Source organism: Flavobacterium sp. CAN_S2 (assembly GCF_015752255.1).
Lineage (GTDB): Bacteria > Bacteroidota > Bacteroidia > Flavobacteriales > Flavobacteriaceae > Flavobacterium.
This window is the reverse complement of record NZ_JADOVA010000005.1, coordinates 1-383,636: the sequence shown is the minus strand read 5'-3', so window position 1 is coordinate 383,636 and position 383,636 is coordinate 1. Positions and strand designations below refer to the sequence as shown.

At 32.9% G+C, this 383,636-nt stretch carries 353 protein-coding genes, 2 tRNA genes, 1 pseudogene and 1 riboswitch; of the genes and pseudogenes, 205 read left to right on the top strand and 151 right to left on the bottom strand.

Annotated features, from left to right (window positions below):
* Positions 1–459: DUF7619 domain-containing protein (locus IWX80_RS15510; RefSeq protein ID WP_196854229.1), on the top strand; the 459-nt coding region annotated here is incomplete at its 5' end.
* A gap of 195 nt (positions 460–654) precedes the next feature.
* Here IWX80_RS15510 and IWX80_RS15505 read toward each other — a convergent pair.
* Positions 655–3,972: a T9SS type B sorting domain-containing protein gene (locus tag IWX80_RS15505; protein WP_196854228.1), complete on the bottom strand. Its 3,318-nt coding sequence runs from the start codon at positions 3,970–3,972 to the stop codon at positions 655–657.
* 262 nt (positions 3,973–4,234) lie between these two features.
* On the opposite strand from IWX80_RS15505, the gene IWX80_RS15500 reads away from it, so the two are divergent.
* The 6 genes from IWX80_RS15500 to IWX80_RS15475 all read left to right on the top strand — a co-directional run bounded on the left by IWX80_RS15500 (position 4,235) and on the right by IWX80_RS15475 (position 13,324).
* On the top strand, positions 4,235–6,640 hold the full coding sequence (locus tag IWX80_RS15500) for a DUF7619 domain-containing protein (RefSeq protein ID WP_196854227.1): 2,406 nt from the start codon (positions 4,235–4,237) through the stop codon (positions 6,638–6,640).
* Between the two features lie 180 nt (positions 6,641–6,820).
* Positions 6,821–6,917, top strand: a riboswitch (SAM-I-IV-variant riboswitch).
* A gap of 54 nt (positions 6,918–6,971) precedes the next feature.
* Positions 6,972–8,294 carry a Na+/H+ antiporter NhaC family protein gene (locus tag IWX80_RS15495; protein ID WP_121365328.1) on the top strand — a complete coding sequence of 441 codons (1,323 nt, stop codon included), beginning with the start codon at positions 6,972–6,974 and terminating at the stop codon, positions 8,292–8,294.
* Positions 8,295–8,476: 182 nt separating this feature from the next.
* Positions 8,477–9,223, top strand: coding sequence for a 3-oxoacyl-[acyl-carrier-protein] reductase (gene fabG, locus IWX80_RS15490; protein ID WP_113633871.1), 747 nt, complete (start codon positions 8,477–8,479; stop codon positions 9,221–9,223).
* A gap of 109 nt (positions 9,224–9,332) precedes the next feature.
* Entirely contained in the window at positions 9,333–11,360 is a 2,028-nt protein-coding gene (locus IWX80_RS15485) for a hypothetical protein (protein WP_196854226.1), read from the top strand.
* A 14-nt stretch (positions 11,361–11,374) separates the two neighbouring features.
* Entirely contained in the window at positions 11,375–12,271 is an 897-nt protein-coding gene (locus IWX80_RS15480; RefSeq protein ID WP_196854225.1) for a LysR family transcriptional regulator, read from the top strand.
* 96 nt (positions 12,272–12,367) lie between these two features.
* The gene (locus tag IWX80_RS15475; protein WP_442899851.1) at positions 12,368–13,324 is read left to right on the top strand and encodes a YeiH family protein; all 957 of its coding nucleotides are present in this window, start codon (positions 12,368–12,370) and stop codon (positions 13,322–13,324) included.
* Here IWX80_RS15475 and IWX80_RS15470 read toward each other — a convergent pair.
* The gene (locus IWX80_RS15470; protein WP_196854223.1) at positions 13,308–14,057 is read right to left on the bottom strand and encodes a YoaK family protein; all 750 of its coding nucleotides are present in this window, start codon (positions 14,055–14,057) and stop codon (positions 13,308–13,310) included. The genes IWX80_RS15475 and IWX80_RS15470 overlap by 17 nt on opposite strands.
* 98 nt (positions 14,058–14,155) lie before the next feature.
* On the opposite strand from IWX80_RS15470, the gene IWX80_RS15465 reads away from it, so the two are divergent.
* On the top strand, positions 14,156–15,154 hold the full coding sequence (locus tag IWX80_RS15465; protein WP_196854222.1) for a zinc dependent phospholipase C family protein: 999 nt from the start codon (positions 14,156–14,158) through the stop codon (positions 15,152–15,154).
* 56 nt (positions 15,155–15,210) lie between these two features.
* Here the strand turns inward: IWX80_RS15465 and IWX80_RS15460 are convergent, their stop codons facing one another.
* Entirely contained in the window at positions 15,211–17,310 is a 2,100-nt protein-coding gene (locus tag IWX80_RS15460; protein ID WP_196854221.1) for an LTA synthase family protein, read from the bottom strand.
* 163 nt (positions 17,311–17,473) lie between these two features.
* On the opposite strand from IWX80_RS15460, the gene IWX80_RS15455 reads away from it, so the two are divergent.
* The 24 genes from IWX80_RS15455 (at position 17,474) to IWX80_RS15340 (ending at position 44,826) form a co-directional block, all read left to right on the top strand.
* Positions 17,474–17,908 (top strand): thioredoxin family protein, encoded by a 435-nt coding sequence (locus IWX80_RS15455; protein ID WP_196854220.1) that lies wholly within the window; start codon positions 17,474–17,476, stop codon positions 17,906–17,908.
* Positions 17,908–18,891 (top strand): FAD:protein FMN transferase, encoded by a 984-nt coding sequence (locus IWX80_RS15450; RefSeq protein ID WP_196854219.1) that lies wholly within the window; start codon positions 17,908–17,910, stop codon positions 18,889–18,891. The genes IWX80_RS15455 and IWX80_RS15450 overlap by 1 nt, the downstream gene beginning before the upstream one ends.
* A gap of 15 nt (positions 18,892–18,906) precedes the next feature.
* Positions 18,907–19,119: a DUF4266 domain-containing protein gene (locus IWX80_RS15445; protein WP_196854218.1), complete on the top strand. Its 213-nt coding sequence runs from the start codon at positions 18,907–18,909 to the stop codon at positions 19,117–19,119.
* 43 nt (positions 19,120–19,162) lie between these two features.
* Positions 19,163–20,611 carry a DUF3570 domain-containing protein gene (locus IWX80_RS15440; RefSeq protein ID WP_196854217.1) on the top strand — a complete coding sequence of 483 codons (1,449 nt, stop codon included), beginning with the start codon at positions 19,163–19,165 and terminating at the stop codon, positions 20,609–20,611.
* Positions 20,612–20,636: 25 nt separating this feature from the next.
* Positions 20,637–21,299, top strand: coding sequence for a response regulator transcription factor (locus IWX80_RS15435; protein ID WP_196854216.1), 663 nt, complete (start codon positions 20,637–20,639; stop codon positions 21,297–21,299).
* 6 nt (positions 21,300–21,305) lie between these two features.
* Positions 21,306–22,700: a sensor histidine kinase gene (locus tag IWX80_RS15430; protein WP_196854215.1), complete on the top strand. Its 1,395-nt coding sequence runs from the start codon at positions 21,306–21,308 to the stop codon at positions 22,698–22,700.
* A gap of 56 nt (positions 22,701–22,756) precedes the next feature.
* Entirely contained in the window at positions 22,757–27,091 is a 4,335-nt protein-coding gene (locus IWX80_RS15425; RefSeq protein WP_196854214.1) for a CusA/CzcA family heavy metal efflux RND transporter, read from the top strand.
* Between the two features lie 10 nt (positions 27,092–27,101).
* On the top strand, positions 27,102–28,217 hold the full coding sequence (locus tag IWX80_RS15420; RefSeq protein WP_196854213.1) for an efflux RND transporter periplasmic adaptor subunit: 1,116 nt from the start codon (positions 27,102–27,104) through the stop codon (positions 28,215–28,217).
* Between the two features lie 16 nt (positions 28,218–28,233).
* Positions 28,234–29,352, top strand: coding sequence for a VIT1/CCC1 transporter family protein (locus tag IWX80_RS15415; RefSeq protein WP_196854212.1), 1,119 nt, complete (start codon positions 28,234–28,236; stop codon positions 29,350–29,352).
* A 50-nt stretch (positions 29,353–29,402) separates the two neighbouring features.
* Complete coding sequence (locus IWX80_RS15410) at positions 29,403–29,912, top strand: hypothetical protein (protein WP_196854211.1); 510 nt, start codon at positions 29,403–29,405, stop codon at positions 29,910–29,912.
* A 277-nt stretch (positions 29,913–30,189) separates the two neighbouring features.
* Positions 30,190–31,047, top strand: a complete 858-nt coding sequence (gene hisG, locus IWX80_RS15405; RefSeq protein WP_196854210.1) for an ATP phosphoribosyltransferase — start codon at positions 30,190–30,192, stop codon at positions 31,045–31,047.
* A gap of 79 nt (positions 31,048–31,126) precedes the next feature.
* Positions 31,127–32,419 carry a histidinol dehydrogenase gene (hisD, locus tag IWX80_RS15400; protein WP_196854209.1) on the top strand — a complete coding sequence of 431 codons (1,293 nt, stop codon included), beginning with the start codon at positions 31,127–31,129 and terminating at the stop codon, positions 32,417–32,419.
* Positions 32,409–33,458, top strand: a complete 1,050-nt coding sequence (gene hisC / locus IWX80_RS15395) for a histidinol-phosphate transaminase (RefSeq protein WP_196854208.1) — start codon at positions 32,409–32,411, stop codon at positions 33,456–33,458. The genes hisD and hisC overlap by 11 nt, the downstream gene beginning before the upstream one ends.
* A gap of 24 nt (positions 33,459–33,482) precedes the next feature.
* A complete protein-coding gene (hisB, locus tag IWX80_RS15390; RefSeq protein WP_196854207.1) occupies positions 33,483–34,619 on the top strand; it encodes a bifunctional histidinol-phosphatase/imidazoleglycerol-phosphate dehydratase HisB in 1,137 nt (378 codons plus the stop codon).
* A gap of 70 nt (positions 34,620–34,689) precedes the next feature.
* A complete protein-coding gene (gene hisH, locus IWX80_RS15385) occupies positions 34,690–35,271 on the top strand; it encodes an imidazole glycerol phosphate synthase subunit HisH (RefSeq protein WP_196854206.1) in 582 nt (193 codons plus the stop codon).
* 47 nt (positions 35,272–35,318) lie between these two features.
* Positions 35,319–36,050, top strand: coding sequence for a 1-(5-phosphoribosyl)-5-[(5-phosphoribosylamino)methylideneamino]imidazole-4-carboxamide isomerase (gene hisA / locus IWX80_RS15380; RefSeq protein WP_196854205.1), 732 nt, complete (start codon positions 35,319–35,321; stop codon positions 36,048–36,050).
* Positions 36,051–36,059: 9 nt separating this feature from the next.
* Positions 36,060–36,377, top strand: a complete 318-nt coding sequence (locus IWX80_RS15375) for a four helix bundle protein (RefSeq protein WP_196854204.1) — start codon at positions 36,060–36,062, stop codon at positions 36,375–36,377.
* A gap of 75 nt (positions 36,378–36,452) precedes the next feature.
* The gene (hisF, locus tag IWX80_RS15370; protein WP_196854203.1) at positions 36,453–37,208 is read left to right on the top strand and encodes an imidazole glycerol phosphate synthase subunit HisF; all 756 of its coding nucleotides are present in this window, start codon (positions 36,453–36,455) and stop codon (positions 37,206–37,208) included.
* A gap of 99 nt (positions 37,209–37,307) precedes the next feature.
* The gene (gene hisIE / locus IWX80_RS15365; RefSeq protein WP_196854202.1) at positions 37,308–37,913 is read left to right on the top strand and encodes a bifunctional phosphoribosyl-AMP cyclohydrolase/phosphoribosyl-ATP diphosphatase HisIE; all 606 of its coding nucleotides are present in this window, start codon (positions 37,308–37,310) and stop codon (positions 37,911–37,913) included.
* A 124-nt stretch (positions 37,914–38,037) separates the two neighbouring features.
* On the top strand, positions 38,038–39,183 hold the full coding sequence (locus IWX80_RS15360; RefSeq protein ID WP_334682375.1) for an alpha/beta hydrolase: 1,146 nt from the start codon (positions 38,038–38,040) through the stop codon (positions 39,181–39,183).
* Between the two features lie 85 nt (positions 39,184–39,268).
* Positions 39,269–40,702, top strand: a complete 1,434-nt coding sequence (locus tag IWX80_RS15355; RefSeq protein ID WP_196854201.1) for a leucyl aminopeptidase family protein — start codon at positions 39,269–39,271, stop codon at positions 40,700–40,702.
* 3 nt (positions 40,703–40,705) lie between these two features.
* On the top strand, positions 40,706–41,920 hold the full coding sequence (locus IWX80_RS15350; RefSeq protein ID WP_196854200.1) for an ATP-grasp domain-containing protein: 1,215 nt from the start codon (positions 40,706–40,708) through the stop codon (positions 41,918–41,920).
* A 145-nt stretch (positions 41,921–42,065) separates the two neighbouring features.
* A complete protein-coding gene (locus IWX80_RS15345; protein ID WP_196854199.1) occupies positions 42,066–43,112 on the top strand; it encodes an alkaline phosphatase D family protein in 1,047 nt (348 codons plus the stop codon).
* 58 nt (positions 43,113–43,170) lie between these two features.
* A complete protein-coding gene (locus tag IWX80_RS15340; protein ID WP_196854198.1) occupies positions 43,171–44,826 on the top strand; it encodes a M1 family metallopeptidase in 1,656 nt (551 codons plus the stop codon).
* Positions 44,827–44,897: 71 nt separating this feature from the next.
* On the opposite strand, the gene IWX80_RS15335 is transcribed toward IWX80_RS15340, so the two are convergent.
* The 18 genes from IWX80_RS15335 to IWX80_RS15250 form a co-directional block, all read right to left on the bottom strand.
* A complete protein-coding gene (locus tag IWX80_RS15335; RefSeq protein WP_196854197.1) occupies positions 44,898–45,773 on the bottom strand; it encodes a sugar phosphate isomerase/epimerase family protein in 876 nt (291 codons plus the stop codon).
* A 19-nt stretch (positions 45,774–45,792) separates the two neighbouring features.
* The gene (locus tag IWX80_RS15330) at positions 45,793–46,686 is read right to left on the bottom strand and encodes a hydroxypyruvate isomerase family protein (RefSeq protein WP_196854196.1); all 894 of its coding nucleotides are present in this window, start codon (positions 46,684–46,686) and stop codon (positions 45,793–45,795) included.
* Between the two features lie 9 nt (positions 46,687–46,695).
* A complete protein-coding gene (locus IWX80_RS15325) occupies positions 46,696–47,934 on the bottom strand; it encodes a nucleoside permease (protein WP_196854195.1) in 1,239 nt (412 codons plus the stop codon).
* A gap of 56 nt (positions 47,935–47,990) precedes the next feature.
* Positions 47,991–48,728 carry a 3-keto-disaccharide hydrolase gene (locus tag IWX80_RS15320; protein ID WP_196854194.1) on the bottom strand — a complete coding sequence of 246 codons (738 nt, stop codon included), beginning with the start codon at positions 48,726–48,728 and terminating at the stop codon, positions 47,991–47,993.
* A 32-nt stretch (positions 48,729–48,760) separates the two neighbouring features.
* Positions 48,761–50,218 carry a Gfo/Idh/MocA family protein gene (locus IWX80_RS15315; protein WP_165151216.1) on the bottom strand — a complete coding sequence of 486 codons (1,458 nt, stop codon included), beginning with the start codon at positions 50,216–50,218 and terminating at the stop codon, positions 48,761–48,763.
* 100 nt (positions 50,219–50,318) lie between these two features.
* The gene (locus IWX80_RS15310; RefSeq protein ID WP_196854193.1) at positions 50,319–50,693 is read right to left on the bottom strand and encodes a c-type cytochrome; all 375 of its coding nucleotides are present in this window, start codon (positions 50,691–50,693) and stop codon (positions 50,319–50,321) included.
* A gap of 19 nt (positions 50,694–50,712) precedes the next feature.
* Positions 50,713–51,765 (bottom strand): sugar phosphate isomerase/epimerase family protein, encoded by a 1,053-nt coding sequence (locus IWX80_RS15305; RefSeq protein ID WP_196854192.1) that lies wholly within the window; start codon positions 51,763–51,765, stop codon positions 50,713–50,715.
* A gap of 39 nt (positions 51,766–51,804) precedes the next feature.
* Complete coding sequence (locus IWX80_RS15300) at positions 51,805–52,965, bottom strand: Gfo/Idh/MocA family protein (protein ID WP_334682374.1); 1,161 nt, start codon at positions 52,963–52,965, stop codon at positions 51,805–51,807.
* Positions 52,966–52,975: 10 nt separating this feature from the next.
* Positions 52,976–54,679, bottom strand: a complete 1,704-nt coding sequence (locus IWX80_RS15295; RefSeq protein WP_196854191.1) for a GMC oxidoreductase — start codon at positions 54,677–54,679, stop codon at positions 52,976–52,978.
* A gap of 48 nt (positions 54,680–54,727) precedes the next feature.
* Positions 54,728–55,291 (bottom strand): gluconate 2-dehydrogenase subunit 3 family protein, encoded by a 564-nt coding sequence (locus IWX80_RS15290; protein WP_196854190.1) that lies wholly within the window; start codon positions 55,289–55,291, stop codon positions 54,728–54,730.
* Positions 55,292–55,885: 594 nt separating this feature from the next.
* Positions 55,886–57,076 carry a hypothetical protein gene (locus tag IWX80_RS15285; protein WP_196854189.1) on the bottom strand — a complete coding sequence of 397 codons (1,191 nt, stop codon included), beginning with the start codon at positions 57,074–57,076 and terminating at the stop codon, positions 55,886–55,888.
* Positions 57,077–57,091: 15 nt separating this feature from the next.
* Positions 57,092–57,922 carry a type 1 glutamine amidotransferase gene (locus IWX80_RS15280; RefSeq protein ID WP_196854188.1) on the bottom strand — a complete coding sequence of 277 codons (831 nt, stop codon included), beginning with the start codon at positions 57,920–57,922 and terminating at the stop codon, positions 57,092–57,094.
* Between the two features lie 77 nt (positions 57,923–57,999).
* The gene (locus IWX80_RS15275) at positions 58,000–59,109 is read right to left on the bottom strand and encodes a carboxylate-amine ligase (protein WP_196854187.1); all 1,110 of its coding nucleotides are present in this window, start codon (positions 59,107–59,109) and stop codon (positions 58,000–58,002) included.
* A gap of 68 nt (positions 59,110–59,177) precedes the next feature.
* Positions 59,178–60,119 (bottom strand): ATP-grasp domain-containing protein, encoded by a 942-nt coding sequence (locus tag IWX80_RS15270; RefSeq protein WP_196854186.1) that lies wholly within the window; start codon positions 60,117–60,119, stop codon positions 59,178–59,180.
* A gap of 56 nt (positions 60,120–60,175) precedes the next feature.
* Complete coding sequence (locus IWX80_RS15265) at positions 60,176–60,889, bottom strand: esterase family protein (RefSeq protein WP_196854185.1); 714 nt, start codon at positions 60,887–60,889, stop codon at positions 60,176–60,178.
* A gap of 301 nt (positions 60,890–61,190) precedes the next feature.
* Positions 61,191–61,583, bottom strand: a complete 393-nt coding sequence (locus IWX80_RS15260; RefSeq protein WP_196854184.1) for a glyoxalase — start codon at positions 61,581–61,583, stop codon at positions 61,191–61,193.
* A 139-nt stretch (positions 61,584–61,722) separates the two neighbouring features.
* Positions 61,723–62,979 (bottom strand): mechanosensitive ion channel family protein, encoded by a 1,257-nt coding sequence (locus IWX80_RS15255; protein ID WP_196854183.1) that lies wholly within the window; start codon positions 62,977–62,979, stop codon positions 61,723–61,725.
* Positions 62,972–63,250: a DUF3817 domain-containing protein gene (locus IWX80_RS15250; RefSeq protein ID WP_091169746.1), complete on the bottom strand. Its 279-nt coding sequence runs from the start codon at positions 63,248–63,250 to the stop codon at positions 62,972–62,974. Before IWX80_RS15250 ends, IWX80_RS15255 begins: the two co-directional genes overlap by 8 nt.
* A 102-nt stretch (positions 63,251–63,352) precedes the next feature.
* Between IWX80_RS15250 and IWX80_RS15245 the strand changes: the two genes are divergently transcribed.
* The 4 genes from IWX80_RS15245 (at position 63,353) to IWX80_RS15230 (ending at position 68,384) form a co-directional block, all read left to right on the top strand.
* Positions 63,353–63,880 (top strand): DUF6155 family protein, encoded by a 528-nt coding sequence (locus tag IWX80_RS15245; protein WP_196854182.1) that lies wholly within the window; start codon positions 63,353–63,355, stop codon positions 63,878–63,880.
* Between the two features lie 106 nt (positions 63,881–63,986).
* A complete protein-coding gene (locus tag IWX80_RS15240) occupies positions 63,987–65,531 on the top strand; it encodes a DEAD/DEAH box helicase (protein ID WP_196854181.1) in 1,545 nt (514 codons plus the stop codon).
* 143 nt (positions 65,532–65,674) lie between these two features.
* Entirely contained in the window at positions 65,675–67,012 is a 1,338-nt protein-coding gene (locus tag IWX80_RS15235; RefSeq protein WP_196854180.1) for a DEAD/DEAH box helicase, read from the top strand.
* Between the two features lie 97 nt (positions 67,013–67,109).
* Positions 67,110–68,384, top strand: a complete 1,275-nt coding sequence (locus tag IWX80_RS15230; RefSeq protein WP_196854179.1) for an NAD(P)/FAD-dependent oxidoreductase — start codon at positions 67,110–67,112, stop codon at positions 68,382–68,384.
* 19 nt (positions 68,385–68,403) lie between these two features.
* Here the strand turns inward: IWX80_RS15230 and IWX80_RS15225 are convergent, their stop codons facing one another.
* Positions 68,404–69,633 (bottom strand): multidrug effflux MFS transporter, encoded by a 1,230-nt coding sequence (locus IWX80_RS15225; protein WP_196854238.1) that lies wholly within the window; start codon positions 69,631–69,633, stop codon positions 68,404–68,406.
* 131 nt (positions 69,634–69,764) lie between these two features.
* Positions 69,765–70,499: an NUDIX hydrolase gene (locus IWX80_RS15220; protein ID WP_334682372.1), complete on the bottom strand. Its 735-nt coding sequence runs from the start codon at positions 70,497–70,499 to the stop codon at positions 69,765–69,767.
* 466 nt (positions 70,500–70,965) lie between these two features.
* On the opposite strand from IWX80_RS15220, the gene IWX80_RS15215 reads away from it, so the two are divergent.
* The 4 genes from IWX80_RS15215 to fucP are packed head-to-tail and all read left to right on the top strand — an operon-like array spanning position 70,966 to position 75,580.
* Positions 70,966–72,348, top strand: coding sequence for a carbohydrate porin (locus IWX80_RS15215; RefSeq protein WP_196854178.1), 1,383 nt, complete (start codon positions 70,966–70,968; stop codon positions 72,346–72,348).
* A 25-nt stretch (positions 72,349–72,373) separates the two neighbouring features.
* Entirely contained in the window at positions 72,374–73,228 is an 855-nt protein-coding gene (locus IWX80_RS15210; RefSeq protein WP_196854177.1) for a sugar phosphate isomerase/epimerase family protein, read from the top strand.
* Between the two features lie 55 nt (positions 73,229–73,283).
* Positions 73,284–74,222, top strand: a complete 939-nt coding sequence (locus tag IWX80_RS15205; RefSeq protein WP_196854176.1) for a carbohydrate kinase family protein — start codon at positions 73,284–73,286, stop codon at positions 74,220–74,222.
* Between the two features lie 20 nt (positions 74,223–74,242).
* A complete protein-coding gene (gene fucP / locus IWX80_RS15200) occupies positions 74,243–75,580 on the top strand; it encodes an L-fucose:H+ symporter permease (RefSeq protein WP_196854175.1) in 1,338 nt (445 codons plus the stop codon).
* Positions 75,581–75,829: 249 nt separating this feature from the next.
* Here the strand turns inward: fucP and IWX80_RS15195 are convergent, their stop codons facing one another.
* Positions 75,830–76,336 (bottom strand): DUF2911 domain-containing protein, encoded by a 507-nt coding sequence (locus IWX80_RS15195; protein ID WP_196854174.1) that lies wholly within the window; start codon positions 76,334–76,336, stop codon positions 75,830–75,832.
* Positions 76,337–76,519: 183 nt separating this feature from the next.
* Between IWX80_RS15195 and IWX80_RS15190 the strand changes: the two genes are divergently transcribed.
* The gene (locus tag IWX80_RS15190; protein ID WP_196854173.1) at positions 76,520–78,436 is read left to right on the top strand and encodes a DUF294 nucleotidyltransferase-like domain-containing protein; all 1,917 of its coding nucleotides are present in this window, start codon (positions 76,520–76,522) and stop codon (positions 78,434–78,436) included.
* Positions 78,437–78,438: 2 nt separating this feature from the next.
* On the top strand, positions 78,439–79,035 hold the full coding sequence (locus tag IWX80_RS15185; RefSeq protein ID WP_196854172.1) for a 3'-5' exonuclease: 597 nt from the start codon (positions 78,439–78,441) through the stop codon (positions 79,033–79,035).
* 8 nt (positions 79,036–79,043) lie between these two features.
* On the opposite strand, the gene IWX80_RS15180 is transcribed toward IWX80_RS15185, so the two are convergent.
* The 7 genes from IWX80_RS15180 to IWX80_RS15150 are packed head-to-tail and all read right to left on the bottom strand — an operon-like array spanning position 79,044 to position 84,538.
* Positions 79,044–79,535 carry a 4'-phosphopantetheinyl transferase family protein gene (locus tag IWX80_RS15180; protein WP_196854171.1) on the bottom strand — a complete coding sequence of 164 codons (492 nt, stop codon included), beginning with the start codon at positions 79,533–79,535 and terminating at the stop codon, positions 79,044–79,046.
* Positions 79,536–79,561: 26 nt separating this feature from the next.
* Entirely contained in the window at positions 79,562–79,822 is a 261-nt protein-coding gene (locus IWX80_RS15175) for an acyl carrier protein (RefSeq protein WP_196854170.1), read from the bottom strand.
* 54 nt (positions 79,823–79,876) lie between these two features.
* Positions 79,877–81,148 carry a beta-ketoacyl-[acyl-carrier-protein] synthase family protein gene (locus IWX80_RS15170; RefSeq protein ID WP_196854169.1) on the bottom strand — a complete coding sequence of 424 codons (1,272 nt, stop codon included), beginning with the start codon at positions 81,146–81,148 and terminating at the stop codon, positions 79,877–79,879.
* Positions 81,149–81,196: 48 nt separating this feature from the next.
* A complete protein-coding gene (locus IWX80_RS15165) occupies positions 81,197–81,634 on the bottom strand; it encodes a 3-hydroxyacyl-ACP dehydratase FabZ family protein (protein ID WP_196854168.1) in 438 nt (145 codons plus the stop codon).
* Between the two features lie 16 nt (positions 81,635–81,650).
* On the bottom strand, positions 81,651–82,703 hold the full coding sequence (locus IWX80_RS15160) for a type III polyketide synthase (protein WP_196854236.1): 1,053 nt from the start codon (positions 82,701–82,703) through the stop codon (positions 81,651–81,653).
* Positions 82,700–83,410, bottom strand: coding sequence for a methyltransferase domain-containing protein (locus IWX80_RS15155; protein WP_196854167.1), 711 nt, complete (start codon positions 83,408–83,410; stop codon positions 82,700–82,702). The genes IWX80_RS15160 and IWX80_RS15155 overlap by 4 nt, the downstream gene beginning before the upstream one ends.
* A complete protein-coding gene (locus tag IWX80_RS15150; protein WP_196854166.1) occupies positions 83,411–84,538 on the bottom strand; it encodes an NAD(P)/FAD-dependent oxidoreductase in 1,128 nt (375 codons plus the stop codon).
* A 102-nt stretch (positions 84,539–84,640) separates the two neighbouring features.
* On the opposite strand from IWX80_RS15150, the gene IWX80_RS15145 reads away from it, so the two are divergent.
* The gene (locus IWX80_RS15145; RefSeq protein WP_196854165.1) at positions 84,641–85,366 is read left to right on the top strand and encodes a hypothetical protein; all 726 of its coding nucleotides are present in this window, start codon (positions 84,641–84,643) and stop codon (positions 85,364–85,366) included.
* Between the two features lie 5 nt (positions 85,367–85,371).
* Here the strand turns inward: IWX80_RS15145 and acs are convergent, their stop codons facing one another.
* The 7 genes from acs to IWX80_RS15110 form a co-directional block, all read right to left on the bottom strand.
* On the bottom strand, positions 85,372–87,279 hold the full coding sequence (gene acs, locus IWX80_RS15140; RefSeq protein ID WP_196854164.1) for an acetate--CoA ligase: 1,908 nt from the start codon (positions 87,277–87,279) through the stop codon (positions 85,372–85,374).
* A gap of 528 nt (positions 87,280–87,807) precedes the next feature.
* Positions 87,808–89,277, bottom strand: a complete 1,470-nt coding sequence (gene ilvC, locus IWX80_RS15135; RefSeq protein ID WP_196854163.1) for a ketol-acid reductoisomerase — start codon at positions 89,275–89,277, stop codon at positions 87,808–87,810.
* Between the two features lie 55 nt (positions 89,278–89,332).
* Positions 89,333–89,866: an acetolactate synthase small subunit gene (gene ilvN / locus IWX80_RS15130; protein ID WP_121365410.1), complete on the bottom strand. Its 534-nt coding sequence runs from the start codon at positions 89,864–89,866 to the stop codon at positions 89,333–89,335.
* A 94-nt stretch (positions 89,867–89,960) separates the two neighbouring features.
* Positions 89,961–91,655 carry a biosynthetic-type acetolactate synthase large subunit gene (gene ilvB, locus IWX80_RS15125; protein WP_196854162.1) on the bottom strand — a complete coding sequence of 565 codons (1,695 nt, stop codon included), beginning with the start codon at positions 91,653–91,655 and terminating at the stop codon, positions 89,961–89,963.
* A gap of 80 nt (positions 91,656–91,735) precedes the next feature.
* Positions 91,736–93,409, bottom strand: coding sequence for a dihydroxy-acid dehydratase (gene ilvD / locus IWX80_RS15120; RefSeq protein ID WP_196854161.1), 1,674 nt, complete (start codon positions 93,407–93,409; stop codon positions 91,736–91,738).
* A 57-nt stretch (positions 93,410–93,466) separates the two neighbouring features.
* A complete protein-coding gene (gene leuB / locus IWX80_RS15115; protein ID WP_196854160.1) occupies positions 93,467–94,582 on the bottom strand; it encodes a 3-isopropylmalate dehydrogenase in 1,116 nt (371 codons plus the stop codon).
* Positions 94,583–94,620: 38 nt separating this feature from the next.
* The gene (locus tag IWX80_RS15110) at positions 94,621–95,796 is read right to left on the bottom strand and encodes a 2-isopropylmalate synthase (protein WP_196854159.1); all 1,176 of its coding nucleotides are present in this window, start codon (positions 95,794–95,796) and stop codon (positions 94,621–94,623) included.
* 154 nt (positions 95,797–95,950) lie between these two features.
* Here IWX80_RS15110 and IWX80_RS15105 point away from each other — a divergent pair, with 154 nt between their 5' ends.
* The gene (locus tag IWX80_RS15105; protein WP_196854158.1) at positions 95,951–97,495 is read left to right on the top strand and encodes a hypothetical protein; all 1,545 of its coding nucleotides are present in this window, start codon (positions 95,951–95,953) and stop codon (positions 97,493–97,495) included.
* A gap of 92 nt (positions 97,496–97,587) precedes the next feature.
* Here IWX80_RS15105 and IWX80_RS15100 read toward each other — a convergent pair whose 3' ends face one another.
* Positions 97,588–97,878 (bottom strand): putative quinol monooxygenase, encoded by a 291-nt coding sequence (locus tag IWX80_RS15100; protein ID WP_196854157.1) that lies wholly within the window; start codon positions 97,876–97,878, stop codon positions 97,588–97,590.
* Positions 97,879–97,880: 2 nt separating this feature from the next.
* Entirely contained in the window at positions 97,881–98,474 is a 594-nt protein-coding gene (locus IWX80_RS15095) for an NAD(P)H-dependent oxidoreductase (protein WP_196854156.1), read from the bottom strand.
* Positions 98,475–98,570: 96 nt separating this feature from the next.
* On the opposite strand from IWX80_RS15095, the gene IWX80_RS15090 reads away from it, so the two are divergent.
* A complete protein-coding gene (locus tag IWX80_RS15090) occupies positions 98,571–99,464 on the top strand; it encodes a LysR family transcriptional regulator (protein ID WP_196854155.1) in 894 nt (297 codons plus the stop codon).
* Positions 99,465–99,670: 206 nt separating this feature from the next.
* On the opposite strand, the gene IWX80_RS15085 is transcribed toward IWX80_RS15090, so the two are convergent.
* Entirely contained in the window at positions 99,671–101,647 is a 1,977-nt protein-coding gene (locus IWX80_RS15085) for an alpha-ketoacid dehydrogenase subunit alpha/beta (RefSeq protein WP_196854154.1), read from the bottom strand.
* 171 nt (positions 101,648–101,818) lie between these two features.
* On the opposite strand from IWX80_RS15085, the gene IWX80_RS15080 reads away from it, so the two are divergent.
* From IWX80_RS15080 to IWX80_RS15040, 9 genes are all read left to right on the top strand, one after another.
* Entirely contained in the window at positions 101,819–102,769 is a 951-nt protein-coding gene (locus tag IWX80_RS15080) for an isopenicillin N synthase family dioxygenase (protein ID WP_196854153.1), read from the top strand.
* 106 nt (positions 102,770–102,875) lie between these two features.
* Positions 102,876–103,205: a translation initiation factor gene (locus IWX80_RS15075; RefSeq protein ID WP_196854152.1), complete on the top strand. Its 330-nt coding sequence runs from the start codon at positions 102,876–102,878 to the stop codon at positions 103,203–103,205.
* 75 nt (positions 103,206–103,280) lie between these two features.
* Entirely contained in the window at positions 103,281–104,150 is an 870-nt protein-coding gene (locus tag IWX80_RS15070) for a nucleoside phosphorylase (protein ID WP_196854151.1), read from the top strand.
* Between the two features lie 94 nt (positions 104,151–104,244).
* The gene (locus tag IWX80_RS15065; RefSeq protein WP_196854150.1) at positions 104,245–105,369 is read left to right on the top strand and encodes an SDR family oxidoreductase; all 1,125 of its coding nucleotides are present in this window, start codon (positions 104,245–104,247) and stop codon (positions 105,367–105,369) included.
* 162 nt (positions 105,370–105,531) lie between these two features.
* Positions 105,532–106,059: a GNAT family N-acetyltransferase gene (locus IWX80_RS15060; protein WP_196854149.1), complete on the top strand. Its 528-nt coding sequence runs from the start codon at positions 105,532–105,534 to the stop codon at positions 106,057–106,059.
* Positions 106,059–106,910 carry a substrate-binding domain-containing protein gene (locus IWX80_RS15055; protein WP_196854148.1) on the top strand — a complete coding sequence of 284 codons (852 nt, stop codon included), beginning with the start codon at positions 106,059–106,061 and terminating at the stop codon, positions 106,908–106,910. Before IWX80_RS15060 ends, IWX80_RS15055 begins: the two co-directional genes overlap by 1 nt.
* A 21-nt stretch (positions 106,911–106,931) precedes the next feature.
* Positions 106,932–107,864, top strand: coding sequence for a transglutaminase (locus tag IWX80_RS15050; protein ID WP_091169861.1), 933 nt, complete (start codon positions 106,932–106,934; stop codon positions 107,862–107,864).
* Between the two features lie 137 nt (positions 107,865–108,001).
* Positions 108,002–110,263, top strand: coding sequence for an acyl-CoA dehydrogenase family protein (locus tag IWX80_RS15045; RefSeq protein WP_196854147.1), 2,262 nt, complete (start codon positions 108,002–108,004; stop codon positions 110,261–110,263).
* Between the two features lie 336 nt (positions 110,264–110,599).
* The gene (locus tag IWX80_RS15040; protein ID WP_196854235.1) at positions 110,600–112,021 is read left to right on the top strand and encodes an FAD-dependent oxidoreductase; all 1,422 of its coding nucleotides are present in this window, start codon (positions 110,600–110,602) and stop codon (positions 112,019–112,021) included.
* A 723-nt stretch (positions 112,022–112,744) separates the two neighbouring features.
* On the opposite strand, the gene IWX80_RS15035 is transcribed toward IWX80_RS15040, so the two are convergent.
* Together IWX80_RS15035 and IWX80_RS15030 are read right to left on the bottom strand one after the other, a co-directional pair.
* A complete protein-coding gene (locus tag IWX80_RS15035) occupies positions 112,745–113,398 on the bottom strand; it encodes a Yip1 family protein (RefSeq protein ID WP_196854146.1) in 654 nt (217 codons plus the stop codon).
* A 100-nt stretch (positions 113,399–113,498) separates the two neighbouring features.
* Entirely contained in the window at positions 113,499–114,011 is a 513-nt protein-coding gene (locus tag IWX80_RS15030; RefSeq protein ID WP_196854145.1) for a DUF2971 domain-containing protein, read from the bottom strand.
* A 501-nt stretch (positions 114,012–114,512) separates the two neighbouring features.
* On the opposite strand from IWX80_RS15030, the gene recG reads away from it, so the two are divergent.
* From recG to IWX80_RS15000, 6 genes are all read left to right on the top strand, one after another.
* The gene (gene recG, locus IWX80_RS15025; protein ID WP_196854144.1) at positions 114,513–116,618 is read left to right on the top strand and encodes an ATP-dependent DNA helicase RecG; all 2,106 of its coding nucleotides are present in this window, start codon (positions 114,513–114,515) and stop codon (positions 116,616–116,618) included.
* A gap of 289 nt (positions 116,619–116,907) precedes the next feature.
* Complete coding sequence (locus IWX80_RS15020; protein ID WP_196854143.1) at positions 116,908–117,966, top strand: efflux RND transporter periplasmic adaptor subunit; 1,059 nt, start codon at positions 116,908–116,910, stop codon at positions 117,964–117,966.
* Positions 117,967–118,034: 68 nt separating this feature from the next.
* Positions 118,035–121,130: an efflux RND transporter permease subunit gene (locus IWX80_RS15015; RefSeq protein WP_196854142.1), complete on the top strand. Its 3,096-nt coding sequence runs from the start codon at positions 118,035–118,037 to the stop codon at positions 121,128–121,130.
* 73 nt (positions 121,131–121,203) lie between these two features.
* Positions 121,204–122,517 carry a TolC family protein gene (locus tag IWX80_RS15010; protein ID WP_196854141.1) on the top strand — a complete coding sequence of 438 codons (1,314 nt, stop codon included), beginning with the start codon at positions 121,204–121,206 and terminating at the stop codon, positions 122,515–122,517.
* A gap of 28 nt (positions 122,518–122,545) precedes the next feature.
* Complete coding sequence (locus IWX80_RS15005) at positions 122,546–123,409, top strand: bestrophin family protein (protein WP_196854140.1); 864 nt, start codon at positions 122,546–122,548, stop codon at positions 123,407–123,409.
* Between the two features lie 74 nt (positions 123,410–123,483).
* The gene (locus tag IWX80_RS15000) at positions 123,484–124,410 is read left to right on the top strand and encodes an AraC family transcriptional regulator (RefSeq protein WP_196854139.1); all 927 of its coding nucleotides are present in this window, start codon (positions 123,484–123,486) and stop codon (positions 124,408–124,410) included.
* Positions 124,411–124,412: 2 nt separating this feature from the next.
* Here IWX80_RS15000 and IWX80_RS14995 read toward each other — a convergent pair whose 3' ends face one another.
* From IWX80_RS14995 to IWX80_RS14985, 3 genes are all read right to left on the bottom strand, one after another.
* Positions 124,413–124,787, bottom strand: a complete 375-nt coding sequence (locus tag IWX80_RS14995; protein WP_196854138.1) for a DUF779 domain-containing protein — start codon at positions 124,785–124,787, stop codon at positions 124,413–124,415.
* Positions 124,788–124,866: 79 nt separating this feature from the next.
* Positions 124,867–125,934, bottom strand: coding sequence for a 2,3-butanediol dehydrogenase (locus IWX80_RS14990; protein WP_196854137.1), 1,068 nt, complete (start codon positions 125,932–125,934; stop codon positions 124,867–124,869).
* Between the two features lie 66 nt (positions 125,935–126,000).
* Positions 126,001–127,506 (bottom strand): aldehyde dehydrogenase family protein, encoded by a 1,506-nt coding sequence (locus IWX80_RS14985; protein ID WP_196854136.1) that lies wholly within the window; start codon positions 127,504–127,506, stop codon positions 126,001–126,003.
* A 266-nt stretch (positions 127,507–127,772) separates the two neighbouring features.
* Between IWX80_RS14985 and pheT the strand changes: the two genes are divergently transcribed.
* On the top strand, positions 127,773–130,193 hold the full coding sequence (gene pheT / locus IWX80_RS14980; RefSeq protein WP_196854135.1) for a phenylalanine--tRNA ligase subunit beta: 2,421 nt from the start codon (positions 127,773–127,775) through the stop codon (positions 130,191–130,193).
* A gap of 128 nt (positions 130,194–130,321) precedes the next feature.
* Here the strand turns inward: pheT and IWX80_RS14975 are convergent, their stop codons facing one another.
* The 6 genes from IWX80_RS14975 to lon form a co-directional block, all read right to left on the bottom strand.
* Positions 130,322–130,876 carry a fasciclin domain-containing protein gene (locus IWX80_RS14975; RefSeq protein ID WP_196854134.1) on the bottom strand — a complete coding sequence of 185 codons (555 nt, stop codon included), beginning with the start codon at positions 130,874–130,876 and terminating at the stop codon, positions 130,322–130,324.
* 223 nt (positions 130,877–131,099) lie between these two features.
* Entirely contained in the window at positions 131,100–132,878 is a 1,779-nt protein-coding gene (rpsA, locus tag IWX80_RS14970) for a 30S ribosomal protein S1 (RefSeq protein ID WP_113633917.1), read from the bottom strand.
* A gap of 359 nt (positions 132,879–133,237) precedes the next feature.
* Complete coding sequence (locus tag IWX80_RS14965; RefSeq protein WP_196854133.1) at positions 133,238–134,614, bottom strand: nucleoside permease; 1,377 nt, start codon at positions 134,612–134,614, stop codon at positions 133,238–133,240.
* A gap of 74 nt (positions 134,615–134,688) precedes the next feature.
* The gene (gene cmk / locus IWX80_RS14960) at positions 134,689–135,384 is read right to left on the bottom strand and encodes a (d)CMP kinase (protein ID WP_196854132.1); all 696 of its coding nucleotides are present in this window, start codon (positions 135,382–135,384) and stop codon (positions 134,689–134,691) included.
* Between the two features lie 37 nt (positions 135,385–135,421).
* Positions 135,422–136,441 (bottom strand): type IX secretion system protein PorQ, encoded by a 1,020-nt coding sequence (gene porQ, locus IWX80_RS14955; RefSeq protein WP_196854131.1) that lies wholly within the window; start codon positions 136,439–136,441, stop codon positions 135,422–135,424.
* Positions 136,442–136,610: 169 nt separating this feature from the next.
* Complete coding sequence (lon, locus tag IWX80_RS14950) at positions 136,611–139,061, bottom strand: endopeptidase La (protein WP_196854130.1); 2,451 nt, start codon at positions 139,059–139,061, stop codon at positions 136,611–136,613.
* A gap of 307 nt (positions 139,062–139,368) precedes the next feature.
* On the opposite strand from lon, the gene IWX80_RS14945 reads away from it, so the two are divergent.
* Genes IWX80_RS14945 through IWX80_RS14930 form a run of 4 tightly spaced genes read left to right on the top strand, consistent with a single transcriptional unit; the run spans position 139,369 to position 142,252 of the window.
* Complete coding sequence (locus IWX80_RS14945; RefSeq protein ID WP_196854129.1) at positions 139,369–139,923, top strand: RNA polymerase sigma factor; 555 nt, start codon at positions 139,369–139,371, stop codon at positions 139,921–139,923.
* Entirely contained in the window at positions 139,920–140,456 is a 537-nt protein-coding gene (locus IWX80_RS14940) for an anti-sigma factor (protein ID WP_196854128.1), read from the top strand. The genes IWX80_RS14945 and IWX80_RS14940 overlap by 4 nt, the downstream gene beginning before the upstream one ends.
* A complete protein-coding gene (locus IWX80_RS14935) occupies positions 140,440–141,501 on the top strand; it encodes a hypothetical protein (protein WP_196854127.1) in 1,062 nt (353 codons plus the stop codon). Before IWX80_RS14940 ends, IWX80_RS14935 begins: the two co-directional genes overlap by 17 nt.
* Before the next feature lie 16 nt (positions 141,502–141,517).
* Positions 141,518–142,252 carry a head GIN domain-containing protein gene (locus IWX80_RS14930; protein WP_196854126.1) on the top strand — a complete coding sequence of 245 codons (735 nt, stop codon included), beginning with the start codon at positions 141,518–141,520 and terminating at the stop codon, positions 142,250–142,252.
* Positions 142,253–142,286: 34 nt separating this feature from the next.
* Here IWX80_RS14930 and IWX80_RS14925 read toward each other — a convergent pair whose 3' ends face one another.
* The 6 genes from IWX80_RS14925 to IWX80_RS14900 all read right to left on the bottom strand — a co-directional run bounded on the left by IWX80_RS14925 (position 142,287) and on the right by IWX80_RS14900 (position 151,986).
* Positions 142,287–143,612: an MFS transporter gene (locus IWX80_RS14925; protein ID WP_196854125.1), complete on the bottom strand. Its 1,326-nt coding sequence runs from the start codon at positions 143,610–143,612 to the stop codon at positions 142,287–142,289.
* A 196-nt stretch (positions 143,613–143,808) separates the two neighbouring features.
* The gene (locus IWX80_RS14920) at positions 143,809–144,624 is read right to left on the bottom strand and encodes a M48 family metallopeptidase (protein WP_196854124.1); all 816 of its coding nucleotides are present in this window, start codon (positions 144,622–144,624) and stop codon (positions 143,809–143,811) included.
* A gap of 88 nt (positions 144,625–144,712) precedes the next feature.
* The gene (locus IWX80_RS14915) at positions 144,713–147,112 is read right to left on the bottom strand and encodes a glycoside hydrolase family 31 protein (RefSeq protein WP_196854123.1); all 2,400 of its coding nucleotides are present in this window, start codon (positions 147,110–147,112) and stop codon (positions 144,713–144,715) included.
* Between the two features lie 195 nt (positions 147,113–147,307).
* The gene (glgB, locus tag IWX80_RS14910; protein WP_196854122.1) at positions 147,308–149,215 is read right to left on the bottom strand and encodes a 1,4-alpha-glucan branching protein GlgB; all 1,908 of its coding nucleotides are present in this window, start codon (positions 149,213–149,215) and stop codon (positions 147,308–147,310) included.
* Between the two features lie 72 nt (positions 149,216–149,287).
* Positions 149,288–150,568: a glucose-1-phosphate adenylyltransferase gene (locus IWX80_RS14905; protein WP_113633931.1), complete on the bottom strand. Its 1,281-nt coding sequence runs from the start codon at positions 150,566–150,568 to the stop codon at positions 149,288–149,290.
* The gene (locus IWX80_RS14900; protein WP_196854121.1) at positions 150,565–151,986 is read right to left on the bottom strand and encodes a glycogen synthase; all 1,422 of its coding nucleotides are present in this window, start codon (positions 151,984–151,986) and stop codon (positions 150,565–150,567) included. The genes IWX80_RS14905 and IWX80_RS14900 overlap by 4 nt, the downstream gene beginning before the upstream one ends.
* Before the next feature lie 169 nt (positions 151,987–152,155).
* On the opposite strand from IWX80_RS14900, the gene IWX80_RS14895 reads away from it, so the two are divergent.
* Genes IWX80_RS14895 through IWX80_RS14885 form a run of 3 tightly spaced genes read left to right on the top strand, consistent with a single transcriptional unit; the run spans position 152,156 to position 154,096 of the window.
* Positions 152,156–153,043 carry an alpha/beta fold hydrolase gene (locus IWX80_RS14895; RefSeq protein ID WP_196854120.1) on the top strand — a complete coding sequence of 296 codons (888 nt, stop codon included), beginning with the start codon at positions 152,156–152,158 and terminating at the stop codon, positions 153,041–153,043.
* A gap of 14 nt (positions 153,044–153,057) precedes the next feature.
* Entirely contained in the window at positions 153,058–153,447 is a 390-nt protein-coding gene (gene msrB, locus IWX80_RS14890) for a peptide-methionine (R)-S-oxide reductase MsrB (protein WP_196854119.1), read from the top strand.
* Position 153,448: 1 nt separating this feature from the next.
* Positions 153,449–154,096, top strand: a complete 648-nt coding sequence (locus IWX80_RS14885; protein ID WP_334682371.1) for an endonuclease III domain-containing protein — start codon at positions 153,449–153,451, stop codon at positions 154,094–154,096.
* A gap of 36 nt (positions 154,097–154,132) precedes the next feature.
* Here IWX80_RS14885 and IWX80_RS14880 read toward each other — a convergent pair whose 3' ends face one another.
* The 5 genes from IWX80_RS14880 to IWX80_RS14860 all read right to left on the bottom strand — a co-directional run bounded on the left by IWX80_RS14880 (position 154,133) and on the right by IWX80_RS14860 (position 162,093).
* Positions 154,133–155,758, bottom strand: coding sequence for an amidase (locus IWX80_RS14880; protein WP_196854118.1), 1,626 nt, complete (start codon positions 155,756–155,758; stop codon positions 154,133–154,135).
* A gap of 140 nt (positions 155,759–155,898) precedes the next feature.
* Complete coding sequence (locus tag IWX80_RS14875; RefSeq protein ID WP_196854117.1) at positions 155,899–156,450, bottom strand: hypothetical protein; 552 nt, start codon at positions 156,448–156,450, stop codon at positions 155,899–155,901.
* 471 nt (positions 156,451–156,921) lie between these two features.
* Positions 156,922–159,918: a sensor histidine kinase gene (locus tag IWX80_RS14870; protein ID WP_196854233.1), complete on the bottom strand. Its 2,997-nt coding sequence runs from the start codon at positions 159,916–159,918 to the stop codon at positions 156,922–156,924.
* Positions 159,902–160,654 carry a LytR/AlgR family response regulator transcription factor gene (locus tag IWX80_RS14865; RefSeq protein WP_196854116.1) on the bottom strand — a complete coding sequence of 251 codons (753 nt, stop codon included), beginning with the start codon at positions 160,652–160,654 and terminating at the stop codon, positions 159,902–159,904. Before IWX80_RS14865 ends, IWX80_RS14870 begins: the two co-directional genes overlap by 17 nt.
* Positions 160,655–161,181: 527 nt before the next feature.
* Positions 161,182–162,093 (bottom strand): helix-turn-helix domain-containing protein, encoded by a 912-nt coding sequence (locus tag IWX80_RS14860; protein WP_196854115.1) that lies wholly within the window; start codon positions 162,091–162,093, stop codon positions 161,182–161,184.
* 173 nt (positions 162,094–162,266) lie between these two features.
* Between IWX80_RS14860 and IWX80_RS14855 the strand changes: the two genes are divergently transcribed.
* The 13 genes from IWX80_RS14855 to IWX80_RS14800 all read left to right on the top strand — a co-directional run bounded on the left by IWX80_RS14855 (position 162,267) and on the right by IWX80_RS14800 (position 174,518).
* Entirely contained in the window at positions 162,267–163,421 is a 1,155-nt protein-coding gene (locus IWX80_RS14855; protein WP_196854114.1) for an aldo/keto reductase, read from the top strand.
* A gap of 27 nt (positions 163,422–163,448) precedes the next feature.
* Positions 163,449–163,928, top strand: coding sequence for a nuclear transport factor 2 family protein (locus tag IWX80_RS14850; RefSeq protein ID WP_196854113.1), 480 nt, complete (start codon positions 163,449–163,451; stop codon positions 163,926–163,928).
* A gap of 34 nt (positions 163,929–163,962) precedes the next feature.
* Complete coding sequence (locus tag IWX80_RS14845) at positions 163,963–164,403, top strand: nuclear transport factor 2 family protein (RefSeq protein ID WP_196854112.1); 441 nt, start codon at positions 163,963–163,965, stop codon at positions 164,401–164,403.
* Between the two features lie 11 nt (positions 164,404–164,414).
* On the top strand, positions 164,415–166,031 hold the full coding sequence (locus IWX80_RS14840) for a carboxylesterase/lipase family protein (RefSeq protein ID WP_196854111.1): 1,617 nt from the start codon (positions 164,415–164,417) through the stop codon (positions 166,029–166,031).
* 12 nt (positions 166,032–166,043) lie between these two features.
* Positions 166,044–167,123 carry an alpha/beta hydrolase gene (locus IWX80_RS14835; protein ID WP_196854110.1) on the top strand — a complete coding sequence of 360 codons (1,080 nt, stop codon included), beginning with the start codon at positions 166,044–166,046 and terminating at the stop codon, positions 167,121–167,123.
* 69 nt (positions 167,124–167,192) lie between these two features.
* Entirely contained in the window at positions 167,193–167,795 is a 603-nt protein-coding gene (locus IWX80_RS14830; RefSeq protein ID WP_196854109.1) for a flavodoxin family protein, read from the top strand.
* Positions 167,796–167,826: 31 nt separating this feature from the next.
* The gene (locus tag IWX80_RS14825; protein WP_196854108.1) at positions 167,827–168,561 is read left to right on the top strand and encodes a carboxymuconolactone decarboxylase family protein; all 735 of its coding nucleotides are present in this window, start codon (positions 167,827–167,829) and stop codon (positions 168,559–168,561) included.
* Between the two features lie 24 nt (positions 168,562–168,585).
* Entirely contained in the window at positions 168,586–169,647 is a 1,062-nt protein-coding gene (locus IWX80_RS14820; RefSeq protein ID WP_196854107.1) for an alpha/beta hydrolase, read from the top strand.
* An 11-nt stretch (positions 169,648–169,658) separates the two neighbouring features.
* A complete protein-coding gene (locus IWX80_RS14815; RefSeq protein WP_196854106.1) occupies positions 169,659–170,159 on the top strand; it encodes a cupin domain-containing protein in 501 nt (166 codons plus the stop codon).
* 1,241 nt (positions 170,160–171,400) lie between these two features.
* Positions 171,401–171,688: a DUF6922 domain-containing protein gene (locus IWX80_RS17110; RefSeq protein WP_442899845.1), complete on the top strand. Its 288-nt coding sequence runs from the start codon at positions 171,401–171,403 to the stop codon at positions 171,686–171,688.
* 3 nt (positions 171,689–171,691) lie between these two features.
* On the top strand, positions 171,692–172,459 hold the full coding sequence (locus IWX80_RS14810; protein ID WP_196854105.1) for a nucleotidyl transferase AbiEii/AbiGii toxin family protein: 768 nt from the start codon (positions 171,692–171,694) through the stop codon (positions 172,457–172,459).
* 344 nt (positions 172,460–172,803) lie between these two features.
* Positions 172,804–172,974, top strand: coding sequence for a hypothetical protein (locus IWX80_RS14805; RefSeq protein ID WP_196854104.1), 171 nt, complete (start codon positions 172,804–172,806; stop codon positions 172,972–172,974).
* Entirely contained in the window at positions 172,971–174,518 is a 1,548-nt protein-coding gene (locus IWX80_RS14800; protein ID WP_196854103.1) for a recombinase family protein, read from the top strand. Before IWX80_RS14805 ends, IWX80_RS14800 begins: the two co-directional genes overlap by 4 nt.
* A gap of 387 nt (positions 174,519–174,905) precedes the next feature.
* Here IWX80_RS14800 and IWX80_RS14795 read toward each other — a convergent pair whose 3' ends face one another.
* The 4 genes from IWX80_RS14795 to IWX80_RS14780 form a co-directional block, all read right to left on the bottom strand.
* Positions 174,906–175,352, bottom strand: a complete 447-nt coding sequence (locus IWX80_RS14795) for a hypothetical protein (protein ID WP_196854102.1) — start codon at positions 175,350–175,352, stop codon at positions 174,906–174,908.
* 36 nt (positions 175,353–175,388) lie between these two features.
* Complete coding sequence (locus IWX80_RS14790) at positions 175,389–175,673, bottom strand: nucleotidyl transferase AbiEii/AbiGii toxin family protein (protein ID WP_196854101.1); 285 nt, start codon at positions 175,671–175,673, stop codon at positions 175,389–175,391.
* A gap of 3 nt (positions 175,674–175,676) precedes the next feature.
* Positions 175,677–175,964: a DUF6922 domain-containing protein gene (locus tag IWX80_RS14785; protein WP_394335931.1), complete on the bottom strand. Its 288-nt coding sequence runs from the start codon at positions 175,962–175,964 to the stop codon at positions 175,677–175,679.
* A 386-nt stretch (positions 175,965–176,350) separates the two neighbouring features.
* Complete coding sequence (locus IWX80_RS14780) at positions 176,351–177,262, bottom strand: helix-turn-helix domain-containing protein (protein WP_113633801.1); 912 nt, start codon at positions 177,260–177,262, stop codon at positions 176,351–176,353.
* 173 nt (positions 177,263–177,435) lie between these two features.
* On the opposite strand from IWX80_RS14780, the gene IWX80_RS14775 reads away from it, so the two are divergent.
* From IWX80_RS14775 to IWX80_RS14665, 23 genes and pseudogenes are all read left to right on the top strand, one after another.
* On the top strand, positions 177,436–178,590 hold the full coding sequence (locus IWX80_RS14775; protein WP_113633800.1) for an aldo/keto reductase: 1,155 nt from the start codon (positions 177,436–177,438) through the stop codon (positions 178,588–178,590).
* Between the two features lie 27 nt (positions 178,591–178,617).
* The gene (locus IWX80_RS14770; RefSeq protein ID WP_113633799.1) at positions 178,618–179,097 is read left to right on the top strand and encodes a nuclear transport factor 2 family protein; all 480 of its coding nucleotides are present in this window, start codon (positions 178,618–178,620) and stop codon (positions 179,095–179,097) included.
* A gap of 34 nt (positions 179,098–179,131) precedes the next feature.
* The gene (locus IWX80_RS14765) at positions 179,132–179,572 is read left to right on the top strand and encodes a nuclear transport factor 2 family protein (protein WP_113633798.1); all 441 of its coding nucleotides are present in this window, start codon (positions 179,132–179,134) and stop codon (positions 179,570–179,572) included.
* A gap of 11 nt (positions 179,573–179,583) precedes the next feature.
* Complete coding sequence (locus tag IWX80_RS14760; RefSeq protein ID WP_113633797.1) at positions 179,584–181,197, top strand: carboxylesterase/lipase family protein; 1,614 nt, start codon at positions 179,584–179,586, stop codon at positions 181,195–181,197.
* A gap of 11 nt (positions 181,198–181,208) precedes the next feature.
* Positions 181,209–182,288, top strand: coding sequence for an alpha/beta hydrolase (locus IWX80_RS14755; RefSeq protein WP_196854100.1), 1,080 nt, complete (start codon positions 181,209–181,211; stop codon positions 182,286–182,288).
* Between the two features lie 69 nt (positions 182,289–182,357).
* On the top strand, positions 182,358–182,960 hold the full coding sequence (locus tag IWX80_RS14750; protein ID WP_196854099.1) for a flavodoxin family protein: 603 nt from the start codon (positions 182,358–182,360) through the stop codon (positions 182,958–182,960).
* Positions 182,961–182,991: 31 nt separating this feature from the next.
* A complete protein-coding gene (locus tag IWX80_RS14745) occupies positions 182,992–183,726 on the top strand; it encodes a carboxymuconolactone decarboxylase family protein (protein WP_113633794.1) in 735 nt (244 codons plus the stop codon).
* A 24-nt stretch (positions 183,727–183,750) separates the two neighbouring features.
* Complete coding sequence (locus tag IWX80_RS14740; RefSeq protein ID WP_113633793.1) at positions 183,751–184,812, top strand: alpha/beta hydrolase; 1,062 nt, start codon at positions 183,751–183,753, stop codon at positions 184,810–184,812.
* Between the two features lie 11 nt (positions 184,813–184,823).
* Positions 184,824–185,321: a cupin domain-containing protein gene (locus tag IWX80_RS14735; RefSeq protein WP_113633792.1), complete on the top strand. Its 498-nt coding sequence runs from the start codon at positions 184,824–184,826 to the stop codon at positions 185,319–185,321.
* 1,094 nt (positions 185,322–186,415) lie between these two features.
* On the top strand, positions 186,416–186,586 hold the full coding sequence (locus IWX80_RS14730) for a hypothetical protein (protein WP_196854098.1): 171 nt from the start codon (positions 186,416–186,418) through the stop codon (positions 186,584–186,586).
* Between the two features lie 97 nt (positions 186,587–186,683).
* Positions 186,684–187,361 (top strand): response regulator transcription factor, encoded by a 678-nt coding sequence (locus tag IWX80_RS14725; RefSeq protein ID WP_099715575.1) that lies wholly within the window; start codon positions 186,684–186,686, stop codon positions 187,359–187,361.
* Positions 187,330–188,619, top strand: a complete 1,290-nt coding sequence (locus IWX80_RS14720) for a sensor histidine kinase (protein ID WP_099715576.1) — start codon at positions 187,330–187,332, stop codon at positions 188,617–188,619. The genes IWX80_RS14725 and IWX80_RS14720 overlap by 32 nt, the downstream gene beginning before the upstream one ends.
* A gap of 61 nt (positions 188,620–188,680) precedes the next feature.
* A complete protein-coding gene (locus IWX80_RS14715; RefSeq protein WP_233206904.1) occupies positions 188,681–191,095 on the top strand; it encodes an outer membrane beta-barrel protein in 2,415 nt (804 codons plus the stop codon).
* A 10-nt stretch (positions 191,096–191,105) separates the two neighbouring features.
* Positions 191,106–191,729 (top strand): COG4705 family protein, encoded by a 624-nt coding sequence (locus IWX80_RS14710; RefSeq protein ID WP_099715577.1) that lies wholly within the window; start codon positions 191,106–191,108, stop codon positions 191,727–191,729.
* Between the two features lie 64 nt (positions 191,730–191,793).
* Positions 191,794–192,822 carry a helix-turn-helix domain-containing protein gene (locus IWX80_RS14705; RefSeq protein ID WP_233206905.1) on the top strand — a complete coding sequence of 343 codons (1,029 nt, stop codon included), beginning with the start codon at positions 191,794–191,796 and terminating at the stop codon, positions 192,820–192,822.
* 101 nt (positions 192,823–192,923) lie between these two features.
* On the top strand, positions 192,924–194,330 hold the full coding sequence (gene omp85, locus IWX80_RS14700; RefSeq protein ID WP_099715578.1) for an Omp85 family outer membrane protein: 1,407 nt from the start codon (positions 192,924–192,926) through the stop codon (positions 194,328–194,330).
* A 491-nt stretch (positions 194,331–194,821) separates the two neighbouring features.
* Positions 194,822–194,911, top strand: a pseudogene (locus IWX80_RS17105) (hypothetical protein); the annotation flags it as partial.
* A gap of 175 nt (positions 194,912–195,086) precedes the next feature.
* The gene (locus tag IWX80_RS14690) at positions 195,087–195,518 is read left to right on the top strand and encodes a PepSY-like domain-containing protein (RefSeq protein WP_099715579.1); all 432 of its coding nucleotides are present in this window, start codon (positions 195,087–195,089) and stop codon (positions 195,516–195,518) included.
* A gap of 96 nt (positions 195,519–195,614) precedes the next feature.
* Positions 195,615–197,576, top strand: coding sequence for an LTA synthase family protein (locus IWX80_RS14685; protein ID WP_099715580.1), 1,962 nt, complete (start codon positions 195,615–195,617; stop codon positions 197,574–197,576).
* A complete protein-coding gene (locus IWX80_RS14680; RefSeq protein ID WP_099715581.1) occupies positions 197,576–198,457 on the top strand; it encodes a diacylglycerol/lipid kinase family protein in 882 nt (293 codons plus the stop codon). Before IWX80_RS14685 ends, IWX80_RS14680 begins: the two co-directional genes overlap by 1 nt.
* A gap of 19 nt (positions 198,458–198,476) precedes the next feature.
* The gene (locus IWX80_RS14675) at positions 198,477–198,902 is read left to right on the top strand and encodes an EamA family transporter (RefSeq protein ID WP_099715582.1); all 426 of its coding nucleotides are present in this window, start codon (positions 198,477–198,479) and stop codon (positions 198,900–198,902) included.
* A 38-nt stretch (positions 198,903–198,940) separates the two neighbouring features.
* A complete protein-coding gene (locus IWX80_RS14670) occupies positions 198,941–199,717 on the top strand; it encodes a phosphatase PAP2 family protein (RefSeq protein ID WP_099715583.1) in 777 nt (258 codons plus the stop codon).
* A gap of 802 nt (positions 199,718–200,519) precedes the next feature.
* A complete protein-coding gene (locus IWX80_RS14665; RefSeq protein ID WP_113667180.1) occupies positions 200,520–200,825 on the top strand; it encodes a helix-turn-helix domain-containing protein in 306 nt (101 codons plus the stop codon).
* 130 nt (positions 200,826–200,955) lie between these two features.
* Here IWX80_RS14665 and IWX80_RS14660 read toward each other — a convergent pair whose 3' ends face one another.
* Positions 200,956–202,011 carry a serine hydrolase domain-containing protein gene (locus IWX80_RS14660; protein ID WP_113667181.1) on the bottom strand — a complete coding sequence of 352 codons (1,056 nt, stop codon included), beginning with the start codon at positions 202,009–202,011 and terminating at the stop codon, positions 200,956–200,958.
* Between the two features lie 460 nt (positions 202,012–202,471).
* Between IWX80_RS14660 and IWX80_RS14655 the strand changes: the two genes are divergently transcribed.
* Entirely contained in the window at positions 202,472–203,473 is a 1,002-nt protein-coding gene (locus IWX80_RS14655; protein ID WP_196854097.1) for a transposase, read from the top strand.
* A gap of 141 nt (positions 203,474–203,614) precedes the next feature.
* On the opposite strand, the gene IWX80_RS14650 is transcribed toward IWX80_RS14655, so the two are convergent.
* From IWX80_RS14650 to IWX80_RS14640, 3 genes are all read right to left on the bottom strand, one after another.
* Positions 203,615–205,102, bottom strand: coding sequence for a serine hydrolase (locus tag IWX80_RS14650; protein WP_196854096.1), 1,488 nt, complete (start codon positions 205,100–205,102; stop codon positions 203,615–203,617).
* 245 nt (positions 205,103–205,347) lie between these two features.
* Positions 205,348–206,148 (bottom strand): hypothetical protein, encoded by an 801-nt coding sequence (locus IWX80_RS14645; protein WP_196854095.1) that lies wholly within the window; start codon positions 206,146–206,148, stop codon positions 205,348–205,350.
* 112 nt (positions 206,149–206,260) lie between these two features.
* A complete protein-coding gene (locus tag IWX80_RS14640) occupies positions 206,261–207,064 on the bottom strand; it encodes a TIGR02391 family protein (protein ID WP_196854094.1) in 804 nt (267 codons plus the stop codon).
* A 118-nt stretch (positions 207,065–207,182) separates the two neighbouring features.
* Here IWX80_RS14640 and IWX80_RS14635 point away from each other — a divergent pair, with 118 nt between their 5' ends.
* A complete protein-coding gene (locus tag IWX80_RS14635; protein WP_334682370.1) occupies positions 207,183–208,721 on the top strand; it encodes an IS1182 family transposase in 1,539 nt (512 codons plus the stop codon).
* 291 nt (positions 208,722–209,012) lie between these two features.
* Positions 209,013–209,240, top strand: a complete 228-nt coding sequence (locus tag IWX80_RS14630) for a hypothetical protein (RefSeq protein WP_196854093.1) — start codon at positions 209,013–209,015, stop codon at positions 209,238–209,240.
* Here IWX80_RS14630 and IWX80_RS14625 read toward each other — a convergent pair.
* Positions 209,226–209,426, bottom strand: coding sequence for a hypothetical protein (locus tag IWX80_RS14625; RefSeq protein ID WP_196854092.1), 201 nt, complete (start codon positions 209,424–209,426; stop codon positions 209,226–209,228). The two genes, IWX80_RS14630 and IWX80_RS14625, sit on opposite strands and share 15 nt — an antisense overlap.
* Positions 209,427–209,514: 88 nt before the next feature.
* Here IWX80_RS14625 and IWX80_RS14620 point away from each other — a divergent pair, with 88 nt between their 5' ends.
* The 6 genes from IWX80_RS14620 to IWX80_RS14595 all read left to right on the top strand — a co-directional run bounded on the left by IWX80_RS14620 (position 209,515) and on the right by IWX80_RS14595 (position 215,211).
* The gene (locus tag IWX80_RS14620; protein WP_196854091.1) at positions 209,515–209,808 is read left to right on the top strand and encodes a hypothetical protein; all 294 of its coding nucleotides are present in this window, start codon (positions 209,515–209,517) and stop codon (positions 209,806–209,808) included.
* 7 nt (positions 209,809–209,815) lie between these two features.
* Complete coding sequence (locus IWX80_RS14615) at positions 209,816–210,325, top strand: hypothetical protein (protein ID WP_196854090.1); 510 nt, start codon at positions 209,816–209,818, stop codon at positions 210,323–210,325.
* A 620-nt stretch (positions 210,326–210,945) separates the two neighbouring features.
* Positions 210,946–211,398 (top strand): hypothetical protein, encoded by a 453-nt coding sequence (locus IWX80_RS14610; protein WP_196854089.1) that lies wholly within the window; start codon positions 210,946–210,948, stop codon positions 211,396–211,398.
* 75 nt (positions 211,399–211,473) lie between these two features.
* Positions 211,474–212,901, top strand: coding sequence for a phospholipase D-like domain-containing protein (locus tag IWX80_RS14605; RefSeq protein ID WP_196854088.1), 1,428 nt, complete (start codon positions 211,474–211,476; stop codon positions 212,899–212,901).
* Positions 212,891–214,534 (top strand): hypothetical protein, encoded by a 1,644-nt coding sequence (locus tag IWX80_RS14600; protein WP_196854087.1) that lies wholly within the window; start codon positions 212,891–212,893, stop codon positions 214,532–214,534. Before IWX80_RS14605 ends, IWX80_RS14600 begins: the two co-directional genes overlap by 11 nt.
* Positions 214,534–215,211, top strand: a complete 678-nt coding sequence (locus IWX80_RS14595; protein ID WP_196854086.1) for a hypothetical protein — start codon at positions 214,534–214,536, stop codon at positions 215,209–215,211. The genes IWX80_RS14600 and IWX80_RS14595 overlap by 1 nt, the downstream gene beginning before the upstream one ends.
* Here IWX80_RS14595 and IWX80_RS14590 read toward each other — a convergent pair.
* The 10 genes from IWX80_RS14590 to IWX80_RS14545 all read right to left on the bottom strand — a co-directional run bounded on the left by IWX80_RS14590 (position 215,208) and on the right by IWX80_RS14545 (position 225,395).
* Complete coding sequence (locus IWX80_RS14590) at positions 215,208–215,381, bottom strand: hypothetical protein (RefSeq protein ID WP_196854085.1); 174 nt, start codon at positions 215,379–215,381, stop codon at positions 215,208–215,210. The two genes, IWX80_RS14595 and IWX80_RS14590, sit on opposite strands and share 4 nt — an antisense overlap.
* 16 nt (positions 215,382–215,397) lie before the next feature.
* Entirely contained in the window at positions 215,398–218,310 is a 2,913-nt protein-coding gene (locus tag IWX80_RS14585; protein WP_196854084.1) for a CHAT domain-containing protein, read from the bottom strand.
* A gap of 89 nt (positions 218,311–218,399) precedes the next feature.
* Positions 218,400–219,548, bottom strand: a complete 1,149-nt coding sequence (locus tag IWX80_RS14580; protein ID WP_196854083.1) for a hypothetical protein — start codon at positions 219,546–219,548, stop codon at positions 218,400–218,402.
* Between the two features lie 2 nt (positions 219,549–219,550).
* Positions 219,551–220,180, bottom strand: coding sequence for a sigma-70 family RNA polymerase sigma factor (locus tag IWX80_RS14575; RefSeq protein WP_196854082.1), 630 nt, complete (start codon positions 220,178–220,180; stop codon positions 219,551–219,553).
* Between the two features lie 122 nt (positions 220,181–220,302).
* Positions 220,303–220,710: a hypothetical protein gene (locus IWX80_RS14570; protein WP_196854081.1), complete on the bottom strand. Its 408-nt coding sequence runs from the start codon at positions 220,708–220,710 to the stop codon at positions 220,303–220,305.
* Between the two features lie 92 nt (positions 220,711–220,802).
* Positions 220,803–221,243, bottom strand: coding sequence for a hypothetical protein (locus IWX80_RS14565; protein ID WP_196854080.1), 441 nt, complete (start codon positions 221,241–221,243; stop codon positions 220,803–220,805).
* 224 nt (positions 221,244–221,467) lie between these two features.
* Positions 221,468–222,319 (bottom strand): hypothetical protein, encoded by an 852-nt coding sequence (locus IWX80_RS14560; protein WP_196854079.1) that lies wholly within the window; start codon positions 222,317–222,319, stop codon positions 221,468–221,470.
* A 24-nt stretch (positions 222,320–222,343) separates the two neighbouring features.
* Positions 222,344–223,600 (bottom strand): coiled-coil domain-containing protein, encoded by a 1,257-nt coding sequence (locus IWX80_RS14555; protein WP_196854078.1) that lies wholly within the window; start codon positions 223,598–223,600, stop codon positions 222,344–222,346.
* 1,012 nt (positions 223,601–224,612) lie between these two features.
* On the bottom strand, positions 224,613–224,870 hold the full coding sequence (locus IWX80_RS14550) for a hypothetical protein (protein ID WP_196854077.1): 258 nt from the start codon (positions 224,868–224,870) through the stop codon (positions 224,613–224,615).
* Between the two features lie 129 nt (positions 224,871–224,999).
* On the bottom strand, positions 225,000–225,395 hold the full coding sequence (locus IWX80_RS14545) for a helix-turn-helix domain-containing protein (protein WP_196854076.1): 396 nt from the start codon (positions 225,393–225,395) through the stop codon (positions 225,000–225,002).
* Between the two features lie 172 nt (positions 225,396–225,567).
* Here IWX80_RS14545 and IWX80_RS14540 point away from each other — a divergent pair, with 172 nt between their 5' ends.
* The 5 genes from IWX80_RS14540 to IWX80_RS14520 all read left to right on the top strand — a co-directional run bounded on the left by IWX80_RS14540 (position 225,568) and on the right by IWX80_RS14520 (position 228,621).
* Positions 225,568–226,413, top strand: coding sequence for a hypothetical protein (locus IWX80_RS14540; protein ID WP_196854075.1), 846 nt, complete (start codon positions 225,568–225,570; stop codon positions 226,411–226,413).
* 23 nt (positions 226,414–226,436) lie between these two features.
* On the top strand, positions 226,437–226,805 hold the full coding sequence (locus tag IWX80_RS14535) for a hypothetical protein (RefSeq protein WP_196854074.1): 369 nt from the start codon (positions 226,437–226,439) through the stop codon (positions 226,803–226,805).
* 22 nt (positions 226,806–226,827) lie between these two features.
* Complete coding sequence (locus IWX80_RS14530) at positions 226,828–227,169, top strand: hypothetical protein (RefSeq protein WP_196854073.1); 342 nt, start codon at positions 226,828–226,830, stop codon at positions 227,167–227,169.
* 628 nt (positions 227,170–227,797) lie between these two features.
* Complete coding sequence (locus tag IWX80_RS14525) at positions 227,798–227,962, top strand: hypothetical protein (RefSeq protein ID WP_165930014.1); 165 nt, start codon at positions 227,798–227,800, stop codon at positions 227,960–227,962.
* 179 nt (positions 227,963–228,141) lie between these two features.
* Entirely contained in the window at positions 228,142–228,621 is a 480-nt protein-coding gene (locus IWX80_RS14520; RefSeq protein ID WP_196854072.1) for a hypothetical protein, read from the top strand.
* Between the two features lie 7 nt (positions 228,622–228,628).
* Here the strand turns inward: IWX80_RS14520 and IWX80_RS14515 are convergent, their stop codons facing one another.
* Both IWX80_RS14515 and IWX80_RS14510 read right to left on the bottom strand, forming a co-directional pair.
* Positions 228,629–228,940 carry a DUF6922 domain-containing protein gene (locus IWX80_RS14515; protein WP_184166310.1) on the bottom strand — a complete coding sequence of 104 codons (312 nt, stop codon included), beginning with the start codon at positions 228,938–228,940 and terminating at the stop codon, positions 228,629–228,631.
* Positions 228,941–228,987: 47 nt separating this feature from the next.
* A complete protein-coding gene (locus IWX80_RS14510) occupies positions 228,988–229,677 on the bottom strand; it encodes a nucleotidyl transferase AbiEii/AbiGii toxin family protein (protein ID WP_113633766.1) in 690 nt (229 codons plus the stop codon).
* A gap of 215 nt (positions 229,678–229,892) precedes the next feature.
* Between IWX80_RS14510 and mobA the strand changes: the two genes are divergently transcribed.
* The 4 genes from mobA (at position 229,893) to IWX80_RS14490 (ending at position 233,555) form a co-directional block, all read left to right on the top strand.
* Complete coding sequence (gene mobA, locus IWX80_RS14505; RefSeq protein ID WP_196854071.1) at positions 229,893–230,324, top strand: conjugal transfer protein MobA; 432 nt, start codon at positions 229,893–229,895, stop codon at positions 230,322–230,324.
* Positions 230,321–231,610: a conjugal transfer protein MobB gene (gene mobB, locus IWX80_RS14500; RefSeq protein WP_196854070.1), complete on the top strand. Its 1,290-nt coding sequence runs from the start codon at positions 230,321–230,323 to the stop codon at positions 231,608–231,610. Before mobA ends, mobB begins: the two co-directional genes overlap by 4 nt.
* Positions 231,611–231,892: 282 nt before the next feature.
* The gene (locus tag IWX80_RS14495) at positions 231,893–232,048 is read left to right on the top strand and encodes a hypothetical protein (RefSeq protein WP_196854069.1); all 156 of its coding nucleotides are present in this window, start codon (positions 231,893–231,895) and stop codon (positions 232,046–232,048) included.
* Complete coding sequence (locus IWX80_RS14490) at positions 232,032–233,555, top strand: recombinase family protein (RefSeq protein WP_131910835.1); 1,524 nt, start codon at positions 232,032–232,034, stop codon at positions 233,553–233,555. The genes IWX80_RS14495 and IWX80_RS14490 overlap by 17 nt, the downstream gene beginning before the upstream one ends.
* Here IWX80_RS14490 and IWX80_RS14485 read toward each other — a convergent pair.
* Positions 233,546–233,620 (bottom strand) — tRNA-Val (locus IWX80_RS14485). The two genes, IWX80_RS14490 and IWX80_RS14485, sit on opposite strands and share 10 nt — an antisense overlap.
* 212 nt (positions 233,621–233,832) lie before the next feature.
* Here IWX80_RS14485 and IWX80_RS14480 point away from each other — a divergent pair.
* Positions 233,833–235,620: an ABC transporter ATP-binding protein gene (locus tag IWX80_RS14480; RefSeq protein WP_196854068.1), complete on the top strand. Its 1,788-nt coding sequence runs from the start codon at positions 233,833–233,835 to the stop codon at positions 235,618–235,620.
* Positions 235,621–235,725: 105 nt separating this feature from the next.
* Here the strand turns inward: IWX80_RS14480 and IWX80_RS14475 are convergent, their stop codons facing one another.
* Positions 235,726–236,895, bottom strand: coding sequence for a proline dehydrogenase family protein (locus IWX80_RS14475; RefSeq protein ID WP_196854067.1), 1,170 nt, complete (start codon positions 236,893–236,895; stop codon positions 235,726–235,728).
* A 92-nt stretch (positions 236,896–236,987) separates the two neighbouring features.
* Here IWX80_RS14475 and aroB point away from each other — a divergent pair, with 92 nt between their 5' ends.
* The 6 genes from aroB to IWX80_RS14445 all read left to right on the top strand — a co-directional run bounded on the left by aroB (position 236,988) and on the right by IWX80_RS14445 (position 243,907).
* Positions 236,988–238,055: a 3-dehydroquinate synthase gene (aroB, locus tag IWX80_RS14470; protein WP_196854066.1), complete on the top strand. Its 1,068-nt coding sequence runs from the start codon at positions 236,988–236,990 to the stop codon at positions 238,053–238,055.
* Between the two features lie 288 nt (positions 238,056–238,343).
* Positions 238,344–239,744 (top strand): arginine decarboxylase, encoded by a 1,401-nt coding sequence (locus tag IWX80_RS14465; protein ID WP_196854065.1) that lies wholly within the window; start codon positions 238,344–238,346, stop codon positions 239,742–239,744.
* Positions 239,745–239,837: 93 nt separating this feature from the next.
* Positions 239,838–240,809 (top strand): deoxyhypusine synthase family protein, encoded by a 972-nt coding sequence (locus IWX80_RS14460; RefSeq protein WP_073353127.1) that lies wholly within the window; start codon positions 239,838–239,840, stop codon positions 240,807–240,809.
* A 9-nt stretch (positions 240,810–240,818) separates the two neighbouring features.
* Positions 240,819–241,223: a DNA primase gene (locus IWX80_RS14455; RefSeq protein ID WP_121365460.1), complete on the top strand. Its 405-nt coding sequence runs from the start codon at positions 240,819–240,821 to the stop codon at positions 241,221–241,223.
* Between the two features lie 86 nt (positions 241,224–241,309).
* Positions 241,310–243,421, top strand: coding sequence for a DNA helicase RecQ (gene recQ, locus IWX80_RS14450; RefSeq protein WP_196854064.1), 2,112 nt, complete (start codon positions 241,310–241,312; stop codon positions 243,419–243,421).
* A gap of 9 nt (positions 243,422–243,430) precedes the next feature.
* A complete protein-coding gene (locus IWX80_RS14445; protein WP_196854063.1) occupies positions 243,431–243,907 on the top strand; it encodes a DNA-deoxyinosine glycosylase in 477 nt (158 codons plus the stop codon).
* 1 nt (position 243,908) lies between these two features.
* On the opposite strand, the gene IWX80_RS14440 is transcribed toward IWX80_RS14445, so the two are convergent.
* The 4 genes from IWX80_RS14440 to IWX80_RS14425 form a co-directional block, all read right to left on the bottom strand.
* The gene (locus tag IWX80_RS14440) at positions 243,909–244,424 is read right to left on the bottom strand and encodes a DinB family protein (RefSeq protein WP_196854062.1); all 516 of its coding nucleotides are present in this window, start codon (positions 244,422–244,424) and stop codon (positions 243,909–243,911) included.
* Positions 244,425–244,435: 11 nt separating this feature from the next.
* Complete coding sequence (locus IWX80_RS14435) at positions 244,436–247,021, bottom strand: phosphoenolpyruvate carboxylase (protein WP_196854061.1); 2,586 nt, start codon at positions 247,019–247,021, stop codon at positions 244,436–244,438.
* Between the two features lie 92 nt (positions 247,022–247,113).
* Positions 247,114–247,593, bottom strand: coding sequence for an Lrp/AsnC family transcriptional regulator (locus IWX80_RS14430; RefSeq protein WP_072943262.1), 480 nt, complete (start codon positions 247,591–247,593; stop codon positions 247,114–247,116).
* 76 nt (positions 247,594–247,669) lie between these two features.
* Positions 247,670–248,824, bottom strand: a complete 1,155-nt coding sequence (locus tag IWX80_RS14425) for a M14 family metallopeptidase (RefSeq protein WP_196854060.1) — start codon at positions 248,822–248,824, stop codon at positions 247,670–247,672.
* 311 nt (positions 248,825–249,135) lie between these two features.
* Here IWX80_RS14425 and IWX80_RS14420 point away from each other — a divergent pair, with 311 nt between their 5' ends.
* On the top strand, positions 249,136–249,612 hold the full coding sequence (locus IWX80_RS14420) for a helix-turn-helix domain-containing protein (protein ID WP_196854059.1): 477 nt from the start codon (positions 249,136–249,138) through the stop codon (positions 249,610–249,612).
* Positions 249,613–249,714: 102 nt separating this feature from the next.
* Here the strand turns inward: IWX80_RS14420 and IWX80_RS14415 are convergent, their stop codons facing one another.
* Positions 249,715–250,269 (bottom strand): 1-acyl-sn-glycerol-3-phosphate acyltransferase, encoded by a 555-nt coding sequence (locus IWX80_RS14415; protein WP_196854058.1) that lies wholly within the window; start codon positions 250,267–250,269, stop codon positions 249,715–249,717.
* 61 nt (positions 250,270–250,330) lie between these two features.
* On the opposite strand from IWX80_RS14415, the gene IWX80_RS14410 reads away from it, so the two are divergent.
* Together IWX80_RS14410 and IWX80_RS14405 are read left to right on the top strand one after the other, a co-directional pair.
* Entirely contained in the window at positions 250,331–250,996 is a 666-nt protein-coding gene (locus IWX80_RS14410) for a spermidine synthase (protein ID WP_196854057.1), read from the top strand.
* A 97-nt stretch (positions 250,997–251,093) separates the two neighbouring features.
* Positions 251,094–251,804, top strand: a complete 711-nt coding sequence (locus IWX80_RS14405; RefSeq protein ID WP_196854056.1) for a potassium channel family protein — start codon at positions 251,094–251,096, stop codon at positions 251,802–251,804.
* Here the strand turns inward: IWX80_RS14405 and kdsB are convergent, their stop codons facing one another.
* The 4 genes from kdsB to IWX80_RS14385 form a co-directional block, all read right to left on the bottom strand.
* Positions 251,805–252,530, bottom strand: coding sequence for a 3-deoxy-manno-octulosonate cytidylyltransferase (gene kdsB / locus IWX80_RS14400; RefSeq protein ID WP_196854055.1), 726 nt, complete (start codon positions 252,528–252,530; stop codon positions 251,805–251,807).
* Positions 252,530–253,534: a virulence RhuM family protein gene (locus tag IWX80_RS14395; protein WP_196854054.1), complete on the bottom strand. Its 1,005-nt coding sequence runs from the start codon at positions 253,532–253,534 to the stop codon at positions 252,530–252,532. Before IWX80_RS14395 ends, kdsB begins: the two co-directional genes overlap by 1 nt.
* Positions 253,535–253,699: 165 nt before the next feature.
* On the bottom strand, positions 253,700–254,530 hold the full coding sequence (gene ygiD, locus IWX80_RS14390) for a 4,5-DOPA dioxygenase extradiol (protein ID WP_196854053.1): 831 nt from the start codon (positions 254,528–254,530) through the stop codon (positions 253,700–253,702).
* Positions 254,531–254,613: 83 nt separating this feature from the next.
* On the bottom strand, positions 254,614–256,035 hold the full coding sequence (locus tag IWX80_RS14385; protein ID WP_196854052.1) for an ATP-dependent DNA helicase: 1,422 nt from the start codon (positions 256,033–256,035) through the stop codon (positions 254,614–254,616).
* A gap of 164 nt (positions 256,036–256,199) precedes the next feature.
* Between IWX80_RS14385 and IWX80_RS14380 the strand changes: the two genes are divergently transcribed.
* Entirely contained in the window at positions 256,200–257,009 is an 810-nt protein-coding gene (locus tag IWX80_RS14380) for a DUF3822 family protein (RefSeq protein WP_196854051.1), read from the top strand.
* A complete protein-coding gene (locus tag IWX80_RS14375; RefSeq protein ID WP_196854050.1) occupies positions 257,006–257,602 on the top strand; it encodes an RsmD family RNA methyltransferase in 597 nt (198 codons plus the stop codon). Before IWX80_RS14380 ends, IWX80_RS14375 begins: the two co-directional genes overlap by 4 nt.
* 14 nt (positions 257,603–257,616) lie before the next feature.
* On the opposite strand, the gene IWX80_RS14370 is transcribed toward IWX80_RS14375, so the two are convergent.
* A complete protein-coding gene (locus IWX80_RS14370) occupies positions 257,617–258,534 on the bottom strand; it encodes a ketopantoate reductase family protein (protein WP_196854049.1) in 918 nt (305 codons plus the stop codon).
* Between the two features lie 144 nt (positions 258,535–258,678).
* Between IWX80_RS14370 and uvrA the strand changes: the two genes are divergently transcribed.
* The 45 genes from uvrA to IWX80_RS14150 all read left to right on the top strand — a co-directional run bounded on the left by uvrA (position 258,679) and on the right by IWX80_RS14150 (position 307,405).
* A complete protein-coding gene (gene uvrA, locus IWX80_RS14365; RefSeq protein WP_196854048.1) occupies positions 258,679–261,510 on the top strand; it encodes an excinuclease ABC subunit UvrA in 2,832 nt (943 codons plus the stop codon).
* 119 nt (positions 261,511–261,629) lie between these two features.
* Positions 261,630–262,358, top strand: a complete 729-nt coding sequence (locus tag IWX80_RS14360) for a TIGR00730 family Rossman fold protein (RefSeq protein WP_196854047.1) — start codon at positions 261,630–261,632, stop codon at positions 262,356–262,358.
* Positions 262,359–262,554: 196 nt separating this feature from the next.
* Positions 262,555–265,302 carry an aminopeptidase gene (locus IWX80_RS14355; RefSeq protein ID WP_196854232.1) on the top strand — a complete coding sequence of 916 codons (2,748 nt, stop codon included), beginning with the start codon at positions 262,555–262,557 and terminating at the stop codon, positions 265,300–265,302.
* Positions 265,303–265,488: 186 nt separating this feature from the next.
* Entirely contained in the window at positions 265,489–267,897 is a 2,409-nt protein-coding gene (locus IWX80_RS14350; protein WP_196854046.1) for an alpha-ketoacid dehydrogenase subunit alpha/beta, read from the top strand.
* Positions 267,898–268,026: 129 nt separating this feature from the next.
* Positions 268,027–268,299: a hypothetical protein gene (locus IWX80_RS14345; RefSeq protein ID WP_196854045.1), complete on the top strand. Its 273-nt coding sequence runs from the start codon at positions 268,027–268,029 to the stop codon at positions 268,297–268,299.
* 186 nt (positions 268,300–268,485) lie between these two features.
* Positions 268,486–269,163, top strand: coding sequence for a peptidoglycan DD-metalloendopeptidase family protein (locus IWX80_RS14340; protein WP_196854044.1), 678 nt, complete (start codon positions 268,486–268,488; stop codon positions 269,161–269,163).
* A gap of 3 nt (positions 269,164–269,166) precedes the next feature.
* A complete protein-coding gene (locus tag IWX80_RS14335; RefSeq protein WP_196854043.1) occupies positions 269,167–269,643 on the top strand; it encodes a hypothetical protein in 477 nt (158 codons plus the stop codon).
* 241 nt (positions 269,644–269,884) lie between these two features.
* On the top strand, positions 269,885–270,247 hold the full coding sequence (locus IWX80_RS14330; RefSeq protein ID WP_113633734.1) for a cupin domain-containing protein: 363 nt from the start codon (positions 269,885–269,887) through the stop codon (positions 270,245–270,247).
* Between the two features lie 341 nt (positions 270,248–270,588).
* Positions 270,589–271,134 carry a helix-turn-helix domain-containing protein gene (locus tag IWX80_RS14325; RefSeq protein ID WP_113633733.1) on the top strand — a complete coding sequence of 182 codons (546 nt, stop codon included), beginning with the start codon at positions 270,589–270,591 and terminating at the stop codon, positions 271,132–271,134.
* A 73-nt stretch (positions 271,135–271,207) separates the two neighbouring features.
* On the top strand, positions 271,208–273,823 hold the full coding sequence (locus tag IWX80_RS14320) for an ATP-binding protein (protein ID WP_334682369.1): 2,616 nt from the start codon (positions 271,208–271,210) through the stop codon (positions 273,821–273,823).
* Positions 273,823–274,257, top strand: coding sequence for a response regulator (locus tag IWX80_RS14315; protein ID WP_113633731.1), 435 nt, complete (start codon positions 273,823–273,825; stop codon positions 274,255–274,257). The genes IWX80_RS14320 and IWX80_RS14315 overlap by 1 nt, the downstream gene beginning before the upstream one ends.
* A gap of 89 nt (positions 274,258–274,346) precedes the next feature.
* Complete coding sequence (locus tag IWX80_RS14310; protein ID WP_196854042.1) at positions 274,347–275,171, top strand: CheR family methyltransferase; 825 nt, start codon at positions 274,347–274,349, stop codon at positions 275,169–275,171.
* A 2-nt stretch (positions 275,172–275,173) separates the two neighbouring features.
* Complete coding sequence (locus IWX80_RS14305) at positions 275,174–275,746, top strand: chemotaxis protein CheB (protein WP_196854041.1); 573 nt, start codon at positions 275,174–275,176, stop codon at positions 275,744–275,746.
* Positions 275,747–275,778: 32 nt separating this feature from the next.
* Entirely contained in the window at positions 275,779–279,297 is a 3,519-nt protein-coding gene (locus tag IWX80_RS14300) for a response regulator (RefSeq protein WP_196854040.1), read from the top strand.
* Positions 279,298–279,412: 115 nt separating this feature from the next.
* Positions 279,413–281,872, top strand: a complete 2,460-nt coding sequence (locus IWX80_RS14295; protein ID WP_196854039.1) for a response regulator — start codon at positions 279,413–279,415, stop codon at positions 281,870–281,872.
* A 440-nt stretch (positions 281,873–282,312) separates the two neighbouring features.
* Positions 282,313–282,507: a hypothetical protein gene (locus IWX80_RS14290; RefSeq protein WP_196854038.1), complete on the top strand. Its 195-nt coding sequence runs from the start codon at positions 282,313–282,315 to the stop codon at positions 282,505–282,507.
* A 278-nt stretch (positions 282,508–282,785) separates the two neighbouring features.
* On the top strand, positions 282,786–283,775 hold the full coding sequence (locus IWX80_RS14285; RefSeq protein ID WP_196854037.1) for a 2-hydroxyacid dehydrogenase: 990 nt from the start codon (positions 282,786–282,788) through the stop codon (positions 283,773–283,775).
* Between the two features lie 129 nt (positions 283,776–283,904).
* The gene (locus IWX80_RS14280; RefSeq protein ID WP_196854036.1) at positions 283,905–284,273 is read left to right on the top strand and encodes a DUF892 family protein; all 369 of its coding nucleotides are present in this window, start codon (positions 283,905–283,907) and stop codon (positions 284,271–284,273) included.
* 3 nt (positions 284,274–284,276) lie between these two features.
* Entirely contained in the window at positions 284,277–285,659 is a 1,383-nt protein-coding gene (locus IWX80_RS14275; RefSeq protein WP_196854035.1) for an NAD-dependent succinate-semialdehyde dehydrogenase, read from the top strand.
* 399 nt (positions 285,660–286,058) lie between these two features.
* Positions 286,059–287,147 (top strand): alkene reductase, encoded by a 1,089-nt coding sequence (locus IWX80_RS14270; protein ID WP_196854034.1) that lies wholly within the window; start codon positions 286,059–286,061, stop codon positions 287,145–287,147.
* Positions 287,148–287,197: 50 nt separating this feature from the next.
* Positions 287,198–288,259: a class I fructose-bisphosphate aldolase gene (locus IWX80_RS14265; protein WP_196854033.1), complete on the top strand. Its 1,062-nt coding sequence runs from the start codon at positions 287,198–287,200 to the stop codon at positions 288,257–288,259.
* A gap of 331 nt (positions 288,260–288,590) precedes the next feature.
* Positions 288,591–289,064 carry a Dps family protein gene (locus IWX80_RS14260; RefSeq protein ID WP_196854032.1) on the top strand — a complete coding sequence of 158 codons (474 nt, stop codon included), beginning with the start codon at positions 288,591–288,593 and terminating at the stop codon, positions 289,062–289,064.
* Between the two features lie 24 nt (positions 289,065–289,088).
* Positions 289,089–289,211: a hypothetical protein gene (locus IWX80_RS17065; RefSeq protein ID WP_334682368.1), complete on the top strand. Its 123-nt coding sequence runs from the start codon at positions 289,089–289,091 to the stop codon at positions 289,209–289,211.
* Positions 289,212–289,527: 316 nt separating this feature from the next.
* Positions 289,528–290,910, top strand: coding sequence for an OmpA family protein (locus IWX80_RS14255; RefSeq protein ID WP_196854031.1), 1,383 nt, complete (start codon positions 289,528–289,530; stop codon positions 290,908–290,910).
* A 371-nt stretch (positions 290,911–291,281) separates the two neighbouring features.
* Entirely contained in the window at positions 291,282–291,665 is a 384-nt protein-coding gene (locus IWX80_RS14250) for a hypothetical protein (RefSeq protein ID WP_196854030.1), read from the top strand.
* 56 nt (positions 291,666–291,721) lie between these two features.
* Complete coding sequence (locus tag IWX80_RS14245) at positions 291,722–291,943, top strand: hypothetical protein (protein ID WP_196854029.1); 222 nt, start codon at positions 291,722–291,724, stop codon at positions 291,941–291,943.
* A 120-nt stretch (positions 291,944–292,063) separates the two neighbouring features.
* On the top strand, positions 292,064–292,504 hold the full coding sequence (locus tag IWX80_RS14240) for a hypothetical protein (protein WP_196854028.1): 441 nt from the start codon (positions 292,064–292,066) through the stop codon (positions 292,502–292,504).
* A gap of 203 nt (positions 292,505–292,707) precedes the next feature.
* Positions 292,708–293,166 carry a PA2169 family four-helix-bundle protein gene (locus tag IWX80_RS14235; protein ID WP_196854027.1) on the top strand — a complete coding sequence of 153 codons (459 nt, stop codon included), beginning with the start codon at positions 292,708–292,710 and terminating at the stop codon, positions 293,164–293,166.
* 231 nt (positions 293,167–293,397) lie between these two features.
* Complete coding sequence (locus IWX80_RS14230; protein WP_394335930.1) at positions 293,398–294,189, top strand: MlaE family ABC transporter permease; 792 nt, start codon at positions 293,398–293,400, stop codon at positions 294,187–294,189.
* Position 294,190: 1 nt separating this feature from the next.
* Positions 294,191–294,967, top strand: a complete 777-nt coding sequence (locus tag IWX80_RS14225) for an ABC transporter ATP-binding protein (protein ID WP_196854026.1) — start codon at positions 294,191–294,193, stop codon at positions 294,965–294,967.
* An 18-nt stretch (positions 294,968–294,985) separates the two neighbouring features.
* Positions 294,986–295,870 carry an MlaD family protein gene (locus IWX80_RS14220; RefSeq protein ID WP_113633715.1) on the top strand — a complete coding sequence of 295 codons (885 nt, stop codon included), beginning with the start codon at positions 294,986–294,988 and terminating at the stop codon, positions 295,868–295,870.
* Positions 295,871–295,982: 112 nt separating this feature from the next.
* A complete protein-coding gene (locus IWX80_RS14215) occupies positions 295,983–296,189 on the top strand; it encodes a hypothetical protein (protein WP_196854025.1) in 207 nt (68 codons plus the stop codon).
* Positions 296,190–296,724: 535 nt separating this feature from the next.
* Positions 296,725–297,186, top strand: coding sequence for a hypothetical protein (locus tag IWX80_RS14210; RefSeq protein WP_196854024.1), 462 nt, complete (start codon positions 296,725–296,727; stop codon positions 297,184–297,186).
* Positions 297,187–297,382: 196 nt separating this feature from the next.
* Entirely contained in the window at positions 297,383–298,006 is a 624-nt protein-coding gene (locus IWX80_RS14205; RefSeq protein WP_196854023.1) for a porin family protein, read from the top strand.
* A gap of 33 nt (positions 298,007–298,039) precedes the next feature.
* Entirely contained in the window at positions 298,040–298,192 is a 153-nt protein-coding gene (locus IWX80_RS14200; protein ID WP_113633710.1) for a lmo0937 family membrane protein, read from the top strand.
* Between the two features lie 49 nt (positions 298,193–298,241).
* Complete coding sequence (locus IWX80_RS14195) at positions 298,242–298,394, top strand: lmo0937 family membrane protein (protein WP_113633709.1); 153 nt, start codon at positions 298,242–298,244, stop codon at positions 298,392–298,394.
* A gap of 38 nt (positions 298,395–298,432) precedes the next feature.
* Positions 298,433–298,765 carry a YtxH domain-containing protein gene (locus IWX80_RS14190; RefSeq protein ID WP_113633708.1) on the top strand — a complete coding sequence of 111 codons (333 nt, stop codon included), beginning with the start codon at positions 298,433–298,435 and terminating at the stop codon, positions 298,763–298,765.
* Positions 298,766–298,818: 53 nt separating this feature from the next.
* Positions 298,819–299,166: a hypothetical protein gene (locus IWX80_RS14185; RefSeq protein ID WP_196854022.1), complete on the top strand. Its 348-nt coding sequence runs from the start codon at positions 298,819–298,821 to the stop codon at positions 299,164–299,166.
* 1 nt (position 299,167) lies between these two features.
* Entirely contained in the window at positions 299,168–299,524 is a 357-nt protein-coding gene (locus IWX80_RS14180; RefSeq protein WP_196854021.1) for a hypothetical protein, read from the top strand.
* Positions 299,525–299,666: 142 nt separating this feature from the next.
* Entirely contained in the window at positions 299,667–300,437 is a 771-nt protein-coding gene (locus IWX80_RS17060; protein ID WP_334682366.1) for a diguanylate cyclase, read from the top strand.
* A gap of 401 nt (positions 300,438–300,838) precedes the next feature.
* Entirely contained in the window at positions 300,839–302,923 is a 2,085-nt protein-coding gene (locus IWX80_RS14170) for an Ig-like domain-containing protein (RefSeq protein ID WP_196854020.1), read from the top strand.
* An 88-nt stretch (positions 302,924–303,011) separates the two neighbouring features.
* Positions 303,012–305,045, top strand: coding sequence for an OmpA family protein (locus tag IWX80_RS14165; RefSeq protein WP_196854019.1), 2,034 nt, complete (start codon positions 303,012–303,014; stop codon positions 305,043–305,045).
* Positions 305,046–305,288: 243 nt separating this feature from the next.
* Complete coding sequence (locus tag IWX80_RS14160) at positions 305,289–305,768, top strand: nuclear transport factor 2 family protein (protein ID WP_196854018.1); 480 nt, start codon at positions 305,289–305,291, stop codon at positions 305,766–305,768.
* A complete protein-coding gene (locus tag IWX80_RS14155) occupies positions 305,758–306,210 on the top strand; it encodes a DUF1572 family protein (RefSeq protein ID WP_196854017.1) in 453 nt (150 codons plus the stop codon). The genes IWX80_RS14160 and IWX80_RS14155 overlap by 11 nt, the downstream gene beginning before the upstream one ends.
* Positions 306,211–306,316: 106 nt before the next feature.
* Positions 306,317–307,405, top strand: a complete 1,089-nt coding sequence (locus IWX80_RS14150; RefSeq protein ID WP_196854016.1) for an AI-2E family transporter — start codon at positions 306,317–306,319, stop codon at positions 307,403–307,405.
* 1 nt (position 307,406) lies between these two features.
* Here the strand turns inward: IWX80_RS14150 and IWX80_RS14145 are convergent, their stop codons facing one another.
* The 9 genes from IWX80_RS14145 to IWX80_RS14105 form a co-directional block, all read right to left on the bottom strand.
* Positions 307,407–308,453, bottom strand: coding sequence for an o-succinylbenzoate synthase (locus tag IWX80_RS14145; RefSeq protein WP_196854015.1), 1,047 nt, complete (start codon positions 308,451–308,453; stop codon positions 307,407–307,409).
* 143 nt (positions 308,454–308,596) lie between these two features.
* The gene (locus tag IWX80_RS14140; RefSeq protein WP_196854014.1) at positions 308,597–309,805 is read right to left on the bottom strand and encodes a tetratricopeptide repeat protein; all 1,209 of its coding nucleotides are present in this window, start codon (positions 309,803–309,805) and stop codon (positions 308,597–308,599) included.
* Positions 309,806–309,977: 172 nt separating this feature from the next.
* The gene (locus IWX80_RS14135) at positions 309,978–310,655 is read right to left on the bottom strand and encodes a metal-dependent hydrolase (RefSeq protein WP_196854013.1); all 678 of its coding nucleotides are present in this window, start codon (positions 310,653–310,655) and stop codon (positions 309,978–309,980) included.
* 44 nt (positions 310,656–310,699) lie between these two features.
* Positions 310,700–311,662 (bottom strand): 1,4-dihydroxy-2-naphthoate octaprenyltransferase, encoded by a 963-nt coding sequence (menA, locus tag IWX80_RS14130; protein WP_196854012.1) that lies wholly within the window; start codon positions 311,660–311,662, stop codon positions 310,700–310,702.
* 83 nt (positions 311,663–311,745) lie between these two features.
* Complete coding sequence (locus IWX80_RS14125; RefSeq protein WP_196854011.1) at positions 311,746–313,260, bottom strand: PH domain-containing protein; 1,515 nt, start codon at positions 313,258–313,260, stop codon at positions 311,746–311,748.
* Positions 313,260–313,784: a PH domain-containing protein gene (locus IWX80_RS14120; RefSeq protein WP_196854010.1), complete on the bottom strand. Its 525-nt coding sequence runs from the start codon at positions 313,782–313,784 to the stop codon at positions 313,260–313,262. Before IWX80_RS14120 ends, IWX80_RS14125 begins: the two co-directional genes overlap by 1 nt.
* A gap of 119 nt (positions 313,785–313,903) precedes the next feature.
* On the bottom strand, positions 313,904–314,710 hold the full coding sequence (locus IWX80_RS14115) for a hypothetical protein (RefSeq protein WP_196854009.1): 807 nt from the start codon (positions 314,708–314,710) through the stop codon (positions 313,904–313,906).
* A gap of 52 nt (positions 314,711–314,762) precedes the next feature.
* On the bottom strand, positions 314,763–315,593 hold the full coding sequence (locus IWX80_RS14110) for a 1,4-dihydroxy-2-naphthoyl-CoA synthase (protein WP_091170323.1): 831 nt from the start codon (positions 315,591–315,593) through the stop codon (positions 314,763–314,765).
* 730 nt (positions 315,594–316,323) lie between these two features.
* Entirely contained in the window at positions 316,324–317,178 is an 855-nt protein-coding gene (locus tag IWX80_RS14105) for a CvfB family protein (RefSeq protein WP_091170327.1), read from the bottom strand.
* Positions 317,179–317,501: 323 nt separating this feature from the next.
* On the opposite strand from IWX80_RS14105, the gene IWX80_RS14100 reads away from it, so the two are divergent.
* Positions 317,502–318,854, top strand: coding sequence for a M28 family metallopeptidase (locus IWX80_RS14100; protein ID WP_196854008.1), 1,353 nt, complete (start codon positions 317,502–317,504; stop codon positions 318,852–318,854).
* A gap of 77 nt (positions 318,855–318,931) precedes the next feature.
* On the opposite strand, the gene IWX80_RS14095 is transcribed toward IWX80_RS14100, so the two are convergent.
* Complete coding sequence (locus tag IWX80_RS14095; RefSeq protein ID WP_196854007.1) at positions 318,932–319,273, bottom strand: DUF2853 family protein; 342 nt, start codon at positions 319,271–319,273, stop codon at positions 318,932–318,934.
* Between the two features lie 89 nt (positions 319,274–319,362).
* Entirely contained in the window at positions 319,363–321,036 is a 1,674-nt protein-coding gene (menD, locus tag IWX80_RS14090) for a 2-succinyl-5-enolpyruvyl-6-hydroxy-3-cyclohexene-1-carboxylic-acid synthase (protein WP_196854006.1), read from the bottom strand.
* 94 nt (positions 321,037–321,130) lie between these two features.
* On the opposite strand from menD, the gene IWX80_RS14085 reads away from it, so the two are divergent.
* Complete coding sequence (locus tag IWX80_RS14085; RefSeq protein WP_091170345.1) at positions 321,131–321,628, top strand: GNAT family N-acetyltransferase; 498 nt, start codon at positions 321,131–321,133, stop codon at positions 321,626–321,628.
* A gap of 99 nt (positions 321,629–321,727) precedes the next feature.
* Entirely contained in the window at positions 321,728–322,678 is a 951-nt protein-coding gene (locus IWX80_RS14080) for a tRNA dihydrouridine synthase (RefSeq protein ID WP_196854005.1), read from the top strand.
* A gap of 74 nt (positions 322,679–322,752) precedes the next feature.
* On the opposite strand, the gene IWX80_RS14075 is transcribed toward IWX80_RS14080, so the two are convergent.
* From IWX80_RS14075 to IWX80_RS14055, 5 genes are all read right to left on the bottom strand, one after another.
* Positions 322,753–323,253, bottom strand: a complete 501-nt coding sequence (locus IWX80_RS14075; RefSeq protein WP_442899849.1) for a glutathione peroxidase — start codon at positions 323,251–323,253, stop codon at positions 322,753–322,755.
* Between the two features lie 231 nt (positions 323,254–323,484).
* A complete protein-coding gene (locus IWX80_RS14070; protein WP_196854003.1) occupies positions 323,485–325,698 on the bottom strand; it encodes a TonB-dependent receptor in 2,214 nt (737 codons plus the stop codon).
* 3 nt (positions 325,699–325,701) lie between these two features.
* Positions 325,702–326,997: a tetratricopeptide repeat protein gene (locus tag IWX80_RS14065; protein ID WP_196854002.1), complete on the bottom strand. Its 1,296-nt coding sequence runs from the start codon at positions 326,995–326,997 to the stop codon at positions 325,702–325,704.
* Positions 326,998–327,091: 94 nt separating this feature from the next.
* The gene (locus IWX80_RS14060; protein WP_113633683.1) at positions 327,092–327,646 is read right to left on the bottom strand and encodes a DUF4331 family protein; all 555 of its coding nucleotides are present in this window, start codon (positions 327,644–327,646) and stop codon (positions 327,092–327,094) included.
* Between the two features lie 75 nt (positions 327,647–327,721).
* Entirely contained in the window at positions 327,722–328,375 is a 654-nt protein-coding gene (locus IWX80_RS14055) for a DUF4331 family protein (RefSeq protein WP_113633682.1), read from the bottom strand.
* A 221-nt stretch (positions 328,376–328,596) separates the two neighbouring features.
* Between IWX80_RS14055 and IWX80_RS14050 the strand changes: the two genes are divergently transcribed.
* Positions 328,597–329,127 carry an RNA polymerase sigma factor gene (locus IWX80_RS14050; protein ID WP_091170368.1) on the top strand — a complete coding sequence of 177 codons (531 nt, stop codon included), beginning with the start codon at positions 328,597–328,599 and terminating at the stop codon, positions 329,125–329,127.
* The gene (locus tag IWX80_RS14045) at positions 329,127–329,912 is read left to right on the top strand and encodes an anti-sigma factor (RefSeq protein ID WP_196854001.1); all 786 of its coding nucleotides are present in this window, start codon (positions 329,127–329,129) and stop codon (positions 329,910–329,912) included. The genes IWX80_RS14050 and IWX80_RS14045 overlap by 1 nt, the downstream gene beginning before the upstream one ends.
* A 75-nt stretch (positions 329,913–329,987) precedes the next feature.
* On the opposite strand, the gene ccsA is transcribed toward IWX80_RS14045, so the two are convergent.
* Positions 329,988–333,194 carry a cytochrome c biogenesis protein CcsA gene (gene ccsA, locus IWX80_RS14040; protein ID WP_196854000.1) on the bottom strand — a complete coding sequence of 1,069 codons (3,207 nt, stop codon included), beginning with the start codon at positions 333,192–333,194 and terminating at the stop codon, positions 329,988–329,990.
* 199 nt (positions 333,195–333,393) lie between these two features.
* On the opposite strand from ccsA, the gene IWX80_RS14035 reads away from it, so the two are divergent.
* The 12 genes from IWX80_RS14035 (at position 333,394) to IWX80_RS13980 (ending at position 346,485) form a co-directional block, all read left to right on the top strand.
* The gene (locus IWX80_RS14035) at positions 333,394–334,167 is read left to right on the top strand and encodes a Rossmann-like and DUF2520 domain-containing protein (RefSeq protein WP_196853999.1); all 774 of its coding nucleotides are present in this window, start codon (positions 333,394–333,396) and stop codon (positions 334,165–334,167) included.
* Positions 334,151–334,678 carry a KdsC family phosphatase gene (locus IWX80_RS14030; RefSeq protein WP_196853998.1) on the top strand — a complete coding sequence of 176 codons (528 nt, stop codon included), beginning with the start codon at positions 334,151–334,153 and terminating at the stop codon, positions 334,676–334,678. The genes IWX80_RS14035 and IWX80_RS14030 overlap by 17 nt, the downstream gene beginning before the upstream one ends.
* A gap of 69 nt (positions 334,679–334,747) precedes the next feature.
* Positions 334,748–335,629 (top strand): geranylgeranylglycerol-phosphate geranylgeranyltransferase, encoded by an 882-nt coding sequence (locus tag IWX80_RS14025; RefSeq protein WP_196854230.1) that lies wholly within the window; start codon positions 334,748–334,750, stop codon positions 335,627–335,629.
* Positions 335,622–336,206 carry a Maf-like protein gene (locus IWX80_RS14020; RefSeq protein ID WP_196853997.1) on the top strand — a complete coding sequence of 195 codons (585 nt, stop codon included), beginning with the start codon at positions 335,622–335,624 and terminating at the stop codon, positions 336,204–336,206. Before IWX80_RS14025 ends, IWX80_RS14020 begins: the two co-directional genes overlap by 8 nt.
* 13 nt (positions 336,207–336,219) lie before the next feature.
* Positions 336,220–336,750 (top strand): mechanosensitive ion channel domain-containing protein, encoded by a 531-nt coding sequence (locus tag IWX80_RS14015; RefSeq protein WP_196853996.1) that lies wholly within the window; start codon positions 336,220–336,222, stop codon positions 336,748–336,750.
* 175 nt (positions 336,751–336,925) lie between these two features.
* Complete coding sequence (locus IWX80_RS14010; RefSeq protein WP_196853995.1) at positions 336,926–338,125, top strand: AI-2E family transporter; 1,200 nt, start codon at positions 336,926–336,928, stop codon at positions 338,123–338,125.
* Between the two features lie 262 nt (positions 338,126–338,387).
* Positions 338,388–340,058 carry a hypothetical protein gene (locus tag IWX80_RS14005; RefSeq protein ID WP_334682364.1) on the top strand — a complete coding sequence of 557 codons (1,671 nt, stop codon included), beginning with the start codon at positions 338,388–338,390 and terminating at the stop codon, positions 340,056–340,058.
* A gap of 185 nt (positions 340,059–340,243) precedes the next feature.
* A complete protein-coding gene (locus tag IWX80_RS14000) occupies positions 340,244–340,561 on the top strand; it encodes a hypothetical protein (protein ID WP_113633668.1) in 318 nt (105 codons plus the stop codon).
* A gap of 157 nt (positions 340,562–340,718) precedes the next feature.
* A complete protein-coding gene (locus IWX80_RS13995; RefSeq protein WP_196853993.1) occupies positions 340,719–341,210 on the top strand; it encodes a hypothetical protein in 492 nt (163 codons plus the stop codon).
* A gap of 179 nt (positions 341,211–341,389) precedes the next feature.
* Positions 341,390–341,953 carry a hypothetical protein gene (locus IWX80_RS13990; protein WP_196853992.1) on the top strand — a complete coding sequence of 188 codons (564 nt, stop codon included), beginning with the start codon at positions 341,390–341,392 and terminating at the stop codon, positions 341,951–341,953.
* A 153-nt stretch (positions 341,954–342,106) separates the two neighbouring features.
* Positions 342,107–344,638, top strand: a complete 2,532-nt coding sequence (locus IWX80_RS13985; RefSeq protein WP_196853991.1) for a PIG-L family deacetylase — start codon at positions 342,107–342,109, stop codon at positions 344,636–344,638.
* Between the two features lie 122 nt (positions 344,639–344,760).
* Complete coding sequence (locus IWX80_RS13980; RefSeq protein WP_196853990.1) at positions 344,761–346,485, top strand: sodium:solute symporter; 1,725 nt, start codon at positions 344,761–344,763, stop codon at positions 346,483–346,485.
* A 224-nt stretch (positions 346,486–346,709) separates the two neighbouring features.
* On the opposite strand, the gene IWX80_RS13975 is transcribed toward IWX80_RS13980, so the two are convergent.
* The 5 genes from IWX80_RS13975 to IWX80_RS13955 form a co-directional block, all read right to left on the bottom strand.
* Entirely contained in the window at positions 346,710–347,555 is an 846-nt protein-coding gene (locus IWX80_RS13975; protein WP_196853989.1) for a DUF2911 domain-containing protein, read from the bottom strand.
* Positions 347,556–347,605: 50 nt separating this feature from the next.
* Entirely contained in the window at positions 347,606–348,280 is a 675-nt protein-coding gene (locus IWX80_RS13970) for an HAD family hydrolase (protein ID WP_196853988.1), read from the bottom strand.
* Between the two features lie 80 nt (positions 348,281–348,360).
* On the bottom strand, positions 348,361–349,074 hold the full coding sequence (locus tag IWX80_RS13965) for a tRNA threonylcarbamoyladenosine dehydratase (RefSeq protein ID WP_196853987.1): 714 nt from the start codon (positions 349,072–349,074) through the stop codon (positions 348,361–348,363).
* A gap of 17 nt (positions 349,075–349,091) precedes the next feature.
* The gene (locus tag IWX80_RS13960) at positions 349,092–349,757 is read right to left on the bottom strand and encodes a TatD family hydrolase (RefSeq protein WP_196853986.1); all 666 of its coding nucleotides are present in this window, start codon (positions 349,755–349,757) and stop codon (positions 349,092–349,094) included.
* Positions 349,757–350,359, bottom strand: coding sequence for a DUF1684 domain-containing protein (locus IWX80_RS13955; RefSeq protein WP_196853985.1), 603 nt, complete (start codon positions 350,357–350,359; stop codon positions 349,757–349,759). The genes IWX80_RS13960 and IWX80_RS13955 overlap by 1 nt, the downstream gene beginning before the upstream one ends.
* 96 nt (positions 350,360–350,455) lie before the next feature.
* On the opposite strand from IWX80_RS13955, the gene IWX80_RS13950 reads away from it, so the two are divergent.
* The 4 genes from IWX80_RS13950 to IWX80_RS13935 all read left to right on the top strand — a co-directional run bounded on the left by IWX80_RS13950 (position 350,456) and on the right by IWX80_RS13935 (position 354,346).
* Positions 350,456–351,673, top strand: coding sequence for an MDR family MFS transporter (locus IWX80_RS13950; RefSeq protein WP_196853984.1), 1,218 nt, complete (start codon positions 350,456–350,458; stop codon positions 351,671–351,673).
* Between the two features lie 286 nt (positions 351,674–351,959).
* Positions 351,960–352,328 carry a BlaI/MecI/CopY family transcriptional regulator gene (locus tag IWX80_RS13945; RefSeq protein WP_113633657.1) on the top strand — a complete coding sequence of 123 codons (369 nt, stop codon included), beginning with the start codon at positions 351,960–351,962 and terminating at the stop codon, positions 352,326–352,328.
* 23 nt (positions 352,329–352,351) lie between these two features.
* Entirely contained in the window at positions 352,352–354,133 is a 1,782-nt protein-coding gene (locus IWX80_RS13940; protein WP_196853983.1) for a M56 family metallopeptidase, read from the top strand.
* Positions 354,134–354,205: 72 nt separating this feature from the next.
* Positions 354,206–354,346: an SsrA-binding protein gene (locus IWX80_RS13935; protein WP_113665986.1), complete on the top strand. Its 141-nt coding sequence runs from the start codon at positions 354,206–354,208 to the stop codon at positions 354,344–354,346.
* On the opposite strand, the gene IWX80_RS13930 is transcribed toward IWX80_RS13935, so the two are convergent.
* Positions 354,343–354,855, bottom strand: coding sequence for an adenine phosphoribosyltransferase (locus tag IWX80_RS13930; RefSeq protein ID WP_196853982.1), 513 nt, complete (start codon positions 354,853–354,855; stop codon positions 354,343–354,345). The genes IWX80_RS13935 and IWX80_RS13930 overlap by 4 nt on opposite strands.
* Before the next feature lie 94 nt (positions 354,856–354,949).
* Here IWX80_RS13930 and IWX80_RS13925 point away from each other — a divergent pair.
* Positions 354,950–355,023, top strand: a tRNA-Arg gene (locus IWX80_RS13925).
* On the opposite strand, the gene IWX80_RS13920 is transcribed toward IWX80_RS13925, so the two are convergent.
* Positions 354,989–356,539 carry a recombinase family protein gene (locus IWX80_RS13920; protein WP_196853981.1) on the bottom strand — a complete coding sequence of 517 codons (1,551 nt, stop codon included), beginning with the start codon at positions 356,537–356,539 and terminating at the stop codon, positions 354,989–354,991. The two genes, IWX80_RS13925 and IWX80_RS13920, sit on opposite strands and share 35 nt — an antisense overlap.
* A 401-nt stretch (positions 356,540–356,940) precedes the next feature.
* Here IWX80_RS13920 and IWX80_RS13915 point away from each other — a divergent pair, with 401 nt between their 5' ends.
* Both IWX80_RS13915 and IWX80_RS13910 read left to right on the top strand, forming a co-directional pair.
* Positions 356,941–357,645, top strand: a complete 705-nt coding sequence (locus tag IWX80_RS13915; protein WP_196853980.1) for a hypothetical protein — start codon at positions 356,941–356,943, stop codon at positions 357,643–357,645.
* 750 nt (positions 357,646–358,395) lie between these two features.
* Complete coding sequence (locus IWX80_RS13910; protein ID WP_196853979.1) at positions 358,396–358,944, top strand: hypothetical protein; 549 nt, start codon at positions 358,396–358,398, stop codon at positions 358,942–358,944.
* A gap of 872 nt (positions 358,945–359,816) precedes the next feature.
* Here IWX80_RS13910 and IWX80_RS13905 read toward each other — a convergent pair.
* A complete protein-coding gene (locus tag IWX80_RS13905) occupies positions 359,817–360,314 on the bottom strand; it encodes a transposase (RefSeq protein ID WP_334682363.1) in 498 nt (165 codons plus the stop codon).
* Positions 360,315–360,444: 130 nt separating this feature from the next.
* Here IWX80_RS13905 and IWX80_RS13900 point away from each other — a divergent pair, with 130 nt between their 5' ends.
* Positions 360,445–360,702: a hypothetical protein gene (locus IWX80_RS13900; RefSeq protein ID WP_196853978.1), complete on the top strand. Its 258-nt coding sequence runs from the start codon at positions 360,445–360,447 to the stop codon at positions 360,700–360,702.
* A 12-nt stretch (positions 360,703–360,714) separates the two neighbouring features.
* Positions 360,715–360,915, top strand: coding sequence for an Imm27 family immunity protein (locus IWX80_RS13895; protein WP_196853977.1), 201 nt, complete (start codon positions 360,715–360,717; stop codon positions 360,913–360,915).
* Positions 360,916–361,202: 287 nt separating this feature from the next.
* On the opposite strand, the gene IWX80_RS13890 is transcribed toward IWX80_RS13895, so the two are convergent.
* The 30 genes from IWX80_RS13890 to IWX80_RS13745 all read right to left on the bottom strand — a co-directional run bounded on the left by IWX80_RS13890 (position 361,203) and on the right by IWX80_RS13745 (position 383,502).
* Complete coding sequence (locus IWX80_RS13890) at positions 361,203–361,706, bottom strand: Imm63 family immunity protein (protein WP_196853976.1); 504 nt, start codon at positions 361,704–361,706, stop codon at positions 361,203–361,205.
* Positions 361,703–361,963 carry a hypothetical protein gene (locus IWX80_RS13885; protein WP_196853975.1) on the bottom strand — a complete coding sequence of 87 codons (261 nt, stop codon included), beginning with the start codon at positions 361,961–361,963 and terminating at the stop codon, positions 361,703–361,705. The genes IWX80_RS13890 and IWX80_RS13885 overlap by 4 nt, the downstream gene beginning before the upstream one ends.
* Before the next feature lie 156 nt (positions 361,964–362,119).
* Positions 362,120–362,365 carry a hypothetical protein gene (locus IWX80_RS13880; RefSeq protein WP_196853974.1) on the bottom strand — a complete coding sequence of 82 codons (246 nt, stop codon included), beginning with the start codon at positions 362,363–362,365 and terminating at the stop codon, positions 362,120–362,122.
* Positions 362,366–362,368: 3 nt separating this feature from the next.
* Positions 362,369–362,716 (bottom strand): hypothetical protein, encoded by a 348-nt coding sequence (locus IWX80_RS13875; RefSeq protein ID WP_196853973.1) that lies wholly within the window; start codon positions 362,714–362,716, stop codon positions 362,369–362,371.
* Between the two features lie 165 nt (positions 362,717–362,881).
* Positions 362,882–363,406 carry a hypothetical protein gene (locus IWX80_RS13870; RefSeq protein ID WP_196853972.1) on the bottom strand — a complete coding sequence of 175 codons (525 nt, stop codon included), beginning with the start codon at positions 363,404–363,406 and terminating at the stop codon, positions 362,882–362,884.
* A 175-nt stretch (positions 363,407–363,581) separates the two neighbouring features.
* The gene (locus tag IWX80_RS13865; protein ID WP_196853971.1) at positions 363,582–363,983 is read right to left on the bottom strand and encodes a hypothetical protein; all 402 of its coding nucleotides are present in this window, start codon (positions 363,981–363,983) and stop codon (positions 363,582–363,584) included.
* A gap of 231 nt (positions 363,984–364,214) precedes the next feature.
* Positions 364,215–364,814 (bottom strand): hypothetical protein, encoded by a 600-nt coding sequence (locus tag IWX80_RS13860; RefSeq protein WP_196853970.1) that lies wholly within the window; start codon positions 364,812–364,814, stop codon positions 364,215–364,217.
* Positions 364,815–365,001: 187 nt separating this feature from the next.
* Complete coding sequence (locus IWX80_RS13855; protein ID WP_196853969.1) at positions 365,002–365,481, bottom strand: DUF5713 family protein; 480 nt, start codon at positions 365,479–365,481, stop codon at positions 365,002–365,004.
* Between the two features lie 133 nt (positions 365,482–365,614).
* A complete protein-coding gene (locus tag IWX80_RS13850; protein WP_196853968.1) occupies positions 365,615–366,226 on the bottom strand; it encodes a hypothetical protein in 612 nt (203 codons plus the stop codon).
* 206 nt (positions 366,227–366,432) lie between these two features.
* On the bottom strand, positions 366,433–366,828 hold the full coding sequence (locus IWX80_RS13845; protein ID WP_196853967.1) for a hypothetical protein: 396 nt from the start codon (positions 366,826–366,828) through the stop codon (positions 366,433–366,435).
* A gap of 241 nt (positions 366,829–367,069) precedes the next feature.
* Entirely contained in the window at positions 367,070–367,555 is a 486-nt protein-coding gene (locus tag IWX80_RS13840; protein ID WP_196853966.1) for a hypothetical protein, read from the bottom strand.
* A 182-nt stretch (positions 367,556–367,737) separates the two neighbouring features.
* Positions 367,738–368,550 carry a restriction endonuclease gene (locus tag IWX80_RS13835; protein WP_196853965.1) on the bottom strand — a complete coding sequence of 271 codons (813 nt, stop codon included), beginning with the start codon at positions 368,548–368,550 and terminating at the stop codon, positions 367,738–367,740.
* Between the two features lie 146 nt (positions 368,551–368,696).
* A complete protein-coding gene (locus tag IWX80_RS13830; protein ID WP_196853964.1) occupies positions 368,697–370,610 on the bottom strand; it encodes a DUF4365 domain-containing protein in 1,914 nt (637 codons plus the stop codon).
* A 182-nt stretch (positions 370,611–370,792) separates the two neighbouring features.
* The gene (locus tag IWX80_RS13825; protein ID WP_196853963.1) at positions 370,793–371,299 is read right to left on the bottom strand and encodes a hypothetical protein; all 507 of its coding nucleotides are present in this window, start codon (positions 371,297–371,299) and stop codon (positions 370,793–370,795) included.
* A gap of 861 nt (positions 371,300–372,160) precedes the next feature.
* The gene (locus tag IWX80_RS13820; protein ID WP_196853962.1) at positions 372,161–372,346 is read right to left on the bottom strand and encodes a hypothetical protein; all 186 of its coding nucleotides are present in this window, start codon (positions 372,344–372,346) and stop codon (positions 372,161–372,163) included.
* Positions 372,347–372,395: 49 nt separating this feature from the next.
* The gene (locus tag IWX80_RS13815) at positions 372,396–372,755 is read right to left on the bottom strand and encodes a hypothetical protein (protein ID WP_196853961.1); all 360 of its coding nucleotides are present in this window, start codon (positions 372,753–372,755) and stop codon (positions 372,396–372,398) included.
* Between the two features lie 189 nt (positions 372,756–372,944).
* On the bottom strand, positions 372,945–373,346 hold the full coding sequence (locus IWX80_RS13810; RefSeq protein ID WP_196853960.1) for a DUF5958 family protein: 402 nt from the start codon (positions 373,344–373,346) through the stop codon (positions 372,945–372,947).
* Positions 373,347–373,351: 5 nt separating this feature from the next.
* A complete protein-coding gene (locus IWX80_RS13805) occupies positions 373,352–373,663 on the bottom strand; it encodes a hypothetical protein (protein WP_196853959.1) in 312 nt (103 codons plus the stop codon).
* A 171-nt stretch (positions 373,664–373,834) separates the two neighbouring features.
* Positions 373,835–374,743 carry a DUF2971 domain-containing protein gene (locus IWX80_RS13800; RefSeq protein ID WP_196853958.1) on the bottom strand — a complete coding sequence of 303 codons (909 nt, stop codon included), beginning with the start codon at positions 374,741–374,743 and terminating at the stop codon, positions 373,835–373,837.
* A gap of 173 nt (positions 374,744–374,916) precedes the next feature.
* Positions 374,917–375,495, bottom strand: a complete 579-nt coding sequence (locus IWX80_RS13795; RefSeq protein ID WP_196853957.1) for a hypothetical protein — start codon at positions 375,493–375,495, stop codon at positions 374,917–374,919.
* 178 nt (positions 375,496–375,673) lie between these two features.
* The gene (locus tag IWX80_RS13790) at positions 375,674–375,913 is read right to left on the bottom strand and encodes a hypothetical protein (protein ID WP_196853956.1); all 240 of its coding nucleotides are present in this window, start codon (positions 375,911–375,913) and stop codon (positions 375,674–375,676) included.
* 112 nt (positions 375,914–376,025) lie between these two features.
* Positions 376,026–376,529, bottom strand: a complete 504-nt coding sequence (locus tag IWX80_RS13785) for an endonuclease V (protein ID WP_196853955.1) — start codon at positions 376,527–376,529, stop codon at positions 376,026–376,028.
* A gap of 4 nt (positions 376,530–376,533) precedes the next feature.
* Positions 376,534–377,223, bottom strand: a complete 690-nt coding sequence (locus tag IWX80_RS13780) for a hypothetical protein (RefSeq protein ID WP_196853954.1) — start codon at positions 377,221–377,223, stop codon at positions 376,534–376,536.
* 162 nt (positions 377,224–377,385) lie between these two features.
* Entirely contained in the window at positions 377,386–378,504 is a 1,119-nt protein-coding gene (locus IWX80_RS13775) for an HNH endonuclease (protein ID WP_196853953.1), read from the bottom strand.
* A gap of 161 nt (positions 378,505–378,665) precedes the next feature.
* Complete coding sequence (locus IWX80_RS13770) at positions 378,666–379,139, bottom strand: hypothetical protein (RefSeq protein WP_196853952.1); 474 nt, start codon at positions 379,137–379,139, stop codon at positions 378,666–378,668.
* A 187-nt stretch (positions 379,140–379,326) separates the two neighbouring features.
* A complete protein-coding gene (locus tag IWX80_RS13765; RefSeq protein ID WP_196853951.1) occupies positions 379,327–379,719 on the bottom strand; it encodes a hypothetical protein in 393 nt (130 codons plus the stop codon).
* Between the two features lie 303 nt (positions 379,720–380,022).
* Entirely contained in the window at positions 380,023–380,589 is a 567-nt protein-coding gene (locus IWX80_RS13760) for a hypothetical protein (protein WP_196853950.1), read from the bottom strand.
* A 20-nt stretch (positions 380,590–380,609) separates the two neighbouring features.
* Positions 380,610–381,143 carry a hypothetical protein gene (locus tag IWX80_RS13755; protein ID WP_196853949.1) on the bottom strand — a complete coding sequence of 178 codons (534 nt, stop codon included), beginning with the start codon at positions 381,141–381,143 and terminating at the stop codon, positions 380,610–380,612.
* Between the two features lie 289 nt (positions 381,144–381,432).
* Complete coding sequence (locus IWX80_RS13750) at positions 381,433–381,954, bottom strand: STM3941 family protein (protein ID WP_196853948.1); 522 nt, start codon at positions 381,952–381,954, stop codon at positions 381,433–381,435.
* Between the two features lie 939 nt (positions 381,955–382,893).
* The gene (locus IWX80_RS13745) at positions 382,894–383,502 is read right to left on the bottom strand and encodes a hypothetical protein (RefSeq protein ID WP_196853947.1); all 609 of its coding nucleotides are present in this window, start codon (positions 383,500–383,502) and stop codon (positions 382,894–382,896) included.
* Positions 383,503–383,636: the final 134 nt, after the last annotated feature.

Genomic DNA, 383,636 nt, shown 5'->3' with positions numbered 1-383,636 from the left:
GATGGAAATAAAGTAGAATTCATTTTCGAAAACATCAATTTGCCTTTTGACGACGCTACAAATGATGGGTATATAGCTTTCAAGATTAAAACATTACCAACGCTGGTAACTGGCGATTCATTTACTAATGAAGCTAATATTTATTTTGATTACAATTTCCCAATCCTGACTAATAAGGCAACATCTACTTTTAAAACGCTAGGAACTCAAGATTTTGAATTTTCAGATTATTTTAGTGTGTATCCAAATCCGGTAATTGATGTTTTAAATATTGGAACTAAAAATATTATTCAGCTAAAGACCATGGCGATTTATGATGTTTTAGGACAATTAGTTATTGCCGTTCCAAATGCTCAGAATATTTCAAAAGTAGATATTTCAAAATTGTCAACTGGTAATTATTTCTTGAAAATGAATACTGATAAAGGAACATCAAATATGAACTTTATAAAAAACTAAAAAAGAAATATTTTTCAAATACCTAAACTGCTTGGTCAATTCGAGCAGTTTTTTTTGTGTTTTGAAATCAAAAAGTCATCTCTAGCCCTGATTGAAGCAAGTATACTTTTGTGGCGTTTTCGTCACAAAAGATACTGTGGAAAGCAGGAGGAATTGGATTTAAAGTAAAATGTTGTGCTCCTAAAAAATCAGTTGCTATCTCTTTAACGAGAAATGAGATTTGAATTCTTTATTGATTCCGTCCTCAAGATAGATTACCCTAAACCAATAATCAGTGGCAGGCATGGCTTGACCATTGTAGGTTCCGTCCCAACCGAAATCAATGGAGTTTATTTGCTTTAATAATTTCCCATAACGGTCAAAAATGGTAATCGAAGGATTGTATTGACTGTTGAAACCAATAATTTTCCAAGTGTCGTTATGGCCATCTCCGTTTGGTGTAAAGAATTTTGGATAGCCTATTACGATAACTTGGTAACTTAAATCAGTACAGCCTTTAGTATCTACAATTCGTATAGTATGTGTCCCTAGAGTAACTTCAGAGAAAACGTTTGATTCTTGAAAAGGACTTTGGTCCAGCTGATACTCATAGTTTGCAGTTCCTTCAACAACTGAAATAGTTAGGGTTGCATCATCACTAAAGGCATTCGTTTGTGTTATATTGAATGTTGTTGTGTTAGACAAGGTTTCAGTAACTATTGCTTCAACGAGTGTTGAACTGCAATTAGTAGATTTATTTGTAGCCAAAACAGAATAGTTTCCTTTTTGGTTAGCTTCAAAAGTGCTTTGTGTAGCATTTAATATTGTAATCCCATCTAAAAACCATTCAAAATTATGAGTTGCATTATTTAGTTTGCTGTCTAGAAGGTAAGACTGGATTACGCGATTTGAGTTTTTATCGACACATATTTTACCATCTGTCAAAAGCGGAATTGGTTTTGATTTTACTGAAATCGTCAGTTTTGTTTGATTCGCACATTGTCCTGAGTTTGGAGTAAATGTGTATTCAGTAGTTGTAGTATTGTTTAGCGCAGGCGACCAAGTTCCATTAATATTGTTGTTTGATTGTGATGGAAGTGCGACAAGTGTTTCGCCAGAACAGATAGGAGCGATGGCTGTAAATGTTGGAGTCGTTTTTTGATTTACAACAATCGTTAGTTTGGCCGTATTAGCACATTGTCCCGCAATTGCAGTAAATGTATACTCATTAGTTGTAGTATTGTTTAGCGTAGGCGACCAAGTTCCATTGATATTGTTGTTTGATTGTGATGGAAGTGCGACAAGTGTTTCGCCAGAACAGATAGGAGCGATGGCTGTAAATGTAGGAGTTGTTTTTTGATTTACAACAATCGTTAATTTGGCCGTATTAGCACATTGTCCCGCATTTGGAGTAAATGTATACTCAGTAGTTATAGTATTGTTTAGCGCAGGGGACCAAGTTCCATTGATGTTGTTAATTGATTGTGATGGAAGTGCAGCAAGTGCTTCGCCAGAACAGATAGGTGCAACAGCAGTAAATGTAGGAGTTGTTTTTTGGTTTACAACAATCGTTAATTTTGCCGTATTAGCACATTGTCCCGAATTTGCAGTAAATGTATATTCAGTAGTTGCAGTATTGTTTAAAGCAGGCGACCAAGTTCCATTGATGTTGTTAATTGATTGTGATGGAAGTGCAGCAATTGCTTCGCCAGAACAGATAGGAGCAACAGCAGTAAATGTTGGCGGTGTTTTTTGATTTACAATTATGGTTAATTTGGCGGAGTTAGCACATTGTCCCGCATTTGGTGTAAAGGTGTATTCAGTTGTGGCAGTATTGTTAAACGGAGGCGACCAAGTTCCAATGATGCTGTTATTGGACTGTATTGGTAAAGATGCGAGAGTTTCTCCTTCACAAACAGGAGCAACAGCGGTAAATGTTGGAATCGTTCCTGGATTTACAGTAATGGATCCATTTAAAGATGCATTTGGAGAACATCCTCCTGATGTAGTTATCGTATAATTATAGGTTCCCGAAACGCTTGGGGTACCTTCAATTTTAAATTGATTTCCAACTAAACTTGTCGTTACACCATTAGGCAAACTTCCAGAAGTAATAGATACATTAGTTGCACCACCGCCAATTGTATAAATAACATTCGAAATAACTTCGTTCTCACATATTTGCTGCGAACTAGGACCTTGAGTGAGACTTAATGTTGGACTAACTAAGCAACTATCCAGTGCACAGGTTATTGAAGTGGGGCCAAAACATTCTGATGGTGTTCCAATTGGAGTTACTGTTATTACAACAGTTTCACCCAGAGGAACATTTTGAACAGTATAGGAATAAACTTTGCCAACGAATCCAACGTCAACAGCTGTACTGCTTCCTATTTTATAGGCGACAGAAAACTCCGCTTCTCCTAAAGCCAGCCAATCAAAAGTAATAGAATTAGAAGTTTTTGCTCCACAATAAAGATAGGGAGTTGCAAGGGTGCTGAATTGAATATTTATTTCATCATTTACAGGACAAGTCGTCCCAAAAGGAAAGGCTTGAACAGAGTATAAACCTGATTGATTTACCGTAATTTTTGATCCGTTTTGTCCTAGAATTATGTCCCCATTATAACGCCATTCATGAATTTCAGTAGCACTTAATCCCGAATTTAACTCATAGTCTGAAGTACTACATATTTTCAAGTCTGGGCCTAAGTTAATTGATGGGGAACTAAAACTAGCTCCTTCTATAAATACAGCCGAATCGTAATTATTATCTCCAACATTAGCGATGGCTAATTTTATATGATATGTTTGGCCGCATTGTACATCTGAATTTGCTGATAAAACTTTTGTAAATCCATCGTATTGAATAGTAGTTCCTCCTTCATTGTTTACATAATACGAGCAGTATTCACAAGGACCTAAATTTGCATTTCCATTATTCAAATTATTAATAGACACGGGTAATGTAGTGCTGGGTATCAAAGCTATATTTTTTGCGCCTCCAGAAAAAGTTCCAGTGATTCCCGGACCACTCAAAAAGAAACCAAAATTATCATTATAAGAATCATTAACAAATTCGGGATATTCCTCAGAAGCAAAGACAAAATTAAAGCTTAATTTATTTCCGGTGGGAACGAAATCGAATTCCAGAATTGCAACGTTTTTAATCAATTGATTATTAGATAAAGTGTACAAATCCGTATCACCTTCTAATGGATCTGAAGTCGGTAAAGTCGCTAGACTTCTATCATTTGGACCCACAGCAATTGCAGCATTTCCAGTGCTTAAAATGATTCCTTTGTCAATTCCAATCGCAGTAGAAGCTCCATTAGTAAACAAGCCTAATTGATCGGTAATAGTATTGCCTTTGACTATTGAACCATTAAATTTAATATTCGAAACATTAATTCCTTGTCCTACCACCACGCTTTGTACTAATTGTTGCGGAGTTTGTGAGGTAGTATTGATTACTAATTGCGCATGGACGATACAATTAACAAGTACTAAAAATAAAAGAAGAATTCTTTTCATTCCTTAAATATTGGGCTATTGATACTATTACTGCTAAAATGGAATGCCCTGAAACCTCATTTTACGAAGACAAATATAGGTAACAGAATAATGCTATTTTTCTGATTTTTATAAATTATAATAAAAACCGTCAAATAAAAGGCAATGGAAAGTGTTTGTGAAAAAAAATGCACTTACACTTGCCAATATACTAACGCAGTTCATTTTTATTTAGCTTTTTTTAATGACAATTTTTTTATATTTACGATCACGATACATTCCTATGAAAAACAGCTACTTTATAATTATTTCTCTTTGCATTTGTGCAATTGTCAATGCTCAAACAATTAATTTTCCTGATGCAAATTTTAAGGCAAGATTGCTGGAATCTAATTCGGCTAACAACATTGCCGGGAATTCGCTAAACAACTATTTCAAAATAGATGAAAATAATGATGGAGAAATCCAAAAATCTGAAGCTTTAAAGGTTTTCTCGCTGGATGTCTCTAACTATAGAACTATTACTACTCTTTCTGGAATTGAAAATTTTACAAATTTGAAATTTTTAGACTGTTCCTCTAATGTAATTGAAGATTTAGATGCTAGGCCGCTTACTAATCTACAAACTTTAATATGTTCTTCGAATAAATTTATATCCTTGAATATTGCAGGATTGAGTAATCTAAACAGATTGGTTGCAGAATCTATATTATTAACGAATATCGATTTATCAGGGCTTCAAAACCTGAAAGAAATTGAATTTAATAATGGCACTTTGACGAGTTTAGATTTAAAAGGGTTAATTAGTTTAGAATCTATTAGTTGTAGATACAATCAATTGAAGTCAATAAGTAATATTTCAGATTGTATAAATTTGAAAAAAATGTACACTGAAAATAATTTAATTGAAAATCTAAATGTGCAAGGTTGCGAAAATTTAGAAAGTTTGATTTGCCGGTATAATAAAATTACAAGTTTGAATATTTCCAGATTACCAAAATTAAGGTATTTGGAGGCTGGAGGTGAATCTTTAACAGCTATTGAATTGAACGGGATAAGTAATATTGAACAATTACATGTAGACTACAGTAATTTAACCACTTTGGACCTCTCTCAATACATAAAATTGAAGTATGTAAGTAGTCGTTTCAATGCTAAACTTACTACAATTTTTGCCAAAAATGGAATGTCTGAAAGTATCGATTTTTACAGATGTCCAGTTTTGAAATATATTTGTGCTGATGAAAGTCAATTTGAAAATATAAAAAATACAATTGATTTATATCAAGATAAGAATGTCAATTATAACTCCTATTGCTCTTATACACCTGGTGGTATATTTTACACCATTAAAGGTAAAACCACTTTAGATAGCAACAACAATGGTCAGGATAATTCTTATGTAAATTATCCGAATTTAAATTTTTCAATCACAGATGGAACTAATAAGGGAAGTATAATTTCAAATAGTTCTGGAGAATATGCTATTTATGTGGGGGAAGGAACGCAAACTATTACTCCTATATTAGAAAATATAAACTATTTTAAAGTTTCTCCTTCAACGGTAAACATCAGTTTCCCAGCATCAACAAGTCCATTTAATCAAGATTTTTTGATTACTCCTAATGGAAATCATAATGACTTAGAAGTAAAATTATTACCACTCCTACCTGCTAGGCCAGGATTTGATGCTACTTATACTATTGTATATAAAAACAAGGGCACTACAACACTTTCGGGCACCGTTGTTTTAAACTTTAATGATGCTGTTTTGGATTACGTCTCCGCCGTTCCAGTTATCAATAGACAAGTTATGGATCAACTTACTTGGGATTACAGCAATTTAAAACCCTTTGAAATCAGGGAAATTACCGTAACACTTAATGTTAACTCTCCCATGGAAACGCCTGCAGTAAATATTGGAGACCGTTTGAGTTTTAATGCGCTAATTAATCCAGTTACTACTGATGAGAAAATAGTTGATAATTCTTCGGCTTTACGCCAAAGTGTGGTTGGCTCTTTTGATCCAAATGATAAAACATGCTTAGAGGGAGATATTGTCACTCCAGATTTGATAGGAGAATATGTAAATTATGTAATTCGTTTTGAAAACACAGGTACCTACCCAGCCGAAAATATTGTAGTAAAAGATATAATTGATTTGTCAAAATTTGACATTTCAACTCTGATTCCCATCAAAGCGAGTCACTCCTACAGTACTAAAATTTCTGATAATAACAAAGTTGAATTTATCTTCGAAAAAATTAACCTTCCTTTTGACAATGCCAACAATGATGGATATATCGCTTTTAAAATAAAAACGTTACCAACATTAATGGTTGGTGATTCTTTTGCAAATGAAGCTTCTATTTATTTTGATTATAATTTCCCAATAGTGACCAATAAAGCTACATCAACCTTCAAATCATTAGCCGTAGAAGATTTTGATTTTTCTAGTTTTTTTAAAATTTATCCTAATCCAGTAGATACCGAATTACATATTACAGCAAAAAATGAAATTGAGGTTCAATCTATAGCAATCTATGATATTTTGGGACAAATAATACTCGCATTGCCTGATGCTCAGAAGAGTTCCACCATTGATGTTGCGAAATTGACAACCGGTACTTATTTTTTGAAAATCAAAACGGATAGAGGACTCTCCATTTCAAAATTCCTTAAAAAGTAAAAAGCGACAAAATATTAAAGAGCATCTAGGCGTATTGTGTTCCAATAGAAGACGAGCAAAACTGCTTATTTTCAAAAGAATACATTCAATTGCTAAACCTCCTTAAGTATTACCATTTACTGATTTACTAATTTTTTGGATAAAAATTTTATTTTTTCATGAATTAATAATTACTTTTGCACCCGTTATCACGAATCCTTCAATAGGATAGCAACCTGCAACAACAAGCAAGGTGCTAAAACGATAAGCCAAATCCTTTGGAAAAAATGTTGTTTACATTCCCATATTTAGCTTTGTTTTTCGTCATAATTTTTAATTTAAAATTATTTTTATGACTTTATTTTCTAAAGAAAAAGGAAATGCCTTTGCTTTGATTCCTTTATTTGTTTTTATTTTTACTTTTTTGGGAGCGGGAATTATTTTGAATGATTTTTATGCTTTTCCATCTCCAGTAGCTGTTTTAGTTGGTATAATCGCTGCTTTTTTATTATTTAAATCCTCAACAGAGGATAAAGTAGAAACGTTAATCGCAGGTTGTGGCGAAAGTAAAATCATGACCATGTGTTTAATTTACTTGCTAGCGGGAGCGTTCGCAGTGGTAAGTAAAGCAATGGGCGGAGTTGACGCTGTAGTGAATCTTGGAATAAATACTATCGACGTTGCTTATTTTCCGTTAGGGATTTTCTTGATTGCTTCATTTTTATCAACTGCTACAGGAACTTCAGTGGGTGCAATTGTAGCGATTGGTCCAATAGCTGTCGCATTAGCTGATAAAAGTGGTGCCTCATTACCGCTTATATCTGGAGCTTTATTAGGTGGGTCCATGTTAGGTGACAATCTTTCCATGATTTCTGATACTACTATTGCAGCAACGCAATCATTAGGATGTGATCTAAAAGATAAGTTTAAAATCAACTTGTTCATTGCCTTTCCTGCTGCAGTTTTTACAATTCTGGTTTTCTTTTATCTTGGTTTAAATTCGGATATTGTGACCGTTGCCATTGCAAAAAGTGATTTTTCCTGGATTGCAATTGTACCTTATATTTTAGTAATCGTATTAGCGGTTGTGGGTGTTAATGTATTTTCAACATTGCTTATTGGTACTTTATTAGCAGGTATTATTGGATATTTTAGTGGTTCATTTACGTTTATGGAATTCACTCAAAAGATATACGAGGGTTTTACCAGTATGACTGATATTTTCTTATTGTCAATGCTAACTGGAGGTTTAGCTGCCATGGTAGATAAAGCGGGTGGAATAACCTATTTGTTAGTTCAAATTAAAAAAAGAATTAAAAGTAAAAAATCAGCTCAAGCTGGAATTGGCGCTATAGTAGGTTTTGCTAATTTAGCTATTGCCAATAATACGGTTTCTATTGTAATTACAGGGCCAATTGCTAAAGAAATTAATGATGAATACAATTTAAATCCTAAAAAAACGGCTGCAATTCTGGATATTTTTTCGTGTATAATTCAAGGGATTTTACCTTATGGCGCTCAAGTATTGCTTATATTGAGCTACGCTAACGGGAAATTAGATTTCTTTGACTTAATTAGTAATGCATGGTATCATTTATTTTTACTAGTTTTTACATTAGTGGCTATTTACAGTTCGTTTTGGGATAAATGGACAAAGCGATTCTTTAAAATTTAAGAGTTGAATTTTGACTGTTATTGCTTTTGAATTTTTTTTAAAAAGGGAATTATTATATATTTGACGAGTGTAAGATAGCCCTGATAGTAGTGAAAATCCTTTTATGTAAGCGATAGCGGACATAAAAGATTGAAGCGAATAGCAGGATTAGCTCCAAATAAAATTTAAACTAATTTTTGAATATGAAATTACTAGAAGGAAAAGTTGCCATAATTACTGGTGCGAGTCGAGGAATTGGAAAAGGAATTGCTGAAGTTTTTGCAAAACATGGTGCAAATGTTGCCTTTACATATAGTTCATCAGTAGAATCTGCTTTGGCTCTTGAAAATGAATTGAATGCTCTTGGAATTAAAGCCAAAGGTTATCAATCGAATGCTGCGGATTTTAATGAAGCGCAAACTCTTGTAGACGCCGTTATAGCTGAATTTGGAACAGTTGATATTCTAATAAACAATGCAGGTATTACTAAAGACAACCTATTGATGCGTATGTCTGAAGGCGATTTTGATCAAGTTATTGATGTTAACTTGAAATCGGTTTTTAATATGACTAAAGCCATTCAACGTACGTTCTTGAAGCAACGTTCTGGTTCAATTATCAATATGAGCTCTGTTGTGGGAGTAAAAGGAAATGCTGGACAAACTAATTATGCTGCTTCTAAAGCGGGTGTTATTGGTTTTTCTAAATCAGTAGCATTAGAACTAGGATCTCGTAACATTCGTTGTAATGTAATTGCTCCGGGTTTTATAGAAACGGAAATGACGGCTAAATTAAACGAAGATGTTGTAAAAGGATGGAGAGACGGAATTCCATTGAAACGTGGTGGAACCACTGAAGACGTTGCTAATGCGTGTCTTTTCTTTGCTTCGGATATGAGCGCTTATGTAACGGGACAGGTTATGAATGTTTGTGGAGGAATGCTTACTTAAAATTTAATTGAAAGATTGTAAAATTCAAAGATTTAAAGATTTAAAGATTTTTGAACTACATAATTAATTTTTTAATCATTAAATCCTTCAATCTTTTAATAAAGAATAAATGACAACAAACACGCTACTATTATTACTGCTTTCTTTACTAATAGCTGCTGGTTTGTCGTTTTTTCAATATATCTACAAAGCCAAAAACAAATCGAGAGTCGGTTGGTTTTTGGCTTTTTTGCGTTTTTCATCTATTTTTGGAATTTTATTGTTGTTGATTAATCCAATAATAACCAAAAATACGCTTGAAACGGTAAAAACGCCTTTGCCGATTGTTGTTGATAATTCGAGTTCTATTTCTTTTTTGAATGCCAATGAAAAAGCATCAGAATTGTATAAAAGAATACAATCAAACTCTGATTTACAAGAGAAATTTGATGTGCAATCGTATCAGTTTTCTGATGACTTTGAACCTACGGAAACATTTGATTTCAAAGGAAGCCAAACGAATGTTGATGTTGTTGCCAAAAATCTTAAAAGCATTTATAAAAATGCAATATATCCAACGGTTTTGATTACAGATGGAAATCAAACTTCGGGTAATGATTATGTCTACAGTTTTGATGCTGTAAATAAAGTATATCCTGTGATTGTAGGTGATACGACAACTTTTTTAGATTTCAAAATCAATCAACTGAACGTTAATAAATATGCTTTTCACAAAAATAAATTTCCTGTAGAAGCTTTTTTGCAGTATTCAGGAACTAAAAATATCACAGCTGATTTTGTTATTTCACAAGGTAATTCGGTATTAAGTAAACAATCAATTGCCTTTTCACCTTCCAAAAAAACAGCAACTATAAACATACTTTTACCAGCTGATAAAATAGGATTACAGGTTTTTAAAGCTACAATATCATCAAAAGAAAAAGAAAAAAACACGTATAATAACGCTAAGAATTTTGCGGTTGAAGTCATTGACCAAAAAACAAATATTGCTATTATTTCAGCTATAAATCATCCTGATTTAGGCGCGATGAAAAGAGCAATTGAATCGAATGTACAGCGTAAAGTAACGATTATTAAACCAAATGAAATCAAAACATTGCAAGATTATAATGTTTTGATTTTATACCAACCAACAACCGAGTTTAAAACTATTTTTGAGAATAATAAAGGGGCTGGAATCAATACGTTTATCATTACCGGAAACAACACCGATTTTAATTTTCTGAATCAGCAACAGGATAATTTGAACTTTAAAATGAGCGGACAAAAAGAAGATTATTTGTCGGTTTTTAATGAACAGTTTAATTTATTTGCAGCTGACAATATCGGCTTTGAAAATTTACCGCCTTTGCAAAATGCTTTTGGGACCTTTACTGCAAAAGGAGCGGTATCTGTTTTGCTTTCGTCCAAAATCAGAGCTATAGATACGAATGCGCCTTTGTTGGCTTTTGCCGAAAATCAAGGGCAACGAGCCGCTTATCTTTTAGGAGAAAACAGTTGGAAATGGCGTTTGCAAACCCATGTCAACAATCAATCTTTTGAAAAATATGATGTTTTCATCGATAAGATTATTCAATTTTTGGCTTCTAGTAATTCTAAAAAATCACTGGTGGTTGAACATGAAAGTTTTTATAATTCAGGTGAAGCCATTGAAATAACCGCTCAATTTTTCAATAAAAATTATGAGTTTGATGAGAAAGCCCGTTTGACAATTGCGGTGACCAATACTAAAACGAAGCAAACTAAAAATTACGATTTACTAAAAGGAAATAATTCCTATAAAGTCAATCTTGACGGATTGAAAGCGGGTTCTTATGCGTTTACTGTCAAAGAATTGAATTCAAAAACGACCTATTCCAGTAGTTTTGAAATTCTTGATTTTGATATCGAAAAGCAATTTGTCAATCCCGATGTTGAGAAATTGACACAATTAGCCACGCAAACGCAAGGAAAAGCTTTTTTCACAGACCAAGTTGATGTGTTGATTAAAACGCTTTTGGAAAATGATGAATATAAAGCGATAGAGAAGAACATTGTTACTAAAACTCCTTTGATAGATTGGATTTGGTTATTGGTTTTAATTTCATTTTTGTTGGCAACGGAATGGTTTGTTCGAAAATACAACGGATTACTGTAATACAATTAAACAACATGGATTTTAGACTAAAAGTATTTTATACTGTTGCCAATCGTTTGAGTTTTACAAAAGCCGCAACCGAATTATTCATTTCGCAACCTGCGATTTCCAAACATATTCAAGAGTTAGAAGAGCAATATAAAATCAAATTGTTTGACAGGTATGGTTCCAAAATCGCATTGACACCTGCAGGTGAAGTGTTATTAAAACATACCAAAAACATTTTCGAACTATATAGAGAAATTGATTTTGATATGAGCACGCTTATTAATCAACGTTCCGGATTGTTGCGATTAGGCGCTAGTACAACGATCTCTCAGTATATAATTCCGCCACTTTTAGCTCGTTTCCACCAAAAATTACAAGATATAAAAGTGAGTTTACTTAATGGAAACACCGAACAAATAGAAAATGCTTTACTAAACCAGGAAATTGAAATAGGAATTGTTGAAGGGCAATCAAAAAATAAATCCATTAAATATTCTGAGTTTTTAAAAGATGAATTGGTTTTAGTTTGTAAGAGTTCCAATCCGTTAGTAAGTCTTGATGAAGTGACTCAGGAAGATCTTAAAAACATGCATTTTTTAATGAGGGAACAGGGTTCTGGAACACTTGAAGTTATTGAACATGCGTTAAAACCATTTGAAATTAAACTATCAGAACTACAAATTGAAATGCAATTAGGGAGTACTGAAAGTATAAAATCCTATTTGATGAACTCTGATTGCGTGGCTTTTATATCCATTCATGCGATAAAAAAAGAACTTCAAAACAATGAATTGGCTATATTAGATATTAAAGATTTAGTTATAGAACGTTTCTTTTATGTTATTACTTTACAAGGAAAAACCGATTCGCTATCGGATTTGTTTATCCAGAATATTTCTAATCATTATAATTTAAAGTTATAGCAGATTATAATTTGCGATTGGCTTAAATAGATTTATCTGCTGACCTTTGTATTGTACTAATTCAACAACTTTACATTGGAAACGCATCAAAAAGTCATACAAAAAGAATCTTTTATTTTTTTTAAAGTAAATGCCCCTTTGCAGCAACTTATTTTTGTTGTCTTGCTATTGTTTTGTACCACAATTTTTGTTTCTCCGCCAATTGCTTTAGTATTAGGATTGATTGTCGCCAACCTTTTTGGGCATCCTTTTTTAGAATTAAATCACAAAGTGACTAATTATCTGTTGCAGTTTTCAGTAGTTGGTTTAGGATTTGGAATGAATGTTCACAGTGCGGTTTCTGCAGGAAAAGAAGGTTTTTTGTTCACCATTATTTCTATTGTGAGTACTTTAGTTTTAGGAACTTTTTTAGGAAAATGGTTTAAAACGGAAAAGAAAACATCTCATTTAATTTCTTGTGGCACTGCAATTTGTGGAGGAAGTGCCATTGCTGCGATTGCTCCAGTAATTAAATCGAATGAAAAACAAACGTCAGTTGCTTTAGGAGTGATATTCATTCTGAATTCGGTGGCGCTGTTTTTATTTCCTGCCGTTGGTCATTGGTTGGATTTAACTCAAAAAGAGTTCGGATTATGGTGTGCCATTGCCATTCATGATACGAGTTCTGTAGTAGGAGCAGCGAGTAAATTTGGCCCCGAAGCTTTGCAAATAGCTACAACAGTAAAATTAGCCCGTGCGTTATGGATTATTCCTGTAGCATTGATTACGGCATTTATTTTTAAAAATAAATCTGGAAAAATAAAAATTCCTTATTTTATCGGATTGTTTATTTTGGCAATGATTGCCAATACTTATTTGCCACAAATGAAGAGTGTATCGCCACACTTGGTTTCCGTTTCTAAAATAGGTTTGACAATAACTTTGTTTCTTATTGGAGCCGGACTAAATAGAAATGTATTGAAGTCAGTGGGATTAAAACCACTGGCGCAGGGTGTTTTGCTTTGGACATGCATTGCAATTGCGACTTTGATTTCGATTATTTATCTAAAATAGTTTTGTGATGGAAGGTTTTTCGTTTGATCACATGAAATTGCAATCGGATATAATCATACAAAAGCGCAAACAACAAAAAGGTTGCAGCAACAAAAAGTGTTTTCATTTCCAGTAAATTATAAAGAAAACCACCCAAAATACAGCCTAAAAAAAAGAAAATAATAATCGATAATCGGAGGTAAATACTGGTTTTTAATTTCTTATTCTCTTCGGGTTTTTTATAAAAGAACAACTGCGACAGCTCTATTCCTAAATCAGTAAAAAGCCCCGTTAAATGCGTTGTACGAACAGTAGATTGAGAAATTTTGGTTACCAAAGAATTTTGTATTCCCATCGCAAAAAGCATTGCAAAAGCAATCCATTTTCCTTCAATACTGGATAATTCAGAGGCGATTCCAAAAACTCCAACAGCAATTAGAATAATCATCTCCAACGAAATAGGAATGACATGAGATAAATTGGGATGTTTTTTTGAAATCAATTCGGCTAAAAAATTAGAGGTAAAAGCGCCCAATAAAAAAAAAATAGTGAATACAAAAAAGGTGATTGCGGCTGAGTAATCTCTCTTCATCATTTCTTCTGCAAAATAGGCGAAATGTCCTGTAACATTTGTTGTCAATGTTTGTACTGATAAAACTCCCGTAACATTTACAATTCCGGCAACAAAAGATAATAAAGTGGCTAAACGAAGATTGTGAATAAAAGTTCTGTTTTTTCCTTGATGACGAAACATATTTGTTGTTTTCTTTTTTTAATTAACAGAATCTTAAACCCAATTTTTTCTAATAACGATTTAAAGAAATACATTTGTACTTCAAAAAAATAAATTTAATGAAAAATTTTAAAATTAGACCTACACTAATCACTTTATCTGCTCTAGGAGTTGCACTTTTTCTTTTGTCATGGGGAGTTATTGGTCATGAACGAATCAACAGAGCGGCAGTAATGGCACTTCCAAAACCATTGCAGACTTTCTTTTACAATCATATTGATTTTATAACTCAGGAATCTACCGTTCCGGATTTGAGAAGAAATGTTTTGAATGATAAAATGGAACCACCACGTCATTATTTTGATATGGAAAACTTTGGTGATGTCGCTACATTTCCTAAGACTATGGACGAAGCGAAGCTAAAATACGACGAAAAATTCTTGACCAAAAACGGAATTTTACCTTGGCATATTCAAGATTTAATGGTGAAACTTACCAAAGCATTTAAGGAAAAAAGGAAAAATGAAATACTATTTATTGCAGGTGATTTAGGACATTATATTGCTGATGGTCACATGCCATTGCACACATCTGATAATCACGACGGGCAAAATACCAACCAAAAAGGAATTCACTCTTTATGGGAAAGCCGTTTGCCGGAATTGTTTGCAAAGGATTATAAGTTCAACGTACCTCAAGGCGTTTACCTTGAAAATGTAGAAAAAGCAACATGGGACATGATTTTTGATACTCATAGTTTAGTAGAACCTCTATTGGCGATAGATAAAAAATTGAGAACTGCGACACCTGAAAATAAAATATTTGTGACTGATTCTAGTGGGGAAATTGTAAAAAATAAATACGGAGGAACCTTGTATTCTGATGAGTATGCCAAACAATTGCATGCTGATATGAACGGAATGGTTCAACAACAAATGAGAAAAGCCATTACAGTTACGGCAAGTTTTTGGTACACTGCATGGGTTAATGCCGGTAAACCCGATTTAAGTGGTCTTGATACTCCAGCGTTAACTAAGAGAAACGGCAAACTTCTAAAAAAAGATATGAAGACGTATGCTAAAGGAAATCTTTTTGGTTTGACAAACGAAAAAGAGTAACGATATATTTCCAATTAAAAAACGGGTGAAACCTCAATTTCACCCGTTTTTTTATGCTAATTAATTTTTTGATATTTCTTTTTCTTCAATATATCCGAGGCTGTTTGATAGTATGAAATTGTTTCGTTTACTAAATCCGTTCTTTCTTTTTTCAACGGTATTTGATCGTAAAATATTTGAAAATCAGAAGCTACTTTTTGATTGGGTTTTAAAGTCAATTGAAATTGTTTGACGGTTTGTTTTGGCGAAATAATCGTTAAAACATTGTCTTTAATCAATCCCAAGTCCTGATAAGTAGCAATCAAAGCTCTTGGTTTATAATCTGGTTTTAAAACATCCTGACCAAAGAATTTACTTTGGTAATCAAAACTCAATAATCCAAAAACGGTTGGCATTACATCAATTTGTGACATCAAATAATTGTATTTTCTGGGTTCAATAAAACCAGGACTGTAAATCATTGCCGGAATCCTGTATTTATCTGCCGGAAGTTCTGTTTTTCCTGCACTCGAAGCACAATGATCGGCTAGAATTACAAAAACGGTATTGGTAAACCAAGGCTGTTTTTTGGCCATTTCAAAGAATTTTTTCAAGGCATAATCCGTGTACTTTACACCGCCATCACGAGATTTTGCATCACCTGGAATATCAATTTTCCCATTGGGATATGTAAATGGTCTGTGATTGCTCACGGTCATAATGTGATTGAAGAAAGGCTTATTTGCCGCTGCTTCTTTGTTCATTTCTTTGATGGCTTTATTGTACATATCCTCATCGCAAACGCCCCAAATATTAGCAAAAGTGATTTCGTTGGGTTCAAATGTTTTTTTGTCTACAATTTCATAACCATTTCCAGAAAAGAAATCTCCCATGTTATCAAAAAAGGAATCACCACCATACATGAATTTTACAGCATAGCCTTTTTGCTTAAAGATGCTTCCGGTAGAAAATTTATTTTTATTGTCGTCTCGTTTTACCACACTTTCGCCGGCTGTAGGAGGAAAGCATAAAGTAACGGCTTCAAGACCGCGAACCGTCCTGTTTCCTACGGCATAAAGATTGGTAAAAACTAAACTTTTGGTCGATAGACTGTCTAAAAACGGAGTGATATTTCTCTCATTTCCATACATTTTCATAAACTCCGCACTGTAACTTTCGATAGTTATCAGAACGACATTTTTATGATTTTCGGCTGCTTCATTTTTTATTTGTCTTAAAGTCGTTTCTCCTGAAATGGTAGGAATTTGTTGTTTTAATTGAGCAAAAGCTTCATTATTGGGAACTGTTTTATAGAACTTAAAATAATCCAATTCACTTTTCATAAATGCCATGTAAAATTTATACAAACCGTTAGCTTGTAATTCATTGGCAAATATATTTTGGGAATTTTCTCTGGCAGATAAAGCGGGAACTGCTAATAATGATAATCCGAAAAGAAGCAGGTAAACTCCTGAAATTTGGATTTTTTGCACAAAAGCAGGAATGCTTTCAATATAGTTTTTTGATTTTTTTACAATGAAATAGGTAATAAGTCCTGCAATAATAAACAGCGCTGAAAACAACGGAATAACTGGATAGGATTCCATGATATTTCCGATAACTTCATTGGTGTAAACCAAGTAATTTACTGCAATAAAATTATATCTCACCCCAAATTCGTTCCAAAAGAAATATTCGCTGATTGCGTTTTGCAGAATTAATACGACGTAAAGGAAAATGACGAAGGAAAATAACCAAAACCTGATTTGATTACGGTATTTTGGTAAAAAAAGTAATAATCCAAATAATATCGTTTTTATGGACAGGAAAGCGGTTACAATTTTAGGTAAAGCACTTCCATATTCGTTGAGTATCGTGTTTCCAAATGCAACGTAAAGCAATAAGGCAATCAACAATCCAAAAATTAGATATCCGTAGGGCTTATAATATTTTGAATTAGATATAAAAAGTAGATACAACCACAAAAATCCACTTACTAAAACAAAAATAAAAATATCAGAAATTAGTCCTAAAACAAATACGGACAGCGTATCAACCCAAGTAAATGATGTTTGAGTAATGGGATGAAAGAAAAGAATAACTCTTACAATAAAACTTATACTAATGTAAAACCGTAATAAGTAATAAAATGGCGAAGTTTTATTTAATGTATTCATAATGAGATATTTATAAACAAATGTAGTGTAATTTTCTGTATCTAATTTTTAAGATTTGCTTAATGTTTTCTAAAAATTAATATTAGCTTAAAATGAAATTCCGGAATGATTAAGTTTGGAATAAAATGAATAAGTTTACTTTATAATTTAAAATGCGTTGATGATGAAAAAAAATATTATGATTTTGTTTCTTTTCATAGGAACTTTAGGCTATTCTCAAAACTGGAAAACGAATTTTGAAGAAGCAAAAACGCAAGCCAATAAAGAAAATAAAAATATTCTTCTTGTGTTTTCAGGATCAGATTGGTGTGCGCCTTGTATTAAATTAGAGAATACTATTTGGAAGTCTGAAGATTTTAAAAAAGAGGCAGAGCAGAAATGGTTAATTTATAAAGCTGATTTTCCTAAAAAGAAAGCAAATTTATTATCAGCAGAGCTAACGGCCAGCAATAAAAAATTAGCTGAGCAATACAACAAATCAGGAAATTTTCCTTTGGTGCTACTTTTGGATCAATCGGGAAGTATACTAGGAATCACTGGTTACAAAAACGTAACTCCGCAAGAATACATACAAATCATTCATTCCTTTGAGAAATAATGAAAAAAATACTCTTCATAATTTTGCTTTTCGCAAGTGTAATCGCTACTTCTCAAATTACGCACAAGAGAAAGTTGTTTATGTTAGGAAGTCCTTTTGAGGTTACTGCTGTTGCAAATGATACTGTGAAAGCCAACGAATATATTGATTTGGCTGTAGCCGAAGTAAAACGAATTGAAAATTTAATTTCTGATTGGATTCCAACCACACAGATCTCAGAAATCAATCGCAATGCAGGAATAAAACCAGTAAAAGTAGATACCGAAGTTTTTGAATTGGTCGAAAGAGCAATAAAAATCTCCCAAATTACCAATGGTGCCTTTGATATTTCTTATGCTTCGATGGACAAAATATGGAAGTTTGATGGTTCCATGAAAGTGATGCCAACTGAAGAAGCTATAAAAAAATCAGTGGCAAAAATTGGATACAAGAATATTATTCTAAATCCAAAAGAACACACTATTTTTCTCAAATTTGAAGGAATGAAGTTAGGATTGGGTGGTATTGGACAAGGATATATTGCAGATAAAGTGAAAGATTTATTGTTTTCAAAAGGCTGTTTTTCTGGAATTATAAATGTTTCTGGCGACATTAATGCTTGGGGAAAACAACCAGATGGAAAACCTTGGACTGTTGGAATTGTAAATCCTTTAAACAAGAATAAAATTTTCGCCACTTTTCCAATAGAGGACAGCGCCGTGGAAACTTCAGGCAGTTATGAAAAGTATGTAAATTTCAACGGAATCCGTTATTCTCATATCATTGATCCCAGAACAGGTTATCCGGCGCGCGGCATTGTGAGTGTGTCTGTTTTTGCAAAACAAACAGAAATTGCTGACGCAATGGCAACTGGAATTTTTGTCCTTGGAGTAGAAGTAGGGTTAGATCTTGTGAATCAAATTAAAGGACTTGAATGCATTATTGTTGATGATAAAGGCAAAATTCATTCTTCGAAAGGAATTGATATCAAAAAATATAATTAATAAAAAAATACACTCATGAAACAGAAAATAGCCTTTGTGTTTTTTACACTTTTGATTTTGCAGTCGTGTAGTTCCGTAAAAGAATACGAAAAAGAGAAAATAAATGATCCTGATATGAAGCTTTCTGCACGAACGGCGGAGCGTTATGAAACGTCTTTTCAAGTATATCGGGAAGCTGCTGCTGGCGCCAATGGTGGAAAATCAGGTGGCGGTTGCGGTTGCAATTAATTTAAAGCATCAAATCAGATTGTAAATTTCAATCCATTAGAAAATGAAAATAAAAATTTTATATCTTTTTATCCTAATTACGGTAACTGCTTTTTCGCAAGAAAAAAGTAAAGAGCCAGTTTTCAAAAAAAGAGTGTTAGAAAGCACAGAAGTTGACTTTCTAGCCAGTTATTACAATCAAGACGGATCAAGATCAGCCGTTTCAGGTGGAATTGGTTCGGAGAAACTGACTGATGTTGCCTCAAATATTGTCGTTGCAATGCCTTTGAATGATGATGATGTTTTGACTATTGATTTAGGAATATCAGCTTATTCATCAGCATCTTCCAGTAATATAAATCCATTTAATTCCACGGGAGCTTCTGGTGGTGGCGAAGACGGTGACGATGATAGAATAGCAGGAAATAAAGCGGCGGCTACCGGACCTTACGGAACTCCTTGGCAAGCTTCTTCGGGTGCTTCAAAAAGTGATCAGCTGGTTTCCGTTGTTGCAAATTACAGTCATAGCAGTGATTCCAGGAATTTTATTTGGAATACAGATGTTTCTTTTTCAAATGAATATGATTATACTTCTGTTGGTTTTGGTGGAGGAATCGCGAGCCTTTTTAATGAAAAAAATACGGAATTGAGTTTGAAAGTAAATGCATATTTGGACCAATGGAGACCTATTTATCCTACCGAATTGCACGAATATTCAAAATATGGTTCTAATTTTTTAAATCAAGGCTACTTTAGCGGAGTATCGGTTTTGGATCAAAACGGAGTTTCAACAACCAATTATTTGCCGTCAGCGTTTCAAACTGTAAATGCGGTTAACCGAAATTCATTCTCAGCTTCGGTAGGATTTTCTCAGGTTTTAACCAAGAAATTACAAGTTTCTGTTTTCTTTGATGTGTTGCAACAACAAGGATTATTGTCGTCTCCTTATCACCGAATTTATTTTGCTGATAAAGCGAATTTTTACATTGGACAACCGGAATATATTAGTAATTATGAAAGTACTAACAATGCCGGAGTCTACAAATTAGCGGATGATATCGAAAGATTACCTGATTCACGTTTTAAACTTCCTGTTGGAGCACGTTTAAATTATTACATCAATGAGCGATTTATATTGCGAACTTATTATCGTTTTTATTCTGATAACTGGGATATTCAATCTCATACTGCCAGTATAGAACTTCCTGTGAAATTATCCGATAAGTTTACTGTTTTTCCAATGTATCGTTATTATACACAAACGGCTTCTAAATATTATGCACCTTACGAAACCCATTTGTCAACAGAAAAATTTTATACTTCGGATGCTGATTTAGCAACATTTGATGCGAATCAATATGGTTTTGGCGTAAATTATACTGATATTTTTACCGCGGGTAAAATCTGGAAATTTGGTCTGAAAAACATTGATTTTAGATTCAACCATTACAAACGTAGCGATAATCTGAATGCTAATATTGCTACCATTGCTTTCAAATTTGTAATGCAATAAAACCTAAATTTACAAAAAGATAAATATGCACATATTAATTGTAGAAGATGAAGCTGGAATTGTTCAATTTCTGCAACAAGGATTAGAGGAAGAAGGCTATACAATTACCAGTGCTTCTGATGGTTTGAAAGGATTTGAGCTGTCACAAAAGGAAAATTTTGATCTGATTTTATTGGATTGGATGTTGCCAAAAATGACTGGATTAGAACTTTGTAAATCCATTCGATTAAAAAATACTACGACTCCAATCATTTTTCTGACTGCAAAAGATACCGTTCAAGAAACAATTGAAGGATTGAAAGCTGGTGCCAATGATTATATCAAGAAACCTTTTAGTTTTGATGAATTGGTAGAACGCATCAAAATTCATTTCAGAAACCAAAATGAAGATGAAATTCTGACTCTTGGTACCATCAAAATTGATATTCCACAACACCGTGTTTTAGTAAATGAAATTGAAGTGGCATTGACGCAGCGTGAATTTGAACTATTGACGTATTTTGTGAAAAATAAAGGAAAAGTGTGTACCAGAACCCAGATTATAGAGGATGTTTGGGACATTCATTTTGAATATGACACTGGCGTAATTGATGTTTTTATGAATGCGATTCGCAAAAAATTAAATTTAAAAATTGAACAAGACTACATAAAAACGGTTCGTGGTGTAGGGTATATTGCTAACGATTAAATAAAAATGCAACAACTTTCCTTTAAAAATAGAATTGCTTCTAACTATATTGTTACCACAGCTTTATTGATTTTTGTGGTTTTCTTTATCATTTATTCTATTGTTAAATTCAGTGTTTACAGCCATGTCAATAGCGATATTACGAGTGAAGTTGATAAACATCTCAATGAAATTGTAATTGTTGGTGATAGTTTTCATTTGATTCACGAGGAAGAATGGAAGGAACGGGAACACAATACGCTAGACGTAAATCCGGTATTTATTCAGTTTGTAGATCAAAATAGAAATGTGATTGAAAAATCGCCCAATCTTAAAAAATCTACTTTAACTTTTGACAAAGAAAATGCAGAAAATAAACTTTTTGATACCAAATTAGCGGATAACGCAATCCGACAAATTCAGGTTCCTATTTATCAAAAAACAAAAATAATTGGATACATCATAATTGCCATGTCACTGGAAGATGCAACAATGGTACTCAACAATTTATCTGAAGTATTGATAATTGCCTATCCTGTAATTCTGATATTGTTGTTTTTTATTGCTCGATTTTTCGCCGGAAGAAGTATAAAACCAATTAGTTCCATCATTACAACTTCTAATATTATTACCAAAGACAATCTTACTTCCCGAATTCCGTTACCGCAAAACCGTGACGAATTGTTTGTTTTATCTCAAACTATAAACAATTTATTAGACCGAATAGAAACTGCCGTTGAAAGAGAAAAGCAATTTACTTCAGATGCTTCACACGAATTAAGAACGCCATTAACGGTAATCAAAGGAACTTTGGAAGTCTTGATTCGCAAACCTAGAGATCACGCTGAATATGAAGAAAAAATTAATTTTTGTGTCACAGAGGTTAATCGGTTGAATCATTTGGTAGATCAGTTGCTCTTATTGGCTCGATTTGAAAACCAAAAGCAAACCTTAAAAACGGAGAAAGTATATCTAAATGCTTTATTTTTAGATACAATTGCTCGATATTCTACTGTAATTCAATCTAAAAAGATCACTGTTTTGACTGAATTTGATCAGGATTATTACTTAGAAACTGATAATTATTTATTTTCGATAGTGATTAATAATTTGATATCGAATGCATTAAAATATTCGAATCAAAACGGGAATCTGGAAGTTACTATAAAAGCTATTGGTTATAAAATTGAATGTCAGATCAGTGATTCCGGAATTGGAATCCCTGCTGAGGATTTAGAAAAAATTTTCAATCAGTTTTACCGCTCAAAATCCAGTAATCATCCAGAAATCAAAGGAACTGGTTTAGGATTGTCTATTGTAAAAAGATTGTGTTCTTTGCTCAACATTGATATTGCAATTACCAGTCAGGAAAATAGCGGAACAACCGTAATTTTAAGTTTATTTGAAGCAGACTTTAAGTAGTTCTTAAGGAAATCCTTATCTTTAAACTTTACTTTTGAAGTATAAATAAGATAAAAATGCTCGAAAAAATTATTGCTTTTAGCTTAAAAAACAAACTGATTGTCATACTCTTTACTTTGGGAGTTTTCGGATTTGGTTTGTTTTCTGTTTTCCAAATATCCATTGGAGCAGTTCCAGACGTTACGAACAACCAAGTTCAGGTAATTACTACTTCTCGTAACCTTTCTACACAAGATATTGAACAGTTTATCACGTATCCTGTTGAGATTGAAATGGCTAATTTGCCTGGTGTAAAAGAAATTCGTTCTATTTCAAAATTTGGTTTATCCGTAGTCACGATTGTTTTTGATGAAAATTTAGGAACCTATCTTCCAAGACAACTTATTGCGGAGAAAATCAAAACTGCCTCGGAGAAGATTCCGCAAGGTTTTGGGACACCAGAAATGGGCCCAATCACTACAGGACTTGGAGAAATCTATCAATATACTTTAGAAGTAAAACCAGAATTTAAGAATAATTATTCCGTTACTGATTTACGAACCATACAGGATTGGGTGGTAAAACGTCAATTATCGGGAATAAAAGGTGTTGTAGAAATTAATACTTGGGGTGGATTTTTAAAACAATACGAAATCGCGATTAGTCCGTCGCGTTTGAAAGCCATGAATATCACAACAGCTGATGTTTTTACAGCGCTGAAAAAAAACAATAGTATCGCCGGTGGAGCTTACATCGAAAAAGTGAACCAAAGTTATTTTATCAGAGGCGAAGGAAAAGTAAATTCGCTGGAGGATATTGGGAATATTGTTGTTACAAATGCAAATGGATTACCAGTTTATATCAAGAATGTAGCGCAAGTTCGTTTTGGTCATGCTAACCGTTTTGGTGCAATCACGGGTAATGGCGAAGGCGAAAAAGTCTTGGGACAAGTGATGATGCTTAAAGGTGGAAATTCTAAACAGGTAATTGATGATGTTAAGAATAGAGTTGCCGAAATCCAAAAAACATTACCTGATGGTGTTTACATTAATGGATTTTTGGAACGGAGTGAATTAGTGGGAAAAACGACTTTTACAGTTGCCGAAAACTTGATTTTAGGATGTTTAATCGTAATTTTTGTTGTCATTCTGTTATTGGGAAACTGGCGTTCCGGCTTGGTCGTGGCGTCTGTGATTCCGTTGTGTTTATTGTTCGCCATTTCGTTTATGAATATTTTTGGTATCGATGCCAATTTAATGAGTCTGGGAGCGATAGATTTTGGAATTATCATCGATGGTGCTGTAATTATTGTTGAGTTTATTGCATTTCAAATCGCCAGTAAATCAGCTCATTTAGTAAATCTCAGCAAGGAAGAACGCCAGTTGGAAATTGACCAAATCACTTATAAAAGTGCTTCCAAAATGATGAATTCGGCTATTTTTGGCCAATTGATTATTCTGATTGTTTTTATTCCAATTCTGTCCTTATCCGGAATTGAAGGTAAAATGTTCAAACCGATGGCGATGACATTTAGTTTTGCATTATTAGGTGCTATGATCTTTTGTTTCACCTATGTTCCGGTCGTTTCTTCTTTGTTTTTAAAACCAAAAGAAGAAAATCCAAATTCATTATCCAGTAAATTAATCCATAAACTGAATTCCTGGTATTTGCCTATTATTACTTGGGCGGTAAGCAATACTAAAAAAGTAATGTATGGCGCATTAGGATTATTATTGCTGGCCGTGGGATTATTTGCAACCATGGGAGGAGAATTTATTCCTACGCTTGATGAAGGAGATTTTGTGATTCAGCCGGTTCTAAAAACAGGAACATCTTTGACAAAAACAATAGCGATAACGACCAAAATAGAAAAAATAATCCTCAATAACTTCCCGGAAGTCACACAAGTTGTCAGCAGAATTGGAGCTGCCGAAGTGCCTACAGACCCAATGTCTATGGAAGAAAGTGATATTATTGTAAAATTGAAACCCAAATCAGAATGGACTTCGGCTTCCTCCAAAGATGAATTGGCAGATAAAATAAAAGCAGCATTGGAAAAACAAATTCCGAATATGGAAATCGAATTTACGCAACCGATAGAAATGCGCTTTAACGAATTAATTTCTGGAACCCGATCAGATGTGGCAGTTAAAGTTTTTGGTGAAGACTTAAATATTTTGGCACAGAAAGCGCATGAAATCAAAAATGCTATTGCAAAAGTAGAAGGCGCATCGGATATTATTATCGAAAAAACAGAAGGTTTGCCACAAATGTCTGTAGTTTATGATCGTTCGAAAATTGCCCGTTACGGTTTGAATATTGCTGATTTAAACGAAATGATTGCGCTTGGCTTTGCCGGAAAAACCGTTGGAAATGTTTTTGAAGGAGAAAAGCGTTTTGATATGGTAATCCGTTTGGATCAAGCAAACCGCCATGATATTGAAGATTTGCGTAACTTATATGTACCAACACCAAACGGAGAACAAATTCCGTTGAGCGAATTGGCATCTATTGAATATACTGAAGGTCCCGCTAAAATTTCAAGAGACAATACCAATAGAAGAATTGTAGTGGGAATCAACGTTCGGAATCGTGATTTGCAAAGTGTAGTGACTGATATTCAGAAAATTGTGGACAATCAAGTTAAATTGCCAGCTGGTTATTACGTGAAATATGGCGGGCAATTTGAAAATTTACAAAGCGCCAAAGCCCGATTGATGATTGCAGTTCCTATCGCATTATTTTTGATTTTTATCCTTTTGTATTTTGCTTTTGGCTCCGTAAAAGAGGCATTAATGGTCTATTCAGCGATTCCTTTGTCAGCAGTTGGTGGAGTTCTATTTTTATGGATGCGTGATTTGCCTTTCAGTATTTCGGCAGGCGTTGGTTTTATTGCACTTTTCGGAATTGCAGTATTAAACGGAATTGTCCTAATCGAACATTTTAAAGAACTCAAACACCAAGGCATGAAAGATATCGATGCATTAATTTTAAAAGGAACTACCGATAGATTACGTCCGGTTTTATTAACCGCTTCGGCTGCCGCATTAGGATTTTTACCCATGGCAATTTCATCTTCGGCTGGAGCAGAAGTGCAACGACCATTAGCAACGGTAGTCATTGGCGGATTGTTTACGGCAACTATTTTGACGATGATTGTGCTGCCTATTTTATATAAGGTTTTTGATAGTCAATCCTTCAAAAAAGCGAAGTTTAAGAAACATCAAAGCTCCACTTATATCATTTTGTTATTGTTGAGTTCTTCGTTGGCTTTTTCACAAAATTCTAATCCGGAATTGGATAGTTTATTGTCGAAAGCAATTCAAAATAATAAAGGAATTAAAGCGGCTCAATTGCAAGTGGATAAAACAAAAGCCAATATCAAAACTGCAAATACTTTTGATAAAACCAATATTTATTACAGTTACGATCAAAATAATTTGGCACTCAATAACGAACCTTTAAGAGTATTTGGCGTACAGCAACGTTTTGCTTTTCCCACGGTTTACGGAGCGCAAAAAAAAGTATTTTCCTCAGAATATGAAAGGGAAAAAGCCAATTTTGATATTCAAAAAAACAAACTTTCTTTAGCTGTTTCTAAGTCGTATCAGCATATCGTTTATTTGCAACATCAAGAAAAATTGTATCACTATTTAGATAGTTTGTACCAAAATTTCTCTAAAGCAAGCGACAGACGTTTTGAATTAGGAGAAACTAATTATCTGGAAAAAATTACGGCTCAAGCTAAATTCAGACAAATTAGAACTAAGCTTTCGCAAATTGAGAATGACAAAAAAGCACAATACGAACTGTTGCAATCCTTGCTTCAAGACGATGAAATAATAACAATAAATAGTAATTCAATTACACCTTTAAATACTTTTACTGATACAAAAAGTAAATCATTTTATACTGCTTATTTAGAAAGTGTTACTAAAAATTATAAAAGCCAGATAGAGTTACAAAAACAACATTGGTTGCCGGATATTAACTTGGATTATTTTCAAGGAAGAAATAACGGTTTATCACAGTCGTTGTATGGTTTTCAAGTTGGTTTAGCAGTACCGATTTTATTCTCGGGACAAGTTGCTAAAAGTAAAGTTGCACAACTTGAATTACAAAGTTGGGAACAACAAAAGCAAAACGAGGAAGTAAAAATAGAAAAGTTCATTAATCAAAAAAAGAATGAATTAGCTAAGCATCAGGAAGCGATAAATTACTACAATTTGTACGGGAAAAAATTATCGGATGAGATTATAAAAGTAGGAAACAATAGCTACAAACATGGTGAAATTGATTTTTTCCAATACATACAAAGTTTAGAAAATGCGACAACCATTCAGGTGGACTATTTAGATACTATTTTACAATTCAACCAAACCCAATTAGATTTACAATACCTAAATTTTTAAAATACAACTAATGAAAAAATCTCTCTATATAATCGCTTTATGTCTTGTTTTATTTTCTTGTAAAGAATCGCAAACGGAGGAAGTAGAACAAAAAGACAACGGTTTGACAATTGTAACTTCCGCCCAATTCAAATCTTCGGGAATGGAGATTGCAAGTCCAACAGAACAGGATTTTGATGTAACGGTAAAAGCATCAGGGAAAATTGATGTTCCACCACAAAACAGAGCTAAAGTGAACACTTTTATGGGCGGTTATGTGAAATCAACAACGCTTTTGGTTGGAGATAAAGTAACAAAAGGACAAGCTTTATTAACGCTACAAAACACGGAATTTCTGGATATTCAAAAAGACTATATGGAAGTAGCGGAGCAACTAAATTACTTGAAATCGGAATATGACAGGCAAAAAACCTTGTATGATGAAAAAATCACTTCGCAAAAAAACTACCTAAAAGCAGAAAGTGAATACCGAAGAGCTAAGGCAATGCATCAAAGTTTACGTGCCAAATTAGTGCTTTTGAACATTAATCCTAGAAATGTAGAGAAAGGAATTTTGACTTCAACAATCACTATTTTTTCTCCAATAGCAGGTGATATTGTCATTATGAATGCGAATGTAGGAATGTATGTAGCACCTTCGGATGTGATTCTTGAAATTGTCGATACGGATCACTTGCATTTAGAATTAGCCGTTTTTGAAAAAGATATTTTGAATGTGAAAATTGGGCAAAAAATATATTTTAAAGTTCCTGAAGCTACTAAAGATGTTTTTAATGCTGAAGTACATTTGGTTGGAAAATCAATAGAAGGGAATGATAGAACAATTAATATTCACGGACATTTAGACGATGCCATAAAACAAAAACTGTTGACGGGAATGTTTGTAGAAGCTGAAATAATCATTAATTCTAAAAAAGGTTTAGCAATTCCTTCTGAAGCATTAGTTACTGAAAACAACAAAAATTTCGTACTTTTATTGGACAATGAAAAAAACGGGTATTCATTCAAGAAAGTAAGCGTTACAATAGGCGAGAAGTCTGAAAATTTCGTCGAAATACTTCCAAATACTGCAATTAATGCCTCTTCAAGAATTTTGACAAAAGGGGTATTCGATTTAGCTAATTAATTAAAAAGTAAATAAAATGGACTTGAAAAAACTTAAAGATCAGTTGCAAACAGAGGTTGATACTGCCTTTTTGTATGATAGCATTGCTGCCATTCAATCGGATGATAATCTTTCAAGAGTATTATTGAGTTTAGGTGAAATTGAAAAAGGACACGCGAAACACATGTTTGATAAAGTGTTGACTTTGGAACCAAATTATAAAATGCCTTCGCCTTCAGGAAGAGCAAAATTCCAATTGAAGTTGGGTAAAATCTTTGGTTACAGTTCTATTATTAGCAATCTTTCCAGTATAGAAAAGCAGTTTGCCGTAAATTCAATTAAAAATAAACTTAAAAGCGGAGAGAAACCAACAGGTTTTGAGCACAATCATCTTAATATTATTGAAGCAGTAAACAATAATGCAGCCTTAAATGTTTCCGGTGGCTTATTGTCTAAATTTGAAAGCAGGCATAAATCAGTAGGCGGAAATGCATTGCGTGCCGCCGTTTTAGGTTCCAATGATGGATTGGTTTCAAATATGAGTTTAGTAATGGGAGTTGCCGGTGCGGCTGTTTCTAATAATACGATATTGTTAACCGGTATTGCAGGACTTTTAGCAGGAGCAATTTCAATGGCTTTGGGCGAATGGCTTTCGGTACAAAGTTCGAGAGAATTAAACCAGCGCCAAATTGATTTGGAAACCGAAGAATTGGAAGCTTCTCCAGAAGAAGAGAAAAAAGAATTGGTTTTATTGTATCAGGCCAAAGGAATGAATGCTGTTGAAGCACAAAAACTGGCTGACAAGGCATTTGAAAATCCTCAAACGGCGATTGATGCAATTATTACGGAGGAATTGGGAATTGACAAAGAAGAATTAGGAGGATCAGCTTGGGAAGCAGCAACAGCTTCGTTTGTACTTTTTGCCATTGGAGCTATTATTCCATTATATCCATTTATGTTTTTAGACGGAAAAAATGCCATTTTATTAAGTGTCGGAAGCAGTGTTGTTGGCCTTTTTGGAATAGGTGCCGCAATTACTTTATTGACAGGAAGAAGCATTTTATTTTCTGGATTTAGACAAGTTTCTTTTGGATTGCTGGCTGCAGCAGTAACTTATGGAATTGGCTCCTTGATTGGAGTTTCATTAGCAGGATAAAAAATTAGCTTCCTATAAATCAATAGAATATAAACTTTAAATAAAAAATTATGAATGATGCCCATTTACATATGGTTGTAAACCATTTTCCAATTATTGGAACTTTTTTTGGAATAGGAATTTTAATTGCTGGAATGTTTTTAAAGAATGATTCTGTAAAAAATACAGCGTATATTTTATTTGTGATTGCGTCAATTTTTGGTGCCTTGAGTATGGCAACAGGCGAAGGAGCTGAGGAAATGGTGGAAGATTTTCCAAATATTGGTAAAGCAATTATCCATGAACACGAAGAATTAGCGGAGAAATTTGCTCTAGTACTTTATGTAACGGGAGTTTTTGCATTGATTTCATTGGGCGCAGCTGTAAAAAAGTTTCGTATGGCTAAAATATTTTCTTTTATTACACTTCTTTTAGCTTTAATAAGCGGAGTTTTGTCAATAAAAGTAGGAACTTCCGGAGGTGAAATTCGTCATACGGAAATCAGGGAAAACAGCGCATTTTCAGCACCTTTGAATGAGAATCCAGCTGCTACAAAAGAATATAAAGGAGATGAGAAATAATTTTAATTTAACAAAAATTACTACTTAAGTTAAAATTAAAATTGCTTTTTAAAAAATTAATCTCTTATATTTGCAAAAGAATTAAAACAAAGCACACAAAATGTTTACAAATCAATTGCATCATCATCATTTTCATTATTGCTCTCAAGCGATGTGTTAATGGTATGTGTGTAAATCATCATATTCTAAAAACCCGTTTGAGTACATCAAACGGGTTTTTTATTACCTAATATTTGTACTCAATCAAATTATTTTAAAGAAAAAAAAAAAAGACAAAATGAGTACATTAAAAATTGCAATTCAAAAATCAGGACGTTTAAACGAAGACAGCATTCAAATTTTAAAAGATGCAGGTATTTCAATAGATAACGGAATCGACCAATTAAAAGCCGAAGCATCCAACTTCCCGTTAGAGGTTTTATATTTAAGAAATTCGGATATTCCTCAATATTTGATTGATGGAGTTGTAGATATTGCTATCGTTGGTGATAATCTTTTAGTCGAAAAAGGCGGGGATATTGAAGTAATTCAAAAATTAGGTTTTTCAAAATGTAAAGTATCTGTTGCTGTACCAAAGGCATTCGAATACAAATCCGTTAAGGATTTAGAAGGTATGCGCATTGCAACTTCTTACCCTAAAACAGTACTTGATTTTTTTAGTTCTAAAGGCGTGACAGTTGATATTCACCAAATTTCAGGTTCAGTAGAAATAGCTCCAAACATTGGTCTTGCTGATGCTATTGTTGATATTGTTTCCAGCGGAAGTACTTTATTTAAAAATAATCTGAAAGAGGTTGAAGTTATTTTTAAAAGTGAAGCAGTTTTAGCTGTTTCGCCAAAAGTAAGTCCTGAATCTCAAAAAATAATTGACACGTTAAAATTCAGAATCGAATCTGTTTTAAGAGCTAGAAAATCAAAATATATTTTGATGAACGTTCCAAATGATAAAATTGAAGCAGTTGGTAAAATTCTTCCTGTATTAAGAAGTTTAACCGTATTGCCATTGGCACAAGAAGGATGGAGCAGCGTACACTCCGTAATCGACAAAGATACTTTTTGGGATGTAATTGATCAATTGAAAGAAGCTGGTGCCGAAGGTATTTTGGTTTGTCCAATTGAGAAGATGGTACTTTAAGAATTTTAAATTATAAGTTGTGAATTATGAGTTTAAAAACGGAATAATTCTATTATTTAATCTTTGAATAAAACTATAAATGAATAAAATATACAATCCTAAAGCAGAATCTTGGTCCTCAATTTTAGAGCGTCCTACCAAAACTATTGATGACATTGAAGCCACTGTAAAAGAAATTTTCAGTGAAGTTCAAAAGAAAGGTGATGTTGCTGTTGCAAAATATACGTCGCTTTTTGATGGTGCCAAAATTGATACTATTGAAGTTTCTAAAGCTGAAATTGATTTGGCAATTGCTTCCGTTTCTCCAGAGTTGAAAGAAGCTATTGAGTTAGCCAAATCTAATATTTCAAAATTTCATATTGCTCAAAAAACGGATAGAGTTGCTGTAGAAACAATTGAAGGAGTAAATTGTTGGCAGGAAAAACGACCTATTCAAAAGATAGGGTTGTACATTCCTGGAGGAACTGCTCCATTATTTTCTACAGTATTAATGCTTGCTGTTCCTGCAGAAATTGCTGGTTGTAACGAAATTGTTTTATGTTCACCTCCGGATAAAAATGGAGTTGTAAATCCTGCGATTTTGTATGCTGCAAATTTATGTGGAGTGACAAAAATATTAAAAGTAGGAGGAATTCAGGCTATTGCAGGAATGACTTTTGGAACAGAAACGATTCCAAAAGTGTATAAAATTTTTGGTCCTGGAAATCAATTTGTGACAGTTGCAAAACAATTGGCTACACAATTTGGCGTAGCAATTGATATGCCGGCTGGACCATCAGAATTACTGATTGTTGCTGATGAGACTGCAGTTCCGGCTTTTGTGGCTTCGGATTTATTGTCACAAGCAGAACATGGTGCGGACAGTCAGGTAATTTTAGTTTCTACTTCCAAAAAATTAATTGATGCTGTAGAAACAGAAATCCAGATACAAATGGAAGCGTTGCCAAGAAAAGCAATTGCCGAAAAAGCGATTGCGAATTCAAAATTGATTTTTGTTGAAAATGATAAAATTGCTTTGGACTTAATCAATGAATACGGACCGGAACACTTTATTATTTGCTCAGAATTTGATGATTTTTACAGCAATGGTGTTCAAAACGCGGGTTCTGTATTCATAGGGAATTATACTCCTGAAAGTGCCGGAGATTATGCTTCCGGGACTAATCATACATTGCCAACTAATGGTTATGCCAAAAATTATAGTGGCGTAAATTTGGATAGTTTTACTAAATCTATGACTTTCCAAAAAATAACCGAAAAAGGGATACAAAATATCGGAAAAGCTATAGAAATAATGGCAGAAGCGGAAGGTTTACAAGCACACAAAAATGCAGTTACATTACGATTAAAAGCGATTGAAGATGGAAAATAATTTCGATATAAATAATTTAGTCAGAGAGAATGTTAAGCAAATGAAACCTTATTCTTCGGCTCGCGATGAATTTGAGGATTTTGACACCGCAGATATGATTTTTTTGGACGCTAATGAAAATCCGTTTGAAAATGGTGTAAACCGTTATCCAGATCCACAACAAATGAGTGTAAAAGAGGTTTTGGCAAAACAAAGAAAGGTCAAAACCAATCAAATTTTGCTTGGAAACGGAAGTGATGAAGTGTTGGATTTGTTATTCAGAGCTTTTTGTGAACCAAAAAGGGACAATGTGATTACTTTGCCACCAACCTACGGAATGTATGGTGTTTTGGCGAATATTAATGCTGTAGAAAACAAAGAAATTTTACTTTCAGAAGACTTTCAACCGCAAATTGAAAAAATCATGGAGGCTGTTGATGAAAACACTAAAATCATCTTTTTGTGTTCTCCAAATAATCCTACTGGAAACTCCTTTTCAGATGAAAGTGTGGCGTATCTTTTGCAAAATTTCAAAGGATTAGTGGTGATTGATGAAGCCTATATTGACTTTTCAAAGAAAGATAGTTGGATCAATGAATTGGATGAATATCCAAATCTAGTTATTACCCAAACATTATCAAAGGCTTATGGTTTGGCAGGAATTAGATTGGGGATTTGTTATGCATCTACGGAAGTAATTTCTGTTTTAAATAAAATAAAACCACCGTATAATGTAAATGAATTGACTCAGAAAAGAGCTTTGGAACGGTTGGACAATCCTGAAAAAATAAAATTTGAAATTGACTCTATTATAACACAAAGAGAGGAATTACTTAAAGTATTACTTGATATTGAATTTGTAGAAAAAATTTACCCTACAGAAGCTAATTTCATTTTAGTAAAAGTAGATGATGCTAATAATAGATATGATGAATTGATTGCAAAAGGAATCGTAATTCGGAATCGAACCACCCAACCATTATGCGATAATTGTTTGCGTTTTACTGTTGGAACTGAACAAGAAAATATGAAATTAATTGAGGTTTTAAAACAACTTTAAACCTTAAACTTTAAACTTTTTTTAATGAAAAAAATACTTTTTATAGACCGTGACGGAACAATGGTTTTAGAACCACATGATTATCAGTTAGACAGCTTTGAAAAATTAGAATTCTATCCAAACGCTTTTCAATATCTTGGAAAAATAGCTAAAGAATTGGATTTTGAATTGGTAATGGTTACAAATCAAGATGGTTTAGGAACTGATTCTCACCCGGAAATCAACTTTTGGCCAGTACATAATTTAATTATGAAAGCTTTTGAAAATGAAGGCGTTGTTTTCAGTGAAGTTTTTATCGACAAAACATTTCCACACGAAAATGTGCCAACTCGCAAACCTGGCACTGCTATGTTGACCAAATATCTTAATAATCCCGAGTATGATTTAGAGAATTCATTCGTAATTGGAGATAGAATAACTGATGTAGAATTAGCCAAAAACTTAGGTTCAAAAGCGATTTTCATTAACAGAGATGAAGCTTTGGGAGGTGATGAAATATCTTCAAAAAGACACGAATTGGATTCGGTTATTGCCTTGCAAACTACTGATTGGAAAACCATTTACGAGTTTTTAAAATTAGAGGAACGTTCTGCTTCCATAGAAAGAAAAACGAATGAAACGGATATTTTCATTAATTTAAACCTTGACGGAACCGGAAAAAGCAAAATCGAAACCGGAATTGCCTTTTTTGACCACATGTTGGACCAAATTGCGCGTCACGGACAAATGGACTTGGAAATCCTTGTAAAAGGTGATTTAGAAGTCGATGAACACCACACAATTGAAGATACAGCGATTGCACTTGGTGAGGTTTTTGCAAAAGCATTAGGAAACAAATTAGGAATAGAACGTTATGGTTTTTGTTTACCAATGGACGACTGTTTAGCACAAGTGGCTATTGATTTTGGAGGCAGAAACTGGCTGGTTTGGGAAACCGAATTCAAACGTGAAATGGTAGGTAAAATGCCTGCGGAGATGTTTTATCATTTCTTCAAATCATTCTCGGATGGTGCTAAGGCAAACATCAACATAAAAGCAGAAGGAACTAACGAACATCACAAGATTGAAGCCATTTTTAAAGCTTTTGCAAAAGCTATAAAAGTAGCTGTAAAAAGGGATACGGAGAAGATGATTTTGCCAAGTACGAAAGGAATGTTGTAAAATTGTTTAAAGTTTAAAGTTTCAGGTTAACCCGAGTAACTTTAAACATTAAACTTGAAACAAAACTAAAATGAAAATAGTAATCATAAATTACGGCGCAGGAAATATTCAAAGCATAAAATTCGCTATTGAAAGGTTAGGTTTTGAGGCTGTTTTGAGTAACGATTGGACAGAAATTAAAGCGGCTGATAGAGTTATATTTCCAGGGGTTGGCGAAGCTAGTTTCGCAATGAAAATGCTTATTGACAGCGGTCTTGATGTATTAATTCCAACCTTGAAACAACCCGTTTTAGGAATTTGTTTGGGCATGCAATTGATGTGCAATAAATCAGAGGAAGGGAACACTACAGGTTTAGGAATTTTTGATGTTGATGTAATTAAATTCACGCCAAAAGTGAAAGTTCCGCAAATGGGATGGAACCAGATTTACAACTTGAAATCACCTTTATTTGAAGGAATTAATGAAAACGAATACATGTATTTGGTTCATAGTTTTTATGCGCCAAATTGCCCAGAAGTCATTGCTACAACTGATTATGAAGTTGAATATGCTTCAGCTTTACAGAAAGATAATTTCTATGGAACACAATTTCACCCAGAAAAAAGTGGTGATATTGGAGAACAAATTTTGGCGAATTTTTTAAAACTTTAAGTTAAGTCTTTAGGACTTTCGACTTTCAAACTTTAAGACTAATTATAATGAGAATAATACCCGCAATAGACATCATAGAAGGAAAATGTGTTCGCTTATCAAAAGGCGATTACAATACCAAAATTATATATAATGAAAATCCGCTTGAAGTGGCAAAATCATTTGAAGCACATGGAATTGAATACTTGCATTTGGTTGATTTAGACGGAGCCAAATCAAGCCAAATTGTGAATTACAAAATTTTGGAGCAGATTGCTACGCAAACCAAATTGAAAATTGATTTTGGTGGTGGATTAAAATCGGATTCCGACTTAAAAATTGCGTTTGAAAGTGGTGCTAATCAAATTACCGGTGGGAGTATTGCTGTGAAGAATAGAGAACTATTCGAAAAATGGATTGCAGAATATGGTTCTGATAAAATCATTTTGGGAGCAGATGCTAATAATGAAAAAGTAGCTGTTTCAGGTTGGTTGGAAGATTCAAACGAAGATTTGATTCCGTTTATACAAGACTACCAACATAAAGGAATTCAGTACGTTATTTGTACGGATATTGCCAAAGACGGTATGCTTGAAGGACCATCTTTTGATTTATACGCTAAAATTTTGACGGAAGCCAAGGGCATAAAATTGATTGCTTCAGGAGGAATTTCTACTTTTGACGAATTGCCAAAACTAGCTGAATTAGGTTGTGAAGGAACGATAATCGGAAAAGCAATTTACGAAGGACGAATTTCGTTGAAACAATTGGAAAACTACATTTTAAGTATGAATTATTAAGCATTAAATATGAGTGAAGACGTAATAAAAATAAAAAGTTTTTCTTTTGCTATTAGAATTGTTAATTTATATAAAACTTTAAATAGTAGAAGTGAATATGTAATGAGCAAACAAATTTTACGTTCAGGAACTTCTGTAGGTGCAAATATTAGAGAGGCTAAAAATGCAGAAAGCAAAGCTGATTTCATTCATAAAATGGGTATTTCTCAAAAAGAAGCTGACGAAACATTATATTGGCTTGAGCTTTTACAAGCAACAAATTATATTTCAAATGAAGAATTTTTAAGTTTAAATAACGATGGTGTAGAGGTTTTAAAATTAATATAAAGCATAATTATTACATCTAAAAACAATATCAAAAAAACTTAATAATTCATCTTTACAATTTAATACTTAATTTAGATGTTAACAAAAAGAATTATTCCCTGTCTCGATATAAAAAACGGAAGAACCGTAAAAGGTGTTAATTTTGTGGACTTGCGTGATGCAGGAGATCCAGTGGAATTAGCCAAAATATATTCGGATGAAGGTGCTGATGAATTGGTTTTTTTAGATATTTCGGCAACGGAAGAAAGAAGAAAAACCTTGATTGATTTGGTTCGTAAAGTCGCTTCAACGATCAATATTCCGTTTACTGTTGGTGGTGGAATTTCATCTGTAAAAGATGTGGAAGTTTTGTTGCAAAATGGAGCTGATAAAGTTTCTATTAATTCCTCGGCAGTCAAAAACCCGCAGTTGATTAATGATTTGGCACAGAAATTTGGAAGCCAATGTGTAGTTGTTGCGATTGATGCAAAGCAGATTGATGGTGATTGGATTGTTCATTTAGTGGGAGGAAAAGTACCTACAGAATTGAATTTATTTGATTGGGCAAAGGAAGTCGAAGAACGCGGTGCAGGTGAAATTTTGTTTACCTCAATGGATAATGACGGAACTAAAAATGGATTTGCAAATGAAGCTTTGGCTAAATTGTCGGAATTAGTTAATATTCCTATTATTGCTTCTGGCGGTGCAGGAAACATACAACATTTTGTAGATGCTTTTCAAAAAGGAAAAGCTGATGCAGCATTGGCCGCAAGTGTGTTTCATTTTAAAGAAATTGAAATCAAGACATTAAAAACAGCCCTTAAAAATAATAATATCGAAGTACGGATTTAAATTAAGGCATAACTATTAAGTATAAGTTATTAAGTATTGAGTTGCTTATTTATACATATATCTTAATACTTAAGACTTACAACTTAATACTTAAAAAACATGAACATAGATTTCTCAAAAAATACAGATGGATTAATTCCAGCCATAATTCAAGACAGCGAAACCAAAACGGTTTTGATGTTGGGCTTCATGAATGCCGAAGCGTATCAAAAAACGGTGGACACTAAAAAAGTAACTTTTTATAGTCGCACCAAACAAAGACTTTGGACAAAAGGCGAAGAAAGTGGAAACTTTTTGAATCTGATTGACATCAAAAACGACTGTGATAATGATACTTTATTGATACAAGTAAAACCGGAAGGACCTACTTGTCATAAAGGAACTGACACTTGTTGGGCTGATGAAAATAAGTCTGATTATGGATTTCTAACAACGTTAGAAGATACGATTCAACTTCGGAAAGAAAATGCCGATTCTGAAAAAAGTTATGTGGCTTCCTTATTTAAATTAGGGATGAACAAAATAGCTCAGAAAGTAGGCGAGGAAGCGATAGAAGTTGTAATTGAGGCAAAAGATGAAAATGACGATTTATTTTTAGGAGAAAGTGCCGATTTACTTTTTCATTATCTTATCTTACTGCAAGCCAAAGGATTTAAACTAAATGATGTTGTTGAAGTTTTGAAAAGCCGTCAAAAGAAAAATTAGTATATTTAAATTTCATTTATAAAAACCCAATAGCAAAATTGATTCGCTATTGGGTTTCCTTTTTTCTTTTATTTCCAAATGCAATCCACTATATTTACTATTATTTAAAAATTTAAAGTAGCGCATGCAAGTAATGAATTCAGATAATACCACATTTAACCCTGATTTAAACAATTCCATAATAAATACTGGCCTACATATAATCCTGACTACTGATGAAGATGATGCGCGACCAGTTTATATTTCTGGAAATTTTAATAATTGGCGTACACAGGACAAAGATTTTCTGATGGAGAAAATAGGAAACAGTTCGTATCATTATAAATTTTCGCACGATTTTGATTACCCAGCTGAGCTTTTATATAAATTTACAAAAGGGGATTGGAGTGAAGTAGAGATTGACAGCCATGGAAATCGAACCGAAAATCGCTCTACAATAGCGCATACTGGAATTCAAAACGAGCACGTTGCGAGATGGAGAAAAAATTGGTTGCCTTTTAAGCAATCCTTTTTGCCTCAAGTGCAGTTGATATCTGATGAATTTGAGATTCCGCAACTCAACAAAACCAGAAAAATTTGGGCACTTTTACCACATGATTATGACAATTCAAGTGAAAGTTATCCGGTGATGTATTTACAGGATGCCCAAAATTTATTCAATGAAACTGCTGAATTTGGCAATTGGGAAATTGATAAGAAATTGGCAGTTATGTCCGAGTACAAAATTGGAAAAATTATAATTATCGCAATAGAACACGCTGAAGAAGATCGCATAAAAGAATACAATGTTGGGAAAACAGTTCTGGGAAAAGGACAAGGTAAGAAATACATTCGCTTTGTAACGGACACATTAAAACCCTATGTAGACAGTCATTTTAGAACCAAAAAGGAACGGGAATTTACAGGAATAGGAGGAAGTTCTATGGGTGCTTTAGTGAGCATTTTTAGTGGATTAAGAAATCCTGAAGTGTATGGAAAATTAATGATTTTTTCTCCGTCACTGTGGGTTGTTCCGGAGTTAAAAATTGACATAAAGAAAGCTGATACCGCTGACACCAAAGTATATTTATATGCTGGCGGTGATGAAAGTAAAACTATGATTGAGCATGTAAATAAGTTTCAGAGTGATTTGATTTCAAGTGAATTTGTGAAAGAAAAATCGAACATTAATTTAAGTATAAACAGGCAAGGAAAACATAGTGAAACCTATTGGAGTGATGAATTTCCTAAAGCCATAGAATGGTTATTTTTTAATACAAAAAATTCGTAGTGAAGCTATTTATCGAATATAAAACACAAAATTATCAGGCAATACTATTAAATTTAATTAGTTAGCCATAAAAAAAACAAAGAAAATGATAACCACAACAATTACAAATTCAGATAATTTTTCAGGCACAATTTTGATTCCAGTTTTTGAAACCTATTCAAAAAGTATCGTTCCCATTACATTCAATGGTTTGGAAATTTCTTCAAAAGTTTTTTATGGAAAAAAAGATTCTCACTATTTAGCTGAAGAAAATGATAATACGTATCTCTTCATTGGATTGGGAAAAACTATAGATTATAAATCTTTGAAAACTATTTTTCGCCGCATTTCATCGAAACAAAAAGATAATTTCAGTTCGAATGTAGGTTTAGTTATACCGGAGGAATTCATTGAAAACCAGATTGAAGCTATGGTTTCAGGTTTGCTTTTGGGTACGTATGATTTAGGTCATTTTAAATTAGACAAAAAAACACATCCATTTATAGAACCCGATTTTAATTTGAGTTTGATTTCAGAAAAAGATCATTTGGCTGCAGCCAAAAAAGGAATTAAAATTGCCAAAGCACAATTAGCAACGTACAGCTTAGTCGATTTGCCGCCTAATACTGTTAATCCAAAATATTTAGCAAAATGGGCCAAAGAAACAGGAGATCAATATGGATTTGAGGTTGAAGTTTTGGGATACGATGCTTCAAAAATAGTTGGATTGGGTGCTTTTTTAGCGGTAGGAAAAGGAAGTGAAAATGAGCCTCAGTTCATTATCATGAATTACACTCCTAAACAAGAAGTCCCACATCTAAAACATGTTGGATTGGTAGGAAAAGGAATCACTTTTGACACTGGAGGATTGAATATAAAAACAGCAGGAATGCTTCATATGAAATGTGATATGGCAGGTGGTGGTGCAGTTTTTGGGGCAATGCAACTAATTGCTGATTTGCAATTACCTGTAAAAGTAACTGCAATTGTACCTTGTGCCGAAAATGCTGTGGACGCAAAATCATTTTTGCCAAGTGATGTAATTCACAGTTACAGCGGACATTCTATAGAAATAATCGATACAGATGCTGAAGGCCGACTAGTTTTAGCTGATGGATTGTCCTATTTGATTAAAAATTTCGACCCGGAATATATTGTTGATATTGCTACATTGACGGGAAGCAGCGTGGCTACACTTGGTTTTGAATGTGGTGCTTTGTTTACCAATAACGAAGAAATGGCTAAGAAATTACAAGAAAACGGAGATGCAATTGGGGAGCGTTTGTGGCCATTACCGCTTTGGGATGTATATAAATCAGATATTGAAAGTGATATTGCTGATGTCAAGAATTTTAGTGGAAAAGCGGTTGCTGGAGCCATAAGTGCGGCTAAATTTTTAGAATATTTTACGCAAGAACATAAAGCTTGGGCACATTTGGATGTGGCTGGAGTAGCATTTGGCGATGATGAATTTGCTAAAAGTAAGCATGCAACAGCATTTGGTGTCCATTTATTAACTAAATTCATTGAAAATTTATAACCTATGGAAAATTCTAAAACGTTTCTTTGTATTTCAAATTATTTCAAAGGGTCCGATTTTTTAATTAATTTAAAAAAGTCAGGCAACAAAGTCTATTTAGTGACTAGCGAAAAACTGAGGGATAAACCATGGCCACATCAATATCTTGATGAGATTTTTTATATGGAAGGGCAGGATGTCGATTGGAATTTAGAACATCTGTTATTAGGTGTTGGTAATTTTATGAAGTCAACTAAAATTGATGCAATTGTAGCTTTGGACGATTATGATGTTGAAAAAGCTACGTATCTCAGGGAAAATCTTCGTATTGATGGAATGGGACAAACTACGGGACGTTATTTTAGGGATAAACTAGCCATGCGAATGAGAGCTAAAAGTTGTGGAATTCCTATTCCGGCTTTTTGCTCTTTATTTAATGACCATGACATCAACACTTTTGCGGATACAATTCCGGCTCCATGGGTTCTGAAACCACGCTCTGAAGCATCTGCATCAGGGATTATAAAAGTGTTTGATAAAGAGAGTTTGTGGATTCACATCAATGAAATGGGGAATAACAGGTTCAAATATTTAATCGAACAATTCAAACCAGGCGATGTATATCACTGTGATAGTTTGATTTCGGAAAGTAAAGTAATCTTTAGTTTGACTTCAAAATATTTGGCAACACCAATGGAAATTTCACAAGGAGGCGGTGTTTTCCGCTCTGCTAATATCAAATACAATTCTGATGATGACAAAGCGATAAAAAAACTAAATGAGCAAGTGATGAAAGGCTTTGGCTTGAAACATGGTGCTGCGCATACAGAGTTTATAAAAAGTAATGATGATGGTCAGATTTACTTTTTGGAAACATCCTCAAGAGTAGGAGGAGCGCATTTGGCCGAAATGGTTGCTGAAGCTTCCAATATCAATTTATGGAAAGAATGGGCAGCAATTGAAAATGGATTGGTCAAAGAATCTAAATACATTTTACCAAAAGTAAAAAAAGGATATGCAGGTATCGTTTTGACATTGTCAAAATTCCAACATCCTAATTTAACATCGTTTTCAGATCCGGAAGTTTGCTTTAAAGTTCCACTTGAATATCATGCGGGTCTTATTGTTAAATCAGATAAGCAAGAAAGAGTTTTAGAATTGTTAGAGGATTATGGCAATCGCTTAGCAAATGATTTTACTGCTGTAGTTGAACAAAGTAAAGTGACAAACCTTCATTAATTTTTGGTTTAAAATCTATAAGAAAAGCGACTATTTCCATAAGAATAGTCGCTTTTTTATTAAACTTTACTTAAAGTTGAACTGAACTGATTTTTATATCTTCGTAGCAAATTTAGAATCTAAACATATTTTATAAAAATACCACATGAAAAAAATACTTTTTATTTTTGGTTTTTTGACCTTTATTGGTTGCAAAACGCAGGATACAAAATCCACTATTATAACTGAAAAACCAGTTCAAAATACTTTTTTCACGGTTGCTTTCGGTTCTTGCGACGACCAGAAAATTAAGAATGAACTTTGGTCAGCGATAGCTGAAAATCATCCGTCTGTTTGGATTTGGGGAGGTGATAATGTCTATTCGGATACTGAGGATATGCAGGTTCTTAAAAAAAATTATGAAATTCAGAAACAGGATGTTGAATATCTAAAATTTATAAAAAACAAAATCGTTCTTGGAACTTGGGACGATCATGATTTTGGCGCAAATGACGGCGGAGAAGAATATCCTTTTAAAAGAGAAAGTCAACAGCTTTTGTTGGATTTTTTAGGCAATGTAAAAAATGATCCTGAGCGAAAAAGAGATGGCGTTTACACTGCCAAAACTATTGACGTAAATGGAAATAAAGTCAAAATAATTGTATTGGATACCCGTTTTTTTAGAACTAAACTAACGAAAGCTACCGATTCTAAAAAACGTTTTCAACTCAATAAATACGGTGAAGGAACGGTGTTAGGAAATGCACAGTGGGAATGGTTGGAAAAAGAACTTCAAACTTCTGATGCACAATTTAATGTAATTGTCAGCAGTATTCAATTCCTTTCCGATAAACACGGTTTTGAAGCTTGGGGAAATTTCCCTCATGAGATTGAAAAATTGGAGCAATTAATCGTTTCTACCAAAGCGAAAGGTACTTTTATAATCTCCGGTGATCGCCATATCGCTACATTTTCTTCCAAAAAGGTAATTGGTTTGTCGTATCCTTTAATTGATTTTACTTCAAGCGGATTAACGCATACCTACGCTTCTTTTTCAGGTGAAGAAAATCCTTATGTGAAAGGTGAAGTTATCAAAGATATTAATTTTGGGTTGTTGAAGTTTGATTTTGAAAACAACAAGGTAATCATGGAAATAAGGGGAAAACGAAATAAGCTGTTGCAAGAACATGTCCAAATCTATCCTGAAAAATAAATTTTATGAATTTTATTTCTAAATTTTAAAGTTTATTTTTGTCCAAAGTACATTTACTATGAAAAAACAATTCTGTCTTATTTTTATCTCTTTCGTTATTTTTAATGGATCAAAAGCGCAAGGACTTTTGGAAAAAAAAGAGGAAATATTCACTAAACAAGATACTTTGCGAGGGAGTATCACCAAAGAAAGAGCGTGGTGGGACGTGAAAAACTACCATCTTGATATAAAAGTAAATCCTGTAGATAGCACTATTTCAGGTTCCAACACTATAAAATATCAAGTTGTTCAGGAATACAATACTATGCAAATTGATTTGCAAAATCCAATGCAAATTTATAAAGTAATTCAAAATGGTAAGGTTTTAAAATACACCAGAGAAGGAAATGCTTTTTTTGTCGAATTAATTGCTCCTCAAACCAAAGGTGCTGTAAAAGAACTGACAGTTTTTTACGGAGGTAAACCAAAAGTTGCTGTAAATCCGCCTTGGGACGGAGGAATAACTTGGAAAAAAGACGTTAATGGAACTCCTTTTATTGCATCTTCCTGTCAAGGATTGGGAGCCAGTGTTTGGTGGCCGAACAAAGATCACATGTATGACGAAGTGGAAAATATGTTGATTAGTGTCAATGTTCCAAAAAAATTGACTAATGTTTCTAATGGACGTTTGCTAAGTGTCAAGCAATTAAAGGATGGAACCAAAACCTACAATTGGTATGTTTCTAATCCAATTAATAATTATGGCGTAAATATAAACATAGGCGATTATGTTTCATTTTCAGAAAAGTATAAAGGAGAAAAAGGCGACTTAGATTGTACCTATTACGTTTTACGAGACAATTTGGCGAAAGCCAAAAAACAATTTCAGGATGTCCCAAAGATGTTGAAAGCTTTTGAACACTGGTTTGGACCATATCCATTTTATGAAGACAGTTATAAATTAGTTGAAGCTCCGTATTTAGGAATGGAACATCAAAGTTCAGTGACCTATGGAAATAAATTTCAAAACGGATATTTAGGACGTGATTTAAGTGGAACGGGTTGGGGATTAAAATTTGATTTTATCATTATCCATGAATCTGGACATGAATGGTTTGCTAATAATATTACGTATAAAGATATTGCTGATATGTGGATTCACGAGAGTTTCACCAATTATTCTGAAAGTCTTTTTCTTGAATATTATTATGGTAAAGAAGCAGGATTTGAGTACGTAAGAGGAACAAGAAAAAACATTGATAATGACAAACCAATAATCGGAAACTATGATGTTAACAATGAAGGTTCAGGCGATATGTATCCAAAAGGTGCAAATATGCTGCATACTATACGTCAATTGGTAAATGATGATGAAAAATGGAGAGGAATATTGAGAGGCTTGAACAGTACTTTTTATCATCAAACGGTAACCACAAAACAAATTGAAGATTATTTGAGTCAGCAAGTTGGAATCGATTTATCAAGTGTTTTTAATCAGTATTTAAGAGATACCAGAATTCCAACGTTAGAATATTTTTTCAAGGATAACAAACTTGGATATCGATGGACGAATTGTGTTGATGGATTTAATATGCCTGTTAAAGTAACGCTGAATGGAAAAGAAGAATTACTTCAACCAGAAATTGAGTGGAAGCTTGATCCAGCAAATACTCAAAATTCAATACTGGAAATAGATAAAAACTTTTATGTAGCCAGTTTTAATATTACCGAGTAAGTTTCAGAATAAATTTTAAAAAAAGGGATACAATAAGTATCCCTTTTTTTATTCTATTTTTGTAAAAATATTTAGATCAAGTTTTTCTTAATGTAATTAAAACTTGCTGCAGCAGATTCTATTGGATTTGGTTTATAGTTGGATTCGTGCTCCAAAAAGAAACGTTTCATTCCAGATAGTTTAGCTTCTGCAAAAATCGATTTGAAATCAATAGTTCCCGTTCCTATTTCAGCATTCCAATCTGGATTTACTTTATCCATATCTTTTACGTGCCACATTGTGAAACGTCCTGGATATTTTTTGAATAATTGTAATGGATCATTTCCAGAACGAACTACCCAATATAAATCCAATTCAAAATCAACTAAATTTTTATCAGTTTCATTTAATAAAATCTCATATCCATTAGTTGAACCAAATTTTGTAAATTCAAAATCATGATTGTGATATGCTAATTTTAAGCCGCCAGCTTTGCAAAGTTCACCCACTTTATTGATTTGTAATGCTAATTTTTTATAGGCATCACCTGTAGTTCCTCTCAATTCGGAAACTATGTAAGGTACTGTTACGTATTCGCTACCTAATAAATTGGCCGTTTCTATGTAATTTTGAACTAAATCTGTAGAACCATCTTTGATCATCGAATTAAAATCGAAGTGATTACTTGTAGCTTTTAAATCGTTATCATCCAATATCATTTTAAAATCACGAACTGAAGTTCCAAAAAAACCTTTATCAGCTGAGTAACCAAAAGTTTCTACTTCACAAAATCCAGCTTTAGCAACTTGGGACAAAACTCCTTTGACATCTTTTGGTAATGTATCTCGTAATGTCCATAACTGAATTCCGATAGCTCTCTTTTTTGATTCAAATGCAAATGAAGGAGCAATGGCTAATGCGCCTAAAGCTAAACCAGTATTTATTAAAAATTCTCTTCTTTTTATCATGGGTTATTTTTTAGATTAGTTAAATATCACAAATTGCAATGGCCTGTTTCAATGAAGCTAGTTTGTCTGGGTTTTTAGGAATAAATTCTTGTCCTACAAAACCTTTAAAACCAGTTTTTGCAATTGCTTTCATAATTGCAGCATAATTTAATTCTTGTGTGTCATCAATTTCATTACGTCCAGGAACTCCGGCCGTATGATAATGAGCAATATATTGATGATTGTCTCTTATATTTCTAATCACATCGCCTTCATCAATTTGCATGTGATAAATATCATAAAGTAATTTAAAGTTTTCGGAGTTTAAACGTTTTGCTAATTCTACTCCCCATGATGTTCGGTCACATTGATAATCTTTATGGTCAATTTTGCTGTTTAACAATTCCATTACTAAAACCACATTATGCTTTTCAGCAAGTGGAAGCAGTTTCTTTAAACCAACAACGCAATTATTCCAACCTTCCTCATCTGTTATTGCTCTTCTGCTTCCGCTAAAGCAAATTAGATTTTTATAACCGGCTTTTGCCACGAGCGGAATCATTTCTGTATAATTTTTTAGGAGTTTTTCGTGGAATTTCAAATCATTAAAACCATCCACTAAATTAATCTCAGCACCATTGCACATTGTAGAAACTAAATCATATTTTTTCAATGTGGGCCAAGAAGCTGGACCTACTAAATCAATACCGGCAATTCCAATTTTCTTAGCTTCAATGCACAATGTATCCAAATCAAGACTATCAAAACACCAGCGAGAAACGGAATGATTAATATTTCCTTTCAGTAAACCTACAGGAATTTCTGAATCATTTTTTGGCAAAGCCAAAGCAGAAAGTCCAGATGGAATTCCTAAAACAGCTGTTCCAGCTAATATTCCTTTTATGGCAGATCTTCTATTTACGTTAGTACTCATTTTTTATTTTTATACAGCAGAAGAAATTTCTTTTGCTTTGTTTTTATCATTGAATAAAAGAGCAAAAAGTAGGAACACAACGATAGCTATTCCAGCAGGAATAATCCATACCATTTGCCAGTTTACAGCACCGTCAGCCATTTTGTAATTGTCTGTTATCCAGCCTGCAACAGCAAAACCAATTAACATTCCAACGCCGTAAGTGGCTAAAGTGATCAAACCCTGAGCAGCACTTTTGTATTTTTCTCCAGCTTTTGAATTAGTGTAAATTTGACCTGAAACAAAAAAGAAATCATAACAAATACCGTGCAACGCAATACCTATAATCAACATGAAACTTAAATCATCTCCATTTCCATAGGCGAATAAAACATAACGTATAGCCCATGCTAACATCCCGATTAAAATCGTTTTTTTGAAACCAAAACGAGTAAAAAATACGGGAATTAATAATAAGAATAAGGCTTCGGATATTTGACCAATGGCCATTTTCCCTGTAGGATTTTCAACTCCAACTTCCGTTAAAAAGAGGTTTGCATTTTGATAATAAAAAGCAAGAGGAATACAAATTAGAATTGACGAAACAAAAAAGATGGCGAAGTTCTTGTCTTTTAATAATTTTAAAGCATCTAGACCTATGATATCTCCGATTTTTATTTTTTCATCACTTACTTTTGGTGGTGTTTTTGGTAATGAAAAACTAAACAAACCTAATATAAATGCAGCAATTCCAGCTAATAAAAAGGTGTTTTTAAGTAAACCTGAACTTATTCCTTCAGCAGAATCCCAATGAAAGAAATAACTGATTGATAAACCTGCAATAATCCAACCAATAGTTCCCCAAACTCTAATATTAGCAAACTCTTTCTCCGGATCTTTCATTTGATTAAAAGAAACTGAATTTACTAATGCTAATGTTGGCATATATAAAATCATATAACTTAAAACGTAAGTGTAGAACATTCCAACGTCTACTGATTGATACATTTGGTACATCAAAAATGCACCGATAAGATGAAGTATTCCTAAAATTTTCTCCGCATTAAAATATCGGTCGGCTATTAATCCTATAATGAAAGGAGCAATAATAGCACCCCATGATTGTGTCGAAAAAACGGCAGCAGTTTCTGAACCTGATGCTTTTAAATTATTTCCCAGAAATGTTCCAAGAGTTACAAACCATGCGCCCCAGATAAAAAATTCAAGGAACATCATTATGGATAATTTAATTCGGGTAGTACTATTCATTGGTTGGTTGGTTTTTTATTTTTTGGTTTTGGTTATTTTTAATTTTCAAATATTAATTACATTCCGGCTTCACATCCAGTTGTAATTTTCATGGTATTCCATTCTTTAATCATGATGTTTCTGAACCAAACATTATCTCCATGATCTTGCAGTGCAATTTTACCTTTTTTGAATGCTGCAAAACCTGGCCAAGTAGCGAATTTACTTCCAGCTACTATAGTTTTAAAATTATCATCCCAAAGTGTTGTTTCAACTACTTTTACACCATTCAATAACATAGTCAGTTTTCCGAATTTACAAACAATATCAACAGAATTCCATTCTCCAACCGGTTTTACGGGTTCTGATGTACTTTTGATTAAATCATATAAATCTCCAGCTCTGTGTTTTTCAATTTTAGCATCTGGATGGCCATTATTGTCCAATACTTGCATTTCTAAACCAGTTTCATAAGTGTTTTTGAATTTTGTTAAATCCTCATTCACATAAAAAATGATACCACTATTGGCATTTGCTGCAACTTTCCATTCTAATTTCAAATGAAAATTCTCGTATTCTACATCAGTTACCAAATCGCCTCCTTGTCCATTTTGTGCAGCAGTTGGATCAAAATGCAAGGTGCCTTCTTCAACTTTCCAACCAGAACCAGCCGTTTTTTTTCCGTAGGTGTGCCATCCCGTTGTTGATTGTCCGTCAAATATTGATTTAAATCCTTTTGGTACGGGCGCTTGTTGCGCATTTGCAGTTTGAATCAATATCATTACAATTAATGAAGTACAAATATTTTTAATCATTTTTAAATTTTTGAATTAATAATTAATCTTGCTTATAAAGTTAAAGCTTTCCAACCTTGACGATAATCACGTTTCACAAATTGATTTACTTCATCAAAATTTGTAATTCTCATGGCGTCATTATCCCATAATAATTTTGCAGAACGTCCTGGATACACCTCTTCTCCAAGCTCTTCTCGCATGACATCGTATCCTCTGATTGCAAGATTTGCCATCAACAAAGCTTCAGTTAAAGGTCCGGCAATTTCAAAAGGAGAACTTAATTCTTTTTTCCCGTAACCTGCAATTGCGGCTTCAACCCATTGTCTGTAATGACCTTCGGCGCCATCTTTTACTCTGTTATATTTTTGAGCAACTTTGAGATTTTCATTTTTGCTAAGAGGAAGCAAACGAGGATTTAAACCATACGTATCACACATCATTTTACCTTTAGTTCCTGTGAATAATGTTCCATTTCCACCATCTCCAAAAATTTCATTAGGTCCTAATTCAGAAGGTCTTTCAGGTTGAATTCCTCCATCCATCCAGTGTACTGCTATGTCACCGTTTGTTTTTTCCGTTTTTGGAAAAGTTAAGGTTACGTGACTTGAAGGAGGACAACTCTCAGGGAAATACCCTCTTTGAAACTCATCTACATAAACAGAACCTACGCTACATTGAACATCTTTTGCATATTTTAAGTTCAATACACTAAAAGGAGCTTCTAATAAATGGCAACCCATATCTCCTAAAGCACCAGTACCGTAATCCCACCAACCGCGCCAGTTGAAAGGCACTAATTTGTTTACATAGTCTTTATAAGGAGCAGTTCCTAACCATAAATCCCAATCTAATTCTTTTGGAATATCGGCTTTATTGGCTGACCAAGGAATACCTTGAGGCCACACCGGACGGTCTGTCCAAGCATGAATTGTGTGAACATCTCCAATTAAACCGGCTTCATACCATTCTTTCATTATTCTGGTACCATCATTTGAGGCACCTTGATTTCCCATTTGGGTCACTACTTTATATTTTTTTGCAGCTTGAGTCAAAATACGAGCTTCGTAAATATCATGTGCCATAGGTTTTTGAACATAAACATGTTTTCCTAATTGCATAGCGGCAAGGGCTTGAATAGCATGATTATGATCTGGAGTGGAAACAGAAACAGCATCGAAATTTTTATGTTCTTTGTCTAACATTTCACGCCAATCTTTGTAAAATTTAGCTTTAGGGAAAGCATTTACACTTGCAGCAGCTCTTCTGGTATCAACATCACATAAAAATGAAATATCAGCTTTTCCACTGCTGGCAAACATAGCTATATCCGATTTTCCTTTTCCTCCAACGCCAATACTTGCTATTGATAAACGATCACTGGGTGCAACAAATCCTCTACCCAAAACATGGCGAGGAACAATCATAAAAGCTGCAGCTGCTATTGCAGTTGTTTTTATAAAATCACGACGGTTATTTATGATTTTATTTTCGTCTTCTTTTTGTTTCATTTATTTTTAATACGGTTAGTTAATAGAAATAAAAATATTTTGAGAAATGGTTTATTTTAAATAATCTACAGGGATGAAGAATTTACAAACACCTATACTATTATTTTTTCAGCGATAAAATATACTTTGCCATAGAAGTTGCATCATTTTTTTTCAAAGATGCATGCGCTGACATAGGAATTGTTCCCCAAACTCCAGAACCTCCTTTTATGATTTTACCGGATAAATAAGCTACATTTTTATCATTAGAGGGATATTTTTTTGCAATGTCTAAATAGGAGGGACCTATCAGTTTTTTGTCTAATTTATGACATCCAATACAATCCGATTTAGCAATAAGTTTTTCACCTTCTGATGCTTGAAAAACAGTATTTGTTCTTTTCCTGGCTGTAGTATATTTTGTGTCTAAATTATCATTAGAAAATGAGGTTAAGCCAATTAAAGCAACCCCAAAAAGCAAATATTTTAATTTCATTTTCATTTCAATTTAAGTTTTATAATCCTAAGTTTTTTCTATTAAAAGCTTTATTCGTTTCCACAGCAGCAAAATCATCAAATGCTTTGTCGGTAACTTTTATAATATGATTTTTTATAAATTCGGCACCTTCTCGTGCTCCATCTTCTTGGTTTTTAATGCAACATTCCCATTCCATAACTGCCCAACCCTTGAAATCGTATTGTGCCAGTTTGCTGAAAATAGTTTTAAAATCAATTTGGCCATCTCCGGGAGAGCGATAACGCCCGGCACGGTTTACCCAACTTTGATATCCTCCAAAAGTTCCTTGCTTTCCTGTTGGATTAAACTCGGCATCCTTTACGTGAAATGCTTTGATTCTTTCATGATAAAAATCAATGTATTGAATGTAGTCTAACTGTTGTAATACAAAATGTGATGGATCATACAACAAGCAAGCTCTGGAATGGTTATTTACAGCCTTCAAAAACATTTCATAAGTTTCCCCATCAAACAAATCTTCTCCTGGGTGAATTTCATAACAAAGATCGATCCCATTTTGATCAAACTCATTTAAAATTGGCAACCAACGCTTTGCCAATTCAGCAAAACCGTCTTCTACTAAGCCCGGAGGTCGTTGTGGCCAAGGGTGAAAATATTGCCAAAGCAATGAACCACTAAAAGTTGCGTGTGCATTTAATCCTAAATTTTGGGATGCTTTTGCAGCATAATTCAATTGTTGAACGGCCCATTCTTGTCTTGCTTTTGGTTTCCCATGAACATTTTTCGGTGCAAAAGCATCAAAAAAATCATCGTAAGCAGGATGAACAGCTACTAACTGACCTTGCAAATGAGTTGATAATTCAGTAATTTCTAATCCGTAAGAAGCAATTGTACCTTTAAGTTCCTCTGCGTAGGTTTTGCTTTCTGCAGCCTTTTGCAAATCAATAAATCGAGTATCTAATGTTGGCATTTGGATACCTTTAAAACCTAAATCAGCTGCCCACTTACAAATTCCGTCTAAGGAATTAAAAGGAGCTTCATCACTGATAAATTGTGCTAAAAATACTGCAGGACCTTGTATTGTTGTCATATTATATTTTGTCTAAAACTTTTATGAATTCCTAATTTATTATAAAACATAAGGAGTCCATTTTTTATCCGATTGAGATGATGCTACTACATTATCTATAAATGCCATTCCTCTAACTCCATCTTCTACAGAAGGGAAGTCTAGCATTTCAGGAGTAGGTTCGATACCATCTAATTTACAGCCAACTGTTAAAGCAAAGTTGCGATAAATATTAGCAAATGCTTCTAAATAACCTTCTGGATGTCCGCCAGGAGTTCGGCAATTATGGGTTGTAAAAGATGATAAATGGCTATAATTAGATCCAGCTCTTAAAATTTGCGCTGGTTCATTTAGCCATCTAACCGTTAAAGTGTTTGGATCATGTTGAAACCATTCGATTCCACCTTTTTCACCATAAACTCTGATTTTTAAGGCATTTTCTTCTCCAGCTGCAACTTGTGATGCTATTAAAACTCCTTTAGCTCCATTGTCAAATTTTAATAATACAGCGCCATCATCATCCATCAAACGACCTTCAACTAAGGTGTTTAATTCTGCACAAACATCGGTAATTTTAGCACCAGTAATATATTCAGCTAAATGCGAGGCATGAGTTCCAATATCGCCCATTACAGAACTTTTTCCAGATTTTTTAGGATCCGTTCTCCAAGCTGCTTGCGCGTTTCCTTCTCTCTCTGAGAGTGTGCTCAGCCAACCTTGAGGATATTCAACCAAAACTTTTCTAATCTTACCCAGTTTACCTTCACGAATCATTGCTTTCGCTTGTTTGACCATTGGATAACCAGAGTAGGTATGCGTTAGACAAAGAATTAGTCCTGTTTCTTCTACTTTTTCTTTCAATAGTTTTGCTTCTTCCAATGAAAAAGTCATAGGTTTTTCAATTACAACATTAAAACCATGTTCTAAAGCCATCATTGCAGGTGCAAAATGTGCAAAATTTGGAGTAACTATAGTAACAAAATCTATTTTTTCATCAGCTGGCAATGCCGCTTCTGCTTTAATCATTTCTTCATAAGTCAAATATATTCTTGATTCAGGAAGAAATAAAGCCTTTCCGGATGCAAGAGCAGTTTCTGGTTTTATGCTTAATGCTCCACAACTTAATTCTATAAGTCCATCCATATTGGCGGCTAAGCGGTGAATTGCACCTATAAAGGCATCTTGACCACCACCAACCATTCCCATTCTTAATTTTCTCATAATGATAAACCTAAATATTTCCTTTTTTTAATTCTTTTACTGCATAATCACATGCACGAGCCGTTAAAGCCATAAATGTTAATGATGGATTTTGACAAGCGATAGAAGGCATGCAAGAACCATCAGTAACAAAAACATTACTTACTTCATGCATTTGATTCCATTTATTTAAAACCGAATCCTTAGGATCGTTCCCCATTCTGGCAGTACCCATTTCGTGTATAGCCATTCCTGGATAACAATCGTTATCGTATGTTTTTACATTTTTGATTCCAGACGCTTCAAGCATTTCAGCAGCATCATTCATCATATCTTCTCGCATTTTAGCTTCATTCTCTTTGTATTCGCAATCAATAGCCAAAACAGGTTGTCCCCATTTATCTTTTTTGTTGTGATCGATATACACTTTGTTTTCATAATAAGGTAACATTTCTCCAAATCCACCCAATCCCATGCTCCAAGAATCAGCAGGTAATGACATGGTAGCTTTAAAGTTTTCACCAAAAGCTAATTCGGCAACTTCTTTATGCCATAATCCTCTGCTGGCACCACCTTGATATCCAAAACCTCTTAAATAATCTCTTTTATCATTTCCAACATTTTGATACCTTGGAATATAAATTCCGTTGGCTCTTCTTCCGTAGGTATATTTATCTTCAAAACCTTCAGCACTTCCTTCAGCACCGCAACGGAAATGATGATCCATTAGATTATGTCCTAATTGACCACTAGCGTTACCCATCCCATTTGGATGTGCCTCTGAAGTAGAATTCAATAATATAAATGTTGATCCTAAGGTTGAACCATTTACAAAAACAATTTTGGCATAAAACTCCATAGTTTCATTTGTTTCTGCATCAATAACCATTACTCCCTTTGCCTTTTTTGTATCTTTATCATAAATGATATGATTCACGATAGAGTAGGGTCTCACAGTCAGTCTATTTGTTGCCATAGCAGCAGGCAATGTTGATGATTGTGTGCTGAAATATGCTCCAAACGGACAACCACGGCTACATAAATTTCTATATTGACAACTACCACGTCCTTTATGAGGTACAGTCAAGTTTGCTGTACGGCCAATAGTAAGAATTCGTGTTCTGTTATAATGTTTTTCTAATCTTTCTTTAACTGATTTTTCTACACAATTTAAATCCATTGGAGGCAAAAATTTACCATCCGGCAATAATGGCCAGTTTTCTGCTTGTCCACTGATTCCTGCAAATTTCTCTACGTAATCATACCATTTAGTAAGGTCTTTATAACGAATAGGCCAGTCATTACCATGACCATCTTTCGCATTATCCTCAAAATTATGGTCACTAAAACGGTAACTTTGACGACCCCACATTAACGATTTTCCACCCACATGAAAACCTCTGTACCAGTCAAAACGTTTGTCTTCAGTGTATGGACATTCTAAATCATTCACCCACCATTTTTCGGTAGCTTCATTGTATGGATAATCTCTTGTTTGAACTGGATGTGTTCGTTTTTGTTCTTCTGTAAGTTTACCTGCATGCTCAAATTCCCATGGAGCTTTCATTGCAGATTCGTAATCTGTAATGTGTTCAATATTCATTCCTCGTTCTAACATCAAAACTTTTAAACCTTTTTCGGTAAGTTCTTTTGCAGCCCAACCACCACTAATTCCTGATCCTATTACAATAGCATCATATGTATTTTCCGCTTTTAAATTGGTATTTATATTCACGTGTAGTATTTTTTATTTAATAAAATAGTTTAAGATAATGGCAATCAATTAATTGGTAGCCCAAGCTTTTTGTCCTGGTGTATAAGTAGCACTTCCATCATAACGTCCTGGAACAGGTAGATATTCGCGCGCTTGTGTACAACCTATTTCAGAAGAGTAATAGCCTAGAAGCGTTAAATCTCTAGCCAATAAAAAGAATGAAGGAGCTCTATTGCTGGCAATTGCCTCATCACGCAATGAAGTCATTAGTTTTTGACGTTCTTCAACTGACATTGACAAGAAATCTTTACCAAAATCTTTAGAACATTGGTATTGCATTGCCTTCAATCCTGAAGCAAAAGTTTCTTGCAGTTTTGCAGGATAACAATCTTTAATCATCATTGGAATAAAAGCACCTAGTCCTGCAGCCTTAGCTCCTGGCGAAGAGGCTGTGGTTGGTATAATGATGTCGGCGAATTCAGCCAAAATTTCTTCATCCGTAGCAGAAAAAGATACATGATTTTTTTCTTGTTCGGGCAAAGTAAAACTTTCAAATAAAACGCCCATAGTAGTTGCTGAGATTGCGCTTCCCATCAAAAACGCAACGCTTTTAAGTGCTTCTCTTCTATTCATTTGCTAATTATTAAAATTGTTGATTATTCTTGAATTATTATAACTATACAATAATAAAGAAAAAAAAAACAGCTTAATTTTTTTTATGTTAAAATATTGAATTATTCCATATTTTTCAAATTATTAAGGGAATCACTTTAATAAATTCATAAAACACTGTCTGGAATCTATTATTACGATAAAAAATATATTTTTGGCAAGCTGGAAATGAAGTATAATCCTTTTTTTTTACCGTTTTTATTTCAAATTAGTAGGTTTTAACTTATAAAATTTTACTCTATTTTCATTTTAAGGATTTTCAATGCGTTAAAATGACATTATCGCCAAAAATTGTACATAAAAAAGAACTATAATTAATGTAGTGAAATTCTGTAATGGTAGAAGCATTAATATTATTGGTCTAAAACCAATTAAAAGTTCAATTTAATAAGTACTAGAAGCAATTATTTAAATGAAAATAAAATGTAAAAAGTTACAAAAATCAGGATTTAAGGAGGTTATTAAGTTGACGAAATCCATTAGAAATAATTCAAAAAATTTCAATTTATCTTAGGCAACATAATTGAATTTCAATTACTTAATACATAGAATATATTACCTTTCAAATAATCCAAGTGTTCCGCCAACCCAATCTTTATCCTGATTGAATTTCACACCTATCATTTCTCCTCGGCTCAAGCGCACTAAGTTGCAGACTAGAGTAGGAGCAGCATCTTCTTTTTTCCAAATACAAAGTACACGAACTTCTGCTTTCACTTTTCCTTCAGGTGACTGTACGATAGGAAGGTAGTTCACCTTTTTTTGAAGAATATAAAGCTCTTTTTCAACTACAGCTTCGATATCTTCTTTTGTAACATGAAAAATAACGCCTGTTCCTGAAAATGAAAATAGTGGTTTTAGAACATAGTTTTCTAAGTCCTTGGGAATTTCCTTTAGTTCGCTTAAAAGAGTAGTTTCAATAAAGTATTTCCCTTTTAAAAGAGGTAAAATAAATTTACTGATTCTGAAAAACCAATTAGGGTGTCCTGCCCATTCCACATCAAGTTCATCAGAAAAATGGAAATTTAACTTCAAATCAGTTCGCAAATCCAATTCATCAAAAATAACCCGATTATAAATTCTTTTAACGAGAATTTCATTTCCAGTGGCATTTCTATAAAATAATTGTTTGCCCTTTTTTATTAAGTCAGTAACGCATACAATTGGAATCCCGATATCTCTTTTGCAATAATAAAAATCAATCTTGGTATTTTGTTTTTCAGGTTCTATTTCAAGCAGAATAACATTTTCTTTTGGATGATGATTACAAATTACTTCCTCTAAAATATTCAAATATTCTTGCGGTTCAATGTTGTCTATAAATGGCGTAAATTCACTAAGAAAAGGAAAGTGGTTTTGAAACTTTTGATATAGATTAAACTGATAATTGTACAAAGAAGGAAATCCTTGTACCTCGATTAATTTAGGGATAATTTGACCGTCTTGTTCACAAATTCCAAAATCAATAGCTAAAAAAGTAGTGTGATCATCCTCATTAGGAACTTTATAATTAAGTTCTAATGATTTGTTTGTAAGTGATTTAAAATCATCTTTCTTAATGAAAGCTATAACATCATTACAACCTTCAATCAATTGTTCTTTTAATTCTTTAGAAATAAAAAAAGGAGTTTCAGCTAAGCGAAAAGTAGGCAAATAATTAAAATCGGAAGCAATATCATCTTTGAATTCCTGATATTTCTTTTCTGTAAACTGAGCATTAAATAACTCCCGATATTTTGTAATCATTTGGAATGTTTTAAGTTAGTTAGAGAATGTTTTTTTAGTTTTCATCAAATCATTGATTGCTATTCGAAGAAAATTAGGAATCAAAGTTTCATTTGTTCTGTAAATTTTATCATCATCCAATAAATCTTCCAGCATATTTCTGAATTTCTTTTTACCTTTCATTTCCTTAATTTTTTCCTTCGCTTCTTTATTTCTCAAATGGGAAACAAAGCTTATTGGATCTGCTTCAGGATGAAATTGTGTACCAACAAAATAATCGGTAAAACGAACCGCCATAATCGCACGTTCGTATTGCACATGATCTCTGATTTTTTCTAATGAAATAATCTTGGCACCTTTTTTCGCAAAAACACTTAACTTCGGTTGTACAACTTGATAATCTCTGGAATCAATCGCATAAAAAGGATCTGCTAAACCCTCAAATAAAGGATCTGTTTTCCCTTCATTCGTTTTATGCATCGTCATCACTCCAAAAGAAGTATCATTTCTTTTGGTTACCGTTGCCAGTCCAAAATGCAGACAGGCCATTTGAAAAGAATGACAAATAAACAAAACATGTTTTTTAACCGGGTTTTCAGCATTCCATTTGTTCAGCGAATCAATAAATTCATAGTATTTTACATCCCAATTACCATCACCAATTAAAGGGTTTCCGGGACCACCAGTAGAAATATAAATATCAAACGATTTTATATCAGGTAACTCGCTTTTTAGCCGAACATCAAATATTTTAAAACTCAGCACCGGACTAAATCTATTGATAATTTCAATAATACAGCGCATTCCCTGATTAGGTTCGCCGTTGTACATATCTAAAAGGGCTATTTTTATGATTTTATTGGACATAATCTATTTTTAAAAACAATGTGCAAAGGTAACTTATATTTTATGACGGCCGGCAAAACATATTAAGCGTTTTATTTTTATAATCCTTTTGTAAATTCACCAGTTATAAAGTCAACCACTCTGGACAAATCTTCCGTTTCTTGAAAAATTGCGAGTTGCTTATCAGCTCCAGTTCCGTTTTTCAGAATTTCATGAACGTAATTTATATCGGAACGACTTCCCAATTCGTCAACAACATCATCAATAAAATCAAGCAATTCTAGAATTAGCATTTTAGTTTCGACTTCTTTTTGCAAACCAAAATCAATCATGTTGTTTTCAATTCCGTAACGTGCCGCACGAAATTTATTTTCTTTTATCAAAGCCAGTCTGTACACATTAAAACTGGTATTATTCATATTCAATTTATAGAGTTTGGCAACAATTGCTTGAATAATTGCGACAATACAAATGGTTTCATCTACTGTCAATGACATATCGCAAATCCGGAACTCAATCGTGTTGTAAAAAGGATGTAATCGTAAATCCCACCAAATTTTCTTCGGGTTATCAATGCAATTCGTCTTTACCAAAGTTTCCAGATAATTATCATACGAACTAACCGAATCAAAATATTCCGGCAAGCCCGTCCTTGGAAATTTATCAAAAACCTTTGTTCTAAAGGATTTATAACCCGTTTGTCTTCCTTCCCAAAAAGGGGAATTAGTCGAAAGCGCAAAGATATGCGGCAGGAAATAAGTGGCCTGATTCATCAATTGTAAACCAATTTCACGATTTTCAATACCTACATGACAATGCATTCCAAAAATCAAATTAGAACGCGCCGCATCCTGCAATTCATTTACAATATCGTGGTATCGCGGATCGTCCGTAATGGGCTGGTCCTGCCATTTTGAAAACGGATGCGTTCCGGCGCCGCCCACAATAAGATCTTGTTTGTCTGCTAATTCAACGATTTTAGAACGTAAAAAACGAATCTCATTTCTGGCATCATTTACATTATTGCAAATATTAGTGCCTACTTCAACCACAGATTGATGCATTTCAGCCTTAACCTGCTCATTCAAAATTATCTTTGCACCATCCACAATTTTGGATAAATGCGACCGCAAATCTCTAGTTACAGGATCTATAATTTGATATTCTTCTTCGACACCAAGTGTAAAAACAGGTAATTTCTTTAACATAATTATTTTTTTAGTGTTCAGTCGCAGTCGCAGTTTTCAGTCTGTTTACTGAATACTGCGACTGAAAACTATTTTACTGCATCTTTGATAAAAGTACCCCAAGTCAAGTTCATTTTTCCTGGTTTTTGCTTTTTTGCGGCAGCGATTGCCATTTTCGCAGCTTCTTCCACAACCCATTCAAAATTTTCAGCACCTACTGAAGTCAACTCGGCATCAGGAGCTGGATTTCCAAAGTCTATCGCATAAGGGATTCCATCTCTAACGGCAAATTCTACTGTATTAAAATCGTATCCCAAACCTTTACACAGCTTTAAAGTATAATCTTTTATGGTGGCCAATAATTTTTTATCTACCGGCGGACCATCAATTACATAACGCAAATGATGCGGATTTCTTGGTTCGTATTTCATAATCCTAACGGCTTTGCAACCCAAACAATATACTCTGAAGTACTCCGTAAAAACAATTTCCTCTTGTAACATCATTACCAACTGTCCAGTTTCCTGATGTTTTTCCCAAAACTCTTCAATGTTTTCCAAACGGTAAACGTTTTTCCATCCACCGCCAGCATACGGTTTCATGTAGGCAGGAAAGCCAATATATTCAAATATTCCTTCCCAATCCATTGGATATTTTAAGTTTCGGAATGATTTTCCGGTCGTATCCGTAGGATGTTCTGCCGAAGGGAGAATCACAGTGTTAGGGAGTGGAACTCCAAGTGTATCAGCCAATGCATTATTGAAAAATTTATCATCAGCGCTCCACCAGAAAGGGTTATTAATCACATTGGTTCCTGTCAAGGCAGCGTTTTTTAGATAGGCGCGATAAAAAGGGACATCTTGTGAAATACGGTCAATAATTACAGCATATTCTCCATCTTTATTCTGAACTACCTTATCTATAGCGACTGCTTCCGCAATGATTCCTTTTTCGTTTTTTGAATTGACACGATCAATAAATGCTTGTGGAAAAGTGTCTTCCATTCCAAATAAAATTCCAATTTTTTTCATCTTGATACGTTTATAAATTATTTAATTTTATTTTGTTTTTCTTCTGGGACTGGAATCTAAAAAAATCTGATTCTTGATAAATAGTGCGGAAACATTTCTTTCCAAACCGGCCAGTCATGTTTGCGTTCCTGACGAATATCAAGCCAATGATGGATGTTTCTGTCGCTTAAAACCTTACTTAATTTTAGATTGGCATCAAAACAAATATCCCAATTTGAAGTTCCAAGGACGATATCCATATTCCATAATTCTTGATCATTAAGGCCATATAGATAATCTTCGGGACTGTTATAAAATACGTCGTCATTATGAAAACCATCCAAAAAACTCTTGATATTGAAAGCGCCACTCATAGAAAATAGGTGACTCACGTAGCCGGGATGTCTAAATGCAAAATTTGCAGCATGATAACCACCAAAACTGCAACCTGCCATAGCTACTTTGCCTGAGGGCGTATTGTTTTTTACCCTCTCAACAATTTCGTGGCAAATCATTTTATCATATCTGACGTGATTTTCTATACGGTGAACTGGATGTATATTTTTATTGTAAAAACTGTCTTTGTCAATACTGTCTGGACAAAATATTTGGATTAAACCTTGTTCAAGGTACCATTTTGCGGATTCTATCAATCCCATATCTTTATTTTCATGGTAACTTCCCATAGAAGTTGGAAATAAGATTACAGGATATCCAGCATGTCCAAAAACCAACATTTCAATATCTCTATTTAAATTTGGGGAATGCCATTTGAAATATTCTTCCTTCATAAAATTACTTTTAACAATTATAATGAAAAAAATCATACAAATCGCAGATAAATACTAACTTAACTAATATTTATTATAAAAAAGATTAGAATTATTAAATTAGAAAGAAATAGTAATATTTAGATTAAGAAGCAGCAAATTTTTAAATTATAAACAATAAATGACGTTGTTTTAACATTGTGGAGTTTTGAATTCTAAACGCATTTAATTTCTAAATTACGGATAAGTATTCCCCAGAATAAATATTTGTAATAGATTCATCAATTTTTGATAAAACGAAATTTTGTGTTTTACAGCTTTTTTAAATCTCAAAAAGCTGTACTTGGCTTTTTAATCGTTCTACTAACATACTCATCATTCTTTTGTTGATATTTGAAGAGTTTTTTACATAAACATCATATTCATCAGCGGTGAATAATCCGATAATCATTCCCTTCAAAGCGTTTCTGAACTTGATGTCTTTTTGGATTGCTTTTTCTATAATTAATGACTTTTTATCAGTAGAATGACTGTAAAAATCGACTTTATTTTTACTGATATAATTAGTAAACGAAGCAACAAATAAATCATTTTGTAGCTTTAAAATAGGACGAAGCACTTCATTTTGAAATGATTCTTCCGAAGTAGATTGTGTGGTTACGGAACCAATTGTTTGTCCTCTAAATTCTTTTAAAAAAGTATCACGTGTGTTCATTTTTTTTTCTTTAAAATTAAAACAAAATGAAATAGGAATAGTAAATTTTACTTTAGTAATTAAAAACAATAAAATTTCACCGCGCAAAACATGTTGTTTGACAAATCTAATTTATCTTAATATCTTGATTTAAAAATACTTATGCAGGAAATTCATTCTCGGTGGCTGTTTCGAAAATTTCTAAGTCAAAATATCCCACTGAAGCAATGATATGATCAAATATATCCGACATGATGTACTCGTAATTTTCAAATCGTTTGTCATGGGAAAATGCGTAAACTTCAAGCGGAACACCATGCGACGTAGATTGTAATTGGCGGCAAAGCATAAGCATATCTTGATTTAATCCGGGATATTGGAAAAGATATTCAGTAATATATTTTCGAAACAATCCTAAATTAGTCAGATTTCGTCCATTTATAGCAATGGATTTATCAATTTTATTACTGGAATTATATTCGTCTATTTCTAATTTTCGGGTGTCAATATAATCCGAAATAAGATGAATTTTTTTTAAGTCATTCAATTCGGCTTCTTCTAAAAACCGAATACTGCTTGTTTTTATGAGAATGTGTCTTTTAATACGACGACCATCAGAATTGAGCATTCCACGCCAGTTTTGAAATGAATCAGAACTTAAACTATACGTAGGAATTGTGGTTGTGGTATTGTCAAAATTTCGAACTTTTACAGTCGCCAAATTGATTTCAATCACATCTCCATCAGCTCCAAATTTATCCATTGTAATCCAGTCGCCAATTCGAACCATGTCATTAATAGAAACCTGAACACTGGAAACAAAACCTAAAATAGTGTCCCTGAATATCAAGATTATCACCGCCGAAACCGCTCCTAAAATAGTTAAAAGCTCCTTTTTATCAATATCAAATAATTTTGAAATAATTAAGGTTATCCCAATAACCCAAAGCATTATCATTATTACCTGAATAAAACTGTCGATTGGTTTATCGCTATATCTCGGTTTTAGTTTTAAATAATCGCGTAAAGCATTGAATATCGTACGTATAATCCATAAAACCAGAATGATGATATAGATTCCAACCAATTTTCCAAAAAAGCCTTCCCAATATTCAAATCTATCTAAAATAATTGGAACTGATTTGTAAATAAACAAAAGCGGAATTAAGTGTGCAATATATTTAGCCGTTTTGTTGGTTACCAGCAAATCATCAAATTTGGTTTTGGTTTTTTGGGCAATAACGGCCATGATTGTAACTAGAACAAGTCTAAAAATCACGTATATGACATACGCCATTACGCACAAAACAATAATATTCAGCACTAAACTAAAATAGGAAGCTAAACTGCTTCCCAATCCCCATTTTCGAAATATAGGATATAGAAAAGTGAATATTTTTTCTATGTATTTATACATTTTTCAGGTATTTTCTTTCTATGTAAAAAGTACCAAATGGAGGAATTGACGCAATACAAATTATAAAATATTTTTTAAAATCCCACTTTTCTTTAAATTTTAAAATTGTTGCAAGGACAATGTATAAAGTAAATAATATTCCGTGCGCCATACCAATATGTTTAACATAAAAAGGGTCATTGTAAATATATTTCATTGGCATAGCAAAGAAAAACAATAGTAAAGCAGATATCCCCTCTATTATTGCAGTAATTTTAAAAATCTTAAGCATTTGAATTTATTTAGTTTTAATGTGCCAAAATTAAGTATTAAGTTTGATTTTTAACGCATTGATTCCTAAAGTAAATTACTTTTGTATCCTTAATCTTTGATAATGAGTAAACGCGATTTAAAAAAATACTTAGCCGAACTAAATAAGGAGCAACTCGAAGAACAAATTATCGAATTGTACGAGAAATTCAGTCCTGTAAAAGTCTATTATAATTTTGTTTTTAATCCAAAGGAAGAAACGCTTTTGCAGGAATGCAAACTCAAAATTTCCAATGAATATTATCCTTTCAAAAAGGCAGGAAGACGCAGCAAACCGAAAATGCGTCGTTCTGTTGCTCAAAAATATATCAAGCATTTCCTTGTTTTGGGAGTAGATCCCTTTGTAATTGCTGATGTCATGCTTTACAATATTGAAATTGCGCAAACATTCTCATCCGAACATGATATAAAACAAGATTTGTTTTTCAAAAGTATGTTCAATTCTTTTGAACAAGCAGTAATTTTCTTGATTGCAAACGGAATTCTGAATGATTTTAAACCAAGAATAACTGCGATTCATGACGAAACTATCAAACAAAAATGGTACAACGAACCTGAATTTAATGCTATTATAGAGCGATTTGAATATTAATCTCCTGCATAATTCAATTTTATTTAATCAATCCCTTTTTTTTTATTTAAAATTGACAATTAAACTGTTTTTTAGGCGTATTTTTGCAAAAATCCAACAATAAGCAATGTCCCAAAACACTTTAGAAATAGAAATCGAAGACAAAAAAGAACTTTATGCGTACCAAAAAGGCGATATTGATGCCATTTTTGAACGCATTGATAATGCACCACCACAGCATCATTTGTTATACCAACTGCCTACAGGCGGAGGAAAAACAGTAGTTTTTTCTGAAATCGTACGACGTTATTTGTCTCAACACGATAAAAAAGTAGTTGTTTTAACACACAGAATTGAGTTGTGTAAACAAACTTCAAAAATGTTGAAAGGTTTTGATGTGAAAAACAAAATCATCAACAGTAAAGTAAAAGAACTTCCGGACCAAAACGATTATTCTTGTTTTGTGGCCATGGTCGAGACCTTGAAAAACCGTATCAATGATGAAAAATTACATTTGGATAATGTAGGACTGGTAATCATCGATGAGGCACATTACAATTCATTTCGAAAATTATTGAGCTCTTTCAAAAATGCCTTTATATTAGGAGTAACAGCTACACCTTTAAGTTCAAATATAAAATTGCCAATGCATGAAAGCTACGATGAGTTAATCGTAGGAGACACCATTAGTTCGTTGATTGCAAATGGATTTTTAGCAAAAGCGGTTACCTATAGTTATGATGTGGGTTTAACTTCCCTTAAAGTAGGTATCAACGGAGATTACACTGTAAAATCATCGGATGATTTATATACAAATATGGCCATGCAGGAAAAATTATTGCATGCTTATACGGAAAAATCTTTGGGCAAGAAAACCTTAATTTTCAATAATGGTATCAATACGTCTTTATATGTATATGAAACATTTAGAGAAGCCGGTTATGCTATTCGCCACTTAGATAATACCAGCAATAACGAGGAAAGAAAAGATATTTTGCATTGGTTCAAGCACACGCCGGATGCTATTTTGACTTCAGTTGGAATTCTTACCACCGGATTTGATGAGCCAACCGTAGAAACAATTATTTTAAATAGAGCAACAAAATCACTGACATTATACTATCAAATGATTGGTCGTGGTTCTCGAAAATTACCTAATAAAGATACATTTAACGTTATCGATTTAGGAAATAATGCAGCACGATTTGGATTGTGGAGCGAGCCTGTAAACTGGCAACACATCTTTAAATCACCCGAATTTTATCTTGAAAATTTACGTGATGATACAGAAATCGAATTGTATTTTAAATATAGTATGCCGCCGGATATTCGTGCAAAATTCAGTAAAACCGAAGTTGTAACTTTTGATGTCGATGAAGAGCATAAACTCATTATCAAACAAAATTTGCGTTCTAAAGAAGTCTTAGAAAAATCATTGGAGCAACACGCTGCCATGTGTGTAGACAATTCGGATACATTACAAGAAGCAAAAGCATTAGGGAAATTGCTGGATGATGATATCGATTGTCGCATCAAGCGTTATTCAAAATGTTTGAGTCAGTGCAGTAAAAATTACCGCGAATGGCTTGTTGACGATTACAAACTGAAACTGGTATTGTTAACAGGTAAAAAATATCGTGAGAAAATCATGAACGAACCGGACGAAGATTAATATTTCTTTTTCAAGGAGCTAATCCTGCTATTCGTTGTAATCTTTTCCTTTTTAAAGAAAAAAGGAAAAGGATTTCCACTGCTATCAGGGCTAAAAATTACGTTTACAAAACAACAATTTTATAAAATATAAAATCCAAAAATATGCCAAAACAATTCTCTGATTTAGGAATTTCAGCACCAATAATAAAAGCGATTACCGAATTGAAAATTGTTGTACCAACAGAAATTCAACAAAAAGCAATTCCGTTACTTTTATCAAACACTACGGATTTGGTTGGTCTTGCTAAAACTGGTACAGGAAAAACAGCAGCTTTTGGATTGCCTATTTTACAATTAATTGATACTAATTTACCAGTGATACAAGCTGTTATTTTAGTTCCAACTCGGGAATTAGGACATCAGATTTTTTCTAATTTAGAAAGTTTCGCAAAATATTTACCTGAAGTTTCTATTGCGGCAACTTGTGGAGGAATTCCTATAAAACCACAAATAGAACGACTTTCATTGCCAACACATATTGTTGTGGCAACTCCGGGAAGATTGATTGATTTGATTCAGCGTAAAGCCATCAACTTAAAAGAAACCAAATTCCTTGTGCTCGATGAAGCCGATGAAATGGTTACAATTTTGAAAGAAAGTTTAGATGAAATCATCGCTGAGTTACCTGTGGCGCATAAGACTTTTTTATTCTCGGCAACCATGCCAGGAACTATAAAACAATTGATTCAGAACTATTTGAACAAAAATGTGGTGCAAGTTAGTGCCAACATGGAAACAATAGGAAATCAAGGAATTGACCATGAATATATTGTAGTTGATCCTATTGAAAAACTGGATGTTTTAATGCATTTCTTGAATTCTAAAGAAGAAGAACGCGGAATTATCTTTTGTAAAACGAAAGCAGCTGTCAATAAATTAGCCAAAAACTTAGCCATAAACCGCTTTTCATCAGGCGCATTACACGGTAGTTTATCGCAAGGAATAAGAGACAGAATCATGGAGCAATTCCGTGAAGGACATATCAATATATTAGTGGCGACAGATTTAGCCGCAAGAGGAATTGACGTAAAGGAAATTTCTTATGTGGTGAATTATCATTTGCCAGATGTTTATGAAGCATACGTACATCGTAGTGGTAGAACGGCAAGAGCAGGAGCAAAGGGACTTTCGTTAACGGTTTTACAACCGGAAGAAGTAGCTGAGATTGCTGATTTCGAAAAAGAATTAGGGATTAAATTTACTCAGTTCAAAAAACCAACAGTTGCCAGCATTGAAGAAAACAACACATTATTATGGGCGAAGCAAATTTTCAAGACAAAACCCAATCATGATGTTGCTCCAGAATTAAAAGAAAAAATAAAAACGGTTTTTCATCATTTAACTAAAGATGAGTTAATTGAAAAATTATTGGCTAATTATATATTGCAAAATAAAAATGAACCAACAGAAAAACCGGTTAAAATACAAAAAATGAAGTAAAATTTATAAGTTTTTTAATACTTGTATATTTAATCACATCCATAAATAGCTTATATTTATGGATGTTTTTTTTTGATTGAATATTAAATAATACTTTATGGAAATTGTAATAATAGGTGGAGGATTTGCAGGAATTAATCTTGCTAAAGAACTGGTAAATGAAAAAGGTATCAACGTAACGCTCGTTGATAAAAACAATTATAATTTCTTTGCCCCACTTATATATCAGGTTGCAACGGCTTTTTTAGAACCGTCCAGTATCAGTTATCCATTTCGAAAATTTTTCTCCGGGAAAAAAAATCTGCAATTCCGTTTGGGAAATTTATTAAAAGTAAATCCTTCCGAAAATAAAATCACGCTCAACAATGGAGAATTAACATACGATTACCTAGTTTTTGCCACTGGTGCCGAAACAAGTTATTTTGGCATGGAAAACGTAAAGAAAAATGCTATTCCAATGAAAACGCTGAATGATGCCATCGTGATGCGTAATACCTTGTTGAAAAATTTGGAAAAAGCAGCCATTTGCAAAGACATTCGCGAACGCCGAAAATTATTAACTATTGTTGTGGCTGGCGGCGGTCCAACAGGAGTGGAAGTTTCCGGAATGTTTGCTGAAATGCGTAAAAGCATTTTGCTGAAAGAATATCCGGAATTAAGTACTACGGCAAGCAATATTTATCTGGTTGATGGCGCAAATGCCTTACTATCACCTATGAGTAAAGCGTCGCAGGAAGACACACTGGAAGCATTGACAAAATTAGGCGTAGTCGTAAAATTAAACACTACTGTAGTAGATTATATTGATGACACCGTGTATTTTGGAAATGGTGAAACCATTCAAACCAAGAATTTAATTTGGGCCGCGGGAGTTTCTGCAAAAATATTCGAAGGAATTCCGGCTGAGAGTTATGGACGTGGAAAAAGAATGGCTACTGATGCCTTCAACAAAGTGAATGGTACTGAAAATATCTATGCGATAGGCGATACTTGCATTCAACTTACTGATGCCGATTTTCCTAATGGTCATCCGCAAGTGGCTCAGGTTGCGATTCAGCAAGGGATAAATTTGGCAAATAACTTTAAACGAATGCTACAAAAAAAGGCTTTGAAACCCTTTATATATAATGATAAAGGATCTATGGCTATTATTGGAAAAAATAAGGCTGTGGTTGATTTACCAAAACCAAAAATGCATTTTAAAGGATTTTTTGCCTGGATAATATGGCTATTTATTCACCTTATTTCTCTGATTACTTATCGCAACAGAGTAAAAACATTCTTTAACTGGATGATTGCTTATTTTGCAAAAGATCAATCACTGCGAATGATTATCAGACCCGATAAAAAAATAAAGACAGAAGTAAAATAGCACTGAATCGATTCTATATTTAATGAACTATTACAATTTCTTCATCACTTGAAGTTGTAATAGTTTTTTTTATGTTTCGTTTTCCGAAAATTAAAATAATCAGTGCCAATATTGTAGAAACCGTCATAATCCAAACCATTGGTAACATAGAATTTTTAACAAAAACACCGACTGCAAAAGACGCTAAAGCACCTAAACCTAACTGAATCGCACCCATCAATGCGGAAGCACTTCCGGCATTTCTTGAGAAAGGAGCAAGGGTAAGTCCTGCAGTATTGGGATTTGATATACCCAAACACGCCAGAAATAAAAACAACATTGCAATAGTTTCATATAAACCTAAAAGCTCATTCATTGCCAAAATCAGAAATAAAACGCTAATTACTGCCTGTGAAATCAATGCGCCAAGAATCATCTGTTCACTGTTGAATTTTCTTAATAACAATGAATTTAATTGGCTGGCACTAATAAAACTTAATGACATAAAGGCAAATATCCAGCCATATGTTTTTGCATCCACTTCAAAAATATCCATAAATAAAATAGGAGAAGCCGCAACATAAGTAAACAATCCTGAGAAAGCAATCGCACCAGCAAAAGCATACGTATAAAATTGAGGTTCTTTCAGAATACTGATGAAGTTGCTGATAATAGGTTTTGGTTTTAAAGAAATAGAAGTATCAGGCAAATAACTGTTTGGTAAAACGATTTGGGCTGCTATAAGAATTACAATTCCCATGCACATCAATATAAAAAATACGATATGCCAGCCATAATCTTCGGTAACGTAACCACCAATAGTCGGCGCCAGCATTGGCGAAAGCCCGACAACTAACATTAATAAAGAAAATACTTTTGGAATATCTTTCACTGGAAACAAATCCCGAACCATAGAAACAGAAGCTACTGTAGCAGCACAACTACCAACAGCTTGAATAAATCGTAATCCAATAAAAGTATCAATATCAGTTACAAAAACGCAACCTAATGATGCTAATATGTAAACTAACAATCCTATAAATAAAGGTTTTTTTCGACCAAAACGGTCTAATAAAGGTCCGTAAAGCAATTGTCCTGCGGAAATTCCAATGAAATAACTTGATAAAGTCATGGAAACATTAGCAACGGAGGTATTTAAATCTTTTGCAATCCCAGCAAAACCCGGTAAATACATGTCTATTGAAAAAGGACCTAAAGCTGTTAATGAGCCTAAAATCAGGATCAATTTGATATATCTTGTTTTTGTCATTTCGGAATCGCTCATGAAAATTGGGATTTTTTAATTTTTTGCAAAGGTAAATAATTAACATCCGAATCGAGACACTTTCCTGCTTTATATAACAAATTGAAATCAATCAATCTTTTAAAAAAAACAGCAATTTAAATATTGATTAAATAAGATTCCTTATAAATTTTTTGATATACATCCTTGCTGAACATAAAGAGTTGGGATGGTCTTTTTGAAACACCTACTTGCTTTTCATCCAAGGCAATAATATACTTTTTCGTCAGCAGTTTTCTTCTGAAATTTCGATTATCCATTTCATTTCCCAGTATAGATTCATACGTATCCTGCAATTCATTGAAAGTGAATTTATCAGGCAAAAGTTCAAAAATAATAGGTTTATATAGTGCTTTTTCTTTTAAATCAGCATAGGCTTCATTGATAATATCTTTGTGATCAAATCCTAATTCCGGTAAATTATTGACAGGAAACCACTGTGCTTCATGTTTGTTATTTTCTAAATTCACTTCTTGAGTTTTCAATAAAAAATAATACGCAATTGTTATGGTACGTTGGTTGAAATTTTCAATTTTGGCCCAAATAATATCTTTTTCATTCATCAAACGATTTGGATCTCCAAAAACTTTAAATTGTTTTTTATAAACATTATCAAGTCCTGTTAACTCCTTCAAAACTCTGGATGCAGTTTCATCTATGGTTTCCTGCTCAAATGTATGGTAGCCCGTAAGAACATAATCGTTAACCAACGGCTCGTGATTTTCCTTAGATTCTAAATAGCGTTTTATCAATAATACATTAAGTGATTTGGTAGTGCCGTCAAAACCAAAAACGACACAGTCTACAGATATATTTGGAATTATTTTAGACATAATTAAGAATGAGAATATAAATATTTTTTGAAAGAGGCAATGTTACGCAGCATCTTTTCCTACTACAAAACTAATGATTTATTTATAATTAAATATTTTCTAAAACACGAATTAATTATGTAATTAAACGTCACTATTACGTTATATGTATTTTGTAACAAATTAATTCAAATTTATTAAAAAAGTACATTATTACGCTAATACTTGCCATATATAGATAATTTTTAAGTTTTTTTTATTGCTAATTAAAAAAAAATAATACATTTGAAAAATAATAATCAAAATGACGCTTAATATTAAAAAGCTTTTATAATATTGTAAAACCAAATTTTTGACCTGATATAGATTCAAGTATTTGATATATTAAGAGCATAAAAAAATAAAATTTAAGTATATAATAGTTACCGTTCATAAAATTTAAAACCACCAAAAACTTATTTGAGCCATTTTTTAAAATAAAACTTCTATGCAAAAAGCACTTTTTATATTCTTATTTTCAATACTGTTCATGCCAATTTATTCACAGGTGGTTATAACTAATTCGAATTTTTCATTAGGAACAACGGGTCGAATCGGGGTTGGGCTTTCGCCAAATGGTGAAGGAAACATGTGGAAACCTTTGAATCTTTCCGGTCAAGGATCATTAGGCGGACGTTTAGAACAAACGGACTATATCGATATATTACCTGCAATACACTTTTCTCCAAAAATTGACGGTAAAGACAGCACAAATGTAACGTTCCAAATGCGTTTAGGAATGTATTCTGCCAATGGTCAGTTTGTGGGAAATGTAAGCTCTCGTTCCAATAATGGGTTGACTTTTATTCTTCCCGAAGCTTATATTGAAGCCAGAAATATCATGGGAAGTAAATGGTCTGCGTGGGCAGGATCCCGTTTTCGTCGCTATGATGACATTCACATCAGCGATTATTTTTATTTTGATGATCACTCTGCGCAAGGTTTTGGCGTAAGCCATAAAAATACGGAACTGACGATGTTGATGCCCGCTTCTGCTGATTCAACAAATGTGTATCCTTATAATTATGAAGTAACCGTTGCCGGCGCAACAAATCCTGCTATTCGCCAACGCATGGTTTGGATTGGCGAACACAGTATTCACTTAAAAAATGATAATGTAATTAAACTTTTGGGGGAGTTTCATTATGTTGCTGCCAACTCAAAAAATGCTTCTAAAAACTATCCGTCGGATAATGGCTGGGTCGCTGGAATTAAATACAATAATCCATTCAAAACTGCTTTACCGGGTTCGTTCAATCAGCTTTCGGTGCGATATGGTTCCGGTATTGCAAATGGGGGCGATAACGGAAACACTTTTACTTGGGCAACTTACGGAGCGCCAGATTCTGACGGGAAATATAGCAATGCGTATTCCTTTACCATGGTGGAACATTTTCTGTTAAACCTCTCGCAAAAACTCAGTATCAACGGGTATGGCGTTTTCACAAAAAGCAAAGGTGGTTCTGCCAGTACAAATACGGACGAGTATTTCAACGGAAATCAATTGTATAATCAAAAAACGGATTTCGTAGTTGGTTTCAGAAGCTTCTTTTATGTAGCGAAGTGGTTGCACTTGATTGAAGAAGTGCATTATGCCATACGAAAAGATGGTGATAATCCAGAAGCCAATATGTGGAAATTTTCTTTTGTTCCTACCATTGTGCCCTTAGGAAAAAAAGACCCTTGGAGCCGTCCACACATCAGACTTATAGCCACGTTAGCACACTACAACGATTACGCCAGCAATAATAACTATTCGCCTTTTTTACAAGTGAACCAAAAACGTTGGGGCTCTTTTATTGGAGTAAAAACGGAATGGTGGTTATTTTAAGAAATAAATTTAAAATTATATAGATATGCCAATTTTTGGAACAACAATTTTATCATTTATCCCCGGATGGACTGCTGAAGGAGGCCGTTTTGCAATAGAAAAGACCGCTGAATATGGTTTTGATATGCTTGAAATTATCCTACCAAGTTCATTAGATTTCGATGCTAAAACAACAAAAAAACTACTTGACGAAAATCATATTTCCGGTCTTTGTACATTGAATTTACCCGCAAACTGTCACATTCCTTTATATCCGGAGCAAGCTACATTGCTTATTAAATCAGCTCTCGATAAAGTAGCTGAAATGGACGGTGATTTTTTAGGAGGAGTTTTGCATTCCGCCATTGGAACATTCACTGGAAATCCTTGTACAAAAGAGGAAAGGATAATCATTCAGCAAGTATTTACGGAAGTTGCTGATTATGCCAACAAAAGGAATATCATAATTGCTCCCGAACCTATCAATCGGTATGAAAGCTATGTTTTTACAGCTGCTGATGAAGTTTTGAATATGATTGAGTCCATTGGTACCAATAATATTGGATTGCACCTAGATACTTTTCACATGAATATTGAAGAACGAAATTTCTACGATCCCATTATTCGTGTAGGAAACAGATTAAAACATATACATATAACGGAAAGTGATCGCGGCATGACTGGAGAAGGAAACGTTCATTGGGATGATTTTTTCAAAGCTTTGGCAGCCATTAACTATCAGGGTCCGCTGGTTTTGGAGAATTTTTCTTCACAAATCACAGAATTAGTTGGTCCAACTTCCTTGTGGAGACCTTCTAAATACAACTCGGAAGATCTCGCCAAAGGTAGTCTTGCTTTTATGAAGAAAATGGTCGACAAATGGTATGCCAATCAACTATAAATAAACCTAAAAAAAAGTAATTGTTCAATGCTTTTTTACAATAAAAATCAAAAAAATGAAAAAGAAATTAAACGGTGTTTGTTTTGGAGAAATCCTTTTTGATGTATTTCTCGAGCACAAAAAAATTGGTGGAGCTCCGCTAAATGTGGCTTCAAGGTTAAGTTCGCTAGGAGGGGAGGTTTCCGTTATAAGTGGAGTAGGGAACGATTTAAACGGAAAAGAATTAATAGAGTATTTGAATGTTTCAGGAATTAACACTGATGCTGTTCAAGTAAAGGATAATTATGCAACGGGTTTAGTGAACGTAATTTTGAATGAAAAAGGAAATGCATCGTATGATATCAATTATCCTTCGGCGTGGGATAAAATTGAAACTTCAAATGAGAATATTTCAATCGTAAAAAATGCAGATTTTTTTGTTTATGGAAGTTTGTCTTCAAGAGATTCAGTTTCCAGAAATACATTGGAACAACTTTTAGCTGTAGCCAAATATAAAATATTTGATGTGAATTTAAGAGTGCCGCATTACACCAAGAAAAATATTTTGGATTTATTACAAGAAGCTGATTTTATAAAGTTTAACGATGATGAGTTAAATGAAATTTGCGAAGATTTAAATTCAAATAAAAGGTCATTGGAGCAAAATATCAAATTCATTGCAAAGGAAACCAACACTGATACTGTTTGTGTTACTCTTGGATCTCATGGCGCAGTTTTATATTGTAATGATACTTTTTATCATAATTGTGGTTTCAAAGTAAATGTAGTTGATACTGTGGGTTCAGGAGATTCATTTTTAGCTTCATTAATTATAATGTTGTTGAATGGAGAAGACCCACAATACGCTATTAATTTTGCCAGTGCAGTTGGTGCAATTGTCGCCCAAAATGAAGGAGCAAACCCAGTTATTTCCCAATCTGAAATAGAAGACTTTTTATCTGGATTTGATAAAATAGAAACTAAAACTAAAGAAATTTCGACTATTCATAACTAACCAATTAAACCAACCCAACAATGAATCAATTCAAAAAAATCCCTGTAGTCAGTAAGGAATTCGCTTTTCAATTTATCATTATAACAATATTATTTGCGCTCTGGGGAATTGCCAATGATTTGACCACTCCGATGGTATCTACTTTCAAAAAAGTGATGCCGGAACTTTCGAATACACAAGCGTCATTAGTACAATTTGCTTTTTATTTTGGCTATTTCTTCATGGCATTACCGGCTGCATTATTCATTAGAAAATACAGTTATAAATCGGGAATAATTTTGGGTCTTATTTTATATGCAACAGGTGCTTTTTTATTTTATCCGGCGGCACATTACCAAAGTTATACATTTTTCCTTGTTTCATTGTGGGTGATTACTTGTGGATTAGCGTTTCTGGAAACTACTTCAAACCCTTTGATTTTATTCCTTGGAAATAAAGAAACTGCAACACAACGTTTGAATTTAGCGCAGGCATTTAACCCAATTGGAGCGATAACTGGATTAGTGATGGCGCAGTTTTTAGTGATTAAAGAAATAAAATCAGATGACTATACACAAGAAGCGTATAAAGCTTTAACTTCAAGTGAGTTGGCCAGTATTCGTGAAAATGATTTAGATATTATAAGTATCCCGTACATTGGATTAGGAATTTTTGTCTTAGTAATTTTAATCATTATTATTTTAACAAAAATGCCTAAAACTGCACAAGAAGATAAAATGTCAGTATCTGAATCATTTAAAAAGTTATTTGCCAATAAAAATTACAAACACGGCGTAATTGCGCAAGCTTTTTATGTTGGTGCGCAAATTATGTGTTGGACCTTTATTTTTCAATATGTAGACAACATCAACAAAACATTCGGATTAGAATTAACAGCCACATATTATAACATAGCGGCCATGATTTTATTTTTATTAGGCCGATGGATTGGAACTGGTTTAATGAAAACCATAAATCCTTCAAAAATATTAATGGTTTTTGGTATTGGAGGAGTAATTTGTTCAGCCGGAGCGATTGTATTACAAGGAATGCCAGGACTAATTTCGCTAGTTTGTATTTCTATTTTCATGTCGATTATGTTTCCTACAATTTATGGAATAGCATTAAAAGATATGGGAGACGAAGCAAAAATTGGCTCTGCAGGTTTAGTTATGGCGATTGTTGGTGGCGCTTTGATGCCGGTTTTACAAGGAAGTATTTTGGATTTAGGTGGTTCTGGTTTTGCTGATATCAAATTATTTGGTTTTATCCCAGAAGTTAATTTTTCTTTTATTTTAACTTTAATCTGTTTGGCTGTAGTAGCGTATTATGGATATAGTACGTTGAAAGCCTCTAAGAAAATTATAGTTACAGTTTAAATTTAAAAAGACACGAATAATGTATTCTCATTGTTCGTGTCTTTTTTGTTTTAAATAGATGCTTAATAGATACTTCACAGATAAGAGTTTATTGAAAGTACATTATAAAGTTATAATATTGCAATGTATTTAAATGAACTATAATTTATATTATGTAAAATAGACTTTGTAAAAACCAATATATTAACCATAAAAAAACAGCATCTACTATTGTCGATGCTGTATATAAAATTATAAAAATCTATCTACTTACTTTACTGAAAATGGTATCGTCCAATTATCCCAATTTAACGAAACCGTATTTTTTTCGATAACGTAAACTAATTTTTCAGCTTTTGCTTTAGCAACTTTTTGCTTAACCGTAACTCTTAATTGATCTTCTTTTTCTTTGTATTTATAAGCGCCCCATTGTTTCGCTTCTTTATTGAAAATGATTACACATTCTTTTTCATTTGGAATAACAAAAAAAGAATATTTACCAGCTGGTAATTTTGAACCTTCAATAGTTACTTCTTTATCAGTTTCAAAAGTTGTTGCGTCATTCGCTCCAGCACGCCAAACTTGATTAAATGGCACTAATTTTCCCCAAATCTCTCTGCCTTTTACAGAAGGACTTCCATAATTAATGGTGATTGTGGCTCCATTAATTTTTCCGGTTACAACTTCCTTTGTTGATGTGGGTTTGTCCTGCGCATTAACAAAATTTACAATCAATAATGCGATAAGAGAAAAATGTATTTTTCTAAGTAATTTCATAATTTAAATGTATTAGTTAAGCTATAAAAGTAAAAAAAGTTGCTATTATTCGTCATATTACCCATTTAATTTATGAAAAAATTAAGTAATGTATAATTTAACTGTTTTGCCTCAATATTGGTAGTGTTATAATTTTTAAATTTGTTATTTTTACAGAAATATAGATTATTTATTTGCCAAACTATGAATACAATTGCTGAGCACATTGCTGATTTTTTAAAGGAATATCCACCATTTAATCACTTGACATTTGAAGAGTTATCTGAAATTGCAATCAGCATTCGCGTTGTAAATTTGGAAAAACATAAAATATTATTTCAAATAAATGATCTTTTGCACGATAGTTTTTATGTAGTAGCTTCTGGAGTGATCAATTTATCTGTTATAGCTGATGCTGAGGAAACTTTATTAAACAAATGTAACGAAGGAGATATTTTTGGTTTACGCCCGTTTTTTGCCAAAAATAATTACATGATGACCGCTAAAGCTAGAGAAGAAAGCATTGTTTACGCTATTCCCATAGCTACTTTTCGACCTTTTGTAGCCAATAATTCTGAAGTTCTAAATTTCTTATTAGAAAGCTTTGCCGTAAACACTCGCAATCCTAAAGATAAAGAAAATTTAATAGGAAAATTGATTTCTGATAATGTGTTCTATTCGGATCAGCAATCGGAAATGCAATATTTTCAATCTCTATCCTATAATACTTCCCCTTTAAAAACAACAGTTACAGCAATTGCAAAGGATGTTGCGCAATTAATGACCGAATCATTAAAAAATAATATCGTAGTATGTGATAATAATATTCCTCTGGGTATTATTACCGATACGGATATGCGTTCTAAAATTGCCACTGGCAGATATCCAGTAACTATTTCAGTGGATAAAATTATGTCATCACCAGTTATCACAGTAGTTGAAAATGTTTCTCTTGCGGAAGCTCAATTATTGATGTTAAAGCACAATGTGACGCATTTGTGTGTGACTCAGGATGGAACTGATAAATCTGATGTGAAAGGAATTATATCAGAACACGATTTAATAGTGGCTCAAGCCAATAATCCGGGGGTTTTAATCAAAGAAATAAAACGTTGCCAATCACCAAAAGAACTTAAACAAATTCGGGAACGCCTCACCGATTTGATTCAGACTTCAATTTCTAAAAATATTCCGCTTTCACACATTTTTAATATTGCCAGCGAAATTAATTTGGCTATCATTAAACGCTCCGTTGAATTATCTATTTTGGATTTAGGCTCTCCTCCTGCCCGTTTTGCGTGGTTAAGTATAGGGAGTCAAGGAAGAAAAGAACAGTTATTGTTGACGGATCAGGACAGCATCTTAATTTTTGAAGATGTTGCAGCTGAAAAATATCGTGAAGTGAAAGATTATTTCCTTAGACTTGGAAAAAGAACAACCGCTACACTAGAAAAAATCGGTTATGAATTATGTCCAAACGGACATATGGGAAGCAATATGCTTTGGTGTAAATCACTGACTGATTGGACAAAACAATATGACAGTTGGATGAACACTCCAGGTGAAAATAGTAATGATTTAAGCAGTATTTTCTTTGATTACGAAATTACTTTTGGCGAACAAAAGATTGAAGATGCAATTGGAAATGTTGTTTTTAAAAATGCCAAAAACAATACACTCTTCTTTGATTTCTTGGGTAACGATGCCTTGAGAAAAAATTCACCATTGACTTTTTTCAAAAATTTCATTGTGGAAGAAGAAGGTCCTAACAAAGATAAATTTGATATTAAAACTCGCGCTTTGATGCCTTTGATTGATGGCGCGCGTTTATTTATTTTAAATTTTGATATCCGAGGAATCAACAACACTTTTCAAAGGTTCAAGCAGTTAGCCATCACAGACCCGAAACATGCAGAAATTTATCTTAATTGTGGTGAAGCATTTTTGATTTTATCCAAATTTAGAACGCTCGAAGGTTTAAAGAATGATAACTCTGGGCAATTTATAAATTTGAATGAACTTTCAAAAATTGATAAAGAAAAATTAAAAAATGCTCTAGCTCCTATGAGAGAGTTAGAGGAATTAATTAAAAGTAAATTTCAACTTACTCAATTTTCATAATTATGTTAGACTGGCTTAAAAATATTAACAAAGAATATCCTGAATTTTGGAAAACCTATGTTTCTAAATTTGATAAGAAATCCACTCGATTTGTTGTTTTATCCACTGAAACTTCTGGATTAAATCCGAATAAGGATGTTATTTTGTCTATTGGGTCATTTGCGGTTACGAATGATAGTATTGCTATTGGTGATAGTTTTGAAGCAGTTTTATTGCAATATAAATTCTTTCATGATAACGGACTTTCTAATGAATTTTTAGTAGAAAGTAAAATGAAAAAATTGGGTGAGACTGATGCTATAAAATCCTTTATTGAATTTATTGGAAATTCTATTTTAGTGGGACACCATATTGATTTTGATGTGGAAATGATAAATGCAGCGTTAGAAAGATTAGATTGCGGCCGCTTGAAAAATGAAGCTCTAGATGTTGATGTTATGCACCGAAAACTGAATGATATTAATGACAAGCAATTTTCCTTGGATGAACTATGCACCGCTTACAATATTCCAAAAAGTGACCGAAATTCATCTGCTGAAGATGCCTATAAAACGGCTTTATTATTTTTGAAATTGAAATCCAGACTAGGTATAAAGTGATATTTTCTTTAATCCGTCAGAGTTATTCCTTTCCAAAATCTTCCGTGATGAGTTATGGAAACTGGTTTTTTTATTTTTGAAGCGGAATCAATTATAAAAGGTATTCCGTTTATTTTAAAGATTTCTATAGCCAAAGTAATACTTTCAATTTTATCGAAATGTTTTTTTTCTGCCACGGCAATCGTGTAAATTGAATCGTTTTCGATTTTACTGTGGGTAAAATATGATTTTCCTTTAATGGAAACAGTTCCCAAAGTTGTATTTTCGTAAAAACATTCCAGTTGTAAAGGAAAATAACCTCGAATGCCAGTTTCTCGATTGTAGATTTTATAAGCCGCCTCTTTTCTGGACCATAAATTCCAAACCATGATTTCTGGGTTAACATCATTCAAAATAATTTGTTGCTCGTTTTCAGTAAATATTTTATCTAAAAATCGGTTTCGTTGCCAGTTACTTTCTTTTTTGGCTAAAGCCAAATCTACTATGTCGTTTCCAATCATTTTTTTACTAACTTTTTACTGCTAATTCATGAATTTTTTTCTGATAATTTATTCTCAATAATTTCCATTGCTGCTTTTACATTAACCATGCGTTCCATAGCCTCATTATCAATTACAATGTCATATTTCTCCTCAATATCTAAAATCACATCAACTAAATTAGCAGAATTTATCTTTAAATCATTGATGAAGTCAGTATCTTCTGTAAGCACATCAAAAGCTTCTTGATTTTGAATATACGGCTTTACTATGTTCTTTAATTCTTCAATTGTTTGTTCTTTATTCATAATTTTTTACTTTTTGTTAATGTTTTCAATTCTAAATTACCGACGGATTTGTGACTAAATATATTTCTTAAAAATTACGCATCCATTTACATCTCCAAAACCAAAACTGGCCTTTGCAATTATATTTAATTCCTTTTCAATCAGTTGTTGTGGTATTCTCGATTCATCAATTATTGCTGTAATTTCAGTATGTAAATCGGTACAATTGATATTCGGAAAAACAAATCCATGATGCAATTGCAATACCGAAGCCACACTTTCTATACTTCCCGCACCTGACAAACAATGGCCTACCATTGATTTCAAAGAGTTTATGTATGGGAAACCTTTTCCATTTCGTCCTAAAGCTTCGCTCCAATTCTGAATTTCCAAACTGTCTTTGGAAGTGGCTGTCAAATGTCCGTTGATTGCATCGATATCATTGGCAGTAATTCCTGCATTTGCCAAAGCATTTTGAATGCATTTCTGCACAGCAATAGGATTTGGCGCAGTCATCGTTCCTAAACCACGTTGCCCACCAGAATTTACATTTCCACCTAAAACTTCAGCATAGATTTTAGCACCTCGATTCAATGCACTTTCTAAATCTTCTAAAACCAAAGCTCCTGCTCCACTTCCAGGAACAAATCCTGAAGCATTTGCAGACATTGGCCTTGAGCCCTGTTCAGGATTTTCATTATGTTTAAAAGTACAGACTTTCATAGCATCAAAGCCACCCCAAATATAAGGACCGGAATCGCTTGTGCTTCCTGCTAAAATGCGTTTGGCCTGACCAGATTTTATACGTTCATACGCCATCAAAATACTCTCCGTTCCTGTTGTACAGGCCGACGAATTAGTGGAGACTTGATTTCCCAATCCTAATTTTCCGCCCAGATAAGCACTCACGCCACTATTCATCGTTTGAGCTACGGCGGTACTTCCCAGTCTTCGCGTTTGAAAATCATCAATTTTGTAAATACTTTCGCGAAATTTATCAATTCCAGAAGTTCCTGTACCAAAAATAGTTCCGCTATCCCAATCCGGTTCTTCATTATTTTCCAAGGAAAAACCAGCATCTTTCCATGCATCAATTCCGGCAATTACTCCATATAAAATCCCCGTAGAGTTGAAGTTTCGCAACTCTAGTTCGGAGAAATATTTTAAAGCTAATTCAGTAGAAATTTCTGGCTTTCCTGCTATTTGACAAGAAAATTGCAATCGTTCCAATTCTGGATCATGCTTTATTCCTGAAAGTCCATTTTTGATGGCATGAGTAAACGCATCAAGCCCCACTGCATTTGGAGCAACAACACCAAGACCCGTTACAACTACTCTTTTTTCCATACAAAAAATTAATTTTAAACCATTAAGGCATTAAGAATATTAAGTTATTTAACTCCTTGAAACTATCATTCCGGCAATTAATCCTGTACAAACCTCTTCTCCTTTTTCGTTTTTCATAATGACTTTACATTTTAATTTTCCGAATCTAAAGTATACTTTTTTTGAAATTACGGTCACTTTTTCTTTAGGAAAAACAGGTTTTAAAAACTCTATTTCTGTTGATGTTAAGGCGATTGATGTATTTTTATTAAATGTATCATTTAATAAAAAAATCCCTAAACAAACCAATCCAATTTGCGCCATAGTTTCTGTTAAAATCACTCCTGGAGTTACTGGATAATCTTTAAAATGTCCTTTGTAAAAATCAAGATTTTCATCAAAAGTACAGGTTCCTTCTACCCCATTTTCATCGATTTGGACGATTTCATCCACAAACAAAAATGGCTTAGAGTATGGTAATCTTGATATAATTTCTTGGTTAGTCATATTTTTGAATGCTGATTTAAAACTGCAATAAAACGCGTTGGGCTGAAAAACCCGGGCCAAAACTCAGCATTAATCCTTTTTCTCCTTTTTTAGGGTGATTGTCCATTATTCGCTCTAAAACATACAAAACCGTTGCGCTTGACATATTTCCATACAAACGCAAAACTTCTTTAGTATCGTCTATATTTTTACCTAAACTAGAAAACAAACTTTCAACAGTTTGGACAATTTTCTTTCCTCCTGGATGAAAAATCAAATGATCAATATCTTCTATTTTTAAATTGTTTTTTTCTAAAAATGGATGAATAATATCAGGGAAATGAGAAGCAATCGTTTCTGGAACTTCAATGTCCAATACCATTTGCAAACCAGAATTGGTAAGTTTAAACCCCATCATGTGGATATTATCATAGAAATGATACATCTCCTCAGCTACAATTTCCGGTCCCTCATCATCTTCATGGGAAGAAAGTAAAACGCAAGCAGCTCCATCGCCAAAAATCGCTGCACTCACAATATTTGCCATCGAGAAATCATCTAATTGAAAGGTTGCAGTTGGGCTTTCTACTGCAATTACAGCAGCACGTTTTCCGGGATTGGCCTGCAAAAAGTTTTTAGCATAAATAATCCCCGAAATTCCGGCGGCACAACCCATTTCAGTAACGGGGAGCCGAACGATATCCTGACGCAATTTTAATTTGTTAATAAGATAAGCATCTAATGACGGAATCATAATTCCAGTGCAACTTACTGTGATGATATAATCTAAATCTTCAGGGTTCCAACTGGCTTTTTCTAACGCTTTTTCTAATACTTTTTCGCCTAAATCGATGACTTCGCGAACATAAATATCGTTTCTTTCTTCAAATGAAGTTTTGGTAAACACTTCAATTGGATCCATAATGGAATACCGTTTATCAACTGCGGCACCTTCAAAAATTTTTTTTACTTTTCGAATGAAACGCTCGTCTTGTCCAACGAGCCAAGTATCCAAAAAAGGAATAATTTCATCTGTATTTCTGGAATATTTAGGTAACTGTTTGGTTACGGTTTTGATTTTCACACTCATATTTTTGAAATTATCCATTGGTAACGAAAAGCCCATTTCCATTTAATTTTATAGTTTTTAAAATTTAATTTTTTAGAAAATTCGATTAACTCTCCTTTTTTAAAACCTCTTAAAATAGAAGTTAATCCGTCTTCTCGAGACATATCATTCAATCGAAACACAAAACATAAAGCTTGAAATAAACGATAAGCAATCGCACTTCGATGTAAATCATTGATTACAATTCCGATGGATGCATTATTATAAAAAACTTTCAATAATTGTACAATCTCATCGTTTTTGAAATGATGTAATGTCAAAGTACATAAAACAATATCATACTTTAAATCATTGAATGATTCATTAAAAATATCTTCACAACGATAACTAATATTAGCGTATTTATCTGATAATTTTCGTGCATGCGAAATTGTAAAATTGTTGGCATCGATACCTATCAACCTAAAATTTAGGTTGTTTTTAATTCCAAAATCAACTAAAGTCCGCAACATATCTCCATTGCCACAGCCTACGTCCACAATTACAATTTCCCTTTTTTTAGAATCCTGAATCAGTTCTTGCACTCCTTTTAAAGTTAACTGATTTCCTCCTAAAAGCTGATTGATTTTTGCAATTTTGTCCAAAGCATCACGCAAAATTTCGCCTTCCATGGCAAAATCATCCATAATTTCCGGTTTATCAGTTCTATATTTAGTATTTATCGCCATTTATGAGTCGAGAATGATTGGTTTTCCGTGCGTTTTTTTAATGATTTTAGGCAGTAAAAACGGAAATATAATTAATAAACGCATCAATACTGATGAAAGTTTTTGCTTTTGCAAAAGATTCGATAATAATCGTCCCATTTTAAGTCTTTTTCTAAAGTTAAAATTCCATTCATTAATGTATTTTTCTTCTAATTCACTTCTGGATTTGATTTCATCCGAATAATATTTATGAACTAATTCTGAAGCAATTTTGGCACTATGAATTGCCATTGCCATTCCGTTTCCGCACAAAGGATGAATTAGTCCTGCGGTATCGCCAATCATTAGAATATGATTTTCAACGGCTTGTTTTTTTTCGAAAGATATTTGGCTTATGGTTAAAGGTTTTTCAAAAAGCAAATTACTTTTTTCGAAAATCACTTTTAAATGAGGGTTTTGACAAACTACATTATTTTGATATTCCTCTATATTTTTAAACTGTTTAAAAGTATCGTAATCCGCTAAATAACAAATATTAATCATATCGTTTTCTACTTTAGAAACACCACAATATCCACCTTTAAAATTATGAAGACCAACTAAATCATTTGGAAAATTTCCCGAATAATGTGCTTTGACCGCTAACCAATATGATTTCTTATTAATAAAATCCCGATTCATTTTTTGGTCTACATTAGAACGTTTTCCAAAAGCTCCAAGTACAATAGGTGCAGTATAAGTATTCAAATTGGTGATGATTGTAAATCTTCCATCTAAAAATTCAATATTAGTTACTGTCTCTTGAACAATTACACAACCACGATTTTTTGCTTCGTTGTATAAATAGTTGTCTAATCGATACCTACTTATTCCAAATCCGCCCATAGGCAAAACTGTGTTTACTGATTTTCCAGAAACTAACGAAAAGGAAAGTTTGTCAATGTGTTTAGGATGCAACGATTTAATGTCTAAACCAAGTGATTTTAGATAAGGTAAAACTTCGTTTGAAATGTATTCGCCGCAGACCTTGTGTTTTGGAAAGTCATTTTTTTCAATAACTACAACATTATAATTATTATTTTTAAGATGGATTGCTGCAATAAGTCCTGCTAAACCGCCACCAACAATAACTATTGAATTTTGTATCATAGTGGTAAACTTAAGAATTAAGAATTATAAAGTGCTATAAATACTCTAAATTTTTAGATTAATTTTGTAATAAAAAAATTAAAGCATTAGATTTGTTTCACTATGAAAAGAAACATAATCAGTAAAGTATTGCTTTCAATTACTGTAATTTTATTGACTGTTTATTATTGTGCAGGCATTCTTTTTGATCCCAGTCTAGTTATTTTTATTAAGCCTTTTATAATACCAAGTTTTATTGCCTATGTAGTAATAAATAATGGCAATAAACTCACTTTAAATTATATTTTATTTGTCTCTTTTTTTTATATTTACCAGCTATTGATCTTGTTTTGGGAAGATTCACCACACTTATTTAGAGCAGCGATGGTAGCGTCTTTTTTTAGCTACTTATCTTTGATTAATTTAGGCTATCATTCCATTAAAAGCAGAAAATTATACTCAATACCTAGTGGTTTTACGCTCTTTATCTTACTACTAAATTGCTTGTTTTTACTACTAATTCTATATATCTTAATCTCTACCATTGGAGATCAATATTTAAATATAATTTTAGTTTTTAATGGTATTATTACTCTCTTTTTGGGCGCTACGGCCGTATTGTACTTAAGCAAATTTGGAGATAAAAAAGCATACTATTACTTTTTTGGAAGCTTTGCCCTCATTTTTAATGATGTTTTTGCCGCGATTGGAACTTATTTTTTAAATAATATAGTTTTAAATAGTTTGGACCGAATGCTTCATTTTGGTTCGTTTTATTTAATTTATCTTTTTGTTGCGCAGAAAAAAAAGGTTGACAATCATTTAATTGATTCTCAACCTTCGCTTTAATTTAATTATACTCTATTATTTTTAATTTCCTCAACAATATCAGGGTTTAACAGGGTCGACGTATCTCCAAAATTAGAATAATCACCTTCCGCAATCTTTCGAAGGATTCTTCTCATGATTTTTCCAGAACGGGTTTTTGGCAAACCAGAAACAAATTGAATTTTATCTAACTTAGCAATTGGTCCAATATGATCTGAAATATGTTGATTGATTTCTTTGACCAGATTTTCTTTATTTCTGGTTTCTCCAGTTTCTTTAAGAATTACAAAACCATATAAAGCATTTCCTTTGATGTCATGCGGGAAACCTACAATTGCTGATTCAGCCACAGCTGGATGCTCATTAATCGCATCTTCTATAGGTGCAGTTCCTAAATTATGCCCTGAAACAATTACTACATCATCCACACGACCGGTAATTCTATAATATCCTACTTCATCTCGCAAAGCTCCGTCTCCAGTAAAATATTTACCTGGAAAAGCAGAGAAATACGTGTCTTTATAGCGCTGATGATCGCCCCAAATAGTTCTGGCAATTCCTGGCCAAGGAAACTTAATACATAAACTACCCACGACTTGATTTCCTTCAATTTCATTGCGTTTTTCATCCATTAATACCGGTTGGATTCCTGGTAATGGTAAAGTTGCATACGTAGGTTTTGTTGGTGTAACAAATGCCAAAGGCGAAATCATGATACCGCCCGTTTCTGTTTGCCACCAAGTATCTACAACAGGACATCTTTTATCCCCGACGTGGTCATTGTACCAGTGCCAAGCTTCTTCATTGATTGGTTCACCAACAGATCCGATAACTTTAAGAGACTTCAATGGATATTTTTGTACAAATTCTATATTTTCTTTTGCCAATGCACGAATTGCAGTTGGAGCAGTATAAAACTGTGTCACTTTGTGTTTTTCGATAACTTCCCAAAAACGACTAAAATCAGGATATGAAGGGACTCCTTCGAAAATTACGGTTGTTGCTCCATTCAATAATGGTCCGTAAAGGATATAGGAATGTCCGGTAATCCAACCAATATCGGCGGTACACCAGAAAACATCATTTTCTTCATAATTGAAAACATTCTTAAAAGTATAAGCTGTGTATACCATGTAACCAGCCGTAGTATGCACCATTCCTTTTGGTTTTCCAGTAGAACCGGAAGTATAAAGTATAAATAAAGGATCTTCGGCATCCATAATTTCAGCAACATTATTATCTGAAGCTTGATCTAATAGCGGTTGTAACCATTGGTCACGTCCTTCTTTCATCGTAATATCAGAATGAATTCTTTTAGCAACTAAAACTTTTTCGACAGAAGTACATTTTTCTAATGCTTCATCAACGATTTCTTTTAAATCAATGGTTTTGTTTCCACGAAAACCTCCATCTGAGGTGATAACCATTTTACATTCACTGTCATTGATACGAGTCGCTACTGCTGTAGATGAAAATCCTGCAAAAATAACGGAATGTATGGCGCCAATTCTGGCACAAGCCAATACTGAAACCGCTAATTCAGGAATCATTGGTAAATAAATACAAACTCTATCTCCTTTTTTTATTCCTTGTTCACGCAATACATTTGCCATTTTGCAAACGCGTTGGTGCAATTCATTATAAGTTATGTGTAATGCTGCTTCTGAAGGATCATTTGGTTCGAAAATAATTGCTGTTTTTTCTCCTCTTTTGGCAAGATGCCTATCAATACAATTTTTTACAATATTTACTTTTGCTTCCGTAAACCATTTGATATCGGCATCAGCCATATTAAACTCAACAACTTTGTCCCATTGTTGGTACCAAGTGAAATTTTCTTCTGCAATTTTACCCCAAAATTTTCTAGGTTCACGAACTGATTTATTGTAATGTTTAAAATATTGTTCTAGATTTTCAATTTTGTAGTAGCTCATGTTATAATTTTTTATAAAAGTATTAAATCTCTCTCTATTCTTAAAACTATTTAAATTATTAATACTTGCAAAAAAAAATAGATTCTCAAATAAAAAAGCACTTTTAATAGTAATTTGTTTAATTCTTGCTGTTTTTGACAAAATTTACAAAACACAAAAAGGCGAGATAGATTTAAATCCACCTCACCTTCTGTATCAACAAAATTTAACAACAATTAATTTAGTACTATAAACGATGATTTTTTGAACAATAATCAACCAAAACTATTTGGTTCCAATAAAGGAATACTATTACTAATTTTTTAGCATATTTATTTAGAAAATAAACATGGATATCTCTACTACTTCCCAATCTTTTTTATAGGGACTACTTCACTTAACTTTATTGGTATTTAAAGTTAAGTGAATGTACAAGCATCCATATCCATTTATCTTTTTTAATATTTTTTAACTAATCCAAGATATTATGAAATCAAATGATATAGTGCTAATCCCTGCACACCCTCATGTGTGGTAATTCCTGTTTTATTATCCTATTTTTTTCATGGCTGTCATTGATTCTCTCAACCATTCCCCTACTTCTTCTATTGGATGTTGACGAATACTTTTATTTACTGCAATAAGAACCGCGTTATCTACTCCATTTGAAGTTGAAAAAGGTTTTCCAATCACATTAGTATCTACCGTTTTCATGAAATCAGTTAATAACGGTTTACAAGCATGGTCAAATAAATAACAACCATATTCTGCAGTATCCGAAATGATTCTGTTCATTTCATATAATTTTTTTCTGGCTACAGTATTGGCAATCAAAGGCAATTCATGTAAAGACTCATAATAAGCAGATTCTTCAATAATTCCGGTTTGAGTCATGGTTTCAAAAGCTAATTCTACACCAGCTTTTACCATTGCAATCATCAAAACTCCATTATCAAAATACTCTTGCTCCGAAATATCGGCTGTTGTAGGAGCTGTTTTTTCGAAGTTAGTTTCAGCAGTTGCAGCTCTCCAAGTCAATAAGTTGATATCATCATTCGCCCAATCAATCATCATATTTCTTGAAAATTCACCAGAAATAATATCATCCATGTGTTTTTGAAACAACGGACGCATTATGTCTTTTAATTCATCTGCTAATTCATACGCTTCAATTTTTGCAGGATTTGATAAACGATCCATCATATTAGTAATTCCACCATGTTTCAAGGCTTCAGTTACTGTTTCCCAACCGTATTGAATTAGTTTTGAAGCATAATCAGGCTCGATTCCTTTTTCAACCATTTTATCAAAACATAAAATAGAACCTGTTTGTAACATTCCACAAAGAATGGTTTGTTCTCCCATTAAATCCGATTTTACTTCAGCTACAAATGAAGAGTTTAAAACTCCCGCTTTGTGACCACCAGTAGCAACTGCATACGCTTTTGCTTGTTCAAAACCTTCGCCGTTTGGATTGTTTTCTGGGTGAACCGCGATTAAAGTTGGTACACCAAAGCCTCTTTTATATTCTTCACGTACTTCAGATCCTGGACATTTTGGCGCACACATAATTACAGTGATGTCTTTACGAATTTGCATTCCTTCCTCGACAATATTAAAACCGTGAGAATAAGCCAAAGTTGATCCGTTTTTCATCAAAGGCATGATTGCTGTAACTACAGCAGTATGTTGCTTGTCTGGCGTAAGGTTACAAACCAAATCAGCTATTGGGATTAATTCTTCATACGTTCCCACTTTAAATCCATTATCAGAAGCATTTTTGAAAGAAGCTCTTTGTTCTGAAATTGCATCTGCGCGCAATGCATAAGAAATATCCAATCCAGAATCTCTCATGTTCAATCCTTGGTTCAAACCTTGTGCGCCACAACCTACAATGACTACTTTTTTTCCTTCTAAAGCTTTTATTCCATTTACAAATTCAGATTGATCCATGAATTCGCAAACGCCTAATTGTTCTAATTGTAATCTAAGTGGTAATGAATTGAAATAATTTGCCATTTTTTATTATTTAATGATTGTAAATTTTATAATTGATAGGTTTACTAATTAAAAACTAAACCGGTTCTTGTTTAAGTTCTTCCAATAATGTTGAAATTTCCATTTTTGCTTTGGAAACTGATATTCTTCCGGAGCGCACAAATTGCATGATTCCAAAAGGTTTCAATTTTTCATACAACGATTCTATTTCAGCACGTTGTCCTGATTTTGAAATCACAAAAAAGTCTCTTGCAACGGTAACTATTTCGGAGTGGCTTTCTTTAATTATGTTCTGAATTTGTTTTTCATCAAAAAGTAAACTCGACTCAATTTTGAATAATGCATTTTCCAAGAAAATAGTTTCTTCATCAATATGATAAAATGCTTTGATAACTTCGATTTGTTTTTCGATTTGTCCTACTATATTTTGCACCCATTTTTCAGTTGTATTGACTACAATGATAAATCTGGAAACATTTTCAATTTCAGATTCGGATACATTTAAACTCAAAATATTGATATGGCGTTTCAAGAATATGCCAGATATTCTGTTTAATAAGCCAACGTTGTTTTCTGAATAAACAGAAATGGTGAATGTTTTATTTTCCATTTTTTTATGTTTAAAGCTTTATCGTTTAAAGTTTAAAGTTGCGCAACATTATTTGCAGGTTCCAACAACTTTAAACCTTAAACTTTAAACTATTTTAGGACAAACGAATGTCCGAAACCGATGCTCCAGTTGGAATCATTGGGAATACGTTATTTTCTTTTTCTACCATAACTTCTAGGAAATACGATTCTTTTGAGGCCATCATTTCGGCAACTGCAGCATCTAAATCTTCTCTTTTGGTTACCTTTTTAGCTTTGATATAATAGCCTTCAGCAATGGCTATAAAATTAGGATTGATCATTTCCGTAGAAGCGTATCTTTTGTCAAAAAACAATTGTTGCCACTGACGAACCATTCCTAAAAATTCATTGTTCAAGACCACAATTTTCACAGGAACTTTGGTTTGAAAAATAGTTCCTAATTCCTGAATAGTCATTTGAAAACCTCCATCACCAATTATGGCTACGACTTCACGATTTGGCATTCCCATTTTTGCGCCAATCGCAGCCGGTAAAGCAAATCCCATAGTTCCTAAACCACCAGATGTCACATTACTTTTTGTCGAATTGAATTTGGCATAACGACACGCAAACATTTGGTGTTGTCCCACATCCGAAACCATAATGGCATCTCCTTTAGAATGTTTGTTAATCATTTCAATCGTTTCTCCCATAGAAATTCCTTCTCTCTTTGGTTTTAACTCGTCATTGATTACTGCTTCTAATTCTATTTCATATTTCTCTTTAAATTCATTGTGCCAAGATTCATGAGAGTTACTTTCAATTAAAGGAAGTAAAGCTGTTAAAGACTCTTTTAAGTCAGCCAAAACCGCTACAGTAGTTTTTACATTTTTATCTACTTCTGCAGGATCAATTTCAAAATGAATTACTTTGGCTTGTTTGGCATAAGTTGCTAAATTTCCAGTAACACGATCGTCAAAACGCATTCCTAGTGCTATTAGAACATCACATTCATTCGTCAAAACATTAGGACCGTAATTTCCGTGCATTCCCACCATTCCTACATTCAACGGATGATCTGTTGGCATTGCCGAAAGTCCTAAAATAGTCCAAGCAGCCGGAATTCCTGATTTTTCGACTAAAGCTTTCAATTCGGCTTCCGCTTCACTAAGAATTACTCCTTGACCAAATATGATAAATGGTTTTTTAGCAGTATTAATTAATTCAGCAGCTGCCGCTACTTTTTCAAGATTTAAAACTGGTTTCGGATTGTAACTTCTAATACTGGTGCATTTTTTATAACTGAATTCAATTTCGTCAAACTGAGCATTTTTTGTAATATCAATTAATACTGGACCCGGACGACCTGATTTTGCAATATAAAATGCTTTTGCAATAATCTCCGGAATTTCTGAAGCTTCAGTAATTTGATAATTCCATTTGGTTACCGGAGTCGAAATTCCAATGATATCTGTTTCTTGAAAAGCATCAGACCCTAGTAAATGCTTTCCTACTTGTCCTGTAATACAAACCATAGGAGTCGAATCGATTTGCGCATCAGCAATTCCTGTGACTAAATTTGTTGCTCCCGGCCCCGAAGTTGCAATCGCCACTCCCACTTTTCCTGTTGCTCTTGCAAAACCTTGTGCAGCATGCGTTGCTCCTTGTTCATGACGTACTAAAACGTGGTGTAACTGGTCTTTAAATTTATATAATTCGTCGTAAACTGGCATTATAGCTCCACCTGGATAGCCATAAACCAAATCTACTCCTTCTTCTAATAAGCATCTAATAACGGCTTCGGCGCCGGATATTTTATTTGTTCCCATGGGTACGTTTATTATTTTTTAGAAATAGAAACATATATTTAAAATATCTTTTTTTGTTTCTATCCCTTCTTTTTTGAAAATTATTTATCGGTTACACATCCTTCAGAGGCACTTGTGACCGAACGAATATATTTAAGTAACACTCCTTGTTTAATTGGTAATTCTGGTTTTTTCCAATTGGCTTTACGTTTTATGAATTCTTCGTCAGATATTTTCATATTGATAGTATTTTTCACAGCATCAATTGAAATCACATCTCCGTTTTCTATTAAAGCAATTCCTCCGCCTTCATAGGCTTCTGGTGTAACGTGTCCTACTACGAAACCGTGAGAACCTCCAGAAAAACGTCCGTCAGTAATTAAAGCAACAGTACTTCCTAAGCCAGCTCCCATAATTGCGGATGTTGGTTTAAGCATTTCAGGCATTCCCGGACCTCCTTTTGGGCCACAATATCTAATAACAACCACATTTCCTGGTTTTACTTCGCCTCCTCTAATTCCTTTAATCACATCATGCTCGTTTTCAAAAACTACTGCTGTACCTTCAAAAAACTCACCTTCTTTGCCGCTAATTTTAGCCACACAACCTTCCGAAGCAATGTTTCCGTATAAAATTTGAATATTCCCTGTAGCTTTTAATGCTTTTTGGATTTCATGAATCACTTGTTGTCCATCATTCAAATCAGGAACAGAAGCTAAGTTTTCAGCAATTGTTTTTCCGGTTACCGTTAAACAATCTCCATGTAAGAAACCTTCTTTCAATAAATATTTCATTACTCCTGGAACACCACCAACATTATGCAGATCTTCCATTAAGTATTTACCGCTTGGTTTCAAGTCAGCAAGTAATGGAGTTTTATCACTAATATCTTGGAAATCTTTTAAGGTAAGATCAACGCCTACTGAGTGTGCCATTGCAATTAAGTGCATCACTGCATTTGTAGAACCTCCTAAGACAGCCACAATTGTAATTGCATTTTCGAATGCTTTACGAGTCATAATGTCTCGAGGCTTAATATCTTTTTCTAATAATATTCTGATTGCTTTACCAGCATCAGCACATTCTTGTTTCTTTTCTGGACTCAAAGCAGGATTAGAAGAACTGTAAGGCAAACTCATTCCTAAAGCTTCAATCGCTGATGACATGGTATTAGCAGTATACATTCCACCACAAGCACCTGCACCTGGACAAGCATTTTGAATCACACCTTTAAAATCTTCAGGTGTAATAGTGTTATTGAATTTTTTTCCTAATGCTTCAAAAGCAGAAACAATATTCAAATCCTCGCCTTTCCATTTACCTGGGTGAATAGAACCTCCATAAACCATAATAGAAGGACGATTGACTCTACCCATAGCCATTAAGGCTCCTGGCATATTTTTATCACAACCCGGAACAGCTATCATTCCGTCATACCATTGTGCTCCCATAACTGTTTCAATAGAATCTGCAATTACATCGCGAGAAACCAAAGAAAAACGCATTCCATCATTACCATTTGAAATACCATCACTGACACCAATCGTATTGAAAATCAAACCAACTAAATCTACTGCCCAGACACCAGTCTTAATATCTTTAGCCAAATCATTTAAGTGCATATTGCAAGGGTTTCCATCATAACCCATACTGACAATTCCTATCTGTGCTTTTTTAAGATCTTCTTCAGTTAATCCAATTCCGTACAACATGGCCTGAGAAGCCGGTTGTGTTTCATCTTGCGTGATTATTTTGCTGTATTTATTTAATTCCATTATTTTGTATGTAATATGTTTTTCTGAAAAATTACAGGTAACATCAATTATTTATTTTTAAACTATGGTCGATTGGCCTATATAGACATTGTCACTTTTAAAATATAAGTCGTCTTTACTTAAAATGTAATTTGAAATAAAGTCTCCCACTTCATTTGTTCCAAATTTAGAATACGGATTTAAATCGGCTGTTACGACATTTAATTCGATTGCTTTATGAACCGCTTCGTATACTTTTTGCGATTCTATAAGAAGACCAAAATGTTCCAGAAGCATCGCTGCACAAACTATTGATGCAATAGGATTCGCAATATTCTTTCTTTTGGCTTCAGGATAAGAGCCGTGAATAGGCTCAAAAAGTGCGCTTGAGTTTCCTAATGATGCGGATGGCAATAATCCTATTGAACCGGTAATTACACTCGCTTCATCCGATAAGATATCGCCAAATAAATTTTCGGTCAAGATGACATCAAATTGTTTTGGATTAATGATTATTTGCATCGCAGCATTATCGACCAAAAGGAATTCTAAAGTTACATCAGGATATCCTTCTGCAATTTCAGTTACTACTTTTCTCCATAATCTTGACGTTTCAAGGATACTGGCTTTATCGACCAAAGTCAATTTCTTTTTTCTTTTCTGAGCTGTTCTACAGGCCAAATGACTGATTCTGATTATTTCTTCTTCTGAATATTCACATAAATCAGAGGCTAAAGTTCCTTGTTCATTCGTCTTTTTTTCGCTGAAATAAGAACCTCCAGAAATTTCTCTAAAAATTATAAAATCAGCGCCTTCGATTATTTTTCTTTTCAAAGGCGACAAATCTAATAAGTCGTTGTATGGTTTAATAGGTCTTATATTAGCATACAATCCTAACGCTTGTCTCAATTTTAATAATCCTTGGATCGGACGCAATTTCGAATCTGAAACAGCATCATATTTTGAGTCATCAACTGCCCCAAATAATATGGCATCTGTATTCAAACAAAGATTTAATGTTTGCTCTGGCAATGGTGTTCCGGTCTTTTCAATAGCAATGGCGCCAATTAAAGCATCTTCAAAAACAAACTCATGATCAAACACCACACCTACTGCATATAGTGCTTTTTTTGCTTGTAAGATTACTTCAGGACCTATTCCGTCTCCTGAAAGTACTGCTATTTTTAAGTTCATAATCGTAGGATTTAGATTTTATTAGAAATCAAAATATTTTAGTTAAGGAGCATTTCCTTATTCATTTTACAGGCTTCAATTATTTGATGGATGTCATCATCAATAACTTCCTTTTTAATATCGGCAAACTTTAAAAACTCCACATAAACAACATCCAATTGTACTTTTGTAAGTTCATATCCAACTTTTTTGGCTCTGTAAGCCAATGCTGCTCTACCACTTCTGGCAGTTAACACTATTGAAGATTCATTGACACCTACTTCTAAAGGATCCATGATTTCATAAGTAGCTCTATTTTTTATCACACCATCCTGATGAATTCCGGAGCTGTGTGCAAAAGCGTTCGCACCAACAATTGCTTTATTGGGCTGCACCATCATTCCCATACTTTCAGAAACCAATCGGCTCATTTCATTCAACTGACGTGTATTGATATTCGTATCTAAATTCAAATACGGATGTTGTTTGAAAATCATCACCACTTCTTCAAGGGCAGTGTTTCCAGCTCTTTCGCCTATTCCATTTATCGTACATTCTATTTGTCTGGCTCCATTTACAGCTCCTGCAATTGAATTTGCTGTGGCCATTCCTAAATCATTATGACAGTGACATGATAGGATTACGTTTTCAATCCCTTTGACGTTTTCTTTTAAATACTTAATTTTTGCACCATATTCTTCCGGCAAGCAATAACCTGTTGTATCCGGAATATTAAGTACGGTGGCACCTGATTTAATCACTTCTTCACAGACTCGAGCCAAAAATTCATTGTCCGTTCTACCAGCATCTTCGGCATAAAATTCTACATCTTCAACATACGATTTGGCATGTGAAACAGCAAATTTTGCTCGGGCAATAATATCTTCTCTTGTTGTATTTAATTTGTGGACAATATGTGATTCCGAAGTTCCTATTCCAGTATGTATGCGAGGTCTTTTTGCATATTTTAATGCCTGAGCCGCAACATCAATATCATTTTTTACCGCTCTTGTCAATCCGCAAACAATAGCATTTTTGACAACTTTACTTATTTCTGAAACAGATAAAAAATCACCCGGACTTGACACAGGAAAACCAGCTTCAATAATGTCAACACCCATTTCATCCAGTCGATTTGCTATAACGAGTTTTTGATTGGTATCTAACTTACATCCTGGAACCTGTTCGCCATCTCTCAAAGTGGTATCAAAAATTTGAACTTTCTCTCTATTCATTTTCATTTATTTAATGTAATTTCACAACTTGATAACAAAAATATCTTTCATTACTTTATTATAAAACTCAATTTAATGAAATATACTGTTTATAAAGCAAACAATAACTTTATAAATACTTGATTAACAGTAAATTAAGTTACTATATTCTACAATGGCTAACCATCAAAAAGATTTCTTATTTGTATTAATAAAATCACTTTCAAAATCTGAAAAAAGACAATTCAAGATTTTTGCAAGCCGATTAGAAACTAGTTCCAATACAAAATTCATCGAATTATTCAATATTTTAGACAAATCAGAAGTCTATGATGAAAAGCTTATTCTCAAAAGTGGTATCATTAAAAAAGTACAATTATCGAATCTAAAATCATATTTGTATAAGCAAATTTTGGTCAGCATCCGATTGAATATTCCCAGCCAGAACATTCGCTATCAGCTAAGAGAACAAATTGATTTTGCTGCCATATTGTACAATAAAGGGTTATACAAGCAGAGTTTAAAAATTTTGGATAAAACAAAGATTTTAGCTTTAGAGAATGACGAAAAACTGATGGCTTATGAAATTGTAGAATTCGAAAAACTTATTGAATCACAATACATAACCCGAAGTATTCAAGGACGAGCAGATGAATTGGTTATTCAGGCCAAAGAACTCAATTATCGCAATACCATTTCCAGTAAATTATCTAATTTATCGCTGCAATTGTATGGGATAATGCTTAAAACCGGTTATGTAAAAAGTGATGAGGAATACAAATATATAGACGATTATTTCCATAAGCATATTTCTAAATTTGATGAGAAAAAATTCGGATTTAGGGAAAAATACTGGTTTTATAACGCCAATCTTTGGAGAAGTTTTCTGGTGCAGGATTTTCTTTCCTGTTACAAATATTCTTTAAAATGGGTGACGCTGTTTTATGATAATCCAAGTATGATTCATTTAAATCCTGTGTTTTTCCTAAAAGGAAACCATTATTTATTAGAATCTTTATACATGTTGAAGTACAAATCTAAATTCAAAAAGTATTTAGAGCTGCTGGAAGATACCATCAAAGATTCTCATTTCCCAGTGAATGACAACATTGCGTCTTTATCATTTTTATATGTCTATAATAATAAATTGAATTACCATATTCTTGAAGGTACTTTTGCCGAAAGCGAATACTTAATTCCTGAAGTATTAAATAAATTAAAAATTCACTCGGACCACCTTGATGAACATCACGAAATGTTGTTCTATTATAAATTTGCGTCAATTTATTTTGGGAACGAAAAATATGCGGAGTGTATCTTTTATTTAGAGAAAATAATAAACAATAAAAATCTTTCGATGCGAGAAGATTTGATGTGTTTTGCCAGAATACTTTGTTTGATAGCGCATTACGAATTAGGCAAAGATTATTATCTGGAAAATCAGTTGAAGAACACCTATAAATTCCTAATCAAAATGAATGATTTACATGAAGTGCAAAAAGAAATCATTAAATTTTTGAAGAATTTAAACTCCATTTATCCAACAGATATCAAAAAGGAATTTGTAAAAATGAGAGCGCGCTTTATAGAATTGGAAAAAAACACGTATGAAAAAAGAGCTTTCCTTTATCTCGATATTATTTCTTGGCTTGAAAGCAAAATTGAAAACCGAAAAATCAGCACTATTATTAAAGAAAAAGCGAAATTGATTAATCGATAAGACTTTATATGACTAAAGGAGGTTAAAAACCTCCTTTTTGTTAACTTATATTTTTTAAAAATTGAAATATCAAAGAATAATACCCTCAATTATTACGCTAATTTGTCCGTTCTAAAAACAATTGGAGTTTCTTGCAACAATGTTTTTGCTTTTTCAAAAAAAGATTGAATATAAGATTGCTGATTGTGGCTGTCTAAACCGTTTTGATTTTCCCAAATTTCATGAAAAATAAAAGTATTGGCATCATCACAATTTTGATGCAAATCGTATTGTTCGCAAGCCGCTTCTTGAGTTGATTTTTCAACTAATTCCAGTAATAGCGATTTTACTATAGCTGTATTTTCCGGTTTACTTTTTAGAATAACTGTTAGATTGATTGCCATATTTAATTTAAAAATAGTTGTGTTAAATGGTTTTGATATACTTTAAGATCATTTTCAACATTTGCATTTTTTTCAATATCATGAAAGTGAATACTTTTTAACGGTTGCATGCCTGTAAAAGCGTTCATTCGGTGAAAACCAAATAATGGTCCTTCATCCACACTGTGCTGATTGAAAAATTCTCCCGGTAAAGTAAAAGCTTCTTTTGGAGCATTCCAAGAAGTGGTTAACATATATTTTTTGCCATGAAGCATTCCTCCTGTTCCGTAATTGATTGTCGGATTTTCCGCTGAACGACCGTCACTTTTATAAATTCCTTTGGCATGACCTTCAGTGAAAACAACATCAATGTATTTTTTAAATCCATGTGGCAACTGGAACCACCATATTGGTGTGTGATAAATAATTACATCTGCCCAAACAAATTTATCCACTTCCGCAGCAGGAACATAGTCATCATTTATGTTCGTTGTTTTTACTTCAAAATCACTATTGCTTTTGAAAAAATTCAAAGTTTCATTCGAAATGGTTTCATTAAATCGTCCTCCGGAATGGCCAAACTTTTGTCCGCCATTGATTATAAATATTTTTGTCATGATTTGCATTTTTAATTTGATGGTGCAAAGTTATAACTAGAATTTCTATTATTAAAATAACATAATTCATACCTTTGTATCATAATTATAATAGTTATGGTGAATTTAGAATGGTATCGAACGTTTAAAGCGGTTTACAAAACAGGAACTTTAACAAATGCTGCGGAAGAATTATTTATTTCACAACCTGGCGTGAGTCTGCATTTGAGTTCCTTGGAAAATTATGTAGGTTATAAATTATTTGACCGAACAGGTCGGAAAATGGTTCCCACCGAAAAAGGAAAAGTGCTCTACAATTTTATAATTGAAGCATTAACCAAACTGGAAGAGGCCGAGAAAAATTTTCAAAGAAGCACCGAGAAAAATACGCCAACGATAAGTGTGGGAATGTGTTTTGAGACATTCCAAATCACACTAGAACAGTATATTTCGACGTTACCATTTAATGTTATTATTCAGTTTGGGGAATATCCGGAAATGGTAGAAAATCTTGAAAAAGGAATTCTCGATTTAATTATCACTCCCCAAATGGTCGTTAAAAACGCAATTGAATATCAGGCATTTTCATCTGAAACTATTGTACTTGTTGGTGGAAGCGAAATTGACGATTTTGAATTCAATTCGATAGCAAAAAAGGGAGATATTCAAGCAATTGAACTTTGGCTAAAGCAACAAAAATGGTACGGAACTACGGGAGATATGGAACATTTACGTCGTTTCTGGCAATTAAATTTCAATAAACATCCTGATTTCAGACCTAATTATATAGTTCCAAATCTAAATTCGATTATACGTTGTTTGAGCAGTGGTAAAGGATTGGCTGTTGTTCCTGATTTTCTTTGCCGTAAAGAAATTGACAATGGAACGATCAAACTGATTTGGGAAGGGAAAACACCGTTAAAAAATACGCTTTATTTTGCAACCAGAAAAAAAACAATGTATGAGGAAGAAATCGCTTTGATTAAGAAAATTTTCATCGATTTGAACTAAAATTTGTTATTCTGGAAATATAGTTTAATTTTATAAATCATTAAATTTTAAACTTATGAATGGATTTTTCAAAACAATATTAGCAGGTTACGGAGCCAAAAAACTCGGCGGTGGCTGTTTTGGCACAATTCTAATTTTTATTATTATCTATTGGATATTAGGTTATTTTTAGAATTAAAACTCTAAAAATAACCTAATTGTAATTCTTAGTATGCCAAAAGTTCTTTCAGATCATTTTCGAATCTGCCTTTCGGCAAATATTGATCTTCCAGAGCTTTTGTAAAAGGAATTGGAGAGTCTAAACTTGCCACTCGTTTTACAGGAGCATCTAAGTATTTGAAACAATTTTCCATTATCATTGCCGAAATATCACTGGCAATTCCTCCGAACATGCTGTCTTCCTGATAAATAATCACTCTTCCCGTTTTCTTTACCGATGCAAAAATAGCTTCGGTATCTAAAGGTTGTAAAGTTCTCAAATCCAATAAATCAGCAGAAATTTCAGGATTTTTTGATAAAGTATCCAAAGCCCAATGCACCGCTGCTCCAAACGAAATGACAGTAACATCAGCACCTTCTTTCAACAAAGCCGCTTTTCCTAATGGAATCGTATAATAATCGGTAGGGACATCTTGGTAAACGCTTCTGTATAATTGCTTGTGTTCAAAGAATAATACCGGATTCGGGTCGTTTATGGAAGTATTCAATAATCCTTTCGCATCATAAGGAAATGCTGGATAAACCACTTTTAAACCTGGTGTTTTGGTAAACCAAGCTTCATTAGTTTGCGAGTGAAAAGGCCCTGCTTGTGTTCCGCCACCGCAAGGCATTCGGACTACAACATCTGCTTTTTCTAACCAACGGTAATGAGATTTGGCTAATAAATTCACAATTGGATTAAATCCTGTGGAAACAAAATCAGCAAACTGCATTTCCACAATCGCTTTGTATCCATTGATTGATAATCCCATTCCTGCCGAAACCACGGCACTTTCGCAAATTGGCGTATTGATAACACGTTCTTTACCAAACTGCGCTACAAAACCATCAGTAATTTTGAAAGCTCCGCCATATTCAGCAATATCCTGACCCATGATTACGGAGTTTTCATGACGTTCCATTGATTCACGCAAACTGTTCGAAATAGAATCTATAAAACGAATATTTTCTTTTTCTTCAGATGGCTTAACGTGTTCAAATGCATGCGGTTTATAAACATCATTTAACTCTTCACTTAATGATGATTCTATCTCCGGTTCAGCATTGGCAATAGCCAGACTTTCATCAATATCCTCCTTTATTTCAGCTTGTAAAGTCGCATCAAAATCGGCGGTAAGAACTCCGTTTTCGGTTAAATATTTTCTGTAATTTTCTACTGGATCTTTTATCGCCCACATGTCCATTAACTCTTGCGGAACATATTTGGTCCCACTCGCCTCTTCATGTCCGCGCATTCTGAAGGTTTTGAATTCTAATAAAACCGGACGTGGATTTTTTTTCATCGAAGCCTTCAATTCGGATAACAAATTAAACACTTCAAGTATATTATTTCCATCAACAATATGGCTTTCCATTCCGTAGCCTTTCCCTTTATCAGCAAGGTTTTCGCAGCGATATTGTTCATTTGTAGGAGTTGATAATCCATAACCGTTATTTTCTATAACAAACATTACCGGCAATTCCCAAACCGAAGCAATATTCAACGCTTCATGAAAATCCCCTTCGCTTGTTGCTCCTTCACCAGTAAAAACTGCGGTTACTTTTCCATTTTTTTTGAGTTTATTGGCCAAAGCGATTCCGTCAGCAACGCCTAATTGCGGACCTAAATGCGAAATCATTCCAATAATCTTGTATTGTTGTGTTCCAAAGTGAAAACTGCGATCACGACCTTTAGTAAAACCATTGGCTTTGCCCTGCCATTGTGAAAAAAGACGGTACAAAGGAATATCTCTTCCGGTGAAAACGCCAAGATTTCTATGCATTGGCAAAATGTATTCATCTGAATCTAAAACTGCTGTAACTCCAACAGAAATAGCCTCTTGACCAATTCCAGAGAACCATTTAGATACCTTTCCCTGACGAATAAGAATCAACATTTTCTCTTCTATCAGCCTTGGTTTGAGTATTCTTTTATATAAATCTAATAATTGATTGTCAGTAAGATTTTTTCTATCGAAGATCATTTTTTCGGTTTTATAGTATGGTTCAAAGATAAAAAAATATAACAGTTTAGTATTATTTTGTTATATTTTTTTATATTGTTTATAAGTTTTAAAATTCAGATATAAAATTATTCTTTACATTTGTATCTGCAAGGTTTTTGACCTTCAAGTTATTAAAAAATATTTAAAAGTATGCAAAACATTCCTAGTGTTGACTTGCGTGATTTCCTTTCGGACGACCCGAAACGTAAACAAAAATTTGTAAATGAAATCGGAAGTGCATTTGAAGATATTGGCTTCGTAGCACTCAAAGGGCATTTTTTAAACGACCAGTTGGTTGATGAATTGTATGGTGAAATCAGAAATTTTTTCGCTTTACCTTTAGAAACAAAACACAGTTATGAAATCCCTGGCATTGGCGGACAAAGAGGGTATGTTTCTTTTGGAACAGAGCATGCCAAAGGCAGAAAAGAAGGTGATTTGAAGGAGTTTTGGCACTTTGGACAATATGTGTCTGAAGATTCAAAATACGCTTCGGAATACCCAGAAAATGTTGAAGTTAAAGAACTTCCCCGTTTTAATATTGTAGGTAAAGAAGCCTACCAAATGCTGGAAAAAACAGGAGTTTATGTTTTGAGAGCTTTGGCTTTACACCTTGGTTTAGATGAATTTTATTTTGACCAATATGCTAAAGACGGAAATTCAATCTTAAGACCTATTCATTATCCACCGATTACTTCTGAACCAGCAAATGCTATTCGTGCTGCTGCTCACGGAGATATCAACTTGATTACTTTGTTGATGGGTGCGCAAGGAAAAGGATTACAAGTGCAAAATCACAACGGAGAATGGATTGATGCCATTGCTGAACAGGATGAATTAGTAATTAATGTGGGTGATATGTTGTCACGTCATACCAATAACAAATTGAAATCTACGATTCACCAAGTGGTAAACCCACCAAGAGAATTATGGGGAACTTCACGTTATTCTATTCCGTTTTTTATGCATCCGGTGAGTGACATGAAATTGGATTGTTTGGAAAACTGTATTGATGCTGAAAATCCAAAAAAATTCGAAGATATTACCGCGGGAGCTTATTTATACGAACGTTTAGTAGATTTAGGCCTTATTAAAAAATAAAACTTAAATTTACGTCAAATACTAAAAGACATTAAGTTTATGCTTAATGTCTTTTGTTTTTTACCAATTTAAATCAGCATTATCTGCGTTCAAAATATAGACTGTTATGGATTTACAAGATCAATTAAAAAACCTTTTTCCAGATCACGAGCCATCGCCGGAGGAAGCTATTGAAGAAGTGGCGCACGAATTATATGTTCAAAAAGAAGCTATGATTTGCAAATTTGAAAAACGAAAAGGAAAAGCGACCACTATAATTGAAGGTTATGAAGGAACCGACGAAGATTTTAAAATTTTGGCCAAAGAAATAAAAACAAAATTGAGCGTTGGCGGAACTTTCAAAGACGATTCTATTATTATTCAAGGTGATTATCGTGATAAAATAATGACTATTTTAAAAGAAAAAGGATTTAAAGTAAAACGAGTTGGAGGTTAGAAAAAGTGTTCAGAGTTTAGCTATTAGCATTCAGTTGAGCAACTTGAAACCTTAAACATTTAAACAAAAAAATTAATGATACAATCATCAGAATTAATATTGAATCCAGACGGTAGCGTATACCATTTGAATTTAAAACCAGAACATATTGCACACGATATCATCTTTGTAGGAGATCAAAATCGCGTGGAGAAAATCACACAATTTTTTGACAGCATTGAATTTTCGACACAAAAAAGAGAATTCAAAACCCAAACCGGGATTTTCAAAGGCAAGCGAATTACAGTAATGTCCACAGGAATTGGTCCTGATAATATCGATATCGTCATCAATGAGCTAGATGCTTTGGTCAATATTGATTTGGAAACCCGCCAACCAAAAGAAAAACTAACTTCTTTAAACATCATCCGCATTGGGACTTCGGGTTCTTTACAAGCCGATATTCCTGTGGACAGTTTTGTGTTGTCTAAATTCGGATTAGGATTGGATAACATGCTCCGCTCCTATTTGATTGACGAAGTTTCGAATCTGGAAATGGAAGATGCTTTTGTGAAACACACCAATTGGGATTTACGAAAAGGTAAACCATACGTAATCGCTTGTTCCGAAAAACTGGAAAAAATCGTTGAAAGCGACAAGATGCACAAAGGAATTACCGCAACTGCTGGTGGTTTTTACGGTCCACAAGGTCGCGTGTTGCGTTTAAATATTCAAGATGAAGAATTGAATTCTAAAATGGATAATTTTGAATTTGGTGACAACCAAATCACAAACTTAGAAATGGAAACCGCAGCAATTTATGGACTTTCGGCACTTTTAGGACACAATGCATTATCACTTAACGCTATTATTGCCAATCGTGCTTCGGGAACTTTTAGTGAAAATCCGTACAAAGCCGTTGATGAATTGATCGCGTATACATTAGAAAAAATTGCTTTAGGATAGAGAAATTAATTTTCAAAACCGGACCCATTTGTAGTTTTAAAAAAGTGCTGTTTAATTTTTTTAAAACTACATTTGTTTTTAGAACAAAACGCTAATGAAAATAATACTTACAGGTGCAACAGGAGTTCTGGGATCTCACATCATGTACGAAATTCTGGAACTTTTCATCAATACTAAAATGGATGGAAAACTTTTTATAATTGCACGAAATAAAGGCAAAAAATCCGCTTTAGATCGCATAAACGAGCTCTTATCCAGCAGTTATACGCCAAAAATTATAAAAGACAAAGGCATCGCAAAACTGCACGAATACATTGAAATCATTGATACTGATTTGGCTGTTATTCAGGACACTTTTTCAAGCCAAATAAAAGGTGCTTATTTCATTCATTCAGCTGGATTCGTAAATTTATCTACTGATGAAGAGCAACGCGAAAAGATTTTTGACGAAAATACCAAAATCACAAAATCCATTTTCAATCTATTTCATCCTTTCATAAAAAAGTTTATTTACATCGGAACTGCTTTTTCATCTGGAAACCGAAAAGGATTAATAGACAATGATTTTCATAGTTTAGGATTCGAACCGGAGCATCGCAATGCTTATGAGAATTCTAAATTCCACTCGGAAAATTTTATAGCCCAAGAATGTAAAAAAATAAATTTGCCTTTTCAAATTTTACGTCCAAGTGTGATTGGAGGTAAAATGTTAGGAACCGAAAATCCGTATTTTATATCGAAATATATGGTTTTTTATCTTTTGGCTAAATTCTTTCACTTCACTTCCCAACGAAAAGGAAATCAAGAAAATGTGCGTTTTATTGTCAATGAAGACACCGTTTTGAATATTATTCCTGTCGATTATGTCGCAAAAGTGATTGTAATTATATTTCAAAGAGACGATATAGAACAGCTTAATATTGTACATAATAAGAGTTTTAATATGGTAAATGGACTGCGATTGATTATGAAGGAAGTTGGCTATACCAATTTTACTTTAATACAAAATTCGTTAGACTTTAAATATAAAAACACAATCGAAAAATTGTATTATGAAAGTATTGGAAAACACTTAAGCCCTTATTTTACAACAGCTGCGAATGAATATGATACGACTTTGCTGAATTCTATTCTGGAAATACCCAAATTGGATCAGGAAGCTTTCACTAATATGATTAGGTATGCGAGATTAAATAATTTTAAAGATATTAATGTGTAATTTTAGGAGCTATTTCCTGCTATACGTTACAAATGAAATTCACTGAGCTCAAATAAAAATAAAAGTATGGTGAAGTAATCTTTTCCTTTTTAAAGAAAAAAGAAAAAGGATTTTCACTGCTATCGGGGCTAAATCGTTCAACATCAAATTTTCAACATAAACATGAATCTTATTTTAGAAACCGACCGATTAATTTTAAGAGAAATGCTCGCTTCAGATGCGGAATCTTTATTTGAAATGGACAGCAATCCTAAGGTACATCAATATCTTTGGAACAAACCATTAACGGATATCAGCGAAGTACATTCGTATATCAAATCTGTAAGAACGCAATATATTCAAAATAATATTGGACGATTTGTTGTTATTTTGAAAGAAACTAATGAATTAATTGGTTGGGCCGGATTAAAATACAACACCGAAATGGTCAATAATAAAATTCATTTCTACGATATTGGCTATCGCTTAAACGAAAAATTCTGGGGCAAAGGATATGCAAGTGAAGCCAGTTTTGCTTGGCTGGATTATGGTTTTAATGTAATGAATATCAAAATTATGGAAGCCGCAGCGCATACTGCCAATATCGCATCAAACAGAATATTGCAAAAAATTGGACTGAAAATGACTGAAAAATATCTGGAAGACGGTGTTTCTTGGAATTGGTACGAATTAAAAAATCCTAACTTATAATGAAAACAATAAAAATAGCTGGAGTTCCAGAACATTTCAATCTTCCTTGGCATTTAGCCATAGAAAACGGAGATTTCGAAAAACAAAATATCGATTTACAATGGACCGATGTTCCCGAAGGAACTGGAAAAATGTGCCAAATGCTTCGTGATGGTGAAACTGATATTGCGGTAATCCTAACCGAAGGAATTGTAAAAGATATCATTGCAGGAAATCCAAGCAAAATAGTTCAGGTGTATGTGGAAAGCCCATTAATTTGGGGAATTCACGTAGCGGCAAACTCTAATTATAAGACGTTAGCTGATTTAAAAAACAAAAAAGTTGCCATTTCCAGATTGGGTTCTGGTTCTCAATTAATGGCGTATGTCAATGCGGATAATCAAGGATGGAAAACTGATAATCTGGAATTTGAAATCGTAAATACTATCGACGGCGCTGTTGAAGCGTTGACAAATGGAACGGCAGATTATTTTATGTGGGAACGTTTTATGACTAAACCATTAGTCGATAAAGGTATTTTCAGAAGAATTGCTGATTGCCCTACTCCTTGGCCTTGTTTTGTAATAGCAGTTCGAGAAGAAGTTTTGGAAAACAATCCAGTTCTTATTACAAAAATTCTGGAGATCATTAATCAAACTACGCAGGAATTCAAAGATATTCCAAGTATTGACAAAACGTTGGCTTCAAATTACCACCAAAAAATAGAAGATATTCAAGAATGGCTATCGTTAACACAATGGTCACAAAAGCCATTATCAGCAGAAATGTTAAACAAAGTTCAAAATCAACTTTTTCAACTTAAAATTATCGATAAAAAAGGTACTTTTGAGGATATTGTAAAAACAGTCTAGATTTCTGTTTTTATTTTTACTATGATAAAAATAAAAGAAATTAATTTTCAGGGTATTAAACAGCGATTCCAGGTCAAAAAACCTTGGGATGACGTTATTATTTTTATCCTGAACATATTAATTGCTATTCCATTATTTATCATTGTTCATCAAAATTTAATTAACCCAAATTGGTTTCTGAATATTGACAGAGTAGTACTGTTTTTGGTGATGATTGTAATAATTCAAATCATCCTTCGATTCTTGAGAACGATTATTCTCTTTTGTATTATTCTCTATTTATTGGTTTTAGTGTACGGTTCTACAATTGGAAACTATGGATTTAACAGCGTTTTTGAAGATTATAATTCGATAATGTACACGATGTCTGACAATCCATATCCACAAGATATTATTATTGCAAAGTTGCTTCCGTTTCCCAATAAATCAAAAATTATCAATGCCATAGAATATCAAAATCCTAAAATCAGGAATTTTGCAGTTATGGCTACTACAAAACATTTTAAAGACATAAAAGGATATTCTGATTACAGAACCATCATACAATGCTTCGCCGTTTTTAAGGAAATAAACAGCCGATGGAACTACGTAAGTGATCCAAAAGCACGAGATTATATCGCAACTGCTACGGAATCACTGCTTTATTTTTCTGGAGATTGTGATGATCATTCGATACTAATGGCTGCCGCAATTAAGTCTATTGGTGGAACTCCCCGATTAATTCATACTACAGGCCACATTTACCCGGAAATACTGATAGGATCTCTCACTGATTTAGAAAAAGTCAATTTTCTAATCAAAAATGTACTATTTGTCAATGAAAGTAATGAAAATAAACTTCATTATCACGTTGATGAACGTGGCCAAATCTGGATGAATCTGGATTATACGGCCAAATATCCTGGTGGACCTTTCATGTCTGAAGAAATTCTTGGAGCTTTGACATTGGATTAATTTTCATGCCCTTTTTGGTTAAAAAACCGGATCCTATTCCCATCCAAATTTTCAAGTATAGCAATATTCCTCACTTTTAGTCAATTAATTTCCCTATCTTAACCAAACTGAAATTATTATTTTAATTAAAGTTTGCTATGGAAAATTCAAAATTAAAGGCCTTTATCCCATTTTTTTATCTCGTTTGGTCGGATGACCTTTTATCTCAAAAAGAATTCGTTACGTTACAAGAATTTATAAGTTCACAACGCTGGATTTCCGAAAAAGAACAAGAATTTCTTCTTTCAAAAGTAGCGATATGTGTTCCGCCTTCACGAGCACAACTTGCTGAATGGAAAGGTGAAATTGATACTGTTATTCATCAAAATCCTTTGCTGAAATCTATATTTGAAGTTTCTATGGTGCTTGCTGAAAACGATTCTTATATCGAAGATCACGCAGCTGATTTTCTTCAATTGGAGAATGATTTGGGAATTTTAGGAGAAGAAGCAATTGGAAATTTTAAAACAAGGTCAAAAACCTTTACTTCAAATTACCAATCTGCCCATACATTCGAAATTGAAAAACTAACCCGAATTCTGGATGGAGAACAGTCCACAATTATTGAGAAGGTAAAATCAATCATTAGCGGGCCTAAATTTGCTTATGAAAATTCGACTGACACTGCCGTATATCGTGAAAAAGTATACGAATGGTGTAAAATCCTTGCAGACGAAAATTTAGGAAACATGGCGTATCCAAAACAATACGGAGGTGGCGAAAACATAGCCGATTATTTTGCGATTATGGAAACGTTAAGCTATCATGATTTAAGTTTGGTAATCAAATTTGGAGTACAATTCGGGCTTTGGGGAATGAGTATACAATCCCTTGGAACCGAAAAACATTATAGTAAATATTTAAAGGATATTGGTTCACTCCAGTTACCCGGCTGTTTTGCCATGACTGAAACCAATCATGGTTCGAATGTAAAAGGTTTAGAAACAACGGCAACGTACAACCATAATGACCAAACTTTTACCATTCATACACCGCATGAAAAGGCGCAGAAAGAATACATTGGTAACGCAGCAGTTCATGGTCAGATGGCGACAGTTTTTGCCAAATTAATTATTGATGAAATAGATTACGGTGTGAATGCTTTTATTGTTCCAATACGAGATATAAACAGCAAAATCCTGGAAGGAATCACAATTGGTGATTGCGGACTTAAAATGGGACTTAATGGCGTTGATAACGGGAGCATTCGTTTTGAAAATGTGGTTATTCCAAAAGAAAACATGTTGGATCGATTTGCCTCGGTAAACGAAGAAGGAAAATTTGAAAGTCCGATTCCAAGTGACAATCGACGGTTTTTTACGATGCTGGGTACTTTGGTCGGTGGTCGAATTGGGATTCCGAGATCAGCTTTGGCTGCAGCCAAATCAGGATTGACAATAGCGATAAATTATAGCGACAAACGCAGGCAATTTGGACCCGAAGGAGGCTCAGAAGTTCCAATCTTGAATTATCGAATGCATCAACGAAGATTGATTCCATTGTTGGCAAAAACGTATGCGATACATTTTGCTTTGCAATACGTGACGAATCGTTATATTGCTAGAACAGAATCGGAAATGCCAGAAATTGAAGCCTTGGCAGCCGGAATGAAAGCCTACTCAACGTGGAGTACCACGGATGTTTTACAAGAATGTCGCGAAGCCTGCGGTGGTAAAGGATATTTATCCGAAAATAGAATCGATGCGTTGAAAAATGATACCGAAATCTACACTACTTTTGAAGGAGACAATACCGTCTTAATGCAATTAGTTGCTAAGAATCGATTGTCAGAATTTCGCAAGGCATTTGGTGAAATGGATGCTATGGGAATAATTAACTACGTTTTTGAAAATGCCAAAACTGCGATTTCTGAAAAAAATCCAATTGTAACTCGCAAAACTGAGGAAACTCATTTATTAGATGATGAATTTCACTTTAGCGCTTTCCAATATCGAGAAAAAACAATATTGGCATCGGCAGCAAAGCGATTAAAAAAACTAATTGATAGCGGACTTGAACCTTATGATGCTTTTAATGTGGTGCAACATCAAATGATTGATGTAGCTGAGGCGTATATCGAACGAATTGTTCTAGAGCAGTTTCAAAAAGCCATTGAAGCTATAGAGGACAAGAAAAGTAAGGAAATAATGACTCAATTGTGTCAATTGTATGCCCTTTCACAAATGGAAAAAAATAAAGGATGGTATCTCGAAGATGGTTATATGGAAGCTGCAAAAACGAAAGCCATTCGTAAGATGGTGAATCAGCTTTGTTGGGAAATCAGGCCGGATGCTGTTTCATTAGTAAAAGCATTTGACATTCCGGATAGTTGTCTTGCAGCTCCAATTGCTTTAGATTAATATAAGCTTTATTCTAATAAAGGATTGCATAGTTTGAAAGAAACTATTTTCGAATAATTAGCGCTGATAAATCCTTTCTGTTTTAAATTGAATAAAGTAATTTTGCAACGCTATTCTTTTGTCTTAAAATTACGAAACTGCCACAAGATGTAATTTTAAAAAAAAATAAAATTTTCACGTTAAACTAGATAGAAGTAATTAGATATTAATAACTAAATTATTTTTAAATCCAGCATCAATTGTAACGGCCACGTTTTTTCTTTAAGAGAAAAACAATAAAAAAGTTTAAATAAAATAGGAAGTAAAAAATTGGAAAATAAAGAATCAAGCTGGACTATGTGCCTAGAATGTCAAGGACGAGGCAAGAAAAGTCGAGGACTAACTAAGAAAGCGCGACTCCACTATCAGATGGCATTAGACCAGTTTGAAAAGACTAATGGCGAAGGGACCACTCCAGTTCCCCCTAAAGGTCACCTTCACTCCTGCCCCAAATGTTCCGGATCTGGACTGCTTCGTTCGTCCAGACCCCCTTTAGCAGATAAAGAAAACTATCCACATCTTGCCATTATTGGTGGCGGTATTGGCGGAGTAGCTCTTGCTGTGGCCTGTTTGCATCGCGGAATTCCTTTTACCCTTTATGAGCGCGATGATAATTTCGAGGCCAGATCTCAGGGCTACGGACTAACTTTGCAACAAGCCAGTAAAGCAATTGAAGGTTTGGGTATTTTTTCATTAGAAGAAGGGGTAATTTCAACAAGACATTTGGTTCATACTACAGAAGGAAAAGTTATTGGTGAATGGGGAATAAGAAAGTGGATACAATCAGATGCGAAAACTTTTCAAAAACGTACCAATATCCATATCGCACGACAATCTCTACGCTTAGCGTTACTTCAACAACTCGGCAGACAGGATTCGGTGCAGTGGGGACATCAGTTAGTAGATTTTAAAGAATGTGACGGCAAAGGTGTTGATCTAAGCTTTCAAGTGGATGGGAAAATCAAGAATGCTAAAGCAGATCTAGTAGTTGGAGCAGATGGTATTCGCAGTTCAGTTCGGAGATTATTAATAGGTGATGATAGAAGTCCTTTGCGCTATCTCGATTGTATCGTGATATTAGGCATCTGTCCTTTAAAAGCACTTGAAGGTCTTAATAGTCCATTACTGGATTCGGCTACTGTATTTCAAACTGCCAATGGCAATGAGCGAATCTATATTATGCCATATGCTTCAGACTCCGTAATGTGGCAATTGAGTTTTCCAATGCTAGAGGAAGATGCTAAGGCATTAAGTGCTAAAGGACCTCATGCACTCAAGGAAGAGGCAAGTCGTAGAACTCTGTGGCACAATCCTGTTCCTCAGATTTTAGAGGCGACTCTGGAAACTCAGATTTCTGGATATCCTGTGTATGACCGGGAATTACTAGAACCAGAACTATTGGCAAAAGCACAGAAAGTAACTCTGATTGGAGATGCAGCTCACCCAATGAGTCCATTTAAAGGACAGGGTGCAAATCAAGCACTACTAGATGCTCTATCATTGGCTCGCATGATCTCAAGAGGTTGCAGACCTTTATCACAATGGAGAAATGATGGAATTCGGAAAAGTGTATTAACAGAGTTTGAATCAGAAATGTTAGAACGCAGTGCTACAAAAGTGAATGATTCAGCGGCAGCAGCACAGTTTCTGCATTCCGAAATTGTGCTTTATGAGGGTGATGAGCCAAGAGGACGAATTCTAAAGAAAAAAGACGCATAACATAATCGGATTTATCTAAGGTTATCTGTAGTCATTCTATCGCTCAAACTACAACCTATAATTTTTCGGTCATATAAATCAATAATATTTGTCAGGTTTAAAAATCCCTATTTCAATAAAAAAATAGGTGATATCCTAAATAATAATATTCTTCTAGAGATTACAGAGCGGTTTTGGGGTTAAAAATAAATCAATGATACCGTTCTTCTATTGCGATTTTTCGTCGTTGTTTTGCAGTTTCTATCTCTAATAACTTCCATTACTCACTTGTAGAACTTTGCACATTTTTTTAATCGGAAATATTAGTTAATTATTTTTAATGAAACTATAAATCATCGACCGTTCTTAGAAAATACACTATTTATTTTAATATGACTCACTCTAAATCAGTGTTTTTTTAATCTTTTCTACAGTTCATGAATTTTTTCTTACTCGGGACTTAGTTTTAAATTTCCTTTTCAAGGAAAATTTCCCTTCACAAACTCCTCGAACTTTTGCGCCATTTGTACAAACGGGATACTGTTTCTCAAAGCTCTATGGCTAGTACTAATATATTTTTATCTCATAAGTCAATTGGACGAATTTTTCTTTGAAACTTTTGTCTTAAATTTAGAGGCTTTTTTGATAGGTTAAAATTAAGATTATTTATTAACCGTTTGTAATTAATCAGGTAGCATGTTCATCTTCTATAAAATAGTAGTCATTTAAATAAAACTGAAATTATTATTCTATAACTTGAAATAATAAAACTAAAACCAAAATAATAAAAACAAATAATATTGCAGGCAATAATAAGTTTAAGATTGATTTACCAATAGATAATTGCTGTACTTCTGATATTCCAATAACACACAATACAAACGACCAAATTCCAAGTGCAAACTCAATAAAAAGAATAAAATATAATATATAACTTTGTGTGGAAGCTAAACTATACAAATCATTATTTGATTTGAATAGTTCATTTCCATAAATTGCGATTTGAGGAATTAATAAGATTAAAATAAATATAGAAGGAAAAAAAGCATAAGCAAAAACTCTTAATATAGATTGCGTATCTCCCTTTCCATTCATCCAATCACCAGTCCAACTTACAAGTGCAGAATAAATATAATAAGTAATCCAGCCGAAGAGTCCTCCGAAAATCACACAAATTGCAATTATTGTCCAAATGGAATAGTTGTCACCCATATTTTTCGTGGAAGCTCTATCAAAGGTTCTAACCATACCGGCAAGAAATAATAAAACGTACAAATATTTCTCAAATTTGTAATCATTTATAAATTTAAAAGCTTCTCTTGGAGATGTCAATAATTTTATAAAAATATCTTTCTCAGAGATTTGAGTCCTTTTAAGTGGATGTTCTAATTCATTCATTTTTATTAAGATATATGTGTATGTTTTGTATATTATTATAGATTTTTTTAAGATTTAGTAATTAAAAAATAATTTACATGAGAAACGCTGCTAAACCAATTTATTTAATAATTGATTTTCTTATTTGTTTATTTAAACCATATTTTAACATTAAGTCTTGAACTAATTCCGTGAACCATTCAGGAGAATATGGGCTCAAAACTATATCATCAATCAATATATTCAAATCTAATTTTATGTTTATTCCTGAATTATTATCTTCTTTTTTCCAATCAAAATCTATACGCTTCACTTCAGGAACTTTGTATATTAATCTTAATTCATCTTCATAAGAGTATGCCTTATGTTTATGTATTATTTGATAATTTAAATTTCCATCAGGAATCATTTCAGTTTCAAAATCAATATATTTAATTTCACTAATTTGAATATCATCCGTCAAATTATTTTTTAATGAATTGATTAATTTGTCAATTTGTGATGTCACCATGATACCTTTATTCATTTCAGAATATATTTTCCAAAGAGCATAAGATTCAGATTTACTTTTATTCCAACAACATACACAATTTAGTTTTTTAAATTCTTCTTCGAAACCTTGACGAACTTTCAAATCTTTTTCTAAAGAAACTTCTATTTTTGAATTTATTGAAAGTAATTCGTTGTGAATTTGCTCATAATATTTTTTTCTGTACTCAATATTAAGTTTTGGTGAAGAACCTTCAAATTTATCCTCGAGCTTATCTAAACGACAAAAGAAAAGCGATTTACGCTGTAATAACGAAATGAATTTATGATATCAAAATACTTATAAACTTTATAATTCTCTTTTGGATATATCACTGGAGCTGAATATTGATTAAACTCTAATATTGGCATTTTTTTCTTTTTAAGTGATAGATAATTGTTTTTAATATAATCTCCGAATAGAAATAGTTGTTTTTCAAATATACAAATTTTCTTACTCCATTTCCAAGCATTCTCATTTCCAAATTTCCAAACAAAAAACTATCTTCGCTCCATCAAACAAAAAATCCGTTTTAATCTGCGTTTTGTCATTTCGAGCGAAGTCGAGAGAAGCAAATCCGTTTTATCTGTGTCCAAAAAAATCTAAATGCAAAACCTCCTACTCACTCCCATCGAATACCTTAAAGGCGTAGGTCCCAATCGGGGCGAGTTGCTGCGAAAGGAATTGGGGATTTATAAGTATCAGGATTTGGTTAATTTTTTCCCCAACAGATATATTGACAGAACACGATATTACAAGATTAACGAACTGCAAAACAACATTGCCGAAGTTCAGATCATCGGTAAAATCATCAACATCAAAACTGTTGAATTTGGCAGAAACCAAAAACGATTGGTCGCTACTTTTGTGGATGATACAGGCCAAATGGAACTTGTTTGGTTTCAGGGTCACAAATGGATTCGGGAGAGTTTGAAGCTGAATGAAATGTGTGTGATTTTCGGGAAATGCACGTCTTTTGGAAGTACGTTCAATATGGCGCATCCGGAAATTGAATTGTTGAGTGAGCATGAAAAAAGCCTTCGTTCGGCGATGCAACCCGTTTATCCTTCAACAGAAACCTTGACAAATCGTGGGATTTCAAACCGAGTGATTAATAAAATGATGCAACAATTGTTTCTGGAAACGCAAGCATTATTCACAGAAACTTTACCGGATTATTTAATCAACGAATTGAAGCTGATTCCTAAAAAAGCGGCTTTATTCAACATTCATTTTCCGAAAAGTACCGAAGTTTTGGAGAAAGCCAAATTCCGATTAATATTCGAAGAATTGTTCTTTATTCAACTGCAACTAATCACGAAGAACCTGATTAGGAAACATAAAATAAAAGGGCATCCGTTTGCAACCGTAGGCGAATATTTCAATAATTTTTATCAGCATCATTTGCCTTTTCAATTGACCAATGCACAAAAAAGAGTTATCAAAGAAATCCGAACGGATATGGGCAGCAACGCCCAAATGAACCGATTGCTGCAAGGTGATGTAGGTTCCGGAAAAACCATTGTGGCTTTTATGAGCATGCTTTTGGCACTTGATAATGGATTCCAAGCGTGCTTGATGGCGCCCACAGAAATCTTGGCAAACCAGCACTTTGTTGGTTTATCCGAATTAGCAGAAACCTTAAATATAAATATCAGAATCTTAACCGGTTCAACCAAAATAGCACAACGCCGAATTATCCATGAAGAACTGGAAAACGGTACGTTACATATTCTCATCGGAACTCATGCTTTACTGGAAGACAAAGTAAAATTCAAGAATTTAGGATTGGCAGTAATTGATGAACAACACCGTTTTGGAGTAGAACAACGCTCTAAATTGTGGAAGAAAAATGTGATTCCGCCACACGTTTTAGTGATGACCGCCACGCCTATTCCGCGAACTTTAGCGATGAGTTTGTATGGCGATTTAGACATTTCGGTGATTGATGAATTACCTCCGGGACGAAAGCCGATTCAAACCGTACATCGTTTTGACAGCAATAGATTGAAGGTTTGGAAATTCCTTCGGGATGAAATCGCTTTAGGTCGCCAAATCTATATTGTGTATCCGTTGATTCAGGAATCGGAAAAAATGGATTTCAAGGATTTAATGGATGGTTATGAAAGTGTTTCCAGAGATTTTCCATTGCCGCAATATTCGATTTCAATTCTGCACGGAAAGATGAAACCAGCGGAAAAAGATGCCGAAATGAAACGCTTTTCGGAAGGGAAAACCAATATTATGGTAGCTACAACCGTAATCGAAGTTGGCGTGAATGTTCCTAACGCCAGTGTGATGATTATTGAAAGTGCTGAACGTTTTGGATTATCGCAACTGCATCAGCTTCGCGGTCGTGTGGGTCGTGGTGCGGAGCAAAGTTATTGCATTCTGATGACGAGCCATAAATTGAGTTCCGACAGTAAAACCAGAATGGAAACGATGGTGCAAACGAATGATGGTTTCGAGATCGCGGAAGTCGACTTGAAGCTTCGTGGTCCTGGTGATTTAATGGGAACCCAACAAAGCGGCGTACTTAATCTTCAAATTGCCGATTTGGTTCGAGACAGAGATATTTTGGCTTTAGCCAGAAATTTTGCTTTAAAACTTCTTAAAGAAGATGCGGGAATGCAAAAACCGGAACATGCTGCTTTGAGAGCTGTTTTTATTGAAATGACTAAAAAGAAAAATATCTGGAACTATATAAGTTAAATTAATATTCTTCTACATTTTTATCTGTTTAAAATTACGCTACCAAATTTATTTTCTTAAAAAAAGCTCTTTTTTTCAATTCTTGATTAAACCATTTGCATTTTTAGGAGTCCTAATTTTTATTATTTGTAATGGAATGCATCTATTTATAACATATACATTTTTTTATGTTAATATTTGTATGTACAAACGTTAAATAAAAATTAACAACATCACAATTTCCGTTTCTAAAACCTAAATTTGTTTTAACTAAAATTATTGAAAACTAATCCTACTTTATATTAAACCCATGAAAATTAAATACCTAGTTTATGCCGTGCTAACAATTGGAATCATTGGATTTATCGGTTACAGAATCTCAGAAAACAAAAGTAAAAATGAAGATTCAAAAGACCCAAAAGGAAAAGGCAAATCGATGAGCGTAAACGGAATCGTAGTGGAATATCAAACTTTTGATAATAACTTGTCTCTTTCTGGTTCTATTGAAGCGAATGAACAAGTGGAAATTCGTAGTGAAGTTTCTGGAATTGTAGAAGGTATTTATTTTCAGGAAGGAAGTAATGTTAGCAAAGGGCAAGTGCTTTTTAAAGTCAATGATTTAGAGTTAAGAGCTCAATTGAGACAAACTTCAACCAGAGAAGGATTAGCTTCGGAAAACGAAAGAAGAGCCAAATTATTACTACAAAAAGAAGCTATAAGTCAGGAAGAATATGATTTGGCACGCGCTGATTTAAAATCGGCACAAGCCCAAAGTCAATTGATAAAAGCACAAATCGCAAAAACATCCGTTAGAGCGCCATTCTCAGGAAGAATTGGATTGCGTTCTATTTCACCGGGAACCTACATCACACCAGCTATTTTAGTGGCAAAATTAGTGAACACCGGAAAATTAAAAATTACTTTTTCGATTCCTGAAAAATACGCAAGTCAGGTAAAAACAAATACAACCTTAACGTTTAAAGTCGCTGGTTCTGATGAAAAATACACTGCTAAAGTATATGCAATCGAACCTGAAGTGGCTGTTGCTACCAGAACCTTACAAGTTCGTGCTATTGCCGAAAATAAAAGCGGAAAATTATTACCGGGAACATTTGCAGATGTCGAATTGCCATTGGATATCATAAAAGATGCGATTGTTGTTCCTACAGAAGCCATTATTCCAGTTCAAAACGGTAAAAAAGTTTTCGTTTCAAGTAATGGTCAAGCCAAAGAAGTGATGATAGAAACTGCTACAAGAACTGATGCTTCTATACTTGTACTTTCTGGTTTGAAAGCAGGTGATACCGTGATTACAAGTGGCGTTATGTCATTAAAAAACGAAACTCCCGTAAAAGTTCTAATAAAATAGATTGAGATATTAGATTCGTTCCTAACAATCAAAAATCTAAAATTAGCAATCAAAAATCTAAAATCTAAATGAGTTTATCCACAACAAGTATTAGAAGACCCGTATTCACCATAGTTATCAATTTGGCCATAGTTTTGTTTGGATTAATTGGTTACACTTTTCTAGGTGTAAGAGAATTTCCATCGATTGATCCTGCACAAGTTTCCATTCGTACGAATTATGCTGGCGCAAATGCTGACATCATCGAATCCCAAATTACGGAACCGCTTGAAAAAGCAATCAATTCCATTGACGGAATTAGAAATGTAACTTCTTCCAGTGCGCAAGGAAGCAGTAATATAACTATCGAATTTAATCTGGATAAAAATCTGGAAGATGCAGCAAATGATGTCCGTGATAAAGTATCGCAAGCCGTTAGAAACCTGCCTCAGGATATCGATTCTCCACCAGTAGTTTCTAAAGCGGATGCGAATGGCGATGCTATCATTTCGATGACCGTACAAAGTGATACGAGAAATGCACTAGAACTGAGTGATTATGCTGAAAATGTGATTTCACAACGTCTTGAAACTATTCCTGGCGTGAGTGGTGTTCAAATTTGGGGACAAAAAAGATACGCGATGCGTTTGTGGATTGATCCGGTTAAACTGGCTTCTTATGGATGTACCGTATCGGAAGTCAGAGATGCGTTGAACAAGCAAAATGTAGAGTTACCTTCGGGAAAACTAACTGGTGACAACACCGAATTGACGGTAAAAACAGTTGGAAACCTTTCTACTCCTGAAGAATTTAACAATATTATTATCAGAACTGAAGGTGAAAAAGTAGTACGTTTCAGCGATGTAGGATTAGCAAGTCTTGGACCAGAAAACACAGAAACTAAAATGACGCAATCTGGAACGCCATTAGTTGGTGTCGCAATTGTGCCACTTCCAGGAGCTAATTATTTAGATATTTCTACCGCTTTTTATAAGGAATTCGAAAAATTAAAAAAGGATTTACCTAAAGATATTAAACTGAATATCGCCATTGACAATACTATTTTTGTAAAAAAATCAGTTATTGAAGTAGCGGAAACATTAGGAATTTCAATTGTTCTGGTAATCTTGATTATCTATTTATTCTTCCGGGATTGGGCGATTGCTTTTAGACCGTTGATTGATATTCCTGTTTCGTTAATCGCTACTTTCTTTATCATGTGGCTTTTTGGTTTCTCTATAAACGTATTGACATTATTAGCAATCGTTCTGGCAACTGGACTTGTTGTTGATGATGGAATTGTGGTCACCGAGAATATTTTCAAAAAAGTGGAAGAAGGCATGACGCCTATCGAGGCCGCCATCAAAGGATCTAACGAAATATTCTTTGCGGTAATTTCGATTTCGATCACTTTAGCAGCAGTTTTTCTTCCGGTAATTTTCCTCGAAGGATTTGTCGGGCGACTGTTTAGGGAATTTGGCGTCGTCATTGGTGCTGCGGTACTGATTTCGGCATTTGTATCGTTGACATTGACGCCAATGTTGAACGCCTATTTAATGAAAGGTGGTGAACAAAAAAAATCAAAATTCTACATTAGAACAGAACCTTACTTTCAACAACTTAATAGCGGATATGCAAGTGCATTAAGCCGTTTTATGAAGAAAAAATGGTTGAGTTTCCCTATTCTAATTGCTTGTTTTGGACTAATTTACTTGTTCTTCAACCTTTTGCAAAAGGAAACAGCACCGTATGATGACCGAAGTGGTTTTGTACTTAGAATGTCAACTCCCGAAGGGTCTTCTTATGAGTACACGGATCGCTTCATGCAAGAAGTATCAAAATTAGTTGATGACTCAATTCCGGGCAAAAAAGTTGCCTTGGTAATAACCTCTCCAGGTTTTGGATCTTCGTCAGTAAATAGTGGTTTCATTCGGGTATCATTGGTTCAACCAAATGAAAGAACCGACTCACAAAAAGAAATTGCAGAGAAACTGACCAAATGGACAAAGCAATATCCCGACGCAAAAACATCCGTAATTGAGCAGCCAACAATCGCTGTAAACAGACGCGGTGGATTGCCGATTCAGTATATTATTCAAGCACCTAACTTTAAAAAACTGGAAGAAAAAATTCCTGTTTTCATGGATGAAGTTGCTAAAAACCCAACTTTTGCGGTTAGTGATGTGAATTTAAAATTCAATAAACCAGAAGTTAATGTAACCATTGACAGAGAAAAAGCGGAGAGTCTAGGAATTTCGGTGATTGATATTGCGCAAACATTACAACTTTCATTGAGTGGACAACGTTTTGGTTATTTCATGAGAAATGGAAAACAGTATCAGGTTATTGGGCAATTTGACCAAAAAGACCGTTCAAAACCATTGGATTTAACTTCTATGTTTGTTAAAAATAATATGGGACAATTGATTCAAATGGACAATGTGGTAACGATTGAAGAAAAAAGTAATCCTCCTCAATTATACCACAACAATAGGTATATGGCAGCCACTGTTTCTGCTGGACTTGCTCCGGGCAAAAGTATCAGCGATGGAATTGATGCAATGAACGAAATAAAAGCGAAAGTTCTTGACGATACCTTTACTACTGATTTAGGTGGAGAATCCAGGGATTTTGTTGAAAGTAGTTCGAATACTGCTTTTGCATTTGGATTGGCTTTACTGTTAATATTTTTAATTTTAGCGGCACAATTTGAAAGTTTCATCGATCCTTTCATTATTATTCTAACCGTACCAATGGCCGTTGCAGGAGCTTTATTCTCCTTGTGGTTGTTTGATCAAACTTGGAATATTTTCAGCCAAATTGGAACTGTAATGCTTATTGGTTTGGTAACCAAAAACGGAATTTTGATTGTCGAGTTTGCGAATCAGCTTCGGGAACAAGGCAAACCAAAATTAGAAGCCATATTAGAAGCTTCTGAAGCACGATTAAGACCAATTTTAATGACGAGTTTGGCTATTTCACTTGGAGCATTGCCAATTGCAATGTCTCTTGGAGCGGCTTCAACGAGCAGAATTGGGATGGGAGTTGTAATTGTAGGTGGAACTATTTTCTCTTTGGTTTTAACATTATTCGTTATTCCTGCAATGTATTTGATGTGGTCCAAAGCCAGAAAACACTATCCTGAATTTGATCATATTGAAGAATATGAAAAAGATTTCAACTAATTTTAAAGGAATGCTGATGATTCTGATTAAAGAGATTTAAAGATTTTTTAATCCGAATCAAAAAAATATAATTATGACACATACTAAAATACTTTTTCAAAGCTTTATACTAGTCTTGTTCTGCGCTGCAACAGCTAGTGCGCAGGAAGTGCTGACGTTAGAAAGCGCTGTTAAAATAGCTTTGGAAAACAATTACGAAATAAAGATTGCTACCAATAATTTGACCATTCAAAAAACAAATGTTGCTATCGGAAACGCTGGAATGTTGCCAACTGTTACCGCTAATGTAGTTGATAATAACAGTATTCAGAATAGTTCACAAACACGTCAGGACGGGACAGAAACTGAATTAGACAATGCCAAAAACAATAGTTTGACTTATGGCGTTGGACTGGATTGGACCATTTTTGACGGAATGCGCATGTTTGCTAGAATGGATCAATTGAAAGAGTTGCAAAAACTGGGTGAAGCACAATTAAAGTTGACATTGATTACCAGAATCAGTGATGTGAATGCTGCTTATTACGATTTGGTTCAACAGCAGCAACAATTAGCGGCATTGGATACAACTATCGTTATTTCAAACCAGCGATTGACTTTGGCACAAAATAGATTTACCATTGGAAAAGCTTCAAAATTAGAAGTTTTGAATGCCCAAGTGGATTTGAATACTGACCAAGTGGAGCTGTTGAGACAAAAGGAATTGTATGCCAACAGTAAAATTTTATTAAATCAATTGATGGCCAGAGATGTTTCTACAGATTTCAAAGTAATTGATCAGCTTGAAGTAGATTCCTTACTATTATTGCCGGAGCTTAAAGCTTTAGCCGAAAAACAAAATCCGCAATTAGAAACTCAAATTATCAATAAAAGAGTGGCTGAATTAGAATTAAAGCAAATAAAAGCGGCACGTTATCCTACTCTACGCGTAAATACTGCCTACAATTTTTCAGAAAGTCAATCTAGTCTTGGTTTTGTCGCACAATCACAATCGAGAGGTTTTAATTATGGTTTTAGCGCTTCATTAAATTTATTTGATGGTTTTGCACAGAACCGAAATGAGAAAATTGCCAAGATTCAAATTGAAAATTCCAAATTAAATATTGATCAGCAAAATTTAGCTTTAAACTCACAGTTGGCAACTTCTTATCAAACCTATTTAACGAATTTAGAATTGATTGCTTTGGAAGAAAATAATGAATTAATTGCCAAACAAAATTTGAACATAACTTTAGACAAATTCCGCATTGGAACGATAACTACTTTAGAATTCAGAACTGCACAATTGAATTATGTGAACGCCAAAGTACGATATAGTAATGCTCAATTTCAAGGAAAATTATCTGAAATCGCATTACGTGAATTGGCGGGAAATCTTATTTTTTAATTTACTTTTGTTAAAAAAAGTATCTTAAATGGTTTCATACAATACAAAAGACTGGTTCACTTTTATATTTCGCTTTCACAAAGCGGACACTTTTAGAACATTACTGCCAATAATGTTGGCTATTGGTCTATATTCGGGAATTATAGGCTATCTAGAAGTTGAATATTGGAAATTAGCGGAGAACAGTTATGTAAAGAATATTACAATCATGCACGGAATGCTTGGTTTTGTGATTTCATTATTGCTGGTTTTCAGAACTAATACTGCATACGATCGTTGGTGGGAAGGACGAAAAATGTGGGGTGCATTAGTAAATAACAGCCGTAATTTTGCCATTAAACTTTCTGTGATTTTAACAGATGAAAAAGATTTAGCTTATTTCAGAAAATTAATTCCCAGCTACGCTTCCATCTTAAATAAACATTTAAAAGATGATGAAACCAGTAAACAATTGTTTGATGATGTTGATTTAGAAATTGATCATCATAAACACAAGCCGAATCAGGTTGCAAAAATGTTGTTTCAAAAGATTAATGATTTGTACGATTCCAAAAAAATAACTGGTGATCAACTGATTATTTTAAACGAAGAAGTAAAATCCTTTACCGATATTTGCGGAGCTTGTGAAAGAATAAAAAATACTCCTATTCCCTACTCTTACAGCGCTTTTTTGAAGAAATTTATTTTCTTTTATGTGATGACTTTACCTTTTGGATATGCTTTTAGCCTTGGGTATTATGTAGTTCCTGTTGTAGTATTCATTTTTTATGTTTTAGCTAGTTTAGAGTTAATTGCTGAGGAAATTGAAGATCCTTTTGGAACTGACGAAAATGATTTACCTACACATAAAATTGCGGAGAACATCAAAAAACATGTGGAAGAGTTACTTTAAATTTTGTTAAACCGTGCTCTGATTCTAATTATTTTTATTAAATTTAAGCTTTGCCTTTTTAAAGTTTAAAATATATGAATAGTAACCGCGCGTTTATAAATCCACCTCTTTTATCTAACGAGAAATCATTAAAAACATTAGTTGAAAACAGAACCGTTTACTCGTTGAATCATTGCGAGCTGAATCTTTTTGAAACTTATGAATCTACGGCATTAGTTCCTTTGAAATTTAATGATTTTGTGGTAACCAGCATGTTACGAGGCAAAAAAGTAATGCATCTTTTTGACGATCCTGGTTTTGTTTATTTACCGGGAGAAACCGTTGTGATTCCTTCAAATGTGGAAATGAAAATAGATTTTCCGGAAGCTTCAAAAAATAATCCTACGCAGTGTTTGGCTTTGGCGATAGACCAAACTAAAATTACCGATACTTTACAGTTTTTGAACGAACGCTACCCAAAAGAAGGAAAAAACCAATTCTGGCAATTGGATTACCAAAATTATTTCTTTTATAATAATGTGGAATTAGCCACGACGATAAATAAGTTAATCAAAGAGTGCATGAGTACGTCGATTACAAAAGATGCCTTGGCCGATTTGACTTTGCAGGAATTACTGATTCGGATAATTCAAACTCAAACTGCAAAAGCAATTGACGATGGTTTATTTGCCGATCCAAGAAACCCCATTACACAAGTGGTAGAATTTATCCGCTTGAATTTAAAGGAAAATATCAGCATGAAAAATCTGAGCGAAAAAGCCTGTATGAGCTCTACTTCGTTCTACAGACTTTTCAAAAGAGAATTAGGGATGAGTCCTATCGAATTTGTGATTGGCGAGAAAATAAGATGCGCCAAACAGTTGCTTAAAAATCCTACGATACAAATTAATGAAGTTTGCTACTTATCCGGATTTGAAGATTCCAATTACTTTATTCGTTTGTTTAAAAAACACGAAGGAATTACTCCAAAACAATACCAATTATTGTACGTAATCAATTAGCTTTATTCAATATACGTTACGGGTTCAAGCGATAATTCTTCTTCAGGAGTGAAAATTCTATATTCGATTCGGAATGTTTTTTTCAAAGGTGTTTCCAATGAAAATCCTCCAACTCCAAATGCATCAATAACATCCAAAGTAAAATGAGCATGTTTCCAGTATTCGAATAAATCCTTGTCTACCCAGAACTCCGTATTTTCTATTGTACCAATACAAACATCACCCAATCTTTGGTAAAAACCTCCTTTTTCAAAACATTGCGGTTGCGTTCCTTCACAACAACCTCCAGCTTGGTAAAACATCAAATCTCCATGCTTTTCCTGTAAAATTTTGATTAATTCTATTGCTTTATCTGTGGCATCAATTCTTTTTATCATAATTTGTGATTTAAAAATACAACCATAATTATTGAAAATTATGGCTGTATGATTTTATAAAATTAATAATGGATTTATCCTATCCGTTAATATCAATCAAAATTTTAACTTGAGATGGATTCGAAACCAAAACTTCAAATCCTTCCGTAACAATCTCGTCTAAAGTAATTCTTTTAGTTACTAATTTTTCAACTGGCATACGTCCAAGGTCAATTAATTTTATCACTTGAGGGAATATATTTCTGTAGGCAATAATCCCTTTGATTGTGATTTCGCGAACAACCTGATCAAAAGCATCGAGTGTTACCGGTTTTCCAAATAAAGCAACCAAAACAGCCGTTCCTCCATTTTTTAAACTGGCAATTCCTCCATCAAATGAGGCTTGAACACCAGCGGCATCAAGAAAAACATCAACACCATCAGTTAGCAATTCTTTAATTTGTTGCGGAATATTTTCACTTTTACCGTTTATAATGGTTGTTGCACCAATTTCTTTTGCTTTTTCCAAACGCTTTTCGGCGATATCAACAACGATAACCTCTGCTGCTCCGGCAGCAATAGCAGCTTGAACACACAAAAGTCCGATAGGTCCGGCACCATAAATCAGACAGGATTGTCCCATTTTTAAACCACTTTGTAAAACAGCATAAACAGCAACTGCCGCAGGTTCTACCAATGCGCCTTGCTCAAAACTCATCGAATCCGGTATTTTGTGGACCATATAATCTTCGACAACAGTATATTTTGCAAAACCACCATTAGATGTTAACCCAACAAAACCAAGTGGTTCAGACAGATTATATTCTCCATTAGTAATGAATGGACTATCGGGGTTTTTGAAAAGCGGTTCTACCACCACTCGATCTCCTATTTTTAAATGTTTAACCTTTTCCCCAAGTTCACAAATTATTCCTGCAAATTCGTGTCCTAAAGTAGTTGTGCCTTGATGACCGTTCAAAGGATAGGGTTTTTCAACTGGAATCAGCATTGGACCATGTGTGTATTCGTGAAGATCTGAACCGCAAATTCCTGCAAATTGAACTTCAATTTTAACTTGGTTTGAACCGGTTGTAGGGATTTCAGTTTCTTCTACTCTAATATCTTTTGCAGCATGCCAGCGCGCAGCTTTCATTGTTTTTGGTGACATAGTATTTTGATTTATAAAAAAAAGGTAAGCTTTATAACTTACCTTTTTTAAATTTTTAATTCATTTCTAAAAGAAACCTAATCTCTTTTTATCATAAGAAATCAGCATATTTTTTGTTTGGCGGTAATGACCTAACATCATTTTATGATTTTCACGACCAATTCCAGATTGTTTGTATCCTCCAAAAGGTGCTCCTGCAGGATAAGAATGGTATTGATTAATCCAAACACGACCGGACTGAATCGCTCTTGGCACCTGATAAATTTCGTGTGCGTCACGTGTCCAAAGACCAGCTCCTAAACCATACATAGTATCGTTTGCAATAGCAATCGCCTCTTCCGTTGTTTTGAAAGTAGTAACCGCTAAAACGGGTCCAAAAATTTCTTCCTGAAAAATACGCATTTTGTTATGTCCTTTGAAAAGTGTCGGTTTGATATAATATCCTTCCGCTAAATTCCCTTCCAGATGATTTTCCTCACCACCTGTCAGAACTTCTGCACCTTCTTCTTTTCCTAATTTTATATACGATAGAATTTTCTCTTTTTGAACCAAAGAAGTTTGCGCTCCCATCATTGTTGTTCTGTCCAAAGGATTTCCCATTTTTATCGCTTCCGTTCTTTCAATTACTCGAGCAATAAATTTATCATAAATATCCTCATGAACCAATAATCGAGAAGGACAGGTACAAATTTCACCTTGGTTTAAAGCAAACATTACCGCTCCTTCAATCGCTTTATCGAAGAAATCATCATCCACATCACCTACTGATTTCATGAAAATATTTGGAGATTTTCCACCTAATTCTAAGGTTACTGGAATAATATTTTCGGTAGCATATTGCATTACTAAACGACCTGTTGGCGTAGAACCGGTAAAAGCTGCTTTCGACACTTTTTTATTCGTTACCAAAGCTCTTCCAAGCTCAGCCCCAAAACCGTTAACAATATTTATAACTCCAGGAGGAAGGATATCGCCAATTAATTCCATTAAAACTAAAATAGAAATTGGGGTACTTTCTGCTGGTTTTAAAACTACAGTGTTTCCCGCCGCTAAAGCCGGAGCAAGTTTCCAAACAGCCATTAAAATTGGGAAATTCCAAGGAATAATTTGAGCAATTACTCCTAAAGGCTCGCTTAAAGCGATAGAAACCGTTTGCGAATCTAATTCGGTAATCGAGCTTTCCTCAGCACGAATAACTCCGGCAAAGTAGCGGAAGTGATCAATTGCTAAAGGCATATCTGCCGCTAATGTCTCCCGAATTGCTTTTCCGTTATCAATCGTCTCAACAGTTGCAAGGTATTCCAAGTTATCTTCAATAACTTGAGCAATTTTATTCAATAAGTTACTACGTTCCGTTACAGATGTTTTTCCCCATGTTTGAAAAGCTTCGTGTGCTTTATCAACAGCAAGCTCTAAATCTTCTTTACTTGAATGAGCAGCTTGTGTAAAAACTTTTCCATCAATAGGAGAAACTACATCAAAATAGTTACCATTTACCGGTGCAACAAATTTTCCACCTATATAATTATCATATTTAGCCTTAAATTCAGGTCTTTGTACTACGTTATCCATATTGTTAAATTTTTATATTTTCTCAAAGTTAGTTTCCTAATTCTTCTTTTTATAGCACAATTCATTCAACTAATAGCATTAAATTTTCATATATATTTTTTTAACCTAATTTTATTGTTTAATTCACATTTAATTTTGTTTTATACTATAATATTAACATTTTATTCCGATGTAGATTAGACCAAATCTGACGCAAAAAAACCAAAAAAATTGTTTCTTACTCCAACCTGCAATCCTTATATTTGCAGTCTCATTAAAATTAACAGATGAAAATATCTTACAACTGGTTAAAACAATTCATTAAAATAGACTGGAAATCCGAGGAAACTGCAGCATTACTTACTGATTTAGGTCTGGAAGTAGAGATTGTTGACAAATACCAATCGGTAAAAGGCGGATTAGAAGGCATTGTTGTGGGACATGTACTTACTTGTATTCAACATCCGGATGCTGACCGACTAAAAATAACTACCGTTGATTTAGGAAATGGTGTTCCTGTTCAAATTGTATGTGGTGCCAGTAATGTTGCTGCAGGACAAAAAGTTCCGGTAGCTACTATTGGAACAACATTATATGACAAAGAAGGAGTCGCTTTTTCAATAAAAAAAGGAAAAATTCGCGGACAGGAAAGTCACGGAATGATTTGTGCCGAAGACGAATTAGGTCTTGGTGAAAGTCATGACGGAATTATGATATTGGATGATTCTTTAGCACCGGGAACTCCCGCTGCAACGGTTTTCAAAATAGAGAATGACGAGGTTTTCGAAATTGGACTAACACCCAATCGTGCCGACGCAATGAGTCATTTAGGAACAGCACGTGATTTAAGAGCCGGAATGCTGCAAAGTGGTGTCAATGTAGAATTGATTACACCATCCGTAAGTAATTTTAGAGTCGACAAAAGAACTCTAAAAATTGACATCGATGTAAAAGAATCAAAACTTGCTCCTAGATATTGCGGTGTGACTATTTCTGGAATTGAAGTAAAACCATCTCCAGCTTGGTTGCAAAATAGATTAAAAGCGATTGGATTAAATCCAAAAAACAATATTGTAGATGTTACAAATTATGTTTTACATGAATTAGGTCAACCACTTCACGCCTTTGATGCTTCAAAAATTAACGGTAAAATAATAGTTCAAACTCTTCCAGCAGGAACCAAATTTACTACTTTGGATGATGTGGAAAGAACATTACATGAAGAAGATTTAATGATTTGTGACGAAAAAGGACCTTTGTGTATTGCAGGAGTTTTTGGCGGGAAAAAATCAGGCGTTTCAGAAAGCACCAATTCTATATTTTTAGAAAGCGCTTATTTCAATCCGATAAGTATTCGCAAAACAGCCAAAAGACATCAACTAAATACGGATGCTTCTTTCCGTTTTGAAAGAGGAATTGACCCAACTATTACAGAATATGCATTGAAACGTGCTGCTTTATTAATTCAAGAAGTTGCTGGAGGCGAAATAACATCTGATGTTATGAATATGTATCCTAAGAAAATTGAAGATTTTTCTGTTTTCTTAAACTTTAGTAAAGTCGCAAAAATTATTGGTCAGGAAATTCCAAAAGATACCATTAAGAAAATATTAGTTTCTTTAGATATTAAAGTGAATAGTGTTTCAGATGCAGGATTGGGATTGACTATTCCTTCTTACCGTGTGGATGTACAAAGAGAGATTGATGTAATCGAGGAAATATTGAGAGTATACGGATACAACAACATTAATTTTTCAAAAAAATTAAATGCTACGGTTTCGAATTCACCCAGAAACGAAGATTATAAAATTCAAAATACGATTGCTACACAATTGAATTCTCAGGGTTTTAATGAAATGATGGCAAATTCATTGACTACAGCTTCTTATGCTGCGCTTTCAGATGAATTGAATGTTGCACACAATGTGACGATGCTAAATCCTTTGAGTGCTGATTTATCCACAATGCGTCAATCTTTGTTATTTTCAGGATTAGAAGCTGTATCGTATAACATCAATCGTAAGAATGCCGATTTAAAATTATTTGAATTTGGTAAAACCTATCATAATTACCTTGCCGGCTACGAAGAGAAAAAACATTTGAGTTTATTCCTTACCGGTAATAGAAATCAAGAAAACTGGACTTCTACACAGAAGCCATCTGATTTCTTTCTGTTCAAAGGATATATTTTAGGAATACTTTCAAGATTAGGTTTAGAAAAAACACAAAACACTCCGGTAACTTCAGATGTTTTTTCTGAAGGACTAGCTATTTCTATTGGCAATGAAACTATTTTAGAATTTGGAGTTGTAAAAAAATCTATTCTAAAACATTTTGGAATCAAACAAGAAGTTTTTTATGCTGATTTTGATTGGGATACGATTCTAAAGAAAATCTCTACAAAAATCAAATATGTTGAAATTCCTAAATATCCTGAAGTTCGCAGGGATTTGGCGTTGTTAATTGATAAAAGTATAACGTATGACAGTATTTACAACATTGCTCGTCAAACTGAGAAAGCACTTTTGAAAGATATCAATTTATTTGATGTTTATGAAGGAGAAAATCTTCCGGAAGGTAAAAAATCGTACGCTTTAAGTTTTACCATTCAAGACAGTTCTAAAACACTGACGGATGCGCAAATTGACAAAATTATGGGCAAGCTGCAAAATAATTTTGTAACTGAACTCGGAGCTACTTTGAGATAAGTGCAATTTTATCTAAAATATAATCCCGATACTAAAAAACTTAGTATCGGGATTTTTTTATTTAACAAAAGAGCCCTGCAAATACCAGGGCTCTTAAGACTAACAAAATATCAACCTCTAATCAAAAATTATTGTTTAGGTAAAACAACTGTATCAACAACATGAATCACACCATTAGATTGGTTCACATCAGCAATTGTTACTTTAGATTTTCCACCATTTTCATCAGTGATATATAAATCTTTACCTTTCATCCAAGCAGTCAAAGTACCGCCGCTTACTGTTTTCATTGTAGCTTTTCCATTGCCCATTTTAATTGCTTTGGCAATATCCAAAGCATTCATTTTTCCTGCAACAACATGATACGTAAGTATAGTTTGTAACATTTTTAAGTTTTCTGGTTTTAGCAATGTAGTTACAGTTCCTGCAGGTAATTTTTCGAACGCGGCATTTGTTGGGGCAAAAACGGTGAATGGTCCTTTACTTTGTAATGTTTCAACTAATCCAGCTGCAGTTACTGCTGCAACTAAAGTAGTATGATCTTTAGAATTTACTGCGTTCTCAACAATATTTTTAGACGGATACATAGCAGCTCCACCAACCATTACTGTTTTTTGGGCGAAAGAAGTTGCTCCTAATACTACTGTAAATAATGCAATCGATAAAAATTTTCTAGTTTTCATAAAATCTGTTTTTTTAAGTTATATAAAAGCATTTACGCACAATAAGAACTTTTGGTTTTAAAAAAATTAAAATATTTTTTAAAATACTGATTTTAAACTATTTGAAATCTATTTTTTTTAGTGTTATAAAAATGAAATAAAATATTCTACTGCTAAAACTTCTAAACAAAAAAAAAAGCCTCGCAAATTGCGAGGCTTTCTATATTCAAAAAATTTCAAGAAATTATTTTTTCTCTGATTTTTCCATTTTAGCTTTTAATGCAGCTAACATATCATTGTTGTCACCTAAAGTTGCAGCTGGTGCATTTGTAGATGAGTTAGATGAAGTGTTTTCAGTAGCAGTTTTCACATTTTTCTCTTCTTCTTCACGGAAGATAGCAGTGTGAGATGCAACTACTCTTTTGAATTCTTTATTGAATTCGATTACTTTGAAATCAGCTGAATCACCTTTTTTCAATTTCTTTCCGTCTTCTTTTTCAAGGTGACGAGTAGGAATGAAAGCAACGATATCATCTCCAAATTCTACAGTAGCTCCTTTGTCAACGATTTCAGAAATTTCACCTGTGTGGATAGTTCCAACTGCGAAAGAATCTTCATACTGATCCCAAGGATTAGCAGTAGTTTGTTTGTGACCTAAAGATAATTTACGTCCATCAACATCTAATTCTAATACTACTACGTCTAATTTTTCACCAACATTTACAAATTCAGATGGGTGCTTGATTTTCTTAGTCCAAGATAAGTCAGAGATGTAAATTAATCCATCAATTCCTTCTTCTAATTCTACGAAAATACCAAAGTTTGTAAAGTTTCTAACGATACCTGAATGTTTAGAACCTACAGGATATTTAGAAGTGATATCAGTCCAAGGATCTTGAGACAATTGTTTGATACCTAATGACATTTTACGGTCATCTCTGTCTAAAGTTAAGATAACTGCTTCAACAACATCACCTACTTTTACGAAATCTTGAGCAGAACGTAAATGAGTAGACCAAGACATTTCAGAAACGTGGATCAAACCTTCAACACCTTCAGCAACTTCGATGAAAGCACCGTAATCAGCGATTACAACTACTTTACCTTTTACTTTGTCTCCAATAGCTAATTTCGCATCAAGAGCATCCCAAGGGTGAGCGTTTAATTGTTTCAATCCTAATTGTATTCTTGTTTTTTCGTCATCGAAATCAAGGATTACAACGTTTAATTTTTGATCTAATTCAAGAACTTCAGATGGGTGGTTGATTCTTGACCAAGAAAGGTCAGTAATGTGAATCAAACCATCAACTCCACCTAAGTCAATAAAGACACCATAAGAAGTAATGTTTTTAACAACACCTTCTAATACTTGTCCTTTTTGTAATTGACCGATGATTTCTTTTTTCTGGATTTCGATATCCGCTTCAATAAGCGCTTTATGAGAAACAACAACATTTTTGAATTCGTGGTTAATTTTTACCACTTTGAATTCCATCATTTTGTTTACATATACATCGTAGTCTCTAATTGGTTTAACATCAATTTGAGATCCTGGTAAGAAAGCTTCAATTCCGAAAACGTCAACGATCATACCACCTTTAGTTCTGCATTTTACAAAACCATTAACGATTTCTCCTGTTTCGTTAGCCGAAATAACTCTATCCCATGATTTGATAGTACGTGCTTTTCTGTGAGATAAAACTAATTGACCAGTTTTGTCCTCACGGATGTCAATTAATACTTCAACAGTATCACCTACTTTTAAGTTTGGGTTGTAACGGAATTCGTTCAATGAAATAACACCTTCCGATTTTGCGTTGATATCAACGATAACGTCTCTATCTGTAATTCTAACAACTGTACCATCAACCACTTCTTCTTGATCCGTAGCGATGAATGTTTTTGAAACTAGTTCTTCGAATTCTAATAAGTTTTTCTCATCAACAGCATCAATACCTTCTTCGAAATTGTGCCAGTTAAAATTTGCTAAAAACTCTTCTTGTGATTTTACTTGTTCAGACATGCTGATTAAAAATTTGTATTCTGTATTTTCTCGAGTTTCTTAATGTGCCAGAAAACAGCAGAAGTTGTTTGTATAATTAATTGAACCCCAAAGGAAACTCTTATTCACCAAAAGGACTGCAAAAGTAACACTTTTATATTAAATAGCAAAATATTTGTATTGCGATAATCGATTGATTATTAGGAGCACAACATTTTGGGGTTATTATAAACTCTGCTCCCGCTTTCCGCTGTATCCACGCACAAAAGCGTGGGATGCCGCTTCAATCGGGGCTAATTAACTTCAACTGGTTTTTCAACACAAAAAAACCCGATAACTATTTTTTAGTTATCGGGTTCTATTTATTTGTCTGTCACTTTTTAATGGCTTATATTTTCAACATCCAAAGGATTGTGCTTGTGCTTGAAAAGTACAGCAAATGCTACCGCAATTATCAATGCGTATATTGCAAAAGCCAGCCAAATCGTATGCCAGTCTTTCATTAATATCACTTTGCTGAACAATCCATCAGCTCCTATTGAATTCCCTTGACCAGTTACAAACTCTAACATTTTTGAATTTGTAGTTTCTGTTTCCAGAAAACCAGCTAACTCAGTAGTATTGTTAAATGATTTTGTAAAATATTTATCGATAGCCCATCCAGAAGTAAAACTTCCCAAAACTGCTCCAAAACCATTGGTCATCATCATAAACAAACCTTGTGCAGAAGAACGATTTTTTGGATCTGTATTCGTTTCTACAAATAAGGAACCTGAGATATTGAAAAAATCAAATGCCATTCCGTAAACTACGCAAGACATAATAATCATCCATAATCCGCTTGTTGGATTTCCATACGCAAATAATCCAAAACGCAATACCCACGCCAACATACTAATCAACATAACCTGTTTGATTCCAAAACGTCTTAAAAAGAAAGGAATTGCAAGAATAAATAAAGTCTCCGATATTTGAGAAATGGACATGATAATCGTTGAATATTCCACTACGAAAGAATCCGCATATTTTGGAAAATGTTTGAATTCATCCAAGAAAACATCTCCGTAAGCATTTGTCAATTGCAGCGCACCTCCTAAAAACATAGAAAAAACAAAAAACAAAGCCATTTTATAATCGGCAAACAACTTGAAAGACTCTAATCCTAATGTTTCCATTACAGATGCATTCTCTTTCGATAAGCGTTGCGGTTTACATTTTGGTAAAGTAAAAGAATAAATTCCCAGAACAATTGCCGCTAAACCGGCAATATAAAACTGATATTCAGTTGCTTTATTTCCAGTTAAATTGGTAATCCACATTGCAACAATAAAACCGATTGTTCCCCAAACCCTAATAGGCGGGAAATTCTTGATCACATCTTTATTGTTTAGTTTAAGTGCCGTGTAGGAAATAGAATTACTCAAAGCAATCGTTGGCATATAAAAACACATTGCCAAAAGCATAATGTAAATAAAGGTTTCAGGAGTAGAAACTTGTGGAATGTAGAATAGAACCCCAGCATATAAAATATGAAGAATTCCGTATAGTTTTTCGGCATTTACCCATCTGTCGGCGATAATTCCGGTCAATGTTGGCATAAATAAGGAAGCAATTCCCATCGTTCCAAAAACTAATCCAAACTGAGTTCCTTCCCAATTCTTGGTGCCAAACCAATAATTTGCAATGGTAATCAGCCAAGCTCCCCAAACAAAAAACTGAAGAAAACTCATTATTACCAATCTATTTTTAATTCCCATGAGATGAATTGTTTTTTTATTTTAAAAAATTTACAAGGCGTAAATCTACTATTAAAAATGAAATCTGCAAATAATTATATCGTTTTAGTAATTTCATTTACCAATTCTAAAACGAGCTCGAATTGTTCCTCACGATTCAAATGTGAATTATCAATTTCTACCGCATCTTCAGCCATGACTAAAGGAGAATCTTCGCGGTGTGTATCTATGTAATCGCGCTCTTCCACATTTTTGAGAACTTCTTCAAATGTGACCTTATCGCCTTTTGCAACCAATTCATCGTAACGTCTTTGCGCTCTTGTGGTTGCGCTGGCGGTCATGAATATTTTTAACTCCGCATCTGGAAAAACAACGGTACCAATATCTCTGCCATCCATTACAATTCCTTTGTCTTTTCCCATTTCTTTTTGCTGTTCCACTAATTTGGCACGAACTTCTGAAACTTCAGCTACTTTACTCACAAAACTGGAAACTTCAATCGTTCTGATTTCTGTTTCAACATTCACATCATTTAAATACATTTCGCCAAAACCCAAATCCGCGTTGAATTTGAATTGCAATTTTATATTTGGCAAACTATTAATCAAGGTTTGTTTATCAAAAGATTCCTCATTTATGTAACCGTTTTGCATCGCAAATAAAGTTACGGCACGATACATCGCTCCCGTATCTACATAAATATATCCCAACTGATTGGCGAGTTGTTTTGCTAAAGTACTTTTTCCTGTAGAGGAGAAACCGTCAATGGCGATAGTAATTTTTTTATTCAAAATGTAAAATTTAAAGTTCTTTGTTATGTCAAAATTATTACTGGAAATTAACTGTCAGTCCAAATAAACTGGTATTTCCGGCTAATGTGTATCTGGAATACGAATAATTGAATTTCAGTTTATTTAATTTGAGTCCGAAACCCAATGAAACTCCGGAAAAATTCCTTTGTTCTTCAAGGCGTAATTCCTCTGCTCTTCTAAAATTATATCCCACTCTTAGATTAAAGGCTTTTTTAGGAAAAAGTTCTACACCCACAATTATGTGACGCAAAGCATTATTCACAAACGATACTTTTTCTTCAGTGGATTCGCCATCAAAAGAAGATTCTGCTCTGGCTGGATTTGAAAAGGCAATATTCCATTGTTGTAAATTTTCCAATGTAAGATGCCACCGAATAGGAACGTTTTCCAATTCCTGTGAAACTCCGGCAATGATTTCAAGCGGCAGTTTCTCATTTGTACCATTATAAGTTGAAAACTGAGTTCCAATATTTCGAATAGCCAACGCCCAATTAACATCGTTTCTTTCATCAATAAACAAAGCACCAATGTCTAGCGCTCCACCAAAAGAATGATAGGTTTCTAAACTGGAGGAGATCAGTTTTGCACTGGCTCCAATATGAATGTCGGTATACGGGATATTATAAGCATACCCAAAAGAAAGGGCAATTTCGCTTCCTGTAAACTCTGATGTGGGCTGACCATTTTCGTCAAAACCTTCAAAATTACCATAGTTGACATAATTTACTCCGGCCTGAAAAGTTTGCAAATGCCGGTCGTAAGTATAGGCGTAGGAAGCCGTTCCATAAGTAACTTCTTTATAATAACTCCCATAATTTAAGGCCAAGTGGTTGTCCATTTCAGCATTTATTGTTGCTGGATTAAAATGGGCTTGATTTACATCATCATCGTAAATCGTGATTACTTTTCCTCCCAAAGCTGCTTGTCTTGGCGAAGTCACCAAATTCAAAAACTGATAGGTATACTTCCCTCCTATTTGACTGTAAGAAACAGTACAAATAATAAGGAAACAGTATAGTAGAAGTTTTTTTAACATGCTTTAAATTGCAGTTGGTGTAAAATAAAAACGCAACTGCGAAGATAAAATTATAAATACAATAAATGGCAACTTTGAAACTCGTAATTGCAAATAAAAAATCCAAATTCCATCTCTTGAAAATCAAGTTTTGAAATTTGGATTTTTGATATTTATAATTTGTTATTTACTACAAATCTTTGGCGTTTTTTACTTTCTGATCAGTCAAAGCGTATTTTAATACTTCGCTCATTTCTTTTACATAATGAAAAGAAAGTCCTTCAAGATATTCAGGTTTTATTTCATCAATATCACTCTTATTTTCATGACACAGAATAATTTCTTTGATATTTGCTCTTTTTGCTGCCAAGATTTTTTCTTTGATTCCGCCTACCGGTAAAACTTTTCCACGCAACGTGATTTCTCCTGTCATGGCTAAGTTTTTCTTCACTCGTTTTTGTGTAAACAAAGAAACCAAAGAAGTCAACATTGCAATTCCGGCACTTGGACCGTCTTTTGGCGTGGCTCCTTCCGGAACGTGCAAGTGAATATTATATTTAGAAAGTATTTCTGAATCCAATCCTAAAAGTTTTGCATTGGCCTTGATATATTCTAAAGCAATTGTCGCAGATTCTTTCATGACAGTACCTAAGTTTCCGGTGATAGTCATAGTTCCTTTTCCTGGGGAAAGCAAGGATTCTATAAACAAAATATCACCACCAACAGAGGTCCAAGCCAAACCAGTTACCACTCCGGCAACATCATTATTCTCGTATTTATCTCTTTCTAATCTTGGAACACCAAGTGTTTTTATGATATCTTCGTCCGTTACTTTTTTGTTATACTCTTCCTCCATTGCAACTGATTTGGCTGCATTACGGATTACTTGAGCAATTTTAGCTTCTAAACCACGAACTCCAGATTCACGCGTATATCCTTCAACGATTTTTTCTAATTGTTTCTTTCCAATAGTCAAATCTTTAGTTGTCAAACCGTGTTCTCTCAATTGTCTTGGAAACAAATGCTGACGCGCAATTTCTACCTTTTCTTCAATTGTGTAACCTGACATTTTGATGATTTCCATTCTGTCTTTCAACGCAGGTTGGATCGCAGCCATGTTATTAGAAGTCGCAATAAACATAACTTTCGACAAATCATATCCCATTTCAAGGAAATTATCATAAAAAGAATTGTTTTGTTCCGGATCTAAAACCTCCAGTAATGCCGAGGATGGATCCCCTTGATTACTGTTTGATAGTTTATCAATTTCATCCAAAACAAAAACTGGATTTGAGGTTCCCGCTTTTTTCAAACTTTGAATAATTCGTCCTGGCATGGCGCCAATATAGGTTTTTCTGTGTCCGCGAATTTCCGCTTCATCACGCAATCCACCAAGGGAAATTCTAACGTATTTTCTACCCAAAGCTTCTGCAATAGAGCGTCCAATTGAAGTTTTACCAACTCCCGGAGGTCCTGTCAAACATATGATTGGCGACTTCATATCATTTCGCAATTTTAAAACTGCCAAATGCTCTATCATTCTTTTCTTCACATCTTCAAGACCAAAATGATCTCTGTCCAATATTTTTTGAGCTCTTTTTAAATCAAAATTATCTTTTGAATATTCGTTCCAAGGCAATTCCAAGAACAACTCTAAGTAATTTCTTTGAATTCCAAAATCTGGCGCTTGCGGATTCATGCGACGCATTTTAGACAATTCTTTTTCGAAATGTTTTTTGGTTTTCTCATCCCATTTTTTAGTCAAAGACTTTTGCAACATTTCGTCCATTTCCTCTTCCTGAGAAACACCACCCAATTCTTCCTGAATGGTTTTCATTTGTTGGTGCAAGAAATATTCACGTTGTTGTTGGTCTAAGTCGAAACGAACTTTGGACTGAATATCATTTTTCAATTCGAGTTTTTGCAACTCAATATTCATATAACGCAGCGTTTCTAAAGCTCTTCCTTTCAACTCATTAATAGCCAGTAAATCTTGTTTTTCTTTAACAGTAAGATTCATATTAGAAGTCACAAAATTAACTAAAAATGATTGACTTTCAATGTTTTTGATAGCAAAAGTAGCTTCACTTGGAATATTGGGACTTTCTTTGATAATCTGAATCGCTAGTTCTTTGATAGAATCTAAAATTGCTACAAATTCAGTATCATTTTTCTTAGGTCTTTTCTCAGGAACTTCTTTAATTTTAGCTGTCAAGTAAGGTGATTCCTCAACAATTTCGTCAATTTCGAAACGTTTTTTACCCTGAAGAATTACGGTGATATTTCCATCCGGCATCTTTAACACGCGCAAAATTCGGGCAACTGTACCTATTTTATGAATATCATCTTTGGTTGGATCTTCATCTTCTTCGTTGATTTGAGCAACGACTCCAATTGTTTTTCCAGCTGCATTGGCGTCATTAATCAATTTTATTGATTTATCACGCCCTGCAGTAATTGGTATTACAACTCCAGGAAATAAAACCATATTTCGCAAAGGTAAAATAGCCAATAGTTCCGGTAAAGCCTCATTATTCATTTCCTCCTCATCCTCGGGAGTCAAAAGTGGAATTAAATCTGCTTCCGAATCAAATTCCTGAAGTGACAGATTGTCAATAGTAAGTATTTTATGATTTGACATATATTATTTAAGTCTTTTTGTCATTAAAAAATTCATTCTTTAAGCAAATATAAGGTTTCAAAATAGTCTTTTAATATAAAAGCGATGTTTAATCCTCAAAATTTGCATAACGGTAAGAGAGTCAATCTTTGTGCCAAAAGAAGGTATCTTTATCCTATTTTTCATCCGAAAGTAAAAATTCAGGTCACTAAAACAGATACAAATTAATCACTGAATGAGCAATCAAATGAAAATTTTAGTTTTATTTTTATAAAAGTGTAACAAAGAAAAAAATAACATGTCCTTATATTAAATTACAAGCCGCTGTTTGAATGTAAATCAACATAATATCGAAGAATTGATTTTGCTCTGCAAGCAAAAAAATCAAAAAGCACAATGCGAAATTTACAATCGCTATGCAAAAGCCATGTATAATGTCTCGCATCGAATCGTAAAAGACAGCCATTTTGCGGAGGATGTAATGCAGGAAAGTTTCTTAAAAGCATTCACTCGAATAGATGATTACAAGCAAGAAGTTGCTTTTGGCGCTTGGTTAAAAAGAATTGTGGTGAATTGCAGTATTGATTTTTACAAAAAGAACAATCAATTCAAACCGGAAGATTTTGATGCTACACTTTATAAAATAGAGGAAACTGAAATTGGCATTTTAGAAAACACTTCTTTCAGAGATTTAAAAGTAAAACAAATTTTAGACACCATCACTTCATTGAAATACAATTACAGAATGGTTTTAACACTATTTTTCATTGAAGGATACGATCAGGAAGAAATTAGCGAAATTTTGAATATCAGTTATGCCAATTGCAGAACTACACTGAGCAGAGCCAAAGATTGTTTGCGAAAAAAACTAGAGGAAATATGAAAAAGGAAAATAAAAAACTTGACCAATTATTTGAGAAATTTGAAAATCAATGGGATATTGAGTCTCCTGAAAGTGATCATGAAGAACGATTTGTCAGTAAATTAAAGACTAAAAAAACAAATTGGAAGCATTTTGTTTCTATTGGAATCGCTGCTTCTATCGTAGTTATGTTAGGACTTTCAATCTTCAATACTACTCCTAAAAAAACTGAGGAATTGCAATTTGCATCAAAAGAAACGAAACAAACGGATTCGATTTTTACTATTTTAATTGAAAAGGAATTAGAAAAAATAAAAGTAAAAAAATCGCCTGAAAACGAAAAAATCATTGCTGATGCACTCAAACAAATGCGAACATTGGACAATGATTACGACAAAATAATTAAGGAACTTGAAACCAATGGAGAAAGTAAACAGATTATTTATGCAATGATCAGCAATCTTCAGACGCGGATTTCTTTTTTGCAAAGCGTACTGCAACATATTGAAAATAAGGAACAAAAAATAAACATAGCTGATGAAAAAACAATGTAAACTACTGATTTTATTTATTTTAATTCCATTTTTTGGACATGCAATTGACAATGACTTCCTGCATTCCAAAGAAAAGAATATTAAAAAAGCGTATTATGTAAATCCTGACGCAACGCTTTCGATTGACAATTCGTACGGTACTATTTCAGTAACCACTTGGAACGAAAATAAAATTGAACTTGACATAAGTATCAAAGTGAGCGGTGATAATGAGAATTGGGTCAACCAGCGCATAGAAACCATAGCTGTTGATATAGTCGCTTTGAAAGGAATGATTTCTGCCAAAACAATTCTGGGAAATTCCAGTTATAAAGGTCAAGGTAAAAACAATAGTTTTGAGATAAACTATACGCTCAAAATTCCAAAAAATGGAAGTGTAAAACTCAATAATAAATATGGTAATATTAGCACCTCTGATTTATTTGCAGAAGCGGATATCAAATGTAAATATGGAAAAATAACCTTGGGGAGATTGTCTGGAAACAGCACTATTCAAATGGAATATTGCTCCAACTCAAGTATTGTATTTCTAAAAAACGCAATGGTAACAGCCAAATATTCGAATCTAAAAATTGGCGAAACAACTAAGTTAGATTTAATTTCGGATTACACAGACATCGAAATTGAGCAAAGTGATGGCATTAAATACAATAGTAAATATGGGAAAATCAGAATTCAAAATGTAAAAACCTTAGACGCATCAGGAAATTATTTGACGATAAAAATCGGAGAAGTGTTTGATCATTTGAAACTGAACACGAAATACAGTTCTTTAGCCGTTCAATCGATTAATGCAAAGGCAAATTCGGTTACTGTAGTTGCCGGATATACTGGAATCAATATTGGATACCAGACTAATTTTGCTTTTGATTTTAATGTTCTTTTAAAATACGCTACTTTTAAATATGATTCTGATTTAGAAATTGATTCTAAAGAAGAAGCATCAAATTCTAAAAAATACAGCGGTTTTCACAAGAAAAAAGGGCTTAACAATTTGAATATAATTTCAGATTACGGAAATGTAACATTAACTAAAAACCAATAACCTAAAAACAAAACTTATGAAAAAATCAATTCAATTATTTGTCAGTTGCGCAGTATTAATCACGTCGTTGGCTCAAGCACAATGGTCCAATAAAGCTAAAATAACTGGTAACGGAACTGTTGTGTCTGAAAAAAGAACAACATCTTCTTATAATGAAATTGCTGTAATAGGCTTTTTTGATGTGGAATTAGTTTCGGGAAATGAAGGAAACATAACTGTAAAAGGAGAAGAAAATTTACTGCCATACATCAAAATTGAAGTTGCGAATCAAGTTTTGAAAATTTATTCAGAAAAGAACAAATACATTAGTAGCAGCAAAGGAAAACAAATTATTATAACTGTTCCTTTCGAAAGTATTAATCAAGTTTCTTTGACCGGTTCTGGAGATATTTTGACTAAAAATCGCATCCAATCAAAATCATTTTCAGCTAAATTAATTGGCTCCGGCGACATGGATTTAGAAATAGAAGCAGATGATCTTGATGCTAATTTAAGCGGTTCCGGAGACTTAAAACTAACCGGAACAACGGTAAATTTAAACAGTAATTTAAACGGATCAGGTGATATAGATGCCGCAAATTTAAAAGCTAAAAACGTAACAGCAACCGTTTCTGGATCAGGAGACAATACAGTTTTTTGCAGTGAAAGCCTTCATGCCAGAGTTTCAGGTTCGGGAGATATTGAATACAAAGGCGATCCAAAGAAAAAAGATACCAAAGTGACTGGATCAGGGAATATTTCAAAGTCTTAACTTCGAATTTAGCATTTTACAATAAGGTGTTTTATTAATTTAAAACGCCTTTTTTTGGCACTCGTTTCAACAAAAGAACAGCTATCACAAAAAATACTCCCAGAAATACGATGGCAAGTCTCGGACTGCCAGTAATCTGATCAATAATTCCGTATACTAACATTCCAATTACGATTCCAATTTTTTCAGCAACATCATAAAAACTAAAAAAAGAAGCTGTATCCTGCGTTTCTGGCAATAATTTAGAATAAGTTGAACGTGATAAAGCTTGAATTCCTCCCATTACAAGTCCTGCAATTCCTGCCATAACATAAAAATGTATGGGTAAAGTAATAAAAAATGCAAGTGCGCAAAAAACTGCCCAAATACAATTAATGAAAATCAAAGTTGGAATATTACCAAATTTTTCTGAGGCTCTGGAAGTTAGAACTGCACCGAGAACGGCCACTAATTGAATGATTAAAATACAAATAATCAAACCCGTTGTACTCTCCGCTTTAGAAGACCAAGCAATTTCTTGTGCACCAAAGTAAGTGGCGACAAGCATTACAGTTTGCACTGCCATACTAGAAACAAAAAAACCTCCTAAATATCGTTTCAATGCAATATTTTCTTTTAATAAAAACCATACTTTTTTTAACTCTTTAAAACCATTCAATACAACGTGATGCGTTACTTTGCTGTTTGCGTTTTTATTTCCTTTTGGTAAAAAATAATACGTGTACTGACTGAATAAAACCCACCAAACTCCCACCATTACAAAAGAATATCGCATAGCTTTCATAGCTGCTTCACCATCAGTTCCAGAAATCCCAAAAAGTTTTGGTTTCATAATCATCGCTAAATTTATAATCAATAAAATTACACTTCCTATATATCCTAAGGAATATCCTTTGGCACTGATCTTATCTTGTTGCTCTACAAAAGCTATGTCTGGCAAATAGGAATTATAAAAAACTAAACTGCCCCAATATCCAATCAATCCTAGAAAATAAAATGCTAAACCAAGATATATATTGTCAAGATTGAACCAATACAATCCCATGCAAGACAAAGCTCCCAGATAACAAAAGAATTTCATAAATGATTTTTTATCTCCCACATAATCAGCAATACCAGACAACAATGGAGAAATAAAAGCCACTAATAAAAATGCAAAAGCGGTAACGAAACTAATTAAAGCTGAATTTTTAAGATGTAAACCAAAAACATCAATATAATGATCTCGCTCAGAAAACAAAGCTTCATAAAAAATAGGAAAAACTGCAGATGCAATAGTAAGTGTATAAACGGAATTAGCCCAATCATAGAAAGCCCATGCATTCAATAATTTTTTACTTCCTTTAGGTAAATCAGCCATGTTTATTTTATTTATGTTGCGAATTTATTTAATTTTTATTGATAAAATCAAATAAACAACTTTATTTGATATTAACAAATTGCGGCATAATTGCAATGTATTTAAAAGTCGCAAAATAGTATAAAGAAAAAAGGCTACTCTCACTTGAGAATAGCCTTTTTAAATGTTCGACAAAGAACACTATAATTTCAAATTGTTATTTGTAAATAATACCAACTTTAGCAGCTAAAGCTTTAGCTTCTGGAATTAATGCTTTTAAATTTGCAATTCTTGTTGCATCAGAAGGGTGTGTGCTAAAAAACTCTGATGGCGCTTGACCTGAAGATTGAGTAGCCATTCTAGACCAGAAATTAATAGATTCATCTGGATTATACCCTGCAATTGCCATTAAAGTAAGTCCAATTTTATCTGCTTCTGTCTCGTGATTTCTACTAAAAGGTAGCATTACACCATATTGTGAACCCAAACCATAAGCTTGACCCCATATTTGTTGTGTTTGTTCACTTTTACCTCCAGTTGCTACAGCAACTCCTACAGCTCCTAATTGTTGCAATTGAGATGCACTCATACGTTGAGCTCCATGATTTGCTAAGGCGTGAGAAACTTCATGTCCCATTACAGTTGCTAAACCTGAATCATTCAATGTTACTGGCAAAATCCCTGAATAAACAACAATTTTCCCTCCAGGCATACACCAAGCGTTCACTTCTTTATTGTCAATTAATTTATATTCCCAACGGTAGTCCGCTAAATATTGTGATTGCCCTAAATAAATTAAATATTTTTCTGCAGCAGCCTTAATTCGCATCCCAACTGCTTCCACTTTTCTAGCATCTGCAGTTCCGGTAATTACTTTATTTTCCTTTAAAAAAGTACCATATTGTTGAAAAGATGTTGGAAACAGTTCACTGTTAGAAACAAAATTTAAACTTTTTTTCCCTGTAATTGGATTAGTAGCACAAGAATAAACTAATCCTGCTGCGAAAATCCCTATTAATAAATGCTTTTTCATAATTTTAAATATTAAATATTTAACAAAAATACACGTATTCTAAAGTTTAATATTTACATAATTAAATATAAAAGTTTCAACTTTATTGTTATTCTCCAATGATATGCAATGCTGTAAACTCCTTATCAACAATTAAATAGTTGTCATTTTCTAAAGTAATGCTGTCAAACGGGACTTCTACATTATCTATTTCTACTGTTTTTACCTTAAATGGTAATCCAATAAGATTTATTTTGTACTTAGAATAATTCGTATCGTATTTTCCTTCTTTATGCAATTGAATGATTAGTTCATTTTCTCTACCGGTTGCTTGAAATGACAAAAAGCTATAGCGTCCTTTTTTATAGTCATAACCATCTTGAGCATCCTCATACACTACTGATTTTTCTTTACCTTCTTTATAATAAATATCTAAAGTCAGTTCATCAAATTCTAATTCACCTACATATTGTTGCACTGGATATTTAGGAATAATTGCTCCCGCTTTTACAAAAATTGGAATCTGATCAAATTTAGTATCAACCCAGATTTCTTTACCTCCTTTTACTTCTTCATTCGTCCAATAATTATACCATTGTCCACGTGGAATATACATTCTTCGTCCTAAAGAATTTGGTTCTAAAATAGGGCAAACTAATATTTGATTTCCAAAAACAAATTCATCATTTCTGTAATGCGTTTGAATATCTTCCTGATCATAATATACCAATGGTTTAAGCATAGGAATCCCTTCCTCAATATACTGCCAAAACATGGTGTATAAATAAGGTAATAATTGATATCTTAAATTGACAAATTTTCTGGTGATATCGATAACTTCTTCGTCAAAAGCCCATGGCTCCTGATCTCCGTGATCTCCAGAAGAGTGTGTTCTGCAAAATGGATGAAAAACGCCCAATTGAATCCAGCGTGCATACAACTCGCCTGAAGGCTGCTCTGCAAATCCACCAATATCAGATCCTGTGAAACCCATTCCTGAAATAGACATGCGTTGTACCTGAATATTTGCTATCCACAAATGTTCCCAAGTAGCCACATTATCTCCAGTCCAAGACGATGTGTAGCGTTGCGCGCCTGCATACGCTGATCTCGTAATTACAAAAGGTCTTTTTGGATATGCAAATCGTTTCACGCCGTGATACGTTGCTCTGGCCATTTGTGTTCCGTAAATATTGTGCGCTTTTCTATGACTGCAAGGATTTCCATCGTAATCGTGACGTACATCCATAGGAAACGTTTTATTAGGAACCTCCATAACAGCTGGTTCGTTCATATCGTTCCACACTCCTTTTACTCCAATATCTGATATTAATTCTTTGAATAATCCTGCCCACCATTCTCTTACCGCAGGATTTGTATAATCTGGAAAATTACATTCTCCCGGCCAAACTTTCCCTTTCATGTAAGGGCCATCAGCTCTTTTGCAGAAATAATCTTTCTCTAAAGCTTCTTTATAAATTGAATATTCTTTGTCAATCTTGATTCCTGGATCAATAATTACCACAGTTTTAAAACCGTCTTCGGCTAATTCAGCCACCATTCTTTTAGGATCGGGGAAATATTCTTTGTTCCAAGTGAAACATCGAAAACCTTCCATATAATCAATATCCAAATACAAAGCATCACAAGGAATTTTCAATTCTCTAAATTTTGCAGCAACTTCTTTTAAATTACTTTCCGGATAATAACTCCATTTACATTGGTGATATCCAAGTGCCCAAAGTGGCGGTAGTTCTGGTTTACCCGTCAAATGGGTATAGGTTGTAACGACATCCTGCATTTCAGGACCGTAAATGAAGTAATAATTCATTTCTCCTCCTTCAGCCCAAAAACTGGTTACATTTCTTCGTTCATGACAAAAATCAAAATAGGTTCTAAAAGTATTATCAAAGAAAATACCGTATGATTGTTTGTTTTGTAAGCCAATATAAAACGGAACTACCTTGTATAAAGGTTCTTGATCTTTTTGAAAAGCATATTGATCTGTGGCAAAATTTTCCAGTCTCTTACCTTTAAGATTCATTTGGGTTGCTTTATCGCCAAGTCCATAAAAACATTCTCCATCCTTGGAAGATTTACTCATTTTTACGATATTTCCACCGTATTCATAGCTTTCTTCCCAATGAAATCCCAACTCATCTTCTAAGATAATAGTATCCTCTAAATCATAAATTGACAATCGCATGTCATTTTTTTGAATTCTGCACTTTACTTTACTAGTTTTTATCTGATAATAATCCTCAACTTCTGAAACTTCCAAGTGGTTATATCCATGTGAATGATTTTTATCTACAGCATAAGAAAAATCGTTGCTGAAATACCCTTTTGTAGTAAATCTAAACCGAATTAAACTATCTCTCAATACGGTTACTTTTAATATGACACTATTATCAGTATGGAAACTTATGGAATCAACTTCATGCTCAAAAGAGACTATTTTGGTAGGGTATAAATCTCCTTTATATTCTAATTCTGTATTTGTAATCATATTTTATGGTATTTACTTTAATCTTTATCTAAAATTCAAACTTACAAAATTACTTTGTAAACCGTTAAATATGTGAGTTTTATTCACGATAACGTTGTAGTATATTTCAATATAACAATCAACTTTATATAATAATGGTTTCCATTATAAATGAAAACCATTAATTATAATTATTTTAAAAAAATCAGTTTATACTTATGAAATTTTAAAAACAGTAACACTTAAAGGTGGCAAAAGTAATTCTGTTGAATAATCTCTTCCATCATAAGGCATCGCTTCAATTGCAATTTTTTTCTCGTTTGAAACTCCGCTTCCTCCATAATCTGAAGCGTCACTATTAAAAATTTCTATTAATTTTCCTTTTTTGGGTAAACCAATACGATAATTAGGTCGTACTACTTGCGTAAAATTGCAAACTATAATGACGTCATTTTTTGGATTATTTCCTTTTCGGATAAAGGACATTACTGCATTTTGATGATCTGAATAATTAATCCATTCAAAACCATCTGCACTGAATTGTTTTTCATGTAAGGCAGGCTGGGTTTTATATAATTTGTTCAAATCAGTAATTAATTTTTTGACTCCTGCATGAAAAGGATATTGCAAAAGATGCCAATCTAAACTTCCTTCAAAATTCCACTCACTACTTTGTCCAAATTCGCAACCCATAAACAACAATTTTGTTCCGGGATGCATAAACATATAACCATAGAGTAATCGTAGATTCGCGAATTTTTGCCATTCATCGCCGGGCATTCTACCCGCAATGGATTTCTTTCCATACACCACTTCATCGTGTGAAAGCGGTAACATAAAGTTTTCAGAAAAAGTGTACGTCATCGAGAAAGTCAAATCATTTTGATGGTATTTTCTATATACAGTATCTTTCTGAAAATATTCTAACGTATCGTGCATCCAACCCATCATCCATTTCATTCCAAAACCCAAACCACCAATGGATGTAGGTCTAGAAACCATTGGAAAAGATGTACTTTCTTCGGCGATGGTTTGTACGCCTTCATAATTAGAATAAACAGCTTCATTAAATTCTTTCAGAAAACTTATCGTGTCTAAATTTTCTCTTCCACCATAAATATTAGGTTCCCATTCACCATCATTTCTGGAATAATCCAAATATAACATCGAGGCAACAGCATCTACACGCAACGCATCGGCGTGATAATGATGCAACCAAAACAAAGCATTACTTATTAAAAAGGAACGAACTTCATTTCGACCATAATTAAAAACTAAACTTTTCCAATCGGGATGATAGCCTTTTCTACGGTCCGGATGTTCAAATAGATTTGATCCGTCAAAAAATCCTAAACCATGTGCGTCATCAGGAAAATGAGAAGGAACCCAATCCAGAATTACTCCAATTCCTGCTTCGTGTAATTTGTCTACTAAATGCATAAACTCTTGCGGATTCCCAAAACGGGAAGTTGGCGCAAAATATCCCACTAACTGATATCCCCAAGACGGATCGTACGGATATTCCATGATAGGCATAAACTCAACATGCGTAAATCCAGTTTCTTTTATATAGTTTACCAAATCTTCCGCAAATTCCAGATAAGTCAAAAAACGATTTTCATTTGTATGTCGTTTCCATGATCCTAAATGCACTTCGTAAACGGAATAAGGCTTGTCTAAACCATTATGATTTTGGCGTGTTTCCATCCACTTTTTGTCTTTCCACTTATAATCTAAATCCCAAACTACTGACGCCGTATGCGGAGGTTTTTCACAGTAAAAAGCAAAAGGATCTGCTTTCTCAGTTACAATTCCACCATTATTAGATTGTATTTTATATTTGTACGTTGTGCCTTTTTTGACATTTGGAATAAAACCTTCCCAAATACCTGATGAATCCCAACGAACTTCTAAAAGATGTTCGCCTTGTGTCCAAAAGTTGAAATCCCCAACCACCGATACCGAATGTGCAGTAGGAGCCCAAACTGCAAAATAAACGCCATCTACTCCATCAACTGAAATAAGATGTGCACCAAGTTTTTCGTACAGTCGGAAATGTTTCCCTGCTTTAAATAAATCGATATCAAAATCGGTAAAAAGAGAATGCGTAATAACTTTACTCATATAACAATTGTATAATTCTACTTTTTAGAAACAGAATAGAATATTATTTTTAAGAAAAAACAGTTTAAAAATTTATTTTATGATGTAATTATCCGGTATAGTTGCTCCTTTTTTAATGACAACAATTCCGTCTTTTATCGCATACAACTCATTCGAGAAATCTTCTAAATGACTGCCTCCGTTAATGTAAACATCATTCCCAATTCTGCAATTTTTATCTACAAGAGCATTGCTTATAAAACATCTTTCTCCAATTCCCACAAGTTGTCTCCCAGTTTTAAGATCTTCATTCATGTCATCAATATTCTGATAGAAATCATTACCCATGACATAACAATTCTGAATGATGGTTCCTTCGCCTATTCTGGATCGAATCCCAATAACTGAGCGATTTATTTCTTTTGCGTTCAAAATACAACCTTCTGAAATCAATGATTTATCAATCATTGTTTTTTGGAATTTAGACGGTGGAAGCAATCTAGGTCTGGTGAAAATTTTATTATCGTTGTCAAATAAATTAAATTTAGGCAAGTCATCAGTTAACCCAATATTAGCTTCAAAAAAGGAATCAATATTACCAATGTCTGTCCAATATCCTTCATATTGATAACTTAAAATCTTTTTGTTTCCTACAGCCTGAGGAATAATTTCTTTACCAAAATCTTTGGTTTCCTTGTTAGACATGATATCCACCAACAATTTTCTATTAAAAATATAGATTCCCATTGAAGCCAAATAATGTTTGCCTTCACTTTTCATTTGTTCACTTACATCTGATTCCCAGTCTGGCAATAATTCCTTCGCTGGTTTTTCAATGAAAGATTCAATACAACTTTCGGAGTTTGTTTTCAAAATTCCGAATTCGGGTGCATCTTTTGCATTTACGGGTAATGTCGCAATGGTAATATCAGCTTCTCTCTTGATATGTTCCTCTACCATATCGTTAAAATCCATTTGGTACAACTGGTCCCCGGAAAGTATCAAGGCATAATCAAAATCATGATTCAAGAAATGAGGCATACATTGTCTTACGGCATCAGCAGTTCCTTGAAACCAAGTTGGGTTATCAGGAGTTTGTTCAGCAGCAAGAATATCAACAAAAGCATGGCTAAAAATACTAAAGTTATAGGTGTTTTTTATGTGCGCATTTAGGGAAGCCGAATTAAATTGTGTCAATACAAACATTCTGTAAATATCTGAATTCATACAATTTGAAATCGGAATGTCCACCAATCTGTATTTTCCTCCTATTGGTACAGCCGGTTTAGATCTTGATTCTGTCAAAGGATATAATCTGGAACCTTGTCCTCCACCTAAAATAATTGCAATTACATTTTTCTTTTTGGCTTTCATTTCTTGTTAATTATTAGTTTGTACATTTCTATATATTCCTGACAAACACGCTCCCAAGAATGGTCCGTGTTCATCCCTATTTTTCTAATTTTATTCAGATGTTTTTTATCATCGTATAAATCGACTGCTCTCTGAATCGAATAACAAATATCACCAACTGTGGCTTGATCATGACAAATCCCATTTCCATCATCGCCAAAATCAATTACCGTATCTCGTAATCCGCCAGTTCTACGGACAATGGGAATGGTCCCGTAACGCAAGGAATACATTTGGTTCAAACCACAAGGTTCCACTCTGGAAGGCATTAATAAAAAATCAGAACCAGCATAAATTAAGTGCGCTAGTTCTTCATTATAACCAATAAATGTGTTGTAATTCCCTTTGTAATCTTGTAACAAACTATTCAATTGATTTTCTATGGCAGTATTTCCTGAGCCTAAAATCAAAATATTTATTTGCTGATAATTCTCTGATAAGGCAAGAGCGGCGGCATGTGGCAATAAATCGCCTCCTTTTTCTTCTAATAATCTTCCAATGAAACTAAAAAGTGGTTTTGTTGGATCTAAATTAAAAAGGTTGCACAATTTATCTTTATTTTCTTGCTTTCCTTTTTCAAAATTTTTAATCGAATAATTTTTTTCCAACATCATATCGGTAGCCGGATCCCAAACTTCAATATCGATTCCGTTCAAAATTCCTTTGGATTTATAGCGTACCAAATTAAATAAGGACTCCAATCCATTTGAAGAATAATTGATTTCGTTTAGATAACTTGGCGAAACTGTAGTTACAGCCCAAGCGCATTTTACAGCAACTGCCAATGAATTAATACAATTATCCCATTCTAAAACTTTTACGTGCGCTAAATCAAATTCGGGTAAATAATACAATTTATCAAATCCAAACTGACCTTGGTACAAACCATTATGAATCGTAATCATAGAAGGTGTATTGCGCAATTTTTCGTATTTGTGACAGTACAAGATCATAAAAGGAATCAAACCTGTGTGATGATCGTGACAATTGATAACATCTGGAATCTCTTTTCTACCAATTATCCAATCCAAAGCGGCAATTTGAAAAGACAAAAATCGTTCGATATCATCTTTGTATCCATAGACATCTTTTCTATCAAACAATTCCGGAATTTCCACCAAATACAATTCAAATCCAAGGTGGTCGGTTTTTTCTTTTAAAATACTGAAAGGAAAATTAAAATTACCCAATTTTACATGACCCCAATGAACACATTCAAAATCATTGTCTTTTCTGAATTTGGTGTCATAACAAGGCATTACGACTCTTACAAGGTGCCCTGCATTATTTTGATATTTTGGTAACGCGCCAACTACATCTGCTAAACCTCCTACTTTTGCAACGGGATAACACTCTGCACTGATATGAAATATTTCCATGTATGAAATTTTGATGTTTTTGAGTATTGTAATACTACTCGATTAATTTTTAATATTTCCGTCTTTTATGTTAATACCCATAAAAACTTTATAAAAAATACTACTTTTATGTTTTTCTAAATTTACTAAAAAAATTATAATATAATAACCCGCTTGAAAATTTATTGAAATGACAAAAAAATCTGCTAATCATACCCAATCATTGAAAATTCCTAAGATTATTTTATTAACCAGTAAATTAATCTCTTTTATTTCGCCAAAATTAATTACATTATTTGCTGCTAAACTGTTTACGACACCTATAAAACATAAAATTCCAAAACGAGAATTAGAAATGGATAGAAACAGTCTCCAAAAATTAGTTTTGATTCCTGCAATTGGCAAAGAAGTTGTTGTATACGAATATGGTAAAAGCGAGAAGAAAGTTTTATTAGTACACGGATGGTCAGGTCGCGGAACACAATTATTCAAAATAGCCGATGAATTGCTTAAAGCAGGTTATTCAACCGTCAGTTTTGATGCTCCAGCCCACGGAAAATCACCGGGAAAAGATACTATCATGGTCGATTTTATCGCTACAATTTTAGAGATAGAAAAACAATTTGGTCCCTTCGAAGCTGCAATTGGTCATTCATTAGGTGGAATGTCAGTTTTAAATGCAATAAAAAAAGGTTTAAAAGTGAGTCATGCCGTAGTTATTGGCAGTGGTGATATCGTTGAAGATATCATAGATGATTTTGTAGCAAAATTAGGACTCAAACCAACTGTGAGCAATCTTTTACGTTTGCACTTCGAAAAAAAATATGGAGAGAAAATGAACAGTTATTCTGCTTTTTTAGCGGCAAAAGAAACAGCGATTCCAGTTTTAGTAATTCATGATAATAATGATCCTGAAGTTCCCGTAAAAGCAGGAATTCATATTCATGAACATCTAAAAAATGGCGAGTTACTATTAACTGATGGTTTAGGACATCGTAAAATTCTTGGTAATGCTAAAGTAATTGAAAAAACGGTTCAATTCATTCAAAATAAACAGAATACAACATTATATAATTAGTAAAAAAATAAATTATGAAATATCCTTTAGAAAAAACCGAACAAGAATGGAAAGAACAATTGGGAGAAGAACGTTACCGAATTCTAAGACAAAAAGGAACAGAATACCCTCACACGGGAACTTATAATTTGCATTACGAAAAAGGAACTTATTGCTGTGGTGCGTGTGGAGAACCTTTATTTGAAAGTAATTCAAAATTTGATTCACATTGCGGTTGGCCTTCATTTGATGAATCCATTCCCGGAAAAGTAGAATACATTTCAGATGTTTCTCATGGTATGAAACGTACTGAAATCTTGTGCGCTAATTGCGGTAGTCACCTCGGACATGTATTTGATGATGGACCTACTAAAACCGGACAACGTTATTGCGTAAACTCTTTATCAGTAGACTTTAAAGAATAATATGATGGACTTATTTGGGAATTCTACTGATTGGGCTGAAAAACTAAAACCTATCCTAACGAAATATAAAGGACGAAAACATCCGCTGGAGTACCAAAATTTATACCAACTTATGGTAATGGTGGTACTTTCGGCCCAGGATTCTGATGCTAATATTAATAAAATTGCTCCTGCTTTATTTGATGCATATCCAAATATGGAAAGTTTAGCCGTAGCTAATGAAGAAGCATTATTTCCATATATTTCTAAAGTGAGGAATTTTGGAACCAAAGCAAAATGGCTTTTAGAAATAGCAAAAACCATTCAAAATGATGAAAATATTCCACTGACAATGGAAACTTTAGTTGCATTAAAAGGAATTGGAAGAAAGTCAGCCAACGTAATTATGCGAGAAGCAAAAGTTCCTGCAGAAGGAATTATAGCCGATTTACATGTTATCAGAGTGGCACCCAGAATTGGATTAATCTCAGAAACCAAAGACGGAATTAAAGCCGAAAAACTGTTGATGCAAGTGCTTCCAAAAGAAATCTGGGGCGAAATTGGGATGGCTATTTCATTTTTAGGAAGAGAAATTTGCCGCCCACAACCTAAATGTCCTGAATGTCCTATTAACTCTATTTGTGAGTATTATAAAAAAATAAAAGGGTAAAAAGTGAATCACTTATTACCCTTTTAAAATGTTTTTTTACAAAAAGGAAGGCTTAAAGTTAGGTTTTAAACGCTTTTTAGACGCTTGTTCATAAGCAAATCCTAATCCTATTAATTCACCTTCTGTATAAGGTGTTCCAAAGAATGACAACCCAACAGGCAAATCATAAGCCAGTCCGCAAGGAACAGTAATATGCGGATAACCACTTGCCGCAGCTGGCGAAGTCAATGAATAGCTGCCCCAACGATCGCCGTAAATCATATCAATACTACAAGAAGGTCCCATAGTTATTCCGCAAATAGCATCTAATTTATTTGCTTCAAAAACAGCATTTAAAACACCTTTACTTCCTTCAAAACTCACAGTCAACGCTTCAGTATATATTTTATCATCAAGTCCTTTTTTTGCATTCGAACTCTCCAATGTTTCTTGTTTAAAATACGGCATTGCTTTATCTTCATTAGCGGTATTAAAATCAATGACTTCTTTCAAATTTTTCACTTTTGCATTGGCTGTGGCCAAGTAGCTATTCAGTCCATCTTTAAATTCATATTGCAAAACTTCAAATTCAGCCTGACCTGCAGCATTAATTTTATCTAAATAATCGATTTCAACAATGGTAGCTCCTTGCTTTTTGAGCAGATTTATGGAATCAGCTAAAAGTGCGTTAATGTATTTATTATTTCCCTGTGGTTTTTTCTCAATCCCAATGCGCTTGCCTTTCAAAGCATTTGCATCTAAAAACGTCGTGAAATCCGTCTGTGATTTTCCTTTACTTTCAAGGGTTACTGAATCATCTTCGTCAATCGCGGTTATTGCGCCTAATAAAATAGCTGCATCAGTTACTGTTCTCGCCATTGGACCGGCCGTATCTTGCGTTTTTGATATTGGAATAATACCAGAGCGGCTAACCAAGCCTACTGTTGGCTTGATACCCACAATTCCGTTTACCGATGCTGGACACACAATAGAACCGTCGGTTTCAGTTCCAACAGCAACTACACAAAGATTCGCTGAAACTGCAGCTCCAGATCCAGCACTTGAACCACATGGATTGTGATCTAAAATATAAGGATTTTTAGTTTGACCACCTCTGCTGCTCCATCCGGAACACGACTGGGTTGAACGAAAATTAGCCCATTCACTTAAATTTGTTTTTCCAATAATTATAGCTCCAGCTTCTCTGAGTTTTTTTACCACAAAAGCATCTTTTGACGCAATATTCCCTTCCATTGCCAGAGAACCAGCCGTTGTTTGCATTTTATCCGCTGTGTCTATGTTGTCTTTTATTAAAACAGGAATTCCATGTAAAGGTCCTCTACTTTTGCCTGCCTTGAACTCTTTATCCATTGCAACTGCAATAGCAACTGCATCAGGATTAATTTCGATAACCGAATTTAATTGTGGACCCGAAGCATCAATAGCTTCAATGCGTTTCAAGTACAACTGAACTAATTGTTCCGAAGTATATTTTCCAGAAGTTAATTTCTCCCTTAAACTCCCGATTGTTTCTTCATCCAGTTCAAAGGCTTCATTAGTCTCTTCGACTAATACTGTTTCTTCATCCTTTTTCTTTGTATTTGAAGTACAACCTGTAATCAAAAGTGTGGTCAAACCTGCTGAGGCTAGTGTTGCAGTGGTTAAAAAAGATCTTCTTTTCATAGATTAAATCATTTATTTGGCTAAAAATTCGCATAATAATGCCCTAAATTAGTTTTTTTTCGCGAAAAACAATACGCTGCTAATTGGAACAAACGTTAAAGTTTAGTTTGTGCGCTGAGGGGGAATAAAATTTAAAATTCCTAAACATAGAAAAACGAAACTAAAATGGAAATCAAAATTAGATACGTAGACACATATACAAACTTTCGTTGGGGATGTTCGTAGTGAACAGTGTCATTTTTTAGAAGATCTCTAACAAACAACATCGTTTTGTTTTCAAACATTTTTGCAAATAAAGTACTTAAGATACTTGGGAAAATATAAAAGAAACCTTTTTTCAATGATGAAATTTCATCTTTATTTTCATCTTGAATAGTATAAGAACTATCTCTATAAATGCTATAATCTATACTCAAATTGCCTCTATCTTCATCTTCCTCCTCTTCTATATTTTTTAAAACAAAAAACCAGGAACAAATCAAAAAACTGAGCAATATAAAATATATTGGGAAATCTATATCAGTTCCATTAGCTAAAGTAAAATTGTATATTACAAATCCAATATTAGACAGCAATAGCGATTTGTAGGGTGAATTAGATTTTGTTTCAATAAAAAAACTTATCAAAACCAGTCCAAAAGTGATATAAGAAACAAGAGTGAAATTTTGCAGATGCAAAAAAATAGAATCCATAATTACAATGGTTATATTTCAATTTACAATGGAGTAATTTTTTAAAAGAGAGGCAAATGTCTGCCCTCATTGTTCCCATTAGGATGTTGCGGACATGAGAAGCTTGTCAAACTAAAAATCGAAGAAGATGTTGCACCACAGTATTTACAAGAGTACTGCGCCTTTTCAGAACCTTGATAAATTACGTGTTTACCATTACCGCTTCCAAGTGGATGCCGATAACAGGACTTTTCTGTAAGACTTAAAATACTATTACTTTTAGAACCACAATTTTCACAATAATACTTTTGCATGCGATTTAGACTTTAATTTATCTACTTTGAAACAAAAATATAGGACTAATTTAAGAACAATAAAGACGTCTTATGAACGGTGCTTTTAAGACTATGAAAGCTCTCAATTGGTTTGTAAACGCAAAAGACTCCTATCCAAAATTGGATAAGAGTCTTAGTGGATATTCATTTATAAGTATTAAACCGTCAGTCTTATGATAACCGTCGTCCCATTATCTTCTGTGAATTGAATATCTATCGGATTTACATTAGAATTTTGCAGCAATGAAAGTCTTTCTTTAGTCAACTCAATGCCTTTCGACTGATGTACTTTACTTTTTTTAGAAGCTTTTAAGCTCATTCCGTTATCGATAATTTTACATTCCAGCACGTTTTTAGACAACATTTCAAATGAGATTGTCAGTTTTGGAGAAGGATGCAAAGCGTTAAAGGCATGAACAAAAACATTTTCAATAAAAGGCTGCAGCAACATGGTTGGTATTTTTGAATGATAAACATCCACATTATCATCGATATGGAATTCCGTTACAATTCGGTTATCAAAACGCATGTTTTCTATACTGATGTACGACTTCAAATACTCCACTTCTTCTTCAATAGTTATCGTTTGTTTAGAAGAATTTTCCAATGTTTTCCGAATTAACTGTGCAAACTCTCCTATATATTTTAACGAGTTATCAATGTCATTACTGATAATATAATCCTGAATAGCATTCATCGCATTAAAGGTAAAATGAGGATTCATCTGACTTAACAATGCTTTCAGTTTAGTTTCTGCAATACGTTTTTGTATCACAGCCTTTTCTCTGGATTTCTTTTTAGATTTAAAAATCAAATACACTAAAACATTAAATACAACCAATACAACTAGAGCAATAAACCACCAAGTCATCCAAAATGGAGATTTAATTTGAATTTTTAATAATTTAAAAATAGTAGCTTTTCCTGCATTGGAATCAAAAACTTCTATTTCTAAATTGTAGGTACCATAAGGCAAGTAAGGTAAAAATAAGTTTGTTTTTTCACTATATGGACTCCATCGATTAGTGCTTTTTAGACGATATCGAAATTTTAATTTATTAGGAAAAGCATGTCCTTTTGGGATAAAATCAATAGAAAAAGAATTGTCTTTATAGTCACAAATCAATTCTTTGGAATTAAAACGAAACCATTTATAATTATCTGAACTGATAGGTATATTATTGACTGCAATTGATGAAACTGCAATCTCCGAAACGGTCATTTGAGGCGCTGTTAATCGATTTAAATTAATGGTATAATATCCTTTTTTAGTCCCTAACCACAGTTGATTGTCAAAAATTCGTGAAGTGGTTACCGTTGCGTCTTTTAGCCCTTGTTCTTTGTCTATTAATCGAACGATTCCATCTTTATAGAGGTTAATTCCTTTTTCAGTACCTATGAGAGTAAAATCTTTATACGATTCTAAAAACAGAATCGTGTTACCTACTATCTCTTTTTTAGAAATAGTTTTTAAAATTTTAAAAGCTTTTGAATCATCAACAATAAAAACATTTCCAAATTCTGCAGCCAAAATAAGTTGTCCTTTATTGTTAATCGTAATATGTTTAAACTTTTTCTCTTTCCAAATTCCCTCCGCCAAATAAGAATGAAACTGATTATTTTTATAGACATATAATCCATTAAAAACAGAAAGTAGATACGTTTTATCTTTGTTAGTAAGAATCTTAACAATGTATTGAGGAGTATTTTTTTCAAACTTTGAAAAATGTTTATTTACCAGACTATGAACATTTTTGTATAGCCTGGTACCTGCATAAGTTATTGTTTCTATAAATTTACCATCGTAAGTAAAACCAATTTTCAAACTATGTTTAGGCAAGTATTTTATAATATTTCCTAAACTGTTGATTTCAAATATCCCTATATTACTTCCTATCCAAAAAGAATTATTGTTCTTTACGATTTCATAAAACTCAATACCGCTGGCTGGAATAGTAAAATCTAATTCAAAATCTCTCGATTCAATTCCTTGTTTAGTCCCAACTTTATTCCCTTTTTTTAAAAAATTTACTTCGAAATTCTTAAAATCCTCAAGTGAAATTATTTTTGAAATTTTCTTATTTGAATCTAAAATAGTCAAACCTCTATTGTGCAAAATTAATTTCTGTTTCTCTAAATTTTCAAAATCTATAACTGATTTAGAATCAAATAAATTATAATCAATTATTTTGTCTAAGCGAACTTCATAAATTCCTTTATCATTAGAACCTACATATAATATATCCTTGGATTTATCGTACACTACATTTAGCAAAATTTTAGAATCTATTCCATAAAATTCCGAAACATCAAGCATTTTGTCATTCTCAACTTTATAAAGTCCGCCATCTGGCTTGTAAACTCCCCAAGCCGCTGCAAAAATTGAGTTTCTCTTATCTTTTGCGTATTGCCAAACCATCGATTTACCAAATTTAATTGAGGAAGACTTGCCTTTCAAAATATCATTAATAAAAAATTTATTTATAAACCCTTCATTACTGCTGTAAAGCGTTGATCCAAAAAGTGCTAATTCATAGGTGTTTTTATGCAAAAAAATAGGGATAATTTTTGGAGATGAGCCAGATTCGTCAATTTTAAACAAACCGTCAAAAATAGTAGCAAAGTAAACTTCTTCTTTATATTCGAAAAAAGAAATACTAATAAAATCCTCTTTGTGAGGTGGCACTTTTGGAGTGACTACTTTATTAGTATTAATATCAATAATCGAAACTCCTTGTTCTGTACCTACGTACATTTTATTTTTAAAGGGAAATACTTTTCGGGTTTTATCCGCTAATAAACCATTTTTTGTTGTGAAAACAGTGAACTTATTACCATCAAATTTACTGATTCCTCCACCATAACTGGCAAACCACATGTTTCCATTTCTATCTTGATTAATATCCCAACAGCTATTGTGCCCCAAACCATCAGTTTCATCTAGATTAGAAAATGAACCATTCTCCATCGTGGAAACACCATTTTCAGTTCCAATCCACAAAATATTTTTTGAATCCAAAAACAAAGAACGAACAGCATTATTAGGTAATCCATCTGCAGTAGAATAATTCTTGGAAGGAAAATATTGTCCTAAAATAAGATTTGGAAAAAACAGAAGGCTGAAAAAAAGAATTAACTTATTTAGAAATCGCATCAATCAATTCTTTTTTAGTAAATGATTTATCTGAAACGGGAATTTTATCACCAGTGATCATTTCCAAGATAAACTCATCAGACTTGAAACTAACTACAAAATTGATATTAATTAGAAAACTTCTGTGAACTCTCAAAAAATTTGATAAATGAAGTAATTCGCAAGTTTCTTTAAAAGATTTGGAAGTAAAATATTTTTTATCCAAAGTATGAACTGATGTGTAAGCACCATCTGATTTACAAAACACAATTGTATTGACTTGAACTACTTCAAAACCAGTTTTTGAAGGAAAAACTATCCTCTCTTTTCCCGTATTTTGATTATTTATATTTTCCGCTAATAATTTATAACGATCAAAATCAGTTTTATGAGATTTCGCTTTTACAACACGAGCAATAGCCAATTGAAAATCAGAAATGTTAATAGGTTTAATGAGATAATCTAAAGCACTATTTTTAATAGCATTTACAGCATATTCTTTATGCGCTGTTGTAAAAATAATTTCAAATGTAATCGTTTCAAAATACTTAAAAAGTTCAAACCCATTTTCCTCCGGCATTTGAATATCCAAGAAAACTATATCTGGATTGTATTTTTTAATGGAAGTAACTGCTTTTTTAACAGAGTCACATTCATCAACAATTTCTATTATATCATTGTATAAATGGAGACATAATTTTTTTAAAAAACTACGTGCATGAGATTCATCGTCAACTATAATTACTTTTAGTTTCATTAAATGGGGAATTTAAGCTAAAATACTACATATTTAACAGCAAACTTACCATTATTAATTTTAAAAAATACAACTAATAAAAAAAGGATGAAAACTATATTTCCAAAAAGTATTAATATAAAAAAACTCCATTATTTCTAATGGAGTTTGTCTTGTGGTCCTTACGGAACTATTTACGAACCATTTTTTGCAGGATTTGAAGAAATTGAGTAAGTTGTAAATCAAATTAATTTGGTTCAAATCCAATCATGGTCACAAAACCGACAAATATGCTCTAAAGTATTTTGTCGATTTTTTTTATTTTGATTTAAATAACTCCAATTGATTTCTTGTTATTTTTAATTAAAACTAAACTTAATTTTCTTTTAAATAACTAACAAAGCTATGCCTTATAAAAAAAGTAGCTTTTAATCTAATATTTGAACTACGTAAAGAAATGGCTCATATCTTTAAAATATTCTACCCCTTTTTTACTTTTAATCTTAATGAATGTCTATTCCTATTTTGAACTAATCATAACCATTTTTTTAATTCAAACTTCGATATTCATTAGGAGTATATCCTACTCGCTGTTTAAATAATCTAGAAAAATGCTGCGGATATTTAAAACCCAACTCATAAGCGATTTCGTTTACGGTTAAATTGTCTACTAGAATTTTATCTTTTGCTACATCAATTATTTTATTTTGAATGTATTCTTGAGCTGATTTACCTGTTTCCTTTTTTATTAAATCACCAAAGTAGTTGGCTGATAAATGCAGTTCGTCAGCACAATAAGCAACTGATGGCAAACCGATAGTATTGGGTTTATCAGAAGTGAAATAGGCATTTAGTACTTCTTCGAATTTCTCCAAAATACCTTTATTAACATTTTCTCTTGTTATGAATTGGCGGTCATAAAAACGCTCACAATAGTTTAAAAATAATTCAATATTTGAAGCAATAAGTTTCTTACTATGCTTGTCAACTCCAAGTTGTAATTCTAAATGGATTTTTGAAAAAGAGTCTAAAACAATTTGTCTTTCGCGTTCTGACAAATGCAATGCTTCATTTACATTGTAACTGAAAAAATTATAATCATTTATGCTTTTAAAAAGAGAAGTGCCATGTATTAAATCAGGATGAAAAACTAAAGCATATCCTTTTGGTTGATATACTTTACCATCTGTCTCTACTTCCATTACTTGCCCTGGTGCAGCAAAAACTAAGGTGCCTTCTTGATAATCATAGTAATCACAACCATAGCGCAAATCTCCACATTTTATATCTTTCAAAAAGATGCAATAAAAGCCATAATAAATTCTAACTGTCTTCTCTCCTTCCCAAGATCGTTCGTCGGCTTTAGAAAAATCAATTACACTTATTAATGGATGTAAAGTTTCGCTATTATTGAATACATTATATTCACTAACTGTATTAAAATTAACTACTTTGTTCATGATAATTTTCATTTTATAATACAAATTTATGCAATTAGATATATCAAATACCATCAAGCAAGTACAATAAGTAATATTGGTAGAACAATAAGTAATCTATATACCAATAACTTCATTATCAGGTCGGAAATTTGTTAAGTAGTATAAAATATCCTATTTTAATAAATTTAATTATGAATCGCAGATCCATTTTAAAAACAGCAGGACTCGCTTTGGCAGGAAGTGCATTTTTGCCTTTTAATTCTTTAGCAAAATCCAATTCAGCAACACCAATTATTGGAAATAAAGAATTAACACCAGCCACTCTTTTGAGCAAGCGCAAACTGGGAGCTTCACTTGAAGTCTCCAGCATAGGGCTTGGTGTTCAAAACATGAGCCGTACGTATCAAACTACAATCCCTTCTCGTTCTGAAATGCACAATATTATTCGAACAGCCTTTGATAAAGGAGTTACGCTATTTGATGCAGCAGAGGCTTACGGTCCCTTTGAGGTGGAACGAATACTTGGTGAGGGCATTGCTCATTTCCGAAATAAAATAGTAATCGAAACCAAATTTGGCTGGAATATTAACCAAGAAACAGGTGCTCGATTACCAGGCTTAAACAGTCGCCCTGAACACATCAAAATTGTTGTGGAAGGAATGCTGAAACGTCTTCGTACAGACCGAATTGATTTATTATATCAACATCGTGTAGACCCGCAGGTTCCCATTGAAGATGTTGTTGGAGCTATTCAGGATTTGATAAAAGAAGGGAAAGTATTGCATTATGGATTGTCTGAGCCGGGACCGCAAACCGTAAGACGAGCGCATGCTATTCATCCTATAACTGCTATTCAAAACGAATATTCGTTGTTATGGCGTGGTCCGGAAAAGGAAATCATACCGCTTTGTGAGGAACTCGGTATTGGTTTCGTTCCATGGAGTCCTCTTGGAGTTGGTTTTCTTACTGGAGCCGTTGATGCACAGACACGTTTCGCTCAGGGTGATATCCGAGGAAATGAAACCCGTTTCTCGCCAGAGAATCTGCCTCATAACTTGAAAATCGTGGATTTATTAAAATATTGGAGTAAACTTAAGCAAGCCGCTCCTTCTCAAATTTCGCTGGCTTGGCTACTGGCACAAAAGCCATGGATTGTTCCAATCCCAGGCACGACACAGATGGCACACATGCTGGAAAATATTGGAGCAGATAAAATAAAATTCACCACAGCTGAATTAAAAGAATTCAATAATCAAGTGGACGCTATTCAAATTCAGGGTGAAAGATTACCAGCCTTTGTTCAAGCTTTTTCTGATGTGGAAGCACCGTTAAAGAAAAAAACATAATTAGAATTTAAATTTAAAATATACGATATGAAAACATTAATTATGAGCCTTATTGCTGTAGTAAGCTTCCAATTTTCTTTTGCACAAGAAAACAAAACAACCACAGTTGCTCCCACTTATACAGCCGCTGAACAAGAAGTTATTCAACTTTCTAAACAAAAATGGCAATGGATGTCCGATAAAGATATAACCAAATTGGAACCACTCTTTGACAACAAATCAAAATTTGTCCACATGAGTGGCACTTGGAAAAAAGACGAGGAACTCGATATTATTAAAACGGGTAGAATCTGGTATAAGAATGCCAAAGTTCATGATGTAGCTGTAGAGATTTTTGGAAAAACAGCTGTTTTGTGGAACCGAATTACCCTAGAGGCTATAGTACGAGGAAGCGAAGTCGTGACTGAATTTACCGTAACAGAAACCTATCAAAAACAAGGTAAAGATTGGAAATTGTTAGCTTTAACATTCAGTAGTGTTCGAGATACGCATCAAATTCAGAAATAACAATAAAAAATAGATAATACTAAAATTTACTACTATGAAAAAATCAATCTTTGGGCTACTGCTTCTTGTTTTATTCACAACTAATACTTTTGCTCAAAATACTACTGAGCAAGAAATTATTGAACTATCTAAACAAAAATGGCAGTGGATGGCCGATAAAAATGTCGATAACCTAACTCCTTTATTTGATGACAAATCTGTTTTTGTACACATGGGTGGAAGTTGGGGGAAAACCCAAGAAATCAATATTATTAAAAGTGGCGGAATTCACTACAAGAAAGCTGACATTCATGAAGTATCTGTAAATATAATTGGGAACACCGCTATACTTTTAAATAAAATTACATTATTAGCTGTAGTTGGAGGTAATGAAGTTACCAATCCTTTTATTGTAACGGAAGTGTATGTTAAGGTAAAAGATAATTGGAAATTAGCTTCATTGTCGTTCACTAAGCTGATGACTCCAGGACAATAAAATTTTAAAAAATGAAAAAAATAGTAATAGGTTTAGCAATAATTATTAGTTGCAGTTTATACGCACAACAAAAGATTGACAATGCAACTCCGGGAGCAATGCCAATAGTCAAAACAGCTTCTGGATTACTACGTGGTATGAATGAAGGGGATGTTTCTGTTTTCAAAGGCATTCCTTATGCAGCTCCACCTGTTGGTGAATTTCGTTGGCGTCCACCGCAACCCATAGAAGCATGGGTTGGAGTTCGTGACGCAAGCAAATTTGCATCAAATTTTGCGCAAGCAGGATGGGGTGCCGCACCTGGTTCAATTTCAGAGGGTTCATCAGAAGATGGTCTTTACCTTAATTTGTGGTTACCTGCTGGCACTAAGTCGGGAGCAAAACTTCCAGTTATGGTTTGGATTCATGGTGGTGCATTCGTATTTGGAAGTGGTTCCCAACCTGACTTTTCAGGAGTCCAATTTGCCAAACAAGGTGTCATCCTGGTAACCTTTAACTACCGTCTTGGACGCCTTGGATTTTTTGCATTTCCCGCATTAAGCAAGGAACATCCTGAAGAACCTAAAGGCAATTATGCGTATATGGATCAGATTGCCGCACTCCAGTGGGTAAAGAAAAACATTGCCGCTTTTGGAGGTAATCCAAAAAATGTAACCATTTTTGGAGAATCTGCAGGTGGGGTTTCGGTTCATTCACTGCTGACTATACCAGCTGCGAAAGGACTTTTCCATAAGGCAATTATAGAGTCCGGTGGTGGTCGCGATGGTGTACTTACAGGGAGACCAATTCAAGAAGAGAATACCGACCCACACTACCCGGTTTCTGCAGAAACAATTGGAAAAAACTTTGCAACCAAACATGATATCGAAGGTATGGATGCAACTGCGCTGGCAAAGCTGCGTGCTCTTAGTGTTGCCGAAATTGTAGATGGAGGTCAGGAAACTAATGGTCCCGGAGGTCTGCCTATCTATTCTGGTCCGATTCTCGACGGCAAACTGGTTGTTGAAACAGCAGAGAGTGCTTACAAAGCAGGCAGACAGGCTCGCGTTCCTCTTCTAATAGGTTCAAATAGTGCTGAAGTTCCAGCTGGTTTTGTTAATGCAAAATCTAAAGAAGAATTACTGTCATTGTTTGGTAATTCAAATAAAGAAGCAACTGTAGCGTATGATGCTGATGGTACTGCTGATTTTGCTAAAATGCTAACACTAGTCAATACAGATAAAGTATGGGCGGAGCCTGCACGTTTTACCGCTAGAGCTTTTACTGCAAAATCGATACCAGTATATATGTATCTCTTTTCTTATGTACCTACCGCTATGAAGGATAGAATGAAATATGGAGCCTCTCATGCTTCTGAAATTCCTTTTGTATTTGACAATTTAATAGAACGCAATGGTTCTAAATTTGATACAAAAGATCAGGAAATAGCTAAACTGATGAATACCTATTGGATTAACTTTGCTAAAACGGGCAATCCAAATGGAAAGGGATTACCTGTTTGGCCGGTATATGATAGCGCTAAAAATGAGATTTTTGAATTTAAACCAGATGGATCGGCAGGTAATTTTTTCGATTACAGAAAAGCACGATTAGATGTAATAGAAAAGGCATTTGAAGACAATAAATAAATAAAAATTATGATGAAAAAGAAAGTAATAAGATCGTTGAGAATATTTTGTTTGTTGTTGATGATTAATTCATCCACTTATGCACAAAAAACCACAAAACAGAAACCCTTACTAATCCAAGAGCAAGGAAGTTTCGCTGTTGGAGGAACTATAATTACAAATCCTGGCACATTCGATCCGTATAAACCGACGCCTGAAGGACAAACGTTTCGTGGAGACCACGCCTATGTTTTTTATCAAATTCCAGTAAAATCACGCAAGTTTCCATTAGTGATGTGGCATGGCATAGGTCAGTTTTCTAAAACATGGGAAAGCACGCCCGACGGACGAGAAGGGTATCAAAATATTTTTCTCCGCAGAAACTTTCCTGTCTATGTGATTGATCAACCAAGACGAGGGAATGCTGGCAGAAGTACTGTAGCAGCTACAATCAATCCAACTCCAGATGAACAGCAATGGTTTGATGTCTTCCGTATTGGCGTTTGGCCCAATTATTTTGATGGTGTACAGTTTTCCAAAGACACGGAAACACTCAATCAATATTTTCGATCTATGGTTCCAAACATTGGTGCTGTCGATAGTAATGTTAATTCGGATGCGGTTTCAGAATTATTTAACACAATAGGCCCAGCCATTTTAGTTACACATTCCCATTCTGGTGGGATGGGATGGCTCACTGCCTTAAAAAATCAAAACGTCAAAGCAATAGTGTCTTACGAGCCAGGTAGTGGATTCTTATTTCCTGAAAATGAAGTGCCTTCACCCTTAACAAGCTCAGCGGGTTCACTAGAAGCTAGTTCGACTCCTATGAAAGAATTTTTGAAGCTTACTAAAATACCGATTATTATTTATTACGGCGATAATATTCCTAAAAGCCTCTCAAACAATCCTGGCGCAGACGGATGGAGAGTGCGCCTACAAATGGCGCGTTTATGGCGAGATGTAGTAAACAAATACGGTGGTGATGTAACCGTAGTACATCTTCCTGAGGCAGGTATCAAAGGAAATACACACTTTCCGTTTTCAGATTTAAATAATATACAAGTAGCTGATTTAATGAGTAAATGGTTAAAAAGCAAAAAATTGGATTAATTAAATACAGCCGATATATAATCCTAAATAATAATTCAATTGAAAATAGTAACCACATATTGTTTAATAATGATAATAACAGCTAGTTTATTTTCGAGCTGTTCCAAAGCACAAAGTACTGTTAAGCAAGAAAAAGATGTTTTGAATACAAATAGTATTCTAATTGTCTATTTGACTCGAACAAAGAACACGAAAACAGTTGCCCAAATCATTCATAAACAAACAGGAGGCAAATTAGTTGAACTAGAACTTCAAAATCCCTACCCTGAAAATTACAAAGCAATTGTTGATCAAGTCGCCAAGGAAAATGAAACTGGTTTTTTACCTCCGCTTAAAACCAAAATTGACAGTATTGAAAAGTATGATACTGTCTTTATAGGTTTTCCAACTTGGGGGATGCAATTACCGCCGCCAATGAAAAGTTTTTTAAGTCAATACAATTTAAAAGGTAAAACTATTATTACGTTTAACACCAATGCTGGTTATGGTATTGGAAGCAGTTTTGATAAGATTAAAGAACTATGCACTGAATGCAAAATATTGGAGGGGTTTTCCATTCAAGGAGGTAAAGAAAGAGATGGAATTTTATTTGTAATGGAAGGTGAAAAGAAAATTGAAGCCGAAAAAGAAATACAAACATGGTTAAAAAAAATAGCAATTCTGAAGAATTAAAATATTTGAAAGAACAGTAAATAAAATAAAGATGAAGGATTTTAAAATTTTCAGTTTAATAGTGATGATTCTAAGCATTACATTGTTTCCTAATGACGTTAAAGCAAATCAGTTGACAGCTATCGAAAGTAATTTAAGCGCAAAAGAAAAAAGCATTATTACCATTGCATCACTGACAGCTAAAGGCGATTTAGTCACTCTAAAATCAGAGTTAAACAAAGGTCTTGAGGCGGGACTTACCGTGAATGAAATAAAAGAAATATTGATTCATACCTATGCCTATTGCGGTTTTCCGAGAAGTATCAGAGGATTGCAAACTTTTATGGAAGTGCTTAACGAACGAAAAACAAAAGGGATTAACGATGAATCTGGCAAAGAAGCTTCTCCTATCAAAGAGGATGGCAATAAATATGAAAGAGGTAAAACCATTTTGGAACAACTTACCAAAACGTTGCAATCAAATACACTTACAGGATATTCTGCTTTTGCACCAGTAATAGATACTTTTTTAAAAGAACACCTATTTGCAGATATTTTTGAAAGAGACGTTTTAACCTTTACTCAAAGAGAATTGGTTACAATTTCTGTTATAAGTTCAATTGGTGATGCTGAACCCATGCTAAAAAGTCATTTATCAATTGCTATCAATCTAGGTGTATCCCCTGAACAGTTGAAAGAATTTTTAGTCGTGATCAAACCATTTATAGGCGCAAAGAAAACTAAAGCTGCAAAAGAAGTAGTAAGCGAAGTGTTGAAAAGTAGATAGAAAAATAATTTAAAAATAAAATAAATGAAAAAAATAGCATTAATAATCACAATAGTAATTTCAATAATAACGGTACAGATGTCAAGTGCTCAAACTACCCAAAAGGAACAAAAGCAAAATCCATATACCTTAGTATATGATGGAGCTATCACAGAAAATGTAAAGGGAAAAGTAAACATCCATCCTGTGAACTATAAAATTAAAGAAATTACAATAGTTGCTAATGTTTACACACCTGCTAACTTTGATACATCAAAAAAATACCCAACAATAGTTATTGCACATCCTAATGGCGGTGTAAAAGAACAGGTTGCTGGATTATATGCTCAACGTTTAGCAGAACAAGGCTATGTTACAATCACAGCAGATGCGGCGTACCAAGGTGGCAGTGGCGGCGAGCCTCGTAATGTGGATAAACCGGCATACCGAATTGAAGATATACACGCAATGGCAGACTTTATTTCTCAATATAAAGGGGTTGATATTTCAAAAATGGGATTACTTGGTATTTGTGGCGGTGGTGGTTATTCACTAAAAGCAGCCCAATCAGACAAACGATTTAAAGCAGTTTCGACAGTGAGTATGTTTAATTCAGGTGTAGTAAGGCGTAATGGTTTTATGAATTCGCAATTTTCTACAATCCAGCAACGATTAAAAGAAGCTTCTGATGCCCGCACACAAGAAGCAGCAGGCGGTACAATTATTTATGTAGGCGATACTCAATTTACAGATAAACAAATAGCTGCATTGCCGTTTGATTTATACCGTGAAGGATTTGAGTATTACGGCAAAACACATGCGCATCCAAATTCTACATTTAAGTATACTAAAAGCAGTCTTATGGATTTAATGACGTTTGATGCTAGTACCAATATGGACTTGATAAATCAACCATTATTAATGATAGCAGGTAGTAAAGCCGATAGTTTTTATATGACTGACGATGCTTTTAACAAAGCGACCAATGCAAAAAACAAAGAATTATTTCTTATTAATGGTGCTACTCATATTGAAACCTATTGGAAACCTGATTATGTGTCGCAAGCGGTAAATAAATTGGTAAATTTTTATCAAACTAATCTTTAAATTTTAAAAAGATGAAACTTAAAAATATAGCAGGAATATTGCTTATTGGAATATTTGCATTTTCTTGTAAAGCACAAAATGAAGCAACACTTTCAGCAAAATCAGCATCCCAAAAATCAATCCTTTTTGGCAAAGGAGAAAAAATTACCAATAATAATTTTACAGGTACAGCTTATTTACAAATGCTGATAGCTTCTGATAGCCTTAATCCAACCTCAGTAGGAAATGTAACTTTTGAACCTGGAGCAAGAACAAAATGGCATCTTCATCCGGGCGGACAAATTTTGTTGGTGACCGATGGAGTTGGATATTATCAGGAAAAAGGGCAACCTAAAAAAATACTTCGCAAAGGAGATGTTATCAAATGTCCGCCAAATATTCAACATTGGCACGGTGCTAGTATTGATACTTATTTTGTACAAGTAGCAATTACAAATATCAAAAACGGCGTACCTGTTTGGTTAGAAGCTGTAACGGATGAAGAGTATAAACAAGTTCAAACAAATAAATAGAACAGAAAAAATATAGCAAAAAAACTAGTTGCAAAAGTAAATGCCTAAAACCTTTAGAGTTAATAAAATCAGAAAAACACTTAAAATTCAAATATTTCTTATTTTGGACAGTTTCTGAGCCATTAAAACCGTCCTAGGATTGATTTCTACATTTGTTTAGAACAGGTTTTTTTAGCAAATTCATTTATTAAATGCCTTCATTATTTTCTGATATTCAAAGATAGTTAACTGCAGATAAAGCTACTTTTTTAGATTCTTGTTTTGCTCGTTCAACGTCTATCATACTAAGCATAAATATAATTTCAATTTAGCAGTATTCATGCATTTAGGGGCTTACTTTTATATTAAAGAGATCTTCTAACTTCTCAGTTTCTCTGCCCACGAGTTCCGAGTGACCAGGCAGCAAGATATCGGTTGTGATACAACCGGACATCTTGCCGTTAGCTTTGACGCTAACTTAAACCTTCTCCAGAGTCTTTTATTTTATCTAAATTCTAGAAGATTGTTAAAAGAGAAAGGCTAATTAAAAGCTGGTGTTTGAAATAAAATACTATAGGTGTATCAGCCTATAATATGACTTCGATAAATAACAGAAGATGTTCGTTTCCAATGCATTTAGACTACCAAAAAATTTTCAAAAGAAAAAGAAAAAAAAGAAAGCAATACAAAATTGGATATACATCAAACGGAGTGCTATAAGTCCCGAAGGGTGGCACTGCGAAGAATGAGCGGTGACATTATGGGCACGTAGTTGATGAATGTCCAATACCTTGGCTGTACTTTTTGTGATTTTTACAGGGATATTTTTAAAGTGTTTAGGGGATTGTAAAGCTGTAAGAATATTTAATTTAGAGGTCTTTGAAAGTGTACGCTCACTTATTCCAATACAGAAGAAAATATCCCTAAATAATTATTAGATCTTGAATAAGGGAGCGTACTTTTTCAAAAGAATACATTATAATTAATGTGTAAAATTCTGACTGTTTTCAGGAAGTTTTTTGCACATGATTTGATGAAATTACTGCAATCAAAAAGTATTAGCTAACTTTTTTACTAAAATTTAAATAAATGCCTAGATATTCAAAATTTACAATAACGAAACATGAAAAAGACAAACTTGATAATCTATGTAATTGGTTATGAATTGCTAACTTGTAATTTTATATAGGTTAATTCTTACCTAAATTGGTGTTTAACATTTATTAAGAAGGTAATAATAAAAAAATCATTATTTTTGCATTGTGAAACAATCAGTTGACATAGCTACAATTTTTCCTAAACACTTGTTTTGGGATATGGATCCTAGTAAACTTAATCTTTCGAGAGATAAGTATATTATAATTCCTAGGGCTTTGTATGCAACAACTCCAGATACTTTCGAAACAGATATTCAAAAATTGGAAAAATTATATTCTAGTAAAGATATTATTAAATATTTAAAACTAACAACAGAGAATATAAGTAATAAAGTATGCGTAAGTGTGTCCAAAAGATATAATATCGCACCGTTTTTCCGTTATTCATTATAGCCAATGCATGCAGTTTCACCCGCAATTATTAAAATAATTTTAGAATTACAAAGTTTACCGTCATTATCCAATTTTGCATTGGGTGGTGGTACAAATTTGGCTATACAATACAATCATAGAATTTCTGAAGATATTGATATGTTTTGTCCAGAAATAATTGGTAAATCTGGATTTCAAAAAATCGAAGAAGAAGTTAAAAACCATTTTGGCAATAAAGCAAGGGGTTTCGACGATCCTTGTGATATAAATGACCAATTTTGTTTCTTACGATTTTATGTTGAAACAGAAGATGGAAATATTATAAAGGTGGAGCTGCTTCAAAATATGAAAAGTCTTTATGCTTTAGAAATAATTGAAGACGTCCAACTGCTTTCAAAGAAAGATATAGGTTTATTTAAATTAATAAGCACTTCAAATCGCTCAACAAAAAAAGACATTTACGATTTAGATTTTATCACAGATGAAATTCCACTTACTGAATTGTTTGAAGATTTGAAAGTTAAAATATTGAAATTCAACAAAGAAGAACATAAAACAATTTTTGATTTAAATAAGAATAAAACTCCAATAGATTTTCCTGAACTACTATTAAAGTTTGATAGTGCTTCAGGTTCTGCAAAATTTCCAATGCATACCCATGATAATATAAATATTATTGACGGTAATAAGACTTGGATATCAACGAAAATAAGTTGGCGTTCCAAAGTAAGACAATTATACAATAATCTTGGCTTAAAATTTCCACGCCCTGTTGGCATGCGAATTAGGTAATTAGATCAGTTCTATTAGATGGTTCCCAATTTTACAAAGCCATCACTAAATCTCAATATTATTAGCTCATTATAATTTTTAGATCGCCTCCCGATTACTTTTATCTAAATTTAGACTCCCAATTATAATATTCTTTAATATCTTCAAAATGTTTTTGTAGTATAAGTGAATATTTTCCTTGTCAAGAGGCTTTCAAATATTATTAGGCCTTTCCCATCATGACCATATTTTACCTATCATTAAAAAATAAATCAATCCTATCTTTGTGTAGAAGTGTGAATTAATATGAAATTATCAAAAGACCGTTAAGACGGTCTTTTGATATTTAATGAGGGAGGTGAGATATGGAAAATGAAAATGTGGATGTAAAGGGAAAAATCACTCCAGAGAAAGCTTTGGAAATGTTAAAGGCTGAGGGATTGGATTTAACAGTAGAGCAAGCCAAAGAAATCTTGGATTTCTTGAGAAAATTAGCTAATATAGCTGTGTCTAAATATTTAAGAAAGAGAGTATGAAAAACATAGCAGACTTATACGTACGCGTGAGCACAGATGAACAGGCAGACAAAGGATATTCTCAGCGAAATCAAGAAGAAGTGCTGAGGAAATATTGTGAAATCAATTCTATAGGAATTCGAGATGTGATTTATGAAGACCATTCAGCAAAAACTTTTAATAGGCCTCAATGGAAAAAAATCCTACTTAATCTTAAGAAATACAAAAACAAAACTGATTTAATTTTATTTACCAAATGGGACAGATTCAGCAGAAATGCTGGTGATGCTTATCAAATGATAAATATGCTACGAAAATTAGGTGTAGAACCTCAGGCAATAGAACAGCCACTTGATCTTTCTATTCCTGAAAATAAAATGATGCTTGCTTTTTATCTGGCAGCGCCAGAAGTGGAAAATGATAGAAGGGCATTAAATGTGTTTCACGGGATGCGAAGAGCTAAAAAAGAAGGTCGTTATGTAAGTCAAGCTCCTGTTGGTTATGTAAACAGATCAAAGGAAGATGGAAGTAAATACATTGCCCTCAAAGAGCCCGAAGCATCAATTATGAGATGGGCTTTTCATGAATTATCAAAAGGAATATTCAGTACCGAAGATATACATCGTCTAGCTAAAAAGAAAGGTATTAAGACAGGAATGCATAGCTTTTGGCTCGCGGTACGCAATCCTTTGTACTGTGGGAAGATATTTGTACCGAAATATAAGGATGAAGAGAGTTTTTTTGTGAAGGGACAACACGAAGCTATAATTTCTGAAGCTCTTTACTATGAAGTGCAGGATGTACTTGATGGACGTGGAAAAATATCACGACCAAAAGTCGAAACTATTGAAGACCTCCCGCTTCGGGGGTTTCTTATTTGCCCAAAATGCGCAAAGACTCTTTCTGGGAGCAAATCTAAAGGACGTAATAGATATTATTCTTATTATCATTGTTTCGGCGGATGTACACATCGCTTCAGAGCAGAAGCAGTTAATGAACAATTTGTGAATGAACTCCAAATGTATTTGCCCAGACCTGAATACAAAAAACTTTATACCGCATTAATAGCCGAAGCCTATAAAGAACAAACTAAAGGAATACAAGATGAAAAACGACAACTATTAGCTCAAATAAAAGATTATGAGAATAGGCTTTCTAAAGCAAGAGAATTAGTTGTAACAAATCAAATAGATGCTTCGGATTACAGGGAAATGAAATCTGATTATGGTGGTATGGTTACTAAACTTGAAGCTAAACTATCAAGCATTACCAATCAAAAGGAAGATATAGAAGGGCTCTTGAATGAAGGTATTGATAATCTATTGCGGCTTAGTATAGGGTATGAAGGCGGAACATTTGCAGAATGTAGGGGTCTGATTGGTTCAATTTATCCCGAAAATCTAACATTTAATGGAACTGGATTTCGAACCACAAGAATTAACGAAGCTGTTCAGCTAATGTATTTGATTAACAGGCAAATAGACAGCAATAAAAAAGAGACAAAGAAGACTATTTCTTCTTTGTCTCTTATGGTGGGCTGTCAGGGACAGCAATCGAACACTTGATACCAATTTTGACGTTTTTTGAAAACCTAAAATAGTATAAATATGAAAACAAAAACGCCAATGTCTTCCAATGGTGTTATTTGTCTTTCTGTGGGCTGTCAGGGACTGCAATCGAACACTTGGTGCCTATTTTGACATTTTTCGAAAATATAAAATTAAATATTTAAAATAGGGGAATGTCGTATCGAAATTGTTTTTAACTGCTTGCGCTCATTCCAACCCGAAAAATTTCTTCTTTATTGAGTTCTATAAATTTTAAAAACTTCTTTCAAGGGTTGTAAAGTAGCTTATTGCAGTTGTGGAGTTTACGGAGAAAGCGACAATATGCTACTAGAGGGTTGACTGGGCGGGTGCAAAAAGATTACCGATAGCGATCCTTTTTTATAGTTATTTGATTTTAATTCCTTTTGGTCCAGGGAAATCTTTACCTAAATGGCTGTAAAGTCTTCTTACTTTTGAACGCCAACTTATTTTTGCCTCAATCCAAGTTTTGCTTCCATCGATGATTTGTATTGTATCGTTTGTGTGTGATGGAAACTTTGAATAATCGGAATTATCTTCAAATTTTAATAATAATTCTGGATTGTCAATAGGTGTCTTGTTTTTACTTAAATCAAATATTGTTTTATCTTCTTCTTTATTGAATTTAAGTGTTTTTGCTTTTAAGTCTTCATATAAATCGATTAATGAAATTGTATCGCTTATGAAGTCTAAATCATAAATGTCTTTTTTGGTAGAACGGTTTGAGGTACTGATTAGTTTGAACAAACCAATGTCTTTTTTTGAAAGTAAATTTATTCCTTGATTTACTTCTACCCCGAACAAGTTCTTCATGTTTTGAAGCATCTCCACTTTTATGGTTAAACCATCTTATAAATCAAGAAAGAAACGCAGAAAGCAATATTGGTCGTTTATATCACAAGGATCGTCAAAGCTTTTTGCTTTCGTGCCAAAGTACTTTTTGACTTCATTTTCGATGTTTTTAAATCCTTCTTTGCCAATTATTCCATCGTAAAAGAAATCAATATCATCAGAAACTCTATGATTGAATTGTAATGCTAGATTTGTACCTCCACCTAAAGTAAATTTTGATACTGTTGGTAATGTTTGTAATTCTATGATGGCTTTAATTATTGCTGGAGTAACTGCCTTCATAAATTAGAGCGAAAAACGAAGAAATGGCTTTACATTGTATCTTTTTGCAACACTTATACAAACTTTGTTACTGATATTCTCTGTCGTTAATTTTAAGTATTTAACAATATCTTTAGCAGAATACAATGCTTCTAATTTTAGAATGTCTGTTTCAAATGTTTCTGGAGTTGTTGCATATAAAGCCCTTGGTATAATAATAGACTTATCTTTAGAAAGATTAAGTTTGCTATAATCCATATCCCAAAATAAGTGTTTGGGAAAAATTGTTGCTATGTTTACTGACTGTTTCACTATGCAAAAATACTGAATTTAGATTTATTTGGTGCACTAATGTAAAAAAGTTTAACTTCTTCGATTTTAATGAATTACTGCATATCTAAAAGAAAACCAATAATAGATGTAAAAATAGTCATTAGCGAAATGAAGCAAACAAAGACTTGAGTTTAGGAATACTTGGACTAAATGAATATACCAAGTTAAAGTGGATATGGAGTTAAGGATATAATTTAATGTTTTTGTTTCCTTTATTAAATATATGATGGTCCACTCAAAAGTTCCAGATCTTTTAAAAAAAGGTTCGAAAATTGTCCCGACAGGGTCACAAAACCGACAAATATACTTTCCTATATTTTGTAGTTTTTTTTATTTGGTCAAATTATCGGGTTACTAATATGGTTTTAATTCAAACTTCGATATTCATTAGGAGTGTATCCTACTCGCTGTTTAAACAATCTAGAAAAATGCTGCGGGTATTTGAAGCCTAACTGATAAGCGATTTCGTTTACAGTCAAATGGTCTACCAGAATTTTGTCTTTTGCTACATCAATTATTTTATTTTGAATGTATTCTTGAGCTGATTTACCTGTTTCCTTTTTTATTAAATCACCAAAGTAGTTGGCGGATAAATGCAGTTCGTCAGCACAATATGCAACTGATGGCAAACCAACTGTATTGGGTTTATCAGTTGTGAAATAACTGTTTAACACCTCTTCAAATTTTTCTAAAATTCCTTTATTAACATTTTCTCTTGTTATGAATTGGCGGTCATAAAAACGGTCACAATAGTTTAAAAACAATTCAATATTTGAAGCAATAAGTTTCTTGCTATGCTTGTCAACTCCAAGTTGTAATTCTAAATGGATTTTTGAAAAAGAGTCTAAAACAATTTGTCTTTCGCGTTCCGACAAATGCAATGCTTCATTTACATTGTAACTGAAAAAATTATAATCATTTATACTTTTAAAAAGAGAAGTGCCATGTATTAAATCAGGATGAAAAACTAAGGCATATCCTTTTGGTTGATATACTTTACCGTCAGTCTCTACTTCCATTACCTGCCCTGGTCCAGCAAAAACCAACGTGCCTTCTTGATAATCATAGTAATCACAACCATAGCGCAAATCACCACATTTTATATCTTTCAAAAAGATACAATAAAAGCCATAATAAATTCTAACAGTCTTCTCTCCTTCCCAAGATCTTTCGTCGGCTTTAGAAAAATCAATTACACTTATTAATGGATGTAAAGTTTCGCTATTATTAAATGCATTATATTCACTAACTGTATTAAACTTGACTACTTTGTTCATGATAATTATAATTTTACAATACAAATTTATGCATTTGGAGATATCAATTATCATATAATAATCACAATAAGTAATATTGGTAGAACAATCCGTAATCTATGTACCAATAACATCCCACCTTCGTCGGAAATTTGTTGAGTAGTATAAGTTATCCTATTTTAATAAATTTAATTATGAATCGTAGATCCATTTTAAAAACAGCAGGACTCGCTTTGGCAGGAAGTGCATTTTTGCCTTTTAATTCTTTAGCAAAATCCAATGCGGTAACACCAATTGTTGAAAATAAAGAATTAACACCAGCCACTGTTTCAAGCAAGCGCAAACTTGGCGCTTCACTTGAAGTCTCCAGCATAGGACTTGGTGTTCAAAATATGAGCCGTACGTATCAAACTACTATTCCCTCTCGTCCAGAAATGCACAATATTATTCGAACTGCCTTTGATAAAGGAGTCACCTTATTTGATGCAGCAGAGGCTTACGGTCCTTTTGAAGTAGAACGAATTCTGGGAGAAGGTGTAGCACCTTTCCGTGATAAAATAGTCATCGAAACTAAATTTGGGTGGAATATTAACCAAGAAACGGGTGCTCGATTACCAGGCTTAAACAGTCGTCCTGAACACATCAAAATTGTTGTGGAAGGAATGTTGAAGAGACTTCGTACGGACAGAATTGATTTATTGTATCAACATCGTGTAGACCCGCAGGTTCCCATTGAAGATGTAGTTGGAGCTATTCAGGATTTGATAAAAGAAGGGAAAGTATTGCATTATGGATTGTCTGAGCCGGGATCGCAAACCGTAAGACGAGCACATGCTATTCATCCTGTAACAGCGATTCAAAACGAATATTCGTTATTATGGCGTGGTCCGGAAAAGGAAATCATACCGCTTTGTGAGGAACTCGGTATTGGTTTCGTTCCATGGAGTCCTCTTGGAGTTGGTTTTCTTACTGGAGCCATTGATGCCCAGACACGTTTCGCTCAGGGTGATATCCGAGGAAATGAAACCCGTTTCTCGCCAGAGAATCTACCACACAACTTAAAACTTGGAGATTTATTAAAAAACTGGAGTGAGCAAAAACACGCCACTCCTGGTCAAATTTCACTGGCTTGGCTACTGGCACAAAAGCCATGGATTGTTCCAATACCCGGCACAACACAGATGGCACACATGCTGGAAAATATTGGAGCAGATGAAATAAAATTCACCTCAGCTGAACTAAAGGAATTCAATAATCAATTGGATGCTATTCAAATTCAGGGTGAAAGATTACCTGCCTTTGTTCAAGCTTTTTCTGATGTGGAAGCTCCGTTAAAGAAAAAACCATAATTAGAATATAAATTTAAAATATACGATATGAAAACATTAATTATGAGTCTTATTGCAGTAGCAAGCTTCCAATTTTCTTTTGCACAAGAAAACAAATCAACTACTGTTGCTCCTACTCATTCAGCCATTGAACAAGAAGTTATTCAACTTTCTAAACAAAAATGGGAGTGGATGGCCGATAAAAATATAACCAAATTAGAACCGCTCTTTGACAACAAATCAAAATTTGTCCACATGAGCGGCACTTGGAAAAAAGATGAAGAACTCGATATTATTAAAACGGGAAGAATCTGGTATAAAAATGCCAAAATTCATGATGTAGCAATAGAGACTTTTGGAAAAACGGCAATCCTTTGGAACAGAATTACCCTAGAGGCGATAGTGCGAGGAAGCGAAGTCGTGACTGAATTTACCGTAACAGAAACCTATCAAAAACAAGGTAATGGTTGGAAATTGTTAGCTTTAACATTTAGTAGTGTTCGAGATACGCATCAAATTCAGAAATAACAATAAAAAATAGATAATACTAAAATTTACTACTATGAAAAAATCAATCTTTGGACTAATTCTTCTTGTTTTATTTACAACTAATACTTTTGCTCAACATACAGCTGAGCTAGAAATTATTTCGCTTTCTAAACAAAAATGGGAATGGATGGCCGATAAAAATGTCGATAAACTTACCCCTTTGTTTGATGATAAATCTGTCTTTGTACACATGGGAGGAAGTTGGGGGAAAGCCCAAGAAATCAATGTAATTAAAAGTGGAGGAATTCATTACAAGAAAGCTGATGTTCATGAAGTGTCAGTAAGCATGATAGGTAATACCGCAATCCTTTTAAACAGAATTACACTATTAGCCGTAGTTGGAGGTAATGAAGTTACCAATCCTTTTATTGTAACCGAAGTATATGTTAAGGTAAATGATAATTGGAAACTAGGTTCATTGTCGTTCACCAAGCTGATGACTCCAGGACAATAAAATTATAAAAAATGAAAAAAATAGTAATAGGTTTAGCAATAATTGTCAGTTGTAGTTTATACGCACAACAAAAGATTGTCATTGCAACTCCTGGAGTAACGCCAATAGTCAAAACAGTTTCTGGATTACTGCGTGGTATAACTGAAGGGGATGTTTCAGTTTTCAAAGGGATTCCTTATGCAGCTCCTCCTGTTGGTGTAAATCGTTGGAGACCTCCACAGCCAGTTACTGCTTGGAGCGGAGTTAAAGATTTAAGCAAGTTTTGTGCAGATTGTCCACAGGCGAGTTGGCCCCGTGGTGCGGGCATGGCACAAAATTCATCTGAAGATTGCTTATTTCTTAATATTTGGACACCAGCTACAGCTACAAAAAAATCAAAATTACCTGTTATGGTTTGGATTCACGGTGGCGGATTTGTAGGAGGCAGTGGTGGTGGAAATGAATTTACAGGAGCAGCATTTGCAAAACAGGATGTTGTACTTGTTTCTTTCAATTATCGGTTAGGACGGCTTGGATTTTTTGCATTTCCAGCATTAAGCAAGGAACATCCAGAAGAACCTAAAGGCAATTATGCTTTTATGGATCAGATAGCTGCACTCCAGTGGGTAAAGGAAAACATTAACGCTTTTGGTGGTGATCCAAAAAATGTAACCATTTTTGGCGAATCAGCCGGTGGAGTTTCGGTACATTCACTGCTGACTATACCCGCTGCAAAAGGCCTTTTCCAAAAGGCAATAATCGAGTCAGGCGGTGGTCGTGATGGCGTACTGACAGGAAGACCAATTCAGGAAGAGGAGGCTGATATACACTACCCCATTTCTGCAGAAACGATCGGAAAAAACTTTGCTCGAAAACACGGAATCGAAGGTACGGATGTAGCAGCATTGGCAAAGCTACGGGCTCTTAGTGCTGCTGATATTATAGACGGAGGTCAGGAAACTGATGGCGCCGGAGGTCTACCTATCTATTCCGGTCCTATTCTCGATGGTAAACTGGTTGTTGAAACAGCGGAGAGTGCTTACAAGGGAGCTAGACAGGTTCATGTTCCACTTCTCATAGGATCAAATAGTGCTGAGGTTCCAGCAGGTTTTGTTAATGCAAAATCTAAAGAAGAATTATTAAAATTGTTTGGTAATTTTAGTGAAGAAGCAACTACAGCTTATGATGCTGATGGTACTGTGGATTTTGCTAAGATGCTAACATTAGTCAATACAGATAAAGTATGGGCGGAGCCTGCAAGGTTTACCGCTAGAGCTTTTACTTCAAAATCGATACCAGTATATACTTATCTCTTTTCTTATGTACCTATTTCTATGAAGGATAGAATGAAATATGGAGCCTCACATGCATCAGAAATTCCTTTTGTATTTGACAATCTAATAGAACGCAATGGTTCTAAATTTGATGCGAAAGATCAGGAAATAGCTAAAATGATGAATACCTATTGGGTTAACTTTGCTAAAACGGGCAATCCAAATGGAAATGGATTACCTCTTTGGCCTATATATGATAGCGCTAAAAATGATATTTTTGAATTTAAACCAGATGGATCGGCAAGTAATTTTTTCGATTACAGAAAAGCACGATTAGATGTAGTAGAAAAGGCATTTGAAGACAATAAATAAAAACAATTATGATGAAAAATAAAGTAATAAGATCGTTGAGTATATTTTGTTTATTATTGATGTTCCAATCATCGTCTTATGCACAAAAAAGCACGAAACAAAAACCGTTACTAATTATAGAACAAGGAAGTTTTGCTGTTGGAGGAACTATCATTACCAATCCTGGCACATTCGATCCATACAAACCTACCCCTGAAGGACAAACGTTTCGTGGAGACCACGCCTATATTTTTTATCAAATTCCTGTAAAGGCTCGCAAATATCCATTGGTGATGTGGCACGGTATAGGTCAGTTTTCTAAAACATGGGAAAGCACGCCCGACGGACGAGAAGGCTACCAAAATATTTTTCTCCGCAGAAACTTTCCTGTCTATGTGATTGATCAACCAAGGAGAGGGAATGCTGGTAGAAGTACTGTAGCGGCTTCCATCAATCCAACTCCAGATGAACAGCAATGGTTTGATGTCTTCCGTATTGGTGTTTGGCCCAATTATTTTGATGGTGTCCAATTTGCTCAAGACACGGAAACACTCAATCAATATTTTCGATCTATGGTTCCAAACATTGGTGCTATCGATAGTAATGTTAATTCGGATGCGGTTTCAATATTATTCAACAAAATAGGCCCTGCAATTTTAGTTACACATTCCCATTCTGGCGGTATGGGATGGCTCACTGCTGTAAAAAATAAAAATGTCAAAGCAATAGTGTCTTACGAACCAGGTAGCGGATTCTTATTTCCTGAGGGTGAAGTTCCATCCCCTTTAACGAGTTCGGCAGGTTCACTTGAAGCAAGTTCGATTCCTATGAAAGAATTTATGAAGCTAACTAAAATACCAATTGTCATTTATTATGGTGATAATATACCTGAAAGCCTCTCTAACAATCCTGGGGCAGATGGATGGAGAGTACGACTACAGATGGCCAGATTATGGCGAGATGTAGTAAACAAATACGGTGGAGATGTAACCGTAGTACATCTTCCTGAGGCAGGTCTTAAAGGCAATACACATTTTCCTTTTTCAGATTTAAATAATATAGAAGTGGCTGATTTAATGAGTAAATGGCTAAAAGACAAAAAGTTGAATTAATTAAATACAGCCGACATATAATACTAAATAATAATTCAATTGAAAATAGTAACCACATATTGTTTAATAATGATAATAACAGCTAGTTTATTTTCGAGCTGTTCCAAAGCACAAAGTACTGTTAAGCAAGAAAAAGATGTTTTGAATAAAAATAGTATTCTAATTGTCTATCTGACTCGAACAAAAAACACGAAAACAGTTGCCCAAATCATTCATAAACAAACTGGTGGCAAATTAATTGAACTTGAGCTTCAAAATCCCTACCCTGCAAATTACAAAGCAATTGTTGATCAAGTAGCCAAGGAAAATGAAACAGATTTTTTACCCGCACTTAATACCAAAATTGACAGCATTGAAAAATATGATACTGTCTTTATAGGTTTTCCAACTTGGGGAATGCAATTACCGCCGTCAATGAAAAGTTTTTTAAGTCAATACAATTTAAAAGGTAAAACTATTATTCCGTTTAACACCAATGCTGGTTATGGTATTGGAAGCAGTTTTGATAAGATTAAAGAACTATGCACTGAATGCAAAATATTGGAAGGATATTCCATTAAAGGAGGTAAAGAAAGAGACGGAATTTTATTTGTAATGGAAGGTGAAAAGAAAATTGAAGCCGAAAAAGAAATACAAACATGGTTAAAGAAAATAGGGATTCTGAAGAATTGAAATATTTGAAATAACAGTAAATAAAATAAAGATGAAGGATTTTAAAATTTTCAGTTTAATAGTCATGATTGTATGCATTACATTGTCTCCTAATGACGTTAAAGCAAAACAGTTGACAACTATCGAAAGTAATTTAAGCGCAAAAGAAAAAAGCATTATTACCATTGCATCACTGACAGCCAAAGGCGACTTAGTCACTCTGAAATCAGAGTTAAACAAAGGTCTTGAAGCGGGACTTACCGTGAATGAAATAAAAGAAATATTGATTCATACCTATGCCTATTGCGGTTTTCCGAGAAGTATCAGAGGGTTGCAAACTTTTATGGAAGTGCTTAACGAACGAAAAGCAAAAGGTATTAACGATGAACCTGGCAAAGAAGCTTCTCCTATCAAAGAGGATGGCAATAAATATGAAAGAGGTAAAACCATTTTAGAACAACTTACCAAAACACCACAACCGAATACACTTACAGGATATTCTGCTTTTGCACCAGTAATAGATACTTTTTTAAAAGAACACCTATTTGCAGATATTTTTGAAAGAGACGTTTTAACCTTTACTCAAAGAGAATTGGTTACAATTTCTGTTATAAGTTCAATTGGTGATGCTGAACCCATGCTAAAAAGTCATTTATCAATTGCTATCAATCTAGGTGTATTCCCTGAACAGTTGAAAGAATTTTTAGTCGTGATCAAACCATTTATAGGCGCAAAGAAAACTAAAGCTGCAAAAGAAGTAGTAATCGAAGTGTTGAAAAGTAGATAGAAAAATAATTTAAAAATAAAATAAATGAAAAAAATAGCATTAATAATCACAATAGTAATTTCAATAATAACGGTACAGATGTCAAGTGCTCAAACTACCCAAAAGGAACAAAAGCAAAATCCATATACCTTAGTATATGATGGAGCAATTACCGAAAATGTAAAGGGAAAAGTAAACATTTATCCTGTTACGTATACAACTAAAGAGATTACAATAGTAGCTAATGTCTACACTCCTGCCAACTATGATGCTTCAAAAAAATATCCTGCGGTAGTTATTGCTCATCCTAATGGTGGTGTAAAAGAACAAGTGGCAGGTTTATACGCCCAACGATTAGCTGAACAGGGCTATATCACTATCACGGCAGATGCGGCTTACCAAGGTGGCAGCGGCGGAGAGCCTCGTAATGTGGATAAACCGGCAAACCGAATTGAAGACGTACACGCAATGGCCGATTTTATTTCTCAATACAAAGGAGTTGATACTTCAAGACTTGGATTATTAGGAATTTGTGGTGGCGGCGGTTATTCTTTAAAGGCAGCCCAATCTGACAAACGATTTAAAGCAATAGCCACAGTGAGTATGTTCAATTCAGGTGTAGTAAGGCGTAATGGTTTTATGAATTCGCAATTTTCTACAATCCAGCAACGATTAAAAGAAGCTTCTGATGCCCGCACACAAGAAGCAGCAGGCGGTACAATTATGTATGTAGGCGATACTCAGCTTACGGATAAACAAATAGCTGCATTGCCGTTTGATTTATACCGTGAAGGATTTGAGTATTACGGCAAAACACATGCGCATCCAAATTCTACATTTAAGTATACTAAAAGCAGTCTTATGGATTTAATGACGTTTGATGCTAGTACCAATATGGACTTGATAAATCAACCATTATTAATGATAGCAGGTAGTAAAGCCGATAGTTTTTATATGACTGACGATGCTTTTAACAAAGCGACCAATGCAAAAAACAAAGAATTATTTCTTATTAATGGTGCTACTCATATTGAAACCTATTGGAAACCTGATTATGTATCGCAAGCCGTAAATAAATTGGTGAATTTTTATCAAACTAATCTTTAAAATTTAAAAAGATGAAACTTAAAAATATAGCAGGAATATTGCTTATTGGAATATTTGTATTTTCTTGTAAAGCACAAAATAAACCAACACTTTCAACAAAAACAGAATCACAAAAATCACTTCTTTTCCCTAAAGGAGAAAAAATCACAAATGCTAATTTTACTGGCACAGCTTATTTACAAATGCTGATAGCTGCTGATAGCCTTAATCCAACCTCAGTGGGAAATGTAACCTTTGAACCCGGAGCAAGAACAAAATGGCATCTTCATCCGGGTGGACAAATTTTGTTAGCAACCGATGGAGTTGGATATTATCAGGAAAAAGGGCAACCTAAAAAAACACTTCGTAAAGGGGATGTAATCAAATGTCCACCAAATATTCAACATTGGCACGGTGCGAGTATTGATACCCATTTTGTACAAGTAGCCATTACAAATACCAAAAACGGTGTACCAGTTTGGTTAGAAGCGGTAACAGATGAAGAGTATATACAGGTTCAAGCAAACTAATAAAAAAGGAACAGAAAAAAATATTGTCAAAAAACTTATTGATGAAACATTTTGGGATAATGGTTTCAGAAAATACTTGAAATTCAAATATTTCTTATTATGGACAGTTTCTGAGCCATTAAAACCGTCCTAGGATTAATTTTTACATTTGTTTAGATCGGTTTTTTACAAATTCATTTATTAAATGCCTTCATTATTTCTGATATTCAAAGATAGTTCTTTGAAAAAAATTCATCTTCAAAAAATTCTATTAGAATAAATATTGTAATTAGAGTTGCAACTAAAATTGAGAAATATTACCATTTAATTTTATGTTTTCAACGTATTTTTTTGAAAAATGACGCCTAACTTCTTGGTACTACAATGGGTTTGGGACTAAATTAAACTCTGTTTTCGGATTTGCCAAATCATTAAATACAAGATCAACTTTCCATTAAGCCAATTGTCCAAATCTGTTGTAGCTGTTGTGTACTGCTTTATTGTTTAGTAGAATTTTAAAAGTTCATTAGTTAGTTTTTCGGCATCTTCTTGTTATTTATCCTAATTTCCGCAATGACGGCTAACTTGTATATATACGCTACTTTAAAGCGTATATATACCTCTTTATTGGTGTATATGTGCTAAATAAGCAAGGGTGTCTTTTTACAATAGTACACAAAACATAATACTACGATTGTTTTTTTTAAATAAACTGATATTTGTTTTTGTGATAATTAGGTTTTGGTTTTGATCCAAAAAATTAAGCGAACTAATTTGTCAAGAATGTTAACTAAAAACAACGCCATTGGAATCCAATGGCGTTGTTTGTCTTTGTGTGGACTGTCAGGGTTTGAAATCGAACTCTTGATACCTGTCTTGACATTTTTCGAGAATATAAAATAATTTCACTTTTGTTTCGAATTCCAACGTGGTCTTGGAACAGAAACAAATATTGGTAGATATATTGGCAAAACACAATGTTAATGCCATTCATTTGCTTTGATTGGCTTTGTAGAGGAATGGAAGGTGGCCAAATGGAAAAAAACCTTTTAAAGCAGTCCAATGCTAAAGACAATCGTTCCGTTTTTAGCAAATGTCTTTAAAATACAATACCAATGGTTATAAAAGAACAAGCTGAAGTCTTTACCGATGGTAATTTCAGATTTCACTTAGAACCAATGGACATTCCAGTTTCTAAAAGTATAAGAATGGATTTAATGTGGAATACTGACAAATTATACATTTTTGGTTTGAAATATATTATGAAAAGAAACCTAAGTACATGAATACATTATGATAACGATATGGGATTTTGTGTAGGTATGAGTTTGAAATATTAGCAAAATTCAATTTATATTCAAAATTGATTAGTTTCTTTGTGATATGAAAATTTTAATAATAGAAGATGAAATCGAAATTGCAACAAGTGTCATAAATTACTTGAGCAGTAACGATTTTCTTTGTGAATCAGCAACTACCTTAAAAGGTGCTATCGAGAAGATAGTTTTATATTCGTACGATTGTATTCTTTTAGATTTAATGTTGACTGACGGTAATGGATTTAAAATTTTAGAAGCCCTAAAGAAGCAAAACAAAACAGATGGAGTAATTATAATTTCTGCCAAAGACACTCTAGAAACTAAGATTGAAGGGCTAACACTTGGTGCCGATGATTACCTAACAAAACCATTTCACTTATCAGAATTATTAGTTCGCATTCAAGCATTAGTTCGACGAAAACAATTCAATGGAAAAAATGTGATTTCCTTTAATGAAATAGAAATAGATACAATAAGCAAGTCGGTCAAAATCAAAGGCATGAAAATCGAGTTTACCAAAAAGGAAATGGATTTATTACTATTTTTGATTGGTAATAAAAATAAAGTTTTATCCAAAAGTGCCATTGCCGAGCATTTATCGGGTGATATGGCGGACATGTTAGACAATCATGATTTTGTATATGCGCACATTAAAAACATGAAAAAGAAGCTCAAAGAAATGGGCGCAACAGATTATCTAAAATCAGTTTATGGAACAGGTTATAAATGGCAAGATGAATAAAAAACTACTTCAAAAAACACTAAATTATTATTTTATCTATGCGCTAGTAATACTAATCACAGTTGGTCCTGTATTTTATATTATTTCTAATATTTTATATGAAGACGATGCTAATGAGGATTTATATGCGATAAAAAAGCAATTTGATAAATTTACTAAAGATGATTTAACTATAATGGACATAACGCTTTGGAACAAGTTCAATCGCGATGTAAATCTCGAAAAATTCAATGGCATACAAAAAGACAGTTTATTTGATCATAGTTATTACGATGCATTAACTAAAGAAAACGAACCATTTAGAGTGCTCAACGCTCCAGTAAAAATTGAAGGCAAATGGTTCACTTTTTCTGCCAAAATAAATATGGTCGAAAAAGAAAATCTAATTGGAAGTACTGTAATTCTTTTCATTTCACTATTAGTACTTTTAATTATAGGCTTTTTCATTATCACCAAAATAATTTCAAAAAAATTATGGCAACCATTTTATGCAGCTTTAGACAAAATGGAACAATTTGAAATTGACAAATCTACTTCAGTAAAATTAATTAAAAACACAACCGAAGAGTTCAACCGATTAAATAGTGCCATCGATAGCTTAATCCATAAAAACTCTAGCATTTATCAAAGTCAAAGAGAGTTTATAGAAAATGCAGCACACGAGTTGCAAACACCAATTGCAATTTTTAAAGGTAAATTAGAGAATATACTTCAAAGAAATGACCTAAACTCAGAACAATTTAAATTGATTGATGATTTAAACAACACTACCACAAGGTTGGTTAAACTTAATAAAAATCTGTTGGTGTTATCAAAAATTGATAGCAATTCATACAATGAGATTGAGAAAATAAACATAAAAGATATCATCAATAATCAACTAACCTTTTTTAATGAACAAGCACTTTCAAAAAAAATAGATATTACAACAGAATTATCAAATGAAGTTGAAGCCAAATCAAATCATTTTCTGGCAGAAATGATAATCAGTAACTTATTTTTAAACACCATAAATCACAATGTATTAAATGGTCAAGTTATAATCAAACTTACTAATCATAGTATAACTTTCGCAAATACAGGAATACTCATAGCTTTACAGACTGAAAAAATGTTTGAGCGTTTTTCTAAATCCAATCCATCCTCTCAAGGAAATGGTTTAGGATTATCGATCATTAAAAAAATTGCGGATACAAACCATTGGTCCGTTAACTACTATTTTATGGATAGAATGCATAAATTCGAAATAGTTTTTTAAAATTCAATATTTCTTCAAATTCCATTCAGAACTTTGTTCAAAAAAAATAAAAGGAAAAAGCATGATGCGAATTAAAAACGTTCTATTAGTAACAATGCTACTATTATCGGTAGCAAATTTAAGGGCACAAAATAAATCAGTAACAGTGTCGGGTAACACAAAAGACAAAACAACTAAACTTGCATTACCATTTGTAAATGTGGCATTAAAAACTTCTAAAGATGCTACTTTAATTGCCGGAACAATAACAAATGAGGAAGGTCGATTTTCATTGGCCAATATCAAATCTGGAAACTATATTTTAGAATTCTCCTTTATTGGGTTCAAAATCAAGACACAATCAGTTTATGTTGGATCCCTTTCCGAGTTTTTAGATCAAGGCACTATCGAATTAGAAGAAGATGCCACAACCTTACAAGAAGTAGTAGTAGTATCAAAAACAAATACTGTCAGCGAGAAAATGGATAAAAAAACCTTTTCTATGGCTGACAATATTAGTCAAAGTGGCGGCTCTGTTTTACAATCCATGCAAAACTTACCAGGGGTTACAGTCCAAGACGGAAAAGTACAAATTAGAGGCAATGATAAAGTGACCGTATTGATTGACGGTAAGCAAACTGCTTTAACAGGCTTCGGAAATCAATCGGGTTTAGATAATATTCCTGCTTCAGCAATAGATAAAATAGAAATCATTAATAATCCATCTGCAAAATACGATGCCAATGGTAATGCTGGAATTATTAACATCATCTATAAGAAAAACAAAAAAGAAGGCTTTAATGGTAAAGTGGGTTTTACGTCGGGTTTAGGTGCTTTGTGGGAACGAAAAGAAAATTTGCCTACAATAAGACCACAATATTCATTAACACCAAAAATCAATCCTACACTATCACTCAATTATCGCAAAAATAAAATTAATGCGTTTTTTCAAGGCGATTATCTATACACAGAAACCCTAAATAAAAATGAATTTGTAACACGAACATACAATGACGGCACAATAATTAGCCAACAATTAAAAAGAAATCGAAACACCCATTTTTCAACAATTAAATCGGGAATTGATTGGAATATCGATGATTACAATACGCTAACCGTTTCGGGTTTATTTGGTTCAGAAAAAATTATTGATAACGGCGACCAACCTTTTTTTAATGCAGACTATTCCGAACGATTACGACTTTGGCAATTTTTAGAGGATGAATTAAAAACAACAGTGATGGGAACTGCTGCATATCAACATAAATTCAAGCAAGCCGGACATTTGTTAAATATTGGCTTCAATTATACCTTTCATAGAGAAGATGAAAAATATTTCTTCGATAACATTTTGCCAAGTTTTTCGAGTAAAGATTCCTTCAAATTATTATCAGATGAAAGTGTAATAGATCTAAATATCGATTACATAAAACCTTTAAAATACGGACGAATTGAAACAGGGTTCAAATTTCGAAACCGTATTATTCCAACAAACATGCAATTCTTTCCAGGAAATAATTCGCCTTTGGATGCAAGTGCAGGTGGTAAAGCAACCTATGAAGAAATTATTCCAGCAGTTTATGGAAACTACATTTATGAAACCAATAAAATCGAAGCCGAAATCGGATTACGCCTAGAATACTTAGATTTAGAATACGAGGTAAATCCAAACCATCCAACCTATAGAACTGATGGATATTCGTATTTCGAACCATTTCTTAATTTCCGTTTTGCTTATAAAATCAATGATGACAACAAAATATCATTGTTCTACAACCGCAGAATTGACAGACCAAACGAAGTAGATATTAGAATATTTCCAAAGTACGACGATGCCGAAATTATCAAAGTTGGTAATCCTGGACTAAGACCACAATTCACTAATTTAGTGGAATTAGGTTTCAAAAGAAATTTGAAAAAAGGCTATTTATATTCCGCTATCTACCATCGCTTTACCAATGCTACAATAACAAGAATAGCTTCTACAGTTCCTAGTAGTAATCTGATTTATGCCATTTTTCAAAACGTAAATAAAAGTTCAAATACAGGTGTTGAAATGGTCATTTCACAAGATATTGTAAAATGGTATTCTTCCAATATTAATCTTAATGCCTATTATAATCAAATCGGTGCGTTTACAGTTCAAAATTTATATCCACAGCCAAATACTTTTTCGGCAGCAAAACAAGATGTTTTCTCAGGAAATATAAAGTGGAACAACACATTGCACTTAACTAAAAAAGTGGATGCGCAACTAACGGCTGTTTATTTAGCACCAGATATTATTCCGCAAGGCAAAATTAAATCAAGATTTTCTATTGATTTAGGATTGAAAAAATCAGTTCAAAATGGTAAAGGAGAATTTTTTATAAATGCTACTGACCTATTAAATACTTTGGTAATTAAAAAAGAAATTCAAGGACAAGATTTTAGTTATACTAGCAATGACTATTACGAAACACAAGTAATAAGACTGGGTTACAACTATAAATTCTAAATTAGTTCTAATGAAAAAATTACCAGAAATTACAATGGCGTTTTGGATAATGAAAATTTGCGCTACCACTTTAGGTGAAACAGCAGGAGATTTATTTTCAATGACATTAAATATTGGTTATGCATTGATTTCATTAATCTTAGTTGGTTTTTTCATTGTTACTCTTCAATTGCAATTGTATGCTACAAAGTACAAACCAATGCTATATTGGTCAGTAATTTTGGCAACAAGCACAGCTGGAACTACAATGTCAGATTTTATGGATCGCACATTAGGCTTAGGATATGCCACCGGTTCATTACTTCTAATTACAATATTGATTGCAACATTTGTAGCATGGAAAAAAACGGAGAAATCAGTATCCGTAAACGATATTAATACATTTCATGGTGAAACATTCTATTGGATAGCTATTTTATTTTCTAATACATTGGGTACAGCGTTAGGCGACTTTTTAGCCGATAATTCAGGTCTTGGGTTTCTTGGTGGTGCGTTGCTTATTGGAAGTTTATTACTGCTACTAATTTTAGCACACTATTTTTTGAAAGTTTCGGAAGTACTATTGATGGCAGAAACCCTCGAGCTGCACGAAACGCATAAAAACCTCGATAAAAAGAAACATTATCTAAAATAATATAAAGATATTTCGCACTATTAAATATTTTTCAAATTTTGTATCTTGCAAACAGTAAATTTTAATGATGCTTAAAACAATTCAAATTATTGCATTACTTCAAGGACTTTTCGTCCTTTTTGTTTTATATAACAATCGCAATAGTTATAAGAACACAACTTTTTGGTTATTATTCGGAAGTTTATTTTCTATCGTTTTATACATTATTGGAGATGACAAGAATAATATATTTGTTAATAACACCGATTGGTTTCTTTTCGATAACACACTTTTTATAACATTTCTATTTTTGTTTTTTAGGTATTTCAAAAGCAATAAAGAAAAGTTTATAAAATCAGATTACTGTTTTTTCATACCAAATATCATTTATCTAATTCTTGAAGTAATTGAAATAAAATTAATTCAAACTAATATAGTCATTGAAGTTTTAGAAGTATTCTGCGAATTAACTTTTATCATCTACTTATTACTAATTTTATTTTCCATAATTTCAAGTAAAAGAAAAAATTGGATTATATATTTCATCATTCCAATCATTATTTTGTTCGTTTTTTCACTCATTAATGATATTCTTAAAATCGTTGGATTATCAGAATTACCGTTTTTATACGACCAAAATTTCAATTCATATCTTTTAATAGTTGTTGCGTTTTTATTCTATTTTATAACTTTTAAGTTGTTTAATGGTAATAAAGAAATTTTACCTAAAGTAGAAATCGGTAAATACAAAAACTCAAATCTAAACGATGAAACAATTAGTAAATATAAAACTGCTTTAATCAATGCAATGCAAATTGATAAAATATATCTTGATGGAAAATTATCCATACAAGATGTTTCAGATAAATTAAATATTCCGCGTCAATACATTTCTGAAGTTTTAAACGAACATATGAATACCAATTTTCAAGATTTCATAAATGAATATAGAGTGGAAGAATTTGTAAACCGACTAAAAAACGACCAAAACAATAATCTTACACTTTTAGGAATCGCTACAGATGTAGGTTTTAATTCTAAATCTTCTTTTAATGCTACATTTAAGAAATTCAAAGGCTTAACACCAACACAATTCAAGAAAAATCTTTTGTAAAAAAAGTAATTGGTACAAATCAATCATTTTGCACTTATTTCATTTTTATGAAAACACAATCACTTACGATATTTGCGAAATAATTAAAAGAACCCAAAATTATGTCGCAACTTAAATTAATTAAAAAGATTCTCTTTTGCTTTATTTTAACTATTTCAACGTACTCGATTAACGCACAAGTAAACGATACACTTTCATTTGTAAAATCAAAACGAATGTCAGATGATGACCTTGCAAAAAAACGAGAAGGAACTTTCATAACGGGTTTGCCTGACTTTTCATCAGATCCTGTTACAGGTTTTGGTTTTGGTCTTAGAAGTAATGTCTATTGGAACGGCGAACGAACAAATCCACTTTTTGCCTACACACCTTACTTGGCAAAACTAAAAGCTAATGCAGCATATTACACTTCAAACGCAAGAGAATTAATTTTATCTTTAGATGTACCATATTATAAAGGAACACGTTGGAGATTTAAAATTGATTTTAAAGCACAACAAAATCCAGCAAATTTATATTTTGGCTCAACAGAATCAACGTTGGGCAATCTACGATTGCCATCCAATGAAAACATTACTTTTTCAACATATGAAGCATTTGACAAAGCAAGAAAAACGCTGAGACCAGGTGGAATTGGCGAAGCAAGTTTTGTGACAGATGCCTTGTCAAACCGATTTAGAGAAACAGAATATATGCTTAATCTAAAAGGAGATTACGCAATAGGAAACGGAAAATGGCGAGTAATGGGTGGTTATGAAATTCAAAATTTAAGTTATAAAACTTTTGAGGGAGAGGAAGCAGAGGCAATAAATCCAAATTCAGGAGAAGAAACTACTGCTCCAAATGGATTTTCACTTTTGCAAAGAGATTTTAATCAAGGCTTAATATCTGGCTTAAATGGTGGTTGGATTTCAATTTTACAAACCGCATTAATTTATGACACAAGAGATTTTGAACCCGACCCAACCAAAGGTTACTATTTTGAAATAGCAAATGAATATTCTGGCAAATATATTGGCTCACAATTTGATTTCAATAAACTTTTTATTCAAGCAAGAGCATATCAAAAGTTGCCTTTTGGAAAAAGAACTGTTATCGCTGGAAGATTTGGAGTTGGTAACATTTTTGGCTCGAATGCCCCATTTTTTGAATTTCAAGACCAATGGAGTCCAGAAGGTAGCATCAATGCACTTGGTGGAAAGCAATCATTGCGAGGTTATCGAGCAAATCGGTTTTTAGCACGTTCTATGTGGTTCACAAATATTGAAATAAGATATAGAATTGCAGAAACAAAATTAGGAAAACAAAGATTTGCTTTCGGTGTCGCACCATTTTTTGATGCAGGAACAGTAAGAGACGAATGGCAAAATCTAAACTTTAAAAACATTCGTTACTCGTATGGTTTAGGTGCAAGAATTGCTTGGAATCAGTCCACAATTTTATCATTTGATTACGGAATATCAAAAGAAGATAAACTCTTCTACATCGGCATAGGTCAAGCTTTTTAACAAATTAGTTTGGTATTATTTGTAAAGATTTTGGAGATATAAAAATAGTGTATGTTACAAACAGAAATATAAAACTAACTAGCGGATTTATATTTATTGCTATCGCAATTATATATATCTGCTCCGCATTTATATAAATATGTTTCGCATTTACATTTCTGTTTGTCCTATTTATATCAATCCAATTTATATTTATTTATGTGTGACTTATATTTTTTGTAATCCGATTTGTATTTATACCTATCAGACTTAAATTTATTGAAACCCGAAACCTAATTATGAAAGGATTACAAAACAGAACGGAAACAGAAGAATAAAGGGCATCTGCCAACAATTGCTAAAACTCATGGCTAGTTTTTCGGTAAATTGTTCATTTACTTTTCATAACTTCTCTCGGGCAATTATGGAAAAAAAGCTTTCCATAAGTCGCCACGAGCTCTAGCAAAGAAACGTTTTGGTTAGCATTTGTTTTAACACGACCATTCGGAGCAACTTTTGGAGATTTACTTACAAAACCTTTGGAAAAAGGCGGTCTAAATTTTGGAACTACTTGTCGTCAGCTATACTATTTACAATTTTAATGCTATTAATAACCGTTGCCATTATTAAAAACAATAAAATAGAAAAACAAAAACTGATTATTGGAAAGTAATATCATAAAAACTTCATAAAAAACAGTCCCAAGCCCAAAATTCAATATTTCTTCTAAATTGGTTTTCATCTTTGACTATTATTAATTTATAAAATAGAATAGCAATGAAAAAATCAATAATTGTGATAACCTTAATAATGGTATCATTAGTGTCGTTTGCTCAAAAAACGAAAGAGCAAAATGTGCCTCAAGTAGTCAAAAATGCGCTTCTTCAAAAATTTCCAAAAGCAAAAGAAGTAAAATGGGATAAGGAAGGGAAAAACTTTGAAGCAAGTTTTGATTTGAATAATGTAGATAATTCGGTTTTGTTAAGTCAAGATGGAAAAATTGTTGAAACAGAAATTGAAATTAAAGTCAGTCAATTGCCTAAAAATGCGTTGCAATACTTAAAGGATAATTATAAAAATCAAAAAGTAAAAGAAGCAGCAAAAATTGTTACTGAAGAAGGTACTATAATATACGAAGCCGAAATTAAAGGCAAGGATTTGCTTTTTGACGAGAACGGTAATTTCATCACTAAAGACAAGGTTAGTTAGATTTTTTTTAAAGCATCTAGACAGTATGTGTGGGTGTTTTTTTCTGTTTACAAATCACTATTTCACTCTCTTTCAAAATATTATTTACCAACTATTATGTTCAAAAAAACCAACTTATCAACCAGATACGCATTGTTACTTACTTTTGTATTATGGTTTGTTATTATCTCTCAGATAGTAAGAATTATTTTTTTTATATGGCAATACGACGAAGTTTCGTTTAACATTTTCACTGTTTTAGGAACAGTACTAACAGGATTATTTTTCGATATAGGTACAATTAGTTTTATTGTATTTCCTGCCATTATTTATTACTTCATTTTTCCAAATAAATGGGTTGGCTCGTTGGTTGATAAAATATTCATTTGGTTTTTTACCACAGTAGTAACCTTTATATTAGTATTTACCTTTTTTGCCGAAATTACTTTTTGGGACGAATTCAAAACGAGATTTAATTTCATTGCAGTAGATTATTTAATATACACTCACGAAGTTATTTCAAACATTCAACAATCATATCCTCTACCAATATTAATTAGTGGAGTATCATTAATTGTATTTTTAGTCTTATTTCTATTTTATAAAAGAAATGCCTTCAAAAACACATTTTCACAAACTACAACTTTAAAAGAAAAAAGTATTGTGTTAGGTACTGGTGTAGTTTCTTGTTTGTTTTTTACAACATTTATAACAAATAATCAGGCGGAATGGTCTAAAAATAGATACAACGCTGAAATATCAAAATCGGGAATTTATTCATTTTTTGCAGCTTTCAGAAACAATCAAATGGCATACTATGAGTTTTATACTTCTGTAAATAACAAATCGGCTTTTGCTATTATTAGAAATAAATTGAGCGATAAAAACAGTAAATACCAATCAGAAGGATTATCTATTCACAGAACAATAACAGACACAACTAACCAAGAGCCAAGTAAAAAGAATGTAGTATTTATTTTGGTTGAAAGTCTTAGTGGTAGTTTTATGAACGAGTTTGGAAATAAAGAAAATATTACACCTTTTTTAGATAGTTTAGCTCAAAAAAGTGTGTTTTTCGACAATTTATATGCCACAGGAACTAGAACCGTTCGTGGTATGGAAGCAATGACACTTTGTATTCCACCAACACCGGGACAAAGTATCGTAAAACGTCCCGAAAATCAAAACCTATATACCGTTTCAAATGTTTTTAAAACCAAAGGATATAACTCAAATTTCTTTTATGGCGGCGATGGTTATTTTGATAATATGAACGCGTATTTTGGTGGCAACGGATTTACAATTTATGATCGTGGACGAGGTAGCGTTTTAAGTGATAAAATTAAAACGGTACGAAATAATATTAATGATAACGAAGTGACTTTTGAAAATGCTTGGGGTATTTGTGATGATGACATTTACTCTAAAATGCTTAAAGTGGCTGATGAACATTACAAAAACAACAAACCATTTTTCAATTTTGTAATGACAACTTCCAACCACAGACCGTATACTTATCCTGACAATGCAATTGATATTCCATCAGGAACTGGTCGTGAAGGAGCTGTAAAATATACTGATTATGCCTTAAAAAAAATGTTTCAAAAAGCCAAAAACAAACCTTGGTTCAAGAATACTGTTTTTATAATTATTGCCGACCATTGCGCTAGTAGTGCAGGTAAAGATGAAATTGATGTTGCCAATTATCACATCCCGGCATTTATAATAAATTTTCCAGAAGCAATAAACCAAAAAGTAAAAAAACAATGCTCTCAAATAGATGTTTTTCCAACATTTTTTTCAATGATGAATTGGAGTTACGAAAGCAATTTCTTTGGTAAAAATGTATTTAATCCAAACTTTGAAGAACGCGCATTAGTAGGAACATACAGAAAATTAGTATTGATGAAAAAAGAAAAAGTAATGATTTTGTCTGACCAAAAGAAGCAAGCATTTTATACTTGGAATAAAACCGATAATAGATTAAAACCATTGCCATTGGACAAAAATTTCCTAAATGAAACCATTTCTTGGTATCAAACTGCTGATTATTTATTTACTAATAAGCTGCTTGAATAATGGTTTACATTCATTTTATTGTTAATCCAATATCAGGTAGTGGAAAACATAATATTGGCAAAACCGAATTAGAAAAGCATTTTCCAAAGGAAACTTATAAGATTGCAGTTGACTATTCAAATTATAAAAAACACGCAATCATCCTTACCCAAAATGCAATTTCTAACAATCCGGACTGTATTGTAGTATGTGGCGGAGATGGCACCATAAATGAAGTGGCGTCGTGTTTAATTAATACCAAAATAAAATTAGGAATTATTCCAGTTGGTTCTGGAAATGGTTTAGCTTCTAATCTAAACATTCCAAAATCATTGGATAAAGCAACGGAAATTATACGTAAAGGCAACACACAATTTATTGATGTTGGAAAAGTAAACGACCATTATTTTTTTAGCAATGTGGGGGTTGGAATTGATGCAACGATTATAAAAAAATATGAGAGTTACAGTAAGAGAACATTGTTTTCTTATGTTCGGGCTTCTATAGCATCAAGTATTCAATTTAATCCGATGGAAACGATACTTTCATTTAATAATCATATTGTCAATACAAATGCCTTCATGATTTTTATTTCTAATTCAAATGAAATGGGATATGGAATGAGTTTAACACCTAAAGCAAGTTTAAATGATGGTCTATTAGATTTAGTTGTAATTTCTAAACTAAACTTATTTGATAAACTAATTTTAGGTATGAGAGTAATATCAAATAAAATAGAAAAATTCGAAAAAGCACGACACACATTAATCGAAAAAATAAATATAGAAATGCCTAAGAAAATCTTCGTAGACACGCAAATTGACGGAGAATTTCATAATTTGAGAACAAATAAAATAGAAGTTACAATAATAAAAAGTGGATTAGAAGTTTTGACAGAATAAAATTTAAACTAATTAAGTTATGAAACAGTATCAAATTTTTGCTCTAATATCGATGTTCTTCGCTGGTTTGACATCGGTAGTTGCTAAAGCAGGTTTAAAGAATGTAGCTTCCGATACAGGCTTGGCTATTCGGACTTCATTCGTATTTATTTTTATTTGGTTTAACATCATAGTTTTTAATAATTATAAAGATTTCTCTAATCTTACCAAAAAAGATGTTTTGTTGTTAGGTGTTTCGGCTCTAACAACGGCAATTTCTTGGGTCTTTTATTATAGAGCAATAAAAATAGGCACAGTCTCCGAAGTGGCATTAATCGATAAAGGAAGTATAATTATCACACTAGTACTTTCTTTTATATTTCTAAACGAACAATTTACTTGGCGCATAGCTTTGGGTGGTTTGATGATTATAGGCGGAATACTAATCTTAACAATGAAATCATAATGGTATAAAACTACGCGTAACCTTTTAAATTATTTACCATGTTTAAAACCATTTTATTTTCATTATTAAGTATAGCTACATTGCATGCACAGAACCAGATTGAAAGTGTTCAAGAGAAGAAAATTGATACAGATACTATTCCGAAAACCGACAGCACGCATAAATTCAAATTAAAACAACTAATCATTCCGTCCGTTTTAATAGGTTATGGTGTAATTGGTATTGAAAGTGATCAATTAAAACTCTTCAATACTCAAATAAAAGAAGAAGTAAATGAAGATATCGATAAAAAAGTAACCATTGACGATTTCTCGCAATATGCACCAGCTTTATCAGTTTACGGATTAAATGCTTTGGGCATAAAAGGAAAACATAATTTTAAAGACAGAACCATAATACTCGGTACTTCTTATTTAATTATCTCAGCATCAGTTTTAAGTTTAAAATCAATTACACAAGTCGAAAGACCTGATGGTAGTGGTTTCAATTCTTTTCCATCTGGACATACAGCCACGGCTTTTGCAGGCGCAGAGTTCCTTTGGCAAGAGTATAAAGATGTCTCAATATGGTATGGAATTTCAGGATATATAATTGCTACTGGTACAGGAGCATTCAGAATTTACAACGACAAACATTGGCTAACAGATGTGGTTGCAGGTGCTGGAATTGGAATTTTAAGTACAAAAGTTGCCTATTGGATCAATCCATGGATACAAGAAAAAATATTCAAATCCAAAGAAAAAAATAGTATGTCAGCTATAGCACCTTTCTATAATGGCAAACAATTAGGTGTAGGCTTCATTAAAACGTTTTAATATTTGTAATTATTTTTAAAAGATACTTTTTGTTAAAGAGAAGTGGTTTTTTTTTAGATTATTATCTGATTTAGCCTAAAATACTAATTTTAATTGGTTTCTAATGTATAAGTATAATTGACACTTAGTATTGAAAGCAATATTTTTTTAAATATTCAGATATAAATGGAATTCTGGACACTATCGCAAAAAGTGTAAGTTGAAAAGTCTAGACTTCGGTTTTTATAATTAAAGCCTTTTTTCAAATATAAGTTTATAATAAATAATTGTCTTTATATATTTTTTCTCACCGTGCACAACTCATTTATTTATTAGCTTCATTTAACGAACTACTTGTTTGATAACTCCAACATTCTCCTTTTTACGGTATTAAAAGTACGTTTTACATTTCAGTCGCCACTTCTTTGCCAACGTTCCAAAAAATTAATGACATAGTTTAAAATAAATCATCTACACTTCGTGATTTGCACCAGAATTTTTTTTTAGCTTCGTTAAATAATTTGGCATAATAGTGCATATAGAACTATCCAGCTTTTAATCAAAATTTCGAATGCAGTAAATCTAATTAGATTGTGTAGATATAAATTTATGCCTCATAGTTAACATATCAGGTTTAACCTGACTACAATGAAACAAAATATAATAATATCAACAATTATTTATTTAGTACGATATACATACCAAAGCTATATTGTCAGGTTGAACCTGACAATATAGATACGAAATATAATTATAATAACCCGTTTATCTCTTGTCTTCTATTTCTATATCAAAAACAATCGAATGAAACATCTGCTATTTATTGTTTTGGCAGGCAAGTATCGACAAAGCACAATTTAGTACTATAGAAAACAATAAAACTGACCCATCATTTTCTACGATTGAAAAAATTGCAAAAGCAATGGGTTGCTCAATTGCCGAACTGTTTGCGTCTGCCGAAGAAATTAAAGAAATTCATTCCAACGATAAAAGTTTAATGGAAAAATTGACACTTATAGAAACGCTGACAGATGAAGAAAAACAGATCTTGTTTAATATTCTTGATGCTTTCGTTTCCAAGAAAAAATACAAAGACACTCTTTCGGGTTTGCTTATTGATGTAAAATAAGAAAGCCGAGCATTTGCTCAGCTTTCTATGTTCGACTACTTTTTAATTATTTCCTGTGATTTGTTTGTGCATTTACTATAAATGATATTATACTGCAAAACAGCAATAGTGCTTTTTATATTGAAGCGATTTATTTCAAAAGTTTACTTTCTTTAACTATTTTTCTAATTTCCTGCTCGAAATAATAAGCACTTTCAAAGTTTTCATTGGCTTGATTTTCCATCACTATGACATTTGTTTTGGTTTTAGGGTAGTATAAATTTACTGCCGTAAATCCTTCGCTTGGATGAAAACCAGTATGTCCAATTTCGTAGATATTGGCTTTATCATTAATTCGTAAACCATAACCATAACCAATAAGATTTTCACTAAAAAGTTGATGTTTGTTGGTAATAGAATAATTAGTCATCAGTTTGTAAGTAGCTTGTTTTAATAGTTTTCCATTATGCAAACATTCGTTCCATTTGGCTAAATCTGATGCGGTAACAATTAAATGACTTCCCCAATACTGGTCAGGTGTAAAGCTGATTTTTTCAAATTGCGTTATCGTTCCATCTTTTTTTATAAGGTGTCCTTTAGTCAAAAAAATACTATTGGTTTCGTTAGGATAATAGCTGTTGTTCATTTTGCATTTCTTAAATAATGCCGTAACTAACGTTTCAAAACATTTCCCACTTTGCTTTTCCAATACCATTCCAGCCACATAATAACCAACGTTTGAGTAGTTGAATGCAGTACCTGGTTTAAATTTCAAAGGCTTGTCTATGCTTTCGCTGTACAAACCCGAAGTGTTGTTAAGTAATTGATGAACAGAAACGGTGTCTGCCCAAGAATATTTTAAATCGGGTAAATATTTACGAATAGGTGTTTGCAAATCAATCGTTCCTTTTTCAACTTCTTGTAAAATAAGTGTAGCTGTAAATTGTTTTGCTATCGACATTGTAGAGAATTTGTCGTCGATTTTCAGAGGTGTTTTTTTGTTTAAATTAGCAAATCCGTATGCTTTAGCATATTTCAATTTTCCGTTTTGTTGAATGTAAACTACTCCGTTAAAATCTCTTGGATTATTGGTTTGTAGTAAACTGTCAATTTTTGTTGAGTAATTGTCTTTTTGCTGTGCTGATAAATTGCAACTTGTAAATAAAATTGTTGTTGCAAGTAATGTTAGTCTAAAAATTTGGTTCATTTATGTTCTAAAAATTATTTAATGTTTGAATCTATCTTGTGTTTACGGTCGTTTCGATAAAATTGCCACCAACGTTAGTCTGTGAAAAAACTAAAATCTACCTCTTAAGATTCTCATATTTGAGATTTTTCTTTGGTAGCCCTCCGAATACTTTCTAAATTTGATGAGGTTTTTTCAGAGCCTGACGTTCCGGTACTCAGCGGGTTTGGGACAAATTAAGCCCATTATTCGGATTTGCCACCCGAGCCTTTACTTTGTGTTAGAGTAAAAAACATTAAATTTATTCAAAGGAAAGCAGAGGTGAACTTTCACCCGAGCTAAGCTTAAGACTTAACTATCGCATTAGTCCTCTGCCTTCTCCTTGAACCCGTTGAATTGCTTCAAATAGAATGATAGACATCAAGGTCTAATAAAGGCTCTAAAGAAGTTCAACATTTTTGTTTATCCTAAATCCAAAGTTATGAAAAACTATTTATTTTATGTGGGTATTGATATTTCAAAACTAAAATTAGATATCACTATTCTTGATGTTTCTTCTTTGAAATCGGAACATTTTGTTGTTGAAAACAACATAAAAAGCATTAGTCTGTTTGTCAAAAATCTAAGCAAGAAGATTGACATAAATCAAACTCTTTTTTGTTGTGAAAACACAGGGGTTTATACCAATCATCTTTCGTCTGCTTCAATGGATTTAAAGTTAGATTTATGGATTGTCCCAGCCGTTGAAATAAAAAGATCAAAGGGGATTTCAAGAGGAAAAACCGATAAATCAGACGCTAAAGATATTGCCTATTACAGCTATAGAAATATTGACAAACTCAAACTTTTTACTTTGACAGCTATAGACATTCAAAAACTAAAAATTCTGTATACCGAAAGAGAAAAAATGCTTAAATCATTATTGCTTTTAGAAACAACTAAGGAAAATAAGGGTTTTGCAAGTAAAGAAGTTTTCAAGGAAGTATCATCAATCAATCAAAGTTTAACCAAAACCATTAGAAATGCTATCCGCAAAATAGAAACCAAGATGAAAGAAATCATCAAAGCAAATGCTCAGTTGAACAAACAGACTCAACTCATCAGAACCATTCCTGGAATAGGGGAACAAACCAGCATATATTTAATCATTGTCACAAAAGGATTTACGGCTTTTAAAAATTGGAGACAATTTGCCTGTTATTCTGGAGTTGCCCCATTTGAATGCAGCTCCGGCTCTAGTATAAAAGGCAGGACTAAAGTAAATCATATGGCTGATAAAAAAATAAAATCCTTGCTGCAAATGTGCGCTATGACCACATTGAAGTATGATCCTCAATTAAAAGAATATTACAATAAGAAAAAGGCTGAAGGAAAAAATTCTATGCTTGTTTTAAACAATATTAGATGCAAACTTATAAGCAGGGTTTTTGCTGTCATTAACAGAGAAACTTCATATATAAACACGTATAAATTTGCATCGTAGTTTTAACAATTTTTACTTGTTTTTCATCATAGAATGCGATAGCGAACAGGCGAAGCAAATCATTCCAAATACAAAACCAATTTCAAATTAAGCCTAATACCCAAATTGCTTGTAGCGAGTTTTGTGCGTTCGCACTTTTTATCAGTTATTTAACAAATTGTTTAAAACCTTTTTTCCATTTTCATTATCAGGATTTAACTCAACAGATTTTTGATAAATTTTAATCGCCTCTTCTTTTTTACCACATTGTAACAGTGCTTCTCCGTAACTATCATATATATTCCAACTATTTGGAAAAATTAACGTTCCTGAATTGAATGTTTGCAAAGAATGATCGTTTTTTTGAAGTCGAAGAAATTGATAACCTAATCTATTAAAATCTCTTTCGGTTGCTGTGTAATTGGTTGGGTTTTTTATATATTCTTCAATCAACTGACTTGCTTTTTCTTTATCTCCATTTTCAAGTAAATTGCCATACACTCTTGAAAGATTTTGTACAGGAATTTTATAAGGTTTATTATCAATTAACTGTAATAATTCATTGGATGCTCCAAAAATAATGTTACTTCCAGTATTTGACAAAATTATAACAGTTTGATTTTTAGTGATATTATGTGCCAAAATACTAGTAAGTCCACTAATAAATCCATCGTGAAAAACTATTTTCCCATTGATTTTATCACTATATATAAACCAACCTAAACCATAACCAACATTTTTTCCTTCCAAATTATTAGTCACCATTTTTCCATCATTGAGTATTGTTGCAGTTAATGCTTCTTCTAACTCATTCTTTGCTAGTATTTTGTAGGTAAATAAAGCATTTTGATATTTTTGTAAATCTTCGGCTGTACTTATAATTCCGCCATTTCCATAAAAATTGCTTTTTGCACTAATTGGGAAATTATCTTTTAAGGTATTCGTATTTACAAAATTGGTCGAATACAGGTTCGGATAAGTGTATAATTCTACTTGATTTGTTGTTTTAATCTTCCTATCCAATGGAACAAATGAATTTTTCATTTTTGAAGGTTTGAAAATATTTTTTTCCAAATAACTTGCATAAGTAATTCCCGATATTTTTTCGATAATTATTGCAGCAATACAAAAATTAACATTGTTATATTCCCATTTGCTTCCTGGTAAAAATGAAAGAGGTGTTTTAAAACGAATAAATGTTGGTATAATGTCTTGATTAGAAATTGTTTTTTCAGGTTGCTCTTTTATTATACTATCAAATAAATTATATTCTTGCGCCAATCCAGAAGTATTATTAAGTAGTTGTTTAATACTGATATTTGGATAAGGAAAATCTTGAAGATATTTTTGAACAGAATCATCAATTTTAAGTTTTCCTTTTTGTTTAAGTTGCAAAATTGCTGTTGATGTAAACGTTTTTGTTATAGAAGCAATTGGAAATTGAGATTTGTCACTAATTTCCTTTTGTTTTTCGAAGTTAGAAAACCCATAAAAATTAGAAAAAACTTTTTCTCCAGATTTGGAAATTACTACACTACCGTTAAATAAATTATTTTTAGAAAGCGTTGAAAAAAAATCATTAAATTCTTGTCCAGCGATTGTATTAGTCAAAAAAGTAGTTAGTAAGATTAAAAAAAATCTTTTTTTCATTTTATTTTAATTTATGAATTGTTTTATAACGTTCTTTTTTTATGTTACGCACAACGTTCTGATAATCTGCGGGTTTTGTACCAAATTAATCCCAGTATTCGGATTTGCCAAAGTGTTCTCGCGCTACAGGCAGGCTGGGATTAAGAAAGCCCAAACTTTCGGTTAAAAACTAATTTTTCAAATACAAAACCATTTTCAAATTTAGCTAAATGCCCAGCTTGCTTGTAGCGTGTGTTGGGGGCTGTTTATTTATGGAAATATATAAAATTCATTTCACTATTTACATCTATTCCTTTAATTTTAGCAGGAATCCATTTTGTTTTTTTTACAAATTTTACAGTTTCATTCTTAAAATATTCTGCAAACTTATTGTTTTCAGAATCTGTGAAACTACAATCAGTTTCAATGTTGCTTATTTTTCCGTTTTTATCTAAAATAAAATATATTTGTGTACTCGAAAAATATTTTCCTGATTTAAATTTATAATCTTTTGGATAAGTAAACTGTTTTTCAAAGTCTTCTTCTGGCTTTTTTAAATAATCTGAATAATTTTTTGTAGTCGGATATCTTGAAGTTGTGTCACACTCTTCAAATTTGAACACTAAATTTGGATTATTAATTACAAATTGAATTTCGGCTAAATTTCTTAATGTGTTTATAAATTCATTGCCATATTTTTTCTCAATTGCAATTCTCATTTTAGAAGTGTAGCAATCTCTTTTAAATCCGTTTAGGTCAGGAATACAAGATACTAAAGCAGAATCTATTTCTATATTATAAGCAGAAAGCAAGGTTTTCATTTCTTTATCGCTTCTATACATTTTTATCTTTCCACGAAAAAAGAAATAAACTAATTTTCCACTTTGTATATCTTTTTCAGCGCGTTTTTCTTCACTTAAACAAGCTGTATCTTCTTTTTTAGTCTGATTTTGGTTGTAAACAGAAATTGAATCATTTGATTTTTCAATATCTTTTTGCTCGTGTTTTTTGTTGCACGAAAACAAAAAGCAAATAGTAATTAATAGAATGATTTTTAAAATTTTCATAGATTCTTGTTTTAGCCCATTTTGTGGTTAAATAGCCACCAACTTCCAAATACAAAACCAACTGTCCATTAAACCAATTGCCCAAATCCGTTTTAGTGGCTGTTATGCCTCGTTATTTATATCCGGTTTTATATGTTTTATCCAGTTTGTTTTGAATTATTGTTGCAACGACTAATACTTCTGTCATTTCGGTCAGATGTGTATCTTCTAATAATTTTGGGTCATGCGCTTTAGGGTTTCTATACATACTGAAAAACCCTTTGATAAAATTAGAAAATCCTTTATGCTCACTTTCATCACTTTCAGATTGTAAAAGGCTAAATGCTAGCATTGGCTTTTTATCACATCCCAACCCAAAACATTCATCAACTAATATTGCGCCGTCTGAAACATAACCACTTTTTTGGCGAAGTTTATGAGCAATACTTTTAGTTATTTCAAGAATTGCGTGAAAATAATTTTCGTTAAGCCATTCAGATTCGCAATACGGTAAAATGTCATGATGAATTCCTATTCCGTGAACTCGTTCTTTTATTTTCATAGAGCGACATTTCGTTTCTGAGATAGTTTTCGCTTTATCTACAATTTTTGACTTTCCTTCTTTATTTATTTCGATTCCTTCATAAAGTAATCTTTCATTTATGGTGGTTCGGTGCTTTTCAAAACTAGCTTCATCGTCGTAGCGTTTTGGATCTATAATTTTCACTATAAAGCTTAATACATTATTTCCGCAATTATCTTGCTTCTGTCTTGATGTTAATGTGTAATAAATTCTATCTGGTTTATTCGTTCCTTCACCAGTATCGATAAGTCCTGAATTATGAAATTGCTCATTAATTTGTTTATGAGTCAAGATTTCTTCACCAATTATTTTGGAAATACTTCTTAATGTACTTGGGTTAAAACTTTCTGTCATTTAGATAAATCGTGTTTATAATGAGACATAACGCCAGTCTGTGAAAAAACCTCCGTTGTATTATCATCAAATATAACAAAATACTAGCATAAAAAGAAGATTTTTCGTATTTTTAAGAATGCAACACATCACAGGTATTTCCCGTCAACAAATGCGTTTTTCAAGTTTAGAAGACACTATAAGTCCCGATAATCAGGTGCGATTTACAGATGACTTTGTCGAATATATTGACATCTCTAAGCTCGATTTTGCTATAAAAACGCTCAACACCGAAGGTCGCCCGAGTTTCAATGGTAAAGTATTTCTAAAAATATATTTATATGGTTATCTCAAAGGGGGCTTAAGTAGTCTAGATTTAGAAAAGGAATGTTTGAGAAACATGGAAATGCAATGGCTTTTAAAACACATTCGTCCCAATTACCACAGCATTACCGATTTCAGAAAAAATAACCCAATCGCATTAAAGAACACTTTCAAACTCTTTGTTTCGTTCTTGAAAGATGCTGATTTGATAGGCGGTGAAACCATTGCTATCGATGGTACCAAAAGCCGCGCACACAATAGCAAGAAAGCCAATTTCAACCAAAAGAAAATCGACAAACACTTAGCTTATATTGAAGCTAAGACCCAAGAATACTTGGATACCTTGGAAGAAAATGACGCCAAAGATAATTCGAATATAATCCAAAATATCCAACAAAAGTTAGACCGATTGAAAGGGAACAAATTGCGTTATGAGCAACTGGAAGAAAAACTAAAAGCAAGTGGCGAACCACAAATAAGCACCACCGATAACGATGCCAGAGCCTTGCTAGTTCAAGGACAAGTAGTTGAAATTTCGTTTAATGTTCAAGCCGCAGTCGATGCTAAATATAATCTTGTTGTGGCCACACATACCATCAACAAGAACGATCGCAGCGCCTTGTCAGTTATTGCCATAGAAGCCAAAGAGAATCTGGGTATCGAAACCTATACAGCATTGGTCGATAAAGGTTACTATAATGGCAAACAAATAGAAATCTGCAAGCAAGCCAACATAACTACCATTGTAGCACAGCCTGAACAAGGAAAAAGTAACGAAAACGGTACGACCAAGGATTATTTGGTAGCCCAATTTCAATACAATCAAGACAACGATACCTATACCTGCCCACAAGGAGAAACACTCAAAACTACGGGCAGTTGGCATAAGAAAACTACAGATAGAGATAGTTATAATTTTAAAAAATACAGAACCCCAAAATGTAAAGAATGCCCTGTAAAACATTTATGTACTAGTCGAGCAGCAGGAAGAGAAATCGACAGGAGTCAATATGCCGATGCCGTAGAAGAAAACAACAAGCGCTACCATGAGAACCCACAGCTCTACCGCAAACGACAGGAGATTAACGAACATATTTTTGGCACCATCAAACGGCAATGGGGCTATAACCATACCAACTTAACGGGATTAGAAAAAGTAAACGGAGAACACAGCCTGATTATGCTGGTGTATAACATCAAACGCAGTGTCAATATCCTGGGCGTTCCCGATTTGATTACTAAACTCAAAAAATGGAACTCACCCTACAAGGCAAAAGTCTTGTTTTTGTTAAAAACGAATTATTTAAAGCTGAATTTAGAACACTATTTCTATCAAGCTAAAATTGCAGCCTAAAAATAACGACCCGTTAAATGCCTTATATTTGAATTCTTGAGTAGAATTATCTGAAGTTTTTGAAAGTAAAATAGGTTTTTTCACAACCTGACGTCCCCGCGCTACACGCAGTTTGGGACTAAATTAAGCCCATTCTTCGGATTTGCAAAATCTTCTAAATACAAAACCAATTTCAAATTTAGCTTAATACCCAAATTGCTTGTAACGTGTGTTGGTGGTTCGGCCTTGTTTTCCACCGCTAATTTAACTTTATTTTTATTACTTTTGGTTTTTAATCTCACACCTTTTATTATGAATGATTTAACCAAAAAAGTTGTCTCTCATTTTTACGAAGAAGCCTCAAAACATAAAGTTTATTCAGAAGAATTTCTAAATAACAGTAAAAAAGTTTCAAAAATGTATATGGAAACTTTTGGAATGACCCAAGTTTGGTTAGACTATCATAAATCCATACCTGAAAAAGAAGCTGATACTTTGCGACTTTTAAAAATAATGTATTCAGAGTTACTTAATCTTTAGTATGTCTATCTCTTTTGGAAAACCATTTGTTATTACTTTTAGTTTTTCCATTGCTACGTTTAAATTCTCTTTTGTTATTTCATAAGGAACGGCTAAAGGGTTGTTCATTAAGAACTCTCTAATAAATGCAGTTACAATTTTGTCCTCTGTTGTTTCAAGAATCTCTTCTCTTATTAATGTTGTCATTTTATTTTAGTTTTTTACGGAAACCCGTAAAGTTTATTAATTATTACGTTGTAATGTTGTTGAATATTAATCTTAAACTTTAAGTATTATGAAAAAAGCAATAATTTTATGCCTGTTTTTAATTCTAAGTTCTTGCTCAAATGATGATAGTGGAAATAATCCATTTATTGGAACTTGGAAAAATGATGAAATAGGGGGACAAAAATTAACAATTCAATTCAATAGTGATTTTACTTTTTATTATTCCGCAGGAAATCAAAAAGGAACTTATACTCTTAATGGAAATATCGCCACAATAGATTTACACACAACTAATAAGTCGACTGCAACAATAATCGATGACACACACATAAATTGGGTTGTAATTTGGACTAAAAAGTAATTTTATTATGAATATTCTTTCTTTAGAATTTTTAGATAAAATAATTTCAATACTTAAAACTCAAAATAAAAAACTAACTGCTCACGAAATAACTATTCTTTTTACTACTGATGATTTTTATTTTCTTTATAAGAAAGATTTTCAAATCAATAATTATCTTCCTATTTTGATTAAAGATGGGCTTGTAAAAGAAAATGAAGAACTTTCTGAAATAGAGGGTTTTCCAAATTCTGAAATTAAATACTATTCTTTAACCATAAATGGTTTAGAGTTTACAGGATATGTTAATAAGTATTACGCTGAATTATCTACCGAACAGCAGAATAAAGAGATACTTGAGAACCAATTAAGTTTGAATAAGTCAATAATGCTAACGAATGCATCTGTTCGTTCAACAAATACTTGGATGTTATATTTGACCCTTGTGATAGCTTTTGGTACTTTTGTTTCTGCAATATATTATTTAATTGAGATTCTAAAATTTTATAATCTTTTTTGTGCTTGTAGCGAAAAATGATTTCTTTAACACTATTATACATAAACATTGTAAACCCTCACACAAGTAAAACCAGCAATACTGCTAAAATTACTAATACTACTGTTTTCATTTTTATTTACTTGTTTTTCAACGAGGTCGTCATTTAAGCTGACCACCAACTTGTTTATAGACGCTACTTTATAGCGCATATCTACCTCTTTATTGCTGTATATGTGCTAAATAAGCAAGGGTGTCTTTTTAAAATAGTGTACAAAACATAATACTACGATTGTTGTTTTTTAATAAATTGATATTTGTTTTGGTGATAATTAGGTTTTGGAGTTGATCCAAAAAATTAGGCGAAGTAATTTTTGAAGTATGTTTAAAAAAATAACGCCATTGTAATCCAATGGCGTTGTTTGTCTTTCTTCGGGCTGTCATGGGCTACAATCTAACACCTAATCCCAATTTTGACATTTTTTGATAAGCTAAAATAGGGACAATGTGAATAAAGATATTGACAAAGTAATCCATTCTATCAGTTTTCAAAAACACCACCAATCCTATATAAAAAGGTAATTTAGAATCCACAAACCTATTCAGTTAAATAATAAGGTTACCTTTTGGTTAATTTCATATTAATGATAAAGAGGAAAATTATGAGCAACACAAAAATTATTTTAGACAAAGACTATTTTACTCCAGAAATGACAAAAGCATTTTTAAAAGATATCGAAACGGCTTGTAAAACAATGGAACTTGATCTTTTTACAAAGCTTTTTACCAAATACGACTTGTCATTTGTGGAAGATTATGAAGAGGTTTTAGAAATGATTAAAAACAGTATGGGCAGTTGGAACAGACCACATAAAGGAACAGAACTTTTAAAAGTGACACAGTTTGATTCCAAATGTCTGTTTTGCGAATTTGGAAAAACCGTAAAAGTCTATAAATGGACCTACCAACACAAACAAGCTCCAATACCTATGAACGGCGTGATATATGCCTGCCAGATTGCTTTCTTTTTTGACTTTGAAGACAATCAACTAATAGAGTTTGGTGTTTGCAATGGATATTTGGACAAAGAAGAAATGGATCTCCTTAATTCATAAGAAAATAGGACAAATTATTAACGTTCAAAATGTAGAAATACTATCTTTATCATTTATTTTTCAATAAAATTCTAAATGAAATCACAAGCATACTTCGAAAAAATCCATAAACAAATTGAAATTCGTTTACAAGAATCCCAAACAAGTATTCGACTTGCAGTAGCTTGGTTTACGGACCAAAAACTATTTGACATTATTTGTGAAAAAGCAAAAAATGGAATTAAAGTAGAATTAATCATCGCTAATCACGAAATCAATCAAGATAGTAGTATTGATTTTAGGAAGCTGAAACAAAACGAAGGAAGTTTATATTGGATTGGCAAGGGATATAAATATGAAGCCTTAATGCACAACAAGTTCTGCATTATTGACAATCGAGTTCTTATTACGGGTTCTTACAATTGGACACAGAAAGCAAAATCTAATCACGAAAGTATTACCGTTATTGAGGAAGACGATAATTTGATTTTTGATTTTAATCAAGAATTTGACAAAATCATCAATAAATATTTCAATAAAGAAAACGTTGAGATAGATTGGGGAAAGGTTATTATCCGATTAGAAACCTTGCTAAATGTTATTCGATTGGAGGACGAAGAAGATATAAATTATCAGTCTGATAAAATCAAAAGTCTTTTGCTTAAAAAAGCAACTGATGAAAAAACAGCAACAATCAGTTCTATCCTAAATCTTTGTAAAAAGAAAGAATTCAGTAGTGCCGTCAATGCAATACAAGAGTTTACACGAATATACAAGCAAATTACAATTTATCAAGATCCATTGGTTCCTGCCTTGCAATTGGAAATAAGAGGACTAGAATTTCAAGTTTCAAGTTTGGAAGATGAAAAAACGGATATAGAAAAACTTATTAGTAACTATCAATCACAGTATAATATAGAACTTGGCGATTTAATAAAAAAGATTCTTCTTCTAAAAAAGCAATTAGCAAAATTTGATGTGGAACAGGACAAAGAAAACGAGGAAAAGCAAAAAGAATACAATGAGGCATCTAGTGATTATGATGATTTTTCTAAATCGTATGAAGAAAATTTAAAAGAACCGAAGCCATTTGAATTGAATGAGGAAAAACTAAAAGAGCTGAAACAAAACTATCGGAAGGCTACCAAACTATGCCATCCGGACAAAGTAACTGATGGACAAAAAGAACAGGCACAAAGAGTTTTTACGGAACTGAAAACAGCCTATGACAATAATGATCTTGAAAAGGTAAATGACATATTGGCAAACCTTGAAAAAGGAATTTTTAAATCTCAGGGAGAAACCATTACCCAGAAGGACAAACTGCTCATAATAAAGCAAGAATTAGAATTAAAAAGGAAAGTATTAGTAGAATCCCTTCACAAACTAAAAATAAGTGATGTGTATCAAAAAATCGGGAATTTAGATGATTGGGAAGCACATTTTCTACTTTCAAAACAAAAATTCACTAGGGTTTTAGAATCTTTACAAAATAAATACGATAAAGTCAGTTATGGAGAATAACAACAAGCAGATAGTTTCAATCAATAATTCTTTAGCCAATTTTGAAAGACAAATCACTATTGGCGAGAAGTTGTTAGGTTTAAAATTAAGTGATTCTGAAAAAGAAAGAATTAAAAAGTTTTTAATTGAAACAGTTGCTAATAATTATGACATAATTCAAATTATCAGCGGTAGATTTCCGTTAACCGAAAAGTTGATAGATAAATTTAAATACAAATTAAATTGGTCTGCCTTGTGCTGCAATGATTCCGTAGTTTGGACTGAAGAATTAATTGATGAGTATTTTAAATTAATTAATTGGGAATCAATCAGTCAAAATTCGAGTATTGAATGGAGTGAAAGTCTATTGCATAAGTATTCAGATTATCTAAATTTTAATTCTGTATTTTTTAATGACGATACCAGTTTGAAGTTGACATTAACCTTATATAAGGAATTTAAAGACAAAATTGATATTGAAAACCTATCTTATGTCGACATTGAATTATTTCCTAAAGAATTTATTAGAGATAATATAGGAGTTTTAGATTGGGAAAATTTAAAATCATACACGATAGAAAATTTAGAAATTTTTCAAGAAAAAATTAATTGGGATGATTTAAGTAAGAGTAAAAAGCTGATCTTAACAGATAAGCTAATTGAAAGATTTAAATATAATTGGACTTGGGATGATATTATTAAGATTGAAAGAAAAAATGGTATTCCAACGTATATTAGAATATTCGAAACACATTATTCCGATGGAACTTATACTAACATTTACTACGATGCTGAAATTGTAATTGACGAAGAATTATTAGATTCAATAAATAGAAATTTTGTTTGGCCTCATCTAAGTAGAGATACAAACTTTAAAAATAACTATTCATTAATAGAGAAGTTTGAAAATAAATGGGATTGGAAATTATTAACCTATAACAATTCTATAGAATGGACATCTGAATTAATTGAAAAATATAAAAATAAAATTGATTGGGAAGTTTTTAGCTTAAATCCAAATTTGCAATGGTCAGAAGAATTAATTGAATTATATAACGATTATTGGGATTGGAAGATATTAGGAATGAATACTTTCTTGCCTTGGGCAATTGATTTTTACAAGAAGTATGAACGTAAATTTCAAAAAGATTTTTTGTTTTTTCATAGAGAACCCTCTTTTCATTCGGATGATTTTTGTAAATCCAATCATCCATTAACGAGTTATTTTGTTGATTATCAATTCAACAGAAAAATTTCAACAGAAAAATTTGACACAAATTTAATTTTTTATGTAAAAGATATTTTAGATTGGGAAATTTTTAGTCAATTTTATGAATGGACAATAGATGATATTGATAAATATGAAGATTATATAAATTGGGGGAAATTAAGCTTCAATAGAAATATTACTTGGTCAGTTGAACTATTAAAAAAGTATGAAGACAAATGGGATTGGGAATGGATTGGACGGAATAAATCAGTCGTAAATTTTGATTTAAGTTTATTGACGAAATTAGTAAACCACATAAATGAAAATGACCACTTTTCCCATTTTAAAATCAAAAAACTTTTTTTTAAGTATATTGATAAAAATGATGTAATTAAAATTTTAGAAAACTATCAAAGTAATCAATTATTAAATATTTCAAAATAATGAGCCGAATAGATCATTCATCAAATTTAATACATTTTACTAAAGTCTTCGAAAGTGGGATTATAGATTATGAAAAATCATATACTGTATTTAAAGAAATATTAAAGTCAAGAATATTAAAAGGTGGCAAAGGTATGATATTAGGACAGCACAAATGTGTTTGTTTCACTGAAGCTCCAGTAAATTGTTTATCAATTAACAAAAGTTTAAATCCAAAATATTTTAATCGTTATGCTCCATTTGGATTTCAATTTAGTAAAAAAACTATTTTTGAAAATGATGGCAGGCCTGTTATTTATTCTAAAAAAGAAGAGTATGAACGAGAAAAAAATAATCCAAATATAAATTGGAGATATGTGACTTATGATTTTGAACAAAAAATTGATTTTACTTGGGAAAGAGAATGGAGAATTAAAACAGAGAATTTTAATTTCAATAAATATGATGTTAAATTAATTTTTCCAAATATGAATTGGATTGAAAGATTTATAGACGAACACGAAAAGGAAAATCACAAATCTTCGGACATTGATTGTGAAGAATGTTTTTGTACAAGAGATGCAATAATATGGACTTATAACCAATTTATAGAAAAATGTGGAACTCTTTCAGGCGATTGTCCGACCCAAGACAAATTTCCTTGGGTTTTAATTAGTCTTGAAGAGGAAGAATATTAATTATTTTTCTTGCTAAAAATCATAAAAATTACAAACGCAATCCCTCCAATTATAAAAATCCATTTAACAACTGAAAGCATTCCACCCAACAAACTTGATGCAGCACCATTAAAACCAAAAAGCATTAATATAAGTGCAATAACGATAACCCTAATCATAATTTTAGTCATAAATATTTTTATTTAATTATTCAATAAGCATAAAACCAGCCCAATAATAAGGCGATTGATATTTACTTTTGATGATTTCCTGTGCTTTTTTGAGGGATTCCTTTTTAGAAAAACCTTTCAAATAAAATTCATAAAAATGCACCATCAATTCAGAGGTTGACTGGTCAGGGACTTGCCATAAGCTTACGATCATAGATTTTGCTCCAGCCAATTTAAATGCTCTTTGAAGTCCAAAAACACCTTCATTACCTTTGTCAGAACCCAAACCTGTTTCACAGGCAGACAAAACAATTAAATCAACATTAGACAAATCCATTTGTGAAATTTCAAAGGCGTTTAAAATTCCATCATTTTTAGTATTTGTAGAATTATTGTTTGCATTAGAAAAAGCCAATCCACTTTTTAGCAAAACATTTTCATTACTATTGTCATCGGCTCTACTAAGGACACTGCTAAAAGCATCATAATATCCGTGGGTAGCAATATGAATTATATCAATTTTTTGGCCATTGAGTTTTCTGAAATTTTCTTCAGAAGCTATATTCTGGGTAAACACGGAAACTTTCTTAGAAGCCACTGCTTCAAAAATTGACTTTATCCCATTAACTTCATTTTTAGAATACGGTAATAAATTAAAACTTGAATTTCTCCCTTGTATTTTTATACTATCGTTATTTTTATTCTTGCCATAATTAATGTTGCCAAATAATGCAATATTGCTGTTTTTAGAAGTTTCTTTTTTTATTTCGATAAGCTCTTTCGTGCTTCCAAGATAAGTTACATCAACTTTCTTTTCATTCAATAATGCCGGAAAAGAAATGGTATGAAGCAAGCCACTTACAGATAAATAAACCTTGTCATTGAGGGAGATTTTATTCTCTATTTTTTTCCAAATCAAATTACTTAATTTATTGTTATTCTGTTGATAAATGGAATTTATCCTTTCTTCAGTATTTCCTTTTTTATTTAAAACAGTAGTCAATTCACTTTCTAAAAACAAAGGGATAACTTCTGGAATAGTAGAATTATTCTTTATCAATAATGCGAAATAGCCTTTATCATTTTTTTCAACTCTGTTTACTGGAACATTTATCATTTCTATGGCAATTTCTTTTGTTTCAAGCGATTTCTTTAAATCTCTCCATTTTATTGCAGTAGGATCTAAAAAGTGATAATTTGGGTCCGATGTTATTTGTTCAATTAAACTTCTTTGTCTCTTGTTTAAATTAAATTCTAATTCTTTTGATTTCGATTTAGAGTATAGTAGCTTTTCCTTTTCTTCTAAAAGACTCTGATAGTTCTTTTTCAAGCTCGAATTAGCAACATTTAAATAATCTCGGATATTCTGATTGGAATACAACGCAATATTTTTCAATGCTAACGTATTATTATACAAATTCTCCCCTGATTTTTCATTCGCTTGATTAATGTAAATACTATTTATCATATCAAATTTTCTTTCCGTATTTAGCGAGAAACTCACTTTCTCATCTTCAGTAAGAAAAATATAATTGTCTGTTAATTTTTGGTAATAATATTTTTCAATTTCTTCAAGGGTGGATTGACTTGAATTTTTATTGAATCCAACAGATACTGAATTCAATAATAAACTATAATGCAAATCCTTATTTGTTTCTTTGTGAGGTTTCAAAACAGATAAAGCTTCCTTGTAATTTTTTTGAGCCAAATCAAAATTTCCGATACTACTATGAAAACCTGCTAATTGATTCAAACTACTTACATATTCAAAACTATTATTTCCTGATTTTTCTTTGGTTATTTGGGCTAATTCTGTGTAGCAATTTTCAGCCTCTTTAAAAAGTTCATCATTCAAATTTGGTTTATCTGAAAAGATTCCGTTCACTTTTTCCCACCAGTTTTTGTCTAGTATTGCTTCATTTCCCCGTTTGTTAAGTGCGGAAGAATAACAATAACGGGCTTTTATTAATAAATACAGACTGTAAACATCTTTCGTTTGTTTTTTCTCGGCAATAGGAATTGATTTTAACAATAGTTCAGAAGCTTTTTCAAAATTCTGACAATACAATTCACTTGCTGTAGCAAGCAAAAGCAGACCTAAATAGGTAGATGAGGTTTTACTTAAATCCGTTTTTTCATATAGAGTAAGATTTTCTAATTGTAGCCCCATTGCCTTGCTAATATCTCCTACTCTTAAGGCCTGGTCAGCAAATAACATATTACTTTTAATGATATAATCTATATCTTCTTGGTCTGAAGTTTTATTTAATTCATAAAGTTTGCTAAAATAATTTTCAGCCATTAGATAATTACCTTTATCTAAACTAATTTCAGCTAATGAAAGTGTTGGAAAAATGGCTAAATTATTTTTCTCCAGTTTTACCAAATCAGAAGTAATCAATTTTAATGCGGAATTAAATAATGATTCAGATTCAGGAATAAATTTTGGTTCTGACTTTAAACAATATGCGTAACCGATTAATGCAGAATATTTATCTATTAGTTTTTGTTTTCTATCAAAATTTGTTTCACTATACAATCTTGCTAAAAAAAGATATTTTGAAACTTCACTTCGGCTATTCTCCTTTACGAAAGATGATTTTGCGTATTCAAAAGCAGCAACTTTATCCCCTTCGTTTAAATATTCTTCTGTTTGCTTTAGATAACTGTATTTGTCCGATAGCTTTTTTGAAAGGTATAGGGAAAATCCTCTTACATAGAAATAATTAAATCCAGTTATAAATATAATTACAATTAATATTCCTAATAATTTAATAACCTCTTTGAAGCTTCCTTTTCCAATGATGACTTTATACATCGAATCAAAAATTCCTAAAATAAAAATTATAGCAAAAACCAGAACAGCTACAATTGTAATCCCAATAACTGATAATTCCCAAAAATAATTAAATCCCCAAAACCCTTCTGGGTTAGCAATGTACCAAATCAAATAAAAGAAGTTTGCAACTAAGTACAATACGAACAGAAAAACTAATAAATAAAAAAGATTAGTTATTTTAATTTTTATAAAATCAAGTGTTAAAACCATCTCATCTTATCTAAAATTTCTTGTGATGGCATAGAATATTTACTATCATTAGTCACAAGAGCAACTAATAAATCCTTTGCTTTTTTCTTTTCATTTTGCTTTATATAACCCAATGCCAAATGAAACTTCGCTTCATCTGAAAATTCATAATTAGATATTGCATTGAGACATTCTAAATTAGAAACTGCTTCGTTTACTTCATTTGTTTTTAGCTGGGTTATTGCCAGAAACAATAAAAGCTGATTATTTTTTTTCTCTTTTGGACTTAAAGCAATCAGTATTTGTTTTGACTTTTCAAAATTGTTGTTTTTAAACAACGCAATGGCAGCCATTGCCTCATTTGTTTCTGATTTAGTATAATTTTGGAATAAGAAATCAACACCTCTTACGCCTTCTGATTCAGAAACTGTTGCCATTTTTTGATAATCTATGGACTGAATGATTGATCCTTGAGAATTATATTGGGAAAAAAGCTCGTCATTAGATAACTTATTAGGCTGCCAAATCATAAATCCAATAATAAAAATTGCGGCAATACTTGCATACTTCATCCAGGACAACGAAATTACTTTAGGTTTAGGTTTTGAATCTCTTTCATTACTAAGAGAATAATAAATCAATGGTCTTTTTTCTTTCTCTAATTCATCATCCCATTGCTTGAACTTTTCTTTCAAATCTTCACGACCTTTTTTTTTAATGGTGTTGGCAAGATCGGCATCCGAAAGTTCAAAAGTTAAGCGTTCATAGCTTTTGGGTAAATCGGTTTTAATGCGTTTGCGTTCGACGCTTTTGATGGCTTGTTGCATCGTTTGCAAAAATTGAACTTCTTTAAAAAATGCTTCATTATTCGTTTTTAACAAATAATTGGTTGCTTCGGAAGTTTGTCCCAAGACATAACATTCAGCCAGTTCTTTTAAGAATTGAGTGTATATATTGGGTAGTTTGTCAATTATTTTTTCGGGATTGTCTAATTCTAAACTGTAAATGAGGGCATACAACGGTTTGGCATCTTCCTCAAAATGCACTAAATCTGTGGTGAATTTTTTCCAAAAAACGGAATCAACTTGCTCTGCAGAAAACTTGAAGTCTTTTTCCAGTTTTGGGAGCAAGATATCTTTTATTACAAGAGTAGTTTTCATTGCTAATTATTCATTTCGTTAAAAGTCAATTTTCGTAATTTTTCTTGACAGCCAGACTTCTGTTTTTTTGAAGTTTTGTCATTTGAATAATTCATTATTTGGGCAATTTCTACATGTGATTTTTTATGGTACCAATACAAAGTGAGTAATTCATAGCAATGACCTCCAGCCACTTTCATTATTTCTAATGCACTTTCAATAGCTGTAAACTGCGATTCTTTTGGGTCTTCTATTTCATCCAAAGTATCCGTAATGGACGCATTGTAACTCATTGAATTGTCTTCATCGCCATCTTTGCCTATAGGTTCATCATAATCTGAATACTTTTTGTCTTTTCCTATCTTATTCAATAATTGAAATCGGCAAACAGAATTCAAGTAGGTTTGTAAAGAAGCGGTTAATTCGAAATTATCATTTACAATTTTTTCATATAAAACCAAAATAGAGTCGTGAAAAACATCGTCCAATTCATAATCATTTTTCGCACCGTTAGTCATTTTTCGCATAAACTGGATGCAATACGATTTGCATCTTTTATAAGCTTCTCCCAGATAATCGTGGTTTTCTCGAATCAATTGTACTAGTTCGGAATCGGTCAAATGTCCAAACTTCTGTGAGCTAATCTTTGGCATCTATGTTTATTTTGCAGTTCGTATTAAAAACGTTACAAAATAGGGATTATTTTCGGTAATATTCATCAATTAAAGAAAAAACAATCTTCCAAAATAGTTTAGAAGATTGATTTAATCTAAAATTATTGCTTAATAAATATGGAACCCGGAACGGTAGTCCATTCAATGCTATTATTGGATAATTTTCTAAAGGAATAAATCACGGATTGTCCAGCAAAATACTTTATTTCGGCTGTGTAATTTGTGGCGGTTATAGTTTCTGTAACCGTAACGGCATTGGCATTGCCGGGCTGTCTCATTTGGTTTACTAATTCTTGCTGACATTGTTTAGTAAGTCCCAGATTAGTCATACAAAAATCATTTTCACTAAAACTAAACAAAACGCCATAATTCGTAAGTCCTTCCTGCATCCAATTGCCTTGAATCCAAGCCGGAGGATAAAAATCAGAGTTAGAGGAATTGCCATTGTCATCTGAACTGGAACAAGATAACATTAAAAATAAGCTGAATAATAGAACTACTTTTTTCATAATAATGGGGTTTTTAATTTTTTAGATAAAAGCATCAATCTCTAATTTCATTTAACAAGAGATTGATAATATTTAATAGGACAACGATTTTATTAATTGTTGACGTAAGATTTGTTTCCGTTGCTGTTAATGTAATATTGTCCTCCTCTTGAGCCTGTATAAATGGTCTGCGTTGAGCTATAACTTGGTGTCGAATACGTGCTTACAGGTGCTGTATATGTCGAAGGAGTATAAGTGCTTCTATAAACAGGTGCTGAATAAGTGCTGGTACTCCTATAAGTAGGCGTACTGTAATTGCTGGAGGTGGTTCTTGTTGTAGTGTAACCGTCTCTGGGTTGGGTTCCTGCTTTGCCTGTGTATGGATTCACATTGCCAACTGTACTGTAATTGTCGTTTCGGGTGTAATTAGGAGCAGTTCTTTGATGAGGCTGAACATAAGTTCCATTACTTCTGTAATACCCTCTAACAGAAACTTGGGCAAAAGACAAAGCTGTAGTAAATAAAATCGCGATAATAAATAGTAATTTTTTCATAATAAGTAAATTTTAAATGGTGAATGATTATTTGTTTATACTTATTAATACAGGAACAGTAAAAAGGTAACCCTAATAATTGTATTTATTTTAAAATAATTTTTAAACAATTGATTTACATATATATGAAATAAAAAAGACCATCATTTCTGACGGTCTTTTCAAAAAAAACAAATAAATCTAAAAACAGGTTCAGATATTTTATTGTTTGGGCAAACGTATTCTTACAATTGTCCTATTAGGCTAGAACTCATTTCGGTTTTCGAACCGTTCAAAACAAATTGGGAAGTGCCAACTCCAGACTGAGTGAGCCATTTTTTCCAGAAGTAAGTTATTTTCTCCGTTTGCAAGATATCGCTGGCTTTCTTGCCGGAAATTCCGGCCACAATCCATTTAGTGTTTTTCTCTAATTGGATAGGTAACAAACCGTATTCTTTTGATTCTGAAATTTGTTTCCAGTCAGATGTTGTCAATTCATTCAAAAAACAGGTACTGGTATATTGATTCTTATCCTGAAGCACATGAGATTGACTTTCAAAATCGAAGTAGCCATCAGTTATAAATAATACTTTATTGTCATAACCCTGTTTACTCAATCCCTTGCCGTTATCGTGCAAATAAGCCCAAATATCAACTCCAAAATAATTACTGGGATCTTTCCCGTAAAGAGCCTCTTTCTTTAAGTTTTCAAGCACTTTAGGAAGAGATTGATTCAATTCCGTCAATGATTTATTTTTGGTTTGAACCTCAGTCTCGTCAAGATAAAGTTGAAGTATATCCTCGTAATGATTCACATTCAATGGGCTATTTTTTTGTGGAATGATTCTAACAGAAAAACGGTCTTTAGAACTCAGAACTAAATTGCGTCGTGCCATTTTTTCGAAAACTTTAAAATATTTTTCAATCAAATAAAAGTCTTTATCGAGTTGTTCCGGCAAAAGAATACGATCACTTAAATCCAAAACAACAGTGTAATTGGATGGTTTTTTCACTATTGGAGTGGCTTCATTTCCACAAGAAGTGAATGCTAAAGAAAATGCAATAACTAGGCTGAGGGTATATACTATATTTTTCATTGTTGTAATTTTTTAAAAATTAAATTAGTTAAGAAGGGCTACTTGGTTAAATTGGGCTTGCATAAAATCATTGAAAGTCTCCTCACATTTCACTTTCTCCAAACTCAATTCAGTACCATTCAAGTATTGACGCCATCCCATATAAAAACTGGTTAGGTTTTGCGACAAAGCATCAGGATTAAGCATACGACTTTCCAAATCTTTTTTCAACTGTTCCAATTGGGAGAGGATGTTTTTAATTTGAGTTTCCAATTCTATAATCTTGGCTTCCAAAACTTGTAGCTCGTTTTTCAAGGTCTTAATTTCCTCTTTTAGCCCTTTAATGATTAAAGCAGCTCTTGCCTCTCCTGTTTTTTTATTCTTTTCTTGGAGCATCATTTCATAAGTAAATCCCCAAACCAAATAGGCTGCAAAGCCAAATAAAAGCACTAAATAAAAATTAATACTGGTATAGAATTTCCAATCTAAATCTGCAATTCCAGCCATTATTTTTAAGTCGTGTAATCCTTTATCTATTTTAAAAGCTAGTGCAGAATCTGCAATAAAAGCCAAGAAAATAACTAAACCAGCTTTCATTTTTTTAAACTTACCATCACCATTTAAAATCCCGTGTGGCGCCATTCCTATTGCAAAAAATATGAAAGATCCTAAATAAGAGAATATTAATGCAGTAGATAAAGTAAAAATTCCTTTCGGATCAAAAATTGAGTCAATTAACATTGTAATATCACCACCGGCATTTTTTAACATCGATTCAGGATTTCTAAAAAAGGCACTATAAATACTTGAAGCGTAAAAGAAAATTAAGTAAAGTGTAAGAAAAAATGTCAGACTAACATAACTCCAAAAGCGTATTGGCTCATAACCCGTCGCAATTTTGTTTTCGGTCAAGTCGATTTTAGTTTGCTGGATTTCATCATTCAACTCCTTGATTTTTTTCTCAACGGAAGGTTTGCAAACTTCAATTGCGGTTTTTTTCTCGCCATGTACTTTCTCCTTTTCTTCGTCTTTTGCAATAATTTTGTTTTTAACTTGTTGCTTCAAAAGATGCTCTTCTTTTTCATTATAAGTCTCGTCAACTAGATGCCCTTCCTTAATCCATTGCAGATTAGCTTTCATTGAAAGATAATCACCACGGTTCAATCCTGCTTTTTCAAAAGCATATTCTCTAAAGCTTCGCACGCGTTCTACTTTTTGGGTAGATAATAAAGCCAATTGGGTTTGAAGGTTGTCATTCGCAGTTTCAACTGCTGGTTCTGATTGTTTGTTTGAAAGTTCCATAGTGTTTGTTTTTTCTTATTAATACAGAAAAAACAAAAAGGTAACCTCTGAGGAAAATATTTATTTTTTATTTACCATATTCAAATACCTTTTGATGTTAGAGTAATATGTTTAGGGTTAATTTTATGGTTTAGCGTTACAAAAAAGAGCAATAAAAAAAAGGAGAAACAATTTTTATGACAACTTTTGAAACAGCACATAATATAACTTTGAAAGGTGCGAAAAACAAAATCTTTAAAGCATTTCATTTGTTCAAACAATAAATAGAGAATTTGAAATTCCGGATTATTTAAAATGGTAGATGACATTTTAGGCGCGAAATCCATTATTCACGATATGAAATCCATTCAAGAATCAATATATTCGCTAAAAAATTAAAACTCATAATAGTCAATCGCATAGAATACAAACAAGAACTGACTGATAGTTTAGAAAAAGAAATGATTGCTTTTTTAAATTATAAAGAAGCTGGTGTGATTGATATTAGCATTAACAAACAAGGTGTTGCAGTTGGTGTTTCAGATTCAAACTGGCTCAACTAAAAATAAAAGACTGGCTAAAGCATAACATTTCTCGACTGCCGTCGAGCCGATGCCTCAAAAATTAATTTATGAACTTTTTGCAAAACGTACTCGAAATTCCATCAGCAAAATGAAATCGAATCAGCAGTCATTAACCTTTGAGCAACTTAAAATTTATTGCGAAGCCACAGGGACCGAGCTTAATGATAAATTCTCAACAAATCTGGAACTACTTAATGCTGACAATGATTATGGGATACTATTGCACTTCGCTTGCCGAAGTCCAATAAATTAGCTTACTTTTTATTCTTTTTTGAAGAGTTTTTTGAAAGTCTTTTGAATGCGTACACTTCTTAAAATCAAATGAAAAAATAACAAAAGAATAAGTATACTTTTTCAAACAATATTACTTTTTAAATCTACAAAATTCTAACTGCTTTCGGGAAGATTTTTGTGGATGTCCAAAGGAAATTATGGTAATCAAAAACTTTTTAATTCTTTGTGCTAACGAGAGTAATAGTATCGGCAAGATTATGGTTTGTGATATAGTCTAAGACAAAATCTTCTACCTCTTTTTTATTCTCAGGAGAAGTGGAAAATGAGTTGAGGTAATACTCTGTGTTTTCATCAGCAATATGAATAATTTCAGTGTAGCCTTTCGAAATTAGAGTGCCTTTTAATTTCAACACTTTAAGCTCACTGCTATTATCAATTTCTTTTTTAACTCTCAGCTTAATAGTTTTATCCATCGGTTTATTCTTTATTGATACGCGATACTAATATGTTGCGTGATTTTTTTGATTTACTATCTATTGTACAAATAAAAAAGAGACTTATGAGGGTCTCTTTCTGTGAATTAATATATCTTTTATAAAAGATTATTTTCCTTTTAGTAATTTTTCCAAATACTCGACTTTATCTTTTTCAGCCTGAACTAAACGTTCGTATAACTCAACTACTTTATCCAGGGGATTAAAATTTGGTTGAATATTAATTGCATTAATTGTTGAACTATCATGACTAGTAAAAGTATTATTTATAACATTTAATACTGTTTCATCACTATAATTTTTAATTGCCTCAGGTGAAACTCCAAGAACTTCAGAAATTGCTTTTAATTTTTCTTCATCAACTGTTTCGCTTCCTTCAATGTTAGAAACTGACTGTTGACTTACACCAATAGCAATAGCTAATGCTTCTTGTTTCATACCTCTAAGCTCTCTGATTCGGCTGATATTTCTTCCGATATGTTTCGGTTTTGTTGCTGTGCTCATAGTTCAAAGATATTTAAAATTCTTTAATTTTTTTAAAATAGGTAAAAGACAAGCTTGAATTAGTATGATACAATTCCGTTTAGTTCGGTACGGTACAATCTATTGTTTACTTGCAGTGTGTTTTGAACAAAAATACAATTTTTCGGATAAGTATTAACTAAAATTTAAAATTATGAATGCAATTGAATTTTCACAGCAAAAAGAGTTGAAGGAAGTAATTACAGACCACATTAAAACATCTGCGATTTATTGTTTTGGCAGGCATGCAACAGCTTATAGCTCGAGCAGGAAAATTTATCCTGATAAAGAACTGCAAAAAGAACATAGTCATTTATACCTATTAGTTTTTGTACAGGAGACCAAAGATAATGCTGTCAGTGATATAACTGATAAGATAAAAGCAAAGACTCAGGGTACTTTGACCGCTACTGTTCTTATACACCACGTACAAAGTCTTAAAGACCTCTGCCAAGACCAGCAGTTTTTCTTTTGGCAGATTATGCAGAACGCAGAGCTGTTATTTCAAGATATTAACAAGCCTCCGTATTTAAATATTAGCGAAACTCCCAAAAGAAATTTAAAATCAACGTCGCATTACATAGCATGGAGGAGGAATAATATTGCTACAATCTGGGGCTGGGTATATAATGATGATGATGCTTCTAGTTCGGATGAAGTAAAAATGTCCGCTCTTCATCAAATAGTGGAGCAAATCTGTTTGTCTTTGATCCGTGTCTTTGTAGGCTACACTCCTAATCATTTTGCATTAGACTATTTATTTAATCTCTGTGAATACTTTACTACCATAACTGCAGATTTTTTCCCCCGACAAACTCTGGAAGACAAATCCATATTTAAACTTCTTAAGCAACAGCCCAACACGTTACGTTTTAGTAAGACAAACGATGTTGATTATTTATATTATCAGGTTGTTGAAGAAAGATGCAAAAATTTTAAAAATCAAGCGGAAATATTGATACAAAATGAAATTGATCGACTAAATGAAGTTGAAAAATGAACCCGAGAAATAAAATGAATAATATGGAAACGCATAAAAATAAAGAACTAGACGCTTTTATTAAAGAAATAACCACATGTGGTTACTTTACTACTTTGAAACCTGATGATAGAAAAAATTATCTCTTCAACGCAAAGATAATTTTTGATAGGTACTCTTCTATGCTTATTGCAGTACAGGATTTATTAAAAACCTGTCTGAATACTATTTATAATGATGAGAATGGAAACGCAACAGAGGTTGAAGATCCTCTAAAGCATCTTAAAACCCTGTTAGAAATAGCAGTGCAATTATTGCCGATTAACGAAGGAGAGGTATTCGATGCAGTTCATAAGTTTGTTTTAAAAACTAAAGAGTTTGAAAAAACTGATACATTATCATTGGATAAATAATTAATTGGTAAAAATATAGATTATGGGAAATGATAAAATCAAATTAAATGAGCTCATAGAGAACCCAGAGCAATATTTTGTACTACTCAAGCCATCATTAGAAGCTAGAGATGACAATCACACTATTGAATTAAAAGTGGAAGGATATAGAGACCTGTTTTGTATACTATCGGATTTACTTCAAACAACAAGATTAGCTTTAGACGGAATTGAGCTCAGTACAGGGAGTACTGTAAATATTGAAAGATATATTGGAAGTCTTTTGAGAATAATAGAAATGCTGATTCCATTGGAAGAGGCAGAACTACTGGACATACTTTATAGAAAACATTTAAATGAAAACAATAATAACGCTTCCAATTAACCTGTTTCCATTAATAATTTTGATAAAACGCCGACTTTGGAGACGTTTTCCAGCCCCCTGCAAGGGCAAGTGGTTTTGAGCTGCGGAAAGTATTTCAAGCAGCTCAAAACACAACTTGCTATTTTCCTGCAAAAATATTATTGGATATGGTTTTAATGGAAAGGGCTTGAGGCCCTTTTTTTATTGTAATGGTTATAAAGTAATTTATTTTAAAGATATATCTAAATAAATCGGATCCTTCTCATACGGCAGTGTTATTGTTTAAGCCAGCAGACTGCGGAGAGTTATATGATGCAATAATTGAGTTGTATCTTAAAATATTTTCTTTCAAGAAAAGGCTCAAGTATGCAGGGATGCAAGTAAGCAAGCATGAGGAAATACAGGCATTCAAGTATACAAGTATACAAGTATGCAGGGATTCAAGTATGCAGGGATTCAAGTATGCAAGCATGCAAGTATGCAAGCATGCAAGTATGTTGGACTGCAGGCTTGCAGGTATTCAGGTGTGCAAGCCTGCAGGTATTTGCCTATATGCATAAGTGTTTTTAAAAGCATAAAATGTAAAAATGCTTTTATGGTTTTTCCGGAAACTTTGCGATTTTATTTCAGACAAACCTTGAAAAGATAATTGAGCCTCACAAAACCAATAAAAATATCTTTTCCAAAGAAAACAGAAAATCGGAAAAAAGAAAAAGAAAGCAATTTCAAAGGACGGGATGCAGACAGGACAAAAGGAAACGGAATAAGTCCCGAAGGGTGGTTTGTGAGGAACGAGCAAACCATTATGCCGTAGTCTTTTGGACAGGCTCATCCAGCACGTCCTACCTTGGTTTTCTTTTTATTATTTCTTTGGGTAAAATATAAAGTTCAACCCTTAGAAAGTCTGACATGCCATGCCAATAAAAGACTTACTGTGTCAAAAACAAGAATCTAAAAATCTAATAATTACCTTTTGTCTGAAAATAAAATATCATGAAAAAAGATAAGCATAAAGATAAAACACCGAAAAAAAAGAAAAAACCATTATTAACTCCAAAACCTGAAGAGGAAAAAAAGAGGAAAATTAAAAAAAAGGATGATAGAAAGAAAATTCCATTTATGCAGGTAGACAGGGGTGGAAACATGTTAAGCAATTTCTTCTCTAATTTTATCAAACAGTTTAAAAACCCAACAAAAACAGGGCTAAACAGACTGTTAGATAAACTATTGGTTATTAAAATTAAGGAAAGTGAAAAAAAGCCAGTACAGAAGCCTGAAAAACCTTTGGATATAATGGGGTCTGTAAAAACGGTTTTTCGTTATGTAAACAATGATAGCAGGAACAATTTAACTCCAAGCGAAAAAGAATCATTGAGACAGCGTACAAACCAGCCACTTAATATTGGCGTTAAGACGGAACAAAGCAAAGATGAGGAATTAAATAAACCAAGAAAAACCCGTTTAGGGATTTAGGTATTCACTAAATCCAGTGATAGGGTTTGTCTTTACGGTTGAGATAGCAATACATCTCTTCCTTTTTGAGTTCGGGAAAGAATTTAAGAGCATTCTCAATGGCATAGTTGGGAAGAAAGAAAATCTCGTCACGGATAGAAATAATTACTTTTTCATGACCATAAAAACGGACGATTTCGTCAATTTGATCCTGACCTCCACGCTCAACAATACGGGCAATTACCATTTTATATCCTCCATCCCAGTCAATACTGTCGAATCTAAAATCCCAGAAGAATTTAGGGTGAAGATTAGGTATATGTTTGGTTAATGGCTTCATTGTTTTTTTAATTGGTGTAGTATCAAATATAAGTATTTTTTGCTGAATTACCTGCGGAATCCTCTCTTTTTGTTGGGATTAATCGGTAAATCCTGGCTTTCTGATTTAAATTTATACAAAGGATTTTTTACTGCCAGTTCCAGCCGTTTTTGGATAATTTTCCAGTTTTGCTCTTTTTCTTTCAGCATATCTATACCTTCAAAGGTACTAATCTTGTCATATGTATTCAGACCTATGGAAGCCCAGTAGGGATCCTTATCATATTTTCTCTGATAGGCTTGTAGGTAGAACTTTAATGGTTCTCGTTCAAGCATAAAGTACATGTCAACAAAATCCTTGTACCTGTCTCCGCTCTGATGAATCGCATGGAGTTTCATTGCTCCAATATCTTCATTGGAAATCATGCGGACTCCTTCAGCTGTTTCCACGGAATTCAGAAGAGGGTAATTGTGTGTAACAATATCGACTTTTATATCATCGATGTAGGTAAGAACAGTGTTCGGGAAGAACTGGCTCTCCTTTTCATTTACATCGTAAGTGTCATGCAGGTATTTGAGCATCATCTGCGAATTAAAAGTTTTTGTTGTAAAAAGATCTAGATCCACTGATAAGCGATGTCCCAGTCGTAAGGCTAACGCCGTACCGCCGACCAATATATAGTCTTTCAATTTTTCATCTTTCATAAGCCTTTGGAGAAGTTCCCACATCTCCTTGCTAACTGTTTCTTTGTAGAGCATAATTTCACGTTTCTCATGAAATTAATCCCGAAGCGGGGTACTCTTGCATACTGACCTGTCGTGGCTTTATTTGACGGAGGTTGTCCTAAAAGCGAAAATCCACATGCGGAAATAATAAGCCAAATGCTTCCAAATTCTGCAATATCCAGAAGTCATTACTAATGATAAAGTATATTGGTTTTAAAATTCTTTAGACGAAACCAGTAAAAATGGTTATGGAAGACAACGGCAAAACCACCCCGCATAAAGGAGGCAGGCATCCCAAGAAAGATCCCGCCGTTCACCGCTATTCTATAAGCCTTAGTGCTGAGGAAAATGCACGATTCCTTTCTCTCTATGATGCTTCACGCATGGATGTAATGGCCCATTTTATTACGGCATGTGTTTTCCAAAAAGGAATTACGACCGTAATGGTTGACAAGGCAACCATGGATTACTATATGCGCCTGACCACCCTATTCGGACAGTTCAGGGCTGTAGGAACCAATTATAACCAAGTGGTAAAAATACTGTACCGGAATTTTTCCGAAAAGAAAGCCGCAGCCTATCTCTATAAATTGGAAAAACAGACAGCAGAAATGGCGGTATTGTGCCAAAAAATCATTCTACTAACCCAAGAATTTGAAGCAAAATACCTGAAAAAATGATAGCGAAAATCGGAAGAGGCAGCAATCTGTATGGTGCTTTGGGATACAATCAGCTTAAAGTGGAAAAAGATAATGGACAGATTTTGTATACCAATAAGATAATTCAAACCCCCGATGGCAGTTTTGCCACCAGTCAACTGTTGCGTTCTTTTGAACCGTACCTGCTGGCCAATCGAAAGACTGAAAAACCAATATTACATATCTCTCTCAATCCTGATCCGAAGGATAAAGTAAGTGATGAACAATTTGAAAAGCTGGCGCAAAAGTATATGCAGAAAATGGGTTACGCTGAACACCCTTTTGTGGTATTCAAGCATACAGATATTGAGCGGACCCATATTCATATCGTATCAGTTTGTGTGGATGAAAATGGCAGGAAAATATCGGATAAATTTGAAAAAAGACATTCGATGAATGTCTGTCGGGAATTGGAAAAACAATTCTGCTTGATATCGGCTATCGAGAAAAAGCAAAATCCACAAAATCAGATTTTCAAACCCGTTGATTATAAGGCTGGGGACATAAAGAGCCAGCTGGCTTCGGTAATCCGTCATTTGCCAAAGTATTACAAATTTGAGGGTTTCGGCACCTACAATGCCTTGCTTTCCCTTTTCAATATTACCGCTGAAGAAGTCAAGGGTGAATTTAATGGAATCCCAAAACAAGGACTGGTATATTTTGCAATAAATGAAAAGGGAGAAAAAGCAAGCAATCCCTTTAAGGCTTCGCTGTTCGGTAAACAGGCAGGATATTTTCAGCTTCAACAACACTATGCCCAGTCCAAAGAATTGTTGAAAAATGAGCCATCCAAAGCTTTGCTTAAGACAACCATTGAGATGTGCTTGCAGACGGCATCGAATGAAAAAGAATTCAAAAAACGGTTGTTGGAACGAGGTATTAATACCGTTGTAAGACGAAATACGCAAGGCAGAGTTTATGGAATAACGTTTATTGACCATAGTACAAAATCCGTGTGGAATGGTTCGCAATTAGGTAAAAACCTTTCGGCTAACGTTTTCAATGAATGGTGGAATAATGGCAATAAAATGGAGCAGCCTATACAGGGAAATGGTGCTGCAAAGAACAATGCCACTATAGATGAAAATAGCAAAGAACCAAACAATCTGTTTGGCTTTTTGGCCAAGGAAGATCTGTCCAATAGCCCCGAAGAAAGCAGCCTTATTGAAGTCTTTGGAGGGTTGTTATCCAATGGAAAAGTAGAAGACTATGATGAAGTATTATTTGCCAACCAAATGAAAAAGAAAGCCAGACGCAAAAAAAGATAGTGCCTACTATCAATTTTAATCGCCAGCCTTTTTGTTGATTCACGACAAAGGAGTGATTCATCAAATTGGCTGTACCAACTCTTTTTAAAAACAAAGACTGTCCCGACAATAAGGAGGGATTGTCTTTGTTTTTTTTTATAACAGTTCCTAATATTGCTTTGAGACTAATGCAGCCAAAGAGTTCCTCGATGAGACTGTATTGACTCTTAAGCCATCTATGGTATTAAATTCATATGCAGATTAAAAATTATTGTTTTACCAAAAGTAAAAGGAGGTACAAAAATGAAACAGAAATTTATCAAACAGACTGATGTAGAAGAATATATCTCAAAAAATTATGAAGATATAGAGCGGGAACAAGAACAAAAATTCGTAAATTTAATGATTGAAATTATTGTGTCATTAACATTGAAAGAATTATATGAAGAGGGCGATTAGATATTTAAGATTTAGTCAATTAGGGCAAAGTAATGGCTCGATTGAAAGACAGGAATTGTATACCGATCAATACCTGCAATATAATAATATACAGTTGGTGGATTCGTTCATTGACAGAGGTAAAAGTGCCAAGACTTTTGACCGTCCAGATTTTATAAAATTACAGGCATTCATTGCCAAGCATTATAAATCGGTGGACTACCTTCTTGTAGACCAGCTTGACCGCTTTAGCAGGGATGCTGGTGAAGCTATGAGTTTGGTCAAACAATTCCAAAAAAAATACAGTATTCAGATTATTAGCGTGACCGAAGGGATCGTTTTTGATTATGATACACCGGGAAGCTTTTTCCGAGCAGGCTTACAATTGTTGTTAGCTGAAGAAGACAATATCAACAGGAGTATAAAAGTGCGTGGCGGACTCTATACAGCCCGTGCAAAAGAAGGTCGTTTCCTGACTAGAGAAAAACCTTTCGGCTACAGCAAGGTTGGAGAAGGAAAACAGCGCCACCTTGAAGTAAATGAGATAGAAGCTAAAATTGTCAAAACAATCTATGATATGTATCTGCGTGATGTGCCGTTATATAAAATCAAAGAAATAGCTTATCAATCAGGTTTTGACAGGAAAGGCAACATGGCTATTGATCGTGTGCTTGCAAATCCTGTTTATGCAGGGCTTGTAAGGGTTGAGCCGTTCAAAGATCTGCCGGGAGGTCTTTTTCCAGCCATTCATGAGCCAATAGTTGATAAGACAACGTGGACAATGGTGCAGTCTAAAATGAAGAAAGTTGATAAAGTAAAGGTAGTTATCGATGATGAAATACCGCTACGGGGCGTTGTAAAATGCCATTGTGGAACTCCGCTTACTGGTGCGCCTTCTCGTGGTAAATCTGGAAAATACTTCTACTATTATAAATGCAAGCATTCAAAGCATAACAACATTAGTGCTATCAAAGCACATGAGCAATTTTTAAACGTCTGCGATCTCATGAGCGTTCCCGAAAGGAAGATTAAAGAGATAAGAGATGGCAGTTACGCCTCAATTGAACAGGAAGTAAAGGCAAACAAGAAAAAAGTAGCAGACAAAAAACATGAGCTGGAGGAAATACTGCAGCTATTAAATGCAGTAGAAGAAAAATGGTTTAGGGACGAGATAAACAAGGATACCTACGAAAGATGGTATTCAACCTACAGTGACCATATATTGACCCTTAAGGCAGCAATAGAAAGGCTTAGCCCAAATCAAGGAAAGGCCTTCAAGATTTTAGACCGTAATCTGGATATATTGGGTGATATTAAACATGCCTACACGAGGTCAGATACTTTACAAAAGCGTGAGTTTGTAAACATGGTGTTCAATGGTAACTTATACTACCAAGAGGGTATATATCGAACACCTACAATTTTAGATATATTTTCTCATAATGCCAGTAAAATGGAGGAAAAGGGATGTCTTATATACAAAAAAAAGAGGGAAAACCTTTCGGTAATCCCTCACAGTGGGCGATGAGGGGTTCGAACCCCCGACCCCCTCGGTGTAAACGAGGTGCTCTGAACCAGCTGAGCTAATCGCCCTAGTACAATTTAGATATTTTCATTTCCTTATTGCGAATGCAAATATACAGCTAGAATTCGTATCTGCAAGCAAAATAGTAAAAATTATCAATAAAATATTGACTCTATTTGCTTTCATGCTCTATTATAGCTCTTTATGTTAAGCATGAAACTCCAGTATTTTTTTGTATTGATTCGTTATAGTCTTACATTTGCGCTATAAACAAAAGATAATGGCCAGGTTCAAAGAAAACGATTTACCAAAATCAAAAATTACTGCAACTTCACTCCAAAAAGCAACTGTAATATTTCAATATGCAGGAAATCACCGCTGGAAATTTTATGTAGGTTTAATTTTTTTATTATTTACAGGAGCTACTGCTCTTGCCTTTCCTAAATTAATGGGAATGCTTATCGATTGTGTAAAAAATAAAGACAACTCTCAGGCAAACATGATTGCGGGAGGTTTAATTGTAATCTTATTTCTTCAATCGATTTTTTCATTTTTCAGATTGTATTTATTTGTGAATTTCACTGAAAATACCTTAGCCAATCTTAGAGTATCGCTTTATAGTAATTTGGTGAAACTACCAATGTCTTTCTTTTCCCAAAAACGTGTTGGAGAATTAAATAGCCGAATCAGTTCTGACATAACCCAAATACAAGATACTTTAACATCAACTATAGCCGAATTCCTAAGACAATTTATTCTAATTATTGGTGGCGTCCTTTTATTGGCAAACGAAAGTATCAAACTGACATTATTGATGTTATCTGTAGTTCCGCTTGTGGCAGTTGCTGCTGTTATTTTTGGGCGGTTTATTAGGAAATATTCAAAAAATGTTCAGGATAAAGTTGCCGAAAGTCAAGTAGTTGTTGAAGAAACCATGCAAGGCATCAGTATTGTAAAGGCTTTCGCCAATGAGTGGTACGAAATTGCCCGTTACAACGGAAAAATAAAGGAAGTCGTTAAGATTGCTATCAAAGGTGGAAAGTACCGAGGTTACTTCGCTTCATTTATTATATTCTGTCTTTTTGGAGCTATTGTTGCCGTAGTTTGGTACGGCGTTCGATTGAGTATAAGCGGCGAAATGAGTGTGGGACAATTAATTTCTTTCGTATTGTACTCCACATTTGTAGGTGCTTCTTTTGGAGGAATCGCAGAACTTTATGCCCAAATCCAAAAAGCAATTGGCGCAACAGAAAGAGTTTTTGAATTATTGGACGAAACTCCTGAAAAAATTAATTCGGTTCGTGATCTTGCTACAATTGAAAAAATAAAAGGAAACGTTACCTTCAAGAATGTAGCGTTCAGTTACCATTCGAGAAAAGAAATCAAAGTATTAAAAGACGTTAGTTTTAAGGCTAATTTTGGTCAAAAAATAGCCATTGTAGGTCCTAGTGGAACCGGAAAATCAACTATTGCTTCCCTATTATTACGTTTTTATAATATTGATGAAGGAGAAATATTAGTTGACGGAAAAAATATTTATGATTTTGATTTAGAAAGTCTTCGTGGAAACATGAGTATTGTACCGCAAGATGTGATATTATTTGGAGGAACAATCAGAGAAAATATTGCTTATGGAAAACCAAATGCTACCGAAGAAGAAATTCTTACCGCTTCAAAACAAGCTAATGCTTATAATTTTATCGAAAGTTTCCCAGAAAAATTTGAAACAATTGTGGGCGAAAGAGGAATTAAACTTTCCGGAGGACAAAGACAACGTATTGCAATTGCCAGAGCATTATTGAAAAACCCAAGTATTTTGATTCTGGATGAAGCCACTTCATCATTAGATAGTGAAAGTGAAAAACTGGTTCAGGAAGCGTTAGAAATTCTGATGCAAGGAAGAACAAGTATCATAATTGCACACCGTCTTTCAACAATTCGTAGTGCAGATCAAATTTTAGTTTTGGATAAAGGAAAAATTACAGAACAAGGAACACATCAAGAATTAATAGCTTTAAAAAATGGTATTTACAAAAATTTAAGTAATTTACAATTCAGCAATTCTTAAATTTTATTGTTCATTTTGACATAAAAAAACTCCATTCAGCTTATTGAATGGAGTTTTTTTTTATAGATTTTAATACATCTGAATATTAAAAAAACTGAAATTCTTCTATTTACCTTTTCTTCGGTTACGTTCTGCTTTTATCATCTCTAATTCACGGCTGGTTTGCCCCGCTACTGAAGTATTTTCTTCAGCACGACGAATCAAATATGGCATCACATCTTTAACTGGACCAAAAGGCAAATATTTTGCTACATTATACCCATTAGCAGCTAGATTGTAGCTGATATTGTCGCTCATCCCGTACAACTGACCAAACCAGATTCTTTCATCGTTAGTTTTAATCCCTTTTTGCTGCATCAATTCCATTAAAGTATAGGTGCTGGATTCGTTATGTGTTCCTGCAAAAATTGACATTGTTTCTAAATGCTCAATCATGTAAAGAACCGCAGCATCATAATTTTCATCTGTATCTTCTTTTGAAGCGCATATTGGTGATGAATATCCCTTCTCGTTAGCGCGAACAATTTCTTTTTCCATGTATGCACCACGAACCAATTTCATTCCAATGTAGAATCCTTCATTTTTGGCTTGTTCATGTAATTTTTTCAAGTAATCCAAACGATCCCAACGATACATTTGCAACGTATTGAAAACAATTGCTTTTTCTTTATTGTATTTACGCATCATTTCGGTAACTAAATCATCCGCTGCATCTTGCATCCAACTTTCTTCACCATCGATCAAAAGGGCAACATTTTTAGAATGCGCATCTTTGCAAACCAAATTAAAACGCTCAACTACTCTATTCCATTCTGCTTGTTCTTCAGCAGTTAATGTTTGTTTTTCTCCCAATTTCTCATACAATTCAAAACGACCAAAACCGGTTGGTTTAAAAACAGCAAAAGGAATCGCTTGACGTTCTTTGGCAAATTCGATTGTTTTTAAAGTCATCTCAAGTGCAGCATCAAACTGATCTTCCTCTTCTTTTCCTTCTACAGAATAATCCAAAACAGATGAAACGCCTTTAGTGTACATTTTATCAACTACAGAAAGACAATCCACTTCATTTACACCTCCACAAAAATGGTCAAAAACTGTAGCGCGAATCAAACCTTCAACAGGAAGATTTGCTTTGAGGGCAAAATTTGTAACCGCAGTTCCTATACGAACTAGTGGCTGATTAGCAATCATTTTGAAAAGAAAATAAGCTCTATCAAGTTCCGTATCACTTTTTAAGGAAAAGGCAACTTGCGTATTATTGAATATTTTTTCCATTATTTGTTAAATTTTTGTACAAATATAGACAGAGTTTTCAATATTATTTAGCAAAAAATGCCTTATTTTGCGGTTTCATTTAATCCAAAAAGATGCAATCAATTCAAGCCAATAGTTATCCGATTCATTTCAACGAAAAAGGATACGAAGCATTAAACCTTCATTTAAAAGAAAATAAATACTCTAATCTATTTATTATTGTAGACAGTAATACAAATGAGTATTGCATTCCAAAATTTCTTCCTTTTCTCGAAACTGAACTTAGTATTGAAATCATTGAATTTGATGCTGGTGAAGAAAATAAAAACATTGAAACTTGCGTCCAAATTTGGAATGTACTCACAGAACTTGGTGCCGACAGAAAAAGCCTAGTGATTAATCTTGGTGGCGGTGTTGTTACTGATTTAGGTGGTTTTGTAGCTTCAACATTCAAGCGTGGAGTTGATTTTATTCATATTCCTACTACGCTACTATCAATGGTTGATGCTTCTGTGGGAGGCAAAAACGGGGTCGATTTAGGGAATTTAAAAAACCAAATTGGTGTTATAAATGTTCCAATAATGGTGCTTATTGACACCCAATATCTTGAAACGGTGCCGCAAAACGAAATGCGTTCCGGTCTCGCCGAAATGCTGAAACACGGTTTGATCTATGATAAAGAATATTGGGAGCAATTTTTAGATTTAAAATCTATAGATTTTGCTGATTTTGATTCGTTAATTTACCGTTCGGTTGAAATAAAAAATGAAATTGTACTTCAAGATCCTACGGAGAAAAATATCCGAAAAGCATTGAATTTTGGTCACACCTTGGGTCACGCCATTGAAAGTTATTTTTTGGAAAATGAAAATAAGACTACTTTACTGCACGGTGAAGCAATCGCTGCTGGGATGATATTAGAAAGTTTTATTTCATTGGATAAAAAACTTATCAATAAAGAAGAATATTCTGAGATAAAATCCTGCATAAAGGCTGTATATGACGACATCCTTTTTGAAGAAAATGATATTGAACCAATCTTGGAATTACTGATTCACGACAAAAAAAATGAGTACGGAAACATTCAGTTTGCATTAATTGAAGGTATCGGAAAAATAAAAATCAATCAATCGGTTGAAAATGAATTAATTCTTAGGGCTTTTGAGGATTATAAATCTTAATTATTTTTTATAAAAAGCATTGCATTGCGTATATAATATTTTTTACATTTGCACCGATGAAAAAAAGTCAAAACAAGCCAAATTATAGATCCAGTAAAACCAGAAACAATATGTCTTTTCTAAGAATATTGAAGAGGTTTTATTCTATCAAAGGAAACTTTAGTTTTGATGTTTTCCAAAACTTAAAAGCAGACCACGAGAAGCTTCAGATCGTATATGCAAATATTCGGGTTTGAATTATAGGTTACTTTATTTTTGCAATATTCTAATCTATAATTATGACATCTAATGAATACAAAATATTCTGATTTAATCAATCAAACCTACTATTTTCCCCAAGAAGAATTTACATTAAACAAAGATAATCTTCAGTTTCACAATATCGATTTAATGAAACTGGTAGAGCAATATGGTACGCCATTAAAATTCACTTACTTACCTCAAATTTCCAATAACATCAACAAAGCCAAAAGCTGGTTTCGTAAGTCGATGGAAAAAAATAAATATGAGGCAAAATATTATTATTGTTATTGCACTAAAAGTTCTCATTTTGAATACATTATGAACGAAGCGTTCAAAAATAATATTCATATTGAAACGTCATCTGCTTTTGATATTAATATTGTAGAAAATCTTTTGGCAAACGGTAAAATTAACAAAAGTACCTACGTGATTTGTAATGGTTTCAAAAGAGATCAATACATCGATAATATTGCGCGACTAATTAATAATGGTCATAAAAACACCATTCCAATCATTGATAATTTTGAAGAACTTGATTTACTTCAGGGACAAATAAAAAATAAATTCAAAATTGGAATTCGTATTGCGGCTGAAGAGGAACCTAAATTTGAGTTTTACACTTCTAGATTAGGAATTGGATACAAAAATATTGTTCCATTTTATAAGAGAGAAATTAAGGAAAATAAAAAATTGGAACTGAAAATGTTGCACTTTTTTATCAATACAGGTATCAATGACAATGCCTACTACTGGAATGAATTAGTAAAATGTATTAAGGTTTACGTGGCATTGAAAAAAGAATGTCCTTCTCTTGACGGATTAAATATTGGTGGCGGATTTCCAATAAAAAACTCATTGGCATTTGAATACGATTATCAATACATGATTGACGAAATCATCAATCAGATCAAAATAGCTTGTGATGAAGCCGAAGTTGATGTTCCTAATATCTTTACTGAATTTGGTTCTTATACTGTAGGAGAAAGTGGTGGAGCAATCTATCAGATTTTATATCAAAAACAGCAAAATGACAGAGAAAAGTGGAATATGATTGATTCGTCTTTCATTACGACTTTGCCGGATACATGGGCAATCAACAAACGTTTTATCATGTTAGCGGTCAATCGCTGGAACGATACTTACGAGCGGGTTTTATTAGGAGGAATGACATGCGACAGCGATGATTATTACAATTCCGAGCAAAACATGAATGCTATTTATTTGCCAAAATACAACAAAGAGAAACCATTGTACATCGGATTTTTCAACACGGGTGCTTATCAGGAAACCATTGGTGGATACGGTGGTTTACACCACTGCTTGATTCCGCAACCTAAACATATTTTGATAGACAGAGACGAAAATGGTATTTTGGCCACTGAGGTTTTTTCAGAGCAACAAACCTCTGAAGACGTTTTAAAAATATTAGGTTACGACAAAAAATAAATTACCAACGATTCAATTATTCAATATAAAAATTCGTTAAATTTGAGATTATAATTTTAACGTTTTGATTTTTAAGTATTTAAATTTTAAAAAATGAGCAAAGGACCAATCAGTCAGTTTATAGAAAAGCATTATTTGCATTTCAATTCTGCATCTTTAGTTGACGCAGCTAAGGCATATGAAGAACAATTAGCCAATGGTGCAAAAATGATGGTGAGCATGGCTGGCGCTATGAGTACTGCCGAGATTGGAAAAATATTTTCTGAAATTATTCGTCAGGACAAAGTGCATATCATTTCGTGTACTGGAGCAAATCTAGAAGAAGATATCATGAATTTAGTTGCTCATTCTCATTACGAAAGAGTTCCAAATTATCGTGATTTGACTCCGCAAGACGAATGGGATTTATTGGAAAGAGGTTTAAATCGTGTAACAGATACTTGTATTCCGGAACATGAAGCTTTCCGTCGCTTACAAAAACATATTTACAAAATATGGAAAGATGCAGATGACAAAGGCGAAAGATATTTTCCGCATGAATTTATGTACAAAATGTTACTTTCAGGTGTTCTTGAAGAATATTATGAAATTGACTTAAAAGACAGTTGGATGTATGCAGCTGCTGAGAAAAATTTACCTATTATTGTACCGGGATGGGAAGACAGTACAATGGGAAATATATTTGCATCGTACGTAATTAAAGGAGATTTGAAAGCTTCTACAATGAAATCCGGTATCGAATATATGGTTTTCTTATCAGACTGGTATCCGAAAAACAGTACCAACGGTGTAGGTTTCTTCCAAATTGGTGGTGGTATTGCTGGAGATTTTCCAATATGTGTGGTGCCAATGTTGTACCAAGATATGGAAATGCATGACATTCCTTTCTGGAGTTATTTCTGTCAGATTTCAGATTCAACAACCAGTTATGGTTCGTATTCTGGAGCGGTACCAAATGAAAAAATTACTTGGGGTAAATTAGACATTAAAACTCCTAAGTTTATTATTGAGTCCGATGCTACCATTGTAGCGCCTTTAATTTTCGCTTATTTATTAGACTTATAGAATATTTTTATGAAAAGAGTAATTGTTGATTACGCAAAACTTACCAATGAAATTTTAAACCTATTGGTGGATAAATTTCCAGATGGTTATGATGATTCAAACATTATTAGTTTTAGAAACGCTAAAAATGAATTGGTTGAAGCAGTTGAAGTAAGAACTGAAGACACTATTTATTTAGTAAAAGTGAGCACTAAACTTGCGGATAGAATTGAAAATTATGATGAAGATGATGAAATCCTTATCGATGAAGTTGTTGAACCTATCAAAGGTCTTGATTTAGATGATGATATTGACGACGACGATGAAGACGATGCTATCGACAAACCAGATTCTGATTCAGGAGATGATGAGGATGACGAAGATGCTGATGAAAAAGATTTTTCAGATGAAGATGATGACGAAGATGAGGATTAATTAATCCCGTTTTAATAAATTTATAAAAAGGAACTCATTCACGAGTTCCTTTTTTTATAACTTTAGACTTCTAAATATACGCCAAAATGACTCATCAAATTTTATATGCCAAACTCAAAGAAAACTTTGGTTTTGAAAAATTCAGACCCAACCAAGAGGAAATAATAAACTGTGTTCTCTCTGGGCAAGACACATTGGCAATTATGCCAACAGGTGGAGGAAAATCAATTTGTTTTCAATTACCAGCATTACTTTTTCCCGGAATTACAATCGTAATTTCCCCGCTGATTGCTTTGATGAAAGATCAGGTCGATGGATTGAAAGCAAACGGAATTGAAGCCTGTTTTATCAACAGCAGTCAAACCGAAGACGAACGTCAATTTTATCTAGAAAGTTTAAAATCAAACACTATTAAGCTCGTTTACATTGCTCCGGAAAGCTTATCTTTTCTGGACAATATTTTCAATAGTTTGACCATAAGTCTTATCGCTATTGATGAAGCGCATTGCATTTCATCTTGGGGACATGACTTCCGACCAGCATATACAAATCTTGGATATTTAAAAAACCGCTTCCCTTCTACTCCAATCTTAGCTTTAACTGCCACTGCCGATAAAGCTACACGTAAGGATATTAGTGAACAATTAAATCTGAAAAATCCAAAACTATTTGTAGCATCTTTTGATCGAAAAAATTTAAGTTTAGAGGTTCGTCCCGCTTTGGACAGAGTCAAACAAATAATAGATTTCATCCAAGAAAAACCAAACGAATCCGGGATTGTATATTGCTTGAGCAGAAAAACAACCGAAGAACTGGCTGAAAAATTACAAAAAATTGGCATTAGTGCTAAGGCTTATCACGCCGGTTTAGACAATAAAATTCGCTCGAAAACACAAGATGAATTTATCAATGATGATTGCAAAGTAGTATGTGCAACCATTGCTTTTGGGATGGGAATTGACAAATCAAATGTTCGCTGGGTGATTCACTATAATTTGCCGAAAAACATTGAAGGTTATTATCAGGAAATTGGTCGTGCCGGTCGCGATGGTTTGCCATCAGAAACCGTATTGTTCGAAAGTTATGGTGATGTGATTCAATTGCAAAAATTTGCTTCTCAAGGTTTGAACGCCGAGGTACAACTTGCAAAACTGGAGCGAATGAAACAATATGCCGATGCATTAAGTTGTCGCAGAAAAATATTGCTCTCCTATTTTGGCGAACTCGTTACACAAAATTGTGGAAATTGTGATATCTGTAAAAATCCGCCGCTTTTTTTCGATGGAACCATAATTGCTCAAAAAGCATTATCGGCAATTATTCGGTTACAGGAAACCGAACCACTGCCTGTAATTATTGACTTTTTACGCGGTTCTAAAAATGCTTACATCTATGAAAAAGAATACCAAAACCTAAAAACGTATGGTGTTGGTGCAGATCTTTCGTGGTATGACTGGAATCAATATTTGATACAATTGATAAATCTTGGGTACTGTGAGATTGCTTTTCATAAGCAAAATAAAATTCGACTTACTTCTTTAGCTAAAAAAGTATTGTTTGAAGGCGAAAAAGTACAACTGACGACGGTTCAGAAAATCAATATCGAGAAGCAAGAAATCAAAGAAACAAAAAGCAAATCAGTAGCAAATTCACTTTTTGAAACCTTGAGAAAATTGCGTTACGAAATTTCTAAAGAAGAGTCCGTTCCAGCTTATGTAATTTTCAGTGATGCGGCTTTGCGCCAAATGGAAACCGAAAGACCGATGAGTGATACCGAATTACTCGCAATTGATGGTGTTGGTAAAGCAAAACTGGAAAAATATGGCGATGCTTTTATAAAAGTTATTCAAGATTTCCAAAAAGCAAAAGGTAGTAAAAAGAAAAAAGAAGCCACAACCTACAAAGAAACATTGGATCTTTTTAAAAATGGATTGACTGTTGAGGAAATTGCAGAAAAAAGAAAATTAGGATTAAGTACGATTATGTCCCATTTAGCGAAACTGTATGTTGACGGAGCGGACATAGATTTAGAATCATTTATCTCAAAAGAAGAAGTTTCGCAAATTGCCGAAGCACAAATAATACTGGAATCACCAAATGCCTTGAAGCCCTATTTTGATTATTTTGAAGAAAAAATAGATTACGGAAAAATCCGATTGGCATTGGCAATATTAGAAAAAGAAAATGCAGTAATTTAAAATTTTAATATGATTAATTCATTTCCTCCTTTTGTAAATTCTCAAACCAAAATTTTAATTTTAGGTACAATGCCAGGAATTGCTTCATTGGAAAAACAGGAATATTATGCACACAAAAGAAATCATTTCTGGAAAATAATGTACACGCTGCTGGATAATTTACCAATATCTGAAATCTTCGAAGAAAAGATACAATTACTCCAAGCAAACAATATTGGGCTTTGGGATGTTTTAGAAAATTGCGAAAGAAAAGGAAGTTTGGACATCCATATCAAAAATCAAAAAGAAAATGATTTTGAAACATTATTCAAAGAATTCCCCGGAATTTCGAAAATTGTTTTTAACGGAAAGGAAAGCCATAAATACTTTCTGAAGAAATTTGGACAAATAAAAGGCATCACGTATTATGTGATGCCTTCTACTAGTCCTGCAAATACTATGTCATTTGACAACAAGCTAAAAATCTGGTCAACCGGTTTTCAGTAAATTATAAATACCTTTCCTGAAAAATCTTTTGATGGTGTTTTTGATGCCCAATCATAATAAAACCGATTGCACGAACCGATACAGCTGCATTCGAAGCAGTTCCAATTCTCTTTAATTGTTCTTCAGATAAACTTTTAAAAAGAAACAAATTGGAATGTCGCACAGCTGATAATTCAGTTAGCAAATCTTGAATACCTCTATTGCCAGCTTCAGTATTATTTACATAATCATTTTCATCAAATCCTGGTAAAGGCGTTTGGTCATTTCGGGAAATACGCAAGGCACGATACGCAAAAATACGCTCGGTATCGATTACATGCTGAATAATTTCTTTGATATCCCACTTCCCTTCTGCATATCTATAATTAAATTTATCCATTGGGATATTTTGAACAAAACGGATAAAATCATGCAATGAAATTTCTAATTCTTCTATTAAATTTACGTCTCCCAAAGCTTTTACATAAGGAGCATAAAAAGGAGCATATTCATTTGTTGGCAATTGTGTTGACATCATTTTTTTATCGTTTAAGCAGAGTTTCTACTAGCATTTGTATTTCCAAAAAGAGAACGAGTCACTATTTTTTCGTACACTTTTATTAACGCTTCATCTGGTTGAGCCTGTTTGTTTAATTCATTTATTCGCAATAAAGCATATTGTTGTATTGTTAACAATGGCAATACAATACGCTCTCTTATCTGTATAGATGCTTTACCATCGGGATAATTTTCCATCAATTCTTTATGGCCCGCAATTTTCAAAAGCAATCGTTTTGTTTCTAAAAATTCGTCATAAATAATTTGCCAAAAAGCACCAAATTGTGGGTCTTTTTTCATGTAAGCTGTTAATGGGAAAAACGACTTGGCCAATGACATCATACTGTTTTCTAACAAGGTTTTAAAGAACAATGAATTATCATATAAGTCCTGGACTTTACTCCACTGATTTGTATCTTCAAAATGTTTCAGCGCTGTACCTACCCCAAAAAATCCGGGTACATTTTGCTTCAATTGGCTCCAAGAACCTACAAAAGGAATCGCACGTAAATCAGCAAAATCTAAATGCTCCGATTTACTTCTTTTAGATGGTCGACTTCCAATATTCGTCTTAGCGTAATATTTCAACGTACTCATTTGTTCTAAATAAGGAATAAATTTAGGATGGTTTTTAAAGCTTAAATACTTTTCATAACCAAATCCCGCCAATTGATCCAATATATTTTTCTCATCCAAGGTCAATTCATTTTGTCCTTTGCTAAAAACCTGATTGGTTACACCGGCACTTAATAAATTCTCCAAGTTATAACGACAGGAATCTAAAGTTCCAAAATTAGAACTAATCGTTTGTCCCTGTACTGTAACCTGAATTTCATTGTTTTCAATATTTGGCCCTAATGAAGCATAGAATTTATGTGTTTTTCCACCACCACGGGCTGGAGGTCCACCACGACCGTCAAAGAAAATTGCTTTTACACCATATTTTCTGGAAATCGCAGTAAGTTCTTCTTTTGCCTTATAAATACTCCAATTCGCCATTAAATAGCCTCCGTCTTTTGTTCCGTCTGAGAAACCAAGCATGATGGTTTGTTTGTTATTTCTACTGGCTAAATGTGCTGCATAAGTTGGATTGGTGTACAATTTCTCCATGATTTCGTGCGCATTTTGCAAATCATCAACCGATTCAAAAAGCGGAATAATATCAACTGGAGGATTCTCCCAATTACTCAAACGGAATAACGCAAAAGTTTCCATAACATTCAATGCGCTTTCATTATTGCTAATTATGTAGCGGTTGGCACCAAATTCACCATTATTTTCCTGAATTGTTTTAATCGCTTGAATGGATTCGATTGTCAAGCGAGTCATCTCATTCGGAAAAACAGCTGCATCAAGATTTCCGCTTACATTTGACAAAACCTTGAGTTTCTCTTCTTCTTTTAATTCAAAATAATTTTTCGGAAAAACATCAGGATTAGCTTTCAGATAAAATTCAACAACGTCATTAAAGACAGCATCATGAATTTTACTATTCTGACGAATATCTAAAGATGCAAAATGAAACCCAAATAAGTTTACTTTTATCAGAAGCGCATCCAATTCATCTAAATACAACGATTGATGTTGATCAATAATAATTTGTTTTATTTTACTCAACTGTGATTTAAATTCGTCAAGAGTAATGAAAATCTCTCCTTTGGAATAAAACACAGACCTGTAAAGTTTTTGTTCCAGTTCAGTAACCAAAGTATCTACTCCAGAGAAAGTTAGTTTTCTTTTTAAATCCCTCATTTCAATGTAATAACATTTCAAAATCGAAGTTCGCAAGCGCTCCGCTACTTTCAAAGTTATTTCGGTAGTTACAAATGGATTCCCATCACGATCACCTCCTGGCCAAAAACCAAGTTTGATTAAAGGATTCTTTATAGAATTACCGTTAAAAATATTTTTTTGAAGATAGTGCACCATCTCACCGGAAGTATGATAAAATACATTTTCAAGATACCAAATCAGACTTACTGCTTCATCGAAAGGATTAGGTTTTTCGTTTTGAATGAAAGGAGTTTTACCTAATTGAGCCAGTAATTGCTTAATGTCAAGTAGATTATTTTTTCGAATCGCTTCTGTTAAATCATTGATTATTCCAAGCACAGCCCCAGGATAAAACTGCGTAGGATGCGCAGTTAAAACCGTTCTAACATTGAAATCTTCCAGAAAATCGACCAATTCGTCTTCTTTGTCTTTTGCATCTGATTTTTCCTTAATATCTCTCAACGATCCTCTTCCCTCCATATTATTAACAACCGGAAAAGCGGCATCTTCAATAGCATCAAACAAAACAATCTGACGTTCGATATATTGGATAAAACGAAACATAATATCAATTTTCTCTGCTTCCGAAGCATTGTGCAAATACCTTTCAGCAAAAAAATCAACAATCTCTTTAGGAGTTTCTTGTTTTTTGAATCCTGTATCACAAATATCTGTAAATAAAGGCAGTAAAGCTCCCGTGTTATCTATGGATTGAAAGGGCAATGTAATAAATACACTATTGTAAATGTTGTATTTAGAAAGAACATCCTGGTTGAAACGTTCAATTTTAGGTAATGTGTACATAGTCTAGTTGTAGTTGGTTTAGTTAATTTCTCATAAAAAAACCCCAAGAATTAACTTGAGGTTATATTTATATATAGCGCATTCAAGATTAATTACATATTTTTAAAAATAGTATGCATCAACCGCTTCTTATCATTTATGCTTTCCTCAAGTGAGATCATCGTTTCAGTTCTGTAAACTCCATCAATATCATCAATCATAAAGATAACATCTTTAGCATGTTTAGTATCTTTTGCTCTAATTTTACAAAAAATATTAAATTTCCCAGTAGTAACAGAAGCTACCGTTACAAAAGGAATTTCATTGATTCGTTCCAAAACAAATTTTGTTTGAGACGTATTGTTTAGAAAAACACCAACATAAGCGATAAAAGAATATCCTAATTTATCATAATCAAGCACTAATGACGATCCCATTATGATACCGGCATCTTCCATTTTTTTAACTCTGACATGGACAGTTCCTGCAGAAATCAATAATTTTTTTGCAATATCCGTAAATGGAACTCTTGTATTGTCTATCAACATATCTAAAATCTGGTGATCTACTTCATCTAAACGAAATTTACTCATAACTCTTTAATTAATATTATTAATTGCTTTAACAAAGTATAAAAATATACATAAAAACAATAAAAAGACAAAAATATTATATTTTTATCATTCCGTTAACAAATTTTATGTTATTATCTAAATAAAAATCAGCTTTTTGGTTTAATTTAGGAATTGAATCAAAATCATCTTTATAAAGTGCTCCATCAGCATCGTATTCAAAATGACCAAAATAATTTTCTAAATCGCCTATTTGTGAAACATAGGCATTAAAACAAATCTGATTTTCAATTAACTCTTCTTTGTATTGTGCTGCAAAATTGGTGATTATTTCGATACCATCATAATTTATTTTGATGTTTTTATACATTAAATCATAAAAAACGACTTTATTTTGAGGAATATTCAAATATTTGTCAATTCCGTTGATAACTATATCGTTTTCGCTAAGTATAGTAAAGCTTGAAATTAGCGCCATAAAAACATATTTACGTGTTCCCTCTCTTTGATAATCGTTTGCAAAATGACCCGCTTCAAACAATAATGTAGGCACACCTAAATATTGAAATGTATCGCCAATGCAATTTATATTGAATGAATCATCAAAACGTCCAATTTGATTCGGTAAATACTTCTGAAGCTCTTCATTTATACTCGCAATCAAATTAATAGCCTTTAATCTCGATTCGTTTACTTCTCTTTCTTCATTATAAGAAGGCGCCAAAAATGACAATGTAGCCGGCTTACCCGTATCGCTTACGCCAAAAATAGTACGCTGATCATGAAGATTAAAGCAATAATCTGGTTTAAAAGATTCAAAAACTTCTCTTAAAATCTTACTTTCTGGCTGCGTAAGCGCTTGCGAATCGCGATTTAAATCAACTTTTTTAGCATTTTCCCTGGTATATAATGTAGCACCGTCAGGATTCAACATTGGAATACTGCAAAAAGTAAATGTATTTAATAATTGTTTCGCCAATTCTGAACCGCTTTGTAATACATTCAAAAAATCAAATAGCGCCTTTGTAGTCGTACTTTCATTTCCATGCATTTGTGACCAAAGGAAGATTTTAGTTTTACCCTCTCCAATTTCATACGAATAAATCGACTTTCCTAAAACTGATTTCCCAATAATTTGAAGTTGATTATTGGTGTTTAATTTTTGCAATAACGGTTCAATAGAATCTAAAGTAATGTAACGACCGTGAATAGTTTCTTCTTTATATTGACTGAATAATTGTTCTAAATCCATGCTGTTTTATTTGATTTACAAAAGTAAACATCTTTATATTTACATTTGTAAACAAATTAAATCAGTAAAATTTCAATCCTGTAAACACATTTTTATGTTTTAAGTTGTTCCTTTTAATACTTGTAGTTGACAAATGTTACTTAATAATTAAACAACAACTAAAGTATTAATTATCATATAATTAAATTAAATTATATTATTCTATACTTTATATTAATTATTAATGTAAATACTATTTACACTTGTAATTTTGGTATTCTGGTAGGTTTTGATTACATTTGTAAATAGTTAATTCACATCAATAATTTACAATGGTAAACATAGAGGAATTTATAAAAAGATTAGAAATTATACTTGATTACTACAGCTTGAATGCTTCTTCTTTTGCGGATAAAATTGGGGTACAGCGCTCCAGTTTGTCTCACCTACTGTCAGGAAGAAACAAACCTAGCTTGGATTTTATTCTTAAAATATTAGAGGTTTTTCCTGATGTAGATTTGTACTGGATTTTAAATGGAAAAGGAAATTTCCCTAAAAATTCACAACAGTCAGTCATAAAAGAAAATAATGTTGAGCAAGTTGTAAAACAAAATATTCCTGCTCCATCTTCTGCTGAAATAATTCCTGAGAATTTATTTTCCGAAATAAAAATTCCAAATCCGATTCCTGCATTGGAAACAAAAAAAATAGAAAATCAAAATAGCGCTAAAGAATCCGATTCTACTGAAATAGATAAAATCGTAATTTTTTATAAAAATGGAACTTTTAAAAGTTATGTTCCCGATTAAAAAAAGAACCCCATTCCGGAATTTCGAAATGGGGTTCTCTTATATTATTTTCCTGCATCAATTATTTTTACAATAAATTGAATTTATTTTTTACACTATTATTTATTCAAATGAATATCCGTTTTCCGGGATTTTACCTTTTACACCTATATAATGTTTCTTCAAAATAGCCATATCACTTTCAATATCACCAGAAGGAAAAACTGGATTTCCTAAGTTTACTTCTTTTCTCCCAAAATCAAATGTGACAGGAATTATGGGAACATTTGCTTTTAAAGCGATATAATAAAATCCGGTTTTTAATTCGGTAACTTTTTCACGGGTTCCTTCTGGAGCAACAGCCAAACGAAAAATTTCTTTCCTTTGAAAAATAGCAGCGATAGAATCCACTTTATTCAAACCGCCAGAACGATCCAGTGGTTCGCCGCCCATATATCTAAAATAAAATCCGAAAGGGAAACGAAACAATTCTTTTTTACCAACCCAGTTCATTTCTAATCCGGTTATTCCTCTAGTGAAAATTCCCAAATAAAAATCATGCGCACTTGTATGCGGCATCACCATCATGACGCATTTTTTAATATTTGCGTCAATTCCTCCAACTATTTTCCAACCCATGAGCCTGAAAAATATCCATTTGTAAAATTGTTTCTTCATTCTTTCTTATTTCGCACAAAATAAATAATTTAAATCTTATTTTTGGGTAAAACCGCCACCAATGATTAAAAAAATATTCAGTTATCTCATTCCAATAAAAATTTATGAAACAAAATCTTCGTTGAGTAAATCGATTGAGGTGACTTGGGCAAATGGCGAATTAGTTTTAGATTCTGAAAACGCCAATTATTCGTATGGTAGTTTGCAACGCATTTTGAGATTAGGATTAAAAAACATAGGTTTTGAAAAAATAGTTCCCATGAAACATATTCTTGTTCTGGGAGTTGCCGGCGGAAGCGTTATCAAAACATTAGTGGACGAAATAAAATACAATGGAAAAATTACCGGAGTTGAAATCGATCCCGAAATAATTAAAATAGCAAACACCTATTTCAAGTTAGACGAGGTAAAAAATCTTGAAATCGTAATTGATGATGCTTTCGAATTTGTTCTAAAAACCAAAACCAAATACGATTTAATTATTATTGATATTTTTCAAGATACAACAATGCCAAATTTCTTATTTGAAACTTTTTTCATCAATAGAATCTGTTTTCTTTTAAAAAGTCATGGTTTTATTCTTTTCAATACTATGTTACTGAATGAAAGTCAAAATATAAGAAATAAAAAATACGTATCCGAGTTCTTCAAAAGTGAATTTCGAATAAAAACCATTCCCAGATTAGAAGTTCACAACGAGTTGATTTTAATTGAAAAACTAACTTAAATAGTACAAGTTTTTTATGAAAATTTACAATAGAATTCTGGCCAAGCAACACAATTATTTTGTACACTTACATGGCGCTATTTAACACTTTGCTGGAATGAAAAAAATTTTAAAAAAACTGCTTCTTGGGAAAACGTCAAAGGGCGCTCAACCTAAGTTTAATCCTATTCAAAAACGGATACAGAATATTCAATCCATTTGGAATAACGATCATCAGGAAGACAATGGAATTGAAAAAATAGTCCGATTAATACTAGCATCTTCCCAATTGCTTTTCCCTGGAATTTACATTAAATATTGGGCCAGCAAAAAAGGAGTTGAATACCAAGATTTAGCGTTAGACTTTTATGTTTTATTAAAAGTGATTTTTCCAATAGTGATATTAATAAATCACTGGCAAAACCAAGAATGGCTTATTTGGATTCTTGTTTATGTATTCTTGGAAACTGTTTTTTATATTCCAACACTGATTTTTGCATCTGATTTATTTTCAAAACCACGCTCATACAAGAGATCCATGTTGCTGCTTTTCTTTAACTATTTAGAGATTGCATTTGCGTACGCCGTCTTTTATTCTGTTGGAAATTACATGAACAGACCGTTTTTCCATTGGTTTGATTCGGTTTATTTTAGCATCGTAACTTCCTCTTCCATAGGCTATGGCGACTACCATCCAATTACACCAATAGGGAAATTTCTTGTTACTACACAAGCCTTATTGTTTCTGTTTTTCATTGTGCTTTTCTTGAATTTCTTCTCCACCAAAGTAAAAACGAAAGGTTACTTTGATCATGAAAATCTGGAATAATTACAACATATTTCTGGCTTTTTCTAAATCCTCCGGAGTATCAATTCCGATTCCGACATGAGTAGTTTCGACCATTTTAATTCGTTTTCCAAATTCCAGATAGCGCAATTGTTCTAGTTTTTCGGATGCTTCCAAAGATTGCATCGGTAAACTATAAAAATCCAATAAAGCTTGTTTTCTAAACGCATAAATCCCGATGTGTTGCATGTAGCGAACGCCTACATTTTTCTCTCTAGGATACGGAATTACCGAACGTGAAAAGTACAATGCAAATCCGTTTTGATCCACGACCACTTTTACATTATTCGGATTATTGATGTCGTCTTCATTAGTAATTTCGTGCATCAAAGAAGCTAAATCTACTTTTTTATCCAAATCATTTTTAAAAACTTCAATCACTTTTGCCAAAGGTTCCGCATCGATAAATGGTTCGTCTCCTTGTACATTGATTACAATATCAACGTCTAAATTTTCGACTGCTTCCGCAATTCGATCACTCCCTGATTCGTGTTCTTTGATGCTTTTGATGGCTTTCCCACCGTGAGAAACGATTTCGTCATAAATTAAATCAGAATCTGTTACCACAAAAACATCATCAAACAATTGCGTATTTATGGCTGCTTCATAGGTTCTTAAAATGACCGTTTTACCTCCTAAATCCTGCATCAGTTTTGCGGGAAATCGTGATGAAGCGTAACGAGCGGGAATAACTGCTATTATTTTCATTACTTTTTTATATTTTTAATTTCTTTGTCAAAATCTGAAATAAATTTTTGATCTTGGATAATTCTAAATTTTTGGTATTCCGTTTCAGCTTTAGACATTGCCTGATTATGTGAAATACTACCCGAATTATTTAATAATTCATATCGGTTTAATTTTAAAAATGAATCTAAAATTTCAACCCATTCTTTCATTTTTGTTGAAATGTTTCTTTCAGCTTGAAGTTCCGCAAAGTTCAAATACAATTCGACTAATCTATTCAATTCTCGAATTTCTTTCTCAGATAAATAGTTTTTTGCAATTTCAGTATCCGACTTTAAAATTTTTCCATCTGGAGAATTTTTCCAAGTTGTTAAACCCATATTTGGTTTTGCAACATCGGCTCTTTTATCAATTATTTCTGCTGCAGTATTTCCTGTAATTGCCCAGTGCAATTTATTTTGTACGGTTTTATAAAAATTGACTGTCAATTCTGATTGCGCATCATAATCTATACTGCATTGCGAAAATATATCTGTTATTTTTTGATAGAATCGTCTTTCCGAGGCTCGAATTTCCCTGATTCTTTCTAATAATTCTTCAAAATAATCTTTTCCAAAAACCTGACCTCCCTGCTTCAATCGCTTATCATCTAAAACAAAGCCTTTTATGATAAATTCTTTTAAAGTTTTGGTTGCCCAAATTCTAAATTGGGTGGCTTGCTTTGAATTTACACGGTATCCAACAGAAATAATAACATCTAAATTATAAAATTTTGTTTGATATGATTTACCATCTTCGGCAGTATGTGCAATTTTTGCACATACTGAATTCTCTTCTAACTCAGCACTATCGAAAATATTTTTAAGGTGTTTTGTAATTACTGTCCTATCCACACCAAAAAGATTTGCAATTGCTTTTTGCGTTAACCAAACGGTTTCTTGATTTACAAAAACATCAACACGAACTTCACCATCTGGAGAGGTGTAAAGTATAAAATCTGAATTATTAGACGGTAATTGTTTCATAAATGTTTATCAGGAAAATATAATTATTTAGAACTTATAAGTTAATGTACTTTTCAAAAATACAATACACTTAATTGTTAATTTTTTAAATTGTTTAACTCTTGAAATGTAGAAAAAAATAACATTTTTCCATTCCAAATATAAGATTAATTTCACAAAATCATCCTACATAATCTTCACCGAAGTCATACTCAACGAACCCGCCAATAGCTTATCGTTGAACAAACGCAGTTCTTCGGATTTTCCTTTTAATCCTAAAGTATAAATTAAAGGTAAATAATGTTCTGGCGTAGGAATCGCTAATTGTAACGCTTTGCTTTGTTTTTCAAAATCAATCAATGGTTGAAAATTTCCGTCCAATAAATAGTTGTTCACCGATTCCCTTGCTTCAATTGCCCAATCATAACCGTAATTGTCTTTATCGAAATTGCGATAATCGACCAATCCCAAATTATGCACAATATTTCCGCTGCCTACAATCAAGATTCCTTTGGTACGCAACGCACTCAGTTTCTGAGCCAGTTCAAAATGGTATTGCCCGGATTTTGTATAATCAATACTCAACTGAATTACAGGAACATTTGCTTCTGGATATAAATGTTTAATAACACTCCAAGCACCGTGATCCAAACCCCAATCTTCGTCCAGCTCTACTTCTACTGGCGATAATAAATGTTTGGTATCTACTGCTAATTCCGGACTTCCTTTTGCAGGATATTGCACGTCAAACAACGCTTGCGGAAAACCGCCGAAGTCGTGAATCGTTCGTGGCATTTCCATTGCGGTAACCTTTGTCCCTTTGGTAAACCAATGTGCCGAAATACACAAAATGGCATTTGGTTGCGGTAACGTTTTAGCCAAATTTCGAAAACCAGTAACAAACTGATTTTCTTCAATCGCGTTCATTGGGCTGCCGTGTCCTAAAAACAGCACCGGCATTTTTTCGGTATTCGAAAAAGAGCCTGAAATTCTATGTAAGTCGTTTAATGTGTTCATAGCTATTTTTTTACCGCAAATTCGCAAATTATTTATTTTAAAATTAAATTGAAAAATTTGCGAATTTGCGGTTATTTTTAAAATTATTCCACAAAATTCTCATCCTTAAAACCTATCAAATATAATTTATTTTTGGCTCGGGTCATAGCGGTGTACAACCAGCGAATATAATCTCTATTGATGCCGTCCGGCAAATACGGCTGTTCTATAAAAACCGTATTCCACTGACCGCCTTGTGATTTGTGGCAGGTAATTGCATACGAGAATTTCACTTGCAAACCATTGAAATATTCGTTGGCTTTAACTTTTTGGAATTGTTTGTACTTCGTTTCGCCTTCATAATCTTTCAACACTTCTTGATACAATCTATTCGATTCTTCATAGGTCAACGATGGTGATTCGCTTTTTATGGTGTCCATTAATAATACCGTTTCAAATGGAATCTGATTGGGGTAATCAATCATTCGGATTTTTACTTTGGCAAACTTAAAACCGTACAATTCTTTGATGTTGAAAATTTCCAATATTTCGATAATATCACCATTGGCAATAAAACCCGCTTCATCAGAATCTTTTAACCAAAAATAATTGTTCTTCACTACCATCAGAAAATCGCCTGTGGAAAGTTCACTTTCTTTATCGAGGATTTTGGTTCTGATTTGCTCATTATATTGATTCGCTCTTTTATTCGAACGAACAATAAACGCGGTATCTTCTATACTGTAATTACTGTAAGCAGAATTGATTGCGTCCTGAATATCATACCCATCGGTCAACCGAACTATATCTTTGAATTTCTTTACATCAAATTTGAATTCATCAATAAAGGAATCTTTCAACAATTCCCGAAGTTCCGTCGCGTTATGCAAAATCCCGGAATTTTCTTCCTGACGCATCACTTCGTCTAACTCAATATGCTCTACTTCCTTATCATAATTCATTCCCAAAGTGCGAATATCCAAAGCAGGACTGATGTCTAAATTCACTGGAGGCAACTGAGCGGTATCTCCCAATAAAATCATTTTGCAATTGGTTCCCGAATAGACATACGAAATCAAATCATCTAATAAAGAACCGTTTTCATACAACTTAGAATCAGAATTAGTATCGGAAATCATCGAAGCTTCATCGACTATAAATATGGTATTCTTGTGTTTGTTTTGTTGTAACGTAAACGAAACGCCACCACCGGAAGATTTCTTTGGAAAGTATATTTTTTTATGAATTGTAAAAGCCGGTTTATTCGAATAATTGGCAATTACTTTTGCCGCACGACCTGTTGGCGCCAGCAAAACATATTTTTTATTAATGTCTAATAAACTATTTACAATCGTAGAAATCACGGTTGTTTTTCCAGTTCCCGCATATCCTTTTAAAACAAAAATGGTTCTATTATCGATTTCAGTCAAAAAAATAGCAATTTTTTGAAAAAAAATATCCTGTTTATACGTGGGTTGAAAAGGGAATTTTTTTTGTAAAAGACTATAAAACAGGGAGGAATTCATTTCGTGTTATTTGACTGCAAAGTAAAGAATGTTTTTTCAATTTCAAGGTCAATAGCAATTTCAATTTTCAAATACTGCCATTGTTTTTTTGACACTAGGATAGATATAGATAATGAAATTGATTTTTAAATTTGTAAGTTTGCGTTGTTGAAAAAATCAATAGTATGATAAACATAGCCGAAAAAAAATATAAAAAACTTTCCATTCAAGTTTCCTTGACAGGACTTTCTTTTTGTTGTTTTGACACGCTAAATAATACTGTAATTTCATTCAACGAAGTGCATTTTGATACCTTTCACAAGGCTACAAAAATTGAAGATTTGTTTGCTGATGCTTTCAACAATCATCCAGAATTAAAGGATTCCTATGATGAAATTTTGGTGATTCACAATAATAATCTTTCAACGTTTGTTCCGGAACCGTTATTTGACGAGAACTTTTTAGGCAGTTATTTGCAATACAACACTAAAGTTTTTGAAACCGATTTTTTCGCTTTTGATGAAATTCCAAACTATCAAATGAATGCGGTGTATATTCCGTATGTGAATATCAATAATTTTTTCATTGACCAATTTGGTGCTTTCGATTACAAACATGCGAATAGTATTTTGGTGTCAAAACTTTTGGTTGCCTCCAAAAATAAGGATGAGAAAAAAATGTTTGTACATATTAATACAGGTCATTTTGAAATCATTGTGGTTCAGAACCAAAAATTATTACTTTTCAATTCATTTGATTACAACACGCCAGAAGATTTCTTGTATTACATCTTATTTACTGCCGAACAATTGAATTTAAATCCCGAAAACTTCCCATTGGAATTAATCGGAAATATTGATAGCGAAAGTGATTATTTCAAAATCGCTTACAAATACATTCGCAACGTTTCCCTTATAGATGTGGAAGATTTGCGATGGAACAATTATTTTTCTGAGGCCGAAAACAGAAATCATTTTATACTTTTCAACTCATGAGAATCATTTCAGGAAAATACAAAGGAAGACGCATTTTTCCACCAAAAGGATTACCCGTTCGTCCCACTACCGATATGTCTAAAGAAGCATTATTCAATGTTTTGAACAACCATTTCAGTTTTGAGGGACTTAAAATATTAGATTTGTTCGCAGGAACAGGAAATATCAGTTACGAGTTTGCTTCTCGCGGAAGCACGCCAATCACATCTGTTGATGGTGATTTTGGCTGTGTGAAATTCATCAAGCAAGTGGCAGCCGAATATGATTTTAATATTGCCGCCACAAAAAGCGATGTTTTCACGTATTTAGAAAGATGCAAAACCTCTTACGATATTATTTTTGCAGATCCACCATATGCTTTGGACCAAAAAACTTTTGAAAAAATTATCTTATTAGTTTTCGAAAAAGAATTGCTTAATGAAGACGGGATGATGGTAATTGAACATTCGAAATATACCAAACTGGATCACATGATTCACTTTTCGTTCCAGAAAAGTTATGGCGGTTCTATTTTTAGTTTCTTCGAAATTGGCGCTGATGATTCAGAAGATTCTGAAAACGAATCAGATCAAAATGACGGTGAAGAAGAATAATTTCGGATTAGGAATTACGCTAATTTTTCTAGTGTTTTTTGATAAACGGGAGTTGCAATACCATGTTTTACACCTTCACTAACCACATATTTTGTTAGGGAATTCACTTCCGTTTTATGCCCGGCCAATAAGTCTCTGTGCATAGATGACGTATTATCCTTTGGCGATTTTTCGAGTTTCGTTATCGTTTGGGCAACAATATCATTAGGCAACTTTAACCCTTTTGCAACAGCAACAGCAGTAATCTCATTCAACAATGAAATATAAAATTCCTTAAATTCAGGATTATTTAAAACACCTCCTATATTCTGATTCAAATACGAAGTTGCTGAAGCCAATGCCGAAATAAAAATGAATTTTTCCCAAACCGTTTCTTCAATATTTTCGACAAGATAACTTTCTATATTGGCGTTTTCGAAAATAGATTGTAATTCATTCAATCTAGAAATTGATACTGTTTGCGAACCAAAGAATAATTTTTCGTAAGAGCCAACTTTCTTGATAATGCCGGGAGATTCAATCATTGAAACAATATAAACACAACCTTGCAATACTGTATTTTTAGGAAATAAAACTTGAATGCGTTCTGCCGCATCAACTCCATTATATAAAGGTAGGATTGTGGTCGTTGCCGAAATACATTCTTTTATGGATTCAAAACTGGTTTCAATATCATAGGTTTTAGTGGCGCAAATAAGATAATCGAGATTCCCGATTTCATCTGGGTTATCAGAAACTAAGCTCGGAAAAACAGTCATTTCATCCGTATCAGTTTTTATTTTTAATCCATTCTGGGCTATTGCTTTTTTGGTTTCGCCACGAGCGATAAACACGATTCCGATTTTATTAGATTCAAAATACGCTTTGGCCAATAATCCTCCAAAATAGCCTCCTACTCCACCCAATCCTAAAATTCCAATTCTTGTTTTCATAAAAATATCTGTAATGCATGGTTATGAATGTCTTTAATATTCTTCCAAATTACTTCAAAAGTACCAAAATCTTTAACATAAACTTCTAAACTGTTGTATCGAAAGAATAAATCAAAATGGTAACTTTGCTTTTTTGCAAAAATTATGTTAGACAAAGACAATACCATTGAAGTTCAAGGCGCTCGCGTTCATAACTTAAAAAATATAGATGTTTCCATTCCTCGTGAAAAACTGGTCGTAATTACTGGTCTTTCGGGTTCCGGGAAATCCTCCTTAGCTTTTGATACGATTTATGCCGAAGGGCAACGTCGTTATGTAGAAACTTTTTCGGCGTATGCGCGTCAGTTTTTGGGTGGGTTGGAACGTCCAGATGTTGATAAAATTGACGGACTTTCTCCAGTAATTGCCATCGAACAAAAAACAACCAGTAAAAGTCCGCGTTCCACCGTGGGAACAATCACTGAAATTTATGATTTCCTCCGTTTATTGTATGCTCGTGGCGCTGATGCGTATAGCTACAACACCGGAGAAAAAATGGTTTCTTATTCTGATGAGCAAATCAAAGATTTGATTATTCAGGATTTTACTGGAAAACGAATTAATATTTTGGCTCCAGTTATTCGGGCTAGAAAAGGGCATTATGCGGAACTTTTCCAGCAAATTGCCAAGCAAGGTTTCCTTAAAGTTCGCGTGAATGGCGATGTTCTGGATATTACTTTAGGAATGAAATTAGACCGTTACAAAACACATGACATCGAAATTGTTGTGGACCGAATGGTTATTGAAGATACTGCTGACAATGAAAAACGTTTGACAGAAAGTATCAATACAGCCATGCATCACGGAGAAAATGTGTTGATGGTTTTAGACCAAGATTCTAACGAAGTTCGGTTTTTCAGCAGAAATTTGATGTGTCCAACTACTGGAATCTCCTACCAGAATCCGGAACCCAATTTATTTTCTTTCAATTCTCCAAAAGGGGCTTGTGACCATTGCAACGGATTAGGAACAGTAAATGAAATTAATCCGAAGAAGATTATTCCAAATCCAAAATTATCGATAAAAGCGGGTGGTTTTGCTCCATTAGGAGAATATAAATCATCCTGGATTTTCAAGCAATTGGAAATTATTGGTGAAAAATATGGCTTCAAATTGACAGATGCAGTAAATACTATTCCCGATGAGGCGATGGAAATGATTTTGAATGGCGGAAAAGAAAAATTCACCATCAATTCTAAAGATCTTGGCGTTGCCAGAGAATACAAAATTGATTTTGAAGGGATTTCGCATTTTATCAAAAATCAACATGATGAAAGCGGTTCAACAAGCATAAAACGTTGGGCAAAAGAATTCATGGACGAAATAAAATGTCCGGTTTGTGAAGGTTCCCGTTTGAAAAAAGAAGCGCAGTTCTTTAAAATCAATGAAAAAAATATCACCGAATTGTGCGATATGGACATTTCGGATTTGACCACTTGGTTTAATGATTTAGATTACCATTTATCTGATAAACAAAAGCGTATCGCTACTGAAGTAATCAAGGAGATTAAGGATAGATTGAACTTCTTGATGAATGTAGGTTTAGATTATTTGGCTTTAAGCCGAAGTTCAAAATCCCTTTCGGGAGGTGAAGCACAACGTATTCGTCTAGCAACTCAAATTGGTTCGCAGTTGGTTGGTGTTTTGTATATTTTGGATGAGCCAAGTATTGGTTTACACCAAAGAGACAATGAAAAACTAATTCATTCTCTGGAACAATTACGCGATATTGGAAACTCTGTAATTGTAGTAGAACATGATAAAGACATGATTGAACGTGCGGATTATGTGATAGATATTGGACCAAAAGCAGGGAAATACGGAGGAGAAATCATCAGCAAAGGAACACCTGCCGAAATCCTACAACACCATACTATTACAGCGATGTATATGAATGGCGAAATGAAAATTGAAGTACCAAAAAAACGCAGAGAAGGAAATGGAAAATTCCTGAAACTGACCGGAGCAACAGGAAATAACCTGAAGAATGTTTCAATAGAATTGCCTTTGGGTAAAATGATTTGCGTTACTGGAGTTTCGGGAAGTGGAAAATCTACTTTGATTAATGAAACGCTCTACCCTATTTTGAATGCGTATTATTTTAATGGAGTCAAAAAACCACAACCGTATAAAAAAATTGAAGGATTGGAGCATATCGATAAAGTGATTGATATAGACCAAAGCCCGATTGGTAGAACGCCCAGAAGTAATCCGGCAACTTATACCGAAGTATTTACCGAAATCAGAAATTTGTTTACGATGACTTCTGAAAGTATGATTCGGGGATACAAAGCGGGCAGATTTAGTTTTAATGTAAAAGGCGGTCGTTGCGAAACCTGCGAAGGCTCTGGTGTGCGAACGATTGAAATGAACTTTCTGCCAGACGTCTATGTAGAATGTGAAACCTGTCAAGGGAAACGTTTCAACAGAGAAACATTGGAAATTCGATATAAAGGGAAATCCATTTCAGATGTGTTGAATATGACTGTTGATGAAGCGGTTCCGTTTTTTGAAATGATTCCGAAGATTTACAGAAAAGTAAAAACGATTCAGGATGTTGGTTTGGGTTACATTACATTGGGACAACAAAGTACAACGCTTTCTGGTGGTGAAGCGCAACGTATTAAACTGGCGGGAGAATTATCGAAAAAAGATACCGGAAATACGTTTTATATTTTGGACGAACCCACAACGGGATTGCATTTTGAAGACATCAGAGTGTTGATGGAAGTAATCAATAAGCTGGTTGATAAAGGAAATACGATTTTGATTATTGAACACAATATGGATGTGATTAAGCTTGCCGATTATATAATAGACATTGGTCCTGAAGGTGGAAAAGGCGGCGGACAGCTTATTGCCAAAGGAACTCCTGAAGAAATTATAAAAATTAAGAAGAGTTACACGGCGCAATTCTTGAAAAAAGAATTACTTTAGTATTTAGAAGCCCTAGCCCAGATAGCAGTGAAAATCCTTATGAGCCAGGGTTCGGCGATTAAGATTGAAACGAGTAGCTGGAAGTAGCTCCAAAAAAATAAGATTATAAAATATAGAATATGAGATTAGAAGATTTTGACAATGATGAGGATAAAGTTATCCAAGACCGATTAAAAAGAAAGACGTGGAATGAGATTAGAACCAATGATAGTTGGGCGATTTTTAAAATTATGGCCGAATTTGTAAACGGTTATGAAAGCATGGGACGCATTGGTCCTTGTGTTTCTATTTTTGGTTCCGCAAGAACGAAGCCCGAAGATGCTAATTATTTATTGGCAGAAAAAATTGCATATAAAATCAGTAAAGCCGGTTATGGCGTGATTACTGGCGGTGGTCCCGGAATTATGGAAGCCGGAAATAAAGGTGCACATCTTGGCGGAGGAACTTCGGTGGGATTGAATATTGAATTGCCTTTTGAACAACATTTTAACCCGTATATCGACAACGACAAGAATTTGAACTTTGATTATTTCTTTGTTCGAAAAGTGATGTTTGTAAAATATTCCCAAGGTTTTGTGGTGATGCCTGGAGGTTTTGGAACTATGGATGAATTGTTTGAAGCGATAACTTTGATTCAGACTAAAAAAATTGCCAGATTTCCTATTATCCTTGTGGGTACTAGTTTTTGGTCCGGATTGATTGAATGGGTAAAAACTGTTTTAGTTGAAAAAGAACGTACGGTTAGTGCTGATGATTTGAACTTATTCAAAATTGTAGATACAGAAGATGAAGTGGTCGATGTATTAAATGCCTTTTATAAGAAATACGATTTATCACCAAATTTTTAATAAAAACGAAGCTGCCTTAAAAACAGCTTCTTTTTTTTGCTTAATTTTAAGGTACATCTAAACAATTATATCGAATTATAAGTATATTTATTTTTTTAATAAATAGTACCGAAATTTGAAAGCATATCTTAAAATAACACTCCATTTCCTTATTTTATTAACTTCATTCAATCAATATGCCCAGCATCAATCTAAGATGAAAGTTGAGCTTAATGCTGCTAATAAAACACTTTCAATCAAGCAGGAAATCATTTTTGTAAATCAGTCGGATGACACTTTGAACTCGATTGTTTTGAATGACTGGAATCATGCATTTTCCAATAAAAACACACCACTTGCCAAGCGGTTTTCGGATGAATTTTACAGAGGATTCCATTTAGCCAAAGAAGAGGAACGCGGCAGTACAATAAATTTGATTGTTAATGATGCCAATCAGCAGTTTTTATCTTGGCAAAGAACAGAGAAAAACCCTGATTATATTGTTGTTGAACTTAAAAATCCGTTACTTCCAAATCAAAATGTAGCTTTACATCTTTCGTATATTACCAAAATTCCAAGCGAAAAGTTTACCAAATATGGCTATACTAACAATGGTAGTTTTAACTTGAAAAACTGGTATCTCACTCCTGCCCGATATGAAAATCATTCTTTTGTAAAAAACAGTAATAATAATCTGGATGATATTGCAAATGCCGTTTCTGATTTTGAAATTGACCTTAAAATCCCGAAAAATTTAGAAGCGAGTTCCGACTTAAATAGCGAGAAAACAAATGGGAATGATGACTTTTTATATTACCGATTATCGGGAAGTAACAGAACTGATTTCAGTTTGATTATTGAACCCAAATCCAGTTTTGAAAGTTATAGAAATAGTTCAGTTGAAGTGCTTACTGATTTAAAAAACAACAAAGTAGATAATATTCAAAAAGCGATTGTAATTGACCGAATTGTAAACTTTGCCAATAATTTAATTGGAAAATATCCTTACGAGAAGATTTTAATTTCGCAAACAGATTACGAAAAAAATCCTTTTTATGGATTGAATCAACTTCCTTCATTTTTGAGTCCGTTTCCGGATGAATTTATTTTCGAAATTAAATTTTTGAAAACCTATTTGAATGAATATTTAAAAAAGAGCTTGCACTTGGATCCAAGAAAAGATAATTGGATTTATGATGGAATTCAGGTTTATGCAATGATGAAATATATGGACGAAAATCATCCCAAAACAAAAATGATGGGAAGTGCCTCCAACATCCGCTTGCTTAAAAGTTTCAATCTTACTAATATTGACTTTAATGGTCAATACAGTTATTTTTATATGTTGATGGCTCGAAAAAATCTCGATCAGCCGCTGGGAGATCCAAAAAATACTTTAGTAAAATTCAACGAACAAATAGCCAGTAAATATCGGGCAGGATTAAGCATTCGGTTTCTTGATGACTATTTACAAAACAATGCTGTACCGAACAGTATTAAACAATTTTACGAAAAAAATCGAATTACGCAGGTATCTAGATCTGATTTTGAAACAATCATAAAATCAAATAGCAATAAGGATATCAATTGGTTTTTTAATACCATTATTAATTCCAGAGACATCATTGATTATAAATTTTCGAGCGTAACAAAAACTAAAGACAGCATCACTTTTTCTGTCAGAAATCGCACAGGTGCCCCAATTCCGATTCCAGTTTACGGTACCAAAAAAGGAGAAATTGTTTTTAAGCAATGGCTTGATATTGAAGAATGCGATAGCACGTTTACGATTCCTAGAAATAATATTGATAAGATCGTATTAAATCTAAAAAACGAAGTGCCAGAATACAATTTAAGAAATAACTGGAAGAAATTAGAAGGTTTTTTTCCAAATAATCGTCCCGTTAAATTTGTATTTATGAAAGACTTGGAAGACCCGTATTACAATCAAGTATTGTATGTTCCATCAATATATTACAATTTATACGATGGTATAACTCCGGGCCTTCGACTACACAATAAAACCATTCTGGAAAAACCTTTTATTTTTGATGTGAATCCATCCTACTCTACTAAATCGAATAATTTATCCGGTTCAGCTGTATTTGTAGTCAACCAGAATTTTAGAAAAAGCAACCTATATAATGCCCGATATTCTATCAGCGGTTCTTATTTTCATTATGCAGAAGATGCTTCTTATTTTAGACTGAATCCGGCCATACAATTGCGAATTAGAGAACCTAATTTTAGAGACAACAGAAAACAGCTTTTCTTGTTCCGACAAGTAATTGTAAATAAAGAGAAAAGTGCTTTGGTAATTGATAATTCCCCTGAAAATTATTCGGTTTTTGACGCGCGATACATTAATACCAAAACGGAGGTTACGAATCATTTTAATTTTACTACGGATTTACAAATTTCTGGAAAATTCGGAAAAATTACTGGTGAAATTGAATACCGAAAACTCTTTGAAGATAATCGCCAAATTAATTTACGGTTTTATGCCGGAAGTTTTTTGTACAATAAAACGCAATCCGATTTTTTCAGTTTTGCTTTAGACAGACCAACGGATTACCTTTTTGATTACAACTATTTTGGTAGATCCGAAAGTACGGGACTATTTAGCCAACAATATGTAGTTGCAGAAGGTGGTTTTAAATCAAAAATTGCAACACCTTTTGCTAATCGATGGATTACCAGCTTTAATGCAAGTTATAGTATTTGGAACTGGATTGAGGTGTACGGAGATGTTGGGTTTATCAAAAATAAAGATGTGAAACAACGATTTGTTTATGACAGTGGAATTCGACTAAATTTAGTCACAGACTATTTTGAACTGTATTTTCCGGTGTATTCCAGCAATGGATGGGAAATCTCACAAGACAATTACAATGAAAAAATACGTTTTATTGTAACTTTTTCTCCTAAAACATTAATCAATCTTTTTAATCGAAAATGGTTCTAATCCAATATTATTATCCTTATCTATTAAACTATTCTCAGTAATTAAAGTATAAAATTACATATAGCAAAAAAATAAAGTTCTTTTTCATAGAATAAATTACAAAAATTAAATTCTATTTTTTTCAATGTATTATGAAAAGAGGTTGTTTTTAAGTAAATTTGCAATTCAAAGTTATACTTTTCAATTATGATAAAAGAAAAAACCAATACTACATTGACATTTGAAGATTTCAAAATCGAAGTTTTAAAGGACTATACAACAGCCATAATAAGCAGAGAATGCAGTTTATTAGGACGTAAAGAAGTATTGACTGGAAAAGCCAAGTTTGGGATTTTTGGTGATGGAAAAGAAGTGCCACAACTGGCAATGGCAAAAGCTTTTAAAAATGGCGATTTCCGTTCTGGATATTATCGCGATCAAACTTTTATGATGGCTATTGGTGAACTTACAATGCAACAGTTTTTTGCCGGACTATACGGTCATACTGATATTGAACAAGATCCGATGTCCGCAGGAAGACAAATGGGCGGTCACTTTGCAACGCATAGTTTAAATGAAGATGGTTCTTGGAAAGACTTAACAAAACAAAAAAATTCAAGCGCTGATATTTCTCCTACAGCGGGACAAATGCCAAGATTATTAGGTCTTGCTCAAGCATCAAAAATATATAGACAAGTTTCAGGAATACCAAATGCTATGAATTTTTCTAATGAAGGAAATGAAATTGCATGGGGAACCATTGGGAATGCAAGTACATCCGAAGGATTGTTTTTTGAAACAATAAATGCCGCCGGAGTTTTACAAGTTCCTATGGTAATGAGTGTTTGGGATGATGAATATGGAATTTCTGTTCATGCCAGACACCAAACTACAAAAGAAAATATATCCGAAATTTTAAAAGGATATCAAAGAGATCATGATACCAATGGTTTTGAAATTTTAAGAGTAAAAGGTTGGGATTATGCGGACTTGATTGCTACTTATGAGAAAGCTGCTGAAATTGCCAGAGAAAATCATATTCCAGTTTTGATTCACGTAAATGAATTGACGCAACCTCAAGGACATTCAAGTTCCGGTTCTCACGAAAGATACAAAAACGCTGACCGATTAGCATGGGAAAGAGATTTTGATTGTATTCGTCAAATGAAATTATGGATGATTGCGATTAATATTGCATCGCCTGAGGAAATCGAAGCTATTGATGTGCAAGCTAAAAAAGATGTTTTAGATGCTAAAAAAGCCGCTTGGAATGCTTTTATAGAACCTATCGTTGAAGAGCAAAAAGAATTAGTTGCTTTATTACAAAAAATAGCGGAATCCAGTAATAATAAGGAAACAATATTAAAATTCATTGCTGATTTAAGCGGAATCAAATCTCCTTTGAAAAAGGAAATTTTGGTGACAGCTCGAAAAGTATTACGTTTAATCCTTAATGAAAATGGAAAGCAAGAACTATCGCAATGGATTACAGATTATACAATTAAAACCCAAAAGAATTTCAGCAGTAATTTATTTTCAGAAACTGAATTAAATGTATTTTCTGTTGAAAAAGTTTTACCGGTATATCCTGAAGATGCAAAAGAAGATACGGATGGAAGAATGATTTTGCGTGATAATTTTGATGCTATTTTCACTAAATATCCTGAAACATTAATCTTTGGAGAAGATGCCGGAGCCATTGGTGATGTCAATCAAGGTTTAGAAGGGATGCAGGAAAAATACGGAGAACTTCGCGTTGCCGATGTCGGAATTCGTGAAGCTACCATTCTAGGTCAAGGAATTGGAATGGCTATGAGAGGCTTGCGCCCAATTGCTGAAATCCAATATTTAGATTATTTATTGTATGCCATTCAAATCATGAGTGACGATTTGGCTACACTGAGATACAGAACAGTAGGTAAACAAAAAGCACCCTTAATTATACGTACGCGTGGCCATCGTTTAGAAGGAATTTGGCATTCTGGCTCTCCTATGGGAATGATTATCAATGCCATCCGTGGAATTCACGTTTTGGTACCTAGAAACATGACACAAGCAGCCGGTTTTTATAACAGTTTGTTAGAATGTGATGAACCTGCTTTAGTGATCGAATGCTTGAATGGCTACCGATTAAAAGAGAAAATGCCATTGAATTATGGTGAGTTCAAAACGCCAATTGGAGTTGTAGAAACTTTGAAACAGGGAACTGATATTACATTAGTTTCGTATGGTTCAACCTTGCGATTGGTTCAGCAAGCCGCCAAAGAATTACTTGAAGTTGGAATTGATTGCGAAATAATCGACTTACAATCTTTACTTCCATTTGATATCAATCAAGATGTGGTGAAAAGTATTGCTAAAACAAATCGTCTGTTGGTAATTGATGAAGATGTTCCTGGTGGCGCTTCAGCTTATATTTTACAACAAATAATTGAGCAACAAGACGCTTATAATTATTTAGACAGTAAACCGCAAACCCTAACTGCAAAAGCCCACAGACCGGCTTATGGAACTGATGGAGATTATTTCTCTAAACCTTCTGCAGAAGATATTTTTGAAAAAGTCTATGAAATGATGAATGAAGTAAACCCATCAAAATATCCTAGTCTTTACTAAAATCAATTTATTACAAGATATAAATCTTAATCAGCAATGGTTAGGATTTTTTTTATTTTAAATTCGAATTCAGATAAACAAATAAAATGCTATCTTGTTCTTTAATTTAATAATTTTAATACAAACAAAATGAGAAAAATAAGCTTGATTTTAGGAATGCTGGCAATGATTACTATTGTTTCCTGCAAAGAAAAAGAAGAAGTCGCTGTACCTGCAACACAAACAGAAACTTCAAGCGAAGTTACTAATAACGAAAAAACAACCACCGTTACAACCAAAGCTGAAGACAGTACTGCCATAAAAATAAGTACTGACGGAGTAAACGTGACTACTAAAGATGGAAAAACTAAAACTAGCGTGAATGTTTCTGGTGGAGAAGCTAAAGTGGAAATAAAAAAATAGTAATCGAATATAATTTACATAAGTGAAAGCTGTTTTTAAAAAATAAAAACGCTTAACGCTATTCTGAAATTAGTTTTATAAAAAAATTGAAAGCGTTAATTCAAAATTATAAGTTATAATGCCAATGTAAAATTTTTATGTTGGCATTTTTTATTTAATTTTAGTGTTTTAAAAAAATTACTATAAATGATAGCATTAGAAACGCTCTTACACGACATTGAAAATGTTAAAGTGATAGATGCAAAAATTGATTATAATCAATATATTCCTTTGGATTTATCCAATAAAAATGAAACTCTTAGAGAACGTAATATTGATAATGCCGTAGATTTCGAAAAATACATCGAAAACTATTTGACGGAAAACAATGCCAAAGTAGCCTACGGAGGCTATAACGAAATTAGAACTTTATATAAAAGAAGTGAAATCTTCAACGATTCGAAAACCGAAGAACGCAACATTCACATTGGATTAGATTTATGGATTAACGCTGGAACACCCGTTTTAGCTGCAATTGACGGATTTATCCATAGTTTTAATTACAATACGGGTGTGGGAGATTATGGTCCAACTATAATTTTAGAACATAAAATTGAAGAACACACTTTTTACACATTATATGGACACTTATCTTTAGAAAGTATCAGTCACATTGAAATTGGAGATGCTTATGAAAAAGGACAGCAAATAGCCACTTTAGGTGATGCTTCCGTAAATGGGGATTATGCACCGCATTTACATTTTCAAATTATAAAAAAAATTACAAATTCCTTTGGCGATTATCCCGGTGTCTGCAGCGCAAGTGATTTAAATCACTATTTAGAAAACTGTCCAGATCCTAATATCTTATTAAAAATAAAATAAATCATGAAAAAATTAATTATTGTTTTGACTATTCTTTTACTTGTTGGATGCAAAACAAAAAAAGTGGTTACTGAGCCAGAACCAGAAGTAGCTAAAATCCAAAAACTTGGATTAGCTGAAATTAGTGAAACTCAAAAAAGTAAATCCTATGAATTGGGAAAAAGAGTTTTGATGACTTGTAATACCTCTAAATTTAAGCCTTTTACTTCAAGTGAAGCAACGCCATCAGTAATTAAAAACACGACTGTTGAGCGATTATCAAAAACATGTAATAGATTTCGTCAGTATTATGGAACTTTTATTGATCTTCAATTAGTGGAGGCTTACAGAAACAACTTCGAAAACACAACTGTTTTTCGCTATAAAGCTTTGTATTCGAAAAAAGTCGCAAATAAAGAACTTCGTGTTACGATGAACGCAGAAAACAAAGTTTCTTCCATAAAATCATTAGATTGGGTTAATTATTTTCCAATTAATTAATTACCAGTTAAATTCTTCTTATAAAGTCAGTTATCTATTAATCCAAAATAAGTGCAAAGCAATATATTTAAATTATGTTGCTATTTAAAAATAAGACGTTACTTACCAAAAAATACAAACCAATGGGAGAAAAAATTGTAATCATAATTAAGTAAGCTTTAAAAATAATTATATAACAAAATTTTAATTTACCAAAATTACCTTTATACACTTATATATTACCCTAAAGAAATAAAAAAATATGTCCCTCAAGATCAATTCAGTCGACAATAGCGAGCTAAAAAAATCGCAATCCCACATTATTGTAGAAATTATTCAATATGTTCCCAATGCAGTTTTAAGTCGAACTATCATTAAAAAAACAACCGGCAACATAACTGCTTCTTCATTTGATGCAGGCGAAGAATTAGCAGAACGTACTTCCCCTTTTGATAACTATGTGCAAATAATAGACGGTACAGCCGAAATATTTATTGATGAAATAAAACACTCTCTCAAATTGGGAGATGGAATAATTATACCAGCACATTCCACACATTCATTTAATGCGAATGTACAGTTCAAAATGATTTCAACAACGATAAAAAACGGATACGAGGATTAAACTATACTTTATAACTAATAATGAGATCAGTTTCTTTATTGAAGAAAACTATGATAAGACAATTAAATTTTAAAAAAAATAGAAAAAAAACGAATAGATTTTTTCTAAATAATTATTTTTTTTTAACACTAATAAAAAATAACATAAAATAAACAAAATCAGATAATTAACTACACTTTAAACGTAATTTAATTTGGAAAATAAATCTAAAAAAACAAATTAGACTTGACTACAGATTATTTTATAACTTAAAACTATAATTTTATAATGTATCTTTAATTTGAAAAAGTAAATTTGCGCAAACTGTAAAATAAAAATATTTGAAACTATATATAAAATACATGGTAAGCAATCGCTGCAAAATGGCAGTGAAAGAGGAATTGAAAAAGCTGAAACTTCACTTTATGGTTGTTGATCTTGGTGAAGTAGAAATCATGGAAAATATTTCTATGGAGCAAAGACAACTCTTAAAAGCGGCACTTTTAGATTCAGGACTTGAATTGATGGATGATAAAAAATCCATGTTAATCGAAAAAATTAAAAATGTAATCATACAAATGGTGCATCATACGGTTGAACCCATTAAAATTAATTTTTCGGATTATTTGAGCCAACAATTAAATCATGATTACACCTATTTGTCCAACTTATTTTCTGAGGTACAAGGAACTACAATTGAACAATTTATAATTTCCCATAAAACGGAACGTATTAAGGAGTTGATTATTTACGGAGAATTGAATATTACGGAAATTGCATGGAAAATGAATTACAGTAGTGTTGCTCATTTATCCAGTCAATTTAAAAAAGTCACTGGCCTATCCCCTTCTCATTTTAAACAATTAAAAGACAAAAGACGCAACCCAATTGAGGAAATTGGTAAGTAGGAAAAATAATTAAATCAATTTTTTAATAAAAATAGAAATCATATATAGTCACGTATCAAAATATTCCAGAAGCTTGATTGAAGCCAGTTTAGACCCTACAATCTCAATAAATACTGCAGGGAAAATTACGGACGTTAATGAAGCAACGGTAAATATTACTGGAATAAATCGTAACAGTTTAATTGGTTCTGATTACTTTAATTATTTTACCGACCCTCAAAAAGCAAAAGCAGTATATCAAGAAGCTTTTGTCACTGGATACGTCACGGATGCTCCTCTTACGCTTCATCACAAAAAAGGCAAATTAACTGATGTATTATTCAACGGGTCTGTTTATAAAGACGATCTGGGAAATGCATTAGGATTAGTAATTGTATCCAGAGATCTAACCGAACAAAAATGGGCTTTAGATCTAAAAATTGCGAACAAAGAACTGGCCTATCAAAACAATGAAAAAGAAAAACGCGCTGCTGAGTTGGTACTTGCCAATGAAGAGCTTACTTTTCAAAACACATTAAAAGAAAAACGAGCTGCAGAATTAGTGATCGCCAACAAAGAATTGGCTTATCAAAATGGTGAAAAAGAAAAATGTGCCGCTGAGTTAGTAATTGCTAATAAAGAATTACTATTTCAAAATACGGAAAAGAAAAAGAGAGAAATTGTAAATAAAGAACTCAATGAGCTGAATTATACTGCAAAATTAGCTTCTCAATATTCTTTAAGTCTGATTGAAGCAAGCCACGATCCATTGGTTACAATAAATACCAAGGGGAAAATTACCGATATGAACGAAGCATTGGTAAATAGTACTGGTATGACACGATTAGAACTTACTGATTCTGATTTTTTTGATTATTTTACGCAAAAGCAAAAAGCTAGAGAAGTATATCAAGAAGTATTCGAAAAAGGATTCGTTGCTGATTCTCCTCTTACCATCAGACATAAAAACGGAAAATTAACCGATGTTTTATTCAACGGTTCTGTTTATAAAGATGATAAAGGAAATGTTTTAGGTGTTGTAATTGTTGCTAGAGATGTCACTGAACAAAAAAAAATCGCTACTGAATTGATTGAGGCTCGCGTTTTTGCTGAGTTGGCCACTGAAATTGCCGAAGAAGCAAAGAAAAGTGCAGAAAGTGCTACTATTATTGCTAAAAATGCTGTGAAGACAAAGCAACAATTTTTGTCTAATATGAGTCACGAAATTCGTACTCCTATGAATGCTATTATCGGTTTTACAAAAGTGATTCTGAAAACAGACTTGACTACTAAGCAAAAAGAATACTTAGAAGCTATAAAAATGAGTGGCGATGCATTAATCGTTCTTATTAATGATATTCTGGATTTAGCAAAAGTGGATTCTGGTAAAATGACATTTGAAAAAATACCATTCAAAATGAAAGCTTCAATAAGTGCAATGTTGCATTTGTTTGAAACTAAAATTCAAGAGAAAAACTTGAACCTGATTCAGGTATATGATGATAAAATTCCAACAAATATTATAGGTGATCCGGTTCGTTTGCATCAAATTATTTTGAACTTAGTTAGTAATGCAGTAAAATTTACAACCAAGGGAAAAATAACTGTAAGTGTTGATTTGTTGCATGAAGATGCTGAAAACGTAATTCTACAATTTGCTGTAACAGACACAGGAATTGGTATTGCAGAAGAAAAAATTGAAAAAATATTTGAAAATTTCCAACAAGCATCCAGTGGAACTTCAAGATTGTACGGGGGAACAGGTTTAGGACTTGCTATCGTAAAACAATTAATAGAACCACAAGGCGGTAAAATTATTGTGAAAAGTAAAGTTAATGAGGGTTCAACATTTAGTTTTACTCTTCCTTTTCAAAAAGCTAATGCCGATACTGAATTAGAAAATGAAATAGTAGAATTAGATTCTGAAGTAAAAAACATAAAAGTATTAGTCGTTGAGGATATTCCTCTCAACCAACTGCTAATGAAAACATTGTTAGATGATTTTGGTTTTCAGTACGATATGGCTGAAAATGGAAAAATAGCCATTGAAAAACTAAAAAATAATGATTACGATATCATTCTGATGGATTTGCAAATGCCAGTAATGAATGGTTTTGAAGCTACAGAATACATTCGGAATACAATGATTTCAAAAATACCAATTATCGCTTTAACTGCTGATGTAACCACAGTTGATTTGGCTAAATGTAAAGCAGTTGGAATGAATGATTACCTTGCAAAACCAGTTGACGAGAGATTGCTATACAGCAAAATTATAACGATATTAAAAAAACCTGCACTAGTTAAACTTGCTGAAAAGCAAAAAGACATGACGGTTGTAAAGGAAAAAATAAAATATATTAACTTGGTTTATTTAAACCAAAGAACCAAATCGAATCCCGCATTAATGTTGGAAATGATAGCTTCATATTTACAACAAACGCCGCCATTAATCAACACTATTAAAAAGAGTTTAGAAGAAAAAAACTGGGAATTATTAGGCGCGGCAGCACACAAAATGATTCCATCTTTTTCAATAATGGGTATTAGTACTGATTTTGAAAATATGGCAAAAAAAATCCAAGACTTTGCAATTGCACAAGAAAAAACCGAAGGAGTAGCAGATCTGGTTTTGGAATTGGAAAAAATTTGCTTACTAGCTTGCGAGGAACTTCAAGAAGAATTAAACATAATTAAAAATACCATATAATGAACACCAACGATAAAGTAAAAATATTTCTTGTAGACGATGATGCATTGTTTTTAAAATCACTAGAAATTGAATTTTTAGAAAATGCTGATTTTATAGTCGAAACCTATCCAACCGGAGAACTTTGCATTGCAAATTTGTCTAATAATCCTGATGTAGTAATATTAGATTATCAACTAGATGGAATTGTTGAAAATGCGATGAACGGTCTTGAAACCCTTGATCAAGTAAAAGCTTTCAATCCGGAGATTCCTGTTATAATGTTATCCTCTCAAGATAAAATTGAAGTGGCGGTAAATTGTATGCATCACAAAGCGTTTGACTATGTAGTGAAAAGCGAAACAGCTTTCGTTCGATTACAAAAAATAATTACCGCTATTTTTAAATACCAAAAAATGGAGAAAGAATTAAATTGGTATATGGATCGTATGTAATGCATGCTGTTTTGTTTAAATTTAAGGTAAAGATTAAAACTGGTTTTTTTGATTTGTTCCAAAATAAAAACCAAAATTGTTAAAAAAAGATGCGAAATAAAGAGACATCAGACTTGGAAATTTCATTGCTATTGGAAGCTATCTTTCAGAAATATGGTTATGATTTCAGAGAGTATTCCCAAGCCCATATCAGGCGCAGGATTATGAATAGAATGGCGGTATCGCAATTCGAAGATATTGCTGAAATCCAATCAAAGGTTTTAAATGATGCTACATTTGCATCAGAACTCTTACAGGATTTATCCATTACAGTAACAGAAATGTTTCGTGACCCTTTATTTTACAGGTCATTACGAGAAAATGTTATTCCAATTTTGAAAACCTATCCCTTTATAAAAATATGGCATGCTGGCTGTGCCACTGGAGAAGAAGCTTATTCCATGGCTATTCTTTTGCAAGAAGAAGGTTTGTATGAACGTACAACCATATACGCAACTGATTTTAACCAGATGGCTTTGAACCGAGCCAAAGATGGTATTTTTTCAAATAAAATGATTAAAGAATATACGTCTAATTATCAATTAGCTGGAGGAAAAGAATCTTTTTCGAATTATTATACTTCCAATTATGATAATGTTATTATGAATCAGTCGTTGAAAAAAAATATTGTTTGGGCCAATCATAATTTAGTAACCGACAGTGTATTTGCCGAAGTAAACTTAATTTTATGCCGGAATGTGCTGATTTATTTTGATAAAAATTTACAAAATAAAGTCCAAACTCTTTTTTATAAAAGCCTCATAAATGGTGGAATTTTATGTCTGGGATCAAAAGAAAGTTTACGATTTTCTGATTTGTACGCCCATTATATCGAGTTAGACACAAAACAACGAATATTTAAAAAGAAATATTAAAAATGTATTATGAAGCAATTGTAATAGGAGTTTCTTCGGGAGGAATGAAAGCTTTAAAGTTTTTATCTTCATCCTTACCAATACATTTTAGTATTCCAATTATCATTGTGCAGCATTTAAGCGCGCAATCTGATAGTCATTGGATTCATCTTTTAAATGAAAAAAGTCAACTGAATGTAAAAGAAGCTGATGAAAAAGAAAAAATTACAAAAGGCTACATATATATTGCTCCTCCAAACTATCATTTGATGATTGAAAAGGATCAAACTTTTTCACTTACAATTGACGAACGTGTAAATTTTGCCAGACCATCCATCGATGTGTTATTTGAATCAGCCGCCGAGGTCTTTAAAAATAAATTAATTGGAATAGTACTTACAGGATCTAACAGTGATGGAACAAATGGAATTATTCGAATAAAGAAATACGATGGTTTAGCTATTATTCAAGATCCAACAACAGCTGAATCTGAATATATGCCAAAGTCAGCAATTGCAGCCATAATCCCAGATCATGTTTTATCATTAGAGAAAATAATTGAGTTACTGCTAAAAATAGATCAAAAGAATAGATAATCAGCATCAATATTACAAATAATACTATTAAAATGAACCTAGGAAGAAAAATAATTATCGGATTTATTGCTTGTGCGGTAGTACTTTTTGGTGTTGCAATTTTTTCATTTAAAAACACTGAAAAATTTGTTGCTTCAAATACTTTAGTAAACCATTCCAATCAGGTTTTATATGAATTTGAACAAATACTCAAATTTTCCATTGATGCAGAAACTGGCGTGCGAGGATATATCATAACTGGCGATGCTATTTTTTTGAAACCTTTTACAACAGCAAATTCGAAGATTATTGAGAAAATTGAAAAGGTAAAAGAATTAACTAAAGACAATTCCACTCAACAAAAAAACATTGAGGAACTTACAAAACAATTCAAACTTCGGTTAGAGAATTTGAATAGAGGAGTTATTCTTCGCAAGAATAACTTTGAAAAAGCAAGAACTTTTGTTGCTTCACGTGAGGGAAAACAAATTCAAGATGAAATAAGAAATACAATTGAAAAAGCTCAAGAAATAGAACGCACATTACTTGCTCAAAGAGTTCAAGAAAGTCAGAATGATGCCAGTAAGTTTAATTTTGTTTTTGCGGTATTATTATTGGTTATTGGGATGATTCTTATCGCTGTATACACCATTATTGCTACAAATTTGAAAGCACTTAAAAAATCCGAGTCGGAAACTGCCGGAAAAAATTGGTTGCTTACCGGTAATGCTGAACTTAACGAAAAACTTATTGGAGATCAAAACATAATTCAACTGGCAAATAATACAATCAGTTTTTTATGTACCTACATGAAAGCTAATATTGGAGCCGTTTACCTTTTTAATGAAAAGGACAATACCTTGAAATTAACCGGAAAATTTGCTTTTACTTCAGCCAAAGACACCACCGAAATTTTCAAATTAAATGAAGGACTAATTGGTCAGGCTGCGTGGGAACAAAAACAAATTTCTTTAACAGATATATCAGAAGAACAAATCCGTATTACGTCATCGGTATTGAATGCAAAACCAAAAAATTTGCTCATTACCCCTATTTTACTTGACGGCAGAACCATAGGCGTTATAGAAATTGGTAAGCTTAGTAATTTTACCGAAACTGAAAAAGAATTTATTAATGTTTCAATGAGAAGTATTGCTATCAGCGTAAATACTGTTCAACAAGCAGAAGAAAAAGAATTGAGAACTGCAGAATTAGCGATTGCCAATAATGAATTAGCGTATCAAAATGACGAAAAAGAAAAAAGAGCAGCAGAATTAGTGATTGCAAATGAAGAACTCGCTTATCAAAATGAAGAGAAAGAAAAAAGAGCTGTCGAATTAAGTTTTGCCAACAAAGAGCTTTCAAATCAAGCGGAAGAACTTCAAATACAGCAAGAAGAACTGCGACAGTTGAACGAAGAACTGGAACAACAAGCACAAAATCTAAAGCAACAGCAAGAGGAATTGCAGATGACCAATGAAGAATTGGAAGAGCAAACCCAATCATTGGAAGAGAAAAATAAAGAAGTCGAAGCTTCCAAAAATGATATTGAAAAGAAAACAAAACAGCTCGAAATCAGCAGTAAATACAAATCGGAATTTCTTGCAAACATGTCGCATGAATTAAGAACGCCACTGAATAGTTTATTAATTCTCTCCAAAGATTTATCAGAAAACAGAAAGAAAAATCTAGACAATGTTCAAGTTGAAAGCGCAGAAATAATTTATAAAAGTGGTCATGATCTTCTTGTATTAATAAATGAAGTTTTGGATTTATCCAAGATTGAAGCCGGGAAAATGAATGTAAATATTGAAAAAGTATACATCAAAAATTTCAGTCATAATTTACTTCGTGATTTTAAACATCAAGCGGAACAAAAAGGCTTAACGATATTGTGTGAATTAGCATCAAATTTACCTGATTTCATCCATACTGATTCACAACGTTTGAATCAAATATTGAAAAATCTTTTATCCAATGCGATCAAATTCACCGAAAATGGAAGAGTGATTATACGCATCGAACTTTATACGGAAACTACTTTGAACATTTCTGTTAGTGATACAGGAATTGGAATATCAGAAGACAAACAATCGGCTATATTTGAAGCTTTTCAACAAGCGGAAGGCGGTACTTCCAGAAAATATGGCGGTACAGGTCTCGGACTTTCTATTTCACGAGAACTTGCCAAATTATTGGAAGGAGAAATAAAAGTAGACAGTGATTTAGATCAAGGATCAACTTTTTCGCTCATTATTCCACTAGCAATTTACCCTGCTCAAGAAGTTGAGCAAGAAATTCCAATGCAACCAATTTCATCTCCTCGACGCTCCGAGAATGATGTTAAATATTTAAATTATCCAACCATTCAAGACGATAGAGAAGTCATTAATGCTGATGATAAAATAGTGCTAATCATTGAAGATGACCGCAATTTTGCAGCTATACTTTTAAAACAAGCGAACAAAAAAGGATTCAAATGCTTGTCCGCTTCTTCTGGTGAAGACGGGCTTTTGCTTGCTGCAAAATACAAACCACAAGCCATTATTCTCGATATGGGATTGCCTGGAATCAAAGGGAAGCAAGTATTACATGAATTAAAAGCTAATCCTTCAGTAAGACATATTCCGGTGCATATTATATCCGCAAATGACCGTTCGCTGGAACCCATCAGAGAAGGTGCGGTAGAATATTTGATGAAACCAATAGCAAAAGACGAACTGGAACAGGCATTCAACAGGATTGAGAATTTTGTGGATAGAAAAATAAAAAAACTGTTGATTATTGAAGACAGTGAAAATTCCAGAAAAGCAATGAAAATACTCATTGGAACCGGTGATGTAGAATGTTACGAAGCGGCGACTGGAAAAGAAGCGATAGCAATATTCGAAAATAATCACATAGATTGTATCATTCTGGACATCGGATTGCCAGACATGACTGGCTTTGAACTGATCCATACGCTTGGCGAAATGAAAGGTCACAACCTTCCTCCTATAATCGTATACACCGGAAAAGAACTTACTAAAGAAGAAAATAATCTGTTGCACAAATATTCAGACAGCATTATTATAAAAGGCATAAAATCAGAAGAGCGATTGCTGGATGAAACGGCCCTTTTTCTTCACCGAACCATCAGTAATTTGCCAAAATCAAAACAAATTATGATTCATAATTTGCACGATAAAGAGGCAATTTTTCAGTCCAAAAAAATCTTACTAGTGGATGATGACATGCGAAATGTTTTTGCTTTATCAAAAATATTGCAAGAACGTGGAATGGAAGTTATAAAATCCGAAGACGGAAAAAACGCATTGAATATGCTGGAAGTTCATAATGATATTGATTTAGTTTTAATGGATATTATGATGCCAGAAATGGACGGTTATGAGGCAATGAAACGTATACGATCTCAAATAAAATTCAGAAACTTACCCATAATTGCCCTAACTGCAAAAGCGATGAAAGACGATAAACAAAAATGTATTGATGCAGGCGCTAACGATTACATCACTAAACCAATTGATGTAGATCGTTTATTGTCATTGATGCGAGTTTGGTTAAGTAAATAATAAAATAATATCAAAAAGGCGGTATATCCCCAAAGTCATTACGTTAAATTTTTTGTTGCTATTTCAATATTCATAAAGAATAAGCAACATTCAAACTTTTATTTTACAATTAAAAATGAAAATAAATAGCCCTGTTAAAATTTTATTAGTCGATGACTTACCCGAAAACTTATTCGCCTTAGAAGTTATACTTTCTGACGAGAATTATTCATGTGTCAAAGCAAATTCCGGTAACGAAGCTTTAAAAATTCTGTTGCATCAACAAGATTTTGCACTTATCTTAATTGATGTGCAAATGCCGATGATGGATGGATTTGAAACCGTAGAGTTAATTCGACAAATCGATAAACTTAAACATGTTCCCATTATTTTTTTGACGGCTAGCATGGATAATTCGGTACAAATTTTCAAAGGATACCAAGCAGGAGCTGTTGATTACATGATCAAACCACTTTCTCCAGAAATATTAAGAGCAAAAGTGGCTGTTTTTGTGGATTTACATACAAAAAATCAAGAATTATTATTTCAGGCGCAACAACTGAAAAAACTGAATACCGATCTTAATGCCCAAAAATTACGTTCTGATTATTCTCTTAGCCTTATTGAAGCGAGTTATGACCCGTTGTTTGCAATTAGCCCCGAAGGAAAAATCACGGATATGAATAACGCATCGGTAGAGGTAACTGGTATCGAGCGTCAGGAATTAATTGGTACTGATTTTTTTGAATATTTTACGGAGCCGGAAAAAGCCCTAGAAGTTTATAAAAAAGTATTTGAAAAAGGATTTATTGCTGATTCTCCTTTAATTCTTCGTCATAAAAACGGCAAAGTGATTCATGTTTTATTCAATGGTGCCGTATACAAAGATGACAAAGAAAATGTGATGGGGGCAGCAATTGTTGCCAGAGATGTGACCAACCAAAAAAGAATTGAAACAGAATTAATTGAAGCTAAAATATTTGCAGAATTAGCCACGGAAATTGCAGAAGAAGCAAAAATAAATGCTGAAAATGCTAAAGCCATTGCTGAAAACGCCATGAAAGCAAAACAGCAATTCTTGTCGAATATGAGTCACGAAATCCGTACACCAATGAACGCAATCATTGGATTTACAAAAGTATTGTTCAGGACTGATTTGACCTATAAGCAAAAAGAATATTTAAGTGCAATTAAAATAAGTGGAGACGCATTAATCGTGCTGATAAATGATATTTTGGATTTGGCAAAAGTAGACGCCGGAAAGATGACATTTGAGAAAACGCCTTTCAAAATGGATTCTTCTATCACAGCGATGCTTCATTTATTTGAAAATAAAATTCAAGAAAAAAACTTAAAATTAATAAAAGAATACGATCCTAAAATTCCTGATGTTTTAGTGGGAGACCCCATTCGTTTGCATCAAATCATATTAAATTTAGTTAGTAATGCTGTTAAATTTACATTCAAAGGAAAAATTACCGTAAGTGTTGATTTGTTGCATGAAGATCATGAAAAAGTGATCCTTAAATTTGATGTAACTGATACTGGAATAGGAATTTCCGAAGAAAAAATAGGAACTATATTTGAAAATTTTCAACAAGCAACCAGCGGAACTTCAAAATTATATGGTGGAACCGGACTTGGACTTGCTATTGTGAAACAATTAGTCGAACCGCAAGGAGGAACTATTCGTGTAAATAGTATTATTCATGAAGGTTCTACATTTAGTTTCACCTTGCCTTTCCAAAAAACGAATGATAAAGCTCAGCTAGAAAACGAAGTGACAAAGATAGAATCTGAATTAAAAAATATAAAAGTATTAGTAGTTGAAGATATACCGTTGAATCAATTATTGATGAAAACATTACTGGATGATTTCGGGTTTGAGCGTGACATAGCCGAAAATGGTAAAATCGCTATTGAAAAGTTAAAAGAAAAAGAGTACGAAATTGTATTGATGGATTTACAAATGCCGGAAATGAACGGATTTGAAGCTACAGAATACATTCGTAAAACAATGAAATCAACTATTCCAATAATTGCATTGACTGCTGATGTTACGACAGTCGATTTAGCAAAATGTAAAGCCGTGGGAATGGACGATTATCTTGCAAAACCAGTAGACGAAAAACAATTGTACAATAAAATAGTTAGTATTTTAAATCAGTCAAAACATGATAAGTCTCTTCAAAATCATATTGATAAATTTGAAGATAGCATTGCGACTGAGGAAAAAACACGATGTATCAATCTCGGGTATTTAAACCAGAGAACAAAATCAAATCCAAAATTGATGATGGAAATGATAGCATTGTATTTAGGACAAGTTCCGCCATTAGTACATACGATGAAACAAAGTCTAACAGATCAAAATTGGTCTTTATTAGCAGCTTCGGCACATAAAATGATACCGTCCTTTTCAATTGTTGGAATCAGTTCCAATTATGAAAACATGGCAAAAAAAATTCAAGAATTGGCAACAGTTCCCGAAAAGTCAGAAGAAATTAAGGAATTAGTACAGGAAATTGATGACGTTTGTCAGCAAGCTTGTGTCGAATTGAATGAGGAATTTGAAATAATTAGAAATGGTTTGTAATAAAATTTATAAAAAACTCAGGATATAATTTTTTGCTTTTTTAATAATTTCTTATTTGTTTGGAGTCGTTAATCTCGTCATTTAAGAATAAATAAGATTACATAATATTTGGCACCTAAAAATCTTTCTGTTGGCTTTTTGAAAAAATCGTTGAGCAAAGCCAAATTTACGTAAATCAAAAAAAACCTTTTTCTACTCAATAACAACTACTTACAACTAATAAATTTAAAATTTTGGTTTAATATTTTTTTCTAAACTGTGAATGATATAACTTTTTTTAACAATTGTGTAACACATTGAGCGTATAATCAAAATACATTTGTTTTATAATTATGAAACCCAATTATTGGATTCCTAATTATTTAAAGTGTTTGTTTTTTAAACCTATTCGGTTAAAAACTGAGACTAAAAAAAATATATAAATCTTAAAAAGAAAAATTATGAATCTTAAAAGAATCTTTGGAGCTTTACTTACAGCTCTTGGAATAGGTGGCCTTATTTACACAGCAGTTATATTTGCAAGTACTTCAGGTGAAACAACAGATGTTAAAGCGCTAATCATTTACGGTGTACTTGGTGTACTTTTCTTCGTATCTGGAATCAGCTTAGTACGTACAACTAAAGATGAAGCATAAATTGTATTATGCATGTTCAGTTGTTCTTAATTCCAAATTAATTCAATAAGCATGCAAAAATAATTTATTGATGTTCTATTTATTTTTTTCAATTCTGTAATAAGAATTCTTAACGTCTAGTAATTTCTAACGTTAAAAAATATTTAGATACAATTTTACAAATGAAATTCTCTCTGTTTTTTAATATTCAGAGAGATTTTTTTTTACACTCAACTTTGGATTTCATTCTCCTTTTGAAAGAAATGAGTCAATTTTTATTATTTAAAAAAAATTACACCATGAAAATAGCCGTCTTTAGCACAAAACCATACGACAGAGAATACTTAGACAAGTTTAATGTTGAAAGCAAACATGAATTAGTATATTTTGATGCGCCTTTAAATAGTGAAACAACGAATTTAGCAATAGGATTTGAAGCTGTTTGTGTATTTGTAAATGATGTAATCGATAAAAAAACGATTGGAAAATTATCAGAAATCGGTATCAAGCTTATTGATTTACGTTGTGCAGGATTCAACAATATTGATCTTGAAGCAGCGGCAAAATACAAAATCAAAGTTATGCGTGTCCCAGCATATTCGCCGCAAGCCGTTGCAGAGCATGCCGTTGCATTGATTTTGACTTTAAATCGTAAAACACATAAAGCATACAATAGAGTTCGGGAAAGTAATTTTTCGTTAGAAAACCTTACCGGATTCAATCTTTATGAAAAAACAGTTGGAGTCATAGGAACAGGGAAAATTGGTGCGGCTTTTTGCCAAATAATGCTGGGATTCGGTTGTAATGTTATCGCACATGATGTTTTTAAGTCTGAGAAATTAATTCAGAAAGGTGTTGTTTATGTAAATTTGGAAGAGTTAATTAAAACCTCCGATGTAATTTCCCTCCACTGCCCTCTCACTTCTGAAACTAAACACCTTTTTGACCGCGACGCTTTTTCAAAAATAAAAAAAGGAGCTATGTTGATAAATACTAGTAGAGGTGCTTTAATCAAAACTTCTCATGCTATTGAAGCGTTAAAAAAAGAGCAATTAGGCTATTTAGGAATTGACGTTTATGAGCAGGAAGAAAATCTATTTTTCAAAGATTTGTCAGAAAGTATCATTCATGATGATTTAATTGAGCGATTAATGGCTTTTCATAATGTCTTAATTACACCACATCAGGGCTTTTTTACAAATGAAGCATTAGACCAAATTGCCATTACTACATTACAGAATTATTCCGATTTTGAAGATGGTTTACCCTTAGAAAATGAAGTTAAGTAAAAATGTCAGCTTCAAATTATCCACTGTATGTGAATATTACAACTACTAGGTAATATTATGTAATGAATTTTAGCGTATTTAATCCCAACTTTACAATTACGAATTAGTATTCAACATAAATCTACACAAATGAAAAGTACAATCACCAAAATGGACAGAAAAGCCACATTGCAAAATACGAAAGGAAATTCAGACGAAACGAATCTTGAAACGAGTGAGGGTTGTCGAAATATTTTTGTAGAGGAATTAAAAGAAATTTATTTTTCAGAAAGGGCATCAATTATCTCCATTCCCATACTTATTCAAAATGCTGCGACTGATGAGCTCGCAGATGCCCTCAAAGTACATCTTCAATTTACAATTGACCATATAAAACGTTTGGAAGAATTTTTTAATTCCATTGGCGAAAAAGATATTATGTTGCAATATGAGGCAATGTATGGCATGCCTACCCCACAAAAAACAGCAGAAATTAAAAGTAATCCATCTAAAAAATAAAAAATGGCTATTCAAACCGTTAATCCTTTTACAAATAAAGTTGTCCGTTCATTTGAGGAAATGAATGATAAAACAATTGACATATTAGTCGCACAATCAGATAAAACATTCAATTCTTGGAAACAAGAGAGTTACGAGCAACGAGCTGAAATTTTGCACAAAGTTGCTTCTTTAATGCGCGAAAAAAAGGAACATCTGGCAAAAATTATCACGCTCGAAATGGGTAAATTAATTGCTCAGGCTGAAGGTGAAATTATGTTAAGTGCCGATATTTTTGATTATTACGCTACAAATGCTGCAAAATTTTTAGAGGACAAACACTTGGAACCCGAATACGGCAGCGCTTACGTGCGTTGTAGTCCAATGGGAGTCATTCTTGGTGTTGAGCCATGGAATTTTCCTTTTTATCAAGTCGCCAGATTTGCTGCGCCAAACCTTATGATAGGTAATACAGTACTTGTAAAACACGCTTCCTCAGTCCCGCAATGTGCAATTGCCATTGAAGATTTATTCATTGAAGCTAGTGCGCCAACAGGTCTTTATACAAATCTATTTATTTCAGGAGAAAGAGCATCAGCTCTGGTTTCGGATAAAAGAATAAAAGGTGTTGCATTGACAGGAAGTGAAGCAGCAGGCGCTAGCATTGCCAGTGAAGCAGGAAAACATTTAAAAAAATCAGTGTTGGAACTGGGAGGAAATGATGCGTTTATAATTCTTGATGACGCGGATATTGATAAGGTTGTGGATTGGGCAGTTGCAGGCAGAATCAATAATAACGGTGAAAGTTGCGTGGCTTCAAAAAGATTTATTGCTCTTGATAGCGTTGCGGACGAATTTATTGAAAAATTTAAAGAAAAATTGTCAAACCTAGTTATAGGAGACCCGATGGACTCTAAAACAGAATTAGGTCCGATGAGTAGCGAAGAAGCCGCCGTCCATATTATTGACCAAATTAGAAAGTCAGTTGATGCTGGTGCGACTATTTTATTAGGAGGAACTCGTGCTGACCGACCAGGAGCTTTTGTGAAACCTACAATTTTAACCGATTTAAAACCAGAAATTCCAGCCTATTATGAGGAAATTTTTGGTCCAGTAGCATCTTTCTATAGAGTTAAAGATGAAGAGGCAGCAATTGTGTTAGCTAATGATTCTAATTTTGGTCTTGGTTGCTCGATATTTTCCAAAAACGTAGCACGAGCTGAACAAATTGCTGATAAAATTAATGTTGGAATGGTGTTTATCAATCATCCTGCTTCAACAAAAGCTGATCTACCTTTTGGAGGTGTGAAGGATTCTGGTTATGGACGAGAATTATCGGAATTAGGAATTCAAGAATTTGTAAATAAGAAATTAATTCGCATAAGTGGAATTTCTGATCCATTGTAGATTTAATTCAAATAAAATAGAAATCTATTTTGTTAGGTAGCATTTTTTCTGATTTGCCAGATTGGCGCAACGGCATCAAGAACATAGGGGTTTTCCAATCTTCCGCCTATGACCAACGAATTGGTACACGAGCTTGATACCCGTTAATTAGAATAATAAAAAAGAATGTTGCCTAACTTAATTTTTAATCTTTAGTATTATCAAGGATTTCGTTTAAAATCATTTTCTAACGAAATGAATACTAATTATTAGTTTAGTTTTTTAAAAAAGCTTTTTATCTACAATATTTTTAAAGCTGAAGAGCATGTTGCAATTCCACAACGTCATTTTAACTGGTATTTTAATTCATAATTTATGAATTATAAGTATCTTTATATCAACAATTTATAAATAAAAATCATGGAGACATTTGAATTATTTACACCAAAAAAATGGGGTTCGATCGACCTTAAAAATAGTATAGTTATGGCACCGATGACAAGATGCAGAGCGATTGGTAATGTTCCTAATGAACTTATGGCTAAATATTATCAGCAACGTTCTGGTGCTGGTCTAATTATAACCGAAGGAACCTCACCATCTCCAAATGGACTGGGATACGCAAGAATTCCCGGTGTTTTTAATGCTGAACAAGTAGAAGGTTGGAAAAAAACTACAAGTATTGTTCATAAAAATGGAGGGAAAATAATTGTTCAACTGATGCATTCCGGAAGAATTAGTCATCCGCTAAATATGCCCAAAGGCACACATATATTTGCACCATCTCAAGTCAAGGCAGCTGGACAAATGTGGACAGATGCCAATGGTTTACAAGATTTTGTGGTTCCAAATGAAATGACTGTTCAAGATATTTTGCATGCTAAAACTGAATATATTTCTGCGGCTGAGAATGCTCTTTTTGCAGGATTTGATGGTGTCGAATTGCATGCTGCAAATGGATACTTATTAGAAGAATTTCTTTCACCAGTTAGCAATATTCGAACAGATGAGTACGGAGGAAGCATAGAAAACCGTTGCAAGTTTGTGATTGAAGTGGTTGCAGCCGTAGCACAAGCCATTGGAAAAGAAAAAACCGGAATTCGACTTTCTCCTTACGGTGTAGCTAGTGATATGCCACATTATCCTGAAATTGACGCTACTTACGATTATTTATCCAAAGAGCTTAATAAACTTGATATTGCGCACATCCATCTTGTGGATCACTCCGCTATGGGCGCTCCTGAAGTTCCTTTGGAAATCAAAAAATTAATTCGTCATAACTTCAAGAATACCTTAATTACCTGTGGTGGTTATACTAAAGAAAGTGCAGAATCAGCTCTGGAATCAGGACTTACAGATCTTGTCGCTTTTGGAAGGCCTTTCATCAACAATCCTGACTTAGTAGAAAGGTTTCAAAATAATTGGCCTTTATCGGAAGACCTCAATATGGATTTATTTTATACAGCTGATGAAAAAGGATATACTGATTATCCAGTTTATAAAATCTGATTCCACTCTATTTTTCGCTTTTTAACAAGTAATTTAAAAGCAAAGTTAAAATGAAAGATATATCTCAGTTGCTAGCTTTATTAGGAGATGAAAAAGACGCCTTGTTAAGTCACGTTTGTAAAACAATTGGAAAAGAGCAACTTCATTTGCCGAATTCGTCTCACTTAGATTCCGTTTTTTTAGATAGCAATCGAAATGCACAAACCATTCGGAGTTTAACACAACTGTACCATCACGGCCGACTTTCGGATACGGGTTATCTTTCGATTTTGCCGGTAGATCAGGGAATAGAACATACGGCAGGAAGTTCATTTGCTCCCAATCCAATCTATTTTGATCCAGAAAATATCATAAAATTAGCGATTGAAGCAGGATGCAATGCAGTTGCTTCAACAATGGGAGGTCTTGCAATGCTTTCCAGAAAATATGCCCATAAAATTCCGTTTATTGTAAAAATAAATCATAATGAATTATTGACTTATCCCAATAAATTCGACCAAATCATGTTTGGGAGCGTTCGTGATGCTTGGAATATGGGAGCTGTGGCTGTGGGTGCCACCATTTACTTTGGCTCAGCCGAATCTGATAGGCAAATTATTGATGTGGCAAAGGCTTTTGAAGAAGCGCATACTTTAGGAATGGCAACGATTCTTTGGTGTTATTCCAGAAATGATGCATTTATAAAAGATGGAATCGATTATAACACGGCTGCGGACATCACCGGTCAAGCCAATTATTTAGGCGTTTCAATTCAGGCTGATATCATCAAGCAAAAATTACCAATTCATAATGGAGGTTTTAGTTCAATACACTTTGCCAAAACAAATCCGGAAATGTACACGAAGTTAACCAGTACAAATCCAATAGATTTATGCCGATATCAAGTTATGAATTGTTATTCCGGCAGAATTGGGATGATTAATTCAGGAGGGGAATCTAAAGGCGAATCTGATTTGGCGGAAGCTATAAAAACCGCTGTAATAAATAAAAGAGCTGGCGGAGCTGGAATGATTATGGGAAGAAAAGCTTTTCAACGACCGTTCCATGAAGGCGTTGAGCTCATACATGCCGTTCAAGAAATTTACTTAGCCAAAGAAGTCTCGATTGCGTAAGTTATATTTAAGTTTAATCTTTTATAATCACCGTTGAAATTATTTCTAGAAAAGCAAAAATCTATATTTGAATGTACAATTCTAAATCTACATAAATTACAATACGAATTGGTTTATTTTTATTTAAATCACTGTTTTACAAATAATTAATGAATTAAAAGTGTGAAAGATGTAACTAATTCTTGTAATCTTATAATACTTTTTTAAAGCAATAAAGAGATCTTTGTAAGATGCACTTCTTGGATAAAACATAAACAAGTTTTTAGTTTAACTTGGAAGTTTAAAACAAATTATTTTACAAATTAAGAGTAATAAATAAAATACAGAAAACATGAAAATTAAAATCGGAATTACAGAAGCACATTTAAAAAACAGTATTTCAATCCTTTCTTCAATTTTAGCAAATGAAATGACGCTATATATTAAATTAAGAAAATTTCATTGGAATGTATCCGGACAAAGTTTTATGGAATTACATAAATTGTTTGAAGGACAATATACTCAACTAGAAGTTTCAATTGACGAAACGGCAGAACGTATTAGTAAATTAGGCGGAAAAACGATTGGAACAATGAAAGAGTTTTCGGAGCTAACAATTATCAAGGAATCTCCAAATCAGTATCCAGGTCAAAAAGAAATGCTTCAAGAATTAGTAGAAGATCACGAAACGCTGATCGTTCAGTTGAGAAAAGATGTTGACGCAAGTGCTGACGAAAATAAAGATGCAGGAACAGCTGATTTCCTAACTGGATTGATGCTAGCTCACGAAACAATGGCTTGGACATTGAGAAGATATTTAGAATAATTAAAAAAATACAATAGTATAATAATGGAAAATTTAGAATCAGAAGTTTACGTTACTTCTACAAGTCATTGCAGAGTTGGAAAAATAACTGCTAAAAAATATATTGATGAATCTCAACTGACACCAGAAAAGGATTTTCAAAAGTAACATTTAGTATAAAATAAGAATCTGCAGCCTTTTTTGTTTTATTTCAACAAAAACAGTCGACTTTAAAAAAATTAATTAGAACTATTTAAAAAAACTTCTTTCAAAACTGTCTCCCTGATCAGTTAACAAAAGAATTATTTTTTAAATAGTTCTTTTTTTGCTTTCTAATTAATTACTAATTGATGGTATCCTTTTAGATTAAAAAAGGATAATTTCTTCCCAATGTGTGAATGATACAATTTATTACAATAGTTCTATAACAATCGTTAGCCCAATGTTGCCAACCTTTGCATCAAACAATATAATATAAATAAAGATGAAAAAAATCCTATTACTGTGTACATGCTTAGCATTTACATTTATCTCAAAAGCGCAAACCATAGACAAGAAATGGAATGTTGGTCTTCACGGAGGTGTAACACAATACCAAGGTGACTTAGGAAACAATTTTTACAAAACTGATAAAGCATTTTATGGTTTTGGCGGTGTTTCTGTTTCTAGATATTTAGGTCGTTATTTCGATTTGAACTTTTTAGCTTCAAAAGGAACAATTGGTTACAATAACAGTCCTTCAGGAAGTTTTAAAAGTGATTTTAATTCGGTTGCGTTAAATTTAAGATTTAACATGACAGGTCCTGAATCTATTGTAAGACCTTATGCATTTGCTGGTGTTGGAGCTATGTTATTTGACAAAGATTTAAACTTTGATCAAGATAGAATTGATTATGCATTACCTACAGCGGGTGGTGGATTAAATTTTAGATTGAGTGATGTAATTACATTGAATTTACAAGAAACATTCAGTTTTTCTAACAAAGACAGAAGAGACGGTGTTGAGAATGGCAAAAAAGATGCTTATTTATCTCACATGGCTGGTTTGACTTTCAATTTAGGAGATAAAAAAGATGCTGATAATGATGGTGTTTCTGACCGTAATGACACATGTCCTGGAACTCCGGCTGGTGTAGTTGTTGATGCAAATGGTTGTCCATTAGACAGGGACAAAGACGGTGTTGCTGATTATTTAGATACTTGTCCAGATGTTGCAGGTTCTGCATTATTGAATGGTTGCCCAGATTCAGACAATGATGGTGTGGCTGATATTAATGACAAATGTCCAGATACTAAACCAGGAACTAAAGTAGACGCTACTGGTTGTGCTATGGATAATGACAAAGATGGAATTACAAATGATTTAGACCGTTGTCCTGATGTTGCTGGTCCAATGAGTTTAAATGGTTGTCCAGATTCTGATGGAGATGGTGTAGCTGATATTGATGACCGTTGTCCTACTGTAAAAGGAACTATGGAAAACAAAGGATGTCCTGAAATTACAAAACAAGATGTTGAGAGAATTACATACTTGGGAAGTAAAATATTCTTTGAAAACAATAGTGCTAAATTAAAAATAGGTTCATTAGCTCAATTAGATGAATTAGTAAATATCATTAATAAATATGATGCTTCTAATTTAGTTATCGAAGGTCATGCTGATAGTAATGGTAGCGATGCTTTGAATTTAGAATTATCTCAAAAACGTACTGAATCTGTTAAAAATTATTTAATGGAAAAAGGAGTTTCCGGATCAAGATTGACAGCTGTTGGATATGGCGAAAGCAAACCTATAGCAACAAATGCAACCGCTATTGGACGTGCAAAAAACAGAAGAGTAGAGTTGAAAATGACTTACGAAAAATAATAAGATTAGGTTGGGTTTTTGGTTTGGTTAGTTGAGGGCTGTTGGAAACAACAGCCCTTTTTTTTATGTTTTACAGTGAAATCAGTAATTATTAAGTGATACATGGAATCCAGTTTCTGAGGACCATTCAAAGCAAAATATAATAATACTAATGGCACAATAAACTTATATGCCTTTGAAGTGCCTTCTGCATTATTAAGCTCGATTATGAATTTGATTTGTTTTTATAAAGAATTTAGATGTGAATTATATAAATTTTACATAAATTTATATAATAGTTTTACCTAATAAATAGCTGAAATTTAGGCTGTTATTATTTATTACAATATGTTAAACCACGTAACATTTTTAAAAACCAAAAACAGATTATTATGACGGCATCAAAAAAACTAGGGATCTGGATGGATCATTCCTTTGCTCACTTAATGGAATTCACATCTAAACATTTTGAGATTGAAACAATTGAATCAAAGTTTTCAATCAAGGAGAACAAAAAAAAATTGGCAAACAATGAAAATTTAATGCTTGAAAAAGAGAAAAAACAATTGTACGACTATTACAAAAAAATAGGAGAAACTATTAAAAACTACAAACGCGTAATCCTCTTTGGTCCTACCGATGCAAAAGTAGAACTTTTTGATCTTCTTAGTGAAGACGAGCGTTTTCTGAAGATTAAATTCGAAATCAAGAACACGGATAAGATGACCGTAAGCCAGCAACATAATTTTGTGAAAGAATATTTTTCCGAAGCGTAATATTAAAACCTAAAATCACTTTTTTAAATAAAAAAAACACTTTAAATAAATAACAAATGAAAACCAAACCAATAGGAATTATATTGATTGTTTTAGGAATACTAATGTTGCTTTACAATAGCTTCAATTTTACAACTACTGAGAAAGTGGTTGACATAGGTCCAATTCAGGTCAATAAAGAAGTAAATCATCCCATCGCCTGGTCGCCTATTATAGGAATTTTACTTGCTGTAGGAGGCGTTGTTTTATTAGTGGTTGGCAACAAAAAAAAGGCATAAATTATTTTAGACTGCTATTATTTACGTGTGAATAATGTAACTTTTTACAATATTTATATAACATTTTTTAGTGCTTTAACTATGAAATTTGTATGGTAAAACAACTCAAATTAACATATAATGACAATTCAATTAAATTCTGATATCAAAAAATTATTCTTAGGCGCTTTAGCAATAATTATGTTGTTGACTTTTACCTCTTGCGGGAAAAATATAGCTTTTCAAAACTCATCAATAGTTCCAGCAGCAGAGGGAAAAGTGAGTGTAAAAAAAGACAGTAACAAAAATTATTCGATTGGAATAAAAATAGCAAATTTGGCCGAAGTTAATCGATTACAACCATCAAAAAACGTGTATGTAGTTTGGATGGAAACTGAAGAATCTCTTGTGAAAAACATTGGACAAATAAAAAGTGATACTGGATTTATGTCGTCGAAACTTAAAGCAAGTTTTGAAACAGTAACTTCATTTGAGCCTTCTAAAATATTCATTACTGCTGAAGATAATGCAGATGTACAATATCCTGGAATGCAACTAATTCTAACAACAAATAGATTTTAATTTGTTAAGCAGATTTTCGATGTCCAATTTATTGGATTTGATTATTCTGAAAACAAAATGAATAATAGTTTTTATATAAAGACCAAAATATCTTTCAGGAACAAGAGGAAACTGATTTAAATAGTAAATATCAAAACTATTATGTACCAACGATTCCCTCCAGAAAATTATAGTTGAAGTAAGTTTAATACCTAATAGTTAAGATGATGAATAAAGAAAAATCTATCGTAGTTTTAAATAATCTTATTGAAATCAATAATGAAAGAATTGAGATTTATAAAACGGCTAAAAAAGTAACAGAAGAAAACGATTTAAAAGATTTATTTTCTGAATTTCAGAATACAAGTACAATTTTCAAATCGGAACTTGTTGAAGAAGTTCAAAAAATGGGTGGAGTTCCTGTTTTTACAGTTAGAAATAACAATTTGTTGGTAAGAATTTGGGCTAATTTTAAATCTAAATTTATAGGAAAAGACAGAGAAGATATTTTGAATACAATGGAATACAACGAATTTGTAGCGATAAAAAGTTATAAAGACACCCTGTCTGATAATTTAGATCATCTTACTGCAGAACTTCATATCTTGCTTAAATCACAACAAATGTTATTGACCGCGCATCATGATAAAGTTAAAAAACTAGGCGATTTGATGTTATCTTAAATTATAAATATGGTGTGAATTTTACTTTTTGTCATTTCATTATTTAAAATTTTGAAATTTTATTGACTTGAAAACAGAAATTATCTTCCAGAATTTCATCAAAACAGACTGTACATTTTTATAAAATTGCAAAGTCCTTACGAAGAGCACTTTTTTCTTTTGCTATTCTTCCACTTAAATTAGAATAAGAGATTAAATGCATCCAAAAATCAAAATTAATAGTAATGATAAATGAATAATACAATAACCGAAAAAAAAGAAAGTATAACTATCTATTTGAAAGATACTTTTAATGATGTTGGTAAAGTTACCTTGTTTGCAGGACGTTTCTTTAAAGAGGTTGTAAAACCTCCATACGAAATGAAGGAATTCATTAAACAATGTTATGTCATTGGCTACAAATCGTTACCATTAGTGACCATCACTGGTTTTATAATGGGATTAGTTCTTACCTTACAATCAAGACCAACTTTAGCTAAGTTTGGTGCAGAATCCTGGCTACCAAGTATGGTTGCTTTATCGCTTATCAGAGAAATAGCACCGGTTATAACAGCTTTAATTTGTGCCGGTAAGGTTTCCTCTGGTATAGGTGCTGAATTAGGTTCCATGAAAGTGACTGAACAAATTGATGCCATGGAAGTTTCGGCCATAAATCCTTTCAAATATTTAGTTGTTACCAGAATTTTGGCTACCACACTTATGATTCCTTTATTGGTTATTTATGCTGATGGTATTGGAGTAATTGGTGGTTATGTAGGTATAAATATTCATGGTGATGTAAGTTTGTATCGCTATCTGGCACAAGTTTTAGAATCAATTACCTTTTTAGATATATTTCCGGCAACCATGAAAACTTTTTTCTTTGGTTTTTTCATTGGTATGATTGGCTGTTATAAAGGATTTAATGCTGCTAATGGAACAGAAAGCGTTGGTAAAGCAGCTAATTCTGCTGTAGTAACTGCATCGCTAACCATATTTATTATTGATATGCTTGCGGTACAAATAACTGATTTATTTTTCTAAAATGACACAAGAAATCACAACAACAGACCGTACTCCTATTTCTAAAACAGATGCTCCAGTTATAGAAATAAAAGATTTATGTAAATCCTTCGGGAAAAACGAAGTTCTAAAAGGGGTCACTTTAACCGTAAACAAAGGGGAAAACCTTGTCGTATTAGGAAAGTCCGGTTCAGGAAAATCTATTACTATAAAATGTTTAGTTGGTTTAGTAGAAGTGGATAAAGGCGAAATAAATGTTTTTGGAACTGACATCACAAAATTGGACAATACTGCGCTTAACGAAATTAGAATCAGAATAGGTTTTTTGTTTCAAAACGCCGCTTTATATGACTCCATGAGTGTTCGCGAAAATCTTGGCTTTACTTTAAAAAGGCATGCTAAAGATTTATCAGCTGAGGAATTAGAAAGTCAAATTATAAACGTTTTAGAAAGCGTTGGTTTAAGTGAAGCCATTGATAAGATGCCTTCGGAATTATCCGGTGGTATGCGCAAAAGAATTGGATTAGCAAGAACTCTCATCCTAAAACCTGAAATTATACTTTATGATGAACCCACTACTGGATTAGACACAATAACTTCTAGAGAAATCAGTGAACTTATACTGGAAATCCAAAAGAAAAATAAAACATCTTCTATCATAATTACACATGATATGCCGTGTGCGAAACATACTAGCGATCGTATCGTTATTTTGAAAGAAGGCGTCATACATGTTGAAGGAACGTATGAAGAATTAGAAAAAAGCGACGATGAATGGGTTCGTTCTTTTTTCATCTAACCAATTAAAAAATAAAAAATGAATAAAGAATCTGGATACCAATGGAAATTGGGAATGTTTGTAATTATAGGATTGGTACTTTTTGTGGGAACCATATATTTTGTTGGAAAACAGAAAAATTTATTTGGATCTACGTTTGAGTTGTACTCTAAATTTAATTCGGTTAACGGACTTGAAGTTGGAAATAATGTTCGATTGTCAGGTATAAATATTGGTACGGTTGAAGAAATTGATTTTCTAAATGATACCTCAGTGGTAATTAAATTAGTCATAAGAGACGAAGTTCGTAAATACATCAAGAAAGATGCAATTGCGAGTATTAATTCCGATGGTTTGATGGGCGATAAAGTTTTGACAATTTCATCAGGTAAAAACTCTACTGTAATAGTTGAAAACAACAACTATATCACTTCCAAAAAATCTATAGAAATGGATGATTTAATGGTGAGCGTCAAAAAAAGTGTTGATAATGCAGGCGTTATTACTGCTCAATTGGCGCAATTTAGTTACAGCATGAATAACGGAAACGGTGCACTATCCAGGTTGGTTTCTGATGAGGAATTTGGAAACAGTATAAAAACAATGGTTACTAATCTTGAAAATAGCTCTACGGAATTCAAAAGATTTACAGTAAATATGAATAACGGAAAAGGCGCCTTATCAAAATTAGTTAGCGATGAAAGAATGGGAAAAGTAATTGATTCTTCATTAACGAATGTTAAATCAGCAACTAAAGGCCTAAATGAAGTTATCGAAGCTGCAAAAAATAATTTCTTATTGAGAGGTTATTTTAATAAAAAGAAAAAAGAAGAAGAAAAAAAGCAGGAAGCAGCAGCTGATTTAGAAGAGGAAGAAATGAAAAGAGAATTAAAAATAGGTGCTGAAAATGATTCTTTAAAATAATTTTTCACACAATTAATAACTGATTTAAAACATCATAATACTTCAAAATATTATGGTGTTTTAAATTTTTTATTTTAAATAACTATCAATAAAACTATTAAAATAATTTATCATGAAAACAGAAAAAGAAATCAATCAGGCGATACTTGAAATTACAATGAAAATCCGTAATGAATATCCTGAATTAAATAAATATTTATCAGAAATGCCAGTTACAATTCCTGATGTTGACCAACCGGAAATGACTATTAAAGTATTGAGCGATTATCTTGAATCACTTGAAAATTTATTAAAAAAATATAGTCCAAGCCATAAATAAAGATATAACTAAACAACGTTTTTCGCAGTTGAATTCATAAATATTTAAAAAATACTAATTTATTTCTTTAGATTTTTTCTTAATCTATACCATAATCTGTCAAATCAGTGAATAATGAAACTAATCTTTAAAGTTATATAACTTCAAAAACCTGTAACCCCCCGAACTTTGTAAAGTGAAAACTATTTCGCATACAATACACAATAAATAAATGGATCCGATAGAGCGCGAGGGAAACTGGGAAGAACAAAAAAAGAGCTAAAAGAAAAGTTTGCTGCTTTAACGAATAATAAAGCACTTTTTTCTGAAGAGAAAAAAGAAGAAATGCTAAAAAAGTATCAAGTAATACTGGGAATCTCCAGAGCAGAATTACTGAAAATATTTGAAGGTCTTTAGGTTCTACTATCCTTTAAACTACTCTTGGATTGCTGTATTTAAAATTAAAACTTTGTTCAAAAATAATTTCAGCATCTTTAAAAACACTATCAAAAATAAAAAACTGTAAATCAAATCAATAACTTAAAATAACACAAAAATGAAAAAAATATTTTTTACACTTGCCATTACAACATTTATGGCTGGAACTCTTTTAGTAGGATGCCAAGACACCTCAAAAAAAGAAGAAGCTGCTAAGGATAACGTAGAAGAAGCAAGAGATAATCTTGATGATGCAAAAGAAGAATTATCAGATGCAAGAGCTGCTGCTACTGAGAAAGAATGGAATGATTTCAAAGAAAGTACTGATTCTACAATTAAGCAAAATGAAATTCGCATTGCAGAAATGAAAACCAATATGAAAAAAACTGGTAAATCAATTGATGAAATGTATGCGAAACAAATTGAAGCATTAGAGCTAAAAAATAAAAACATTAAATTGAAAGTGCAAGAGTATAAAAATGATACTAATAGTGACTGGCAATCTTTCAAAGAAGAATACAATCGAGACATGGATGAATTAGGTGATGCAATGAAAAATTTGACAGTAGATAATAAATAGAAAATGTAAAAGGCGAGTTTTTAGAACTCGCCTTTTTTTTGGTAATAATATAACTATCAGCATTTTAATAATTTAACTATTTATTAAAATACTCTAAAGTGTGAATAATGTAACTTTAAATAAAAGTAATGTAACAATAGGCTAAGGTAAGATGCGGATATTTGTAATATAATAATTCAATTAAAAAACAAATAAAATGAAAAATTCAAAAAAACTGATTTTTGCTTCATTAGTATTAAGTTTCATGAGCTTTACAAGCGCACAAGCGCAAGAAAAAACACCTTCTTATGGTTTTAAAGGTGGACTAAATTTTTCTAATTTTTATACAGATAATGTAGATGACAGTAATATACTAACAGGTTTCAATGCTGGTTTATATGCTAAGTTCCCAATCACAAATAGTATTGCAATTCAGCCGGAAATTAATTACACAACAAAAGGTTCTGAGCAAATATACGATAACGCAGTATTCCAGGGAACATCAAAATTCAATATCAATTATATTGAAGTACCTGTTTTATTAGTTGCTAATTTGACTGAAAATTTTAATGTACATGTTGGTCCATACGCAGCCTACATGGTTAGTGGAAAAACATCAACTGATACTAATTTTGGATCTTCTACAAGTGAATTAGACACTGATGATTTCAACAAGTTTGACGCTGGTATTTCCGGTGGTGTAGGAGTAGATTTAGATGTAGTAAACTTTGGTGTTCGTTACAACTATGGTTTAACTAAAATAGGAAAAGACAATAACTTTACTTCGTCTGACGCAAAAAACAGTGTTTTTAACGTTTACGTAGGATTGAGATTAAACTAATAAATAATAACTAATCATTTAAAACTAAAAATCATGAGCAACCTTCTTTACACCATCGCAGTAATCTTAGTTATCTTTTGGGCAATTGGATTTTTTGCCTACAGTGCAGGATCAATTATTCACATTCTTCTAGTTATTGCAGTAATTGCAATCTTATTCAGACTTATATCAGGTAGAAGAATTTAATTCAAGACTACTAAAAAATCAAAATATAAATAATTAAAAAAAAAACAAAATGGGAAATCTTCTTTATACAATCGCAGTAATATTAGTAATTTTTTGGGCAATCGGATTTTTTGCATTCAGCTTAGGATCAATTATTCACGTACTTCTTGTTATTGCAGTAATAGCAATACTTTTCAGACTTATTCAAGGTAGAGGTATCTAATTCAATTTTTAAATTAATAATAATAAAAATAAATAATTATGAAAGCAGATAAAATAATATTAGGAGTTTTAGGCGGAGTAGCTGTAGGAGCATTATTAGGAGTATTGTTTGCACCTGAAAAAGGAGACAAAACAAGAACCAAAATTATGGACAAAAGTAATGACTACGCTGACGAATTAAAAGGTAAGTTAGATACTTTATTAGGTACAATTACTCAGAAATACGAGAAAATCTGGAAAGAAGGTGAATCTTTAGTATCTGAAGGAAAATCTAAATTTTACGATGCAAAAAATGAAGGTGAAACTTTACTTGCTGAAGGAAAATCAAAATTTTACGACGCAAAAAACGAAATTAAAAATACAAATATCTAATTCGATATTCAATTTTTAAGATTTCAAAATTAAATACGTTTACAAATTATATCATGGAAAACAACGCAACAACAATAGAAATGCTTTTCGAAAGAGCAGAGAATTACACTAAAACAACAGTAGAATTGGCAAAGTTACATGCAGTGGATAAAACTGCTGATGTTATGTCTTCTCTAATTTCTAGATTAGCTGTTTCTCTTGTTTTTGCAATGTTTGCCTTTTTGGTCAATATTGGCCTTTCCATATGGATTGGAGAATTAGTTGGGAAACTATATTATGGCTTTTTCATTGTATCGAGTTTTTATTTGCTTGTCGCAATTATTCTTTACATTTTTAAAGATGAGTGGATTAAAATGCCTATCAGCAATTTCATGATTGTTAAAATGCTTAAAAAAAATTAATATGAAAAAGATAAACCAAACAGACATTCTTAAGGAAACTATCTTATTAATGAAAATGAAACAAGCTGATGAGTTAGTACAACTTAAAGATCAGTATCATTATACCGTTGAAAGCTTAAAGCCATTAAATCTTATAAAAAATGCATTTGGCATTATAGCTACATCCCCAGAAATTAAAGGGAACATCCTTAGCAATGTTCTAGGAATGACTACAGGATACATTACTAAAAAAGTTTTATTAGGATCTACTCACAATCCAATAAAAAGAATATTAGGAACAGTGTTGCAATTTGTAATTACTAATATTGTTACTAAAAAGACTGAAAAACTACAAGACAACGACTTACAAAATGTCTAATTTTAGATTAATATTTTTTTACTATTAAATTCTATATCTTTTTAATTATTATCTTTAATTTTTTATTTTTTGAATAGGAAATTATTAGCTTTTTATCCTATTTTTGAAAATTTTTTCAATAAAGATTTTAAATTAAAGCATGATGATTAAAAGAGTAAACAAGGAAGAATTAATAATTCAAAATAATCAACTTGCTTTTCAAAACCAAGAAAATGAAAAGCGTGCTGCTGAATTAATCATCGCAAACAAAGAACTTGCTTTTCAAAACCAAGAAAAAGAAAAGCGTGCAGCTGAATTAGTGATTGCTAATAAAGAACTTGCATTTCAAAACCAAGAAAAGGAAAAGCGTGCAGCTGAATTAATTATTGCTAATAAAGAACTTGCTTTTCAAAACCAAGAAAAAGAAAAGCGTGCAGCCGAATTAATTATTGCCAATAAAGAACTTGCTTTTCAGAACCAAGAAAAAGAAAAGCGTGCAGCAGAATTAATAATTGCCAATAAAGAACTTGCTTTTCAGAACCAAGAAAAAGAAAAGCGTGCAGCAGAATTAATAATTGCCAATAAAGAACTAGCTTTTCAAAACGAAGAGAAAGAGAAAAAAGCAATCCAGCTTGTCAAAATCAATTCTGAACTAAATAGTGCTAAGGAATATCAAAAAGCGTATATCAATGGACTGAAAGAAATTATGTTCATAACTTCACATCGTGTACGACAACCCGTTACAAACATATTAGGAATTACCTACCAATTAGATCAAACTTCCAATTCACCGCAAGAAGTTAAAGACTGTATAGAGTTCATCAAACAATCAGCATTAACTCTTGACACATTTACTAAAGAGCTTACTATTTTTATTTCCAATTTAAAGCAAAAAGGAAAAGAATTAAATGTTGATGACTTAAATAATTTTTAATTTAAAGTTATCTAAATATAACTTTTAGCTTCTGAAAACACTCCAATTTCTGTTAGTATTCCAAAGCGATTATTTGTAAAACTGCTATTTCATGCGGTACAAATACTACTTTTATTTTACATTATTTTAAGAATATAGTTTTAAAATAATGAATACTCCCCTATTTTTATTTTTCCAATGATCGTCTTCATTTGTATTCTTTTTCTTCATAACAATTAAACGCAATAACACAATATTAACATTTTTAAAATCTTAAAATATTGATTTTAAACAATCTAATTATTTCCTTAACAAATAAAATAAGTGAATATTACAACTTATTAATATAATTGTATAATGTATTTAGTCGATGAAAGACTCACCTTTGACGATAAAATTATTAATCCCCTAAATTTTAAAAAATGAATACTAAAAAACTACTACTAACCTTTGCAATATTGATTATTGCATTAATTTCTGGTTGTGCAGAAGACAATTTTATAGAGACGGAGGGCGTTTGTCCAGTGGTATCCTCTACAATTCCCTTGAATGGAGCTTTAGGAGTTCCTTTAAGACAAGTTATTTCTGCAACATTCAATGAAGAAATGAACCCAACAACGATTAATGAAGCTACTGTGATTGTTACGGAAGCTAATGGTACTGCTGTTGCAGGTACAGTTACTTATAGCGGAACAACTGCTACATTTACTCCTTCAAGTTTTCTGAAACCAAACACTACTTACACTGGAAGAATTAAAACTGGTGTTAAAGATGTTATGGGTAATGCCCTTCAAACGGATTATGTTTGGACATTTAGCACTGGAATGATTATAGTACCTACCGTTATTACAACAGATCCTGCAAATAATGCTACAAATGTTCCTTTAAATAAAACAATTACTGCAACATTTAGTATGCCAATGGATCCATTGACAATAAATAATTTTACTTTCATTGTAAATCAAGGTACAAATGCCATTCCTGGAACGATTACTTACGCTGGTTCAGTAGTGACTTTTACACCAACTGCTCCATTAAGTGCTAATAGAATTTATACTGTTACAATAACTACTGGTGCAAAAAATTTAGATGGAACACCTTTAGCTGCTAATTATGTTTGGAATTTCACTACAGAAGCACCTCCAACAGTTACTGCAACTGATCCTGCTAATAATGCTACAGGAGTAAGTTTAAACAAAACGGTTACTGCTACTTTCAGCGTACCAATGGATCCTTTAACTTTAAACAGTACGACATTTACAGTAAAACACGGAACTTTTACAGTGCCTGGTGTAATTACTTATGCAGGTTCAACAGTATCTTTTACAGCTACTAATGGATACGTTGCAAATAATGATTATACGGTTACTATCACTACAGGTGCAAAAAGTGTATCAGGTATACCATTAGCAAGTGATTACTCATGGAAATTTACTACCGCAGCTGCTCCAACAGTTACAGCGACTGATCCTCTTAATAATGCAACAGGAGTAAATCTAAACAAAACGGTTACTGCGACATTTAGCACAGCTATGGATCCTTTAACTATTAATGCTACAACTTTTACTTTAAGACAAGGTACAACGGTTATTGCAGGAGTGGTTACTTACAGTGGAACAACCGCTTCATTTAATCCAGTTAATTCTTTCGAGGCAGGACTTACTTATACTGCAACTATCACAACAGGAGCTAAAAATGTAGCAGGTGCTTCATTGGCAAATAACTATGTATGGACTTTCTCAACAGTGAATCCAGCAGTTGTTACTCCACCTCCAGCAGCCGCAAGCGGTTTATTTTTCGGAGTTTTTGGAGGAAACGCAGGAATTACGAATCAAGGTTTGAATACCGTGATTAATGGAAATATTGGAACTACCGCTGCCTCTACTTTAATTACAGGTTTTCACGATGGTACAACAGGAGATACTTATACAGAAACACCTCTTAATAAAGGTCTTGTAACTGGAAGAATCCATACTGCACCACCAGCTCCAGGTTCAGCTGCCTCAGCAGCTATTGCAACTCAAGGATTAGTTGATGCAAATGCAGCTTATCTTAGTATTTCTCCAGCACAAAAACCAGGTGGAATGGATCCAGGTGCAGGTGAATTAGGGAATCTAGTTTTAGCTCCAGGAATTTATAAATCAGCAGGTGCAACTTTTAAAATATCAAATGGTGATTTAACTTTAGATGCTAAAGGAGATCCTAATGCAGTTTGGATTTTTCAAACAGCAGCAGGATTAACAGTAGGAATCGCTGGACCAAACGGTGCTAAAAGTGTTAAATTAGTAAACGGTGCTCAAGCTAAAAACGTTTATTGGTATGTAGGTACATCGGCTGTGATTAATGGTGCTGGTGGTGGTGTAATGACGGGAACTATTATTGCTTCCGCTGGAGTTACATTCTCAACTGCTGGAAACGCTGTTCAAACCGTATTAAATGGTAGAGCTATATCTTTAGTAGCATCAGTTACTATGGTGAATACAACTATCAATGTACCTGCTAACTAAGCATTAGTTCGATAGGTTTAATAAACAAAAAGTTTTATCCCGTCGAAAGGCGGGATATATTTAAAATGAATCAAACAATATAAATAATATGAACAATATAACTAATTTAAAAAAGGGATTACGCCAAGCTTGGTCCCCTAATAACTTACCAATCAAAAGTCTTTTACTTGTGTCTTTGACATGGTTAAGTGTTCAAACACCTATACAAGCACAGGAAGCACAAGCAATTAAATATGCAAAACCTTCTTGGTATTTTGGAGTTGCCGGTGGAGCAAATTTCAACTTTTACCGTGGTTCTACAAATCAGCTAAATGCTGCATTTACACCTCCTGCTACTTTTCATGACGGTGACGGTGTTGGACTTTTTATTGCGCCACTTTTAGAATATCGTCCTGCTACTTCCAGATGGGGAGTTATGTTGCAAGCTGGTTTTGATAGCCGTAAAGGTTCATTTGACCAAGTACTTACAGCATGTGACTGTCCAGCTGATTTATCTACTGATCTTAGTTACATCACCGTAGAACCTAGCGTACGTTTTGCTCCGTTTAAATCTAATTTCTACCTTTATGGAGGTCCACGTTTGGCTTTCAACCTGGATAAATCATTTACATATCAGTTAGGAATTAATCCTGCATTCCCAGATCAAGAGCCTTCAGCGGCGGTATCAGGTGAATTTAGTGAAATTGAAAAAACTATTTTGTCCATGCAAATTGGCGCTGGATATGATATTCCACTTTCTTCTGATAGTAACAAAACACAATTTGTTTTATCTCCTTTTGTTTCTTTCCAACCTTATTTTGGTCAAAATCCACGTGCTACAGAAACTTGGAACATCACTACAATTAGAGCTGGTGTAGCCCTTAAATTTGGTCAAGGACAAAATATCCAACAAGCTACGGATATGGTAAAAGACCGTGAGGTTGATTTTACTGTGAATTCTCCTAGCAATGTTCAAGGGGAAAAAAGAATGACTGAAGTTTTCCCACTTAGAAACTACGTTTTCTTTAACGAAGGATCAACTGAAATTCCAAATCGTTATGTTTTATTAACGAAAGATCAAGTTAAAGATTTCAAAGAAGATCAATTGGAAACATTTGCTCCTAAAAATTTATCAGATCGTTCTAAACGTCAAATGACTGTTTATTACAATGTATTAAACATCCTTGGAGATCGTATGCAAAAAAATCCTTCTTCTACGATTACTTTGGTAGGTTCATCAGAAAAAGGAAATACAGATGGACTTGCTATGGCAGAATCTGTTAAAACCTATTTAGTAAATGTATTTGCAATTAATGCAATGAGAATTACAACTAAAGGTCAAGATAAACCAAATATACCATCAGAACAACCTGGAGGAACTCAAGAATTAGTGTTGTTACGTGAAGGTGATCGCAGAGTTTCTATTGAAAGTAACAGTCCTGATTTATTGATGGAATTTCAAAGTGGCCCTGATGCTCCATTAAAGCCAGTTCAAATTGTTGCTTCGCAAGTCGCACCTGTTGACAGTTATGTAACCTTTAATAATAAAGGAGCTGGTGAAGCTTTATCTTCTTGGTCATTACAAATAGCTGACGAACAAGGAAAAGTACAGTCTTTTGGACCGTATACTGAGGAAGAAGTTAAAATTCCTGGAAAATCAATTTTAGGAAGTCGTCCAGAAGGTGATTTTAAAGTAAAAATGATTGGTCAAACCAAAAGTGGTAAAATTATAGAGAAAGAAACTCCGGTTCACGTGACACTTTGGACTCCTGCTACAATGGTAGAAGGTACCAGATATAGTATCATCTATGAATTTAATACGTCAAAAGCAATTACGATGTATGAAAAATACCTTACTGAAGTAGTTACACCAAAAATTCCTGTAGGAGCGACAGTTCTTATCAAAGGTCATACGGATATAATTGGTGAAGAGGTGTACAATCAAGGATTATCTCTTGCACGTGCAAATGATGCAAAAAATATCATTGCAAATGCTTTAGCTAAAACTGGTAGAAATGATGTGAAATTTGAAGTTTCTGGTTTTGGTGAAAATGAAAATAATTCTCCTTTTGACAACAAAACGCCAGAGGAACGTTTTTACAATCGTACCGTAATTATTGATGTTATTCCTGCTGCTAAATAATTTAAAGTAGTCGGAGAATACATTTTATTAATACTCAAAAAGGATAGAAACTTAAAAGTCTATCCTTTTTTTTGTTCCAAAAAATAACCTATGAATCTCTGGTAACACTTTGAACGAGAATTAATTATTTTAAAAAATAGTTATAAAACAGCATCTGATTAGCTTTTCTATTTTACAATTTCAATTTCAAACAGTAGATTAAAGCAAAAAAACAGTAATTTTACTAATCATTTTATGTAAAACATGACTGATAACGAGAAAACCCTGGTAAAATTCTATTCTGCTTTTTCAAATGCAGATGCGGCAACAATGTGTGAATGTTACGATTCAACGATACAATTTCGTGATCCTGTTTTCGGTTTATTGAAAGGAAATGATGTTTGCCAAATGTGGAAAATGCTGATAGAAAAAAGTAATGGAAATATTAAAATCGAATACTCAGCTATAAAAGCTACTGAATATTTAGGTTCTGCACAATGGATTGCCACTTACAACTTCAGCAAAACCAATAGAAAAGTAGTCAATGTAATTCAGGCACAATTTCAGTTCAAAGACGGACTAATTATTAAACATACTGATGAATTTGACCTTTATAAATGGTCGAAACAAGCTTTTGGAATTACCGGACATCTATTTGGATGGACCGGTTTCTTTCAGAAAAAAATTCAGGAAAAAGCACTCTTATCGCTGAAAAAATATAAAGACACCCACCATGTTGATTGAAACTTTAAAAATGCTTTTCAATAGGGATTTAAACATGCTAAAATTTGAAATTGAATCGTACCAAAATGAAATTAATCTTTGGAAAATCGAAAGTAATATCAGCAATTCAGCAGGAAATCTATGTTTACATTTAATTGGAAACTTAAACACTTACATTGGTGCACAATATGGAAAAACTGGATATATTAGAAACAGAGCACTCGAATTTTCACTGAAAGACATCTCTAAAGCAGAATTATTATCAAAAATTGAAGCAACCTTAATTGTGGTTAACAATGCGCTTGATGTTATTTCTGAAGAAAATTTAAAGGCAGAATATCCCATTTTAGTTTTCGAAAATAAAACATCTACTGAGTTCATGCTCATCCATTTGACTACACACCTAGCCTATCATTTGGGGCAAATCAATTACCACAGACGATTATTGGATAATAAAATCTAATTATAACAAACATTCAATTTGCTGTATTTCAATACGTTAAAATTCGTACTTTTATTAAAAATAGTATATAAAAGAATCGTAAAAACGGATTTAAAAATAAATTTGTATGTTGCAATCTTCTAAAACACCCGTTATATTTCAATCCAACAGAAAATATTCTGTTTTAGAAATTCTTCAGTTGATAGTCTTAGCTTGTCTACTGCTATATTTTGGCAAAACACTATTTATTCCGCTAAGCTTTTCGTTACTCATTGGTTTTATTCTATATCCTGTTTGTAAATGGATGGAAACAAAAGGAATAAACAAAGGAATTGCTATTTTCATTTCTATTTTAGGAGTGACTCTTTTGGTCGGAGGCATTATCTACTTACTAATCGCGCAATTTTCAGAATTCCTTCAAGAATGGCAATCTTTGAGATTGAAATTAACAGAAACAGTAAATCAATTGAGCCTATTTATTTCAGAACGATTTGATATTAGTTTGGAAAAACAAAGTGATTTCATCAATAATACACTCAATAATTCTGGCTCGCAAGCTTTTTCAATAGTACGAAACACTGCATATTCCTTGTCTGAATCTGTATTTTTTTTATTAATGATTCCTGTTTTCTCAGCATTAATACTTTTCCATCGCCAAATGTTATCAAATGCTTTGTATGAACTTTTCCCTCCCGAAAGAAAAAATACGATTCACGAAATCCTCGTCGAAACCATTCATGAATATTACAATTTCATCAAAGGTATGTTAGTGGTATATTTAATAGTTGGCTTATTAAACAGCATTGGACTTTGGATAATTGGGGTACCAAATCCCTTTCTATTTGGTTTTATAGCCTCAATCCTCACTTTCATTCCGTATGTGGGAATCATGATATCGTCGCTATTGCCCATTGCCGTTTCCTGGATCACGTATAATTCTATTTGGTATCCATTAGCTGTTATTGCCGTTTTTTCTACTGTTCAAGCTCTTGAAGCCTATATTATATTTCCTTTTGCGGTGGGAAGTCGTTTGAAGATAAACACACTTGTCATCATTATTGTAGTAATCGTAGGAGGCATTATTTGGGGCGCTGCAGGAATGATTCTGTTTATTCCGTTCATAAGTATCATAAAGTTGATTGCGGACCGTACACCAAGCTTAAAGACGCTATCCGTTTTACTAGGAGATGGCGAACAAAAGAAAACTACGAAATAATCTATTGTAAAAGGTCAAAATCAAACGCCCAATTCAATTCATTTTTATACCATAATTGCCCCTCTGAAACTTCCAGCGGACAGTCAAAATTATTGGTATAAAGCGCTCCGGTTCCTAATCCCTGAGGCATCAAATTATGTTGTAAAAAGGTCCATTGCGCAATCGCATTCAGTCCAATATTACTCTCCAAAGCAGAGGTGATCCACCACCCAATTTTATGCTTTTCAGCCAATGAAATCCACTCTTGTGTACCTCGAAAACCACCTACAAAACTTGGCTTTAAAATAATGTATTGAGGCTTGATTTTCTCTAATAATTGTTCTTTTTCTGCCAAAGTAAACACACCAATCAGTTCTTCATCCAAAGCAATAGGAAAAGGAGTGATTTTACATAGCTCTGTCATACTGTCAGTGTGATTTTTTTGTATTGGTTGTTCAATACTATGCAACTTAAATTCAGATAATTGAAATAATTTATTTAAAGCTTTATCTTCATCAAAAGCACCGTTAGCATCCACCCGAATTTCGACTTGCTCTGGAGTGAAATGTTCCCGAATAAATCGCAATAATTGCAGTTCTTTATCGAAATCTATCGCTCCAATTTTGAGTTTGATACATGTAAAACCCTGCGCTAATTTTTCTTCGATTTGCTGCTTCATAAAAGCCTCCTCACCCATCCAAACTAAACCATTTATCAAGATTGATTTTGTACCATTTGTAAAGTCCGAAGGAAACAACAAAAATGGACTTTCACTCACTAAAGATTGGAACGCCATTTCCACTCCAAACTGTATCGAAGGAAACTCCACTAAAACCTCCCAAAGCTGGTCTTTTCCTAAGTGAATATTATTGCAAGTCCATTGTATTTTTTCTTCATAATCCGAACGATCATCAATACTCAATCCGCGAAGGATTCCACATTCTCCTATTCCTTTTTTACCGTCCTGTTCCAAGACAATAAACCAAGTTTCTTTTTCGGTCATAACGCCACGGGAAGTTCCCGATGGCCGTTTGAAATTTAGAATATATTTGTGGTAGGTTGCTTTCAAGGAATTTTAAATTATGAGTTATTTTTAATCTAGTATACTTATATCTAACTTATTATCTCAAAACTTTAATGCCCTTAAATGACTTATATGGTAAAAACAAATTAATCGCTTCTTTAAAACATATAAGTCATTTAAGTTTTAATCTATTTTTCGATTAACTTCAAAATTCTTTCAAAATCACTGGAAGTAATTCCTGCCTTTTTTAAAGCAGCGAAATCTTGTTTTATTTTTTGAGTCCAACTCAAACTATCTGTAACGTTTTGAGATTGATACTCTTTGTAAATAGCTTTTGCTGCCGAATAATTATCGTTCAATAAATAGGCATGCGCCAAATTCATTTGTATCAACAACTCCGTATCATCGATCTTCTCACCTTCTTTCAAGAATTTAATTGCTTTACCGTACTGCTTCGTCAACACATAACTACTTCCTATTGCGTTGTAATCCAAAGCAGTTGCTTTTCCATCATTGATTATTGTTGTCAGTTTTAAGATAGCTTCGCCTTGCTTTCCTTGTTTTGCTAATGCAGCGGCTTGCTTGCGTAAATCATCATACAAGCTTTTAGAAAGACTGCTTTCGCCAAAACAACTGTTTCCAAAATCCTTGAACGCTTTTGCACGCTCTACAGCCAATAATTTTTGGAATTCCTTAAACTTGTATTTAGATTGAATTTTATCGAGAATACAAACGCAAAAATCATCTGAATTAGTCATTTTTTGAGCCAAATTAGAGGTTTTGCATTGATCTATGATTGCTTTTCTGTTTTCAATTGTCCAGCCACGACTGAGTTTATTATCAACCCATGGCACGACTTCCAGAATGATTTTTTGGTTCATAATCCAGTTTTTACTTTCGAAACCAAACCATAAATTCCCTGAATTTGATTGCATACAAGCCGATTTCTCTGTAGAAAGTCGCTTGGCGTCTTTACTGACTGGTGTATCCTGAACCAAACACGCATCATCCGTTTTTCCGTTTTCTTTGTATTTTACAGCTAATTCAGCGCTAGAGAAAACAGCATACTTGCATTTGTCATCTCCTGAAATTTTAGACAAGATAAAAACAGCTCCTGCTGAACCCTGACTGATTCCTGTTGGATCCGGAATTGCTTTTAAAACCGAAACTAAACTGCCCGCCATTTGCTGATTTTTATCCAAAAGCGTTATTCTATAAACGACTTCTGTAGTTCCTTCAGGAAAATCTTGGGTTTTTATGATAATTCTGTCTCTAGCGGAAACCGTTATTTCTTCAGTTGTAGCGCGGGTTTTATCCCAATAGCCGTCCTTTTGAGAGAAAACGGTATTTGCAGTAATTAGCAACAGAAATAAAACGATGAAATTCTTTTTATGCATGATTGACTTGGAATTCTTTAAAATTTAAACACAAAGTTTTAGCAAAGTTGATAAAGTATTATAGCAACGATTAACCTAGCCCTGATAGCAGCGGTATCCTTTACTTGCTTTTTTAAGCAAGTAAAGATACAAGCGAATAGCAGGAGATTGCTTCGAAAAACTCGCAATGACTTTACAAGTCTATGGAACTTCCTATTTCCAGTAACATCAAATCTTTTCCTTTATTGAAAAATTTACGAATGGATTCCTCATGGTCAATTTCGATATAACCGAAAGTATCGAAATGGTAACCCAGAATTTTATCGCAGTCCAAGAAATCAGAAGCGATTATGGCATCCTCGACATCCATGGTGAAATTATCACCTATCGGCAAAATTGCTAAATCAAGTTTAGTGCGCATCGGAATAATTTTCATATCCATAGTCAGCGCCGTATCGCCCGCAATATATACGTTTTTATGCTCGCCCTCGATAACAAAACCGCCCGGATTCCCCCCATAACTACCGTCAGGAAAAGAACTGGAATGAATAGCATTTACATATTTCAGTTTCCCAAAATCGAAATTCCAACTTCCGCCGTGATTCATGGGATGCGATTGAAAGCCTTTTGCGCCATAATAACCCGCAATCTCTGCATTAGAAACAATTACTGCATTTGTTCTTTTTGCAATTGCCTCAACATCCAGAATATGGTCTCCGTGAGCGTGGGTAAGCAAAATATAATCTGCTTTTAAAGTGTCAATGTCAATATGCGCTGCATTTGGATTAGCCGAAATATAAGGATCTACAATAATGTGTTTTCCTCCAACTTCTATACCTAATGACGCATGACCGTAAAATGTTATTTTCATATTTATTGATTTAAAATGGAATAATTCCCTACTTGATTATTAATTTATCTGCCGCCTAAAAAAGTATTTACAATGATATCCGAAAAAAAGTAAATCATACCTAACGACAATAAAACTGAAAGTGCAAAAGTACTCAGCGCCAGTTTTTTTAATTCGGGATCTAATTCCTTAGCGTTTTGATTTTTATAGACCGTATTTAAATGCTTTATTAAAGGTATGTAAGCCAATAAAAACAAATATTGATCAAAGTGAAAATCGTCAATAATTGCAAAAATTAACACCAAAACCATCGCGGTTACAATCAAAATGTAATGGTATATTTTAGCTTTGGCTCCACCAATTTTTACAACAATCGTGTTTTTATTTGATTTTCTATCCGATGCTTCGTCACGCATATTGTTCAAATTCAAAACACCCACACTCAATAATCCAATAGCGACCGCCGGTAAAACCAACAACGCATCCAATTGTTTCGAATATAAAAAATTCACTCCTAAAGTACTCACCAATCCGAAAAACACAAACACAAATACATCGCCAAATCCACGGTAGCCGTACGCCGTATTTCCAACCGTGTATCGAATGGCAGATACAATGGAAAGAATTCCCAATACTAAATAGAAAAAGGAATACCATAGATTTGTATCTCTGAACGCATAATAAATCAATAACATCGCCGAAAGCAACGTCAAGGCTGATGTTATTATAATGGCGCGTTTCATGGCTTGTGGAGTAATCACACCGCTTTGTATCGCGCGTTTTGGCCCTACGCGATCTTCATTATCCGTTCCTTTCAATCCATCACCGTAATCATTAGCAAAATTGGACAGTATTTGCAATCCTAATGTTGTCAAAATGGCAAAGCCAAACAATCGCCAATTAAAGACTTCTGTTGGTGTTAATATACTGTCAGTTGGGTGCGCCAAAGCATACATACTCCCAACTATTATTCCAGAAACCGATAAGGGTAAGGTTCGTAATCGTGCGGCTTCAATCCAATGTTTCATATTTTTTTATTTAAAAATTTGAAGTTTAAAACTTAAGATTTGTTGCATGAACAACTTTAAACCATAAACTTTAAACCATTTCATTACATCCAATTGCTATCGGAAGTTTCTATTTCGTACAACCAATGGTTGACTTGTTGTTTTACTATTGAATAATTCGCTAGCTGAAAAGCAATATTTCCTCCTGCAGTATGTAATGTTATGGAACCAATATTCAACTTTTTATGCCAGAAAAGCTGCGAAGTTGTAATTGCTTGTATTTTACTGGGCTCAATAATATCGTTGCTGATGTCCCAAGCACCACTTTGCTTTATTATAAAATTCTGGTGAATAAATAATAGATTATTTTTAAATCTAAAATATTGGATTAATCCAATAACAACTACATACACTGGCACTACATAACTGTATTCAAAAATTATAGGCTCAAACCAATATCCAATCCCTAAAAATCCAAACAAAGGTAATCCTATTGAAAGAAAAACAGAAAAAATAAGTTTACGAAAATTAGGTTGCAACATCAACCCCTTTTCAGGAATTTTATGAAACAATAATCTCAATATCGAATCTCTCTCAGTCTCACTGCAGCCAGGAATTTCAATTATTGATTTTCGTTCTTCTTTTTCTCCGCTGGTCGCTTGTCTAATTTTCAGCTCGAGAATCCCCATTTTCTTTTGGAAATAATTCCTTTTAATGGTTGTAATCTGAACTTTTTCTGGCTTGATGATGGTACTTTTTGTATTCAACAATCCAAAAGATAACAGCAAAGATCCTTTTTGTCGGGTTATTTTGTAATCATAGTATTTGAAAACAGTACGGATTACATTCACAACCAAAACTACTACAAACAACAGAATTATAGATGTTAAAATAGTTTGCAACACTAAGTTTTTATCGATGTAAGAGCCTACTTTTTCTTTATAAACATTACTTTCATCTCCCAAATTTTGAAAATTTTCGTAAATCGTACTAAAGAAAATCACCAGCAAAGCGATACTTCTCCCGTAATTAGAAGTTATTCCAACTTTCAGCAAACTCAAAAAACTAATTTTTATGAAAGGATGCGCAGCTTCAAATAGTTTTTGCTCTGTTTCCTCCAATGAAGTTGTTTCAGTTCCAATTATACTCTTTAGTTCTTCATTTTCCAATAAACGAAATTTCAACTCCAAAGCCAATTCATGAGAAATCGCTTTTATAGTGCCTTCTTTTTTATTACTTCCGGCTGTATCCACATCCAATTCATAAACCCCAATTAACTTTTGGATAAAAGACTGATCGATATTTACTTGTTGGATTTTGCGTAGTTGAATCGCGGTTTTGGTTTTATTAAAAACGCCTTCTATAATGATAAATTCGTCGTTTTCGGCATCCAAAAAGAAAGTAAAATTTAGGTATTTCAAATAGGAAACAACTCCAACACTTGCAAATACGGCAATCATCCCAAGGAAAAAATACAATTTATTAACCTCGTCAAACTTAAAAATCCAAATCACAATCATAGGCCACAACGCTCTTGCGTATTGCTGAAGCGTGTAAAAAAACATTACCAAAATCCCTATTGAAGATTGCCTTTGCGGCTGACTAAAATCGGCTCCCATTACAATTGTTTTTGTATTTTACCCATTAACAATTGTTTGATATTTTCAGCTTGTTCTTTTTCGATTCCCGGGATTTCAATATCACTGGAACTTCCGCCGGCTGTAAAAATTTCAATTTTGTTCAGACCAAAATAACGTGAAATTAATCCTTCATGCAAAGCCACATGCTGTACTCTATTATAAGGAATTACAATCGTATTTGTAGCAATAATTCCGTACCTGAAAAGCACATCGTGTTCTCGGAAAGCAAATCCTTTTTTCTTAAATCCAATAATAGAAAATGCTACCAACAAAACTGAGAATATAGGAATAACGACACCTAAGATTAACCAGACTCTTCCGGAAAACAGTTCGGGTTTAAACATGGAAAACAATATTGGAACAAGAATAAGTATGCCAATAAATAATGCCAAATTAATCAATACCACCCAAATGTATTTAGGATGCAAATTCGTAAAAGTGACTTCCTCAAATTTTGGAAGTTGGCGCGTATCAATCGTTTCGTTTGTGAAATTTTCTTGCATTAATAATATTATTTTATATATTTGTGAAATAAAATGTGAGATATTTACTCTATGATAATGAAAGAGTTCAAAGGCATTGTGTTAATTCGCATGTAAGACCGGCGGGCTCTTATTTTTTTTTAATAATATCTATTTTGGTTTTTAGTAAACTTTAAATAATGATTTAACAAATTATCTTTTACCATTAATTTACTATCCTTGGTCAATTTATTTTTGTAAATATTTCTGCGTCTAACAACCTTATGATCTGGATCAAAGTGATCTATAAAAATAGCCAAAAGTATTCCGTATCTAAGTACAATCTGGCGTTTTTTTACTTCCCCTACTGACATAAAAAAATCTTCTAGTTCTTTAATCCATAAAATTAAACTTGAATCATTTTTATTAAGTTGCATAATAAATTCATTAATACTCATTATTCTAAAATTTTCACCACCGCCTTGAATCAAAATTTCACCAATAATTCTTTGTTTTGATCGATCTAGAATTCTATATTTCCTTGATTCAAATGTTTCTATAAATCTCAACAATTCTTTTCCTTTATTAATTCTAGTAAGAGAATTATATTGATTAATTATCCTTATGTGTTCTAATTGTCCCCAAAACTGAGCAAATAAATAATATACATATTTCTGATTATGTAAAGGATCATCTGAATTTGAATTTTGAATATTGATAAACGTTGCAAAATCTTCTTTCGATAAAGATTCTAATTTCCCATATAATTCACTAGAAGATTTCAAAATAGGGTCAATACTTTTGTACAAATTTTTCTTTGCATTAATCCTATCGTCATATATCTTTTTTATATCTGGAAAAAAATATTTAAATAATTCCCACAAAGACGCGCCTGAAATAAGGGCTATAAATGGCCATATTTTATCTACAAAAGAATAGATTTCTGTAACAATTAATAAACATCCCAATACTTGTCGTTTTAAATATTAAATAAATAAAGCTTTATAAAAAAGTTAAAAATTACGGCAACCATTTTTTCTCAAAATTCGGTTTTCTTTTCTCGAGGAATGCGTTTCTTCCTTCTTTAGCTTCTTCAGTCATATATGCAAGTCTTGTAGCTTCACCAGCAAAAACTTGTTGTCCCACCATTCCATCATCGGTAAGATTCATCGCAAATTTCAGCATTTTAATTGCCATTGGAGATTTTTGCAAAATTTCCTGAGCCCATTCGTAAGCCGTATCTTCTAATTCAGCATGTGGAATTACTGCATTTACCATTCCCATATCCATTGCATCCTGAGCAGAATAATTGCGTCCCAAGAAGAAAATCTCGCGTGCTTTTTTCTGTCCCACCATTTTAGCCAAATAAGCCGAACCGTATCCACCGTCAAAACTCGTAACATCAGCATCCGTTTGTTTGAAAATAGCGTGCTCTTTACTCGCCAAAGTCAAATCGCACACTACATGCAAACTGTGTCCTCCACCTACAGCCCAACCTGGAACTACAGCGATAACTACTTTTGGCATGAATCGAATTAAACGTTGTACTTCTAAAATATTCAAACGATGCTGTCCATCATCGCCCACATAACCTTGATGCCCACGTGCGTTTTGATCACCACCGCTGCAAAAAGAATACACGCCATCTTTAGAAGAAGGCCCTTCGGCAGAAAGTAAAACCACACCAATGGACGTATCTTCTTGTGCATCGTAAAAGGCATTATACAATTCTGCGGTTGTTTTCGGACGGAACGCATTGCGCACATCTGGTCTGTTGAAAGCAATTCTGGCAACGCCATTGCATTTCTTATAAGTGATATCTTCGTATTCTTTAGCAGTGATCCAATCCATTACAATTGATTTAAATTATTTTAGTGTAAAAATAAATCATTTTTTACATTTTATCTATTCTATTTGCATAACCTTATGGTAATCCTTCTCTGATTAAAGGCTTTAAAATGTTAAAAAACTATAAAAAAATAGCATTTTAACAGTTGCCAATTCAAATTATTTTTAATTTTAGAACAAGCTAATCAGATGAATACAAATTCTTTATCTTGATTAATTATTGATTCTTCACTGATTTATTAACCTAAAAAAAGAATGTATTGAATGCAATTAAAAATGTTGTCGCTCCTTTTTCTACGGTAATAACTTATAAAAATATTTTCAAAGCCCCGATAAACGAGCTAATGATACTAGCATTTGCCCCAGCAGTAAAAAATAAAAAGTAACACCTAGGGTTAAATTAAAGAGTTATTTTTCTTGTCCTTGCAAAAGTGAGACATTAATAAACAATTGTTTAGAAAATTATCTTCCAATATATAGAAAACCAGCGGCCTTATTGTGAAATTATTTCTTAACTCGTAAGCAAGTGATTGTACATTTAAAGACAAAACTATCTTTTAAAGTACTTACGCTTAAGTTAATATTTTTAAAATAGTATCGAGCATACTATTGCGCTTAGAAGCGGATAAAGCTACTTTGAACTTCAAATTTATTTTAATGTTGCCAGAATTTAATATTCTAAAACAACATTAAAAAGAGAAAGACTAACCGTTACGATTAGTCTTTCTTTTTTTTATTCCTTAACCAAGTAAATCCCGTCTTCCTTGATTTCGATTAATTTCTCTCGGTACAAAGCTCCTATCGCTTTCTTGAAGGTTTTTTTACTCATTTTCAAAACCGTTTTAATGTCTTCCGGATGTGAATTATCAGTCAAACGCAAGAAACCTCTGCTGGCTCTTAACTCATCCAGAATTTTTTCTGCATTTGGTTCGATACTTTGATATCCTTGAACTTGTAATGCCACATCAATCTTATTATCCGGACGAATTGTCTTGATATACCCTCGCATGCGGTCTCCCGTGCGAATCGCATCATCATACACTTCATCTTTGTACATCAAACCTTTGTACTTTTCGTTGATGATAACGTTAATTCCTAATTCAGTGATATGAGAAACAATTAAATCTACTTCTTCCCCTTTTTCAACCGTTAAGTGATCATTTTTTAAAAACTGATTCAATTTACTGGAAGCCACCAAACGATTGGTTTTCTCGTCCATATAAAGATATACCAAGTAGCGTTTACCTTTTTCCATAGGACGTGCCTGCTCTTTGAACGGAACCAAAATATCCTTTTCCATTCCCCAATCCATAAAAGCACCAATTTGATTGGTATAATTCACACGCAAAAGTGCAAATTCATTCAATAAAATATAAGGTTCTAATGTGGTTGCAACGGGTCTTTCTTCGTGGTCTAGATACACAAAAACAATCAACTCCTCACCTATTTCAAATTCGTTGGGAACGTATTTGTTAGGCAAAAGAATATCATGAATTCCTTCAGGATCTTGTTCTGGATTGCCCAGAAACAAACCCACTTTGGTATCGCGTAATATGGTAAGAGTATTGTATTTTCCTATTTCAATCATTTTCTTTCAATTTCTAAAGCGCAAAGGTACGAAGTTTGAAAATAGTAAATTAAGAAACCGTCCACAAAAAAACAAAGCCTGAATCCGATCATTATTTTCTTTTTTAGGAGCATAACTTTCCGTTATTTCATCACGAGTTGTCCCGCTGTCCGCAGTATCCACGCCCAAAAGCGTGGGATACTTGCTTCTATCGGGGCTAGATTAGGATTTTTTGTTTGTCAAAATTTCGAATAGTACAAGAGTAAACAATTCCTAAAAATCAATTTGGTTTATACTTTCTTTTTCTTTTTTACTAACTTTGAGAAAACTAAAAAACCTTATTAATGAAACCAACCTCAATTCTCTGTTTGTTCCTACTACTATTCATTTCTCATACCAATTACGCACAAACCACAGTCGATGACCCGGAAATAAAAAAAATGGTTGCCGAAGTAAAATCGGAAAACATGGAAGCTACAGTTCGAAAACTCGTATCTTTTGGAACCCGACATACATTAAGCGATACCAAAAGCAACACCCGCGGCATTGGCGCAGCCCAACGCTGGGTAAAATCAGAATTTGATAAATATGCTTTGGCATCTGGCGGAAGACTGACTTCTGTGATTGATTTTTTCACCATCAAAGCCGATGGAAGACGTATTGCAACTGACAGCCAGTTGGGTAATGTTATGGCAACCTTAAAAGGAACTGATCCTTCAGATGATCGGGTATTAATTATAAGCGGCCATTTAGATTCCCGAGCTTCAGATGTTATGGATGCCAAATCAGATGCACCAGGTGCAAACGACGATGCTTCCGGAGTAGCTGCCATGATGGAACTGGCCCGAATTATGAGCCAAAGAGAATTTCCTTTTACCTTAATTTTTGTCGCTGTTGTTGGTGAAGAACAAGGATTATACGGAGCCAAACATTTAGCGGATGTTGCCAAAGATGGAAAATGGAATGTTATTGCGATGCTCAATAATGACATGATTGGAAACAGTTTATCCAGTGGAACTTTATTGCGTGATAATACTAAAGTTCGTGTTTTTAGTGAAACAATTCCATTCTTAGAAACGGAAGCGGAGTCAAAAATGCGTAAATCAACCAATCGTGATAATGACAGTCCATCCAGACAATTAGCCCGATACATCAAAACGGTTACCAATCAATATGTAGAACAATTAGATATTAATTTAGTGTATCGCAACGACCGTTTCTTGCGTGGTGGCGATCACACTCCATTCAGTCAAAATGGATTTACAGCTGTTCGTTTTTGTGAAATGAACGAAAACTACGATCACCAACATCAAAATGTTAGAAAAGAAAATAACATCCAATACGGCGATCTTGCCGAGTTTATGGACTTTGAATATATGAAGAAAGTAACCTGTTCTAACTTGGCTACATTCAGCAATTTGGCTTGGTCTCCAAAAGCACCAACAAACGTAGGAATTGAAGTAAAGGACTTGACTAATTTTTCTACTTTAGTTTGGACCGCTCCTGAAGGAAAATCGGTTTATGGATATAACATTCTTATCAGAGAAACATCATCGCAACATTGGGAAAAAGCAATTTTTGTAAAAGACACAAAAACTGAAATCCCTTATTCTAAAGACAATTTTTTCTTTGCCGTACAAGCAGTTGATGCATTAGGACATTCCAGTTTACCGGTTTTCCCAATACCAATTCGTTAAAAAGCGTTCAATACTAAACAAAAAAGCGTTTGCCGAGGCAAACGCTTTTTTTATGGATACTATTTACAAATTAAGCATTAATTATAAGCGCTCTCTTTTTTGAAGTGAACTGTAAGTAAATAATACACGACCACTCTATATTTATTTTTATTTGAACGACCGTATTTTTCCATAACGGCGTCTATCGCTGCATCTAATTCCAGTCCATCTGCTAGTCCCAATTTCTTGATTAAAAAATTGTTTTTCACCGTATCTAATTCGGCTTGTTGGGTTCCGGCTACGGTTGCAGAATCATCATTATAAATTGACGGACCACAACCAATAGTTACTTTTGTCAACAAATCCATGTCTGGATTAACGCCACATTTGTCTTTCAAATCGGCAGCATACTTTACAATTAATTCGTCTCTTGCACTCATAAATTAAGGTTTTGTTATTGATTAATAGGTTTTTATATAATCAAATTTAAACATTAATTCATCTCATTTTACGAATTTGAAAAAAATAATTAAACCAATTCTTTAAAATATTGCAGTAAAATGCTGTCGTTTTCCAAAGTAGGTGTGAAAATTTCTAAAATACTTGGTTTTTCATTTTGAGCATACAAAGCAGTCAAACTTGTCGCTAAACTCGCTTCATCGCTGGCAATACTATATTCAAAACCATACATTTTAGCCAAATGTTCCGCAGTTAAACAATGTGAAGTTTCAAAGAAGGTGTTAAAAACAGGACTTTCTTCGTGTCCGGGTAAAATTCTAAAAATTCCTCCGCCTCCATTATTGATTAGAATAATCTTGAAGTTTTTCGGGATATAATTGTTCCATAACGCATTGCTATCATACAAAAATCCAATATCTCCCGTTATGAAAACGGTTTGTTTTTCATCTCGTCCATATGCAGAGACAGCCGCGCCAATAGCTGTAGAAGTACTTCCGTCGATTCCGCTGGTACCACGATTGCAATACACCTCAATCGAAGGATGAACATCAATTAATTGCGCATATCGAATTGCTGAACTATTACTGATTTGTAATTGAGTGTTGATTGGCAAACACTGAATCACTTTTTCGAAAACTTTAAAATCCGAAAAAGGAATTTTGTTTAAATAAATATCACTTTTTAGCTTTCGCAACGCTTTTACAGCATCTAATTGCTCGAAATAATTACTTCCTATTGATTTTGTAAGTGGCAAGAAAGTGTCGAAAAACACATTTGGATTTACTTCAAAATGTTTGGTCAAAGCGCCAAACGTATCATACGCTCTCCAAGAATCGATATGCCAATGGTGTTTTGGTTTGTATTTTCTTAAAAAAGCCTTGATTCGTTTTGAAACGACCATTCCGCCAAAAGTAACTAAAATCTCCGGACGAAAATTTTCAAAATCTTCATGGGAAAAAGGTGTAATTATCGTGTCTATATTATTGATTAAAGTATCATGATGCACGTTAGATGTGGTTTCGGTCAACACTACAACCGACTCATCTTTAGCGAAAGCCTCAATTATTTTTTCGTTGATGGCATTTGGGTCATTGACGCCAACCAAAATCATTTTTTTTGTGGAATTGTTCCAAATCGTTGCATATTCTGAAACATCTTCAATGGAAATCGTCTGAGTAGCATTTGCGGAAGCGACAGTATTCACTTCGACTGAAAGCTCCGAAACGGTTTCGTACAAAGGCTCTTCAAAAGGCGCATTGATGTGAACAGGACCTTTTTGAGTGATCGCAGTATTTATCGCTTCGTTGATTTTTAAATCATTTTCGGTCGAAACATCCTCATGCAAATTAGCATTGTATAAAGAATGGTTTTCGAATACATTTTCTTGTCGGATAGTTTGTCCGTCACCAATATCAATTTTACTTTGCGGTCTGTCTGCCGAAATCACAATCATAGGAATCTGGCTGTAAAATGCTTCTGCAAAAGCCGGATAATAGTTCAATAAAGCAGAACCGGAAGTACACACTAAAGCCACTGGTTGTTTGGTTTGTTGTGCGATTCCCAATGCAAAAAATGCAGCCGAACGCTCGTCAGCAATGCTGTAACATTGAAAAGCGGGATTGTTTACAAAACCAATTGTAAGCGGGGCATTTCGAGAACCCGGAGAAATAATTATAGTGGTGATTCCTTTGGCCAAACAAATTTCAATAATGCTTTGTGCTAAAGGTATTTTGGGGTAAATCATTGTTTTAGTTTCAAAGAAACAAAGATACAAAGATGTAAAGGTTTTTCTCTAATCTTAAATAGTTTTCTTAAATTTGAACGAAAATAAATTCTATATGGAAATCAAAATAAGACCGGCTGTTTTTACCGATTTAGATACAATATTGGAAATCATCAATCACCAAATACTGAACAGTACTTCGATTTATGATTATGAGCCACGAGATTTTGAAACCCATAAATTGTGGTTTGAAGACAAAATGGCTCATGACTTGCCTGTGATTGTTGCTGAAACTGAAAATGGAACGATTGGATACGCTACTTATGGGACTTTTCGTCATAAAATAGGCTACCGTTTTACAGTGGAACATTCGGTTTATGTTGCAGAAGAATTTTTAGGAAAAGGAGTTGGAAAATTATTATTGGCTGAACTTATCCAATTGGCAAAAAAACAAAAATACCACACTATGATTGGCGTTATTGACTCCGAAAACAAAGGAAGTATCGCTTTTCATAAAAAGTATGGTTTTGAAACCGTTGGCGTTATAAAAGAATCCGGATATAAATTTGATCGTTGGTTGAGCTCCGTTTTTATGCAATTGATTTTAGAATAATTAAATTTTTGCAAGAATAAAATTCATTTTTCAACATGTTCAAGTTTAAAAACTGTCTGACTTGCTACTTTATAGTATATTTGCGCAACTAAAAATTTCATGGATTATACCTTACTTTCATCTCCTTTACAGGGATTTACCGACTTTCGTTTTAGAAATGCCCAAAACAAATTATTTGGAGGAATTGACACTTTTTACTCGCCTTACATTCGCTTAAACGGAAAAATGGTTATCAAACCGTCTTACGAACGCGACCTGCTTCCAGAGAATAATCTTGATTTAGAGGTAATTCCGCAAGTGATAACAAACGATGCCGATGAATTTTTATTTGTAGCAAAATATGTTCGAGAATTGGGTTATAAAGAGTTAAACTGGAATTTAGGCTGTCCTTATCCTATGGTGACCAAGTCTGGTATGGGTTCCGGCTTAATAAGTAATCCCGAAAAAATCAACAATATCCTTCACAGAGCCCATACTGAATCTGACATTATTGTGTCTATGAAAATGCGTTTGGGTTACGACAACAGTGAAGAAATTCTTGATGTTTTACCTATTTTAGATACCTATCCAATTAAGAATATTGCGATTCATGCACGTATTGGGAAACAACTGTATAAAGGTGGCGTAAACTTAGATGCGTTTCAATTATGTGTAGATAATACCAAACATAAATTGTATTATAATGGTGATATTACTTCGGTAGCTAAATTTCATGAAATGCAGCAACGCTTTCCAACCATTGATCATTGGATGATTGGCCGAGGATTAATTTCGGATCCATTTTTACCCAGTATGATAAAAAACAATACTTCAGAATATCCTGCAAACAAAATAGAATTGTTCAGTGCGTTTCACGATACTTTGTATGCTATTTATAGTGAATCTCTTTCTGGTTCAACCCATATTTTATTGAAGATGTACCATTTATGGGAATATTTTTCAGCTACGTTTTCAAATCCGCATAAGGTTTTGAAAAAAATAAAAAAAGCGCAAAGTATTCGGAATTACGAAGCTGCTGTTGCGGAAATTTTCAAAAACGAAAAGTTTTAATTTGTAGATTTAAAAATAAAAAAAAGCGATTTTCAGTTTCCCGAAAATCGCTTTATTATTTTATTACTTCTTGATTATGCTTTAATCCAATTCAATACTTCTGGATCTGTTACTAATGTTCTTGGAGAAATGACTTTTTCTAATTCTCCTTTTTCGTTGATTAGGTATTTTTGAAAATTCCATTCTACAGTTGAATCTTGTAATCCATTTTTAGATTTCTGAGTCAAAAACTGATAAATAGCCGCCATGTCATCGCCTTTTACAGAAACTTTATCCATCATTGGGAAAGTCACTCCATAATTCATTTGGCAAAAAGTTGCAATCTCTTCATTAGTTCCTGGCTCTTGTGACGCAAAATTATTAGCCGGAAAACCTACAATTACTAATCCTTTGTCTTTGTATTCTTTATAAATTGCTTCAAGGTCCTTGTACTGTGGCGTTAATCCACATTTTGAAGCGGTATTTACAATCATGATTTTTTTACCTTTCAAAGAAGCAAAATCAAAACTGTTTCCAGATAAATCTTCTACTTTGAACTGATAAATCGTTTCTTTAGCAACTACTGGTGTACTCATTTTATTTTCAGATTTTTGTGGTTGTGCCTGGTTTTGACAACTAAATAACATCAAAGCGCAAGTCGCTGTGTATAATAGATTTTTCATAATTGAAATTTTTTATAAAATTAGATAAAAATTTGTTTTATCAAAGCATTTTTTAGTTAAACAGTAGTTAAATAAAAAAGAAAACCTGACACTATGAAAATGCCAGGATTCCAAACAAATAAACAACAAATCTTAATGTGGTATTTAAAACGTATAGGTAATTTTTCCTTTCATGAAGAAAGGCGTTCCTGGAGTAAAATGAATTTCTTCAACACTTTCAGGCTCATTTTGAAGCCTGGATTCTGTTGCAAACTGTGTTTCGTTCCATGCCGTGTCAAAAATATTCTCTACTGCAATTCCAAAATTGATATTCTTGTATTGATAATTAACATTTAAATCCGAAATAAAGTAGCCTTTGGCAACAATAGAATTATCTTCATTTGCCGGGCGGTTTTTTAAGTAACGATACCTAATTCCTCCTGAAAAACCATTCACCTTTTGGAAACTTAATCCTCCAGTAGTTGTGAAATCTGGCGCTAACGGAATGTAATCCTGGCCTTTTGGTTCATCAATGCTTCTGGCATACGTATAATTTGCATCCGCATCAAAATACAACCAATCGTTCAATTGATAACGCAATCCAAGCTCTGCTCCCATACGTTTTGATTTTCCGCTTGGCTCAATAATTCCGGCATCTCCCACGTAAACAAACTCCTGTTCTAAAAACAAATACCATAAAGCTGAATTCACAATCAATTTTGGAAATGGTTTCCAAATGGTACCAATATCTGTTCCTATTGCCGTTGGTAAAATTTGTTTTCCACTGTTTTGAACAACAACACGAGCATCATTCGAATGGAAACCCATTCCTGATTTTACAAAAAATTGCAAGTTGTTATTTTGCGAGTAAATGAAATTCAATTTTGGAGAAAACTTAACTTTTGATTCCGATTGTGTTTTGTAATTCTCCATCAATTTATCTTGATAATTGAACTTGAAATAATCCAATCGAATGGCCGGATTAATCATAAGTTTCCCAAAATTAAATTCGGAATTTACGTATGAAAACAAATTAGACTCATCAATATCACCTAATTTTATATTCTCAAGAACCGTTCTTCTGTTTAAAGTGTGCGAAAGTTCTGTATCAGTTGTCGCATCGGCACGAAAACCAGCTCCAAATTGCAACAAAACATCTGTATCATTTATTTTTGTCTTCTTATTCAACTCCGCATTCATTCCATAGATATCACGATTTTCTTTCTGTTTAATTTGGTCCCCATTAATAGGATCATCCAAAAAGAACGTAAAATTAGAATACAATTCAAATTGATAGTTTGAATAAAAAGCATTCGCTTTCAAAAATGTATTTTCATCAATTGGTTTGATTAAGCTCGCATTAAAATTAGTTCGTGATGTATTCCCTCCTTCGGTATCATCAACAGCACCAAATCTTGAAATCGTTCCGTTATCGACCAAGCGTTGCGGAATTTGTCCCGAAGCATCCCATTTGCTTGAAAAGCGAGAAGCCAAAATTGAAAACTTGCTGTTATCCTTCAAAATAGCGGAATATTTCCCTAACAAATTGATTCTGTTAAAATTTTGAGGAGAATCAAACGGACCATCAGTCAAGATATATTCTGTGGCAATGTACGCACTTTGTGTTTTTTGGTTGCCCAAAAGATTAAAAAGTCCTACCGTTCTAAGGGTATTGAATTGTCCCACCTCTACACCAATACTGCTTTTTTCTATTTTATCTTTAGTTTGGAAAGCAACGTATCCTGCCGTAGCAAAATCCCCTTTGTTAGCATAATACGTTCCTTTTCCAAAATCTATTTTTTCTACCGTTTCCGGAATTACAAAATGTAAATCTGCATAACCTTGACCATGTGCGTGAGATACCATATTTACTGGCATTCCGTCTACTGAAATGGCTATATCAGTTCCGTGGTCGATGTCAAATCCTCTCAAAAATATTTGCTCTGCTTTTCCTCCGCCGGCATGTTGCCCGATGAACAACCCAGGAACTTTTCTAAGAATTTCCTGAGAAGAATTCACTGGAGTGGTTTGCAAATCTATTTTTGAAATAACATTCATTGCCGAAAGTTTCGGTTGAATTACGATTTCATTCAATCTAAAAATATCATCTTCAATGATAATTGTATCATCAGAGGAAACAATAGTATAATTCTTTTTTTTATATCCTAAGGCTGTTATTTTAAGAATATCACCAATATTTGTTTTGTCAATGCTAAAAAATCCAAATTCATTTGTATGTGCATGACTTTCTGAACTTGTGTTGATTAAATAAGCATTCTCAACTGGATTTCCATCCTTATCTAACACTTTTCCTTTTTGGATTTGGCCGAACGCAGCTACTCCAAAAAGAGCTAGTAACAATAAAATAATATTTTTCATACGCTATAATTGATTTACCTTTTTCTCGAAATTAGGTCCCAATTCATACAAACTGGATAGTAATTCTTCCTTAATAGGTTTCGTTTTGAGCGCTAAATTATTTGATTTGTAAATCATTGCCAAGTGGTATTGTACCTTTGGTTCAAAGGATTTTCCAACCACATGATTTTGAGCAATTTCTAATGCTTTTTTATTTTCGCCTACATTTAGATAAGCCCAAGCTAATAAATCGTAAGAATCAGCAGTGGGTCTGTGGTCTACTTCAATTTTAGCAATTTCTAATGCTTTTTGAGCTGTTTGTTTATCATCAGCATAAATTAGAGCATTGTATTTGTTGTACATTGCACCATAATTATTCTTTTCCATCATAGAAAAATAGGCATTTCTATTTTTCATTTCCTCATTTTTATTTCCTTCAAATTGGGCAATTTGAGATTTTAATAAATAAAAATCAGGTGTATTATGAGTTGCTGCAATAGCATCAATAATTCTATTAGCCTCGTTTATATTTCTTTCTTTAGAAAAAACAATCCATGCAATTCCTTTTAAAGCATATGAATAATTAGGATCTAGTGCTAATGTTTTTAAATAACTGTCGTAAGATTCCTGGATTCTTCCAGCATGTCCATAAAAATCACCCAAATTTGAATAGGACCAGATTTTTAGCACTTTATTATCTTCTCTTTCAGCAATATCTTTTGCCTTTTCCATGAAAGTTATCGCCGTTTCTAAATCTCCTTTATGATCGTTCCATTTAGCCAAGCGAATCAAATAATCAAAACTATTCATATCTCTTATGGCATTCAAATTTTTAACCGCTTCCGGATAATTTCCTAATTCCATTTGAACATCGAACAGTAATTTTTGAGTTTCTTTTTTTCCTTCGCCTATGGCTAATGCTTTATTGGCAAGTTCCAAAGCTTCTTTAAAACGGTGTTGTGAAATATAATTTCTTGCCAATGATCGAACGGTTGAAACCCTTGAATAATTGTACGCTTCATTTGATTTAGTCAATAAATCTTCAGATTTATATAAGTTTTTGATATCTCCAGTATATTCAAAAAGTGTATTATAGTTTGCCGCAAGTTGACTTAAATAACTGATTTGGCTTGGTGCAGCGTTATATTTTTTCTGCCAAAAATCAATTTCTTTATGAGCAAAAGACAACGATTTATTATCTTTTAAACTCAAGTATTTAGAATAGTCTTCTTTGCTGGTAATTTCTTTTGATGTGGTTTCACATCCCAATAAAAAAAGGGTTGTGAGCACCATAAAAGATAAGGTTTTTAAAGTTTTCATACTCTAATTATTTTGTTTGTTTGTTTGTTTGTTTGTTTTATTAAAAAAACAGAGCGAATAGTATTGTTGTAAACGCTCTGTTTTTTTTGTAATTCTACCAAGCAGAAGCTAGGTAAGGGAAAGTTGTTCCAAATGCTTTATCATTTGCATTTACATTATCTTTAGTCAGACCTGGATTAGAAGTTCCCATCGGTCCACCGAAAATCAATAATAATTCAACATCTATTACGTCATCTGCCAAAGCTCTTCCTGTCAAAACATTAGTTCCGTCAAAGAAAGTTGTTGGCGCTGTTTTAGATACTCCTAATACATCTGTAGCTAAAAGACCAGTCAACTGAGCAGCAGTTTGTCCTAGAGCATTTGTAGTATACGCAGGATTCAAAGCCAATAATCTGGATTGAAAAATAGATTGGTATTTAGCTCCCATTGCCGATGGAATGGCAGCATTGAAATCATCTTTAGGTTGTCCTGAAGCAACGAATACTGTGTTGATTGCTGGTCTAGCCATTTGATCTTGCTGAACATAAGTTCCTGAAAAATCAAGGCTTACACTAGAATCACCGTTTGAATCGTCATTATCACAATTTACTGAAACAACTGCAGCTACTAGTGCGATTGTTATAATTTTGAATTTATTTGTTTTACTCATGATGTTTATATTTTAAAATTTTTTCGAAATCAAAAATCTTCGATTTCATGTTTTTGCTTTTTTAAATAAAATTAATTATTGTTTTTTCTTAGTTTCAGCCCAAACACCAACAGTACTTGATGAACCCAACATTGATTTTGGAACTTCAACAACTATAGACATTACATTAGTACCTGCAAATGTGTCTGTTCCCGGATTATTAAATCCTGTAGCTGTTCCGCCAAGAATTGCTTGAAAGCGACCTAAATCAAAAAAGAAAGGATCGTCTCTTGGTCCTGCGAAAAATTTCATTCCGTTTTGTTCTGCTGTTAAAGCAGCTGTACCATATTTAGATATAGTAACACTTCCAGAGGCTGCTGCTGTTTTAACGGTACTTGAAGTTCCAGTTGTTCCTGGAGCTACAGGTCCAAAGAAATACATTTTGTCGTCTCTCTTAATTGCCTGAATAACTAAATCTTCAACATTGTCACCATTATTGTCAATGTTTATTTCTACCATCACATTATCTTTGAATGTGGCAGCACCAGTAGCATTAGGACTTAACAATCCTTGAGTGTTTACTGCGAATACTAAATTACTTGTGTTTTGCCCTTGAAAAGCATAAACATCTGTAATATCACCTGCGTCTCCTGACATTGTAGCCGGTGCATCAATGTGATCCGCTGCTACTAAAATTAAGCCCGAAACCGCCACTAGCGACAGACCTAAAAGCATTTTTGTTTTTTTCATTTTGTTTTAAATTAAAAGGTTATAAATACATTTACGGTATTGTTTCCGATTTGGTTTTTTAAATACTAAAAAAAAATTAAAATAATACACAAACAACTGATTATCAATATTTTAAAAACTTAAAAAAAATCAAATTATTTTTATTTTGATGTTGGCAACTAGATAATCTGTTATTTTTAAATAAGAATGTATAAGTTTGTAATAGTTAAATAAATAAACGTATGAGTCAAGAAGAATTATTAGTATTAATTTACAAGAAAGACGAAAGAGCATTTACACATCTCTATGATATGTATTCCAAAAGTTTATTTTCGGTGATTAATGTTCTTGTAAAAAATAGAGAAGAGGCCGAAGATGTGCTTCAGGAAGTATTTGTTAAAATTTGGAAAAACATTGATTCCTACCATGAAAGCAAAGGAAGATTTTATACTTGGATTCTGAATATTGCCCGAAATACTTCTATTGATAAACTACGTTCTAAGAATTTTAATAACAGTCAAAAAAACCTTTCTACTGATAATTTCGTAAATCACTTTGAAGACAGTTCGAAACTGTCCGACAAAGTGGATACTATAGGTTTACAGGAATTTGTAAAAAGACTGAAACCAAAATGTATTCAAATAATTGATTTACTGTTTTTCAAAGGCTATACCCAACAGGAAGCTTCGGACGAATTGGCAATTCCTTTAGGAACGGTAAAAACGCAAAATAGAAATTGTATTAACGATCTACGAAATTATTTGAAAGTATAATGGAAACAAAAGAATATATTGAATCAGGAATTCTGGAACTTTATGTTTACGGTTTATTAAGTGAAACCGAAAACGAGGAAGTTACAGCTATGGCAAAAAATAACCCGGAAATAAATGCTGAAATTATAGCTATTGAAAAAGCAATTGTTGCACTATCATCTAGCTTTTCACCATTTCATTCGGTAGCTAATTTCGAAAAAATTAAAGAGAAATTAGAGTTGAAACATGCCGAAGTCATACAATTAGAACCTCGTAAAAACAGGTCTCAATACATTGGATGGGCAGCAGCTATCCTATTATTGGTTGGTATTGGATACCAATACAATCAGTTGAACCAAACATCAACGCAAGTTGCTAATACTGAAATTGAAAAAGCAAAACTAGAGAAAGAGTTTAATGTCTTAAAATTAAAAAATGCGGCTAACGAAACAAGTTTAGCGGTTGTCAGAGACATAAAAAATACGGTTGTAGCTCTTGGAGGACAAGCAGTTGCTCCGGAATCTTCGGCTAAAGTATATTGGAACCAAGATACCAAGGTTGTTTATATTGATGCAGCAGGCTTACCAGAACCACCGGAAGGAATGGTGTATCAGGTTTGGGCTTTAAAATTAAGCCCGCTGACTCCTACAAGCATTGGATTATTGGAAGACTTTGATGCAAATGAACAAAAATTATTTGCTGTAAATAATGCTAATGAAGCTGAAGCTTTTGGAATTACACTTGAACCGAAAGGTGGAAGTTTGACTCCTACCATGGAGCAATTATATACGTTAGGAAAAGTATAAAAAAACTCTTTTTCTGTAATACAAAAAAGGTTCAACTTGTAGTTGAACCTTTTTAGCATCTAAAATAAATAAATCTTATTTTTTATAATACTTCTTATATTTTGGATAGGAAATAGCACCAAACAACGTAATTGCACCAAGAGAATACCAAATCCAACTCAATGAATGTGCTTCTCCACTTGCATAAGAATGCAATCCTACCAAGTGAAAATTAACACCATAATAGGTGAACAAAATAGATATAAAAGCAAACATACTCATCAAATTGAAAATCCATTTCCCTCGTAAAGAAGGAACGAATCGAGCATGAATTACAAAAGCATAAACCATAATACTGATTAAAGCCCAGGTTTCTTTTGGATCCCATCCCCAGTAACGTCCCCAACTTTCATTGGCCCATTGTCCTCCTAGGAAGTTTCCAATAGTCAACATTATCAAACCTATCGTTAATGCTAATTCGTTGATATAAGTAATTTCCTGAATATTCAAATCCATTTTGGCTTTGTTTTTTTCATTGGTAAAAGAAATCAATAATAATGAAACTGCTCCTAAAATAAATCCTAATGCAAACGGTCCATAACTAGCCACAATTACCGCAACGTGAATCATCAACCAGTAGGAATTCAGTACTGGTTGCAGATTTGCAATCTCCGGATCAATCCAGTTTAGATTTGCAGCCCAAAGAATCATTGCGGTTACAAAAGCTGATGAAGCCACAGTAAGTTTTGATTTTCTGTCGAAAGCCAAACCAAAAAACATGGTAGCCCAAGCAATATATATAATTGATTCATACGCATTACTCCAAGGTGCGTGACCGGAAATATACCACCGAGCAATTAAGCCCACAGTATGCAATGCAAATAATAATCCTATAATAATATGCATTGTATTTACTGCTATAGCTAATACTTTTCGCTCTTTGAAGATTTGCATAATTGTAAAAAACAACATCAAAATTGCCGCTACAGCATACCAATAAAAAAGTTTATTGAAAACATCATATTTATTATACAACACTTCTGATGTAATTCTTTCTTCACTTGGTCTCACTTTACTACCAAAACGTTTTTGGAAACCATTGATACTTTCCAGTAATTCATAGGCAGTTTTGTAATCATTAGAAGTTGAAGCGTTTGCCAAAGAACCAAAATACAAAGGCAATACATTTTTAGTATACGTCGCTTCCATTCCTTTGAAACCAGCTTCGTTGAGTTCTAAATAAGAAACCCACTTGTTATTTTTATCATCCGGAATAGGGAAAATTTTCAATATTCGACCGCTTAACGCAGATTCCATCAAATTTACTCTTTTATCTGTTTCGATAAAATCCTTTTCAAATTGATTGGGGTTAGCCGCCTTAAATGATTCTTCTAAATATTTAGAAAGTTTATAATTACCTTTAGCATCAAAGAAAGCCACAAAAGGTGCAAATTTAGCTTTCTTATCAACACCGATTATTTTTCTTAAACTGTCATTTCCTCTTCTTAAATGAATAATTGGAATCTCAATCCAATAGCTAGCATACTGAGTGATGGACAAGAAAACCTGGTCTGAATTCATATCATTGTATGAATCACTCTGGCTTACTTTTCGCAACAATTCAGATGAAAACGTATTAATCGGTTTCATTCTACCGCCTCCGTCTTGGATAACAAGTCTACCAAATTTTGCCGCATGTTCTGCAGGCACTTTATACTTAGTTATCAAGTCATTCAGTTCATCCTGACTGAATACTTTTTTAGAATGATTTGCGTGTGTTGCAGGTGCTGCTTCTGCTTCCGTATGCGCATGTCCTTCATGATCAGCGTGATTGTGTTCTTGTTCTTGTGCAAAACTGCTGAAACTGAACATAAAAACTAAAATGGTCAACAATTTAGCTTTCTTAGTTTTAACCACTTCCAATTTGCGTTTGATATCTGCAAAACGAGAATATTTGGTAAACATAATTGCCATCATTGCAAAATACAACATAAAATAACCAATGTAAGTCAGCGTAGTTCCCCAAAAATCATGATTTACAGATAGAATGGTCCCTTTTTCATCTGGATCAAATCCTGATTGAAAAAAGCGATATCCATCGTAATCTAAAACATTATTCATATAAATTCTGGCATCAAATGGTTCTTTGTCTTCAACGGTTACTTTACTTTCAAACGAAGAATAACTTTTCTCCGTTCCTGGATATTTCTGGGCAATAAAATCATTCAATTTTATCTTGAAAGGCAACACATACGCTTTACTTCCGTAGAAAAAAGAGTAATCGATATTCCCGATTTTTACAGTTTTGGCCTCTCCTATTTTACCTTTGGAACCTAAAACCGTAACCGTTTTTTCTTGACCGTCAGCAATAACTTTTACCGTTACCGCATCCTCATGATTTTTAGCTTTGAAATCATTATCCGATTCATAATCAACAATTCCTTTTACGGCAGGATCTGGAAATACAAATCGCATTTCACCTATGCTATATAACGAACGCATCATTAAGGGTTGGGCGTTGTCTTTAGTAACTTTGCCCTGTAATTTATCCGCCATTCGCATAAAGTTTCCTTCAAAAGGCGTTTGAATTGTGTAGGCACTTCCGCTCGTATTGATATTTATGGCTCCATCCGTAAATTTATTTAACGAAAATAAAACATTATGAATATTTTGTACTTCGCCATCTTTCAAGAAATGCTCGTGACGACCGCCATCACCAGCTTCTACAATTTTTAAAAACACTGTTCCCTTTGGATCAGGCTTAATATATTCTTTGGCTCCCATTATGAAATTTTCATATTTTACTTCAAATGGTGTGTCAGCAAACTTTTCAGAAATACGGAAATTATTATTTACAGCTGGTGAAAGCAACACTTGTTTTTCAAAAACGCGGCGTTTCATTTCACCCTTATATTCGCCATCAACAAAAACAGTCAAAAAGGTTTTATCTGAAAAAACCTGATTTTCCGAAGCACCTTCTCTGATGGGCATCATTCCTTCATAACTGATGTAACGCGTTACAAAAGCACCCGCAATAATGAATATAAAAGACAAATGGAGTAATAAAGTTGCCCATTTTTCTTTTTTTAAGAGTTGGTAACGCTTAATATTTCCAATGAAATTGATCAAGAAAAATACGTGAATGGCTTCAAACCACCAGGCATTGTAAATTAAAATTTTAGCGGTATCGGTGTTGTATTTACTTTCGATAAAAGTTCCGGTGGCCATTGCAACGGCATAGGAAATAAATAAAAAAGCCATTAATCGGGTAGAAAACAAAAAAGAGAATATTTTTTTATCCATTTTTATGGGATTATGTTTTGTAAAAGTGCCACAAAAGTACTTAAAAATGTTGACTTCTTTATTCTGACATTTGTTAATTAAATCCAAAATTAAGAATGAAAGTCAAAGACTGAAAAGGCTCTTTTTAAGGCTAAATCCACTTTTTTATTCGTGTAATTTTCGAATAAAACTCTTAATATTTTTTTGCTAATTTTGTCGCATGGTCAAAGTAGTAATTATTGGTTCCGGAAATGTTGCGCAACATCTGATTGCCGCTTTTCAAAATGCTCAAAATTCAGGAACAGAAATTGAGCTAATTCAGGTGTATTCCAGACAAACAGCAAGTGTATCTCACCTACTCGATTTAGATCAAATCACAAATGATTTAGATGCTTTGGCGGAAGCGGACTTGTATATAATTGCAGTTTCTGACGATGCAATTGAAGCAATTTCGTCACAACTTCCGTTTAAAAACCGGTTGGTAGTGCATACTTCAGGAAGTGTTCCGTTGAATATTTTGAATGAAGACAATCGTAAAGGAGTTTTTTATCCTTTGCAAACTTTTACCAAAAACAAACCCGTTGATTTTAAAATGATTCCCATTTGCTTGGAAAGTGAAAATGCTACCGATTATCAATTACTGGATAAAGTAGCCAAATCAATTTCTGAAAAAGTTTTCGCAATCAATTCAGAACAACGAAAAGCCTTGCATGTAGCAGCGGTATTTGTAAATAATTTCACAAATCATTTGTACCAAATAGGTCAGGAAATTTGTCAGGAAAACCAAGTTCCTTTCGAAATTCTGAAACCTTTAATCGCTGAAACTGCCAATAAAATAATGGTACTTTCTCCCGAAGAAGCACAAACTGGTCCTGCAAAACGCAATGATACGGCTACTATTGAAGCGCATGAAGCTTTTTTGGACAACGGAAATTACCTTGAAATTTATAAAACACTAACACAATCAATACAAGAGAATGGCAAAAAGTTATAAAGAAATAATGAACGATATCACTACTTTTATTTTTGATGTCGATGGCGTACTTACGGACAGTTCTGTTTTTGTAACCAATGAAGGAGAAATTCTGAGAACAATGAACATCAGGGATGGTTATGCTATGAAAGCTGCGGTAGAAAGTGGTTATAATGTATGTATTATTTCAGGTGGAAGCAATGAAGGCGTGAGAGTTAGACTGCGAAATCTTGGCATTACTGATATTTATTTGGGCACACCTGACAAAGTGGAAACCTTTAATGAATATACTGATGTGTACCAAATAAATCCAGAACACATATTGTATATGGGAGATGATATTCCAGATTATCATGTGATGAAATTAGTGGGATTACCAACTTGTCCTCAAGATGCAAGTCCGGAAATCAAAGCCATTTCAAGATATATTTCGCATAAAAATGGAGGAAAAGGTGCTGCGAGAGATGTTATTGAACAAGTTATGAAAGCGCAAGGTAAATGGATGGCGCATTTTGACGGGAAACACGATTAGTACTATTATAAATTTTAAATAACATCTGTGGTTCCATTTCTAAAACTCATCCGATACCAAAACCTACTTATGCTCGCTTTTATGCAGCTTATTTTTAGGTACGGATTTTTTAAAATTCAAAATATTCCTTTGGCTTTAGCTGATTGGCAATATGGATTATTGGTTCTGTCAACCGTACTGATTGCTGCTGGTGGCTATGTAATTAATAATATTTTCGACCAACAGACGGATGTCATCAATAAACCCAATAATGTTGTTGTAGGCAAAAGCATTTCGGAAACGCAAGCCTATAATTTTTACATTGGACTTACTGTAACGGGTGTGGCCATTGGATTTTACTTATCAAATGTTATAGACAAACCAGGTTTTGCTTCTATTTTTATTATGGTTGCCGCAACACTTTATTTGTACGCCACAAATTTCAAACAAATGATGCTTATTGGCAACATAGCTGTAGCATTACTGCTTTCTTTTAGTGTAGTTATTATTGGAATTTTCGATTTATATCCTGTCACAGGTATTGAAAATCAACAGCAAATGGGATTGCTTTTTTCTATTTTGCTGGATTACGCTATTTTTGCTTTTATGATTAATCTGTTGCGGGAAATCGTTAAAGACATTGAGGATACCGATGGCGATTACAACCAAGGAATGAACACCTTACCTATTGCAATAGGAAAATCGAGAACTGGAAAAATTGTTTTTGGATTATGTTTTATTCCACTTTTTTTTATTTTATTTTACATCAATAAATACTTGTTCGAATTACTTTTCGTTACACTATATCTGTTGCTTTTTGTTGTTGGTCCGCTGATTTTTTTTACCGTGAAAATGTGGTCGGCTACATCCAAGAAAGAGTTACGCATTTTGAGTGGACTTTTAAAATGGATTCTGCTTTTTGGAATCCTTTCCGTTGTTGTTATCAGTTTAAATATGAAATATAATGCTTAGAAATAAATTAAAAAAATACACTTTAATTCTGGCTTCGGGTTCACCGAGACGCCAGCAATTTTTTAAAGATTTAGACTTGGATTTTGAAATTCGGTTGAAAGAAATTGAAGAAATCTATCCTCCAGAATTAAAAGCGCACGAAATCACTAATTATTTGGCTGAATTAAAAGCCAGCGCTTTTGAAGGAGAATTAAATCCGAATGAAATTCTGATTACCAGCGATACCATTGTTTGGCATAACAACAAGGCTTTAGGTAAACCAAAAGATGAACAAGATGCATTTGAAATCTTGAAATCTTTATCGAATGCTACTCATGAAGTCATTACTTCCGTTTGCTTTAAAACCAATGAAAAAGTCGAAATAATACACGAAATAACAAAAGTCACTTTCACTGAATTAAGCGAGGAATCCATTCGTTATTATTTGGAAAACTACAAACCGTATGACAAAGCCGGTTCGTATGGAATTCAGGAATGGATTGGCTTTATTGGCGTTTCAAAAATTGAAGGTTCCTATGCGAATGTTATGGGAATGCCAACGGATAAAGTGTACGAATATTTAAATAATTTAGCCTAGTCGTTTTATGGAAATGTCATTTATAAAGGAGTTTACCCGAGAATTAATTGCAACCGGAGTATTAGGGATTCTGCTGATTTTATTGCGAGTAATTTCAACAAAATTGGTACGCCGTTATGCAAAATTAAACCAAAAGCTGGAACACAGAACTAATTTAGTTATCAAATACATTCATTTACTGATAAATATCTTGGTAATAATTGCTTTAATAATCATCTGGGGAGTTCAAACCAAGGATATTTTCATTGCACTTTCATCCATCACAACCGTTGTAGGAGTTGCTATGTTTGCGCAATGGTCCATCCTGAGCAACATCACTTCCGGTATTATTTTATTTTTTTCTTTTCCGTTTAAAATTGGTGATGTCATCAAAATCCATGATAAGGATTTCCCAATTGAAGCCGAAATTGAAGATATTGGTGCCTTTCATGTTTTCTTAAAAACGATTGAAGGCGAGAAGATTATTTATCCCAACAATTTGCTTTTACAAAAAGGAATCTCCATTTTAAAAAATCATTTTGAAAATAAAGAATTCGTAGATTAATTCATAACTTTATAAATAGTAATTTATTTTTTATTACTAAATCACTTGATTAAGAAGTGATAATTATGCAACAATTGCTAAAAAATATGTAATACTTTAATTTTTATATTAGCACATATTTGTCGGTTGAAAACTCGTAAAAAACAGTTGATTTATAAAACAAAACCAAAAAGATATGAATGACATCCTAAAACTTCCATTTTATGCAAAATTAAGCTTGACTTTACTGGGTTTAATTTCGATTGTCTTTATTTTTTACATTGGTCAAGACATATTGATTCCTGTAATGATGTCGTTTTTATTTGCCATCTTATTGTATCCTATTGTTCAGTTTTTCAAATCAAAACTTCGTTTTCCGCATGTATTGGCTGTAATGATAGCGGTGATATTATTTGTATTAATTTTTATCGGACTTTTTGTATTCCTATCTTTTCAAATCAGTGATTTTGCAGATGATTTTGATAAAATTGAAAGAAATATTAACATTCATCTTAGAAATATTCAAGGATTTGTGCGAGATAATTTTCATTTGAGTTCTAGAGAGCAAAAGCAATATATTGATACTGCTACTGAAGATTCGATGGAAAAAGGAAAAGAAATCATTGGAACTACGTTAATGTCATTTACGGATACGCTGGTAAATTTAACTTTGATTCCTATTTATACTTTTTTAATTCTTTTATACAGAACCCATTTTTTACTGTTTTTATCAAAATTAATTAAAAAAGAAAATCATGATCAGCTAAAAAATATTCTTACTAATGTTAGAGTAGCCATCAACAGTTATATTGTGGGTTTGATTATAGAAATGATTTTAATATCTGTAATGACAACGCTTGGTTTTATGCTTATAGGTGTGAAATACGCCATTTTATTGGGAATAATTACAGGAATTCTGAATTTGATTCCGTACATAGGAATTCTATTTGCAGGCGTTTTAAGTATTGTCGCTTCACTTACCGGCTCCCCTGATTTATCAATAATTGTTGGTGTGATTGTAATTACAATCGTGGTTCAGCTTATTGATAATAATGTAATTGTACCATTAATTGTAAGTTCTAAAGTTGAAATAAACGCATTTGTATCGATTGTTGGAATCATTATTGGTGGTGCAATTGCCGGAGTTTCCGGTATGTTTTTAGCACTTCCTATTCTTGCTGTTTTAAAAGTGATTTTCGACAGAATTGAATCATTGGAACCTTGGGGATATTTAATGGGCGATCATTTACCTAAAACTTATACATGGCGTAAAATTAAATTACCGCTCTTTGATTCTGAAGTACCATCTGAAAAAATCATAATCAAAGCTGATGTTGTTGTACCTGTTTTTACTGAAACTACTACAGAAACTGATTCAAACCGAACCAATAATTAGATTAAGTATTCAAAAAAATTTCACTTTCAAATTCTGAACCTTTTAAATCTTATGTAATCAAAGAGCTATATTCTTGATTTGCTTCACTATTTTTACAGTTGATTCTTTGACAATGTATAAAAAAATAAAACTGCTAATATTTCTTCTTTTTGTCTGTGTTTCTCAGATAACTATTGCACAAGAAACAAAGACCAAAAAAGATTCCTCTAACTTTTATTCAGATATTAAAAACTATTCCAAAAAAAATAAGTTCACCAGATTAATGCATAAAATCGTTTTTAGAACGCCAGTTATAAAAAACGAAATAACAAAAGAAGTCCAAAAAGAATACAGAAGTTTTGAAGGTAAAATTATAAGGAACATTACTATTCTAACGCTCGATCCTTTTGGTTATTCTGAAACTGACACTTTAAAAAAACCTAAAAATTGGGCGGAAAGAAATGGAAATAAAATCCATATTAAGACTAACCGACTTGCAATAAGAAATTTATTGCTTATCAAAAAAAACAAACCTTTTGATTCCCTGCTTGTGAAAGAATCAGAACGTTTGATACGTACACAACGCTTTATAAACCGCGTGGATATTGCTCCCAAATTAATTCTAAATAGCCCTGATTCTGTTGATATTGCTATCCGAGTTTTAGATTCGTGGAGTTTGGTTCCTAAAGGTTCTCTTTCGAGTTCACGAGTAAGCTTTGGACTAAACGATCGCAATTTTTTAGGCTCAGGTCATCAATTTGAAAACAAAATAAGAAATAGATTCAATGATGGTAAAAGCGCTTATTCCGTTGCATACAGTATTCCAAATATAAAAAACACATTTATAAACACTAGGGTCAGCTATCAGATTGATTTAGATGAATATTATGGTAAAAGTATAGCGATTGATCGTCCTTTTTATTCTCCTTTGACAAAATGGGCGGGAGGAATTTATGTCGATCAGCAATTTAGAAAAGACACTGTTCCTGACTCTAATCTAGTTTTTGCTTATCAGAATTTTAAATACAATACACACGATTTTTGGCTTGGGCGTGCTTTTAGAATTTTTAAGGGTAATACTGAAAGTGAAAGAACGACAAATCTTGTTACTACAGGCCGATTTTTACATCTTAAATACCAAGAAAGTCCAGTTTTTGAATATGATCCCGATGATTTTTATTCTAATGAAAAACTCGCTTTGGTTGGCATTGGTATTTCATCACGTAAATTTATTAGAGACCGCTTTATCTTCAGAAACGGAATTGTTGAGGATGTTCCAATTGGAAGAATATACGGAATAACAACCGGTTATCAATATAAAAACAGTGCTGGAAGATACTATTTGGGTGGTCGTGCCGCTTTTGGAAACTTCTACAAATGGGGGTTTCTAAGTGCTAATTTAGAAATTGGAACTTTTTTTGAAAAAGCAACAACAAAACAAACAGCATTTTCTTTTCAGGCCAATTATTTTACCAATCTGCTAAGCATTGGAAGATGGAAATTGCGTCAGTTTGTGAAACCACAACTTGTCATTGGTTCTAACCGAATGGCAGCTATTGGAGACCAACTTTCAATCAACGAAAATTATGGACTCAATGGATTTACAATCGCGCAATATGGTACCGAAAAAGCACTATTAACACTGCAAACTCAAGCCTACGCACCTTGGGATTTATGGGGTTTTCGATTGAATCCCTTTCTAAATTATTCAGTTGCATTACTAGGAAATGCTAAGAACGGCTTTACAGAAAGTAAAGCGTATTCAAAAATTGGAGTTGGTTTCATTATCAACAACGATTATTTGGTTTTTAGTTCGTTCCAAATTTCAATTTCCTACTATCCTGCAATACCGGGATATGGTGAACATATTTTTAAAACCAATTCCTTTGAGACCACTGATTTTGGTTTTCAGGATTTTGAATTAGCAAAACCACGAACTGTAATTTATAGGTAAAATAGATCTTTAATGATAGTTCGAACAATTTAAATTTTTGGAAAATTAATTTTGAAAACATCAAAAATTAGACGTCATATATTTTAGTGGAAATTATATAAATAATGAATTTAATGTTATAAGGATTGGTAGTTTAATATTTGTTACATTTATCAAATAGAAATTTTTAACTAAAACCTAAAGAAATGAAAAAAGTTACCTTTTATTTAATGATGATGGTATTGTCATTGAGTGTTGTTCCTACGCAAATGTTAGCTGCTGAAAAAACTCCAACTTCGGTTTCAAATACCCCAAAAGAAGTACCTGCTGAAGTTAAAGTATTGCTGAATCGTCTTGACGAAATAAAAGCAATGGACAAGTCTGAATTAAGTTCAACTGAGAAAAAAGAATTACGTAAAGAAGTTCGTGCTATAAAAGCAGAATTGAAATCAACTGGAAATGGTATTTATTTATCTGTTGGAGCAATTATCATTGTTATTCTTTTATTGATTCTTTTGTTATAATCCAATAAAAATTACAAATAAAAAAAGGAAACGGATTACCGTTTCCTTTTTTTTTTGAGATGCATAATTCAATATTGGCATAGTTGTTGGCTTTTGTAAAGAAAATATTGACTTAGTCAGTTACCTTTAAATAGATTATTAATTAAAATTTGAAAATATGAAGACATTAAAATTAATTGCCGCGGGAATAGTGCTTTTAGTATCCAGTACTGCCATGCAAGCACAAGTTTCAGTAAATGTAAATATTGGTAGTCCTCCAGCTTGGGGTCCTACAGGTTACTCCGCTGCTGAATATTATTATTTACCAGATGTTCAGGCGTATTATGATGTAAGACAGAGTCAGTTTATTTATTTGGGCGGCGGACAATGGGTTCGTTCAAGAAATTTGCCAACACAATATAGAAACTACGATTTGTATAATGGATACAAAGTGGTGTTAAATGATTATCATGGTTCAAGACCGTATAGTAACTTTAAAAATCATAAAGTTAAATATTATAAAGGATATAAAGGAAAACCACAAAAAACAATAGGAGTACGAAAAGTGGTAGTTCATAAAGATTCTTATAAACGTGGAAATAACGGTAATGGACATCAAAAAAATGGAAATAACGGACATGGAAAAGGACACGGAAAAGACAAACATTAATCCCTCATAAAACCCTATAAATCAGAACCTCCAATCGAGGTTCTTTTTTTTTTAATAAAATCACAGTCTTAATTAAATCTTAAAAAAATGTTAATTATTTTACGTTGGCACAGTTGTTGGAAATTAGTAAAAAGATATATCAATAAAAGAGTCATATAAAATTATTAAAATTAAAGAAGATGAGAACACTAAAATTAATCGCCGTAGGAATTATACTTTTTGCATCAAGTACCATACATGCACAAGTTTCAGTAAATGTAAACATTGGTAGCCCGCCATCTTGGGGACCTGTAGGATATGCCGAAGCACAATATTACTACTTACCAGATGTTGAAGCCTATTATGATGTGAGAGCAACCCAATTTATATATTTCGGTGGTGGACGATGGATTCGCTCCAGAAATTTACCTAACCAATACAGAAATTATGATTTGTATGGCGGTTACAAAGTTGTACTCAATGATTATCGTGGATCAAGACCTTACAATAATTTTAGAAATCACAAAGTCAAATATTATAAAGGATATCATGGTAGAGAACAAAGAAATATAGGTTACAATAATAATCGTAGAGTATATGTTAATCACAGACAAAATGATAACCGAAGATATTACAATAATCACAGAGATAACAACAATCATAGAGACAATAGGAATTATAACGATGACAGAGGAAAAGGCCATGGAAAAGGCCACGGTGGTGATCGCGGACGCGGACATGGTAGAGGTCACGATAGAGACTAAAAAATAAAATAACATCAAAGAGAGAAAGCTACAATTAGTTTTCTCTCTTTTTTTATTTTATCAAAATGCTATTACATAAAGAAAACTAAAAACATTTCAGAAAAAAATATTTAATTCCTACATTTGAAGCTATTGCAAATTAAATTTAAAATAATGCATAAAAAACTCTCCTCAGCCATAATAGTAATTTTAGTTTGTTTTCAAATAACAACTGCGCAACAACCTTCAAAATTAAATTCTGTTGAAATTTACAATCAAATCCAAAAGCTTAATTTTCTGGGTTCGGTACTTTATATAGCAGCACATCCTGATGATGAAAACACCCGATTAATTTCATATTTATCCAATGAACAAAAAGCAAGAACCGGATATTTATCTTTGACACGCGGCGATGGTGGACAGAACTTAATAGGAACACAATTACGCGAATTATTAGGAGTCATAAGAACTCAAGAACTTATTGAAGCCCGAAAAATTGATGGCGGAGAACAGTTTTTTTCCCGTGCCAATGATTTTGGTTTTTCCAAAAATCCAATAGAAACCTTAGAAATTTGGGATAAAGAAAAGGTATTGGCTGACGTTATTTGGGCCATCCGAAAATTTCAACCTGATGTAATTGTTAACAGATTTGATCATCGTTCTCCAGGAACTACGCACGGTCATCACACTTCATCAGCAATGTTGAGCGTCGAAAGTTTTGAACTGGCTAACAATCCAACTGTTTTTCCAGAACAATTAAAATTTGTAAAACCTTGGCAAACTAAACGACAGTTTTTCAATACTTCCTGGTGGTTTTATGGTACTATCGAAAAATTTAATGCTGCTGACAAAAAGAATCTAATTGCTTTAGAAACTGGAGTATATTATGCAGGATTAGGAAAATCTAACCAAGAAATTGCAGCACTAAGCCGCAGCCGTCATCAATCACAAGGATTTGGAAGTACTGGTGAGCGCGGTGAAGAAACAGAATATTTAGAATTCATAAATGGAGATGCTTTAAAAGATAAAAAATCACTTTTTGAAGGAATTGATACTTCTTGGAACCGAGTAAAAGGAGGAAAAGCAATTGGAGAATTATTGACAACTATTGCATCTGAATTCAACCATAATAACCCTTCGGCAAGCATTCCAAATTTGGCGAAAGCCTACGCTATGATGAAAGCTTTGGACGAAAATCACTGGGCACCATTGAAATCCGAAGCCATAAAAGAAATTATAGCAGCTTGTTCTGGTTTGTATCTTGAAGCCGTTGCTCAAAATCAGGAAACGACTCCCGGAAGTACAATCAAATTGAAACTCGAAGCCATTAATAGAAGTACATTGCCTTTTCAATTAATAAGTGTGACCACTTTACCAAATCATATTACGACACCTCAGAATCGGGAATTAAAAAATAATATTCGAAATAACATAAACTTAGATTTAAAATTACCAGAATCAATTAATTATACACAACCGTATTGGTTAAGAGAAAACGGAACTGTGGGAATGTATGCTGTAAATGAGCAGGAAAGTATCGGAATTCCAGATATAATTCGGGAAACGAAAGTGATTTTTAACGTTCAAATCAATGGAATCGAAATTCCTTTTGAACGCACTGTAGTCTATAAATATAATGATGATGTAAAAGGCGAAGTCTATAATTATCTGGATATTGTTCCTGAAGTTACCACTTCAATTGTAGACAAAGTATTGCTTTTTAAAGATACCAAAATTAAATATGTAGGCGTAAAAATCAAAGCAGGTAAAGATGCCGTTAAAGGAAATCTTCAACTTGAACTGCCTCAAAACTGGAATGTTTCACCAAAATCGATTCCTTTTAACATCCCAAAAAAGGGAACGGAACAAATTGTTTATTTTGAAGTAACTGCGCCTAGCAAATCAGATGAAGCAGTTGCAAAAAGTGTTGCGATAATTGATAACAAGCGATTTGATAAAGAACAAATCATCATTAATTATGACCACATTACGAAACAGCAAGTTTTAAAATCGGCTGAAGCCAAATGCATCAAAACAGATTTAAAAACTAATGGTGAAAAAATCGCCTACATTATGGGCGCAGGAGATGAAGTTCCTGGCAGCCTGACTCAATTAGGATACGCGGTTACAATACTTAAACCTGAAGAGATAACACCAGAGAAATTGGAAAATTTTGACGTAGTGATGACCGGTGTTCGAGCTTATAATACGGTTACAGCATTAGCGAATAAGCAAAATATACTTTTTGATTTTGTAAAAGGCGGAAAAACAATGTTGGTCCAATATAATACTGCAGGCGATTTAGTAACCGAAAATATTGCACCTTATCCATTGAAACTATCGCGCGACCGTGTAACGGAAGAAGATGCTGAAGTCCGATTTTTAGCACCAAATCATCCCGTTTTGAATTTTCCAAACAAAATTACCGCTAAAGATTTTCAAGGTTGGAAACAAGAACAAGGATTGTATTACCCAAGCGTATATGACAAGGCCTTCACTCCTATTTTATCTTCTAATGATAAAGGAGAAGCACCTAAAAATGGTGCTTTGCTGATTGCTCCCTATGGAAAAGGGCACTATATTTATACGGGATTAAGTTTTTTTAGAGAATTGCCTGAAGGCGTTACCGGAGCCTATAAATTAATTTCTAATATCATCTCATTGAAATCATCCGAAACTATTCCTCCCCAAAAAATTAAAAACTAAACCAGTCTGAAATGGAAACAAAAAAAATAAAAACCTGGAAGAAAAATTATACTTGGGTCCTTGTAGCCAACGCTATTTACATCTTAATCTTTTGTCTCATCATGAAATTATACGCTTAAATTATGCAATTATTTGACTGGATTATACTCATTGTTACCTTACTTTTCATTGTAATTTATGGTGCTTGGAAAACCAAAGGAAGTAAAAATGTAGAAGACTTTATTCTGGGCAGTAATGAAACTCCTTGGCATGTCGTAGGACTTTCTGTGATGGCAACTCAAGCCAGTGCCATTACGTTTCTTTCTACTCCTGGACAGGCTTATCACGATGGAATGGGTTTTGTCCAGTTCTACTTTGGACTGCCAATTGCCATGGTTGTAATTTGCGTCACCTTCATCCCTTTATACCACAAATACAAGGTTTACACCGCTTATGAATACCTTGAAAAAAGATTTGATTTAAAAACGCGTTCCCTTGCAGCCATTCTTTTCTTATTCCAAAGAGGTCTTGGAACTGGATTGACTATTTACGCCCCAGCAATTATTTTGTCGGCAATATTGGGTTGGAATCTGACCTACATGAATATTATTATTGGGGTATTAGTTATCATTTATACTTTTTCAGGTGGAACAAAAGCGGTGAACGTAACACAAAAACAGCAGATGTTTGTGATTATGTCGGGAATGTTTATCACCTTTTTTCTGATATTACATTATCTTCCTAATGATATGACATTTACTAGTGCGCTTCATATTGCTGGTGCAAATGACAAAATGAATATTGTTAATTTCTCTTTTGACCCAGAAGAAAAATACACGTTTTGGAGCGGAATCACAGGAGGTTTTTTCCTTGCATTGGCTTATTTTGGTACCGACCAATCGCAGGTTGGACGTTATTTATCAGGAAAATCCGTTAGAGAAAGTCAAATGGGACTAATTATGAATGGGCTGCTAAAAGTGCCAATGCAGTTCTTTATTTTATTGACCGGAGTTATGGTTTTTGTTTTTTTTCAATTCAATCCTGTACCGTTAAATTTTAATCCAAACAACAAAGCCATGATTGAAAAATCGGCTTATAAAGGTGAATACAATGCTTTGGAGAAAAAATTAGACGATTTATCCGAGGATAAAAAAGTAATTAACTTGTTGTACATAGACCAACTCAATCAAGATTATGATAATCCAATCCTTCGAAAAGAATTGGTAGCTTTGTCCAATAAAGAAAAAGATTTAAGAGATCGCGCCAAAGAAATAATCCTTAAAGGTGATAGCAACAGTGAAACAAACGACAAAGATTATGTGTTTTTTCACTTTATCCTTAATTATTTACCCAAAGGACTTATCGGTTTATTATTGGCAGTTATCATTTCAGCTGCTATGTCATCAACTGCTTCCGGATTGAATGCATTGGCATCTACAACAGCAATTGATATTTATAAACGAAATGTAAAAGGAGAAAAATCAGAACGCCATTATCTGTATGCCACAAAATTCTTTACCTTGTTATGGGGAGTAATTGCAATCCTTTTTGCTTGTATTGGAACGTTGTTTGAAAATTTAATTCAGTTGGTAAACATCATTGGATCCATATTTTACGGAACTGTATTGGGTATTTTCTTAGTTGGTTTTTACATTCACAAAGTACAATCCAAAGCTATATTTTACAGCGCCGTTATTAGTCAGATTACTATTTTCATCATCTACTATTACGCTATTTATATTTTCCCAAGCGGAGAAGAAAAACTGGGTTATTTATGGCTTAATTTCATTGGTGCAATGTTAACGATTGTTATTTCGTTACTGTTACAATGGACAATTTTCAGGAAACAGAGAGCTATTACAGCCTAAATAAAAACAGTAAAACTAAATGATTATTTTAGTTTCTAATTTTTATAAACTGCAGATTCGGAAATTGTACTAATTTCCGAATCTGCGGTTTTTTTTGGGTTTTACTAGTTTACATTATGATACCTATTATTCTCAAACATTTACAAATTATAGAATTCAAAATTTCAAAAAAAAATCCCGTCTCGATAATCAAGACGGGATTTATTGGAAAACAGTGAGGCTAATTAGTTCTTACTCCACTCTGCAATACTATCTTTATTCATTTTTACGTAATCTTGATTTTTAGCGATTTCAGCTGCTGCAAGTGATGCTTTAGCAGTTTCAATAGCTCCTTTTTTATCACCAAGTTTAGCTTGAATCAATGATTTCAATCTGTTATACCAAAACGGTTTGTCTTTTGTCATATCCAACGCTTTATTTATGTAGACTAAAGCTTTTGCATTGTCACCATTTGATTGGAATAAAAATTGAGCTGCAGCAAAATAATCTGCTCCAGTTGGTCCTGCTAATGCTTTCTCGATATTGGCAGTTGCTTTTTGTTGTGTTGGCACTTCAAATTTTACAGCTGCATAAGAGTTCTCCCAGTATATTTCTAAAAAGGCAAAATTATTATCTAAACCACTAATTCCAATTGTAAATGTTTCAACACTTTTATTTAAAGTTTCTGGTTTAACAGTGGCTCTAAGTGCTATATTTTCTTCTTTCCACTCTTCTGGATTACCCCAGTTATCAGTAGTTTTGTAGAAAATTATTTCCCAACTTTCTACTTTTGGAATAGTATACAAAGAATATTTTCCTTTTTTTAAGGTTTTACCATCAATAATAACATCGTCGCTAAATGATACTGTTGTATTTTCATTAGCTCCCGTTCTCCATACTTTTCCAAAAGGAATTAAATTACCAAAAACGGCTCTTCCTCTGGCACTTGGTCTTGAATAATTAATTTCTACAGCTGTCAATCCTACTTCTTGCATGATGGTAGATTTTGGACTGGATTGAGGTGTTTTTACTTGTGCCTCAATAGTGAAATTTGCTATAATAATGGCAAATGCAATGATTATTTTTTTCATGTTTTAAATTTTTATGTCTTCAAATTTACAAATTCAATGGCTTTCAAATGTTAATTATTCCTTAATTTAGAATCAATATTGGTAACAGCTTCAAAACCCAATTCGTTAAAATGATTAATCACAAAATCAGCTTCCGATAAATCTTGCGCCTCAGAGTGAATACTGTTGTAACCCACACAGAAAATTCCGGCAGCTTTCGCCGCTTTTATTCCATTCGTGCTGTCTTCAATAACGATGCAGTTTTCTTTTGGTGCAATTGATAAACTTACGGCATGTTCAAAAATTGCAGGATGTGGTTTTGATTTAGGAAAATCTTCACCGCTTACCATATGCGTAAAATACTCATGCAATTTAAACCGACTAAAAACACGTTCAATAGTAACTTTGGATGCCGAAGAAGCCAAAATCAATTGCATGCCATTTTGATATAACTCTTTAATAAGATTTTCAACACCTTCCAGTAATTCCAAATCAGCTTTACTATCAAAAGCATCATTAAATATAGTCCGTTTTCTTAGGATTAAATCTTCTACTTCCTGTTCTATCACAAAAACCTCTTTCAATTTCTGAAACGTATTTCGAGTAGAAAAACCAGTAAATGAAGTATACATTTCCTCTGTTACAGGAATATTTAACTCATCAAATTGTTTGAAATAAGCATAACGGTGTACGGGTTCAGTATCAACAATTACACCATCCATGTCAAAAATTACGGTTTGTATCATTTTTTTAGATTATTAGACTTTATAGTTTTAAGACTTCTTAGATTTTTAGAACTGAATACTAAAAAACTGAATTCTGGACACTATTTTTTAAGTAAATAGCGAATCACGGTTTCTGCAGCATACAAACCAAATAATCCCGGCATGTAACTGTTTGTTCCGTAAAATGATTTTTTGAAATTGGAACCATCGGTCATTTTCAAACTCGATTCGTCTTGAATTTCAGAAGAAAAAACCACTTTCAGTTTATCAATTTTGACCTCTTTCAATCGTCTTCTGATGGTTTTAGCAAAATAACAATTCACTGTATTAGTAATATCCGTTACTTTCACTTTAGAAGCTTCCATTTTTCCGCCAGCGCCCATACTGCTGATAATTTTGACTCTTTTTCGCTTGGCGCCAATAATCAAATTTAGCTTTGGAGTCACACTGTCAATGCAATCTAAAACATAATCAAATTCCTCTGAAACAATTTCGAAAGCACGCTCCGGCGACAGAAATTCCTGCACGCGAGTCAATTTCAATTCTGGATTAATATCCATCAATCGATCTCCAACAATAGTTACCTTAGGTTGTCCCACGGTCGAATGTAAAGCCGGTAATTGTCGGTTTATATTAGTAATATCAACTACGTCACCATCAACAATAGTCATGGTTCCCACTCCTGCCCTTGCCAAAAATTCGGCTGCAAAAGAACCAACTCCACCCAATCCTACAACCAATACATTTGCATTTTTTAAATTATCTAAACCTTCTTTTTTGAATAAAAGTTCAGCTCTTTCTGTCCACTCTGCCATTGTTTTTTGTTTAAAGTTTAATGTTTTTGAAAAATTTTGAAATCAAAAACTTCATTAAAATTTGTATTCACTATTTCCTGTATTTCTTTAACAGAAATTCCTTTGTATTTTGCTGCCAATTCATAAACTGCCTCAATTCCTTCATCAACCGTATCCGTTTCCAGAAAAAATCGATTATCAGGAACGCTTTTAAAAACAGCTTCCAATTCTGGATTGAGCAGTAAATATTTCCCAAAAGAAATATAAAATCCATTGTCCACTAATTGTTTAGCAACCTGAACATTTTTCGAAAATCCATGAATCAACATTGGAACTGAAATATTCAATTTTTTCTTAATTGCAATCAATTCCTGAAAAGCCGCAACGCAATGTATCACAACTGGTTTTCTATATTTCTGTGCCAAAAGCAATTGCTTTTCGAAAACCATTTGCTGCAATTCCATTGAAACTTCGATGCGTTTGTCCAAACCGCATTCGCCCACAGCGAGACAATTTGCCTCTTGTAATTTACTTTCAATTATGACCAAATCAGCTTCTATTCGTTCTTGAACTATAAACCACGGATGAATCCCGATGGAATAATACGGAATTGTTGCGTCAAATTCCTGTGGATATTGATTCACTAATTCCAACACATTCGGTTGATTAGTCCACTTATGCGTATGCAGATTAAAGAATTCCATTAGTCGTGAAATTTTTTAACTCCTGCTTTAATTTCGATATCCAAATCATTTTCCAAAGGAACTTTTGGACAGGAATATTTATGGTTATACGCGCAATACGGATTATATGATGTATTAAAATCAATAATAATGGTATCTCCTTTTGGAATTCTTAAATCGATATATTTCCCCCCAATGTAACTATCCTTGCCAGAAGTCAAATCGGAAAACGGCAGAAATAAATAGTCTTTATACTCTTTCTTTTTTGAAAGTTCAATGTTTTTATAGACATTCAGTTTAAAATCCCGACCATCAATTGTAAAAGAAAGTTCGCCATATTTGACATACAATGGTTTTCTGTCCGTTGATGTTTCCATTTCAAATGGCTTTTCTTTTTGAGTTCTTAGAAACTTTGCAACCACAAAAAACTTTTCGTCAATAGGATAAAAATCAAGTGTTTTGAACTCTGCTAAATCTTCTGCAGTCAACGGACTTTTCTTAGCATCTGCATATTCCATGTTTAATTCCTTTTGAAATTTGGCAACAGCCGAAACATCAAATTTTTCTTGGCCAAAGCCAATATTCAATTGTAATAAAATAAACAAAGTGAATAGCGTTCTCATGTTCTTATTTTTATGCAAAAATAGTTTAAAAGTTACTAGGACACAAAGACGCATCGATACAAAGTTTTCTACCTTTGCAAAATAATAACTCATTATATGTTTCAAACAGCTTTTCAACGTTACATTAATAATTTCAAGGGCTTCACCAGAGAAATTTGGATTCTTACACTCATCACTTTTATCAATCGCGCAGGTACGATGGTTTTGCCGTTCTTATCAAAATATCTAAAAGAAGATTTGAGTTTTTCCTATGCACAAGTCGGATGGATTATGGTCGCTTTTGGTTTTGGTTCCATGCTTGGTTCGTGGCTTGGTGGCAAATTATCAGATAAAATAGGATTTTATAGAATCATGGTTTTCAGTTTGTTCACAAGCGGAATACTGCTGTTTTTAGTACAATACATTCGTACGTTTTGGGGATTATGCATTGGTATGTTCGTCATTATGACCGTTGCTGATATGTTTCGTCCCGCCATGTTTGTCTCTTTGGCGACCTACGCTAAGCCTGAAAACCGTACCAGAGCGCTGACTTTAGTTCGTTTAGCGGTAAATTTAGGATTTACAGCTGGACCGGCTTTAGGAGGTTTGATTATCATGAATTTAGGCTACAGCGGATTATTTTGGGTAGATGGAAGTTCTTGTATTATTTCAATATTAATTTTCACCTTATTAGTAAAAGAACGCAAAAAACCAGCCGATTTAGACTCCGCAAATAGTGAAACCGAAATACCTACTTCCGTTTTCAAAGACAAGATATTCTGGATTTTTCTCTTTATCTGTTTTATCACGGCCATGCTTTTCTTTCAACTTTTCACCACTTTGCCTTTATACCATAATGAAAAATTTGGGCTGACCGAATTTCAAAGCGGACTTTTATTATCCTTGAATGGGCTTTTGATTTTTTTCCTGGAAATGCCAATTGTAAGTATCAGCCAAAGAAAAAACATCGATAAACTCAAAATTATTCTTTGGGGTTCGTTATTGATGTCTCTAAGTTTTTATGTTTTAATGCTCAATATGTGGGCAGGAATCCTAATCGTCAGCATCCTTTTTATCACTTTTGGCGAAATGTTCATCTTTCCTTTTTCCAATTCTTTCGCTTTAAGCCGAGCACCAAAAGGTCACGAAGGTCGCTACATGGCTTTGTTTACAATGAGTTTCAGCTTAGCGCACATTGCAAGTTCTAAAACTGGACTGGAAATCATTGCGGCATTTGGCTATCAGGCAAACTGGTTTGTCATGGGAACTTTAGGGATTTTATCAGTCGTAGGCTGTATCTGGCTGCAAAAACTCGTTCAAAAAGAACAAAACTAATTCTATTATCATTCTTTGGGCGTGACCCTATAAAAAAAAGGGGCTTAGCAACAACATCGTTACTGGCCCCTTTTCTTTACAGCGTCGGGCTATACGCGCTACTTCGGTAGCTAGCTTTTATCCCTCACGCAACCTCATTTTCATAATTATTTCTCTGATTAAAAGATTTTCCAGTTTCCAAAAGCTACTATTAGAAGTTAAAAAAACTATAAAAATAGTTATTAAACTGCATTTATAGTTGCGTAACTATAAAATTAGTTGTAAGTTTGATTTAAATAAAAAAATCATGCAAAAACTGACTAATAAAGAAGAAGAAATCATGCACATTTTATGGAAGCTCAAAAAAGCATTCGTAAAAGAAGTCCTTGCAGAAATAACAGAAGATCAACCGCATTACAACACACTTTCAACCATTGTGCGCAATCTCGAAGAAAAAGGTTTTGTTTCTCACAATGCCTTTGGGAACACGCACCAATATTATCCTATAGTGAGTTTAGAAGATTATAGAAAGCGCTTTATGAGTACGGCAATCGATAATTATTTTGACAGTTCTTATAAAAATATGGTATCTCATTTTGCCAAAGAAGAAAAAATTTCTGCAGCTGAATTACGGGAAATTTTAGCCATGATTGAAAATCAAAAAGAGGAAATATAAACTATATAGTAACAACAATATTTATGGAAGAATTCTATATTTATCTTATCAAATCCAGTGGATTAATTGCACTGTTTTATTTGGCTTATCATTTTATGTTGCGAAAAGAAACCTTTTTTACCAGCAATCGTTGGTTTCTGTTACTGGGTTTATTTACTTCCGTTCTTTTGCCGTTAGTCGTTTTTACGAAAATAATCTGGGTCGAACCTACTCCTGTAAATTATGATTGGTCATCATTGCCCATAACTACAACTGTAAATGAAGACCATACAGAAGAATATATTTATCTTGGATTAGCAACACTATACTGCGTTGTTGCATTATTTCTATTAACTAAATTTGCTTTTGATTTTTACAGCTTACAAAAAGTATTTAAAGGAAAAATAATAAAACGTCAAGCCGATTTTAAATTTATTGACTTACAAGACAACCTCGCTCCGTTCTCATTTTTTAATACTATCGTTTACAATTCGTCCTTATATAGTAGTTCCGAACTAGAAAATATTTTGGAACACGAAAAAGTGCACAGCGAACAAAATCACACTGTTGATGTATTGATTTCAAGACTGTTTTGTATCCTTTTTTGGTTCAATCCGTTAATTTGGTTGTACAAAAAGGCGATTTTACAAAACCTGGAATTCATTGCCGATAACGAAGCCACGAAAAAAATATCCGACAAAAAAGCGTATCAGTTAACGCTTTTAAAAATAACAACACACGAAAATTGTGTTGCCATTACTAATCATTTTTATCAATCATTAATCAAAAAACGAATTGTTATGTTAAACAAAAATCAATCAAAAAAATCGAATTCCTGGAAGTATACTCTTGTTCTGCCGGCTTTAGTAGCATTTGTATCTTTATTTCAAATTGAAGTAATTGCTCAGGAAAAAGTAAAAGAAGAAACCATTAAATTGGAGTCAAAAAATCCTGTTACCACCACTTTAGAAATCCAACAAGAAAAAGACAGTATTAAAAAAATTAAAGCACTTGTAGTTAATAATTCCAAAAATGAAGGTATTGATCCAAATACAGAAATTTTTATTGATGGAAAAAAAGTAAGCAAAGAGGAATTAGACAGAACTAATCCGGACGACATAACCACAATGAATGTCATTAAGGAGAATAACAAATCTATAATTAGAATTGTAACAAAAAGAAAAACAGCACAAAGTTCAAGTCTATTTAATTCTAATACACAAGTAACGGACTTAGGATTAGAAAATGTAGATCCTAACGGTTTAAAAATTATTCAAAAACCAAATAGCACATATACGGTTACAAAAATAACGAAAGAAGTAAATGGTATACCTAGTGATGCAGAGTATTTTATTGACGGAAAAAAAGTGAGCCCGCTAGAGGCCGAAAGCATGAATCCAAATCATATAAGTTCAGTTAATGTACAAAAAGAGGGGACTTCAACTAAGAACTCAATCCGCATTATTACTAAAAGCTATCTAGATGGGAAAGAAATGATACCAGAGCCACCAACTCCTCCTACAGCTCCAACTTTTAAATTTAAAGCACCTAAAGCACCTGTTTTTCCAAAAGCTCCAAAAGCTCCAAAAGGAGATTCTGTCACTGGTGATAAAAAAGCTTGGAAAGAATTCGATAAAAAAATGGAAGAGTTCAATAAAAAAATGGAAACATTAGCTCCTGAAATGGAAGCATTTGATAAAAAAATGGCTGAATTTGACAAAAAAATGGAACCTTTCCATGCACAAATGGATAATTTTGAAAAGAAAATGAAAATCTATGAAAAGCAAATGGAAGAATATCAGTCCAAAATTAAAGATAGACAATAAATATAAATTTACAATATAGACGGTCTCAATCAAGACCGTCTTTTTTTATATCTTTGTCCAAAATAAAACCATATGTATAAAATCCTAGCTAAAATAAACAAAGTCATTTTACCCAGTTTCACCAAGCAGCGTTTGGATTTGGCAAAAGCCAAGAAATGGCAAATGGCAATTATTGGTTTTAGGTATTATGTAACCACGCGTGCATTAGATTAATACGTAATCGCAGCAAAAATTTCATTCCCCTTGATTTTTGCTCTTCCATTCAAGAAAGCTAATTCCATCAGGAAATTGCATTGAACGATTTCACCACCCAATCGTTCCACCAATTCACAAACCGCTTTTGCCGTTCCCCCAGTTGCCAAAACATCATCGTGAATCAGGATTCTATCCCCTTTTTGAATCGCATCGGTATGAATTTCTAAAGTATCTGTTCCATATTCTAAATCATAAGTCGCAGAAATAGTTTCATAAGGTAACTTGTTGGGCTTTCGAACTGGAATAAAACCAACATTCAATTCCTGAGCAATCAACATTCCAAAGAAAAACCCTCGACTCTCTACTCCTATTACCTTGTCAATTTTTTTATCTTTCAAGGACGAAATCAGTATTTCAAGACATTTATTCCTTGCAATTGGGTCAATTAATAACGGTGTAATGTCTTTAAACAAAATTCCTTCTTTAGGAAAACCCTGAATATCACGGATATAATTTTTCAACGCCATATTTTTTTAATTTTTTACAATTTTACACTTGCAAATTACACATTTATACCTATATTTGCACCCGCAAGCAGGATAATAAATCCGATTGCAAAATGGCCTTGTGGCGCAACTGAATAGCGCACTTGATTACGGCTCAAGAGGTTACTGGTTTGAATCCAGTCAAGGTCACTACTCGGGACAAAAGAGAAATATCATCTTTTGTTCCGTTTTTTTTTGCCCGTAATCTATTGTTTACCAAATAGATACAGTTAATAATTTCGTTGAGTCGGGTGGTTTGGAATTGGTTTTCCCGAAACGTGAAATTTTCGGGATAAATTAAACCAATTAGTTCTCTAGTATCAGCTAAACTACTGTTTTCACAGGCTTCTCCGAGCTTTAAAAGGTTTTCCAATCCTGTATTCATTAATTGCTCAATATTACCCTTATCATCATCTGCATTCCCAATCTGTTTTTCTAAATTACTTATGATGCCATTGTATTCTTTTTTCATAAGATTGTAATCTTCAACCTCGATTTTTTCAGTTACCAATAAGTTCCTTGCAACTGATAATTTCTTTTCATATTCCGAAATCTGTTCCAGCGACTTTCTCTTTTCATTAGCTATAATCCCTGTATGCTCTCTATAAGCTTCAAGTAGCACAGCAGTATATAGTTTCTTAACTGGTTCTAAAGGTTTGAATTTATTTAACTGTTCAATAAATATCTTGTTTGCTATTTCGGAGTTGACTCTCCATTTACAGAGCTTATCACAATGATAGTAATAGTAATATTTGTTTCTCCCTTTGCATTTACTGCCTGTGAGCTTTCGTCCGCACTGTGGACACTGGAAAAAACCTCTTAGAGGAAAATTTTCTATTGTTCTGACCTTAGGCCTATACGTTCTGGATTTACCGTCAAGAACATCCTGCACTCGGTAAAATAGTCCTTCACTGATTATTGCTTCATGTTGTCCATCCACCCATCGGACCTCTTCATCTTTATATTTAGGAACTACGATTTTCCCACAATACAGCGGATTACGCAAAATAACCCACATGTTACTCTTAGCAATGCGCAACCCTTTTTCCTTTGCCATCTGGTAAATGGATTCAGTGCTGAAAGCATTTTTTGCAATCTGCTCAAATACCCATATAAGCTGAGTTGCTGCCTTCGGCTCGGGGGCTATATATTTTTTTCCGTCTTCAGTTGCTTTATTAACATAACCATAAGGAGCCATGCCCATATGCCTTCCTTCTTTCTTACCGCGTCTGAGCCCTTGAAATGTATTGAGTGCTCTTCTGTCATTTTCTACTTCTGGTGCTGCCAGATAAAATGCAAGCATCATCTTATTTTCTGGGACACTTAAATCAAGAGGCTGCTCTATAGCCTGAGGTTCAACACCCAGTTTTCTTAACAGGTTTATCATTTGATAGGCATCCCCTGCATTACGACTGAACCTGTCCCATTTCATGAAAAGAATCAGGTCTACTTTATTTTTATGTTTTTTAAGATTAACCAAAAGTTTTTTCCACTGCGGCCTGTTAAAAGTCTTTGCAGAATGATCTTCATAGATTACGTTGCGTATTTCCATATGATTAATGATACAGTATTTCCGCAGCATTTCTTCCTGGTTACGTTGTGAAAAACCTTTCTCAGCCTGTTCATCAGTACTGACCCTTATATATAAATCTGCTATCTTACTCATTTTCTTTCGCTTAAATGTTTCGACACAGCGATATTAGCGATTTTTCTCAACAAATACAAAATTTCCTGTACCTGTTCAAAAGTTACATCTAATCCTTCGGATCTCAGCATATGCAAAGCTTTTTCAGGTGTGAGCTTTGAATCCCTATAGTCTATATCCTTCTCCATCCTCTTACTTTTTTTAATTTATATTCTTTAAAAAAGTAATTTAACCGTAAAACTGGCTGGAATATACATAAGCTACTATAAGCTATTGCCGTATAAGGCTTTGGTTATTATTGTTTTATTTTTGGTTGCTATCGGTATAACCGATGATAGGTTTTGTACTTGTTCGGCAACATCGTATAGTAGCAGGACGTTAGGCGGTATTTTCACGCAGAGTCAAGAATCTAAACAAAAACCATGTACGAAAGAACCAAAGAAATTGTTGATGCAGTTTTGAAATTTGAAGAACGTTCTTCCGAAACTCGAAAAATTGTAAATGCAAAGTTCTTAGAAAATGAAATTGAGCTTCATTATATTTTCAGAAAATCATTGGACGGTTTTCTAATTCTTGTAATGGAAAATCTATTTGGAAAATATGACGACGCTTCTGAAAAGTTTCTATACCAACTAAACTTAACAATTTCCTATATTCGCACTCATTTTGTCATAAATAATCTAATCTTAGATGGAGATTTAATAGAGGCATATACTCTTATTAGAAAACAATTTGAAAAATATACGAGAATTAATGAGTTAGACAATAAACCTATTGAAAAACTACGAGGAAAAACTCCTAACCTGATAAATTTATTTGGTGAAGCGGGAAAAGAGATTTATCCTGAACTTTCTGAAGTAGCTCATTTTGGTCATCCGAGAGTTAGTGAATTTCTGTCAGTTGAAACTAAAGATGGAAAGAAGGGACCGAGTATGTTTCCAACGTATAAAGAATCTGCAATTATTTGTTATGACAGAAGCGCTTACGTTGCGCTTTATTTCAGCGCTTGGCTTATAGACTTTGTTCAAGAAAATAATTCTAAATATGATCGAAAAAAAGATATTGAAACCTTTCTTATACTAGAGAAAATGGCATTAGATTGCAATATTATAAGAGTTAAAGAATAAAAAAACACCGCCTAACACACGCTACAAGCAATTTGGGTATTAGGCTTAATTTGAAAATAGTTTGTATTTGATGCATTTGTTTTTAACAGAAAGATTACGCATCTTTAATCCCAGCCTGCGTGTAGCGCGGGAACGTTAGCGGCAAGCTTAAATTGCACAGAAATCAATTTGGTTAATAATGATAAAGAATATATCAATCTTTTTTGTTTACAAAATTTATCGAATAGCACTTAGCCAAGAACAATCTGCTTCTGTAAGGATATCTTTTTTAGGTCTTATGAGTATTTTTCAATTACTGCATTTTTTAATAATAGCTGTTTTTTTTAGAAATTTAGGTTATGAAGCATACCAAATAAACGAAAAACTCTTTGTACTGCTATTTGTTTTGATTGGCTTTGGATTAAATTATATCCTTTTTATACAATCTAAAATCGTTTATAAAATTAACACTCAATATAGACACAAGTTCCCAAACAACTTCAAATACAATTTACTATTTTTCGGTTATATTATTCTACTATTTATAGTTATTTTTATTGAAGCATACATTTATCAAAATCGTTTTGGAAAGTGAAGCCAGCCGCTAACAGCGGTTTTGCTAGATTTGGGTATTCGGCTTATTTTAGAGTTGGTTTTGTATTTGAATTAAAAGTTTTTAACCGAAAAATAAATCTTAATTTAGTTCCCAAACCCGCTGTAGTACCAGAACGTTAGTGGCAAGCAACCGAAAAAACAGACGAAAACCAAATTATGAAAATTAGACTCTTAATACTTTTTACCCTAGTTTTTATTTCTTGTAAAAAGGAATTAAAAGAAGAATCCAAAAAAGTTCAAAATAATGAATCTAAAACTTTAGCATTAAGAGAAACCGGAGTTAAAAATATTGACACAATCGAAATTTCTAAAAAACACAAAACAAACAAAATTCAGTGTGATTTAGACGGTGATAATTTGAATGAAATAGTTGAAATTGTAAGGAGTAAGAAAAACGGAAAAAGCGGATTGAGAATAATCTTTGGAAGCGGAAATAGAAATGATTATTTCGGAATGGGAAATAATATTTTAGAACAAGGTTTTGATGAAATTGATTGGGCGGGAATTTTTAAAAAAGCACCGAAAAATGAAATCTATTGGAATAATGTAAATGAAGATGGAGAGATTTTATCCGAAGAAGAAATAAAAGCCGTTGATAAAATAAAACTGTTAAATGACGGTATTTATATGCACGCTGAAGAAAGTTGCGGAGGCGGAATTATATATCTGAAAAATGGAAAATATGAATGGATACAACAGGAGTAAATTGCCAGCCACTAACAGCTACTACAACGGATTTGGGCAATTGGCTTAATGGGAAAATGGTTTTGTATTTGGCAGTTTAGTGATAACCGAAAAATAAATCTTAATTTAGAACCCAAACCCGCTGTAGTACCAGAACGTTGGTGGCTATGTTGCCGAAAAAACGTCGAATAAAAAACCAGAATTTTAGTTTATAAATTAAATGAAATCAAAACTGAATATTAGCGAATTCCGAAATAGAATAGAAGAAAACTTTAAAATTGGTTCTCCAAAACTTAAATTAAGTCCATTCGGAGTTTTCTCAATGTTTGGCGGAATTTCAAAAACTTTTTATGGGAACTTTGACGATTCAACATTTCGGTTCACTATGAACTCAACAATATGGCCAACATTTTACATTATAAAAGGTAAATACAAGAATACAAATAACACACTTAATGTCAATTATACTATCGAGCCAAATAGTAAATTCCAAATAGTTTGGATGAAATTTTTTCCTATTATTTCTCTATTTGCATTTAATTTATTCTTGCTTTTAAGTTCTAGAAAAACTCCGATTGAATTTTATATAGTTTTTAACTCATTCATAGTCTTTATAATATTCTTTTCGCGATGGGACATAAAACGGAAAAAGAAAAACTTGGAACAAAAGTTTATAGAAATATTTGAATTAATAATATAAACAGCTAAAAACACAGCCACCAACAGCTAGAGATTCGTTGCGTGCGCAGCACGAACAATGAAACTCCGGTTGAACGGAACCGTTCACTGGCAGGAACTATGGAGTTATCGTAAAGTTTGAGAGAGAATTTCAAGAGGATTTAGTGTCCTCTTTTTTTTTGAGAAGGATTTTGGGTTTAGTTTCGTGTTTTCGGTCACTTTTGCATACAAGTTCCTTTACTCATAAAATTAGTTTTGACAGGAAACTGTGTTTTGTCTTCCTTTAAAAAACCATCTATAGCTATGGTTTCGCCATCAATCAAATCAGGATCTTTCAAGAACGAAACAAATAGTTTGAATAGCTTTTTCAAGGCAATAGGATTGTCTTTTCTAAAATCTGAGATGCTGTGGTAATTAGGACGAATGTCTTCTAAAAGCCATTGCATTTCGATGTTTCTGAAACATTCCTTTTCTAGATCACGGCCACTCCTAATTCCGTTGAGATAACCGTATAAATACATCTTTAGAAATACTTTACTATTGAAACTTGGGCGACCTTCGGTCTTGAGCGTTTTTACAGCAAAATCGAGTTTAGAGAGGTCAATATATTCGACAAAGGCATCTATAAATCGCACCTGATTATCGGGACTTATAGTGTCTTCTAAACTTGAAAAACGCATTTGTTGACGGGAAATACCTGAGATGTGTTGCATTCTTAAAAATACGAAAAATCTTCTTTTTATACTAGTATTTTGTTATATTTGATGATAATACAACGGAGGTTTTTTCACAGACTGACGTTAGCGGCAATGTCCATAACTTGACGCTAAAAATATTATGCATATGATTACACTAGAAAAACTGAAAATTTATGACAAGTATGCAGGAGACGAAGATTATCTTGCAAGATTGGGGAGCCAAAAAGAATTAGAACTATTTAAACAAAATTCAGATTGGTTTGAAATAAATAATTTCAAGCAAGACATGCATTTAATTTCGCAAAACTTAACATCAGAAAAATATATAGAAAGTGTAATTGGAAGAATGAAAATTTTATGTGACAATCAAACCTTTGACATTCTTACTAAATCAATTCTGTGACTTAAAAAGACAATGGAAGAACGAATTTTAATTGCTGAAAAACTTATCGAAAAGAAAAAGAGCTTAACAAAAGTTAGGACCGACGAAAGTGGTTGGTCTACTTATTATGTGGATGAAAATTCAATAAAATGGGTTCAAGAATATCCAAATTCAGAAAATCATGGCGGAGGTTTGCCACAATTGAGATTACTCGATCACTTTCCCTGGGAATAAAGATTTAATGTAAAGACACAGCCGCTAACAGCCATTTTGAGCTAGCTGGAGTTTAGTGGAATTACAGTTTCGCATCAAGTTATCGTTAAGCCGAAAACCGCGCGGTTACGAACTTCCAGCCATCTCAAAGTGGCATAACGTAGCCAGTAACGTTTTGGCGCTTGGCGAAGAAGCGGATTTCGAAGCACTAAACTGTCTGCCAGCACTGAACTTGATACGAAGCACCAAACTTCATTTAAGCACTGAACCCGCTTTTTGCCAAACGCCTGTTAGCGGTAGTTTTTCTTTCAGTTTTTAGGATATTTTTCATACGCCAATTTATTTATTTCAGTTTCTGAAAGCCCTTGATGTCTAAGTTGTGCACAGCAAGTTGCTCGAAGTCCTGCTGAGTCGTCAAACGGATGATTTTTTAAAATACTTTGATGTTCGGCATTTTCTTTTTGTCTCCAATTGTTGTTAAGGAGTCCAAGTAATTCTTCTTGTTTGTCAAACATAATTCGCCTGCAATCCTTGTCTTCAATTCTGTTTTTTAGTTCATAGTCGCAAGCCATAGAAAACGTAACACTTACAAAAATCCAATAAAGTAAGTCTTCTATTTTGTCGGTCATTTTCCTTTCATATTCTTGTCCACGCTCTGAGATTATGTAAAACATAAATCCCAAGTTGTCAACTTCAATGTAAGGATGTGCGTCCCATGTTTGCTGTCCGTAACTCGGCAGTAAATTTGTCGGTGCATTAATTTTTAAAGTCAGTTCGTCAACTTTTTTCTTTATGTCGTCTAAGGTTATCAAAATTTGCAAGCTAAAATGTGGTTGGTTAATTTGTCTGAATACTCAGCTTTCCAATAATGTATGTCGTCAATGTTACGGTAATCAATATTTTCAGCTTGGTAAATTCCCAGAAATGGCTTCTTAAGAAAAATAATAATTGTGTCGTCATTGGGCCAACCTTTTGAAGTTTCTACAATTTCATTTCCATGTTTTATCTCGGCATTCAAAATTATTTTCAATGCTACGCTAAATTCTTCTATGTGCTCCTGTGTCGTCATAAAATTACCGCTAACGTTCCCTTGCTACAAGAGGTTTGGGGTTAAATTAAGCCTTATTTTCAGATATGCCAAAATATCCCAAATACAAACCAATTTTCCAAATTAAGCCAAATGCCCAAATCTCTTGTAGCAAGTGTTGGCGGTTCGGTTTTTTATTTAAAGATAGTAATTTACTAAGATAAAAATGATTATTCCTAAAAAAATAGCTTCAATTATTCTATTGTTAAATTGATGCCCAAAATCATCGTAATGATTAGATTTTTTTGGTCCTTTAATATATTCTTTGAATGTAAATTTAGGCTTATTAAATATCGTTCTCCAAAGAGTTCCATAAATAAAACGTATATTTCCTCCAATATAATTCAGTAAAAATCGCCCTGTAATTATTTCTATAAAATCCATTTTTTAGCTGCCAAAAAAATAATTAAAATAACTTTTATTTGGTTCTATACTTTTGCCTTTTCCAATTTCAACATATTCTCCACTTGAGTTTTTTCTCGTTATAATGATTTCAGCATCATTTTTTCGCATTACATCGCCAACTTTTAACTTTACTCCTTCATAATCTTCTTCATAGAAATAATTGTCATTTTCGTAGTAAACTTTTGTTCCACGACCTTCAACTATTTTTTCTATCTCGGCACTAAAAGAATTTCGATAAAATTCTTCACTTTTTTCATAGTAGTCATTTTTTGAGTTATAAACCACAAAACAAAAAATTAAAATTATTATTGGCGGAATTATTTTATTCATATTATTTTTGGTGTTTTCAGTTCCAAACTGACCGCCAACGTTTCGCAGCTGCACGATGCACAAGGGTTAGGAAACGTAGTATTTTCGGCTTAGCGTGAACGTATTGCGAACCGATAATTCCACTAAAGCCTTGTGTATTGTGTAACTGCTGTTGTGCGTTCGGTTTTATTTATTGTCTAGGAATATTTTCCAATAGTCCACTTCCATATATTTATTTTCCATTTTCGTTTTTTCTAAAAAAGCATTTATTTCAGATTTTGAAATTTCATTATCTACTTTTTGCTTTAATTTCTTTAAATCATTTAGAATTCTATTAAAATTTTCTAAAGAAATAGCAATATATTTTTCAATCCATTCGCCTTCATCGTGTTCTGATGTAAAAACTGGTAAATTTGGCTTTTCAAAATCCACAAATATTGGGTCTCCAATGCTATCATAACCAATCGCAACCCAACTTTTTTTCCATTCTCCTTTGTTTTTTCCTAATAATGATTTTCCCAAATGATTGAATCTGTAACCAATTTGTGCTTCTTTAAGATTATTTGGTTTGAAAAATTCTATTGAACTATATTTGATAGTTATGCCTTCAACATTATTAATAAATTTCTTAAACTCATTATTGTTTAAAAACAAATTAAAATCTCTGTCAACATACTTTTTAAGATTAAACAAACTGTATATTATCTTCATCTTTTTTAATTGATTTAGTTTGGCTAAACTGACGCACAACGTCCCGCTGCTTTGAGATGGCGGGAAGTTCGTAACCTTTCAGTTTTCGGCTTAACGAAAACTTGATGCGAAACGGTAATTCCACTAAATTCCAACTAGCTCAAAACAGCTGTTGTGCGTTCGGTTTTATTTTCATTTATACTTCCCAAGGATTTGCTTTTTCTTTCCAATTTTTCCATTCTAATTTAATTTTAGCGATTATTTTTTCACCAGCAAATGCAATAGTTTCTTCGTGTGTTTGATAAATTACCCAATCTGCATTTTCATTAGTAAAAAAAATATCTGGCGAAACATATTCTCTTATTGAAATTTGGGAGTAGATTTTTTCTTCTCTAGCTTCGTTAAAGGAATAAATTTCCCCAATATTAATTTCTAATAAGATTCTATTTAGTTTTTCGAAACCAAATTCATTTTCAAAGTTTTCAGAATCAAAATATATAGTATTTTCTGTTGGCTCTCCTAATAATGGAATCCAAAATTCATACGGATTTATATTCCACTTCTTTTTGAGATTATCTTTTACAATTTCTATTTCCATTCAAACTTTAATCTTTTTTTGTTTACGAAATTTCGCAAATTATTGTTGCTTTTAATTTCGGTTAATTGTCACTCCAAACTGACGCACAACGTTCCCGCGCTACACGCGGTTTGGGCCTAAATTTGCGTTATTTTTCGGATTAGCCACAATTTCCAAATACAAAACCATTTTCCCATCAAGACAAATGCCCAAATCGCTTGTAGCGTTTGTTAGTGGCTGGCTTTATCAATTCTATTGCTCATCATTACAGTAATTATTGTAATATTCAATCATTTCCTCAATATTCTTCTTTGTATAAATTTTTTGGTTTATTTTTTTCTTTAAAATTGGGCAATCTGAAAAATAATCAAATATTTTTTCCTTAAAATTAAAATGAATAATAGTGGCAAACTCCTCAGTCTTTCTTTTTACAAAATATTTATATTGAACATCAGATTCTAAGTTATTACCACCTATTCGTTCACCATTTGATAAGAGATAGCCATTTCTGGCGAGATCAAAAATAGAATTGGTGACTTTAATTTGTTTATACAGAGTAACATTCCCTTCATTAACGACTTCAATGAGTTCTGGTGATGAATTTTTACTAATTTTTACATATTCGTATTTTTCCGAAAAACCATAACCCGAAAATATTAAAGCTGAAGCCATATCGTAACTCCACTCAGTGGGATTATCTTTTTGCTCAATTTTAAAGTATATTTTATTATTTTTTATTTCACCCATTCCTAAAATTGAAGTACTGTCATTAAAAACAATTGTAGCTGTTTGCATCTGACAAAACCCGTAATTAATTGTAAAAAGAAAAAGTAATATCGCTAAATTTTTCATTTTGTTATTATAAATATTTTTTTGTCCGTTTCTTAAGGCTGCTTGCCACTAACGTTCCCGCGCTACAAGCAGTTTGGGACTAAATTAAGCCCATTATTCGGATTTGCCAAATCTTCCAAATACAAACCAAATTTTCCATTAAGCCAAATCCCCAAATTGCTTGTAGCGTGTGCTAGCACTAGTTTTTTTACCATTCTCTGGGAGCAATCAGTTCTTCTACATCAGCATTGAATCCAGATGCTTTTGCTATAAAGTCAAAGTCTGCTCCAATCGATTCTCTAGCACCAGTTTCAATCTCGCTGTTATGCTCAAAGAATTCATTTTGTAAATCATTTATTTTTATAGTCGCTGTATGTGTTAACTTATAAAGTTCGTCAAGATTTTTCGGCGATGTTTTTTCAATATCAATGCATAGTTCAATAAGAATTGTTTTCACTTTGTCCACGAGAAATTTTGGAAAATATGAATCTGCATACATATCTTTTAAATAAGCATAATTTTTCATTTTCTCGTTTTTTAAATTTTCTTGTTTTACAATTATGCTTTGATTTTTCATTTTCTCGTTTTCCAAATTTTCTTGTTTTATAATTGTGTTTTGATTTTTCACTTGCCGACCATTACAAGAAAACAAAATCAGAGAAATTATTACGATAATATGTTTTTTCATCTTTATAAAATTAGTGCTAACGTCCCGCTGCTTTGAGATGGTGTGTGGTTCGTAACCTTTCCATTTTCTGCATTGCAGAAAATATTTTGCGAAACGGTAATTCCACTAAGTCACACACTATACAAAACAGCTGTTAGCTGTAGTGTTTATTTAGGTTTTTAAATTCGTTCCATTGTTGTTGTTCGGATATACATAGAATATCAACACAATTCAAATAGCCAATTTTGTTATTAATATAATAGTGCTTTATTACTTCTTCAATTTCTTTAAACTCACAAGCATCATTTTGTTGAAATTGAATTTTCTGTCTTTTATTGTCGTTATTATATTCAATTAATAGATAATTTTTAGTCCCATTAGACAGTCCGTTTTCATAATTAAAATTTAGTAAATAGTTTGAATTCTGAAGACCAATCCAATCTACTCCACTAATTTCAATTTTTTTTATACTTTCAATATTTACTCTCAATTCATTAATTTGAATATAATCTTTTTCAAAAACGAACTTGCCCGTTAAACTCCCTTGTAATTGTTGAACTCGATTCATATTTGAAAGTTTTAAACTCATTCCTATGAGATAAGAAGCAAAAACTAAAAATAATAAGGAAGTTAAATAAGTAGATTTTTCTATTTTCAAAATCAATGAAATAAAAAGAATAGTCAATACTAAAACTAAATTTATAAAATTTATAATGTTAGTTCTCGTCCAAACATATTGTTTTTCAAAAATTTTAAAGTCTTTCAATTCTTTGTCATTTATTTAGGAACTATTTTTTTTGTTCTGAAGATTCTCGTTTTCAATAACATTACAGCTAACGTCCCGCTAGTAGGCGATGGTCGGGCTAAATAAAGCTATTATTTTTGGATTATCAGTAATATCCCAAATACAAAACCATATTTCCATTAAGCCTGATTCCCGACTATTGCTTATTAGCTGTTAGCAATAGGCCATTATTTTTTTGCGTATTGGAAAGGACAATTTTTTACTAATTCGGCATTCGAACCAGTCATTATCCAAACATCATAATCCTTTAATATGTAAGTTGGAACTTTTTCTATTACACAAATGTCTAATATCTTGATTACATCTTCATACTTAGTTTTTCGATTAAATTTCACATGAATTCCATTTGCGGAATCATTGTTCTTGATGAGATTTCTGACTTTCAATTGAATTTTTTTTAATAGAATATTATCCATATTAACATCATTCGTCAATTTATAAGTCGTAAATTTTCTAAAACTTAATATCTTTTCAAGAGAACATCCAAAACAATCTTCATAGAAATTTTCTGAAGGAAAAGATATGTCAAACGAATATTCTTTGTCGAAATTTTTATTTTTCAATAGTATAAGAATGCAAAAAGTGACGAACACTAAAGTGAACGTTAAAGTGATAGTGTATATTAATATTTTTCTTTTTGTAAACATTTGTTCTCTTTGGCTTACTGCTAACGTTCCCGCGCTACACGCAGGCTGGGATTAAGAAAGCCTAACCTTTCGGTTAAAAACTAATTTTTCAAATACAAAACCATTTTCAAATTAAGCCAAATGCCCAGCTTGCTTGTAGCGTGTGTTAGCAGCTGGCTTATCCATTTATGGACTTTAGTAATTCGTTGGCTTTTACAAAGACTTTCACCTCTTCTCTTATATCGTCATAACTTTTTAAATTTGTTAGAGGAGTTATATTTTGATTTTGAAAATAAAATCTCTTTTTATTAAATAAGTTTTTTTTTCCACGCAATATAAACAGCTCAACGTATATGGGTTTTGTATTATAGTAATAATATATCCAAAATTCTTTTGAGTCAGTTTGGTTATAATTAATCCTCACAATTTCGTTCGAGTATTTTAAAATTCTAGTATTAATTTTACTTGATGTTGTAGGTTCACCATTAATTTTTGCGTGTCCAGGAATTTCATAAATACTTTGAATTTCTTCAGGAGTAAAACTAGAAATACTATCAACATATTTTACATGAGATTTAATAAAATTGATTTCAATTAGATTATCAATTTTTTTTTGACCAAATAAAAATATTGGTAATAGTATCAGGATAATTTTTAGTTTCATTTCAATATTATTTTTTCTTTTATCATTTAGCTTGCTACTAACGTCTTAGCGCTTGGTGAGGTTGGGGAATAAAGATGCGAGATTTTTTGGTTAAACACAAATTTTCAAAACACAAAACCAACTTTAAATTCAGCCTAAAACCCCAATCTCGCCAAACGGCTGTTAGCAGCAGTATTTTTGATTTACGAAGATTTTTTTTGACCTTTTCTTGTTGTTGAAAGTTTTTCGCCAATCATTTTAATAATTAAATCTTTATCATTCCGTAAGTAAATTTCGGGTTTAAAATCACCGTTCTTGATCATTTCAATTTCGGCTTTCAATATTTTTTCGTCTAAAAAGTTGAGATTAAGATTTAGCCAGTTTATTAATTCTTGAAAATTATTTGCAATTAAGTTACCCTTTTTTTCGATGGAAAGTGTGTCTAGGACTATTGGATACTCATTGTCCATTGCATCGGTAATAGCCATTTGAGCAGTTAGCAATATAGAATGACCCGAAAAATTTACAGGATAATCCCAAATTTCTCCTCGCAGTCCATATTTTTGTCTGATTTTTTTTGAATGAGACCAATAACGAGTTTCAAGCAAATTTAAGCGATCCTTATAAGTTCTAATAATTTCAGTCTGTATAAAATCTTTTGTTGAGTCTTTAAATTCAGCATAAGTGGATAACTGAATATTTGTTTTTTGAGCAGACTCAGTTGCCCCAGACTGAACACCTTGCTCGCTTATGATAAAGCCTTTGTCAGTTCCAATATCATCAACAATTGTTCGTAGTCCCAACACTTGCAATTTATTGACTTTAGTTTTCCATTTTTTTGCTTCAACAGCCCACACAATATCATGTCCTAGAAACTTAATCCTTACTAAAACATCAATATCATGAGTCGTTCTGACTCCTTGAATAGTGACATTTGTCTCAGCAATCGCTCCTAAAGAGCGGAAATAATTACAAATATCTTCTTGAAATAAATACCAATCAGGTGTATTGCTCATTCTGTTGATTTTAATATTGCTACTAACGTTCCGGCGCTTGGCGAGGTTGCGAACTTCGGAACTAATTATTTTCTGTTAAAGATAAAAATTCTTGCGAAACGTAAACGTGAATTTACTACAAAACTCGCAATCTTGCCAAACGCCTGTTAGTGGCTAGGCTTTATATCTATTTTAGTGTATTCATTTTCATTGTCAAAATATCTTATCATAATTGGCTCCTCTTTCTTTTCTTCAACTATATTATCAATAAATTCCATTATGTTATCTAAACTTTCAGGATTATTTAATTTCAATTGATTAGAAACATAATTTAAGTAATTAATTCCGTTATAATAGTAAGCAACTCTGATAACAAAAATTAATAATGTCGGATCTATTTTTTCATTAAAACCTGATAAAGTTGCATTAGTCCACGCTTCAATATCATTATTACAAAGTAAAGCGGAAAACGAGAAAGCGATGAAAGCTGATTCTATATTATTTGCTTTTGACTCTTGAATACCATAATTAAACCAAGCCAAATCATATAGAAAATCACATTCTAAAGCTTTTTCATAATCTCCACTTTTGGTGTGTAGTATTGCAAGTTTTTCATCACGAATTTGTGAAGTTGGATGACCATTATCTATTAATGTTTTAAGACAAGAATATTTTAAAAACCATTCATCATTATCTTGCAAGTTTTTTTGCTCATTAAGAAATTCATCAATTTTATTTTGTGCTGCTAAATATTTTCCTGAATACATTAATGAATCTGCTAACAAAGCTTTAGCTAAATGATAATCAGTATTTAGCTCTATAGATTTTGAATAAAATTTACTGGCGAAATAAAATTTATTTAATAGAAATAATACACCTGCTAATTCGTAATAAAAATATGATTGAGATTTGTAATCCAAATTGAATTTTCTTGCTTTTGAATAAAATTTTAGAGATTCAAGATAATTTCCCTTACTACGGTTGTAATTTCCAAGATTATAAGACGCTGTGGCGATTCCTAATTTATTTTTTCTCTTTTCAGATATATTTAATTGTTCTTTTAAAAACGTTTCATAGAGAAGTAATTTATTTTCGTCAAAACTCTTTTTGTTAGAAATTAATAAAACACTTAAAATTATCTCTAGTAAATTATCATCTTCGCTTTCTTGAAAAAAAGCAGTTAGTTCACTCATTGTTTCTTCAAAATAATTACCTTGAATTAAATGATGTAGTATACTAATTATGTATTCTTTTTTCGTTTTTATTATTGAAAGTAAATCATTATCAAAAATTAAATCATTTCCAAGATTGTTTTTTCCAATATCAAAAAGCGTTTGGGCAAAAGTTATTAATATGTATTTAGTAAGCTCTTCAAAGTGTTTTTCTTCTAAAAGAGAAAAATCAATTTTCATTGTTGAAAAAGCAAAATCTGAAAAGCTCATTACTATCTGATTTTTGTCTACCTTAATTTGAAGTAGAGAATCATTTATGTTTTTAGTTAAGGAGAAATATTTCTTTTGCGATTCCAAACATCTTTTTACGTTCGTTATGTTTGAATATGGAATATTTGATTTAGATTCATCGTAATCCTCTCTTAAAACAACTGTTTTAATTGGAAACTTAACTTTACCTTGTTTGATAATTGATTGTTTTTCTACATAGCTTATTATCTCAATATGACTGTCGTCATTCCATAGATTTAGCTCATAAAATGAAACATTTATGTTTATCGTTTCAGATTTAAAATTCGTAATGTTCTTAGACCATCTGTAATAAAATATTTTTTTAAATGTTGAATATCTTACAATTAAAACTGGAATATCATAGTTTATAAATTGAATAATTTTTTCATTTTTAAAATATATATTTTTTATTGTTTTGTCTTTTGTTGAGTCAGTTCCTTTTAGTTGAACCCAAAAGACTAATCCTGTTGTATCTCCATTTTCATTAAAGATTTCTACTTCGCAATCTATTCCATAATCATCATTTTTGTCTCTACAAACCCAATACTTAGGCAAATATTTTTTAAAAAAAAGTCTTGATTCGTCTTCTATTAAGTGATTTTGAGTACGTTGCCCCATTTTTAATTAAGTTATTGAATTTACGGATTTGCGATAGCCTTTCCACTAACGTCCCGCGGCTTTGCGAGGTTTGGGACTAAATTAAGATTTATTTTTCGGTTAAACACAAACTCTCCAAATACAAGACCAACTTTAAATTAAGCCTAAAACCCAAATCTTGCGAAACCGTTGTTGTAGGCAGTTTATGAATAGACAAATTTTGCCGATGTAATTGCAGTTATTATAACTGCTATTGTAATCATCCAGCTACTTTCTGTTGGTTTATATTTTTGCTTGAATTCTGAATGGCTTAGAACTATTGCTATTACTAGAAATGCAATTATTGTAAAGCTCATTATAGTTTTTGACATGAAGTTCAAGTCGGTCGGATTCTTTTGGGATATTCTATAAAAGCTAAACATCAATAACATTGCAGACAGTACCCATGTAGCAATACTTGTAATCCAGCCTTTCAAAGAGTTCTTAATCAATAAAATTCCTGAAGAAATTGAGATAAAAGCAACAATAACTAGAATATAATTTTTTCTAAAACCTACTTCAAGAATGCTTTTATGATCCATTAATGGATTTTGCCAAAGTACAGTGTAATATTCGATAATTGTTGTTGTAACTACAAACAGTACCAAAACTCCCAAACCAATTTGAATTCCTGATATTATAACTTCGAATATTCTCCAATTCTGTCTCATTGATTGCTTTAGGGTTAATTTGCCTACAACGTTCTGGCACTAAAGCGGGTTTGGGACTAAATTATGACCATTCTTCGGATTTGCCAAATCTTCCTAAATTCAAAACTATCTTTGCATTAAGCCCAATGCCCAAATCCGTTGTAGTGGCTGTTATGCGGGGGTTGTTTTGTCGAAATTCCGATTTAACCGCTAACTTTTCACGTTTCTGTTGGCAAAATCCAACTTTCACACTTCTACTTTTTTCTTCACAATTTTCCATTTTCCATTTCAATTGTTCTGAAATTCCTCTTAATAAACCTCGGAATTAATAAAATCAAAACGATTAATAAACAGAACAATAGCGAAAGAAATATTCTAAACGGATTAAAAATCGGTAACGAGAATAATCCTATTGATAAGACGAAAAATATCCAAGTAAATGTTTTTCTATTGAATATTGAAGTTAACACGTTCTGAATTAATACAATGATGAAAAAAGCAAGTATAATAAAAGGAAATATAGTTCCTATAACTAGTTTTTGATTTGGCGGTATCGTTAAATAAACTAATGCAAGGAGGAAGGAATAAAATACAGTTTGTATTATACCATTTAAAAATCCAAATGGTAATATTCGTTTCATATTTCAAACTATATATGATATTTCTGTCTAAGCAAAATTACGTGTTTTGTTGAAATTAAAATTTTCACGCTTCTGCCTTGTAAGTTTCTGCGGAAACAAATTTTTATATTCTAATTGTTTTCATCTGCGTAATTTCGGCACAACTCCCGCATAACGTTCCCGCGCTACACGCAGGCTGGGATTAAAGATGCGTATTCTTTAGGTTAAAAACAAATGTATCAAATACAAAACCATCTTCAAATTAAGCCAATTGCCCAGCTTGCTCGTAGCGTGTATTACCAGTAGTTGTTTTATTCTGGGCGTATTCCTCCATTTTTGATCCAATTATCAACTTTTTGCCTTTTCTCTTTCGGATTTTGGTTTTCAATCCCATATCTAATAATATCGAAATAGTTGAAACTTTTTGGATATTTCGTTTTTCTGGCAATTAGAGAATTTGGAAAAGTTACTCTATAAACATTATACGCTCTGACCGATTAATTATAAACATCAACATTCGTATTTAGTTTTTCGTTAAAGTCAGTTTCGATATTTTCTGACATTAGCTTTTCATTGATTTTGTATTCAATATATTCGAATTCTCTTGAAAATTCCTTTTTATCAATATCCATTGAAGCTTTTAAATAATACTGTAGAGTGTCATTTTTAATTGTTTCAAGAATTAATTTCTCGTTTCTTAAGTTTATATTTTCGGTGTATTTTTTCCAATTTTCTTCAACATTTTTACTTGAGCTTTCTAAATTAGAAATCACACTATCTTTATAAAAACAGTAACAAACTAAACAAATTAAAACAAAACCTATTACCGTTACTAAACAACCTTTTAAAATTTTCATAATAGTGATTTATACTTATTCAGTTTTCGTTTTTCAGAGTTACAATTACTGGTAACGTTCCCGCGCTACAAGCAGTTTGGGACTAAATTAAGCCCATTATTCGGATTTGCCAAATCTTCCAATACAAAACCAATTTCAAATTAAACCTAATACCCAAATTGCTTGTAGCGTGCGTTATGGGCGGTATTTTTACGTGATATTGTGCCAATAATGTCCACATCCATTTTTACATTCAGTTTCTCGTCTTTCAGTATCTGTAATTTTGAAAATCCAGAGAAGCGAAATGATTATTTTTTCATATTCACTTTCAGATAATTCACTTAATTTTTTAAAAGCATTTTTGGTTGAAAATTTATTAAGTATGATAATTGGTGTAAAAGTTTGTTTGATTGGAATGCTAACAATTGCTTTTTGATAAGAGTCAGAATTGTAATCAGATTTATTTGGAATCGAATTAAAAATGTAATTTTTTAGAATTTCAAATGTTTCATTAAAATCAAATTCAGAACTTTTCAAGATTAGTTCTTGACCTTTGTCAAATTCAGTTTTGTTCTGGGCTATTAAATTAATTTGATTCTCAAGTATAGTCATTTTAATTAAGCATCAAATTCCGCATAGTATATAATTCGTTCAACTTTTTTATCGTCTGATTTGAATTCTTCAATTTTCAATAGGTCATCATAAAAATCTTGTAAAACAAAAATTTCTAAAAAATATTCAAATCCTAGACATTTTGTTTCGGCTATTATGCTCAACTGCATTTCCATTTCTTCAGGAGTTAATTCCAAAACTAAAGCTTCAGAATGTGGTAGAAATTTTCCATTATTTCTTTTTGCAAAAATTGAATGTATAATTTCTTCAGTGTCTATATAATTCTTGCAGTTTAAAATTGCTTCACTCAATATCATTTCTTTCGATTTTATCTTTTAATTGTTAGGTCCTCAAATATCGCCCATAACGTCCCGCTAGTAGGTGCAGATTGGGACTAAAAATAGAATTAATTTTAGTTAAACACTAATTTTCCAAACACAAAACCAACTTAAAATATATACCAAAACCCAACTTGAGCTCACTAGCTGTTACAAACAGTTTTTTATTAAATTAAAGTTTAGTCCTGTCCCGTCACTTTTTATCTGGGATTTATAAATATCAAAACCTTTTGCTTTGGAAATCCTCATAACTTCTTGCAAATTTTTATTGTTTATTTTACATCCTAAGTAGACAGATTTTATTCGAGGCATTATAACTTTATTTCCTTCTATTGCAGGGAAAATAATTCTCCATTCTTTCTCATAATTCCATTCCTGTCTTTTCCGAAGAACAGCAAATGTTTTATATAGTTTTATCCCATTTGTTTTATCTTCAGGAGTATCTTTATCAACATTTTGATAAAATACAGGATAAAGCGAAATTGATATTATATCATCATTAGACAACTCATCTATAGCGTATTCAATACACATTCCTTCATGGTTTTCTGAATAATGAGACCACATAAGAATTGATTGATTAGTTTCACTTAGAGAGCCTACATTATGAATGTATGAGTTTGTCTTATTCTTTTCATACATAATCTCTTTATTCTCCTGCATGTAACTAAATGCTTCCTGATAACTTTTCAATATTTTTGGATCAATTTTATCATCATTTTTCATCAATTCAATTCTTTGAGCTTCATCCTCAAAAAAGCTGTCTGTTTTTGAAATTAATACTGAATCAAAAGGGTCATTAAATTTTGATGCATTAGAGAGCCATAGTTCATTTCTTTCTAAATTAGATTTCCAATAATCATTTTTATCGAACGCACGGTACTTAAATAGTGATTTCGGAAAATTTTCATGTTTTAGCAATAAAGCTTTCTTAATTTCTGCTTCACTAGGTTTTAGTTTATCACGTCCAATAAATCGTTGAATTGAATATCCGTATTTTACAAATTCCTCATTAACGGGAAACACTAATTCTCTAAACTCTTCATTCCAATTATTCATATATCTTAACTTGCGGATGTTGGGCTAAAATTGTTTGTAACGTTCCGGCGATTGGCGAGGTTGCGAACTTCGGAACAGATTATTTTCTATTAAAGATAAAATTTCTTGCGAGAAATAAACGTGAATTTACTACAAAATTCGCAATCTTGCCAAACGCCTGTTAGCAGTAGTACTTAATTAATGTATATCACCATGTTAATTTCGTTGTGTCGATTTTCATTATCTCCAAATCTATACATGTACGCTTTTAGTTCTGAATTTTCCCATTTAATGTCGTCTCGATATGTATCGTAGTCATTTACATTTTTACTTTCTAAATTTTTAAAAGAACTTTTACCAAGTTGTTTGGAGATTTCAGTTTCTAACAACTCGAATATTTTTTTAAACTTTTTATTTGAGTTATTTTCTCTACTCGATTCCGACCATTCATAGGAAATCATTTTTACGCTACCGTCTTTGGTGTAATAGTATCGTTTCAAAAGTTGAATTCCAGTTTCAGGTTCTGAGATAAATTCTTTTGGAATTTCAAAAGTGTGATTTTTTATATATGGATAAATATCTTCGCTAACATCAACGAAATAATCTCTTGTTTTATCAATTGATTTTATTTCAGCTTCATACTTTGTGAAATTGTAAATTGACCCTAATTCTAATTTAATTTTTGTTGTATTTGAATCAATTTTTATCGAACTACAAGAAACAGCAAATGTCAATATTGTAGATGTTAGAATTGAAAGTGTTGATTTTTTCATGCGATTTCAAGGTATTACTGCTAACGTTCCCACGCTTCAAGCGGTTTGCGGACTTAGAAGCAGAGTATTTTTGGCTTAACGAAAATATGAAATAAAACGGTAATTCCACTAAATCCGCAAATCGATTGAAACGTGTGTTAGCAGTAGTGCAAATTATTAAATATTATTTTTACGAAGTCTAATAAGTTTTTAAAAACTCGCCAATCCTATTTATAGTTTCCCAATTTTCAACACTATCAAGAGCAATACGATTAATTAAGTCTTTCTGCTTTTTTAAGTCAGATTTAGTTTTGATTTCTTTCAAAATTTCGACAATACGTTTTAAGGCAACATCTTTCGGATATTCAGATGTAGTTTCTAATATTTTTATATGCGATTTAATTTCGTTTTGAAATTGAATAACTTCTTCTTCTGACATTTTAGGGTATATTTTTAATTTCTCTTTTATGATTGAAATCCAATTCATTGTTTTCTCATAGTTTAAGTATTAAATTCTCCGCAGTCTTGTAGCGTGTGTTGGCAGTAGTTTTTTATTTTTCCTTTGTTAATCGGTCAAGTTCTTTAAGTAAAGTTGGAATTCTATATTCTCCTTCCATACTTTCTATTTTCTTCACAGCATCTTCAAGTTCAATTCCGATAGATGTAATAAATAATGGTTTTTTGCTTTCACCTCTAAATAAAGGCTTTTTATATTTTTCGATTGTCGCAAAATTAGTTTTTGCAACACCAATTATTGGAATTTTTTTATTTAGTTTTTCATACAAATAACCGCCTAATCCGAATTTCTTTTCATCATCTAAATAAACAAATCCATCAACAATGATTGCTCCAACCTTTTTTAGATCAATTTGATTCAATAAACTAATAATGCAAGGTAATTCTCTTTTATAAAACTCTCCTGGAGTATACTCTTCAATATTATCTATTATTTCAGTATAAATTTTGTAGATTTTATTTTCATTCCATTCAGCAAATTCAAGACAAACTGTTTTTGCTTTTTGTTCAAAATAATAGGGATCAAAAGCTAAAATCATAAATTTAATATATGTTTATATATGGTTCAATTTTTTCTTTAATCATAATTATATCATCAGAAATCATATCAAAAATAGTTTGACTTTTTTCGAGTAACAAATATGTTGTATATGAATATATTTCGCCATTGTGAATGTATTCTTTTTCAGCACCGTGATTGTCATAGCCAACTACATTTTCATCATTACCGTTTAAAATTAATAAATTTCGACCTCCACAACATTCAGCAAAAGAAATACAATAAATTAATAAGTTATCTTTTTGAGGAATTTGATTATAAACTTCTTCAATTGTGATATTATTAAATTTTTGAGTTTCGTGATCAAAATAGCCATCTTCTATATCTGATTTAGATATTCCAAAGTTGATTAAAATTTTTACAAATTCTAATGAGAAGAAACATTCAATAGGATGATAAGGAATTCTATGGTTAAAAAGATCAGAATGATAATAACCTTTAGTTCGAAAAATTCCAATTACACTTTTTAATTTTTCAGAAAGAATAACATTAATTTTTTTTTCAAACAATTTAGCTTCATCTGAAAAATTATAATAAAATTTAGTTGACTCAAATAGAATGTCTTGTAAATTTTTGTTTTTTGCGACTAAACTGTTTTTTGTGTCAAAATCAATTTTAGAGACTATAATTTTTAGCTCTGTAATTTGAATGGATATTTTTTCTAATTCTTCCATTTACGATTCTGTTGTGAAATTACTGCCAACGTTCCCGCGCTAAACGCGGTTTGGGACTAAATTAGCGTTAATTTTCGGATAAGCCAAAACTTCCAAATACAAAACCAATTTTCAGATAAAGACAAATGCCCAAATCGCTTGCAGCGTGTGTTGTGTGCAGTATCATTCTCTTTCAATTAGATGTTTGTCGGACAATTTTGTTAGTATTGTTGTAAACCCAAAGCCCATTGTCCCACCTGTTGCTCTTGTCCAACCTCTCACGAAAATATCTTCAATTCCATCATTGTTAAAATCTGCCCTAAATTGCTCTATTAGGGACGTTTCAAAACCTCCAAATTCTAAACTTATTTTATAAATATGTGGCGGATTAATTTTAACAATACCTTGTTTAATTAAATCACCAATTGATAGACCATTTTCTATATACTCCGTTAATTCATTTTCAACATCCATAAGGATATTTGGTGATAAATATTCTAACATATCAATTTCTATCCAAGGATTGTCTATAAATGAAACTTTCGGCATTTTTGCTTTTTCTAAAACCTCAATTAATTCTTCGAAAAATGTAAATGTAGAAGATGATTTTATTGCATAAGTTGTGAGTGGATAATAGCCTTCTTTTGTGGCTTTTTTCCATTCATTTAGAGTTGATACATTTATTTTTTCATCATTGTCATTTGCTAACTCTAGCGACTCTTCTTCATTATGTATTAATAATTTATTGTCAAGTAATTTAGAAAAGTCTGTATCAAGGTAAAAAGTATCATAGATTTCATCTATAAATTCTACACCAAACGGTAATTTAATTTCTTTGATACTCCAATTGTGCTTTTCTGCTTCGATTAAGATTTTTTTTAAATCCTTTGCATCAATTGTATTTGCAGAAAGTGCAGATTGTAATTTCGATAGAATTAAACCTTTGTTTTTATTTCTTTTTAATTTTTCGATTTCAATCTTGATTTTTGATTCTTTTTTTTTAGTAATTGAAAGATAAAATAACGTTGTACTTTTAGAGAAAAGATCATCACTTTTTCTATGATTGCATTTACTATGTGAATTAACCAAATTAGATAATTCGTTTAAATTAAAATTTTTATCTAATCCAAAGTCTTGTTTAATTTCTTCAAATTTTTCAAATTTATGTAAAAGAGATTCGGGAATGATATGATCAATATGCAAATCTCCCCAATCTAATGGTTGACTACAATAAAAACAAATATTTTTATATGACGTCCAAAGAGCACTTCTTGTTATGTTGTCAAATGTTGTTTTACTCATTTTGGTAGATATTGCACACAACGTCTTGGCACTACAGCGGGTTTTGGACTAAATTAAGCCCTATTTTCGGATTTGTAAAATCATTCCAAATACAAGACCATTTTTCCATTAAGCCTATTGCCCAAATCCGTTGTAGTGGCTGTTATAGGGCGGTTTAATATTTATTCTGTTATTAATCTATCTTTAAATTTCCATTTTAAAAATGTACTAATTCCAAAAAAGAAAGGCAATCTTCCAGTTTTTAAAGTTGAATGATATTTAAAATTAAAATATATTTTTTCTTTTTTTGGAATAATAATTACGTTTAGAAATTTCAATAAATATTTGTTACAAGTGAGTTTAATTTCACCTGAATCTTTTTCATATTCCCAATTTAGTTTTTTTAAAGTTTTCAGGGTTAATTCGAAGTTTTCTTCCGCTGTTAGTTTAGTATCTAAGGCTTCAAAATTATCATCTTTCCATTGATAATAAATTACAACGATTATGCAGAATAATAAGTAATAAATTTTCAAAAATTCTAATTCTAGTTTTGTCAAAATAATATTTCCAATAAAATAAATAATTATGAAAGTTAAAATTGCTCCCATAATTATATCATACCAATAATCAGAGTTTTTTTTAACTCTTTTTTCCATATTTCATTATATTTTTATTGAAATTCATTCGGTTCTTTTCGGAGCGAAAAACTACCCTATAACGTTTTGCCACTTTGAGATGGCTGCAAATTCGTAACCTTTCAGTTTTCGGTTTAACGAAAACTTGATGCGAAACGCTAATTCCACTAAATTTCAGCTAGCTCAAAATGGCTGCTGTAAGCTGGTTTTATTCTTCTTTTTTGATAAACTTTCCAGTTCCACATTGAACATGTAAATCTATTCTGCAAACAAAGTAATAAACGCTTCCTTCAACTTTTATAATTTCAAAATAAGGTTTTTGTTTGAAGATTATGTTTTGAAATTCTGTGAGTTTAGATTCATCAACCTTTTTATTATTTTTTAATCTGAAACTACAATTACTCAGCGTTATAATTTCGTAGTCTTTTTTTCCGTCATCGTGGTCAGTATAATAGTGATTTCCGTTTATTTCAATTAAACTAGAATTTCTTTCTTTTGCGTCATATTGGATTTCGTATTTTCCGTTTTTCAGCATAGAGCAATTCTGCCCAAAAGAAGACAAACTTAAACTTATAATAAATAGAATCAGATACTTTTCCATTTGCGGTTAATTTATTGCAGTTTTGGTGCAAACTTGCTTACAACGTTTGGTCGCTTGGCGATGTGGTGGATTAAAAAAGCCCAAATTTCTTGTTTATAACTAATTTTCCAAGTACAAAACCATCTTTAAATTAAGACAAATACCGCCATATTGCCAAACGGCGGTTAGGCGCAGGTTGTTGTCAATCTTAGTTCTGTTTTAACTACATTTTTCACATTTCTCTTATTTAAGAAATAATTAAATACAATATATTTTTATGCTAACCTTCTAATTTACAATCCCGGGAAGTTTAATTTTCAAGTCTCAATTATAATACTCTATTTTTCTCTCTGCAACGAGTGTAGGTTCTCCTTCTTTTGTACCTTCAAGATACATATTGCATTTGATCCAGTTGTTATGGCTGTCGTACTCATAACTATAAAAATTTTCTTTTACTCTTATACGTTGTTTGGGATTATTAGGAATAAATTCCTTTTTAATCATATCTCCCTGCTCGTTAAACGTTTTTATAAAATTTTGTGTAGGATTAGATATTTCTCCCGGTCCTGTAACATAGTATTTCACTGTTTCCACATAATCTTTGGTTGGGTGGTAGCCGTATTCTTCTTTATCAACTATCCTACCGCAACCATACATGGTAACTTGCGTGATACGCCCCAATTGATCATATTGATATTGTAATTGTAAATCCTCACAAAAGCCACATTCTGTACCCATATCGGTATATGACCCTATTTCTTTACCATTTAATCCAGCTATGATTTTCTGATTGACTACTTGGCCTTTGTCATTATAGATAAAAAGTTTACGGGTAAATAAATCCTCTTTTTTGTATTTTTTATGTAATGTTTTTTTGCCAAATCTAAACACATTATATTGTTGTTCCTCAATTATCTTACCCTGTTTATCATATATATATATTCTCTATAATTCTGCCATACTTTGCCGTCTTCGCCAAACGCATCTTCTTTTTTAGGAACTTCAATTTGATTCAGTTTTACCAGCAAATTGTAATTATATACAGGGTAGTATTGTTTTAAAGCAGTTTTGTATTTACTTTTTTCCAGCCAATCTTTATCATTGTATTCATAATTATCTGATTTTTCAGGATCATAAGATTTATATTCTTGGTCTGGAACAACACCGTATGCCCTAGATTTATGTCTTTGAAATTCATCATAATAGATATCCGAGTTTCGAATATTATTATGCATAATAGCATCACCTTTCTGAGCATCAGACAAACTTTGTTTGGGTTCGTTAAATTTCATTTGGACTGATTTTACCGAATCTTTTAGGTTTTGGTTAGAAGCGATATTACTTTTATACCAAAATAAGCCACTGTATTTTTGGTTAGTTTGTGCATTTATAACAGCTGAGAAAAACACAATATTGTAAAGCAAATACTTGAAAAATAGTTTCATAAAGAGATAATTTATTATTTAGGAAATATAAAGTATTGATTTTAATAGACTCTTTTACGTTTCTGCATATCGAGTTTTCGTGGGTTAAACTGCATTATTAAAAGATTAGTTTTCTATTAAATATTTTCTTCTTCATAATTTTGGTTGTCAACTTGTGCCTAACGTCCCGCTGCTTTGAGATGGCTGGAAGTTCGTAAACGCTCAGTTTTCGGATTAATGAAAACTTGATGCGAAACGGTAATTCCACTAAATTCCAGCTATATCAAAACAGCTGTTGGCGGTTGTGTTTTTATTTAATTCTATCTTCATACATTTCCATTATCGTTTCTCTGTTTTCGATATTTTCGCTTTTCATTATGTTGATAAAAGTGATAAGTTTTTCCATATCAACTTTTATATAGCTAAAATTTAAATTCACTTCTGCTCCTCCGACCACATTGTTTAAATATTTAGTCCATTCATATAATTTCTTTTTAATCACAAATTTTTCGTTGGTTTTTAATGCAACAAAAACTTGCTTAAATATTTGAACATCATTTGCATCTTCAATATATTCCCATTTTATAATTCCTTGTCTTAAGGTTATATCCCGAATTCCGATTTTTGTTATGATTATTTGAGCTCGTCTGTCTAAAATATTAAAGAGACTTAATAAAAATCCAAACCCAAAGAAACACAGACAAAACCAAATTATTTTATCGGTTTCTTTCTCTTTTGTTATTAACCAAATACTTGGAATTACAAGAATTGAAGTTAAAACCAATAATCGTAAAGACTTAAATGGTGATTTATATAGTTTTATTTCTTTCATTAGTTTTTTAACATTACCGCCAACGTTCCCGCGCTACACGCAGGCTAGGATTAAAGATGCGTAATCTTTCGGTTAAAAACAAATGCATCAAATACAAACTTTTTTCAAATTAAACCAATTGCCCAGCTTGCTTGTAGCGTGTGTTGGTGGCAGGTTGTTTTGTCGAAATTACGATTTTCCTCAAAGTTTTCACGCTTCTGTTTTTCGGTTCGCTGTTTTCAAGTTTTCGTTTCAATTCTCACGAAATGCTTTTTTATAAATTTGGAATTAATAAAATCATAACGATTAGTAAACAAAACAACAGTGAAAGCCATATTCTAAATGGATTAAAAATAGGTAATGAAAATATTCCGACCGATAAGATAAAAAATATTCGACTAAATGCTTTTCTGTTCAATATTTAAGTTAGCACGTTTTGAATTAACACGATGATGAAAAAAGCAAGGATAATAAAAGGGAAAACAGTTCCTATAATTAGTTTTTGATTTGGAGTAATCGTTAAATAAACTAGAGCAAGAAGGAAGGAATAAAATACAGTTTGTATTATACTATTTAAAAATCCAAATGCTAATTTTCGTTTCATATTTTAAACATTGACAGATTATTTTCTGTTTAACATAAATGTATTCTTTTGTCGAAATTCCAATTTTCACACTTCCAATTTTCACGTTTCCGCTTGCTAAGTTTCAACTTTTTACGTTTCTATTGGTACATTCTAATTTTCACGCTTCCGCTTTGTAAACTTTCGGCGGAAACAAATGTTTATTTTAAAATCGGAGTTATCTGCGTAATTTCGGCGCAACTTGCCACCAACGTCTCGCTGCTTTGAGATGGCTGGAAGCTCGTAAACGCTCAATTTTCGGCTTAACGAAACTTGATGCGGAACGAAAATTCCACTAAACTCCAGCTAGCTCAAAACAGCTGTTGGCAGGCGTTTTTTTATTTACTTATGCTTTTCAAATATGGCTTTCCACTTTCTTTATCAATCTCATAAATTAAGTTTCTTTCGTCCATAAGTTTCGTTCTTGTTTCGTCAATTCTAAATTTGTATTTGACATTGACAAATCCGTTGTTAATTTTTGTTATAAAACATTCTGATGGGGAGTAAGTTTTTACACTTTTAATATTTAATTCTTTCCACAATTTTTCCTTTTCAATATTCTCTGGAGTAAATTCATAATCTTTCCATTTTTTTGATGTGAAATTTCCAATTATAACTTTGTCTGTTCCGTACCAATCTCCTGTTTTTAGGATATACCAATTACCGTATTTTTTTAATTGTTCATTTCTGTTCCATTCTCTAGTATGGTAAGTTCCATTCCCAATTTTATATATTTTATTGTCTTGTGACTGATATTCATAATTGATGTCATACTGCCAGTCGTGAATATCAGAATTATAAACAGAATTACAAATTAATATTCCTCCAATATTCTGTTCTATTTCAACTTTATCATATTCGGGGTCAAATGCGTGAAGAAGCATGTAAATAAAACCTAAAAGTAAAATGAGGGAAATCCCTAAAGAATATAAGCAACCTTTTTTCATATACTTTTTCTGTGTGTTTTCGGTTTTAAAATGCTTGCCAACGTTCTGGCACTACAGCGGGTTTGGGATTAAAAATGCGTAATCTTTTGGTTATGCCAAAACTTCCAAATACAAAACCAACTTTCCATTAAGCC

Coding starts and splice junctions, on each gene's coding strand:
- IWX80_RS14610 (WP_196854089.1), top strand. CDS start 210,946: ATGAGCAACACAAAAATTATTTTAGACAAAGACTATTTTACTCCAGAA.
- IWX80_RS15240 (WP_196854181.1), top strand. CDS start 63,987: ATGTCCCAAAACACTTTAGAAATAGAAATCGAAGACAAAAAAGAACTT.
- IWX80_RS14350 (WP_196854046.1), top strand. CDS start 265,489: ATGATAAAAGAAAAAACCAATACTACATTGACATTTGAAGATTTCAAA.
- msrB (WP_196854119.1), top strand. CDS start 153,058: ATGAAATATCCTTTAGAAAAAACCGAACAAGAATGGAAAGAACAATTG.
- IWX80_RS15110 (WP_196854159.1), bottom strand. CDS start 95,796: ATGAATAGAGAGAAAGTTCAAATTTTTGATACCACTTTGAGAGATGGC.
- IWX80_RS14445 (WP_196854063.1), top strand. CDS start 243,431: ATGATTAATTCATTTCCTCCTTTTGTAAATTCTCAAACCAAAATTTTA.
- IWX80_RS15305 (WP_196854192.1), bottom strand. CDS start 51,765: ATGACAACAATACAAGGTCCTGCAGTATTTTTAGCACAATTTATCAGT.
- IWX80_RS14685 (WP_099715580.1), top strand. CDS start 195,615: ATGTTCAAAAAAACCAACTTATCAACCAGATACGCATTGTTACTTACT.
- glgB (WP_196854122.1), bottom strand. CDS start 149,215: ATGAGTAAAGTTATTACGCATTCTCTTTTTACCGATTTTGATATCGAT.
- IWX80_RS15425 (WP_196854214.1), top strand. CDS start 22,757: ATGCTCGAAAAAATTATTGCTTTTAGCTTAAAAAACAAACTGATTGTC.
- IWX80_RS15315 (WP_165151216.1), bottom strand. CDS start 50,218: ATGAAACAAAAAGAAGACGAAAATAAAATCATAAATAACCGTCGTGAT.
- IWX80_RS15420 (WP_196854213.1), top strand. CDS start 27,102: ATGAAAAAATCTCTCTATATAATCGCTTTATGTCTTGTTTTATTTTCT.
- IWX80_RS15285 (WP_196854189.1), bottom strand. CDS start 57,076: ATGATTACAAAATATCGGGAGTTATTTAATGCTCAGTTTACAGAAAAG.
- leuB (WP_196854160.1), bottom strand. CDS start 94,582: ATGAACTTAAAAATAGCAGTACTTTCAGGAGACGGAATAGGTCCTGAA.
- IWX80_RS13990 (WP_196853992.1), top strand. CDS start 341,390: ATGAGAACACTAAAATTAATCGCCGTAGGAATTATACTTTTTGCATCA.
- IWX80_RS14750 (WP_196854099.1), top strand. CDS start 182,358: ATGATAATAACAGCTAGTTTATTTTCGAGCTGTTCCAAAGCACAAAGT.
- IWX80_RS14080 (WP_196854005.1), top strand. CDS start 321,728: ATGGATTATACCTTACTTTCATCTCCTTTACAGGGATTTACCGACTTT.
- IWX80_RS13755 (WP_196853949.1), bottom strand. CDS start 381,143: ATGAAACTATTTTTCAAGTATTTGCTTTACAATATTGTGTTTTTCTCA.
- IWX80_RS14055 (WP_113633682.1), bottom strand. CDS start 328,375: ATGAAAAAAACAAAAATGCTTTTAGGTCTGTCGCTAGTGGCGGTTTCG.
- IWX80_RS14360 (WP_196854047.1), top strand. CDS start 261,630: ATGAGATTAGAAGATTTTGACAATGATGAGGATAAAGTTATCCAAGAC.
- IWX80_RS13935 (WP_113665986.1), top strand. CDS start 354,206: ATGTATAAAATCCTAGCTAAAATAAACAAAGTCATTTTACCCAGTTTC.
- IWX80_RS14355 (WP_196854232.1), top strand. CDS start 262,555: ATGAAAGTTGAGCTTAATGCTGCTAATAAAACACTTTCAATCAAGCAG.
- IWX80_RS14780 (WP_113633801.1), bottom strand. CDS start 177,262: ATGAACAAAGTAGTCAAGTTTAATACAGTTAGTGAATATAATGCATTT.
- IWX80_RS14345 (WP_196854045.1), top strand. CDS start 268,027: ATGAGAAAAATAAGCTTGATTTTAGGAATGCTGGCAATGATTACTATT.
- IWX80_RS14020 (WP_196853997.1), top strand. CDS start 335,622: ATGCTTAGAAATAAATTAAAAAAATACACTTTAATTCTGGCTTCGGGT.
- IWX80_RS14280 (WP_196854036.1), top strand. CDS start 283,905: ATGAAAAGTACAATCACCAAAATGGACAGAAAAGCCACATTGCAAAAT.
- IWX80_RS14065 (WP_196854002.1), bottom strand. CDS start 326,997: ATGAAAACTTTAAAAACCTTATCTTTTATGGTGCTCACAACCCTTTTT.
- IWX80_RS14465 (WP_196854065.1), top strand. CDS start 238,344: ATGAATACAAAATATTCTGATTTAATCAATCAAACCTACTATTTTCCC.
- IWX80_RS15415 (WP_196854212.1), top strand. CDS start 28,234: ATGGACTTGAAAAAACTTAAAGATCAGTTGCAAACAGAGGTTGATACT.
- IWX80_RS14435 (WP_196854061.1), bottom strand. CDS start 247,021: ATGTACACATTACCTAAAATTGAACGTTTCAACCAGGATGTTCTTTCT.
- IWX80_RS13855 (WP_196853969.1), bottom strand. CDS start 365,481: ATGAAAAAACATATTATCGTAATAATTTCTCTGATTTTGTTTTCTTGT.
- hisB (WP_196854207.1), top strand. CDS start 33,483: ATGAAAAAAATACTTTTTATAGACCGTGACGGAACAATGGTTTTAGAA.
- IWX80_RS14925 (WP_196854125.1), bottom strand. CDS start 143,612: ATGGCTGATTTACCTAAAGGAAGTAAAAAATTATTGAATGCATGGGCT.
- kdsB (WP_196854055.1), bottom strand. CDS start 252,530: ATGAAAATAATAGCAGTTATTCCCGCTCGTTACGCTTCATCACGATTT.
- IWX80_RS15280 (WP_196854188.1), bottom strand. CDS start 57,922: ATGTCCAATAAAATCATAAAAATAGCCCTTTTAGATATGTACAACGGC.
- IWX80_RS15290 (WP_196854190.1), bottom strand. CDS start 55,291: ATGAATAGAAGAGAAGCACTTAAAAGCGTTGCGTTTTTGATGGGAAGC.
- IWX80_RS15355 (WP_196854201.1), top strand. CDS start 39,269: ATGATAACCACAACAATTACAAATTCAGATAATTTTTCAGGCACAATT.
- IWX80_RS13885 (WP_196853975.1), bottom strand. CDS start 361,963: ATGACGACACAGGAGCACATAGAAGAATTTAGCGTAGCATTGAAAATA.
- IWX80_RS14185 (WP_196854022.1), top strand. CDS start 298,819: ATGGAAAACAACGCAACAACAATAGAAATGCTTTTCGAAAGAGCAGAG.
- IWX80_RS14790 (WP_196854101.1), bottom strand. CDS start 175,673: ATGAAGGCAGTTACTCCAGCAATAATTAAAGCCATCATAGAATTACAA.
- IWX80_RS14850 (WP_196854113.1), top strand. CDS start 163,449: ATGAAAACATTAATTATGAGCCTTATTGCTGTAGTAAGCTTCCAATTT.
- IWX80_RS14140 (WP_196854014.1), bottom strand. CDS start 309,805: ATGCATAAAAAGAATTTCATCGTTTTATTTCTGTTGCTAATTACTGCA.
- IWX80_RS15060 (WP_196854149.1), top strand. CDS start 105,532: ATGAATCTTATTTTAGAAACCGACCGATTAATTTTAAGAGAAATGCTC.
- IWX80_RS13810 (WP_196853960.1), bottom strand. CDS start 373,346: ATGACTATACTTGAGAATCAAATTAATTTAATAGCCCAGAACAAAACT.
- IWX80_RS15085 (WP_196854154.1), bottom strand. CDS start 101,647: ATGATCTTCGATAGAAAAAATCTTACTGACAATCAATTATTAGATTTA.
- IWX80_RS15055 (WP_196854148.1), top strand. CDS start 106,059: ATGAAAACAATAAAAATAGCTGGAGTTCCAGAACATTTCAATCTTCCT.
- IWX80_RS13905 (WP_334682363.1), bottom strand. CDS start 360,314: ATGCAACACATCTCAGGTATTTCCCGTCAACAAATGCGTTTTTCAAGT.
- IWX80_RS15435 (WP_196854216.1), top strand. CDS start 20,637: ATGCACATATTAATTGTAGAAGATGAAGCTGGAATTGTTCAATTTCTG.
- hisD (WP_196854209.1), top strand. CDS start 31,127: ATGAATAAAATATACAATCCTAAAGCAGAATCTTGGTCCTCAATTTTA.
- IWX80_RS14180 (WP_196854021.1), top strand. CDS start 299,168: ATGAAAAAGATAAACCAAACAGACATTCTTAAGGAAACTATCTTATTA.
- IWX80_RS14840 (WP_196854111.1), top strand. CDS start 164,415: ATGAAAAAAATAGTAATAGGTTTAGCAATAATTATTAGTTGCAGTTTA.
- IWX80_RS14395 (WP_196854054.1), bottom strand. CDS start 253,534: ATGAAACAATTACCGTCTAATAATTCAGATTTTATACTTTACACCTCT.
- IWX80_RS14805 (WP_196854104.1), top strand. CDS start 172,804: ATGGAAAATGAAAATGTGGATGTAAAGGGAAAAATCACTCCAGAGAAA.
- IWX80_RS13785 (WP_196853955.1), bottom strand. CDS start 376,529: ATGATTTTAGCTTTTGATCCCTATTATTTTGAACAAAAAGCAAAAACA.
- mobB (WP_196854070.1), top strand. CDS start 230,321: ATGATAGCGAAAATCGGAAGAGGCAGCAATCTGTATGGTGCTTTGGGA.
- IWX80_RS14230 (WP_394335930.1), top strand. CDS start 293,398: ATGAATAATACAATAACCGAAAAAAAAGAAAGTATAACTATCTATTTG.
- IWX80_RS14820 (WP_196854107.1), top strand. CDS start 168,586: ATGAAAAAAATAGCATTAATAATCACAATAGTAATTTCAATAATAACG.
- IWX80_RS14625 (WP_196854092.1), bottom strand. CDS start 209,426: ATGACAACATTAATAAGAGAAGAGATTCTTGAAACAACAGAGGACAAA.
- hisF (WP_196854203.1), top strand. CDS start 36,453: ATGTTAACAAAAAGAATTATTCCCTGTCTCGATATAAAAAACGGAAGA.
- IWX80_RS14420 (WP_196854059.1), top strand. CDS start 249,136: ATGGTAAACATAGAGGAATTTATAAAAAGATTAGAAATTATACTTGAT.
- IWX80_RS13960 (WP_196853986.1), bottom strand. CDS start 349,757: ATGGAATTCTTTAATCTGCATACGCATAAGTGGACTAATCAACCGAAT.
- IWX80_RS15360 (WP_334682375.1), top strand. CDS start 38,038: ATGCAAGTAATGAATTCAGATAATACCACATTTAACCCTGATTTAAAC.
- acs (WP_196854164.1), bottom strand. CDS start 87,279: ATGAGCTACTACAAAATTGAAAATCTAGAACAATATTTTAAACATTAC.
- IWX80_RS14885 (WP_334682371.1), top strand. CDS start 153,449: ATGATGGACTTATTTGGGAATTCTACTGATTGGGCTGAAAAACTAAAA.
- IWX80_RS13995 (WP_196853993.1), top strand. CDS start 340,719: ATGAAGACATTAAAATTAATTGCCGCGGGAATAGTGCTTTTAGTATCC.
- IWX80_RS15050 (WP_091169861.1), top strand. CDS start 106,932: ATGATAAAAATAAAAGAAATTAATTTTCAGGGTATTAAACAGCGATTC.
- hisIE (WP_196854202.1), top strand. CDS start 37,308: ATGAACATAGATTTCTCAAAAAATACAGATGGATTAATTCCAGCCATA.
- IWX80_RS14560 (WP_196854079.1), bottom strand. CDS start 222,319: ATGAAAAATATAGTATATACCCTCAGCCTAGTTATTGCATTTTCTTTA.
- IWX80_RS13765 (WP_196853951.1), bottom strand. CDS start 379,719: ATGGAAAAGTATCTGATTCTATTTATTATAAGTTTAAGTTTGTCTTCT.
- IWX80_RS14160 (WP_196854018.1), top strand. CDS start 305,289: ATGACTGATAACGAGAAAACCCTGGTAAAATTCTATTCTGCTTTTTCA.
- IWX80_RS15095 (WP_196854156.1), bottom strand. CDS start 98,474: ATGACAAAAATATTTATAATCAATGGCGGACAAAAGTTTGGCCATTCC.
- IWX80_RS15275 (WP_196854187.1), bottom strand. CDS start 59,109: ATGTTAAAGAAATTACCTGTTTTTACACTTGGTGTCGAAGAAGAATAT.
- ilvD (WP_196854161.1), bottom strand. CDS start 93,409: ATGGAATTAAATAAATACAGCAAAATAATCACGCAAGATGAAACACAA.
- rpsA (WP_113633917.1), bottom strand. CDS start 132,878: ATGTCTGAACAAGTAAAATCACAAGAAGAGTTTTTAGCAAATTTTAAC.
- IWX80_RS15375 (WP_196854204.1), top strand. CDS start 36,060: ATGAGTGAAGACGTAATAAAAATAAAAAGTTTTTCTTTTGCTATTAGA.
- IWX80_RS14490 (WP_131910835.1), top strand. CDS start 232,032: ATGAAGAGGGCGATTAGATATTTAAGATTTAGTCAATTAGGGCAAAGT.
- lon (WP_196854130.1), bottom strand. CDS start 139,061: ATGTCAAATCATAAAATACTTACTATTGACAATCTGTCACTTCAGGAA.
- IWX80_RS14455 (WP_121365460.1), top strand. CDS start 240,819: ATGAAAAGAGTAATTGTTGATTACGCAAAACTTACCAATGAAATTTTA.
- IWX80_RS14735 (WP_113633792.1), top strand. CDS start 184,824: ATGAAACTTAAAAATATAGCAGGAATATTGCTTATTGGAATATTTGTA.
- IWX80_RS13790 (WP_196853956.1), bottom strand. CDS start 375,913: ATGTCAGAAGAAGAAGTTATTCAATTTCAAAACGAAATTAAATCGCAT.
- IWX80_RS14100 (WP_196854008.1), top strand. CDS start 317,502: ATGAAACCAACCTCAATTCTCTGTTTGTTCCTACTACTATTCATTTCT.
- IWX80_RS14630 (WP_196854093.1), top strand. CDS start 209,013: ATGAATGATTTAACCAAAAAAGTTGTCTCTCATTTTTACGAAGAAGCC.
- fucP (WP_196854175.1), top strand. CDS start 74,243: ATGAATCAATTCAAAAAAATCCCTGTAGTCAGTAAGGAATTCGCTTTT.
- IWX80_RS14520 (WP_196854072.1), top strand. CDS start 228,142: ATGAAAAAAGATAAGCATAAAGATAAAACACCGAAAAAAAAGAAAAAA.
- IWX80_RS14030 (WP_196853998.1), top strand. CDS start 334,151: ATGGCAAAAAGTTATAAAGAAATAATGAACGATATCACTACTTTTATT.
- IWX80_RS15335 (WP_196854197.1), bottom strand. CDS start 45,773: ATGATAAAAAGAAGAGAATTTTTAATAAATACTGGTTTAGCTTTAGGC.
- IWX80_RS14150 (WP_196854016.1), top strand. CDS start 306,317: ATGTTGCAATCTTCTAAAACACCCGTTATATTTCAATCCAACAGAAAA.
- IWX80_RS13870 (WP_196853972.1), bottom strand. CDS start 363,406: ATGAAGATAATATACAGTTTGTTTAATCTTAAAAAGTATGTTGACAGA.
- IWX80_RS14540 (WP_196854075.1), top strand. CDS start 225,568: ATGAATGCAATTGAATTTTCACAGCAAAAAGAGTTGAAGGAAGTAATT.
- IWX80_RS13795 (WP_196853957.1), bottom strand. CDS start 375,495: ATGAAAAAATCAACACTTTCAATTCTAACATCTACAATATTGACATTT.
- IWX80_RS14000 (WP_113633668.1), top strand. CDS start 340,244: ATGAAAAAAGTTACCTTTTATTTAATGATGATGGTATTGTCATTGAGT.
- ilvN (WP_121365410.1), bottom strand. CDS start 89,866: ATGGAAAATAAAACATTCACCATTTCTGTTTATTCAGAAAACAACGTT.
- IWX80_RS13920 (WP_196853981.1), bottom strand. CDS start 356,539: ATGAGTAAGATAGCAGATTTATATATAAGGGTCAGTACTGATGAACAG.
- IWX80_RS15350 (WP_196854200.1), top strand. CDS start 40,706: ATGGAAAATTCTAAAACGTTTCTTTGTATTTCAAATTATTTCAAAGGG.
- IWX80_RS13970 (WP_196853988.1), bottom strand. CDS start 348,280: ATGATACAAACCGTAATTTTTGACATGGATGGTGTAATTGTTGATACT.
- IWX80_RS14670 (WP_099715583.1), top strand. CDS start 198,941: ATGTTTAAAACCATTTTATTTTCATTATTAAGTATAGCTACATTGCAT.
- IWX80_RS14260 (WP_196854032.1), top strand. CDS start 288,591: ATGAAAATTAAAATCGGAATTACAGAAGCACATTTAAAAAACAGTATT.
- IWX80_RS15445 (WP_196854218.1), top strand. CDS start 18,907: ATGAAACAGAAAATAGCCTTTGTGTTTTTTACACTTTTGATTTTGCAG.
- ccsA (WP_196854000.1), bottom strand. CDS start 333,194: ATGGATAAAAAAATATTCTCTTTTTTGTTTTCTACCCGATTAATGGCT.
- IWX80_RS13875 (WP_196853973.1), bottom strand. CDS start 362,716: ATGAATAAAATAATTCCGCCAATAATAATTTTAATTTTTTGTTTTGTG.
- uvrA (WP_196854048.1), top strand. CDS start 258,679: ATGTTAGACAAAGACAATACCATTGAAGTTCAAGGCGCTCGCGTTCAT.
- IWX80_RS14915 (WP_196854123.1), bottom strand. CDS start 147,112: ATGATTACAAATACAGAATTAGAATATAAAGGAGATTTATACCCTACC.
- recQ (WP_196854064.1), top strand. CDS start 241,310: ATGACTCATCAAATTTTATATGCCAAACTCAAAGAAAACTTTGGTTTT.
- IWX80_RS14740 (WP_113633793.1), top strand. CDS start 183,751: ATGAAAAAAATAGCATTAATAATCACAATAGTAATTTCAATAATAACG.
- IWX80_RS14605 (WP_196854088.1), top strand. CDS start 211,474: ATGAAATCACAAGCATACTTCGAAAAAATCCATAAACAAATTGAAATT.
- IWX80_RS14425 (WP_196854060.1), bottom strand. CDS start 248,824: ATGGATTTAGAACAATTATTCAGTCAATATAAAGAAGAAACTATTCAC.
- IWX80_RS15225 (WP_196854238.1), bottom strand. CDS start 69,633: ATGACAAAAACAAGATATATCAAATTGATCCTGATTTTAGGCTCATTA.
- IWX80_RS15325 (WP_196854195.1), bottom strand. CDS start 47,934: ATGAATAGTACTACCCGAATTAAATTATCCATAATGATGTTCCTTGAA.
- IWX80_RS15345 (WP_196854199.1), top strand. CDS start 42,066: ATGAAAAAAATACTTTTTATTTTTGGTTTTTTGACCTTTATTGGTTGC.
- IWX80_RS15460 (WP_196854221.1), bottom strand. CDS start 17,310: ATGAATACATTAAATAAAACTTCGCCATTTTATTACTTATTACGGTTT.
- IWX80_RS14075 (WP_442899849.1), bottom strand. CDS start 323,253: ATGAGTACACCAGTAGTTGCTAAAGAAACGATTTATCAGTTCAAAGTA.
- IWX80_RS14325 (WP_113633733.1), top strand. CDS start 270,589: ATGGTAAGCAATCGCTGCAAAATGGCAGTGAAAGAGGAATTGAAAAAG.
- IWX80_RS14875 (WP_196854117.1), bottom strand. CDS start 156,450: ATGGATTCTATTTTTTTGCATCTGCAAAATTTCACTCTTGTTTCTTAT.
- IWX80_RS14590 (WP_196854085.1), bottom strand. CDS start 215,381: ATGACTAAAATTATGATTAGGGTTATCGTTATTGCACTTATATTAATG.
- IWX80_RS14380 (WP_196854051.1), top strand. CDS start 256,200: ATGATAAACATAGCCGAAAAAAAATATAAAAAACTTTCCATTCAAGTT.
- IWX80_RS15155 (WP_196854167.1), bottom strand. CDS start 83,410: ATGGCGATAAATACTAAATATAGAACTGATAAACCGGAAATTATGGAT.
- IWX80_RS15180 (WP_196854171.1), bottom strand. CDS start 79,535: ATGATTGGAAACGACATAGTAGATTTGGCTTTAGCCAAAAAAGAAAGT.
- IWX80_RS14550 (WP_196854077.1), bottom strand. CDS start 224,870: ATGGATAAAACTATTAAGCTGAGAGTTAAAAAAGAAATTGATAATAGC.
- IWX80_RS14480 (WP_196854068.1), top strand. CDS start 233,833: ATGGCCAGGTTCAAAGAAAACGATTTACCAAAATCAAAAATTACTGCA.
- IWX80_RS14600 (WP_196854087.1), top strand. CDS start 212,891: ATGGAGAATAACAACAAGCAGATAGTTTCAATCAATAATTCTTTAGCC.
- IWX80_RS14495 (WP_196854069.1), top strand. CDS start 231,893: ATGAAACAGAAATTTATCAAACAGACTGATGTAGAAGAATATATCTCA.
- menD (WP_196854006.1), bottom strand. CDS start 321,036: ATGATTTACCCCAAAATACCTTTAGCACAAAGCATTATTGAAATTTGT.
- IWX80_RS14190 (WP_113633708.1), top strand. CDS start 298,433: ATGAAAGCAGATAAAATAATATTAGGAGTTTTAGGCGGAGTAGCTGTA.
- IWX80_RS14285 (WP_196854037.1), top strand. CDS start 282,786: ATGAAAATAGCCGTCTTTAGCACAAAACCATACGACAGAGAATACTTA.
- IWX80_RS14745 (WP_113633794.1), top strand. CDS start 182,992: ATGAAGGATTTTAAAATTTTCAGTTTAATAGTCATGATTGTATGCATT.
- IWX80_RS13840 (WP_196853966.1), bottom strand. CDS start 367,555: ATGAAACTAAAAATTATCCTGATACTATTACCAATATTTTTATTTGGT.
- IWX80_RS14510 (WP_113633766.1), bottom strand. CDS start 229,677: ATGCTCTACAAAGAAACAGTTAGCAAGGAGATGTGGGAACTTCTCCAA.
- IWX80_RS14240 (WP_196854028.1), top strand. CDS start 292,064: ATGACAATTCAATTAAATTCTGATATCAAAAAATTATTCTTAGGCGCT.
- IWX80_RS14405 (WP_196854056.1), top strand. CDS start 251,094: ATGAAAAAAATTTTAAAAAAACTGCTTCTTGGGAAAACGTCAAAGGGC.
- IWX80_RS15235 (WP_196854180.1), top strand. CDS start 65,675: ATGCCAAAACAATTCTCTGATTTAGGAATTTCAGCACCAATAATAAAA.
- hisH (WP_196854206.1), top strand. CDS start 34,690: ATGAAAATAGTAATCATAAATTACGGCGCAGGAAATATTCAAAGCATA.
- IWX80_RS13835 (WP_196853965.1), bottom strand. CDS start 368,550: ATGAGCAATACACCTGATTGGTATTTATTTCAAGAAGATATTTGTAAT.
- IWX80_RS14410 (WP_196854057.1), top strand. CDS start 250,331: ATGATTAAAAAAATATTCAGTTATCTCATTCCAATAAAAATTTATGAA.
- IWX80_RS17060 (WP_334682366.1), top strand. CDS start 299,667: ATGATTAAAAGAGTAAACAAGGAAGAATTAATAATTCAAAATAATCAA.
- IWX80_RS13880 (WP_196853974.1), bottom strand. CDS start 362,365: ATGGATTTTATAGAAATAATTACAGGGCGATTTTTACTGAATTATATT.
- IWX80_RS13770 (WP_196853952.1), bottom strand. CDS start 379,139: ATGGAAAAAAGAGTTAAAAAAAACTCTGATTATTGGTATGATATAATT.
- IWX80_RS13895 (WP_196853977.1), top strand. CDS start 360,715: ATGGAAGAACGAATTTTAATTGCTGAAAAACTTATCGAAAAGAAAAAG.
- IWX80_RS14830 (WP_196854109.1), top strand. CDS start 167,193: ATGATAATAACAGCTAGTTTATTTTCGAGCTGTTCCAAAGCACAAAGT.
- mobA (WP_196854071.1), top strand. CDS start 229,893: ATGGAAGACAACGGCAAAACCACCCCGCATAAAGGAGGCAGGCATCCC.
- IWX80_RS14845 (WP_196854112.1), top strand. CDS start 163,963: ATGAAAAAATCAATCTTTGGGCTACTGCTTCTTGTTTTATTCACAACT.
- IWX80_RS13900 (WP_196853978.1), top strand. CDS start 360,445: ATGATTACACTAGAAAAACTGAAAATTTATGACAAGTATGCAGGAGAC.
- IWX80_RS13945 (WP_113633657.1), top strand. CDS start 351,960: ATGCAAAAACTGACTAATAAAGAAGAAGAAATCATGCACATTTTATGG.
- IWX80_RS14120 (WP_196854010.1), bottom strand. CDS start 313,784: ATGCAAGAAAATTTCACAAACGAAACGATTGATACGCGCCAACTTCCA.
- IWX80_RS14940 (WP_196854128.1), top strand. CDS start 139,920: ATGAAAAAGGAAAATAAAAAACTTGACCAATTATTTGAGAAATTTGAA.
- IWX80_RS15070 (WP_196854151.1), top strand. CDS start 103,281: ATGATACAATCATCAGAATTAATATTGAATCCAGACGGTAGCGTATAC.
- IWX80_RS13825 (WP_196853963.1), bottom strand. CDS start 371,299: ATGAGACAGAATTGGAGAATATTCGAAGTTATAATATCAGGAATTCAA.
- IWX80_RS14985 (WP_196854136.1), bottom strand. CDS start 127,506: ATGGATAACGTAGTACAAAGACCTGAATTTAAGGCTAAATATGATAAT.
- IWX80_RS14715 (WP_233206904.1), top strand. CDS start 188,681: ATGATGCGAATTAAAAACGTTCTATTAGTAACAATGCTACTATTATCG.
- ilvB (WP_196854162.1), bottom strand. CDS start 91,655: ATGGGAACAAATAAAATATCCGGCGCCGAAGCCGTTATTAGATGCTTA.
- IWX80_RS15255 (WP_196854183.1), bottom strand. CDS start 62,979: ATGTATAAATACATAGAAAAAATATTCACTTTTCTATATCCTATATTT.
- IWX80_RS14870 (WP_196854233.1), bottom strand. CDS start 159,918: ATGCGATTTCTAAATAAGTTAATTCTTTTTTTCAGCCTTCTGTTTTTT.
- IWX80_RS13830 (WP_196853964.1), bottom strand. CDS start 370,610: ATGGGGCAACGTACTCAAAATCACTTAATAGAAGACGAATCAAGACTT.
- IWX80_RS13965 (WP_196853987.1), bottom strand. CDS start 349,074: ATGGCAGAGTGGACAGAAAGAGCTGAACTTTTATTCAAAAAAGAAGGT.
- IWX80_RS14655 (WP_196854097.1), top strand. CDS start 202,472: ATGAAAAACTATTTATTTTATGTGGGTATTGATATTTCAAAACTAAAA.
- IWX80_RS15190 (WP_196854173.1), top strand. CDS start 76,520: ATGAATACAATTGCTGAGCACATTGCTGATTTTTTAAAGGAATATCCA.
- IWX80_RS14270 (WP_196854034.1), top strand. CDS start 286,059: ATGGAGACATTTGAATTATTTACACCAAAAAAATGGGGTTCGATCGAC.
- IWX80_RS14660 (WP_113667181.1), bottom strand. CDS start 202,011: ATGAACCAAATTTTTAGACTAACATTACTTGCAACAACAATTTTATTT.
- IWX80_RS14810 (WP_196854105.1), top strand. CDS start 171,692: ATGCATGCAGTTTCACCCGCAATTATTAAAATAATTTTAGAATTACAA.
- IWX80_RS14555 (WP_196854078.1), bottom strand. CDS start 223,600: ATGGAACTTTCAAACAAACAATCAGAACCAGCAGTTGAAACTGCGAAT.
- IWX80_RS14085 (WP_091170345.1), top strand. CDS start 321,131: ATGGAAATCAAAATAAGACCGGCTGTTTTTACCGATTTAGATACAATA.
- IWX80_RS15205 (WP_196854176.1), top strand. CDS start 73,284: ATGAAAAAGAAATTAAACGGTGTTTGTTTTGGAGAAATCCTTTTTGAT.
- IWX80_RS14295 (WP_196854039.1), top strand. CDS start 279,413: ATGAAAATAAATAGCCCTGTTAAAATTTTATTAGTCGATGACTTACCC.
- IWX80_RS15250 (WP_091169746.1), bottom strand. CDS start 63,250: ATGCTTAAGATTTTTAAAATTACTGCAATAATAGAGGGGATATCTGCT.
- IWX80_RS13865 (WP_196853971.1), bottom strand. CDS start 363,983: ATGGAAATAGAAATTGTAAAAGATAATCTCAAAAAGAAGTGGAATATA.
- IWX80_RS14385 (WP_196854052.1), bottom strand. CDS start 256,035: ATGAATTCCTCCCTGTTTTATAGTCTTTTACAAAAAAAATTCCCTTTT.
- IWX80_RS15210 (WP_196854177.1), top strand. CDS start 72,374: ATGCCAATTTTTGGAACAACAATTTTATCATTTATCCCCGGATGGACT.
- IWX80_RS15410 (WP_196854211.1), top strand. CDS start 29,403: ATGAATGATGCCCATTTACATATGGTTGTAAACCATTTTCCAATTATT.
- IWX80_RS15010 (WP_196854141.1), top strand. CDS start 121,204: ATGACACATACTAAAATACTTTTTCAAAGCTTTATACTAGTCTTGTTC.
- IWX80_RS14710 (WP_099715577.1), top strand. CDS start 191,106: ATGAAAAAATTACCAGAAATTACAATGGCGTTTTGGATAATGAAAATT.
- IWX80_RS14675 (WP_099715582.1), top strand. CDS start 198,477: ATGAAACAGTATCAAATTTTTGCTCTAATATCGATGTTCTTCGCTGGT.
- IWX80_RS14965 (WP_196854133.1), bottom strand. CDS start 134,614: ATGGGAATTAAAAATAGATTGGTAATAATGAGTTTTCTTCAGTTTTTT.
- IWX80_RS14235 (WP_196854027.1), top strand. CDS start 292,708: ATGATGAATAAAGAAAAATCTATCGTAGTTTTAAATAATCTTATTGAA.
- IWX80_RS15170 (WP_196854169.1), bottom strand. CDS start 81,148: ATGGAAAAAAGAGTAGTTGTAACGGGTCTTGGTGTTGTTGCTCCAAAT.
- IWX80_RS14825 (WP_196854108.1), top strand. CDS start 167,827: ATGAAGGATTTTAAAATTTTCAGTTTAATAGTGATGATTCTAAGCATT.
- IWX80_RS14245 (WP_196854029.1), top strand. CDS start 291,722: ATGAAAACCAAACCAATAGGAATTATATTGATTGTTTTAGGAATACTA.
- IWX80_RS15215 (WP_196854178.1), top strand. CDS start 70,966: ATGCAAAAAGCACTTTTTATATTCTTATTTTCAATACTGTTCATGCCA.
- IWX80_RS13800 (WP_196853958.1), bottom strand. CDS start 374,743: ATGAATAATTGGAATGAAGAGTTTAGAGAATTAGTGTTTCCCGTTAAT.
- IWX80_RS15470 (WP_196854223.1), bottom strand. CDS start 14,057: ATGTTTCGTCATCAAGGAAAAAACAGAACTTTTATTCACAATCTTCGT.
- IWX80_RS14255 (WP_196854031.1), top strand. CDS start 289,528: ATGAAAAAAATCCTATTACTGTGTACATGCTTAGCATTTACATTTATC.
- IWX80_RS15330 (WP_196854196.1), bottom strand. CDS start 46,686: ATGAGTACTAACGTAAATAGAAGATCTGCCATAAAAGGAATATTAGCT.
- IWX80_RS15035 (WP_196854146.1), bottom strand. CDS start 113,398: ATGAATGAATTAGAACATCCACTTAAAAGGACTCAAATCTCTGAGAAA.
- IWX80_RS13975 (WP_196853989.1), bottom strand. CDS start 347,555: ATGAAAAAAATAATCATTGCATTTGCCATTATTATAGCAAATTTCACT.
- IWX80_RS14920 (WP_196854124.1), bottom strand. CDS start 144,624: ATGAAAAAGCATTTATTAATAGGGATTTTCGCAGCAGGATTAGTTTAT.
- IWX80_RS15465 (WP_196854222.1), top strand. CDS start 14,156: ATGAAAAATTTTAAAATTAGACCTACACTAATCACTTTATCTGCTCTA.
- IWX80_RS14995 (WP_196854138.1), bottom strand. CDS start 124,787: ATGATAAAAAGAATTGATGCCACAGATAAAGCAATAGAATTAATCAAA.
- IWX80_RS14760 (WP_113633797.1), top strand. CDS start 179,584: ATGAAAAAAATAGTAATAGGTTTAGCAATAATTGTCAGTTGTAGTTTA.
- IWX80_RS14535 (WP_196854074.1), top strand. CDS start 226,437: ATGGAAACGCATAAAAATAAAGAACTAGACGCTTTTATTAAAGAAATA.
- IWX80_RS13860 (WP_196853970.1), bottom strand. CDS start 364,814: ATGAAAAATTTAGCGATATTACTTTTTCTTTTTACAATTAATTACGGG.
- IWX80_RS14645 (WP_196854095.1), bottom strand. CDS start 206,148: ATGAAAATTTTAAAAATCATTCTATTAATTACTATTTGCTTTTTGTTT.
- IWX80_RS15440 (WP_196854217.1), top strand. CDS start 19,163: ATGAAAATAAAAATTTTATATCTTTTTATCCTAATTACGGTAACTGCT.
- IWX80_RS14935 (WP_196854127.1), top strand. CDS start 140,440: ATGAAAAAACAATGTAAACTACTGATTTTATTTATTTTAATTCCATTT.
- IWX80_RS14595 (WP_196854086.1), top strand. CDS start 214,534: ATGAGCCGAATAGATCATTCATCAAATTTAATACATTTTACTAAAGTC.
- IWX80_RS14135 (WP_196854013.1), bottom strand. CDS start 310,655: ATGAAAATAACATTTTACGGTCATGCGTCATTAGGTATAGAAGTTGGA.
- IWX80_RS14800 (WP_196854103.1), top strand. CDS start 172,971: ATGAAAAACATAGCAGACTTATACGTACGCGTGAGCACAGATGAACAG.
- IWX80_RS15485 (WP_196854226.1), top strand. CDS start 9,333: ATGACAACAAACACGCTACTATTATTACTGCTTTCTTTACTAATAGCT.
- IWX80_RS14620 (WP_196854091.1), top strand. CDS start 209,515: ATGAAAAAAGCAATAATTTTATGCCTGTTTTTAATTCTAAGTTCTTGC.
- IWX80_RS14475 (WP_196854067.1), bottom strand. CDS start 236,895: ATGGAAAAAATATTCAATAATACGCAAGTTGCCTTTTCCTTAAAAAGT.
- IWX80_RS13955 (WP_196853985.1), bottom strand. CDS start 350,359: ATGAGAACGCTATTCACTTTGTTTATTTTATTACAATTGAATATTGGC.
- IWX80_RS14035 (WP_196853999.1), top strand. CDS start 333,394: ATGGTCAAAGTAGTAATTATTGGTTCCGGAAATGTTGCGCAACATCTG.
- IWX80_RS14340 (WP_196854044.1), top strand. CDS start 268,486: ATGATAGCATTAGAAACGCTCTTACACGACATTGAAAATGTTAAAGTG.
- porQ (WP_196854131.1), bottom strand. CDS start 136,441: ATGTTAAAAAAACTTCTACTATACTGTTTCCTTATTATTTGTACTGTT.
- hisG (WP_196854210.1), top strand. CDS start 30,190: ATGAGTACATTAAAAATTGCAATTCAAAAATCAGGACGTTTAAACGAA.
- IWX80_RS14215 (WP_196854025.1), top strand. CDS start 295,983: ATGAAAACAGAAAAAGAAATCAATCAGGCGATACTTGAAATTACAATG.
- IWX80_RS14570 (WP_196854081.1), bottom strand. CDS start 220,710: ATGAAAAAAGTAGTTCTATTATTCAGCTTATTTTTAATGTTATCTTGT.
- IWX80_RS14865 (WP_196854116.1), bottom strand. CDS start 160,654: ATGAAACTAAAAGTAATTATAGTTGACGATGAATCTCATGCACGTAGT.
- IWX80_RS14690 (WP_099715579.1), top strand. CDS start 195,087: ATGAAAAAATCAATAATTGTGATAACCTTAATAATGGTATCATTAGTG.
- IWX80_RS14370 (WP_196854049.1), bottom strand. CDS start 258,534: ATGAAAACAAGAATTGGAATTTTAGGATTGGGTGGAGTAGGAGGCTAT.
- IWX80_RS14635 (WP_334682370.1), top strand. CDS start 207,183: ATGCAACACATCACAGGTATTTCCCGTCAACAAATGCGTTTTTCAAGT.
- IWX80_RS15220 (WP_334682372.1), bottom strand. CDS start 70,499: ATGTCTAAAATAATTCCAAATATATCTGTAGACTGTGTCGTTTTTGGT.
- IWX80_RS14650 (WP_196854096.1), bottom strand. CDS start 205,102: ATGAAAAAAAGATTTTTTTTAATCTTACTAACTACTTTTTTGACTAAT.
- IWX80_RS15495 (WP_121365328.1), top strand. CDS start 6,972: ATGACTTTATTTTCTAAAGAAAAAGGAAATGCCTTTGCTTTGATTCCT.
- IWX80_RS14005 (WP_334682364.1), top strand. CDS start 338,388: ATGCATAAAATCGTTTTTAGAACGCCAGTTATAAAAAACGAAATAACA.
- IWX80_RS14880 (WP_196854118.1), bottom strand. CDS start 155,758: ATGAAAAGAAGATCTTTTTTAACCACTGCAACACTAGCCTCAGCAGGT.
- IWX80_RS14195 (WP_113633709.1), top strand. CDS start 298,242: ATGGGAAATCTTCTTTATACAATCGCAGTAATATTAGTAATTTTTTGG.
- IWX80_RS13980 (WP_196853990.1), top strand. CDS start 344,761: ATGCAATTATTTGACTGGATTATACTCATTGTTACCTTACTTTTCATT.
- IWX80_RS14795 (WP_196854102.1), bottom strand. CDS start 175,352: ATGAAGAACTTGTTCGGGGTAGAAGTAAATCAAGGAATAAATTTACTT.
- IWX80_RS15260 (WP_196854184.1), bottom strand. CDS start 61,583: ATGAACACACGTGATACTTTTTTAAAAGAATTTAGAGGACAAACAATT.
- IWX80_RS14200 (WP_113633710.1), top strand. CDS start 298,040: ATGAGCAACCTTCTTTACACCATCGCAGTAATCTTAGTTATCTTTTGG.
- IWX80_RS14315 (WP_113633731.1), top strand. CDS start 273,823: ATGAACACCAACGATAAAGTAAAAATATTTCTTGTAGACGATGATGCA.
- IWX80_RS15195 (WP_196854174.1), bottom strand. CDS start 76,336: ATGAAATTACTTAGAAAAATACATTTTTCTCTTATCGCATTATTGATT.
- IWX80_RS14580 (WP_196854083.1), bottom strand. CDS start 219,548: ATGAAAACTACTCTTGTAATAAAAGATATCTTGCTCCCAAAACTGGAA.
- IWX80_RS14905 (WP_113633931.1), bottom strand. CDS start 150,568: ATGAAAGCCAAAAAGAAAAATGTAATTGCAATTATTTTAGGTGGAGGA.
- IWX80_RS14725 (WP_099715575.1), top strand. CDS start 186,684: ATGAAAATTTTAATAATAGAAGATGAAATCGAAATTGCAACAAGTGTC.
- aroB (WP_196854066.1), top strand. CDS start 236,988: ATGCAATCAATTCAAGCCAATAGTTATCCGATTCATTTCAACGAAAAA.
- IWX80_RS14305 (WP_196854041.1), top strand. CDS start 275,174: ATGTATTATGAAGCAATTGTAATAGGAGTTTCTTCGGGAGGAATGAAA.
- IWX80_RS15080 (WP_196854153.1), top strand. CDS start 101,819: ATGCAAAACATTCCTAGTGTTGACTTGCGTGATTTCCTTTCGGACGAC.
- IWX80_RS14050 (WP_091170368.1), top strand. CDS start 328,597: ATGAGTCAAGAAGAATTATTAGTATTAATTTACAAGAAAGACGAAAGA.
- IWX80_RS15175 (WP_196854170.1), bottom strand. CDS start 79,822: ATGAATAAAGAACAAACAATTGAAGAATTAAAGAACATAGTAAAGCCG.
- hisA (WP_196854205.1), top strand. CDS start 35,319: ATGAGAATAATACCCGCAATAGACATCATAGAAGGAAAATGTGTTCGC.
- IWX80_RS14335 (WP_196854043.1), top strand. CDS start 269,167: ATGAAAAAATTAATTATTGTTTTGACTATTCTTTTACTTGTTGGATGC.
- IWX80_RS14010 (WP_196853995.1), top strand. CDS start 336,926: ATGAATGACATCCTAAAACTTCCATTTTATGCAAAATTAAGCTTGACT.
- IWX80_RS15480 (WP_196854225.1), top strand. CDS start 11,375: ATGGATTTTAGACTAAAAGTATTTTATACTGTTGCCAATCGTTTGAGT.
- IWX80_RS14265 (WP_196854033.1), top strand. CDS start 287,198: ATGAAAGATATATCTCAGTTGCTAGCTTTATTAGGAGATGAAAAAGAC.
- IWX80_RS15230 (WP_196854179.1), top strand. CDS start 67,110: ATGGAAATTGTAATAATAGGTGGAGGATTTGCAGGAATTAATCTTGCT.
- IWX80_RS14330 (WP_113633734.1), top strand. CDS start 269,885: ATGTCCCTCAAGATCAATTCAGTCGACAATAGCGAGCTAAAAAAATCG.
- IWX80_RS13750 (WP_196853948.1), bottom strand. CDS start 381,954: ATGAAAGAAATAAAACTATATAAATCACCATTTAAGTCTTTACGATTA.
- ilvC (WP_196854163.1), bottom strand. CDS start 89,277: ATGGCAAATTATTTCAATTCATTACCACTTAGATTACAATTAGAACAA.
- IWX80_RS15430 (WP_196854215.1), top strand. CDS start 21,306: ATGCAACAACTTTCCTTTAAAAATAGAATTGCTTCTAACTATATTGTT.
- IWX80_RS14440 (WP_196854062.1), bottom strand. CDS start 244,424: ATGATGTCAACACAATTGCCAACAAATGAATATGCTCCTTTTTATGCT.
- IWX80_RS15455 (WP_196854220.1), top strand. CDS start 17,474: ATGAAAAAAAATATTATGATTTTGTTTCTTTTCATAGGAACTTTAGGC.
- IWX80_RS13745 (WP_196853947.1), bottom strand. CDS start 383,502: ATGAAAAAAGGTTGCTTATATTCTTTAGGGATTTCCCTCATTTTACTT.
- IWX80_RS14045 (WP_196854001.1), top strand. CDS start 329,127: ATGGAAACAAAAGAATATATTGAATCAGGAATTCTGGAACTTTATGTT.
- IWX80_RS15005 (WP_196854140.1), top strand. CDS start 122,546: ATGGTTTCATACAATACAAAAGACTGGTTCACTTTTATATTTCGCTTT.
- IWX80_RS14125 (WP_196854011.1), bottom strand. CDS start 313,260: ATGGGAGCCGATTTTAGTCAGCCGCAAAGGCAATCTTCAATAGGGATT.
- IWX80_RS14170 (WP_196854020.1), top strand. CDS start 300,839: ATGAATACTAAAAAACTACTACTAACCTTTGCAATATTGATTATTGCA.
- IWX80_RS13985 (WP_196853991.1), top strand. CDS start 342,107: ATGCATAAAAAACTCTCCTCAGCCATAATAGTAATTTTAGTTTGTTTT.
- IWX80_RS13805 (WP_196853959.1), bottom strand. CDS start 373,663: ATGATATTGAGTGAAGCAATTTTAAACTGCAAGAATTATATAGACACT.
- IWX80_RS14105 (WP_091170327.1), bottom strand. CDS start 317,178: ATGATTGAAATAGGAAAATACAATACTCTTACCATATTACGCGATACC.
- IWX80_RS14530 (WP_196854073.1), top strand. CDS start 226,828: ATGGGAAATGATAAAATCAAATTAAATGAGCTCATAGAGAACCCAGAG.
- IWX80_RS14205 (WP_196854023.1), top strand. CDS start 297,383: ATGAAAAATTCAAAAAAACTGATTTTTGCTTCATTAGTATTAAGTTTC.
- IWX80_RS14640 (WP_196854094.1), bottom strand. CDS start 207,064: ATGACAGAAAGTTTTAACCCAAGTACATTAAGAAGTATTTCCAAAATA.
- IWX80_RS14770 (WP_113633799.1), top strand. CDS start 178,618: ATGAAAACATTAATTATGAGTCTTATTGCAGTAGCAAGCTTCCAATTT.
- IWX80_RS14855 (WP_196854114.1), top strand. CDS start 162,267: ATGAATCGCAGATCCATTTTAAAAACAGCAGGACTCGCTTTGGCAGGA.
- IWX80_RS15040 (WP_196854235.1), top strand. CDS start 110,600: ATGTGCCTAGAATGTCAAGGACGAGGCAAGAAAAGTCGAGGACTAACT.
- IWX80_RS15310 (WP_196854193.1), bottom strand. CDS start 50,693: ATGAAATTAAAATATTTGCTTTTTGGGGTTGCTTTAATTGGCTTAACC.
- IWX80_RS14720 (WP_099715576.1), top strand. CDS start 187,330: ATGGAACAGGTTATAAATGGCAAGATGAATAAAAAACTACTTCAAAAA.
- IWX80_RS14895 (WP_196854120.1), top strand. CDS start 152,156: ATGACAAAAAAATCTGCTAATCATACCCAATCATTGAAAATTCCTAAG.
- IWX80_RS14975 (WP_196854134.1), bottom strand. CDS start 130,876: ATGAAAACTAGAAAATTTTTATCGATTGCATTATTTACAGTAGTATTA.
- IWX80_RS15320 (WP_196854194.1), bottom strand. CDS start 48,728: ATGATTAAAAATATTTGTACTTCATTAATTGTAATGATATTGATTCAA.
- IWX80_RS14275 (WP_196854035.1), top strand. CDS start 284,277: ATGGCTATTCAAACCGTTAATCCTTTTACAAATAAAGTTGTCCGTTCA.
- IWX80_RS14155 (WP_196854017.1), top strand. CDS start 305,758: ATGTTGATTGAAACTTTAAAAATGCTTTTCAATAGGGATTTAAACATG.
- omp85 (WP_099715578.1), top strand. CDS start 192,924: ATGTCGCAACTTAAATTAATTAAAAAGATTCTCTTTTGCTTTATTTTA.
- IWX80_RS15300 (WP_334682374.1), bottom strand. CDS start 52,965: ATGAGAAAATTAAGAATGGGAATGGTTGGTGGTGGTCAAGATGCCTTT.
- IWX80_RS14110 (WP_091170323.1), bottom strand. CDS start 315,593: ATGGATTGGATCACTGCTAAAGAATACGAAGATATCACTTATAAGAAA.
- IWX80_RS14225 (WP_196854026.1), top strand. CDS start 294,191: ATGACACAAGAAATCACAACAACAGACCGTACTCCTATTTCTAAAACA.
- pheT (WP_196854135.1), top strand. CDS start 127,773: ATGAAAATATCTTACAACTGGTTAAAACAATTCATTAAAATAGACTGG.
- IWX80_RS15265 (WP_196854185.1), bottom strand. CDS start 60,889: ATGAAGGAAGAATATTTCAAATGGCATTCCCCAAATTTAAATAGAGAT.
- IWX80_RS14165 (WP_196854019.1), top strand. CDS start 303,012: ATGAACAATATAACTAATTTAAAAAAGGGATTACGCCAAGCTTGGTCC.
- IWX80_RS14015 (WP_196853996.1), top strand. CDS start 336,220: ATGTCATTTATAAAGGAGTTTACCCGAGAATTAATTGCAACCGGAGTA.
- IWX80_RS13910 (WP_196853979.1), top strand. CDS start 358,396: ATGAAAATTAGACTCTTAATACTTTTTACCCTAGTTTTTATTTCTTGT.
- recG (WP_196854144.1), top strand. CDS start 114,513: ATGCAAAACCTCCTACTCACTCCCATCGAATACCTTAAAGGCGTAGGT.
- IWX80_RS15270 (WP_196854186.1), bottom strand. CDS start 60,119: ATGAAAAAAATTGGAATTTTATTTGGAATGGAAGACACTTTTCCACAA.
- IWX80_RS14575 (WP_196854082.1), bottom strand. CDS start 220,180: ATGCCAAAGATTAGCTCACAGAAGTTTGGACATTTGACCGATTCCGAA.
- IWX80_RS14990 (WP_196854137.1), bottom strand. CDS start 125,934: ATGTCACCAAAAACAATGAAAGCTGCGCGCTGGCATGCTGCAAAAGAT.
- IWX80_RS14615 (WP_196854090.1), top strand. CDS start 209,816: ATGAATATTCTTTCTTTAGAATTTTTAGATAAAATAATTTCAATACTT.
- IWX80_RS15450 (WP_196854219.1), top strand. CDS start 17,908: ATGAAAAAAATACTCTTCATAATTTTGCTTTTCGCAAGTGTAATCGCT.
- IWX80_RS14415 (WP_196854058.1), bottom strand. CDS start 250,269: ATGAAGAAACAATTTTACAAATGGATATTTTTCAGGCTCATGGGTTGG.
- IWX80_RS14070 (WP_196854003.1), bottom strand. CDS start 325,698: ATGAAAAATATTATTTTATTGTTACTAGCTCTTTTTGGAGTAGCTGCG.
- IWX80_RS14545 (WP_196854076.1), bottom strand. CDS start 225,395: ATGAGCACAGCAACAAAACCGAAACATATCGGAAGAAATATCAGCCGA.
- IWX80_RS15500 (WP_196854227.1), top strand. CDS start 4,235: ATGAAAAACAGCTACTTTATAATTATTTCTCTTTGCATTTGTGCAATT.
- IWX80_RS13775 (WP_196853953.1), bottom strand. CDS start 378,504: ATGAGTAAAACAACATTTGACAACATAACAAGAAGTGCTCTTTGGACG.
- IWX80_RS15505 (WP_196854228.1), bottom strand. CDS start 3,972: ATGAAAAGAATTCTTCTTTTATTTTTAGTACTTGTTAATTGTATCGTC.
- IWX80_RS15090 (WP_196854155.1), top strand. CDS start 98,571: ATGGTGAATTTAGAATGGTATCGAACGTTTAAAGCGGTTTACAAAACA.
- IWX80_RS14025 (WP_196854230.1), top strand. CDS start 334,748: ATGCTCGCTTTTATGCAGCTTATTTTTAGGTACGGATTTTTTAAAATT.
- menA (WP_196854012.1), bottom strand. CDS start 311,662: ATGAAACATTGGATTGAAGCCGCACGATTACGAACCTTACCCTTATCG.
- IWX80_RS15100 (WP_196854157.1), bottom strand. CDS start 97,878: ATGGCAATCAATCTAACAGTTATTCTAAAAAGTAAACCGGAAAATACA.
- IWX80_RS14775 (WP_113633800.1), top strand. CDS start 177,436: ATGAATCGTAGATCCATTTTAAAAACAGCAGGACTCGCTTTGGCAGGA.
- IWX80_RS14515 (WP_184166310.1), bottom strand. CDS start 228,940: ATGAAGCCATTAACCAAACATATACCTAATCTTCACCCTAAATTCTTC.
- IWX80_RS14565 (WP_196854080.1), bottom strand. CDS start 221,243: ATGAAAAAATTACTATTTATTATCGCGATTTTATTTACTACAGCTTTG.
- IWX80_RS15045 (WP_196854147.1), top strand. CDS start 108,002: ATGGAAAATTCAAAATTAAAGGCCTTTATCCCATTTTTTTATCTCGTT.
- IWX80_RS13940 (WP_196853983.1), top strand. CDS start 352,352: ATGGAAGAATTCTATATTTATCTTATCAAATCCAGTGGATTAATTGCA.
- IWX80_RS15000 (WP_196854139.1), top strand. CDS start 123,484: ATGAATAGTAACCGCGCGTTTATAAATCCACCTCTTTTATCTAACGAG.
- IWX80_RS15145 (WP_196854165.1), top strand. CDS start 84,641: ATGAAAAGAAACATAATCAGTAAAGTATTGCTTTCAATTACTGTAATT.
- IWX80_RS13780 (WP_196853954.1), bottom strand. CDS start 377,223: ATGGAAGAATTAGAAAAAATATCCATTCAAATTACAGAGCTAAAAATT.
- IWX80_RS15160 (WP_196854236.1), bottom strand. CDS start 82,703: ATGAGTGTGAAAATCAAAACCGTAACCAAACAGTTACCTAAATATTCC.
- IWX80_RS14815 (WP_196854106.1), top strand. CDS start 169,659: ATGAAACTTAAAAATATAGCAGGAATATTGCTTATTGGAATATTTGCA.
- IWX80_RS15150 (WP_196854166.1), bottom strand. CDS start 84,538: ATGATACAAAATTCAATAGTTATTGTTGGTGGCGGTTTAGCAGGACTT.
- IWX80_RS14460 (WP_073353127.1), top strand. CDS start 239,838: ATGAGCAAAGGACCAATCAGTCAGTTTATAGAAAAGCATTATTTGCAT.
- ygiD (WP_196854053.1), bottom strand. CDS start 254,530: ATGAACACATTAAACGACTTACATAGAATTTCAGGCTCTTTTTCGAAT.
- IWX80_RS14930 (WP_196854126.1), top strand. CDS start 141,518: ATGAAAAAATCAATTCAATTATTTGTCAGTTGCGCAGTATTAATCACG.
- IWX80_RS14680 (WP_099715581.1), top strand. CDS start 197,576: ATGGTTTACATTCATTTTATTGTTAATCCAATATCAGGTAGTGGAAAA.
- IWX80_RS17065 (WP_334682368.1), top strand. CDS start 289,089: ATGGAAAATTTAGAATCAGAAGTTTACGTTACTTCTACAAGTCATTGC.
- IWX80_RS15185 (WP_196854172.1), top strand. CDS start 78,439: ATGTTAGACTGGCTTAAAAATATTAACAAAGAATATCCTGAATTTTGG.
- IWX80_RS13930 (WP_196853982.1), bottom strand. CDS start 354,855: ATGGCGTTGAAAAATTATATCCGTGATATTCAGGGTTTTCCTAAAGAA.
- IWX80_RS14300 (WP_196854040.1), top strand. CDS start 275,779: ATGAACCTAGGAAGAAAAATAATTATCGGATTTATTGCTTGTGCGGTA.
- IWX80_RS14375 (WP_196854050.1), top strand. CDS start 257,006: ATGAGAATCATTTCAGGAAAATACAAAGGAAGACGCATTTTTCCACCA.
- IWX80_RS14220 (WP_113633715.1), top strand. CDS start 294,986: ATGAATAAAGAATCTGGATACCAATGGAAATTGGGAATGTTTGTAATT.
- fabG (WP_113633871.1), top strand. CDS start 8,477: ATGAAATTACTAGAAGGAAAAGTTGCCATAATTACTGGTGCGAGTCGA.
- IWX80_RS13950 (WP_196853984.1), top strand. CDS start 350,456: ATGTTTCAAACAGCTTTTCAACGTTACATTAATAATTTCAAGGGCTTC.
- IWX80_RS14060 (WP_113633683.1), bottom strand. CDS start 327,646: ATGAGTAAAACAAATAAATTCAAAATTATAACAATCGCACTAGTAGCT.
- IWX80_RS14730 (WP_196854098.1), top strand. CDS start 186,416: ATGGTTATAAAAGAACAAGCTGAAGTCTTTACCGATGGTAATTTCAGA.
- IWX80_RS15165 (WP_196854168.1), bottom strand. CDS start 81,634: ATGACTAACCAAGAAATTATATCAAGATTACCATACTCTAAGCCATTT.
- IWX80_RS15015 (WP_196854142.1), top strand. CDS start 118,035: ATGAGTTTATCCACAACAAGTATTAGAAGACCCGTATTCACCATAGTT.
- IWX80_RS14835 (WP_196854110.1), top strand. CDS start 166,044: ATGAAAAAGAAAGTAATAAGATCGTTGAGAATATTTTGTTTGTTGTTG.
- IWX80_RS14210 (WP_196854024.1), top strand. CDS start 296,725: ATGAAAAAAATATTTTTTACACTTGCCATTACAACATTTATGGCTGGA.
- IWX80_RS14705 (WP_233206905.1), top strand. CDS start 191,794: ATGATGCTTAAAACAATTCAAATTATTGCATTACTTCAAGGACTTTTC.
- IWX80_RS14860 (WP_196854115.1), bottom strand. CDS start 162,093: ATGAACAAAGTAGTTAATTTTAATACAGTTAGTGAATATAATGTATTC.
- IWX80_RS14250 (WP_196854030.1), top strand. CDS start 291,282: ATGACGGCATCAAAAAAACTAGGGATCTGGATGGATCATTCCTTTGCT.
- IWX80_RS13815 (WP_196853961.1), bottom strand. CDS start 372,755: ATGAAAATTTTAAAAGGTTGTTTAGTAACGGTAATAGGTTTTGTTTTA.
- IWX80_RS14290 (WP_196854038.1), top strand. CDS start 282,313: ATGAATCTTAAAAGAATCTTTGGAGCTTTACTTACAGCTCTTGGAATA.
- IWX80_RS14765 (WP_113633798.1), top strand. CDS start 179,132: ATGAAAAAATCAATCTTTGGACTAATTCTTCTTGTTTTATTTACAACT.
- IWX80_RS15065 (WP_196854150.1), top strand. CDS start 104,245: ATGAAAATAATACTTACAGGTGCAACAGGAGTTCTGGGATCTCACATC.
- IWX80_RS14095 (WP_196854007.1), bottom strand. CDS start 319,273: ATGAGTGCAAGAGACGAATTAATTGTAAAGTATGCTGCCGATTTGAAA.
- IWX80_RS15075 (WP_196854152.1), top strand. CDS start 102,876: ATGGATTTACAAGATCAATTAAAAAACCTTTTTCCAGATCACGAGCCA.
- IWX80_RS15105 (WP_196854158.1), top strand. CDS start 95,951: ATGGCTAACCATCAAAAAGATTTCTTATTTGTATTAATAAAATCACTT.
- IWX80_RS14755 (WP_196854100.1), top strand. CDS start 181,209: ATGAAAAATAAAGTAATAAGATCGTTGAGTATATTTTGTTTATTATTG.
- IWX80_RS14310 (WP_196854042.1), top strand. CDS start 274,347: ATGCGAAATAAAGAGACATCAGACTTGGAAATTTCATTGCTATTGGAA.
- IWX80_RS13915 (WP_196853980.1), top strand. CDS start 356,941: ATGTACGAAAGAACCAAAGAAATTGTTGATGCAGTTTTGAAATTTGAA.
- hisC (WP_196854208.1), top strand. CDS start 32,409: ATGGAAAATAATTTCGATATAAATAATTTAGTCAGAGAGAATGTTAAG.
- IWX80_RS15020 (WP_196854143.1), top strand. CDS start 116,908: ATGAAAATTAAATACCTAGTTTATGCCGTGCTAACAATTGGAATCATT.
- IWX80_RS15340 (WP_196854198.1), top strand. CDS start 43,171: ATGAAAAAACAATTCTGTCTTATTTTTATCTCTTTCGTTATTTTTAAT.
- IWX80_RS14900 (WP_196854121.1), bottom strand. CDS start 151,986: ATGGAAATATTTCATATCAGTGCAGAGTGTTATCCCGTTGCAAAAGTA.
- IWX80_RS14430 (WP_072943262.1), bottom strand. CDS start 247,593: ATGAGTAAATTTCGTTTAGATGAAGTAGATCACCAGATTTTAGATATG.
- IWX80_RS15245 (WP_196854182.1), top strand. CDS start 63,353: ATGAGTAAACGCGATTTAAAAAAATACTTAGCCGAACTAAATAAGGAG.